This is a genomic window from Streptomyces sp. MMCC 100 (assembly GCF_041538145.2).
In the GTDB taxonomy this organism is placed as follows: Bacteria; Actinomycetota; Actinomycetes; order Streptomycetales; family Streptomycetaceae; genus Streptomyces.
The window spans coordinates 7,565,541-8,017,558 of sequence record NZ_JBGORK020000001.1 but is presented as its reverse complement, the minus strand read 5'-3'; the positions used below and the strand labels follow the sequence as shown (position 1 = coordinate 8,017,558).

Sequence of the window (452,018 nt, the reverse complement as noted above, 5' to 3'; positions counted from 1 at the left end):
GACCAGGGCGAGCTCCAGGAGGGCGCCCACGCCGGTCAGGAAGTAGAAGCGTGAGCCGGAGACCTTGGCGCCGCGCTCCACGTCGATGGCGCCGAGCAGCTGGCCCAGCTCCAGGTGGTCCTTGGGCTCGAAGCCCTCGGCGGCGAAGTCGCGGTGCGTGCCGTGCGTCTCGAGCGTGACGAAGTCCTCCTCGCCGCCGACGGGCACGTCGGGGTGGACGAGGTTGCCGAGCCGCTGGAGCAGTTCCTGGGTCTCGGCGTCGGCCGCGTCGCGTTCGGCGTCGGCGGCCCTGACGTCCGTCTTGAGCTGTTCGGCTCGCTTGAGCAGCTCGGCCTTCTCGTCTCCGGTGGCCTTGCCGATCAGCTTGCCGAGGCCCTTCTGCTCGGCGCGCAGCTCGTCGAAGCGGACGCCGGACGACCTGCGCCGTTCGTCGGCGGACAGGAGGGAGTCGACGAGCGCGACGTCCTCTCCACGGGCGCGCTGCGACGCGCGCACACGGTCGGGGTCCTCACGGAGCAGGCGAAGGTCAATCACGCGGTCAAGGCTACCGGTGCGCGGTGTCGGGTCTCGACCCACTATTGCCCGACGCGGGACCCGGGCCCCGTTCGACCGGTCAACGAAGCATTGTGGTGTCCCTGAAACGAGGCCCTGTACGGGCGGGAGGTTGACCGGATTCCCTTGTGGAGGAGGGGACTTGGGGCGGGACTGTCCACAGGAATACACAGTCGGGAAAAGTTATCCACAGGGTGTGCGAAAGATCTGTGGACTCACGGAAGTGATCACTCCAAATTCCGGACGGTGGGCTGCCCAAACCCTTCAAGCCCCCACTTTCGAGTGGAAACGGGGCACTCGGTGTCACTCCGGAGAATGAGGGGCAAGGAACAGGTGGACGAGGGGTGACCTGGACTTCTGTGAGCGAAGTGGGGGCCTGTAGGGGGATATGTCGACTGAATGCCACTTCGTTGTCGACTTGTCCCCAGGTCGAGAAGCAGACCTGTGGATAACTTCTGTGGACAACGAAAATCAGCAGATAGGCCCGGTGATCAGAACCGGCCGTCCTGGCAGCGCGCCACCCAGTCCGCCGCCGCCACGAATGCCTCGTCCGAGGTACCGGGCCGCAGCGCGTCCACGTCGGCCGGCTCGACCTCCGCGCGCGGGTACGACCCGAGGTAGCGCACCTGGAGGCAGGTCCGCTTCAGGCCCATCAACGCGTCGGCCACCCGCCGGTCGGAGATGTGCCCCTCGGCGTCGATGCAGAAGCAGTAGTTGCCGATGCCGGCGCCGGTGGGCCGGGACTGCAGCAGCATCAGGTTGATGCCCCGGGTGGCGAACTCGCCCAGCAGATCGCGCAGGCCGCCGGGGTGGTCGTCGCGCTGCCAGAGCACGACGGAGGTCTTGTCCGCGCCGGTCGGTGCCGCGGGCCGGGCCGGGCGGCCCACCAGCACGAAGCGCGTCTGGGCGTTCTCCGCGTCGTGGATGTCGGCCTCCAGCACCTCGAGGCCGTAGCGCTCCGCGGCGAACTCCCCGGCGAAGGCGGCGTCGTACCGCCCCTCCTGCACCAGACGGGCGCCGTCCGCGTTGGAGGCGGCCGATTCCCAGGCGACGTCCGGGAGGTGCGCCTTGAGCCAGTTGCGGACCTGGGGCTGGGCCGCCGGGTGGGCGGTGACGGTCTTGATGTCCGACAGCTTGGTGCCGGGGCGGACCAGCAGCGCGAAGGTGATGGACAGCAGCACCTCGCGGTAGATCATCAGCGGCTGGCCGGCGACCAGCTCGTCCAGGGTGGTGGTGATGCCGCCCTCGACGGAGTTCTCGATCGGCACGAACGCGGCCTCGGCCTCGCCGGTGCGCACCGCGTCGAGCGCGGACTGCACGGAGACGTACGGGACCAGTTCCCGGGTCGCCGTCTCCGGGAGGGTGCGCAGGGCGACTTCGGTGAAGGTGCCTTCAGGGCCGAGATACGCGTAACTGGCTGGCATGTCCTCACCCTAATGGGCCCCGGGGGCACCCGGCTCGCGCGTCTCGCACAAGCCCCTCGCCGGGGTGACGCGCCGCCGGATTCACCCCTCCAGCAGCCGCTGACCCACGTACTCTCCCTCCGTCGCCCCGCCGGGCACCGCGAACAGGCCGCTCGCCTCGTGCCGGATGAACTGCGAGAGCGCGTCACCCCGGTCCAGCTTGCGCTGCACGGGCACGAAGCCCCGCAGCGGATCGGCCTGCCAGCAGATGAAGAGCAGGCCGGCGTCCGGGACGCCGTCGGCGTCGAAGCCGTCGTGGTACGAGAAGGGGCGGCGGATCATGGCCGCGCCGCCGTTCTGGTCGGGGCGGGTGATCCGGGCGTGGGCGTTGATCGGAACGACGAGTTTTCCGGACCCGTCCGTCTTCTCCAGGTCCATCTCCGTCGTCTCGGTGGCGTCGCTCCCTGCGGACAGCGGCGCCCCGTCGGACTTGCGACGCCCGATGACGTCCTCCTGAGCCTTGAGTGACAGCTTCTCCCAGTCGTCGAGGAGCATGCGGATGCGGCGTACGACGACGTAGGAGCCGTTGGCCATCCAGGCCGGCCCGCCCTTCCCGGGCCCGGGCTGCTCCGGGACGAAGATCCGCTCGTCGAAGTCGGCGTCGGCGGGCTTGGGGTTGCGGGTGCCGTCGACCTGGCCCATGAGGTTGCGGGCGGTCATGGGGTGGGCGGTGGCACCCGGCGAACGGTTGAAGCCGTTCATCTGCCAGCGGACGCGGGCGGCGGATCCGGCGTCCTTCTGGATCGCGCGCAGGGCGTGGAAGGCCACCAGGGCGTCGTCGGCGCCGATCTGCACCCACAGGTCGCCGTTGCTGCGGTTCTTGTCGAGGTGGTCGGAGGAGAAGTCGGGGAGCGGGTCGAGTGCGACCGGGCGCTGCTTCTCCAGGCCGGTCCGGCCGAAGAAGTTGTGTCCGAAGCCGAAGGTGACGGTCAGCGAGGAGGGCCCGGCGTCCCGGGCCACGTCCGTGTCACGGGTTGCGGCCGGCTCGCCCGCCATCAGCCGCCGGGCTGTGTCGGACCAGCGACGCAGCAGCGCGGCGGCCTCCTTGCGGCCGGCGCCCGCCGCCAGATCGAAGGCGACGAGGTGGCCGCGGGCCTGCATGGGGGTGGTGATGCCGGGCTGATGTTTCCCGTGAAACATCGCCTGCTCGCTGCCGAGCGAGGTGAGGGCTGCGGCAGCGGAGGAGGGGGCGGCGGCGTAGCCCGCGGCGGCTCCGGCCCCGCCGAGGACGAGCCCGGTGGCGCCGGCGGTGCCGAGCAGTCGCCGTCGCGAGATGCCCTCTGGGGCTGTGGTCTTCTCGGCGTTGTCGGAGTCGAGCGGTCCGTGACCGCCGGGCGCCTTACGGGTCGCCTCGGGGGTGCGGGCCTGCGGGACGGACTGGTCAGCCATGGTGCGGTTCAGCCGATCTGCGCGTTCTTGGAGAGGGTGACCTGGTCGATGTCGGAGGTCCGTACGGTGACGGCGACTTCCCAGTCTCCGGCCATCGGGATCTGTACTCCGCTCGCCGACCAGTGGCCGGTGGTGATGTGGTCGGGGGCGACGGGCAGGGGCCCGATGTCCTTGGCCTTCTGGGTGAGGGCCACCTTCACTTCGGGGATGTCGAAGGCGGTCCCGTCCGGGCGCTCGACGTAGAGGTGCATGTCGTTGGCGCCGACCCGGGCGGGGTCCAGTTCGACCCGTACGACGCCCTTGCCGTTCTTGCCGCCGGTGTCGAAGGGCATGTCCAGTGTCACCGCGCCGGTGGAGGGGGCGGCGGTGGCGGCGGAGGTCGCTCCGGCCGCCTTGGTCTCCTCCTCGGTGCGGCCCGGCTCGGTCTGGGTCAGGACGGTGGTCACCACGAGCAGGACAACGGCGACGCCCGCCTCGGCGAGCACCGAGCGGCGCAGTCCGAAGCGGTGCGGGTCGGCGTCCCGTTGCCGTTTCTGCCGGGCGGCGTCCACGGCCGCGCGCTGCCGGGCGAGCTGGGCAGCGCGCTGGGAGCCGCCGGATCCCTTCCCCGCGCCGGACGACGCCTTCTCGGCGACCTTCGCGTTCCCGGGCGTCTCCGCGGACGCGCTAACGGGCGTCTCCGCGGACGCGCTACCGGACCCCTTCCCGGCCGTCTTCGAGGCCGCCTTCCCGGAAGCCTTCCCGGACGTCTTCTCCGCGCCCTGCGCGGCCCCGGCGACGGCGGGCACCGCCTCCGCCAGCTGTGCCGTCCACCGCCGGGAGAAGTAGGCGACGCCGACGAGTACCGCCACGAGCCCGATCTTGACGAGGAGCAGCTGTCCGTACCGGGTGTCGGTGAAGGCCGTCCAGGAGCCGAGCTGACGCCAGGACTGGTACGTGCCGGTCGCCACCAGCGCGATCACGCTGCCGAAGGCGACGCGCGAGAACCGGCGTACGGCGAGGGCGGGGACCGGTGTGTCGGCCGGGCCGCGGTACAGGGCGACGAGCAGCGCGGTGAGTCCGCCGAGCCAGGTGGCCACGGCGATCAGGTGGACGACGTCGACCGGCATGGCGAGGCCGGCCTGGAGGCCGACGGAGGCGTGCTCGGACATGGCCCAGGTCGCCGCGAGACCCGCCGCCACGACACTGCCGCCGACCGCGAGTCCGAAGGTGAGGTCCCGCCTCTCCTCGTCCTCCCTCTTGTCGTACGCGCCGAAGAGTACGGCTATGAACAGGGCGGCCGCCGCGAGCAGGAGCAGCCGGGAGACCAGAGCGGCGCCGGCCTTGGTCTGCAGCACCTCGCCGAGCAGGCTCAGGTCGAAGACGTCGGCGACCTTCCCGGAGCCGGTGTAGGAGCCGCGCAGCAGGAGAAGCAGGAGGGTGGCGGCGGTCAGTGCGAGCCAGCCGGAGACGACGAACCGCTGCACGACGCGCACCCCGGAGCCGCGCGGCCAGCAGGCGAGTAGGAAGGCGGCGCCGCCCACCAGGACGGCGAAGGCGGCGTACGAGACGTACCGCCCGACGCCGTACAGCCCGCCGACGAACCCGCCGCCCGCCGCCTGCCCGGAGACGGAGACCGAGGTCTCGGAGGGGGCGCCGACGGAGAAGGTGTAGGCGCCGGCGACCGGGTGGCTGTCGGCGGAGACGACCTGGTAGGTCACCGTGTAGGTGCCGTCGGGCAGCCCGGCGTGCAGTTTCACGGAGTACGTCGTGCCACCGGTGCCGGACGGCTTGCCGTCGTCGACGCGCTTGCCCTTGGGGTCGAGGACCCGCAGCGAGTCGTCGTCCATGGAGACCGACTCGGAGAAGGTGAGCGACACCTGGGCCGGAGCCTTGTCGACCACCGCCCCCTGCTGGGGATTGCTTCCGGTCAGCGCGGCGTGCGCGGCGGCCGGTCCGGCGCCGGCCAGCAGCGCGCAGGCCGCGGCCAGGAGCAGCAGCACCAGGGTCCGGACGCGCGGGGCGATGGTCTGCGTCAAGGTGGTCCCTCCCTCAGTGTCCGGAGTCTTCGGTGTGCCCGGAGTGTCCGGTGGTGGGCTGGTAGGTGGCCGCCTTCACGGGCAGCTTGACCGTGACGGGGTCGGAGTGGGCGAAGTGCAGTTCGACGGCGACCGACTGTCCCTGCTTCGGCTGTTGCTTCAGCTTCTCGAACATCAGATGGTTTCCGCCGCTCTTGAACACGAGTTGACCGTGGGCGGGGACCTCGAGGCGGTCGACCTCCTTCATGGTCCCGTCGACGGTCTCGTGCACCGTGACCTCGCCGGCCTCGCTGGTGACGGAGGTCAGTTCGTCCGCGGCGTCGCCCTCGTTGGTGATCGTGAGGAACCCGGCCGCCATCGAGTCGGAGACGGGCTGCGGTATGTAGGCGGCGGCGACGGAGAGTTCGGCGCCGGATGCCGAGGAGTCGGAGCCGGAGTCGGAGTCCGAGCCGCCGCAGCCGGCGAGGGTCAGGGCGCCGATCACCGCGACGGCGGCGAGGGCGGGGCGGCCCCTCACGGGTCCGCGGACGAGTCCTCCTGCCGGCCGCATCACGGGTTCTCCCCCTTGATGAGCTTGGGGAGGTCCTTGGTGTAGTCGTCGACCGTGGCGTCCTCGCCGTAGAGCACGTAGCCCGCGTCGGACTTCGGGGAGAAGGCGATGACCTGGGTGCCGTGGGTCGAGACGATCTTGCCGTCCTTGTCCTTGGCCGGTGGGTCGATCGAAATGCCGAGGGTGCGGGCGCCCGCCTGGATGGTGTCGAAGTCGCCGGTCAGGCCGACGATCTGCGGGTCGATGCCCTTCAGCCACTTGCCGAGCGCCGCCGGGGTGTCGCGCTCGGGGTCGGTGCTGACGAACACGACGCGGAGCTTGTCCTGCTCCGCCTGGGGGAGCTGCTTCTTGGCCACGGCGATGTTGTTCATGGTCAGCGGGCAGACGTCGGGGCAGTGGGTGTAGCCGAAGTAGATCAGGGTGGGCTTGCCGGCGGTGCGCTCGCGCAGGTCGTACTTCTCGCCCTGGGTGTCGGTGAGGACCAGGTCGGGCTTCTCGAAGGGCTTGTCGAGGACGGTGGCGGCCTGTTGGCTGTTGTCCTCGGAGACCATGGTCACGGGCTTGTCGCTGTCGGCGCCGCTCCCGCAGGCGGACAGGGTCAGACAGGCGGCGGCGAGCAGGGCGGCCATGGCGAACGTCTTCTTGCGCATAGAAAAATGTCCCAGATGTGAGGTGCTCCGGTGCGCGCCGGGGCCCGTCGGACGGACCGACGGGCGGGTGTCCGGCGCGCACCGGACGAGAGGATGCGCCGGCGAGGTCACGCCGACGCACCGGCACGGAGCGCTGTTACGCCGCCGCGCCGGAGTTGCGCCGACGGCCGGCCAGCACGCCGTACGCGACGCCCGCCGCACCGACGACGATGCCGACGATGCCGAGGACCCGGGCGGTGGTGTCACTGCCGTCGCCGGAACCGGAGTCCGACGAGGAGGCGGCGGTGTTCTGAGCGGCCGCCTCGGCGTCGTCGGCCTTCGCGTCCGAGGAGCCCGCGGCACCGTGGGCGTCGTCCTCGGCCGCGGACAGCTTGAGCACGGGCGCCGGGGTGTCGGGCTCGTCCTGGCCTTCCTGCGGCACCTCGATCCAGCGCACGACCTCCTTGTTGGAGTACGTCTGGATCGCCTTGAACACCAGCTGGTCGGCGTCCTCGGGCAGCGCGCCGATGGAGACCGGGAACTTCTGGAAGTAGCCGGGCTCGACACCCTTGCCGTCGGCGGTCCAGGTCACCTTGGTGACGACCTCGGTGATCTGCTCGCCGTGCGACTCCAGCGGCTCGGCCGGCTTGGACTTGGTGACCTCGGCCTTCCAGCCCGGCACCGGCTGCGGCATCACGGACGCCAGCGGGTGGTCGGTGGGGAAGTTGACCTCCAGCTTGGTGGTGGAGGCGTTGTCGCGCTCGTTGGGGACCTTGAAGTCGACGACCGCGTAGCCGCCCTTGGCGGCCGCGCCCTCCGGCTGCACGCTGACGTGCGCGAAGGCGGGGGCGGACAGGGCGAGGACGGCGATGCCGGACACGGCGCCGGCGGCGGCGATACGGGAAGCCTTCATGGACGGAGTACTCCGCTTCGTGTGGACACCGGTTCTGGGCCGGTGCCGAGTGACAGGAGGGATGCGCGCACGCGCGCGTGCCGCACGACGGCGGCCCCTCCCGAAGCGGGACGGCGGTCGCGTCGTGTCAGGCGGCGAGGACGAACGCGTCACTCGGCGGGCCGCGCCTGATGACCGTGTGCTGGAGTGCGGTGGTACGGGGCCGTGGCGGCACCCACAGGGCGGGGCGCGGCAGACGTGGGCCCGTACCGGGGGTACCGGCCAGCCCGGCGTGCAGGGCGCGCACCAGGGAGAGCGCGGCGCGCAGGGCGCGTACGAACGCCGCTTCGGCCACGGAGTGGGCCGAGTGCGCCGACAGTTCGACGAGCCGGGCCAGTGCCAGGTCCCCGCGCCGCAGCAGCCAGCCGGCGGCCAGGGCCGCGAGGACGTGCCCGAGCAGCATCGGCAGGGACGGCAGCAGTGCGGCGGAGGTACCGGCGGTGGACAGGGCGTCGGCCGGGTGGTGCGCCGCGCCGGTGTGGACGTCGGGGGCGAGCCGCGCGTCGGTGAGGATGCGCTGGGCCTGGGTCGGGCTGATCGCCGCCGCGGTGGTCCCGCAGACCAGCCGTGCGGCCTGCTGGACGAGTGAGGCGTCGGACAGTGCGCCCGCCCCGCCGCCGGACGCCGTGACCGGGGTGGTGGCGGCGGTGGTGCCGTGCTGGCCCAGCCCGAACAGGACGTGCAGCGCGGTCTGTCCGAGGGCGAGCAGCGTCACGATGCCGGCCAGCGAGCGCCGGCGTCCGGCGAGAGGCACGGCGACCAGGACCACCCCGAGGAATCCCGCGCCCAGCGACCACGGCGGAACGGTGGCGCAGGAGGCGAGAGTGTGCCCCGCCGCGGCCAGCACGACGCAGACCGCGGCGAACACCGCGGCCCGCAGGATCCGGAGGTCGTTCCCGGAGCGCGCCGTTGGCGGGTGGGGGGCAGTCATGGCGGCCTCATCATCGCACTCACGGCCCACGCTCCGTACGGCAGGTCCACAAGATGCCGTACGACCGGATGAGGAGGAAGGCGACGAAGACGGCGTAGGCGAGGAAGAGGAGGAAGGCGAGGAAGGCGAGGAACACGGTGGAAGGTCGTCACCCTCTGGTACGAGCCGCCCCGCATACACCGATCGGCGGCAGCGACACATCCGCCAGATGAGCGGTGTCACGGGCGCAGCGCGCTTACGCCCGGGTGTGAGGGGCAATACGTATCGGTATGTCGAGCCGCGGCCGGGAGGCTGGAGCATGAGCATCTGGTGGTCACTCCATTTGCGGCGCGAGGCTGCGAGCGTGCCCCTGGCCCGCCGTCTGCTGATCGGCACCATGGAGACCGCGGGCGTCGACCCCGACATCTCCTTCGACCTCTCCGTCGCGCTGAGCGAGGCCTGCGCCAACGCCGTCGAGCACGGCGGTGACGACGGGCCGGGCGGCCCCGGTGAGGCATACCGCGTCACGGCCTACCTGGACGGCGAACGGTGCCGTATCGAGGTCGCCGACACGGGCCCCGGTTTCCCCGCCACCGCTCCGGGCGGTCCGCAGGGCGTGGCCCGTCCGGCGCTCCCGGAGGCGGAGAGCGGTCGCGGCCTGTGTCTCATCCGGGAGCTCGCCGACCACGTCCACATCGGCGGTACGCCGGGGCGTGCCGGTGCCGTCGTGAGCTTCGACAAGATCCTCAAGTGGCGCGAGAACGCCCCGCTGGTGGCGGTGTGACGGCAGGGCCCGAGCACGCCGACGGCCGGGCACCCGCGTGGTGCCCGGCCGTCGAACGGCAGGTGCGGGTCAGCCCTTCAGCGCGGCCATCCACTCCTCGACCTCGTCCGACCGGCGCGGCAGACCGGCGGACAGGTTCCGGTTTCCGTCGGCGGTGACGAGGATGTCGTCCTCGATGCGCACGCCGACGCCCCGGTACTCCTCGGGCACGGTCAGGTCGTCGGTCTGGAAGTACAGGCCCGGCTCGACGGTGAGCACCATGCCGGGCTCCAGCGTGCCGTCGACGTACGACTCCACGCGCGCCGCGGCGCAGTCGTGGACGTCCATGCCGAGCATGTGACCGGTGCCGTGCAGCGTCCAGCGGCGCTGCAGACCGAGCTCCAGCACGCGCTCGACGGGGCCCTCGACCAGACCCCACTCGACGAGCCGTTCGGCCAGCACGCGCTGGGAGGCGTCGTGGAAGTCGCGGTACTTGGCGCCCGGCTTCACCGCCGCGATGCCTGCCTCCTGGGCGTCGTACACGGCGTCGTAGATCTTCTTCTGCAGCTCGCTGTACGTGCCGTTGATCGGCAGGGTGCGCGTGACGTCGGCGGTGTAGTACGTGTGCGTCTCGACGCCGGCGTCGAGCAGCAGCAGGTCGCCGGAGCGGACCGGGCCGTCGTTGCGGACCCAGTGCAGGGTGCAGGCGTGCGAGCCGGCGGCGCAGATGGAGCCGTAGCCGACGTCGTTGCCCTCGACGCGCGCGCGGAGGAAGAAGGTGCCCTCGATGTAGCGCTCGCTGGTCGCCTCGGCCTTGTCGAGGACCTTCACGACGTCCTCGAAGCCGCGCACGGTGGAGTCGACGGCCTTCTGCAGCTCGCCGATCTCGAACTCGTCCTTGACCAGGCGGGCCTCGGACAGGAAGACGCGCAGTTCCTCGTCGCGCTCGGCGGTGACCTTGTCGGTCAGGGCCGCCTCGATGCCGGCGTCGTAACCGCGCACGACGCGCACCGGGCCGGTGGCCTCGCGCAGGCTGTCGGCCAGTTCGCGGACGTCGGAGGCGGGGATGCCGTACAGCTTTCCGGCCTCGGTGAGGGAGTGGCGGCGGCCGACCCACAGCTCGCCCTGCCCGTTCAGCCAGAACTCGCCGTTCTCCCGGTCCGAGCGCGGCAGCAGGTAGATGGTCGCGGTGTGGCCGGCGCCCTCGGGCTCCAGGACCAGGACGCCGTCCTCGGTCTGGTTGCCGGTCAGGTACGCGTACTCGACCGAGGCGCGGAAGGAGTACTCGGTGTCGTTGGAGCGGGTCTTGAGGTTGCCCGCGGGGATCACCAGGCGTTCGCCGGGGAAGCGGGCGGACAGCGCGGCGCGGCGGGCGGCGGTCTCGGCGGCCTGGGGGATCGGCTCCAGGTCGTACAGCTCCGTGTCGGCCCAGCCGGACTTCATGTTCTCGGCCAGCTCGTCGGACACGCCCGGGTACAGGCCGTTCTTGCGCTGCTTGATGGGCTCCTCGGACTCGGTCTCCGGGTCCGGGTTCTCCGGGGTGAGCTCCTCCGCCACGGTTATCCTCCTCGATACGGCACTGGACCACCCCCATCGTACGGTCGTACGGAAGGGGGCCAAGGGCCGAAGGGCCTGTTACAGGGAGCCGTCACCGTCCGCTATGTGTGACGTGCGGGGCGTCAGTGCGGTTCGGGTGCCCGTTATTCGAACCTGACCGCCAGCAGAACGACGTCCTCCTCGGAGTCCGCCTCCGCCCTGCCGCCGGGCAGCACGGTGCGCAGGACGTGCTCGACGACCGCGTCCGGGTCGTGGCGTGCGGCCCGGGGTACGCCGGCCGCCGCCGCGTGCAGCCGGGCGAAGGCGCGGTCGGCCGGGTCACCGGTGCGGTGCAGCAGTCCGTCGGTGTAGAGCAGAACCGTCTCTCCCGGCTCGGCCTGGAGCTCCACGCTGGGCGCCTCCCAGCAGGCGAGCATGCCGAGCGGCGCGGAGACGGAGGTCTCGACGAACTCCGTGCGCCGCTCCCCGACCAGCAGGGGCGGGCTGTGCCCGGCACCGGCGAGGGTGATCCGGCGCAGCGCGGGCTCGCAGTAGCCGAAGAGCGCGGTGGCCGAGCGGGCCGGCTCGGTGAGCCGCAGCAGCAGCTCCAGGTCGGACAGGACGGCGACCGGATCCTCGCCCTCCATCACGGCGTACGCCCGCAGTGAGGCGCGCAGCCGCCCCGTCGCGGCGACCGCGCTGGGTCCCGACCCGGTGACGGAGCCGACGGCGAGGCCGAGGGCGGCGTCCGGCAGCGGCAGCGCGTCGTACCAGTCACCCCCGCCGCGCGGGCCGGTGCGGCGCCGGGCGGCGAGCTGCACGCCGGGCACCCGCGGGAGGCGGGAGGGCAGCAGTTCGTCGGCCATCGTCGCCATGGAGGCGCGGGTGCGCTCGACCTCCAGGAGGCGGGTCAGGTGCTGCGCGGCGTACCGGACGTACAGACCGGCGAGGTGGCGCTGCCGCTCACCCGGTTCGGCGGGCTCGTCGTAGAGCCATACGGCGGCGCCGAGGCGCTCGGTGCCCTCGGCGCAGAGGGGGAGGGCGTAGCTCGCGGCGTAGCCGAGGCGGGCGGCGACCTCGCGGTGGCGGGGGTCGAGGGTGTTCTCGGCGAGCAGGTCGGGTTCGGCGATGCCGCCCTCGTCGACCGGCAGTCCGTCCAGAATCCGCCCGTAGGACAGGGAGGTGCGGGGCACGGTCTCGATGTGGCCGAGGTCGGCGCGGGCCAGTCCGAGGCCGACGGTGGTGTCGGGGCCGAGCCCGTCGGCCGGTTCCAGTACGACGAGCCCGCGCCGGGCGCCGACCAGAGCGGCTCCGGCGCGCAACAGTTCCTGGAGGCCGTCGGCGAGGGTGCCCGTGCGGGCCAGGCGTTCGGTCAGTTCGTGCAGGGTCGTGAGGTCCGAGACCCAGCCGGCGAGCCGGTCCTGGAGCAGGGCGCCGGGGGCACAAGGGGCGGCCGAGGCGTCCGTGACGGCCGCGGCGTCCGTCGTGGGGGACCCGGTCGCCGAGGAAGTGCTCGTGGCGGTGGACGCGACAGTGTGTGCGGGGGACGGAACCGTTGAATCGATTCCGGCCACTTTCGCAGGGTGCGGGGCGTTCATGGCGTCCGGCCTTTCGACCGGCGCTTACTGCTCAAAAGCATCGCAAACCCCCATGTCATTCTGCGCCGCTAGCAGTGTCTCCACATGTACACGCACTCGTAAGGGGATGTCCAGCATTGTCCTGCCGGGATTCCTGGTGTCCGTGGGGTCTGGGCGGCCTCCTTCCCGACCCCTTGCGGAAAAGCAAAATTGGCTTGAAACTGCCCCAGAGGACGGCTTGTTGCGGTCGACTGGGGGTGCTTCACGGAGCGTCACAGCGGTCGTGATGGGTACGTACTCGGAGAAGGCCAGGGGTGGTTGGGGGCCACCTGGAACCTGGCGACGGACCCGGGCGTCCTATCCACCGACGACCGTGCCCCATCCTCCCGTGGCGGAGGCGGAGAGAAATACGCGCGACGGCAAAACGCCAGACTTCGCCACCCCCGCGCCACGCCCATGCTTTTGACAGACGCAGTGGTCGGACCGTCACGGACGCAGTCAGTGCTCGACCCACAGGGGTTTCCCTTGCCCTTGGCGGAGGCGTTCCCAGGGATTCCCATGGGGGCGTCCCTCGGCAGGGGTGTGATGCGCCACCAGCAACGCACAGCGAAGCGATCGACACATGGTGTGAAGAAACCACGGTGTTGCCAGGCGTGCAACGGAAAGGAACGAGCGCTCATGCGCGAGATCCTCGGAAGGCGACGCAGGCTCCTGTCCCAGCACGACGACGGGCAGCCTGAGCTGATCGGCGCGGCCCTGACCTACGCGACACAATGGCAGTGGCCCGTACTCCCGGGTGCGGCGGCGGACCCGCGGGCGCGGTCACGCTGCGCGTGCCCCGACCCCGAGTGCACGGTGCCGGGCGCGCACCCCTTCGACCCCGGTCTCCTCGCGGCGACCACCGACGCCCGCATGGTGCGCTGGTGGTGGACCAACCGGCCGACCGCGCCGATCGTCCTGGCCACCGGGGGCAGCGCCCCGTGCGCCGTCTCCCTGCCCGCCCTGCCGGCCGCCCACGCCCTCGCCGCGCTCGACCGCGCCGGGCTGCGGATCGGCCCGGTCGTCGCCTCGCCCACCCGCTGGTCGCTGCTGGTCAGGCCGTACTCCATGGAGCAGCTGGGCGAGCTGCTCTACGCCAAGGACTTCGTCCCCGGCTCCCTGCGCTTCCACGGCGAGGGCGGCTATCTCGCGCTGCCCCCGTCCGAGACCGGCGCCGGCGCCGTCCGCTGGGAGCGGGCACCGCTGCCCGGCTCCGCCGCGCCCTGGGCGCCGGACGTGGAGGCCGTGGTGGACGCGGTGGTCGACGCCCTCACCCGTACGGGTGTGAGCGCGCCCGAGTTGTAGGGGTGTCCGGCGCGCGCCGGAGTCCGCGCCCGCCCCGGTCGTTATCGTCCGCCCCATGCCGCTTCATGCTGGGGAGCACCGCGCCGTCGGGCCGCGCCGCGCCGGGCCACGCCGTGGCGGGCCGGACCGTCGGCGGCTCCGTCTGTACGGGCTCGCGGGCGTCGTGGTGTGCGCGGTCGTACTGCCGTTCGCCGTGGCGTCCGCGGGGCCCTCGGGCGACGGGGGCGAGGAGCCGCCCGTGACCGTGCCGCTCCTGGCGCGCGGCGGTGACGGCAAGGCGTCCGCGTCCGGGGCGGAGCCGGGTGCCCGGTCCGGGACTGAGACGAGGTCCGGGTCCGGAACCGGGGCCGGGGCCGAACCGGACTCCCGGGCCGGGGCTGAATCGGACTCCGGAGCCGGGGCCGAGTCGGACTCCGGAGCCAGGGGAGCCGACCGCGTTACGTCGGATGCCGCGCCCGCACGTTCACCGCTGCCGCCCGGCCCTGCGCTGGCCGCGCGCTGCGGTCCCGAACTCGCCTCACCCGCGGGCGTCGAGGCGCAGACCTGTGTCCTGGCCAGGGGCGGGGAGACCTGGGCGCGGACCTACTACCGCAATGTCACCGGCGGCCCGCTGGAGTCCGTCCTGAGCCTCATGGGGGCCGACGGGCGCAGCGTGCGGATGCGCTGTGCGGTGACTGCCGATGACGCGCCGGGCACCTGCGAGACGCCGCCTGACACCACCGGCGCGACCCGGGGAGGACTGGCGGGGTACACCGCGGTCGCGGAATTCGCGCGCCGGGCCGGGTACGGGCCGCTGCTGCTGCGCGCCGGGAGCGGCGGAGACGGCGACGGCAACTCACCTGTGGGAACGGGGAGTTGACGGGCAACTGCGGTGAGTGCGCGACTCGGCGCACGGAAAGACCCGGTTGCTGGCGACGGGGGATGCACCAGCAACCGGGCTACGGGAACGGTAACAAGAGATCGGCGGTTAGCAAATTCGATCTCTTGTTTTCCGGTCACCGACTGGCTTGTCTCCACGGGGAGTTGTGACCGGAGTCACGCTCCCGGAGGCCGCCGCTCCGGCTGACCGGTCGGTCGGCCGGGGGCGTGCTCGGCGGCCGGGCGTCAGCTGAGCGTGACCTGCCGGTTGGTCAGGCCGCCGCGTGCCCGGCGCTCGTCGTGCGTGAGCGGAGCGTCCGTGGCCAGCGCCTCGGCGAGCCGCTCGGCGAACGCCGCGGCCGGCTTCTCGATGTCCTGCGCGGTGATCTCGCTCGGCAGGTCCCACACCGGCACGGTGAGTCCGTGGGCGCGGAAGGAGCCGACGAGACGGGTGCCCTCGCCGAGGGACGACCGGCCCGCGGCGTGCAGCCGGGCAAGGGCGTCCAGAAGCCGCTCCTCCTCGTGCGGCATGACCCAGCGCAGGTGGTTCTTGTCCGGCGTCTCGCACCAGTAGGCGGCGTCGACGCCCTGCAGCCGGACGGTCGGGATGGCCGCGGCGTTGGCCCGCTCCAGGGAGGCGGTGACGTCCGGCGTGGCGTTGTCCGGGTCCGGCACCCAGAACTCGAAGCCCGAGTGCACCTCCGGCTCGAAGGAGCCCTCGGGCGCGAGCAGGTCCTGCAGCCGGGGGCCGTCGGCCGGTGCGCGGCGCCCCTGCACCGGGGTGCCCGGCTCGGCGGTCAGCGCCCGCGCGAGGGTGTCGGCGAGGTCGCGGCTGATGTCGCCCGACGCCGTGTCGTTCTGCAGGCCGAGCAGGACCGAGCCGTCGTCGCGGCGCAGCGCGGGCCAGGCCATCGGCAGCACCGTGGCCAGCGTGACGGAGGGGACGCTCTCGGGCAGGCCGTCCCGCAGGGTCAGCTCGACCGTGGCCGCCGGCACCAGCTCCCGCAGCGCCACCCAGTCGCACTCGCCGGCCAGCCCCTCGAACGGGCGCTGCACCAGCGCGGTCGTGGCCTGCGCGGCGGTCCGGCCGTGGCAGGCCTTGTACCGGCGGCCGCTGCCGCAGGGGCAGGGCTCGCGAGCGCCGACGACCGGGACCTCGGCATCGTCGAGCTGCGGCCGCTTGGCCTTCGTCTGGGGTCGCTTCTTGGCCATTGTGGGTGTCTCCCGGTTACGGCTCTACTCGTACGGGCGCGAGCCTAGCCGTTCCGGCCCCGGCCGACGGGACCCTGTGGACGACGGACCGTCTGTGGACAACTCGCCCCGGCCGGCCCCCTACACGCGCCCGACGGGCCGGCCCAGGGCGGCGGACGGATCGGGCCGGACCGTGAACCGGGCCGGCCCAAGCAGTCGAACGGGCCGGTCCGGACCGGGAACTGGGTCGGGCCGGACGACCGTGAACCGGAGTCGGGCCAGGCAGTCGAACGGGTCGGCCCAAGTCGTGACCGGGGCGGCCCAGCCCCTGGGAACAGGGAACAGGACTCGGTCCACGTCATGGAGCGCAGGTCAGCGCAAGTCAGCCCAGGTCGTCGAAGGCGTCCGCGAAGTCCAGGCCGGGGATCTCCGAGACCGCCGGTGCCGAGATCCGGGCGGCGAAGTCGTCACGCCGGTGCCCGGCGTCCGGGTCGTGCACGTCGTCGTGGACGACGACCCAGACCGTGACCTCTCCGCGGGCGTCGTCCCGTACGCCCCAGTCGTCGGCGAGCGCCGTGATGATGTTCAGCCCGCGGCCGCCGTGCGCGGTGACCGAGGGGGTCGCCGGAGCCGGGCGGGTCGGGCCGCCGCCGTCCGTGACCTCCACGAGCAGCCGGCCGCCCGCGTCCACCTGCCATGCGGCGCGGACGTCGCCGTCGCCGGCCAGGGCGTCGCCCAGCGGCCTGCCGTGCTTGCACGCATTGCTCAACAGTTCGGAAAGGACCAGTACAGCGTCGTCGATGACCGATTCCGCCACGCCGCCTCTGCGCAACTGATCACGCATGCGGTGTCTTGCTTCCCCCACGCCCGCAGGGCCATGGGGCACGGCCATGCTCGACGACGTGGGCACCTCCTGTGCCACCACCAACGCCACCCCCGAGACCTCCTTCGCCCCACGCCACGGTGTGGATGCCCCATCGCCCAGAGCCGGAAACCGGCCGATCCCCGCACGGTGACGCATTCGACACGGCCGAACACGCACTGAACGCGCCGGAGCACTCCCTGTAATCACATGGCTGGATTTGGTCGGTGTGGCCGAGACCGGAGAATGGGGCAGTCTGGCCGCCGGGTCAAGAGCCGTGGACGAATCAGCGGCCGGGCGGTCGACAGTCGGCTGGACCGGGCGGTCGGCGAGCCGGCGGCCCGGAAGGTCGACGATCAGCGGCCCAGGTGGGCGACGGGTCAGCGGCCCAGGTGGTCCAGGACCGCGCGCGGCCGGTTGGTGATGATGGCGTCGACGCCCAAGCCGGTGCAGAGATCCACGTCGGCGGTCTCGTTCACCGTCCACACGTGCACCTGGTGACCGGCTCCCTTCAGGCGCTCGATGTAAGCGGGGTGATTGCGCACGATCCGGATCGAGGGGCCCGCGATCCGGACACCGGCGGGCAGTCGCCCGTCGCGCAGCCGGGGCGATACGAACTGCATCAGATAGACCGTCGGCAGCGTCGGCGACGCGGCCCGCACCCGGTGCAGCGACCGGGCCGAGAAGCTCATCACCCGCACCGGGGACTCCTCGGCCGAGGCCGGCGCGTCGAGTCCGAATCGCTTCAGGAGCAGCAGCAGTCGCTCCTCCACCTGCCCCGCCCAGCGGGTGGGGTGCTTGGTCTCGATGGCCAGCTCCACGCGCCGTCCGGCGTCGGCGACCAGCTGGAGCAGCCGCTCCAGGGTCAGCACGGAGGTCTCCTCCCGGTCTTCGGGCCGGTGCTCCCAGTCGGGCTGCTCGTCGCGCGTGCGCCAGAACTCCCGGGTCCGGCGGGCGCCGAAGTCCAGCGCGGCGAGATCGGCGAGCTCCAGCGCGGACACCGCGCCGCGACCGTTCGACGTACGGTTGACGCGCCAGTCGTGGACGCAGACGAGATGGCCGTCGGCGGTCAGGCGGACATCGCACTCGAGGGCGTCCGCCCCGTCCTCGATCGCCTTCCGGTACGCGGCCAGGGTGTGCTCGGGGGCCTCCTCGGAGGCTCCACGGTGGGCGACGACCTGAATCCGGTGCTGTCGTGCGTGGGTCACCGCGTCATGGTGCCACCGCGGGCGGGTAGACGTGCCATCGGCGGAATCGGCAACGCGTCCGTTTAGTCTTGGATGACCTATATAAAGGACGATCGGGGACCCACAGCAACCGCTTATGGTGCTCTGACGGCCCGTGGGAAAAGCTGATGGCATACAAAATCACCGGCACATCCGCATCGCGCCGGACCGTGGAGCAGCGCGTGAGTGTGGCTGAGCGCGACCAGGGTGAGCGACAACCAGCCGTGGAACGAGGAGAGAAGCTGTGAGCACCGAGAACGAGGGCACCGCGGTACCCCCGGCCCCGTCCGCACCTCCCGTGCCGGTGGATACTCCCGCTGCCTCCGCCCAGCCTCCCGCGCCGCACGCCCCCCACCAGGCCCTCGCGTCCGCCCCCGAGGCCCCGGCGGCTCCCCCCGCCCAGGCCCCGGCCCCGGTGTCTCAGGACCACCCGGCACCCCAGGCATCCCAGGGGCACTCGGCCCCTCAGGGCGGCGAGGTTCCCCAGGGACCCACCGCTCCCGACGCCTCGTGGCCCCCGCCCCCGCCGCCGGGCACCCCGGCCCAGACCCCGACGTACGGCGCAGGCGGCGGCGAGGGCTTCGGCGACGGCTCCGGTGACGGCCCAGGTGAAGGGGCCGGTGGCGGAGCGGGCGGTTGGGGAGCCTCGTACCAGCAGCCCGCCCCGAAGCCGGGCCGCGGGCGAGGCGGTCTGGTCGCCGGCGTCCTGATCGCCGCGCTGGTCGCGGGCGGCCTGGGCGGCGGTCTCGGCTACACCCTGGCCAAGAACAACGACGAGAGCGGCTCCACCACGGTCTCCGCCTCCGACACCGGCGGCTCCGTCAAGCGCGACGCGGGCACCGTCGCCGGTGTGGCCGCCAAGGCGCTGCCCAGCACGGTCACCATCCAGGCCGAGGGGAGCAACGGCGAGGGCGGCACCGGCACCGGGTTCGTCTTCGACAAGGAAGGCCACATCGTCACCAACAACCACGTGGTGGCGGAGGCGGTCGACGGCGGCAAGCTCAGCGCGACCTTCCCCAACGGCAAGAAGTACGACGCCGAGGTGGTCGGTCACGCCCAGGGCTACGACGTCGCGGTCATCAAGCTCGAGAACGCCCCCTCGGACCTCAACCCCCTCCCCCTGGGCGACTCCGACAAGGTCGCCGTGGGCGACTCGACGATCGCCATCGGCGCCCCCTTCGGCCTGTCCAACACGGTGACCACGGGCATCATCAGCGCCAAGAACCGCCCCGTGGCCTCCAGCGACGGCAGCGCCGACAGCAAGGCGTCGTACATGAGCGCCCTGCAGACCGACGCGTCGATCAACCCGGGCAACTCCGGCGGCCCGCTGCTGGACGCGCAGGGCAACGTCATCGGCATCAACTCCGCGATCCAGTCGACCGGCAACGGCGGTTTCGGCACCGGCCAGGCCGGCTCCATCGGCCTGGGCTTCGCGATCCCGGTCAACCAGGCCAAGTTCGTCGCCCAGCAGCTGATCAAGAGCGGCAAGCCGGTGTACGCGAAGATCGGTGCCTCCGTCTCCCTGGAGGAGACGACGAACGGCGCCAAGCTCACCGAGCAGGGCGTGGGCGGCTCCGACCCGGTCGAGAAGGGCGGCCCCGCCGACGACGCGGGCCTGAAGCCCGGTGACGTCATCACCAAGCTCGACGACCGGGTGATCGACAGCGGCCCGACCCTGATCGGCGAGATCTGGACCCACAAGCCCGGCGACGAGGTCACCGTCACCTACGAGCGCGGCGGCAAGCAGCACACCACCGAGGTCACCCTGGGCTCGAAGCTCGGCGACGACTGACCCTCGTTCCGCCCCGCACGACCCACCCACTTCGCCACCGGGACCCGCCCCGGTGGCGAAGTGCGTTGTACGGGAGAGCCGTTCTGAAAGCGACGAAGACGAAGCACACGAAGCACACGGCGCACAGGGCGCACAGGGCGCACACGACTCAGCCGATTCAGATGACGACGACCCGGCGCCCGCGCGTGTGACCGGCCTGGCTGTCGACGTGCGCCGCCGCTGCATCCGCGAGTGAGTACGACTTCTCGACCGGGATGTGGAGCCTGCCGCGCGCGATCAGGTCGACGGTCTCGGCGAGCGCCGCCGGCATGCTTCCGGCCACGCCGGAGAACCGCACGCCGAACTCGGGCGCCCCGAGATCGGCGATGGTGACGACCTTCTCCGGTCCCCCGGCCAGCTCGACGAGCTCGCGGATGACACCCGAGCCGGCCAGATCGAGAGCCGCGTCGACACGGCCGAGCCGCCGCACCCGCTCGACCCAGCCCTCGCCGTACGTCGTGGCGACGGCGCCAAGGCCGCGCAGGTACTGCTGGTTGGCGGCACCGGCCGTACCGATCACGTTGATGCCGCGGGCGCGGGCGATCTGCAGCACCGCCGACCCGACTCCCCCCGACGCACCGCTGACCAGGAGCGTCTGCCCGGGCCGCACACCGACCTCGCGGATGACGCGCAGCGCGGTCTCCACGACGGAGGGGTACCCGGCCGCCTCTTCGAACGTCAGCCCCTCGGGCATCCGGGCCCAGACCCCGAGCACGGCGAACTCGGCGTAGGTGCTGGAGCCCTCCCCGAACACCCGGTCACCGACCTCGACCCCCGCGACACCCTCACCGACCTCGTCCACGATCCCGGCCGCGTCGAGCCCGACCCCCGAGGGCAACTCGACCGGATGGGCGCCGAGAACCTGCCCCTCCCTGACCCTCCAGTCGACGGGATTCACGCCCGCCGCTCGCACGGCGATGCGTATCCGGCCGGGGCCCGGACAGGGCTCCTCGGCGTCAATGAGTTGCAGAACGTCCGGACCGCCGAACTCGGCGAAGCTCACTTTCTTCATGCCGCCGAACGTAGCACTAACGGATAGCGTTTCATAACAGTTGTTGTTTCGTACCTGCTAGCCTGCGGGCCATGACCGTGCAGCAGTCGGGCCGCCGTGAGCGCAAGAAGGCCGCGACCCGCCAGAAGATCGCCGACACCGCGCTGCGGCTCTTCCTGGAACGCGGGTACGACGCGGTGGGTATCCGTGACGTGGCCGCCGAGGCCGACGTGGCCGTGACCACGCTCTTCTCCCACTTCGCCTCGAAAGAGGCCCTGGTGTTCGAGCAGGACGAGGACTTCGAGCAACGCCTCACACAGGCGGTCACCGACCGGGCACCGCACGAGCCGCTGATCCCCGCGCTGCGCCGCGAGATCCTGGCCCTGGTCCAGCACTGCACCGCGGACAGCGCCGCCCCGATCTGGCGCATGATCGACGCGTCCCCCGCCCTGCGGAAGTACGACGAATCGGTCCGCCTGCGCCACGCGGAGGCCCTGGCCGCGGCCATCGCCGCCGACCCCGCCCTGCCCAAGACCGAAACCGCCGCCCGCACCATCGCGAGATTCGTGATCGACGCCTACTCACTGTCCCGCGAGGCACCCGAACCGGAGGCCGCCCTGGACGAGATCTTCCCGATGATCGAGGCGGCCTGGGAGGCAGCCTGCCCTCCCCGTCAACCGTGAGCCCCGCTCGGCGGACGAGGCCGGTAGGCTGTACCCGCTCCGCCCAGGGCGGGCCGGAGCATGGGTGGGTTGCCCGAGCGGCCTAAGGGAACGGTCTTGAAAACCGTCGTGGCGCAAGTCACCGTGGGTTCAAATCCCACACCCACCGCAGTGGTACGGCCCCTGACCAGGCTTTACGGTCGGGGGCCGTCACCGTGCGCGCTACCCGCCGAACACTGCCGTTCCCCGCGACTTCCCGGCCGATCGGGCACGGAAGGGGCACGGCTGGGGCATGCCCTGAGGGGCCCTGCCGCCTGGTCACTTACGCGCGGCTGATCGGAATCTCGTACACGATCTCGCAGTGCGCGGCGGGCACCACAATGTCCGCCGTCTCGACTGGCCGTCCCTGGTCGCTGTAGTACGTCCGCCGGATGTGCGTGACGAGTGCGGCCTTCTGGATGCCGAGTAGCGACGCCTCCTCGGCGGTCGCCTGCCTGGGCTCCGGCTGCTCTACGGCATGGCTGACGGTGATGCCGATGGCGGCCATCCGATTCACGACGCCTGCCCCGGCGTGCGGCCCTCCCTCGGGGAGGACGACGAGACTGCCGGCGGTAAGGTCGTACGGCTCCCAACTGGTCGACAGCTGCACAGGCCTGCCGTCGGCCAGGAACTCGTACGCGGTTCGGACGCACAGCTCGCCCTCGGCGATCCCGAGCCGGGCGGCGATCTCCGCCGGGGCCGGCACCTTGGCGTCGGTCCTGCTCTCCCAGTCGCCCTGCCTGCCAACGGCCTTCATGTCCGCCCGGAACGGCGACCCTTCGGGCTGTTCGCGCGCCGACGACCGCACCACGCGCACGCGTTGCCGGGGCTCGGCGACGTAGGTGCCCGAACCGGCGCGGCCCTCCAGCACGCCTTGGGAGATCAGCAGCTCTTGAGCCCTGCGGACGACGTTCTCGCCGACGCCGCACTCCTGGCCGATCTGGGCGCGGGAGGGCAGGCGGTCTCCCGGTTCCCACACGTGCTCCGCGATCCGCTGCCGTAGCTCGTCGGCGATGCGGAGATAGGGCGGCTGCTCAGGCATATGGAAAATCTAGTCCACTAGCTCTAATCTAGTTAACTAGCTTCACTCCAAGTGATCGCCGAGTGACGGAGGCTTCCCTGTGCCCGCTTCGCGAGTGAGCGCGGAGGCCATCGCCGCTCGGTTATCGGCGGTCGGGCTCACCACGCGTGTGGAGGAGCACGACCGATGCACGTCGGTCGAGGCGGAGGTACCGGATTCGCTCTCCGCCTCGTCGTGGCGGGAGGTCCTGGAAGTGATGGCGGAGGCCGATCGATTCGGGCTTCACGCCACCAGCTTGAACGGCCGCACCCTTTGGGCGGTCGTACGCAAAGCGGTCCCCACGACGGGCGATGTCGGGGGACCGAGCCATCAGCGATAGGAGCTGAGCAGCGTGCTCAACCGTATCCGCCGTGCCGTCTCGCTCGCCAGAGCGCGGTACTTCCCCAAGGGCAGGCACCGCCGAGCCTTAACGCCGTCACGGGCGGCCGTGGCGACGCCTCCCGCGCTTGCCGTGGAACCGCCGGCCGTCCCGGAATCGATGCCGGACACCGCTGACCGCCTTCACCTGCTCCTGGGCGAGGACAATGCGCTCGTCCGCCCGTACGTGCTGGCCTGGGAGCGGCAGCGTGCACGTCAGCGCTCGGTGGTTGTGGCGCCCCGACTGTCGGCTGAGGCGTTCTCGACCCTGGCAGGTGTTCGCTGATGCCTCCTCGTCAACGCCTCCACGTTTCGGAAACCGCGGCTGCTGCCTACCGGTCGACCGCATGCCGGGTCGGCACTCACACAGCCTGTGCGGAAGCGTCGCCATCTCCTGCGCCGGTCGACCTGCCGGTGATCTACGAGACGTGCGTCTGCCCCTGCCACCCCGCGCCGGATCACTCCACGCGACCGACGGTGAAGCGGTGAGCAACTGGGCCCCCGGGGGTGCGCTGGCTGCCAACGTCGAGATCACGGCGGCCACTGTTCTGCGGGGCGACATCATCCAAGTCGGTGGTCGGGCATGCCGGGTGAGCGACCTCTTCCAGCTTCCCCAGGGTGCGAAGCAACTCCTGTTCGAGTCGGGAGAGCTGCTGACCATAAACGGGCGAACCCGGCTCGTCGCCGTGCGGATGACGAGAAGGCGGTGACACAGTCCATGACGTCTCGTCGCCTCGTCGTCGCGGACGACCTGAGACGCCGGATCACGACCGGCCGCATCGGGCCTGGTGACCGGCTCCCGTCTGAGTCCGCCCTGGCCGACCGGTACAAGGTCAGCACGGCGACACTGCGAAGCGCCCTCGCCGTGCTCCAGGGCGAGGGCCTGGTCGAGAAGATCCACGGCAAGGGCAACTTCGTCCGCCGTCCGCTGCGCAAGATCACGTACGTCGGTGGGTGGGGCACGCTAGACCCTCGGACTGCCGCAGACGTGGACCTGCGCGTGACCGTCCGCACTACGGCACTGCCCGCGCGGGGGCACCTCACGGCGCTTCTGAAGGTGGATGACGGAAGCCCACTGATCGAAATCCTCCGACTCAGCTACGAGGGAGAGTCCCCACACAGCCTGGCCCGCGTATACGTACCGCGAGACCTGACACCGACCAAGACGCTCGGCGACAGGTCCTCAAGGGCGTGGGCGGAGGCCAGTTTTGCTGTGCCGGACCCACCGCCGGCCGAGGTCCACGAGACGGTGTCCGCCCGACTCCCAACGTCGGATGAGGCGTCAACCCTGCGGATCAGCGCAGCCTTGGCCGTCCTGGCAATCACTCGCGTTGCGGCAGACAACACCGGGCGAGTCGTTGAAGCGGCTCTGCTCGTGTTCCCTGGGGACCGCGTCGACGCCGTCTTCAGCACCCACCACGTGATCGAAGAAGGGCAGGCGCACAGATGACACCGCAGAACGAACTGCGACTCCTCCCGTGGTCGGGCCCGGATGGCAAGCCCTGCTACCTGAGCACCGATGACAGTGGCGGCTACATGTCCCGCCTGGCGGACAACATCGAGGCGGTACAGCTCGGTATGGCGGCTGATCTCGTGGAGCAGGTTTCGGCAGTACTCGGCGACCGGGATGCTGGCCCGGACGATCTGCGCCGAATGGTGACCGAACTGGCCGGGGCCCTGCGAGACGTGCTCCGCGTAGCAAACAGTCGCGGTCACCTCCTGGCTGTGAGCGAACGTCAGTCCTAAATCGGGTCAGTCACGGATATTCCTGACACTCCCATCAGCACCCGGAAGCTCGTCTACCGATCACCCTTTCCGCTGAACGGCGGGCCTGACGAGGCCCACGGCTCTGAGCAGTTGGATGCCGTGGGCTTCTGCTGTTACTCGGTCGACGCTGAGCGGCCTCGAACTGTCAGGAGACGGCCGGAGCTCGACCCAGGCACGGTGGTGGCAGGGACCCTAGCCGACGACAGTCAGCCACGGCGGCGGGTGCGCCCACCGACCAGGCGCGCGTATGCCTCGGTGCGCCCCACCGGTCCCCACCACGCTGCCAGTGCCGTCGACCAGAGCAAGCCACAACGCCAGCACGTGCTAATTGTGCCTGAGCCCTCAGCTTGGCGAGCTGCGGACATTTGGGCGCCCAGGCGGTGACTTGGAGTAACGGCGTTAGTGCAGCTTCGTCGGCCTCCGCGAGTTTCACCGTGGAGACCCGCTGTTCCCCGCCCAATCTGGTGCGGCTGTGGTCTACGCCGCCCTTTTGGAAGACGTCTGACTCATGGCACGCCTCTGGCGTGGGTTGCGCCCCTTCCGGCTCCGAGAGCGGACGACTCGTCGCGAGTGAGATTTGGCCCAGCGCGGCACCGGCACTCGCCCACACGAGATCGGGCGTGCGCGTCACTGGCTACCTTCAGCAAGGCCGTGCGTGCACGGGGTCTCTTAGCTTGAAAAGTTGGTCGCCTGGCAGAAATTGCTGCGTTGACATGCGGCGGTTTTTGGAGCCCTCGCAGTGCCCGTGACCAGCCCTCGCCGCCCTCCGTAGTTCACTCACGATCTGGCACGCGCATGGCACGAACCTGTTCGTTCCCGTGATTCCTGAGCGGAAGCTCGGCATTGGAGGTTTTAGCTCAGCCAGTTACAGTCAGTCAGGGAAGTGCCGTTCTGCGACCAAGAGAGTTCGAACTACCGCAAGTCACGGGGGGTACTAGTCACAAAACCGAGCGACCTAAGGTCGCTCCAAATCCATCGGAAGGCGATATTCGTTGCAGGTCGACTTTCCCATATGTGCAGCGCTGTCTGCGTCCAGCCATGAAAAGAGAACGGCGCCCTCTCTGGGTTGTCAACGTGAAACCTCCGCAAATAGGGCTCATACTTCTCATACTCTTGCGGTATCCGCACTTCCCTAGACTGGGCAATGGAAATATCGATACGGCTCTGGCTCGATTCCGTATCGGCGAACGGGATCAAACAATAGTCAAGTACCGGACCATCCGTGAATGAATCACCCTCGCCTACATGCAAGTTTCCTTTCAGAGTTGCTGGCAGGAGGGAAAAGTGGCTTAGGGTGTAAGTGAAGTTTCGAAATAGCGTACGCATTATTTCAGTGTACGCGTCGAGGGCACGAGCATAAACGAAGCGAGTCAGCTCAAGTAGCCGATCAGGCGTGTAGAAATTCCATACCCACCCTGAGCTCGGCCTATTAACGTCAGCTGACGGCCATGGAGGCGTTAGCTGACCTCCGTGCTGTCGATCGAGCCATTCGCCGACAAGTATGAGATCCAAACGTGTGATACGCCTACTGGCTCCATGTTGATATGCGTAGTCGTCTAAAGGACCGTGCTCCCGAGCCTTCTCCTGAAGTTTCCGTACGAGAGTTTTGATTTCCTCTACTGCGACAGGTTCTGCACGGAGAAACGAACCCCTTCGAAGCAGAGCATAAATGACAGCCCATATGTACTCGGTCTCAATGACCCCACCCAGCGGCGCATGCAGGTGTAGGGCGTTGGGCAAATTTCGCTCTATGTGCTGCTGCAACTGGTGGTGGGTCCAACCCCATACCCAGGCGTCGCCGGCCGGTGCAGGAGAAGACCCAACACCTATACCCCTACCTGCCATTTCCTGTGGGTTGGAAAGGTGGTGAATAGCTTTCGAGTCCGAGTTTCCCTGCTCCCATGCGTAGATGAATCTTGTGCCGGTCTCTTCTACTGCCAAATGCAACTTTAGATGATTACTGGCATTCTTTCCGGAATCCAGCACTGTCACCACTGGGGCTAGCTCGCCTACACCTCTACACCAACTTGCCGTGGCGCGATGAAGTCGCGTGGCCACAGCTTTCCATCCAGGTAGTTCGCAAGATGAGATTCCGTTACCGAAAGGCCTTTCGATACCCTCGCGTACCACCCAGGCGGCAGCACCAGGATTCCATTTAGCGAGAGCATTCATGATGTCATCGATATGCTCAGAACTGCCCGTTTGCATGCAGAGGGCAAGTACATACCGCCACTTTGCGAAGGACGCTAGGTCGCTAAGGATATGATCTAGGTTTACTTCTCCCTGTAGCAATGCCTCCGCCGCGAACCACTGCTCAAAGAGGCTCAGAGTGAAGGAAACTTTGTTTTCCGAAAATGCCACTAGGCGAGTTTCTTGCAAACTATGACGTATCGCCTCTCCGCCGACCTCAGCTAGTGCTACATTGCCGTCGCTTGCAACAGAAGAAGCGGCGATCCGGCGTAGCAATGGAAAAAACTCTCGCCAAGAACCACTGCTGCTCCCAAGGGATCGAAGTGCACAGTGCTGAATGAGGCCAGCAGAGGTTTTGGGTACACTCTCGCGCGCGCTGTGGATGCTAACTACCAGCATGGCGAACAGTGGTCGCCGAACAGCTTCCACAATTTGAGGAGGATAACTGTACGGGTGAATGTTCGGGGATCCGGCGACCTTACGAATCATCTCGAAAGCCGCATCTTCTGACCAGCTTTCCAAGTGGGCGCATTCCACATGGTCAGCAAACATTCCTGGACGCCCAGTAATCAATACTTGCGACTTAGGCCATCGGGCGGCTAGGATCTGGCATTCTTCAACAAGCTGGGCTCCTTTTGAGGTCTCGTCTATTCCGTCAACGACCAGCGAAACCCCCACTCCTGCCAGAGTAGACGAATCAATCCTGCTTGTTATCCACGACTCCAAGTCATGGGAAATATTCCTCGCCGCGATCCAGAGAGGCAGTGGTTCCCCGTCGTCTTCGGCGAACTCTCGACACCGGTTTGCTAGCCATAGGTTGGCCACGTCGGATTTTCCAGCACCCATGGGGCCGACTAGCGCCACAACCCTACCTGAGCTGAGTGAAATCAGGCCATCCGGATCATTGAAATCGAACTCTGTACTTAGGTTTGCCTGTTCTTGGGTGACCCCAGGGGCCCTACGCAGAATTTCTCGCCTCTTGGAGCATTCGCGGATCAGTTGGTCTGCAATATGAGACCGAGGGTAAGTGCTTTGCAGGCCGTCGGGACCTGTTTTGATAGTTACGTTGACGTCACCGCTGGCGCACCCGATCTGAATGTTGTGGCCGCCGATGTGGGAATCTGAAACCCACAGTTGTGCACTGTCTAGATCTTTCGCCATTACGATTCTTCGATCTCCACATCTCCTGTGGATTCACCGAGTTGGAGATTGTTACCGGATATTTGTGAACCTCTTACTTCCTGCCCCGCGGTCGCGGCCCTACCAGATTCGGGCGTCAAGGGAGGCTGAATTTGACTTGCCGTGGAGTGCTGACTGGATCGCTTGATACGTACCGACCCGCCAGTTTGGCCAATCTGAATGTTACTACCAGAGATATTCGAACTGGTAACTTTCTGAGTAGTTGGTTGAGGCGTGCTTGACTTCCGAGCTTCCACTATTCCGTAAATCGAAAGTGCTAGACCTGCCAGCGCGATAAAAAGCCCCACAACACTTGCCGTCTTGTCGGCCTTGTCCAAGCCGACCTGGCTGAAGTAGTAGCCCAACGCAGAAGCAGCGACGACCGTGACTGTGGTTCCTGTAGCGACCAGGACTCGCCCATTCATGCCGTGATTATCTTCGCTGAGTCGCCGAGCCGCTAGCGTTCGGAGCGATTGATACGAGGTCGGTGGAGCGGGTTTGGCCGATGGCCTGCCCGGTCTGGGGTCGAGCATGATCAGGGGGCCGTACGCTGGTTGGCAACTCGGGCAGGCTTTGAGCCTGCCCGCAATGTGCACGAGTGGCCCCCTGGTCTTGCTCGACGCGGGACCCGGACCGGGGAGGTGGCTAAAGCCGTGGAGCCGACCGCCCCAGCCACGACGTACCCCTTCTCCGACATCAGGCGGCTGACTGCTGTGCACGCGGCACGGACGCCGGCCGGGCTGGAGCGGGGCGGAGACAGGAGCGCAGGCCCGGCCGGGGGCTGGGCCGCGCGCGGGGAGCGGAGCGAGCCGCCTTGATGAAGTAGGGAAAGTCTTATCCCGCTGGGATGAGGTGCTTGCCGTCGTGGCTTCGTACGTGGGGGCCAGCCCCGTCTAGGGCGTCCAGGAGCCTGATCGCGTAGACCTCGGCCATGCGTTCGCTGACCTCGTCGGGTGTGAGCCAGGTGACGGCTGTGGACTCGCTTGAGGTGCGTTCGGTGCCGCCGGAGGGCTTGCAGCGGAAGACCAGGGCGACGATGCCTCGGGTGGTGTTCTTGTAGACGCCGGTGAGTTCGTCGACCTCGACGTGGATGCCGGTCTCTTCCCAGACTTCGCGGGCTACGCCGGCCTCCGGGGTCTCGTTGAGTTCGAGCACGCCGCCGGGCAGTTCCCAGGTGCCGTTGTCGGCTCGGCGGATGGCCAGGAGGCGGCCGTCTTCGCGCACGACGACTCCGGCGACGGATACGGAGTGCAGGGGCGTCGACGTTGCTTCCTGTGGTTGACTCATGTACAGGAGCATAGGAGGCAGAGAAGGACTATGGGAACTGCGGTAGAGGGGGGCAGGTCCGGGCCTCGGTACGTGCAGATCGCGGACGAGATTGTGCAGCAGATCCGGGCTGGGGTTCTCAAGCCTGGTGACATGGTGCCGAGTGAATCGGAGTTGGTGGAGCGCTACGGCGTGTCCGGTGGCACGATCCGTAAGGCCATGGTCGAGGTGCGGGCGAGCGGGCTCGTGGAGACCCGGCACGGCAAGGGCTCGATCGTGAAGGACCGGCCGCCGGTGCGGCACCGTTCCTCCGACCGTTTCCGGCGCTCGCTCCGTCAGAGCGGCAAGGCCGCGTACCTCGCGGAGTCCGCTCAGTCCGGTGCTACGGCCAAGGTGAGCGTGCTCTACATCGGCCCCATGGAGGCTCCCGCGGATGCCGCTCAGCGGCTCGGCGTTCCCGCCGGCACTCAGGTGCTCGCCCGGCGGCGTCTCTACTTCCGCAACGGCACCCCGGTCGAGACCGCCTCCTCCTACCTCCCGTGGGACGTCGTCAAGGACATCCCCGAGCTGTTCGCCGAGAATCCCGGCGGCGGTGGCATCTACGCCCGACTCGAAGACCACGGACACGAGTTCGCCGAGTTTGTCGAGACGCTGCAAGCGCGGCCGGCCTCCAAGGCGGAAGCCTCCGAGCTGGCACTGAGTCCGGGTGCGCCGGTGGTTCACCTGATCCGTGAGGCCCGTACGACGGCCGGAGTCGTGGTGGAGGTCTGCGACACGCTCATGGCTGCTGACCAGTTCGTTTTCGAGTATCGGATCCCTGCCGCCGACTGACGCCCGCTCAACTTCGAGCAACCCGTCGTGACTTCGATGCCGCGGCGGGTTGACTCATGTACAGGAGTGGTGCACTCTTCTTCGTGGCACTCATGTACATGAGTGTCGGAGCCCAGCACCTGTAGAGGAGTGTTCTGCTGTGCGTCAGATCCCTGTCGACACCTCCGCCGCGACCGTGATGGTTGCTAAGACCCCGCAGCCCAAGGTGCGTGACCGCCGTACCGGCGAGATCGCCACCGACGCCGAAACCGGCGCGAAGCTGATGACCGTGGACGTGATGTTCGCGGCCAACGACGAAGTCGAGATCCTGTCCGTCACCGTCCCGGAGACCGGCATCTCCGGTGACCTGACCATGGGCACCCCGGCCGCGCTCACGGGGCTGGTCGCCCGGCCGTGGGAAAACGAGTTCAACGGCCAGAAGCGGCACGGCATCGCCTTCCGCGCGGTCGCCGTCACCTCGCTGGCCACCACGGGCACGGGCTCGAAGGCAGCCTGAGCCATGACGTGGCCGACGGTCTTACTGCTGGTGGTCGTCGCCGCTGCGGGTCTCCTGCGGTGGCGGCGTCCCGCCTGGTACTGGATGACCTTCGGGGTCACCTTCGCTGTCGTGCGCGTCTTGGTCCGCTACGCCTCCGTCATGGAGGCCTGCGGGCTGACGGTCCCGCCCTCGCGCTGGCGCCTCATGCTGGCCCGGATGGCCAACCGCCCGGCGCCGGAGTCCCGCGCGCCGCGCATACTGCGGCTGCGGCCCACCCACACTGGCCTGGTCCTCCGGATCAAACTCCGCCCTGGACAGGACGCCTTCGACGTGGCCGCCGCTTCGGACCGGCTGCGTCACTCCTTCGGGATGTACGGCGTCACCTCCCGTGAGCTGCGCTCCGGCGTGGTCGAGATCCGGATGACCGGCTACGACGTGCTCAAGCGGGTGCAGATGCCGGCCAAGACCGACACCCGGCCGATGCGTGTTCCGGTCGCGCTGCGGGAGGACGGCTCGGTGCACTACCGCGACTACCGTGCCGTCCCGCATGGTCTGACCCTCGGGGCCACGGAGTCCGGCAAGTCCGTCTATCAGCGCAACCTCGTGGCCGGGCTCGCCCCGCACCACGTTGCGCTGGTCGGCATCGACTGCAAGCAAGGGGTCGAGCTGTTCCCGCTGGCCCGCCGGTTCTCCGCGCTCGCCGACAACCCGGACACCGCGCTGGAGCTGCTGGAGGCGCTGGTGTCCCACATGCAGGACGTGTATCAGCTCATCCGCGCCGAACAGCGGATCAGCGTCACCGTGCCGGATGCGGAGATCGCCGCCGACATCTGGGACCTGCCCGAGGACCTGCGACCGGTGCCGGTCGTCGTCCTGGTCGACGAGGTCGCCGAACTCGCGCTCTTCGCAAGCAAGGAGGAAGAGAAGCGCCGGGACCGGATCATCACCGCCCTGGTCCGCCTCGCCCAGCTCGGCCGCGCGGCCGGCGTCTACCTGGAGATCTGCGGGCAGCGCTTCGGCTCCGAACTCGGCAAAGGCATCACCATGCTCCGCGCCCAGCTCACCGGCCGCACCGCCCACCGCGTCAACGACGAAACCTCGGCGAACATGGCCTTCGGCGACATCGCCCCGGACGCCGTCCTCGCCTCCATCCAGATCCCAGCCGAGACACGCGGAATCGCCATCGCCGGGGACTCCACCGGCGGCTGGCACCGCATCCGCGCCCCGCACACCACTCTGCGCCAGGCCGTCAACGTCTGCAACAAGCACGCCGACCGCACCCCCGAGCTGCCCGCCCTCGCGCCCTTCCGGCCCGCGGTTGCTCCGCTGCCCTCGGCCCGCGTGCCGCTGTCCAAAACAGCCACCGCCACCGCCTGACCCCTCCCCCTCCCACGGTCGGCGCGACCGTCCTTCGCGCCGGGTCCCTACCCCGCCATGCCTGATCACAGGAAGGAGCCGTGATGGCCCGCCCCGCTCTCCGTATCGACGCCGTACTCGTCCAGGCCGTCATCGCCGGGGCGCTGTCCTTCGCCCACCTCCACGACCTCGCCGCCGCTGCCGGACAGACCGGCTGGAAAGCCTGGGCCTACCCCGTCTCGGTCGACCTGCTCCTGGTCGCTGCCTGGCGACGGCTGCGGGCCGACGGGCCGTCCCGACTGGCCTGGTGCTGGTTCCTCATCGCCCTGGTCGCATCGCTCGGTGCCAACGTCGCTACCGCCGGGCTCCTCGACCTCGGCGACGTTCCGGCCTGGCTGCGCATCCTCGTCGCGGCATGGCCCGCCCTGGCCTTCATGGGCGGCACCCTCCTCGCCCACTCGCCCGCGGACCCCGTCCCGGCTCCGCCGGCACCCTCCGTCCCGGCTCAGGACCCCGTGCCCGAGACGGCCGCCGCTGAGCCGGGCCCGGCGCCTGAACCCCCCGTCGCCCCGCAGATCGAGGAAGCCCCTGCCCTGCCCACAGCCGTGCCGGTCCCGGCCGCGCTCGTCGACCACGCCCGCAAAGTCGCCGACGACCACCACGCCCGCACCGGCGCGCCGATCGACACCGACACCCTCCGCGCCCGCCTCGGCGTCCCGCCTCGCCTCGCCGACGCCATCGCCGCCCAACTCACCTGACCCGACCGAAACCCGAGAGGAGACCGGCTGACATGCCCGCCCGCGACTTCTTCCACTCCGTCATGCGGATCGGCCCCGTGCAGATCGGCACCCACCGCGACCGCCGGGGCCAGACCAAGCACGCCGCCGTGTGCACCAACGACCGCTGCGGCTGGTCCGCCGACTACTCCAGCCAGTCCGCCGCACAGCTCGCCGCCCGCACCCACCGCTGCCGCGTCAGCTAGGAGGCCACCCGATGGACGTTCCGCTCTGGCTCGCGCTCCTCGCCGTCGGTTACCTCGGCGTCAAGCTCATCCGCCCGCCCTGGTGGCTCATCGCCGTACTGCTCCTCGGCGGCTTCCTCATCGCAGACAGCGTGCTGGCCCCCGTCGTCAACGGCTTCGTCAAGTAGCACTACCCGAAGGGAGAACACCGATGCTCCGCCCCAAGATCCCGACCAACCCCACGCCCGCCGGCCACCTCACGCCGCCCGTGGACGTGGAGCCGACCACCGTCGTGCCGAGTGCGCCGGGCTCGCCTCCTGCTCCGGTCACTCCGGCGCCGTCCCGGCCCACGGTGCAGCTCACCCCCGGCACCGCCCTCACTCTCGTCGGCGGCGGAACGGCCGTCGTCCTGGTCGTCGGCGCCGTTCTCGTCTCGATGCTCCTGGCCGTCGCCATCACCGGCGCCTCGGTCGCTGTCTGCGCCCTGGTGATCCGCTCCCTCGTCCAGGCCGACGCCAAGCGCCGCTGACCGGCCCCCGGGCGGCCTCGATACCGCCAAGCATCCGCCGCCCGGGCGCCGTCCCCAACCGATCTGACAACCGGAAGGAAGAACCCAGCATGGCGCACCGCGCCCCTACCGCGCATGCCCCGCTGCTCGACCCGACCACCCTCGGCGACCTCCTCCGCGTCGCCTCGGCCCCCGACTACACCCGATGGGAAGACCAGATCCGCCGCACCGGCGGTTGCTCCGACCCCATCCACCTCACCGGCTGGACCCTCCACAAAGACAAGACCACCGGTGAGACCCTGCACCACTACACGACCGCCGTAGAGCCCGGCGGACGCCTCCGCCTCGCCTGCGGCAACCGCCGCGCCTCCCGCTGCCCGTCCTGCGCCTGGACCTACGCGGGCGACACCTACCACCTCATCCGCGCGGGCCTGGCCGGAGACGACCGCCGAGATGTCCCCGCCACGGTCCGGGATCACCCGCGCGTGTTCGCCACGCTGACCGCTCCCTCCTTCGGCCCGGTCCACAACCGGCCCGACCACGGCACCTGCCGCTGCGGCACCCAGCACGCCCCGGACGCCCCGGAACTGGGCACCGCCCTCGATCCCACCTCGTACGACTACGCGGGCGCCGTCCTGTTCAACAACCATGCCGGACAGCTCTGGCAGCGCTTCACCACCCGCCTGCGCCGCGAACTCGCCGCCCGCGCCGGCCTCACCCGCCGAGAACTCGCCGACCGCGTTCGTGTCTCGTACGGCAAGGTCGCCGAGTTTCAGAAGCGCGGTGCCCTGCACTTCCATGCGGTGATCCGGCTCGACGGACCGGACGGACCAGGAACGCCCCCGCCTGCCTGGGCGATGGTCGACCTCCTCGCCGACGCCATCCATGCCGCTGCGGCGCACTCCTACACGTCCGTCTCCGTCCCGGCCGCCGGTGACCAACCGGCTCGGTCCTTCCGCTGGGGTACACAGCTCGACGTACGCCCGGTGAAGGCCTTCGGCGACGGCTCCGACATCACCGAACAGGCCGTCGCCTCCTACGTCGCCAAGTACTCCACCAAAGCCGCCGAGAACACCGGCACGCTTGACCGCCGTATCGGCGAACTCGCGGAACTCGACCGCCACCAGGTCCCGGACCACACCCGCCGACTCATCACCGCCTGCCGCGACCTGGACCGCCTCTACCCGGATCGGCGCCTCTGGGCCTGGGCGCACATGCTCGGCTTCCGCGGCCACTTTTCCTCCAAGTCCCGCCGCTACTCCACCACCCTCGGCGCCCTCCGCCAGTCACGCGCCGACTACCGCGCCGCACAGGAACCCGCCGCCCTCGCCCTGGACGACCGCGAGCCGGACACCGTCCTCGTCCTCACCGACTGGCAGTACGCCGGACACGGCCACAGCCCGGGTGAATCCGTTCTCGCCGGCACCATCGCGCGCGGGCTCCAGACCAATCGTGAGACTGCCCACGACGCGTTGGCCGGACTGGCCGCAGACGAGGGGGAGTGGTGACTGTGGACCGGCTTCTCACCGTGGACCAGGTCGCCGAACGCCTTGGTACGGGGGTGCGCTTTCCTCGACGCCTCGTCGAGGAACGCCGCATCACCTTCGTGAAGGTCGGTCGGCACGTCCGTATCCCTGAAACCGCCGTAGAGGCGTATGTCAGCGCGAACACCGTGGAACCGATCCTCCTGCGGCCCACGGGACTCAGGAGGGCTGCCTGATGGCTGGCAAGCGCAAGTCCCGCCGGGGCTTCGGCCGTGTCCGCAAGCTGCCGTCCGGCCGGTTCCAGGCTCGCTATCCGGGGCCTGACGGTGTGCTGCGCCCTGCGGACCGGACGTTCGCCACGACCACGGACGCGGACCGCTGGCTCATGCGGAAGCGCATCGAGATCGAAGAGGGACGCTGGCTCGACCCGGCAGAGGGGCAGACGACCGTTCGCGACTGGGCGGCTCGCTGGCTCGCGGCCGTGTCGCCTCAGCTCAAGCACAAGACTCAGGCGTCGTACCGGTCTCTGATCAACTCGTTGATCAATCCGGCACTTGGTGATCGTGAACTCTCCAGCCTTCGGCCCATCACGGTCACCGAGTGGGTGGGGGCGATGCGGACCAAGGGGCTCAGCGCGTCGCGTATCCGGCAGGCGTATCGGGTGCTGTCGCAGATCATGCGTTCTGCCGTCGACAACGACATGATTCCGCAGACACCGTGCCGGGGCGTGAAACTGCCTCGGATGCCGCAGACGGAGCCGCACATTCTGACTCCGCTCGAAGCCTCGCGGCTCGTCCGGAGCGCGGACAAGCCGCATGACCTGCTGATCGCGCTTCTCGCGTACGCGGGGCTGCGGGTCGGGGAGGCGTTCGCCCTTCGCCGTGTGGACATCGATGTCTCCGGCGGCTTCGTCCTGGTAGACGAGAACCTGGCCGAAGCGAATGGAACCTTGGTCTTCGATACCCCGAAGTCGCATCAGAAGCGGCTCCTCCGCGTCGGTCCGTCCCTCGCCAAGCGGCTCGGCCGGCACTTGGAGACGCTCTCGGGCGGAGATGACGCGCTCCTGTTCACCACTCCCGCCGGCAAGCCGGTTCGCTACAACCAGTGGCGCAAGGCGTACTTCGACCCCGCCGTGACGGCGGCCGGTCTGACGGACGTCACCCCGCACGACCTCCGGGCCTCACACGGCACGTGGGTCGCCGATCGGTACGGCGTGATGACCGCCGCTCATCGGCTCGGCCACTCGAACGCGAGCGTTACGACCCGCCACTATGCCCGTCCCGTCGCTGGCCGCGATGACCAAGTGGCGGAAGCTGCTGATGCATGGCTCGAAGGGCCCGAAGGGAAAGGTTCTTCTGAGGTATGTGAGTAGCTCCGGGACGTAAACACACGGTGATGCCCTTGGCCGAGAAAGCGCCAAGGGCATCACTTCGTGACGCTGCTATGCGCTGTGCACTGCGTATCCCGGTTGCGTAAGGAGTGCGTGGAGACCGACAGGGACCGGCTGGGGCAGAAGCCCTCAATGTGGCACCGTCCCTGGGGGAGGCTCGGGGGGGTCGAGAATCCAAGGTTCATCCCCCAGTAGCGGACCGATGGCCGTACGGCCGTTGGACAGCAGGACCCGGAAGCGCACGTACTTGGCCTCGGGCTTGCTGCCCACAGGCATGTAAAATGGGTACGTCGTGCCGTCCAGAGCGGGGATCGTAGGCCGCTCATCCTTCTGGAACAGCTGGCCCTTCAGTATCCGAGATCCCGCCCACGGGTGCCACGACTCGAACCTGTGCAGTTCGATACGCTCGACCGACACGGGCGTGGCGCCGTTGTTCAGAAACCGCAGGATGAACTGATACTGAGCGCGCCTGGACTCGTCCTCATACGTCACGATGCCCGTGCGCCAGAGCGCAACCTTTACCTTGGGACGCACCCGTTTGAACGTGCGATACGAGACGATCGCGTTCGTGGCCGTGAAAACAGCACTGCCTGATGAAACCCAGATGGCAATCTCCGGTAGCTCCATGGATCGAAGATGCCCTGCAGCATGGCCGTGCGACCTAGACTTGAGGTACATCTGCGGTTCGCCCTGGTGAGCTGTCAGGGAACGTGCGAGGGCACTCGGTTGCCTGGGGCACGCAGCGAGCACGGCGGCGATGACAGCGGCTCCGCTGGGGTTCTCGTACCCGTCTGACCTGCGAGGGAGCAGCGCACCCGCCGAATCCCCGAAAGGTCTTGAAAACCGTCGTGGCGCAAGCCACCGTGGGTTCAAATCCCACACCCACCGCAGCGATTGACGGCCCCTGACCAGGCGTGACGGTCAGGGGCCGTTGTCGTCCCGGCTGTGACAGGGCTGTGACCGGAGGTGTGGCTTCCGCCATGGTGGGAGTGGGGTGGGGCTGGTGGGGTGGGGCGATGCGAATTTCCCCGTTCCGCACGTCGGTCGCGGTTTCCGGTGCTCTGGTGGCCAGTCTTCTGCTGGGGGCCTGTGGTACCCAGAGCGCCGACTCGGCGGCGGGTGGTGGCGGTGGGGTCGAGGACCGGTGTGCGGGCGGTGCGTCTGCCGACGGCTCTTCCGGCGTCGACGGCAGCTCCACCGCCGGTGCCGAGCGGGACGGGGTCCGGGTCGTCGGGGTGGTCGAGAAGGGTGGGAGCAGCGTCGGCGGGAGCTCGTGTGCGGTCGCGTACGACGTGACCAATCAGGACGCCGAGCCCTTCACGTACACCGTCACCTTCTCCCTGATGGACGATCAGGGCAGGGCGATGTCGAACGTCGAGGAGACGGTGGCGTCCGTGGGGGCGGGGAAGACCGTGCGGCGCACTCTTGAGCACGTCGGGTACTCGACCGGTGGCCGTCCCGAGGCCGGGCGGGTGCGGATCCTCGACGTGGAGCGGGTGCCCTCCGACGAGGCGCCGGCGCCCGCCGGTTCCTGTCCGCGGTCCGGGCTGCGGCTGACCGCCGACGAGGGGGACGCGGCGATGGGGCTGCGTGTCGTGGGGCTCCATCTGGAGAACTGCGGGAGTCGGGCGTATTCGCTGGAGGGTTATCCGGTACTGCAGTTGCTCGACGCGGAGCGGCAGCCGGTGGACGGGATCGAGATCCTGCGCGGTACCGACGGCATCCCGATGGCGGGCGGGGACGACGGGCCGCCGCGACCGGTGACGCTGCGGCCCGGTGAGTCCGCCGTGTCGGGCCTGGCGTGGCGCAACACCACCGAGTTCGGCGAGGCGGTGACCGTGCCCTACGTCAGGGTCCGGGCCGAGGCCGGTTCCGCCCCCGTGATGGTCGCCCCGCACCTCGACCTCGGCACCACCGGCGAGTTGGGGGTCCGGCCGTGGCGGAAGGACGACAGTGACGTGGGTGCTGAGGGGAGCGGCAGCGTACGGCCCGGGTCCTAGGGCCCGTACAGCGGGTACCCCAGCTCGTAGTCCCGGGCCAGGGGCGTCCAGTCGACGTCGCGCAGGGCCGGGTCCGTGTCGTACCTGTCCGGGAGCCGGGTCGTTGGCTGGAACCAGATGACGGTCAGGCCGGAGCGGTGGGTGACCGGGTCGCTGGACGGGATCAGGGGCGTGGAGGAGAAGCGGCCGACGCAGGCCACGCGCGGGAGGGTCTCGACGGGGCCGTGGGCGCCCGCGTACTGGTCCGGGTGATCGCGCGGTGGCGGGATCAGGTGCACCGGCGTGGAAGGGGACATCCGGGCGGCGGTGTGCAGGAGCGCCTGGATGCGCCGGTCGTTGACGGGGCGGCACGGATAGCCCTCCGGCATGTCGCCGTAGGTCGGGGCGAGGCGGAGTTCGGCCAGGTCGACGCTGCGGCCGCAGGACAGGACGATCCGGGTCAGCGACAGGGCCGGCACTCTGGGGCGGTCGTGCATCGGGGTCTTTCGTTTCGTGCCGAGTGGGGCAGGCCGTTCGTGCCGGGTGGGGCAGGCCGTTCGTGCCGGGTGGGGCAGGCCGTTCGTGCCGGGTGGGGCAGGCGCCCGGGTGCGGGGCCGGGCCGAGCGGAGGCGGGTGGGGGCGTCGGGTGGCTTCCGTCAGGGGCGACGGGCCGTCATGCGGGCCGCCGACGCGATCGTCGCACGGGCCTCGCGTTCGGTCAGACCGGTGGTGCGGGCGGCTTCCAGCAAGGGGGTCAGAAGGGCCGGGCCGATGCCGTTCTCGTAGGCGCGGCAGGCCGCCCAGAAGAGGCGGGTGTTGCGCTGGCCCTCGTGCGCGGCGAGGACGAAGTGGACGAGGCCCCGGCCGCCCGCCACCACGCCCCCCGCCACCGTCCCGCCCGCATCCGACCCGCCGCCCCCGGCACGCCGCACGGGGGGTGGGAGCAGCAGGCGGAGGAGCGCGGGCGGGCAGGGTGCGGGGGCCAGGTGGGACGTGCCGGGGGCGGTCCTGTAGGCGCCGTGGCGGGTGCGGGAGCCGGGGCCGACCAGGTAGCCGCCGGCGCCCCGGACGTCGATGCCGGGGGCGAGGCGGCCGGCAGAGTTGGGGACGACGTGGTCGGGCGGGCCGGTCAGCCAGAGGTGGCGGCCTCCGCTGGGGGTCAGGACGACGACCGTGGGCGGGATCGTGAACAGGTGGCGCAGGGCCAGTTCACGCAGGGCGGTCGAGGAGTCGGGCTCCGACTCGTCGGGCCTCGTGTCCAGGTCGATGCCGATCAGGTGATGCGGCGGCAGGCCGCAGGCGATGCCGTAGCCCGTGGCCCAGGGGGCGGCGGCGAACAGGGCGCGGATGCGGGCCGGGTCGGTCGAGGCGTCGTGGACACCGTGGCCGAAGCGGCCGCACTCGCCGTGGCAGGTGAAGGGCTCGGGGGTCGGGGCGTGGCGGTGGGGGGAGCGCAGTGCCGGGAGCTTCGTCCGGGCCAGCGGGATGACGGCCAGTCCGCGTTCCGCGGCTGACAGGGCGTGTGCGAGGGCCAGCGTCGTGGCCTGCCGGTCGGTGGTGGCCATGGGTCTATGTTCGTACGTATGTTCGAGAAAGGGAAGGGTGAGGGGTGCGACGCGCCGGGAAGGCTGGGTCGGGGAGAAAAAGTGGCGGAACGCTTCACCTCTTGCGGGGCTTGAGGTGGAGGTGTCCGTACTGCCCCGGGGTGGTGCGGAAGGGAAGCAAAGGGGTTTATCGACTTGTCCTCACGCTTGAGGGCGAATCGGTGCTTCCGGGGTGGTTCGCCGGGGTTCGGTGGGCAACTCTGATCACGCGACGTCGTGCACAGCGTCGAGGCGGTCGGCCAACTGCCTTGGCACAAGTCCTGGTTCACGTACTTCTCGCGTTGTCGGCTGGAAGCCGGTGCGCACTTGTTCTGGAGGAACAACATGGCAAGCATCCGTACCGCCCGTGTCGTCGCCGCCGTCGCCGCCCTCCCGCTCGCCGCCGCTCTCCTCGGCGGGGTGGCGACGGCGGACAACGGCGCCTTCGCGGACGACGGATCGAGCGCGACCGCCGCCAGTGCCAACGCCGGGATCCTCGGCAGCGGTGTCGGCGGGAACAACAACGGCAACTCGTCCACCACGCAGCAGCAGGCGGTCGGCTCGGGGGCCTCGAACCAGAGCAACACCGCGCAGGTCGACGGCTCCGCGTTCACGGCGATCAATCAGGGCAACGAGAACGTGGCCGTCAGCTTCTCCCCGCTGTGGTGGTGAGCTGAGGGGCCGGCGCGGGTGCGTTGCCGCGCCGGCTCCTCGGTTCCTTGTGCGGGTGTGCTTCATGGGGTCGCAGTGCGTCCGGGCGGCGGTACTTCGGTACCGTCGCCCGGGCGTTTTCGCGCCCCGGGGGGAGAGCACCCAGGGGTGAACCCGCAGTACCCCTCCTCCCCCGCTCCACCTACAGGAGGTGGGGCCACCACCACCCCTACAACCTGAGGGGGACTCTGCTTCGGGACCTGCGGCCGATCCGCCGGGTGCCCCCTCGCTCATAGCGTTGAGCCATGACCGCACCCGTCTGCACCAGCGCTTCGAGCGCCGCCACCGCCATGGCGCCGGCCACGGCGCCGACCAAGGCCACGACCAAGGCCACGGCCAAGGTCACGACCAAGGCCACGGCCAAGGTCACGGCCCCGGCCACAGCAAGGACGCAGACCTTCCCGTACCCGTCGTTCTCGTCGTACGTGAAGGCCCGCCAGCCGGTGCTGCTGCGTACCGCCCGGTCGCTCACCGCGAACCCGAGCGACGCGGAGGACCTGCTGCAGACCGCGCTCACCAAGACGTACGTGGCCTGGGAGCGCATCGAGGACCATCGCGCCCTGGACGGCTATGTGCGCCGGGCGCTGCTGAACACCCGGACCTCGCAGTGGCGCAAGCGCAAGGTCGACGAGTTCGCCTGCGACGAGCTGCCCGAGCCGGAGCCCGTGCCCGGCGGTGACGACCCGGCGGAGCGGCAGGCCCTGCACGACGCGATGTGGCGGGCGATCATGAAGCTGCCCGCACGGCAGCGTGCGATGGTCGTCCTCAGGTATTACGAGGACCTCAGCGAGGCCCGGACGGCCGAAGTGCTGGGAGTTTCCGTGGGTACCGTGAAGTCCGCGGTCTCCCGGGCCCTCGGCAAGCTCCGCGAGGACCCTGAGCTGGGGTTTGTCCGGTCATGAGCCGGTATGTGAACCCCCGGTGGGGTCGCGCCTTCGGATCCGCCCACTGATCGATCACCCGGGACTAGTGACATACCGCGCGGTATGTGCGCAGAATCAGCGCAACCCTTACCGCCGCGTAGGCAATGTCGCCCCGGGAGGACACCGTGCTGAGCACGATGCAGGACGTACCGCTGCTGATATCGAGGATCCTGGCCCACGGGTCGACCATCCACGGCAGCTCGCAGGTGACCACCTGGACCGGTGAGGACGAGCCGCACCGCCGCTCCTTCGCCGAGATCGGCGCCCGCGCCGCCCAGCTGGCGCACGCCCTGCGCGAGGACCTCGCCGTCGGCGACGACGAACGCGTGGCGACCCTCATGTGGAACAACGCCGAGCACGTCGAGGCCTACTTCGCGATCCCCTCCATGGGCGCGATCCTCCACACCCTCAACCTCCGCCTCCCGCCCGAACAGCTGGCCTGGATCGTCAACCACGCCGCCGACCGGGTCGTGATCGCCAACGGTTCGCTGCTGCCGCTGCTCGCCCCCCTGCTGCCGCACCTGAAGACGGTCGAGCACGTCGTCGTCACCGGGCCGGGCGACCGCTCGCTGCTGGACGGGGCGTCGGTCGAGGTGCACGAGTACGAGGACCTGCTCGCCGGGAAGCCGGAGACCTACGACTGGCCCGAGCTGGACGAACGGGCCGCGGCCGCCATGTGCTACACCTCCGGCACCACCGGCGACCCCAAGGGCGTGGTCTACAGCCACCGCTCCATCTACCTGCACTCCATGCAGGTCAACATGGCCCAGTCGATGGGCCTGACCGACCAGGACACCACGCTCGTCGTGGTCCCGCAGTTCCACGTCAACGCCTGGGGGCTGCCGCACGCCACCTTCATGACCGGCGTCAACATGCTGATGCCGGACCGCTTCCTGCAGCCCGCGCCCCTCGCCGCGATGATCGAGGGCGAGCGGCCGTCGCACGCCGCCGCCGTCCCCACCATCTGGCAGGGCCTGCTCGCCGAGCTGACGGCCAAGCCCCGCGACGTCTCCTCCCTCGCCCAGGTCACCATCGGCGGCTCCGCCTGTCCCCCGTCGCTGATGGAGGCGTTCGACGCGCTCGGCATGCGGGTCTGCCACGCCTGGGGCATGACGGAGACCTCGCCGCTCGGCACCATCGCCCGCCCGCCGGCCCACGTGGCCGGGACGCCGGAGGAGTTCGCGTACCGCCTCACCCAGGGCCGTTTCCCGGCCGGTGTCGAGGCCCGCCTCACCGGCCCCGGCGGCGAGCGCCTGCCTTGGGACGGCGAGTCCGCCGGTGAGCTGGAGGTGCGCGGCAACTGGATCGCCGGCGCCTACTACAACGGCCCCGGTGCCGAGCCGCTGCGGCCCGACGACAAGTTCAGCGAGGACGGCTGGCTGAAGACAGGTGACGTCGGCACCATCTCCCCGGACGGTTTCCTCACCCTCACCGACCGGGCCAAGGACGTGATCAAGTCCGGCGGCGAGTGGATCTCCTCCGTCGAGCTGGAGAACGCGTTGATGGCCCACCCGGACGTCGCCGAGGCCGCCGTGGTCGCCGTACCGGACGACAAGTGGGGCGAGCGCCCGCTGGCCACCGTCGTCCTCAGGGAGGGCGCCACCACCGACTTCGCCGCCCTGCGCACCTTCCTCGCCGAGGACGGCAAGATCGCCAAGTGGCAGCTCCCGGAACGCTGGACGGTCATCGAGACCGTGCCGAAGACGAGCGTCGGCAAGTTCGACAAGAAGGTGCTGCGCAGGCAGTACGCCGACGGCGGCCTCGACGTCACCCGGCTCTGACCGGAACGAGCAGGGGCACGGGCACGGTCACGCCGGGCGGGGACTTCACGGCCGCCGCCCGGCTCCTTCCGCCCTCACCGCGCAGGGCGTACGGCCGTAGCCGTCCACCCCAGCACCAGCCAGGCCCCCGCCACCGCGCACACGCCGCCCCAGCCCCAGTGGCCGAACGCGGGCCCCGCGAGGGCCGAGGCGAGCGCGCCGCCCGCGAAGCCGGCGACGACGTAGGCCGTGTTGGCGGTGGCCGGGGCCGAGGTGGTGGTCAGTGCGAGGGTCTGGTTGGCGACGTGGGAGGCGACCAGGGCGGCGTGCACCAGGACGGCGGCCGCGCACAGGGCCGCCATCGCCTGCCCGCCCAGCCAGAACAGCGGCACCGACAGGGCGGCCAGCGCATACGCGGACCGTACGACCTTGGCGGCGCCGAACCGGTCGACCAGGCCCCCGGCGAGCGGCGCGACGACACTCGCCGCCAGCCCGAACAGCCCGAACAGCCCGGCCGCGGCGGTGGTCATGCCGTACCCCTCGTCCTCCGCGAGCAGTAGGGCGAGCGAGGTCCACAGGGCGCTCCAGGCGCCGTACATCCCCGCCTGGCGCACGCACGCCCGCCACAGGTCGGGCGAGCGGCGCACCACGCCCGGTATCGCGACGAGCCCCGCGAACAGCGGGCCCCGCCGCTGCCGCCGCTCCACGGGCAGGATGTACGCGGTCGCCAGCCCCAGTACGGCGGTCAGGGCGGCGGCGCCCACGAACACCGCGCGCCAGCCGAAGGCCTGCCCGGCGAGACCGCCGAGCACCCGGGCCGCGACGACTCCGGTGAACAGGCCCGCGATGACGGCCGCGACATGCCGGGCCCGGCGGTCGGCCGGGGCGCGCTCGGCGACCAGCGGGACGAGCAGCTGCGGTACGACGGTCGCGGCCGAGGCGACCAGAACGGCGCCCGCGAGCGCGCCGGTCCCGGCCGACGCGGCGGCGGCGAGCAGGGCCGCCGTGGCGACCAGCGAGAGGACGGCGACCAGGCGGCGCCGGTTCACGCTGTCCCCGAGCGGGGCGAAGAAGAGCAGGCCGGCCGCGTACCCGAGCTGTGCGACCGAGGCGAGCCAGGCGACCGCCGACGGGGTGGAGCCCATGTCGTGGGCGATGAGGGGGAGCAGCGGCGCCGCGAGGTAGATGTTGGCGGCCGTCACGGCGGTGCACAGGGCGATCAGGGGAAGGAAGAGCCGGGCGGCGGTGCCGGACGGCCCGTTCCCGGACCGGACGAGCCCGGACGACGGTCGTACGTGGTCGGTTCTGGTTCCGGCCTGCGTGGACGAGGGGACGGACGACGATGACGGCATGGGCGGAGCGACTCCCTTGGGCGCACTAACAACTAACTGGTTGGTTGGGATCAACTCCGGGAGTCTGGCCCGCATTCCCGACTCCTGTCAACCAAACAGTTGGTTACTCGGCGCGTCCCGCTACCCTTGCCCCATGGCAGCAAGGGACCCCGAGGCCACCAAGGCCCGGATCTTCGAGGCGGCGGTGGCGGAGTTCGCCCGCCACGGCATCGCCGGCGCGCGCATCGACCGCATCGCGGCCGAGGCCAAGGCCAACAAACAGCTGATCTACGCCTACTACGGCAACAAGGGCGAGCTGTTCGCGTCCGTCCTCGAGAAGAAGATGCTCGACCTCGCGATCTCCGTCCCCGTCGACCCGGACGACATCGAGGGCTGGATCGACCGGCTGCTGGACTACCACGCCGCCCACCCCGAGCTCCTGCGCCTCCTCTTCTGGGAGGGCATGGAGTACGGCACCGCCGAGCTGCCCCACGAGGCCGAACGCCAGGCCCACTACGCCCGCAAGGTCGCCGCCGTGCGGGACGGTCAGGAGCGCGGCGTGATCAGCGACGCCATCCCGGCGCCCGACCTCCTGTTCCTGCTGGTCGCGATGGCCAACTGGGCGGTCGTCGTGCCGCAGATGAAACGCATCCTGGTCGGCGGCGGCGACGACGCCGACCGTCTGCGCGACTCGATCAAGGAGGCCGCCCGCCGGATCGTCGAGCGGTGACGCGGGGGGAGCCGTCGGCCGGTGTTGCCGAGGGCGCCCTCAGTTGGTCCCGATCCGCGAGAGCAGCTCGACGATCCGGGCCTGCACCTCGCCACTGGTGGAACGCTCCGCCAGGAACAGCACCGTCTCGCCCGAGGCCAGCCGCGGCAGGTCGTCCTGGTCGACGGCGGCGGTGTATACGACCAGCGGGGTCCGGTTCAGCTGTCCGTTGGCGCGCAGCCAGTCGACGATCCCGGCGGACCCCTCCTGACGCCGCTGCACCCGCATCAGGTCCATCACGACCAGGTTCGGCCGGAACTGCCCCGCCAGCGTCACCGCGTCGGCGTCGCTCGCCGCCCGCGCCACCTGCATCCCACGCCGCTCCAGCGTCGCGGTCAGCGCCAGCGCGATCTCCGCGTGCTCCTCGATCAGCAGCACGCGCGGTGGGTGCTGCTCGCTGTCCCGGGGCGCGAGCGCCTTCAGCAGGACGGCCGGATCGGCGCCGTAGGCGGCGTCCCGCGAGGCCTGTCCGAGCCCGGCCGTGACCAGCACCGGCACCTCGGCCGCCACCGCCGCCTGCCGCAGCGACTGGAGCGCCGTACGCGTGATCGGCCCCGTCAGCGGGTCCACGAACAGCGCGGCCGGGAACGCCGCGATCTGCGCGTCCACCTCCTCGCGCGAGTGCACGATCACCGGCCGGTAGCCGCGGTCGCTGAGCGCCTGCTGCGTGGAGACGTCCGGCGCGGGCCACACCAGCAGCCGGCGCGGGTTGTCCAGCGGCTCCGGCGGCAGCTCGTCGTCCATCGGCTGCGGACGCGGCGGGTCGGCCACCTCGACGGCCCCGCCGGGCCCGTCCAGCGGCTCGGGCCCCTCGGCGGCGTCCCGGTCCGGCGCCCCTATGGCGTACGACCGTCCGGCGCCCTCGGTGACCGGCGCGAGGCGTCCCTGACCGCCGGCCAGGGACGGCTGCTCCTGGGGCTGCGGCTGGGACTGCTTCTTCGGCTGCGCGGTGGGCGGCAGCGTGGCGGGGGACTGCGCGCCGGGCGGCTGTTCCGCGGCCGGGTGCGGGCGGGCCGGCTGTTCCGACCGGCCCGCGGCCGGATCGGGCGGCGTGCCCAGCTTGCGGCGTCGCCCACCGCCGCCCGGCTGGTGCGGGGCGGGCGTGGCCGACGGCTGCTGCACCTGGACCGCCTGCCGGTTGAACGGCACGCCCTGGCCCAGGGTGCGCACGCTGATCGCCCGGCCCTGCGTCGAGTTCATGTCGACGGGCGCGGACGCCTCGGCGGGCAGCGGCTGCGCCGCGCGCGGGGCGGGCGCGTTCTCGGGCGGCAGCGGGGTGCCCCGGCTCGGCGTGGTGGCGGGTACACCCCGGGGGGCCGCGGGGGCGGTAGGCGCGGCAGGGGGTGCCGGGGCCGCGGGTCCGGCGGCTGCGCCGGGCGGCACGGGGTTGCCGGGGCCCTCGGTGTCCCCGGCCGCGGGCCACGGCTGCGGCGCGGGGGCCGGCCGGCCCGGGGCAGCGGGCGCCGCGGCGCCGGGGTGCGCGGTGCCGGCTCCGGTTTCGGAGGGCCTGGACACCTGTGCCCCGGTGGGGGCGGCGGCCGGGGCGGGCACGGGGGCTCCGTGCACCGGCGCCGGTGCCCCTTGCACCGGGACGCTCTGCGCGGGGGCGTTCTGCGTCGGGACCGGTGCCGGTTCTCCGGCCGGCCGGGCGGTTCCGGCCCGGCGGCGGCGTCCCGTGGGCGCCTCGGCGGGGTGCGGCTGCGGCGGCGTGTGGTCCTCGGCCTGGTCGTGCGGTACGGCGTCGTGACGGCCGTCGTCGGGCAGGGCGTCACCGGGAGCGGCGGGCCCGGGCACCAGCACAGGAACCGGAGCCGGAACCGGAATCGGACCAGCCTGCCCCTGCCCCTGTACATGCGCCTGAGCCTGAGCCTGAGCCTGCGCCTGCGCCTCTGCCTCCGCCGTCCCCTCGGACGGCCGGTCCGCGTCGGCGGGCGGCAGGGCGAACACCTGGCGCGGAGCGGCCTCCTGCGCCGCGGCGCGCTCGTTCGCGGAGGCAAGGGCGCGCCGTCGGCGCCCCGTCGGCCGGTCCGCGTCGGCCGGGTCCGACTCACCGGCCTGTACGGGCAGGGCCGGGGGCAGCGCGTGCTGCTCGCCGCCGTCCTGCGCGGCCCGTCGCCCGGTGGGCGCGGGCACACCCTGCGGCGGTACGGTCCCGCCCAGCCCGGTGTTGGACGCCGCGGATCCGCCGCCGTGCTCGCCGGCCATGACGACGGCACCCTCGGACACCCCGGCGGGCGCCCCCGGCGGCGCTCCGGCGACCCCGGCACCCGGATCCTCCGCGGGTCGCCCGCGCCGGCGCCCGGTACCACCGGCTCCGGCTCCCTCGCCGGGCCCCGCCTGCGCGGGCACGGGAAGCGGAGCCGACGCGGCGGCCTGTCCGTGCCCCTGTACCTGCCCCTGTACCTGCCCCTGATTCTGGTCCTCGGCCTGGGCCGCGCGCCGCCTGCGCCGCCCGGTCGGTGCGGCGTTCTCCGCCTCGGCCCCGGTCCCGCCCGGCGCCCCCGCGACCTCGCTCTCCAGGAACGCGTCGACGGACGACCGGCGCGCCCGCCGCCGCCCGCCCCCGGAAGCCGGCTCTCGAACGGCCACGGCGTTCTCCGCGCCCGCGGCACCGGCACCCTCGGCCTGGGCGGCAGGCGCGACAGGAGCCACCTCGGCAGGCTCGGTGCCCGGGGCCGCGACGGCACCGGCCCCGCCCCCGATCGGCACCTCCAGCACGTAGGCGCTGCCGCTCATGCCCGGTACCTCGTGCGTCTGCAGTACGCCACCGTGCGCCCGCACGATCCCGCGCACGATGGGCTCGTGCACCGGGTCCCCGCCGGCGTACGGCCCGCGCACCTCGATGCGCACGACCTCACCGCGCTGCGCCGCCGCCACCACGACGGTGTTGTCCAGGTAGCCGCCCGTCGCCGACACGGGCGAGTTGCCGGTGGCGTCGACGCCCGCGACGTCCGCGACGAGATGGGCGAGCGCGGTGGCCAGCAGGCGCGGGTCGACCTCGGCCTCGATCGGCGGCGCGTGCACGGCGAACTGCACCCGGCCGGGACCGATCAGCTCCACGGCCCCGTCCACACCCGCGGCGACGACGGCGTCGAGCATCACCTTCGTACGGGCGACCTGCTCGTTGCCGACGTCGAGGCGCTGGTAGCCGAGGACGTTGTCGATGAGGGTGGTGATGCGCGAGTAGCCGGCCGACAGGTGGTGCAGCACCTGGTTGGCCTCGGGCCACAGTTGCCCGGCGTCGTCCGACGCCAGCGCGGCCAGCTCCCGGCGCAGCTCGTCGAGGGGGCCGCGCAGGGAGTCGCCCAGGAGGGTGAGCAGCTGCTCGTGCCGGCCGGCGATCGCCTCGTAGCGGTCCTTCTCCCGTTCACCGAGGGCGGCGTAACGGTCGGCGTCCGCGGCGATCTCCTCCGCGTGCTTCTCCCGCAGCTCCTCCAGCTCGGCGACGTGCCGCTGGCGCAGCGCGGTCAGCTCGGAGGCGTGCTCCTCGGCGAGCCGCTCCAGTTCCTCGGCGTGCCGCCGCTCCGCCTCCTCGTGCTCCTTGACCAGCGCGTCGTAGGGGCGCCGGTCGGTGAAGGTCATCACGGCGCCGACGAGCTGGTCGCCGTCGCGCACGGGCGCGGTCGTCAGGTCGACCGGCAGCTGGTCCCCGCTCTTGGCGAACACCACCTGCCCGCGCACCCGGTGCTTGCGTCCGGAGCGCAGGGTGTCGGCGAGCGGGGACTCGTCGTACGGGAAGGGCGAGCCGTCGGCGCGCGAGTGCAGGACGAGGGTGTGCAGCTCGCGGCCGCCGAGTTCCCCGGCCCGGTAGCCCAGGATCTGGGCGGCGGCCGGGTTGACGAGGACGATCCGCCCGTCGGTGTCGGTGCCCACGACGCCCTCGGAGGCGGCCCGCAGGATCATCTCGGTCTGCCGCTGCGAACGGGCCAGCTCGGCCTCGGTGTCGACGGTGCCGGAGAGGTCGCGGACGACGAGCATCAGCAGCTCGTCGCCGGTGTAGCCGTAGGTGTCGTAGGCCTGCTGGCCGGTCTCCAGGTTGGCGCTGGTGACCTCGACCGGGAACTCGGAGCCGTCGGTGCGCCGGGCGACCATCCGCGTCGGCTTGGTGCGCGCCCGCGGGTCGATGTGGTCGGGGCGCCGCATGGACCCGGGGATGAGCCGCGAGTCGAACTGCGGCAGCAGATCCAGCAGTCCCCGCCCGACCAGCGCGGTGCCCGGCGTCTCGAACGCCTCCAGCGCGATGGTGTTCGCGTTGACCACGGTGCCGTTGGCGTTGACCAGGACCAACGCGTCCGGCAGCGCGTCCAGTATGGCTGCGAGGCGAGCAGCGCCTCGGGATGGCCTGCTGCTCACGAGACGCTTCCCTCCTGTTACCGCACTTGCCGACCGCTCGGGCCATCTTGCCAATCGGCCCGCAGCGTGTCACGCGAGGGAGTCTAAGGGTTGGGGCCCGGCGGGCGGGGCGGGATGGGACGTAGGTCGCACGAGGAATTGAATCCTCCCCTCCGTGACGGGAGGGGATTCCTGGCTCAGGCTGCCTCCTGGAGCGGCGCCCCAGGAGGTCTTGTGCCGTCGGTGCCAGCCGGGTTGAGACCAGCCCGGACGAGCATGACGCGTGCGGAGTTCTTGTCCCGTGGGGTTGTGGTTCCGCAGGCGGTGCAGGTGTGGGTGCGTTCACCCAGCGGCAGGGCGTGCTTGGCTCTCGCTCCGCACTGCGCGCAGTCCATCGTGGTGTACGCGGGGTGGACCAGGCGGATGTCCCGCCCGTGCTTGCGTCCCATCTCGATCAGAGCCGTCTTGGTGGCGCCGATGGCGGCGTCCGCGGCCTTGCGGGCCATGTTTGTCCGGGCCAGGAACTTCGGCCGGAAGTCCTCCACCGCGACGGCATCGTGGTCGCGGACGACCTTCTTGGCCCACTTGCGGCCGGTGTCCGCACGCTGCCTGGCCACCTTCTTGTGCGCCTTCGCCCGCAGTCTCTTAGCCGTCCGGTAACCCCTCGATCCGGGGGTTCCCTTCTTCGGCCGCCGGCGGGCCATCATCCGGTCGTACCGGGTGAGTTTCTCCTTCGCCTTCCCGCCATACTCGGGGTGCGGCAGGTCGTGCGCGTCGGACGTGGTCGTCGCCGTCTCCCGCACACCCCAGCCGACACCGAGGACACGGCCCGTCGGGGGCAGGGGCTGGACCTGGGCGGAGACGACGAACAAGCAGTACCACTGCCCGAGGCTGTCCTGGTACACGCGTACCGAGGACGGCTCGGCGGGCAGCTCCCGCGACCACACCACGTTCAGGACGATGCCGCCCGCCAGATGCAGCCGGCCGTCCTTCAGCCGGAACCCGCGCCGGGTGTAGTTCAGAGTCGCCGGCGCCTCACGCTGGTCTTCCACGTCGGCATCCCGGCCCGGCGCGCCACGGGCAGGCGCTCGGCGATGTCCTTGTGCGCCTTGGCGCGGGAGCGGCCGAAATCACGAATGACCTGCTGCTGAGGAACCGACGAGCCCTCCCGCAACCACGGCGTACAGGAACGCGCCTCGGTCAGCATCCTGTCCAGCTGCGCCGGGCCACACGTGGCCTTCCCGCCGGTCGCCCTGTTGTGCAGATGCACCGCCCTCGACTTCGCGACGCACTCGTTCCACACCCAGCGACACCGGCCCCACTCCGCCGCCAGAGACGCGCGAGCCGCGGACGACACCCGCAACCGGTACGTGTACCGGACACGCCCGACCTTCCCACCCGCCCCCACCTGCGCCATCCTGCAGCCCCCTCACGGCCACGGCCGGGACACCGTGCCGTCCCGAGCCACACAAAGGACCATATGTACGACAGCCGCACACACACCCGACGATCCCCCCCAACCGCCACCCCCACCAGCGATCGCATGCACACGTGTTCGCTTCGCCCTGGGGCATGCCGGTAGCCATCATCGGATGCGATTAATCAGGGGACGTAGAACGTATGACCAATACCCGTCGGCCGTTCTCCGCCCTATGGCCGGGCCGGGCCCCCGAGGTCGGGCAGCAGCGGCACCATGCGGTCCCAGCGGGAGATCTCGCAGCCGTCGCGGCGGTCGTACGTCGCGTCGACGGGGCGGCCGGCCCAGACGCCGGTGACGTGCGCGGTGGCCGGGCCGCCGTACTGCATGGTGCAGACGCTGCCCTCGGGCACCGGCGCGAAGGTGTCCCGGCCCCACCGGGTGTCGCCCTCGACGACGGCGCAGGCGCCGTCCGGGTCGGGGTGGTCGCCGCCGGCGGGGTGGCAGGACAGTTCGTACGTGCCGTCGAAGCCCGGGCCGGCGTCGCGGACGGTGATCGTCAGACGGTCGCCGTCGAGGGCGCCGGGACCGGCGGCAGTGGCCGCGGCCGGGTGCGCGGCGCAGACGGAGGCGAGGGCGGCGGCGGACAGGGCGGCGGCGCCGAGGAGGCGGGCGGCGGGGGTGCGGGAGACCTGGAACATGACCTGACCAACGCGCCGGCCGCCGCGACGTTGCGCGTGCGGCCGCGGAGTACGCCGTGCGGACGCGCGACGTCCGGGCGACCACGCCGTAAGGGCTTTGCCCTGCGGGCAGCCCGCCTAGTACCGTAGGGGCCGATTGGTGACAGCGCGCTCAACTGTGTCATCATCGGCACGCGCCACTCGCGCTCGCACGCGAGATGGTGATGTTGTCTGGAGGCGTCGCCTAGTCCGGTCTATGGCGCCGCACTGCTAATGCGGTTTGGGGCTTACACCCCATCGAGGGTTCAAATCCCTCCGCCTCCGCACGATCACCGAAGCCCCGGCCCGCACGGCCGGGGCTTCGGTGTTGTCGGCAAGCCTCAGACGGGCGTTTGTGCAGGTCGCAAGGGGTGCGGCCAATGGATTTCACATGACGGCGGCAGTCATGTAATGTTCTTCCTGTCGCCGCGAGCGGGCCGGAAGGGCCGGGAGCGGCGGTAAAACTGAAAAAGACAAGCACTCGTAGCTTAACGGATAGAGCATCTGACTACGGATCAGAAGGTTGCAGGTTCGAATCCTGCCGAGTGCACACCGTTCAAAGGCCCCGCCGGTTCACCCGGCGGGGCCTTTGATTTTGGCGGGTGACATCGGTGCTGATCAACCTTCCCAACTGTGTCTAGGGTGTGCGCATGTTGAGAGGAACCGTCTTCATATCCGCCGACCGGCCGAGCCCCGACGGAGGCCGACGGTGAACAAGCCGCTGAGGGCCGTGGCGATCTTCTGCGGCCTGCTGGTGCTCGGCCTGCTGATCCGCGCGAACTGGCTGCAGTACGTCCGGGCCCCGGAGCTGGCCTCCGACACCAAGAACCGGCGGGTGCAGATCGAGCAGTTCGCCACCCCGCGCGGTGACATCGTCGTCGGCGGCCGGGCCGTCACCGGCTCCAAGGAGACCGAGAGCACCGACCTCAAGTACAAGCGCACCTACGTCGACGGACCGATGTACGCGCCGGTGACCGGATACGCCTCGCAGGCGCAGGGCATGACGCTGCTGGAGAAGACCTACGACTCCATCCTCACCGGGAAGGACGACCGGCTGGCCTTCCAGCGGTTCGCCGACGTGGTCAGCGGTGAGGGGCGGCGGCCCGGGTCGGTGGTCACCACCATCGACCCGAAGGCGCAGAAGGCCGCCTGGGACGGGCTGACCGACCTGAAGGGCGCGCGGGGGGCCGTGGTCGCCCTCGACCCGCGGACGGGGAAGGTGCTGGCGCTGGTCTCGGCGCCCTCCTACGACCCGTCGACGTTCGCGGGCAGCACCTTCAACGAGTCCGACCGCTTCGTGGCGCTCGACAAGAAGAAGAACAAGCCGCTGGCCAACCGGGCGCTGCGGGAGACCTACCCGCCGGGCTCCACCTTCAAGATCCTCACCGCTGCCGCCGCGCTGGAACACGGCATCGTCACCGACGTCGACGCCCGCACGGACGCCGTCTCCCCGTACCCGCTGCCGCAGTCCACCAACAAGATCGGCAGCGAGGCCGGCGACGCGGTCTGCAACAAGGCCTCGATGAAGACCGCCATGCAGTACTCCTGCAACAACGTCTTCCTCGACGCCGCCTCCAAGCTGGGCCAGGACAAGCTGCGCGAGACGGCCGAGAAGTTCGGCTTCAACGAGGACGTCTACTCCGACGACTTCGGCGACCTGCTCGCCACCAAGAGCCTCTACCCCGAGGACCTCGACGCGCCGGGCACCGCCCTCACCGGCATGGGCCAGGGCAGCCTGACCAGCACGCCGATGCAGATGGCCATGGTCACCGCCGGCATCGCCAACGACGGCAAGGTGATGCAGCCCTACATCGTCGACGAGGTCAAGGGCCCGGACCTGGACACCCTGGAGAAGACCGAGCCCGCGACGATGAGCGAGGCCGTCTCCGCCGAGACCGCGCAGAAGGTCCAGGAGATGATGGAGTTCACCGCCAAGGAGGGCAGCGCCCGCCGCGCCCAGATCGGCGGCATCACGGTCGGCGGCAAGACCGGTACCGCCCAGCGCGGTGTCAACGTGAACGACGAGGTGCCGTACGGCTGGTTCGTGTCCTACGGCAAGAAGGACGACGGGTCCTCCGTCGCCGTGGCCGTGTTCATCGACCCGACCGACATGGACATCTCCCGCCAGGACATCTCGGGTGGCGGGCTCGGCGCGCCCATCGCCAAGCGTGTGATGGAGGCCGTGCTCAAGCAGTGACGCCGGTGCGGGCGGCGGCGGGTCAGGACCTCGTCGCGTCGTAGGCCTCGCGGGCCCGCTCGACCGCCGCCAGCCGCCGCTCCGTCCAGCGCGCGAGGTCCCGGACCTGTTCGGCGGCCTCGCGGCCGAGGCCGGTGAGGGAGTAGTCCACGCGGGGCGGGATCACGGGCCTGGCGTCCCGGTGGACCAGACCGTCGCGCTCCAGCGTCCGCAGGGTCTGGGCCAGCATCTTCTCGCTGACCCGGCCGATCTCCCGGCGCAGTTCGCTGAAGCGGTGGGGGCGGTCCAGCAGGGCGATCAGGGCCAGGGTGCCCCAGCGGCTGGTGATGTGCTCCATGACCAGGCGCTCGGGGCACATCGCTTCACTTTCTGCCATGGCCATACGGTACTTCCGGGCGGGCGCTCACCATGAGTGAGTGCCCGCCCGGTCGTTGTCACCGGTCGTTGTCAGTGGCGGCCTCTACTGTCGGTGGAGATGGCACAGGCATGGAAGTGCGCGGGGCTGCGGTGGGCGGCGGACGGCCCCGTGCTGTCGTGGGTCGGGGGCCGGCGCAGTGCGCTGGCCCGGGGGAAGCGGGTGGCCTTCGGGGTCGCCGAGGGGGGTGTGCGGACCTGCGTGGGGGCACGGGGGCACGCGTGTCCCGTGCGGATCGGCGTGCCGGGGCGGAGCACGGGGGCGCGGTGCGAGGAATGCGCGCGCCTCGACCGGGCCCACTCCGTGGCAGCCGACACCATGGCGGACGATCCGCGGCCGTACCGCGTCTATCTGGCGTGGTTCGGACCGGGCCTCGTCAAGGTGGGGATCACCGCGTACGAACGGGGAGCCGCCCGGCTGCTGGAGCAGGGGGCCGTGTGCTTCAGCTGGCTGGGCTGCGGGCCGCTGATGGCCGCGCGCCGGACCGAGGAACTGCTGCGGGCCGCGCTGGGCGTGCCCGACCGCATTCCGTACGCCCACAAGCGCGCCGTGCGGGCCGCCCTGCCCGAGTCGGAGGCGGAGCGGGCGGCCGAGATCGCCGGGTTGCACGCGCGGGCGGTGGCGCTCGGCGGGTGGCCCCAGGCACTGACGCCGGAGCCGTTCCGGGGGGTCGACCACGCGGGCGTCTTCGGGATCGAGGGAGCGGGGCGCGGGCCGGCCGCCGTGGCGGAGGTGGCCGAGCTGGTGGCGGGCGGCGCGATCGGGGGTGAGCTGGTGGCGGCCGCCGGGCCGGATCTGCACCTGGCGACGGAGCGCGGAGTCGTCGTCCTCGACACACGGCTGATGACGGGGTGGGAGCTGGTGGCCGCCGGGGGCGAGCCGTGCGCCGTACCCCTGCGGGAGCTCAGACGAGCGGCCGGAGTACAGGACGGGCTGTTCTGACCCCGTTTCCCGAGCTGTGCCCTCCATCCCCCCTCGATCGCTCGACCCCCTTGTCCGGGGGAGCGAGGGGCGCGATCGTGGCCGCATGAGTGATCACGAAGCCGGGCAGGTCCGCCGGTTCTGGGAGGAGCTCGGGCTGCCCGGGCTGATCGACGTGCACACGCACTTCATGCCCGAGCGCGTGCTGCGCAAGGTCTGGGCCTACTTCGACGCCCTCGGGCCGCTGACCGGCGGAGTCGAGTGGCCGATCACCTACCGGCAGGAGGAGGACGAACGCGCCGGGCTGCTGCGGGAGTTCGGGGTCCGGGCCTTCACCGCCATGCTCTACCCGCACAAGCCGGGCATGGCCCAGTGGCTCAACGACTGGGCGGTGGACTTCGCCCGCCGCACCCCCGACTGCCTGCACACCTCCACCCTCTTCCCCGAACCGGGCGTCGAGGCGTACGTCCGCCGGGCCGTCGAGGCGGGGGCGCGGGTCTTCAAGGCGCACGTGCAGGTGGGGGCCTACGACCCGGCCGACGAACTGCTCGACCCGGCGTGGGGCGTGCTCGCCGAGGCGGGGATCCCGGTCGTCGTCCACTGCGGGTCGGGACCGGCGCCCGGCAAGCACACCGGGCCCGAGCCGGTCGCCCGCGTCCTGGCGCGCCACCCGCGGCTGCGGCTGGTCGTCGCGCACCTCGGGATGCCCGAGTACGAGGACTTCCTGGACCTCGCCGAGCGGTACGGCGAGGTGCGGCTGGACACGACCATGGCGTTCACCGACTTCAGCGAGCGGCTCGCGCCCTTCCCGCGCCGCGCGCTGCCCCGGCTGGCGGACCTCGGCGACCGCGTCCTGCTCGGCACCGACTTCCCCAACATCCCGTATCCCTACCTGCACCAGCTGCACGCCCTGGCGCGGCTGGAGCTGGGGGACGAGTGGCTGCGCGGGGTGTGCCACGACAACGCGGCCCGGCTGTTCGGGCTGCCGGGCGGCGTCTGAGAGGCCCCTGTGGGTTTCTCAGAGAAATCACAGCTTGGGGAAAGGACCCTCTCAGAGCGCCCCGACAGGGTGTCCGGTATGACCACGACCTCGCCCCAGGGGCGCACCGAACTGCTGAGGCCGGACGGGAGCCCCGTCCGGGTGCTCGTAGTGGACGACGAGCTGTCCATCACCGAACTGCTGTCCATGGCCCTGCGTTACGAGGGCTGGCAGATCCGCAGTGCGGGCGACGGACACGGCGCCGTCCAGGCCGCGCGCGAGTTCCGGCCCGACGCCGTCGTACTGGACATGATGCTGCCCGACATGGACGGCCTGAGCGTGCTGGGGCGGCTGCGCCGCGACCTGCCGGACGTGCCGGTGCTCTTCCTGACCGCCAAGGACGCCGTCGAGGACCGTATCGCCGGGCTGACCGCGGGCGGGGACGACTACGTCACCAAGCCGTTCAGCCTGGAGGAGGTCGTCGCCCGGCTGCGCGGACTGATCCGCCGCTCCGGCGCCGCCGACCGGCGCTCCGACTCCGTACTCGTCGTCGGCGACCTCACCCTCGACGAGGACAGCCACGAGGTCACCCGGGGCGGCGACGGCATCCACCTCACCGCCACCGAGTTCGAGCTGCTGCGCTTCCTGATGCGCAATCCGCGGCGGGTGCTGAGCAAGGCGCAGATCCTGGACCGCGTGTGGTCGTACGACTTCGGCGGGCAGGCCAACGTCGTGGAGCTGTACATCTCCTACCTGCGCCGGAAGATCGACGCGGGGCGCGAGCCGATGATCCACACCCGGCGCGGTGCCGGTTACCTGATCAAGCCCGCGGCATGACCCGGCGGCGACGACCGCGGCCGCGGACCCTGCGGACGCGGCTCGTCGTCGCGTCCGTGGCGCTGATCGCGGTGGTGTGCGCGGTGATCGGCACGGTGACGACGGTCGCGCTGCGCTCGCACCTGTACGAGCAGCTGGACGGGCAGGTGCACGAGGTCGCGCTGCGGGTGTCCGGGTTCGGGCCGCCGGGTGACCCGGGGCCCGGCGGCGGGAGCCCGCAGCGGACGGACCTCGACGAGTTCGTCACGCACGGCGGCCCGCAGCCGCGCGACACGATCGTCGCCGAGACCCAGGACGGTGCCGTCGTCGACGCCAAGTACGGCGAGAAGGACGACGAGAGCACGGACCCCAGCAGGACGACGTCGGTCTCCCTCGACAAGGCCCAGCGCACCGCGCTCGCCACCGTCCCCCGGGACGGCGACGCGCACACCGTGGAGATTCCCGGCCTCGGCGACTACCGCGTCGAGTACCACGACGGCTACTACGCCGGCTTCCCCACCTCCGACGTGGACGGCACCATCAGCACCCTGATCCTCGTGGAGGCCAGCGTCACCGCCGCAGGTCTCGTCGCCGCCTCCCTCGCCGGGGCCGTCATCGTCGGCGTCGCCACCCGCCCCCTGCGCCGGGTCGCCGCCACCGCGGGCCGGGTCTCCGAACTCCCGCTGCACGCGGGCGAGGTGAACCTCGACGAACGGGTCCCGGAGTCCGAGTGCGACCCGCACACCGAGGTCGGCCGGGTCGGCTCCGCGCTCAACCGGATGCTCAACCACGTCCACGGGGCCCTGCACGCGCGGCAGCAGAGCGAGACGCGGGTACGGCAGTTCGTCGCCGACGCCAGCCACGAACTGCGCACCCCCCTCGCCTCCATCCGCGGCTACGCCGAACTCACCCGCCGGGGACGCGAACAGGTCGGCCCCGACACCCGGCACGCGCTGGGCCGTATCGAGTCCGAGGCCGGCCGCATGACCTTGCTGGTCGAGGACCTGCTGCTGCTCGCCCGCCTGGACGCCGGACGCCCGCTGGAGTTCGGCCCGACCGACCTCGTACCGCTCGTCGTGGACACCGTCAGCGACGCCCGCGCGGCCGGCCTCGGCCACACCTGGCGGCTCGACCTGCCCGACGAACCGGCCCTGGTGTCGGCGGACCCCGCCCGGCTCCAGCAGGTGCTGGTCAACCTGCTGGGCAACGCCCGCAACCACACCCCGCCGGGTACGACCGTCACCGCGCGGGTGCGACGCGGCGGGGCGTGGCTGTGCGTGGACGTCGAGGACAACGGGCCCGGCATCCCGGCCGAGTTGCTGCCGTACGTCTTCGAACGGTTCGCCCGCGGCGACTTGGCGCGCTCCCGCGCGACCGGCTCGACGGGCCTCGGGCTCGCCATCGTGCAGGCCGTGACGACCGCGCACGGCGGCGGCGTGACGGTCGACAGCGCGCCGGGGCGGACGGTCTTCACCGTGTATCTGCCCGCGGTTCACGACCGGCCGGACGCCTCGGTGCACTCACAGGCACAGCACAGTCTCACCACACGGGTGCGACAGGGGGGTTGAGAACAGTCGGCTCCATGCGAACCGACTCTTCTCCCGGCTCCCTGCCGGCGCGGGAGCACCTCCCGGCCGCAGGAGCCGGTACGCCTGTCCTGGACGTAGTGGTCCCCGTCTACAACGAGGAGAAGGACCTCGGGCCGTGCGTCCGCAGACTGCACGAGCACCTCACCCGGACGTTCCCCTACGCCTTCCGCATCACCGTCGCCGACAACGCCTCCACGGACGGCACCCCGCAGGTCGCGGCCCGCCTCGCGGCCGACCTCGCGGCGGTCAGGTCCGTCCGGCTGGAGCAGAAGGGGCGCGGCCGGGCTCTCGGGACCGTCTGGTCGGCCTCGGACGCCCCGGTCCTCGCCTACATGGACGTCGACCTCTCCACGGACCTGAACGCGCTGCTGCCACTGGTGGCCCCGCTGATCTCCGGTCACTCGGACCTCGCGATCGGCTCCCGGCTCGCCCGCAGCTCGCGGGTGGTGCGCGGGGCCAAGCGGGAGTTCGTCTCCCGCACCTACAACCTCATCCTGCGCGGCTCCCTCCAGGCCCGCTTCTCCGACGCCCAGTGCGGCTTCAAGGCGATCCGCCGGGACGTGGCCCAGGTGCTGCTGCCGCTGGTGGAGGACACCGGCTGGTTCTTCGACACCGAGATGCTGGTGCTCGCCGAGCGCGCCGGGTGCCGGATCCACGAGGTGCCGGTCGACTGGGTCGACGACCCGGACTCCACCGTGCACATCGTGCGGACGGCGACCGAGGACCTCAAGGGCGTGTGGCGGGTCGGCAAGGCGCTGGCCACCGGTTCGCTGCCGCTGGACCGGCTGGCCCGTCCCTTCGGGGACGACCCGCGCGACCGCGACCTGACCGACGTACCGCAGGGGCTGGCCCGGCAACTCGTCGGCTTCTGCCTGGTCGGCGCCCTGTCCACCCTCTTCTACCTCCTCCTCTACAGCGGCTTCCGCCACTTCGCCGGCTCCCAGCTCGCCAACGCGCTCGCCCTGCTGGTCTCGGCGGTCGCCAACACCGCCGCCAACCGGCGGCTGACCTTCGGGGTGCGGGGCCGGGGCGGCGCCGTGCGGCACCAGGCGCAGGGACTGGTCGTCTTCGGCATCGGCCTCGCGCTGACCAGCGGTTCGCTCGCCGCCCTGAGCGCCGCGACGGCCGACCCCGACCACTCCACCGAGCTGGCGGTACTGATCGCCGCCAACCTCGCGGCCACCGTGCTGCGTTTCCTGCTCTTCCGCGCCTGGGTGTTCCCGGACGCGCAGCCCACGGTCCCCGCGCCGGAACCGCACCGCCCGGAACCGCACCGCCCGGAGCCGCGCCTTCCGGAGCATCGCCTTCCGGACCCGTACCGGACCTGGAGCGACGCCACCGTGCGGCTCCAGCCCGTGCGCCCCGCCGACACCGACCCGAGGGACGCCCGATGACGACGCACTACGACCCGCCCGTGCACACCCCCGCCGACGAGGACGGTGGGCCGCCGTCCGAGGCGCCGCCCGCCCACCGCGGGCCCCGGCGCAGGCCCCGGTCCGGGCGGCTGTGGCGCGGCCGCCCCGAGGACCCGCGCTGGGTACGCCCCGCCTTCCTCGCCCTCCTGCTGGCCACCGCCGTCCTCTACCTCTGCAACCTGAGCGCCTCCGGCTACGCCAACTCCTTCTACTCGGCGGCCGTGCAGGCGGGCAGCCAGTCCTGGAAGGCGTTCTTCTTCGGCTCGCTCGACGCCGGCAACGCCATCACCGTCGACAAGCCCCCGGCCGCACTGTGGCCGATGGCGCTGGCGGTGCGGATCTTCGGCCTCTCCTCCTGGTCGATCCTCGCCCCCGAGGTGCTGATGGGGGTGGGCACGGTCGCCGTCGTGTACGCGGGCGTGCGCCGCCGGTTCAGCCCTGCGGCCGGGCTGATCGCGGGCGCCGTACTCGCGCTCACACCCGTCGCCGCGCTGATGTTCCGCTTCAACAACCCGGACGCGCTCCTCGCCCTGCTGATGTCCGTCGCCTGCTACCTCGTCGTACGGGCGCTGGAGGACGGCCGGACCAAGTGGCTGGTGTGGGCGGGCGTGGCGATCGGCTTCGCGTTCCTGGCGAAGACCCTCCAGGCCTTTCTGATCCTGCCCGCGCTGGCCCTCGTGTACGGCGTCTGCGCACCGGTGCGGCTGAAGAAGCGTCTCGGGCAGCTCGCGCTGGCGACCGCAGCGATCGTCGTCTCCGGCGGCTGGTGGGTCGCGGCCGTGGAGCTGTGGCCGGCGTCGTCCCGGCCGTACATCGGCGGCTCGCAGAACAACAGCTTCCTGGAGCTGACCTTCGGCTACAACGGCCTCGGCCGCCTCAACGGCGAGGAGACCGGCAGCGTCGGCGGCGGCGGCCCCGGCGGCGGAAGCGGCGGACAGTGGGGCGAGACCGGCTGGGACCGGATGTTCAACTCCGAGATCGGCGGCCAGATCTCCTGGCTGCTCCCGGCCGCGCTGATCCTGCTCGTCGCGGGCCTGGTGGCCACACGCCGCGCCGGCCGTACGGACACCGCGCGCGCGTCCCTCCTGGTCTGGGGCGGCTCGCTGCTGATGACCACGGCCGTCTTCAGCTATATGGCCGGCATCTTCCACCAGTACTACACCGTGGCCCTCGCGCCGTACCTGGCGGCGGTCGTCGGCATGGGCGCGGCGACGCTGTGGGAGCGGCGCGAGCGGATCTGGGCGTCGCTCGCGCTCGCCGCCGCCGTCACGGCCAGCGCGGCCTGGGGGTACGTCCTGCTCAACCGCACACCCGACTACCTGCCCTGGCTGAGGGTGCCGGTCCTGGTCGGCGGGCTGGTCGCCGCGCTCGGGCTCGTCTTCGCCGGCCGACTGGGGCGGCGGACCGCCCTCGCGGCGGCGGGCCTCGGCCTCGTGGCGTCGCTGGCCGCGCCCACCGCGTACACGCTGAGCACCGTGCGGGAGGGGCACAGCGGCTCCATCGTCACAGCCGGTCCGTCCGGCGCGAGCATGAGGGGCGGCGGCCCCGGGGGCGGCGGCTTCCCGGGCGGCGGGAACGCGCCCGGTCAGGGTCAGGGGCAGAACCAGGGTCAGGGGCAGGGCGGTCCCGGGGGCGGCGGCGGCTTCCCCGGTGGCGGCACCGCTCCGGGCACCGGCGGAAACAACCAGAACGGCCAGACGCCGAACGGCCAGAACAACCAAAACGGTCCGACCGGCGGCCCGACCGGCGAAGGCGGCCGGACGGGCGCGGGCGGCGGCATGGGCGGCCTGCTCAACGGCGCAGAAGTCGGCTCCGAGGCGAAGAAGCTGCTGGAGACCGGCGCCGACGCCTACACCTGGGTCGCCGCGGCGGTCGGCTCGCAGAACGCCGCGAGCTACCAGCTCGGCACCGGCGACCCGGTCATGGCGATCGGCGGCTTCAACGGCACGGACCCGTCGCCGACCCTCGCACAGTTCAAGCAGTACGTGGCGGACGGCAGGATCCACTACTTCATCGGCGGCGGCGGGGGCGGCGGCATGGGCGGCGACTCCGGCACCGCGTCGCAGATCACCTCGTGGGTGGAGGCCACCTTCAAGGAAGTCACGGTCGGCTCGGCCACCTTCTACGACCTCACGTCGCCGACGGACTGACCGCCCCGGACGAGAAACCGTTGTACAGCGTATAGGGAGGCCCTATACGCTGTACAACATGACGACATCGCCCCAGGAATCCGCCAAGGAGCGGGAAACCGCACCCCCGGTCCAGGGCCACCCCCAGCGCTGGCTGATCCTCGGTGTCATCAGCCTCGCCCAGCTCACGGTGGTCCTGGACAACACCGTGCTGAACGTGGCCATCCCCTCGCTCACCGACGAGCTGGGCGCGGCCACGTCGGACATCCAGTGGATGATCAACGCCTACTCGCTCGTCCAGTCCGGCCTGCTGCTCACCGCGGGCAGCGCGGCCGACCGGTACGGCCGCAAGAAGCTGCTGGCCACCGGCCTCGCCCTGTTCGGAATCGGCTCGCTGGCGGCCGGACTCGCGGACACCACCGGCCAGTTGATCGCGGCGCGGGCCGGCATGGGCGTCGGCGGCGCCCTGCTGCTGACCACCACGCTCGCCGTGGTCATGCAGATCTTCGCGGCCGCCGAGCACGCCAAGGCGATCGGCATCTGGAGCGCGGTCAGCGCGCTCGGCTTCGCCTGCGGGCCGCTGATCGGCGGCTTCGTGCTGGACCACTTCTGGTGGGGCGCGATCTTCCTGATCAACCTGCCGGTGGTGGCCCTCGGCCTGGTCGCGGTCGTGACCCTGGTCCCGGAGTCGAAGAACCGGCAGGGCGACCGCCCCGACCTGCTCGGCGCCGTACTCTCCACGGTCGGTATGGCCGCACTGGTCTACGCGATCATCTCCGGTCCTGAACACGGCTGGACGTCGGGGCGGGTCCTGGCCACGGCCGCCGTCGCCGTGGGGGTGCTCGCGCTCTTCGCCTGCTGGGAGAGCCGCGTCCCGTACCCGATGCTCGACCTCACCTTCTTCCGCGACCAGCGGTTCACCGGCGCGGTGGCCGGTCTTGTGCTGATCACCTTCGGCATGGGCGGTGCGCTGTTCCTGCTCACCCAGCACCTGCAGTTCGTCCTCGGGTACGGCCCGCTGGAGGCCGGGCTGCGGACCGCGCCGCTGGCCCTGACGGTGGTGCTGCTGAACTTCTCCGGCGTGGCGGCGAAGTGGCTGGCCAGGCTGGGCACGCCGGTGGCGGTGCTGCTGAGCATGGTGCTGATGTCGGCGGGCCTGGTGGCCATCGCCGCGCTGACCGGGCAGGGCTACGCCGGCACCCTGCTGGGGCTGCTGCTGATCGGCGTGGGGTGCGCGCTCGGCAACCCGGCCATGGCCCACGCGCTGATGAGCGCGATCCCGCCGGCCAAGGCGGGGGTCGGCGCGGGGGTCAACGGCACGCTGGCGGAGTTCGGCAACGGACTGGGCGTGGCCGTGCTGGGCGCGGTGCTGTCTTCGCGGTTCGCGGCGCTGGCCCCCGTCGCGGCGACGTCTCTCCCCGCGGCGCTGGCTTCGGCGCAGGGGCAAGGGGAGCGGGGGCGGGTCCTCGACGCGTTCTCCTCCGGAGTGGGGAGCAGTCAGTCGGTGGGGGCGGTGGCCGTGCTGCTGGGCGGGGTGGTGGCGGCGGTGTTGTTGCGGCGGGCGGAGCGGGCAGACTCGGGGGTTGTGAGCGCCTGAGGGGTCGGGTGGCCTGCTTGCGTCGCGGCTGCCGGTTGTTCGTGGTTGCTCGCGCCCGCGCGGCGGAGCCGCACAATGATGTGGTCCCGCGCCCCTTACGGGGCGCTTCGCCGACCGGCGTGTGATGAATCGAGGAGAGGTGCGCATGGCGAAGGCAGGGCGGCAGGGGCCCCGGGCCAGTGTGTGGCTGTCGGGCGAGGGGCGGCGCAGTGGGCGCCGTGGGGGGCAGCCGTCCGGGCTCGACCGGGACAGGATCACCCGGGTCACCGTCCGGCTGCTGGACGCCGAGGGCCTGGCCGGGTTCTCCATGCGCCGCCTGGCCGCCGAGCTGAACGTCACCGCGATGTCCGTGTACTGGTACGTCGACACCAAGGACCAACTGCTCGAACTCGCCCTGGACGCCGTCTTCGGCGAGCTGCGCCACCCGGACCCGGACGCCGGCCCTGACTGGCGCGAGGAGCTGCGTGCCCTGGCCCGGGAGAACCGGGCGCTGCTGGTGCGCCACCCCTGGTCGTCCCGGCTGGTCGGCACCTACCTCAACATCGGGCCGCACTCGCTGGCGTTCTCCCGGTCGGTGCAGAACGTCGTGCGCCGCAGCGGGCTGCCCGCACACCGGCTGACCGGCGCCATCTCCGCCGTCTTCCAGTTCGTGTACGGCTACGGCACCATCGAGAGCCGCTTCCTGGCCCGGGTGGCGGACACCGGGCTGAGTCCGGACGAGTACTTCCAGGACTCGATGAGCGCGGTGACCGAGGTGCCGGACACCGCGGGCGTCATCGAGGACGCCCAGGACATCATGGCAGCCCGGGGCGGCGACACCGTTGTGGAGATGCTGGACCGGGACTTCGAGTTCGCCCTCGACCTGCTCGTCGCGGGCATCGACGCGATGGTCGAACGGGGCTGACCCGCCGTCGGCCGGCCGCCCCGGCCGTACGCCCCGGCCGGCCGCCTCAGTCGTCCGCCTCAGTCGTCCGCCGCCAGCCGCGCAGGGAAGCCGCCCGTCGCCACCGGCCCCCACTTCTCCGGAGTCACCCGGACGATGGACTTGCCCTGCTCCACCATGGCCTGCCGGTACTCGTCCCAGTCGGGGTGCTCGCCGGAGATGTTGCGGAAGTACTCCACGAGCGGCTCCACGGAGTCCGGGGAGTCGATGACCTCAGCGGTGCCGTCGATCTGGACCCAGGGGCCGTTCCACTCGTCGCTGAGCACGATGAGGCTGACCCGCGGGTCACGGCGCGCGTTGCGGGTCTTGGCCCGTTCGGGGTAGGTCGAGACGACGATCCGGCCGGCGTCGTCGACCCCGCAGGTCAGCGGCGACCCCTGCGGGCTGCCGTCGGCCCGCCGGGTCAGCAGGATCGCCCGGTGCCGGGGGCGTACGAAGTCCAGCAACTCGTCCAGGGAGACACGGGTGTTCGTCGCGATGTTCGGTGCCATGCCGCCAGCCTAGGCCGCCGTCCCGCCACCCGCCGTCCCGCCACCCGCCGTCCCGCCGCCCGCCGTCCCGCCGCCCGCCGTCCCGCCGCCCGCCGTGCCGCTCTCCGCGCGCAGCGCCTCCGCGAGGCTGTCGTGGACCGGCACGTCGCGGCGCAGCCCGGAGAGTTCCAGGACGCGGCTCGCCACGCTCTTCGGGACGGCCACCACGCGCAACAGGGTGCGGTCGGGCAGCCTGCGGCGTACGGCGGCGAGGAGGCGGACGCCCTGGGAGTCCATGAAACGGGTCGCGGACAGGTCCAGGACGAGCAGGCGCAGGCCGCCGGAGCGCTGCTCCACGGCAGTCATGATCAGGGGCAGCAGTCCCGAGGCGTTGCAGAAGTCGATCTCGCTGGGCATCGCGAGCACGGCGCAGCCGGGTGGTTCACACGGCTCGCACGGCTCGCAGGGCTGGGGGCGGAAGGTCACAGCACTCACCTGACAGACGTCCGTCGGGCTTCCGGCCGGGCCGCTTCCTGACCCGGTCCCATTCCACCACGCGGCGCGGCGGCGTGGAAGGCTACCGGCCGTCCGTCCGCCCGGTCCGTCGGCCGAGCGTCACCGGCACGCAACCAAGCAGCTAAAGTGCTGTTCGTCCTGTGCTCGCAGTCGGGAATGTGCTGCGGAGCTCTCCTGCGCACGGCCGTGAGGCCGCGCTTGCCGAAGAGGTTCGTGGTGGCTGCGTCCGAATTTACTGATTTGCCGCGTTTTCCGGTGGGTTTCGAGCTGGCCGAGGCCCTGACCGAAGCGGCTCGCGACCTGCACGGGACGGGCACCCCCGACGACACCATGAACACCGCCGTCACCCTGGCGGTACGCCTGCTGCCCGACGCCGAACACGCGGGCATCTCGGAGATCCAGCGCGGCGGCCGGCTGCGCTCCCTGGCCTGGACCGACGAGACCGTGCGGTTCGCGCCGGAGCCCCGGCAGGGCGGCCACACCCCGCACCCGGACTGGGAACGCCTGTGGACCACGCCCGTGGTGCGGACGGACGACAGCGAGGCCGACGGCGGCGGCAACGTCCTGTCCGGGCTCGGCCTGCGCTCCGCGCTGTCCCTGCGGCTGCGTGCCGACCGGCGCCGGCTGACCGTGCTGACGGCGTACGCCCGCAAGCCGCAGGCCTTCGACGAGGACGCCACCCGCATCGGGCGGCTGTTCACCGCGCACGTCTCCCTCGCCCTGGACTCGGCGACCGTGCGCGAGCAGCTCACCGAGGCGATGCGCACCCGGGACCTGATCGGCCAGGCCACCGGCATCCTGATGGAGCGTCTGGACATCGACGCGGCCGGTGCCTTCGAGTCCCTGGTGAAGGCCTCCCAGCGCGAGAACGTGAAGCTGCGCGACCTCGCCCGCCGCATCGTCGACGCCAACTCCGCCGCGGGCGGCAGAGGCGTGACCGAGCGGTGACGGGACATCCGTACGGTCATGACCTCGCGGACCAGGGACACGGACACGGACACGAGCACGGAGACGCTTGATCACGCCATCGCGCGCAGCCAGGGCCTGGACACCCTGCTGCGCGACCTGACCGACCGGGCGGTCCAGGAGGTGCCCGGCGCCGACGCCTGCTCGGTCACGGTGCGCCGCGCCGACCGGCTGATGACGCTGGCGGGCAGTGCCGGCCTGCCCGCCGGCCTGGACCTGCGCCAGTACGAGAACGGCTCGGGGCCCTGCGTGGACGCCGCCGAGTCGGGCGGCGCGCAGTACTCCCCGGACCTGGCCGCCGAGACCCGCTGGCCCGCGTACACCCAGTACGCGCTCGCCACCGGCGTGCGCTGCGTGCTGGCGCTGCCGCTGGCCGTCGAGGGCGAGACGGGCGCCGCGCTCAATCTCTACGGCGTCGAGCCGGACTCCCTGGCCCGGGGGCTGGATCCGGCCCGCGCCTTCGCGGAGCGGGCCGCGGACGCGGTGAACGAGGCCCTGCGCGTCGAGCGGCAGCAGGCCTCGGCGGCGGATGTGCGCACCGCCCTGCTCTCCCGCAGCGTCATAGACCAGGCGGTCGGCATGCTCATGGCCCGGGAGCGCATCGACGCCCACCGGGCCCTGGAGCGGCTGCGCCGGGCCTCACAGGACCGGAACGTCAAGCTCCGGGACCTGTGCGCCCAGGTGGTGGCCCGGGCGTCCGGCGGTGCCTCACACGGCCGGAAGTGACTCCCCCTGGACCGCCTGGACGTCCAGCTCGACCCTGAGCGTCGTGCCGATGGCGGCGATGCCGGCCTGGACGACCTGGTTGTAGTTCATGGCGAAGTCCTCGCGGTGCAGTTCCGTCGTCGCGCGGAAGGCCGCCCGGGTGCCGCCCCAGGGGTCGGCGCCGGTGCCGAGGTAGGCCAGGTCCAGGTCGACCTCGCGGACGACCCCGTGCAGGCCCAGCTCGCCGCGGACGGTCCAGCGGTCCGGGCCGGCCTCGCTCACCGAGGTGGAGCGGTAGGTGATCTCCGGGAACCGCTCGGCGTCCAGGAAGTCGGCCGAGCGCAGGTGGGTGTCGCGCATGCCGTTGCCGGTGTCGATCGAGGCCGCCTTGATCACCGCCTCCACCCGGGACTTGGTGACGTCGTCCGGCGCGATCTCGACGGTGGCGGCGAAGTCGGTGAAGCGGCCGCGCACGCTGGAGATGCCGAGGTGCTGGGCGACGGCGGCCACGCTGGAGTGCGCCGGGTCGACCGTCCACGGCCCCGGCGGCGGCAGCTCGGTGCCGCCCTGGCGGGCCAGCGTCACGGTGCCTACCTCGGCCCGGCCGCTCGCGGTGACGATCGCGCTGGAGGCGGCCGGCGCGTAGCCGACCGCGGTGACGATCACGGTGTACGCCCCCGGCGTCAGCGCGGTGGTGTCCCGCACGGTGCCCTCGGTGTCCGCCTCGGCGCGCAGCACCTGCGTGCCGGTCATGTCGGTCACCGTGACGACCGCGTGCGACACGGCCCATCCGTCCCGCGTTCGGATCCTCGCGGTCAGTCCCATCCCGTTTTCTCCCTGCAAAGGCTCAGAAAGTGGTCGTAAAGAAACCGGCCCGTGGTGGGCGGGCGCACCTCCGCTCAGAGCGCGCACGCCACCACGGGCCGGGGTTCTGCTACTCGCCGGGGTGGGCGAGCTCGATGTCGTGGCCGTCGGCACCGGGGCCGGCGACCGTCAGGGCGGTGGCCACCGGCGGGTAGCCGGTCGCGATGACGGTGTACTCACCGGCGTCCAGGTCGGTGAAGGCGTACGCCCCGTCCGTACCGGTGGTGGCCGTGCCGACCACGTTGCCCGCCGCGTCGACCAGGGTGACCCGGGCGTCGGCCAGCGGACCGTGCGGTGCCCGCACGACGCCCTGGACCTGGGCGCCGGCCTGGAGGTCGACCTCGACGCGGGTGACACCGGTGCCGCCCACCTCGAGGGGCAGGGCGCGGGGCCGGTAGCCGGCGGCGTTGACCGCGACGGTCACCGTGCCCGGCACCAGCTCGGTGAAGGCGAACTCGCCCTGCTCACCGGTGGCGGCGCTGGCCAGCAGATCGCCGCGCACGTCGGTGACGATCACCATGGCGTCCTTGACCGGCTGCCCGCTCTCCACGGCCCGCACCAGGCCGGTGAGCCCGCTGGTGCCGCTGAGCAGGATGTCGTAGGCGACCGGTTCGTCGTTGACGACGATGGTGGAGGCCTGCGGCTGGAATCCGTCGGCGGAGGCGATCAGCACGTACGACCCGGCGCTCGGCGCGTCGACGGCGTAGGAGCCGTCGGCCTGGGCGACGGACCGGCCGAGCTGGCGGCCGGCCAGGGAGATCAGCGTGACGGCGGCCTGCGGGACCGGGGCGGACTCGGCGCCGCGGACGAAGCCGCGGACCGCGATGCCGCCGGAGACGGGCGCCTGCGGTTCACCGGAGCCGGTCGTCGTGGCGACGGCGGCGAGCCGTTGCGTGGCTGCCGGGGCGGCCGAGGTGTCCGAGGCGACCGAGGTGGCCGGGTCACCGGAGGGTGCGGCCGACACGGCCGCCATCGCACCGGCCGGGACCGGCTCGTCGGCGCCGCGGACGGCCTCCGCGGGGGTTCCCGCGACCGGCGGGGCGGACTCGGCCGAGGACTCCGCCGCCTGGGCGAGGGCGCCCCTGGTGCGCAGCGGGACCTCCTTGATGAACAGGGTCACCAGGAAGCCGAGCAGGGCGATCGGCGCGACGTACAGGAAGATGTCGGCGATGCCGTGCCCGTAGGCGCTCTCCAGCCAGGTGCGGATGGGGGCGGGGAGCAGGTCCATGTCGGGGATCTGCCCGGAGCCCATGGCCTTGCCGGCCGCCATCTGGTCCGCCGGCTCGAGCTGCCCGATGGTGTCGGTGGCGTAGTGGCTGATCCGGGTCGACATGATGGAGCCGAGCACCGAGACGCCCACCGCGCCGCCGAGGGACCGGAAGAAGGTGACCGTGGAGGACGCGGAGCCCAGGTCGCCCGGGTCCACCTGGTTCTGCGTGCAGAGCACCAGGTTCTGCATCATCATGCCGACGCCGAGGCCCATCAGCGCCATGAAGATGCCGATGTGCCAGTACGGGGTGTCGTAGCGCATGGTGCTGAGCAGGCCCAGGCCCGCGGTCAGCAGCACACCGCCGGTCAGCAGCCAGCGCTTCCACTTGCCGGTCTTGGTGATGACGATGCCGGAGACCGTGGACGAGACGAACAGGCCGCCGATCATCGGGATCGTCATGACGCCCGACATGGTCGGGGACTTGTCCCGGGCCAGCTGGAAGTACTGGCTGAAGTAGACGGTGCCCGCGAACATCGCGATACCGACGAACAGCGAGGCCAGCGAGGCCAGGGTGATGGTGCGGTTCTTGAACAGACGCAGCGGGATGATCGGCTCGCTGGCCTTCGACTCGACGAGGAGGAAGAGCAGCGTCAGCACGATCGCGCCGCCGACCATGGCCCCGGTCTGCCAGGACATCCAGGAGTACTTGTCGTCGGCGAAGGTGACCCAGACGAGCAGCAGGCAGACGGCCGCGGTGACGAAGAAGGCGCCGGCCCAGTCGACCTTGACCTTCCGCTTGAGCACCGGCAGGTGCAGCGTCTTCTGCAGCACGATCAGCGCGAGGATCGCGAAGGGCACGCCGACGTAGAGGCACCAGCGCCAGCCGAGCCAGCTGGTGTCGGTGATCACGCCGCCGAGCAGCGGGCCGCCGACGGTGGCGACGGCGAAGGTGGCGCCGAGGTAGCCGGAGTAGCGCCCGCGCTCACGCGGGGCGATCATCGCGGCCATGATGATCTGCGCCAGGGCGGACAGACCGCCGGCGCCCAGGCCCTGGATGGCCCGCGCGGTGATCAGCATCGCGGGGTTCTGCGCCAGACCGGCCACGACGGAGCCGATGACGAAGACGATCAGGGCTATCTGGACCAGTGCCTTCTTGCTGAACAGGTCCGCGAGCTTGCCCCACAGGGGAGTGGACGCGGTCATCGTCAGCAGCGAGGCGGTGACGACCCAGGTGTAGGCGCTCTGGCCGCCACCGAGGTCCCCGATGATCTCGGGCAGGGCGTTGGTGACGATGGTCGAGGACAGAATCGCGCAGAACATGCCGAGCAGCAGCCCGGACAATGCCTCCATGATCTGCCGGTGCGTCATCGGAGCGTCTCCGGAGGAGCCTCCCCCGTGCTTGGCATGAGCCCGCACACCGGCTGGTGTGGTCGTTGCCATGGACTTCCTTTACTGAATGGTGATCGCGGGTGTACGGGTGGACTGTTCGTCCCCGGACAGTGCGGGAGGCCGGGCCGCGGGGGCCCGGCAGTCGTCGAAGCTGGCCCTGAGTCGGGCCATGAGCCGGGAGAGCTGGCCGACCTCGTCGTCGGACCAGTCGCTCAGGCGGTGGGAGAGCAGCTGGGTGGTCCGCTCGGCGATGTCGTCGAGCTGGTCCTGCCCCGCGGGCGTCAGGCGCAGGATGCGCGAGCGCTTGTCGGCGGGGTCGGGGAAACGTTCGATCCAGCCCCGCTCGGCGCCGTGGGCGACGTGGCGGCTGGTCACCGACATGTCCACCGCGAGCAGCTCCGCGAGCTTGCTCATGCGCATGTCCCCGTGGCGGCCGAGCAGTGTCAGTACGGCGACGGACCCACCGGGGCAGTCGGACGGCAGCAGCCGCCCCATCTCCCGCTTCACGGCGCCGAAGGCGCTGAACTGACGGATCAGCTCCTCGTACTGCGCCTTCCCGGCCATGCGCACCTCCCGATTCGTTGCTTAGGGCAACCATAAGTTCCGTTAGTTGCTACAGGCAAACAAAAGAGGCCGGTGCGGCATAAAAAGTTGGCAAAGACAAGTATTGCGAAAGTAAACGCGCAGGTGATAGGGGGTGAGCGGGGGCAAGGGCACTCGGCGGCCCCGCACTTGGGCCGCACCCGCGGATTCGCTAGTGTCTCGGCCCATGGCTAACACCCAGGGCCCCCAGGGCAATAACGACCCCGCAGGCAGCACCCAGATGTTCCGCGCGTTCGTCGACGACGCCCCGCAGAGCCGGCAGGCTGCCCCCGCCTCCTCGTCCGGGCCCCGCGTCGGCCTGATCGTCGGCATCGTGGCCGCCGTGATCGTCGTCGCGGCCGTGGCCTGGCTGGCGCTCGGCTAGGACCCCTCGAAGCGGTACCGGGGGCACCGGGACCGCCGGACAACCGAGACGTACGAAGGCGACCGCCGCGGCACCCCCGAGGTGCCGCGGCGGCCGCCGCGCTGTCGTACGGACGGTCGCGCGTCGCGGGCTCAGTCGGAGATGAGGCCCTCGCGCAGCTGCGACAGGGTCCGGGTGAGCAGCCGGGAGACGTGCATCTGCGAGATGCCGACCTCCTCGCCGATCTGCGACTGGGTCATGTTGGCGAAGAAGCGCAGCATGATGATCCGCCGCTCCCGGGGCGGCAGCTTGGCCAGCAGCGGCTTGAGGGACTCGCGGTACTCCACGCCCTCCAGCGCCGTGTCCTCGTAGCCCAGGCGGTCCGCCAGGGAGCCCTCGCCGCCGTCGTCCTCCGGGGCCGGGGAGTCCAGCGAGGAGGCGGTGTACGCGTTGCCCACGGCCAGACCGTCGACGACGTCCTCCTCGGACACGCCAAGGACGGCGGCCAGCTCGCCGACCGTCGGGGAGCGGTCCAGCTTCTGGGACAGTTCGTCGCTGGCCTTCGTCAGGGCCAGGCGCAACTCCTGGAGGCGGCGCGGGACGCGCACCGACCACGAGGTGTCGCGGAAGAACCGCTTGATCTCGCCGACGACGGTCGGCATGGCGAACGTCGGGAACTCGACTCCCCGTTCGCAGTCGAAGCGGTCGATCGCCTTGATCAGGCCGATGGTGCCGACCTGGACGATGTCCTCCATCGGCTCGTTGCGGGAGCGGAAGCGCGCGGCGGCGTAACGCACCAGCGGGAGATTGAGCTCGATCAGGGTGTCCCGGACGTAGGCACGCTCGGGGCTGTCCTCGTCGAGGGCGGCGAGCCGCAGGAACAGGGAGCGGGACAGGGTGCGGGTGTCGATGGCCTCCGTGGCCGGAAGCGCCTGGGCCGGCACGGCGTCGAGGTCCGGCACGGCTTCGCCGGCCTGAGTGCCGTCGACGGAGCCGACGGTGCCGACGGAGTCGATGGGGCCGACGGGCTCGACGGCGCCGAGCGCCTCGATCGAGTCGGGCGCGGTCTCGCTCTCCGCGAGCGCGAGCACCTTCGAGCTGCCCTGTTCTACGGACATGCCACCCCCTTTGGGTCGCGGGACGGTCGCGGCACACGCTCCCACGCCGGGAACGCAGCCCTCACCTGAATACCGGAGCCGAAGCCCCGGCAAACGCGTCTCCGGCAGAATGTCACATGTCGGCAACGCGCTGTAGTGACATGTCGACATCCGAGATGCGAATACCCCCTGGAAACAAGGGGTCTGATGGGGCTTTCAGCCCGATTCCGTCCGCAACGGCCCTGGTGAGCGATTCGCTCTCGCCGGTGACCCCTCGCTCGCGCTTTCGACTCCGACCGGAGTCCCTCTCGAGGTTACGCGTCGATCCGGTTCGCGGACCTCAATCGCTGGAAACTACGCGCCAGTAGCCGCGAGACGTGCATCTGGGAGACGCCGAGTTCCGCGCTGATCTGCGACTGCGTGAGGTTGCTGTAGTAGCGCAGCAGCAGGATCCGCTGCTCCCGCTCGGGAAGTTGGACGAGCAGATGCCGCACCAGATCGCGGTGCTCGACCCCGTCGAGGGCCGGGTCCTCGTAGCCGAGCCGGTCCAGCAGCCCGGGCAGCCCGTCGCCCTCCTGGGCGGCCTCCAGCGAGGTGGCGTGGTACGACCGCCCCGCCTCGATGCAGGACAGCACCTCCTCCTCGGTGATGCGCAGCCGCTCGGCGATCTCTGCGGTCGTCGGGGAGCGTCCGAAGGCGGTCGTCAGGTCCTCGGTGGCGCTGTTGACCTGCACCCACAGCTCGTGCAGCCGGCGCGGCACGTGCACCGTGCGCACGTTGTCGCGGAAGTACCGCTTGATCTCCCCGACCACCGTGGGCATCGCGAACGTCGGGAACTGCACGCCCCGCTCCGGGTCGAAGCGGTCGATGGCGTTGATGAGCCCGATGGTGCCGACCTGGACGACGTCCTCCATCGGCTCGTTGCGGGAGCGGAACCGTGCGGCGGCGTAGCGCACCAGCGGGAGGTTGGCCTCGATGAGCGCCGCGCGCACCCGGTCGTGCTCCGGCGTGCCCGGGGTGAGGTCCTTCAGCTCTCCGAAGAGCACCTGGGTCAGGGCCCGGGTGTCGGCGCCCCGGCTGCGCTGCGGCGCGGGTGCCTCCTGGGCCTGGGCGGGCGGTGCGGGCGGTGCTTGAGGCGCAGTACTGGCCGGCACGGTCAACTCCACCTCGTGATCTGTCAACTCTTCCGTCAACTCATCCGTCAAAAGCGGTCATAGCATCACAAGACATGTCCACTGTGTGCAAGCACCGCATAACGTCGTGTTGAGTGAACGCAGAACGGCCCCGCACCGGGCTGGTGCGGGGCCGGGGCACGGGGCAGGAGCGCCCTGCGGGCCCGTGGTCGTACTAGAACTCGTAGTCGGCGATCACCCAGGTGGCGAACTCCCGCCACAGCGCGACGCCCGCCTGGTGCGCCGGGTGTTCGAGGTAGCGCTTCAGCGCGTCGGCGTCGTCCACGGCCGAGTTGATGGCGAAGTCGTAGGCGATGGGCCGGTCGCTGATGTTCCAGGCGCACTCCCAGAAGCGGAGGTCCTCGATCTGGCCACCGAGCGCCCGGAAGGCCTCGACGCCCTCCACGACGCGCGGGTCGTCGCGCTCGACGCCGTCGTTCAGCTTGAACAGCACGAGGTGGCGGATCATCACTCTCCTCCGTTGGCGGCCCAGGTCATGAAGTCGCCCACGGCGCCCGCCGCGTCGGATATGCCCTGGAAACCTATCTGCACGTAGTCGGCTGCCTTGGCCGGATCGGTGATGATCACATACAGCACGAAGACCACGAGCACATAGACGGCGATCTTCTTCGAGTTCACCGCCACCGCGGCCTCCCCTGTCCCTTCGACCCACGCCTTTCGGTCGCTCATGATCGCACGAAGGGCCCCGTCTTTCGACAGGGCCCTTGCAAAGCGGTAGCGGAGGGATTTGAACCCTCGGTGACTTGCGCCACACTCGCTTTCGAGGCGAGCTCCTTCGGCCGCTCGGACACGCTACCGAGAGAGACCTTACAGCACGGAGCGGCATGCTCTGAAATCGGTATTGCGGCCGCCGGACAGCCGTCCGGCGGGGGCTCAGCGGTCGCGGAAGAAGTCCGTGAGCAGCCGGGCACAGTCGTCCGCGAGCACGCCCTCGATCACCTCGGGACGGTGGTTGAGCCGCCGGTCGCGCACCAGGTCCCACAGGGATCCGGCCGCGCCCGCCTTGTCGTCGCGGGCGCCGTAGACCACGCGGTCCACGCGGGACTGCACGAGCGCGCCCGCGCACATCGTGCACGGCTCCAGGGTGACGACGAGCGTGCAGCCGGCCAGCCGCCACTCGCCCACCCGTCTCCCGCCACCACCCTTGCCGGAGGCGCTTCGCGCCGCTGAATCCCTCAGAACCGCGGCGGCCCGCCGGACGGCGAGGACCTCGGCGTGGGCCGTCGGATCCCCGGTGGCCTCGCGTTCGTTGTGCCCCGTGGACAGCACGGTGCGGCCGTCCGGCGCCAGTACGACGGCGCCGACCGGCACGTCCCCGCCCTCTGCGGCCCGCCCGGCCTCGGCCAGCGCGAGCCGCATCGCGGCCCGCCACCGGTCGCGCACCGGATCGGGCGGTGTCCCCTCGGGGTCCTCCTCGGCCGGCGCGGTCAGCGGACGGTCTCCAGTACGTCGGAGGCGCCCAGGGCCTCGGCGATCTCGCCGACCGCGTCCCCGGACATCGAGCGCAGCTCCTTCTCGCTCACGCCGAGGTCGTCGAGGACCTCGGCGTCGCCGACCGGCCCGTGCGGCACGGCCTCGCCCGAGCCGGCGGCCGCGTCACCCCCGCCGCCGCCGTCCTCGTCGTCGGACTCGCCGTCCTCCGTGCCGTCGAGGTCGAGGGCGTCGAGGTCGTCGCCGTCGTCATCGGGTTCCCGGCCGAGCAACTCGTCGGTGAGCAGGATCTCGCCGTAGCTGCTGCGGGCGGCCGCGGCGGCGTCCGAGACGTAGATACGGGGGTCCTCCTCACCGTCCACCCGGACGACCCCGAACCACGCGTCCTCCTGCTCGATCAGCACGAGCACCGTGTCCTCGTCGGGAGACGCCTCCCGGGCCAGGTCGGCGAGATCCGACAGGGTTTCCACATCGTCGAGCTCTGTGTCGCTCGCTTCCCACCCGTCTTCGGTGCGCGCGAGCAGTGCGGCGAAGTACACCGTGACTCTCCCACTGGTCCTAGGGGTGCCGGTTGGGGATCCCCCCGGCGGAGGCTACGGGCGGGGGAGCGGTGCTCCGAGCCCCACCCACTCGGAATCGTGGCAGAAACAAGGCACTCAGGGGACGTCTTCGGCGCCCTGTGTCCGGCTGTTTTGACCGGCGTCCCGGAAGGTGCGTACCCGGGCAGCCACCCAGCAGCGCTCTCGTCGCCGCCACGTGCGGATCGTACGCGGATTCTCGCGGTCCCCGCGTGCGTCCGTCACCACCAACGTCGGCGCGGCGCGCGATCTTCCCCGGCCGGCTCAGGAAGTTCTCCGCGGAGCGGGAGCGGGTGCCGGGGAGGTCGGGGGGAGCAGGAGCCGGGAAGCCGGAGAGACGGAAGGGTGGGAAGCCGGGAAAGTCCGGAGGCCGAGCGGCCGAGCGGCCGAGCGGCCGAGCGGTCAAGCGGCCGGGGCCCGGGAAGGGCTACCAGCGGAAGGTGCGCATGCGCATCGCGTGCCGCAGCCGGGCGGTCTTGGCGCGGCGCGGCTGCACGCGGTCCCGCAGCTGGCGGGCCTCCGCCAGATCGCGCAGGAACTGGGCCCGGCGCCGCCGTCGTTCGGCCTCACGATCCGGCTCGGGATCCCGCGGCGCAGCGCCGTCCGGCTGCCGCTCCGGCACCGCACTCGGCTTCGCCCCGCGACCCGTCCCCCGGTCCGCGCCGGGAGACGGCGTGTTGTGGAAGTCCCGGTCAGGCACAGTCTCACCACCCAGCGTCCGTCCCTCCCACCTTCCCCCGGTCGGGCGGTTTGACGCCCGCGAACGAGTGGAGCCGCAGCCGGAGCCTTGCCCGCCGCGGGGACGCCGCCCCCACGGGGCCCGGTTACTGTGGTGGGCATGCGTCTCCACGTCGTCGACCACCCCCTGGTCGCCCACAAGCTCACCACGCTGCGCGACCAGCGCACCGATTCCGCGACCTTCCGCCGCCTCGCCGACGAGCTGGTCACCCTGCTCGCCTACGAGGCCACGCGCGACGTGCGCACCGAACAGGTCGACATCCACACGCCGGTCTCGAAGACCACCGGCGTCAAGCTCTCCCACCCGCGCCCGCTGGTGGTGCCGATCCTGCGGGCCGGACTCGGCATGCTCGACGGCATGGTCCGGCTGCTGCCGACCGCCGAGGTGGGCTTCCTCGGCATGGTGCGCAACGAGGAGACGCTCCAGGCGTCCACGTACGCCACGCGCATGCCGGACGACCTGTCCGGCCGCCAGGTGTACGTTCTGGACCCCATGCTGGCCACCGGTGGCACCCTGGTCGCGTCGATCCGGGAGCTGATCAAGCGCGGCGCCGACGACGTGACGGCGGTGGTGCTGCTCGCCGCGCCCGAGGGCGTCGAACTCATGGAGCGCGAGCTGGCCGGCACCCCGGTGACGGTCGTGACGGCCTCGGTCGACGAGCGTCTCAACGAGCAGGGCTACATCGTGCCGGGCCTCGGCGACGCGGGCGACCGCATGTACGGAGCGGCCGAGTAGTACCCCGGAGCGCTGCTCAGCAGCCCTTCTTCTCCGCGGCGGGCGTCGACCGCGGCGCGGTCAGCTTGGCCAGCGCCGTGTCGGCGTCCGCACGCTTCGCCAGCCCCTTGAAGCCGTTGCCGATGATCAGGTCGACGGCGGCGCCCTTGCGGGCCGCGTCGGCGCGGTGCTCGGCGCCGGGGAGCTGCGTGCCGAGCACGGTGAGCGAACTCTTGAGGGAGGCGGACGGTCCGAGCAGAAGACCCGTGCCGTCGACCTTCTTGTCGTACTCCTTGGGCGCGTTGCTCACGTCGCCCACGCGGAAGCCGCGCTTCTTCAGCTCTTCGGCGGTCTTCTGGGCCAGTCCGCCGCGGGTCGTCGCGTTGAGCACGTTGACGGTGACCTGACCGGGCTTCGGCAGCACCACGGCGGCGGGCGAGGCGCTCGCCTTCGCAGTGGGGGCACAGCCCGCGGCACCGGCCGCCGAGGCCTTGTCGCCGCCGGTGAAGACGTCGATGAGCTGCAGCGTGCCCCAGCCGAGCACCCCGAGAACGGTGACGCAGGCGACGGCGGCGAACGCGACACGGCCGCGTCGCCGGGCCGGGCGCATCCGCGGGTACTTGTCCCCCGTGATCTTGTACTGGCCACCCATGCCGGGAGGAGTCAGCATGCTCATGGGCGCAGCGTAATGCGCTGGAGCGGCGATGCCTATTAGATGATCAGTCGACGTTCCGAGGTTCGGTGGCAATGCAACCCGAAAGGGTCAAGCGCGAGCCTCACCGGCAGGCCGCCGGGACCCGGTCAGCCGAGTTCGAGAACGCGGGCGTGCAGCACCTGGCGTTGCTGCAGCGCGGCCCGCACCGCCCGGTGCAGTCCGTCCTCCAGGTAGAGATCGCCCTGCCACTTCACGACGTGCGCGAAGAGATCGCCGTAGAAGGTGGAGTCCTCGGCCAGAAGCGTTTCCAGGTCGAGCTGGCCCTTGGTCGTCACGAGCTGATCGAGGCGGACCGGGCGCGGAGCGACGTCCGCCCACTGCCGGGTGCTTTCCCGGCCGTGGTCGGGGTACGGCCGGCCGTTTCCGATGCGCTTGAAGATCACACGGAAAGCCTACCGGCCCGGGCGTTGCGGGCGCAGCCATGGCGCCGGAGTGCGACGCCGGAAAAGACGCCGTAAACGGGACCAATCACCGACGGCCCCGCGAGATCGGTCTCACCTCACTCGTGTCCCGCCCGGCGTACGCCGTCCATCGCACCGGGGGCGAGACCCGCTCGCCCGGCGCACGGACGCCCTTCACAGCCTGCGGGGGACCTGTCCCGCCCGCCCGCGCAGCCGCACGGACGTGACGATCTCGACGACGCCGACGACGACCAGCCACCAGCCGCCGACCAGCATGAGAACGGTGGCCGACTCGACCGGCGAGTCGATCAGGACGATGCCGGCCACGACGGTGACGACGCCGAGGAAGATGTGCCAGCCGCGCGCGGGCATCGCCGGGTCGTGCACGGCGGCCACGATCTGCGTGACGCCGCGGAACAACCAGCCGATGCCGATCCACAGGGCGAGCAGCAGCACCGACTGCAGCGGGCCGCGGAAGCAGAACAGACCCAGCAGGATCGACACGGCGCCGCTGATGAAGGCCAGCACCCGCAGCGAGGTCCTCCGGTGCGTGCCGAAGGCGGCGGCCAGTTGCAGAACGCCGCTGATGACGAGGTAGAGGCCGAAGAGCACGCCGGCCGCGAGCAGCGAGGCGCCGGGCCAGACCAGGACCAGCAGGCCCAGGACGAGCGAGGCGACACCGGTGAACAGCACGGTCTGCCAGGCGGCACGGGACAGCTGGTGCAGGGGCCCCTCGAAGGGCGGCTCGGGCTCGTGCTCCTGCCGTCCGGCGCCCGGGGCGTGGGTCCCGTGCCGGGTGTGCACCCCGCGGTCGTCGTACGGCGTCCCGCCGGGGGAGCCGCTCGGTGGTTCGGTCATGCCCCATGCTGGGAGTGCCTCGGGCGTCCCCGCCACTGGAGAGGTCCACGGGGCTGACGTACGCACTCGGCGCGGGGTGGGTCGCGCGGCCCGGCGTAACGGGGTGCCTCCCCCACTCTCGGCTTAGCTCGAGCGGGAGGTGCCCCCACCGCCCACCCGTGCCGCCCAGCGGCACGACTGCCCGCAGCGACGGCGGCCAGGCGGCTGCCCGCAGCTACGGCGGGGAGCCGCGTACGGCGGGACGGGGCAGCGACGGTGGGCGGCGGGGAGCCGCGTACGGCGAGAAGGGGCAGCGACGGTGGGCGGCGGGGAGCCGCGTACGGCGAGAAGGGGACGTGTCGGGGGGTGTCCGCCCGCAGCGGTTGGCGCGTCAACGCGGCCCGCTTCTGTGGCCGACCGATTCCGCGCCGTTCCGAGGACGGACACCCCCCGACGCGGCCCCGCCCCCAGACAACGCACCGCGCTACGCGCACCCCCACCGAACCCGCACAGGCGCCGCAGGCCCCCCGCACCCCCACCACCGCCAGAGGCACCCGCACAGGCCGCCGCAGGCACCGCACCCCCCACCGCCGGAGCAGAGGCGCCCCGCCCCACCGCCGGAGGCACCCGCACAGCCCGCCGCCTACTTGCCGGAGGCCTTCGCCGCCTTGGCCGCCGCCTTCATCTCCTGCTTGTGCGCCCGCACCTTGGTCAGGGACTCCGGCCCCCTGATGTCCGCGACGGACCGGAAGGAGTCCGGCTCCCCGTACGCGCCCGCGGCCTCGCGCCACCCCTCGGGACGGACGCCGAGCTGCTTGCCGAGCAGCGCGAGGAAGATCTGGGCCTTCTGCTTGCCGAAGCCAGGCAGTTCCTGGAGCCGCTTCAGCAGTTCCTTACCGGTGGACACGCCCCGCCAGACGCCCTCGGCGTCACCGTCGTACGTCTCGACGAGGTACCGGCACAGCTGCTGCACCCGCCCCGCCATCGAACCGGGGTAACGGTGCACGGCCGGCTTCTCGGAGAGCAGCGCGGCGAACGCCTCGGGGTCGTAGGCCGCGATGTCGTGCGCGTCCAGGTCCTCCGCCCCCATGCGCCGGGCAATGGTCGACGGGCCCTTGAACGCCCACTCCATCGGCACCTGCTGGTCGAGCAGCATGCCGACCAGCGCGGCGAGCGGACTGCGCCCGAGGAGTTCGTCGGCCTCGGGGTCCTGGGCGAGGTGAAGTGTGACGTCCATGGTCCTGATGATCGCGCGTACGGGCTCAGGTCGCGCGCCAGTACCCCAGCGCGTTCACCCGCTGCTTGGGCACCCCCAGCTCCTTGCGGACGTACGAGGCCAACGCCCGCGTCGTCGCCGTGTCGCAGGCGATCCAGACGAACGGCTCGGCGGCGGACCCCAGCAGCTCAGGCAGTTCCTCCTTCACCCGCGCCATCAGGTGCGCCCCCGCGTCCCGGCGCGGCACCGCGCGGACCTCGTGCCGCTCGGCGACGGTGCGGAAGGGCAGGCCGTCATCCGTGCCGCCCTCGAACCAGACGGTGGCCGGCACCGGCCCCAGCGCGTCGAGGAGGGAGTTGAGCGCGGGCAGGGACGCCGGGTCCGCGACCGCGAAGACACGGGAGGGAAGGGGCCGCGGCACCTCGAACCCGGTGCCCTGGACCGTCGCCTCGATCGTGTCCCCCGGCTTCGCCGCCCGCGCCCAGTCGCTCGCGCACCCCTCGTGCAGGGCGAACTCCATGGCGAAGGTGCCGGCCGCCGGATCCGGGTCGACCAGTGTGTACCCGCGCTGGTGCGGCCGGCCCGCGTTGTCGAACCACAGCCGCACCCACATCGTGGGGTGGACCCCGGTCGCCGTCAGCATGCCGCCGTCGCTCAGGCGCAGCCGCCGGTAGTGCGGGGTGACGTCCTCGACGTCCGTCACGGTGAACTCGAAGTCCTTCGCGCGCATCAGCTTGAGGACCGCGCCCTCCCAGCCCCGCCCCTGCCCCATGATTCCTTCACCCTTCACGTACTATTCGGCCACGACCAAAAACTTAGGTGAGCCTAACCTAAAGGAAAGTAGGGGCACAGGGGTGAGCGCCGAGACATACCGCGACGCCTGGGGGATCCCGCACCTGCGCGCGGACTCCGCGGCCGAACTCGCCCACGCCCAGGGCCGGGTGACCGCCCGTGACCGCGCCTGGCAGCTGGAGGTCGAGCGGCACCGCGCACAGGGCACCTCCGCGTCCTTCCTCGGACCCGAGGCCCTGTCCTGGGACCGCCTCGCCCGCCGCGCCCGGCTCGCGGACACCGCACGCCGCTGCTTCGCGGCCCTGGAGCAGAAGGACCCGGAGACGGCCGCCTGGGTGCGGGCGTACGTCGACGGCGTGAACGAGGGGCTGGCCGAAGCGCCGAGAAACGAGGGGCCGGCCGAAGCGCCGAGAAACGAGGGGCCGGCCGAAGCGGCGAAAAGCGAGGGGCTGGCCGAAGCGCCGAGAAGCGAGGGGCCGGCCGAAGCGGCGAAAAGCGAGGGGCTGGCCGAAGCGCCGAGAAGCGAGGGGCTGGCCGAAGCGCCGAGGGACGCCGAACCCGCCCCCGAGTTCGCCCGCACCGGCCTCGTCCCCGGCCGCTGGGAGCCGTGGACCCCGCTCGGCGTCTGGCTCGCCACGCACATCCTCTTCGCCGGCTTCCCCGCCAAGCTCTGGCGCGAGCACATCACCGCGCACCTCGGCCCGGAAGCCGTCGCCCTGTTCGCCGCCGACGGCCCCGGCACCGCGGGCAGCAACGGCTGGCTGGTGAGCGGCGAGCGGACCACCACCGGGCACGCGGTCATCGCGGGTGACCCGCACCGCTTCATCGAGGATCCCGGCGTCTACCAGCAGATCCACCTGTCCTGCCCGGAGTTCGACGTCGTCGGCCTCGCCGTGCCCGGAGTCCCCGGTGTCGCCCACTTCGGCCACGCCGGCACGGTCGCCTGGGCCATCACCAACGCCATGGCCGACTACCAGGACCTGTACCGCGAGCGTCTGCGCCGCACCGGCGCAGGCGTCGAGGCGCTGGGCCCGGACGGCACCTGGCACCGCGCCACCCGGCACACGGAGACGATCCGCGTCGCGGGGGAGCCGGGCGAGCAGGAGACCGTGGAGGTCGAGGTCATCGAGACCGACCGGGGCCCGGTGATCGCCGGCGGCCCCGAGGGCCTGGACGACGGCACCCCCGCCGCCCTCAGTCTGCGCTACCCGCCTCGCGTCACCGCCGACCTCGGCTTCGGCGCCCTGCTGCCGCTGCTGCGGGCCCGCACGGTCGCCGACGTGGACCGCGCCCTGGACGCGTGGGCCGAGCCGGTCAACGTGGTGCAGGCCGCCGACACGGAGGGCGGTCTGCTGCACCGGGTCGCGGGCCGCGTACCGGTACGGCCGGAGGCGAACCGCCTGCGCCCCGTACCGGCCTGGGAACCCGGCCACGAGTGGACCGGCTGGCACACCCCGCCCCGCGCCGGACTCACCGACGGCGTCGCCGTGATGGCCAACCAGCGCGGCCCGTCCACCCCCCTCGGCGTCGAGTTCGCCCCACCGCACCGCGCCGACCGCATCGCCGCCCTGCTCGCGGGCAGGGAGCGCTGGTCGGCGTCGGACATGCCCGCGATCCACACGGACACCCACCTGGCTTCGGCCGGCCCACTCCTGGACCACCTCGCCGCCCTGACCACCCCGGCGGCCCCAGCCGCCCGGGCCGTCCTCACCCCCGAGGCCACCACGCTCCGCGCCCGCCTCCTCGCCTGGGACCGCCGCATGGACGCCGACAGCACCGACGCGGCGGCGTACGCGGCCCTGCGCGGAGCGGTCGTACGAAGACTGGCGGCGCACCCGGCCCTCGCCCCGGCGTCCGTGCCGCCCGCGTACCCCGAGGTGCTCCTGCCGTGGCTCGCGCTCCTGCCGCGCGTCGGCCACGCCCTGGAACACCTGCTGCGCGCGGAGGACCTGTACGGCATCGACCGCGCCGAGACCGTCCGCGCCGCGCTGGAGGAGGTCGCCGCGTCCCCGCCGGCCGGCACCTGGGGCGACACCCACCGCCTGGCCCCCTGGCGGGCGCTGCCGGACACCACCGTCCTCACGGACGAGCCCGGCCTCTCCGGCCACCACGACTGCGTGCTGTGCACCTCCTCCGTGCCCGGCCTCACCGACCGCGCCGCACGCGGCCCGGCCGCCCGGTACGTCTGGGACCTGGCCGACCGCGCGAACAGCGGCTGGGTGGTACCGCACGGAGCGTCGGGCGTCCCGGGCTCACCCCACCACCGCGACCAGCAGCCCCTGTGGCTCGAGGGGGAACTCGCCCCGGTGGTCACCGACTTCGCCCGGCTCACGAAGGAAACCGATGACTGACCCGCACGTGACCCCGCACGTGACCCCGCACGCGACCGCGCACGCGACCGCGCACACGACTCCGTACGCCGACCGGGCCGCCGTCCACGAGCAGCACCTCGACGGCTTCGGCACCGTACGCATCCTCCCCCTGGACCCCGTCGCGGACGCCCCGGTGGTCCACGGCTGGGTGAGCGAGGAACGGGCCGCCTTCTGGGGCATGAACGGCCTGACGTGCCGACAGGTCACCGACATCTACGCGCACATGGACACCCTCGACACCCACCACGCCCACCTGGTCGCCATGGACGGCGAGCCGGTCGCCCTGTTCCAGACCTACGACCCCGCGGCCGACCGGGTGAGCGAGTGCTACGACGCCGAGCCGGGCGACATCGGCGTCCACCTGCTCCTCGCCCCCGCCGGAACCGGCGGCGCGCGCCCCGGCTGGACCGCCGCCCTGTCGGGCGCCCTCATGGCGTACGTGCTGCTGGGCCTGGACCGGACGCGGATCGTGGTCGACCCGGACGTGGCCAACGAGAAGGCGATCGCCCGCTTCCTCAGGCAGGGCTTCACCGTCGGCCCCGCGGTCATCCTGCCCGAGGTCGACCTGCCGGACGTGTACCTGCCCGAGAAGAAGGCGCAACTGGCTTTCCTGCGCCGGGAGGTAGCCTTCGCGGGGTGACTGACGCGCCGACCGCCGAGGACCTGATCGCGCACTACGCACTGGAGCCCATCCCCCGCGAGGGCGGCCTGTTCCGACGCACCTGGGCAGGTCCCGAGCGCCCGGACGGACGCCCCGCCGGGTCCGCCGTCGTCGCCCTGCTCACCGCCCGCCCGGGCGACTTCTCCGCCCTGCACCGCCTGCCCGCCGACGAGGTCTGGCACTTCTACCTGGGCGACCCGCTGGAACTGCTGCTCCTCGCCCCGGACGGCAGCGCGCGCACGGCCGTGCTGGGACCGGACGTCCTGGGCGCGCAGCACGTGCAGTTCACGGTCCCCGCCGGTACGTGGATGGGCGGCCGGGTGGCCGCGGGCGGCGCGTGGTCGTTCTTCGGCTGCACGATGGCGCCCGGTTTCACCTACGGGGACTACGAGCACGGCGACGCCACCGACCTCACGGCGCGCTACCCGGCCGAGGCCGCGCGGATCGTGGCACTGTGCCGCCCATGACCCCCTCCACACATCTCCTCGACGGCCAGGTCGCCCTGGTCACCGGCGCGGGCGGCGGCATCGGCCGGGGGATCGCGCTGCGCTTCGCCGAGGAGGGCGCGGCGGTGGCGGTGCACTGCCGTACGGCGGTGGAGGCGGCGCGGGACGTGGCGCAGCGCATCCGGGACCGCGGTCGACGTGCCACCGTCCTGCGCGCCGACCTCACCGACGAGGACGCCTGCCGGCGCCTGGCCGAGGAGGCCGCCGACTGGGGCGGCGGACGGCTCACCGCGCTGGTCAACAACGCGGGCGTGCAGCCACTGCGGGAACTGCCCGGCATGACGGCGGCGGAGTGGCGGGAGGTGGTGGACACCAACCTCACCGGCGTCTTCGCGTGCACGCAGGCCGCGGCCCGGATCATGCGGGCCCAGGACGGCGGCGGCACGGTCACGCACATCGCCTCCATCGAGGCGAGCGCCCCCGCTCCCGCCCACGCGCACTACAGCGCCTCCAAGGCGGCGGTCGTGATGCACGCCCGGTCGGCGGCCCTGGAGTACGGCCCTTGGGGGGTCAGGGTCAACTCCGTCTCGCCCGGCCTCGTCGACCGCGAGGGCCTGGCCGAGACCTGGCCGGAGGGCGTACGGCGGTGGCGGCGGGCGGCGCCGACGGGACGGCTCGGGCGCCCGGAGGACGTGGGCGACGCGTGCGTGTTCCTCGCCTCGCGGCTGGCGTCCTGGGTGACGGGCCACGACCTCGTGGTGGACGGCGGGGTGACGGCACGCCCGTCGTGGTGAGGAGCCCCCTGGTCCACGGGTGAGCGGGGCGGCCTCCGCGTCCGTACGTATCGGCGAGGCAGTGGGTCCCGACGACGGAGATGCGACGTGAGGTGTGGCGGCGGTGCGTGCGCTGGAGGCCGGGGGCGAGGGAGCGGGGGCGGACGGAACCGCGAGCGACGACGGAACCGGAACCGGAACCCGGACCGGCGGCGGGACCGGAACCGGAACCCGGACCGGCGGCGGGACCGGAACCGGCGGAGGGACCCCCGGGGAGTTCAGCGGCTGGTGCTGCTGGGCGCCGTGCTGGTCCTGCTCCTCCTCGGCGGCACGGGACCGGCGTCCGCCCACGCCGCCCTCGGCTCCACCGACCCCGGGGACGGAACCGTCCTCCGGCGGGCCCCCGCGCACGTCACCCTGACCTTCAGCGAGTCCGTCGGCCTGCGCGACGACTCCTTCCGCGTCCTGGACCCGGGCGGCCACCGGGTGCACACGGGGGAGGCCGGACGCGCGGACGGGCGTTCCGACACGGCCCGGGTCGCGCTGCCGGGCGAGCTGGGGGAGGGGACGTACACCGTGGCCTGGCGGGTGGTGTCCGCCGACAGCCACCCCGTCTCGGGCGCCTTCACCTTCTCGGTCGGCAAGCCGTCCCAGGCGGCCGCGCCCGTGGACACCGGCCCCACCGAGGATCCGCTGACCGCGACCCTCCACAAGATCGCCCGCTACCTCTCCTACCTCGCCGCGGCCCTGCTCATCGGCACCGCCGCCTTCGTCGCCCTGTGCCGCCCGCCGGATCCGGCCCCGCTGCGCCGGCCGCTGGTGGCCGCCTGGTGGACCCTGCTGGCGGCCACCGTCGCACTGCTGGTGCTGCGCGCCCCGTACGAGGCGGGTACGGGCCCGTCGGCGGCCCTCGACCCGGCCGCGCTGGGCGACACCCTCACGACCCGCCCCGGTGTCCTGCTCCTGGCCAGGCTGGGGCTGCTGATGCCGGTCGCGCTGTACCTCGCCCGCACGGCCCACGCGGTCCCCACAGTCGGCACGTCCCGCGCGGTCCCCACGGCCCGCGCGGACCGGCGCGAGGGGCGCGCGGGGCGCATCCCGCTCGCCGCCGCGGTGGGCGCCGTTCTGGCCGTCGGCCTCGCCCTGACCTGGGCCGCCGCCGAGCACGCCTCGGCCGGCATACAGGTGCCGGTCGCGATGACGTCCTCCGTGCTGCACCTGCTGGCCACCGCGGTCTGGCTCGGCGGTCTCGTGGCCCTGCTCACCACCCTGCGCGCCTCGCGTCCCGCCCCGGACGCGGACACGGTCGCCCGCTTCTCCCGGACCGCCTTCGCCGCCGTGACCGTCCTGGTCGTCACCGGCGTCTACCAGTCCTGGCGCGGCCTCGGCTCCTGGCAGGCGCTCACCGGTTCGACGTACGGCAGGCTGCTGCTCGCGAAGGTGGTCCTGGTGGCCGTCCTGCTGGCCGCGGCGGCGGTGTCCCGGAGGTGGACGGCGGCGCTGGTCACGGCGCCGGCCGCCGTACGCGAGCCCGACCGCGTGCACGAGCGGGTCCCGCAACCGGCGGGCGGCCCACCACCGGAGGCACCGCGGCCATCGCACCCACGGGGCGCCGACACGGGCCCGGGCGCCGGCACCGATCCGGGTACCGGCACCGATCCGGGTACCGGCACCGATCCGGGTACCGGCACCCGCACCGGGGACACCGGGGCCGAGTCCGCCCTCCGACGCGGCCTGCGCCGTTCCGTCCTCGTCGAGGCCGTCGTCGCCGCCGCCGTGCTGGGGGTCACCACCGTGCTCACCGCCACCCCGCCCGGCCGCTCCGCGGAGGAGGCGGCGCGGGCGGCCGTACCGGCGGGCGGGGTACTGCCCGCGTCCGTCACCACGATCCCGTTCGAGATCGGCGCCTCGGGCCGGGGCACGGTCCAGATCACCCTGGACCCGGGCCGTACCGGCGACAACGCGGTGCAGGCCGTCGTCTTCGGCCCCGACGGCAGCCTGGCCGCCGTACCCGAGCTCCGCCTCGCCTTCACCCTCCCCGACCGGCACGTCGGCCCCATCGAGGCGGACCTGGTCGACCGGGGAGGGTACTGGAGCGCCAACACCGTCACCCTCCCTCTCCCGGGCACCTGGACGATGAAGGCGACGGTCCGGGTGTCGGAGATCGACCAGGTGAGCGAGACCCGGCGGATACGGGTGGAGCGGTAGACGCCTGTGCCGGCGTCCGCGGTGCGCGGCGCTTCGGACGGGGCCGGGTTTGCCGGGATACGGAAGCCCCGGCCCCTGTCCGACTGCCGTCCCGCCTCGTTGCGTTCCGGGTTCCGCTTGACGGAAGCTGCCGCAGGAGGGGGGACGGCGATGAGGTCGAGGGCGACGACACCACAGGGGACGACGACACCACGGGCGACGACGGCAGCACGGGCGTGGGCCACGGCGCGGCGCGCGGACGGGCCGCAGGGCAAGGGACGTGCGGGCGGGCGGCCGCCGGGCCGGGCGCGGCTCACGGGCGTACTGCTGATCCTGCTGTCCCTGGCCTCGGCGGCGGCCTGCTGCCTCGTGTTCGCCTGGTGGCTCCCGTCCGACGGCGAGCGCTACCAGGACTACCGCGCGGCCGACTCGTGCTCCTCCGGCGCGTTGAGCCGGGGGGACACGGACTGCCTGAGCACCTGGCACCTCACCGTGGAGAAGACGGTGAACAAGACCGCCGGTAAGGAATCCGTTCACGACGCGACCCTGACGTACCAGGACTCCTGGCGGGGGACCGTGCACCTCAACGGCTCGGGGCCCCTCCTGGAGCGGCTCGAGCCCGGTGACCGGGTCACGGCCACCGCCTGGCGCGGCGAGATCATGGTGCTCGGCCAGGGCGGGGTACGGCAGGACACCTTGGAGGCGCCCCGTGACGAGCTCCAGATGAACGCCGCCGTCGGCGTGCTCGCCGGGCTCCTCGCGGCCCAGTGCCTCGTGTTCGGCGCGGTACGCCTGGTCAGGCCCTTGGACCACGAGCCCCTGACCTGGGAACCGTACGGCAGGTGGTTGCTCTTCACCGTGATCGGCGTGAGCTTCGGGGTGGGCCTGCCGGCGGTGTGGACCGGCGTCCCGTGGTGGACGGTGCCCCTTGTCGCCGTACCCCTGGCGATGTGCGCGGCGCTGTGGTTCCGCTTCCGCCTCCGCCTCCGCCGCTACGGGTGAAGGACCACCTTCGTGTAGCCCTCGATCCGCTTGTCGAACTTGTCGTAGCCGGACGGTGCCTGGTCCAGCGGCAGCTCGTGGGAGACGACGAAGCTGGGCGTGGCCCGGCCCTCGATGATCATGTCCCGCAGGTAGCGGTTGTAGCGCTTGACGTTGCACTGCCCCGTCCCCATCCGCAGCCCCTTCTCGAAGAGCTTGCCGATCGCGACGAGGAGCATGCCCTGCTTGGCCTGCTCGTCCGGACCACCCGGGTCGGCCGGGACGTAGAGCCCGGGAACGCCCAGCGCCCCGGTGGGCCTGACCGTGTTGACCAGCGAGTTCAGCACGGTCGCCGGTTCCTCCTCGCCGGTTTTGCCCGCCGTCGCCTGGTAGCCGACCGCGTCCACGCCCTTGTCGGTGCCGGCGCCCCCGGTCTGCTCCTTGATCTGCTCGACCGGGTCGCCCGCGGAGAAGTCGACGGGCACCGCGCCGATCTCCTCGGCCTTCCGCAGCCGCTCCGGGACGCGGTCGACGACGAACACCTTCTTGGCGCCGCGCAGCAGTGCCGAGTAGGCGGCCATGAGCCCGACGGGCCCGGCCCCGTACACCGCGACGCTCTCGCCGGGACGCACACCGGCGAGTTCGCAACCGTGGTAGCCGGTGGGGAAGATGTCGGCGAGCAGGATGAAGTCGGTCTCGTGCGCGTCGCCCTCGGGCAGCTTCAGGCAGTTGAAGTCGGCGTACGGGACGCGCAGGTACTCGGCCTGGCCACCCTGCCAGGGGCCCATCGACACATAGCCGTACGCGCCGCCCGCGAAGCCGGGGTTCACGGTGGTGCAGTAACCCGTGTACCCCTCGGCGCAGTTGGTGCAGAAGCCGCAGGCGACGTTGAAGGGCATGACCACGCGGTCGCCCTCCTTCAGCCCGGTGACGCCCTGCCCGACGCGGTCGACGATCCCCATGTTCTCGTGACCGAAGACGATGCCGGGCTCCGCGGCGGTACGGCCCTCGTACATGTGCAGGTCCGACCCGCAGATCGCGGTCGACGTGACACGCACGATCACGTCGTTCGGATGCTGGATGTCCGGCTTCTCCACGTCTTCGACCGCGACAGAGAACGGTCCCTTGTAGACGACGGCTTTCATGGTCGCGACCTCCTCCGCCCTTGGCTTCCCCCGTGACCCATCTCTCATGGTTCTCCGGACGATGGGACGGGGCAACTCCGCGAGGACGCCGCCGACCGCTGACGCTCCCTAGGGCTCCTCGGTGGCGGGCCCCTCCTCGCGCTCGGTCAGCCTGGCCTTGAGCACCGGGCTGACGAGCAGGTCGTACACGAGCACCCCGACGACCCCGCCGATGAGCGGGCCGACGATGGGGATCCACCAGTAGCCGCTGAACCACTGGAAGGTGCCGGGCAGGGCGATGTCGCCCCAGCCTTCGAAGAAGGTGAACAGACGGGGGCCGAAGTCGCGGGCCGGGTTGATCGCGTACCCCGCGTTGGTGCCGAAGGCGAGGCCGATCGCGACGACGACGAGCCCGATGATGAACGGGTGGAGATTCGACATCGGAGCCGTGTTGCGGGTGTCGATCAGCGCGCAGATCAGCAACAGCAGGATCCCGGTGCCCACGATCTGGTCGAGCAGAGGACCCCACCAGGAGTCTCCGAAGTACTCGGCGGGGAACGTGGCGAAGATCGAGTACGTGTTCAGCGACGTCTCGCGCGTCTCACCCGCCTTGGCGATGGCCGCGTCGATCGCCCACCGATAGCAGGCGTACACGAGCGCGGCGGCGACGAAGGCTCCCACGACCTGCGCGAGCCAGTAGGGCAGGACCTTCCGCCACGGGAAGTCCCGCCGCACCGCGAACCCGAGGGTCACCGCGGGGTTCAGGTGCGCCCCGCTGATGCCGCCGGCCACGTAGACGCCGAACACGACGGCGAGGCCCCATCCCCACGCGATGATGAGCCAGTTGGCGGGCCCGAAGTCCGCGGTCTGCCGGCCCGAGCCCGGCAGCCCGGCGACCGCCACGGCCACCGAACCGACGCCGAAGAGAATCAGGACGAACGTCCCCAGGAACTCGGCGCACATCTCACCGCCGAGGCCCTTTCGATAACCGCGTCGATGAACCACCCGTTCGGCCACCGGTTCTCCTTCGCTGGAACGGAACAGACCAATCCGCTCCATACCCGTAAAAGTGGCCGCTCGGATGATCAATCGGGTGATTACACCGGTTTGGCGCGTGGGACTACCCCTCCACGGAGCAACAGGAGAGACGGAGGCGGCAGCCGGGTGGACACGTCGAAGGGCCCCACCGCGAACGGTGGGGCCCTTCGACATCGTGCCCGGTGAGGCACTGGCGGAGGATACGAGATTCGAACTCGTGAGGGGTTGCCCCCAACACGCTTTCCAAATGTTCGTACGGGGGTTCGGGGATGTGTGGGGGTGTTCTGACCTGCAGCGGAGGGGTGAGCTGGACAGATGGTGGACGGCGCCGGACGGGAGTGAATGCAACCAAAACTGCAACCACGAAGCAGCCGTTCTCGGCTGGACAAAGAGGGTGCCGCTGACGCTTCCATGTCCAGCAGGGCGAGGACAGCCGTGTGCCGACGGAGGCTCGGCAATTGGCGAAGGGCTGTTCTCTTCCGGCGGGGATTACCGGTGACGCCAGTACCTGTAGAGCTGTTCCACGTCCGCTTCGAGGACGTCTCGCAGATCGTCATCATCGGAGGGTGCCGCCAGCCCCAGGGCGGCCAGGATCTCCCGATAGTGTGACGCCATGATCGGGTCTGCCAGCGCAACCAGCGAAGACAGCGGAGCTTGATCAGCGGGTGTCTTCCTGTCCACCAGTACCAGCACCTCCACCCTGTCCGCGATGTCCATGTGGGGCAGTGCGGAGCCGAGCTGCTGCCGGAGTTCCGCCCAAGAAGTGGTCTTTTGGTCGCGGGCCTTCTTTGTCAATGCTCCCCGGACCGCTTCAGCGGTACGTGTTAGGAGATCCGACGGAAGATGGGGTTGTGTAGCGCCTTGCCCTTCTCGTTCGGAAGAGACGCTGATGTCCGTGGCTCTCCGTTCCTGAGGAGATGACCGTTCGATCCATTTTTCTGCATCCCGGCGATCGCGCGTTGAAAGCAGCGCGCCAGCACTCTCCATGGCGGTGGACAGCTCGGCGATGAGCCGCTCCTCCTCCTCGGGAGGCAACGGGTGGGTGGGGGTAGCCCTCAGAGCGCCCAAAGCGCTCCTTGCGCGGGCTTTCGCGCGACGGCGTTCCTGGAGTTCCTCGCGAGCATGTTGTTGGTCTTCGGCTTTCGCCTGGGTAGGTACCGCCTGCTGCCGGGCAGGTACTACTTGCTGGACGGGGAACGGTAGCGGGCTCGAAACCATCGCGATTCTGTGCACCGCCCGGTGTTGAGGCGTGGGTTCGGGCAGCTTAGAGGCGATGAGCTGTTCGGCTGCCGTGAGGATTGCCGCCTCGGTGTCATTGGGGGCCAGATCTCGTGCGAAGATCTTCTTCGCCTTTTTCAGTAGGTCACGTGCCGCGAGGGCGTTGCCATTCTGCTGGGCTGCCTTGAGGCGGATGAAGAGGACGCGGCGATTCCGGTCATGCACGGAGAGCCACTCGTCTGTCTTGGTCAACGTGGATCGGAGCGCATAGAGGGCATATCCCTCGCATCCGCTCAGGTCGCGTTCGGCATCCCTGCGAAGCTCGCGTGCCATGGCGACGTGGCCAGCGGCCACAGCGGCATTCATGCCGCGGATGAGGTCGGCGATCTGGTCCGGTACATGCCGATCCGGCGGAGCCGGCGCTGCCTTGGTCTCGGTCTCCATAGCACCGGTGCTGGGCTCGGGGATGTCCGATCGAGTCTTCAAGATCTGCTTGACGGCAGGGGTGATGAGCAAGCCATCAGAGGTGACTTCGCACTCCGAGGGGTCAAACCACTCGGTACCCCCATGCGGGGTCTCTGTGCCGACCTGCATCACCCGGCGTCCGTCGACGGTCCTGAACGCAATACGGTTGACGTACCGCCGACTCATTTGCCAGAGAGCAGCGCTGGAAACACCAGGCCCCAGAACCAGCTCGTGAACGGCCTGTTCGTCCCATTGGAGTGGTACGTCACTGTTCATGTGAACGCGGAGTCTGCGACCGTCCACTTCGATGTCCACCACAGAGCCGACCGGGGCATCGTCGTGATCGATGAATCGATACCTCGGTGTATGGCCTCGGCGGCGAAACCAGGATTGCGTCGCGCTCTTGATGAATAGATGGTCAGCGCTGCCTACACCACTGCTGTGGGAACGCCGCCCGCACTCGGGTCGCAGCCCTTGGGGGTCGGGCAGATGGGCAAAGTGAGATACGCGGTCGGGGTACTTCCGGGTACTCAGTTGACCGCCGCATCCACCCAGCAGGCGACCACACCAAAACGTGATGCCGCATGTCTCCGCACGGAACGCCTCCAACTCGTCTGCGTCCGTAGGGCAGATCACCGGGTCGTCTGAGTCGGGGCCTCCCTGCACGGCCGTCTGGATCTGCCTCTTGTCAAACGTCACCGGCTACCCCAATACAGCAGTGCCATGCTGCCACCGCAGCTCAGTGCGTGGGTCTAACTGTTGAGCAGGGGGCGACAGCCTTTCGCTTCCGACGTTAGCGTCCCCCACTGACAGTGGAGGGAACTGCCGAGCGCCGGGCGCACGTGGAGCTGCTGACGTACACGCCAGCGGTGGGCCGGGCCCCCGCCGCTGCCCGGGGCTCCGAGCGGTTGGGGGTAGCGAACTCACTGCCGTCCTGCGGGAGCCTGCTCGGCTCGCGCCGTGATCAGTCGGCAGTCTCCTCACCGTTCAGGTGCCGTATCGCATGGGGGAACTCGTCCGGATGCCGCGCAATCCGTGCCATGACCCAGGCGGTGCGGGTATCCATACCTGGCCCGAACTCGGCCGCCAGTCGACGGGCCCGCCACGTAGTTCGAGGCGCGAGGACCCAGCGCCAGAACTGGAGCCGCATGCGGCCGGTGCGGTCGGCCGTTCTTCCTCCTGGCCTGGGGACATTCAGCGGAGGAGGGCCAGTTTCACCCGGCACGTCTGTCTTGTCGACCACGATGCGAGTGTTGCCGCCTATCCCACGTCGGCGAAGTCGATCAGTTCGGTGACCACCGGAAAGAGCTGCGGAGGCAACCGTCGTTGACGTCCGAGGTGGTTGTTTTCCGCACGGTGATCAAGCGCATGTCCCTCATGGCCATCCGATCCGGCCACGGCCGAATCGCGCCCTTCTCGCGCTGCCTCGGTCGGCTCACACTGCGGTACACGGACCTGTGGAGGAGGACTTCGACGGTGACGAAGCGTGGGCGGGGTGCGGCTGCTCGTAGACGACGAGCGACGCGGCTGAAGTCGGCGGCGGTCGGCGGTGGACTGGTATTGGTCCTGCTCATCGTCTTCTGGTCGGTCGTGTGGCCGTACGTCACGGGGGCTGTGGTCCTCGGCGGCGCCACAGCGGCGGGATGGTGGCTGTGGCGTACGGACCGGCTCGTGCGTGGGCGGGACCGTCTTTGGCGGCAGGAAGAGGCGGTGAAGGCCGGCCACCGGACGCTTGTCGAGGTGGACACGATGACCGGCACCGAGTTCGAGGATCCGGTCGCGAGCCTGTGCCGACGGGACGGATGCACCGACGTCCGGCGCGTGGGCGGCGCCAACGACAACGGCGCCGATGTCGTCGGCCGTCTCCCGGACGGCCGGAGCGTGGTGATCCAGTGCAAGCGCTATACGCCGACCAGCACGATCGCGAGCCGCGAACTGCGCGATCTGCTGGGCGCCAAGGTGCACTTCGGGGCCGACCTGGCCGTGTTTGTCACGACCACGCGGTTCAGCCGTCCCTCCGAGAAGTTCGCGCTGCAGCACGGAATCCTCGCCGTGCACCGGGACCATTTCGGGCTGTGGAACAACGGGGCCTCGCTGCTGTCCCTGAGTGAGGTGAACGGCCGCGGGCAGGGCGACTCCCGGCACCAAGCACGTTGGAAGCGGGCGTACGGGAAGTGATCTTCCCCCTAATTAGCCGTCTCCGTCGGCGGGTTGCCCGCGCGATAGGCGTGGACAAACAGGGCCCACGAAGTGGCGCGGAAGACGATCACCCGTTCCTGCGGATCCTTCGAGTCACGGACAACGGCCTTGCCCAGCGGGGGGGGGGTGAGGAATTCCATGCAGTTGTTGTCGTGCCCGCTGTAGCTGCTCTTGACCCATATGCGGGTCGGCGCGGTATCCATCAACGCTGCACGTCCTTGTCATGTCCAGTCTGGGGCACTTCGTCATCGTGAAGGCTTGATCCGAAGGCGTCAAGGTGAGCCTGTCGGCAGGCGACTGCGTCGGGATGTTCCTTGCCGAGGACACGGATGCACGCTTCGAGGTTCAGTACGGCCAGGGGTTGCGCCGCTGCCAGATCGCCGGCACCGGTGAGGATCCGGATCAGCCCCGTGCGCATGGCCAGAGTGTGCGGGTGCTCCGTGCCGAGCACCTCCTCACGGGCGGTGAGGACCGAGCGCGCTGCGGCTTCCGCCTCCGTCCAACGTTCCTGGGCACACAGGATGCCGGCGAGCAGATCTCGGACGACCAGAGTGCGCGGATGCTCGGAACCGAGGGTGTGCTCCCGCTCCGCGAGCGTGGCGGAGGTAAGGGCCTCGGCCTCATCGAGGCGGCCCAGTCGGTACAGGGCCCAGGCCAGTGTGTGGCGTGCCGCGAGCGTGTACGGGCTGGTCGGGCCGTGGGCTGCTTCGCTGGTGGCGAGGTTGGTGCGGGCCAGAGCTTCGGCCTCGCCCCAGCGCTGCTGCTCACCGATGGCTTCGGCCAGGCAGGCGGCACTCATGATCGTGTCGGCGTGCTCGGGCCCGAGGACCCGCCTGCGGCCGTCGACGGCGCGGCGCAGGTGCCGCTCGTCCTCCGCCCACTCGCCCAGCCCGTACAGGGCCAGGCCCAGCGCGTGGGCGCTGTCGAGCGTCTGGACGTGGTCGGGACCGAGCTGTGTCTCGCGGGTGTGCAGGACTTCGCGGTGCATCTCGGCGGCTTCTGCGTAACTTCCCAAGTCCGCCAAGGAACAGGCGAGTTCGTATCGGTCGTCGAACACTTCGGCCTCCGTGGCGGCGGACACGGACGGGGGGACGCGTACGGCGGACTCCGCGAGGAGGTGCGCCGAGGTGTAGTCGCCGCGTTCGCGGCTCTGGTCGCGAAGGTAGCGGACAAGGCCGAGGGCCTTCGGCGCGGCGGCCGAGTGGGCGGCGGCAGTGCGGCCCAGCAACGCCAGCGCGTGCGGCGTGAACAGCCGCAGGGTCTGGGCGTCGAGGCATGTGCCCTCGGTTTCACCGTCGTGCAGCAGGTGGTCCAACAGTTGGCCGGCGGAGGCCAGGACGCCCTCTCGCTGGTCGAGGGGGATGCGGGCGGCCACGGTGTCCAGGAGGAGCGCGTGGGCCTGGAGGGAGGGGACGGCGGGCACGCCGACATCTCCGGGAACATCGAGGTCCGCCACCATGGACTGCGACATCAGACCCCGCAGGGCGGCGTCCGCCTTCCGTGTGGGAAGCGGCGGCTCGGCCTGGGCGAGGGTGGTGAGCCGGAGCCGCTGGGCGTGGAGCAGGCCGATGGGCAGGGGGTCGGGTGCGTAGCAGGACAGTAGCCACATCAGCGTGGTTGCCTCGGGGACGCCCCGGTCGGCTAGAGCGTCCAGCGAGATCTGCCATGTGGAGCTGATCAGCCGGCGCAGGTCACGTTCGTCCGGGTCGGCGGCTTCGTCCAGGGTGCCGCTCGGATCGTCGCGCAGGCGCTGAAGGAACTCGTCCACGGTGACGGGATCGAGTAGCCGCTGCCCGAGATAGGCGCCGGCGAGGGTGAGCGCGAGTGGATGGCAGCCGAGGCCGTTCGCGAGCCTCTCCAGCGCCGCTTGGTCATAGTTGCTCACGTTGAGGTCGCGCAGGACGCATACGGCGTCGTCCAGGCCCAGTACGTCGAGGCGGCGGCGGTCGGCGTCCTGCCACAGGGGCGCGCTGCCGTGGCGCGTGGTGACGAGCACGGTGCCGCGCCGAGAGCCGCGCAACCAGCCGCCGTCGCCGAACACGCTCGGGTCGTCGGCGTTGTCCAGGACGAGCAGCCAGGGGTCGGCGGAGGCATCGAGGCACTGCCAGACGAGATCGGCGGCGGGGCGTTGTCCGACCCGAGCTGCCTCCACCTGGCCAGGGTCGGCGCCACGGTCGAGGGCGACGGCCAGCATGCCGGCGCGGAACGCGACCTCGGTGGCCGCGTTCACCCACAGTCCCACCACGCCCCGTGCCGCGACCTCGTGGAACAGTTCCTTGGCGAGGACGGTCTTTCCGCTGCCTGCGGTGCCGTGGAAGACGAACTTCGCGGGCGCATCGTTGGGATGACCGATGGCGTGCAGCACGTCGCGGCGTATGTCGTGACGGTCCCGGACGGGGGAGGGCGATCGCGCGGCGAGCGGCACGCGCACCGAGTCCGGCCCTGACCGGTCGGGCGCGGCGGGCCCGGGCCTCGCACCGTGGTGGACGACGTACTGCCCGATCTCCGCGATGTACTGGTCCCGCGAGGCGCTGTTCCAGCGGGCGTGATCCCTGATGACGATGTCGCTGTCCGACGGATCCGGTGTCGTCGGTCTCGATGGTTCGCCCATGGACTACCGCCGCGCCGTCTTGCCCGGAGCCGTGACCGGCCGCTGCGAACGGCCTGCGCTCATCGGGTGGCTACAGGTCATGGTCGGCGAACTCTCCTTGCTGGAGGGCTTGGACGAAGGACACCCACGAGCGATCCATGAAGTCGATCACTGGACCCTCGGGCACCTTTGAGTCGCGAACCGGAGCTCTCTGCGGCGGGGGGGGGGTCTGTATCTCTACGCAGCCGTTGTCAGCACCGCTGTAGCTGCTCTTGCGCCAAACCCGTATCGGCCCGGTCACGACTCCTCGTCCTCCTGCTCAACTACTCGGGAATCAACCGATTTTGTCTGGACTGCTGCACCTGCTGCCTCGCACTCCGCACGGCAGGCCAGCGTATCGGGGTGATCGTCTCCGAGCACGCTCACACAGGCGGCCAGAGTACGAGCGGACAGCTCCCCCGCCTCGTCGGCACGCCCGATGCCGCGCAGGATCCGGGACAGCACGATCTCGATCGAAAGGGTGTGCGGATGCTCCGGCCCGAGAATCTGCTGACGCACAGCGCGCACCGACTGCGCCGCTTCCAGCGCCCTGGGCCACTGACCGAGGTGGGACAGGACATCTGCCAGACGCTGTCGCGCGGCGAGCGTGCGTGGGTGGTCCGCCCCGAGCACTCGCTCGCTGCCTGCCAGCGTGGCTCGGGTATGGACTGCCGCCTCTTCCCACTCCCCGGTACCGGCAAGCACCCAGGCGAGGGCGATACGACTCAGCAGGGTGTGAGGGTGGTCGTCGCCGAGGGCCCGCTCGCTCACTTCGAGGTTCTCGGCCGCCAGCTGACGGGCTTCGGCCCAGCGCTTCTGCTGGCCTATGGCTTCGGCCAGCCGGCCTCGGCTGTCGATGGTGTCCGGATGCGTGGCCCCCAAGGCGAGGGCACGCCCGTCTGCTGCGCGGCGCATGGACCGTTCGTCCTCCGCCCAGCGGCCGAGGCCGTACAAAGCGATACCGAGGGCGTGCGCGCTGTCCAGGGTCTGCGGGTGCTCGCGGCCGAGCAGGGCCTCGCGTGCTTCGAGCGTGGCTCGGTGAACCGTCGCCGCCTCGTCGAAGTGGCCGAGGGCTGTCAGTACCCGGCCGCGCTCGTGGCGGTCGGTCAGGGCTTCTGGGGTTCCCTGGCCGTCGGAGACGTGGGCAGCGTCGTCTGCGAGAGTTCGGGCCGTGGCGTAGTCGCCGCGCACATACGACTGATCGCGAAGTCCGCGGACAATGGCCAGGGCCGACGCGATTGCCGCGTCCGCGCGATGCGCGACAGCGTGCTTCAGCAGGGCGGTGGCATGGGGCGTGAACAGCCGCAGGGTGTGTGGATCGACGTATCGGCCCGAGTCCGTGGACAGGAGCCGCCGCAACAGAGCGGCGGCCGATTCCAGCAGCAGCGAACGCTGGTCGACCGGAATGCGCGACGCGACCGTCTCCAGGAGGAGCGGGTGAGCCTGCACGCTGGGCACGGCGGCGCGCTCGGTCCCGGCGTCAGCCTTGATGAGCGAGACCAGAGTGTGTGTTGCCAGCCCTTCGAGTGCGAGGTTGGCGCGTTCGCCGGTGAGCGGCGGGAGGGCGTGAAGCAGCCCTGTGCCCTCCAGGCCGGTCGGTGAGAGCACCCCGACAGGCAGGGGTGCCGCACCGAAGTACGACAGCAGCCTGAGCAACGTCGTCGCCTCGGGAATGCCCTGCTCGGTCAGGGTGTCCAGGGAGATCTGCCACGTACTGGTGATCAGTCGGCGCAGTTCCTGTTCCCCGGGTTCCGCACCGCGATCGAGTAGCGACGGGTCGGCATCAAGGCGCTTCAGGTATTCGTCCACTGAGACCGGCTCCAGGAATTGTCGGCCGAGGTAGGTGCCGGCGAGCGACAGTGCCAGCGGGTGGCCGCCCAGCCGCCGCGCCAGCAGTTCCAGCTTGGCGGTGTCCTCCGCGCTGACCAGGAGATCCCGCAGCACGTCGACAGCGTAGGAGATGTCGAGAACGTCGAGCCGATGCTTGGCGGCCCGGCGCCATACGGCGGCGTCCCGGAGCCGAGTCGTGATCAGTACGATGCCGCGGCTGCTCGATCGCAGCCAGGCGCCATGGCCGAACACGGACGGATCGTCCGCGTTGTCCAGGACGAGCAGCCAGGGCTCGGGGGAGCTGTGAAGGTAGTGCCAGACGAAATCCGCGTCCGGACGGCGGCCCTCCCGCGCGGCGTCGACCTCTTGCTGCGAGGCACCCCGGTCGTGTGCCACGGCCAGCATCCCGGACCGGAACGACGAGCGGTCGGAGGCGTTGACCCACAGCCCCACGACTCCATGGTCGGCGATGGCTTCGTCGAACACCGTCTGGGACAACGCGGTTTTTCCGCTGCCCGCCATGCCATGGACGACGTGCAGACCGTCTACCGCGGTCGCAGGGGCGACGATCGCTTTGAGGAGTGCCTGTCGCACATCGAGCCGGTCCCGCAGCGGCGAACTCAGCGGAGCAGCCAGGGGAGTACGTACCGACTCGGGGCTCGCCCATCCCAACCCGCTCCCTGGAATGGGTGGTTCGGACTGCTGGACGGCGTACTCCACGATGATCTGGTTGCCGGCGGCTTGGTACACCCGGCTGTGCCCGTCCGTGACAGCCCGCAGGACGTGGCTCCCGTCACGGGCGTCCGGGTACCCCGTCATCGCTCGACGATGTGCTGGTCCCGGCCGGCCTGGTAGACCCGCGCGTTCCCGGACGCGTGAGCATGCATCTGCACTGCGGGAACGGAAGGACGTTCATCCTCGGGCAGGGAGGCACGCGCCTCGGCCAGGACCTCCTCAAGATCCTGAGCGATGGAGGGATCGGCGGCAAGAAGGCGCCTCAGCCTGCGGCGCCAGTCACGCTCCAGGTCCTCGGCGCATTCGGAGTCGCCCTCGTGCCGGGCTGCGAGGATCTCCTCGCGCGTCTCCTCCAGCGCTGTGCCGATCTCGTCGGCTTGCACCGGGCGTGCCCGACGCCACAGAGCCACCACACCGTCGCGTGTCCGCTGCCATGCATCGGTGGCCATCAGCCCGACGACGGTGATCCCCGCGGTCTGCGCCAGCAACTCTGGATCCATGACCGACTCCCCCGTACCTCTGGACACTTGACGACGATGATAAGCAGCGGTTTGCCGAGCCAGTGGATGATCCGGGCCGTCATCGGCTGGACACTGGCGTGTCTGGCCGAAACCCACCCCTGGCGTCACGACGCAATCTCACCGGACTCAAGCGGGAAGCCCCGCCTGCCGTCCGCTTCTGGGCCTGATCCGTTTTGACGGGCACCCGGGATCACGGGTCCAGTCCCGGGAGGATGTCCGTCGTGGAGAGCATGGGGAGATAGAAGCCTCGCCCTCGCCGTTCGTTCACGCTGTATGCACGGCTTTTTGTCGAATTATGCGGTGTTGGCCACCTGAGGGTGCGTTTCCCGGGTGCATCGCACCGCGTTGCACCCGGCGTGGGTGCCTCAAGCTGTCCGGCACAGCGCGAGTTGCCCAGGATCAGTCGGGGCGGCGTGTTGCCCCTGAACGAAGTGAACGGCAGCGGACGGGGCGACTCCCGGCACCGAGCGCGCTGGAGCGAGCGTCCGGCGAGTATCCGGCCTAGTTGGAGGCGCAAGGCCGGTTACTCGCCGGACGCTCGCCGCGCGAACTCAGGTTGTGCGGACCCGCTCGTTCACGGCGACGGGGTTACACGCGGGCGGGTACGCCGGCCAGACCGTCGTCGCCATCCTCGCCGTCTTCGCTGGGCTTTTTGCGGTCGCGTGCTCCGTCGAGACTGTCGAGGCCCACACGGAGGAAGTCCGCGAGAGTGTTGGCGGTCTCCGCTCCGGCTGAGGCGCCGGGCAGGCCCTCGATACGTAAGCCGGATGTGGTGTGGGCTACCGAGTACCCCAGTTCCTGGAGGACGCCGGTGAGCGCGTGATGCACGTAAGCGCGTGTACTGCGGTGCAGGAGGCCGGCTCGTCCGTCGGCGAGTCCTTCGGTCTGTTCACGGGCTGAGGCTGAGCGCGCGGTGGTGGAGACGAACCACTCCAGTGACGCGGCCCTCGTTCCGGCTGACGAGATCAGCACACCGACGGCCCGAGTACGGTCGTCCGTGTCCGCGACGGGAAGTCCCATGCCTTTGCACAGGATCTCGATTTCGGTTGCGATGTGGTTGCTGTCGTGACGGTGGGTAGCCATGTGGGAAGCGCTCGTCAGGAATTACTAGGCGGCGGCTCGGACGGCTGGCCTCTGTCCCATGTAGTACTCCAAGGTGACCTGCATACCCTGGAGTGTTTCCACGAGCTGCTCAAGCTGGGACTTGGTGTCCTCCAGCTCGTTTCGGTAGGACTCCGCGCGCCGTTCGGCCGCGACCCTCCCCTGCTTCTCCTTGGCAACGCGACGCAGGGCGGCAGGTGGGAGGGTGCGGTCTCCCCCTTTGGGAGATCCAGGAATCCCGAGCTGTCGCTTGCGCCTCTGCACCCAACCGTTCACGGTCTTGCGTGAGACCTCGTACTCGATGCTCACCTCCAGCACGGTCTTGGTCTCGGCGATCACGAGATCTGCCAGTTCAGCCCGCTTCTCCTGTGGCAACTTTGAATGAAACGTCACTACGTGCCTCCGCCTTTCGATCAAGGGCTATGTCACGCGAAGTAACTACGTCTTGTCGGGGGAGATGCGAACTCAGCTGGAATCCCATCCGATTGTGCGACAAGCGGCGCTGGGGGTGACGCGTTGTCAACAGGGGGAGCTACTGGGATTGCTGGGGCCTGGTGAGGGCGTCGGGGTCACTGCTGTCGGTGGCAACCAGAAGTGCACCAGCGAGAGCTCGGTTGCTGTTGATCAGCGCCGGCACCGAGTCGGTGCCAAGGACCCAACTGGCGGCGAGGTCTCGCGTGGTGATCAGCTGGCGTGACAACGCCGTGATCAAGCACGGAGCCAATCGGCCGTGGCCTGTATCCCTTTCTGTAGTGGGGTGGGCGTGATCGTAGAGAAGAGTGCTCGCAGCCGCGTGCCGTCGGCCTGCGAGTGGGGCACGTCACCGACGCGGTGGGCGGTGCGCTCCCAGAGAGCGCGAAACCCGGTGGCGGCCTCGATCTCTGGGATCAGGTCCAGGAGGGGCGTGCGGGTCCCGAATGCCAGGTTGATCGGCTGAGGTACGACGACTCGGCGCAGGAGGGAGTCAGCGAGGATCCGGCAGACCGTGCCCACGTAGGTGAAGTCCCGCGTCTGGGTGCCGTCCCCGTGCACGGTCAGGGGCCGTCCGTCGAGCGTGGCGCTGATCCACTTCGGGATGACCGCAGCGTAGGGGTGGTCGGCCCGCTGCCCCGGCCCGTAGACGTTGAAAAAGCGGAAGGGCAGGACCGGCAGGTCGAAGCTGTGGTGGTATGCCCCGAGATACGCCTCCGTGGCGAGCTTGGTGACCGCGTACGGACTCATCGGGGCGGTCGAGAGGTCTTCGTGCTTCGGGAGGTGAGCGTTCGACCCGTAAACGGAGGACGAAGAGGCGGCGATCACGTGCAGGTTACCGGCTCGGCGGGCGGCTTCGAGGACCTGGAGGGTGCCGGTCGCATTGGCATGGTGGCTGGCCAGAGGGTCCTTCACGGAACGCGGTACAGAGGGCAGGGCGGCCAGGTGGACGACGGCGTCCGCGCCGTGGAAAGCCCGGTCAAGGAGGGCCGGGTCCTGGACGTCGCCTTCGAAGAAGTCGAGGTCGAGGCCCGCGACGTTCTCCTTGTAGCCGGTGGAGAGGTTGTCGATCACCCGGATCTGGCTGATCTCGCGGTGCTCTTTCAAGGTCCGGGCCAGGTTGCTGCCGATGAACCCGGCACCGCCGGTAATCACGATCTTCACGTGGCTTCCCTTCAGAGAGATTCGACGTGTGCGCCGGCGAGCCGGTGGCGGCAGTCGAGGATGTACGGGGCCTGGGCGCTGATCAGGGGATAGTCGAAGGCGTCGTGCTCGGCGAGCAGGACGACGGCGTCGGCAGCCGCGAGGCCGTCGGGGGTTACTTCGACCCGCTGTAGGTTCTCCAGGCCGGCGGCACGTGGGTGAGCGTCGTCGGTGACGTGAGGGTCGGCCGCTTGGACCTCGGCGCCCATGTCGGTGAGCAGTTCGGCGATGCGCGCTGCCGGGGTCTCACGGGCGTCTCCGGTGTTGGCCTTGTAGGCGAGGCCGAGCAGCAGAATCCGGGAACCGTTGAGGGACTTCTTGCGCTCGTTGAGGCCCTCGACGAGGCGGCGGACCACGTAGTCGGGCATGTGGTTGTTGACGTCGTTCGCCAGCTCGACGAAGCGGAAGTTGCGCCCCAGGGTGTGCTGGACGCGCCAGGACAGATACGACGGATCTATGGGCAGGCAGTGGCCTCCCACACCCGGTCCCGGGGCGAAGCGCATGAACCCGAACGGCTTGGTGGAGGCCGCGTTGATCGCCGACCAGACGTCGATGTCCAGTTCGTGGGCGAAGATCGCCAGCTCGTTGGCGAGCGCGATGTTCACGTGCCGGAAGGTGTTCTCCAGCAGCTTGGTCAGTTCGGCTTCCTTGCAGCTGGCGACGGGAACGACCGTGTCGACGAGGGATCCGTAGAAACGGCGGACAGCTTCCTTGGAGGCAGGGTCGATACCGGAGATGACCTTGGGAGTGTTCTCCAGCTTCCACGTGGAGTTGCCGGGGTCTATGCGCTCAGGGCTGTAGCCGATGTGGAAGTCGTGGCCGGCGGTCAGGCCGGAGGCGCGTTCGAGCAGCGGGCCGAAGATCTCCTCGGTCGTGCCGGGGTACGTGGTGGACTCCAGGACGACGGTCGCCCCGCGCCTGAGGTGGCGGCCGAGCATTCGCGCTGCGTCCTCGACGTGGGACAGGTCTGGCACCCCGTCTCGGAGTGGCGTGGGGACCGTGACGATCGCGACGTCGAAGTCCGTGCAGTCGGACGAGTCGAGGGTCGGTCGGTATGCGCCAGTGGACAGGAGCGGTGCCAGTCGCGCGTGGGGGATGTCCTCGACATATGACTCTCCGAGCACGAGCCGCTTGACGCGCTGCGCGTCCACGTCGAAGCCGACGACCTGATGCCCGACCTCGGCCGCTCTGACGGCGAGCGGGAGTCCGACGTACCCCTGCCCGACTACGACGACGCGGAGCTGCTGGAACTGGCGATTCTCGATCATGCATCCCACCTCGTTGGCTTCGGCGAAGGGCAGGGGCGAGGGCGGTGTGCGCGCATCTGCGGCTGCGCGGCGGCTCTAAGATGGGAGGCGCCTCGGCCGTACGAGACTCGCTTGGCCGCCTGTCTCGGACGGCCGAGTGCCTTCTCGCCTCGGGGCGGGCGGGTCCCAAAACCCGCAGGAAGGGCAAACCGCTGGTTCGATACGATGGCGTTGGCCTGCAGACCCGTACCGTCACTGTGCGTGGCACCAAGAAGCGATCCGAGTGATCGAATCGGCTGCAGCTTCCCGACCTGGGCCCGCCGTGGCACTGTCACCGGCGCCGTACGTACGAAATGGAGCATCCAAGGATGGCTCGACACCTGGTCACCAGCGCGCTTCCCTACATCAACGGGATCAAGCACCTGGGCAACATGGTCGGGTCGATGCTTCCCGCGGATGTGTACTCCAGGTACCTCCGCCAGCGCGGTCACGACGTCCTCTACATCTGTGCCACCGACGAGCACGGCACGCCGGCCGAGCTGGCCGCCAAGGAAGCCGAGCTCTCTGTCGCCGAGTTCTGCGCTCAGGCCCACGACGCGCAGAAGGCCGTCTACGACGGGTTCGAGCTGGCCTTCGACTACTTCGGGCGCAGTTCGTCGCAGCAGAACGTCGAGATCACCCAGCACTTCGCACGCAAGCTGAACGAGAACGGCTTCATCGAAGAGCGCGCCATCCGTCAGGTGTACTCGCCCGTCGACGGCCGATTCCTGCCGGACCGATACGTCGAGGGCACCTGTCCCCACTGTGGCTACGACAAGGCTCGCGGCGACCAGTGTGAGAACTGCACGCGTGTCCTCGACCCCACCGACCTGATCAACCCGCGTTCGGCGATCAGCGGCTCCACGGACCTGGAGGTCCGCGAGACCAAGCACCTTTTCCTGTTGCAGTCCAAGCTCCAGCACGAGGTCGAAGCGTGGATCGACGCCGTCAGTGAGGAGTGGCCGCAGCTGTCCTCGTCCATCGCCCGCAAGTGGCTGACCGAGGGCCTGCACGACCGGGCGATCACCCGCGACCTCGACTGGGGTGTTCCGGTCCCGGCCGACACCTGGCCCGATCTCGCGGCCGAGGGCAAGGTCTTCTACGTCTGGTTCGACGCCCCGATCGAGTACATCGGCGCGACGAAGGAGTGGGCGGACGCCGCCGTGGACGGTGAGATCCGTGACTGGAAGTCGTGGTGGTACGAGGCCGACGACACCGTCCGCTACACCCAGTTCATGGCGAAGGACAACGTCCCCTTCCACACAGTGATGTTCCCGGCCACCGAGCTGGGACTGCGCGAGCCGTGGAAGAAGGTCGACTTCGTCAAGGGCTTCAACTGGCTGACGTACTACGGCGGCAAGTTCTCCACGTCTCAGAAGCGTGGCGTCTTCACGGACGCAGCCTTGGAGACCCTCCCCGGTGACTACTGGCGCTACTTCCTGATCGCCAACGCTCCGGAGTCGGACGACTCGTCGTTTACCTGGGAGCACTTCACCGCCACGGTCAACAAGGACTTGGCCGACACCCTGGGGAACTTCGTCAACCGCGTGCTGTCCTTCTCCCGCAAGCGGTTCGGCGACGAGGTTCCGGCGGGCCACTCGGGCGGCGAGGCGGAGGCGAAACTGGGCGAGGAGATCGCACGACTCCTCGCCGAATACGAAGAGCACATGGAGGCCCTCCAGTTCCGTAAGGCCGCTGCCGCTCTCCGTGCCCTGTGGTCCGCGGGTAACTCCTACCTGGAGGAGAAGGCTCCGTGGCTGGAGATCAAGACCGACCCGGACGGTGCCGCGCTGACCCTGCGCACCGCGATGAATCTGATCCACCTGTACGCGGTTGTCTCCGAGCCGTTCATTCCGGCCAGCGCCGCTGCCATGCGCGGGGCCTTCGCGCTGGAGGGTGACACCGCGACCTGGGTGACCGCCGAGCAGGCCACGACCCTGGGCGCCGTCCCGGCCGGGACGGCGTTCACCGTTCCGCCGGTGCTGTTCGCGAAGATCACTGACGAGGACCTGGAGTCCTACCGCGTGCGCTTCGGCGGTGCCGAGGACGCCTGAGCGTAGCTCTCGCACCCGTACCGCTCGCGCTCTCATCGGACGGTGCGGGGGCTGAGGCGGCCGGGCAGGTCCGCGACCGGTACGTTCATCAGCCGGACGTAAGGGGCTTGGTCGTCGATCTCGACCCATGTGACGCCTGCGGATCCGGGGACGTGATCGAGGTAGCGGTCGAAGCCGTTGCCCGTCAGCCGCAGCAGCAGGCAAGCGATTCCTCCACCGTGCCCGATGAGGACGGTCGTACGGTGCGGCCCCGCGCAGACTTCGTCCCAGAGCTGCGCGTAGCGGCTTTGGACGTCCTCGGACGACTCGCCGCCCGGCGTGCGGAGCTGGTGGATGGGGATGCCTTGGCGGGCGGCTTCGGCTGCTGCGAGTTCCCTGGGGCGGCCTCCGAGGTAGCCGCTGTTCTTGGCGGCCAGGCGCTCGTCCACTCGCACGTCGGCGGGGGTGAGCGTGGCGGTCAGCAGCGCGGCGGACTCGCGGCAGCGCGACATCGGGCTGACGAGCATCCGGTCTACGGTGACGCCGGCTGCGGCGAGGCTGTCGCCGACCTTACGAATGTCATCGCTCCCGCGCTTGCTGAGCCTGCCGCCGACAGCCTGACCCTGGTGGATGCCCCGCAGGTTCTCTTCTGTCTCACCGTGCTTGATCAGGTAGATGTGCTTCGAGCGCATGATGGTGTCCTCTTCTTCGGGTCAGTCCCAGTCGCGGACGTCGACACAGGCGGATACCGCGTTGGCGACCTGGTCGTGGTCGGCCCGGCTCATGGCGGGGAAGCGGTCGTAGTGCCACTCGATGTAGAGGACGGAGATGAGGTTGATCGTCCCGTCGGCGAGCAGTTTGGTGAGGACGGGATACTCGGCGCCCTCGATGTCCATCTTCACGACGACGTGATCGTCCGTGGTGACGGTCCGGCGCAGCCATGAGCTGAAGTCGGTCGCGGGCACGGCGATGGGCGAGCTGTAGTCGATCTGCTGGTCGTACATGGGCGGCACGACCTTGCCGGGCAACACGGTCGAGCTCTCGTGGTGGCCGAGGAAGAGGTCGATCGTCCCGTCGTGGATCCATACCGCGCTGGAGGAGATCGCCACACGCGGGTGGTGAGGAGCCTGCTCGACTTGCCGACGGATGGAAGGAAGCAGGTCCTTGTTGGGCTCGAATGCGTAGAAGTCGTGGTCGGGAAGCTCCCGGATGAAGCGGTTCAGGACGACTCCGAGGTTGGTGCCGCAGTCGATGAAAACCTTGCGCATCAGGTACTCCCGTGGTCGGTGCCGGGTGCGAGGAGGTCGATCTCCTGCACGGTGCGGTTGGTGAGCAGGAGGAAGTCGCCGGTAGCTGGGCGGTAGCAGCGCTCCTCGTAGCGGATCGTGATCCGGCGGACAGGTTCCTGACCGCGGTAGGGAGGAAGGTCGCCCCACCTGTAGAGCTGACCGCCCGGGGCCTTGAGGTGGCGCATCGACCGGGGCAAGGGGCTCTTCCGGGCGCCGGCGTTGAGACGAGTGAACATCCTGGTCAGAAACGCGATGTGCTCGCGCGCCTGTCGCTCGTCGGTCTGTGCATGGCCGTAGGTCTGTTTGAGCGCGTGCAACTGATCCCGGTCGCCTTCCGCCTGGACCAGAAGGTCGCGGAGTTTTCGGTCCCAGACGATGCCGAGGTGGCCGTGGAGGACTGGCTCGTCAGTGAGGAAGTAGCCCAGGACGCGGCCGTACTCGCGCTCGTGCGGGCACATGAAGTCGTTGTAGAGACCCAGCTTCGCCCCCGAGATGGTCTCCACCTGCCAATGGACGCGTGCTGTGAAGGGGGAGTCCCACCAGCCCAGGTGCCACGGCTGCCACAGCAGATCGGCGGCACTGAGCACGAGCACGACGAGCGCAATCAGTGCGGCGGGCCAGCCGAACGCCGAGGCGTACTCCGTACCGGGCAGCAGCGTGACCGTGATCGCGAGGGCGACGTTTGTGCCGATGTTCTCCCAGAAGAGGATCCCGGAGGCGAGGGCCACGACGACGTTGAAAAGGGCGGTTGCCAGCAGGGCGGCGACCAGCAGTCGGCGGTCGAGGAACGCGACGAGGCCGGCGGCCTCAACGGCCATCCCGAGGAAGTTGACGGGGCGATCGAGGCCGCGCGCACGGCGCAGCACGTGAGACACGGTCTCGGCACGAAGGAAGCGCGCCCAGCCCCAGGAATATGCGGAGGCCATGAGGTAGTGGGTGCGGTTGTGCCAGACCCACGACCACGGGTAGGGCCCCAGGCGAGCCTTGCTCCAGGCCGGTTTGACGTAGTGGGAGAGCGAGACACAGCCGAGGAGCAGCGGAAGTACCGCTGCGGAACACGAGGCGCCGAGGAGCATCGCCACGAAGAACCAGGCGAGGTACGCCTTGAGTAGACGCAGGGGCATCATCGCGTGGTGCTTCCAGCCGCGCAGCCTGCCGCAGTACACGGCCAGCCACGGTAGGAGGGCCGTCGGCCACAGGCATGAGACGGCTGCTAAGAGGAGCAGCAGCCGTTTGTCGAGGCGCTGGGGTTCGATGGGCTCCGTGACGTCGTAGTCGCTGGTCGCCCCCTGCCAGGTGAGCAACACGATCACGAAGACGACGAACCAGCGCATTGGGCCTGGATCGGGCAACGGCCGGAAGACGGCCAGGACCGTGGGGGTGACGCCCACGATCACGGCCGGCAGGAGCGAGCGCCGGCGAGCGAGGGCTCGTACGGTCGGAGAGACCGCGAAGCGATAGCAGACCACTACGGCGGCCACGGATACCCCGATGTTCACGTCTGCGGCAAGTGGAGGAGTCGCCATGACCGTCTACCGCGCGGATCGTGTGAGGGTCCGCTGACTGGCTGCGGGCAGGCTCTCCAGGTAGGAGGCGATCCGCTCACGGGGGTCGGACACGAGGTGCTGGTCCCGATGGCGCACGACGTTGTTGCGAAGTTCCCGGCTCCGGCCGAGGAAGTCGAGTACCGCTCCCCGGTTGATGTGCGGTAATGCGGTGCCGAGTTTCGCCTCATCGACGACCCTGGCGCACCAGTGCTGGTCGTAGGTGGGCAGCGGAACCAGACAGACCGGTTTACCGAGGACGAACGCTTCGCTGATGAGGTTGAAGCCGGCGTTGGAGAAGACTGCCTCGGACCGTGCCATGTCGGCGATGAACGCCTCGCGGTCGAAGGTACAGACCTCGATCTTGTCGTCGGTGTACTGGCGCAGGTTCCCGAGCTCGTCGGCCTGCGCGTAGATACGCAGGGCGCGGTCTGGTGCGTGGTTCCGGAAGACCTCGGCGAGGTTACGGACGGACTCCTCGGGGCCGTGGTCGAAGTAGCGCGAGAAGTAGGCCGTGGCGAGCGGCTCGGTGGTGACCGGTGCGCAGCGGACCAAGTCCGGGACGACAGGGGCGATGAACTCCACCTGTCCGTCCTCGCCTTCCAACGGGACGTAGGAGCAGATGAAGGACCGGTCGACGTGGGGTGCGAAGTAGCGCAGCCGCTGCTCGTCGGCGGTACGGGCGTACCTTCCAACAGGGGGAAGGTCGAGGTGCCGGTACTTGCTCTGCTGGTCGACGGATATCAGCGGCCTATTGAAGTGGTAGGCGAGTCGCGGAGTGTTGGGCTCGTAGTCGGTGATGAACACGTCCGGGATACCGGTGTCCCGGATGATCCGGCGGAGCCGCAGGTGCTTACCGACGCCGGCGGGTGCCTGCCAGAAGTTGGCGCGTACGGCGTCGCTCGCGTGTATGCGGTCACCCCGGGCCAGCAGGGTGGGCATCCACCCGTCCCACGCGGGGAAGCCGAGGTCCCGGAAGTACTCCACGCGGGCCGAACCGTTGGTGATGATCCGCACTTCGTGGCCGCGGTCGCGGAGGTACTGGGCGATCACGCTCTGCCTGACGGAGTGCCCCATGCCGATGCCGTTGACGCCGATGACCACGCTGAGCGGCCGTGTGTACCCAGACATGTTGATCCCTTCGTCAGGAGAGCCGAGTGATGACGTTGCGCGTGATGGCGGCGACCTGGGGGTCGGTGGCGAGCAGACGAGCCCAGTCGGTGGTCGCGGCGGTGAAGACGGTGCCGGCTGCGGAGTAGAGGCCGAGAGTGGCCGCGCGGGGGCTGGCCATCGTCTCCCGGGCCGCGAAGTTCCAGTCGGAGGGCAGCTGCGCGATGCCGAGGATCTGGAAGTTTTTCGGTGTTCCGTCCTGGCCTGTTGGACGGGGCCGGCCAGTCGCGTCGAGCTCGTACGCTGCCCCGTCGCATTCGTAGCCGATCAGGGCAGCCTCGCGTCCGAGGACGTCGCCGGTCCTCAACCCGGTGCCGGAGAAGATCCAGTGGTTCCCGTCGGTCACGGTGAACCCGAGTGGTGCCCGCGGGCCGTCCCAGTGGCCACCGCCGTTGCGGTAGCTCACCCCGAGCAGGGTGTTCTCGGGCTCCGACTCCCACCAGTGGTCCGGGCAACCGTACGAGCTGTCCGGGTCCGTGCCGAGGGCGGATCCGGGAGGCAACTTTGAGCAGCTCAGCCCGGTGCCGTCCGGGGCGACATCGACGCGCCACCAACACGTGTTGGCGCCGAAGTTGGCGATGTTGCCGCCGGCGTCCCGGAAGGCGGCGATGTGCCGGCGCGCATCGGCACTCCAGTACTCGTCGTGCCCGGCGGAGACCAGAAGGCGGTATCCGCCGTCCAGGTACCGGCCTTCGTGAAGGTCCAGGTCGGTGCAGAAGTCGCTTTCAATCCCGTTCTCACCCATCCACGCGATGAACGGGGCGTCCCAGTGTGCGAACGTCTGCCGGGGAGAAACGGAGTTGTAGGGGTCGGGCAGTCCCTTGACCGGGCCTCCCACCCCGCCTCCCGGGCGACGCAATGTCACCTTGGAGGCGCTGTACAGACTGCCGCCACCTGCGGTGTTGTACGCCTGGTAGGTGAAGGTCGGGATCTTGTAGAGGACCTTTCGGTCCGAGGGGGTGGCGGGTGTGACGACCAGCAGGATCCGTGCCGCGCGAGAATCCATCGTCGGTGTGCCGGAGTTCGATTCCGTGCTCAGCACCGCGATGTAGACGCCGGACATCCAGTCAGGCGGTACAGCGAAGTCGTAGGCAGGCCACTGCCAGTCTCTGTCGAACGTTCCGGGATCGGTGGCGCGGCCCGGCCACACGGCGTGCCCTGCGTGTTGAGGAGTCGTGCCCCAGCGATAGAAGTCGACGCGGAACCGAGGGGCCGATGTGGCGATATGCAGCTGGATCACCTCGCCGGCGCGGACGCTCGGTCGAGCCGCATAGCCGTTGATCCTGGTCATTCGCTGCCCCGGGGGCGGGCGATGCCGGCGAAATGATAAGCATCGATCGGCTCGACGTGGGCCTCCCAGCCCAGGTCATTCAGTTGCGAGGTGAGGCTGGGGGCGTCATACAGCACCTTCACCGCGAGATGCTGAGATCCGTCAGCGAGCATGCGGCGCACAGTCGGGACCCGCGTCTCGGCGACGAATTCTTCGATCTCCGCCTTCGCGGTTGAGTCGTCGAGAAAGACAATGCAGCCGCCCGGCCTCAGCGCCCAGCGCATCAGGTTCCAGAAGGCTTCCATCTCCACGGGCGGCACGTGGCTGAGCCAGAAGGCGAGGAAGACTGTGTCGTACAGGCGGTCCGGTTCCCAGGTGAAGATGTCCGCCTCGATGAAGCGAGTCGTCGTGCCCCGCATGCGGTCCCGGGCGATACGGAGCATCTCCGGGGCGGCGTCCAGCGCGGTCAGGCTGCGTGCGCGGTCGACAAGCAGCTGGGTCCACTGCCCCGTACCGCAGGCCACCTCCAGGACGTCACCGCTGACGGGCAACTCGTCGAGGGCTCTCACGAGCCGGGGCATGTGCGTGCGTTCGTTGTGGGCCTTGTCGTATTCGGCGGCCCTTGCTCGGTAGTAGCCGATCTGTCGCTGTGACCAGTCGGGTTCTTCGGGCACTTGCTCTCTCGTGCTGTGCACGGTGACCTCTCATTCCACATCGCGGTGCTGCCGCGTTGTCGGCCGCTGTGGGCGCGCAACGCGGCCGAGACTCCCGGAAACCGTTCATGAGGCCGCACCATCAATCCGCGTCGTTCGACTCGGACAGCCGGCCTGCTCTGCGGTGATCCAACTGTCGCCATGGAGGGGCGACGTCGGGAGCGTGCACTTGGGGGTGCACTCGTGCACTCCTACGGGCGAACCCCCTGCGCCCTGGCCCTGACCTGCGTAGGGTGACAGCGCGTCAAGCTGGCACTAAGGCCGTTCTCTGGGGGTCCCAATGGCAGACCGGAACGCCAGATTGGCCGCACTCATGCAGGAAGGGGACTTTTCGCACAAGTCGCTTGCACGCGCGGTCGTCGCCGCAGCGGCTCGCTCGGGCGAAGACATCACCTGCGATCACACCTACGTCACCCGATGGCTCAAGGGGTCGATACCGCGCGGGAACATGCCGCAGCTCATTGCCGACGCCACCGGGCGCAAGCTGGGGCGCCGTATCACCATTGACGACATCGGTATGGGTGACGCGGCGGTCTCTGCCATACAGCCCGATCTGGGGCTCGATTTCGCGGACCACCATGAGGCCACGACCAAGGCCGTGGCTGACCTGTGGCGGGCTGATCTGGCCGAGGCTGAGCTGTTGGTCCGGACACAGCCGGACTCGGCCGCGTGGAACACCGCTGCCCTGCGCTGGCTCGTCGCCTCGCCGGGCGGAGAGCTGACGCGGGAGGGCAACCGAGCGATCGGCGCCGTGGACGTGGAAATGGTGCGCTCGACGGCGGACGCGTTCAGCATGCTCGACGGAAGGTTCGGTGGTGGCCATGCCCGGCGCGCGCTGATTCAGTACCTGCACACGGATGTCCGGCCGATGCTCGACGGGAAGTACTCCGACGCCGTAGGCAAGCAACTGCACTCGGCTGTAGCCGAGGCACTCCTGCTCGCGGGATGGATGTCGTACGACAGCGGCCTGCATGGCGTCGCCCAGCGGTACTTCATACAGGCCCTGCGCATGACGCAGGCGGCTGGTGACAGGCTCCTGGGCGGAAGCGTCCTGTCCGCGATGAGCCATCAGGCCACGTTCGTGGGGAGGTACCAGGACGCCGTGGCTCTCGCCCGAGCCGCGTACATGGGTCCGGGCGCGAGCCTGGGGCCGACGATGGCGGCCCAGTTCCGTGCAATGGAGGCGCGGGCGCTGGCCCGTCTTGGGGACGAGCGAGGCTGTGACCTGGCCTTGGCGGAGGCGGAAAGCAAGATGTGCCAGAGGACAGCCGACAGTGACCCGCTGTACATCGCGTACTTCGACGAGGTGGAGTTAGCGGCCGAGTTCGGCCATTGCTTTCGCGACCTGGGACGCTCTGTCGCAGCCACGGAGCGGGGCGCAGGCTCCATTTTCGGCGACGGCATGAACAACCGAAGCGACTTCTTCGCGACCATGGTGCAGGCCGAGGCGTACATCAACCAAGGTGAGATCGGCCGCGGCTTCGAGATCGCCTTGAGCGCGCTGAACCTTGGTGAGGGTCTGAAGTCGGCACGCTGCCTGCAGTACGTGCGGGAGTTCCAGAGCCGTGTCACGGACGGCATGAGGCGGGCCGCGGAGTTCCGTGACTTCGCGGAACAAGCCGGCGGCTTCCGCCTCTGGCTGCAAGCCGGACTCGTCTAAAACGGTGCCCAAGCCCGTCGCGAGCCACCTGACCTCAGCGTCTCGACGCGCTTCTCCACTTCTTCGGCGGCGCGCGGGTTCGTGCCGGCGTTCTGCGCGAGCCAGGTGACCATCAGCAGTTCGCGAACGCTCCGGAGGACGGTGTACCCGGACCACTGCCTAACGTCGAAGCAGTAGCCGTCCGCGAAGTCGGCGTACTCGGCTTCCGTGTGCCAGCCGAAGCTGTCGTAGTACATGGCCGTCTGGATGAGGTCCCACTCACGGGGGCCGGTCGCGAAGCCGTCCAGGTCGATGACCTTTGGGTCCCCTTCGGCGTCGTGCAGGACATTGCCGACGTTGAAGTCACCGTGCAGATGTCCCGGCGGAAGGGCGAACTCCAGCTGCTCGTACTGGGCTGCCAGCTCCTCGGCCAGGCCGGCTAGATACGCGCGGGTCTCGGCGCGGATCACAGCACGCTCCAGACGTTGCTCGACCTTGTCGAAGGGACGGAGGTCGGGCAGGGAGAAGCGCGGCGCCTCCAGTCCGTGAAGCCGCCGCAGGAGTTCGCCCATCTCATGTGTGCTGGCGTACTGCTCGCCGTCGGCCAGCCCTTCCCAGAAGGTCACGGGATGTCCGTCGACGACGACAGGCTGTTCGGCCTCCGTGACGAGCCGTGCCGACGGGTAGCCTTCAGCATCGAGCCATCGCGCAACAGCGACCTCTCGGCGCACGGACGGTAGACGATCCGCGTGGCGGCCGACGCGAGAGACGACCTGTCCGTCGTCGATGCGGAACACCGCGTGGTCACCGAGCCGCAGCATTTCGACTTCGTCGGGATGCAGCCCCACCAGCCGGCAAGCCTGAAGCAGAATGCTCTGTGCCGCCGCGAAGTCGAACGCGGTGTGCTCGCTCGTCGTCATGCCGTCTGACCCTCCTGTGCAGCAGGCAGAGCGAGGATGATCCACCCCCGCGTACGAGGGTAGATGCGCCCGCGTTTCTCCAGTTCGCCCGGGGCAGACAGGAAAGCCCCGCAAAGGACTGGTGCCCGGTGGCAGGCCATGTCAACGTACAACGCCTGCCAGAGCACCCACGCCCGAACCCACGGAGGCGCCCCTGCACCCGCACCACTCCAGTGACTCCCACCGCCCCGACTCGCAAAATCCGTTGTACTGGGTCACTCCTCGCCACCTGGCCGGTGACGACGGACGCCTGTACGACACCGTCACCGACACACTCACCGAGCTGGGCTGGAACAGCTTGGCGATCGTCCGCGGGCGACGGGTACCGGACGAGGCGCCGGAGGAACGTCAGGTTCTGCGCAGCATCGTCCTGCACATCAGCCCCGACACTCTCCGCTGGGCCCAATGGGTCCTGCCGGATGAGCCGTTTCACCTGGGGAGTCTGCCGATCGCCTGGCAGGTCTCCGCTCGTACGGACACGAGCAGCCCGCTAGCCCAGTGGTCTGCCTACTTCACCCCCGACGTCCCTGGAGAGGTCCTCGCCGACTTCCTCTGCGCACTCGACGCCCGCGACAAGCCCGCCGTTTCACTCGGCGGCCCCGAACTGGTCCTCGACGCCGTTACGGCGCACGGCTGGCTGCGCGACATCGACGCGCCCCGTGCAGGCGCGGTGGACCCGACCTTCGCCTCCCACGTCCACCTCGGCGAGGTGCCGCCCCTTATTCAGGACACCGACCCGCTCTCCCTGGTGGCCGAGCCTGACGAGGCGGTCCGGGCTGGATGGCAGGCATGGGCTGAGCCGATGCCTGGCGCAGGCTATCTGTGGGCCGCTTCGTTCGGCGCCAGCGTGCCGCAGGACCTCGTCGCCGCGTTCGCCGGTTCCTTGAGCTCTACGGCACCTGTCCTGCGCCGGGTGCTGCCCGAAAGCACTCAGGAACGGCTGCTGCGGGCTCCAGCCAGCTGACGACGGGCTGTTCCCTTGCCGACGCGACAAGCCCGGCCCACCTCGAATGAGGCGGGCCGGGCTTGTCACATGCGTCCACGGCCGGTCGCGCCGCCACCCGGAAACCGGGTCAGCGTTTTGAGGTTGTAGCCGTCCCTGCCCGAGGTGTCGGTGGCGGCGAACAGCTCGGCGGACCAGCTCACGGCGGTCGGCGGTGGCGCGGGCTGGGACACGTGGTCTCACGGTCTGGCTTGAGCGCGGCCGTCTGGCCGGACGAAGGGGTGCGGCTGGTGGCCGGGAGCACTCCCGAGCATCGGCCCGCCGGTTCCTGACGGAACCGTGCCTGTGTGCTCAGTCCTTGTGCGGGCCGAGGAGGTGGGCTCCCTCCGTGATGAGGGTCTCCAACCGGCCGTATTCGAGCATGTCCTCGTGGGTCATGAAGGGGATGAGGGCTTCACGGTGCGGGACGGCGTACTTAAACAGGAGCTCGGCCATTTGGTACGCGGCGACCTGGGCTTCGGCTCCGGCCTCGGGGTTGTGAACGTGGACGCCGGCGGCCTGGAGTTCTTCGAGGGTGGCGTCATCGGCGAGGGCCTGTTCCTCGTCGGTGAAGGGGCGTCCGTCGAGGTGGCGGAAGGTGCGGGTACCCGAGGGTCGGTTGAAGTCCGAGTCGAAGAGAAGGGCCATGACGTGGGGACGAGGGGTGGATGCGGGCAAAGGGGTTCTCCTTGGTGGGGCGGTGGTGGGTCTCGATGTACCCATGGTCTGGAGAATCCCCGGTTGGGCTAACCGGGGATCGTCGGCTACTTTCGTCGGCGCGGTCTTGCGGTTCAGCGTCGCCGAGGGGAGCTGTTCGAGGGCCTGGTCCCGATTTGCGCTGTCCGTTCCGGTGACGAGGCAGAGCGGTTCCCGCTGGCTCGTCGGCCTTGGGTGTTCTGGGGATCAGCGGGGAGGCCGGCCATTCGCCGTAGCCGCCACACGAGCACGTCGCTCATGCCTTCCGCCGTGTCCAGTTCCCGTCGGGCGGCTGCCTGGGTGAGCAGGGTGGTGGGATTGTGGCCGGCGGTCTGGGCTTCGTTGAGGGTGGCTGCGAGGGCGGGCCAGCCGGGTTCAGCGAGGATGCGGTCGGCCAGTTCGGGCAGGGCTTTGCGTACGGCGGTGGTGTGGCGGCGCTGCCAGGCTGGGGCCAGGCGGATTCCCCGCTGGCGAAGCAACGCCATGGGGTGGTCGGCGGCGGCCTTGTAGGCGGCGCGGAGGTGGTCGGCGGCCTGGTGGGCGGCCTCGGCCTGCTGGGCATGCTGCTTCTTGGCGTGCCAGTTCGCGGTGGCGACGGCGAGGAAGATCAGCATGTCGATCGCCATGGCCGTCGTGGCGCCGTCCTCTCCGCGGCCGAGGGCCGAGCCACTGTGGACGAGGTCGCGAGCGGCTTGGCGAAGGGCGCGGTCGTGGCCGTGTGCGGCGCGGACGTGGGAGCGGGAGGCGCGTTCGAACGCGGTGGCGGCATCCTGTAGTTCGTGGCGGGTGTGGGCGGCGGAGGTCTGGGCGAGGGCGTCGAGGACTTCCCCGGTGGCGGCGATCTGCGCGGCGACCATGCCGTCGTCGCCCTGGTCGATGACGAGCAGTGCCTGCCACGCGGCGCTGGTGACGCGTCGGCGTGCGGACGCGGGCCCGGTCACTAGCGGCAGGGCCGGCTGCTGGGCGGCGTCCTCCGAGGGGGTGGTCCAGCGTTCGCGGATGCGGGGCAGGGAGAGGTCCGGGGCGAGCTTGGAACCGGAGTAGAAGACGGGCTCGCCCTTGGCATTGCGGTCGCCGGGGAGGGCAACGGTGTAGCCGATGGTGTCGCCCGACGGTGCGATGCGGCGCCGGATGAGCAGGCCGGCGGAGGCGAGGCGGTCGAAGAACTCCTCCTCGCTCGCCGCCCCGGTCACCGAGCGGCGGATCGCCTCGCGGAGCTCCTCCCGCGGGGTGCGCTGCTTGCCCCGGCGGTCGGCTTTGTGGCGTTCGGCGCTGGTGGGGCGCTTGGCGGCGGTGCCATCCCCCGGGGTGACCTGGCGCAGGCCGTAGTCGGCCTCGATGGCGCGGGCCTCGGTCTGGGCGCGGCGGGCCTCGTTGTGCAGCCGTGGCCGTCGGCCGTCGTCGCGGACCAGGGTGGCGATGATGTGGATGTGGTCGTCGGCGTGCCGGACGGCCGCCCACCGGCAGGCGGCGCCGTCTCCAGCAGGGGCGATGCCGGTGGCGGCGACCATGCGACGGGCGATGGCGGCCCAGTCGTCGTCGGACAGGATCGGGTCTTCGGGGCTGGCGCGTACGGACAGATGCCACACGTGCTTCTTGGGGCGCCGGCCGACGGGCAGGGCGTTCACTGGCTGGTCGAGCAGGCGCTGCAACTGCTTGTAGGTGGCGCTGGGGTCGCGGCCGGGGTCGGGGGTGAGCGGGTCGAAGGCGGCAACCAGGTGGGGGTCGATGTGCTCCTCGTGGGTGCCGGGGCCGTACAGGTAGCGGACCAGCCCGATCGTCCCGCTGCCGCGCTTGTGGATGCGGGGGATCACGCCGGGGCACCGCCGTCCCGGTGGGCGAGCAGGGCATCGGCGGCATCCTCCATGCGACGGGCCGCGCTCAGGACGGCCTGAGCGGTGACGTCGAGGTGAGGTGCGTCGGCGCCGGAGTTGAGGGCCTTGGCGACCTGGTTGAACAGACCGTGAATGCGGCCCAGATGCCGGCGGGCGGCGAAGATCTCGTCTATGACTTCGCGTTCGGTGGCGATTTCGGCGGCGGTACGGGTCAGATCGCGGGCTGCCTTGTCCACGGCGTAGGCGAGGAAGGCGGCGTTGCTCATGGCGCACTGGTCGGCCGCCTTGGTGAAGCGCGCGAACTCCGCGTCGTTCATACGGCAGCTGGGCTGGTGCAGGCGCTTGTGGGGCTTCGGTTGACGAGCGCGCTGACGCTTGCGCGAGAGGGACTCGGCCGGCCGTCCCACTCCAGGCTGCGGTCCGCCCTCGGCCGCTGCCTGCAGACCCGGCGCCCCCTGGCGCTGGGACGCTCCCGCCACCCCCGGGGCGGGAACTCCGGGAGCATTGCTCCCGGGACAACTTGCTGTGCCGTTTGGGGCTGGGGTGGTGGTTGTCGCCTGTTGGGCGGTGGGGGTTTCGTGGTGCGGGTCGTGCATGGATCAGTTCTCCGTTGGGGTGTTGGTGCCGGTGCCTCGCTGTGCGCGGCCTCGTGCCCCGTGCTGTTCTGCGCGGGGCAGGGGGGCCGGAGGGGTGAGGCGATCGGTGCGTTTTGAGGGGGTCAGCCGGTGCCGGCAGGGGCTGTGTCGAGCTCCCTCTGCCGCTGCGAGGTGGCTTCTTCGAGTCCGTCGAGAGGCTCGGCCTGGCCAGTGCGCTCGGCCTGCAACTGGTCGCGCAGGGCGCGGGCGCGCTTCTGGCCGATCCGTAGTGCGCTGCGCAGACGCTCGGCGCTCAGCCGGTCGTCGCTCCAGTCGGCGGTCAGGCGCCGGGCCTCGTCGAGGACTTCGGCGTCGGTGCGGGTGCGGTCGGCGGTCGATTTGGCAGTGGCGGGGACCCGACCGGTCGCCCGACGCGGGGCGGCTCCGGTCGACTCCGCCGCGGCGGCCGGCCGGGGCGGTCGGGGAGCTGGGATCGACTCGTCGGTAGCAGTCGGCCTCGTCACGGGCGCCTCGGCGCTCTTCACGGGGGTCGACTCGGTCAGCTGCTCGGGGGCCGATGCGGCCTGGTCAGACCTCGACCGTGCGGCCTGCCTGTCAGCTTGCTGACTCCCCGACTCGGCACAGGCTGCTTCGGCGGAGTCGGCCGACTCGGGGTTGTGGTGCAGCACCTTCGCCACGAGGTCCGACCCGAAGTAGATCGACCCGACCGGCAGCGATGTCGCCAGCAGCACGAGAGCCCAGTTCGCCGGGGCCCAGTCGGCAAGTCGGCCCCACTGGATCGACGTGGTGTGCAGGGCGGGGATGAGACCGTGCACGTAATTCAGCAGGAGGCTGGCGATCGTGTAGGTCGCCAGGACCCGAAGCGCGAACGTCCGGTCGGTACCGGTCAGCACGAGCGTGGCGATCAGCGCGAGGGCCATCAGCCCGTCGACCACGATCGGGTAGAAGAAGGCGGCGGTGGAGTCGGCGCCGATGGCGCGGGCCACGTCGGACAGCGCGTTCCACGAGACCCGGAAGGCCATGAGGACGACGGCCAGCAGTCCGACGACGAGGGTGATGCGTCCCAGGCGGTTCACGCGATGACCCCCAGCGGGTGTGAGCGCACGGTGGCCGTGGCGGGCGGGAGCAGAGCAATGCCGGAGCGGATGTTGCGGCTGCCGCGTATGGCTGTCGGCGCGCTCGGGGCAGGGGAGTGCAAGGGGCGGGCTCCAGGGTGGGGAAGTGAGGCTGTGGTGCCGGGGTGAGGGGCGTTCACGGTGGGGGCGTTCACGCGGGCCCCCTTCTAAAGGGGGCCCCGCGCGTGATCGCTTGGGCGCGTGTACGGCGTGGGCGCTCGCGTGATCGTTTGACCTGCGGTTTTGCGGTGAGCGTGAGCGCCGTGAGCGGTTTACGGCAGGGTGTTCGCGTGAGGGTCGCGTGTACGGTCGCGTGATCGCTTCGCGCTGACCGACAGGGGGTTCAGCCGACGGCGGTGAGGTGGCGGGAGGAGGCGTAGTAGCGGGTCTGCTGCCCGCCTCCGGCTCCTCCGGCGACGCCGTCGGCCCTGGTGGCCAGGCCGTTGTCGACGAGGCGGGCGAGGTGGCGTCGTGCCTTCTCGACGTCGGCGCGCTCGGGGTCGCCGCCTCCGATCAGGATGGCTGCCAGGTCGCGGGCGGTCATGCCGCCTGGTGCGTTGCGCAGCAGGACGGCGGGATCCTTGGTCGGGTCGACCGTGGTGGTGCCGCGCTTGTGGTCGTGGGTGACGTCCAGCGGGCCGACCTCACCGGTGGGGGTCTTGAGGTGGTGCAGGGTGACCGCGGGGTCGCCTGCCCGGCCGGTGACGAAGAGGACGCTGCCTGCGCCGGCGGTGATCCATGTGGAGCCGTAGACCTGGTCCAGACTGGGGCGCTGGCCGCGCGGGGCGTCGGCAGTGGCCTTGCGCTGGTGGTGCAGCTCCAGGATCTCCACGCCGCCTCGCAGGGCGCGCATGCGGGCGTTGTGGAAGGCGACCGCGAGACTGTCGTCGACCATCGTGCTGACGGCGTCCTTGAGGCTGTCGATCACGATCGTGTCGGCCTGGTGCGCGGCGGCGAGGTCGGCGAGGAGGTCGGGTTCCTTGTCGAGGGTGGCGGGCAGTGGCCCCTCCCAGACGACGAGTCGCTCGCGCAGGATCGCTTCGTCGGTGTCGAAGACGCGGCGGTTCATGGCCTTGGCGATCTGCTTGGGCCGGTCCATGGCCAGATAGAGCACCCGCCTGCTGGGCGCGACCGGCATCTCCAGAACCGTCTCCGACAGGCCGAGGCGGGCGAAGATCACCTGGTGGGCCAGGGTGGTCTTGCCGACCCCGGGTGCGCCGACGATCATCAGGCTCTCGCCAGGCGCCCAGACCGTCATCTCACGCGTGCCCCACAGGGGCTCGGCGTCCGCGCCGGTCTCCTTGACGAAGGACCACCCGTCCCTGGCGAAGCGGTTCAGGCGCCCCTGACCCGAGGCCAGCGCCCGCTCACGCTCGGCCCGCATCTCCGCCTCCACCTCGCTGCGTATCGCTTCGGGATCGGCGCCCGGCTCCTGGGCGCGTTGGGCAGTGCGTATGGCGGAGGCGAGCAGCCGGCGCAGGTTGGCCTTCTCGCGGATGATCTCCGCGTGATGCTCTGCGCCGCCGGTGCCGTAGTGCAGGTCGGCGAGCTGGAACACGTAGGTGTTGCCACCGACTCGCTGCAGATCACCCTGCCGTTGGAGGAGTTCGGTGAGGGCGATCGGGTCGGTCGGCTTGTCCTCGCGGTGCTGGGCAAGCAGTGCACGCCAGATGGTCTCGTGCGCGGGCCGGTAGAAGGCGGCGTCGCCGAGTATGGGCCGGACAGTGTCGATCACGTCGGCGCTGTGCATACAGGCGCCCAGGACCGCATGCTCGGCGTCGATGTTGAATGGTGCGTGGAGCATGTCCGTCGACGGCTCGGCGTCGGCCGAGACGGCGGGGGATGGCGGCTGCGGGGTCAGGGGCGTACCCTGGGGCATGAAGCTCCTCTCCTGCGGGGCCATATGGGACGGCAATCCCGGCCAGGCAGGTTGATCGCTAGGGATGGCGGTTGCAGAGGTTTGCGCTTTGAACCCCTCGGTGTCGCGCCGAGGGGTTTTTCGCGTCGGGTCTCCGGTCGGTGTCTGGGCAGGACTACCAGCATGCCACATGATCTGCGAAATGCAATATATCTATGCCTGATGCAGAGAGTGTCGATGATCACTAGCCATGCGTAACGCATTGACCCCCTGCGAAAGGCAGAGCGTGTGGTACAGTTTTGGTTCCCTGCATATTGCAGGGGTGTCCTGCGACAGGAAGGAGGGTGATGGCGGACGATGAGACCCCCCAGGGGATCCTGCTCAGCGGCGAGGAGAACGCCGCTGTACGGATCAAGCTCGAACGCGAGCGGCGCGGCTGGAGCACGACCGCCCTGTCCGACCGCATGAACGAGGCCGGCTTCGAAATGAACCCGTCCGCGGTCTGGCGGATCGAGAACCGCAAGCGACGCATCAATCTCGATGAGGCGATCGGCTTCGCCGAGATCTTCGGCGTCGACCTCCGAAACCTTGCCGGCCCTCCGCAGCTCGCTGCGAAGGGCCGCGCCATGGAACTCATCGACAAGGTCGTCGCCGCCCACCAGGAGACCCAGCGCGCCCAGCACGTGTTCACCCGCGCTCGTGACGACTTCGACGCCTACATCGCTGAACACCCCGACATCCGCGAAGAGGCGGACGTGATGGTCTCCAACGCCATCGCCGAAAGCGTCATGAAGATGAACGCGGAGATCTACGGGCCCGCGCCCGGCACGCAATCCGACTCTGAGCAGGCGGACTCCGCTCCCAACGCGTAGCGCCTCCGCCGCCTGACCTGGGCCCGCAAACCCCCAGGCACGGAACCCACCGCACACATCCCGAGATCAACCGGCCAGGTCGGGGTTGCCGCCCCATCACCTGCCAGGAAACGGACTTCTCCTTGCCCGAAAACGCCCTGCCCATCACTCAGATCGCCCAGCTCCTCGGCGTCGCCGAGACTGAGCTGCGCGCTCTGATGAACCAGCGCGACGCCTCCCACGGCGATGCCACTCTCGTCGGCCTCACCGTCGCCGAAGCCGCACGGCGGATCGGCATCGGCCGCACCAAGCTGTACGAGTACGTATCCTCCGGCGAGATCTCCTCCGTGAAGATCGGCCGGCTGCGCCGCATACCCGCCGAGGCGCTGAACGACTTCCTAGCCAGGCGCCCCGACTCGGCGGACTACACGACCGCGGCCTGAAGGGGGCGGAATGACCAAGTCCTCGAAGTCCCGCCAGCCCAATGGTGCCTCCACCATCTTCCTCGGCAAGGACGGCCGCTGGCACGGCTACGTCACCGTCGGCGTCAAGGATGACGGCAGCCCGGATCGTCGTCACGTCGGCCGCAAGACGCGCACCGCGGTCACCAAGGCCGTACGCGACCTGGAGAAGCAGCGCGACTCCACGGGCGTCCGCAAGGCCGGTCAGACCTGGACGGTCGAGACCTGGCTGACCCACTGGGTGGAGAACATCGCCGCACCCAACGTCGGTGAGAACACCATCGACGGCTACCGCGTGGCGGTCTACCACCACCTCATCCCCGGGCTGGGCGCCCACCGTCTGGAGAAGCTGGAGCCGGAGCACCTGGAGCGCCTTTACCGGAAGATGCAAGCGGACGGTAGCGCCGCCGGCACCGCCCACCAGGTGCATCGCACGGTCAAGACGGCGCTCAACGAGGCCGTACGCCGTCGCCACCTCACTATCAACCCGGCGTCCGTCGCCAAGCCACCCAAGGTCGAAGAAGAGGAGGTCGAGCCGTACACGCTCGAAGAGGTCCAGCGTCTTCTCGCCGAGGCCACCAAAGTGCGCAATACCGCCCGCTGGGTGATCGCGCTCGCGCTCGGCCTGCGCCAGGGCGAGGCCCTGGGCCTGCAGTGGGGGGACGTTGACTTCGAGGCGGGTGTGATCCTCGTACGCCGGGGCCGCCTGCGGCCACGCTACCAGCACGGATGCGGCGACAAATGTGAGCGGAAGCCCGGCTACTGCCCACAGAAGATCAACGTGCGACGCGAGACGAAGGACACCAAGACCCGCGCGGGCAAGCGCCCGATCGGTGTGCCGGACGAGCTGCTGGGGCTCCTGCGACAGCACAAGGAGAAGCAGGACCGCGAGCGGGCCCTGGCCCGCGACCTGTGGGTGGAGAAGGGGTACGTGTTCACCTCGCCGACGGGCGAGCCGCTCAACCCCAACACCGACTACCACCGGTGGAAAGACCTGCTGGAGGCCGCCGGTGTACGCGACGGCCGCCTCCACGACGCCCGCCACACCGCCGCCACCGTGCTGCTGATCCTTGGCGTCCCCGAAGGGGTTGTCGACCGCATCATGGGATGGGAACCCGGCAAGTCCGCCCGGATGCGCCGGCGCTATCAGCACCTCACCGGCCAGGTGCTCCAGCAGACGGCCGCGAAGATTGGCGGCCTGCTGTGGGGTCCGAAGCCACACGTGCTCGAACCGGCGCATGGAGGTCCAGTGCCTGGCCCGAGCCAGACCTCCGTTCCGGCGGAGCCTACGGTGCATGTGGCTCTCCTTGGCGAACGCCGCATCCCGTTCCTGCACCGCGAGCACGCTGACGCCGTGGCATCGCACTGGGGCGCCGACCATCCCGGCCATCCGGCAGAGCACGAGGAATGGGATCGGGATAAGTGGGAGGACAAGGGCCTGGGCGGCATACGGGCCATCCGCGACCGCATGCCCGACCGTCGGATCGTCCATCACGCCCAAGCCGTGTTCCTGCCAGGCGGCGAGCGGCTCAACATCGGCCGTGATGACCAATGGTCCGTCACGGCCTGGGAATTCGAGACCGACATCTACACCGACCTCCCGGTGCGCTGGCACACCACTCGCCGTCCAGGCCAGGAGGTCGAGGCTCAGGTCCGTGGCACGGACCAGAAGGCCGTTACCGCCGCGTTCGCCGAGGCTTGTGCACAAGCTGTGGACCGCGCGAAGAATCCCGGCAATTACGGCGATGTTAGCGATCGGTGACTTCAGGCGTGACCGGACCCGTCATACGGGCCGGCCACGCAACCGCCGACGTGTGAGAGCGGCGCGGGTGCGAGCTATGGCTCGTCTGCGCTGGGGACCACCTGGTACCAGGCAAGTTCATGGTGCGGCTCGTCAGCGAACCATGCCCAGGTTCCCGACGCGAGGTCCTTTAGTCGCTTTCTGGCTGCCCCATCATTACGCGACCAGAAGGCCGTCAGAAATGAACACCTATCTGCTTTGATGCCTTGTTGATCGGCCCACTTGAGTAGTGCTTTGCGGCGTGCTGTGGTGACTGCACCATCTGTCGCCACAGCCTCAATGATCCAGAAGCGTACGGGGTCTGATCCAGCATCGGCCATCAGTACATCGGGGAGTACGTTCTTTGCGTCGATCTTGATGCCGAGGGTCTGTAGGAGCTGAACGTCTCCGAAATGAACTTTGTCGCCTGGCTCGGAAATTGCGAGGACGATCGGGGTTATCAGGCGAGCCTGAGACCAGGTCTCAATGACGCCCTTGATGATCAGCGATGAGATTCCTGCAGTCAGGTCTCGTGTTGCGCCACCACTGTTCGGCAGTTCCACCCTGACGGCATGTTTTTGCGTCTCTGTCTTAATTGCCAGATTGGCTTTGAGGCGCGCACCCTTATCGAGGTGCTTGTCCCTCCACTGCTGTGCTGCTTCCTCTACGGCCTCGTCGGAGAGGCTCGGATCGAAGAGGTCCGCAAAGTGGTCCAGAAGCGACCAGCAGGGTCGGCTACTGGAGGTAGGGAGGTCTACGCGTCGCCTCATCGCACCGTGCTCGCGCCACTCGCGAAAGGTCTCATCCCGGAGTGTCTCGCGCGAATTGTCTCGGTACAAGGGCTGAAACTGCACACCCCATGACTCGTGCAGCGCGACCACATGCTTGTGGTTCTTGGCGGCCGCTTCTCGCCAGGCTATGCGCTCAGCATCAGAGCTGTGTTCTAGGGCCGCCTCGGACATCCACAGCACGGTAGTGGGGCGGGCCCATTGTGTGGATTCCACGTCGTCATCGATGTTGCACACTGCGTCGATGTGAATGAGGGCAGTTATGGCCATTGCTGCCAACGGAGACGAGAAGACAGTGTCAAAAGCGGCCCGCGGGAAGATGATATTAAGACGCCGCTCGGCTTCCTCAGGGCTGATGGGATTTCTCAAGTCAGACTCCCTCGGGCCGGTAAGCGGCGGCTACGGCAGCTTCCAGCGCAGCGCCCTCCAATTCGTTCCATGTGCGCACCACGTTTCGATCAGGCAACGGAATGGACTCCAGTTCGTAGGCGCTTAGCGCGACGGATCCAGAAATGCTGCGTATAACGCGGTCCAACGTCTTCGTAGCGAGCAGACGTGTCATTGCCTCTGTAGTGAGCACAGGATCCGCGGCGACGGGGCGCAACACGTTGACGTGGTTCTCGACGGTGACGCGGCCATGGCGGTCGTCAAGCGCCCCCTGGCTGAGGTGCGCAGCGATAAGTCGCCGAGACTGTTCTGGCGCGGTCGTGCGCTGCACTAGGACAGCTGGCTCATCCAGCACCATCACCCTGTGATCTGAGTCAGCCGTTAGCGCGAGGTAGCGCATCGAGTCTCTTGCCGGATCACGATGCAAGATCCCGCCATCGATGTCAGCGGCCCAGATGACGTGGGACCGAGTCGGGCCCCACGTGGGGTATAGATCTTTGCTGCGTCGGTTCCAGACAAGTGGTCCCGTGGAAGCCCGCCATCCGAGCGAGGCGAGGGTGGCTGTCATCGCGGAAGCTGCCGCCGCGATGGGGGCATCGTCGGAGCGACGCGCTAGCACCCAAGGCTCGCTTGTCCTCTGCATCTTCACGGAGGCGATGGTGGTTTCGGCGCTACCCAGGCTGGTGATTCGGGTCTTCTGACGTCTGCGTCGCTCGAAGACGGCGAGGCACGTCTCCTGCAGCACAGAGGTGAATACGCCGCTGCGATCCTCCACGAACGTGACCGCGCTCATCCCGGCCTCTTGTCCCAGGTGGGCCCGCAGGTTCGCGAAGTAGCGTCCGCTGGTGAAGCTCGTCGGCACCAGAGCGGCCAGGACCCCATACTCGTCGAGTGACTCGACGGCAGTTGCCATGAACAGACCGTAGAGATTCGCGTGTCCGTAGAGTACGTGTTTGTAGCGGTTGCGCTCGACGGAGGACAGGCGCACGCGCCCGTAGGGCGGATTCATCAGTACAACGCGGACAGCCTTCTCTGGAGAGATGAGGCCATCGCCCACGTGAGCCAGTGCCGGTAGAGGCTTGCGCTGCTCGTCCGGGATGCGAGCAACCGTGGGGAGCATCTCCGCAGCCAGCGCAACGTTGGCCACCCAAACGGCGGCCGGATCGGTGTCGACGCCTTGGACTAGGTCCGGGAGACCCGCGATCGTTTCTGCAGGATCAGCCCCATACGAGGCATGCAGATGCTCGCGCAGAGCGGGCAGTAGCAGAGCGCCGGCTCCGCATGCCGGATCTCGCACTACCCCGGGTAGCACTTGCTTTCGCGGGGGCATTCCCAGGCTCTTCCGCGCTAGCTCCCATAGATGAGATGCGAGCTCAGGGGGCGTGTAGTGGCGTCCATGACGCGACCGCGTAGCAGGTGAGAGCGCCTCCACATAGGTGGCTCCCACCTGCTCAGGTGAGAGTGAACTCCATGAGTCCCCCAGTGGCGGCGGATCAAGCGGCAGGTCCACGGGGGACTGGGCCTCAACGGCGTATGCGATGTCCAACCATTGATCGGCGAGGCCAGCCGCCGACGCCTTAGCTCTCCACCACGCTGGGATGGCGGTGAGTACAGCGGTGGCAGTGGCCGTCAGTTCGCCGGGACCGCTTTCCACCACCTCGCTGCGGGAACCACGCGAGCCGAGAGGACGTGCCAGAGAGACGCTCTCCACGGCTTCTGACATAGCCGCGGCGACGAGCAAGTCTGGCATGTAGCGGCACTCCTTTAAGCGATGGGGCTCGGCGCAACACTATCCATTCAAATCATCGATGTCCGTGATAGCTGCGAAGCACTGAGGGTCCCCAGAGTCGCAGGTGCCTCTGACAATGAGGCTCACAGATGTGCAAAGGGGTGTGATTAACCTCGAAACGGGCATGGTTCCACGCGCCGAACACTGATCACCGAGATCAATGCCAAGTAGGAGGCATGGATCCGTGACCGACTCCGCCGAACGCGGGGTCATCGGCTCAGGCTCTGCAGACACGCTGCCCTCGCACAGCCCGCGCTCAGCTCTGGCTAGTGCGGGCGGACTCTCTTCCCCCTCTGCTGCTACCAACGTTCTCGATGTCACCCCAGTCCTGGATCGAGCGCTGACGCCCACTTCGTGTGGCCGCACGCGGGCCATCGGTGAAGCGACCCGCAAGATTCTGCCGCCAACGTGACTTCGTCGCAGACGGGGACCGAGGCGGCCAGTTGAGAGTCCAATCTCGACTGGCGCGGTGGAGCCGCCCAGAAGCGGTTGGCTGGTGTCCAACAGGCACTGCCTCGGGGCTCAACTACCGGCTGGCAGTCCCGGAAGCACGACTCCCGTGTAAGCGGCAAGCACGCTGCCGAGCGCGCCGCTCACGACAGGCGAGTTCAGGATCGCCGCGACGGAGGAACCCCACCGCTGGAGGCGTCCCGGATCCGGGTTGTCGCTGCCGGCTTCCTCTTCCATGCGATTGGCCAACTGGGTGAACTCAGCGGCGTCATCCTCGGGCAGGTCGAGAATGGGGGCAGCCTGGCGTAGGGCACGAGCCAGCATCACGACGTCCGCCAGGTTGACGCCGTTGTTGGTGGTGGCGTTCAGAGTGAAGTCGCGGCTGTTCGCCGCGATGTTGCCTGTGTTCGATCCAATGTTGAACGTCGTGTTGCCGCCGCTGTTGCGGCGTTCGTAGGCGCCGATGTCTCCCCCGTAGTTCTCCACGCAGTTTTCTCCTTCAGCGGTGATCTCCGCCTGCGCGGGACCGTCCCCACTCGCAAGCACGTAGCCGTTGATCAGTCCCCGGGAGTGGAGGTAGCCGGCGGCGCGATCGATCTCTCGGGCAGTGAGGCGTTCACCCTCGAAGAGCGACTGGGGGGCCTGCCGCACGTCCGCGACGGCCGGCATGGCGGTGCCTTCATGTCTGCGCTGCCACAGCCAGACCAGCAGCCCTCTACGCGCGGCATCGACCCGCGCCGCGGGATCGGCCCGCCGACGCTTGCGCTCCTCCATCCATTGGATGCCACGTGGTGTGAGATTGGCTGCGGGATCGCCGTAGGTGGAGTAGCGGTCGTCCAGGAGCCCGCGGCTCTTGCAGTACTGCAAGAGCCGGAACGACTGCTGCTTGTCGAGGCCGTGTGTGGCGCCGAACTCGGTGATCGACACGTCCCCCATCGGATCGGCTGCCGTGTGGTCAGAGACCCACTCCACAAGTGGTTCGTGCAGCTCAGCAAAGTCAGTGACCACAACGGCTCCCTTGCACTAGGCGGCAGTACAGCTGAGCGTAGGAGGTGGCACTGACAGCACGCAGTTCCCAGCCTGGATCCAGGACCGTGGGCAACTGCCGACCCAAGATCAAACGGCCGTGCCGTTGGCGGTGGTGCCCAACCGCAGTTCGCCGAGATTCGCCCTCTGTCCGATCATGCAACTGCAACCAAAACTGCAACCACGCATGTCGAAGGGCCCCACCGCGAACGGTGGGGCCCTTCGACATCGTGCCCGGTGAGGCACTGGCGGAGGATACGAGATTCGAACTCGTGAGGGGTTGCCCCCAACACGCTTTCCAAGCGTGCGCCCTAGGCCTCTAGGCGAATCCTCCGCCGAGAACATTACATGACGCCGGGGAGTGCTTGCGAACTCGTTCCCAGGGCCCCACATCGGGTAACGTGTGGCCCAGCCCCTCACGCGGCGCTATCTGACTGAACTCCCCCAGGGCCGGAAGGCAGCAAGGGTAGGTCGGCTCTGGCGGGTGCGTGGGGGGCGTCTCATTTGCGGGCGGTCCGGTTGTCGGTGGGCGCCTATAACCTCGTATGCGTGTCGTCTCTCGCGCTCTACCGCCGTTACCGCCCGGAGTCCTTCGCCGAGGTCATCGGGCAGGGGCATGTCACCGACCCGCTGCAGCAGGCGCTGCGGAACAACCGGGTCAATCACGCGTACCTGTTCAGCGGTCCGCGCGGCTGCGGCAAGACGACCAGTGCCCGGATCCTGGCGCGCTGTCTGAACTGCGAGCAGGGTCCGACGCCGACGCCGTGCGGCGAGTGCCAGTCCTGCCGCGACCTCGCCAGGAACGGGCCGGGTTCGATCGACGTCATCGAGATCGACGCCGCCTCGCACGGTGGTGTGGACGACGCCCGTGACCTGCGGGAGAAGGCCTTCTTCGGGCCCGCGTCCAGCCGGTACAAGATCTACATCATCGACGAGGCCCACATGGTCTCCCCGCAGGGTTTCAACGCCCTGCTGAAGGTCGTCGAGGAGCCTCCGGAGCATCTGAAGTTCATCTTCGCGACCACCGAGCCCGAGAAGGTCATCGGGACCATCCGGTCGCGGACCCACCACTACCCCTTCCGGCTCGTGCCGCCCGGCACCCTGCGCGACTACCTCGCCGAGGTGTGCGGCAGGGAGGGCATCGCGGTCGAGGAGGGTGTGCTCCCGCTCGTGGTGCGGGCCGGCGCGGGGTCCGTGCGTGACTCCATGTCCGTCATGGACCAGCTGCTCGCGGGCGCCGGTGCCGACGGTGTGACGTACGACATGACCACCGCGCTGCTCGGCTACACGGACGGTTCGCTGCTCGACTCCGTCGTCGAGGCGTTCGTCTCGGGGGACGGCTCCGCCGCCTTCGGGGTCGTGGACGGGGTGATCGAGGGGGGCAACGACCCGCGGCGTTTCGTGACCGACCTCCTTGAGCGCCTGCGTGACCTGGTGATCCTCGCCGCCGTGCCCGACGCGGCGGAGAAGGGGCTCATCGACGCACCCGCCGACGTCGTCGAGCGGATGCAGGCCCAGGCGCGGTCCTTCGGCGCCGCCGAGCTGAGCCGGGCCGCCGACATCGTCAACGAGGGGCTCACCGAGATGCGCGGCGCCCACTCGCCGCGCCTCCAGCTGGAGCTGATCTGCGCGCGCGTGCTGCTGCCCGCCGCGTACGGCGACGAGCGGTCCGTCATGGCACGGCTGGACCGGATCGAGCGCGGGGTGCAGTTCTCGGCCGGTGCGGGCACGCCCGCCATGGGGTACGTGCCCGGGCCCGAGGCGCATGCCGGTGCGGGGGGCGCGGCGCCCGCCGCGGCCCGTGCGGCGGTACGGGGGGAGGGCGCCGGTGCGCCGGGAGGCGGCCCGGGCAGCGGTTCGTCCTCCGAGGCGGGCGCCGGTGCCGGTTCCCCGTCCGACGCGGGTGGCCCTCCTGCCGGGGGCGGGCATCCGCAGGCGGCGCCTTCTTCCGCCGTCGCCGGTCCTGCGGCTCCCGCTGCACCTTCACCTGCCGCTTCACCTGCCGCCGACCCCGCTTCGGCTCCCGCTCCCGCTTCCGCTTCGGCTTCGGCTTCAGCGCCCGCGCCCGGTGCCTGGCCGACCGCGGCTCCCGCGGGTGGGGGGCGCCGCCCCGGCGGGTGGCCCACGGCGGTCCCGGCGGGCGGCGGACAGTCCCGGACACCGGCCGCTCCCGGTCCCGGCCCCGCTGAGGCTCCGGCCTCGGCCCCGGCTCCCGCGGCGGCCGCCCCCGCACCCGTCTCTCCGCCGCCGGGCGCTCCCGGGATCGACCCCCGTTCGCTCTGGCCCAACATCCTGGAAGCGGTCAAGAACCGCCGCCGGTTCACCTGGATCCTGCTCAGCCAGAACGCCCAGGTCACCGGCTTCGACGGCACCTCCCTCCAGCTCGGCTTCGTCAACGCCGGCGCCCGGGACAACTTCGTGAGCAGCGGCAGCGAGGACGTGCTGCGGCAAGCCCTCGCCGAGCAGTTCAACGTGCAGTGGAAGATCGACGCGGTCGTCGACCCCTCCGGCGGCTCGGCGCCCCCGCCCGGTGCCGGTCCGTCCGGTCCCTCGGGCGGCTACGGCGGCGGGGGCGGCGGCTTCGGTGGTGGCGGCGGCGGAGGCGGTTTCGGCGGGGGCGCACCCGCACAGCGGCCGTCGGCGCCCGCATCCGCGCCCGCCGCGCCACCTGCGGCCCCCGCGTCGGCCCCGGCGTCCGCTCCTGCCCCGGCCCCCGCCCCCGCGCCTCGGCCCTCGGCACCCGAGCCGCCCCCGGTCTCCCCCGAGGACGACATTCCCGAGGACGACGACCCCGACCTCGACGAGTCCGCGCTTTCCGGCAAGGAGCTGCTGGTACGCGAACTGGGCGCCACGGTGGTCGAGGAGATCGCCAACGAGTAGAGCGAGCAGGACGTGCAGGATGAGCAGGACGTGCAGGATGAGGAGGGCCGGGGGGCTCCTGGAGGAAGCCACAAGCGTCCGCGCCCCGGCCCTTCGGAAGCCCGCACAAACCGCACCGGCCCGTTCCCATTAGGCTTCACCCCGTGAAGGTCCTTGTCATCGGCGGCGGCGCCCGCGAACACGCCCTGTGCCGTTCCCTGTCCCTCGACCCCGACGTCACCGCGCTGCACTGCGCACCCGGCAACGCCGGTATCGCCGAGGTCGCCGAACTGCACCAGGTCGACGCCCTCGACGGCGCGGCCGTCACCGCGCTCGCCACCCGGCTCGGCGCCGAGCTGGTCGTCGTAGGACCCGAGGCGCCACTGGTCGCCGGGGTCGCCGACGCCGTGCGCGAGGCGGGCATCCCGGTCTTCGGCCCCTCGGGCCGGGCCGCCCGGCTGGAGGGCTCCAAAGCCTTCGCCAAGGACGTGATGGCGGGCGCCGGCGTGCCCACGGCCCGCTCCTACGTCTGCGTGAACCCCGACGAGGTCGACGCGGCCCTCGCGGCCTTCGGCGCGCCCTACGTCGTCAAGGACGACGGACTGGCCGCGGGTAAGGGCGTCGTCGTCACCGACGACGTCGAGGCGGCCCGCGCACACGCGAACGCCTGCGACCGCGTCGTCATCGAGGAGTACCTGGACGGCCCCGAGGTCTCCCTCTTCGCCGTCACCGACGGCGAGAACGTACGCCCGCTCCAGCCCGCCCAGGACTTCAAGCGCGCCCTCGACGGCGACGAGGGCCCGAACACCGGCGGCATGGGCGCCTACTCGCCGCTGCCCTGGGCCGACCCGAAGCTGGTCGACGAGGTCGTGCAGAGCGTGCTCCAGCCGACCGTCGACGAGATGCGCCGGCGCGGCACCCCGTTCTCCGGGCTCCTCTACGCCGGTCTCGCGATCACCTCGCGCGGTGTGCGCGTGATCGAGTTCAACGCCCGTTTCGGCGACCCCGAGACCCAGGTCGTGCTGGCCCGCCTGAAGACCCCGCTCGCCGGTCTGCTGATGGCCGCCGCCACCGGCAACCTCGCCGACCTCGAGCCCCTGCGCTGGAGCGACGAGGCGGCCGTCACCGTGGTCGTCGCCTCCCACAACTACCCCGGCACCCCCCGCACCGGCGACCCGATCACCGGCCTCGACGAGGTGGCCGCCCAGGACGCCCCGCACGCCTACGTCCTGCACGCCGGCACCCGCGCCGAGGGCGACGCCGTCGTCAGCGCCGGCGGCCGCGTCCTGTCCGTCACGGCCACCGGCGCCGACCTCACCGAGGCCCGCGACCGTGCCTACCGGGCCGTCGCCCGCATCGGCCTCGACGGCTCGCAGCACCGCACCGACATCGCGGCGAAGGCGGCGGGGGCGTAACCCCAGGCGGCTTGGAACACCCGTTCCGCACCGAACCCGACAGGCCCCGGCTCCCTCTCAGGAACCGGGGCCTGACCTTTGCTGTCCGTCTCCACCTTTCCCCAAAGCCATTCCATCGGGTGACCGATGGGCCATACGGCTGACGGGCGCGAGGCCCCCAACTATGGTGCCGCGCAAGCGTTCCGGCACTTGGCCCACCGGCATTGCGATGTCAGTGCCGGGTGCCACAGTGGGTGGAGTGAGCAAGAGCGGAAGAGCAGCAGTGCAGCAGGACGGTCCAGGACAGACAGGACAGCGATGAGGGGGTGAGGTCCGGCCGTGACCGGTATCGGTGGTGTGGAGATGGGCGCACTGGCCGCGCGTACCCGGGCGCTGGCGGTGCTGCGGGTCCGCAGCCGCGCGCTGGCCGTGGCCCTGCTGCCCGCTGCCGCGGCCGTGATCCTCCTCGTCGGCGGATCCACCGGGCGTCTCACGGGCGGAGGCTGGGACGTCCTTCGCTGGGTCGTGTCCGTCCTCGCGCTGGTCGTCCTGCTGGCCGCCGCCGGAGTCGCCCTGGTCGTGGCCCGCTCCAGGCCCGCCATGACCCCCACGGTCACGGTCGCCGAGGAGTCGGCGCCCGACCTCTACCGCCTGGTGCGTGACCTGGCCGACCGGCTCGACGTCCCCGCCCCCTCGGCGATAGCGCTCACCCCGGACTGCGACAGCTGGCTGGAGGACCGCACCCATCCCCTTCACGGCCCGCCGCCCGTGGACAAGCATGACGACGACCTGTCCGGCCCGGGCGAGCCCGCCCGCCGCCGGAGTGCCGCCGCGGCGCCCGTCCTGGTCATCGGCTCACCCTTCCTGTGGTGGATGCGGGTGGGCGAGCTGCGTGCCGTCCTCGCCCCGGTCGTCGCCGGTACGGGGCCCTCGGCGCACCCAGACATAGCCGCGGCCCGGCGCTTCATACGGGGCCTGGACGCCGCCGTGGCGGTGGCCTCGGCGGACCGGCGCGACCCGCTGTCCCGCGTGGCGTGCGCGGGCCTCGGCTGGGTGTCCCGGTTCCTGCTGCGCAGTTGCCGGGGTCACGCGACCGAGATGGAGCGCGGGGTCGCGGCCGCGGCCGCCGAGCGTGCACAGGCTGTGGACTACGGCCTGCGGATCGTCGCGCAGGAGCAGGTGGGGCTCGCCTACGCGGGCTGGGACCGGCTGCTGACCCGGGTGGCGCTGCCCGCCTGGCGGATGGGTCGCTGGCCCTCCCGGCTGGACGTGGGCGTCGTCGCCGCCCTTACGGAGCTGTCCCGCCGCGACCGCCTGGCCGAGGGCTTCGCCTCCCGCCTGGGTGAGCGGCCTGCCTGTGACCTGCTGGAGGAGCCCGGGACGATGGACGAGGCGGTCTCGCTCCTCGCCGCGCGCCTCTTTCACGGAGGGCCGGCCGAGACCGGTCAGGACTGGTCGCCGGTCGGGTGGGACGAGTATCCCGAGGAGGTCGTCGACCGGACCTGGCGCACGGACGCGGCCCGCCTGCACCGGGTGCTCGACACCCTGGGCGTCCGCCGCGCCGCCGGGGGCACCGCGCCGGGCACGGACGGCCCGACCCTGGCCCGCGTCCTGGACCACCTCACGATCCCGGACACGGCGATCACCGTCACCCCTTCCGCCGACGCCGGCGCGGGCACGGAGGCCGGAAACGGCACCGCCGCCTGGCCGGGCGCCCCGGACACCGCCGACACGCCTGCCCAGTACGGCGACCACGGCGCCCCGCATCCGACGTACGGCGACCACGACAGGCACCCGACATACGGCGACCCCGACACCCCCGCCGACGACGAGGACGACCTCGCCGGCACCACGGCCCGGGGTGCCGCCCTGGCCGCCGGGCTCAGTGCGCAGCTGGCCCGCGAGGAGGCGCAGGCTCGGCCCGCCGGAGCCGGGGCCCACTCCTCGCCCCCGGGGCCAAGCGCCGGGCCGGGAGCCGGAGCCGGTCCCGACGCCGCGCTCTGGGACGACCGCGCGCTTCCGCTCCTTCCGCTGCAGCCCCCGCGCACCGGGCGCGAGATCCTCACCGCGCACATCACGTCGATGGTGTGCTGCGCGGCGATGGACACCGCCGGCGCGGCCCCCGGCCTCGACTGGCTCGACGGACCGTCGCTGCTGTTCGACGGCGCCCGCACCGCGGACCTGGCGCCCAGCGTGCTCAGCCTCGTCGAGACGGGCGACCCGGGCCCGCTGCGCGCCTGGATGACCGACCTCGGGATACGCCCGGAGAAGCCGGTGCGTCTGGTCTGACCCCTGGACGGCCCCCCGGCCCCCGGCTCCACGGTCTCCGGCTCCACGGCGCCCCGGCTCCACGGTCTCCGGCTCCACGGCGCCCCGGCCTCACGGTCTCCGGCTCCACGGCGTCCCGGCCTGACGGTCTCCGGCCTCACGGTCTCCGGCTCCACGGCGTCCCGGCCTGACGGTCTCCGGCCTCACGGTCTCCGGCTCCACGGCGTCCCGGCCTGACGGTCTCCGGCCTCACGGTCTCCGGCTCCACGGCGCCCCGGCCTCACGGCCTCCGGCTCCACGGCCTCACGGCCTCCGGCTCCACGGCCTCCGGCCTCACGGCGCCCCGGCCTCACGGCGCCCCGGCCTCACGGCCTCACGGCCGCCTCCGGCCCCGCGGCCTCCGACCTCACGGCCCCCGGCCCCGCGGCCTCCGACCTCACGGCCCCCGGCCTCACAGCCCCCGGCCTCACGGCCCCCGGGCCTTACGACTCCACGGCCACCGCCCGCGCCCCGCACGCCCCGGGCTCGGTGGAATCGGACTCTCCTATTCCACTTTCGGCCACTTCGCGACGAACAGTGACAGCCCGCGTGCGAAATGTGATGTGCTGGGACCGATCGCGCACATGGCAAAGGCGTTCGTCATACGCACGACCGCGGGGGCACTAGGGAGGGGACTGTCCCATGGGGCCCGAGCAGATCCGCCGCTGGGAGTCCGGAGCACTCGCGCACGCCGTGACGGACCCCTTCGGACAGGGGCCCGTCCCCTGGCTGCGCGGCGGCGAGACGTACTTCGGCGACACCGGCCAGGTGGTCGCCTGGTACGCGGACCAGGAGTATTCCGGCACCGGCACCGGCACCCGCACCGGTGCCGGCACTGGTGGCGGCCCCCGCGCCGCCGACGACGTGCGCCGCCAGATCAAGGGCTTCACCTCGACGGGAGCCGTCGCCCCCGGCGAGGCCATCGACTTCCACATCACCGTCGACCCGCCGCAGGAGTTCGGCGTCGACGTCTACCGGATCGGCCACTACGGCGGTGACGGCGCCGCCAAGATCACCACCAGCCCCCGCCTGTCCGGCATCGTCCAGCCCCCGCCGCTCACCGCCGACCGCACGGTCTCCTGCCACCACTGGTGGCTGTCCTGGCGGCTGCAGATCCCCACGTACTGGAACGTCGGCGCGTACGTGGCCGTCCTCACCACCGCCGACGGCTACCGCTCCCACGTGCCCTTCACGGTCCGCGACAGCCACCCGGCCGACCTGCTTCTCCTCCTGCCGGACGTCACCTGGCAGGCGTACAACCTCTACCCGGAGGACGGCCGCACCGGCGCCAGCCTCTACCACGCCTGGGACGAGGAGGGCCGGCTCCTCGGCGAGGCGGACGCCGCGACGACCGTCTCCTTCGACCGCCCGTACGCCGGTGCCGGTCTTCCCCTCCACGTGGGCCACGCCTACGACTTCATCCGCTTCGCCGAGCGCTACGGCTACGACCTCGCCTACGCCGACGCCCGCGACCTGCACTCCGGCCGCGTCGACCCGACCCGCTACCGGGGCCTGGTCTTCCCGGGCCACGACGAGTACTGGTCCAGCGCCATGCGCCGCACCACGGAACTGGCCCGCGAGCAGGGGACGTCCCTGGTCTTCCTCTCCGCCAACACCATGTACTGGCAGGTGGAGCTGGCCCCCTCCCCGTCCGGTGCCGCCGACCGCCTGCTGACCTGCCGCAAACGCAAGGGGCCCGGCCGGCCCGCGCTGTGGCGGGAGATCGACCGCCCCGAGCAGCAGCTGCTCGGCATCCAGTACGCCGGCCGCGTCCCCGAACCGCACCCGGTGATCGTCCGCAACGCCGGTCACTGGCTCTGGGAGGCCACCGGGGCGCACGAGGGCGACGAGATCGAGGACCTGGTGGCGGGCGAGGCCGACCGCTACTTCCCGCGCACCGCCCTCCCCGAGCACGACGAGCGGGTCCTGCTCGCCCACTCCCCGTACGCCGACGTGGACGGCGTCCGGCGCCACCAGGAGACGTCGCTGTACCGGGCCCCGTCGGGCGCCTGGGTCTTCGCGTCCGGCACGTTCGCCTGGTCCCCGGCCCTGGACCGCCCCGGCCACGTCGACCCGCGCGTCCAGCGCGCCACGGCCAACCTCCTGGACCGCATCTGCAAACGGGACTGAGACCCGGGCCCGAGACCGACCCGCCGTCCACCGCGCCTCCGACATACGGGAGAATCGGGGTATTGGACAGAACCACGGGGAGGAACCGTGTCCGGATTCGTTGAAAAGCCCGAGCCGATCCAGGTTCCGGGTCTGGTGCATCTGCACACCGGCAAGGTGCGCGAGCTGTACCGGAATGAGGCGGGCGACCTCGTGATGGTCGCCAGCGACCGCATCTCCGCCTACGACTGGGTGCTGCCGACCGAGATCCCCGACAAGGGCCGGGTCCTCACCCAGCTCTCCCTGTGGTGGTTCGAGCAGCTCGCCGACCTGGCCCCGAACCACGTCCTGAGCACGGAGCTGCCCCCCGGCGCCCCCGCCGACTGGGAGGGCCGCGCCCTGGTCTGCAGGTCGCTGCGGATGGTCCCCGTGGAGTGCGTGGCCCGCGGCTACCTCACCGGCTCGGGCCTGGCGGAGTACGACGAGACCCGCACCGTCTGCGGCCTCGCCCTCCCCGAGGGCCTCGTCGACGGCTCGGAGCTGCCCGCCCCGATCTTCACCCCGGCCACCAAGGCCGAGGTCGGCGAGCACGACGAGAACGTCTCCTACGAGGAGGTCGCCCGCCAGGTCGGCCCGGACACCGCGGCCCGCCTGCGCCAGGCCACCCTCGCCGTCTACTCCCGTGCCCGGGACATCGCCCGTGAGCGCGGCATCGTCCTCGCGGACACCAAGTTCGAGTTCGGCTTCAGCGACGACGACCTGATCCTCGCCGACGAGGTCCTCACCCCGGACTCCTCCCGCTTCTGGCCGGCCGACCAGTGGCAGCCGGGCCGCGCGCAGCCGTCGTACGACAAGCAGTTCGTGCGGGACTGGCTGACCTCGGCCGAGTCCGGCTGGGACCGCGGGAGCGAGCAGCCCCCGCCCCCGCTGCCGCAGCAGGTCGTGGACGCCACCCGCGCCAAGTACGTGGAGGCCTATGAGCTCCTGACCGGCCAGAGCTGGTCGTAGCGGCCGCCCCGCCCGCCGCAGCCGTGCGGCGGGCGCGGACACGAAGAAGCCCCCGGCCGGAGCCGGGGGCTTCTCACACGGAGCGAACGACGAGGTTCGAACTCGCGACCTCAACCTTGGCAAGGTTGCGCTCTACCAACTGAGCTACGTTCGCACTGCGCGGTGGGCGGGAGTCCGGGGACTTCGCCGTGGCGCGAGAGCCACTATACCCAACCCCGCTCCCGTGCGAGACGCACCGCCGCGTGCCGGTTCTCCGCTCCGAGCTTGCTCGCGGCCGACGACAGATAGTTCCGTACGGTCCCCTCGGCGAGCGCGGCGCGCTCGGCGATCTCCGAGACGGGCGCCCCGTCGGCGGCGTGCTCCAGTACCTCGGCCTCGCGCGCGGTCAGCGGCGAGTCCCCGGCGGAGATCGCGTCGGCGGCCAACTCGGGGTCGACGTAACGGTTTCCGGCGTGCACCGTGCGGATCAGCTCGGCGAGCCGCTGGGCGCTGACCGTCTTGGGGACGAACCCGCGCACGCCCGCCGCGAGCGCCCGCTTCAGGTGTCCGGGCCGCCCGTGACTGGTCACGATCAGCACCTTGCAGCCGGGCAGCTCGGCCCGCAGCGATGTGGCGACCTTCACACCGTCGGCGCCCGGCATCTGGAGGTCCAGCACGGCGACGTCCGGGGCGTGCGCGCGCGCCATCGCCAGCGCCTCCGGGCCGGTGGCCGCCTCGGCGACCACGATCAGGTCGTCCTCCAGGGACAGCAGGGCCGCCAGCGCCCCGCGGATGAGGTGCTCGTCGTCGGCGAGCAGGACGCGCACGGTCGTCGTCACGAGGCGACCCCCAGCGCGGCCGCACCGGTCGCGGCGGCCGGCAACGGCACCTCGGCCGTCAGCCGGAACACGCCCTTGCCGGCGGGCCCCGCCTCCAGCGTGCCGTCGACCGCGGAGAGCCGCTCCCGCAGCCCCGCGAGCCCCGAGCCGCCCGAGTCCGCCGAGGGGCCGTCCCCCGTCGCCTCCGTCACCCCGTCGTTCTCCACCGTCAGCACAACCCGCCCCTCCGACATCCGCACCACCACGGCGACCTTCTCCGCATCCCCGTGCCGCAGCACGTTCGTGGTCGCCTCCCGCACCACCCAGCCGAGCGCCGACTGCACCTCGGAGGGCAGACCGGCCGTCTCGCCGGTGATCTCCGAGACGATCCCCGCCGCCGAGAGCACACCCCGGGCGCCGGCCAGTTCGACCTCCAGGGCGGCCTCCCGGTAGCCGCGCACGACGTCCCGGACCTCGCGCTGCGACTCCTGGGCGATGCGCTGCACCTCGATCATCTGCTCCACCGCCTCGGGCCTCCCGCGCCGGGACAGCTGGACGGCCAGCTCGCTCTTGAGCGCGATCACCGCCAGGTTCCGGCCCATCACGTCGTGCATGTCCCGGCCGAACCGCAGCCGCTCCTCGGCGACGGCGAGCCTGGCCCGGGTCTCCTTGGCGTCGTCGAGCGCGTAGACCGCGTTGAGCAGCCAGAGGGAGAAGATCGAGGTGACGGCGAGGAACCCGCCGGTCACCATCACCAGGCCGGCCAGCACGACCGACGCGAGGGCGGGCATCTCCAGCGGGAACGTCATGAGCCCCGCACCCAGCGCGAAGGCCCCGACGACGGCGACCATACGCCGCCGGCCACGCACCCCGAGCGTGATGACACCGGCGCCGAAGCACATGACGCCTCCGTAGACCGAGCCCGCCGCGGTCTCCACCTCGCCGGCCGGTCCGCGGTCCGCGATCACGACCGCGGTGATCGCGACCACGGCGGTGACGGCGACGAGCGTCCACATCAGCCGCACGGGCTGCGGGCGCCGGCCGAGCGTCCAGTCCAGCGCCCGGGACGAGACCAGCATGCAGACGGCGGCGTGCACGGTGACCAGCAGGCACAGCGCGGAGGCGAGTCCGACGCCGGTCCGGCCGTAGGCGCTCACCCCGAGCGCGAACACCTCGATGCCCCCGAAGAAGTGGAACGACCACCGCGTGTACGTCTCCACCTTCTCCGGCGTGCTCTTGAGCCGCCACCATCCGCCCGGCCTGCGCATCCGTCCGCCGCTCCCACTCGCCTCGTACGTCCTCGTACGTCCCCGTACGTCCCCGTACGTCCTCGTACGGCCTTGTACGTCAGTGCCGTGGCTCCCAGCGGAACCACCGCCGTACAGCAAACACCGCGAGCACGGTCCAGGCCACCGCCGTCAGCACGGCGCCCAGTGCGTCGTACGCCGAGAGGTCGCCGGTCCAGCCGCCGCGCACCAGGGTGATGACGGGGGTCAGCGGCAGCAGCTCGCAGATGGAGGCCAGCCGGTCGGGCAGCAGCTCCAGCGGGACGAACATGCCGGAGCCGAGCATGGACACGAACATGAACGGCAGCGGCGTGACCTGCGCGCTCTCACCGGTCCTGGTGAAGCTCGCGGTGCCCGCCGCGAGCGCGGCGCACATCACCAGGCCGAGCAGCAGGCCGACGACGGCCAGGTGGGGTGCCGACGGCGCGGACAGGTCGAGGAGCACCGCGCAGCCCACCGCGAGCAGCAGGGACTGCACGAGCCCGCTGAGCACGGCCGGCAGGGCGGACCCGCCGAGGATCTCCACGTCCCGCAGTTCACCGGTGCGCAGCCGCTTGAGGACGAGTTCCTCGCGGCGGACGACGAAGACGCCGACGAGGGCCGAGTAGACGGCGAACAGCAGGGAGAAGCCGATCGCGGCGGGCAGGACGAGGGTTCCGGTGGTCAGTCCGGCCTCGGCGAGGTCCATCTCCTTCGCCCCCGCCCGCACGCTGAACGGCAGCACCAACGGCACGAACAGGGCTGCGAAGACGGTGCCCTTGTTCCGCCCGAGCAGGGTCAGTTCGGCGCGGGCGAGGGCGGCCATGCGGCTCGTCGGCGTGGTGGCCGACGTCCCGGCGGAGCCCTTCGCGCGGGCCGGTGCGTTGGTGGCGCTCATGCCGCGTACTCCTTCTCCGTCGTCGTCCTGGTGTCGGCCGCCCCGGCGGACACCTCCTTGGCGATGCTGAGGAAGGCCTCCTCCAGGGACGCCGAGCGCACGTCCAGGCGGCGCAGCTCCACACCGGCCCGTCCGGCCCACACCAGCAGGCCGGTGGCCGCGCGCTGGAGCTCCCGGGTGCGCAGCTTCACCGTGCGGCCGTCGACCTCGTGGTCGCTCACGCCCAGTTCGCCGAGCGGCGGCAGGTCGCCCACGAAGTAGCCGTCGGGCAGTTCGAAGGAGATCCGGGACGGCTGCGCGGCGGTCACCTCGGCCGGGGTGCCGGTGGCGGCGATCCGGCCCTCGTGCATGATCGCGAGCCGGTCGGCGAGGTGCTCGGCCTCCTCCAGGTAGTGCGTGGTCAGCAGCACCGTCGTACCGCCGTCGCGCAGGGCGCTCACCAACTCCCAGGTGTCCCGGCGGCCTTCGGCGTCCAGGCCGGTGCTGGGCTCGTCGAGGAAGAGCACCTCGGGATCGCCGAGCAGCGCGAGCGCCAGGTCCAGGCGGCGCCGCTGGCCCCCGGACAGCTGCTTCACGCGGGTGCCGGCCTTGGCCTCGAGACCGACCAGCGCCAGCACCTCGGCCGGCGGCCGGGCGCCGCTCACGCACCCCGCCCACATCCGTGCCGTCTCGGCGACCGTCAGCTCGGAGGGGAAGCCGCCCTCCTGGAGCATGACCCCGGTGCGGGGGCGTACGGCGGCCCGCTCGGTGTACGGGTCGTGCCCGAGGACGCGCACCCGTCCGCCGGCCGGCGCGGCCAGCCCTTCCAGCAGCTCGACCGTCGACGTCTTGCCGGCGCCGTTGGTGCCGAGCAGTGCGAAGACCTCGCCGCGGCGCACGGAGAAGTCGATCCCGCGCACGGCCTCGAACCCGCCCCCGTACACACGCCGAAGGTCGGTGACCTCAATCACGTGTTCGTGTTCGTTGGTTTGCATGCTTCAAGGATTCCGGCGCCCGGGGCGGGACGACAGTGCGGCCCGTCATCACCCGGCATGACAAATGTCAGGGGTGGGCCGGCGGAGGGCTCGAAGGCCGGGCGCACGAAAAGACCCCGATCCTGGAGGACCGGGGTCTGATTCCCGAGCGGACGACGAGGCTCGAACTCGCGACCTCAACCTTGGCAAGGTTGCGCTCTACCAACTGAGCTACGTCCGCATATGCTCCCGACCGGCCTTCACCGATCGGTGCGAGCACCAGCCTACCTGATCCCATCGGGTCATCGGTACGGCGGTGCAGAGCGGGTGACAGGAATTGCACACTGCGCCTTCCCCCTGGAAGGGGGATGTTCTACTACTGAACTACACCCGCATGTTCCGTGAGCTGGACCTTTCGGCCTCGCCCCTCGGCGTGCTCCAGACTTTAGCTGATCACCCGGGGTGCCGCGCAAGTCGGTTGCCGCGAGGGGCGGCTGAGCGGCCGTCGGCCGCCCGCGCCGGACGCCCGGCTCACCGGACGCCGGCTCACTGCGCCTCGGCGAACGCCTCGTACACCTTCTTCGGGATCCGGCCCCGCGCGGGCACGTCCATCTTGTTCGCCTGGGCCCAGGCGCGGACCGCCGCCGGGTCGGGGGCGACCTCCGTCTGCCGGTACGCCTTGCCGGACCGGGAGCGCTTGCGGCCGGCCGAGACGTAGGGCTCGAGCGCCTTGCGCAGTTTCCGGGCATTGGCTTCGTTCAGGTCGATCTCGTACATCCTGCCGTCGACTCCGAAGGCGATCGTCTCCGCCGCTTCCGAGCCGTCGATGTCGTCAAAGAGAGTGACTACGACACGCTGCGCCACGAATATCGGTCCCTTCGTGCGGCATCTCCGCGATGACGTGCCTCAACGTGCCAAGACGCCGCGATGATGCCGACTGTTCGCCTGTAATTGGGCAAAGTATCGGCTAATGACATTTCATTTGTACAGTGCCCGGCATTGCAATGGGAAGACCGACTAAATCTTCCCGCGTGTCTGTCGCGCAATAGGCGCCCGCGTTGGATCCGGGATCTTTCCCGAAGCTTTTCGCGACCGCCTCCTCCCGATGCCGAATCGTGACTGGGCTCACGTAGATTCCTCCAAGGCTACGCGCGTAGAAATTTTGTACGGGTAGTCTGAAGGAACCTGCTCAGCACCACACACCGGGAGTGCCAGTGGCACGCGTCGTAGTCGACGTCATGCTCAAGCCGGAGATCCTCGACCCCCAGGGCCAGGCGGTGCAGCGCGCACTGCCGCGACTGGGTTTCGAAGGGATCTCGGACGTCCGTCAGGGAAAGCGATTCGAACTGGAAGTGGACGGGCCGGTCGACGACGCCGCCCTCGCCCGCATCCATGATCTTGCGGAATCCTTCCTCGCCAACACCGTGATCGAGGACTTCACCGTCAAGGTCGAGTCCGAAGACGTAGTCGCGGGGGCGGCGAAGTGACCGCTCGTATTGGCGTCGTCACTTTCCCCGGCAGCCTCGACGACCGGGACACGCAGCGCGCGATCCGCGTCGCCGGCGCGGAACCCGTCGCCCTCTGGCACAAGGACAAGGACCTCAAGCAGGTCGACGCCGTGGTGCTGTGCGGCGGTTTCTCGTACGGCGATTATCTGCGCGCCGGCGCCATCGCCCGCTTCTCGCCGGTGATGGACACCGTCATCGACCAGGCCAGGGCCGGCCTGCCGGTGCTGGGCATCTGCAACGGCTTCCAGATCCTCACCGAGGCCCACCTGCTGCCCGGCGGCATGCTGGGCAACGACCACCTGCACTTCGTCTGCCGCGACCAGAAGCTGCGGGTGGAGAACGCGGGCACCGCCTGGACCAGCGACTACACCGCCGGCCAGGAGATCCACATCCCGCTGAAGAACATGGACGGCCGCTACGTCGCCGACCGGCGCACGCTGGACGAGCTGGAGGCCGAGGGGCGGGTGGCCTTCCGGTACATGGACTTCAACCCGAACGGCTCGCTCAACGACATCGCCGGCATCACCAACGCCGCCGGGAACGTCGTCGGCCTCATGCCGCACCCCGAGCACGCCGTCGAGTCGCTGATCGGTACGGGCCGTACCGACGGCCTGCCGTTCTTCACCTCGATCCTCAAGAAGCTGGTCAACGCATGAGCCGGACGCCTCTGGACACGGTCGAGCACGCGACCGCGACCCCCGACGTCGAGCTGCCCTGGGCCGAGCTGGGCCTGAAGAAGGACGAGTACGAGAGGGTCGTGGAGATCCTCGGCCGCCGCCCCACCGGCGCGGAGCTGGCGATGTACTCCGTCATGTGGTCCGAGCACTGCTCGTACAAGAGCAGCAAGGTGCACCTGCGCCAGTTCGGCGAGAAGGCCCCCGAGTCCGAGGCGATGCTCGTCGGCATCGGCGAGAACGCCGGTGTCGTCGACGTCGGCCAGGGCTACGCGGTCACCTTCAAGGTCGAGTCGCACAACCACCCGTCCTACGTCGAGCCCTACCAGGGCGCGGCCACCGGCGTCGGCGGCATCGTCCGCGACATCATCGCGATGGGCGCGCGTCCCGTCGCCGTCGTGGACCCGCTGCGCTTCGGCGCCGCCGACCACCCCGACACCAAGCGCGTGCTGCCCGGCGTCGTCGCGGGCATCGGCGGCTACGGCAACTGCCTGGGCCTGCCCAACATCGGCGGCGAGGTCGTCTTCGACGCCTGCTACCAGGGCAACCCGCTGGTCAACGCCGGTGCCATCGGCGTCATGCGGCACGAGGACATCCACCTTGCGAAGGCGTCGGGCGCGGGCAACAAGGTCATCCTGTACGGCGCCCGCACCGGCGGCGACGGCATCGGCGGCGCGTCGATCCTGGCGAGCGAGACCTTCGACGACGCCAAGCCTTCCAAGCGCCCCGCCGTCCAGGTCGGCGACCCCTTCCAGGAGAAGCTCCTCATCGAGTGCACCCTGGAGGCGTTCGCCGAGAAGCTGGTCGTCGGCATCCAGGACCTGGGAGCCGCGGGCCTGTCCTGCGCGACGAGCGAGCTGGCGTCGAACGGCTCCGGCGGCATGCGCGTGACCTTGGACGACGTACCTCTTCGCGACTCCACCCTCTCGCCCGAGGAAATCCTCATGAGCGAGTCGCAGGAGCGGATGTGCGCGGTCGTCGAGCCGGAGAAGGTCGACCGCTTCCTCGAGATCTGCGACAAGTGGGACGTCATCGCCACCGTCATCGGTGAGGTCACCGACGGCGACCGCCTGGAGATCTTCTGGCACGGCGGCAAGATCGTCGACGTCGACCCGCGCACGGTCGCCCACGAGGGCCCCACGTACGAGCGCCCCTACGCGCGCCCGGACTGGCAGGACGCCCTCCAGGCCGACGACGCGGGCAAGCTGCCCCGGCCGGGGACGTCCGACGAGCTGAAGGACCAGGTCCTCAAGCTCGTCGGCTCGCCCAACCAGGCGTCCAAGCAGTGGATCACCCAGCAGTACGACCACTTCGTGCAGGGCAACACCGTCCTCGCCCAGCCCGAGGACTCGGGCATGATCCGCGTGGACGAGGAGTCCGGCCTCGGCGTCGCCATCGCGACCGACGGCAACGGCCGCTACGCCAAGCTCGACCCGTACACGGGCGCGCAGCTGGCCCTGGCGGAGGCCTACCGCAACGTGGCCACCACCGGCGCGAAGCCCCTCGCGGTCTCCGACTGCCTGAACTTCGGTTCGCCGGAGGACCCGGCGGTCATGTGGCAGTTCGCGGAGGCCGTGCGCGGCCTGGCCGACGGCTGTCAGCAGCTGGGCACCCCGGTGACCGGCGGCAACGTCTCGCTCTACAACCAGACCGGCGAGGCCGCCATCCACCCGACCCCGGTGGTCGCGGTCCTCGGCGTCATCGACGACGTGGCCCGCCGCACGCCGGTCGCCTTCCAGGAGGACGGCCAGCTGCTGTACCTGCTGGGCGACACGCGTGAGGAGTTCGGCGGCTCGGCCTGGTCCCAGGTGATCCACGACCACCTCGGCGGCCTGCCCCCGAAGGTCGACCTGGAGCGTGAGCGCCTGCTCGGTGAGATCCTGATCTCCGCCTCCCGCGACGGCATGATCGACTCCGCGCACGACCTGTCCGACGGCGGTCTGATCCAGGCGGTCGTCGAGTCGGCGCTGCTGGGCGACAAGGGCGCGCGTCTGGTCGTACCGGACGGTCTTGACGCCTTCACCTTCCTGTTCTCGGAGTCGGCGGGCCGCGCGGTCGTCGCCGTCCCGCGCTCGGAGGAACTCCGCTTCAACGACATGTGCGGCGCCCGCGGCCTGCCCGTCACCCGCATCGGCGTCGTGGACGGGGACGCGGTCGAGGTCCAGGGCGAGTTCACCCTCCCCCTGACCGAGCTGCGCGAGGCCCACGAGGGGACGATCCCGGGGCTGCTGGCGTAGTCCCTCGATCCCCTGCGACGCAGAGGTCCCGCCCGGTCGGTTCCGGGCGGGACCTCTGCGTTTCAGCGGACGTAGTTCTTGAGGATCTCCGTGTCGAGCTCGATGCCGACCGGGTCGGGGAGCACCAACGTCTCGCCGAACTTCGTGACGCGGGCGTCGCGGTAGCCGCCGACCTGCCGGTCCGGGGAGCTGTGCACCGTGACTGTGCAGGAATCCCGGTCGATCAAGAGGTACACAGGAATTCCCGCCTCGCCGTAGGCGGCCGGCTTCTCGTGACGGTCTCGTCGGTCCGTGTCCGAGTCGTACGAGGTCACCTCGACGACCATGAGCGCGCCATCCGGGTCGGCCCACTCCCCGTTTCCGGCGAAGTGGGCCTCCGGCGCGAGGATGGCATCCGGTTTCGCCCTGCTCCGCCGGTACGCGTCGACGCGCAGGCCTTGGCCCTGCGCCAGGTCCAGTTCGGGCCGGCTCTGCATACAGCGCCGGGTCAGCCAAGACAAGATGGTGGTGTGGTCTCCGTCGGTCACTGCTTTGGTCCCGATCCGTCCGTCAATGAACTCCAACGTGACGGTCTCGGGAGCGGCGGAAGCGATCGTTTCGAACTCGTCCACCGACATCTGAGACGTGTGCTCGGCCATAACCGTCATGTTGCACCTCCTTCCAGGCGCGGACCAGTGTTTCCGGCACTGCGGCCCTCCCGGGCCGCCTTCCGCCGCCAGACACACGTACGAGTGACCGTTGCACGTGATTACGTATCTACGTAATATCGTACGAGTGAAGCAACTGGAACAACGCGTGGCCGATCTCGAACGGCGGCTCGCCGCACTGGAAGCTGCCGACCGGCCCGCCCCCGGCCCCGAAGGGGGCGACCTCTGGGCCCTGGAAGGGCTCAAGCAGCAGCTCACCGAGCTGGGGGCGACAACCGGAGGTGTCCTGTTCACCGGCTCCGTGCGCCTGCCGACCGGCGAGCAGTACGCCTGGCAGCACGGCACGCTCACCGACGGACTGATGGACGTCGACTGGGCCGAGTCCGCCGAGGGGTTCGCCGCGCTCGGGCACCCCGTGCGACTGCGGCTGCTGCGGGAGGTGCTGGGCGGGCGGCGCACCGCCGCCGAGCTGGCCGAGCTGGAAGGGATGGGCACGACCGGCCAGATCTACCACCACCTGCGCCAGCTCACCGGCGCCGGCTGGCTGCACACCACCGGCCGGGGCCGCCACGAGGTGCCGCCGGGGCGGGTCGTGCCGCTGCTGGTGGCGCTGTCGACCGCGCGGAACTGACCGGGACCGTCAGGACCGTCAGGACCGTCACGAACAAGGGGGAACGATGTCCGTACGCAAACTCGCCATGATCACCTTCAGGGTGCTGCAACTCGCCTTCCTGGCCCTGGTGGCCGTCGGCGTGATCTTCGACCCGGGGTATCCGTGGTGGGGTGTCTTCCTGCCGCTGGTCCTCGCCTACGTCCTGATCGCCGTGGTCAACCGGTGGGGCGGCGGCGCCCCGGACGCTTCCGGCAAGGCCCGCGAGCCCGTCGAGGTCGCCCCGCCGGTCACCGGCCGCTGGTCCGCGCTGAACAGCCCGGCCGACCGCACCCCCAGCCACGGCGTCCACGCCTACGGACAGACCTTCGCCATCGACCTCGTCGCCGAACCGGAGCCCGCCGCCCGCCCCGGCTTCCGCGCCCTGTGGCCGCTCGCCCGGCGCGGCCGCGACTTCCCGGCGTTCGGCGCCCCGCTCCTCGCGGTGGCCGACGGCACGGTCGTACGGGCCGACGACGGCCAGCGCGACCACCTGAGCCGCACCTCGCTGCCCGCGCTGCTGTACCTGATGGTCGTCGAGGGCTCGGTGCGTGAGCTGGCCGGTGCCCGGCGCATCGTCGGCAATCACCTCGTCCTCGACCTCGGCGACGGCGTCCACGCCCTGTACGCCCACGTCAGGCGGGGTTCCTTCACCGTCCGCGAGGGCGACCGCGTCCGCGCCGGGCAGGTGATCGCCCGGTGCGGCAACTCCGGCAACTCCACCGAGCCCCACGTCCACTTCCAGTTGATGGACGGACCCGACCCGGACACCGCCCGGGGCGTCCCGTTCACCTGGCGCGGCATCGGCGTACCGCGCAACGGCGAGGTCTTCGACGTAGCGGAACCGGCCCCTGCCTCTCCCGCCTCGCCTCCCTCTCCCGCATCCCCCGCTTCCCGCGACTAGGCACCTGTTAGCTTCGTCGGTGATCACGGCGCGACGGGGCCGCCGGGGGACGGGGGACGGGGGAGCGGTGCGGATACCGGACGGCGTGCGCAAGACGGTCAACGTCGTGCTGTGCCTGGCCGCAGTGGTGGCCATCGGCTGGAGCGGCCGGGAGATCTGGGCGGTGTGGAACGGCCACCGGCAGATCGACGCGGCCTGCGGGGGGCTCGTCCCGGCGGGCCGGGTGCTGGCCCTCTCCGAAGCGGGCGGCACCATCACGCACCGCGCTCTCGACGAGGACAGCTTCGACCCGGTCACCGGGATCCCGCACGACTGCGAGATCTTCAGCACGGAGGCGGGTGCACGGCACGGGTCCGGCACCGGCGCCCGTTGGTTCTTCACCGGCGAGATGGGCGTCCTGCCGGCCGACCGGCCCCGGATCGCCGACACTCCGTACGAGAACCTGGTCGACGCGCTCGGCCGGCCGACCTACCCACCGCAGCCCCTGGGCGGCGACGTCGCCGGCAGCGTCACCTCCTCCTCGGTCACCGTGCAGTTGCCGTGCGAGGAAGGGAAGGCCAAGGACACGCCCGTCCGGGCCCTGTGGGCGCGGGCCGCGCTCAAGACGCCCGGCGGCAGCCAGGTCGGCGGCCACGACCGCGACATCCTCGCCGAGACGGCCGTGCTCACCGCCAACAACCTCGCGGACCGGCTCGGCTGCGCCGACCGCCTGCCGGACGCCCCGGACGCCGTGCCCGCCCTGCCCGAGGGGCCCGTCCCGGCCGATCGGGCCGGGGGCACGTGCGCCTGGTACGGGAAGACCGGCCTCGCCGACCGGTCGCCGTACCCGGACCAGGTCGTCGAGAGCCGTACGGACGACCGGGTGTGGGACGAGCGCTGCGGCCTCGTGCTCGGCGCCGGCCGCGCACGCGGCGTGTACCTCACCGAGGGTGACGAGCATCGCCGGCTCAGCAGCCCGGACGTCCCGGGCCAGTGGTTCGTCTCCCTCCACACCTACTCCGGCCCACTCGCCGAGAACATCCGCCTCACCGGTACCGACGACGACGAGTCCCCGGAACCGGCGACCCCCGGGAAGGCGGGCCGCAGCACCGAGGAGCCGATCTGGTGGGCCTCCTCCGTCTGCGACGGCCGCCCCCAGGTCCACACCATGACCCTCGGCGGCTTCGGCTACGCCAGGCTGGTGGCCTCCCGGACGGAGGACGTCTTCCGCGCCTACGTGGAGGACGTGACCACCCGCCGCCACTGCACGGACGTCGTCCTTCCCGGCCACTCCACGTTCCGCGCCGACTGGGGCACCTCCTAGGGAACGGACTGGCTAGGCTCACCGCCATGCCGCCCGCCACCAGGAAACGCCCCCGCGCCTACGACCCCACCCGCACCCGCGCCGCCGTCCTCGGCCAGTTCGGCACCGTACGGGCGGCCGTCCGCACCCTCACCCCCGAGCAGCTCGGCCTGCCCACCCGGCTCGGGGACTGGACCGTGCGGGAGCTGGTCGCGCACGTCGGGATGGCGCTGACGGCCGTGGACCGGTTGCTGGACGAGCCCGAGCCGGCGCGGCAGGACGGGCGGCTGCTGGACTGGCCGTTCGCGATCGGCGCCGACGCGGACGCCATCGCCGGCACCGCCCGCCGACTCGCCGCCGAGCACCCCGACCTGGACACCCACCTCACCGAGGTCGAGCGGCGCTTCACCGAGCGACTCGACACCCACCCCGGCAGCAGGCTGCTCCCCACCAGCGCGGGCGCCCTGCCGCTGGCCGACTACGTCGTCACCCGCGCCGTCGAGCTGGTCGTGCACACCGACGACCTGAACGCCGCCGTCCCCGGCCTCGACGTCCCGTACGACCGGCAGGCGCTGGCCGCCGCGACCCGGCTGCTGGCCGACGCCCTCGCCGTGAAGGCGCCCGGCGGCTCGACGGAGGTGCGGATCCCGCCGTACGCGGTCGTGCAGTGTGTGGAGGGGCCCCGGCACACCCGGGGCACCCCGCCGAACGTCGTCGAGACCGACCCGCTGACCTGGATCCGGCTGGCCACCGGACGGCTGGCCTGGAAGGACGCCCTGGCCGGGGCGAAGGTGAGCGCGAGCGGGGAGCGGGCCGACCTCGCGGCGCTGCTGCCGCTGCTGAGCTGAGGGGAAGCCGGAGGAACGGAACGGGAACCGGATCTTCCCCGCCTCCGTCGAATCGGCATGTACAGGCAGAGCAGCCAGAAGACGCAGAGCAGGCAGAACACGCAGAGCAGGCAGAACACGCAGAGCAGGCAGAAGCCGCAGAGCAGGCAGAAGCCGCACCGCGGCGCGACCCTGACCGTGGCGGCCGTCGCCGCGCTCGTCCCGTTCGCCGCGGCCTGCGGCAGCGAGAAGGCGGCCGACGACTCCGGCAGCGGTTCCGTGGGCGCGGGCGGACAGCGCATCACCGGCGTGCGGTGGAGCATCGACAGCGTCACCGTCGACGGCACCACCCACCGGGCGCCGGACGCGGCACACGTACGGATCGACGACGGCGGAGAGGCCGCGGGCAGCACCGGCTGCAACAGCTTCAGCGCCCGCGCCGACGTCGAGGGCGACGGCGAACGCGTCCGGCTCAGCGACGCCATGTTCACCGAGAAGGCCTGCGCCGAGACCCCCGCCGACTTCGAGAAGTCCCTCGGCCGCGCTCTCACCACCGGCTCGCTCACCTCGAAGAACGAGGGCGAGCGGCTCACCCTCACCACCGCCGACGGCGACACCGTCCGGCTCAGCAGGTCCGAGGACGCGTCCCTCTACGGCACGCAGTGGACCGTGGACGCCCCGGGGCAGAAGGGCGACAAGGGCCGCGCCCACCTCACCTTCGACCGGGACGCGAAGACCGTCTCCGGACGCCTGCCGTGCAACCGCGTCAACGCCGGGGCCACCGTCAGCGACGGGCGTATCACCCTCGGCGTCCCGTCCACCACCCGAATGATGTGCGAAGGCTCACTCATGGATGCCGAGAAGCGGCTGCTGGGCTTCTTCGACGGCAAGGTCACCTACCGGATCGATCACAAGACCCTCACGCTGACCAGCGAAGACGGCACCACGGTCCGGGCCGTCGCCGAGCAGTGATCCACTGCTGACCCCCTGTCCCCAATTCGGACCAGTGGTCGACCTCGCCTACACTCGGTGGCGTGCCACGTGGTGACGGTCGACTCAATCACGATCTGCTTCCCGGCGAGAAGGGCCCCCAGGACGCTTGCGGCGTCTTCGGTGTCTGGGCTCCGGGCGAAGAGGTCGCAAAGCTCACGTACTTCGGGCTGTACGCCCTCCAGCATCGGGGCCAGGAATCCGCGGGAATCGCGGTCAGCAACGGCTCCCAGATCCTCGTCTTCAAGGACATGGGCCTGGTGTCCCAGGTCTTCGACGAGACCTCGCTCGGTTCGCTCCAGGGTCACATCGCGGTCGGTCACGCCCGCTACTCGACCACCGGTGCCTCCGTGTGGGAGAACGCCCAGCCGACGTTCCGTGCCACCGCGCAGGGCTCCATCGCGCTCGGGCACAACGGCAACCTCGTCAACACCGCCCAGCTCGCCGAGCTGGTCGCCGACCTGCCCAAGCAGGAGGGCCGCTCCACGCGGGTCGCGGCGACCAACGACACGGACCTGATCACCGCGCTGCTCGCGGGCCAGGTCGACGACGACGGCAAGCCGCTGACCGTCGAGGAGGCGGCCGGCAAGGTGCTGCCCCAGGTGCGCGGCGCCTTCTCCCTCGTCTTCATGGACGAGCACACCCTCTACGCCGCCCGTGACCCGCAGGGCATCCGCCCGCTGGTGCTGGGCCGGCTGGAGCGCGGCTGGGTGGTCGCGTCCGAGTCCGCCGCCCTCGACATCTGCGGCGCCAGCTTCGTCCGGGAGATCGAGCCGGGCGAGTTCGTCGCCATCGACGAGAACGGCCTGCGAACGTCGCGATTCGCGGAAGCGAAGCCCAAGGGCTGTGTCTTCGAGTACGTGTACCTGGCCCGCCCGGACACCGACATCGCCGGCCGCAACGTCTACCTCTCGCGTGTCGAGATGGGTCGCAGGCTGGCGAAGGAGGCCCCCGCGGAGGCCGACCTCGTCATAGCGACCCCGGAATCCGGCACCCCCGCCGCGATCGGATACGCCGAGGCTTCGGGCATCCCCTTCGGCAACGGCCTGGTGAAGAACGCCTACGTCGGCCGGACCTTCATCCAGCCTTCACAGACCATCCGCCAGCTCGGCATCCGCCTGAAGCTGAACCCCCTGAAGGAAGTCATCAAGGGCAAGCGGCTGGTCGTCGTCGACGACTCCATCGTCCGCGGCAACACCCAGCGGGCCCTGGTCCGCATGCTCCGTGAGGCCGGCGCCGCCGAGATCCACATCCGGATCTCGTCCCCGCCCGTGAAGTGGCCCTGCTTCTTCGGCATCGACTTCGCCACCCGCGCCGAGCTCATCGCCAACGGCATGAGCGTCGAGGAGATCGGCACCTCGATGGGCGCCGACTCCCTGGCGTACATCTCCATCGACGGCATGATCGAGGCGACCACCATCGCCAAGCCGAACCTGTGCCGCGCCTGCTTCGACGGCGAGTACCCGATGGAGCTCCCCGACCCCGAGCTGCTCGGCAAGCAGCTCCTGGAGACCGAGCTGGCCGCCGGGCCCGCCGGTACGGCCGCCGCCGACGCCATCCGTCGCCCGTAGCCGTCCGTTCCCCCGGCTTCCTGGCCTCCCTGCCGTACGACACGAAGGTTCTCATCGTCATGCCTGACACAACTGGTGCCAGCTACGCAGCCGCCGGCGTCGACATCGAGGCGGGCGACCGCGCCGTCGAGCTCATGAAGGAATGGGTCAAGAAGACGCGGCGCCCCGAGGTCCTCGGCGGCCTCGGCGGCTTCGCCGGTCTCTTCGACGCCTCCGCCCTCAAGAACTACGAGCGCCCCCTGCTCGCCTCCGCCACCGACGGCGTCGGCACCAAGGTCGACATCGCCCGGCAGCTCGGCGTCTACGACACCATCGGCCACGACCTGGTCGCGATGGTCATGGACGACATCGTGGTGTGCGGCGCCGAGCCGCTGTTCATGACCGACTACATCTGCGTCGGCAAGGTCCATCCCGAGCGTGTCGCCGCGATCGTCAAGGGCATCGCCGAAGGCTGTGTGCTGGCGGGATGCTCCCTGGTGGGCGGCGAGACGGCCGAACACCCCGGCCTGCTGGGTCCGGACGACTTCGACGTCGCCGGCGCCGGTACGGGCGTCGTGGAGGCCGACCGGCTGCTCGGCCCGGATCGCATCCGTACGGGTGACGCGGTGATCGCCATGGCGTCCTCCGGGCTTCACTCGAACGGGTACTCGCTGGTCCGCCACGTCCTGCTGAACGAGGGCGGCCTGGCGCTCGACGCCCACCTGGACGGGCTCGGCCGCACCCTCGGCGAGGAGCTGCTGGAGCCGACCAAGATCTACTCCCTGGACTGCCTGGCCCTCATGCGCACCGCCGAGGTCCACGCCTTCAGCCACGTCACCGGCGGCGGGCTCGCCGCCAACCTGGCCCGCGTGATCCCCGACGGACTGCACGCCGTGGTCGACCGGTCCACCTGGACCCCGGGCGCGATCTTCGACCTCGTCGGCCGGACCGGCCGGGTCGAGCGCCTGGAGCTGGAGAAGACCCTGAACATGGGCGTGGGCATGATCGCGATCGTGCCCGAGGAATCGACGGACGTGGCCCTGACCGCCCTCGCCGACCGCGGCGTGGACGCCTGGGTGGCCGGCGAGATCACCGACCGTGGCGAGCACGCGACGGGCGCCGAGCTCGTGGGCGACTACGCCGCCTGAGGCGCCGCAGGTGCCACGGGTAGCACAGAACCCGGTCGGTGACAGAAGTCACCGACCGGGAAGGTGTTCAGTGCAAGGTCAAGCGCCGCGTCGCTGTTGGCTCGGGGACTGGCCGTCCTCGTCCTCGTCGTCGTCCTCATAGAGGTCGGCGTAACGTGCGTACACGTCGTCGTCCTGCTCATCGTCCTCGAATTGCTCGCCATTCGGCGGTTGTGCATTCGATGGCGATGCGCCCAGCTCCTCGGCCAGGCGGGAGAGATCAGTCCCACCGCTGTTGTACTTCAGCTGGCGGGCGACCTTCGTCTGCTTGGCCTTGGCCCGGCCGCGCCCCATGGCTCGACCCCCTCAACGACGGGGCTCGACGGCCCCAGAGTCTTGACACGCGTTCATGGTCCGGAACGGGCTCTCCGTGGAGAGACCGGTCCGTAGGGCTTCCACGGTACCTGAGCCCACGCCCATACGGTACGTCGCCCGCAGCACGTGGTCCTGCCCAGGACCGTCGAGGCGCCCCGTCCTCGCTGGTCAACCGCGATTTTAACCACCTTTCGGCGGCCGACCCGCCGGGATGAGTGAGAGTTCTCTCCAACTGCCCCCCGACGGGTACCCGTCAAACCTGCGAGGACCCTGCCGGGCCACCGCGCCAGGACGGTCGGATCACCGCCGGGTGCGGGCCTCCGCCATCCGCTGCTCGGCGATCCGGTCGGCCGCGGCGGCCGGCGGAATACCGTCCTCCTTCGCACGTGCGAATATGGCCAGCGTGGTGTCGTAGATCTTCGAGGCCTTCGCCTTGCACCGGTCGAAGTCGAACCCGTGCAGCTCGTCGGCGACCTGGATGACACCTCCGGCGTTCACCACGTAGTCCGGGGCGTAGAGGATCCCGCGGTCGGCGAGGTCCTTCTCGACGCCCGGGTGGGCGAGCTGGTTGTTGGCCGCGCCGCACACCACCTTGGCGGTCAGCACCGGCACGGTGTCGTCGTTCAGCGCGCCGCCGAGCGCGCAGGGCGCGTAGATGTCCAGGTTCTCCACCCGGATCAGCGCGTCGGTGTCGGCGACGGCGACCACCGACGGGTGCCGCTCGGTGAGGGCCCGCACGACGTCCTTGCGCACGTCGGTCACGACCACGTGCGCGCCCTCCGCGAGCAGGTGCTCGACCAGGTGGTGGCCGACCTTGCCGACGCCCGCGATGCCGACGGTGCGGTCGCGCAGCGTCGGGTCGCCCCACAGGTGCTGGGCGGCGGCCCGCATGCCCTGGTAGACGCCGAAGGAGGTGAGGACGGAGGAGTCGCCCGCGCCGCCGTTCTCGGGGGAGCGCCCGGTGGTCCAGCGGCACTCGCGGGCCACGACGTCCATGTCGGCGACGTACGTGCCGACGTCGCAGGCGGTGACGTAGCGGCCGCCGAGCGAGGCGACGAACCGGCCGTAGGCGAGGAGCAGTTCCTCGCTCTTGATCTGCTCCGGATCACCGATGATCACGGCCTTGCCGCCGCCGTGGTCGAGACCGGCCATGGCGTTCTTGTACGACATCCCGCGCGCGAGGTTCAGCGCGTCGGCGACGGCCTCCGCCTCGCTCGCGTACGGGTAGAAGCGGGTACCGCCGAGCGCGGGGCCCAGGTCGGTGGAGTGGATGGCGATGACGGCCTTGAGACCGCTGGCACGGTCCTGGCAGAGCACGACTTGCTCATGACCCCCCTGATCCGAGTGGAACAGGGTGTGCAGTACATCAGCAGGTGCGCCGGTTACGTCGGTCACGGTGGTGACTCCTGTGTAGTTGCGGCGATGGGCGGCAGGCCCCGTGCGGGTGGCGGGGACTGTGGCACGAGATTAGAGCCTGGCGGTGCCCACCCGCCGCACAGTGCTCAGGATCACCTCCGCACGGAGTACGGGCGTGCGACGATTTGCAGAGATTCCCGCGCGTTTGTGATCCGTTTCCACGGGTTTCCGCAGGTTTTCGCGTCGGTGCGCGGGGGAGGGAGCAGGCGTGCCCAAGGTGTCCTCGGTGATCGTCCCCTACGCGGCGTACCTGCGCGTGTACGAGCCGCTGGCGGCCTTCCCCGACGAGGAACGCGCCCACTGGACCCGCTACGCCCGCCGCCCCGACCGGCCCTCCTACCAGGACGAGCTCCGCCGTTCCCTGGCCGACCTGCTGCCCACCCCGCCCGTGGCGGTGCCGGTGCACGAGAGCGCGGACGCCTTCGTGACGGAGGTGGACGGTGTGGTCTGCGTCTGCCCCTGGCGGACCCGGCTGCGCGGCTGGCAGGCCCTGGGCGAGCTGGCCGAGGACTTCCCGGAACCGGTCCTGGACGCCCTGATCCCGCCGGTCGTGCGCCGCCAGAGCGCGCAGGACTACGAGCGCTGGCTGGAGCGCAACCCGGACGCCCGGCCCTGGATCCGCACGGCGACCTGGCAGGTGCCGATCAACTGGTTCGTGCTGGTCTCCGACGCGGAGCGGGAGTACGACGAGGGCGGCGACGGCGAGGGGGCGGCCGCGCCGGTGCTGCGCTACCGGACGCCGATGGTGCAGGCCCGTCGGCGGGTGGCCCGGGGGCTTCGGGCCCTGCGGGAGGCCGTGGACGAGGGACCGCTCATCGACGGACTGGTGGACGTGGGGCGCTGGCTGGAGGAGTTCCACCCGCGTTCCCTGGTCGAGTTGGACTACGGCGGGCTGGTGCACGCCCTGCCGGCGGGCGAGTTGGAGGCGGACCACTCCGCGGCGGACGTGGCCGAGGGGATCGAGGCGCTGCGCCACGGCGACGGGGCCACCGCGGGGGCGGCATACGGGCGGCTGGTGGAGCGCTGGCGGTCGGTCCGGGACCGGCGGTCCGCGAACTGACGTTTGACGTACCGCCCGATGTGGGGTTTCGTCTTCCGCTCCGACACGCGTTCGGTGTGGGCTGACCTCTTGCCGACAAAGGACGTAGGTCCCGATCCGGGCGTATGCGTCAAGCGTGACGGACCGCACGTACATCACTCTTGCGCCGCTTCCCCCTCCTCATGCCAAAATAGGACAAGGAGCCCGGGGAGGGATCCTTCCGTCCTGCTGTGGTGCACTGTGGGTGGAATCTCCGCATTGCACGCTTTGGGGGGTCTGATGACAGGTCTGGTGACCCCTGATCGTCCTGTGACTGATCGTCACAGAGGCGTGACTGTCCGCTATGGCATGGTCCATCGGCTTCCGTCGCTGATGAACACCTGGGAGGGCAATTCCATCGGTTTGGCCGACGCGGCTGGACAGATGGTGTAGTTGTAGTGCCGAGGACAAGCCGTTCGTCCTATAACCGACTCGACTCGCGTCCGCCATTTCGGGCAACGCGGGTCAAGGTGCAGAATTTAGAGGAATGAACCGAGAAGGTTCGGTTCTCCCGAGGAGGCCGCTCATGACCGCTCGCACCCCTGATGCCGAGCCGCTGCTGACCCCGGCTGAGGTCGCCACCATGTTCCGCGTCGACCCGAAGACGGTCACGCGCTGGGCGAAGGCCGGCAAGCTCACGTCGATCCGCACGCTCGGCGGGCATCGCCGCTACCGCGAAGCCGAGGTCCGCGCACTGCTCGCGGGCATTCCGCAGCAGCGCAGCGAGGCCTGAACAACTGAATAACCGGGCAGAACGGCAGGTCCCCCAACTTGTCGAGGCGCCTGGAACCACAGCTCTGAGCGACGCCGTCCCTGCCCCAACAGAGGTGCGTCGTTGATCGCGCTGGACTCCGCCGGGTCCAGCGCGATTTTTTTGTGCCCACGCCCGCGTCCGGTGCCGAGTCCCCGGTCTCGTGTCCGCTCTCGTGTCCGGTCCTGTGTCCGGTCCTGTGTCAGGTGGCGGGCCGGCGGACCGTTCTGTGAGCGGGCTTGTCGGAGTCTGGGGAGGGCTGTCGGATCGGCTGTGCGGGCACTGCGGAAGGCGGTGCAATTGCACATATTAAATTGACCAGTTGTAGGACAGCCGTAAGTGCCACGGTTTCCAAAACTCATGCGGTGACACCCGTCACACGGCGCGGTGGTTGTTGCGTCCGCCGCCGGTGCGCTAATGGAGGCGTGGCCTCCAGAACGTCTGCGTGGCAAGGCTGTTGGGGTCCACGGGGTTCACGCCGTGGACGCGCTCCCACCCTCGACGCCCTCTTGACGGCCTGTCGGAGACTGTGGCGCCGACGAGTCCAGCGCCAGCCGCAACAACCGGTGGCAGATCGGACAGTGGCGCGTCACGTGACCGAACGACGACGCGGCCGACAGATGCGCGCGGAGCAGGGCCCGCGTCTCGTGCCTGACCGATGCCGCCATACGCCACCTCCAGAGGGCCACACAGGGGTTGGGCCCTGTCTTTGGAGTACCGAGCGAATGTGACGCCGTCAAGGCCGTGAGGGGGGCACTGAGGGCTTCTGGGGGCCGTGGGGCGAGACAGGCCGGCAGGCACGAGAAGAGGCCCGCACCGAACGGTGCGGGCCTCTCGACTGCGGTCCTGACGGGATTTGAACCCGCGGCCTCCACCTTGACAGGGTGGCGAGCACTCCAAACTGCTCCACAGGACCAGGTTTCGCTGCGCTTCTTCTGCGTTGCGCTGCGAGAAGAGACTGTACAGGAGGGTGGGCCGCCGGTCGAACTCACCCTCCGTACGGGCTCCGTCACGGCCCTGTCAGGGCGCGAGCGCGTCGATCGCCTTCACGATCCGCTTGTCGGAGACGGGGTACGCCGTGCCCAGCGCGTGCGCGAAATAGCTGACGCGGAGCTCCTCGATCATCCAGCGGACGTCCAGGACCTGCTGCGGCACCGGCCGGCCCTGCGGCATCTGCTCGAGCAGCCACGCGTACTCGTCCCGCATCTCGTGGACCTTCTCCATGCGGGAGGTGTCCCGCTGGACTCCGGTCGGCATCTGTTGCAGCCGGCGGTCCGCCGCGACCAGGTAGCGCATCAGGTCCGGCAGCCGCTTGATCCCCGCCTCGGTGACGAAGCCGGGCTTCACCAGCGCGTCCAGCTGCGTCCGGACGTCCTGGAGGTTCGCCAGCAGCGCGGGGCTGCGCACGGTCTTGAGGCGGCGCTCACACGCCTGCCAGGCCGCCAGCACCTGCTGCACCTGGCCCACCGTACGGACGGTCGTGTCGACGATCTCCGCGCGGACCTTGTCGTAGAGCTTCCGGTACGACTCCTCGTCCCACGCCGGGCCGCCGAAGTCCGCGATCAGCTTGTCCGCCGCCGCCATGGCGCAGTCGTCGAACAGCGCCTGGATCGAACCGTGCGGATTCGCGGACAGGCCCAGCTTCTGCTGGTTGGTCAGCTTTTCGGAAGCGAACTTCGCGGGATTGACCGGGATGTTGCGCAGGATCAGCCGGCGCGTGCCCTTCCACATCGCCTGCGCCTGCTCGGCCTCGGTGTCGAAGAGGCGGACGGAGACGGTGTTCGCCTTCGGCCCGTCGTCCACCAGCGCCGGGTACGCCTTCACCGGCTGGCCGGCCCGGCGGGTCTCGAAGACCCGGGTCAGCGTGCCGATCGTCCAGTCCGTCAGCCCGGAGCGTTCCAGCGACTCGCCGCCGCTGCGCTCCGCGGTGGCCGCCGCGGCCTGTGAGAGGGCCTTGCGCGCCTTCGGGCGCAGCCGGAGCTTCAGAGCCTCCAGGTCCTTGTCCTCGGCCAGCTTGCGGCGGCGCTCGTCGACGATCCTGAAAGTGATCTTCAGGTGGTCGGGGACCTTCGCCCAGTCGAAGTCCTCGGCGTCGAACGGCACCCCCACCATGCGCTTCAGCTCCCGCGCCATGGTCACCGTCAGCGGCTCCTGAAGGGGAACGGCACAGTCCAGGAAGGCCTGGGCGTAGTTCGGCGCGGGTACGTAGTTGCGGCGGACCGGCTTGGGCAGGGAGCGGATCAACTCGGTGACGACCTGCTCGCGCAGGCCCGGGATCTGCCAGTCGAAGCCCTCGTCCGTGACCTGGTTGAGCACCTGGAGCGGCACGTGGACGGTGACGCCGTCGGCGTCCGCGCCCGGCTCGAACTGGTACGTCACCCGGAACTTCAGCGGGCCCTGACGCCACGAGTCCGGGTAGTCGTCCTTGGTGACCGCCCCGGCCTTCTCGTTGATGAGCATCTCGCGCTCGAAGTCGAGGAAGTCGGGCTGCTCGTGCCGCTTGTGCTTCCACCACGAGTCGAAGTGCGCGCCGGAGACGACGTGTTCGGGCACCCGCTGGTCGTAGAAGTCGTACAGCGTCTCGTCGTCGACCAGGATGTCCCGGCGCCGGGCCCGGTGCTCCAGCTCCTCGACCTCTGTCAGGAGCTTGCGGTTGTCGGCGAAGAACTTGTGGTGCGTGCGCCAGTCGCCCTCCACCAGGGCGTTGCGGATGAACAGCTCGCGGCTGACCTCGGGATCGATCCGCCCGTAGTTCACCTTGCGCTGCGCCACGATCGGTACGCCGTACAGCGTGACCTTCTCGTACGCCATCACGGCCGCCTGGTCCTTCTCCCAGTGCGGTTCGCTGTAGGTGCGCTTGAGGAGGTGCCCGGCGAGCGGCTCCACCCACTCGGGCTCGATCTTCGCGTTGACGCGGGCCCAGAGACGGGAGGTCTCCACCAGCTCCGCCGACATCACGAAACGCGGCGGCTTCTTGAAGAGCGCCGAGCCCGGGAAGATCGCGAACTTGGCGTTGCGCGCGCCCAGGTACTCGTTCTTCGCCCCCTCCTTGACGTCCTTCATGCCGACGTGGGAGAGCAGGCCGGCCAGCAGCGACACGTGCACCCGGTCGTCGGGTGCGGCGTGCTCCTCGTCGTTGAGCTGGATGCCCATCTGCTTGGCGACCGTGCGCAGCTGCGTGTAGATGTCCTGCCACTCGCGGATGCGCAGGAAGTTGAGGTACTCCTGCTTGCACATCCGGCGGAAGGACGACGAGCCGCGCTCCTTCTGCTGCTCGCGCACATAGCGCCAGAGGTTCAGGAACGCGAGGAAGTCGCTGGTCTCGTCCTTGAACCGGGCGTGCTGCTGGTCGGCCTGGGCCTGCTTCTCCGCCGGGCGCTCCCGAGGGTCCTGGATGGACAGCGCCGCCGCTATGACCATGACCTCGCGGACACAGCCGTTCTTGTCCGCCTCCAGCACCATCCGGGCCAGCCGCGGGTCGACGGGCAGCTGGGCGAGCTTGCGGCCGGTGTCGGTCAGCCGCTTGCGTACGTCCTTCTGCGCCGGGTCGAGTGCGCCCAGCTCCTGGAGCAGCTGCACACCGTCGCGGATGTTGCGGTGGTCCGGGGGATCGATGAAGGGGAACTTCTCGATGTCACCGAGGCCGGCCGCGGTCATCTGCAGGATGACGGAGGCGAGGTTCGTACGGAGGATCTCCGCGTCCGTGAACTCCGGGCGGGCGTCGAAGTCGTCCTCGGAGTACAGCCGGATGCAGATGCCGTCACTGGTCCGTCCGCAGCGGCCCTTGCGCTGGTTGGCGCTGGCCTGCGAGATCGGCTCGATCGGCAGCCGCTGGACCTTGGTGCGGTGACTGTAGCGGGAGATGCGGGCGAAGCCGGGGTCGATGACGTACTTGATCCCGGGGACGGTCAGGGAGGTCTCGGCGACGTTGGTGGCGAGCACGATCCGGCGCCCGGTGTGCTGCTGGAACACCCGGTGCTGCTCGGCGTGCGACAGCCGCGCGTACAGCGGCAGTACTTCGGTGAATCTGTACTTCTTCTTCTCCAGCGCGTCCGCCGTGTCCCGGATCTCCCGTTCACCGGAGAGGAAGACGAGGATGTCGCCCTTCCCCTCGCCCATCAGCTCCTCGACGGCATCGGTGATCGCGGTGATCTGGTCCCGGTCGGCGTCGTCGCCGTCCTCCTCCAGCAGCGGCCGGTACCGCACCTCCACGGGATACGTCCGCCCGCTGACCTCGATGATCGGCGCGTCGCCGAAGTGCCGGGAGAAGCGCTCGGGGTCGATGGTCGCGGAGGTGATGACGACCTTGAGGTCGGGGCGCTTCGGCAGCAGCTGGGCGAGGTAGCCCAGCAGGAAGTCGATGTTGAGGGACCGCTCGTGGGCCTCGTCGATAATGATCGTGTCGTAGGCGCGCAGCTCGCGGTCGGTCTGGATCTCGGCGAGCAGGATGCCGTCCGTCATCAGCTTGATGAAGGTGGACTCCGGATTCACCTGATCGGTGAACCGCACCTTCCAGCCGACGGTCTCCCCGAGCGGGGTGTCCAGCTCGTCCGCGACCCGCTCGGCGACGGTGCGCGCGGCGATCCGGCGGGGCTGGGTGTGCCCGATCATGCCGCGGACGCCGCGGCCCAGCTCGACGCAGATCTTCGGGATCTGGGTGGTCTTCCCGGACCCGGTCTCACCGGCGACGATCACGACCTGGTGATCACGGATGGCCGCCGCGATCTCGTCCTTCTTCTGGCTGACCGGGAGCTGCTCGGGGTAGCTGACGGCCGGCATCCGCGCCCGGCGTGCACCGATGCGCTGCTCGGCCTTGGCCACCTCCGTCTCGATCTCGGCGAGAACGGCGGCGCGGGCCTCCGGCTTACGGATCTTCCGCGCGCCCTCGAGCCTGCGGCCGAGGCGGTGCGCGTCGCGCAGCGACAGCTCGGTCAGCCGGGGGGCGAGGGTGCCGAGGGCGGGGGCAGGGTGCGTAGACATACGGGTTCCAGGATCTCATCCCCGGGAAAATCCTGGCGAACGCTTTTGCCGCCGCCGCCACCACCACCGCCGCCTCCGCGGATGCGCGTGCGGGCCAGCATGCTCGTCCGCATACAACAAGACCCCGATCCGGAGATCGGGGCCTTTGCTGTGGCTGGGGCCGGGGTCGAACCGGCGACCTATCGCTTTTCAGGCGATCGCTCGTACCAACTGAGCTACCCAGCCGAGAGGTTTCACGTGAAACCTCAGCGGTCCTGACGGGATTTGAACCCGCGGCCTCCACCTTGACAGGGTGGCGAGCACTCCAAACTGCTCCACAGGACCAAGCTTCGTACGACAGTGTCGCACATGTACTGCGTCCCCCCCCAACGGGATTCGAACCCGAAATCTTTGCCTTCCTGGCCTGCGGAAACGCCGGGAAAACCGGACAAAGGAAGCCGCGCCCCTGACGGGTAGAACCTTCAGGGGCGCGGTCGGCATTCCGGGTGGGGTCCGCAGGTCTTCACCGGTCAGCGCCGAAGGGCCTCCACCGGCTGGATGCGCGAGGCCCGCCAGGCCGGATAGAGGCCGGCCAGCACGCCGGTGACCAGCCCGATCAGCGGGGCGGCGGCGACGGTCGCGGGGTGCACGACCGGCGTCCAGTCCCGGGCCAGGGCGACGGCGACCACCGTCACGGTGCCCAGGCTGGTGCCCACCAGGCCGCCAAGGGCGCCGAGGGCTCCGGACTCGGCCAGGAACTGGGCGGTGATGTGCCGGGCGCGGGCGCCCAAGGCGCGGCGCAGCCCGATCTCGCCGGTCCGCTCCAGCACCGCGACCAGGGTGGTGTTGGCGATGCCGACCGCGCCGATGACCAGGCAGATCCCGGCCAGCAGCAAAAAGAGCTGACTCAGGTCGGAGCCCACGGTCGAGCGCAGGGTCTTGGGGTCCGGGGGCGGGACAGCCTTGAAGTACTCGGGGTGGTCGGGGCGCAGCGCGGTGGCCGCTTCGGTGGCGACCTGCTGGGCGGCACCCAGGTCGGTGGCGATCAGCATGCCCGACTCGGTGGGGCCGGGGGCGCCCCAGATCTGCTCGGCGGTGGTGCGCGGGACGACGACGGAAAGCAGCAGGTCGGCCTTGCGCTCCACATCGTCGACGATACCGACGACGGTGAACGACTCTTCGCCGATGAACAGCGCGGGATGGGTCTCCAGGGTGGTGATGCCCAGCCGGCTCGCGGTTCCTGCGCCGATCACGGCGACCCGGCCGGCCTGGGCCATCCGCTCGTCGTACAGCCGCCCCTCGGCCAGGGTCGGCACGGCGGCCTTCAGGACGCCGGGTGAGGCTGCGACAACATCGATCCGCTCGCCTCCGGCATTGTCGCCGATGGGCGCGGAGCGGACGCTGCCCGCCCGGTCGTCTCGTACGGTCCAGTAGACTCCCGCGGCCTTGACCCCGTTCACCTTGCGCATCCGGGCGTCGGCGTCCGCGGGGAAGGCGGGCCCGGTGAGCTGGTCGGGGTCGTCCACCGTCTCCTCGATCGTCACCTCGGTGGCGGTCAGCGCATTGAACCGGGCGTCGATCTGGGACGAGGTGGTCGCGGTCAGCCCGAGGATCGCCACGAACGTGCCGACGCCGAGCACCGTGCCGAGCGCGGTCAGCGCGGAGCGGGCGGGCCGCTGCAGCATCCCGGCCGTGGCCTCGGCGAGCAGGTCGCGGGGGGTGAAGGCGGAGGGTATGACGCCGACGGCGGCGCGTCGCCGGATGCGCAGCTTCACACGGCCACCCGCTGCTCACGCAGGACACCGTCGCGGATGGCTACGGTGCGGGCACCACGGGCGGCCACCTCCGGATCGTGCGTGATCAGCAAGATGGTCATCCCATCGGCGTGCAGTTCGTCCAGCAGCCCCAGGACCGCCCCGGCGTTGGCGGTGTCGAGGTTGCCGGTGGGCTCGTCGCACAGCAGCAGGGAGGGGCCGGCGGCCAGCGCCCGGGCGATGGCGACGCGTTGGCGCTCACCGCCCGAGAGCCGGGTGGGCAGCGAGTCGATGCGGTGGCCGAGGCCCACGCGGACCAGGGCGTCGCGGGCGCGCGGGGCCCGCTCGGCGCGGGGTACGCCGTTGTAGACCATGGCCAGGATGACGTTCTCCAACGCCGAGCGGTGCGGCAGCAGGTGAAAGGCCTGGAAGACGAAGCCGATGCGACGACCGCGCAGCGCGGTTCGATCGGCGTCACACAGCGCGCCGGTGTCGTAGCCGTCGAGGAGGTACGTGCCATGGGTGGGGGCGTCCAGCAGCCCGGCTATGTTGAGGAAGGTGGACTTGCCCGACCCCGAAGGCCCGACGACGGTGACGAAATCCCCCGGCTCGACGAGCAGTTCACATGGCCTGAGGGCAGGCACGGGCGGCGGCCCCGGGTAGGTGAGGCCGACCTGGCGGAACTCGATGACCGGCGTCACTGCCCCGCCGCCCCCTTCTTCACACCCACGATGACCTGCTCGCCCTTGGCCAGCCGGGCAGCCCGCACCGGCTCCACGGCGACGAAGCCGTCGCCCGCGGTGCCCGTGCGCACCTCCACCCGACGCCGCTCGTTGTCCGGCTGGAGCACCGTGACCGTGGTCCGGCCGTCGGCGCCCGCGGTGAGCGCGGTGATCGGCACGACCAGCGCCTTGCCGTCGGTACGGGCCGCTTCGATGGTCAGCCGCACATCCTGCCCGGCCAACCGGGCATCCAACGCCTTGTCCGGATCGACCCGCAGCAGATAACCGCTCTGTCCCGGCGCTGCCGCCGCCCCGCCGCCCGGCTCGCCCTCGGCGCCGCCACCCCCGCTGCCGCTGTCCGGCGCAGTCAGCGAATCGGCCAGCGAACCCACCTTGGCCTGTGCCTCGATGCCGGTCAGCTCCGAGTAGATCTGCACCCGCTGCCCCTTGCGCACCAGGCCCTTCTGGTGCTCCTGCAGATAGGCCTGTACCGCGAGCTTCCCGCCGGACACCGTCAGCATCGTCCCGTCCACGGGTGCACCCACGTGTCCCGGCACCGCGTCCACCCGGGCGGGAAAGCCCTGCAGGAAGACCACTTCGCCGGCCGGCAGCCGAGGACCCGACGCGGCCTGCGCGGCAGCCAGCTCGTCCCGCGCCTCATCCAGGTCGTCCTGCGCGTACTGCACCGCATGCGCCGACCCCTTGCCCTCGGGCTCCTTGGCCTCCTCGGCCTCCTCGGCCTCCTCGGCCTCCTTGGCCTCCTCGGCCTCCTCGGCCTCCTCGGCCTCCTCGGCCTCCTCGGCCTCCTCGGCCTCCTCGGCCTCCTCGGCCTCCTCGGCCTCCTCCAGCGCCCGCTCCGCCGCCGTCACCGCATGCTCGGCCGACTTCAGCCCTTTCCCGTCGTCGTCCACAGCCGGCAGCGGGTCGTAACCTATGGCGGCGTAGAAGGCGTTGAGGGCGGCCTTGGTCCCTGCTCCGAAGGTCCCGGCGGTATCACCGCCCGTGCCGTGTCCCAGGGCCCGCAGCGCCTCCTGCAGCTGCTTCACATCGTCGCCTTCCGCGCCGGGCTTGAGATCGCGGTAGACGGGTATCCGCCCGGGCAGGGCGAACACCGGCCGCCCCGAGACCTCGAGCAGGACCTGCCCGGCCTTCAGCCGATCGCCCTGCTTGACCGGCAACTTGGTCACGACGGGTGCGGCACCGTCCTCCCCGCCGGCCACCTGCGGCGCCACATCCACACTCTGCCCGGCGACGACCTGCCCGCGCACGATCACCGACGACGTCAACACCCGGTATTCCACCGTGGACGTCAGCACCGACCGCTCCGGCGGCCGCGCCTCCGCCGCCGCCTGCGAAGGCGACTTGATCAGCGTGGCGGCCACCACCCCGGCCCCCGCGAGCAGCACCGCCCCACCCGCGACGGCGGCGATCCAGCGGCGCCTGCGCGCAAGCCCGCCGGCCGGACCTCCGCCTGCGGCGGTGGTCTCCCCGACCTCCTGCGTCGTCTTTACAACGGGTTCGTCCCCAGCATCCGGTCGTGCGGTCACTTCGTCACATTTCCTCGTCGCACCCTGCAGACCTGCCTCACCGTGTCCTGCCGGGGTCGGTCAGCCGCCAACGACGGCGTCGTCGTCCGGGCCAGGGCTGCACTTCTTCAGGGCCGCTTTGAGGGCGTCGTTGTCGCTGTTCTCGGCCCTGTCGTACGTGGTGAAGCCCTCGGCCTTCATGCACGCGACGAAGGCCGGGTCCGCCTTCGCCGGTCCGCCGTCGTCCTCGGAGGTGTCCGGCGCCGGCAGGAGAGCCGCACACTTGCTCTCGGCCTTGGTCAGCACCGCCCCGTCCCCGCCGGCCTTGACCACGCGGAGTTCACCGTCGGGGGTGGTCTCGATCTTGGCCCCGTTCTTCTCCAGGCACCCGTAGTAGTCACGCTCCGCGTCGCTCGCCGCCGAGGGCTCCGCACTCGCCGCGGGCCCCGTGCTGGAATCGCTCCCACCGCCCGCGTTGTCCTCCTCGGCACCGCCGCATCCGGCCAGGACGGCGGCAGCGAGCAGTGCTGCGCACAGGGATTGCGTGACGCGGGTGGCGGCGGGCATGAGTAACTCCGTTTTGCTGAAGGGAGGGGGGTGGCGGCGTAGCCGCTCCGCGGCACGTCACGCCCAGCCGTTCCCCGGGATCGTCCGCCGCAGGACGCGTCCAACCGCGACTGACCCCACCACGTGGCCAGAGCCGCCGTCTACTGGCCCCAGGGACAGTAGACGTCGCTTGGCTGTCGATCTGTAATGACTCGGCATGTATCGAACAACTGCACGCACAACACCTCTGTAGTAAGGGAGTTCCCGTTGACCCACCTCACCCGCCGCGTAGCCACAGTCGCGCTGGCCGTCTCCGCCCTCGGCGGCTTCGGTCTGGCCACCGCCGGCACAGCGTCAGCAGCTCAGGTCGCCTACGACGGCTATCTGGACGCTCAGGAGATCGGCTTCTTCTACAACTCGAACAACGCCGGCTGCGTCTTCGACCTCTACAACAAGGACCTCAACTTCAACAACGACTATTTCAAGGCCTACCCGACCTCCGCCTCGTGCAACGGCAAGGGTCAGGTCGTCGGCAACAACACGGCCTCCTACTGGAACCGCAGTTCGGACGAATGGTGGGTCCACACCGGCCCCAACGCCGGAGGCACGTACGAGGGCTCGATCCCGGCCTATTACATCGGCAACGCGAGCGCCAACTTCAAGAACAACATCGAGTCGGCCTGCTGGGTGGTCCCGAACTGCGAAAACTACTGATCGCGCCGGGCGGCACCCGCCCGAGCTCTCTCAGCCCGCTGTCCCACCTGCCGTTATCAGGTGGGACAGCGGTTCCCCACGCTACCCGCACGACGACCGCGAGGATCCCCGCATGGCTCTCCCAGGCCGATTCCTGGCCGCCACCTGTCTGGTGAGCGTTGCCGCCCTGACCCTCAGCGGCTGCGCAGGCAAGGAGACCGCAGCCGACGCAGCGGGAAAGGAGCCGGCCATCGGCAGCGTCGAGAAAATGAGCAGCACCGAAGGCCTGGAATTCCCCATCGAGGCATACGAGGCCACTCCCGATCAGCAGTTGCAGCTGAAAAAGGCCCAGAACCGCCTGATCGAGCAGTGCATGAAGCGCTTCGGCTTCGATTACGCCGTCCCCGCCCCGACACCTCCCAGCGGGGACGACTCGAACTCACGGATCTTCGGGCTGGCCAACGCGCAGGACGCCGCCCAGTTCGGCTACGCGAGCCCTGGCCGGTCAGCCGACCCGGCACCCGTCAAGAGACAGTCGCAGACCGCTCTCAGCAGAACCGGCCAGACGGTGCTCAACGGGGTGGACCCCGTTGCCGAGGCTGAGGCGAAGGCAAAGGGCAAGGCAGCTGCCCCCACCGACCAACCCATGTCGCAGGCCGAGGCGGAGAAGGCGCCGGGCACCGGCGTCATGGTCAACGGCAAGGAAGTGCCCGTCGGCGGCTGCGGTCGCGAGTCGGCTCTGAAGCTGTACTCCCCGACTCCGGGTTCCCTCGACATCCTCTACGTCTTCAATCTGGGCGGCGAGGCCGAGTCCAGGGCGCTGGAGGACTCCCGGGTGAGGAAGGTCACGACCAAGTGGTCGCAGTGCATGGCTGATTCGGGCTTCACCACCTCCAGTCCCGACAACGTCCAGTCGGACCTGGGCCTGGAAGGGGGCAAGCTCTCCAGCCCCGAGGCCATCACGATCGCCAAAGCGGACGTCGCCTGCAAGACGAAGGTCAACTACATCGGCATCCGCTACGCCGTGCAGACCGCGTACGAGAAGTCTCTGGTGGAAGAGCACGCCGAGACCCTCGCCCTGTTCAAGCAACAGACCCAAGACCGTCTCCGCCTCGCAGCTCAACTCAACGGCTGACCAGACGAGTTACTATCAGTCAAGTCAGGATTGCGCGGGCGCCGACCAGCCGTGCGGGTATTGAACCCCGGGGGGGGGGATTCATGCGTTCTGTTGACCAGGTGGTTGGGGACTGTTTGCTGGACGGGGTGGGTGGTACCGCGGCAGCCGCGGACTTACTCCTGTGCGCGCTCGCCCTCGATCCCCCTCTCACCGAGTCCGAGGAGAAGGTCCTCGACCTGCTGCGGGGTGGGCCGACCAATGCGGAGATCGCCACCCACCTGGGTATCACGCCCCGTACCGTTAAGTTCCATGTGTCAAACCTCCGGGTGAAGCACGGCGGGCTCTCCCGGCTCCAGCTCTGTCTGCTGGCCACGTTGCGCCGACTGGCCCCTGTGGCGGCCGGGACCGCCGTGGGACCAACCGGTCAGAATTGAGCAACGGGGTCCGCAGCACTGGTTCTGTGCGGGAGCTGATGGGGGCGCGCGGTCAGGAATCACGGCAGCTCGGTGCGGACACGTCAGCACCGTTCCGGCACGCCCAGCCCCCTTGAGGAGCCGCACTTCTACAGGCGGGAAGGGACATTTACGGCACAACGAAAACGCCCCGGACGGCATGTCCGGGGCGCATTCGACGCAGTGGCTGGGGCCGGGATCGAACCGGCGACCTATCGCTTTTCAGGCGATCGCTCGTACCAACTGAGCTACCCAGCCACGCAGTTCACCGAAGTGATCTGCAAGCGGTCCTGACGGGATTTGAACCCGCGGCCTCCACCTTGACAGGGTGGCGAGCACTCCAAACTGCTCCACAGGACCAAGATCTGTGCACAAGCGAAGACTGCACAGGGTGGTGCGTGCCCCCAACGGGATTCGAACCCGTGCTACCGCCTTGAAAGGGCGGCGTCCTAGGCCGCTAGACGATGAGGGCTATCGGCCCGCCTGGGCGCTTCGCAGCGCGTCGGGGACGAGAGAAGCATATGGGATGGCGGGAGGTATCGCCAAAACGGTTTACGGAGTGCCGGGGGCGGGGCTGCTCGGGGTGGACGGAGAGGGGCCGGTGGCGGAAGGGGAAGAGCCGGTAACAGAGGGCGACGGGCTGGTGGGGGAGGGCGACGGGGTCGCGCCCGGCTGGTTCTCCTTCGGCAGGTGGCGGCTGACCTCGGCCGTCGTCAGGCCCAGGCCGCCCAGCTCGATCTCGTCCCACGCCTGGAGGCGCCGGGAGTCCCGGTCGAAGTAGAGGATCGACGCCTGGATCGGGTCGGGGTACTTGCCCTCGACCGCGCGCAGGCCGCTGCCGCCCGTGGAGCCCTCGACGCGCAGCCGGGTGCCGTACTTCATGACCTCCATGTCCTCGTGGTGGACGTGCCCGGCGAGCACCAGCGGAACGTCGCCGTCGACCTCTCGGGCGGCCGACGGCTCGTGGGCGATGGCCACGTCCACCGGGGTGCCGGCCGCGCTCTGGTCGCGCAGGGCGGAGGCGAGGCGGGCCCCGGCCAGCTCCTGGGAGGCATCGGCGCCGTCCGCCTTGGAGCGGTCGGGGGTGTACTGCGGGTCGCCCATCCCGGCGAAGCGCAGGCCCGCGACGGTCCGGGCGTGGCCGTCGTCCAGGACGTGCACGTTCTTCAGGTGCTTCAGGTACTCCTGGGTGCCACGGGAGTCGTGGTTGCCCCGGACCCAGACGTAGGGGGCGCCGAGGTCCTCGACGGGGTCCAGGAAGCCGTTCTCCGCGGCCGTGCCGTGATCCATCGTGTCGCCGGAGTCGACGATCACGTTCACCTTGTACTGCTCCACCAGCGAGGCGATGATCTTCCAGCTCGCCGGGTTCAGGTGGATGTCCGACACGTGCAGGACGCGGATCGTGGTCGGGTCGGGCTGGTACGCGGGGAGCGTCGAGGTGACGTCGTAGAGCTTGGTCACGTTGGTCACCAGGCGGGCCAGTTCCTTCTGGTAGACGTCGAACTCGGTCACGATGCTGCGCGCGTTGCCGACGAGGGAGGGCGCGGAGGAGAGCAGACCGGAGAACTTGGGCTCCAGGACGGAGTCGGGGTTCCAGGTGGCGTACGCGGTGCCCCCGGAGGCGACCAGGAGGGTGAGGGCGAGTCCCCCCGCGGCGAGGGCGCGCCGGGGGCGGCGGTAGACGGCGAGGCCGAGGGCGGTGGCCCCGGTGACGACGGCGACGCAGGAGCGGACGGCGAGGTCGAGGGTGCCGTGTTCGACGTCCTGGGCGACCTCGTCCTGGAGGCCGGAGAGGCGTTCGGGGTGGTCGACGAGGGCCTGGGCGCGGGCGGGGTCGAGCTGGTCGACGTTGACGTCGAGGCGGACCGGGGCGACGTGGCTGTCGAGCTGGAGGGCGCCCAGCGGCGAGACGTTGATCTTCGTGCCGCCGGCGAGCGACGGACGCAGGGTCATCGTCGTGTCCATGGGCCCGACCGGGGCCCGGACGTTGCCGACGACCAGCAGCCCCAGCCAGGCGCCGAGCAGGACGACGGCGACGAGGCCGGCGGCGCGGGCCCAGGGGCGGGGGCGGGCGGCGAGTTCCGGGGTCGCGGACGTGCGGCGATCGCGGTGGTGGCGGCGATCGCGGTGGTGGCGACGATCGCGCCGGTCGCGGTAGCGGCGGGTGAGGGCGCGCGGGGCATTGCGGATGGGGTTCATCACCTCGGCCAGGGCGTGCAGGGCTGCGGCGGGGACGCGGACCATTGGTCCCGTATGCCCAGGGCCCGTCGCGGATATGCGGGTCGTACTCCACGGTCGTACCCGACAATGGGCCTGTGCTGGAGATGACGCGCGAGGAGTTCGAGGAACTGGTCGCCGAGGCCCTGGACCGGATCCCGCCGGAGCTGACGCGGCTGATGGACAACGTCGCGGTGTTCGTCGAGGACGAACCGCCGACGGACGATCCCGAGCTGCTCGGGCTGTACGAGGGGACGCCGCTGACGGAACGCGGGGAGTGGTACGCGGGCGTGCTGCCGGACCGGATCATCATTTACCGGGGGCCGACCCTGCGGTACTGCGAGACGCGTGAAGACGTGGTGGCCGAGACCGAGGTGACGGTCGTTCACGAGATCGCCCACCACTTCGGGATCGACGACGCGCGGCTGCACTCCCTCGGGTACGGGTGAGGCGCGCTCGGATGCGGGCGGGGCCCGTCCTCGGGTACGGGTGACGCGCCCGGGTCAAGTCCGCCTCGCCGGGCGCGTGTCCTCTTGTGGGTGACGGGAGTTGGGCACGGCGACTCCTTGACCCCCGGAGGTGGCCGCCCGTGCGCCCCTTGTACGTACCCGTCCGTCTGGCCGCCACGGCCATGGCCGTCGCCGCTGCCGCCGGCTGCATGAGCGTCGGCGACGACGAGCCCGGCGGGGGCGTCAGGCCGTCGCACTCCGCCGGGGAGCGGGGCGGCGAGGTGCCGGAGGGCGGCCCCGCGGTCTCCGGTGGGAACGCCGGGTACGACGCGGCGGCCGCCGACGGGAAGGACGGCCGGGGGAAGAAGGCCAAGGGCAAGGGCGAGGACAAGGCGGAGGGCGACGGCGAGGGGAAGGGCGGCGAGAGCGGCGAGGGGAAGGGCGCGTCCGCCTCGGCGCCCCCGGCCGCACGCCCGACCGGGGCCCGGCCGCCGAACGGCGGGAACCACGACCCCGAGCCCACCCGGACGCCCCCGGCGGAGCCCACCCGGCCGGCCGAGCCGGAACCGACGCCCCCCGAGGAGCCGCCCGCCTCCCCGACGCCGGAGCCGACGGTGGCCGAGCCGTCCTCGTCGGCGCACGAGCCGCCGGGGACCCAGCTCGAGCAACGGGAGCCGGCACCGGCGGCCGGGGCACCGGCGTAGGCCGGGCGGGCGGGACTCCTGGCGCAGGGACGGTCGTGGCGGGGCGGTGGGACTCCGGCGCAGGACGGCCCGGCGGGCCCGTGTCGGTGTCGGCCGGGGGTGGGCCGGGCGACGACGGGCCGCTGAGCTGGGCATGTGCTGCCGGTTTGCCTTCGGGGGTGGGGGGTGCGTATGGTGGTAGATCGTTTGATCCCATTTGCCCGGCGCCACCGCAGAGCGCGCCGTGTGGCGCGTACTCTCCCCTTGCCGTGGTGGACCGCATCGAGGCGGTCGTATTGCGAATCGCGATTCACGGAGTTGACGGGCGCGTGCCGAGAGAGACTCCGGAAGGTTTCGCATTCGCATGTCCATGACCAGTACTGATCACGTCGTCGTGCCCGAGAACGCCGAAGGCGTAGAGGGTGCGCCGGAGGCCGTCGAGGCCGTAGACGCCTCCACGACCACCGAGGCCCCGGAGTCCCCCGAGGCTCCCGAGCCGACGTTCGCCGACCTCGGTCTGCCCGAGGGCGTCGTCCGCAAGCTCGCGCAGAACGGCGTGACCACCCCCTTCCCGATCCAGGCCGCGACCATCCCGGACGCCCTGGCCGGCAAGGACATCCTCGGCCGGGGCCGCACCGGCTCCGGCAAGACCCTCTCCTTCGGTCTGCCGACCCTGGCCACGCTGGCCGGCGGCCGCACCGAGAAGCACAAGCCCCGCGCCGTCATCCTCACCCCGACCCGCGAGCTTGCCATGCAGGTCGCCGACGCGCTCCAGCCGTACGGCGACGTCCTCGGCCTGAAGATGAAGGTCGTCTGCGGCGGCACCTCGATGGGCAACCAGATCTACGCCCTCGAGCGCGGCGTCGACGTCCTGGTCGCCACCCCGGGCCGTCTGCGCGACATCATCAACCGCGGCGCCTGTTCCCTGGAGAACGTGGAGATCGCGGTCCTCGACGAGGCCGACCAGATGTCCGACCTGGGCTTCCTGCCCGAGGTCACCGAGCTGCTCGACCAGGTCCCGGCGGGCGGCCAGCGGATGCTCTTCTCCGCCACCATGGAGAACGAGATCAAGACCCTCGTCGACCGGTACCTGAAGGACCCGGCCCTCCACGAGGTCGACGCGGCCCAGGGCGCGGTGACGACCATGTCGCACCACATCCTGGTCGTGAAGCCCAAGGACAAGGCGCCGGTCACCGCGGCCATCGCCTCCCGCAAGGGCCGCACCATCATCTTCGTCCGCACCCAGCTGGGCGCCGACCGCGTCGCCGAGCAGCTGCGCGACGCCGGCGCCAAGGCGGACGCGCTGCACGGCGGCATGACCCAGGGCGCGCGCACCCGCACGCTGGCCGACTTCAAGGACGGCTACGTCAACGTCCTGGTCGCCACCGACGTCGCCGCCCGCGGCATCCACGTCGACGGCATCGACCTGGTCCTGAACGTGGACCCGGCCGGCGACCACAAGGACTACCTGCACCGCGCCGGCCGTACGGCGCGCGCGGGCCGTACCGGCACGGTCGTCTCGCTCTCCCTCCCGCACCAGCGCCGCCAGATCTTCCGGCTGATGGAGGACGCGGGCGTCGACGCCACGCGCCACATCATCCAGGGCGGCGCGGCCTTCGACCCGGAGGTCGCCGAGATCACCGGCGCCCGGTCGATGACCGAGGTCCAGGCCGAGTCGGCGGGCAACGCGGCGCAGCAGGCCGAGCGTGAGGTCACCCAGCTCAGCAAGGAGCTGGAGCGGGCCCAGCGCCGCGCCACCGAGCTGCGCGAGGAGGCGGACCGCCTGGTCGCCAGGGTCGCGCGGGAGCGCGGCGAGGACCCGGAGACGGTCCTGGCCGAGGTGGCCGCCGCCGCGTCCGAGGCCGAGGTCTCGCTGCCCGAGCAGCCCGGCGCCCGGGACGTGGAGAAGACGGAGCGTGGCGGCAACGACCGTGAGCGCTCGTACGACCGCCGCGACTACCGTCGTGACGACCGCGGTGACCGCGGTGACCGCGGTGGGCGTTCCTTCGAGCGTCGTGACGACCGGGGTGACCGTGGCGGCCGTTCGTTCGAGCGTCGTGACGACCGTCGTGACGACCGTGGCGGGCGTTCCTTCGACCGTCGTGACGACCGTGGCGGGCGTTCCTTCGAGCGTCGTGACGACCGCGGTGGCTTCCGTCGGGACGACCGGAACGACCGCGGTGACCGTGGCGGCCGTTCCTTCGACCGTCGTGACGACCGTCGTGACGACCGCGGTGGCCGTTCGTTCGAGCGTCGCGACGACCGTGGCGGGCGTTCCTTCGAGCGCCGTGACGACCGGAGCGACCGCGGCGGGCACCGTGGCAGCGACCGCCCGTTCAACCGCGACCGCCAGGGCGACCGCCCCGGCTTCCGCGCCGGCGGTCACGACCGTCCGTACGGCCGCCGCGACGACCACCGTGGTTCGTCCTCCTTCGGCCGCCGCGACGACAAGCCGCGCTGGAAGCGCAACGGCTGACGTCTGAAGGTCAGAAGGCCTGAAGGTCTGAAGCCTGAAGATCTGACGAGCGCCGTGGCCTCCGCCCTACCGGGTGGAGACCACGGCGCTCTGCTGTACCTGCCTCCCGGGCCGATTTCCGGCCACGGAGTGACGCATGTCACGCCCGCCACGAGGGAATTGCTGGGGGCATGACAGATGACGCCAAGGCGAGTGGGCTGTCGGACGAGGAACGGCTGGCCCAGCTCGGCTACACCCAGGTTCTGGCCCGCCGCATGTCGGCGTTCTCCAACTACGCGGTCTCCTTCACGATCATCTCGGTCCTGTCGGGCTGCCTGACCCTCTACCTCTTCGGCATGAACACGGGCGGCCCCGCCGTCATCACGTGGGGCTGGGTCGCCGTCGGCCTGATGACGCTCTTCGTCGGCCTGGCGATGGCCGAGATCTGCTCGGCGTACCCGACCTCGGCGGGCCTCTACTTCTGGGCGCACCGCCTGGCACCACCGCGCACGGCGGCGGCCTGGGCCTGGTTCACGGGCTGGTTCAACGTACTGGGCCAGGTCGCGGTCACCGCCGGCATCGACTTCGGCGCCGCCTCCTTCCTGGGCGCCTACCTGAACCTGCAGTTCGACTTCGAGGTGACACCGGGCCGCACGATCCTCCTCTTCGCCGCGATCCTGATCCTCCACGGCCTGCTGAACACCTTCGGCGTCCGCATCGTCGGCCTGCTGAACAGCGTGAGCGTGTGGTGGCACGTCCTCGGCGTCGCGGTGATCGTGGGCGCGCTGACCTTCGCGCCGGACCACCACCAGTCGGCGTCCTTCGTCTTCGGCGAGTTCGTGAACAACACGGGCTGGGGGAGCGGCGTCTACGTCGTCCTCATCGGTCTCCTGATGGCCCAGTACACCTTCACCGGCTACGACGCCTCCGCCCACATGACCGAGGAGACCCACGACGCGTCCACGGCCGGCCCAAAAGGCATCGTCCGCTCCATCTGGACCTCCTGGATCGCCGGTTTCGTCCTCCTCCTCGGCTTCACCTTCGCCATCCAGTCCTACGACGGCGCCCTGACGTCCCCGACCGGCGCGCCGCCCGCCCAGATCCTCCTCGACGCCCTCGGCGCGACGGCGGGCAAGCTCCTGCTCCTCGTCGTCATCGGGGCGCAGCTGTTCTGCGGGATGGCGTCGGTGACGGCCAACAGCCGCATGATCTACGCCTTCTCCCGGGACGGCGCGCTGCCCTGGTCCCACATCTGGCACTCGGTGAACCCGCGCACCCGCACACCGGTCGCGGCGGTCTGGCTGGCGGCACTGGCCGCGCTGGTCCTGGGCCTCCCGTACCTGATCAACGTCACGGCATACGCCGCGGTGACGTCGATCGCGGTCATCGGCCTCTACATCGCCTACGTCATCCCGACCCTGCTGCGGGTCCGCAAGGGCGCCGCCTTCGAACGCGGGCCGTGGCACCTGGGCCGCTGGTCGCAGGTGGTGGGCGTGGTGGCGGTGACGTGGGTCGGCGTCATCACGGTCCTGTTCATGCTGCCCCAGGTGTCCCCGGTCACCTGGGAGACCTTCAACTACGCGCCGATCGCCGTCCTGGTCGTCCTGGGCTTCGCCGCCACGTGGTGGCTGGCCTCGGCCCGCCACTGGTTCCTCAACCCCGACCACGAACGCACCCGAGCCCGCGCGGCCGCCCACGCGAACGTCCCCGAGCCGGTGGACCCGTAGCCCCCGGCTCCCCGGCCCGCCGACGCGGCCGTGACCCCGATACCCGATCGGCGTCCCGGCCGCGGCGGGCTATGCTCGGTGTGGCAACATCACGCGACACCGCGCGACACACCGCCTGGGCCCTTAGCTCAATTGGCAGAGCAGTGGACTTTTAATCCATTGGTTGTGGGTTCGAGTCCCACAGGGCCTACCGAGGACAGGGCCATTCTGTGGCTCTGACCAGCGGTTTCGTGGCCCCGACCAGTCCTCCTGGCCGGGGCCACGCCACGTGTGGAGTCCGTCTGCGTGAGCGGGTGTGCCAACAGGCAGCGTGGCTTGTTCAGCTGACGCGTCCTTTCTCAGGGTTCGCCGCCCCAGGCGCGGTCCCCTTTGCGGCATCGAAGGCGTTGGTGAGACCGTCGAGGCGGTCGGCAAGCTCCCGGAGCCGATCCGCGTGTGCCGTGATGGACTCCGAGAGGCGGCGCAAATCGTCGGAACTGTGCGGATGCCAGTCGCCATCCATCTCGACGTTCATGAAGGGGACGTGACCGGGTGGGCGCTCGGCGAAGGGGCGCTGTTCGAGCACGCACGCAGAACCACCGGCGTGCCACGGCTCGTTGAGACTGTGAATTCGTAGTCAGGGCTCGCGTGCGTGACGTCGACGCGGTAGCCGCCGGGCTGATGCTCTGTTTCGCTTCCGGTACACCAGTCGGGCTCCCAGACGGTGACGGGCCCATGGTCGCACGTGGGGACAGTCACTGGCCGGGACGAGTTGTCATGATCCGGCATGAGCGAGTTCCTTGTTCGGCGGTCATCGGCCCAAGCCCGCATTTGGGTGAGGACTCCGGATCAGTCTTCGTTCAGGAGTTCAGCCGCGGCCTTTGGATCCATGAGGGTCGACCAGGCTTGCTCGGAGGGAAGAAGGGGCCGGCTGGGGAGGGCGTACTCGGGGTACCAGGCGGTGGGGTCGCAGCCGGGGACATGGCGCAGGATGACCGCGATGAGGTCGTCGGGTACGGAGCCGGTGATGCGCACCGCAGCATAGGTCTCATGGCCGTCGTCGCCGCGTACGAGGATGCCGAGGCGGAAAGCGGGAAAGTCGGCGGCGTGTTCATGCCCGTCGTGCAGTGATCCACGAGCCAGCTCCCGGACAGCCGCAGCGAGATCGCGGACGAGCCGGGCACCGGCCTCGAGTTGGTAGCGATCACGGTCGTTCTGGTCAGGGAGGAGACGCCCGACGTACGTCGTGGTGCTCAGGGGCTGGCGGTTGTTGGCGTTGTAGTGGGCTCGTGCGGCCCTCGCGGTCGTCTCCAGGGCTGAGTAGAAGTCGTCCGGTGAACCGTCCTCGCGTTGCCCGGCAGCGATGAGCCAGGGCAGATCCTCGTCGGTCCAGACCGCTCCGCGCCAGCGTTGGACCTTGACTTTGAAGAGGACCTCATCATCGATCGAGCGGATGCGCTCATGCCCGGCCCAGTCGTCGGCGAAGTTTTCCCGGGCCTTGGCCAAGATCGGGTGATCCAGTTCGTCGAGCGGTTCCCGGGCTGACGGTAGCGGTAGTTTCAAGTCCTCGCGGAGCGCGCGGAGGGTAGGTCGAGCGGGCCGCACGGATCAGTCGTCCTCGCCGACTCCGCCGAGTTCCTTGATCCGCTCCGGTGACAGTCCGGTCAGCAGCGAGACACTGGATTCCACGGATCCGTCCAGCTTGCGCATCTTCTCCAACATGCTGGCCCGAACCTCCTCACGGCGGACCTCCAAGTAGGTTCGGACGGCCTCGGCGACCAGGTCCTTCTTAGTCATCCCCAGAAAATGGGCGCCGTCCGCGATCAGCTCGTCTATGGCTGCATCGACTTTCAACGGTGCTGTCGTCCGGGTTGTCCGACTGCGGGCTTCCTCTGTGATCCTCATGCTCACACCCTCTCTGGTACCAAAAGGTACTCCTATTCTTCGGTGCTCGCGAGCGGGCGGTGAGTGGATAGCGAAGGGCCCGCTCGACCTGCTTGTCGGTCTCGGCCAACACGGTGCTTGTCCTGCCAGGGTGTCGGTGGACGCTGCCACGTCTGGCTCGGCGTCGGACCCTGTGCGGTGCTGGCTGGCATACCGGCTCCTGTCAGTTCTTGCAGATCCAGGCTGCGGTGACGGGGAGGGCGACCGCGTGGCAACTTGTGGCGGAACGCATGGGCTCTTGATGACTCGCTCGGGCCGAGTCGGCGTCGTGAACTCTTCAACGGCCAAGACAGAGGCGATAGCGCGAGGCCATGCGTCGACGGTTGATTCGCTGGAGGCGACCGCCGGGCGGGCAGCCGTGTCCTCGGACCGGGCCCCGCCCTGGTGACCGCCGCGGTCGCTGTCGTCGACTTCAGCAATCTGTCCCCCGTGCCACGCTCGGACGCAGACGTGGACGACAGACTGCACGGTAGATCGAGTGGTCCGCCAAGTCGGGAAGCAGCACTGATCATGCGTCTTCGACCTGCAGCTGCGTCTGTGCGGGGGAAGGCCGTTCCGCGACGGACGGGCTACCCGGCAGTGGGAGTGGGCGCTGCCGTACCTGGCTGACTTCCACACCCGGCGTGATGGTCTGCGGGTCGAGCCGGAAGGTGAGCTGGTGTAGCCGTCGCAGGACGATGACATTGGTGCTTCCGTGCGCCCCCGCATGCACCCTCCAGGCACCTCGCGTTCCCCTCCTACGGTCATGCAACAGAGAGGGCCGGAAAAGTCCGGCCCCGGCGGGGAGCACGGTGCGGCAGGTGACCGCACTGACTTGACGTCGGCCGGAACTGCCCGCCTTGGGGATGGGGGCGGTATGGGGTCCCGTCGCAGGATCGATGACAGCTTCGAGCAGGCAGTACAGGCCGCCGTGTCGACGTTTGGGGCGGAGGTCACGCCAAAGCTGAGAGGCAGTGGGTGGCAGGAAGACCAGCTTCGGGGACCGCTGGAAAACATGATTCGGTCCATATGTCGTGGCCTAGGTCTGGAAGTCACTCTCATTGGCGAAGTCGCACTTGTCGACACGGGAGCTCGCCCGGACTATGCCGTTGAGGTCGGAGGCGCCCTCGTCGGTTACATCGAGCTCAAGAAGCCGGGCACCCAGGCCGACCCGTCCGTCTACACAGGCCGCAACGCCGAACAGTGGGCAAAACTACGGCTGCTCAACAACGTTCTGCTCTGTGACGGGAACGAATTCTCCGTCCACCAAGAGGGCCAACAGGTCGGTGATGTGGCCCACATGAAGGGCTCGGTTCTCACCTCTGGATCCCGGCTTACCCCCGCCGACGGGACACTCGCGCGGGTGCTACGCGCATTCCTGACCTGGGAGCCGCAGACACCTCGCACCACGAGTCAGCTCATCCGGGCAGTCGCCGGGCTTTGCCAACTTCTGTCGGAAGAGGTCGGAGAAGCGATCGCACAGGAGAAGAGCCGTCGACGTCCACCGGCATTCACGACACTCGCCAAGGACTGGCGACACCTGCTGTTTCCGGAAGCAACCGACGCCCAGTTCGTCGAGCAATACGGTCAGGCAGTGGTGTTCGCGCTGCTGCTCGCCAGGGTGGAGGAGATCACTTTCGAAGGCGAGACTGTGCATGAGATCGCCACGAAGCTCGGCAAGAAGCACTCGTTGATGGGGCAGGCCCTGGATGTCTTGGCCGGCGACTCTGTCGCTGGCCTGTCCACCACGCTGAACACATTGCTTCGTGTCATCGGCGCGGTCAGATGGGACGTGCTGGACGATGGCACCGGTGACGCCTACTTCCTGCTGTACGAACACTTCCTCCAGATCTACGACCCGGACCTGCGGATACGCACAGGCTCGTACTACACACCGCGTGGCGTCGTCTCGGCCATGGCCCGGCTTGTTGAGGACGTCCTGAAACGGGAGGGTTTCCGTATCCCGTCCGGTTTCGCCTCTCCTGATGTGGTCCTTGTCGACCCAGCCATGGGTACCGGCACCTTCCTCCTTTCGGCGCTGGAGCTGGCCGCCGCGACCATCACAGAGGCAGAGGGCCCAGGCGCGGTGGGCCCACGTTTGCGAGAGATGGTGGGGCGTCGGCTGGTCGGTTTCGAGATGCAGGTCGGTCCATTCGCTGTTGCGGAACTACGCATGCACGCCATGCTCAAGCAGTACGGGTCCGCGGCCCCCGCCCAGGGACTCAGGCTGTTGGTGGCTGATGCCCTGGACAGCCCGACAGCCGAGTTCAACTGGATCCCCCACACCTACCGGGCGCTCGCGGAATCCCGTCGCCAGGCCAACCAGGTCAAGCGGGACGAGCGTGTCATGGTCGTCATGGGCAACCCGCCTCACGACGCCGTGAAACGGGGCGCCGGCAAGTGGGTGGAACGAGGGGAGCCCGAGGCGGACATCCCGGCCCCGCTGGGGGCCTTCCGGCAACCTGGCAACGGCAGGTACGAGTCGAAGATCGCCAACCTCTACGTCTACTTTTGGCGCTGGGCCACCTGGAAGGTCTTCGACGCACACGACGACGTGCCATTCGGTGTGGTCGCGCTGATCACGCCGAAGGCATGGCTCAAGGGCCGGGCGTTCGCCGGAATGCGGCGCTATCTACGCGAAACCGCCGACGAAGGCTGGATCGTCGACCTGTCCCCGGAGGGCCACCGCGCGGATGTCGCAACCAGGATCTTCCCCGAGGTCGCCCAGGAATTGTGCATCGCGATCTTTGTACGATGGCGAGACAGCCCCAGGCCACGGACGGACCGGCAGACCGCAAGGGTAAGACACCTCAAGGTCGGCGGGCGCAGAGCCGAGAAGATCGAACGCCTGACGACACTCAGGCTCGACGACCCCGAATGGCGCGAGTGCGCCACGGGTGAGACGGATGCCTTCCTGCCACCCGGCAGCGACCTGTGGGAGTCCTGTCCGCAGCTGAGAGAACTGATGCCGTGGTCGTCTCGTGGCGTCACGCCTGGGCGCATGTGGGTCTACGCACCGGACGAGGACACACTTCACAAACGGTGGCAGCGCTTACTCGCAGCGGATGCCGAGAGACGCGCCGAGATGCTCGGACGCTCTGGTGAGCGAGCGCCTTCAGACAATGTCCCTCCCCTGCCAGGAGTTGAGTCTCACGGGCGGATACCGCTCGCCGCCGAGCACAGGACAAATCCCCAAACGGTGCGCATTGGGTTCCGCTCGTTCGACCGGCAATACGTCTTGCCGGACAGCCGATTGATGGAGCGAGGCAGAGCGGACCTTTGGCGTGTTCGCAGCGACCGCCAGATCTACACCGTTGAGCAGAACGCCCACCCGGTGGTCAACGGTCCGGCACTGGTCTTCAGCGCCCTCATCACCGACATGGACTATTTCAACAACCGCAGCGGTTGCGCCCGTCCCCTCTACCGCAACGCCGCGGGCACGTTGCCTAACGTCGTGCCCGGTCTGCTCCCCTTGCTCGCCGGGCGGCTCGGCATACCGGTCGTCGCTGAAGACCTGCTGGCCTACATCGCCGCGATCGCGTCCCACCCGGAGTACACGGCTCGATTCCAAGAGGACCTCGAAGTCCCTGGCGCGCGGATACCCCTCACTGTTGACCTTTGCTTGTGGGAGCAGGCAGTTGCCATTGGCCAGCGAGTCCTGTGGCTACACACCTACGGCGAGCGGTACGTCGACGAGACGGCCGGGAGGCCGTACGGCAGGGTGCTGCTACCACGCGACCGCCCTCGATGCGTCGAGGAGATCCCGGACGATGCGGAAGCCATGCCGGAGAAGCTGGCGTACGACCCCGTGACACAGGATCTGTGGGTCGGCAGTGGACGGATCAGTCCGGTGCCACGCGCGGTCCGGGAGTACCAAGTGTCCGGGATGAACGTTCTCGACAAGTGGTTCGGCTACCGTCGGAGGAACCCCGCCGGCAAGCGACGCCTCGAACTGGACCACGAGGTAGCTCCGCGCTGGCTTCCCTCATGGACAACGGAACTGCTGGAGTTGCTGAATGTCCTCGGCCTGCTCGTTCGAGAGGAGCCAACACAGGCCGATCTCTTCGATGATGTGTGCGCAGGTCCACTGATCACGGTGTTGGACCTGACCGCAGCGGGAATCCTCCCCGTTCCCACAGAGGCAACCAGGGCGCTGAAGGCAACATCGGACGCGGGCGACGCACTATTCGACCTGTAAGCGAAGGAGCGGCCCCCGAACTACGTGCAACTGGTCCAAGTCATCGACCTGATCGGGCACGAGTCCGCTCCCACCCCGGAGCGTGCTTGGACTGCAACCGCGAGAAGCAGTAGCGCCGCACCGACATCGCTGCTGAACGTGCTGCTCAGCCGACCTCTTCTGCGTGAGCGATGCGTGAGCGGACGGAACCGTACAGGTCATCACGGGGAAGGCCGGGTCACGAGTCACATCAGTCCTGACCAGGTGGCTCCGGACACCCAAGAACGGCCCGGAACCACCCAGCAAGCCTTGGCCAGGACTTTTAATCCATTGGTTGTGGGTTCGAGTCCCACAGGGCCTACCGGTCGGACCCCGGCCCACCGCAGGAACGGGCTGGGGTCCCGTACGTCTGCCGAAAGTGCGATGACGGGCGGTGACGGGCTGTGGCACATTCACCGGATGTCCAACGACGTCGCCTATCCCGTCTTCCGCACCGCCGACCGCGCGCTCGCCCTGAGCACCGCGCGCCGCATCGTCGAGTTCGGCCGCCGCGCGGACTCCCGGGTCTCCGCGCGCACCGAGCTGCACTCCGTCGCGGAGGTGCGGCGGGTGGCGAAGGAGCTGCCCGGGGGGTGGTTCCGGTCGTGGGAGAAGTACGGCGAGTTCGACGGGGTGCCGCCGCAGGACCTGCCCGTGCTGATCGTCGGCGTCGAGGGGGCCGGCCTGCCCGCCGACCCGGCCGCGTACGAAGGACGACTTCCCGTGGAGTGCGAGCTGTACGACGTGCCGGTCGGCAGCGCCGAGGACGCCTTCGCGGCGGCGACGGGCTCGAACGCCGGTGAGGTGAACTGGAACGGACTGTGCTGGCCGGACGCGCCCGAGCTGGACTTCTTCGGCGAGTCCAAACACGCCGAAGTGACGCTGCTCCTCAACACCCGCACCCGCGAGCTCGACGAGCCCGCCGACGACCACACCGTCCTCGTCCATGTCCGCAGTGTCGGTGTCGACGGCCGCCAGGCGCGGGAGCCGTATGCGCACTGGCTCGCCGAGCAGGTGGGGCTCACGGTCATCGGGCCCGGGCAGCTGTGGTGAAGCCGGCCCGTCGGACAGGCCGACGGCCACGGATAGAGTCCCGGCATGAGCACAACTCCCTCTGACAGAAGCGGGGTTGACCTCCGTCCCGCTCGCCGGATCAGCCCGCGCCGCCTCGGTGCCGCCGCCGTGGTCTACGGCGTGTTCGTCGCGGGCTGGTACCTGGGCCAGCCCGTGACCCCCGAGTGCCGCCCCGACCAGACCGCCCTCGACCGGCTCGCCGAACAGTACGGGCACGTACCGGTCTCCACACCCACACCCACTCCCTCTCCGGTATCCGGCCCCACCCGGAAACCGTCGGTTGTCCCGCAGGACGGCCTGCTCGAGGACACCCGCACCGTCCACACCCTGACGGTCACCTCCTACGCCGCCACCTGCACCAGCGACACGGGTGAACGCCCTCGCCTCCGAGCCTGGTCCGACGGCGACTGGAGGTAGAGCGGGATGCCCGACTGGACAACCCCGCGCCGCCTCGGAGTCGTCACCACGCTGTACGCCGTGTTCCTGGCCGGATGGTGGCTGGGCCAGCCGGTGCGGTCCGACGGCTGCCTGGAGGACCGGCCGATCGCCGGGTCCGATGCTCGCCCCGCGCCGGTGGAACCTGCCGACCCTGGCCGGTACCTCGAGAACCTCGGCCTCGGGTCCGGTCTCCTCGACTGGGCCGATGACATGGACGGCTCCCGCGACGGCGAGTACGGTCCCGGCGACCGTGGGTACGAACTGCGGTACGGGTCAGGGACGCACACCACGTCCGGCGCGGAACACACCTTCTGTTACTACACGAAGCGCGCCCGCCTGGTCGCGTGGCTCAACGGCGACTGGGGCTGACCCGGCCGGACCGGCGCAGGGCCTGGACCATCCAGGGCTGGAAGGGCAGGTGGCCGGGAACCACCTGCCAGTCGTTGACGGCCCAGACCAGACGCCAGTACCGCTCGACGAGCGGATCGTGCCCCGCCTCGAACCGCCGGGCCAGCCACTCCCGCAGCTCCGGGCCGTCGGGACGGCCGAGCACGGCCGCGCAGCGCGATGCGACGGCGTCGACCACCGGGTCGGCGTCGGCACCGTTCGGGTCGATGCCCGCCTCCCGCGCGTCGGCGACGGCCCCCCTGACGAACGGGAGCAGCTCCGCCACCGCCTCCTGGGCCGCCCCCGGCAGCAGGTCCTCGTCGGCGGGCGGGAGCGCCCCGTCCGCCATGCGCGCGCGGAAGTCGTCGTCGGCCATGAGTTCGGCCAGCTCCACCCACGCGGCGAGCTGGGCGTCGGACGGTTCGTCCGGGAGGTCGGGCAGCGCGGTGCGCAGAGCGGCGGCGGCACCGCGGGCCCGCGGGGTGTCGGCGCCGAGGCCGGCGATGAAGTCGGCCACCAGGCGCCGGCGTTCGTCGGAGGTGAGGCGGGCGAGCCGGTGCATGAGAACTGTCTCCTCGGGACTGGGACCGCGCCGGGCGACGAGCCGCAGCATGCTGTGCCGCAGTCGCAGCGCGCGGATCTGCAGGGCAGTGGCGTCGGCGTGCGCGGCGGCGACGTCGGCGACGGAGAGGTCTCCGTCCAGGACGCGACGGACCGTGGTGAGACCGACGTCCAGCTCCCGCAGGACGCCGATGAGGTGGAGCCGGCCGAGGGCCGCGTCGCTGTAACGGCGGTAGCCGGCCGGAGTGCGGTCCGTGGGCGGCAGCAGTCCGGTGTCCGAGTAGAACCGGATCGTCCGTACGGGCACTCCGGTACGGGCCGACAGTTCACCGATCGAGTGCAGGGGCGTCGCGCCGTTCATGAGGCCCACTCTCCGCTCTCCAGTCACTGGAGAGTCAAGGCGTTCGAGGCTCCCGCGGGTTCCTGCACGTCCCGGTCGCCGAGCCAGGCCGGCGCGGCCACCGTCAGCGCGCTGACGCCGGTGTCCAGGGTCGGCTGGACGACGGGGCGGAGGTGGTGGTTCCGGCGCGTTGAGGCCGAAGCGGAGGCCGAGCATGCGGATCAGGAAGCAGACCGCCGCCGCTCCGAGCGCGGCCGGGAGCCCGTACAGCCCCGTCTCGGTGGTCGCGACGGTCACCGCAGCGCCCGCGAGGGCGGAAATTGTGCGGCCCGGCGGGCGGTGAGTCCTGCTACTCCGTCCCCGTCCGCGAGATGGTTCTCCGACGGGATGGGCCGGTCCGGCGTCATAGTACGTTGTTGCAAGTAGAGACCCCGGCGAGGTGGCTGGACCCCCGGGGGCACGGCCAACGCTTACAGCCCGCGGACCACGGTGAGCCGTAGCGGCAGCACCGGCGCCTAGTGTTGCCCCGCCGGAACCCGACGCTCGCTCGCCTTCCCGGAGTACACCGCATGTCCCTCCCCCACGTCCTCCTCTCCGCCGCCGTCTCCCTCGACGGCTACCTGGACGACACCGGCCCCGACCGGCTGCTGCTGTCCAGCCCCGCCGACTTCGACCGGGTCGACGAGATACGGGCGTCGGTCGACGCGATCCTGGTCGGGGCCGGGACGATCCGGGCCGACAATCCGCGGTTGCTGGTGAACTCCGCCGAGCGTCGGGCGGCCCGGGTCGCGGCGGGGGAGGCGGAGTACCCGCTCAAGGTCACCGTCAGCGGCAGCGGCGAGCTGGATCCGGCGGCGCGTTTCTGGCACACGGGTGGGGAGAAGGTGCTGCTGAGCACGGACGACGGTGCGCGGCGGGCCCGCGCGCTCGGGATCGGTGCCGATGTCGTGTCCCTGGGGCCGGTGCTCGACTGGCGTGCGGTGCTGGAGCATCTGCATGACCGGCGCGGGGTGCGGCGGCTCATGGTCGAAGGGGGCGGGACCGTCCACACCCAGTTGCTCCAGCAGGAGCTCGCCGACGAGCTGCAGCTCGTCCTCGCGCCGCTGCTCGTGGGGGACCCGGCCGCGCCCCGGCTGTTCGGGCCCGGTGCCTACCAGGGCGGGCGGCTGCGGCTGGTGGAGTCGCGGCGGATCGAGGACGTGGTGCTCCACCGGTACCGGCCCACCGCCCCCGGGACCGGCGACCGGGTCGCCGCCGCCGACCGGCACTGGCTGGCGCTCGCCTGTGAGCTGGCCGAACTGTGTCCGCCGTCGGACACCGCGTTCAGCGTGGGGGCCGTCGTGGTCGCCGCCGACGGGAGCGAGCTGGCGCGGGGGTATTCGCGGGAGGGGGGCGACGCCGTCGTGCATGCCGAGGAGGCGGCGCTCGCGAAGACCGACCCCTCCGACGCGCGGCTCGCGGGCGCCACCGTCTACAGCAGCCTGGAGCCCTGTGCCCGCCGTGCCTCCCGGCCCGCACCCTGCGCCCGGCTGATCCTCGACGCCGGGGTGCGTCGCGTCGTCACGGCCTGGCGGGAGCCGGACACCTTCGTGCCGGGGGCGGACGGGAGCGGGGTGCTCGCCGCCGGGGGCGCCGCCGTCGTCGTACTGGCCGGGTACGAGGAGCGGGCGAAGGCGCCGAACCGCCATCTGGAGGGGTAGGGAACCACCGGGGGAGATACCGATGTGCATTCCGCCCCCGGGATGACGTACAGTGGTGAACACAACGACGCGGGGTGGAGCAGCTCGGTAGCTCGCTGGGCTCATAACCCAGAGGTCGCAGGTTCAAATCCTGTCCCCGCTACTGAAGGCCGAGGGCCGGAATCCGAAAGGGTTCCGGCCCTCGGTGCGTCTCGTCACGAACCCCGTTTCATCCGGTCGGCCCCTCACCGCTCGCCGCCCGCCCCCGCACCCGGAAACCTGGAGTCCTGGACGGCAGGCGGCGCGCGGACGTACGGGGTGGCGGGAGACGAGTGGTGCGGCCAGGTGACGTGGACGACGAGGGAGCGGCCGCCAGGGCCGGTGGCCGGCTCCCCGGTGATCCCGTGCCCGACCCGGGCCTCGGAGACGAAGAGCCCCCCGCCGGGCCGCCGCCGCGTCGCCGGACCGCGTACCGGCGCGCCTTCGTGCACGCGCTCCCCGTGCTGCTGATCGTCGTCGCCATCCTGTACGACATCTTCACCCCGAGGTACTTCACCGCCGGCCCCCTCTACACGGCCGCGCCCCTGGTCGCCGCCCCGCTCTACTCACGGCGCGGCACGGCGCTCACCGGCGTCGCCGTGGTGGCCGCCGTCATCGGGCTGCAGATCGGCAAGGGCGTCCTCCACTACGTCGACTCCCTCACCGAGCTGATCACCATCGCCACGGTCGCCGTGCTCGCCGTCCTCGTGAACGGCCTCGTCCGCCGCAGCGACGAGCGCCTCGTCACCGTCCGCGAGATCGCCGAGGCCGCCCAGCGTGCCGTACTGCCCGAACCGGCCGAGCGCATCGCGGGCTTCGAGATCGCCGTCTGCTACGAGGCCGCGCAGGCCGACGCCTTCATCGGCGGCGACCTGTACGCGGTGCAGGACAGCGCCCGAGGCGTCCGGCTCATCGTCGGCGACGTGCGCGGCAAGGGCATGGGCGCGGTCGCCGCCGTCGCCGTCGTGATCGGCGCCTTCCGGGAGGCGGCCGAGCAGGAGGCGACGCTGGAGGCGGTGGCGCAGCGGCTGGAGCGGGCGCTGGCGCGCGAGGGCACCCGACGGGAGGGGCTGGACGCCTTCGAGGGCTTCACCACCGCCGTCCTCGCCGAACTCCCGCACGGCGACGGAACCGTACGCATCGTCAACCGAGGCCACCCACCGCCCCTGCTGCTCTACGCCGACGGCACCCTGGGCGCGCTGCCCGCCCGTGAGTCGGCGCTGCCGCTCGGCATGGGCGAGCTGGGCGTCTGGCCCGACCGGGCGGAGGAGGCCGCGTTCCCCGGTGGGGCCACACTGCTGCTCTACACCGACGGGCTGACCGAAGCCCGGGACACCAAGGGCGAGTTCTACGATCCGCAGGCGCGGCTGGCGGGCCGCGTCTTCCGGCATCCCGCGACGCTGCTCGACACCCTCGCCGAGGACGTGCGCCGGCATTCCGGGGGTGGCATGGCGGACGACATGGCGCTGCTCGCCGTACGGCGACCCCGGCGCGGAGACCATGATCATTGTCACGAGCCGTGACAGCGCGACCCCCCTCCGCATAACGACTGACACACCGTCAGGAGAAAGTGGCGCGAAGAGGAATACTGAGGGCGGGTCAAGTCGCCCGGTTTTCACCGGTCGTGAGGCGTACGTCCCGGCTGTTTTCGTTAATGATCAAGCGGAACGGCTTGGAATCCGAGCCCCGCGTCTATTAACGTTCGATAACGCAGCGCGGTCGTCCCAGCCGTCACAGAAGGCGGCTCCGTGCGCACGCGCCGAATCCCGCAAGGGAACCGGGGAACCACCACATTGGGGTGAATCGGGCGTATGGCGCCGTGGAAACACGGTCGGCACACACCCGTAGGAGACCTTCCTGCTCCGAACCCGTCAGCTAACCCGGTAGGCGGAAGGAAGGAAAGGAGCACGCCCACGTGGCGTCCAACCGGCCTGCCCCCGAGGCCCCGTTCGTGCCCACCGGGCACGGCACCGACACCTTCGGCTACGACGCCCACCGCGCCGAAGAGGGTCCCTGGGAGGAGTGGAACCCCACCGCGGAGTCCATCCGCCCCGTGCGCGGCCGGCACCGCGTCGCCAAGCAGCGCGGCGGACTCGCGCGCAGCTCCACCGTCCTCGGCGTCGGTGTCATAGCCGCCGTCGGCGCGGGCGGCATGGCCAGCGCGCAGACCGGCAAGCCGCCGGTGTCCATCTCCATGCCGGACCTGCCGAACGTGGGTTCGCTCATGCCCGGCGGCGACGCGGAGTCGGAGCCCGAGGGTTCCGCCGCCCCGCTCAGCGGCATCACCCAGGCCGTCGCCGCCGACACCGCGGAGGGCACCGGCACCACCGACGCCGGTGAGTCGCTGCGGGCCCGGATCATGGCGCAGGCCGAGCAGCAGCAGGCGCAGGTCGAGACCAAGGCCGCCGCCGAGGCCCAGGCCGCCGCGGAGAAGAAGGCCGCGGAAGCCGCCGCCAAGGCGGAGAAGGAGGCCCAGGAGAAGGCCGCCGCCGCCAAGAAGAAGGCGGAGGAGGAGGCCGCGAAGAAGGCCGAGGCCGAGCGGCTCGCGAAGCTGGCCAAGCAGTACACGCTGCCGACCTCCTCGTACACGATCTCCTCGACCTTCAACCAGGCCGGTTCGCTGTGGGCCTCCGGCCACCACACCGGCCTCGACTTCGCCGCCCCCACGGGCACCCTGCTCAAGGCGGTGCACAGCGGCACGATCACGTCGGCCGGCTGGGACGGGTCGTACGGCTACAAGACCGTGCTCACCCTCGACGACGGCACCGAGCTCTGGTACGCGCACCAGTCGTCCATCAACGTCAGCGTCGGTCAGAAGGTCACCACCGGTGACGTCATCGGCCGCGTCGGCGCCACCGGCAACGTCACCGGCGCCCATCTCCACCTCGAGGTCCACACGGCGGACGGCTCGGGCATCGACCCGATGGCCTGGCTGCAGAGCAAGGGGCTCACTCCCTGATCCGCCCGGCCCACTGATTCGCCCCGCTGAACCCCGGCGGTCCTGACGGCAACCCCCCGACGTCAGGGCTGCCGGTTTGCGGGGTTTTTGCGTGTTGGCCGGAATGGCCCGCTCCGGTGCGGTCGTTGACGCTCTACATGACTTCTCTGCGCAAGCTCGGCTCCTCCGACCTCGAGGTCTTCCCTCTCGCCCTCGGCGGCAACGTCTTCGGTTGGACCGCCGACCAGGACCAGTCCTTCGCCGTCCTGGACGCCTACACGGCGGCCGGCGGCAACTTCGTCGACACCGCCGACTCCTACTCCGCCTGGGTCGACGGCAACAGCGGCGGCGAGTCCGAGACCGTCCTCGGCCAGTGGCTCGCGGCCCGCGGCAACCGTGACGACGTCGTCCTCGCCACCAAGGTCAGCCAGCACCCCGAGTACCCGGGCCTGTCCGCCGCGAACATCAAGGCCGCGGCCGACGCCTCGCTGCGCCGCCTGGGCACCGACCGCATCGACCTCTACTACACCCACTTCGACAAGCCCGAGGTGCCGGTCGAGGAGATCATCGGGGCGCTCGACGAACTCGTGAAGGCGGGCAAGGTGCGGCACATCGCCGCCTCCAACATCTCCGCCGAGCGGCTCGCGGCGTCCCTGGAGTTCTCCGACCGCGAGGGCCTGGCCCGGTACGTCGCCCTCCAGCCGCACTACAACCTGGTCTCCCGCGACACCTACGAGGGCGAGCTGCGCGACCTCGCCGAGCAGGCCGGTCTCGCCGCCGTCCCGTACTACGCCCTCGCGGCCGGGTTCCTCACCGGCAAGTACCGGCCCGGAACGGCCGTTGACAGTCCGCGGGCGGGCGGTGCGGCGAAGCACCTGGAGACCGAGCGCGGGCGTCGGGTGCTCGCCGCCCTGGACGAGATCGCCGAGGCCCACGACGCTCCCGTCGCCACGGTCGCCCTCGCCTGGCTGGCCGGCCGGCCGACGGTGGCGGCGCCGATCGCCTCCGCGCGCACGGTGGAGCAGCTGCCGGCGCTGCTGGGCGTCGCCGAGCTGAACCTGACGGAGGACGAGGCCGAGAGGCTCACGCGGGCGTCCGCCTGACCGGGCGACGCGGACCTTACGGCCGGTAGGGGCCGGGCGGCGCGTACGGCGCGTACTGCGGGTATGGCGCGTAGGGGGCCTGCGGGGTGGGCGGCGCGTACGAACCGGGCGCCGGGTTCGGTCCGTACGGCCCGTACGGGGGGCGCGCCGTCGCTTGGACGTACGCGCCCTGCGCCCCGTACCCGTACGCCCACGGCGGTACCGGCCGTGGCACGGGCGCCGGCGGCGCCGTGGCCCGGGCCGCGTACTCCAGCGCCGGACGGGCCACGCCCCGCAGATGCCACAGGGCGTCCAGCAGCTGCCGTTCCCGCACGGTGAAGTCGGCGCCCGCCCTGCCCCGGCGCCCGCGCTGCCGCAGGAACGCCACCGAGGTCGCGCAGGCCTCGTACCGCGCCACCGCCCGCGCCCCTTCCTTCCCGGCGTGCCGGCGGGCGTACTGCCGGGCGACGCGGCGGGCCCGCATCGAGGCGAGCGCGTACGGCTCCGCGGGCGTCAGCCACCCGGCGACGACATACGCGGGCAGCTCGGCCCGTACGGTGCCCAGTTCGCGCTGCCGGGTCCAGATCACCAGCCAGGTCAGCAGGCCGAACGACGGCACCATGAACGCCGCGTACACGGCGAAGAAGCCGTACTCGCCGAACGCGGCCGAGCCGTTCCACAGGGCGTGCATGCCCATCGCGAGCAGCAGTCCGGCCAGGGGGAGCAGGGCCCGGCGCAGGCGGTGCCGGCCCGTGGAGAGCGCGGCGATGCCGAAGCCGATGCCGGTGAGCACGGTGAACAGCGGGTGCGCGAACGGCGACATCACGACGCGGACGAAGAAGGTCGCCGCGGTGACGGATGCGATGCCGCTGTCGCCGGTCAGCTGATCGGTGCCGAAGGCGGTGCCCAGGTAGAGGATGTTCTCGGTGAAGGCGAAGCCGGTGGCGGTGACCCCGGCGACGACCACGCCGTCGACGATGCCGGTGAAGTCCCGTCTGCGGAAGAGGAAGACCAGGAGGACGGCGGCGGCCTTGGCGGACTCCTCGACGACCGGGGCTATGACCGTCGCCCCCAGGGTGTCCGCGCTTGCCGGGTCGGCGGTCGCGGTCGCTATCCAGCGCGTCGCGAAGCTGTTGGCGACGATCGCTATCAGCGCCGCCGCGCAGGCACCCCAGGCGAAGCAGAAGAGCAGGTTCCGCCAGGGGCCGGGATCGACCCGGTCCAGCCAGCGGAACGCCGCTATGAGCAGCGGCACGGGCAGTACGGCGAGGCCGAGTCCCACGAGGAAGCCCTGTGTGCCGGTCTGTTCGCGGACCAGGGCCAGGATCACCAGGCCGGAGAGCGCGAGCAGGGTGATCAGCGCGCCGTAACGCACCCAGGTGCGCTGCCACCAGTGCGGAGGGGGCTGATACGGGGGACAGGTGGCCACGGCATGGACCCTAACCGGTGGGGGGCAGCTCCTTGTGCTGTACGCGACGGAAGAGCAGGTCGTTCACCACATGTCCCTTGTCCAGTCCCTGGCCCTCGAAACGGGTCAGCGGCCGGTGGCCGGGACGCGGCGCGAATCCGCCGCCGGGCACGGTGTTCTCGAAGTCGGGGTGCGCGGTGAGCACGTCGAGCATCTGCTCGGCGTACGGCTCCCAGTCGGTGGCGCAGTGCACGACGGCCCCCGGGGCGAGCCGGGTCGCGGCCAGGGTCAGGAACTCCGGCTGGATCAGCCGGCGCTTGTGGTGCCGCTTCTTCGGCCAGGGGTCGGGGAAGTAGACGCGCAGCCCGGCGAGGGAGTCGGGGGCGAGCATCTCGCGCAGTAGGATGATCGCGTCGCCGTTGCCCACCCGGATGTTGGACAGCTCGTTCCGCTCCGCGAGACCGAGCAGGTTGCCCTGGCCCGGGGTGTGGACGTCTACGGCGAGGATGTTCGTGTCCGGGTCGGCGGCGGCCATCTGCGCGGTGGCCTCGCCCATGCCGAAGCCGATCTCCAGGACGACGGGACGGGTGTTGCCGAACAGCTCGGCGAGGTCGACGACCCGCTGTCCGTCGATGTCCAGCCCCCACAGGGACCACAGCCGCTGCAGCGCGTCCGCCTGCCCGGCGGTCACCCGGCTCCGCCGGGGCTGGAAGCTGCGGATCCGCCGCTCGAAGTGCGACCCGGCGGGATCGGCCTTCGGCCCGTCCGGGAAACGGGGCTCGCCCTTGGCGCGGATGTGGCGCAGGGAGGGCGCGGAGGCCGCGGTGGCCCCGGCCGAGGGCGGGGGAGCGGCGTCGGGGGTGCGGTGCGAGTCAGACACAATGCGTCGATTTTAGTCCGCGCACGCGGTGGTGGGCCTGGGCCCTGTGGTCTTCGGTCCGCGCACGCGGTGGCGGGCCTAACCCGCCTCCAGCATCGCCAGCGCCCTGCGCCCCACCTCCCGGCCGATGGGCAGGGACGCGGTCGCCGCGGGCGACGGCGCGTTCAGGACGTGCACCGCGTGGGCACCCTCCTTGATCAGGAAGTCGTCCACCAGCGTGCCGTCCGCCAGCACCGCCTGTGCCCGCACCCCGGCCGGCGCGGCGACCAGGTCGCCTTCCGTCACCGCCGGCAGCAGTCTGCGGACCGCCGCCGTGAAGGCACTCCTGGACAGGGACCGGCGCAGCTCGCCCGCCCCGTATCGCCAGTGCCGCCGGGCTATGTGCCACGAACCCGGCCAGGCCAGGGTGGCGCCCAGCTCGCGGGGGCGCACCACGCCCCAGCCGTACCCCTCGCGGGCCAGCGCCGGTACCGCGTTCGGTCCGACGTGCACGCCCCCGTCGATCCCACGGGTCAGATGCACGCCGAGGAACGGGAACGCCGGGTCCGGCACCGGATACACCAGTCCCCGCACCAGCTCGGGCCGGGCCAGCTCGTAGTACTCGCCCCGGAAGGGCACGATCCGCATGCCGGGGTCGTCCCCGGTCAGCCGGGCGATCTCGTCGCAGTGCAGTCCGCCGCAGTTGACCATGACCCGGGCGCGGAGCACGTCCCCGGCGCGGGTGCGGACGGCGACCCCGAGACCGGGGCGCCGGTCGACGTGGTGCACCTCGGCGCCGTAGCGGATCTCCGCTCCCGACGCGCGGGCGAGCTGCCGGGCCACGGCGCCGTAGTCGCAGACGCCGGTGGAGCCGACGTGTATGGCGGCCAGGCCGCGCACCTCGGGCTCGTACTCCTGGATCTGGCCGCCGCCCAGCTCGCGCACCGGTATGCCGTTCTCCCGGCCGCGCTGCACCAGGGCGTGCAGGCGGGGCAGCTCGGCGCGGTCGGTGGCGACGATCAGCTTGCCGGTGACGGCGTGGGCGATGCCGTACTCGGCGCAGAACTTCACCATCTCGGCGGCACCCCGGACCGCGTAGCGCGCCTTCAGCGAACCCGGGCGGTAGTAGACACCGCTGTGGATGACGCCGCTGTTGCGGCCCGTCTGGTGGCGGGCGGGGCCCGGCTCCTTCTCCAGGACCGTGACGCGGGTGCCCGGTGCGGCGCGCGTGATCGCGTACGCGGTCGACAGGCCGACGATCCCGCCGCCGATCACCAGCACGTCACAGTCGTACGCGATGCTCCGAACGGTCCCGGCCCGCACCCGCGCCGCCTCCCGGTCCATGTCCCGGCCCACCTCCCGCTCCGTCTCCCGGCTTCGATACTGCACTGCGCCACTGACAACGCCCTCAAACCCGTCAGGGGGCGCCAGGGAGTGTGCGGTGGTCCGGTCAGGCGGGAGTCACCAGCAGGGGGCGGGCGCGCTCGCGCAGCTCCACCACGCGCGGCTCGTCGCCGTACGGCTCCAGGCGGTGCAGGAGGTCCTTCACGTACTCGGTGGTGCGGGCCGAGGAGATGCGGCCGGCCACCTCGACCGCCCGCACGCCCTGCTCGCAGGCCGCGTCCAGATTGCCCGACTCCAGCTCGGCCACCGCCGAGACGACGAGTCTGAGGCCGTGCGAGCGTACGAACTCCTCCGTCGGTTTCGACAGCGCCTGCTCGGTGAAGCGGCGGACCTGGCGTGGTGCCTTCAGGTCGCGGTAGCACTCGGCCGCGTCGGCGGCGAACCGGTCGTAGGAGTAGAAACCCAGCCACGACGGGTCGCTGTCGCCGGGGCGGGCGCGCTCCAGCCAGCTCTCGGCGGCCTTCAGGGCGGCGCCGGCCGCCACCGCGTCGTTCGCGCGCGCGTGGGCGCGGGCCTCCACCAGGCGGAAGAAGCTCATGGTGCGAGCCGTGGCCAGGCCCCGGTTGCGCTCCAGGGCGGCCTGGGCGAGGTCGACGCCCTCGTCGCCGAAGCCGCGGTAGGTCGCCTGGAGGGACATGGAGGCGAGGACGTAGCCGCCGAGCGGCACGTCGGCCGCGGCGCGGGCCAGGCGCAGGGCCTGGATGTAGTACCGCTGGGCGGCCTCCTGCTGGCCGGTGTCGAAGGCCATCCAGCCGGCCAGGCGGGTCAGTTCGGCCGAGGCGCCGAACAGCGCGCGGCCGACCTCGTCGGAGTAGGAGCCGAGGAGCAGCGGTGCCGCCTCGACGCGTAAGCACTCGGGGACCATCGACGAACGCCAGTCGCCGCCGCCGTACTTGGAGTCCCAGCGGCGGGCGTCCTCGGCGGCCTCGCGCAGCTTCTGCACATCACTGTGGCCGACTTTGAGCGGTGCGCCGGAGCCCTCGGCCGGGCTCACCTCGCGCGCCACCGAGCTGTCGGCCGGGGTTATCAGCCATCGCGAGGCGGGCGTTGCATATGCGCTCACCGCGAACGATCCGGCGAGCGACTGCCAGATGCCGCCGCCGGCCCGGCGGCCGGCGAGGTCGAGACGGTACAGCTCGGTGGCCGATCTGACCGCCTGGCCGACGTCCCTCGGGAAGGCGAGGCCCACTTCGGGGGCGGGGTCCGCGTCCGCCAGGCCGATCTCGTGGAGCGGCACCGGACGGCCGAGCTTCTGGCCGATGGCGGCGGCGATGAGGTGCGGCGCCGCACCCTGCGGCACCATGCCCTTCGACACCCAGCGCGCCACCGACGTCTTGTCGTAGCGAAGCGTCAACCCGCGTTGGGCGCCGAGGTCGTTGACGCGCCGGGCGAGACCTGCGTTGCTGATTCCCGCGAGGGCGAGAACGGCGCCGAGCTTTTCGTTCGGCCCGCGTTGCTCCCTGGACATGCGCCACCCCTCGACACAGACGGCTGCCGCGCTGGCATAACCACGCGGCATTCGTAAACCCAGCGTAGTTCGCCGCATCCCATGCGTTAAGAGGCATTCTTCCGGATGGCGGGATTGTGGTCCGTACTCAAGTGCGGTGTATGTACGGTCTGTTGCCACGTGCTCCCGATGTGTGGCCGTGCGCCCGTCCGTGCGCTCTTCTCCGGCCACGGCGGGAGCGATTCCATGGGCGGTGCGTGGGTCGGCCCGCTGTACTGGATCCAGTGGGCTGGGGGACTCCGCCGCCTACATCCCCGCGGGCGGCGGACCGGTCCGGGGGGCGAGTCCCGTCCCCCGGGCTGCGCGCCGCCGGCGTGTCGCCGGGCGGTGCGCAGAGTTTGTACGGAGCGTGTTCGAGTGTGGCCGCGTAACGCCGATTTGGCTGAAAATCACCGCTGGTGATTTTGGAGTACTACCGCCCTCACCACGGGAGTTGAGGGCGCGTTGGGGAGCCAAAGGGCGCGTTTCGGGGGCGCATTCGCGTCGTCTTCACGTCGTGGTTGTGGCGTGGTCGTGTCGTTCTCGCGTCTTCGGTGCGGTGTCCGGGAGGCGGCCGGGAGCGAGTCGGCGTTCTCGCGTGAGTCTCCGCGAGGGCGCACTCAGGGAGCACACGCGGCTCCGCCGACGCTCTGTGGCGCGCCCTTCATGGCAGCATGGGGAACCAGTTCGTACGGTGCACTGGTTGTCCCCAGCCTGTGGAGGCGTCGATGCGGTGGTTGGTGGGGTGGAGCAGCGCCGCCGTGGGGGCAGCGGGGATCGCCGGAGCGGGGGGCTCCGCGGGGGCCACCGGCTACGACGGCGAGACCGTGCAGCCCGTGGGCGCCCAGCCGTTGTGGGGCGACCCCGATCCCCTGTGGGCGGTCGGCGACTGGCGCCCCGACGAGGTGCGCGTCGTCACCGCCGATGCGCAGACCCGGATCGCCGTCCTCGGCATCTGCGGCGCGAGCGACGAGCAGCTGCGGGTCGCGCTGTTCGCCGCGCGCGGGGGCGCACTTCGGCATCTGACGGCGTGGCCCGGCAGCTACACGGCCGTCGTCCAGGTGGGGCGGCGGATCACCGTCTGCGGCGACCTCGCGGGCGCGCGGCCGGTGTTCCACACCCCCTGGGCGGGCGGCACCGCCTACGCGACCGCCGCGCTGCCGCTGGCCGACCTCGTCGAGGCCAACCTCGACTTCGGTCACCTCGCCGCGCTGCTCGCCACGCCCGACGTGCCGGCCGCGCTGGACGACTCCACCCCGTACGACGGCGTGAAGCGCGTTCCGCCGGGGCACGCGCTGATCCTGCGCGCCGGGGCGCGCGAGATCGCCGGGTACGAGCCGGTGGCCTCGCTCGCCGTCGCGGCGCCCGCCGCCGACCCCGACCGTGCGGTGGACGGCGTGCGGGACGCCCTGGTGGAGGCGGTGCGCACCCGGCTCGCCGCGCCCCGGCACGTTCCCGGCGACGGCATCGACCCCGGGCCCGTCCCGGGCATGGGGCCCGCGGAACGGCGTGCGGCGCGTGGCATGCCGGTGCCGGGGATCGGGGCCGACCTGTCGGGCGGGCCGGCCTCGGGCACGCTGGCGCTGCTGGCGGCGGGGCTGCCGGGGATGCCGGGGACTGTGCTGGGACACGGCACCGGGGCGGGGGAGCGGCTGCTGGCCGTCACCTTCAACGACCTCGCCGTCGGCGGGCAGGAACCCGAGCTGGCACGGGCGGGCGCGCTGGCGGCCAACCCGCGGCTGCACCACGTGGTGGTCACCGGCGGCGAGGACATGCTGCCGTACGCCGCGCTGGACGGGCCGCTGACCGACGAACCGGGCTCCTTCCTGGTCGCCGCGGCACGGCACCGGGCGCGGCTGGGCGCGGGCAGCGCGGACCACTTCACCGGGTACGGGGCGCGGCAGGTGCTCGACGCCCATCCGGCGCGGCTGGCCGACCTGCTCATGGACCGCCAGCGGCGCCACCTGGTCCGGCCGGTCGCCGCGCTCGCCAAGGCCGACGGGTCGGTACTGGTCCCCGCGCGCGTGTACGCGGCGGCGCGGCGGCTGGCGCGCACCCCGTACCGGAGCGGCCTCGAGGTGCTCGCCGAGCGGTTGCTGCGCAGACGGTTCGACACGCCGGGGGACGGGGCGATGGACGCGTCTTTGGCCGCGCTGACCTGGGCCGGGCCGGGGCCGGCGGCGCGGTGGCTGACCGGAGAGGCGCTGGCTGAAGTATCGGTTCGCCTGCAGACGTCCTCGCAGCGGTCGGGGGTGGGCCCCGGGCAGCGTCCGGGGGACTTCCGGGCGCGTGCGGCGCTGGCGCGGCAGGCGGCGGATGTGCGGGTGCTGGAGCAGGCCGCGGAGATCCGCTTCCAGCGGTTGCACACGCCGTTCCTCGACAACCAGGTCGTCCGCGCCTGCCGTGCCCTGCCGGAGGCGCTGCGGGTGCGGCCGGGGGCGCGGGCGGCGATCCTGCGGACCGTGCTGGAGGGGGCGGGGGTGAGCGATCTGCCGCCCGGGTGGGGGGCGCCCACCCAGGCGTTGGCGGCCTCCGCCTCGCGGACGGGGCTGCGGGTCGCCGCGGACTCCCTGCTGGGACTCTTCGACAGGCCGCTGCTCGCGGAGGCGGGGCTCGTGGAGGCGCGGGTCGTGCGCAAGGCGGTGCGCGCGGCGGCCGCGGGCGAGCCGTTGCCGTTGGACGGGCTGGCCGACCTCGTCTCGCTGGAGCTGTGGCTCGGCCGCCTCCTCGCCCGCCGCGGCACCTGCTGGACCGGCACCCCGGCCCGCCAACGCGCGGTACCCGCGGGCATCGCGCCGCAGCGGGGGGCGCTGGGCGGGACGGGGGCGGTTGTGCGGCGGGTCTGAGGGCGGTGGGGCGGAGCGGTGCCTCTGCCTCCGGCGGTGGTGGGGGTGCGGGGTGCCTGCGGCGGCCTGTGCGGGTTCGGTGGGGTGCGCGTAGCGCGGTGCGTTGTGGGTGGGTCGGGGCCGCGTCGGGGGGTGTCCGTCCTCGGAACGGCGCGGAATCGGTCAGTTACAGAGGCGCGGGGCGTTGACGCGCCAACCGCTGCGGGCGGACACCCCCCGACACGTCCCCTTCTCGCCGTACGCGGCTCCCCGCCGCCCACCGTCGCTGCCCCGTCCCGCCGTACGCGGCTCCCCGCCGTAGCTGCGGGCAGCCGCCTGGCCGCCGTCGCTGCGGGCAGTCGTGCCGCTGGGGCGATGGGGGTCCCCCCGCTCGAGCGAAGCCGAGAGTGGGGGAGGGTGGGCGCAGCGGCACCCGGCAAGCGCCGGCCCGCGCGACCCGCCCCGCGCCCGCACCCCCGCCGGGCACCCGGCATGCACCGGCCCGCGCGACCGACCCCGCGCCCGTACCCCCGCCGGGCGCCAGGGCAACGCCGGACCACTGACCGCCCCACGCCGGGCCACCGGACAACGTCAGGTGCCCGCGTCACCCCACTGCGGCGACAATGACCCCGTGCGGTACAGAATTCTGGGCGTCACCCAGACGGAGGACCACGGCACCGTCGCAAGCCCCGGCGGCCCCCGCCTGCGCGCGCTGCTCACCGCCCTCGCCCTGCGTCCCGGTGACGTCGTCCCGCCCGCCACCCTGATCGACGAGGTGTGGGCGGGGGACGATCCCCCGCAGGACGCCCCCGCCGCCCTCCAAGCCCTCGTCGGCCGCCTCCGCCGTACCGTCGGCAAGGAAGCCGTCGTCTCGGCTCCCGGCGGTTACCGGCTCGCGGCGACCCGCGACGACGTGGACCTGTTCGTCTTCGAGCGCCTCGTACGGCAAGGGACCGCCGCCCTCGGACACGGCGACGCCGCGACCGCCGCCCGGCACCTCGACGAGGCACTCGACCTCTGGCGCGGCCCCGCCCTGGCCGACCTGCCCGGCCACGCCGCCGGCCCCGCGGCCCTGCACCTGGAGGCGACCCGCGCCCGCATCGAGGCCGGGCTGCGCCTCGGCGACGCCCACGACGCCGTACCGCGGCTGCGCGAACTGACCACCTCGCACCCGTACGACGAACCGCTGCACGCCCTCCTCATCAGCGCCCTGCGCGCCACCGGCCGCGACGCCGACGCGCTGGCCGCCTACGCGGGCGTCCGCCGCACCCTCGCCGAAGGCCTCGGCACCGAACCCGGCCCCCGCCTGCGCGCCCTGCACGCCGAACTGCTCGGCGGCCGGGGAGCGGGGCGGCCCGCTCCCGAACCCGAGCGGGCTCCCGACGGCCGTAGGGGCAACATCAGGCCTCGGCTCACCGCCTTCGTGGGGCGGGAGCTCGAGCTCGACGCCATCCGTTCCGAACTCCACGGGGCCCGCCTCGTCACCCTCACCGGACCGGGCGGATCCGGAAAGACCCGCCTCGCCGAGGAGGCCGCCGCCGGGCTCGATCAGGCGTGGCTGGTCGAACTCGCCCCGCTCGACCGGCCGGAGGCGGTGCCGGGCGCGGTCGTCAACGCCCTCGGGCTGCGCGAGACCGTGCTGTTGACCGGCGACCGGCCGGCCGTCCAGGACGACCCCGTCGCCCTGCTCGTCGAGTACTGCGCTCCGCGCAGCCAACTCCTGGTCCTCGACAACTGCGAACACGTCATCGGTGCGGCGGCCCGGCTCGCCGAGACCCTGCTGACCCGCTGCCCGGGCCTGACCATCCTCGCCACCAGCCGTGAACCGCTGGGCGTGCCCGGTGAATCGGTGCGCCCGGTCGAGCCGCTCGCTCCCGACCAGGCGCATCGCCTCTTCACCGCGCGCGCGAGCGCCGTGCGTCCCGACGCCGATGCCGTGTTGCGCGACGCGGAGGCGGTCGCCGAGATCTGCCGGCGCCTCGACGGACTGCCCCTCGCCATCGAGCTGGCGGCCGCCCGGCTGCGGCTGCTCACCCCGCGGGAGATCGCCGACCGGCTCGACGACCGCTTCCGCCTGCTGACCTCCGGCAGCCGCACCGTCCTGCCCCGCCAGCAGACGCTGCGCGCGGTCGTCGACTGGTCCTGGGACCTCCTCGACGAGGCGGAACGCACGATGCTGCGCGAGCTGTCCGTCTTCGCGGGCGGCTGGGACCTGGCGGCCGCGGAGGCCGTGGGCACCGGGCCCGCGGCGGAGCTCGTCGGGGCCCTCGTCGACAAGTCCCTGGTCGTCGCCGACCCCGGCACCGAGGGCTCCGGCATGCGCTACCGCATGCTGGAGACCATCCACGAGTACGCCGACGAACGCGCCGCCGAGGTCCCCGGATTGCGCGCCGCCGCCGAGCGGGCCCACCGCACATGGGCGCGCGCCCTGGCCGAGGAGGCCGACCCGCAGCTGCGCTCGGCCGGGCAACTGCCCTACATCACCCGCCTGGAGACCGAGCACGACAACGTACGCGCGGCCCTCGACCGCGCCCTCACCGCGGGCGACGAGCCGGAGGCCGCCGCCCTCGCACTCGCCATGGGCTGGTTCTGGTGGCTGCGCAACTACCGCCACGAAGGCGTCAGATGGCTGGACCGGGTGCTGCGCCTCGGCGCCGCTCTCGACGCGCCCGGCGCTCAGGCGCCGGTGGCTGACGTCCTCGCCCGCCGTACGTCCGCCGCCGATCCCGTCGACGCGCTCCTCGCCGTCCGGGAGGACGACCCTCCCCACCCGCTGCACTCCCTGCGCATGCAGGTGCGGATGATGCACATCCTCCTCACCTTCGAGACCGCGCCGAGGGAGGGGCTGCTGGACGAGCGCATGCGGCGGTACGTCCGGCGGGTGCGGGACCACTTCGCCGCGGGCGGCCCCGAAGCGGCTCGGGTCCCCGGCCTCATCTGGCCGCTGACCGAGTTCTTCGTCAGCGACTCGGGCGACGTCCGGGGTTCCATGGACGCCTCCGTCGCCAATTGCCGTGCGTACGGGGGCGAGTGGGAGATCGCCGCGAGCCTCATGTTCCGCACCCACGCGGTGGTCGACCTCTCGGGCACCCCGGCCGGAATCGACGACGACCTGGCGGAAATGCGCGTGCTCAGCCGCCGCGTCGGCGACCGCCTGGTGGAGGCCCAGGTGTGCAGCGCCTTCGGCGAGGCCGCCATGGTGCGCGGCCGCTACGAGGAGGCCAGGGCCGAGTATGAGGAGGCCCTGCGGCTCGCCGAGGAGGTGGGCGCCTTCGCGGAGGCGCCGTTCCTCATCGCCCGGCTCGCCGAGATCGCCTACCGCGAGGGGGATCACGGCACGGCACTCGGCGTACTCGACGAGGCCGGCGCCGCGGCGGACCGGTACGGCGTGGTGGACTCCAAGGCCTTCGTCCTGATGCTGCGGGCCGGGCTCGCGGTGGTGGAGGAGGACTTCGCACGGGCGCGCGTCCTGTGGGAGGCGGCCCACGAGGAGTGCCTGCGCGGCACGCCTCCGCCGCAGTTCCTGGCGATGCTGGGGCTCGTGGACGCGCTCGTCACGGCGGGCGAGTCGGGCCCGCGGAAGGCCTTGCCGCTGCTGGCGGGCACCATCCGGGCGGCCGTCGAGGAGCGGTGCGCCGACCTGGTCCTCGCGACCCTCGTGGACAGCGCGGCCGGTCTGCTGAGCGACCTCGGCGACCACGCCCGCGCGGTGCGGCTGCTCGGCGCGGCCGGCCACTGGCGGGGCGACCGTCCTCGCCCCATGCCCGACCGCGCGCACGCCGAACGGGCCGAGGCCGCCGCCCGTGGTGCCCTCGGCGGTGAGCGGTACGCCGTCGAACTGGCCGAGGGCGCCGTCCTTACGTCGCAGGACGTCATCGGGGAGCTGGAGGTGGCGGTGGGGGAGCCGGTCCCGCGGGCCCCTACGCGCAGGTGAAGCGGGACTGGGCCCAGTCCGCGAGCGCCACCGAGTCGAAGGGGCTGTGCGGCTCGGTCACCAGTCGCAGGCTCTCGCGCCCCGAGATGTCCACATGGACGGGTACCGCCGGGTCGCCGCCCTTGACCATCCCCGAGTTCCACAGCCGGACGCCGTCGGCGTACACCGAGAAGTGGACCTTGCCCAGCTTCATCGTCAGGTCGTCGACGCCGGCCAGTGCGTCGTAGGACGAGCAGTCACGGTTGAGGTCGATGGTGACCGAGGAACGTCCGTTGACGGTGACGCCGTGCGCGTACCGCACGCCGCCGATGGACAGGGCCGAGCGCTGCCACACCCAGCTGCTCCCGGCCAGCCGCATCTCGGGCCCGGTGCCGTCACCGCTCACGTCGTACGCCAGCTCGCTCCACCGGTAGACGGCGGGCGGGGGCGGCGGGGGAGGTGTGGGGGTAGGGGTCGGAGTGGGGGGCGGGGTCGGCTTCGGGGTGGGCGTGGGCGTGGGAGTGCGCTTCGGAGTCGTGGTCGGCTTCGGGGTGGGGGTGGGGATGGGGGTGGGCGTCGGGGTCGGCTCGGGCGCTGCCACCGGTGCGGGTGGACGGGGCGGCCGCGTCGAGGGCGTGGGAGTGTCCGGGGCGGGCTGCGCCACCGGTGAGGAGGCGGGCGGGGCTGCCTTCGGCGGCTCCTTGGCCGGGGCGTCGTCGCCGATCAGGGCGAGGGCCAGCGCCGCCGCGGCGGCCACCGCGACCACACCGGCCGCGATACCGGCCTTCACCGGCGCGCCCAGCCCCTCGGAGGCCGCCGCACCGCCCCCGGCGCCCGCTCCGCCGGACGTACCGCCGCCCGCCGCGGCCGCCGCACCCGCGGCTCCCGCCGCACCGGCGCCCGCGCCCCCGGCGATGAGCCCCGCCGCCTTCGCGTACCCGGCGACGCCGAACCAGCCGATGACCGCGACGGGCACCACGGCGGGGATGCCGCTCGCGACCTCCTCGATCTGGGTCGCGGCCAGCCGGCACCTGGCGCACTCCTCCAGGTGCTTGCGCAGGCCGCGCTCGGCCCGGATGCGCAGCCTGCCGCGCGCGTACGTGCCGAGCTGGTCGGCATAGCGGGCGCACTCCTGGTCGGTGGCGAGGGCATCGCTGACATGCGCCTGGAGGTAGGCCTGCTTCAGCCCCTCACGGGCGCGGCTGGCGAGGACGCGGGTGCCGTTGGCGTCCAGCCCGAAGAGCATGGCCACCTCGCTCGGCGACTCGTCCTCGACCTCGGTGTGCCACAGCACGGCCTGCCACCGCTCCGGCAGCGACCGGAAGGCCCGCATGGCCATCGACTGCTCGGCCTCGTGCATGGCGCGGACGTCGGCGCCCAGCTCCAGGGTGTCGTCGTCCGGCACCTTCGCGGTGTGCGCGGCCTGTGCGGCGAACACCGCGAAGTCCTCGACGAGTTGTTCCCGCCCGGCCGACCTGGTCCAGCCGGCGGCGACGCGCCGGACCGCGGTGAGCAGGTAGGCGCGTACGGCGTGCTCGGGGCCCGAACCGCCGCGCACCGCCTGGAGCATGCGCGCGAACACCTCGGCGGTGAGGTCGTCCGCGGTGTGGGCGTCGCGGCAGCAGGTGCGCGCGTATCTGCGTACCGCGTCCGCGTGGCGCCGGTACAGCTCCTCGTAGGCCGTGTCGTCGCCCGAGCGCATGCGCTCGATCAACTCCGCGTCGGACGCCGGAAGCTCGCGCGGCGGCGGCAGGATGCCACCGTCGTCCAGCTCCCGGGGCGGCGGCAGAACGCTGTCCTCGTGCCGCTCGCGCTGCGCCGGGACCCCGGCCCCCACCCCCACCTGGCCCCCGTCCCCGGCAGGTGCCTCGCGCTCACCGTCCCCGGCGGGACCGTCCCGCCGGACGGGGGCCGGCCCACCCTGGCCCGGCACCTGGGGCGCGTCGTCGTCCCGGGTCTCGTCGACCAGGGCGTCCATGGCCGGGGTGTCAGCGGCCCGGATGTCGCCGGAGCCGGCGTCACCGGGACCGTTCTCGCCGTCACCGAGTGACCCGTCCCGCCCGTCAACGCTCATCGCGGAAAGCCCCCGCCAACCTGCCCAGCCAGTCCGAACACCGGGTCAGCGTGCCATATTGGCTTTTGTTCAGGACCCCCTTGTGCCGACCATCACTCGTCTGTGGGGACTTGCCGTGCCGCGGTAATGACGCTCAGCCGTTCGGGGAAGGAGAAAGCGGGCCACCCGACGGTGCCGAAGTCCCATACCGGCCCGTCTCTCGGCGGCCCCTCTCACACCGGCCGCGACCGCAGCCCCTCCAGCAGGATGTCCAGCAGCCGGGCCGAGGCCGCCGCCTGCTGGGCCGGGTCCGGCAGCGAGGGCGCCGCCGTGGCTATCACCAGCAGTACGTCCGACACCGACACGTCCGGCCGCAGCTCACCCGCCGTCCGCGCCCGCTCCACGAGCCGGCCCACGACCTCCAGCAGCGCCGCGGCGCCTTCGTCGCCCGCCACGGAGTCAGTGACGGAGTCAGCGACGGAACCCACCCCGCCGGCCGGCGCTCCGGCCGTGGCGGTCTCCTCGGGCACCAGCCGCAGTTCGCCGGTGCCCGGCTGTATCCGCTGCTGCGGCACCCGCGGATCACCGGCCGCCGCACCACCGGCAGCGCCATCACCGCCGTCACCGTCCTCCGACACCCCGACCCGCAACACCTGCGGCGGCAGCAGCCGGCCGGCGCCCGAGGCCACCGACGTCCGCAGGAAACGGGACAGTGCCGACCACGGCTCGTCCTCCTGCCCGAGCGCCGCGCGTGCCTGGTCGGTCAGCCGTGCCGTCTCCTCCTCGGCTATCCGGCGTACCAGCACGTCCTTGCTCGGAAAGCGCCGGTACACCGTGCCGACACCGACCCGCGCGCGCCGTGCCACGTCCTCCATCGGCGCGCCGTACCCCAGCTCGCCGAACACCTCGCGCGCCGCGCGCAGCACGTGCTCCAGATTGCGCTGGGCGTCCACGCGCAAGGGCGCGCTCCGTGCCGCGTCGCCGCGAGCACCGCCCGCCGCCGTACTCATCGCGCCGCCGGGCGCGACAGCCGACGCGGACGGCCAATGAGAATCCTGAACATGCATAGACAATCCCCCGGTAATGACGTCTCCCCCCGGAGACTCTCCCCGCCATCGAAAGCCGGAGTGCTGGGAACGGGCCCGGTTCAGTGGCCCGCCCGTCGCGGACCCCATGAGCACATCCCTCACACTCCGTCGGAAAGAACATAGTTGAGCGAGGGTCAATTCAGAAGGGGCACGTTCCGCACGGAGCGCCCCCCGATCGGAGCACCGATCGCATACGCCCCGAATGTGCCGCTCCCGACCCCCACTCCCACCCCCGCTGACCTGCGCGATCACATCTCGCCGCGGTGGTTCGCCCGCCTGCGCGCCCCCGCGATCTCCGGTCACACAATTTGACGAGCCTGTGGACAAACGCAAGCGCCGGGTGCGTCATGGGGTGGTGAAGGAACGTGCGCGCATTCTCGTTGTCGGTGGTGGCTACGTCGGGATGTACACGGCCCTGCGGCTGCAACGGAATCTGAAGGGCGAACTGCGGCGGGGCGAGGCCGAGATCATGGTCGTCACCCCCGACCCCTACATGACGTACCAGCCGTTTCTCCCCGAAGCGGCGGCCGGTTCCATCTCCCCGCGGCACGTCGTCGTACCCCTGCGCCGCGTCCTCGGCCAGTGCGAGGTCGTCATCGGCGAGGTCCGGTCCATCGACCACACGACACGCACCGCCACCCTCACCACCCTCGCCACCGACGAGGAGAGGACCGGCGCCCGGCGGGTGACGTACGACGAACTCGTCCTCGCGCCCGGCTCCGTCTCGCGCACCCTGCCCGTCCCCGGCCTCGCCGACCACGGAGTCGGCTTCAAGACCGTCGAAGAGGCCATCGGCCTGCGCAACCACGTCCTCGAACAGCTGGACATCGCCTCCTCCACCCGCGACCCCGCCATCCGCGACGCCGCCCTCACCTTCGTCTTCGTCGGCGGCGGCTACGCGGGCGTGGAGGCCCTCGGCGAGCTGGAGGACATGGCCCGCTACGCCGCGCGGTACTACCACAACGTCACCCCCGAGGACATGAAGTGGATCCTCGTCGAGGCCTCGGGCCGCGTCCTGCCCGAGGTCGGCGAGGAGCTGGGCCGCTACACGGTCACCGAACTGCGCCGCCGCAACATCGACGTACGCCTGGACACCCGCCTCGAGTCCTGCGCCGACCGCGTCGCCGTCCTCAGCGACGGCTCCCGCTTCCCCACCCGGACGGTCGTCTGGACCGCCGGCGTCAAACCGCACCCGGTCCTCGCCGCCACCGACCTCCCCCTCGACGACCGAGGCCGGCTCACCTGCACCGCCCACCTGTCGGTCGACGGCGCCCCGCACGCGTGGGCGGCCGGGGACGCCGCCGCCGTCCCCGACGTCACCGCCGCCGAACCCGGCCGCAACTGCGCCCCCAACGCCCAGCACGCCGTCCGCCAGGCCGGGGTCCTCGGCGACAACGTCACCCACGCCCTGCGCGGCGAGCCCCTCGACACCTACGCGCACAAATACGCCGGCTCCGTCGCCTCCCTCGGCTTCCACAAGGGCGTCGCGCACGTCTACGGGCGCAAGCTCAAGGGCTATCCGGCGTGGTTCATGCACCGCGCCTACCACCTGAGCCGGGTCCCCACCGTCAACCGCAAGGCGCGCGTGCTGGCCGAATGGGTGATCGCCGGACTCTTCAAACGGGAGATCGTCTCTCTCGGATCACTCGAACATCCGCGGGCGGAGTTCGAACTCGCGGCCGGTGGAAAGCCTTCTCAGGAGCCACCGCACAACTCGAAGGGGTAGTCCTGACCGGACTCAGGAACTCCCCCGGCCACTGGGGCGTCTGACGGATGTCGGCCGGGCGGGCACCCTGCCAGACTGGTCCACCACCGCGGGCGCGCCACCGCTCGCCCCAGCGCCGCCCCCGGGGCCCGGGCCGCCCCGGCCCGTCCCGGTCCCCGGCCGCCGACAACTACACGAGGCAAGGATTCGTGAACTTCACGCGCTGGAGCGCCCGACTCCCCGGAACACAGCGCCGCGCCGCGACGCGGACCGACACGTCGGTCGCCTCCGACCGACGGGGAGACGGCTCCGTACCCGCCGCCCGCGCCGAACAGCTGACCGACGAGGCCCCACCCACCCCCGACGTCGACGACCTGCCCGTACGCGACGTCCTCGACCGCGTCCCGGCCCTCGTCGCCCTCGTCCACGGCCCCGAGCACCGCCTCGCCTACGTCAACGACGCCTACGTCGCCGCCTTCGGCACGCGTGACCTCGGCGCCCGCGCCCGCGAGGCCCTCCCCGAGCTGGACGAGCCCGGCCTCTTCCCGCTCCTGGACCAGGTCCAGCGCAGCGGCCGGCCCCGCACCCTCAAGTCACGCAAGGCCCCCGACGGCCGTTCCTACACCTTCACCTGCACCCCGGTCACCGGGACCGGGAGCGAGGACGGACGAGGCGGTCGTGACGGCCGGGGCGTCCTCGTCTTCGCCACCGACGTCACCGACCACGCCGAAGCCGCGGGCCGCCTGCGCGCGAGCGAACGCAGCCAGCGCGAGACCGCCGTCACCCTCCAGCGCTCACTCCTCCCGCAGGAACTGGAGGAGCCCGACGACCTGCGCGTCGCCGCCACCTACCACCCCGGCGGCACCGAGGCAGCGGTCGGCGGCGACTGGTACGACGTGATCACCCTCGGCGGCGGCCGCACCGCCCTCGTCATCGGCGACGTCATGGGCAGAGGCGTCCGCGCGGCAGCCGTCATGGGCCAGCTCCGTACGGCGGTCAGGGCCTACGCCCGCCTCGACCTGCCCCCGCACGAGGTGCTCCAGCTCCTCGACGGCCTCGCCGCCGAGATCGACGCCAACCAGATCGCCACCTGCGTCTACGCCATCCACGACCCGAACGAGGGCCGGCTGGTCTACGCGTCCGCCGGCCACCTGCCCATCCTGGTCCGCGACGAGGACGGCACCGTACAGCGCGCCGACGAACCCACCGGCCCGCCGCTCGGCACCGGCGGCTGGATCCACGCCTCCGGCTCGATCGCCCTGCCCCCCGGCTCCACGGCCGTCCTCTACACAGACGGCCTGGTGGAACGCCGCGATGAGGACCTCGACGAGGGCATCGCCGCCCTGGAGCGCGCCCTGTCCGGCGCCACCGGCACGCCCCAGGTCGTCTGCGACCGCCTGATCCGTTCGGCGGGCGTCACCCCGGAGCACGACGACGACGTCGCCGTCCTCGTCCTCCAGCACCCCGCCCGCAAGGGCACCGAGGCCGAGCTGTTCCGCAACGCCGCCCTGGAACTGCTCGGCGGCGTGGAAGCGGCACCACGCGCGCGTGCCTTCGCCTCCGGCGTCCTCACCAGCTGGCGCTTCCCCACCGACCTGCACGACCTCGGCGTCCTGGCCGCCAGCGAACTGGTCGCCAACTCCCTCCAGCACGGCACCCCGCCTATGCGGCTGCGCCTGCGCCGCACCGACCGCCGCCTGATCATCGAGGTGACCGACGGCGACGACCACCTGCCCAGGCGCCGCCGCGCGGAGCCCGGCGACGAGTCCGGCCGGGGCATCGCCATCGTCGCGACGATCGCCTCCAACTGGGGGTCCCGGCGCACTCCGGGCGGCGGCAAGGCGGTCTGGTGCGAGTTCGTCCTGCAGAAGCCGTGAGCCGACGGCGGAGGCGGTGAGAACGCAAGGCTCCCGGACCCGCTCACGCCTCCGCGGCCACCACCGCGTCGGCCGGCGCCCCGCCCTGCGTGACCACCCGGCTCCGCGCGAGCGACGGCTGGTTCTGTACGTCCGTGAGCTGCCGCCCCAGCCGCACCGCCAGCACCGTGATGCCCAGCGAGAACAACAGGAACGCCACGATGTACGGCCCGTGCAGCGAGGCCCCGAGCGGCCCGCCCACCGCGGGACCGATCGCCAGGGCGAGCTGCTTCACCAGGGCGAAGGCGGAGTTGTACTGCCCGGCGAGCCCGGTCGGCGCCAGGTCCGCCACCAGCGGCGCCAGCGTCGGCGACAGCATCGCCTCACCCAGCCCGAACAGCGCGTACGTCGAGATGAACGCGGCCGTCGCCATCGCCTGGCTGCCGTGCCCGAGCCCGGCGTATCCGGCCACGGCCCATGCGACGGCCCAGATCAGCCCCACGGATGCGATCACGCGCGAGCGCTTGCGCCGCTCCACGAACTTCAGCACCGCGAACTGCGCGATCACGATCATCAGCGTGTTCGCCGCCAGCGCGGTCCCCAGCGCGGACGTGGAGATCCCGGCCGCCTCGACGCCGTACGCGCTCAGCCCCGACTCGAACTGCCCGTAGCAGGCGAAGAACAGCACGAAGCCCAGTACGCACAGCTGCACCATGGCCCGGTTGCCGAGCAGCTGCTTCCAGCTCCCGCCGCCGGTCTGTCCCGGCGCCTCCTCGATCCGCGGCGCGCGCGGCGCCCGCACCGTCGCCATGACGGCGACCAGCACCAGGAACATCGCCGCCTCGATGGCGAACAGCAGCGTGAAGGACGACGCGCTCGTGGTGTCGACCAGGTGGCCACCGATGAGCCCGCCGACGCCGAGCCCCAGGTTCTGCAGGAAGAACTGCATCGCGAACGCCCGTGACCGGGTCTCCGTCGTGGAGCAGTCCACGATCATCGTGGCGAGCGCCGGCTGCATCACGGCCTGCCCCGCGCCCAGCGCGGCGGCGGACAGCAGCACCGTGCCCGCCGAGGCCGACAGCCCCAGGCTCAGCGCGCCGATCGCGGCGGTGACCAGGGCGACCAGAAGTACCGGCAGCGGGCCGCGCCGGACGATGGCCCGTCCGGCGAACGGCAGCACGATCAGCGCGGCCACGGCGAAGACGGCGAGCACGAGACCCGCCGTGACAGAACCCAGTCCCCGTACCTGCGCCACATAGACGTACAGGTAGGGGACTGTGAAGCCGAGTCCGAACGCGCTGAGTGCGTTGCCCACGTGGATCCGGCGCATCGCCGCGCCCATTGCCCTGGTCACGTTCACCCTCTCTTGACCTCTCGGGATCGATCGCTTCAGCCGTTAGAGCTGAAGACTTAGAAGCTAAAGTTCGAAGGTAAAGAGTACATAGCGAAGGACTTCAAGGCAAAGGAGCCGCGTGCCATACTGCGGCCATGGGCGACACCTCCGGCGCCGGCGAGCCGACACTCGAAGAGCAGATCGCCGCCTACCAGCGCGAGTTCCAGGACCTCGACCCCCAGGTCGAGAAGATCGTCTCGGCGCTCTCCCGCCTCAACCGCCGTATGAACGTCGCGTACGGCCGGCAGACCGCCGAGCTGGGCATCAGCAACACGGACTGGGAGGTGCTGAAGGCCCTCGTGCTCTCCGGCGCCCCCTACCGTCTCGGCCCCGGAGACCTCGCCAAGCGCCTCGGCCTGACGCCGGCCGCGATGACCCACCGCATCGACCGCATGGTCACGGAGGGTCTGGTCACCCGGGAGCGCGACGAGACCAACCGGGTCCGCGTGATCGTGGCGATCACCGCGGAGGGACGCGAGAAGTGGCTGGCGGCCATGCGCCTCGCCACGGTCTTCGAGGAGGACCTGCTCCAGGACCTCTCCGCCGACGACCGCAGCGCGCTCGGCGAGGTGCTCACCCGACTCCTGCGCCGGGTGGAGCACGCGCAGCCGGACGCCGGTGGCCGGCTCAGCGACCTCGATTAAAGATCTTGACAGCCATGCTTGACAGCCTCTTGTGAGATCCGTAAGGTTCTTCGGGTTGCCACGGGACCGTAACGGTTCTGCGGTAGCACCTCCCGCCGCAGCAGCGGCAATCAAACCACCAGCACGATCCCCAGCGGGAATGACTTCGGTGCGCCCGAATTCAATTCCGATGGGCACTCGTCGCCCCGATCGACCCCGATTGGGAATCGCCGAGAGGGTCCGCTAAGGTTTGAGACGTCGGAACGGCCCAACAGCCGGGAAGGCAACCCCCTCTGACGGGGAATCAGAGCCCGAAAGGATCTGATAGAGTCGGAACCGCCGGAAAGGGAAACGCGAAAGCGGGAACCTGGAAAGCACCGAGGAAATCGGATCGGAAAGATCTGATAGAGTCGGAAACGCAAGACCGAAGGGAAGCGCCCGGAGGAAAGCCCGAGAGGGTGAGTACAAAGGAAGCGTCCGTTCCTTGAGAACTCAACAGCGTGCCAAAAGTCAACGCCAGATATGTTGATACCCCGACCTGATCGGTTCGATCGGGTTGAGGTTCCTTTGAAACACACAGCGAGGATAGCGTAGGGGAAACGCCCGGTTACATTTCGAACCCGGAAGCTAAGCCTTACAGCGCCGATGGTACTGCAGGGGGGACCCTGTGGGAGAGTAGGACGCCGCCGAACAATTATTGCGAGAAAACCCCTCACCGGGAACGGTGCGGGGTTTTCTGCGTTTACGGCATCATTTCTGTCCCACCAGTTTCGTTTCGTAGGCCAGGATGACCGCCTGGACGCGGTCTCTCGAGCCTGTCTTGGCCAGGATGCGGCCCACGTGGGTTTTGACCGTCGACTCCGCCAGGTGGAAGCGTTCCGCTATCTCCGTGTTGGTCCAGCCCTGGCCCATGACCCGCAGGATCTCGGTCTCGCGTTCGGTGAGCGAGGACAGGCGGGGATCGGGGGAGTCAGGGGAACCGTCCGGCTCTGCGGCCGCCGGCAGATGGTGGACGTACGCGTCGAGCAGGCGGCGGGTCAGGCTCGGGGCCACCACCGCATCGCCCGTGGCCACCGCACGGATGCCGGAGAGGAGCTCCTCCGGCTGGGCGTCCTTGACGAGGAAGCCGGACGCGCCGGCGCGCAGGCCGGAGTAGGCGTACTCGTCGAGGTCGAAGGTCGTGAGGATGAGGACGCGGGAGGGGCCGCCGCCGGTGACGATACGACGGGTCGCCTCGATGCCGTCCAGGCCGGGCATGCGGACGTCCATGAGGACGACGTCGGGGTGGAGTTCGGCCGTCATCCGGGTCGCTTCGGCGCCATCGGACGCCTCCCCCACGACCGTCATGTCGTCCTGGCTCTCCAGAAGCATCCGGAAGCCGAAGCGCTGAAGGGGCTGGTCGTCGGCTATGAGGACGGTGGTCACTGCGGGGATTCCTCCGGTAGGTGCAGATGGACGCGCCAGCCCCGCTCGGGGGCCGGGCGTGGGCCGGCCTCAAGTGTGCCCCCGTACAGGGACGTTCGTTCGCGCATCCCGGGCAGGCCGCGGCCGCCGGTGAGGGCGGGGGACGGGAGCGGGGTCGCCCGGCCCGTGTCGGTCACGGTGAGGGTGACGGCGCCGCCCGCCCCGTAGAAGAGCTCGATGTCAGCGGTGGCGTCGGGGCCGGCGTGCTTGAGGGTGTTGGTGAGGGCTTCCTGGATGACGCGGTAGAGGGTGAGCTGGCGGCCCTCGGGGAGGGTGGGCTCGCCCCTGACCGTCTTACGGACAGGCAGGCCGGCCCGGCGGACGCCGTCGAGGAGGCGGTCGAGGTCGGTGAGGGCCGGCTGCGGGGCCAGTTCGGGAGCCGTACGGTCGTCGTCCTGGGCGTCGTCGCGCAGGACGTCCAGGAGGCGGCGGAGTTCGCCCAGGGCCTGCCGGCTGGTGGTGCCGATGGCGTCGAGGGCCTGGGCGGCGCGGTCGGGGGACTTGGCGGCGGCGTACCGGCCGCCGTCGGCGAGGCCGGTGATGACGGAGAGGTTGTGGCCGATGATGTCGTGCATCTCCCTGGCTATGCGCGCGCGTTCGGCGGCGGCGGCGAGCCGTACCTGTTGGTCGCGTTCGGTTTCGAGGCGGCGGGCACGGTCCTCGAGGACCTCGGTGTGGTCGCGCCGGGCGCGGACGGTGACGCCGATGAGGGCGGCCACGCCGATGGAGAGGAGTTGCGAGCCGACCTGCTGGTTCCAGGAGCCCGCGTCGTCCCCGTAGCGGACGACCGTGACACAGGCCGGGGCCGTCACCAGGGCCACCGCCCACCAGAGGTTGCGCAGCGGCAGCCGCAGGGCGATGTGGTGGACGAGGAGGAGTTGGAGCAGGGCGGCTTGGAGGGCGGCGCCCGACCAGGCGCTCACCAGGGCCGCGGGCAACGTGGCGAGGAGGGCCGCCCCGGGGTGGCTGCGGCGCCACAGGAGCGGGACGGAGAGGACGAGGCTGAGCGCGAGGACGAGGCCGACGGGGACGTCGGGGTCGTGGGCGACGTTGCGCCAGCCGCCGCCGGAGGCGTCGATCAGTGCGGCCAGTACCCAGAAGCCGGTGAGGAGCAGGTCCCAGAGGAGGGGACGGCGACGGTCGAAGTCGCGGACCCGGCGGTTGACGCGCTGGACGTACTCGGTGAGGGGCTCGGCCGCCCGGTCTTCCGGGAGGGGCTGCGCGGGGTCCACGTGGTCCATCCGGCCATGGTCGGGGGTTCCGGGGCCGTCGGGCGTCCTTCCGGAGGCCGTATATGAGGTGAGGGGCGTAGTACCCGGGTATTACGGTGGCCGGCATGAGTGCCTCGATCCCCGGTGACTACGTGATCCGCTCCATACGCGCCGACGAGTGGCCCGCGGTGAAGGAGCTGCGGCTGCGTGCGCTGCGGGATCCGGTCGCGGATCTCGCGTTTCTGGATACGTACGAGGACGCCGCGGCGCGTCCGGACTCCTTCTGGCAGGAGCGGGCGGCCGGGGGCGCCGAGGGCGCTTCGGGGGCGCAGCAGATCGTGGCCGAGGGGCCCGGCGGGCTGTGGCTGGGCACGCTGACGGTGCTGATGGAGGAGGCCGGGTCGACGGACTGGGCCGGGTTCCCGGTGGAGCGGCGTCAGGGGCATGTCGTCGGGGTGTTCGTGCGGCCCGAGTGGCGGGGGAGCGGGCTGACCAAGGCGCTGTTCGCCGCCGGTCTCGACTGGGCCTGGGCCAACGGCGCGGAGCGGATGCGGCTCATCGTGCATCCCGACAACGAGCGGGCGCAGGGGGCCTACCGCAAGGCCGGGTTCGCGCCGAGCGGGCGGACGGTGCCGCTGGTGGGCGGGACCGGTGACTACGAGCTGGAGTACGTGCTGGAGCGCTAGCGCGGACGCCGCGCGCCGGTCCGTGTCGCGTCAGACGGGGAGTTCGTCGTGGGGCCAGCGGGCCCGGCCCTGTTCGCGGGAGCGGAGCAGGGCCAGGGTCGGCATGCCCACGTCCGTGCCGGTGGCCAGCAGCTCCGGGAGCTGGGGAAGCGGGGCCACGGCGGCGACGTCGTCGAGGACGAGCGTCATTGGTGGGTCGAGGCGACCGGAGGATGACCGTTCGGCCATGCGCCGGCCGCGCTCGACCACGCTGGAGACGAGCGCCGTCAGCAGCGGCATCGCGCCCGGGCTCGTGCGGGGATCCTCGATTGATTCACCCACCACGTAAAGGGTTCCCTGTTCGTGGACGAAGGAATCCAAGGCGAGGGCATCATTTCGGTTGGGAGTGCAGGCCTCGCGGATATTGACCGTGGAGAGGGCGGCCAGGGCCCGGGCGGTCAGCTGCTGGGCCATGTCCCGGCGTTCGGGATGTGCGGTGAGGGACCCTTCGAGTTCGCCCGCGGAACCGGGGGCGGCCTTGGGGTGGGTGCGCAGGATGCGGACGGCGTCCTGGACCTGGAGGCCCTGGGACCAGCGGTGGACGTGGCGGACGGTGCGGCCGTCGATGGCGGCGGCGTGCAGGTAGCTGCGCAGCAGTAGTTCGGCCGTGTCGCCGATCGCCTGGTCGAGGCGGGCGGTGGGGCGGACCGGTGCGAGGAGCGCGGCGGCTCTGGCGGTGGCCGTCTGCCTGTCCTCGCAGCCCGCGGTGGGGGACCAGTGGAAGCGGGCGGGGGTGTCGCAGAGGTGGTTCGGGTCGTAGAGGTGGGTGGGGCCGAGTTTGGCGCGGGCGTCCTTGGTCTCCGACCAGAGGGCGGGGCTGGAGGTGATGACCAGGGCGGCGCCCTCCGCGTCCCGCAGGGTTTGGACGGCTGTTGAGTGGCGGCTGTCCCTGGGGCCGTAGTGCACCGCGCCTTCGGCGCGGTTGGTTTCCCACCCGCCCACGCGTTTGCCGTTGGGCACAGCGGCCAGGGGCTCTGTTGCCGGAGCCGGGTCCTGTTGCGGCGCCCTGGGAGTGGGGACCTCGTGCTGCGGCGGGGCCTCGGCCTCGTGCTGCGGTACCTCCAGGACCGGCGTCTCCTGGACCGGTGCCGGTGCCGGTGCCGGTGCCGGTGCCGGTGTCGGTGTCGGCACCGGTGTCGGTGTCGGCTCCGTGCGGCGCCGTTGCCGTACCGCTCGCCACCGGGCCACCGTGCCCATCACGAACACCGTCAGCACCACGAGCACCATCAGCTGGCCGATGAACAGCCCCCAGAACAGCCCGTACCCGGAGAGCGCCGCCTGAGGGGCGTCCGGCCAGGCGCCGGGGATGTCGTGGGGTTCGGCGATCAGGTGGCGCATGGCCTGCGGGGTGCCGGTGAAGCTGACGCCGTCGGGCCAGGAGCCGTGGGCGAACAGGGCGGACAGGCCGGTCGCCGTCCACACCAGCAGGGTCATGCCGAGGAGGAAGGCCAGTATGCCGATCAGCAGGCCGTCGGGGATGCCGCCCTGGGCCGGCCGCTGATCGCGTCGGTCGTCCGGTCTCATGCGTCCGGTGCCTCTCCTCGTCCTACTCCACCGTGTCCTACGCCACCGTCGATTCCGACGAGTCGCCGATGTGCTGCTCCATGAACGCCGCCGCCCGTTCCTCCGCCTCCAGCTCCGCGGCGCGCAGGGCGTCGTCGGTCAGGTCGGAGGAGGACTCGGTCATCGCGCGGTCGGTGAAGACCAGGGGGCGTTCGGTCTCGGTGATCAGGTGTTTGACCACCTGGACGTTGCCGTTGACGTCCCACACCGCGATGCCGGGGGTGAGGGAGGGGATGATCTCCACCGCCCAGCGTGGCAGGCCGAGGACGCGCCCGGTGGCCCGTGCCTCGTCGGCCTTCTGGGCGTAGATGGTGCGGGTGGAGGCCATCTTGAGGATGGCCGCGGCCTCTCTGGCGGCCGCCCCGTCGACGACGTCGGACAGGTGGTGGACCACCGCCACGAAGGACAGGCCGAGCCGGCGCCCGAACTTCAGCAGCCGCTGGAACAGCTGCGCCACGAACGGGCTGTTGATGATGTGCCAGGCCTCCTCGACCAGGAAGATGCGCTTTTTCCGGTCGGGGCGGATCCAGGTGTGCTCCAGCCAGACGCCCACGATGGCCATGAGGATCGGCATCGCGATGGAGTTGCGGTCGATGTGGGACAGGTCGAAGACGATGAGGGGTGCGTCGAGGTCGATGCCGACCGTCGTCGGACCGTCGAACATGCCGCGCAGGTCGCCGTCGACGAGCCGGTCCAGGACGAGCGCGACGTCCAGGCCCCAGGCCCGTACGTCGTCTATGGCGACGTTCATCGCCTCGGCGGACTCCGGCTCGGGGTGGCGGAGCCGCTCGACGATGTCGGTGAGGACCGGCTGGCGTTCGACGATGGTCTCGTTGACGTAGGCGTGCGCGACCTTGAGCGCGAAGCCGGAGCGCTCGTCGAGGCCGTGGCCCATGGCGACCTCGATGATCGTCCGGAGCAGCGCCAGCTGGCCCGTCGTCGTGATCGCCGGGTCGAGGGGGTTGAGGCGGATGCCGTGGTCCAGGGCGGCCATCGGGTCGAGGCGGATGGGCGTTATGCCCAGCTCCTCGGCGATGAGGTTCCACTCGCCGACGCCGTCCTCGCCCTGGGCGTCCAGGACGACGACCTGGCGGTCGCGGAAGCGCAGCTGGCGCAGGACGTAGGTCTTCTCCAGGGCCGACTTGCCGTTGCCGGACTCGCCGAGCACCAGCCAGTGCGGGGCCGGGAGCTGCTGGCCGTAGAGCTGGAAGGGGTCGTAGATGTAGCCCTTGCCGGAGTAGACCTCGCGGCCGATGATCACGCCGGAGTCGCCGAGGCCGGGGGCGGCCGTCGGCAGGTAGACGGCCTGGGCCTGGCCGGTGGACGTGCGGACGGGGAGGCGGGTCGTCTCCACCTTCCCGAAGAGGAAGGACGTGAAGGCGTCGGTGAGGACGGACAGCGGGTCCCGCATCAGGCTCAGCCCCTACCTTCGGATGCCGGTGGCGAACGGAAGAGTGTTCACGAAGGCGCGATGGTGCTCACGGTCGCACCACTCCAGTTTCAGGTACGACTTTCCGGCCGAGGCCCTTATCGTCCGCTTGTCGCGGGCCAGCGCCTCGGGGGTGCGGGAGGAGACGGTGATGTAGCCGACCAGGTTGACGCCGGCCGCGCCGCTGGCGAGGTCCTCGCCGCGCTGGTCGAGGCGGCCGTGGGCGGCGATGTCGCGGGGGTCCACGGTGCGGTTCATCTTGGCGGCGCGGGAGGCCTCGGCGTCGTCGTTCGTCTTCTCGGTCAGCATGCGCTCGATGGCGACCTCGGTGGGTTCGAGGTCCATGGTGACGGCGACGGTGCGGATCACGTCCGGGGTGTGGACGAGGAGCGGGGCCAGGAAGTTCACGCCGACCGGGGTCATCGGCCATTCCTTGATCCAGGCGGTGGCGTGGCACCAGGGGGCGCGGGTGGCGGACTCGCGGGTCTTGGCCTGGAGGTAGGTGGGCTCCATGGCGTCCAGCTCGGCCGGCCAGGCGTTGCGCTTGGTCATCGCCTGGATGTGGTCGATCGGGTGGTCCGGGTCGTACATGGCGTGGATCAGGGAGGCGAGCCTGCCCTGGCCCAGTGGCTGGCGGACGCGGATGTCGGCTTCCTGGAGGCGGGAGCAGATGTCGGTCAGCTCGCGCGCCATCACGACCGCGAGACCGGCGTCCCGGTCCAGCTTGCGTCCGCTGTGCGGCCGGGCGGCGCGGGCCATGGTGTGTGCCTCGGCGGCCAGTTCGCGGTTGTAGTGCATGCAGGCGATCAGATAGGCGCGGTGCTGCTCGCTGCTGGTGGACACCATCGACTGGAGCTGGTCGTACGACTGCCGCAGCCACGGCGGTGCCTTGTCGTCGCCGCGCTGGGAGACGTCCTTGGCGTGCGCGTCGGGGTCGGCCGGGAGGGTGCGGGCGAGCATCTGGATGCGGGTGACGAAGCCGTCGCCGTTGGCCACGTGCTTGAGCAGGGTGCCGAAGCGGTCGACGAGGGCTTCCTGGTCCTCGGAGTCGCGCAGGCCGACGCCGGGTCCCTCGATCTCGATCGCGGCCGTCACCGTCTTGCGGTCGGCGTGCAGCAGGACGGCGATCTCGTCCGGTCCGAAGGGCGCCGCCAGCCAGGAGATGCGGCCGATGCCGGGCGGCGGGCCGACCTCGACCTCCCGGCCGTCGATCCGGGTACCGGCCTCGATGACGCCGGAACGGTAGGTGGTGCCCCTGCGGAGCGTCCGCTTGTAGCTGCGGTTGATCTCGAACCACCGGTAGAACGTGCGGTGGTTGTACGGCACGTACACCGCCGCCAGCGCGAGCAACGGGAAGCCGCACAGCAGCACGATGCGCAGGGTCAGGACGGGGACGAGGAGCCCGCACATCATGCCGAGGAACGCGCCCGCGACGATCAGCGCGATCTCACCGGTCTCGCGATTGCGGCCGACGATCGCGTTCGGCCGGGCGCGGCCGATCAGATACGTACGGCGGGGCGTGACCGTATGGGACATGTGGGACTCGGTCGTCAACGCCCGTCACCTCCTGTGCTCTGGCTGTTACGAGTGTTGCGGGTGTTGCTGGCGTGCGGTGTGTTCACCGGGCTGCCTGAGCGCGGTGCGGGTGCGGCGGAGGGGACATTTCCGCCGCCGCCGTTCGAGGGGCGCGAGCTGTGCGCGGCGACTCCGCCGGAGGCGGGGTTCGAGGGGCGGGCGGCGGCGGAGGACGAGGACTGTCCGCCGCCGCTGTCGCCGTTGTGGCGGCTGCTGTGGGTTCTGATGCCCTGGGCGACGAGGTTCGCCGGGGAGCTGATCACGGCGGCGGCCTTGCCCTCGGCGCCCTGCATGATGCGGTTGTTGCGGCCGTTGGCGATCTCGTCGCCGAAGCCGGGGACGAAGCGGTAGATCATCGCGGAGGCGAAGATCGCGAGCAGGATGATGGCGAGGCCGGACACGATGGCGGCGACCGAGTCGGGCCCCTCCTCCGTGGTCAGCGCGCCCGCGAGACCCAGCACGATGACGATGACGGGCTTCACCATGATCACGGCGATCATGATGCCCGCCCAGCGGCGGACGTGGCCCCACAGGTTCTTGTCGACCAGGCCGGCGTAGACGACGACGCCGAGCAGGGCGCCGACGTAGAGCAGGACGGCGCGCAGGTACAGCTCGAGGTAGAGGACACCGGCGGCGATGATCGACACGAACGACACCAGGATCAGCATGATCGGGCCGCCGCCGATGTCGTTGCCCTGCTTCAGCGCCTGACTGAACGTGCCGAAGAACGTGTCCGTCTGGTCGCCGGTGCCCTTGGCCAGGACGTCCGTCACGGCGTCGGTGGCCGACACGACCGTGTACAGGATCAACGGCGTGAAGGCCGACGCCAGGACGGTGAGCCAGAGGAACCCGACGGCCTCGGAGAGCGCGGTGGTGAAGGGGACGCCGCGCACGGCACGCTTGGCGACCGCCAGCAGCCAGAGCACCAGGGTGAGGATCGTCGACGCTGCGAAGACGATGCCGTACTGCTTGAGGAACGTGCCGTTCGTGAAGTCGACGTCGGCGGTGTTCTTCACGGCGTTGCTGAGCGTCTCGACGGTCCAGGCGGCGGCGTCGGCACAGCCCTTGGCGAGGGAGGAGAGGGGGTCGAGGGTGGAGGGGAGGGTGTCGGGGGTTCCCCCACCGCCACCGGAACCGCCGCCTTCGCCTCGTTCGCAGTAGTCCTTGGCGGGGCCGTGGATCAGGTCGCACGGGTCGTTGCTCGGTGTGGGCGTCGGAGTCGGAGCGGCCAGAGCACGGGTGGCAAAAAGGAACGCCGCCGTCTGCACGGCCGCGACGACGCCGGTCAGTTCGAGCACGCGGCGGTTAGCGGGCATACGTGAACCCTCCGTACTCCTTGACGGCCTTGGCCATCTCGTCCGCGCTGGACGCCTTGTCGTCGCCAGGAATCGGCGCCGGGCCGTCCTTCTGCGAGTGCGTCACGATCTTCCAGTCATCATTGACCCACGCAAGCTGCATGGTGATGGTGAACCAGCTGCTCGTGACCGGGGCCGTGGAGTTCTGACCCGCGAGTCCGAGAAGGCCGCTGCACCAGACCTCGACGGTCGTGCTGTCGGCCGATCTCTCGGTGACCTTGGTGCCGATCGGACTCGTGCGAGACACGAAGGTGTAGCCCTTCGGCGTCGAACCGTCCTCGTTCAGGCCGACAGCCTTGTTGAACTCCGGGCTGTATGCCTTGTCCAGGGTGGTCTCGAAGTCCGCCACTCTGTCGGGAACGATGATGGACTGCAGGATGGTGTCCCTCATCGACTTGGTGAACATCCCGTCAGAACCCAACGCCACCGCATAGTTCGCCGCCGCGCTCTGCGCCCCCTGCTCGTCATGGGCGAAGCCCGCCTGTACCGGACGCGTCCCCGAGGGTGCCGTCGCCGACGTCTTCGGCTTGTCGCCCTCGCCGCCCTCCGCGGATGCGGAACCGTCTCCTCCACGGTTCGCGAAGGCGATCGCCGCGATGAGCAGGACGACGACGCCGACCACGGTGACCAGGCTCCGCGAGGAGGAGCGGCCGCCGCGTCGGGGGTCGCTCTCTTCCTCCGGGAGCCGGAGCCGTGTCCGGCCGGTGCCGCCGTAATCGCCGGACGACTGGTGATCGTCTCCGAGACTCATGCCGCGTACGCCCCCTCGACGTCGGGTCGGCCGTGTACGTACGACGGTAGCCGTGCTGGGTCCCGCTCGGGCGCGGTGTTATGACTCGACATCAGGGAAACGCAACCTCAGCCGGTTGGCACGACGGGCGGGTGGGATGGAGGGGGTGGAACGGACAGGTGCCGGGCTACACGGCCATCCCGTACACGATGGTGAAGAGCGTGCCGAGCGAGCCGATGATGAACACGCCCGTCAGCCCGGCGATGATCAGGCCCTTGCCCTGCTCCGCGCTGAAGGTGTCCCGGAGTGCCGTGGCACCGATGCGCTGCTTGGCGGCGCCCCAGATGGCGATGCCGAGGCAGAGCAGAATGGCGACGGCCATCACCACCTCGATCATGACCTTGGCCTCGTTGCCCAGGCTGCCGAAGGGGCCCCAGTCCGGGGCGATCCCCCCGATGATGGTGTTGATGTCTCCCTCGTCGGCCGCAAAGAGCATGTAAGTCACCGCCCCTGTTGGGTAGTTCCGCGCCCTCTGCGGACATGCAGAGGTCAAGCCTCATTGTCGCCGACGATGACGCCGTCGCATGTCGCCTTGGCGTCATTGTTTGGCGGGTTTCGTGCGAACAGCCTGTCACCGTCCGGCGCCGGCTGGTCAGTCGGCACCGAGACGGCTTTTGGTGGTCGTATCGTCACTCTGTGTATCACGACGGGGCATGGCTGGCAACGATGTGTAAGCGAAACCTGTGGTGAGGTTCGGTCGTTAGGCCCTGATTCGGTGTCAGCATCTTTGAGCTCCGCCGAACGTCGTCGTCGTGGCCCTCCGGTGCTACGCGGCCGGTGCCGCCAGGCGGAAGCCCATGCCGATCGCGGCGAGATCCGCCTCGTAGGCGCCGTGCCGACGGGCGCACCGGGCGAGGTCCCGGTCGTGGCGGAACGCGCCGCCTCGGCTGATGTGCCGGTCGAAGGCCCAGTCCTCGGTGCTCGGCACCTCCGCGGGTGCGCCGGGGTAGGGAGCGTAGAGAGTGGAGGTCCATTCGTCGGCGTTGCCCGCCATGTCCAGCACCCCGAAGGGGCTGGCTCCGTCGGGGAACGAGCCGACCGGTGTCGTCGTGCCGACACCGAGGTCCACCAGATTGGCCAGACCGGTGCGGTACTCCTCGCCCCAGGGGAACTCCCGGCCGTCGTCGCCCCGTGCGGCGCGCTCCCACTCGTCCTCCGTGGGCAGCCGCACCTTCAGGCCGCCGAGCCGTTCCCCGATCCACCGGCAGTAGTCCGTCGCCGCCCGCCAGGAGACGCCGATGACCGGGTGGTCCGCCGGCGACCGGGGAGCCGGCCGGTCGGTGGCCGCCGCGAAGCGTGCCCACTGGCCGACCGTGACCGGGGTGCGGGCGATCCGGAACGCGGGGACATGGATCTCCGCGCGCGGGGCCTCCTTCATGTACCACTCCAGCGGCACCCCGGTGTCCGCATAGCGGCGGGCCACTGCCCGCACCTCGTCGACCGGCGTGCCCCGACGCAGCAACCCGGCCGGAATGTCGGCCCAGTCCACCTGCTCATGCTCCGCCTGCTCCGCCTGCTCCACGTGCATGGCCCCTCCTCGGCTCGAGCGAACGACCCACATGATCGCCTCGGCGGCCGGGTCCTCGCCTCGGTCCGTGGACCCATCTCGGAAGCGACCTTGGGACCAGGACGTCCGGCCACGGGCCGACTGTGCACCGGTCTGATCGTCTGCCGGGGATCTCTGTGGCATCGTCGGTTCCGTGGACGCACTCAAGGAACGGGACCCCGCGCACATAGGTGCGCACACGCTTCTCGCCCGGCTCGGGGCGGGCGGCATGGGGCAGGTGTACCTGGCTCGTTCGCCCGGGGGACGGCTGGTGGCCATCAAGGTGATCCGCGACGAGATCACGGAGCATCCGGAGGCACTGGCACGGTTCCGCAGGGAGGTGGAGACGGCCCGCGCCGTGCGAAGCGCGTACACGGCGAACCTGATTGACGCCTCGTTGGACACGGCGCCGTACTGGCTTGCCACCGAGTACGTCTCGGGACCGACCCTGAGCAGGGCCGTCGAAGAGCACGGTCCCCTGCCCGTCGAGACGTGCCGGGGGCTGACCGCCGCGCTGGCGGAGGGGCTCGCGGCGGTCCACGGCTGTGGCGTGACGCATCGGGACCTCAAGCCGCAGAACGTCCTTCTCGCCGCACAGGGACCGCAGCTCATCGACTTCGGCATCGCCCGGGGAGCGGGTCAGACCGCGCTGACCGAGGCCGGGTTCGCGCCGGGCACCCCGGGATACACCGCTCCCGAGGTCCTGATGCGCAACGAGGTCGGGCCGGCCGCGGACGTGTTCGCGCTGGGCGCGACGCTCGCCTACGCGGCCACCGGGCGCCCTCCGTTCGGATCGGGCGATCCTTCCGGAGTGAGCTATCGCGCGGTGCACGAGCAGGTCGACGCCGCCGGTGTGGACCCGGGCCTCGCGGCGCTCATCGAGGCGTGTGTGGCCAAGGACCCGGCGGCGCGGCCGCGGCTCGACGAGGTCATCGCGCGGTGCGGGGTGCGGACGGCGCTGGTCGAGGACGCCTTCTACGCGCGCCTCGCGCCGTTGGCCGAGTCGGTGCCCCGGATACCGGCGGCGGCCCCGCCGCGTCCTTCCGTCAGCCCGCACGACCTGCCGACGGCCGGTGCTCCGTACGGCTACGGCTACACCCCCACGCAGGTCGTGCAACCGGCGCCGCCCGCGCGTCGTCGCCGTGTCGCGACGTGGGCGGTGGGCTTGTCCGTGGCCGTGGTGGTGGGTGCGGCGGGCGCGTTCGTGCTCGCCGCGCGAGGCGGCGACGGGGGTGGGGACGGAGGCTCCGCCGCGGGGGCGGACGCGAGTGCGTCGCCGGCCGCCTCGGGGTCCGAGGGGGCCCAGGACGGGGCGCCTGCCTACGCGGGGGACAAACTGGATCGCACGCTGTGGAACTCCGAGACCCGTGCGTGCCAACTGCCCGCGGGTGAGCACCCGATGGCCCGGTTCACGCGGTCGCTCGCCGATCCGGACCATCCGGAGGTCAACGACCCGGACCTGCTCTCACCACGGCGGAAGGTCGAGATCGGCTTCCGGGACGGTTCCCCCGAGCCCTCCGACGAGCCGTACTACGTCACCGTCAGCGTGAAGCCGCCCCACGACATCGACCCGGGCACCGGGAAGCCGGTGCAGGGCATCCTGGTCGACAACGTCAGAATCGGCTACCTCAGCAAGCCGATCGATCTGCACGCGGGCGGTGAACCGGGGGAGTGGAAGTCCGTCACCTACCCGGACGACTTCCAGGAGTGGGTCAAGGGCCGGAGGACGCCCGCGATTCCGTTGGTCAACGATCCGGGGGACTGGACCGTGCAGTGGCACCACATCCGTACCCCCGACGACTACACGAGTGTCGACTGCGCCGGGTTCACGGTGAAATAGCGCCACTCTGGTCGAGAATCGTCTTGAACAGCGACGTCGTGGGGGAGGGTTGAGCCGTGCGCAAAGTGTGGGTGGTCGGTGGTGCGGCGGTCGGGGCGGGCCTGAGCTTCGTCATGCTGCTCGTTCTCGGCGTGTACCTCGTCGCCGGGAACCTCGCGGGCACAGCGGGCGGTGGGGCCAAGACGTTGGCCAAGGGCTCGGTTCCCGCCGCGTACCAGGCCCTCGTGGCCCGGTGGGGCAACCTGTGCCCCGCCATCAACCCCGCCCTGCTCGCCGCCCAGCTCTACCAGGAGAGCGGCTGGGACCCGGACGTGGTCAGCCATGCCGACGCGCGCGGCATCGCCCAGTTCATCCCGGGAACCTGGGCGGCCCACGGCATCGACGGCGACGGGGACGGTGACCGCGACATCTGGGATCCGAACGACGCGATCCCGTCGGCGGCGTCGTACGACTGCGAACTCGCCGGCTACGTGAAGGACGTGCCCGGCGACGTCACCGACAACATGCTCGCCGCCTACAACGCGGGTGCCTACCGGGTGATACAGGCCGGCGGGGTGCCCGCGATCAGTGAGACCCAGAACTACGTCAGGATCATCCGCAGCCTGGAGACGAGTTTCGCCGCGCCCACCAGCCGAGTCGACCCGTCCGAGCAGGCCGCCGGGGCCATCGCCTACGCGCAGAAGAAGCTCGGGACGCCGTATCTGTGGGGTGGGAACGGGACGGCCGACCAAGGGGGACGGTTCGACTGCTCCGGGCTGACCAAGGCGGCGTACGAGAGCGTCGGGATCAAGCTGCCCCGGGTCGCCAACGACCAGTACAACGCGGGAGCGCATCCCCGGCGGGAGGAACTGCTCCCCGGGGACCTGGTGTTCTTCTCGGACGACCTCACCAACTCGCGGGCCATCCGGCACGTCGGGATCTATGTGGGCGGCGGGTACATGATCGACGCGCCTCGGCCGGGTGCTGTGATCCGGTTCGACCCGATCGACACCCCCGACTACTTCGGGGCCACCCGGGTGACCGAGGATGGCGCGAAAGCGCTGCCCACCACGGCGTGAATGGGAGGGTTTGAACCCAGCGTGAAACCCTGCCCTGAGCTGCGGCGACGTGTCTCTCTTCGATAACGTCTGCGTGATCATTCAGTGGAGTGTGGAACGTATCAACAGGGGCCGTGCGTTCCTGTTGACGTGTAGCTGACCACGGGGGTGGCAGAAGAGGCGCGCGCTCGGTGCGCCTCAGGACATGACGAAGGGGCCGCAGCACCATGGCTGGACTCGCCGAATCCGGGTCGAACCCCGACGTCGAGCTGCTCTACGACATCAACGGCCTGGCCAAGGACGCACCGCACTGGTTCGACCGGGTCATGGAGTTCGTCGGTGAGTACGGACTGCTGTTCGCGATCGTGCTGCTGGTGCTGTGGTGCTGGTGGGGTGTGCGGCGGCGGGGCGGCGAGGACGCGGCCCCGAGCGTGGCGGCTCTGGTGTGGGCGCCGCTCGCGGCCGGGGTCGCGGTACTGGTCAACGTGCCGATACGGGGCTTCGTGGAGCGGCCCCGGCCCTTCAAGTCCCATGACGGGCTCGACGTGCTCGTGGAGGGCAAGAACGACTTCTCCTTCGTGAGCGACCACGCCACGCTCTGCATGGCCCTGGCCGTCGGACTGTTCGTCGCCAACCGGAAGTTCGGGATCGCCGCCATCGTGCTCGCGCTGTTCGGCGGCTTCGCCCGCGTCTACATGGGCGTGCACTACCCGACGGACGTCGTGGGCGGGTTCGCCCTCGGCACGGCGGTCGCGCTGCTGCTGTCGCCGGTCGCCATGGCACTGCTGACGCCGCTGACCCGGGCCGTCGAGCGTTCGCCCCGGGTGGGGTGGCTGGTCAGCGCGCGAGGACGGGCGGGTGCCGCGGGGCGCGGTGCCGTGATTCCCGGGGCGCGCAAGGAGAGTGGCGCCGAGACGTCGGGGGAGCGGGATCTCGCCGCCTGACGCTCACAGTGCCTGCGGGTAAGTGAAGACGCGGTCCGGGTCGTACTGGTGCTTCAGACGCGCCAGGCGCGGGGCCGCGTCTGCGTAGTAGGCCTTCCGCCAGTCCGTCAGGGCCGGGTCCGTGTAGTTCTGGTAGGCGGCACCCGAGGCGTACGGGCGCATCGCGCCGTGGGCCGAATCCAGCCAGGACCGCGCCGCCGTTCCGCTCGTGCCCGGCCGCCACGAGACGAGGTACTGGGCCAGCATCCGGGAGCGCCGGTGCACGAAAGCGGTGGCCGTCGGGGAGACGCGGTTCACCGCCCCGCCGAGCGCCGTGAACGCGATGCTGCCGGCGCCGCCGTGCACCCGGGTGAGACGTGAGAGCAGGGCCTCGATGCCGGCCGACGGGATCGAGCGGTCGAAGAAGTCCGAGCGGGCCGCGTACGTCTCGCGGCCGAGCGAGCCCTGCGGCGAGTGGCCGGGGGCGGAGCCCGGGAGGTGGCAGCGGGCGTCGGTCGAGAAGGACGAGCAGCCCGCGTACATCTCCATCGACTCCTCGTACGTACGGCGCTTGAGGGAGACGTGGCTCGCGGACGAGCCGATGCGGTCGGCGAGGCGGTCGACGGCGTTCTGGAGTTCGCCGTAGGTGCCGAGGGAGAAGGCTGAGACCGACAGGGTGGGGGTGTGGCCGGGGGCGGCGGCCAGGTGGAGGGAGGACCAGATCTCGTCGGGCTGGTCGGGACCCCACTCCTGCCAGGCGCGGACGGCCGCGGCCGCCTTTCGCCAGGGCCAGGTCAGGTACGCCGATACGGCTCTGGGGGCGGGATGGGTGCGGAAGTGGAACTCCGTGACGACGCCGAAGTTGCCGTTGCCCGCGCCGCGCAGGGCCCAGAAGAGGTCCTTGTGGTCGCCCGCCGCGTCGGCGGTGATCTCCTTGCCGTCCGCCGTGATCAGGGTGGCCCGGGTGAGGCTGTCGCAGGTCAGGCCGTAGGCGCGGGAGACGACGCCGTGGCCGCCGCCGAGGGTGAGGCCCGAGACGCCGACGGTGGGGCAGGAGCCGGCCGGGACGGTCACGCCCTTCGCGGCCAGGGCGCGGTAGACGTCGATCAGCTTGGCGCCGGCGCCGACGACCGCCTCGCCGGCGGAGGCGCGGACACGGTTCAGCTTCGAGACGTCGATGATCAGGCGGCCGTCGCCGGAGGACCAGCCGGCGTAGGAGTGGCCGCCGTTGCGGATCGCCACGGGGATGTGGTGGGCGCGGGCGTAGGAGAGGGCGGTGCGGATGTCGTCGGGGTGGGCGGCGTAGGCGACGGCGCTGGGTTCGAGGGTGTCGAAGCGGGTGTTGTAGAGCTGGTGGGCCGTTTTCCAGGTGGGATCGCCGGGGCGGATCAGTTGGCCGTCCAGGGATGTGGCCAGGGCGGTCCAGGTGGCGGGGGTGGGGGCGGGGCTCTTACCGGCGTGCGCTGTGGTGGTTGTCGTTGTGGTTGTGGCCGTGGTTTTGGCCGTGGTGCCTTTGGGGTCGGTGCCGGTGGCCCGGTCCTTGCCCGTGCAGGCGGTTGTGGTTGCCGCGAGGGCTGCGGCCGTGGTGGTGCTGAGGAATGTGCGCCGGTGCATGTCGCCTCCGCGTCCCGTGGGGGGTCTTGGAGGGAGACGGGGGTATGGGGGGTCGGGGTTCCCCGGGGCGCGGCGCCGGGTGTACGGCGGGTACAGGTGTACGGCGTGGGTGTGCCGGCCGGGGGTGGGGTGGGCAGCCCGGCGTTGCGGGGCGCCTCCCCGTGCCTGAACGGCCTGGGAGGCGCGCCACTGCCGCAGCTAGGCGGGGGTGTGGGACTCGGCGTCTGTGCGGGCCTGGCTTCTGGCTCTTCGGGCCGGGCCGCGCCAGCCGCAGGTACAGCGGGCCAGGCAGAAGGGGCCTTGTTCGACCGTTGTCGTGAGGTGTTCCGGGGCGTCCCCGGGGGCTTCGAGACCGTCCTGCTGCGCCACGCCCACAACGTTACCGGGGTCGCCTGCCCCTCGTTAAGCGGGACGGCAGGGGGTCCGGAACGGGCATGACGGCTTGGATAGCAGGTGGCGATGGTCGGGCGGGAGCGGGAGCTGCGGAGTTGGAGGACGGGCGGCGGTCTCGCCCTCGCCGGCGGTGCGGTCTGCGTCTGTCTGGCCGGTGCCGGGTGCTCCGGTGCCGGGCAGGGGGCCTCCGTCCAGGGTGCCGGCGGGGGCGACCCCGTCGCCGTGCTGCACCGGGCCGCCGACCGGCTGGTGGCCGCCGGGAGCGCCAAGACGCGTACCGCGATGCAGATGGCCAGCGGCGGGACGCGGGTGACCATCCGGGGCGAGGGCGTGTACGACTTCGAGGAGCGGCTCGGGCAGCTGAAGGTGCGGCTGCCCCAGGACCCGGCGGGATCGAGCGAGCATCGGCCGATCACCGAGCTGCTCGCCCCGGGGGCCTTGTTCATGAAGAACCGGGGGGCCGGCGTCCCCGACGACAAGTGGGTGCGGGTGGAGACCGACTCGCTGTCCGACGGGAACCTGGTGACCGGCGGGGCGACGGATCCGTTCGCCGCCGCCGAGGTGCTGCGCGGGACGCGGACGGCCACCTTCGTGGGGCGCACCGAGCTGGCCGGGACCGAGGTGCGGCACTATCGGGGGACCGCCGATCTCGCGCGGGCGGCGCGCGGTGCCTCGGAGGGCAACAAGAAGGCGCTGTCGGCGGCGGCCGAGGGGTTCGCCACCGCCGAGGTGCCGTTCGACGCCTACCTCGACGACGAGGGCCGTATCCGCAAGGTCCGGCACCGCTTCAGCTTCTCCAACGGGCGGGAGGACGGCACCGGCACCGTGGACGTCGCCTCGACGACGCTGCTGTACGACTTCGGCGCCGCCGTCCGCGTACGGCTGCCCGAGGACCAGGACATCTACGCCGGCAAGATCGCCGCGGAGCCGGGCGACACGGCCGTCGACGGCAAGAACTAGCCCTTCCGTGCCATGCGCGGTGTGTAGGCCGCTCCCTACTCTAGGAAGTCGGTGACGGCAGAGACGAGGTGACGGGCGTGGCTCCGGTCGGCGGTACGGCGGTTCAGGACCACGTGGCCCTCGCCGAGATCGAGCTGTGCGGCGAGCTGATCATCGCTGCGTCGGCCGCCCGGGAGCGGCTCAGCCTGGAGAGCATCGACGAGGTGCTGCGCGTGGCCGAGGAACGCTCACGTACGCAGTAGACGGCCGATGGCCTTCGTCGCCTCTTCCACCTTGGCGTCGATCTCGGTGCCGCCCTTGAGGGCCGCATCGGCGACGCAGTGACGCAGGTGCTCCTCGAGGAGCTGCAGCGCGAAGGACTGCAGGGCCTTCGTGGAGGCGGATACCTGGGTCAGTATGTCGATGCAGTAGACGTCCTCGTCGACCATCCGCTGCAGGCCGCGGATCTGGCCCTCGATACGGCGCAGGCGCTTGAGGTGCTCGTCCTTCTGCTTGTGGTACCCGTGCACCCCGCGGTCGTGGTCGGTCACGATGTCCGTGCCGTCCGTCTCGACCTGGTTGACCGCCTGGTCCGCGGTGGGGGAGGGCGCACCCGCGCCGGCCTCGGTGGTCGTCATCGCGTCCTCCTGGGGGATCCGTGGATTCGGTGGATGGCGGGGATAACAGACATATACCCCTGGTGGGTATATGGTAACGAACTTTCCGGGGTATGGGGCCCTTGCCGGAGCGCCCGACGTCGCCCCCCTGCTCATCACTGTGCCCGATGGGCGACACTGGGGGACGGCCCGTTAGCAGTGGCCGGATGATGCGCCTAGCATCAGCCTGACCGAAACCGATGCACCCCGAGGACCCCACGTGCGCTTTCGTCTGACCCCCAGGGAGACGAGCTTCTACGACATGTTCGCCGCCTCCGCGGACAACATCGTCACGGGCTCCAAGCTCCTGATGGAACTGCTCGGGGCGGACGCATCCGCCCGGGCCGAGATCGCAGAGCGTATGCGGGCCGCCGAACACGCGGGTGACGACGCCACGCACGCGATCTTCCACCAGCTGAACTCCTCGTTCATCACGCCCTTCGACCGCGAGGACATCTACAACCTCGCCTCGTCCCTCGACGACATCATGGACTTCATGGAGGAGGCCGTCGACCTGGTCGTCCTCTACAACGTCGAGGAACTGCCCAAGGGCGTCGAGCAGCAGATCGAGGTGCTGGCGCGGGCCGCCGAGCTGACCGCCGAGGCCATGCCGAACCTGCGGACCATGGACAACCTCACCGAGTACTGGATCGAGGTCAACCGCCTGGAGAACCAGGCCGACCAGATCCACCGCAAGCTGCTCGCCCACCTCTTCAACGGCAAGTACGAGGCCATCGAGGTGCTGAAGCTCAAGCAGATCGTGGACGTGCTGGAGGAAGCGGCCGACGCGTTCGAGCACGTGGCGAACACGGTGGAGACCATCGCCGTCAAGGAGTCCTGAGCCGTTCATGGACACCTTCGCTCTGGTCGTGACCATCGGGGTCGCGCTCTTCTTCACGTACACCAACGGCTTCCACGATTCGGCCAACGCGATCGCCACCTCCGTGTCGACGCGCGCGCTGACGCCCCGCGCGGCGCTCGCCATGGCCGCGGTGATGAACCTGGCCGGCGCGTTCATGGGATCCGGGGTCGCCAAGACCGTCAGTGAGGGGGTGATCCAGACCCCCGAGGGTTCGAAGGGGATGGGGATCCTCTTCGCGGCGCTCGTGGGCGCCATCGTCTGGAACCTCATCACCTGGTACTTCGGGCTGCCGTCCTCGTCCTCGCACGCCTTGTTCGGCGGCATGGTGGGCGCGGCGCTGGCCGGGAGCACGACCGTGTACTGGCACGGGGTCGTCGACAAGATCGTCATCCCCATGTTCGTGTCGCCGGTGATCGGTCTGCTCGCCGGTTACCTGGTGATGACCGCGATCATGTGGATCTTCCGGCGGTCCAACCCGCACAAGGCGAAGCGCGGCTTCCGCATCGCGCAGACGGTGTCGGCGGCGGGCATGGCGCTGGGGCACGGTCTGCAGGACGCGCAGAAGACGATGGGCATCGTGGTGATGGCGCTGGTCATCGCCGACGTCGAGGACTACGGCGACCCGATCCCGGTGTGGGTGAAGCTCGCCTGCGCGCTGATGCTGTCGCTCGGGACGTACGCGGGTGGCTGGCGGATCATGCGGACGCTGGGACGGAAGATCATCGAGCTGGACCCGCCGCAGGGGTTCGCCGCGGAGACCACGGGGGCGTCGATCATGTTCGGGTCGGCGTTCCTGTTCCACGCGCCGATCTCCACGACGCACGTGATCACCTCGGCGATCATGGGTGTGGGGGCGACGAAGCGGGTCAACGCCGTGCGGTGGGGGGTCGCGAAGAACATCATCATGGGGTGGTTCATCACGATGCCGGCCGCCGCGGTGGTGGCCGCGGTGTCGTTCTGGATCGTGAACCTGGCGTTCCTGTAGCAGCGCCCCTCGTACGGCGATGGGCCCGCCCCCGGATTCCGGGGGCGGGCCCTTGTGCTCCTCGCGGTGGCACCGCCATGCAGCACCGCGAGGGGTTCGGTGGGGGCCGGTCTAGCCGAAGCGGCCGGAGATGTAGTCCTCCGTGGCCTGGACCGACGGGTTGGAGAAGATGCGCTCCGTCTCGTCGATCTCGATCAGCTTGCCGGGCTGGCCGACCGCCGCCAGGTTGAAGAACGCCGTACGGTCCGAGACGCGCGCCGCCTGCTGCATGTTGTGCGTCACGATGACGATCGTGAAGCGCTCCTTCAGCTCGCCGATCAGGTCCTCGATCGCCAGGGTGGAGATCGGGTCCAGGGCGGAGCAGGGCTCGTCCATGAGCAGGACGTTCGGCTCGACCGCGATCGCCCGCGCGATGCACAGGCGCTGCTGCTGGCCGCCGGAGAGGCCGGAGCCGGGCTTGTTCAGGCGGTCCTTGACCTCGTTCCAGAGGTTGGCGCCCTTGAGGGACTTCTCGACGATGTCGTCCAGCTGCGACTTCTTGTACTTGCCGTTCAGGCGCAGGCCCGCCGCCACGTTGTCGTAGACCGACATCGTCGGGAACGGGTTCGGGCGCTGGAAGACCATGCCGACCTCGCGGCGCACGGCCACCGGGTCGATGCCCGCGCCGTAGAGGTTCTCGTCGTCCAGCATCACCTTGCCGTCGACGCGGCCGCCCGGCGTGACCTCGTGCATGCGGTTGAGCGTGCGCAGGAAGGTGGACTTGCCGCAGCCGGAGGGGCCGATGAAGGCCGTCACGGAGCGGGGCTCGACGGTCATCGAGATGTCCTCGATGGCCAGGAAGGAGCCGTAGTAGGCGTTGAGGCCGCTGACATCTATGCGCTTGGCCATGGAAATCACTGCTTCTTTCGGGTCGCTGACTGTTGTCGCCTTGGCCGCGTCAGCGACCGGTCTTCGGGGCCTTCCAGCGGGCGATGCCGCGGGCCGCGAGGTTGAGGATCATGATGAACGCGATGAGCGTCAGGGCCGCCGCCCAGGCACGGTCGTGCGAGGCGTCGAAGCCGGCGCCGTACTGCAGATAGATGTACATCGGCAGGGACGCCTGCGGGTCCGAGAACGGGTTCGAGTTGATGAAGTTCGTACCCCAGACCAGCAGCAGCACGGGGGCCGTCTCGCCGGTGATACGGGCGACCGCGAGCATCACACCGGTGGTGATGCCGCCGATGGAGGTCGGCACGACCACCTTGAGGATGGTGCGCCACTTGGGCACACCCAGCGCCAGGGACGCCTCGCGCAGCTCGTTCGGTACGAGCTTGAGCATCTCCTCGGTGGAGCGGACGACGATCGGGATCATCAGGATGCACAGCGCGAGGGCGCCGGCCAGGCCGGAGTAGCCCATGTCCAGGATCACGATCCACAGGCTGAGGATGAACAGGCCCGCGACGATCGACGGGATGCCCGTCATGACGTCGACGAAGAAGGTGACGGCCTTGGCAAGCTTGCCGCGTCCGTACTCGACGAGGTAGATCGCGGTCAGTACGCCGAGCGGCACGGAGATGGCGGTCGCGATCCCGACCTGCTCCAGGGTGCCGAGGAGGGCGTGGTAGATGCCGCCGCCCGGCTCGGAGTCGGAGACGACGCCCATGGAGTGGGTCAGGAAGAAGCCGTCGAGGGCCTTCACACCCTGCTTGACGGTCTCCCAGACGAGGGAGGCCAGCGGGATGACGGCCAGGAGGAAGGCGACCCAGACCATGCTGGTCGCCACCCGGTCCTTGGCCTGCCGCCCGCCCTCGACCTTGGCCGAGATGGCGTAGGAACCGAGGACGAAAAGGACCGCGGCCATCAGAGCCCACTGGATGGAGCTGTGCAGGCCCGCCGCGGCGCTGATGCCGAGGCCCAGGGCGACGGAACCCGCGGCGACCGCCCAGGGGAACCACTTGGGCAGGGTCGCGCCGCGCAGCGAGCCGGGCTGGGGCTTGGCCGCGTTGTCGGCGAGGCGTGTGTGGCTCATGCGTTGGCCCCCGAGTACTCCTTGCGGCGGGCGATGATCATCCGGGCCGCGCCGTTGACCAGCAGGGTGATGACGAAGAGCACCAGACCGGACGCGATGAGGGCGTCCCGGCCCATGGGCGTGGCCTCGTTGAACTTGCTGGCGATGTTCTGTGCGAAGGTGCCGCCGCCCGGGTCGAGCAGGCTGGCGCTGATGTCGAAGGTCGGGGAGAGCACCATGGCGACGGCCATCGTCTCGCCGAGGGCGCGGCCGAGGCCGAGCATCGAGGCGGAGATGACGCCGGAGCGGCCGAAGGGCAGTACCGACATGCGGATGACCTCCCAGCGCGTGGCGCCGAGGGCCAGGGCCGCTTCCTCGTGCATCTGCGGAACCTGCCGGAAGACCTCGCGGCTGACGTTGGTGATGATCGGCAGGATCATGATCGCGAGCAGGATGCCGACGGTGAGCAGGGAACGCGGCGCGCCGCCGTTCCACTCGAGGATGCCGGTCCAGCCGAGGTACTCGTCCAGCCAGCCGTACAGCCCGTTCATGTGTGGCACGAGCACGAGGGCGCCCCACAGGCCGTAGACGATCGAGGGCACGGCGGCGAGCAGGTCGATCACGTACCCGATGACGCCGCCGAGGCGGCGTGGGGCGTAGTGGGTGATGAACAGGGCGATGCCGACGGCGATCGGGAGGGCGATGGCCATGGCGATGATCGACGACACGATGGTGCCGAAGGCCAGGACGGCGATGCCGAACTCCGGCTTCACGCCCGTGGGGTTCCACTCGAAGGCGGTGAAGAAGTTGGCCTCGTCCTTGCCGATGGCTATCGAGGCGCGGTAGGTGAGAAAGGCCGCGATGGCGGCCATGATGACCAGCACGAGAATGCCGGACCCACGGGAGAACCCGAGGAAGATCCGGTCGCCGGGGCGGGTGACGCCGCGCGCGGCGCGCTTGTCCTGGGCCCTGGGGAGCTCGGGGGCTGGTGCTGGCTTGTGGGGATCAGTGGTTATGTCCATCGGGTTCTCCGGTCTGCGGAGTCGTCGTGCGCGACGGCTCGGGCGGAGCCACTTTGGGGGTCGGGGGCTCCTGGCGGCGGTGCACCGGACGGTGCGGTCCGGCCCCCGGGCGGGGTCCGGACCGCACTCGGGTCAGCTCAGGCTCGAGATGGTCTCGCGGACCTTGGTGATGATCTCGGTGGGCATCGGGGCGTAGCCGGCGTCCGCCAGCTGGCCCTGGCCGTCCTCGGAGGCCATGTAGTTCAGGAAGGACTTGGTGGCGGGCAGGGTGTCCGCCTTGTTGCCCTTGTCGCAGGCGATCTCGTACGTCACCAGGACGAGCGGGTAGGCGCCGGCGGCGTCCGGGGTGTAGTCCAGCTCCAGCGCGAGGTCCTTGCCGGTGCCGACGACCTTGGCCGCGCCGATGGCGGCGGTGGCGTTGTCGACGGTGGCCTTGACCGGCTCGGCCGCCTCGGTCTTGACGTCGACCGTCTTGATGCCGTCCTTGGCGTAGGACAGCTCGAAGTAGGAGATGGCGCCGCTGGTCTGCTTCACCTGCTGGGCCACACCGGAGGACTGCGGAGCGGACTGGCCGCCCTTGGCCGCCCACGCCTTGGCCGGCTCGTACTTCCAGTCGTCCGGAGCCGCGGCCTTCAGGTACTTGGTGAAGTTGTCCGTGGTGCCGGACTCGTCCGAGCGGTGGAAGGCCTGGATCTTCAGGTCGGGCAGCTTGGCGTCGGGGTTGAGCTTCGCGATCGCCTCGTCGTTCCAGTTGGTGATCTGGCTGTCGAAGATCTTGGCGAGCGTCGGGGCGTCCAGGACGAGCGTGTCGACGCCCGGGACGTTGTAGCCGACGGCGATGGGGCCGCCGACCATGGGCAGGTCGATGCCCTGGCCGCCGGAGCAGACCTTCTTGGAGGCCTCGATCTCCTCGGGCTTCAGCGCCGAGTCCGAACCGGCGAAGGCGGTCTGGCCCTGGGTGAACGCGGTGATGCCCGCGCCCGAACCGTCGGGGCGGTAGTTGATCTGTACGTCCTTGCACGCCGCGGTGTACTGCTTGACCCAGGCGTCGATCGCGTTCTTCTGGGCGGAGGAGCCCGAGGCCTGGAGCTGGCCCTTGGCGTCCTCGCACTTGATGTTGCTGTTGGCGGAGGCGGAGCTGGAGTCGCTGCCGCTGTCGCCGCCGGTGTCGTCGGAGCCGCACGCCGTGAGGGCCAGGGCGCCGGAGACGGCGAGAGCACCGAGAGCGAGGGCCCGCCGGTTCATGCGCTGAAGCTTCACTTGAGGGAGTTCCTTCCAGGAGCCGCCGTCCTGAATTCGGCGGCGTGCGTGGACTGCGATGAAGATCGGTGGATACAGACGCGCCTTCTGGATGCGTCCCGTATCGGGTAAGGCCGAAATTAGGCAGAACAGGTGAAGCCGCCGATGGGCGTAAATGAACGCGGGGTGAACCCCTGTGGTCGGTGCGGTGAGGTCACGGAACGCTTACGTCGAGGACACGGCGGGGTCCCGGTGCCTTGAGGTCGCGCGGTGCCTGGTGTGCCGGTGTCCGTGACCCCGGCCGGAGGCTTTGTCGGAGGCTTTGAGGGGCACTCATGATTCCGCTGTCCGCCGGTCCGCCCGGGTTCATGTTCGGCGACTTCGATCTTTCTGTTCGGACAGATCCGAGGCGAAAGGCCAACGAGATGGCTAAGAACAGGGTGTTTGTCATGGGTGCGACCAGTGCGGCCCTCGCGCTGGGTGCCACGATCGCGCTGGCGGGCAGGCCGACGCGGCCACGCCGCAAAGCGTCTGCGGCAGCGGCTACACGGTGCGCGCGTCCCACGCGATCGGTGAGGGGCCCAACACGCGGGTCTACCTGCTGCGCGACGGCAACAAGGCATGTGTCGTCAACTTCAAGACCGGCGGTTCCGTCGGCAACTCGGTCGGCATCGGTGCCTGGGTGCAGGGGCTGGGAGGCAGCCGGAGCGCGGACGAGGGTGCCTACAAGTACTACGCGGGCCCGGTAAAGGTCACGTCCAGTTGCGTCGACTGGGGCGGCAATTATGGACCGGAGTACCGGTGGAGCAACTCGCCCTGCTGACGAACGCCGCCGACTGACGGGCCCCTCCGGACGCCGGAGGGGCCCGTCCCCGTTCCCTGCCCGGTCAGGCAGACCTGAGCTTGTCCAGCAGCGCGTCCACGAGATCCCGGTCCCGCGGCCGGGTGAGGCGGGCGCGGGCCGGCTCCGGGGCCAGCCACAGGATGCGGTCGACCTCGTCGGACGGGGCGAAGGCGCCGGTGGTGGCCGCCGCGGTCCAGTAGCGGACCTCCTTGGGGCGGCCGTTCGCGAGGTAGTGCACGGTGGGCAGCTCGGTGCCCGGCTCGGCGGCGTACCCCGTCTCCTCCGCCACCTCGCGCAGGGCGCCCGCGAGCGGGTCCTCGCCCGGCTCGAGCTTGCCCTTCGGATGCGACCAGTCGTCGTACTTCGGGCGGTGCACGAGACACAGCTCCAGGCCGGAGGCGGTGCCCGGCGGCGCGGGGCGCCACAGGACGCAGCCGGCCGCACGGACGGGGGTGTCGTCGTCTGCGGGGCTCACGGCACGCTCACGCCTCCCGTCGTCCTGCGGCGGTTCCTACGGCAGCCTGATCGGCTCCTTGCGCCAGCTGTGCTGGAACGCGTACCTCGCCGCCTCCACCTCATGCCGCTGGTCGGCGTGGAGCACGCCGAGCGCGTACGCCGTCGCCGGGGCGATGCGCGGGGTACGGGCGGCCTGGGCGGCGGCCGCGGCGGCCTCCGACGCGTCTCGGTGGCGGTCCAGGGCCTCACCGGCCGCGATGAGGCGTACGTCGACCGCGTCCCCGGCGCTCGCGGCGTCCGCGCCGGCCAGCGCCTCGAGGGCGTAGCGGTGCAGGCGCAGCAGCAGGCGGACCTGGTGCCAGGGGGCGTCCTGGGGGTGCGGTGCCGGGTCCGGGGAGAGCCCGTGGACCAGTGCCTCGGCGTTGTACGGACTGCCCGCGGTGACCAGGGGCAGGGCGGCCACGGCGTCGGTGAGGCGCTCCTGCGCGGCGGCGGCCAGCGGGCGCAGGTCGAAGGGCGTGGCCTCGGGGCCGGCGGAGGGGGCGGCGGCGCGGCTCGGGCGGCCGGTGACGCGCAGCGGGACCTCGCTGGCCAGTAAGGCGACCTTGTCCGCCACGGCGTGGAAGCGGCTGCTGCCCAGCGCCTGGAGGGCGGTGGAGTGCGCCCGGGTACGGGCCAGGGTCAGCTGCCGGTCGAGCAGCGCGCCCGCCTTGGCCGCGCCCACGGTGAGGTTGCCGCGGTCCGGTGACGCCGGGTGGACGGGGGCGGGCACCCCGGCCGGCACGGTGGCGGCGGCCCGGCCCACCGGGCGCGGGGCCGGGAACGCCGACGAGCCGGACAGCCGGTGCAGGGCCTGGAGCAGCCGTTCCAGGCGGGACGCGTACGCGTGCTCCATGGCCAGCGTGCCGGACAGCCAGGCCAGCTCGGGGCGCATCTCCTCCGCCCAGCCGGCGTCCAGCAGCGGCTGGAAGGTGTGCAGGGTGCCGCTGATGCGGCGGGCCGCGCGGCGCAGGGCGCGGACCGCGTCCACGTCGTCCGCCGGAGGGGCCGTCCGGCCGGGGCCCGAGGCGCCGCTCGCGCCGGTCCCCGTGCCCGTACCCGTCCCCGTACTCGTCGTCCCCGTGCCCGCCCCGGATTCGCGGTGCCGGCGCAGCGCGCGCAGGAACTCCGTGGCCTGGGCGCGCAGGTAGTCCGCGAGGGCGTTGGTGTCCGCGCCCGCGCCCGCTTCGGCGTCGGCGTTCGGGCCCGTGTGGTTGTCCGGACCCGTGTCCCTGTTCGCGTCCGCCGGTCGTGCCCGTCGCGGCGGTCCGGCGGTCGCCGTGGGGTCCGTCGGGTCAAGGTGTCGCTGTGCCACGCCGGCGCCTCCGGGCGTCTATGAGCATCTCCTGGACGTTGCGCAGGGGCTGGCCGTCCGCGTCGGTCGCGTGCCGGGTCCACTCGCCGTCCGGGCCGAGGTGCCAGGAGGCGGTGCCGTCGGACATGCCGTTCTCGAGGAGCCGGTTCAGGGCCGCCCGGTGGGCCGGGTCGGTGACCCGGACCAGGGCCTCGATCCGGCGGTCGAGGTTGCGGTGCATCATGTCGGCGCTGCCGAGCCACACCTCGGGCTCACCGCCGTTGCCGAAGGCGAAGACCCGGGAGTGCTCGAGGAAGCGGCCGAGGACGGAGCGGACCCGGATGTTCTCCGACAGGCCCGGCACCCCCGGGCGCAGCGCGCAGATGCCGCGCACCCACACGTCGACCGGCACACCGGCCTGGGACGCCCGGTAGCAGGCGTCGACCACGGCCTCGTCGACCATCGAGTTGACCTTGATGCGGACGTGGGCGGGGCGCCCGGCGCGGTGGTGCTGGATCTCCTTGTGGATGCGGGAGACCAGGCCGTCGCGCAGCGACTTGGGCGCGACGAGCAGGCGGCGGTAGGTCTCGCGCCGGGAGTAGCCGGAGAGGCGGTTGAACAGGTCGGAGAGGTCCGCGCCGACCTGCGGGTCCGAGGTGAGCAGGCCCAGGTCCTCGTAGAGGCGGGCCGTCTTCGGGTGGTAGTTGCCGGTGCCGACGTGGCTGTAGCGGCGCAGCGTCTCGCCCTCCTGCCGTACGACCAGGGAGAGCTTGCAGTGGGTCTTCAGGCCCACCAGGCCGTAGACGACGTGGCAGCCGGACTCCTCCAGCTTGCGGGCCCACTTGATGTTGGCGGACTCGTCGAAGCGGGCCTTGATCTCCACCAGGACGAGGACCTGCTTGCCGGACTCGGCCGCCTCGATGAGCGCGTCGACTATCGGGGAGTCCCCGGACGTCCGGTACAGCGTCTGCTTGATCGCGAGGACGTCCGGGTCGGCGGCGGCCTGCTCCAGGAACGCCTGCACGGAGGTGGAGAAGGAGTCGTACGGGTGGTGGAGCAGGACGTCCTTGGTGCGCAGGGCGGCGAAGATGTCCGGCGCGGACGCGGACTCCACCTCCGCGAGGTCGCGGTGGGTGCCGGCGACGAACTTCGGGTACTTCAGCTCGGGCCGGTCGATGCTGTGGATGCGGAAGAGACCGGTGAGGTCCAGCGGGCCGGGGAGCGGATAGACCTCCGCCTCGCCGATCTTGAGTTCGCGCACGAGGAGGTCCAGGACCTCGCGGTCGACCGACTCCTCGACCTCCAGGCGGACGGGCGGGCCCAGGCGCCGCCGCATCAGCTCCTTCTCCAGGGCCTGGAGCAGGTTCTCCGCGTCGTCCTCCTCCACCTCGAGGTCCTCGTTGCGGGTGAGGCGGAAGGTGTGGTGCTCCAGGACCTCCATGCCCGGGAACAGCTCCTCCAGGTGGGCGGCGATGACGTCCTCGATGGGGACGTAACGGCCCGGGGAGGCCTCCAGGAAGCGGGAGAGCAGCGGCGGGACCTTGACGCGGGCGAAGTGGCGGTGGCCCGTGACGGGGTTGCGGACGACGACCGCGAGGTTGAGGGAGAGGCCCGAGATGTACGGGAAGGGGTGGGCCGGGTCGACCGCGAGGGGGGTGAGGACCGGGAAGATCCGGTGCCGGAAGAGGGTGAACAGGCGGGCCTGCTCCTTCTCGGCCAGCTCGCTCCAGCGGACCAGGTGGATGCCCTCCTCGGCGAGCGCCGGGGCGACGTCCTCGTGGAAGCAGGCGGCGTGCCGGGCCATCAGCTCGCGCGAGCGGGCCCAGATCATGTCCAGCACCTCGCGGGGCTGGAGGCCGGAGGCGGAGCGGGTGGCGACGCCGGTCGCGATGCGGCGCTTGAGGCCGGCGACGCGGACCATGAAGAACTCGTCCAGGTTGCTGGCGAAGATCGCGAGGAAGTTGGCCCGCTCCAGCAGGGGCGTGCTCGGGTCCTCGGCGAGTTCGAGCACGCGTTCGTTGAACGCGAGCCAGCTGCGCTCGCGGTCCAGGAAGCGGCCCTGCGGGAGCCGGGCACCGCCGTCCTGGGACTCCTCCGACTCCTCGTACGCGTCGAGGTCGGCGTCGATGTCCGGCTCCAGGCCGGAGACCGTGGCGGCCACGGTGTCCGGGCGGTGCGCCGCGATGGAGCCCACGGAGGGCTGCGTGTGCTGCGTGTGCTGGACCTCTGCCTGGGTGTTCGGCTGCCTCATGAACCCATTCTTCCGCGCCGCGCGCCGGTCAGGCGCGTCGGAAGGCACGGAAGGCCCGGAAGGCTCTGGCTCGGTCGGCTTCATTCGGTGAGCCTCGCAAGGCTGTCTGAATCGATGGTTACGGGGACATGACGTGTGGGATAGCTGCGGGCCTCCGAAAGGTCCGCCGCCGCGCCCCCGGGCGAGGCCCCGCACGGTCTCCCGCACGGTCCCCTGAGATCGTGTGAACCGATCGGCCGGGCTCGTGCGATGAGGAGACGTGAGCGAAACGAGAAGCGACGGGGAGCTGCTGCGCGCCGTCGCGGCCGATGCCGACCGGCGCGCCTTCGAGGAGCTGTACCGCCGGTACGCGCCCTGGCTGACCGCCCGCATGCGCGGCCGCTGCGCCGACCCCGCCGTGGTCGACGACGTCGTGCAGGAGACCTTCCTCGCCGTGTGGCGCGGCAGCGCCCGCTACCGGGAGGAGGGGGACGTGGCCGGGTGGCTGTGGCGGATCGGGTCGCGGCGGCTGATCGACGTGCTGCGCGGCGACGGTGCGCGCGGGCGGCTCCGGCAGGCGCTGGCGCGGCTGCGGCACCGGGACGAGGTCTCCGCGGAGGAGCGCGTCCTGGCCGGGGTCGAGCACGGCGACCTCGCGGGCGCGCTCGTACGGCTCTCGCCGGAGCTGCGCGCGGTGCTCCAGGCCACCGTCGTCGACGGGCTGACCACCCGTGAGGCGGCCGTCCTGCTCGGCATCCCGCCGGGCACGGTCAAGACGCGGGCGATGCGGGCCCGCCGGCAGCTGCGGGAGGCGCTGGCATGACGATCGACGAAAGCCGTCCCCGGGACGCCTGGCACGTGGAAGAGGACGACCTGCGGGCCTACGCCCGGGGCGAGCTGGCGGCGCCCGCGCTCTGGTCCGCCGACGCCCACCTGACCGCCTGCGCCGCGTGCCGGGGCGTCCTCGCCGAGGTGAGCGACACCGCCGCGCTGGACGCGGGCTGGGAACGGCTCGACGCCGAGCTGGACGCGCCCCGGCCGGGCCGGTTCGAGAGGCTTCTCATGCGGTGCGGCGCGGGCGACGCCACGGCGCGGCTGCTCGCGGCCACCCCCGTCCTGCGCCGGTCCTGGTTCGGCGCGCTCGCCGCCGTACTGCTCACGACCTTCCTGGCGGCCCTGGCGGCCGGTGCGGCCGGCCGGCCCACCCTGTTCCTGGCCTTCGCCCCCCTGCTGCCGCTGGCCTCGGTGGCGCTCGCCTACGGGCCCGCGCTCGACCCCACGTACGAGATGGCCGTCGTCTCGCCGATGCACGGCTTCCGGCTGCTGATGATCCGTACGGTCGCCGTGCTCGTCGTGGCGCTCGGGGTGGGCGGCCTGGCCAGCCTCGCGCTGCCCGGGTACGGACCGGCCGCCCTGGCCTGGCTGCTGCCCGGGCTCGCCCTCACCTCGACCGGGCTCGTGCTGGCGCCCCGGCTGGGGCCGGTGGCCGCGCCGTCCGTGCTCGCGGGTGCCTGGGTGGCCGTGCTGCTGGCCGCCGACGCGGCGCGTGCGTCCGCGGACGGCCCGCTGGCGCCGTTCACCGCGGCCGGACAGGGCGTGTCCGGGTGCGTGGCCGCGCTGGGCGCCGGGCTGCTGTTCCTGTTCCGCGACCGGTTCGACGTCTCGGCGCGCGGCGTCGCGTGAGCCCCGCGCCGTCCTGTCCCTCCCTTCTTCCTTCCTTCCTGGTCCCCTTCACGTACGGGAGTGCCGTATGACCCCCACCGTTTCCGCCTCCGGGCTGAGCCTGCACTACGGGCGCACCCGCGCCCTCGACGACGTGTCGCTGCGGCTGACCCCGGGTGTCACGGGGCTGCTCGGGCCCAACGGCGCCGGGAAGACCACGCTGCTGCGCGTGCTCGCCACCGCCGTGCCCGCCGACCGGGGGGCGTTCACCGTGCTCGGGCACGACCCCGGGACCGCGCGCGGCCGGCAGGAGGTGCGGCGGCGGCTGGGCTATCTGCCGCAGACGCCCGGCTTCCACGCGGACTTCACCGCCTTCGAGTTCGTCGACTACGTGGCGATCCTCAAGGAGCTGGCGGACCGCCGGGAACGGCACCGCGAGGTGCGGCGCGTACTGGAGGAGGTCGCCCTCGGTGACGTGCGCGGGCGCCGGATCAAGAAGCTGTCCGGCGGCATGCGGCAACGGGTCGCGCTGGCCGCAGCACTGGTGGGTGACCCGGGGTTCCTGGTGCTCGACGAGCCGACCGTCGGTCTCGACCCCGAGCAGCGGATGCGCTTCCGGGAGCTGATCGCCGGGGCGGGGGAGGGGCGGACCGTGCTGCTGTCCACCCACCAGACCGAGGACGTGGCGATGCTCTGCCACCGGGTGATCGTCATGGCGGCCGGGACGGTGCGCTTCGACGGCACCCCGGCCGAGCTGACCGCGCGGGCCGCCGGGCGGGTGTGGAGCAGCACGGAGAAGGACCCCGGCGCGAAGGCCGGGTGGCGCACCGGAACCGGCTCCTTCCGGAACGTGGGCGACCCGCCCCCGGGCGCCGAGCCCGCCGAACCCACCCTGGAGGACGGCTACCTGCTCGTCCTCGACGACGCAGGTGCGACAGGTACGACAGGTACGACAGGTACTACCGGCGAGACCGGCGAGACCGGCTCGACCGGCGAGGAGGCGGCCGCGTGAGCGCCGTGCTGACGGAGGAGTCCGTGCCCGTGCGAGCGCCGCTCTCCGACCGGGGCGCGCGGGCCGTGCTCGCCCTCGCCCGGTTCGAGGCACGCAGGCTGCTGCTGAGCGTCCCCGTCCTCATCGCCTTCGTGGCGTACGTCGCGTGGATCGTCTGGCGCACGCGGGAGTCCTTCGACGGCAACCCCGCCCTCCAGGACGCCGACCGCGCCACCCAGTCCATGCCGATGCTCGTCGGCCTCGCCGTCCTGCTGGGCGCCGCCCGCGCGGTCGTGCGCTCGGAGCGCCACGGCACCGAGCACCACTTCTCGGTCCTGGTGCTGCAGCCCTGGCGCCGTACGGCCGGCCACGCGCTGTCCGTCGTACCGGCCGTCCTGCTCACCGCCCTGTGCGTGGCCGGTCAGTTCGGCTGGGAGGCGCTCAAGCCGGGCGCGATCGGGCACGGTTCGCCGGCCGAACTGGCGGTGGGGCCGCTGACGGTGCTGGCGTTCGGGGCGCTCGGGGTGCTGCTCGGCCGCCTGACGATGTCGGCCTTCGCCGCGCCGCTGCTGGTGGTCGTGCTGCTGTTCGTGTTCGTCCTCGGTACCGGGCCGAGCGAGGTGAGCGGGCTGTCCTGGCTGGCACCGGCCGTCCCCGAGATCGGCCCCGACACCCTGCCCTCCGACCTCCTGGGGCGCCCCGCCGCCTGGCACACCCTGTACCTGGCGGGCGCGGCCCTGCTCATCGCCTTCCTGGCGGTGGCCGTCGCCGGAGGGCGCACCGTGGCCGTCCGTGCGGGACTCGTCCTGAGCCTCGCGGCGACGGTGACCGGCGGCATCCTCCAGGCCGGAGGCGCGTCGCCGTCGCCGGAGCTGACCGGGGCCCGCGAACGAGCCTCGACGCACCCCGAGCTGACCTGCGCCGAGCACGGCCGGTCGACGTACTGCGCCTTCCCCGAGTGGGCGCCGCGCACCGGCACCTGGGCCGGGGTCGTGGACCGCGTCCAGGCCGTGGCCGGCGGCTCCGCGCACGAGAGGCCACTGGTCGTACGGCAGCGGATCGACGCCCGCTACGGGCCGGGGGCCGACGCCGGGATCCCCGCGCTGACCGAGGCGGACCAGGTGACCGTGGGGAGCGCCTGGGGCGGCAACCGGGTCCCCGAGTTCTCCAGCGCCGTCGCCGCGGTCCTCGTCGCGGGCACGGAGGCGGCCGGCAGCGAGCTGTGCGACGGGCGGATGGTCACCGTCATGTGGCTCTCCCTGAGCTGGCAGGACGACCCGATGGACGCGCTGCGCCGGGTCCGCCTCGACGACAGCGTGACGGGCTCCGCGATCGTCCTGTCGCCCACCGACCCGCTGTCCATGACGGAGGGCCAGACGGACGTCGTACGCCGCCTGCTGGAGAACCCGCCCGCCGGGACCGGCGCACGCGTGAAGGAGCACTGGGCCGAACTGACCGCGCCGGGTGTCACGACGGCCCGCGTCGCCGAACTGCTCGGCGTTCCCGGGCCGGGGAAGGCGGACTCGTGCGAGGAATGACGGCGGCCCGGCGGGCGCTGACGGTGGACCTGGCCGGCCCGCTGTGGCGCACGCTGCCCTGGCGTGCCCTGGCCGCCGCCGGGACCCTCGGCCTGCTGGTCGCCGCCGTCCCTCTCGCCACCGGCGCCGAACCGGCTCCCTGGCAGACGCTGTTGCTGCTGCGGGGCGCGGCCCTGATCGGCGCGCTGGGCCTGGCCTTCCTGCTGGACGACCCGGCCCGCCACCTCACCGCACCCGTGCCGACCCCGAGGCTCCTCCGGCAGGCGCTGCGCGTGGCCCTGGTCGCGCCGCTCGCCGCGCTGTGGTGGACGACCGTACTGCTCCTGACCCCCTCGGCGTCCCGGCCCCCGGCCGGCGGGGTCACCCTGGAGGCGCTGACCGTGGGCGCCCTCGCCCTCGCCGTCGCCGCCCTGGCCGTACGGCTGACGGACGAGGCGCGTCCGGGGCCGTACGTCGCCGCGTCCCTGCTGCTCACGGCCGTCCTCGCGCCGCTGCTCGCACCGGAGGGCTGGGCGCTGTTCGTCCAGGCGGGCGACCCGCGCTGGTCCGCCGGGCACGACCGGTGGGCGGTGCTGGCGGTGGCGGTGGCCCTGGCGGGGGCGGCGTGCGGGCCGGAGCCGTTGGGCCGCAGGGCCGCCCGGTGACGGACGGATCACCGGGCGGCCCTGCGGAACGGTCCCGGCGGCTCACGTCTCCGTGCGGTACATCAGATCCGTCTCGTGGGTGGTGAAACCGAGCCGCTCGTAGACGGACACCGCCGCCTTGTTGTCGGCGTCGACGTACAGCATCGCCGTGGGCAGACCCCGCCCCTCCAGGTGCCGCAGGCCGATCGTGGTGAGGGCCTTGCCCAGGCCGCCGCCCTGGGTGTCGGGGCGGATACCGAGGACGTACACCTCGCCGAGCCCCTCCTCGGCGTGCACCTTGGTCCAGTGGAAACCGATCAGCTCGCCGTCCCGCTCGGCGAGGAAGAACCCCGCCGGGTCGAACCACGCCTCGGCCTTGCGGTCGTCGAGGTCCCGCTGGGTGAGCGAGCCCTGTTCGGGGTGGTGGGCGAAGGCGGCCGCGTTCACGGCGAGCCAGGCCGCGTCGTCCCGCCCCGGCACGAAGGTGCGTACGCTCACGCCCTCCGGCAGCACCGGCTCCGGCAGGTCCAGGCCGGCCAACGGGCGTCGCATCTGCCGCAGTTCGCGGAAGAGGGAGAGCCCGAGCACCTGCGCGAGATGCCGGGCGGCGGAGTGCCCGCCGTGCGCCCAGACCCGCAGCCGCTTGCCGGAGGCGGCGAGCAGGGCGGAGCCCAGGGCGCGTCCGTGCCCCTGGCCCCGGTGCGAGGGGTGGACGACCAGTTCGGCGGCCGGCGGCTCGACCAGGTCGGTGCCCTCCAGCTGGGCGTAGCCCACGAGTTCACCACCGTCGACGGTGAGCAGGAGATGCGCGACGCCCTCCCGGGCGGGGCCGCGCAGCTGCAGCCGGCCCTGCTCGGACACGGCATGCTGCCCGTCGTTCCGGGCCGCCTCGGTGAGCAGGGCGAGGACGGCGTCGGTCTGCTCCGGCGCGAGTTCGGCGAGGGTCTCGATCGAGCGGGGGCGGCCGGGCCGCACGGTGTCGTCGCTGGTCATGCGTACGAGGGTAAGGGGCGGGCGCGGCAAAGCGGCGGCGGCGGACGAGGACGAAGAAGAGAGCGAAGGAGAGGGTGAAGTTAAACCAGGCTGTAACCCGGAAGCCCCTGTCGCGCTACGCGCGTTGACTCTAGGCTGCTGCGCCGACGAGCCGTCTCCTCAGCGGCTCGCGCCACGCACACCCACAGGGGGGCGCATGCCAGCCACAACACAGTCGCACCAGCCGCGTCGCAGACGCCGTACGAGCCGTCTCCTCGTCGCAGCCGCCACCGTCGCCACCGCCGGGGCGCTCGCCGCGGCGGCGCTGCCGGCATCGGCGAGCGCGTCCGGGACCGGCCGCGGCCACGGCGGCCACGGTCATGGCCACGGCCAGGGCCGCTACCAGGACGTCCAGCTCCTCTCCTTCAACGACCTGCACGGCAACCTGGAGCCGCCCGCCGGCTCGTCCGGCCGCGTCACCGAGGTCCAGCCGGACGGTACGACGAAGACGATTGACGCGGGCGGCGTGGAGTACCTGGCCACGCACCTGCGCGAGGCCCGCAAGGGCAACCGCTACTCCATCACCGCCGCGGGCGGCGACATGGTCGGCGCCTCCCCCCTCCTCTCCGGTCTCTTCCACGACGAGCCGACCGTCGAGGCGCTGAACAAGCTCGACCTGGACGTGACGAGCGTCGGCAACCACGAGTTCGACGAGGGAGCCAGGGAACTGGCCCGCCTCCAGAACGGCGGCTGTCACCCCACCGAGGGCTGCTACACGGACAAGGAGTTCAAGGGCGCCGACTTCCCGTACCTCGCGGCCAACGTCCTCGACGAGAAGACGAAGAAGCCCATCCTGAAGCCCTACTGGGTGTGGAAGCAGAACGGCGTCAAGGTCGGCTTCATCGGCGTGACCCTGGAGGGCACCCCGGACATCGTCTCGGCGGAGGGCGTGAAGGGCCTGAAGTTCAAGGACGAGGTCGAGACGATCAACAGGTACGCCAAGGAGCTGCAGCGCCAGGGCGTGAAGTCGATCGTCGCGCTCATCCACGAGGGCGGCTTCCCGGCCTCGTCCGACTACAACTACGACTGCGACTCCCCGGGCGCGGGCGACGGCATCTCCGGGCCGATCGTCGACATCGCCAAGAACATCACCCCGCAGGTCGACGCGCTGGTCACCGGCCACACCCACAACGCGTACGTCTGCACGGTCCCCGACCCGGCGGGCAACCCGCGCATGGTCACCTCGGCCTCGTCCTTCGGACGCCTGTACACGGACACCACGCTGACGTACGACCGCCGCACGGGTGACATCGCCCGGACGTCGGTGAAGTCCGCGAACCACGTGGTCACGCGGGACGTCCCGAAGGCACCCGACATGACCCGGCTGATCGACAAGTGGGGCACGCTGGCCGCCCCGATCGGCAACCGCCCCATCGGCTACGTCTCCGGCGACATCAACCGCGACGGCACGGAGTCCCCGCTGGGCGACCTGATCGCCGACGCGCAGTTCGCGTACGGCAAGGCGCAGGACCCGGAGACCGACCTGGCCCTGATGAACCCGGGCGGCATCCGGGCCCCGCTGACCTACACGGCCTCCGGCGCCGAGGGCGACGGCGTCGTCACGTACGCCGAGGGCTTCACGGTCCAGCCCTTCGCCAACACGGTGAACCTCAAGGACTACACGGGCGCGCAGCTGATCCAGGTCCTCAAGGAGCAGGTGAGCGGCCCGAACGAGGCGGCCCCGAAGATTCTCCAGGTCTCGTCCGGCCTCACCTACACCCTGGACCTGACCAGGTCGGGCGCCGACCGCGTCGTCACGGACTCCGTCCGCCTGAACGGTTCGCCCATCGACGAGAACGCCACCTACCGCGTCGCGTCCAACAGCTTCCTCGCGGGCGGCGGCGACGGCTTCACGACCCTGGGCGAGGGCACGAACGAACTCGTCGGCGCGGACGACCTGGCGGCCTTCGAGCAGTACCTGACGGCCAACTCCTCGGCGACCGACCCGATCACGCCCCCGGCGGCGGACCGGATCACGGTCGTGCAGTAGGCGATAGGCGATAGGCGACAGGCGGTGGGGGCGGTAGGCGGTAGGCGGTAGGCGGCCGCCTGCGCCAAGGGCGGCGCCTACACGACCTCGGGCGGTGGCGTCGGCGCACCCGGCAGCCGCACGGTCGCGGTCGTGCCGCCGCCCTCGGCCGGAGTCAGGCTCACCGTGCCGCCCGCCTGCTGCACCGTCCGCGCCACGATGGACAGGCCCAGGCCCGAGCCGGGCAGGGCGCGGGCGCTCGGGGAACGCCAGAAGCGGTCGAAGACGTGGGGGAGTTCGTCGGCGGGGATGCCGGGTCCGTGGTCACGGACGCTGAGGACGCCGTCGGCGAGGCGCACGTCGATGGAGCCGCCCTCCGGGCTGAACTTCACCGCGTTGTCGAGGACGTTGACGACCGCACGTTCCAGAGCCGCCGGTTCCGCCCGTACGTACCAGGGGCGGACGTCCGCGTCGATCGTCAGCTCCGGGCCGCGCAGGCGGGCGCGGCGCAGGGCCGACTCGACGACGTCGTGCCAGGCGAGGATGCGGGTGCGGCCCTCGTGCTGGCCGGTGTCGGGGCGGGAGAGTTCCTGGAGGTCGCCGATGAGCGCCGCCAGTTCCGTCATCTGCGCCTTCACCGAGGTGAGGAGTGCCTTGCGGTCGGCTTCCGGGATCGGGCGGCCGGTCTCCTCGCTGCGGGTGAGCAGCTCGATGTTGGTGCGCAGCGAGGTGAGCGGGGTGCGCAGTTCGTGGCCCGCGTCGGCGATGAGCTGCTGCTGGAGGTCGCGGGAGCTGGCCAGGGACGAGGTCATGCTGTTGAAGGACCGGGACAGGCGGGCGATCTCGTCGTCGCCGTCGTCCGCGACGGGGATGCGGACGGTGAGGTCCTCGGTGCGGGCGACGTGTTCGACGGCCCGCGTCAGCTCGTCGACGGGGCGCAGGGCGGTCCTGGCCACCCAGAGGCCGGCGGCGCCCGCGCCCACGACACCGGCGCCCGCGACGAAGACGAGCACCAGCGCGAGGTTGCTGAGTGAACTGTTCACCTCGCTCAGCGGTCGCGCGGCGGACACGGCGACACCCGGGAGGTCGGGCACGGAGTAGGTGAAGACCCGGTACTGGGTGCCGTCGGAACCGGTGGCGTCGTGCAGCGCATTGGTGGAAGCCCCCTCGGCCACGGCGCGGTCGGCGTCCGTGAGCGGTACCTCCTCCGTGCCGATGATGAGGCAGCTCGAGTTCTTCCGGGCCACCAGTTGCACGGACGAGCCGTAGGGGTTCTGCTCGTGCGTGAGCGGGTCGTGGGCGCAGAGGCCGGTGCGCAGGTTCACGTACTGGCTCACCTGCGCCCTGTCCATGCGGTTCGCCTTGAGGGCCTCGTCCAGCGAGCTGACCAGCACGCTCTTGACCACGAACCAGCAGGCGAGGGCCGCCGCCGCCACCGCGAACGCCACCGCCGCCGCCACCAGCAGCGACAGCCGCGCCCGGATGGGCAGGGCCCGGACCCGGCGGGCGAGGCCTCTCACTCCGCGCCGCCCTGCCGCAGGACGTAGCCGACGCCGCGGACGGTGTGGACCAGGCGCGGCTCGCCGCCCGCCTCGGTCTTGCGGCGCAGGTACATGACGTACACGTCGAGGGAGTTCGACGACGGCTCGAAGTCGAAGCCCCAGACGGCCTTCAGGATCTGCTCCCGGGTGAGGACCTGGCGCGGGTGCGCCATGAACATCTCCAGCAGGGTGAACTCCGTACGGGTCAGCTCCACCGGGCGCCCGGCCCGCGTGACCTCGCGCGTCGCCAGGTCCATGGTCAGGTCGGCGAAGGAGAGGGTGTCGTCGTCCTCGGCGGTGGCCTGCACGGCGGCCGCGTAGGAGCTGCGGCGCAGCAGCGCGCGGATGCGGGCGAAGAGTTCGTCCAGCTCGAAGGGCTTGACCAGGTAGTCGTCGGCACCGGCGTCCAGGCCGGTCACCCGGTCGCCGACGGTGTCGCGGGCCGTCAGCATCAGGATGGGGGTCAGGTCGCCCGCGCCGCGGATGCGGCGGGCGGCGGTCAGGCCGTCCATGCGGGGCATCTGGATGTCCAGGACGACGAGGTCGGGGCGGTACGCCGCCGCCTTCTCCAGCGCGTCGGCGCCGTCGACCGCGACCTCCGTGTCGTACCCCTCGAAGGCGAGGCTGCGCTGGAGGGCTTCGCGGACCGCCGGCTCGTCGTCGACGATCAGGATGCGCTGGGTCTCACGGTCGCGGTCGCCGTCTGCGGGGCTCATGGGCTCGGGTCCTCGGGTGCGGTAGGGATACGGGTCTGCCAACGAACGCTTTCAGCGTCGCACGTCTTCGTACCCCGTCAGTTGTTCGCACCCGCCCGCAGCTCGGGCAGGTCGGCCTTCACCGTGTTGACCGGGATGGAGAAGCCGAGGCCCACGCTGCCCGCGCTCGCGGAGGACTCGGTCGACGAGTACATCGCGGAGTTGATGCCGATGATGTTGCCGTTCATGTCGATCAGCGCGCCGCCGGAGTTGCCCGGGTTGAGGGAGGCATCGGTCTGGATCGCCTTGTACGTCGTCGTGGACGAGCCGGTGTCGCCGTTGAACTGCCGGCCGCCGAACTCGAACGGCCACTGACCGCCCTGCTGCTGCTGTTGCTGCTGGCCCTCGTCCGTCGAGACGGTCACGTCGCGGTCGAGCGCGGAGACGATGCCGCTGGTCACGGTGCCGGTCAGGCCCTCGGGGGAGCCGATGGCGACGACCTGGTCACCGACGCCGACGCCGTCGGAGTCGCCGAGGGTCGCGGCCTTGAGGCCGGAGGCGTTCTGCAGCTTGATCAGCGCGAGATCCTTCTTGCTGTCGGTGCCGACGACCTCGGCGGTGTACTGCTTGCCGTCGCTCGTCGCCACCTTGACGGACGAGGCGCCGGACACGACGTGGTTGTTGGTGATGATCTCGCCGTCACCGGTGATGATCACGCCGGATCCGGTGGAGGAGCCGGCGTTCGAGGTGGCGCTGATCTCGACGATGCTCGGGCTGACCGCCTTCGCGACCCCGGAGACCGTGCCCTTCTGGCTGGAGGGCACCACGTTGGTGCCGGCGGAGCCGGCGGCGACGGTGTCGCTGCCGGTCAGCTCCTGAATGCCGTACGCCGTGCCGCCGCCGACGGCCGCCGCGACGATCGCCACGGCCACGAGCAGGGCGGCGGGGCCGCGCCGCCGGGCCGGGCGCTTTCCGTGCGGCTGCTCGGGCTGCTCGGGCTGCTCCGGCTGCATGGCGGGCAGGGGCTGCGGGGGGTTCCCGGGCGGCTGCGCCGGCGGGGGCGGCCACTCCGGGTTGACGGGAGAGGAGGCGTGCTGGTGGGTTCCCTGGTACGGGTTCGCGTGCTCGTACTCGCCGTTGTGGCGGAGGCTCTCGGTCATGTTCATGAGCTTCCCGCGCTCGGATGAGAGCGATCTGAGTGCTGTCTGAGAAGCCCGGCAGAACCTCGTATGCCCGATATAAAGGCCGCAGAGTGGTGTCTTACGCGCAGCCGCAGGACTGCCGTACCACCAGCTGCGACGGGAACACCTTCAGCCGCTCGCGCCGGGAACCCGCCACCCGCAGGCCGTCGTCGAGGACCAGGTCCACCGCGGCCCGCGCCATCGCCGACCGGTCCGAGGCGACCGTCGTCAGGGGCGGGTCGGCGAGGTCCGCCTCCTTGATGTCGTCGAAACCGGCCACCGCCAGCTCGCCGGGGACGTCGATGCGCAGCTCGCGGGCCGCGCGCAGCAGGCCGATCGCCTGGTCGTCGGTGGAGCAGAAGATCGCGGGCGGGCGCTGCGGCCCGGAGAGCAGTTCCAGCCCCACGCGGTACGCGTCGTAGCGGTTGTACGGCGCCTCGAAGAGCCGGCCCCCGGTGGGGAGCCCGGCCTCCTTCATCGCGCGCCTCCAGCCCTCGACGTGGTCGGAGACCGGGTCGCCCACGGACGGGGTCTCGGCGGTGCCGCCCATACAGGCGACGTACTCGTACCCGTGCTCCAGCAGGTGGCGCACGGCGAGCTGGGCGCCGCCCAGGTCGTCGGTGACGACGGCGACGTCGTCGATGGCCTCGGGGCGCTCGTGCAGCAGGACCACCCGGGCGTCCCAGGCGTCGATCTCGGCGGCGGCGTTGTCGTTCAGGGCGTGGCTGACCAGGATCAGGCCGGAGACGCGCATGCCGAGGAAGGCGCGCAGGTAGTGCACCTCGCGCTCGCCGACGTAGTCGCTGTTGCCGACGAGCACCATCTTGCCGCGCTCGGAGGCGGCCCACTCGACCGCGTGCGCCATCTCCGCGAAGAACGGCTGGCGCGCGTCCGGCACGATCAGGCCTATGAGGTCCGTGCGCCGCGACGCCATCGCCTGGGCGACCCGGTCCGGCCGGTACCCCAGCTCCTTGATCGCGGCGAGGACACGCTCGCGCGTGGCCGGGGCGACCGGCCGGGGTCCGTTGTTGATGACGTAGCTGACGACGGCGGTGGAAGTCCCCGCCAGCCGCGCCACATCATCCCGAGTCACCTTGGCCACGCGCGGAGTCTACGCGGATGGACCCGCTCCGGGCAGGGCGTATCACACCTTGGATGACCTTGCGCCCGCCGCCTTCGCCGGGTCCGCCGGCGCGTCGGCCGGGGCCTCGGCGCTCTCCGGCTTCGCGTGCTCCGACTTCTCGCCCTTCTCGGATTTCTCGCCCCTCTCGGGCTTCTCCGGCGTCACGAAGCGGTAGCCGACGTTGCGGACGGTGCCGATCAGCGACTCGTGCTCGGGGCCGAGCTTGGCGCGCAGCCGCCGTACGTGCACGTCGACGGTGCGGGTGCCGCCGAAGTAGTCGTAGCCCCACACCTCCTGGAGCAGCTGGGCGCGGGTGAACACGCGGCCCGGGTGCTGGGCGAGGTACTTCAGCAGCTCGAACTCCTTGAAGGTCAGGTCCAGGACCCGGCCCTTGAGCTTCGCGGAGTACGTCGCCTCGTCCACCGACAGGTCGCCGTTGCGGATCTCCATGGGGGAGTCGTCGCCGCCGATCTGCCGGCGGCCCGTGGCCAGCCGCAGCCGCGCCTCGACCTCCGCCGGGCCGGCGGTGTCGAGGAGTACGTCGTCGATGCCCCAGTCGGCGGTGACGGCGGCCAGACCGCCCTCGGTGACGATGAGGACCAGCGGACAGCTGAGGCCCGTGGAGCGCAGCAACTGGCACAGGCTGCGGATCTGGGGAAGGTCGCGGCGGCCGTCGACGAGGATGACGTCGGCGCCGGGGGTGTCGACGAGGGCGGGCCCTTCGGCGGGGGCGACACGTACGTTGTGCAGCAGCAGGCCGAGAGCGGGGAGCACCTCCGTCGACGGCTGGAGGGCGTTGGTCAGGAGCAGCAGAGAGCTCATCGCGCCCCACCTGCCCGGGACGGTTTGTGGTCGTGTCCGGTTCGCTCGCCCATAACGTCTGGTTCCTCCTGGGTCCCTGCGAGGACGTTTACGGCACTGCTTCGTACAGGTTCCTGCAGATGCGGACCCCGTGCCCGTGGGGCCCGCCGCGCGTCCGGGAGGTGAACGCCGGGCGCCCGCCCGGCATCGCTCCCGAAAGCACAAAAGGACCCGGGGGCTACGTTGCCCGAGTCCTCTGCCCAGCAGAATAGCCGACATGAGCAACCGACCGGCGGGTCATGTGGCGCGTTCCACCCGTCGTCCAGACAATCGTCCGCATCCCGAGACGCCCCGGGGAGTGCCGCGCCGCACGCCCGCGCGCACCTTCCTCCGTACGGCCGACGGCGTCCGCGTCGACGCCGTGTACGAGCCGGGACCGGCCGGGCGCGCCCCCTCTGACCTGGTGTTCGTCGTCGCGCACGGCTTCACCGGCGACGCCGATCGGCCGCACGTACGGCGGATCGCGGCGGCGTTCGCGCGGCACGGTGGCGTGGTCACGTTCTCCTTCCGGGGCCACGGGGCCTCCGGCGGGCGGTCCACCGTCGGGGACCGCGAGGTGCTCGACCTGGCGGCGGCGGTCGCGTGGGCGCGCGGCTTCGGGCACACGCGCGTGGTGACCGTCGGCTTCTCCATGGGCGGCTCGGTGGTCCTGCGGCACGCCGCGCTGTACGCCGACGACGAGGCGGGCACGGATGCCGTCGTGTCGGTCAGCTCCCCCGCCCGTTGGTACTACCGGGGCACGGCACCCATGCGCCGGCTGCACTGGCTGGTGATGCGCCCCGCCGGGCGCCTGGTCGGCCGCTACGGCCTGCGCACCCGCATCCACCACCGGGACTGGGACCCGGTGCCGCTGTCGCCGGTGGAGGCGGCCGGGCGGATCGCGCCGACGCCGCTGCTGGTCGTGCACGGCGACCGGGACGGCTACTTTCCCCTCGATCATCCCCGGATGCTGGCCGAGGCGGCCGGTGACCACGGCGAACTCTGGCTGGAGCCCGGCATGGGCCACGCCGAGAACGCCTCGGACGAGGCGCTGCTGCACCGCATCGGCGACTGGGCGGTGGCGGCGGCGGGCTAGCCTGACGTTGTTCATCGCCGACGACGAAGGAACGAGATGGCAAAGGTCACGGTGCGCTACTGGGCCGCCGCGAAGGCCGCGGCGGGGGTGGCCGAGGAGCCCTACGACGCGGCGACGCTCGCGGAGGCGCTCGGCGCGGTGCGGGAGCGGCACCCCGGCGAACTCACCCGCGTGCTGCTGCGCTGCTCGTTCCTCGTCGACGGCGACCCCGTGGGCACCCGCGGGCATGAGACGGTACGGCTGGCCGAGGGCGGCACGGTCGAGGTGCTCCCGCCGTTCGCAGGAGGGTGAGCGATGACCGACCAGCCGCATCAGCCGTACGGGCAGCAGCCGTACGAGGGACACGACGCGCAGGCGTGGCCCGGGCAGCAGCCGTACCAGTCGTACCAGGGGTACGGGGAGCAGCAGGGGTACGGGGAGCAGCAGCCGGACCCGAACGCCGGTCAGTACACGCAGCAGTGGCAGGGGCAGACCTGGGAGACGCAGGTGCAGCCGCCGGTCTCCGCCGAGGAGACGGCGTACCTGCCGTCGCACACCCCGCAGCCGCAGCCGCAGCCGTATCCGGCACAGGGGCAGGCGTACCAGCCGCAGACGTACGCACCTCAGCCTCAGCCCCAGCCGCAGCCCTACGAGCCCCCCGCGCCGTCGGAGCCTGCCGCCGCCGCTGCCGCCCCGGCCACCTCCGCCTCCGGCGAGCCCGGCTACGGTCCGGCGACCGTCGCCGGGAACACGCGGATCACCGACGCGCAGCGGGCCCGGGCCGAGGGGCGTTCGCCGATCATCGACCCGGGCATGCAGCCGGCCGGTCTCACCGCGCTCCTCGGGCTGCTGCTGTCCGGCGCGGCGGCGCTCGGCACGTACGCCCTCCTCGTCCCGCTCGTCGTCCTCCAGGCGGTCACCGCGGCGGGCTGGTTCCGGCTGAACGGCATGTGGCCCGCCCGGCAGGGCATCGCGCTGGGCTTTCTGGGCGCGCTCGCCGCCGACGCGGCGCTGCTGGTGTCGGACCGCTCCCCGGCGGCGATCCTCGGCACGCTCGGGGTGTGGGTGCTGCTCTCCCTCGTCCTCCAGCTCCGCTCGCACGCCGACCCCGACGAGCGGATGTACGGCCTGATGGCGACCATCGCCGCGGCGGCCCTGGCCGTCGTCGCGGGCGGGTACCTCGCCGCCGACGCGGACGCGGTGGCGGTCGGCGGAATCGCGGTGGCGGTGGCCGCCGTGGCCCGTGCGCTGCCGCTGCCGACACCGGCGTCCGTGGTCGTCGCGCTGCTCGCGGCGGCCGGGGCGGGGGTCGCGGCCGGCTCGGTGACGGACTTCGGGACGTCGGGGGCACTGCTCGGTGCGGGCGCGGCGGTCTGCGCGCTGATCGGCCTGCGGGTCGCGGCCTACGACTACCCCTCCAGGTTCGTCCACTTCACGGCGGGTGTGGCCCTGCCCCTCGCGGCGGCGGCCCCGGCCGTGTACGTCCTGGGCCGGGCCCTGGCCTGAGCCGCGCCGGGCACGGCACCCCCTTCAGCCGGGCACGGCACCCCCTGTCACAGGTCCTCGACAAAACCCGGGGGGTGCCCGAGGCCCGCGTTACGCTCGCGCTGGACGGCCGCCGGTCGTCGGGTCCGCCGCCGTCGAGCGTCCAGGTTGGGGAAACACCGCATGCGCGCACTGCGAATACTGTTGATCGTCGTCGTGATCCTGGGCGGCCTCTTCGTGATCGCCGACCGTGTCGCCGTCAACTTCGCCGAGGACGAGGCTGCCGACAAGCTGCGCAGCACCGAGAACCTGCCCTCGACGCCGGACGTCTCCATCAACGGCTTCCCCTTCCTCACGCAGGTCGCCGGCGGTTCCCTGGACGACGTGGAGGTCGGCATCGACGACTACGAGGCGTCCACCGGCAACGGCGACGAGAAGATCCGTATCGCCGAGCTGCGGGCGCACATGAAGGGCGTCGAGTTCTCCGGCGACTACAGCTCCGCCACCGCCGCCACCGCCACCGGCACCGCGACGGTCGGCTACGACGAGCTGATGAAGGCCGCCAAGTCCGAGCCCACGGACATCGCGCCCGGCATCTCGGCCAAGGTCGTCGGCCTCTCCGACGGCGGCAACGGAAAGATCAAGGTGTCGCTGCAGGCCACGGTCCTCGGCGTCGAGGTGCCCGAGCCGATCGAGGTGCTCAGCTCGGTCAAGGTCAAGGACGACGACGTCGAGGTCGTCGCCGACGGCCTGCCGGAGATCGGCGGCAGGCAGCTCGCCGAGTCCCGGATCCGGGCCATCACCGACTTCCAGCAGACCATCGACGAGCTGCCGGGCGGCATCGAGCTGGACAAGGTCGAGGCGGCGAAGGACGGCGTCGAGATCACGGTGAAGGGTTCGAACGTCAAGCTGGCCGGGTAGGACGAGGGTCGGCGGCCCCCGCACGCGGGTCGTGGCGTCCGACAGGCGAGACAGTCCCGTCCGTACCGCAGATGCGGAGACGCCCGCCCCGGCCCGGCCGCCCTTCCGTGACCGCCCGGCGAGTGTGTCATTCCCACATGTCGGACGATCCTGTCTCATCATGCGACACGTCGGTGACACGGACCGCCCTCAATCCCTACGATCGGGTCCTATGAAGCGACAGGCGGACCTCACGAAGCGGCGGGCAGTGGACCTGTGCCGCGTTGCCGCCATGCTCTGTCGCACCTTCTGAGGCGGACGGCGACGTCGCCGTCCACGTCCCCCTCATCCCTCGCCCGCCCGGCCTGTCCTGGGCACCCGCGCGCCACGCCGCCGCCCGGCCCGAGCGCGCACCCCCTCTCACCGCACGCCCCGCCGCAACTGCCCCGGAGGAGAAAACATGAGCCGCAGCGACGTCCTGGTCGACGCCGACTGGCTGCAGGACCACCTGGACGACCCGACCATCGCGATCGTCGAGGTGGACGAGGACACGTCCGCGTACGACAAGAACCACATCAAGAACGCGATCCGGATCGACTGGACCGAGGACCTCCAGGACCCGGTCCGCCGCGACTTCGTCGACCAGGAGGGCTTCGAGAAGCTCCTGTCGGAGAAGGGCATCTCCAACGACCACACCGTGGTCCTCTACGGCGGCAACAACAACTGGTTCGCGTCCTACGCCTACTGGTACTTCAAGCTGTACGGCCACGACAACGTCAAGCTCCTCGACGGCGGCCGCAAGAAGTGGGAGCTGGACGCCCGCGAGCTGGTCGCCGGCGACGAGGTGCCCCTGCGCGCCGCCACCGACTACAAGGCCAAGCCGCAGAACACCGCGATCCGCGCGTTCCGCGACGACGTGGTCCAGGCGATCGGCGCGCAGAACCTGGTCGACGTCCGTTCGCCCGACGAGTTCTCCGGCAAGCTGCTCGCCCCGGCCCACCTCCCGCAGGAGCAGTCGCAGCGTCCGGGCCACGTCCCGTCCGCCCGCAACATCCCGTGGTCGAAGAACGCCAACGACGACGGCACCTTCAAGTCGGACGACGAGCTCAAGCAGCTCTACACCGACGAGCAGGTCGACCTGGCGAAGGACACCATCGCCTACTGCCGCATCGGTGAGCGCTCGGCCCTGACCTGGTTCGTGCTGCACGAGCTGCTGGGCGTGGAGAACGTCAAGAACTACGACGGCTCCTGGACCGAGTACGGCTCCCTCGTCGGCGTGCCGATCGAGCTCGGCGCCGCGAAGTAAGCCACCCGGGTACAGCACCTCACCGCGACCTTTCCCAACACCTCAGGAGTAACGACATGTGCGGAGCGAAGGCCGGCGGCCCCGACGCCTCGACGATCAAGCCCGGTGAGACCACCATCCAGGGCCAGGTGACCCGCGACGGCGAGCCGGTGACGGGCTACGTCCGTCTGCTGGACGCCACCGGCGAGTTCACGGCGGAGGTCCCGACCTCCGCGACGGGCCAGTTCCGGTTCTACGCGGCCGAGGGCACCTGGACCCTGCGCGCGCTCGTCCCGGGCGGCACCGCCGACCGCACGGTCATCGCCCAGCAGGGCGGCCTGGCGGAGGTCGCGATCGCCGTCTGACGCCGAGCGACAGCGCGCACGGTGCGCGGGCAACGGCCGAGGGGCCGCACCCACCGGGTTGGACGCCTGGGGTGCGGCCCCTCCGGCATGTCCGGGATGTCGGGCCTACGCTGGAGGTATGTACGCGCGGCGGCGGCACGTCTACTTCGCCATGATGGGGACCTGCATCGTCCTCTTCGTCCTGGCCTGGGGAGTCGTGCGCATCTGGTCCGTCCCGGCGGCCGTCGGCCTGTGCGTGGTGGCCATGGTCATCCCGCCGGTGGCCGCGATGATCGCCAACCGGCGGGGCCCGGACGACCGCTGGTGGGACGACCCGTCGGGTGACACCCAGTCCGACGAGTGGTGGGACGAGCTGGACGGGAAGAAGCGCCCGCACTGAGCGCCTCTCCCGCATGGCTCAGTAGACGAGCGCCTGCGTGTCGTCGGCCAGCGCCTCCTGCACGAAGACCTGCGCGCCCGCGATCCGTACGCCCTCGATGACGTCCTTCTCGGTGAGGTCGCGCCGGGCCGCGCACTGGGTGCACAGCGTCACCCGGCCGCCCGCCAGGAGCGAGTCCAGCAGGTCGGGCAGCGGCGCGGCGTGCGGCAGCTCGAACTCGGCCGCGCGTCCCGGCACCGCGAACCAGGCGGACTCGCCGGTCAGCCACAGCGACACGTCGACCCCACTGGCCACGGCCACCGCCGCCACCGTGAACGCCTGAGAACACCGCTCGGGCGCGTCCGCCCCCGCCGTCACCTTGATCACGAGCTTCTTCGCCATGCCGGAAGCGTAGCCCGCCCGGAGCGGCGTCAGACGGCGACGGTGATCGTCACCAGCAGCGTCGCGACGCACAGGACGGTCAGCAGGCCGCTGACGGTGGCACCGTCCAGCCTCTTTGCCGACGGTGCCGGGCTCTGCGCTTCTGCACCGGCCTCGGCGGGTGGTCCGGAGGTGCCGGGCACGGGTGAGGTCATCGGCATCGACCGGGGCGTGAGCATCACCGCCGCCCTCTCGGACGGGCGGAAGCTGAACTGCCCCCAGCTCACCGTCAGAGAACGAGCCCGGATCCGCAAGCACGAACGACGCGCCACTAGGGCGGGCAAAGGCACTCTGGAAAGGGCTACCGAGTACGCGAAAGCCGCCCAGCTCAAGGCCAGGGAGGCCAACCGGCGCAAGGACTGGTGCGAGAAGACCAGCACCATGCTCGCCCGCACCTGCAGCCTGGTGCGCTTCGAGAAACTGAACATCAAGAACATGACCCGTTCCGCGAAAGGAACTCTGGAGCAGCCGGGCAGGCAGGTCCGGCAGAAGGCCGGGCCGAACCGGGGCATCCTGGCCCAGGGCTGGGGCCTGCTGCGGCAGCGCACCGGGCACAAGGCTCCCGGCCGGGTCGAGGACGTTCCCGCCCCCTACACCTCCCTGCGGTGCAGCGCCTGCGGATGGATCGAGAAGAAGTCACGCAAGAGCCAAGCCGACTTCGAGTGCGTATCCTGCGGCTCCACCTGCAACGCTGACACCAACGCAGCAGTCAATGTCGCGGTAGGACAGGGCGGGGCCCCCGCCCCCGGCGCGCAGCCGGTACCGGAGGGGCGACAACGGCCAACAGCCGTCCGAGCGCCCGTGAACCTCAACCCACCTGGGTTGGAATCCCTCTCTTCTGAGCACGGTCACCTGGCGCAAGAGCAGCTACGGCAACCAGGACGGCGGCGACTGCGTCGAGGTCGCCCCCGGCCTCCCCCTCGTGCCCGTCCGGGACAGCAAGGACCCCGCTCGCGGCGCGCTCCTGTTCGCCGCGCCCGCGTGGGCCGCCTTCCTGGACGGAGTCCGGCGAGAAGAGCCGGGACGGGCCGCGTAAGCTGGGGCCGGCCCTGTTTATGCCCCCCGCTCAAGGAGCACCCCGTGGAGATCTTCTTCGAAGCCCTGCTGGTCCTGGTCTGCGTCGGCGTCCTCGCCTTCGCCGGTCTGACCGTGAAGAAGCTGTACCAGGGCCAGCGCTGATCACCGACGCCAGGAAGTACCGCTCATGATCGAGATCCCGTCCGACCTGCACAAGGACCTCGTCCCCCTCGTCTTCCTGCTGGGTGACTGGGCCGGCGCGGGCGTGCACGACTTCCCCGGTGCCGAGAAGTGCAACTTCGGCCAGGAGGTCTCCTTCACCCACGACGGCCGGGACTTCCTGGAGTACCAGTCCCACACCTGGGTGCTGGACAACGACGGCAACAAGGTCCGTCCGCTGGAGTCCGAGCACGGCTTCTGGCGCATCGACGCGAACCGCAAGGTCGAGGTCACGATGACCCGCGACGACGGCGTCATCGAGATCTGGTACGGCGAGCTGGCCGACCAGAAGCCCCAGATCGACCTGGTGACGGACGCGGTGGCCCGCACAGCCGCCTCGCAGCCGTACACCGGCGGCAAGCGGCTGTACGGCTACGTCAAGAGCGACCTGATGTGGGTCGGCGAGAAGCAGACCCCCGAGGTCGAGCTGCGCCCCTACATGTCGGCGCACCTGAAGAAGGTCGTCACCCCGGAGGACGTCGAGCGCTGGGCCAAGGCCCTGCCGGACGACATGCCGGACGACGGGATCGCTTTCTTCAAGTAGTCGCCGGTTCGTCTTTCACCCGTACCAGACGATGGCGCAGATGTAGACACGCTCGTGCCGGGGGCCGCCAGGAACTGGATGAAGCCGCGTCCGCCGAAGATGGGGAAGTTCCGTAACCCGCCGGGCTTCCCCTCCGGCCGACTGCCCGCGACCTCGGCATCACCCCCGAGAGCGGCGATCTCTGTGGCGATGCGTCCCACTTCGGCCACGACGCCTACGGGCAGCCCTGCTGTGAGGTACTCCTCGCTCGGGTTGTATTCCCACTTCCAGTCGCTCACAGGCCCGCCTCCGCCTCCGCCTCGGCGTGGATCTTCCGGATCTCGGCGATGGCGTCCGTCGGGTCCTCAGAGCCGGTGCTCACCACCTCTTCCAGGTGCCGCAGGCGCGTGGCGCGGGACGGTCGGCGCTGGATCGCCACGAACACCCCCCAGGTGTGGACGAAAGTACGCAGAGGTGCGAGGGACTGGGTCTGCTGCGCGCTGGTCGTCGCCTCGACGAGATCCTGAACAAACGCGGGCACACGGCTCGGTGTCAGCCTCTCGACCGCAGTACGGAGTGCCTCGGGAGTGAGGGCGGGCATGGGGATGAGGGACTCGGTGAGTGGCTCCGGGCGGTGAGCGGTCACGGGAGAGTCCTCCGGATCAAGGGCCTGTGCTGGTGTCGACGGTACCGACCGCGGCGGGAGGCTGGGGCGCTTCTTGGGCGTCACATCATGAGGATGCCCGCCGGGCCTAGACTCGTGGTGTGGTGAGCACCGACTGGAAGAGCGACCTCAGGCAGCGTGGCTACCGGCTGACCCCGCAGCGGCAGCTGGTGCTCGAAGCCGTGGACACCCTCGAGCACGCGACCCCCGACGACATCCTCGGCCAGGTGCGCAAGACCGCGTCGGGGGTCAACATCTCCACCGTGTACCGCACGCTGGAGCTGCTGGAGGAGCTGGGGCTGGTCAGCCACGCCCATCTCGGGCACGGTGCGCCCACCTACCACCTGGCCGACCGGCACCACCACATCCACCTGGTCTGCCGGGACTGCACCAACGTGATCGAGGCCGACCTGTCGGTGGCCGCCGACTTCACCGCCAAGCTGCGCGAGCAGTTCGGCTTCGACACGGACATGAAGCACTTCGCGATCTTCGGCCGGTGCGAGAGCTGTTCCCTGAAGGGTTCAACTACCGAGTCGTAAGCAAGTCGTAGGCTGGGGCGTATGAAGAGCCCCCTGCTGTCCCTGCCCGGCGCCGTTCCCGCCGAGGGCGTGGACGAAGGCGTCGCCGCCCACTACGGCGACCTGTTCCGCGAGCAGCGTGCCCTCGCCGACGGCACCGGCTTCGTCGACCTCTCGCACCGCGGTGTCGTCACCGTCACGGGCGACGACCGGTTGAGCTGGCTGCACCTGCTGCTCACCCAGCACGTCAGCGACCTGCCGGCCGGCCAGGCCACCGAGGCGCTGATCCTCTCGGCGAACGGCCACATCGAGCACGCCCTGTACCTCGTCGACGACGGCACGACCGTCTGGGCCCATGTGGAGCCCGGCAGCCAGGAGGCGCTGATCGCCTACCTGGAGTCGATGAAGTTCTTCTACCGGGTCGAGGTCGCCGACCGCACCGCCGACACGGCGGTCGTGCACCTGCCGGCCGGGTCGATCGCCCAGGCCCCCGCCTCCGCCGCCGTCCGCGAGACGCCGTACGGCCGTGATCTCTTCCTGCCGAGGGAGGAGTTGGAGGCGTTCGCCGCCGAGGCCGGGCCCGCGGCCGGGATCCTCGCCCACGAGGCGCTGCGGGTCGAGCAGCACCGCCCGCGCCTCGGCTTCGAGACCGACCACCGCACCATCCCGCACGAGCTGGGCTGGATCGGTACGGCCGTGCACCTGCAGAAGGGCTGCTACCGCGGCCAGGAGACCGTCGCCCGGGTGCAGAACCTCGGCAAGCCGCCGCGCCGGCTGGTCTTCCTGCACCTGGACGGCAGCGAGGTCCACCTGCCGCCGAACGGGGCCGAGATCCGCCTCGCCGACGACGGGCCCGACGGCCGGAAGATCGGCTTCGTCACCACGTCCGTACGCCACCACGAGCTGGGCCCGGTCGCCCTCGCCCTGGTGAAGCGGAACGTGCCGGTGGACGCCCGGCTGATGGCCGAGGACACGGCGGCAGCGCAGGAGACGGTCGTCGAGCCGTAGGGCACGACCCGCCTCAGACCTCCACGAGGACCGTGAACGGGCCGTCGTTCGTCAGCGACACCCGCATCTGCGCGCCGAAACGTCCCGTCGCCACCGTCGCGCCCAGCGCGCGCAGTCGGGCGACGACCTCGTCGACCAGCGGTTCGGCGACGTCACCGGGCGCGGCGGCGTTCCAGGTGGGGCGGCGGCCCTTGCGGGCGTCGCCGTAAAGAGTGAACTGGCTGATGACCATCAGCGGGGCGTCGATGTCGCTGCACGACTTCTCGTCGTGCAGGATCCGCACCGACCAGAGCTTGCGGGCCAGCTGCGCCGCCTTCTCCTCGGTGTCGTCGTGGGTGACGCCGACCAGGACGCACAGGCCCTCGCCGTCGATCGCGCCCACGGTCTCGCCGTCCACGACGACGCTCGCGCCGTCCACCCTCTGCACCACTGCACGCATCCCGTCATGATGCCGTGCGCCCCCAGGGTGCGGACGGTCGGGGCCGTACGGGGTTTCTTTTCGCTGCGAACCCCCCATCTGGGGCCGATCGGGGCCGATCGGGGGCACTCGGTCACATAGCGGCCACTTGGGGTGGCACGATGCTCTCCAGACGCCGGGCGAGGGGACGGTTGAGGCACATGAGCACACCGAGTACGGGGCGGTCGTTCGGGACTGCCGCGTTGACATGTCCGAGTGGTCGGGGCGGTCCGAGTGGTCCGGGTGGTCTGGAGGCGCTCCGGCCGCCCGTGCAGCGCACGGACAGCCCGGAGCTGCCGGCCGACCCTCCGGAGCGGGACCTGACCGCGCTGAGCCTGCCGGAGCTGCGCACGCTGCGCCGGGACGCCCAGCGCGAGGAGGCCGACCTCAGCTACGTGCGGCGGCTGCTGCAGGGCCGTATCGACATCCTGCGCGCGGAGCTGGCGGGGCGCGGGCCGGCGTCGTCGTCGTCCGTGGTCACCACCGCGGCGACCGGATCGGTGGTGGAGCGGCTGTCGGAGATCCTCGCCGACGCACCGGCCCGGCAGCGCTCCTCCGCCCGCCATGTGACGCTGGCCACTCCGCGCAGCGAGGAGTGCCGGCGGCTGGCCGCGGAGATGCTCGGCGAGGTGGAGCTGTCCGACCTGACGGCCCGCACCGACGTCGAGCTGACCGCGGGGATGGGGCGGCTCGTGCGCTACGAGCAGCAGGTCTCCCGGAACCGGCAGCGGCTCCAGCGCACCGCGGACGGCTGCAGCGCGGAGATCGCACGCCGGTACCGTGAAGGGGAAGCACAAGTCGACGACCTGCTCGTGTGACACGGGGGCGGCCATCCGCGCCGCCTCCGGGGTCCGGTGATCCCGGGCCGTCTCAGCGGGGGGTCGCCCGTTCCGGAAGGCCACCGCCGATGCCCGCGCCCCAGCCGTCGCAACCGTCGCACGTGAACCAGTCGTCGCACGCGGACCAGTCGTCGCACGCGGACCAGTCGTCGCAGACGCACCGGTCCGCGCCCACCTCCGCCCTCTCGCCCGTCGTGCCGCCCGTCCTCGCCGAGGTCGTCAGGTCCGGCTTCGTCGAGGGGCGGCACCGGGGCAGCCTGGTGATCCTGGGCGCCGACGGGGCCGTGGAGCTGGCCCTGGGGGACGTGACGGCGCCGGTCTTCCCGCGGTCCTCCAACAAGCCGATGCAGGCGGCCGGCGTCCTGCGGGCCGGTCTCGACCTCGCGGGGGAGCGGCTGGCGCTGGCCGCCGCGAGCCACTCCGGAGAACCGTTTCACCGCGACCTGGTCCGCAAGATGCTGGACGAGTACGGCCTGGACCCGGCGCTGCTCCGGTGCCCGCCCGACCTGCCGCTGGACGCCGAGGAGCGGGAGACGTACCTGGCGTCGGGCGCCGTGCCCGACCGCATCACCATGAACTGCTCCGGCAAGCACACCGCGATGCTGGCGGTCTGCGCACAGCGGGGCTGGCCGCTGGATACCTACCTCGACCCGGAGCACCCGCTCCAGCGGATCATCCACAGGGTTGTGGAGGACGCCGCGGGCGAGCCGGTGGCCGCCGTCGGTACGGACGGGTGCGGGGCGCCGCTGATGGCGATCAGCCTGGTCGGCCTGGCCCGCGCCTTCCGGTCCTTCGTCGCCGCCGAGCCCGGCTCGGCCGAGCGCCGGGTCGCCGACGCGATGCGCGCCCACCCCGAGTACGTCGCCGGCAGCCGGCGCGCCGACACCTGGCTGATGCGGGAGGTGCCCGGCACGCTCTCCAAGATGGGTGCCGAGGCCGTCCAGGCGGTGGCCCTGCCCGACGGCCGCGCCCTCGCCTTCAAGATCGAGGACGGCGCGACCCGGGCCCTGGGCCCGGTGCTGTCCCGCGCTCTGACGCTGCTGGGCGTGGCAGGCCCGGTCGTCGACCGCATCGGCCGCGCACCCCTGCTGGGCGGTGGCCGTGAGGTGGGGGAGATACGGGCGTCCTTCTGACGTCCGCGGCCCCGGAACCGGGCCCCGCCCCGGATAATCCCCGCGACGCGGGTCGGCACGTCGTCCTACGGTGAGCGTATGAGTCGCCGCACCGAGATCGACGTACGTCCCATCACCGAGGCCGAGTTCCCCGACTGGAACCGGGCCCTGAACACAGGGTTCCTGCAGCCGCCCGCCGTGGCCGCCGAGCAGCTGGAGGCCCGGCGCCGGCAGTTCGTGCCCGGCCGGTCGCTCGGTGCCTTCGACGGCGACCGGTGCGTGGCGACCTTCCGCTCCTTCGACCAGGAGCTGACCGCCGTCGGGGGCGTCCCGGTCCGGGCCGACGCGATCTCCAACGTCACCGTCACCGCGACCCACCGCCGCCGCGGCCTGCTCACCCGGATGATGGCGCAGGACCTGGCCGCGGCCAAGGAGCGCGGGGACGTCGTCGCGACGCTGATCGCGGCGGAGTACCCGATCTACGGCCGGTACGGCTTCGGCCCCGCCACCACCATGACCGAGTGGGCGGTCGACGTGCCCCGCGCCGGTCTCGACCCGCGCTGGGCGGCCCCGGAGGACGGCGGCCGGATCGACCTCGTGGACGGCGACGACGTGCGCAAGCTCGGCCCCGAGCTGCACGAGCGGCTGCGCCGGGCCCAGCCGGGCGCGGTCAGCCGGGCGGAGCTGTGGTGGCAGTCCCGGACCGGCGTCGTGAACATGAACGGCACGCCCTGGACCGAGCCCTACTACGCCCTGTACCGCTCGGCGGACGGCGAGGTCGAGGGCATGGCCTCGTACCGGACCGACGACCACTGGGGCGGTGCCAAGCAGCCGCTGAACACGGCGACCGTCGACTGGCTGATCGCCGTGACCCCGGTCGCGGAGCGCGCGTTGTGGCACTACCTGTGCTCGGTCGACTGGGTCCAGACGGTGAAGAGCGGCTGGCGCTCCCCCGACGACCTGCTCCCGCACCTCCTGCCGGACCCGCGCGCGGCCCGCATCACCACGCAGGCCGACTGGCTGTGGGTGCGGATCCTGGACGTCGCGGGGGCGCTCGAGGCGCGGACGTACGAGGGGCAGGGCTCGGTGGTCCTCGAGGTGGTGGACCGGGGAGGGCTGACCGGCGGACGGTGGCGGCTGGAGGCGGGGCCGGACGGGGCGTCCTGCGCGCCGGCCACCGAGAGCGCCCATCTCACGCTCGACGTGGGCGACTTGGCAGCGCTCTGGCTCGGTGACGCCTCGGCCGTACGGCTGGCCGCGCTCGGCCGGGTGCGGGAAGAACGAGCGGGCGCCGCCCGTGTGGTCGACGCCCTGCTGCGTACGTCCAGGCGGCCTTGGTGCCCGGACATGTTCTGAGGTGACTCCCTTCCGCCGGTGACGGTGGACGTGCGCATCCGTAGCGCGTGTTCTTCGACGTGCTCTTCAGTTGTGGTTGTGGTTGTTGTGCCGGTGGTGCGTGGTGCTTACCGCCGGCCGGGCTCCCGGCTCCCCTCCGGAAGGGGGCCCGGCCGGCGGTACGTCGGTTCAGCCGGACTGGGCGAGCAGCATCACGAGGATCACCGCGCCCACACCGCCGATCATGGTGTTCTTCGCCTTGATGCCGATGGACAGCGCGACGAACGCGATGATGCCCATCGGCCCGTACTTCCATTGCACGAGCTGCTCGAACCCGATGGCCAGAGCGGCGACGACGATGGCGATGAGCGGCATGGTGGACCCCCTGTCACCGTGGTGGCCAACCCCTGCGAAGATTGACCACGTTGCTCAAGTTGGCTACCAACTTATCTCTGGTTATCTCCACTTGGAAGAAGCTTGTAACCACCCGCTCGCGAACTGCGGCAAGATGGCGTGAAGTTGTGGCGTACGGCCGCACGGCCTGCACCGGCTTCGCCCCGATGCGACGGGAACCGGCCAAGGTCACAGCGCGGGATCCGCGACCATGAGAGCAAGCAGCACCGCGCCGGCGCAGCTGACGGAGGGCCGCCTGGCTTTGAGTCCTATGGCGAGCAGGAGCAGGCCGACGATGCCGGTGCCGCCGTAGCGCCACTGGACGATCTGCTCGAAGGTGATGACGCAGACCGCGGAGACGAGGGCGAGGACGGCCATGGTCTCCCCCCTTCAAGACGTTCGGGCGGCCGGAAGTTCGCGGATGAGCGGGTTCAGGAAGATAGGCTTCCGCCAACTGGTTGATGTTGGCTGCCAACTTCAGTTACGTTGTTCCCACTTGGCTGCTACCTATAAACAAGTTTCAAACAACTCCCAGTAGGTAGGTCAAAGTTGTAGCGTTTGGTCGTGACTCAGGAGAGCGTGTCCGTGAACGGCAGCAGAAGGCTCTCGTCGCAGGAGATCGCCGAAGTCCTGCGCGAGCGGATCCGTGAGGGAGACCTCAAGGCGGGCGACCGCCTGCCGACGCAGGCCGAGCTGGCCGAGGAGTTCGGCGTGGAGCGGGGCACCGTGCGCCAGGCGCTGCGCGCGCTCCAGGACGACAAGCTGCTCACCAACGTCAGCAAGGGCAGCCCGCCCCGCATCGCCGAGCCCGCCCCCGTCCGGGACGACGAGCCGCAGAAGACGATGTGGGCCTTGGGGCCCCGGCTGACGGTGGCGTTCTCGGAGCCGCGGGTGCGGGTCGACGTCGTGTGTCACACCTCGGAGACGTTGGTGTCCGCGCTCAGCGAGCCGCTCCGCCTGATCCATGAAGGCGCCGTCGAGCCGGAGTCGATCGAGTTCCGGGTGCTGCTCCCGGCGCCGGACATCAAGCTGGCCTTTCCCGTTCTGGTCGCTGACGAGGAGAACGATCCGGTCCACCGACGCTGGCTCGGGATGCGTAACGCCCAGGCCCGGGTGCTTGAGCTCAACCTGCTCGCCGTGCGGAAGATCAGCCGGCACGTCGACGTACGGGTGGCCTTCCGCACGCTGCCGTTCACCCCGCCGATGAAGCTCTACCTGCTCAACGGCGAGGAGGCGCTCTTCGGCTACTACCTGGTGGACCAGCGCGAGGAGGAGTACGAGGGCCGGACGCTGCAGATGTACGACGCGCTCGGCTCCCATTCGCTGCTGTTCCCCTTCCAGAAGAAGATCAGCCGCGGTGACAGGGTCTTCGTCGAGGAGTCGCAGAAGTGGTTCAACGGCCTGTGGGGGACCGTCTCCAGGCCCATGGAGCTCAGCCCGTGACGTCCCACACGGAACGGGCGGAACCGGTGAGCGAGCCGGGCGGGCGTGCCGAGGTGCCCGAGCGCGTGCGGGAGCTGGTCCTGGGCGCCCGCCTCGTCCTGTGGGACTTCGACGGCCCCGTCTGCAGACTTTTCGCGGGCCACCCGGCCGACCGGGTGGCGGGTGAACTGGTGGCCTGGCTGGAGGGGATGGGGTTCAAGGACCTGCTGCCCCAGGAGGAGCAGAGCCACCCGGACCCGATGGTCCTGCTGGGCGCGGTCAACCGCAGGCACCGCCGAAGCGACCTCGTCGCCGAGTTCGAGGAACGGCTGACCCGCGAGGAACTGCGCGCCGTACCCACCGCATGGCCGACCCCGTACGCCGACCCCCTGATCCGTACCTGGACCGCCCTCGGCACCGGTCTCGCGATCACGACCAACAACTCGCCCCGCGTGGTGAGCCGGTACCTGGCGACCCGGGGCCTGCTGGACTGCTTCGCCCCGCACATCTACGGCCGCACCCGGGACCCGCACCTGCTCAAGCCCGACCCGCACCACCTCAACCGCGCCCTCGACGCCATGAGCGCCGCCCCAGGGCAGGCCCTGATGCTCGGCGACTCCCCCGCCGACGCGGCCGCGGCCAGGCGGGCGGGTGTCCCCTTCCTCGGGTACGCGAGGAACGGCCGAAAGGAGGAGCAACTGCGGTCCGCGGGCGAGGAAGTACTCGTTCACTCCCTCGAAGCGGTACTGCGGGTGGTACGGGAGGAACGCGCGACGCGGCAGTAGGCACCACCCGCTACCCGCTACCCGCTACCCGCAGACCGACGACTCGTCGGCGGCCCGGAGGACCGGGAGGTACGAGGAGACCACCGCGTCCGCGCCGCCCTGCGCCATCCGCAGCGCGCGTTCCGCGTGCCCGGTGAGTCCGAGGAAACCGGTCCCGGCCGACCGGGCGGCACCCAGGTCGGTGAGCTGGTCACCGACGAGCAGGCAGTCCGAGGCGGGCAAGCCCAGGTGGCGCAGGGCCCGGTGCACGCAGTCCGGATGCGGCTTCATGAGCCGTGCGTCGTGGGGCGACCGGCCGAAGACTCCGTGGAACTTCGAGCCGAGTCCACGACCTTCGAGGTACTCCAGGATCGGTCCCTCCGCGTTGTTGCTGACGACGGCCAGACGCTTGCCCTGGCCGAGCAGCAGATCCACGAGGGCGTACAGGTGCGCAGTGGGGACCGCGGTGCGCACGGCCCGCCGCTCCAGGCCGGTGACGGCGGCCTCGGCGAGTTCCAGCGGGAGGCTGCTGGGCCTGGGAACGGACCGTTCGTACATTTCCCTGAGCGGGCCGAGGACGCCGTGGGAGTCGTCGCACTTCTCGACCGAGGGGTCGAGCGGCCCCCAGTACCGCCGGGCCGTCCGTTTGACCTGCTCCGCCACGTCCGTAGTGGTCGCGCCCGCGAACAGGTCGCAGACGGGACCGTCGAAGTCGAACAGCACCGCGCGGGCGGACCCGAACGCGCGCAGCAGAACGGCCGGGTCCGCGAAGGTTCCCCGGGCGAGGTCTGTGTCGGTCATCGCGGCAGTCTCCCGCACGGGGCGCGAACGGGTCATCACGACACGTAACTTCGGAGTAGGGTGACGCACCCTGTCACCGCACCGACTCCTCCAGGTTGAGCGGAGCACAGAGAATGACACTGTCCCAGGGGTCCCCCGTCCGCCTGCGGGCCGTCGGGATCAGCGGCGACCGGAGTGGGGTCGAGGGCCCATTGACGGGGTACTACCACGAGACCTACGTGGTACCGCTGCCCGGCGCGGCGGGAGCGGCGCGCTGGAAGTGCCGGGAGCCGCGGTCCAACCTGCTGTGGTTCGACCGCCGGTGCTTCGTGTCGGAGGAGCGGCTGCTGCTCGCCCTGCAGGGCCGGATATCCCGGGTACCGGAGGTGTTCGAGCTCGACGGGCTGCACCTGCAGCGCTTCGTCGAGGGCCAGACCCTGGGCAGGCTGCACGGCGCCGGTCACGCGGTGCCCCGCGACCTGGTGCGACAGCTCGTGCGGCTCTTCGGGGAGACGGCGGCCGTGACGTCGCGGACGCTCCCCGTGGAGCGGCGGTGCGGTCCCGAGGACCGGCCGGCGGACGGCGACAGCGACGGCTTCATGGAACGGCTCGTCTGCTTCACCGAGCAGCGCGTCTACGCGGACAACCTGCCGCGGTTCGGCTCCCTCTTCGCCGGTCTGGGCCTGGACGACGACGCGTTCAAGAGGCTGCGCAAGCATGTCGCGGGACTCCGGGAGCGCCCGTTCTGCCTGCTCCACGCCGACCTGCACCGCGAGAACCTGATCGTCGACGCGGACCGGCGGCTGTGGACCATCGACTGGGAACTGGCGATGGTCGGCGACCCGCTGTACGAGCTGGCCACTCACCTGCACCTGATGCGTTACCCGGCCTGGCAGCGCCGCCAGGTGGCGGAGGGCTGGCGGCACGCGGTCGAGGCCGCCCGCCCCGGCGGGACGTACGGCTGGCGGCAGGACCTGGACCTGCTCCTCGGGTACAAGCGGGCCCAGTCGGTCTTCACCGACGTCGTCCGGGAGGCCGTCTCACTGGGCCGGGCCGGCCGGTCGCCCGGCCCCCGCGTCTCGATCGCGGCGGCCAGACTGCACGACGTCCTGACCGCCGCGGCCCTCCCCCTCGGCCTCGACTCCGTCCCCGCCCCCACCGAAATCGCCACCGCCCTCGCGCGCTGGTCCCGCACGGACCCACAGGACGAGGGAGCCCTGCCGGGCAGGCCATAGGCTCGGCCCATGAACGCCCCCGGTCTGCGCGAGCGCAAGAAGCAGCGGATGTTCCAAACGCTGTCGGACACCGCCGTCGAACTCTTCCTGGAGAAGGGCTTCGACGCGGTGTCCGTCGCGGAGGTGGCCGCCGCGGCCGAGGTCTCCAAGCCGACGCTCTTCCGGTACTTCCCGGCGAAGGAGGACCTCGTCCTGCACCGCATCGCCGACCACGAGGACGAGGCGGCCCGGGTGGCGGCCCGGGGCCCGGCGCCGCTCGACGCGCTGCGCCGGCACTTCCTGGCAGGTCTTGAGCGGTGCGATCCGGTGACCGGGCTCAACGACCACCCCGCCGTACTCGCCTTCCACCGGCTGCTCTACGGCACCCCCGCCCTGGTCGCGCGGATGCACATCCAGCTGGAGCGGTCCGAGGCCGCGCTCGCCGAGGTGCTCGGCGGCGACCTGGAGGCCAGGCTGGCCGCCGGTCAGATCATCGCCGTGCAGCGCGTCCTCGCGCTGGACAACTGGCGGCGGATCGCCGGCGGGGAACGGGTGGAGGACGTGCGGGGGGACGCGGTGGCGGCGGCGGAGCGGGCATTCGCGGGGCTGGCGGCCGGACTGCCAAGACGCATGACGGAGTAAAAAAAGTAACCAGACTGCCGCCGACCTGGTCCTGCTCGACGAGGTCGCCGGACTCCTCGAACACCCCGAGGGCTACGGCCACATCGTCGTCGACGAGGCCCAGGACCTGTCCCCGATGGAGTGCCGGGCCATCGCCCGCCGGTCCGCCTTCGGTTCGCTCACCGTCCTCGGCGACCTCGCCCAGGGGACCACGCCGTGGGCCGCGCGGTCCTGGCGTACCCTCCTCGCCCACCTGGGCCGCCCGGACGCGGACGTGGTGCCGCTGACCACGGGATTCCGGGTGCCGGAGGAGGTCGTGGGCCTCACCAACCGGCTCCTGGCACGGCTCGGCGTGGACGTGCCGCCGCCCCGTTCGCTGCGCGGCGGCGGTGAGCTGACGCTGCGCGAGACCGAGCCCGGCGCCGTGCCGGAGACGGTCGTGGACGCCGTACGGCACGCGCTCGCCCGGCAGGGCTCGGTGGGCGTCGTCGCCGCCGACCCGGACGTGCCCCGGCTGCGGGCGGCCCTCGACGCGGCCGGCATCGCGGCGGCGGGACCCGAGGCGCTGGGCGCCCGGGTGGCCGTCGTACCGGCGAGCGTGGTCAAGGGACTGGAGTACGACCACGTCGTCGCCGTCGAACCGGCGGCGATCGCGGCGGCGGAGGGGCGGGGAGGACGGGGCCTGCACCGCCTGTACGTGGTACTCACCCGCGCGGTGTCCCGGCTGGACGTGGTCCACGCGCGGCCCCTGCCGTTCTGAGGCGACACCGCTCGGCGGCACTCCCTAGGCGACGCTCCTCCAGAAGTCCCGCATCAGCGGCGTGGGTGCGGGACTCGTCATCCCCACCTGCGTCAGCAGGATCGCGACCGTTCCCGTGGCGGGGACGATGTGCGCCGTCGTACCCGTGCCGCCGACCCAGCCGTAGCGGCCGGGCACGGTCCAGGGGTCGGTCGGGGCGACGTCGACCTGGCCGCCGTAGCCCCAGCCCTGGCCCTCCAGGAAGAGGGGGACGGCTGCGCGCTGCTCGGCCGTGAGGTGGTTGGTGGTCATGCGGTCGACCGAGGCGCGGGTGATGAGGCGGTGGCCGTCGCTCCCGCCGCCGTTCAGCAGCATGCGGGCGAAGGCCAGCCAGTCGTCGGCCGTGGAGACGAGGCCCCCGCCGCCCGAGTGGAAGCGCGGGAGCCGGCTCCATTCCCCCTGCGGGGTGTCGGCCGGTTCGAGGGCGCCGTCCGGGGCCGGGGTGTAGAAGGACGTGAAGCGGGGCCGCTTGGCCTCGGGGACCTCGAAGGCCGTGTCCCTCATGCCCAGCGGTTCGAAGATCCGCTCCGCGAGGAAGTCGGGGAACGTGCGGCCCGACGCCCGGGCGACCAGGATGCCCTGGAGGTCGGAGGAGGTGCCGTACAGCCAGGCGTCTCCGGGCTGGTGCAGCATCGGCACCCGGGCGAGCAGGCTCAGCCACGTGTCCGGGTCCGGCCAGTCCTGCAGGGCGCGGCCGTCCCGCTGCACGGCGAACAGGGACTGCACCGCCGGGAGGGAGAAGTCGGCGGGGAAGCCCCAGCCGGTGCGGGAACTGAGCAGGTCCTCGACCGTGATGGGGCGGGCCGCCGGGACCACGTCGTCGACGGGGGCGCCGGGGGTACGCACCACGTTCGGCTTCGCCAGCTCGGGCAGCCACTCCTCGACGGGAGCGTCCAGGGCGAGCCGTCCCTCCTCCACCAGCATCAGGACCGCGGCCGCCGCGACGGGTTTGGTGATGGACGCGATACGGAAGATCGTGTCCCTCGCCATCGGCGCGGTGTCCTCGGTGTCCACCGAGCCGACGGTCACCACCTCCACGTCGTCTCCGCGGGCGACGAGTCCGACGGCCCCCGGCACGCTCCCGTCGTCGACGTACCGGTGCAGGGTGTCGCGCAGCGCGTTCATCGGGAGACCTTTCGACCGGGCTCATCGTCCCGGGTACGACTCCCGGGGCGGTGGAAACTCATCGGCCGCCCCGGCGGCACACTGTTGCAAGCAAGCTGCTTGCAATAGTTAGCAGACTGCTGCATGGTGGAGGCATGGCATCGCTCAACGTCGGCAACCTCGGTGAGTACCTGCGCGAGCAGCGGCGCAACGCGCAGCTGTCCCTGCGGCAGCTCGCCGATGCCGCGGGCGTTTCCAACCCGTACCTGAGCCAGATCGAGCGCGGACTGCGCAAGCCGAGTGCGGAGGTGCTCCAGCAGGTCGCCAAGGCGCTGCGGATCTCCGCCGAGACGCTGTACGTCCGTGCGGGGATCCTCGACGCCGAGCGGGACCGGGACGACGTGGAGACGCGTGCGGTCATCCTCGCCGACCCCTCGCTGAACGAGCGGCAGAAGCAGGTACTGCTCCAGGTCTACGAGTCCTTCCGCAAGGAGAACGGGTTCGGGACCGATGCGGACGCCGGCACCGACGCAGATGCCGCTGTCGACGGGGCTGAACCAGTACAAAACCCTCATCCGTAAGCAATTCCGGAGGACCATCACCATGGCCATCACCGACGACCTGCGCAAGACCTTCAGCGACCCCACCCCGCTCTACTTCGCCGCGGGCACCGCCGACCTGGCCTTCCAGCAGGCCAAGAAGGTGCCGGTGCTGGTGGAGCAGCTGCGCGCGGAGGCCCCGGCGCGGATCGACGCCGTACGCAACACCGACCCGAAGGCCGTCCAGGAGAAGGCGACGGCCCGCGTCAAGGAGACCCAGGGCAGCCTCCAGGCCAAGGCCAACGAGCTCTTCGGCTCCCTCGACGCCGACTTCAAGAAGCTCGGCGAGACCGCCCAGGACCTCGCCCTGCGCTCCGTCGGCGTCGCCGCCGAGTACGCCATCAAGGCCCGGGAGACCTACGAGAAGGTCGCCGAGCGCGGCGAGCACGCGGTGCGCACCTGGCGCGGCCAGGCCGCCGACGGCATCGAGGACCTCGCCGAGGACGTGGAGGACCTCGCGGTGGCCGTCGAGCCGGCCAAGCCCGCGACGGCCAAGCCCGCTACGGCCAAGCCCGCGACGGCCGACTCCGAGCCGGTCCGGGTCGGCGACGACAAGCCCGCCGCGGCGAAGAAGACGCCCGCCCCGCGCAAGGCACCGGCCAAGAAGAGCACCACCGCCAAGAAGACGACGCCGCCCGCCAAGTAGGGGCGAGGGGCGCTACGAGTGGGGAGCGGGCCGGGCACCCTTGGGGTGTCCGGCCCGTTGTGCGGGTACGGTGACCGCGTAATGACGATCCGATTCTGGTGGTGGACGTTGTGCTGATGCAGGGGTTCGCAGGCTTCATGTGGCTGCTGAGCATCGCCCTGATCCTTTTCAGCGGCTTCGCTTTGATCGACGCCGCCACGCGCCGTGAGGACGCCTACCGCGCGGCCGACAAGAAGACCAAGCCCTTCTGGCTGATCATCCTCGGGCTCGCCTTCGTGGTGAACCTGATCTTCAATATCCTGTCGTTCCTGCCGATCATCGGTCTCATCGCGACGATCGTGTACATGGTCGACGTACGGCCCGCCCTGCGCGGCCTGTCCGGCGGCGGCCGCAGCAGCCGCCGCGGCTCCAGCAGCGACGGCCCGTACGGCCCGTACAACGGCGGACGCTGACGGACCCCCGCGCGGGGGCACTCGTGACCGGGCGGCTCAGGCCGTCCGGTCCAGCAGGACCACCGCCACGTCGTCGGCCAGCTCGCCGCCGTTGAGTTCGCGCACCTCGTTGACGGCCGCCCGCAGCAGCTCCTCGCCCCGCAGGCCCCCGGCGCGCTGGCGGCGGACCATCTCCACCATGCCGTCCTGGCCGAGCCGCTCCCGGCCCTGGCCGACGTGGCCCTCGATCAGGCCGTCGGTGTAGAGCATCAGGCTCCACTCGGCGCCCAGCTCCACCTGCGTCCGCGGCCAGCGGGCGCCCGGCAGCAGTCCCAGCGCCGGGCCGTTGTTGTCGTACGGCAGCAGGCGTGCGGGCACGCCCGGTGCGGCGATCAGCGGGGACGGGTGCCCGGCCAGGCACAGGCCCGCGCGGCGGCCGTCCGGGGATATGTCCACGGCGCACAGGGTCGCGAAGATCTCGTCGTCCGAGCGCTCGTGCTCCAGCACCTGCTGGAGCGTGCCGAGCAGCTCGTCGCCGCAGAGCCCGGCCAGGGTCAGCGCCCGCCAGGCGATCCGCAGCTCCACGCCGAGCGCCGCCTCGTCCGGACCGTGCCCGCAGACGTCGCCGATCATGGCGTGCACGGTGCCGTCCGGGGTGCGGACGACGTCGTAGAAGTCGCCGCCGAGCAGCGCGCGCGAGCGGCCCGGACGGTACCGGGCGGCGAAGCGCAGCGGGGAGCCGGCGAGCAGCGGGGTCGGCAGCAGGCCGCGCTCCAGACGGCGGTTCTCCTGCGCCCGCAGCCGGCCCTCGGCCAGGCGCCGTTCCGCCGAGTCGGACCGCTTGCGCTCGACGGCGTAGCGGATCGCCCGGCTCAGCAGGCGCCCGTCCAGCTCGTCGCGGAACAGGTAGTCCTGCGCGCCGACCGCCACGGCCTCCGCGCCGCGCTCGGCGTCGCTGGAGGAGGTCAGCGCGAGCACGGCGTGCCGGGGCGCGAGCTCCAGGACGTGCCGGAGCACGGCCAGCTCGTCGTCGCCCTCCGCGTCACCTTTGCCGTTGCCACCGCCGTCGGTGCTCGTACGGGCCGGGGCGGGGGCCGACAGGGCGAGGTCCAGCAGGATGCAGTGGACGTCGTCGGTCAGCAGCCGCCCGGCCTCGGTGAGGTTGCGTGCGGTGCGGACGCGGATCGGCTTGCCGGCCTGGTCGAGCAGGTCGGGCACGATCGGCGAACCGGCCGGGTCGTCCTCGATCAGCAGCACCGTCAGGTTCGTGGGGGCCGCGCTCTCGGTCCGGCGGCTCTGCGTCCGGTCGGTGCCGGGGGCCGTGCCGGTGGTGCTGGTGCTGGTGCTGGTGCCGGTGCTGGTTCCGGGGCTGGTGTCCGTGGGCTTCTCGCGCTTCTCCGTGGGGTTCTCTCGCTGGGCGGTGGGGTTCTCGGCCGGGTGCGTCCCGGGCGGGGCCTGTTCCGTGGAAGGGCCGCTGTCCGGGGACGCGGCGGGCGCCTGACCACACTCCACGGCCGGGATCGCCCTCTGCCGCGGTACGGGTACGGGCATTGTCTTGGTTTCCTTCCCTCCCCCCGAGGGCATGGCGGGGCGAGGGACCTCGACCCACCGACGGGGACCATAGCGGGTGACGGCGCCGCTGCGGAATGGTCCAGAACACGTCGGGCGGCCATCGGCCACTGTCATATGCCGCGTTACCCCCCGCAGTTGGACACGTCGGCCGGTGGCCTGGGATGACGAACGTCACGCGGGGCGGGGCGCCGGGCGTGGACTGGGTCACGTGGCCCGCCTCACGCGCCCGGCGCGGGGCGCGTGGCCCGCGTCACCCCTTGGGCGCGGACGCCCTGTTCCGGGGCCGTGTCCGGCCGGACCACGCCGAGGATCGGCATCGAGCCCGCGCCGGCGACGGTGATCGAGCGCCCCGGGCGCGGGGCGTGCACGACGGAGCCGTCGCCGACGTACATGCCGACGTGGCTGGCGTCGTCGAAGTAGATGATCAGGTCACCGGGGCGCATGTCCTCGACGGCGACGTGCTTCAGCTGCTTCCACTGCTGCTGCGAGGTGCGCGGTATCGCCTGCCCGGCCGACACCCAGGCCTGTGAGGTCAGACCGGAGCAGTCGTAGGTCTTCGGGCCCTCGGCGCCCCACTGGTACGGCTTCCCGATCTGGGCGGTGGCGTATTCGACCGCCTTGCGGCCCCGCTCGGTCGCCTCGGTGTCGAGGTCCTTGAGGATGCCGGAGCCGAGCCAGGCGGTCTGGGCCTTGGCCTGCGCCTCCCGCTCCAGCCGGGCGAGGCGCTCCTTCTCCTCCTTCTCCAGCTCGGACTCCAGCTTCTCGGCCGCCGCGATCTGCTTCTCGATCTTCTTCTGGGCCTTGGCCTTGGTCCTGCGGTTCGCCTCCAGCTCCTTGAAGCGGGCGGAGGCGTCCGCCGCGTAGGTCTTCAGGTCCTCCTGGGCGCGGGTCAGCTCGCCGAGCAGGCCCTTGGTGGCGCGCTGGCCCTGGAGCACCCGGCCGGTGCCGTCGAGGAAGTCCTCGGGGTCGTCGCTCAGGACCAGCTTGGCCCCGTCGGGCAGGCCGCCGGTGCGGTACTGGGCGCGGGCCGCGGCTCCCGCGCGGTCCTTCAGCCCGTCCAGCTTCTCCTGGCCCTTGACGATCTTCTTGGCCAGCTCGACGATCTCGGCGTTCTGCTTCTCGGCCTTCTCCTCGGCGGCGTTGTACTCCTCCGTGGCCGAGGCCGCCGCGCGGTAGAGCTTGTCGAGCTTCTTGCGTACGGCTTCCAGGTCCTTGCCCTTGCCGGGCGTGGCGGCCGGGGCGGCAGAGGCGCTGGGGGCGCTCGATGACGGTGACGGCGACGGAGACGACGAAGGGCCCGGGTCCGCGAACGCCGTGCCCGGTGCCGCCAGCACGGTGACCGCGCAGACCACGGCCACGGCAGCGGTCGTCAAGCCACGCTTCCCCGTACGCATACCTCGCCCCCAACCTGATTAACCGTCAGTAACATAGCCCGCTCGGGGGATCGTGCCATGCCGGCGTGAAAAGCGACAGAGGCCGTGCTTTCCTCCCGCTTCCCCTCGGTTGCTTCCCTGCGGTTGCTTCCCTCGGTGTGTGACGAACGCCGCACGGAGATCGTTCCCGGCCCACGGCCGCCCCCGTCCGTGCCGCACGGCCGGTCACGCGCGGGGCGCCAACGCCTCCCACCGCACCGTCACTTCGCCCTGCCGCCACCGCACCGGTGCGTCCGTCACCGGCCAGTCGGCCGTCAGGTCCCGCACGGCCCGCATCCAGCGCTGCCGGGCACCGTAGGAGGCGTAGGGCGCGGCGGCGGCCCAGGCCCGGTCGAAGTCACGCAGGAAGGCGTGCACGGGCTCGCCGGGGACGTTGCGGTGGATGAGCGCCTTCGGTAGCCGTTCGGCCAGGTCGGAGGGCTGGTCCAGGGAGCCGAGCCGGGTGGCGAAGGTGACCGTGCGCGGCCCCTCGGGTCCCAGTGCCACCCACACGTGCCGGCGCCCGATCTCGTCACAGGTGCCCTCGACCAGAAGCCCGCCGCCCGAGCGCCCCGACGCCGACGCCGGCGCGAGCCGCGCGCACAGCCGCTGCCAGACGGCGGCGACCTCTCCCTCGTCGTACTGGCGCAGCACGTTCGCCGCGCGGATCAGCAGCGGCGGCTCGGGGACGGGGACCTCGAAGCCGCCGTGCCGGAAAGCGAGCCCCGCGCGCGCGTACGGCTGGGCCGCCGCCACCCGGGCCGGGTCGATCTCGACGCCCACCACGCGCGCGTGCGGCGCGACCGTGCGCAGGCGGAGCAGCAGTTCGACGGCCGTCCAGGGGGCCGCGCCGTAGCCGAGGTCGACGGCGACGGGATCGGCGGCGCGGCGCAGTTCGGCGCCGTGCACGGCCGCGATCCAGCGGTCCATGCGGCGCAGCCGGTTGGGGTTCGTCGTCCCGCGCGTGACCGTGCCCACGGGGCGGGTGGCGGTGGCGCGGGGTGGCATGCCTACGAGGGTAGGCGGCCGGTCGTCAGGCATCCGCGCGCGGGTTGGTGGTACCCGGGACTCCAGGGCAGGGACCCCGCCGCCACCGGCTCGGGGGGTGACCCCGCCGACCCTCGAACGGTTGAGCGATAGGCGGTAATGATTCGGCAAAGGTCGGAAAACCGGAATGGAGCACCGCCCGTCCGGTGTTCCCACCCCTTGGAGGACACCGCAGGTCCTCCGACCGGCATGCCCGCAGCGAGGAGGAACGGCTCGTGAGCCAGTACGTCAGCAGGCTCGGGCGTCGCTCACCGGCGGCCTCCCCGCGGCTCCGGCTGCTGCGCAGGCCCCGCCGCGTCGCCATGCTCTCCGTGCACACCTCACCGCTCCACCAGCCCGGCACCGGCGACGCCGGCGGCATGAACGTCTACATCGTGGAGCTCGCGCAGCGCCTCGCCGCGATCAACATCGAGGTCGAGATCTTCACGCGGGCGACCACCGCCGCCCTCCCGCCCGCCGTCGAGCTGGCCCCGGGCGTCCTCGTCCGGCACGTCGACGCGGGCCCGTACGAGGGGCTGGCCAAGGAGGAGCTGCCCGCCCAGCTCTGCGCCTTCACCCACGGCGTGATGCAGGCCTGGGCCGGCCACCGACCCGGCCACTACGACCTCGTGCACTCCCACTACTGGCTCTCCGGCCACGTCGGCTGGCTCGCCGCACAGCGCTGGGGCGCCCCCCTCGTGCACGCCATGCACACCATGGCCAAGGTCAAGAACGCCAACCTGGCCGACGGCGACACCCCCGAACCCGCCGCCCGCGTCATCGGCGAGACCCAGATCGTCGCCGCCTCCGACCGCCTGATCGCCAACACGGCGGAGGAGGCCGACGAACTCGTCCGCCACTACAGCGCCGACCCCGGCAAGGTGGCCGTCGTCCACCCCGGCGTGAACCTCGAACGCTTCCGCCCCTTCCCCAAGGGCTCCGTACCCGGCCCGGGACAGCACGGGAACGCCCGCGCCGCCGCCCGCGCCCGCCTCGGCCTGCCCCAGGACGCGCTGATCCCGCTCTTCGCCGGCCGCATACAGCCCCTCAAGGCGCCGGACATCCTGCTGCGCGCCGTCGCCGTACTCCTCGACGAACGCCCCGAGCTGCGCTCCCGCATCGTCGTCCCCGTCGTCGGCGGCCCCAGCGGCAGCGGCCTCGCCAAGCCGGAGGGCCTGCAGAAACTCGCCGCGCGGCTCGGCATCGCCGACGTCGTACGCTTCCGCCCGCCCGTCGGACAGGAACAGCTCGCCGACTGGTTCCGGGCCGCGTCCGTCCTGGTCATGCCGTCCTACAGCGAGTCCTTCGGCCTGGTCGCGATAGAGGCCCAGGCGGCCGGCACCCCGGTCCTCGCCGCCGCGGTCGGCGGCCTCCCCGTCGCCGTGCGCGACGGCCACACCGGCCGCCTCGTCGACGGCCACGATCCCGCCGCGTACGCGCGCGTGCTGCGCGACTTCGCCGACAACCCCGAGCTGACGCCCCGCATGGGCGACGCCGCCGCCCGGCACGCCCAGTCCTTCGGCTGGGACAGCGCCGCCGCCGCGACGGCCGACGTCTACACGGCCGCGATCCAGTCGCACCGCCGTCGCGTACGCTCGCACCATGGCTGAGGCACCGGACAAGGCAGCACAGGTCGTCGAGGGGGCACTGAAGGACGCCGAGCTGGAGTGGGAGAGCCCCGAACCCGGCAACTTCGTCGTCAAGCTCCCCGGCACCCGCAAGCTGTCCACGACGGTCTCCCTCCTCGTCGGCCGGCACTCCCTCTCCCTCAACGCCTTCGTCATCCGCCACCCCGACGAGAACGAACCGGCCGTCCACCGCTGGCTGCTGGAACGCAACCTCAAGCTCTACGGCGTCGGTTACGCCGTCGACCGCCTCGGCGACGTCTACGTCACCGCGAAACTCCCCCTGGCCGCCGTCACCCCCGACGAGATCGACCGCCTCCTCGGCCAGGTCCTGGAGGCAGCCGACGGCGCCTTCAACACCCTGCTGGAGCTGGGCTTCGCCTCCGCCATCCGCAAGGAGTACGAGTGGCGGACCTCGCGCGGCGAGTCGACCCGAAACCTGGAGGCGTTCCGGCACCTGATCGAGCGCTCCGGCGACTGATCGGCCTCAGGTTCTGGCGCCGCTCGCCCGGTACCGCCCCGGCGTGACCCCCACCAACCGCTTGAAGTGCCGGGTCAGATGGGCCTGGTCGTAGAAACCGGTGGCGCCCGCCACGTCCGCCGGTGACTGTCCGGCGAGCAGCAGCCGCCGGGCCCGGTCGACGCGGCGGGACATCAGGTACTGGTGCGGCGCGATGCCGTAGGCCCCGCTGAACGCCCGTACGAGATGCGCCGGATGCGCGGGGACGAGGGCTGCCGCCTCCTCGAGACCGATCCCCGCGACGACCCGCTCGTCGAGCAGCTCCCGCAGCCGCCGGGCGAGCACGGGATCCCGGCGGGCGGGGTCCGTGTCGCCCCTGGGGCGCAGATGGGTGCGGAGCCGCTCGCCGATCAGCGTCAGCCGGCTCTCCGCCTCCAGCTCGTCACCGGGCAGTGCGAGCGCGGCGTGCAGCTGCCCGACCCGCTGACGCAGCACCGGATCCCGCAGGTCGGGGGCGTCCACGGCCGGCCCGATCAGCTCGTCGCCCAGCCGGGAGGCGTCCAGGTACAGGACGCGCTTGCGGAAGCCGTCCGGGGTGGCGGGGGAGCCGTTGTGCGGCACGTGCGGCGGCAGCAGCGACACCGTGTCGTGCGGGGTGCCGTGCTCGTGCCGGTCCAGGTCGTACCGTACGGCGCCGTCGTCGACGATGAGCAGCGTCCAGGCGTCGTGGACGTGCATCGGGTAGGCGTACTCGGTGTAGTGGGCGTGGAAGACCTCGACGACGCCCGGGACACGGGGCCGCCACGCGGAGACGTTCCGCTGGTCCTTCCGTCGGCCGGCCATGCAAAAAACGTACAAGACCGGGCGGGGTGCGGGTCGGCAGTCTCACCGTATGAGCACGCACGACGCAGCCCCGGAGACTCCCGGCCCCGAGACCCCCGTCCGCTTCGACACCAAGATCGTCGTACTGCTGCGCGAGGACCTGGAGACCTGGCAGCGCCTCAACGTCACGGCCTTCCTGGTCAGCGGCCTGGGCAACCAGTTCCCCGAGGTGATCGGGGAGCCGTACGAGGACGCGGACGCCGTCGGCTACCTGCCGATGTTCCGCCAGCCGGTCCTGGTCTTCGAGGGCACGAAGGAGACGCTGACGACAGCCCACGCGCGCGTGCTGTCCCGCGCCCTGCCCCGCGCCCTGTTCACGTCCGACCTCTTCACCACGGGCAACGACCGCGACAACCGGGCGGCGGTACGGTCCGTCGCGACGGCGGACCTGGACCTGGTGGGCCTCGCGGTGTACGGCCCGAAGAACGCGGTGGACAAGGTGCTCAAGGGGGCGCGGATGCACCCGTGAGCGAGCGGCGGGATCAGACGGCGCCGGTGTCGACCCGGGGTGCGGGGGCGACGGACGTTTCCCGGGTCACCGGTGTCTCGTCGTCCGGCAGCCCCCGCATGAGCCCCCAGTACCCGGCCGCCGCCACCGTACCGACGACGGTGCAGAGGCCCCACAGCCACTCGGCGCCCCAGTGGTCGATGACGAACCCGGACATCAGCGGGGCGACGAGGGCGGCGACCGCCCAGGACATGGTGTACATCCCCTGGTAGCGCCCGCGCCCGTGCACGGGGGAGAGGCGGACGACGAGCCCGGTCTGGGTCGGCGCGTTGACGATCTCGGCCAGCGTCCACACGCACACGGTGAGCGCGAAGACCCCGACCGACCCGGCGAAGGCGGTGAGCCCGAAGCCGTACCCGGCCAGCAGGGAGGAGGCGACGAGCAGCAGCCGCGGATCGCGGTGCTCGATGAACCGCGTGACGGGAATCTGCAGGACGACGATCAGAACGCCGTTGACGGCGATCGCGACTCCGAAGTCCGCGGGCGTGAACCCGGCCTCGCCCATGGCGACGGGCAACCCGACGTAGGCCTGCTGGAAGATCAGGGCGACAAGGAAGGACAGCCCGACGACGCCCATGTAGCGCCCGTCGCGCAGCACGGTCAAGAGGGAGACGGCCGCGTCCTTGTCGTCGACGTCGGTGGTCCCCGTCCGCTGCGGCCGGGACTCGGGCAGCTTCACGAAGACGAGGACGGCGCAGACGAGCGTCATCCCGGCCTCGATCATGAACCCGGCGAGATAGCTGACCTCGGCGATGAAGCCGGCCGCCATGGAGGAGATCGCGAAGCCGAGGTTGATGGCCCAGTAGTTGAGCGAGAACGCCCGGACCCGGTCCTCGGGCCGCACGATGTCCGCCATCATCGCCTGCACGGCCGGCCGGGAGGCGTTGCTCGCCATGCCGACCAGGAAGGCGACGGCGGCGATGGCCACCGGGTCCCGCATGAAGCCGAGCAGCGCGACGGACAGAGCGGTGGAGGTCTGCGCGACGAGCAGCGTCGGCCGCCGCCCGATCCGGTCGGTCATCACCCCGGCGCCCAGCGAGGACACCACCCCGCCGAGCCCGTGCAGGGCGGCGACCAGACCGGCGTACGAGGCGGAGTAGCCGCGGTCGATGGTCAGGTACAGCGCCATGAAGGTGGCGACGAAGGCACCGAGCCGGTTGACCAGGGTGCTGGTCCACAGCCACCAGAACTCGCGGGGGAGCCCGGAGACGGTCTCGCGTGCGGCACGCCTGAGTCCGGCGACTGACATGGGTCCCCCGAGATGGCTGTAAGCGGCTGATCCGGTGAGCACAACTTACAAATGCGACCCTCTGGGAGCCATTCAATTAACACTTCCCGTCAACCGTCCGCCCACCGGGCGCACGCGCGAGGGATAGGGGCGTTGGATTACGCTCGGGAGCATGGCCGACGCACCGTACAAGCTGATCCTCCTCCGCCACGGCGAGAGCGAGTGGAACGAGAAGAACCTGTTCACCGGCTGGGTGGATGTCAACCTCACCCCGAAGGGCGAGAAGGAGGCGACGCGCGGCGGCGAGCTGCTCAAGGACGCCGGCCTGCTGCCCGACGTGGTCCACACGTCCGTCCAGAAGCGCGCGATCCGCACGGCCCAGCTCGCGCTGGAGGCCGCCGACCGCCACTGGATCCCGGTCAACCGCCACTGGCGCCTCAACGAGCGCCACTACGGCGCCCTCCAGGGCAAGGACAAGGCCCAGACCCTCGCCGAGTTCGGCGAGGAGCAGTTCATGCTGTGGCGCCGTTCCTACGACACCCCGCCGCCGCCGCTGGACCGCGACGCCGAGTACTCCCAGTTCAACGACGCCCGCTACGCGATGCTCCCGCCGGAGCTGCGCCCGCAGACGGAGTGCCTGAAGGACGTCGTCGCCCGCATGCTGCCGTACTGGTTCGACAGCATCGTCCCCGACCTCCTGACCGGCCGCACGGTCCTGGTCGCCGCCCACGGCAACTCGCTCCGCGCCCTCGTCAAGCACCTCGACGGCATCTCCGACGCCGACATCGCCGGCCTGAACATCCCGACGGGTATCCCGCTGACGTACGAGCTGGACGCCGAGTTCAAGCCGCTGAACCCGGGCGGGACTTACCTGGACCCGGACGCGGCCGCGGCGGCGATCGAGGCCGTCAAGACCCAGGGCAAGAAGAAGTAGGCGCGCCTGCGAACAAGCCCCCTGGCCGGCGGTTCTCCCGCCGGGAGGGGGCTTCTCGCTGCTTCGGGGCCGTTCCGAACGCTCCGCACCAGGGCGTCGAAGGCAGGGTGACTGTTAGGCCCGCTAGCTCGTGCGGGCGCAGCTTCCCCGGTCGGCGTGTTGGGGGCCGTCGGCGGACGGGCGGATGTCGAAGTCGAAGACGGCGGTGGGCAGGTAGAGCGTGGCGCAGGAGTTGGGGATGTCGACCACGCCGCTGAAGCGGCCTTCGATCGGGGCGGCTCCCAGCAGCAGGTAGGCCTGCTCGGGTGAGTAGCCGAACTTGGTCAGGTACTCGATCGCGTTCAGGCAGGCCCGCCGGTAGGCGACGTGTGAGTCGAGGTAGCGCTGACGGCCGTCCTCGTCGACGGAAATGCCGACGAAGGTGAGGAACTCGCTGTAGCGCGGCTCGACGTTGCCGGGGAAGAACACGGGGTTCGTCGTCACCCCGTACGTCTGCATGCCGCCCTTGATGAGGTCGACGCCGAGATCGAGGTAGCCGCCCATCTCGATCGCGCCGCAGAAGGTGATCTCGCCGTCGCCCTGGCTGAAGTGCAGGTCACCGGCGGAGAGTTTGCCACCCTCGACATACACCGGCAGGAAGATCCGGGCGCCCCGGGTGAGGTTCTTGATGTCCTGGTTGCCGCCGTTCTCGCGCGGCGGCGCGGTGCGTGCCGCCTCCTGTGCGGCGCGTTCGAACGCGTCGCCTTCCAGGGTGCCGAGAAGTGCCCTCTGCGGCTCCGGCGGCAACGCGAGCGGGGGCACTCGGTCGGGATCGGTCGCGATGAGCTCGGCCTCGCGGGCGTTCCACCGACCGAGCAGGTCGTGCGACGGGGCGGTGCCGATGATGCCCGGGTGCGTGATGCCGGTGAAGCGCACGCCGGGCAGGTGGCGGGAGGTCGCGATCTGCCCGTGGAAGTCCCAGACCGCCTTGTACGCCTCCGGGAAGTGCTCGGTGAGGAAGCCGCCGCCGTTGGACTTGTCGAAGATGCCCGTGTAGCCCCAGCCCTGGCCGGCGACCGGCCCGGTCTCCTGCGGGACGGGACCGATGTCGAGGATGTCGACCACCAGCAGGTCACCGGGCTGCGCACCCTCGACGGCGATCGGTCCGCTCAGCGGGTGGACCATCGAGAGATCGAGGTCGCGGATGTCGTTGGCGGAGTCGTCGTTGTGAACCGCCCCGTCGAACCACTCCCGGCATTCGAGGCGGAACTCGGCGCCGGGCCGGACGGTCGCCACCGGCGGGATGTCGGGGTGCCAGCGGTTGTGCGGCGGGACTGCCTGGTCGTAGAACGACCGGGACTGGTCGACGCTGAAGAGCACTTCGGGCATCTGTCGTTCCTTGCCTGTCGGTCACGGTTTCGGGAGGCGTGCGTGCAGGTGATTCGGCGGGCGAGCGGGACGACGGGGTGGTGCGGGCGTGCGGCGCAGCACCGTCGGCTCGTGCGCGCTGGCCTCGGCGGCGTCGCGCGCCCGTCGCAGGGCGGAGTGGGGCGAGGTGAGGGCGGGCGGGGCGTACACACGCGTCGCCGCTCCGCCGCAGGTGACGCACGTCGGCTCAGGGACCGGGGCGTCGATCGGACGGACGACCTCGAACACGCCGCACTGCCCGCACGCGTAGTCGTACCTCGCCATGTGAGAGCCTCCGCGTCACGTTGGGGGCGGACCGGGGATGTGATGGCGCTGGCCGGGCCTCCCCGCTGCCGCTGAAGCCGTTTGTGGCGGTTTGAGAATAATGACCGTTCAGTGGTGTGGCTGAACGACTCGGTGTGGAGTAATCCTGTCGGGTATGGCGGCGCGCGCAGATGGGGGTCGCGCTGTGCTCGACAGGCCCCACCGGGGCCGACGACCTTGGGTCCCGGACGATTCTCCGGGCCGTCCCTGGACAGGCCGGGGAAGACAGGCCGGGGAAGCAGCCATTCTGGGCTGGCCCCGGCTTCGTCCCGTGCACTACGTTGTGCAGCCATGACTACCGGGACGGCTTCGCGCCACACACGGATTGGTGACCCGGTGCTCTTCTGAGCGCCGTACGGGCCGGTGTGGGCCCGCTGCCGCATCGAGGGTCCCGCGCTGACGCGCGCGCTCCGCCTCCGTCGTGTTGATCACAGGCTCGACACATCAACCACGACAGGAGAACCCATGCTCACCAAGACGCTGCGGATCCCCACCGCGGACGGACCGGCCGACGCCTTCGCCGCCTTCCCGGGTGGTGAAGGGCGGCACCCCGGGGTGCTGATGTACGCGGACGGGTTCGGGATCCGGCGCGTGCTGCGGGAGATGGCCCGCGAGCTGGCCGGACACGGGTACTACGTACTCGTCCCCAACTTCTTCTACCGGCACGGTCCGGCACCGGTGATCCGGCTTCCCGAGTACATCGGAGAGCAAGCCCGGGGCGCGGTCGTCGCCGAACTGATGCCCTTGATCGAGGCGCACACCACGGAACGCGTCCTGCGCGACGCCGACGCCTACCTCACGTTCCTCACCGCTCAGCCCGAGGTCAGCGCCGGGCCGGTCGCGGTGACCGGCTACTGCATCGGCGGGCTCCTGGCGACGCGCACCGCCGTGGCGCACCCCGGCAAGGTGGCGGCCCTCGCTGCGTTCCACGCCCCCGTGGGAGCCGACGGATCCGACAGCCTCTCCCAGGTCACCGCCGAGGTGCACTTCGGTCACGCCGCGGGCGACTTGACGCCCGCGGCGCTGGGCGGGATCAACCAGGCCCTGGACGCGGCAGGTGTCGGCTACACCTCCGAGATCTATCCCGGCACCGTGCACGGCTTCACCATGTCCGACACCGACGCCTTCGACGCCGCCGCACTGCAGCTTCACTGGGACCGCCTGCTGCCCCTTCTCCGCCGCACCCTGAGTCGGTCGAAGAACTCGGGTGACCTCTGCGAGGCGCCTGAGTAGGGTCGACCCGTGCCCGAGTTGGAGCAGTTGGATACCGGTCATGTCCAGGCGGTTCTGGACTTCGAGGTGGTGAACCGTGCGTACTTCGCCGCCTCCGTTCCCGATCGTGGCGACGAGTACTTCGAGCGGTTCGGAGAGCGGTACCGCGCCCTGCTGGCCGAGCAGGAGGCGGGTGTCTGTGTGTTCTACGTGCTGGTCGCCGAAGGCGGTCGCGTGCTGGGGCGGTTCAACCTGTACGACCTCGCCGGGGGCTCCGCCAACCTCGGGTACCGGGTCGCGCAGTGCGTCTCCGGGCGCGGTGTGGCGACCGGGACCGTACGGGAGGTGTGCCGGCTGGCGGTGGTGCGGCACGGGCTGCGGACGTTGCGGGCAGCCGCCGCCGATGCCAATCCGGCGTCGCAGAAGGTGCTGACCAAGGCCGGGTTCGTCGCGGTCGGGGCGGCCGGTCCCGCCGACCTCGGCGGGAAGACGGGGTTCTGGTACCGGCGCGACCTGGTGGTCCCGATGTAGGCGTGACGGCCGGCTCGGTCACCTCAGGGTGCCGGCTCCGGCGGTTCCACGATCGCGCGCAGCGCCGCGAGGTGGCCCTGGTACGCGGCGCGGCCCTGCTTGGTCAGGCGGAGCCACACGCGTTGGCGGGTGTCGCGGACGGCCTTGCGTTGTTCGACGTAGCCGGCGTCCATGAGTACGGTGACGTGCTTGCTCAATGCGGACGCGGAGAGGTCGAGTTGTTTTTGGACCAGGCCGAACTCCGCTTCCCCCGCGCCCTCCAGCAGCGCGCAGACGCGTAGGCGGTGCGGGGCGTGGATGGTGGTGTCGAAACCCGCCATCGGGTCGCCGTCTTCGGTGCTCACGCGTTCCTCCGGTGCAGGCGCGCGAAGGTGAGGTGGAAGCCGACGGACACGGCCGCGCCGATCAGGGAGGCCGCGATCAGCCACGCCGGTTGTCCTGTGGCGCGGAAGGCGAGCGGCCCCCCGACCAGCAGCAGAGGCAGGCCGACCATGAGCGGTACGGTCGCCCGCTTCGGCAGTACGTCCATCCGCAGCGCCACACCGGTCTTGTCGCGCCACGACTTTGTCGCGACGGCGAGGAGCGCCGCGTAGAGCGCGGTGATCGCCAGCATGGTGCCCATCCAGGCGGGGCGCGGCAACAGCCATCTTCCGTCGGCCAGGATGCCTGCGACGGTGATCGGGAGCGCGGCGACGTAGAGCGTCAGCGCGATGAAGAACCAGGTCGGCCACGGTGTGGCCGTCAGTGCCGTGGCCGATGCCCGGACGCGGTCGGTGTCGGCCAGGGCGGCGCGGGCCTGCTCCGGCGTGAGGGGTACCCCGTTTGTTTCCATGCCGGAAAGAGTAGCAGTTTGTTTCCGGCATGGAAAGTCTCGGCTTTCCGGTACGGAAAGGGGGGTGGCTGTGCGGTGGATCCTGTAATAGGCGCTGTATTACATTGGTTGCCATGGCCACCCAGCGTGCGGGAAGCACTGAAAACGTCTCCGTCTCCCTGCCGGCCGACCTGCTGGCGGTACTGCGGGAGCGGACCGGGAAGCGGGGGCTGTCCTCCTACATCACCGAGGCCGTCCGGCATCAGTTGGAGATGGACGGTCTGGCGGAGATCGTCGCGGCTCAGGAGGCGGAGCACGGCTCGCTGACCGAGGCGGAGATCGAGGCCGCGTCCCGGGAACTCTTCGGCGACGCCGGGCGCGACGGGAAGCACGCCGCGTGAAGGACGGCACCGCACGCTCGGTCGTCCTCGACTCGGAGGCGCTGTCGCTGCTCCTGCGCAACGACCGCGCCATGACCGCCCGTATCGAGGCGGCCCGCAGAGCGGGGCTCCCGGTCCGCGTCTCGGCGCTGACCGTCGTCGAGGCAGTGCACGGCAAGACCGACCTGCCGCGTCTGAGGTGGTACCTCTCCCGGCTCGGGCTGGAGGCCGTGACGCCGGAGGACTCGCTCGAAGCCGTGAACCTGCTGGGGGAAGCCGGGGGACTGCACGGGCACAAGTACGCGATCGACGCCCTCGTTGCCGCGATGGCCCTGCGCTCACCGTCCCCCGCCCTGGTCCTCACCTCCGACCGCGACGACTGGACCAGGCTCTGCGGTGACCGCGTGATCATCCGGGACGTCTGACAGCGTCAACGGCTCGGGGTCGTGCTCCCGGCGTCGGCGAGACCTCAGCTCCCCGCCGACGGTGCCCCGGGGCCGGTCCGGGCGTCGACCGCGTACCCCGGCAGCGACGGCCACCGCACCGTCAGCACCACGGACTCCTCCTCCGCGTACCAGGAGTGGTCGACGCCCCTGCCCCACACGACGTAGTCGCCCTGCTCGGCCAGTACGACACTGCGGCCGGGGAGTTCGACGCGGAAGCGGCCGCTGATGAGCACCTGCAGGGCGGTGCGTTCCTCGCCGGTGACCCAGTGGGCGCGCTCGTCCCCCTTCGGGTGGACGCCCCACTTGATCTCCACGTCCTCGCTGTGCCGGGGGTCGGAGGCGTCCTTGAAGTGCCCCAGCAGCCAGCCCCGGTCCAGTGCCGCGTCCTCGCCCGCATTGCCCACGTACACGCTGTCGGTCATGGTTCAGGAAGCTAGCAGCCGGCTGCCCCGGGAATCGCCGCCCTCAGGCCGGTTCCACCGGCAGCCACAGTTCCGTCGTCGCCGTCGTGAAGTCCTCCGCGCGGTCCAGGACGGCGACGATCGAGGGGCCCGGGCGCAGGCGCCAGGGGTTGGAGGGGAACCACTCGGCCGCGGTGGCCGCCCAGGTGGTCTGGAGGGCTTCCGGGAAGGGGCCCGAGCTGCGGAAGACCGCCCACGTGCCGGCCGGCACCTCGATGGCGTCGAGGTCGTCGGGTGCCGGTGTGCCGGCGGAGACGGCTACGCCGTGCAGATAGGTCAGTTCGCTGCCCTCCGGGCTGTCGGGGGCGAGATCGTCGGTGACCTGGAGCAGGCCTGCCGGGTCGGTGTCACCGAGGGCCTTCAGCCGGACGTGCGCCTCCTGGGGCAGAGCGGCGATGTGCTCCTGGATGTGCGGGTTGACGCCCTCGTAGATGAGGGGGACGCGGGTCGCGTGCCCGATCAGGCGGGACGCGGGGCGGTCGGTGAAACGGGTGTCCATGGGAGTGCTCCCTTCGACTCTCAGGCGGAACCTGAGCTGCGGCTGGGTCCGAAGGGGGCCTCCGTCACGGCGGACGTCGCGCGGGGCGGCGCCGTGGACCGACCGGAACGCGCGTCCGAACGCCTCCGTGGAGCCGTATCCGTACCGGACGGCGATGCCCAGCAGGTCGTCCCCGCCCCGCACGAGGTCGGCGGCGGCCACCGTCATGCGGCGCCGGCGGACGTACTCCGACAGCGGCATGCCGGCCAGCGACGAGAACATCCGGCGCAGGTGGTACTCGGTCGTGCCGAGCGTCGCGGCCAGCGCGGGTACGTCCGGTTCCTCGCCGAGGCGGTCCTCGACCAGGTCGACCAGGTCGTTCAGCGCCGAGATCACGGGGCCTCCCTTCGGCATCCACCGTGGCAGGGGGTGTCCCTGCCGCGCCCGATCGCTCCGGTCCGGTTCGGTCAGGCGGGTGCTGACACCGGCGGCTGGTCCGGCCAGGTGAACGCGTACCCGGGGTCGCCCCCGCGGGCCAGGCGTACGTAGCGGAGCAGCTCGCGGACGATGCCCGCGGTGCCCATCGCCCAGCCGATCCGCGGTTCGAGGTCGCCCGGCGTGGACCGGAAGTCGAAGTTCGACCAGCGGGCGCCCTCGCCGTCCCGGATCGCGCGGGTGGCCAGGTCCGCGACCAGGACGTCGGCGAAGTCGTACGGGTCCCGCTGCTCGGCGATCCGGTCGCAGGCCAGGGCCAGGACGCCCGCGGTGCCGCAGCAGCGGCCGTTGTTGTCCCAGAAGCCGGGTCGCAGCCGCCGGGGCACGCCGGAGCGGGTGACCGTGTGCCAGCAGCGGTCGGCCAGGGTGGTCCAGGCGGGGTCGGACGTGACGTCGCGCAGGGTGCGGAAGAGCTGGGCGTCGCCGGCCGGGCCGTGGCACCAGCCGTAGCTGACGGGGTCGATCACGTCGGGGCGGAACTGCGGGGTGGAGTGCGGGGCCAGGAAGCCCTCGGGGCCCGCCGTGTCGCGGGCCACGACGTCGGCCGCGGCGGACAGCGCCAGGTCGAGCAGGTCGCCGCGGCCGGTGGCGGCGCCGACGCGGGCGAGGGCCAGGGCGATGCCGAGGGTGCCGTGCGAGACGTGGTGCAGGCGGGAGTCGGTGCCTGGGCGGTGCGGCCAGTGGACGCCGTTCGCCGTCTGCTCCGCCGTGCGCAGGTACGGCTCCACGGCCAGGACGGCCAAGTCCGGGTCGCCGGCCAGGAGGGCGCCGAGACCGATGCCCGCGTTGCCGCCCATCAGCTCGAAGAGTTCGCCCCAGCGGGTGCCGTCGAAGCGGGACCGGACGAGTCGCAGGGCGCGGTCCGCGGCCTCGCCCGAGGCGCTGTCGCCCAGCTCGGTGTGGGCGGCGCGCAGGGCCAGTGCCAGGCCGGTGCGGCCGAAGTAGAGCGAGTCGTCGTCCATGTCGTCGACCGAGCCGGCGAGGGAGCGGGCCGCGCGCAGGGCGGTGTCGGCGTACGCGTCGTCACCGAAGTGGCGCCACGCCTCCAGGAGTACGGGGACGTTGCCGGCCGTGCCGTTGTAGAGCATCGGTTCGACGGCGTCGTCCGACGGCGCGGCCGGCCAGGCGAGGCCGCCGTCGGGGGTTTCCCGCGCCGTCCCCGTCAGCCACCGCAGCCCGTCCACCGCGATGTCCTCGACCGCGTCGGCCGTCACGACCGTGGCTCCTGTCGGCGTCATGGGGTCAGTCATGGGGTCACCCTCGCATCCGGGCACGCCCCGGCCCAGGCCCAGGGGGCCTCGGAGGCAGTCAGTGGACGCAGTGGGGTCAGTTCGCCGCCGTCAGGTGCCTACGGCTCCCCCGGCGTCCGCGCAGGGTCTGCCACACCGCGCTCAGGGCGAGCGACTGGATCAGCGCCGAGAGCACGATGCCGCCGATGAAGAACCACGCCGGTGCGTCGCCGCCCCAGCCCGCCTCGCCGAGCCAGGCCACGAAACCGAAGGCCGGGAAGGTGAACAGGGCCGGCCAGACCCAGATGAGGGACGCGTCGGGGCCGGTCCCGAACAGGGGCTGCACCGCGGCGACCGCCATCGCGCCGCCGACCAGGGTCAGATAGGCCGCCGAGGCGCGGTTGGCGACGGTCAGGCGGATCAGGGTGCGTATCCGGGGGGTGATCGTGGTCTTCGTCATCGGATATCGGGCTCCCCGTGGTCGTCGTCTTCGTCCGGCTTCCAGTTTCCAGGGTCGGACGGGAGCGGGCCCGGGGCCTGAGTACCCGTACTCAAGTCGTACGACGCGACACCCATGGACGGCCGTCAGGGGCAGTCGCACGGCAGTCGCACGGCAGTCGTATGGCAGTCGTACGGCGGCCGGGGTGCCGGCCGCCGCCGTACCGCTACCGCGTCAGCCGCACTGGCAGGGGCTGCCCGACTGGCAGCCGCAGCCGCAGCCCGAGCCGCAGCCGCAGGCGGCGATCAGCGGGAGGCTGCGGATCTCGACGGACTGCTCGGTGGGGCGTTCCTGTGCGGGGTCGGGCTTCGTGCTGGGGGAATCGGCCATGGTTCCTCCTGGAAGCGGGTGCCTGGGGCCCGGGGTCGCTGGATCTCTGGGTACCTGGGTCTTTGGGTCTCCGCATCCATTGCACGCCCCGGACGGCCGTCGCATCAACGGCGCACTGGGGCGCGCGCTCGCCCCAGTGCGCCGTTGACGCGCCCGGAACCCAGTCCCTCAGGCGCCCTTGACCTGCGTCGCCGGCTGGATGTCCGCCTGGAGGTCGTCCGCGTGCTCGCCGGTGACCAGGTAGACCACCCGCTTGGCGACCGCGACCGCGTGGTCGGCGTAGCGCTCGTAGTAGCGGCCCAGCAGCGTGACGTCGACCGCCGTCTCGATGCCGTGCTTCCAGCGGTCGTCCATCAGGTGCTGGAACAGGGTGCGGTGCAGGAGGTCCATCGCGTCGTCGTCCTGCTCCAGCTGGAGCGCCAGGTCGACGTCCTTGGTGATGATCACCTCGGCCGCCTTCGCCATCAGGCGCTGCGCGAGCTGGCCCATCTCCAGGATGGTCGCGTGCAGGTCGTGCGGCACCGCACGCTCCGGGTAGCGCAGCCGGGCCAGCTTGGCCACGTGCTGGGCCAGGTCGCCCGAACGCTCCAGGTCGGCCGACATCCGCAGCGAGGTGACGACGATGCGCAGGTCCGTCGCCACCGGCTGCTGCCGGGCCAGCAGGGTTATCGCCCGGGCCTCCAGCTCGTGCTGGAGGTCGTCGACCTTCTGGTCGGCCTCGATGACGGCCTCCGCCAGCTTCAGGTCGGAGTCGAGGATCGCGGTCGTGGCGCGTCCGATGGCCGACCCGACCAGCCGGGCCATCTCCACCAGACCGTCACCGATCGAATCAAGTTCCTCGTGGTACGCGTCCCGCATCAGGATTCCCTCTCGTACGTCCGTTTAAGGGGCTCGAAGACGGCCTCGCGCCCCTCGCCGTGCCCCCACGCTTACACGTTCCGGCCTGTACGCGTCCGTTTCCGGCACCCCAAATGAACCGACCCTGGCTCCAAGGTGAACTCTGGGCGACGAGTGTTCGAGGTCGCACCCCGATGGCTGGGGCGGGACGGTTCGCCGTGCCTAACCTTGAGACATGGACGTGAACGCGGCGGTCGCCGCAGTGGCAGCGATCGCCGGAGTACTCACCGGCGTCATCGCCGTGCTGGCGTTCCGCTGGAGCGAGCGTGAGCAGAAGCGCCCCACACGCACCTCGCTCCACACGGACCCCGTGCTGCCGCCCGGCGTCGACACCGTCCTTTCCGTACTGCGCTCCTCCGCGGTCGTCCTGGACGAGGCCGACGCGGTGGTCAAGGCCAGCTCGGCGGCGTACGCCCTCGGCCTGGTCCGGGGCGGCAAGCTCGCCGTCGAGCCCATGCTGCAGATGGCCAGGGACACCCGGCGGGACGGAGAGATACGGCAGGTCGAGCTGGACCTGCCGCGACGCGGCAACGGGCGGGGGGAGGCCCTCGCCGTCTCCGCACGCGTCGCGCCCCTCGGTTCCCGGCTGGTGCTGCTGCTGGTCGAGGACCTCACCGAGGCCCGCCGCATCGAGGCCGTACGGCGCGACTTCGTCGCCAACGTGAGCCACGAGCTGAAGACACCGGTGGGGGCGCTCTCGCTGCTCTCCGAGGCCGTGATGGACGCCGCGGACGACCCGGAGGCCGTGGAGCGGTTCGCCGGGCGGATGCAGATCGAGGCGACCCGGCTCACCAACCTCGTGCAGGAGCTCATCGACCTGTCCCGGGTCCAGAACGACGACCCCCTCGACGACGCCGAGCCCGTCCGGGTGGACGAGCTGGTCGCCGAGGCCATCGACCGCTGCCGGCACGCGGCCGGCACCAAGCAGATCACCATGGCCGCCGGAGGAACGGCGGATCTGCACGTACGCGGCAACCGCGGCCAGCTCGCCGCCGCCCTCGGCAACCTCGTCGAGAACGCCGTCAACTACTCGCCGGCCCGCACCCGCGTCGGCATAGCCGCCCGCCGCGTCGCCGCCACCGGCGGCGACCTGATCGAGATCGCCGTGACCGACCAGGGCATCGGCATCTCGGAGAAGGACAAGGAGCGCGTCTTCGAGCGCTTCTACCGCGTCGACCCGGCCCGCTCCCGGGCCACCGGAGGCACCGGTCTGGGTCTCGCGATCGTCAAGCACGTGGTCGCCTCGCACGGCGGGGAGGTCACGGTGTGGAGCGCCGAAGGCCAGGGCTCCACCTTCACCCTGCGACTGCCGGAGGCGGGCCTCGCCCGCGACCGCGCGCAGCAGCGGTCCGACCGCAACGGGCTCAGCGACGAGACCGAGCGGGCGTCTTCATCCCCCCATACATCCACGTACGAATCGTTTCCCGCCCCGGAGGTCCTTCCGTGACCCGTGTGCTCGTCGTCGAGGACGAGGAGTCCTTCTCCGACGCCCTGTCGTACATGCTCCGCAAGGAGGGCTTCGAGGTCGCCATCGCGGCCACCGGCCCCGACGGACTCGACGAGTTCGAGCGCAACGGCGCCGACCTCGTGCTCCTCGACCTGATGCTGCCCGGCCTGCCGGGCACCGAGGTCTGCCGCCAGCTGCGCGGCCGCTCGAACGTTCCCGTGATCATGGTGACCGCCAAGGACAGCGAGATCGACAAGGTCGTCGGGCTGGAGATAGGGGCCGACGACTACGTCACCAAGCCCTTCTCCTCCCGCGAGCTGGTCGCCCGCATCCGTGCCGTACTGCGGCGGCGCGGCGAGCCGGAGGAGGTCGCCCCGGCCGCCCTGGAGGCCGGTCCCGTCCGGATGGACGTGGACCGGCACGTGGTGACCGTCGGCGGCACCAAGGTCGACCTGCCGCTGAAGGAGTTCGACCTGCTGGAGATGCTGCTGCGCAACGCCGGCCGCGTGCTGACCCGCATGCAGCTGATCGACCGGGTGTGGGGCGCCGACTACGTCGGTGACACCAAGACCCTCGACGTCCACGTCAAGCGGCTGCGCGCCAAGATCGAGCCCGACCCGGGCGCGCCGCGGTACCTGGTGACGGTGCGCGGGCTGGGCTACAAGTTTGAACCCTAAGTCGTCAATCCGCTACACTGCGTGTTCCTCGCCGTCGGGCAGGCGGAGAGGCTAAACGCTTGTGGAGCGCCGGTAAGACTCGGAGAAATCCGGGCGCGGCGCGATGAAGCAGGAAGCTCTCTCGGGGGCGAGCCAAAAGTTCGAGCCGTAGGCTCGGAATCGCCAAGGGCGGGAACCGATAACCAAGGTTCCCGCCCTAGCTGTGTTCGGCCCGGTCAGTGACTGGAGGCCGTCGCGCCGTCCGACGGGGTGCCGGAGGACTCGCCGTCGGACGGCTCGCCCGAGGTCTGTGCGGAGGCTTCCCCGGAGGGCTGCGCCGACGCGCCCGGGGCCGACGGGACGTCGCTCGGGCCCCACTTGGAGAAGTAGCTCTCGGCGGGGACGACGAGCGCGCGCAGGCTCACCTCGCCGGTCTTGCTGAAGGCGAAGGTGATCTTCTGCGCGTTGCCGTCCTGGATCGCCTCGCGGCTGCTGGGCAGGACGGCGGCGGCGTTGTCCTTGCCGCCGAGGATCAGGGAACCGCCGGCCGGTACGGTCAGGTCGCCCTTCTCGCCCTTGGCGGGCTTCAGCTCGGCGGACTTGCCGGTGCCGGACACGCTGACGGACTCGAGGGTCTGGTCCGTCGTGCCGTTGTTGAACAGGGTGACGGCGACCACGGCCGGGCCGGTCGACTCCAGATCGGGCTGCGTGATGACGACCGCGTTCTGGACCTCGATGTCGCCGACGGTCGTCGCAGCGTGGTCCGGCTTGATCTCCAGCGTCTGGGCGTTGTGACCGGCACCGCACGCGGCGAGCGAGGCGATCGAGAACGCGATGGCGGCGGCGGCGAGGGCACCGCGTCGAAGGCTGCTGCTCACGGCGGCGGCAACTCCTTGGACTCGAGCGGGTGGCGGCAACGGATAAAGCCGCCCTAAGTGGCTGTCAGCGGCCTCAGGCTACCGAGCCGTTCTCGGGCCGCCGCACCCGACCCTCCCCGAAGACCCCCGGCTTCGCTCGGCAGGCGGTAGGGCGCGGGCGCGGTCCGGGCGCGGTTCGGGGCCGTTCCACGCGTCGTTTTGTGACCCGTACTCGTCCGACATTCAGCTATGAAGCCCTCCGCCATACCGGTCGCGGATCGGTACGCGAAATTTCCGTGAAGGAATGCGCGGGCGGCCGGGAAATTGATCACCCGTGGGCCGGGTGGGGCACCTCGTGATCAATTCCGGATTCGTCCGGAACCCCGCCACGGCCACCGAACGGAGTAGCGGAAGTCGCACGCGTGGAACCGGACATATCGGTATCTTCGGGCGTGTGGCGAGGGCTTCCGGAGTGTGTGACGTGCGTGTTTCGCCCGGCCTGAAGAGCCGCTCCGACCTGCGAATACTTTCTTCCGCTCGCCCGGTGCAGCACGTTCCTGTTGCTGTTGTCAAGCCCCGAGATATGCCCTGACCTGCGAAAACGCCATTCAGAAGACGCCGTTTCCGTGTTACCCTGGATAGCCACGGAAGGGGTACCTGTCACATGACGTTCAAGGTTGGCGACACCGTGGTCTATCCCCATCACGGGGCCGCGCTGATCGAGGCTATCGAAACTCGCCAGATCAAAGGCGTGGACAAGACCTACTTGGTGCTGAAGGTCGCCCAGGGCGACCTGACGGTACGTGTGCCAGCGGACAATGCGGAGTTCGTCGGCGTGCGTGATGTGGTCGGTCAGGACGGGCTGGACCGGGTCTTCGAGGTGCTGCGCGCGCCGTACGCCGAGGAGCCCACGAACTGGTCACGTCGTTACAAGGCAAATCTGGAGAAGCTCGCCTCCGGCGACGTCATCAAGGTCGCGGAAGTCGTGCGCGACCTGTGGCGCCGCGAGCGCGAGCGCGGACTCTCCGCAGGTGAGAAGCGCATGCTCGCCAAGGCCCGCCAGATCCTGGTGAGCGAGCTGGCTCTCGCGGAGAACACCAACGAGGACAAGGCGGAGGCCCTGCTCGACGAGGTGCTCGCCTCCTGATCCGACTGGATTGATCCGACTGGATCCGAGCTGATCCGACTGGATCCGAGGCGAGGCGCAGACCGTCAGCCACTCGGTTCAGCGCACTGAAATGCCGCGGTGCCCGATGACATCCTTGCTGTCGCCGGGCGCTGCGGCATGTTCGTACCCGGACACGGTTTCCGGCATCCGGACGTCCGGATGCCGATGATCCTCGTACGCTCGTCCCGGGAGGCTTCCCCGGATCCTGGCGTGCCGGGCCCGGGCTGCTGGCTCGACCAGGGTCACGGAAGGGTCCGGTCAAGGCATCGCGCCCGGCACGGTGAGGCCATACCCAAGTAGGTCGAGCACACAAACCTGACAGGAACCGATGTCTGACGAATCGCGTCCCTCGCCCACCGAAACCCCCACCGAAACCCCCGCCGAGGCGCCCGCAGCGCACCGTACGGGTGCCAGGACCGCCGCCGTGATCCCGGCCGCGGGCCGGGGCGTACGGCTCGGCCCGGGCGCCCCCAAGGCCCTGCGCGCGCTGGGCGGCACGCCCATGCTCATCCACGCGGTCCGGGCGATGGCCGCCTCCCGCGGGGTCTCCCTCGTCGTGGTCGTCGCACCGCCCGACGGCGCGGCCGAGGTCAAGAACCTCCTCGACGCGCACGCGCTGCCCGAGAGGACGGACTTCCTCGTGGTGCCGGGGGGCGAGACGCGGCAGGAGTCCGTACGGCTCGGCCTGGACGCGTTGCCGCCCGAGTACGACATCGTCCTGGTGCACGACGCGGCCCGGCCGCTGGTACCGGTGGACACGGTGGACGCCGTGATCGACGCCGTACGGGAGGGCGCGCCCGCCGTGGTGCCGGCGGTGCCGCTCGCCGACACCGTCAAGCAGGTCGAGCCCGCCGCGGCGCCGGGCGAGCCGGAGCCGGTGGTGGCGACGCCGGAGCGGGCGCGGCTGCGCGCGGTGCAGACCCCGCAGGGTTTCGACCGCGCCACGCTGGTGCGCGCCCACGGAACGGTGACCGACGACGTCACCGACGACGCGAGCATGGTCGAGCAGCTCGGGCTCGCGGTGGTGGTGGTGCCGGGGCACGAGGAGGCGTTCAAGGTGACGCGCCCGCTCGACCTGGTGCTCGCGGAGGCCGTGCTGGCGCGCAGGAGGCTGAACGATGGGTTCTGAGGGTTTCGGGGCGGCGGGGCTGCCCGTGTTGCCGCAGGTCGGGATCGGTACGGACATCCACGCCTTCGAGGAAGGGCGTGAGCTGTGGTGCGCCGGGCTGAAGTGGGAGGGCGAGGGGACCGGGCTCGCCGGGCACTCCGACGCGGACGTCGTCGCCCACGCGGCGTGCAACGCGCTGTTCTCCGCGGCGGGGCTCGGCGACCTGGGCCGGCACTTCGGCACCGGGCGGCCGGAGTGGTCCGGGGCGGCCGGGGTGACGCTCCTGACGGAGGCGGCGCGGATCGTGCGGGCGGCGGGGTTCCGGATCGGGAACGTCGCGGTGCAGGTGGTCGGGGCGCGGCCGAAGATCGGCAAGCGGCGGGACGAGGCGGAGGCCGTTCTGTCCGCGGCGGTGGGGGCGCCGGTGTCCGTGTCGGGGGCGACGACGGACGGGCTGGGGTTCCCCGGGCGGGGGGAAGGGCTGATGGCGGTGGCCACGGCGTTGGTCGCGCGGGTGTCTTAGGGCGGGGGTGGGGGCGCCCCGCGTGGCCCCGCCCCGCGCCCGAGGTCCAGGGGCCCCGCCCCTGGACCTCGGCGGGTGCCCCCCAACACCCGTCTCGCGGGGACAGGAGGTCACCCCCTCGGCGTTCCGGCTCGGGTGGGTGAGAGGGCGGTCGGCGTCGACGGGCCGGCTCGGGCGGACATGTGGCCGGTGCCTCGGCGCCTCCCGGGTTGCGACTCGGTCCCGCAACAACGCGGGACGTGTGCCCTGGGCACTGCCCGGCGCCTACTACCCTGGACACGTGACTATTCGCCTGTACGACACCAGCGCCCGGCAGATCCGTGACTTCGCCCCCCTCACGCCGGGCTGCGTCTCGATCTACCTGTGCGGTGCCACCGTGCAGGCCGCCCCGCACATCGGGCACGTCCGGTCGGGGCTGAACTTCGACATCATGCGCCGCTGGTTCGCGTACCGCGGCTACGACGTCACGTTCATCCGCAACGTCACCGACATCGACGACAAGATCATCAAGAAGGCGGCCGAGCAGAACCGCCCCTGGTGGTCCATCGGGTACGAGAACGAGCGGGCGTTCAACGACGCCTACTCCGCCCTCGGCTGCCTGCCGCCCACGTACGAGCCGCGCGCCACGGGCCACATCACCGAGATGGTCGAGATGATGCGCGGCCTCATCGAGCGCGGGCACGCCTACGAGGCCGAGGGCAACGTCTACTTCGACGTACGGTCCCTGCCGGGCTACCTGTCGCTGTCCAACCAGGACCTCGACGAGCTGCGCCAGCCCGCCGGGGAGGGCGAGACCGGCAAGCGGGACCCGCGCGACTTCGCCATGTGGAAGGCGGCCAAGCCCGGGGAGCCGAGCTGGGAGACGCCGTGGGGGCGGGGGCGGCCCGGCTGGCACCTGGAGTGCTCCGCCATGGCGCACAAGTACCTGGGCGAGGAATTCGACATCCACGGGGGCGGGATCGACCTGATCTTCCCGCACCACGAGAACGAGATCGCCCAGGCCAAGGGCTTCGGCGACGCCTTCGCCCGCTACTGGGTGCACAACGCCTGGGTCACCATGAGCGGCGAGAAGATGTCCAAGTCGCTCGGCAACAGCGTCCTCGTGAGCGAGATGGTCAAGCACTGGCGGCCGGTCGTGCTGCGGTACTACCTCGGTACCCCGCACTACCGCTCCACCATCGAGTACAGCGAGGAGTCCCTGCGCGAGGCCGAGTCGGCGTACGCGCGCATCGAGGGCTTCGTGCAGCGCGTCAGCGAGCTGGCCGGCCACGCCGTCGAGCCCGCCGCCGAGGTGCCGCCCGCTTTCGCCGAGGCGATGGACGACGACCTCGGCGTCCCGCAGGCGCTCGCGATCGTGCACACCACCGTCCGGCAGGGCAACAGCGCGCTGGCCGCCGACGACAAGGAGGCCGCCGTGGCGCGCCTCGCCGAGGTGCGGGCCATGCTCGGCGTGCTCGGCCTGGACCCGCTGGACGCGCAGTGGGCCGGGGAGCAGGAGCAGGGCGAGGACCTGCGGCACGTCGTCGACAGCCTCGTACGGCTCGTGCTCGATCAGCGCGAGGCCGCCCGGGCGCGGAAGGACTGGGCCACCGCCGACGCCATCCGCGACCGGCTCGGGCAGTCCGGACTGGTCATCGAGGACAGCCCGCAGGGGCCCCGCTGGAGCCTCGGCTCCCGCTGACCCGAGTCCGCACTCGTAGATCGATTGTGCCGCCCGGCCCTCCGGGCGGCACACTGCATAAGACGCAAGCAGCACGCACACTCCCGTAGAGAGCGGAGACAGGTAACTCATGGCCGCGAACAACCGCCGCATGTCCGGCAAGAAGGGCGCGCAGGTCGGCAGCGGCGGCAAGCGACGCCGGGGCCTGGAAGGCAAGGGGCCGACGCCCCCCGCCGAGATGCGCAAGGGGCACGCCAAGCAGCGCGCCGCCAACGCCAAGGCGCGCCGCACCACCACGGGACGCCCGCAGCAGCGACGCGGCGGCGGCCGCTCGACGTCCGAGCTGGTCGTCGGCCGCAACCCGGTCTACGAGGCGCTGCGCGAGGGCGTGCCCGCCTCCACGCTCTACGTCCAGCAGTTCATCGACAACGACGAGCGGGTGCGCGAGGCCCTCCAGCTCGCCGCCGAGCGCGGCGGGATCAACCTGATGGAGGCGCCGCGTCCCGAGCTGGACCGGATGACCAACGGGCTGAACCACCAGGGGCTCGTGCTCCAGGTGCCGCCGTACGAGTACGCGCACCCCGAGGACCTGGTCGCCGCCGCCCACGACGAGGGCGCGGACCCGCTGATCGTCGCCCTCGACGGCGTGACCGACCCGCGCAACCTCGGCGCCGTCGTCCGCTCCGTCTCCGCCTTCGGCGGCCACGGCGTCGTCGTGCCCGAGCGGCGCGCGGCCGGTATGACGGCGGGCGCCTGGAAGACGTCCGCCGGTACGGCCGCCCGTACGCCGGTGGCCCGCGCCACCAACCTCACCCGGGCGCTGGAGTCGTACCAGAAGGCCGGCATCACGGTCGTCGGCCTCGCCGCCGACGGCGAGGCCGAACTCGGCGACCTGGAGGCCCTGGACGGGCCCGTGGTCATCGTCGTCGGCAGCGAGGGCAAGGGCCTGTCCCGACTCGTCGGCGAGACGTGCGACTTCCGGGTCCGGATCCCGATGCCGGGTGGCGCCGAGTCCCTCAACGCCGGTGTGGCGGCCGGGATCGTGCTGTACGAGGCGGCGCGGCGACGGCGCTGACAACGGGCTGCACGGATGTTCGCGCAACGGGCTGAACGGATGTTCGCGGCGTAACCCAAACGGGGTGTTCGAGGCTGTCCGGACATGCTTGACGCGGTCCGGACAGATCGGGGCGGTCAAGGCAGTGTCCTAACGACACATCACTCGGTTAGATGAGTGTGGACACCAGAACACCCCGCACACCCACGGGGGACCGCTCGTCGGGATACGACGACGCTCCCGCGCTGAGCATGGTGAAGGTGCCGAGCGATCCGGCCCAGGTCATCGTCAACCACGCGAGCTTCCGCGTGCAGTTCGGTGCCTCCGCGCGGCGGACCCAGTCCCCGCGGATCGCGCGGCACCTGAGCGCCACCCAGAACACCGCCCGCATGCCCGCCGCCCCGGCCGCGGGCCGCCGCCGTGCCGTCGTGTGGAGCGGGCGGTCCGATCCGGACGACACCGGCGCGCACCGGCTGCTCCAGGCGGTGCGGGCGGGAGCCGGTCACCACACCGACGAACCGGCCGCCGACGCCGGAGCCACTCAGGTCATCCCGCGGGTCGACCTCGACGGCGGCCCCCTGGACTACGACGACGGCCCCGCCACCCAGACGCTCGAGACCCCCCTCGTCGGCGCCCAGCGCGGCCCCGTCCCCGACGGCACCCGGCTGCTGCCCGCCATGCGCACCGTCGGCAGCGCCTACGACGAGCCCGCCTACGACGAATCCGCTTACGGCACGCAGGACTTCGGGACCGGAACCGACGGCTACCGCGACGACGGCTACCGCGACGACGGATACGGCCCCGACGGCTACGACGGCACGGAGCGGGGCGAGCCCCGCAGCAGACGCCGCGGCGACGACCCGGCACGGCACGCCTACTTCCCCGGCCGCCGCATGAACCTCGGCGTCGTCCTGCTGCCCCTGCGCGTCTTCCTCGGCTTCATCTCCATCTACGCCGGCATGGGCAAGCTCTGCGACCCCGTCTACTTCGACGGCGGCGAACGCGGGTCCATGGTCAAGTGGCTCAACACCCTGCACCCCTGGGACGTCGCCGAGCCGCTGCGCCAGTTCGCCCTCGCCCACCCCGTGGGCGCCGGGCTGGTGATCGCCTTCCTCCAGGTGCTGGTGGGCGTCCTGACCGTCCTCGGCTGCTGGCAGCGCGTGGCCGCCGTCATCGGCGCCGGCCTGTCCGCCGCGCTCCTCGTCACCGTCAGCTGGAAGAGCGTCCCGGTCTACGACGCGCCCGACATCATCTACCTCGCCGCCTGGTCCCCGCTGATCATCGCCGGGGCGCCCGTCTACTCCGTGGACGGCAGGCTCGCGAGCAGCGCCTGGCGTCGGCTCGGCCCCCGTTCCGACATCTGGGACCTGCGCCGCTACGTCCTGCGCCGCGGCGCCGTCATCACCTTCCTCGTCGCCGGTGTCACCCTCCTCGTCGGCTCCGTCCTCGGCGGTGCCGTCCGGGACGCCGACCGCGTGGTCGTCCCCGGGCCCGGCGAGGCCCCGCGCAACGAACTGCCCGGCTCGCCGCTCCCGCAGGAGCCCGGCACCCGCAAGCCGAAGACCTCGTCCCCGGCGGCCTCCGCCTCCCCCACCCAGGGCGCCACCGGCGGCGCGTCCACCCCCTCGAAGGACTCCGCGACCACCCCGGGAGCGACCCGCGACAGCGGCACCGCCACCGGCGGCGGCGCACCGAGCCAGACCCAGGGCACCACGGGCCAGGCCCCGCCGCGGCAGTCCTCCCCGGCCGGCCAGGCACCGAGCACCACGGCCGGACCGACCGCGGGCGGCACCTCGACCGGCGGCACCGGCGGCTCCACCGGTGGCACCGGGAGCGGTGACGGCGGCGGCTCGTCGTCCACCGGAGAGCCCGGCGGACGTCTGGTCGGCGGTCTCCTGGGCTGACTCCCGCACCAGGGCCGGGAAGTTGTGGGCGCTCACCGATCGGTGCGTCCGAGGCGGCGGCGAGCTTCGCCGAGCTGGAGGTGTCCCACCCGGGCCGTTTCGTGCTCGGCCTCGGCGTGAGCCANGGCCGTGCAGGGCCTCGGCGCTCACCGATCGGTGAGCGCCCACAACTTCCCGGCCCTGCCGCTTAGGCTTCCGTAGGGCGTTACGAGCCGCGTACGGGCGGGACAGGAGTGAAGAGGCATCGTGACAAGGGGTGGGGCGGCTGTGCGGCCGGGAACCGAGGACACTGACGAAACGGCGGCCGACGGCAGCCCCGACCTCACTCGCCCGGCCGACGGCGCCGCGCCCGTCGCTCCCGGACAGCTGGTGACCGTACGCAACCGCCCGTGGGTGGTGACGGAGGTGACCGGCCCTCCAGGACAGGAAGCTGTCCCGCGTCACGGCGCGCGTGGTGCCGGACGGTGCCCTACGCGGTCCCGCCGTCGTGGCACACGGCCGGGTCGTCATCAGCGGCAGCGGCGGCGCCCGCCTCCACGAGGAGGTGATCGCGGCTGGCGGCCTCATCGAGGGCGGCAAGCTCGCCGTGGCCAAGAGAGATCCCAGACTGAAATTCTGGACCGCCTCTTGGAGCTGAATCACGCTCGTTACGAGGCAGAACTGGCCCAAGGGCTGCACATTCCCGAAGCAAAGAAGCGCAGGGCCGCCGCTCGTAAAGCCAAGGCGAAGGCGCGGGCCGCTGGGCGCAACCCCCGCCCCGCTCCGGAGGATGACGGCGCACTCTTCTCCGAGCTGGACATGCCGGCTCGTTCGCGCCGGAGGGCTGCGCGGAACACGCCCGCACCATGGCGCTCGGCGCCACCAACAGCTGGTTCGCCTCCCAGCTGCGGGTCTTCAGCATCCCCCGCGCCGAGGAGCCTCTCGCACAGGCGGTCCGGGAGCACTGGAACCTGCTGTCGCCCCTGGCCGCCGTCCCCGCCGACGCGGCCAAGATGCTGCTGCCCACCCAGGCCTGCTGGCCCGAGCTGGAGCAGTACGGCGCCGACTTGGTGTGGTCCGCGATCAGAGCGCGTCTACGCCCGTTCCGGCTCCGACCCGATGTCCGGAATCCTGCTGTACACCGCGGCACCGGACAGCGAGGGCACGCTGGGCGGTCTCGTCTCCCTGCGCCGCAGCGAGCGCCTGGGACCGGCGATCGACCAGGCGCTGGAGGAGGCCAGGCTCTGCAGCTCCGATCCGATGTGCGCCGAACACGACCCGCGCGTGCACTCCCGGCTGCACGGTGCCGCCTGCCACGCCTGCCTGTTCGCCGCGGAGACCTCGCCTCAGCGGCCGCCCAGCGCCGCCAGTTCCCTGGCCGCCTCCGTCAGGTCCTTCGCGGTGTCGATCGCGCGCCAGTAGGAGCCCTGCGGGATCGGGAAACCGGCGAGCCGGTGCTCACGGGCCAGCCGGGGGAAGGTGGTGCGCTCGTGGTCGCCGCGCTCCGGGAGCATGGCGGCGAACTCCGGGGAGAAGACGTAGACACCCGCGTTGATCTCGAACGTCGACGGCGGCGCCTCGATGAAGTCGGTGATGTGGCCGAAGCCGTCCGTCTGCACGGCGCCCCACGGCAGCCGCGGGCGGGCCAGGGCGAGGGTCGCGACGGCGTCCCGCTCGGCGTGGAAGTCCGCCATGTCGCGCAGCGAGAAACGGGTCCAGATGTCGCCGTTGGTGGCGTACCAGGACCGGTCGGGGTGGGGGAGGTGGGCGGCGGCGTACTTGAGGCCGCCGCCGCGGCCGAGGGGCTCGGTCTCCACGACGGTCGTGACGGAGAGCGGCAGGTCGGCGCTCGCCAGCCACTTCTGCAGCACCTCGGCCAGATGACCGCAGGAGACCACGACGTCGGTGACGCCCTCCTCGGCGAGCCAGGCGAGCTGATGGCCGATGATCGGAGTCCCGGTGCCCGGGATCTCGACCATCGGCTTGGGCCGGTCGTCGGTGTAGGGGCGCAGCCGGGAACCCTGTCCGCCGGCCAGGACGACGGCTTGAACGGGGCGGCGGGACGCGGCGTTCGGATCGGTCATGCCCGAACTGTACGCGGCGCCCCACGGGCCTCCGCAGGCGCTCGGCCGTGCGCGGCGCCCCGCCCGCCCCCGCAGGGCGCTCAGCCGTACGCGGCGCCCCGCCCGCCCCCGCAGGGCGCTCAGCCGTGCGCGGCCAGGACGCCCGACGCGAAGGCGGTGTCGCAGACGGGGCGGGCGTACGACTGGGCGCGCGTCGGGCCGTACGCCTTCACCGCGGCGCGGCCGAGGGCGCGGGCGATGGTGGCGCAGTGGTCGGCCAGCGACGGGCGCTCGTTCACCGCCTGCTGGAGGTGGGTGAGCGCGACGCCCGGGTCCTCCTCCTGCAGCTCGGTCAGCAGCCGGTCGCGCAGCACCTCGTGCGGGGCGCGGGCGGCGCGGGCGGAGGAGGCCTTGGACGAGGAGGCCTCCGACGCTGCGAGTACCGAGTCCGAGGGATCCCCGGACCAGTTGACGCGGGTGACCGCGAGAGTCCCGGAGAGCACCAGGACGACGGGCAGGACGAAGGCGAGAGAGCGGCCGATCCGGCGGGCGGGGCCCCGGCCGCGTCGCGTCTGTCGGGTGGTGGAGTGCTTCACGGAGTGCTTCACGCGAGTGAGGGTAGCGCCCAGTAATGATTTGGCGACATTTAGTCGCCCTATCGGGGGATGAAGAGCGGGCGTGAACGGGATAGAGGATTGACGAACACCGGTCGAAACGTCCGTTGTGCCGGGGTATTTGTCGACAACGAAAAGAGCCCCGCAGCAGGCCGCGGGGCTCTTTTCGTCAACGCGGGCGGAATCACCCGGTCGCGTGGTTTCTCAGCGGGAGGTTTCGCGGGGGAATTCCCCGCGCGAAGGCTCTCAGTCGGTGAGGCGCTCGCCCGTGGAGGACGAGAACACGTGCGTCTCGCCCGGACGCGGCACGACGTGGACGGTCGTGCCCTTCTCCGGCACCGCGCGGCTGCTGACGCGGACCACCAGGTCCTTGGCCTCGCCGCCGACCTCGACCGTGCCGTAGATGTAGCCGTCGGCGCCGGTCTCCTCCACGACGTTCACCGAGACCGCGAGACCGGCCGGGGCGTCCGCCGAGTCCTTCGACAGGGTCTTGGCCGCGCCGCCGTTCAGCTCCACCACGTCGAAGTGCTCCGGGCGGACACCCACGGTGACCGTGCGGTCGCCCTTGTCGGAGGCGGCCTTCAGGGCGTCGCGGTTGACCGGGACGACGCTGTTGCCGAACTTCACACCGCCGTCGGTGATCGGGACCTCGACCAGGTTCATGGCCGGGGAGCCGATGAAGCCGGCGACGAACAGGTTCGCGGGCTTGTCGTACATGTTGCGCGGGGTGTCGACCTGCTGGAGCAGACCGTCCTTGAGGACCGCCACGCGGTCGCCCATCGTCATGGCCTCGACCTGGTCGTGGGTGACGTAGACGGTGGTGATGCCCAGACGGCGCTGGAGCGAGGCGATCTGCGTACGCGTGGAGACACGGAGCTTGGCGTCCAGGTTGGACAGCGGCTCGTCCATGAGGAACACCTGCGGCTCACGCACGATCGCGCGGCCCATCGCCACACGCTGGCGCTGACCACCGGAGAGCGCCTTCGGCTTGCGGTCCAGGTACTCGGTGAGGTCGAGGATCTTCGCGGCCTCCTCGACCTTCTGCCGGATCTCCGCCTTGTTGACGCCGGCGATCTTGAGCGCGAAGCCCATGTTGTCGGCGACCGACATGTGCGGGTACAGCGCGTAGTTCTGGAACACCATGGCGATGTCCCGGTCCTTCGGCGGCAGGTGCGTCACGTCGCGGTCACCGATGCGGATGGCACCGCCGTTCACGTCCTCGAGCCCCGCGAGCATCCGGAGCGAGGTGGACTTGCCACAACCGGACGGGCCGACCAGGACGAGGAACTCGCCGTCCGCGATGTCGATGTCGAGACCGTCGACGGCGGGCTTGGTGGAACCCGGGTACACACGGGTCGCCTTGTCGAACGTAACTGTGGCCATGGTGAATGGGCCCCCTTCTACCGGCAGGAACGTGCCGGACGATCCGTTGTAGGAAGGTGGTGGTGTAGTCCACACGGGTGAAGCTGAGCAGGACGGTACCGGGCGTTCACCTGATCTGTCAGTAGCTCGGAGTCTGTGAATTTCGCCGAAATTTTCGAATCACATCGTTCACCGGCTCTGTGTACAGTGGACCAGCCTGCGCGCGCCCGCCGCGCGCGTGCCTCCTTAGCTCAGCTGGTCAGAGCGCCGCTCTTGTAAAGCGAAGGTCGTCGGTTCGAATCCGACAGGGGGCTCCACACCCGGCACGCCGACGCCCCCGCGATCTCGGATCGCGGGGGCGTTCGACGTGGTGCCCGGTTACTTGCCCTCCGGAAGCGGTTCCGCCTTGCAGACCGTGCCGGGGTTCGGGAGGTTGCCGTTGAGCAGATATGCGTTGACCGCGTTCTGCACGCAGGTGTTGCCGCTGTCGTAGGCGCCGTGGCCCTCGCCCTCGTAGGTCAGCTCGACGCCCACCTTCTTGCCGAGGCGTTCCGCCATGCGGGCGGCACCCTCGTACGGGGTGGCGGGGTCGCCGGTGTTGCCGACGAGGAGGACGGGGGGTGCGCCGGGGGCGCTGACCTCGGGGTGCGGGGCGGCTCCGGGGACCGGCCAGCCGTCGCAGGTGAGGGCGCTCCAGGCGAGGCCGGGGCCGAAGAGGGGGGAGGCTTCGAGGAAGTCGGGGAGGCGGGACGTGACGTCGGCGACGGTGTAGCGGTTGCTGGAGTCGTCGCAGGTGATGGCTCTGAAGGCGTCGTCCTCGTTGCTTTCCTCGCCGGGCGGGTCGTCGGTGGCGTCGTCGTCCGGGTCGCCGCCCCTGCCGTGCTGGCCGAGGGCTTCGGCGAGGTCGTGCAGGACGTCGCCGTCGTCGTCGACGGCCGCTTCCAGGCCGACGCGGAGGGCGGGCCAGTAGTCCTGGCGGTAGAGGGCGCCGCTGATGGCGTCGATGAGGCCGTCGCCGTCGAGTTCGGCGCCGTCGGGGGTGGGGAGCGGGGTGTCGTCGAGGGCTTCCTCGAGGTCGACGGTGAGGTCCACGATGTCCTCGGCGTCGTCGCCGAGTGTGCAGCCCTGCTGGGCGCACCAGGTGGCGAAGTGTTCGAAGGCGAGCTGGAAGCCGCCGGCCTGGGCGAGGGCTTCCTCCATCGTGTCGTGGGTGGGGTCGACGACGCCGTCGAGTACGGCGCGGCCGACGTGGTCCGGGAACAAGTGGGCGTAGACGCCGCCGAGTTCGGTGCCGTAGGAGATGCCGAAGTAGTGGAGTTTGTCGTCGCCGAGGACCTGACGCATCAGGTCCATGTCCTGGGCGGCCTGGGTGGTGCCGACGTAGGGGAGGACGTCGCCGGAGTTCTTCTTGCAGGCGGCTGCCGTTTCGCGGTTGAACTCGACGAGGGCGTTGGTTTCGTCGCCGCCGTCGTCGGGGGTGTTGTCGATCTCTTCCTCGTCGGGGAGGCCGGCGTCGAGGCAGCGGACGGCGCTGCTGTTGCCGACGCCGCGCGGGTCGAAGCTGACGAGGTCGTAGTGGGTGCGGAGCTTTTCGTAGTCGGGGGCGAGGCCGGGGAGGGTGGCGACGCCGGACCCGCCGGGGCCGCCGAAGTTGAAGAGGAGGGAGCCGATCCGGTCGTCCGGGGCGCCGCTGGTGCGGGCCCGGATCAGTGCGAGGTCGATGGACTCGCCGGAGGGGTTCTTCCAGTCCAACGGCGTGCGCAGGGTGGCGCATTGCCACCGGGTGCCGTCGGGGAGTGCTGCGGGGGCCTCGCCGCCGCCCTGGGCGGGGGAGGGGGCGGGGCAGGCCTTCCAGTTCAGGGACTGGTTGCGGAGGCTGGTCAGGGCCTGTGCGTCGGTGGTGGTGCCGTCGGTGCCGCGTTGCCGGTCGCGCTCCTGGTCCGTGGGCGCGCAGGCCGTCAGGGACGAGGCGAGCAGGGTGGCCGTGGACAGCAGGACGGCGGTGGATATCGCTCGTGCTGTGGGCATGGCCTCAGCCTCCGGCGGCCCGGCGGGAGGCGCATGGTGTGGCGTCCGTTCGGGTGGAGGGCGTACCTGTTCCCGGTGCTCGCGGAGCCCCGCCGGTTCCGGGTGGTGTTCGGCGGCGGGGCCCCGGGCGGGGTCAGGAGGAACGGTTTGCGCTGGAGGGGCCGAAGAACTCGATCTCGGCGATGGCGACCTGCTTGTCGGCGGACGCCGCGTGGGCGGATTCGATGGTGAAGCGGACCTTGGTGACCTCGCCGACGCGGAACGGGCGTCGCTGGCCGCCGGCGCCCTGGTCGAGGGTGAGGTCGCGGGTCTTGATCGAGCCGTCCTTCATGGTGATCGTCGCCTTGATGCGGTGCGGCAGGGCCGACTCCTGGAGCTTGTTGGCGCGGGAGGAGACACCGGGGGTGATGATCACGTCGAGCAGGCGGGTCGGCTCGGTGAAGCTGGCCTCGACCCATTCGCCCTGGCCGGACTGCGAGATGCCGGGGCCCCACCAGGTGTTGCTGAGCTTGTCGATGAGGAGTTCCGGTTTGTGGCCGGGGAAGGAGTGCGATGCCTTGATGCCGTCGGGGGAGACGGGGGCGCGTTTGGCGAAGTGGTCGCGGGTGTTGTCGATGCCGTCGGGGACGTACACGAAGCCGAGGACGGCGAGGGAGCCCACGACGGCGATGGTGATCCAGGTGCCGATGCGGTCGAAGACGCGGCGCAGGCGGGGGCGGTCGCCGGCCCACGGGGCTTCCCGGCGCCGTCCGCCGAAGAGCCGGCGCCACCAGGGGGCGCGCACGGTGGCCTGGTCGCCGCTCGCGGCCAGGGGCATGGCGCAGCGGGCGCAGTAGTGGCGGTCGGGGCGGTTGGGGGTGGAGCACCAGGGGCAGGGCGGGCCGTTGGCGATGTCCGGCTGGTGGCCGGGCGCGCGGACCTGCGGGCGGTCCGCGTCGGGGCGGCCGGGCAGGACGGGGGCGACGGCCGGGGGCTGCGTGGGGGTCGGGGCCTCGGGGTCGGCGACGGGGACGAGGAGGGAGCGGGCCCGGTCGGACATGGTGTCGCTGAGCGTGTTCGGGGCGGTGGCGGCGGTGGCTGCGGTGGCTGCGGAGGGCACCGGGGCGGTGGGGGCCGAATCGTCGGCGGCGGGCGCGTCGTTACCTGCGGTGGTGCCCGGTTGGCCGGTCCGACCGGCTTGGTCGGCCTGACCTGCTTGACCCGCTGAGCCTGCCGTGTTCCCCGGGCCGGCCGTGTCGTCGGTGTCCGGGGTGCCCGTGGAGCCTGCCGTGCGGCGTGGCTGGGGCAGGGTGGGGTTGTCCCCGATGGCGCCGGCCGGTTCTCCGGTGCCGTCGGGGGCGGGCCCGGTGGCCGGGCGGCCGGTGCGGGCGGGGGGTACGCCCGCGCCGCCGAAGGCGTCGAAGGCGGGGCTCTGGTCGGACGTGGCGGCCGCGGGCTGGGCGGTGCGGGCGGCGCCGGCCTGTTCCCAGCTGAGTACGGCGCCGCACGCGTCGCAGAAGGACTGGCCCGGTTCCGCGCGGGTTCCGCACTCGGCGCAGTTCTGCGTGGTCATCTCTCCGGGGTCCTTTCGGAGGCGGTCACTTCGACCGTGTAGGGCATGTGGGCGGGGCGGGCGGCGGCGACGAGGGCGTCCAGGCGATGGGTGTCGGCCGGTTTCGGGTCGGGCAGCCGGAGGGCGACGTGCAGGTACGGGCGGGGCCGGCCGGGGAACGGGCCGAGGGGGCGGGCGTTCCATACGGCGCCGCCGCTCTCGGTGATCTCCGGTTCGGCGCCGAAGGCCAGCCGTACGGCCTCGGACAGCCCCTGCCGGGTGCCGCGTACGCGGTGCAGCCGGGCGGCGGCGGCGACGGCGGCGCGCAGCCGGGCCTCGGGTTCGGTGCCGTCGGTCTCGGCGCCGACCCAGGTGCCGAGCCACTGGGCGAAGTCGGCCGGGGTGAGGGCGGGGTCGAAGTAGGTGTCGAGGCAGTCCAGGACGCTGAGGATGGGTGCGAGGACGTCGTCGAGTCCGCCGACGAAGCGCAGGGCGAGGTCGTCGTCGGCGAAGACGGCGGGCAGCATCGAGCCGATGGGCAGCGAGGAGCCGAGTCCGTCGACGGATCCCCGGCGGGAGGTCGGGGCGGCCGTCACGCGCCGTCGCCGATCACGCGGACCCGGTGGTCGTAGGAGAAGACCAGGGCGGGTGCTTCGAGGTCGATGCGGTCGGTGGGGTCGCCGCGCTTGCCGGTGAGGGGGTCGGCGGGGTGCAGGACGACCTCGTCGACGAGTTCGACGCCGGGTACGCGCTGGAGCACGGCGAACACCTCGCCGGACTGCACGGGGCGTCCGAAGGGCCAGCCCTTGCCGTCGGCGCCGCCGGTGAGCGGGTCGAGGTGGCGGTAGAGGGCGTCGTGGGTCTGGCGGCGTACGCGGTCGGCGTCGACGTCGCGGAAGGCGTGGACGGTGGCGACGACGGTGACGCCCTGGTAGTAGGGCGGCCCGACGGACAGGCGGGTGCCGATGAGGCGGCGTTCGTCGAGGTGGCGGGTGATGCGGCTGAGCAGGGCGTCGCCGGGGACGAGTTGTTCGAAGCGCAGGCGTCCGCCGGGGTCGGGGACGGCCTGCGGGACGACGAGGACGCGGACGGCGTGGGCCCCGTACTCGTTCTCCTCGCCCTCCAGGCAGGTGATGCGGGCGGTCTCGGGGGCGGCGCGGCGGGCGAGTTCCTCGTAGTCGCGCAGGGTGACGGCGCGTTCCTGGGCGCGCAGGGTGATCGGCGCCCTCAGTTTCGCCTCCCCGACGGTCTCGCCGTCGACGCCGCCGCGGGCGGCCTCGCGGTTGACGACCTCGGAGACGTACGGGATGGAGGTGCGCAGCACCTGTACGGCGCCGCGGGCCACGTTGCCTGCCTTGCCGCCGCCGGTGCGGTAGCGGCGGGCGCGGATGACGGCACCCTTGGGGGCGACGGCGCCGTACTGGCGCAGGGTGCCGTCGGCCTCGCGGACGGCGGGGCCGAAGGCGATCTCGCCGGTGGCGGCGTCGAGGGTGATGTGGTGGTCGTCGGGGCGGGAGCCGGCGAAGTGGGGGACGACCTGCCAGTCCTGCCAGCCGTCGTCGTCGGCGGTCTGGAGGAGGACGGGCGGGTCGTCGGCGACGACGGGCGCGTGTTCGAGCCGCAGGCGCTGGCCGGGGAGGCCGGTGGATTCGCCGAGGGCCTCGTCGTGCACGGTTTCGGCGTGGACGGTGCCGGTGGTGCCGCCGACGGTGTAGGCCTCGGCGGAGCGGATGGTCGGTGAGGCGGTGTAGAAGGGCTGGCCGGGCAGGGGTTCGGTGACGCGGCAGCGGATCCAGCCGGCCTCGTGGCCGCCGTTGCGGGACAGCACGTGGCCGCAGGGCACGTGGAGGACGATGTCGCCGGGGCGGTTGAGGCCGCCGGTGCCGTCGCGGTCGACGTCGCAGGGCTGCCAGCCGTCCTCGGTCCAGGCCTCCCAGACCAGGGGCGGCTGGCGGGGGTCGACGCCGACGCCGTCGACGCGGCTGTCGAGTTCGAGGGCGAGCGCGCAGTGGGGGACGGCGTTGGTGAGGCCGATGAGCATGCAGTCGCCGGGAGCGGGGGCCTCGGCGAAGCACATCAGGTCCTTGCCTTCGGCGAGGTCGGTGGTGCGGTCGTTGACGGCCTTGCCGCTGTGCTGCACCACCAGGCGGCTCAGTTCGCACGGCACCACGGACAGGTCGCGCTCGGTGGCGAACACGACGGCCTCGTCCCGCTCGGTGCGCAGGGTGGCCACCTCGGTGCCGACCGGCACCCAGATCGTGTCCTCCTGCGGAGCGGACAGCCAGAAGGTGACGTCCGTGCGGGCTGCGGACGGCGGGAAGAGCGTGATGCCGACCAGGTCGAGGAAGGCGAGGTGGTTCTTCTCCGGCACCCGGTTGAGGCGGTAGACGATCTGGTCGGCCATGTGGGCGAGCGTTTCGACGAGCGTGATGCCGGGGTCGGAGACGTTGTGGTCCGTCCACTCCGGAGCGCGCTGCTGGATGTAGCGCTTGGCGTCGTCGACGAACTGCTGGAAGCGGCGGTCGTCGAGGTTGGGGGAGGGCAGGGGCATCAGCGGTCGCTTTCGGGAGAGCCCGGGAGGCCGGCCGGGCCGTCGGGGAGGTCGGGCTCGTCGTGTGAGGGGATGACGTAGAACGGGAAGACGAGACTGCGCGGGTTGTTGGTGCCGCGGATGGAGTAACGCACGTCGATGTAGAGGACGTTCTGGCCGCCGCCGGTGGTGACCTCGACGTCGTGGACCTCGATGCGCGGCTCCCAGCGGTCCAGGCTGACGTACACCTCGTGCTGGATGCGGCCGGCGGTCTGCTCGTTGACCGGGGCGAAGACCAGGTCGTGGATGGCGCAGCCGAACTCGGGGCGCATCGGCCGCTCGCCGGGGGCGGTGGCGAGGACGAGCCGCATGGCTTCCTCCACCTCCTGCTCGCCGCTGACGAGGGCGATCCCGCCGGTGGGTCCGATGCGCAACGGGAACGACCAGCCGGAGCCGACGAACTGTTCGGCCATCAGGTAGCCACCTGCCTTCTTCTGTCTCTGCGCCCCGTGCCTCGGTGCGGTTGTCCGGTCATGCCGGGAGGGGGTACTTGATGGTGTTGACGAAGACGGCGCCCATGAGGTCGACCTTGATGGCCTTGATGTTCACGTTGGCCACGGAGGTGACCGACACGAGTCCCGTGGCGGTGAGCGTCATGGCACCGGTCGCGTTCATGAGCAGGGCCCCCATCGCGCCGACGTTGACCGTGCCGGCCGTCGACTTGAGGTTGACCAGGCCCCGTCCCTGCAGGAGCAGCGGCCCGCCGCTCTTCACCGTCACCGACCGGCGGCCCTCGAGGGTGAGGTCCGTGCCCGCCTCCACCGACACCGAGCGGCTGCCCGTGATGCTGACCGAGCCCTTGCTGTCGACGGTGATCTCGGTCTTGGTGCGGTCGAGGTTGATGGTCAGCCTGTCGTTGCCGCTGGCGATGCGGACGCCCTGCTTGCGCCCGCCGGTCTGCTGGCTGAGCAGGTCGACGCGGTTGCCCTGGCGGTCGGACAGGGTGTGCCGGGCGGCCTTCTTCTTGAGGCCGTCGTGCAGCGGCACGTCCTTCACCTTGGTCGGCAGGTCCCGGCCGTTGTACAGCCCGCCGATGACGAACGGATGGTCGAGGGCGCCGCGGTCGAAGGCGACGAGCACCTCGTCGCCCACGTCCATGGGGAAGACACCGCCGCCGCCCTTGCCGCCCATCTGGACACTGCGTGCCCAGTCGCTGACGTAGGTGTCGTCCAGCCAGGGGAACTGCAGCTTGACCCTGCCCTGTTTGAGGGGGTCCTGCACGTCGGTGACGATGGCGTTGGCGACGCTGGGCAGCCGGGTGGCGCTCGCCGGGTCGGTGCCGCCGCTGCCGCCGGAGGCGAGTCCGTACAGGGAGCGCCGCTGGCGGCCGCTGACCGTGATCCACGACTCGTAGGGCACGCCGTCGCCGAAGTGGTGGCGTACCGAGGTGACGGTGTACTTGCCCTCGAAGGGCTTGCCGACGTCGGAGAGGGCGACGGGGACGCCGGGCCGCAGGTCGGGGTGGCCGTACACGGCGACCTCCAACTCGGCGAAGGATGACGTGACGTCGGCGGCGAGAGCGGCTGCGGCGTGCTGGACCTCGTCCTGCTTGTCGTAGGGGTTGGCGGTCTCGACGAGTTTGCCGGGCTTGAACTTCCCCGCCGCCGTTCCGGGTGTCGAGCCGATGCTGATGCCGGGGTCGGTGGTGGCCGGCGCGATCTCGGTGATCTTCTTCTTGGTGGTGACGTTCCAGCCGCGCGACTCGACCTTGCCGATCTGGTCGGCGGCGGTGACGGCGGCCCGCAGCCGCAGGATGTCGTGGCCGGCCTGGAGGACGAAGGTGCTCTTGTCGCCGTCCGTCTTCGGGGACGGCGCGCCGGCCGACGGTTTCGGCGTGACGAACCGGAACTTCCCCTTGGCGTCCAGGTACATGACCATCTTGTTCTCGTCGGCCAGCCGGGAGAGGAAGTCCCAGTCGGTCACGTTGGACTGGCTGATGAACCCGTAGGTGCCCTTGGTCGGCTGGATGCGGCCGATGGACACGCCGTCCATGGCGACGAGCTTGCGGGCGATGTCGGAGGCCTTCTGGTTGCGGTACGCGGCCACCCGGCGCTGGCGCATCAGACGGTGCCCGTAGTCGTATCCGCGGACGACGGTGAAGCTGCCGGTGCCGTCGTAGTCGGCCTCCATGCCGGTGACCTCACCGGTCAGCAGGGGCTTGCCGATGCCCTGTCCGTCGGCGATCGGGGTGATGACGACCTTGGTGCCGAACTGCACGTTCAGCTTGCCGAGGACCAGGTGGTAGGGGTCGCGGAAGGTGAGCCGGAACGCCGCCGGCACGTTCACGCCCTGGTCGACCCAGCCGTCGGTGAGCATCGGGGCGATGTCGTCGGGCAGCTTCGCACCACCGATCTTGACCTCGACGATGCTGGAGAACGCGGGCCGCACCATCAGTGAGGCACCTCCTCGGCGGCGGGGAGCATGAGCTCGGTGCCGGTCGGCAGGTGGGACGGGTCGTCGATGCCGTTGGCCTCGGCGATCACGCGCCACGCGTTCGCGTTGCCGTACTCGCTCCAGGCCAGGGACTGGAGCGAGTCTCCCGCGACGACGCGGTGCACGCGCTGGGCGGTGAGGGCGCCGGAGGTCGGGTTCTGGCCCAGGGTCGGGCCCGGGATCTCCACCAGCGCCACCTGGCAGGTGGCGCGGATGGGAACGCCCGTGGTGCCGAAGAGGGTGTACTGCGTCTCGATGGACGACACGTACGCGGTGAAGCGTGCCGTGGAGAACGAACCCCACTCGAAGACCACCCAGGGCGGCGACGGCTGTTTGGCGGCCAGGCTCTTGGCGGTCACCTCGCAGCAGAGCAGCAGCGAATCGACCTTCTTCATCACGGTGTTGCCGTCGGGCTTCATCGAGGAGTCCAGGAAGATCTCCAGGGTCATCTCCCGCGGCTCGGCTCCCATGAACTGCGGCTTCGCGGCCTCCCGCACAGCCGCCGTCGGGGTCGCCTTCCACTGGGTGCGCTGGCTGATGGCCAGCTGGGCCGGGTTGAACTCGAAGGCGAACGTCCGGATCAGCGCGCCGGGGGTGACGGTCGTGCCGGTGGGCGGCTCGTGGATGGCGAGGTTGGCGCGTACGAGGCTCTTGCCGGCGCCCTTGCTGGTGGCCATGGGTCTTCCTCTCTGCTCTGCGGCGCCGTCAGTCCGTGAACCCGTGGTGGGCGATCTCCAGCACCTCGGTGGCCACGGACAGGTTGCCGGGGTCGAGGCTGGGGCCCTGCCAGCTGACGGGCAGGACGTCGATCAGTCCCCAGCGGGCGACCAGCGACCCGTCCGCCCGCAGCGCGGAGATCTGCGCGGTGGGCCGCTTGATGCCCGTCTGCACGGACGAGATCCACTTGGCGACCTTCGTCGTGTCCGGGGTCAGCGGGCGGGTCAGCCGGATGTTGGAGAAGGTGACGCGGGAGGGCAGTTGCCACACGAAGCCGTTGTTGCCGCCCTCCTGGCGCTGTTCCACCTCCACCTGGGTCGACAGGCCCTCGCACCCGTTGAAGTAGCCGAGGCTCTCGCCGTCGATGGCGAGGCTGAACCAGATGGAGGAGCCCGGGTCCTGGCGGGTCATCGGGGTCGGCCTTTCTGTCGGTGGAGGGTGAACGGTGGCGGGCGGGTGCGGCTGGTCCGGTCGGCCCCGCCGGTCCGGTGTGTCCGGTCAGCGGGGGTCGCGCAGTCTGCCGGTCCGTTCGCGGTCCATGCGCAGTTCGGTGCGGACGAGACGGGTGACGCGGCCGATGATCCGGTGCACCAGTTCGTCGAGCTGGAAGTCGGTGAGATCACGTGGGTCGAACCCGCCGGCCGGGACCGCCGTGTACTCGGGCGGCGCTTTGCCCGTCCCCGGGGACGACTGCCCGGAACTCGCCGAGTACGGGGGCGGGTTGCCGGGCGGGGAGGACTGGTACGGCGGTGGCGGCTCGCCCGGACCCTGCTGCGCGGACCGGGAGGACGGCGCGGACCGGGACGAGGGGGCCCGGACGCGCGTGAGGGTGTCGGCCACGGCGGCCGCGGCGCTCGCGGCCAGGGCACTGGTGGTACGACCGGCCCGGCCGCTGCGGCCGGACGCGCGCTGGACCGGGAGCGCGGAGGCGTCGTCGGTCACGGCGGGGGCGGCGGGCGCGGAGTCCCCGGCCGTCGGTGCGGGCGCTGCGGCGCCCACCGGGAGGGCCGGGCGGGGCGCCGACGCAGCGGGCGGCGTGAGGGGGGCCACCGGGAGCGTAGCCCGGGCGGCGGTGGTGCCGGGGGGCGCGGGCCGACGCAGGGGCACCGCCTTCGCGGGGGCGCGCTGGACGGTGGGGGGCGTGGGGCCGCCGCCCGGGACGGGAGGAGGCGGTGGCGGTGGCGGTGGCGGTGGCGTGAGGGTCGTCATGGGGGCGGCCGTCGGCGCGATCGGGGTCTGCCGGGGCATCGGGGGGGACACGGGGAGAGGGGAGGGCCCGGCCGTGAAGGGAGGCGTGGCCGTGAAGGGGGGCGTGGCCGCGGAGGGCGGTGGCGCCGGGCTCGTCGTGGACGCGGCCGGGGAGCCCGGTGCGGTGGCGCGCTGGACGGGCGGAGTCGTACGGGGCTCGGCGGGGGCGGGGCCGGGGGCCGCCGCAGGGAGGCGCGGAGCCGACGACGAGGTGTCGGCCGGGGGCAGGGGGGCACCGAGCGCGGACGAGCGGCGCGCGGGTTGCGCGGGCGGTGTCTTCGGGGCCGGGGCCGGGGCAGAGGGGCGTACGGCGGCGGCCGGTCCGGAGGAGGTGGGGGCACCGAGACCCGGGCGGCGCGCCGTGGCACTGCGCTGCACGGGGTGGGCCGGGGCGACCGGAGGCGTACTGGCCCCCGGCCGGGCGCTGCCCGCCCTGCCGGTTTCCGCCCGGCCGGTTCCCGTTCGGCCGCCTTCCGGCGGGGAGAGCGGTACGGCGGGGTTCGGGCCGGAGGGTGTCGCGGCCCGGGTGACGGGGACCTCGGCCGATCGCTGGACGGCGGGCGCCGCAGGCGTGTCGCGGTGCGGTGCGCGTGCCGGGGCTGTGGAGGGCGGGCCGGGTGCGTCGGCCGCCCGGTTCGTGGCGGGCCGGGCCGGGGTGGCCGCCTCGGAGGTGCGGTGGGACGACGCAGGGTGTGCGGGACCGGAAGACGGTGACGCCTGTGCCTGTGCCTGTGCCTGTGCCTGTGTCGGCTGGGCGGGGGGAGTCGCCCGGCGCTGGACCGGGGGCTGCGCACCGGTCTGGGAGCCGGGACCGCCGGAGGTGGCGGGAGTGCTGGGGGGCGTCGAGGGGCGGTTCGCCGACCGGGAGGGGGGCGCCATGCCGCCGGGAGCCGCCGGCGGGGTGACGCGGGCGACCGCCCGCTGAACCGGCGCGGGCGGATTGCCCGGGGCCGGGGTGCCGGCCGACGCGGCTGCGCCGGGTGCCGCCGTTGAGGGGGCGGTCGAGGGGGCGTTGCCCGGGGACTCGGCGCGCTGGACCGGGGAGGCGGCCGGGGAGGCTCCTGCCGCGGGCATCGACGCGGGCGTCGACGCGGGCGTCGACGACGACGAAGGCGCCGAGGGCGACATCGCGCCGTCGGGGGCCGACGCGGGCACCGGGGCGGTGCGGGAGCGGGTGGTGGATGCCGGGGCCGCTCCGGATTCGGGACCGTGCCCGGACTTCGCCCGCTGCACGGGGAGTTCGCCCGTCGCGTCGGCCGGAGCGGGGCCGGGCCGCGGCACGGTTCGCTGGGCGGGGGTGGGGGCGGGGGCCGGGGTACGGGACGCCGTGTCGTTGTCGTTGCCGGAGCGCGAAATGGCGGGCCCGAGGCCCGCCCGGGGCCCACGCGCCGCCGCCCGCTGGACCGGCGGACCCGATGACGTGGTGCCCGGCGAGGCCGGCCGACGTTCACCGGAAGCGGCGGGTGCCGCGTCGGGTCCGGCGGCGGTCCGGGCCGTCGGCGCGGTACCGGACGGCGGGGCGACGGCCCGTTGGGCGGCCGGGCCGGACGCGGCTGTCGTGCCGCTGCCGGACTCGCGTGCGGCTCGCTGGACCGGCGCACCGGACGACGACGTACCGCCCTCGCGTGCCGGGGTGGTGTCGGGCGCGGACGGTGATGTGGTGGAGCGGCGGGCCGGGGGCGTGGTCGCCGGGCTGTGGCCGCTGCCGGACTCGCGTGCGGCCCGCTGGACCGGCGTACCGGACGACGACGTACCGCCTTCGTGTGCCGGGGTGTTGGTGGCGCGCGGTGCCGCGGTGGTGCGGCGGGCCGGGGGCGTGGTCGCCGGGCTGTGGCCGCTGCCGGACTCGCGCGCGGCCCGCTGGACCGGCGTACCGGACGACGACGTACCGCCTTCGTGTGCCGGGGTGTTGGTGGCGCGCGGTGCCGCGGTGGTGCGGCGGGCCGGGGGCGTGGTCGCCGGGTTGTCGCCGCTGGTGGACTCGCGTGCGGCTCGCTGCACCGGCGTGCCGGATGACGATGTGCCGTGGTCATGCGTGGGTGCGGGTGTCGCGGCGGGGCTGGGCTCGCGCGTCGCTCGCTGGACCGGCGCACCGGACCTCGACGTGCCGCCTTCGCGTGCGGGGGCGGTGTCGGGTGCGGGCGGTGCCGGGGTGGTGCGGCGGGCCGGGGGCGTGGGCGTCGGGTTGTCGCCGCTGGTGGACGCGCGTGCGGCTCGCTGCACCGGCGTACGGGACGCCGTACCGCCGTCGCGTGCGGGCGCCGTGTCGCCGCCGGGCCGGGGCGTGGCTCCTCGCACCGGGGTGTCGGAGGCCGACCGGCTGCCGGAATCGGCTCCCGGTGCCCGGGTGTTCGCGTCCGGCGCCGTTCCGGTGCCGGTGGATTCCGCACGCTGTGCGGCGGGGGCGGCCGGGGCCGGCGATCCGGTGGCAGCCGGGGGCTGCGGAGATACGGCACGCTGCACCGGGGCGCCGGGATCCGCTCGGTCGCCGTCCGTCGACGTGGGCGCCGTTCCGCGGGACTCCGGCGGGGAGCCGGTGGTCCGGCGGCTCGCGGGCAGGGCGCGGCGCTGCACGGCCGACGCCCCGGACGGAGCCTTGGTCAGAGCCTGCCGCGGGTGGGACGCGGCGGGCGGTACCGGCGTCACCCGGACCCCGCGCGCGGACCGGGCCGGTGGTGTGCTCGCCGGCGCCCCGGACGACGATGCCGGCGCCGCCCCGGCGGAACGCGTCGCCCGCTGGACCGGCGGCGTGGTCCTGGACGCCGGTTGCGGCGCCGGTGCGGGCGCCGACGCACCCCTGCGCGCCCCGGGCGTACGCGGCGGCGCACCCGAGGCGGAGGTCCGTGTCGGCGCCATGGAACCCGCGGGAGCGCCGGGGGAGCCGGGAGCACCGGGCTCGGAGGCCTCCGCCGGTATCGCGCGCAGTGGCGCGACCGGCATCCGCTGCACCGGCGGTGCGCCGGGCGGGGGTGCCAAGGGCGTGGACGACGGCCGGCGGGCCGGCGTGCCGAAGGCACCCGACAGCAGGCTGTCGCCGGCCGCCGGGTTCAGTACCGCGGGGGACGGCGCACTCGTGAACGACGGGTTCTGCCACGTCGGAAGGCGGCCGCCGAAACCGGCGTCCGCCACTCCCGTACGTGCCGCCCCCGTGGCCCGCTGGATCGGCGGCAGACCCGTCCAGGCGGCGACGGCCACGGGCGCCGGTCCGGTCGCGGGGCTGCTCCCAGGTCCGGTCGTGGGCGCCGTACTCCCGCCGGCGCCCGAAGCCGGGCCTGAGCCCGAAGCCGGGCCTGAGCCCGAAGCCGGGCCCGAGCCCGAAGCCGGGCCCGAGCCCGAAGCCGGGCCCGAGCCCGAAGCCGGGTCTGAGCCCGGGTCGGGAAGCGGGCCCGTGGACAGCGCGGTCCCGCCCCCGCCCCCGTCGACGACGCCGTCCCGACGGCCCCGCAGCCGGTCCAGGAATCCCACCGATCAGCCCTCCGCCGTGCCACGCGTCACGAGGGACGCGATCTGGTCCGTGTACCGGCGGCGGTCCTGGTGTTCCAGGTCCAGGATCGCCTCCAGGCTCCAGTGGAAGTGGTAGGCGACGTACGCGATCTCCTCGTGCAGCCGGTCGGTCGCGTACGTCACGATTCCCCCAGGCGGCTCCCGCCGAGTTCCACCTCGAAGGCCTCCGAGCAGTGCGGGCAGGCGACGGCCGCGCGGGTGTGCCCCTCCGCGTTGATCTGGCGGTAGAAGTCCTGGAGGAACGCCAGGTCGGAGGCGAACATGTTCTCCACGATGCCGTCGTGCACCATCGGCAGCGTGCCCAGCCGGGTGATGACCCGGCCGAGCAGCACCACCGACAGGTACGCCGGGTTCTCCTGCACCCGCACGTCGCGCAGCGGGATCAGCTCGTCCCGGGCCGTCGACAGGCGCATCACACCGTCCTTGTGGACCGTGCCCGAGTCGTCGACGTACCCGCGCGGCAGCTCGAAGGGGAACTCGGTCCGCAACTCCTGCCGCGGTGCCGCGTCGACGGGAGGCCCGGCGGGAGGGCCGGCCGGCGGACCGGCCGGTGCCTCCGCCGGCGCGGCGGCGGGAGCCGAACGGGGGAAGTCCGCTCCCGCCGCCGCGGTCTGGGGTGCCGCGGCAGGTGCCTTGGCAGGCGTACGCCGCATTACTCGATGACCAGTTCTTCGAACACGATGGTGACGGTCTCGGTCAGCGCGGCGGCCTCACCGGCCTTCACCGGGCTCATGTCGATCTTGCTGCACCAGGCGTTGCGCAGGTTGTACCGCTTGACCGGGTTGTCCTCGTAGTCCATCACGATGATCGAGGCGTTCTTGCGGGCGGAGGACATACGGCCCTCGAGCGAGTCGTTGATCCACTGCGTGAACGAGTTCGACTGGGTCATACCGCGCACGACGGTGCACTGCCCGTCCTTCGCGGAACCCGGCATCACGGCGATCTCGGTCTTGCCGGTCGCGCCGTTGTTCTGCGGGTACTTGATGACGTCCTGCTCGAGGGTGATGCCGTTGACCTCGGAGAGGTACTCGATCATCACACCGTCGATCTGGAGACCGAAATTGTGTGAAGTAAGGGAGTCACCCGGGTTCAGACTCATGTGTTCTCAGTCCTTCTGAGGCTTTTGACGATGGCGTACGGGGCGGCGCGCGCCGCCCGCTACTCCTCCAGCTCCCCGCTGCCGCTGGAGAACTGGGCCAGCCGGAAGATGACGAACTCGGCGGGCTTGACCGGCGCGATGCCGATCTCGCACACGACCCGGCCGAGGTCCACCGACTCCGGCGGGTTGGTCTCCTCGTCGCACTTGACGTAGTACGCCTCGGACGGGCTCTGGCCGAACAGGGCGCCGCTGCGCCACTCGTTGACCAGGAACGCGGAGATGTTGCGGCGGATGCGGGCCCAGAGGTTGTGGTCGTTCGGCTCGAACACCACCCACTGGGTGCCGATCAGGATCGACTCCTCCAGGTAGTTGAAGTACCGGCGGATGTTCAGGTAGCGCCACGCCGGGTCGGAGGAGAGGGTGCGGGCGCCCCAGACGCGGATGCCGCGGCCGGGGAAGGAGCGGATGCAGTTGACGCCGATCGGGTTGAGCAGGTCCTGCTCGCCGCGGGTGATCTGCAGCTCGAGGTCCACGGCGCCGCGGACGACCTCGTTGGCGGGAGCCTTGTGCACGCCGCGCTCGGCGTCGTTGCGGGCCCAGATGCCGGCGACGTGGCCGCTCGGCGGGACCAGGCGGGACTGGCCGGTGGCCGGGTCGAAGGACTTGATCCAGGGGTAGTACAGGGCCGCGTACTTGGAGTCGTACCCGGCCGTCTCCTGGCGCCAGACACGGATCTGACGGGCGTTCTGGCTGGGCGGCGGGTCGATGATGGCGACGCGGTCGCCCATCAGCTCGCAGTGGGCTATGAGACCGAGCTGGACGGCCTTGACGGCCTCCAGGTCGATCGCGCCGCGCTGGTAGGCGGCCATCAGGTCGGGCACCGCGACCATGGAGATCTCGTCGATCGCCTCCAGGCCGCCGAAGCCGGTGCGGTCCGCGGAGTCGCCGATGTACTCGGTCGGGCCGGCCTGCACGGTCTCGACCTGCCCGGCCGGAACGGCGGGGGCGGCGGCCGGCGGCGCGGGCAGCGTCAGGGTCTGGTTCTCCGGGCGGACCAGCTGCGCGGCCGGCGCGGCCTCGGTCACGGTGATGAGCTTGGAGCGCTCCTTGACCTGGGTGACGACGTAGGAGCGGTTGCCCTTCTTGGCGCTCACGTCGAAGGTCTCGACCGGCTTGTCGCCGTCCTTGACGATCAGCTTGAACCGCTCGGCGGGGCCCTCGCCCTCGGGGTCGGCGACCTCGACGGTCAGCGGGCCGCTCTGGCCGGCGGCGGTGGCCGTCACGGAGAACGCGCCGAGCTGCTTGGGCTCGGCGGCGGGCAGCGCGGCCTTGGCGGTGCTGCCGGTGACGGCGGCGGGGGCGGGGGCGGTGGTGCCGTTCGCGGTGTCGCCCGCGACGGCGTCGTCGGCGGAGCCGCCGACCCGGACGACGTAGGCGGCGGAGCCGCCGTTGTTGAAGAACCCGTAGACGGAGTGTGCGAGGTAGTACCCGCCGGTGAAGTCACCGAAGGCCGCGACATACTGCGTCCAGTTGGTCACCAGGGTGGGCTCGTTCAGCGGGCCGGTCGGGGCGAGACCGACGAAGGCCGCCACCGACGTGCCCACTCCCTCGATCGGGCGCGAGCCGCTGGCCACCTCCTCGACGTAGACGCCGGGCGACAGGTAGGACGGCATGCTCTGCTCTCCTCGGGGTACGAGACAGGACGCCCCTCAGCCTCACGCGCGCGTTGCCGCCGCCGAAACGTCCCCCGGTGCCGGTACGGGGGCACGTTCCCTGCCCCCGGTCGTGCCCGTTGGGGCAGACTCCCCGCCCTTCCGGCGCCTTTCCCCGGCGGACCCCTGGTGGACGGCCGGCGTTTCTGCTTCAACATCGTGTGTTGAGTGTCAGTTCGCCAGGATGTCATCTTGCGATCACACCCCGTTCCGGGGTGCGCCGTCCCGCCGCACCGGGGCGCTGCCCTGCCCCTGCCGGGCGGGGACGGTGACGGGACGTCAGGAGGGGTTGTCCGTGTCGGACCGCTTGCACGCATCACAGACCCGTCGCACGGATGCCGCCGATCCGGCTCGGCGCCGCTCCCGGTCGCCGCAGCCGCCGCTGGCCGACTGGCAGGCCAGGGCGGGAAACAGGGCGGTCGCGGAAGCGATTCAGCGCGCGGCGAGTGGTGCGCGCCGCAGTTCCTGGCCGGGAGAGCGGGAGGAGGACGTCCCCACGGGGACGGCGGGACGGACGGGGGGCCGCGGCAGATCGAGCTCCGCCCCTCCCCAGCTGGGCACGGAGGCTCCGCCGCGACAGCCCGACCGGGAACAGGGCCGCCGGGTCGCGGGGGACGCGGCTGCCGAGGGGCGCCGTCGGGGTGAGGTGGCGGAAGAGCGTCGGCGGGTGATCGACGAGGGCCGGGAGCACGCGGCTCCGGTGGCGGGGGATGCGGCTGCGGAGGGTCGTCGTCGGGGTGAGGTGGCGGCGGAGCGTCGGCGAGTGGTGGAGGAGGGTGTGGAGCACGCGGCTCCGGTGGCGGGGGATGCGGCTGCGGAGGGTCGTCGTCGGGGTGAGGTGGCGGAAGAGCGTCGGCGGGTGATCGACGAGGGCCGGGAGCACGCGGCTCCGGTGGCGGGGGATGCGGCTGCGGAGGGTCGTCGTCGGGGTGAGGTGGCGGAAGAGCGTCGGCGGGTGGTGGAGGAGGGCCGGGAGCACGCGGCTCCGGTGGCGGGGGACGCTGCTGCCGGGGGGCGTCGTCGGGGTGAGGTGGCGGAAGAGCGTCGGCGGGTGATCGACGAGGGCCGGGAGCACGCGGCCCCGGTCGCGGAGAATGCGGCCGCCGAGGGGCGCCGACGGCAGGAGGCGAGGCAGGCCGCGGAGCAGGAGGGTCCGGAGAGCCGGCCGGAGGAGGAGCGGCGCGGGAAGGGGCTGCGGCAGCGCCTGGCCGCCGCCCGGGCGAAGATCAGGCGGGCCAACGACGCGATCGACCGCGCCCTCGGTACCTCCGCCAAGGCCGACAAGGCCAAGAAGGTCCTCGATACGCCCGACACGATGGCCACCCGCGTCAACATGCCGATGGAGTCGGGCCTCCGGACACACGCGAACACCACGTCCGACGACGGCCTGCTGGCGAACACCGCGATCATGGGTCAGGTCGGCAGCGGCATCAACGCCGTGACCGATGCCCTGGGCGTGCTCAACGACCTGCGCACCCTGAACACCGCGCGCAAGAGCGGCGACGACACGGGACCGGCCTCCCACAAGCCCCGGAAGGACAAGAGGGGCAAGCCCCTCGGCGCGGCATCGGGCTCCGCCATGGTCACGGGCGATGTCAGCAGCGCGGTCAACGCCGGGGTGAAGAACGCCGGGAACCTGGCCGGGGTGCCGGCGCTGGGGGAGCTGTCCGGCGGCGCCACCATCGTCTTCTCCATGATCGCGGTGCTCCGGGAGATCCCCGTCGTCTGGAAGACCTTCACCAAGAAGAGCGACATCAAGGCCGTGGACCTGGAAGCCCCCGACGGGGTGGAGCGGGCCGAGGCGATGCTCCAGGACGTACTCGACCAGATGGGGCGGGCACGGGCCGGGCTGGCCCAGGCGCAGGCCCAGCAGGCGCAGGCGGCAGGACCGTCGAACGCGGCCGGGGCCGCCGCGGACGTCAGCCCGGACGTGCTCGCCTTCACACAGGAAGTCGATCGCCTCCACGGCCAACTGCTGGCCGAACTCGTCCGCCTGCGGGAGTACGCCCGGCACAAGCAGCACACCAAACTGGCCAAGCGCATCACCAACCTGGGCGGCAACTCCGTGCGTACCGCCGCCGGCAGCCTGGCGATCGCGGCGGCCGCCGGGGCGGTCAGCGGTCCGGCCGCACCCGCCGTGGCCGGCGTGGCCGCGGCCTTCCTGCTCGGCAACGCGCTCTACAAGGGAGCGCGGGCGGGCTCCAACCGCTATGTCGAGGCGCGGCACCCGGACCGGTGGGCCCGGCCCACGCTGGCCCAGGACGAGAACGAGGCGACGCGGTCCGGGACACCGGCCGCCGAGGGCGTCGGGCGGGGCGACGCGGTCGCGGAGTTCTTCAAGGTGACGAAGTCCGTCAAGCAGGGCGAACGCCACTACATGGCGCAGGAGCTCTACGCGCTCGCGGCCGGACCGGACGTGCGCGTGGGCAGGGACGTTCCCGACGACATCCGCGACTCGGCGCGTGCGCTCCTCAAGGTGCTCAAGGCGAGCCCGGACAAGCACGGGCTGACGGAGCAGCAGTGGGCGGACTCGCTCAACGACCCGGCGCAGCAGAGCGCTTGGGAGAAGGAGATCACCAACCAGCTCTCCTCGGGCTGAGCGCGGCGCTGCCCCCGGCGTTGCCCTCGCGGACCTGTCGAGAGCGAGGGCCGTCCGGTAGGGCTGGTGGCCACACGTCCGGTGTCGAAGGGAGCCATGGTGCGCGCGCACGAGGAAGCCACCGAGCAGAAGGCCGTGCGGGGTGGTGGGGCTCCGCACCGGGCCGTGACCGCGCCCACCACCGGAGTGAGCGGTGCGCCGATGACCCCCGCGACGGTCCTGGCGCTGCAGGGTTCCGCCGGCAACAACGCCGTCCAGCGTCTCATCAACCAGGACACGCACCAGCACGGCGCCGGGTGCGGGCACGACGGGATCGACGACAGGAGCCCGGAGGGGCAGAGCCAGCTCCTGGCCGCCGCGCAGAGCACCCCCAGCTCGCCGCTCCCCGGGGCCTTCCTCACCAAGGCGACGGCGTTCTACCAGAACCCGAACCTCGCCCACGCCCGCATGCACGCCGACCCGATCGCTCAGCGTGCGACGGCGGCCATGGGCGCCGAGGCCATGACGATCGGCATGGACGTGTACCTCGGCCCGTCCGCCATCGGCAACGAGGAGATCCTCGCCCACGAGGCCAGCCACCTCGACAAGAACAGCAGGGGAATCCCGGAGAAGGGCGCCCGGAGCGGTGCCGGCGGCCCCGCCGTCACGGATCCGGGCCAGGGTTCCGAGGTCGCTGCGGTGACCGACGGAGCGGCCTTCAAGGCCGGGGCCGACATCGCCCCGTCCGTCGCCGCCCAGGGAGCGGCCACGGACCACACGGACGACACGGAGTAGAACGGTACGGATTCGATGAGCCTTTGGACTTCCCTGGAGCCCGCGTCCGCGACTGTGGACCCCGGCAGCAGTACACGCGTACGGCTGCGGGTGCGTAATACCGGTGACGTGGTGGATGAGTACCGGTTCGAACCCGTCGGGGACGTGGCTCCCTGGACGACGGTGGAGCCGCAGACGCTTCGCCTGTATCCGGGCACGACCGGCACCGTGGAGCTGACGTTCGCTCCGCCGCGTACCTCCGATGCGGTGGCGGGTCCGAATCCGTACGCGGTGCGGATCACGCCGACGGAGCATCCTGACGCGGTGACCGTTCCGGAGGGCAACCTCACGATCACGGCGTTCACTGAGGTGCGGGCCGAGTTGGTGCCGCCGACGGTGAAGGGGCGGTTCCGGGGCCGGCCCCGGCTGGCGGTGGACAACCTCGGCAATACGAAGGTGACGGCGTCGGTCGCGGGCAGTGATACGGGCGATCATCTGTCGTACGAGTTGCGTCCGGGCAATGTGCAGATCGAGCCGGGGCGTGCGGCGTTCGTGGAGACGACGCTGAAGCCGAAGCAGGTCATCTGGTTCGGTTCGAAGGAGGAGCGGCCGTACAAGCTGGCGGTGCGGCGCTCCGGGGTCGATCCGACCGAGGTCGAGGGCACCTACGTGCAGCGCGGGTTCCTGCCCCGCTGGCTGGCGACGTTCCTGGGGATCTTCGTCGCGCTGGCCCTCGCGTTCGTGATGATCTGGATCGCGTACAAGCCGCAGGTCCGCACCAGTGCCACCGAACAGACCCAGCAGGCGGGCGTGGCACTGGCCCCCAGTCCCAGCGCCACGCCGGAGACGCTTCCCAGCGCCGCCGAGTCCGCGCCCCCGGCACAGCCCGAGCAGCCGGCCGCCGAGGAAACCGGGAACGACGGCGGTGGCGGCGGTGGCGGCGGGGACAAGGGAGGCGGTGGCGGGGACACCGAGAAGCCCGACAAGCCGGCCGTGAAGCCGGTGGTCCCCGCCCGGAACGTCATGCTCCGCAACGCCACCACCCACATGTGCGCCGACATCCCCGGACGGGAGAAGGGCCAGATCAACGGAGTCGTCCAGCAGGCCAACTGCCACGAAGAGGGCGACAACGAGTACTGGCACCTCGAGGTGAAGTACCCGAAGGGCGGCCCCGGCGGGGCTCCGCTCTTCCAGATCCGGAACGCCACGGACCAGTTCTGCATGGACCTGGGGGAGTACGGCGCCCGTCCGGTGGGCACAGGGGTCGCCGAGTTCCACTGCAACGGCACGACGGCCGACAACCAGCTCTGGTGGGCCGAAAAGCAGGAGAGCGGGGACTACTGGATCCGCAACTTCGCCAGCAACAACAAGTGCCTGAACGTGAAGGGCCAGAACGGCGGCACCGAGACCCCGCTGAACATCGCCGACTGCAGCAACGTCGACGACCACGAGTGGCAGATCATCCACCCGAAGAAGGACTGACCCCGAGGTCCGGGCAGCCGCTCGACCAGGCACCTCGGGGCAGCGAGTACTGCCCCGACTGCCGCTGACCCGCGGAGAGTCGGCGCGTAGCGTCGGCGTGTGAGCCTGTGGACTTCCCTGGAGCCCGCGTCCGCGACCGTGGACCCCGGCAGCAGTACACGTGTGCGCCTGCGGGTGCGTAATACCGGTGACGTGGTGGATGAGTACCGGTTCGAGCCGGTGGGGCAGGTGGCTCCCTGGACGACGGTGGAGCCGCAGACGCTTCGCCTGTATCCGGGCACGACCGGCACCGTGGAGCTGACGTTCGCTCCGCCGCGTACCTCCGATGCGGTGGCGGGGCCGAATCCGTACGCGGTGCGGATCACGCCGACGGAGCATCCTGACGCGGTGACCGTTCCGGAGGGGAACCTCACGATCACGGCGTTCACCGAGGTGCGGGCCGAGTTGGTGCCGCCGACGGTGAAGGGGCGGTTCCGGGGGCGGCCGCGGCTGGCGGTGGACAACCTCGGCAATACGAAGGTGACGGCGTCGGTCGCGGGCAGTGATACGGGCGATCATCTGTCGTACGAGTTGCGTCCGGGCAATGTGCAGATCGAGCCGGGGCGTGCGGCGTTCGTGGAGACGACGCTGAAGCCGAAGCAGGTCATCTGGTTCGGTTCGAAGGAGGAGCGGCCGTACAAGCTGGCGGTGCGGCGCTCCGGGGTCGATCCGACCGAGGTCGAGGGCACCTACGTGCAGCGCGGTTTCCTGCCCCGCTGGCTGGCGACGTTCCTGGGGATCTTCGTCGCGCTGGCCGTCGCGTTCGTGATGATCTGGATCGCGTACAAGCCGCAGGTCCGCACCAGCGCCACCGAACAGACCCAGCAGGCGGGTGCCGCGCTCGCCCCGAGCCCCAGCGCCGCCCCGGAGACCTTGCCCAGTACCGCCGAGTCCGCGCCCGCCGATCAGCCGCAGGTGCAGCAGCCCGCCACGCAGGAGTCGAAGGACGACGGCGCCGGTGCTGACAAGGGCGACGAGGACAAGGGCGGCGGGGAGACCGAGAAGCCCGACAAGCCGGCCGTGAAGCCGGTGGTCCCCGCCCGGAACATCCTGCTGCGGAACACCACCAGCCACATGTGCGCCGAACTCCCCGGGCGGGAGAAGGGCGAGCTCGACGGACCCGTCCAGCAGGCCGTCTGCGACGACACCGACGGGGACAACCAGATCTGGGACCTCGAGGTGAAGTACGAGAAGGGCGGCCCCGGCGGAGCGCCGCTCTTCCAGATCCGGAACATCAAGGACAAGTTCTGCATGGACCTGCCCTATCACGGTGCCGCTGCCGTGGGGACGCCCGTCTCCGAGTTCACCTGCGACAGCACCACCGCGGCCGACAACCAGCTCTGGTGGGCCGAAAAGCAGGAGAGCGGGGCCTACTGGATCCGCAACTTCTCCAGCAACCAGAAGTGCCTCGGCGTGGAGGGCGCGAACGGCGGCGCCCTCTTCTCCAAGATGGTGCTCGACAACTGCAGCAACGTCGACGACCAGGAGTGGGAGATCATCCACCCGAAGAAGGACTGACGGCTCAGGCGGTCCCGGCGGTCACCAGCCGCCTTCCCCCGGGACCAGCCGACCGGCCTTGCGGTACTCACGGCGGGCGCCCTCCAGGAGGTCGTCCGCCGTCACCGTGTCGTCGCGTCCGGCGGCGAGGTAGGCGGCGGTGACCACGGCGCTGCGGATCGAGCCGCCGGCCAGCTCGAACTCCCGGGCCAGCGGCTCGGGGTCGATGCCGTCGGCGGACGGAACCCGCGACAGGCCGTGCCGCCACAGCGCCAGGCGCTGCTCGACGTCCGGGAAGGGGAAGTCGACCACCAGGTCCAGGCGCCGGGTGAACGCCTCGTCGATGTTGGCCCGCAGGTTGGTGGTGAGCAGGGCGATGCCGTCGAAGGACTCCAGCCGCTGGAGCAGGTAGGCGCTCTCCATGTTGGCGTACCGGTCGTGTGCGTCCTTGACCTCGGAGCGCTTGCCGAAGACGGCGTCCGCCTCGTCGAAGAGCAGCACGGCGTCGGTGCGGTCGGCCTCCGTGAAGATCCGTTCCAGGTTCTTCTCGGTCTCGCCGACGTACTTGTCCACGACCGACGACAGCTGGATCACGTACAGGTCGAGGCCCAGGTCGGCGGCGACCACCTCGGCCGACAGGGTCTTTCCGGTGCCGGACTCGCCCGCGAACAGGCCGAGGACGCCCCGGCCCCGTCCGCCGCCCGCGCTGAGCCGCCAGTCGCCGAGGACGCGGTCGCGGTGGCGGGCGCGCAGGGCGAGTTCGCGCAGCTGGACGAGGGGCTTGTCGGGCAGGACCAGGTCCCGCCAGTCCACGGCGGGCCGGATGCGCCGGGCGTGGCTCTCCAGGCCGGAGGCCGACTGCCGGCGGGCGGCGAGCCGGACGTGGTCGGCGGAGACCGGGGTGCCGTCGAAGGCGGCGAGGGCGCGGGCGGTGTGTGCGGTCCGCCGGATGCGGTCCCCGCCGAGCCGGTACGGGGCGACGGCCGTGGCCAGGTCGAACCCGTCGGCGTCGGCTCCCAGCGCGGCCCGCCAGGCGGCGGCGCCACCGGCCCGGCGGCCCGGTGCGTCCAGGACCAGCGGGTCGGACGGCGACCAGTGCGGGTCGTACGGGCGGGGGTCCGTCAGCAGTACGGTCACGTCCCTCACCGCGGTCAGCGCCCGCACCAGCGGGCCGGGCTTCTCGGGCAGGCCCGCCACCACGACCGCCCGGCCGCTCAGGCGGGCCTCGCGCAGCAGCTCGGGCACGTGGTCCGCGGGCTCGGTGCAGCGCAGCGCGTCGATGCCCGCGGCGTCCAGGGCGGAGGCGAGGGCGGCCAGGCCGTCGCCCTCGCGCGGTTCGCGCAGGTAGGCGGTGAGCGGGCCCTCGTGCAGCAGGGCGGCCAGCCGGCCCACGAACGCCTCGGCGTCGGCGCCCGCGGCGGGCAGCGGGTCCGGCATCGGGAGCAGCAGGCCCAGGAGCGCGGCGTCCGGGGTGTCGTCGCCGAGCAGATGGCCGATCAGCCGGTCCGGGGCCCGCAGCGAACGGGTGAGGAAGGGACGCTCGGGCTCCTCCACCTCCAGCAGGCCGAGGGCGCGCAGCGGCGCGGAGACGTGGAACCGGGCGCGGGCCGCCGCCGCGTGCGCGGGCACCCCGCACAGGTCGAGGGCGAGGCCCACGGTGGCGCGTCGGCGGCTCACGTCGTTGTTGAGGTAGCCGTAGAGCGGCTCGAAGGTGCGGTCGACGTCGGGGGCGAGGGCGACGAGCAGGACGGCGGTGTCCAGTTCGGTCAGCCGCGCCCGGCCCACCAGCCGCGCCAGCCGGTCCCCGGGGCCGTCCGGGCCGCCGGCGCGGACCGGCGGCTCCCCGGCCGCCCCGGCCGCACCGGCGCCGGAGGGCCAGGTGCGCAGCAGGTGGTGGACGGCCTCGTCGGGCAGGTACAGGCCGCGCAGCGGATCGTCGGCCGTGGGGTCGTCGGCGGTGCGGTGCTCGACCAGCGCGGTCACCCGTTCCCGCAGGACGCCGAGCCGGGCGAGCAGCACCTGCGCGGGGTCGTCGGCCTTGGCGGCCGGGTCGGACGGTTCGGGCGGTTCGGGCGGTTCGGGCGGGGCGGACGGGGTGGACGGGCCCGACCGGGTGCCCAGGGTGGGCAGGGTGGACGGATCCGACGGGGTGTTCGGGGTGGCGGCCGGTGGGTCGGTGTCGGGGGTGTTCACAGTCGTCACTGGCGTCACTGTCGTTTCGTACGGCCGTCCGGGGTGCCCTTGCGGGCGGCGCGCGCGGCCGCCACCTGGTGCGGCCGGTGCGAGCGTCCCCCGGACACCGGCGGGTCGCCCTCCATGCCGCCGACCCGGACCGTCGCGCCCTCGGTGACCGGGGGCCCGGCGTCGTACTCGGGGAAGGCCGGGAAGGGTGCGGTCACCACCAGGTCGAGGGACGGCTTCAGCTCGCCGCCCAGGGCGGACCAGATCTCGGCGAGGGAACGGGACTCCGTCTGGATGCCGGCCACCGTCAGCGGCACGGAGAGGCCCAGCGCGCCGAGCGAGCCCGGGAGTTCGGAGGGCGGCAGGAGCTCGCGGGGCAGCAGCGTGGCCAGGACGGCGGACAGCAGCCGGTGCTCGTCCTGCGGGGTCTTCGTCCAGGCCGTCACCAGGTACGACAGCCGGAACCAGCGCGGCGGCTGGCGGCGCTTGACGACGATGTCGTCCTCGTCGCGCACCGCCACCTGGCCGCGCTGCCGACGGCTCACGTCCTCGCGGATGTCGTACAAGTAGGTGTTGACCACGGGGGCGTTGCGCCGGGCCGCCCAGTCACGGGTGGGTGCCTCGAAGGCCACGTCGATGCCGGAGTCCGTCAACGCCCCGCTCTTGAGGAGGGCCTTGAGGACCTCGTCCACCTCGTGGATCACGCTCGCGCTCCCGCCTTGCCCTGCCCCGACCGCACGTGGACCGCACGGTTCGCCTGCTGCCGCCTGTCACCGATGCCCGTCGTCGATGCCGCCGTGGATGTCCGTCATCGGTATCCGTCATCGGCATCCGTCGTCGATCGTGCCCCCGGGCCTTCCCGCCCGCACGCGCCACGGGGACGACGGTCGGGCAGGACGTCCTGCCCGTGCGGACCGAAGGGTCCGCATGCGATTGCCCGTTCGGTCAGATGTAGCCTTCCCGCAGGGCATAGGCCACGGCGTGGGCGCGATTGCGCAGATGGAGCCGTGTGGTGAGTCCGTGCATGACGTTCTTGACGGTGCGTTCGGAGTAGGACAACTTGCCGGCGATCTCCCCGGTGTCGAGACCCTCGGCGACCAGCCGCAGGACGTCCACCTCTCGGGGTGCGAGGCCCAGCGAGGGGGCGCCGGGGCGGCCCGCCGCGCCCCGGTGCAGGGTGCCCACCTGGCTGATGAGCCGGCCCAGCAGGTCCGCGGGCAGGTCGCCGTCGCCGCGGGAGGCGGCCAGCACGGCCTGCACCAGCCGGTGGGCGGTGGCCTCGTGCCGCCAGACGATCGCGCCGACACCGCACTCGACGACGTCGAGCAGTTCGCTCTCGCGGATCGCGCCGATCACGAGCACGGCGCGCGCGCCCTCGCTGCGCACGATCCGGCGCAGCCGGGTGAGCGCCGCGTCGTCGAGCGCGTCCTCGATGAGCAGGGCCACCGTGCCGGGCCCCGACTCCTCGCGCAGGTCGATCTCCGGGTGCCGGCGCAACTGGCTGACCGCGCCCTCGCGGCTGATCGGGTCCGGAGCGGACACCGCCACCGGGACCCGCCGGTCGACGACGCCGACGGCTCCGCCGGAGCCGCGGGCCGAGGTGGCGGTCGTGATGGATGTGGTGGTGTTCCGGGGTGAGTTGAGCAACCGTTTCCCCCCTGTTCACGAGCCCGCAATACGGCACAGGCCGGTAGCGGATGTGCGTGTTCCACACTTATGGGACTGCTGGGACTTCGCAATCGTGGACCACCACGAGGAACACCACGAGACCAGCGCGCCGGCCGCCACAAGTGGCCGGCGAGCAGGTGTCCGGGCAGGTCACAGGGCTCGCGCAAGGACGCGGGGGCCCGTGGGGACGGCCGCGCGGGACCGTGACCCACGCCACTTCGGACCACCCTTCACCGCGGTCGTTCGTCTCACACACCGGGGGAGCACCATCCACCACAGGAGGCACCGATGACCGGACCGCTCCGTGAACGCGACGACGCCCACGCGCTGTTGGCCGCCGAGATCGAGCGCGCACGGGCCGGCGCCGGCCGCCTCGTCCTGCTGCGCGGCGCCAGCGGCACCGGACGCACCGCCGTACTGGAGACCGCCGCCCGGCACGCCGAGGACCGCGGCCTGCGGGTGCTGAGCGTGCGCTGCTCGCCCGAGGACACCTCGGTGCCCTTCGCCATGGTCCTCCATCTCCTCGGCCCGGTGCCGGAGTTCACCGACATGGCGCCCGGCGGCGACGACCGGGGCAGCGCGGCCCGGCTGTGGCGGCTGCTGCGCTCGTACGCGGCCGACGGCCCAGTACTGGTGGCCGTCGACGACGTCCACCTCGCCGACGACGCCTCGCGCCGCTGGCTGACGGAGGCGGCCCGGCACGTCGACCGATTACCGGTACTGCTGGTCGCCACCGAGCGCAGCCAGTACGACATCGATCCGCGGCCCCCCGGACTCACCCAGGCGCTGTCGCCGTCCCTGGTGCGCACCCACACCCTCGCCCCGCTCAGCGACGCGGCGGCGGCCGGGCTGGTCCGCGACGCCTTCCCGAACGCGTCCGCGCCGTGGACGCGGGAGGTCGTACTGGCCGGCGCGGGCAGCCCGCTGCTCCTGCACGCCCTGCTGGACGACCTCGGCGGCACCCCGCACCCCGACGGCGTCCCGCCCGTGCCGGAGAGCTGCGCCGCGCTGTACCCCGGGTCCTACCCGGCCGCCGTCTCCTGGTGGCTGAACAGCGCGGGCCCGGCGACGGCCGACGTGGCCCGCTGCCTCGCGGCCCTGGAACAGGCCTGGCCCGCCGGCCCGCCGCCGCGCCGGGGCGCGCTTCGGCATGCCCTCACGCACCCGCAGGGGCCGCTGTTCGAGCCCGTGCACCGGCACCCGCACGACACACCGGCGGTGCGGACGCGCCGGTCCGGTGACACCGCCCCGGGCTGCCGGGACGTGTGGAGCGCGGACGCGGGGGACGGCGACCGGGACCCGCAGGCGCCGCCGTCGCCGTTCGCGGGCGGGACGGCCCTCCCGGCGTTCGGGGGACCGGACCTCCTCCCGGAACCGCAGGAGCACGGCCCTTACCCGCACCCCACCGAGCCCACCGCCGAGGCGCCGTACCCGCTGTCCCCGTACCCGCCCCCGGTCCACGCCCCCTACGACGGCCGCCCGGAACCCGCACCCGGCGCCGCCGGCTACGGCCGCACCGATCCGCCCGCGCACGCCCCGCACCGGGCGACGCTCTCGCGTACCCCCTCCCCGCCCGCGGCGCGGGGGCCGGCCGGGGACCCGGTCGACGTGCTCGCCGAGGCGGCCGGGGCCGATCCCGTGCGGATCGAGGGGTGGCTCGCCGCCATGACCCGGCTCGGTCTGCTGCGCCCCGACGCGGGCGGCCGCCCCCGCTACGCGCACCCGCTGCTGCGCGACGCCGTGCTCAGCGGCTGGCCCCGGCCGCGCCGCGAGGCCGTGCACCGGGCGGCGGCGGAGGCGATGCTGCGCCGCGGCGACCGGGTCGAGGCGGTCGCCCGGCACCTGCTGCGCACCCCGGCCGTCGGCCGGTCCTGGGCGCTGCGCGTCCTGCGCGACGCCGTGACCGTCGCCGTGCACGACGCGCGGCCCGCCGACGCCGTGGGCTATCTGCGCCGGGCGCTGGACGAACCGCTGACCGACGACCTCCGGCAGCGGCTGCTGACCGAACTGGGCTCCCTGGAGTACGCGTCGGCCGACGCCCCGGCCGCCATCGCGCGGCTCGCCGAGGCCCAGCACCTGCCGGCCGAGCCCCGCAACCAGGTGCGCACGGCCGTCGCCCTCGGCACCGCCCTGGCCGGCCGCGGGGAGATCCGTACGGCGATGGAGGTGCTGCGCCGCACCGAGGGCCGCCTGTCCGGGCACCCGGGGCTCGCCCGCACCGTGCAGACCGCCACCGCGCTGCTGTCCGACGAGGATCTGGCGACCCGGCAGGAGGTGTACCGGTGGCTGTCCGAGACCGGCCGGCACTCCCCGGAACTGGTCGGCACCGCCGGTCAGGCCCTGCTGGTGCGGTACGCGGCGACGGCCGCGCTGATCTCCGCCGACGAGGCGATGACCCGGGTACGGAAGCTGCTGGCGCAGCCCACCGACCCGCTCGCCGAGCCCTTCCTGCTCGGCACGGCCGCCGCGGTCGCCCAGTGGGCCGACGAACTCGACGAGGCCGAACGGCTCGTGGAACGCGGTCTGGCCGGACAGCACCCCGCCCTGCTGCACCCGATGCAGCACGCGCTGCTCAACACCCGCGCCGACATCGTTGCCTCCCGCGGCGACCACGCCCGGCTGCTCGCCCTCGCCGCCGACCCCGGACCCGGCCCCGGTCCCACCAACCGGGACGCCCACGCCCTGATGGCGCTGGTCCACACCGGCCGCACCGACGAGGCCCTGCGCCACGCCGACCGCTTCGACCTGCGCGAAGTGCCGGAGAACTGGGAGCTGAACCGCTATTTGTACGCGCGGGGCGTACTGCGCGCCGCCACCGGCGACCCGGCGGGCGCCCTGCACGACTTCCTGGAGTGCGGGCGGCGCCAGGCGGCCCGCGAGGTGATCAGCCCGGTCGTGACCCCGTGGCGGACCGCGATCGCCGAGTGCCGGCTGGCGCTGGGCGGCGGCCCGGAGGCGCTGGCCCTGGCGACGGAGGAACTGCGGCTGGCCAGGGTGTGGAACACCCCGCGCACCGTGGGCCGCGCCCTGCGCGTGCTGGGCACCGCGACCGGCGGGCGGCGCGGTCTCGAGCTGGCCGAGGAAGCCGTACGGACGCTGCGCGACGCGCCCGCCGACACCGACATGGAGCTGATCCCCGCGCTGCTCGCCCAGGGCCGCCAGCTCCTGGGCGCGGGCGAGCGAGGACGCGCCCGGGCCCGGCTGCGCGAGGCGGCGGAACTCGCCGAACGCAAGGGTGCCCTGCGCTGGCTCACCCTGGCCGGGCAGGCCCTGCGCGAGGGCGGCGCCCGGGGCTCCGTGGCGTCCCGCACCGGCGCCGGGGCACTGACCGGCAGCGAGCGGCGGATCGCCGAACTGGCCGCCGACGGCCGCACCAACACCGAGATAGCCGAACTCCTCCACCTCGCCCGGCGCACCGTGGAGACCCACCTGACCAGCACCTACCGCAAGCTGCGGATACGGCGTCGGACGGAACTGCCGGGCGCGCTGGCGCGCGGCGGACGCCGGGAACGGGAACCGCACCCCGACACCCGGTGCTGAGGACCACCGGGAGCCGGGTCGGCCGCGCCGCTCCTCACAGACCGCGCAGCAGCCGCCCGATCTCCAGCTGCCCGGTCTCCGGCGGGTCGCCGTCCTCGACGTTCCACAGGCAGTTCTGCAGTACGCGGCCGAGGGACCAGGCGCGGGCCCGCTCCCGGTCGAGGCCGAGGACGTCGGTCATGGCGTCGAAACGCCACCGGGTCTCGCCCGGGTCGTAGCGGTTGTGGAGGGCGGGCAGCAGGTCGAAGCCGGGGTCGCCGGCCAGCGGCTTGGGGTCGATGGCGAGCCAGGGGGCCCGGTCCGCGGCGAGGACGTTCTCGTAGTGCAGGTCCCAGTGCAGGAGCCGGTCGCCCGGCTCGTCGGCGACCTCGCGCACGGCGGCGGCGCAGTCGGCGACCAGCCGCCGGTCCGCCGGGTCCTCGATGCGCTCCAGCGTCCCGGGCGTCCGCTCGAGCACGCCCCGCGCGATGTCCCCGAGCCGGCGCACGCCCGGCGGCGCGGGAGCCGCGGTGAGGTGGGCCAGCAGCCGGGCGATGACCAGCACGGCCTCGCGGGAGTCCTCGACACGGCTGAGCATGCGGCCGGCGTCCAGGCGCTCCAGGAGCATGGTCCCGGTGGCCGCGTCGTGGTCGAGCAGCCGCACCGCGCCGTCCCCGCCCCACACCCGCAGCGCGACGGGCTCGCCCTCGGTCTCCGCGTCGAGGATCTGGAGCTTCAGCACGGCCTCGGTGCCGTCGCGGCGCACGACCGGCAGCACCAGCGCCGCCCACCCGTGCATCGACGGCCCGTCGAGCCGCAGCTCCCACCGCTCCAGAAACCCGCCCGCCAACGCGGGCAGCCCCTCGACGAAGGCACGCCCCGCCTCCCCGTTGTACTTCGCCTGAGCGGCCGCGAGCCCTTCGGGTACGACAATCACCCACCCGACGCTACAGGCGCCTCCCTCGCCGCCGCCGCGTGCGGTCGTGCCTCCCCCACCAGTGCCTGAACGGCCTGGGAGGCACCCCGCCACGCCGGGCCACGCACCCCCGGCCTCAGCCCACCGGCTCCCGCGCCGGTCGTTCCGCCGGATGGCCGTGCTTCGGCGCCTTCGCCGTCACCATCACCCCCGCGACCACCCCCGCCAGCAACATGACCCCGGCCGCCACCCAGATGGCGACCGTGTACCCGTGCACGATCCCCTCCCGCACGACCAGCTCCCGCTGAGCGGGGTCCGTCAGGTGCGCGGTGATCCAGGACGCGCTGGTGCTGGTCGCGATGGTGTTGAGCAGTGCCGTACCGATCGAGCCGCCCACCTGCTGCGAGGTGTTGACCGTCGCGGAGGTCACGCCGGAGTCCTTCGGGGCGACCCCGGCGGTGGCCGTGGAGAACACCGGCATGAAGGTCAGACCCATGCCGAGGCCCATCAGGAGCAGCGCCGGGAGGATCTCGGAGACGTACTCCGAGTGCACGGTGATCCGGGTGAGGATCACCATGCCGCCCGAGGCGAGGAGCATGCCGGGCACCATCAGCATGCGCGGGCCCACGTGCGGCAGCAGCCGGGCGGAGATCTGGGTGGAGCCCACGACGATCGCGGCGGTCAGCGGCAGGAACGCCAGACCGGTCCGCACGGGGGAGTAGCCGAGGATGACCTGGAGGTAGTAGGTCATGAACAGGAACAGCCCGAACATGCCGATGACCGCCAGCATCATCGTCAGGAAGCAGCCGGCGCGGTTGCGTTCCCGGATGACGTGCAGCGGCAGCAGCGGCGTCGGCGCGCGGGTCTGCCACCACACGAACGCGGCCAGCAGGACCACGGCCAGGGCGAACAGGGCCAGCACCAGCGGATCGCTCCAGCCCCGGGGCTGGGCCTCGCTGAAGCCGTAGACGAGGGCGACGAGACCGCCGCAGCCGAGGACCACGCCGGGCACGTCGAGACGGGCGTCGGCGTGGCCGGGCCGGTCGTGCAGCAGCGCGAACGCGCCGATGACGGCGATGACGGCGATGGGGATGTTGACGTACAGGCACCAGCGCCAGTTCAGATACTCGGTGAGCACGCCGCCGACGATGAAGCCGATCGCGGAACCGCTGCCGGCCAGCGCGCCGTAGATGCCGAAGGCCTTACCACGTTCCCTCGGGTCGGTGAAGGTCGTCGTCAGCAGGGACAGCGCGGACGGCGCGAGGACGGCGGCGAAGACGCCCTGGAGGGCGCGGGCGCCGAAGAGCATCGCCGAGGTCGTGGCGGCGCCGCCGATCGCGGAGGCGGCGGCGAAGCCGATCAGCCCGATGACGAAGGTGCGTTTGCGCCCCACCAGGTCCGCGACCCGCCCGCCGAGCAGCAGCAGACCACCGAACGCGAGGGTGTACGCGGTGATCACCCACTGGCGGTTGGCGTCGGACATGTCCAGGTCGCGCTGGGCCGAGGGCAGCGCGATGTTCACGATCGTCGCGTCGAGGACGACCATCAGCTGGGCCAGGGCGATCACCACCAGCCCCCACCAGCGGTGGGGGTCGGCCTGTGCGGGTGCGGCGGGACCACCTGTCCGGGAGCCACTCATCTGGCCAGAAGACCATGATTCGGGGCGTATCGCACCCGTTGCGCGAGCCGCCGGCGCAGCCGCTGCGGGACGGTACGGGCCCACCCGACGACCTCAGGCACGCTTGAGGTCGAGCTCGCGGCGGCCGAGGGCGAGGGAGACCGCCGTCAGGGCGCTGTTGAAGGAGACCTCGGAGAGCAGACCGGGCGAGGCGACCTGGTCACCGGCGAGGTAGACGCCGTCGCCCCGGTCGACGGCCGGCCGGTCGCGCCAGGTGCTGCCCGGCAGGTCGACGGCGCCGGTACGGCCGTTCGCGACCGCCTCGCGCCGCCAGGTCAGCCGCTCGCGCCAGCCGGGCAGGCCGAGGTCGAGCAGCTGCTCGGCCCGTGCGGTGCCGTCGGCCTTCGACTCGTGGGGCGCGATGGGGATCTGCCCCTGGATCAGCTGCTCGCCCGCCGGAGCGAGCGTGCGGTCCTGGGCGGTGAACCGTTCGATCCACCCCGGCGCGTCCAGGTCGGAGACGGCGAAGGCGTCGCCGCGCCGGGTCCGTACGGCCAGGTCGACCAGGGTGGTGCGGCCGCTCGGCCAGGTCAGCGAGGGGTCGTCCAGCAGGCGGCGGGCCGCGTCGAGGGAGGTGGCGAGGATGACGGGGGTGTCGGTGGGCAGCGTGTCCACGCGGGAGACCGTCTCCATCCGGACGCCGAGGTTCCAGGCCAGGGCGGCCATCCGGTCCACGACCCCGCCCCAGCCGCCGCGAGGGTAGTGCGCCTCGGGCGGCAGCTTGGCGGCCCGGCGCAGCCGCTCCTGCACGAAGGCGGCGGACAGCGACCCCGGATCGTGGTGGAACAGGGCGACGGCGCAGTAGTGGGCGGCGGCCCGGGCGCCCTCCTCGCCCGCGATCCCGGTCGCCCAGGTCAGGAAGTCGGAGTCGACCGGCGCGGGCCCGACGCCCCGGCGCAGCAGTTTCAGCATGGCGAACGGCGGGGTGCGGCGCAGCGCTCCCTTGTGGCGCAGCCGCAGCCGGGCCGCCTCCAGCGGCGGGATCGGCGCGAGCGGGCCGATCAGGTCGCGCCGGCGCAGCCAGGCCCAGTGCGGGCCGCCGTTGTAGAGGGCGTGCGGGCCGTCGTTGGTCCGGTAGGGGCCGTCGGCGGTGCGGGCCCGCCCGCCGAGCGTGTGATGGGCCTCGTGGACGGTGACCTCGGCACCCGCCTCGGCGGCGGTGATGGCCGCGGTCAGTCCGGCGAAGCCGCCGCCGATGACGGTGATGCGATGCATGGCTCGGGTTCTCCCTCGGGTCGGGGTCGCGGTCGGGTCGCCTGGCGCGGCGCGTGTATGCCTGTACGACGGTCGAGGGGGTGCCGGATGTGACATGCGGCCGGGAGAGGGGATGTTCTTGCAGGTCGGAGGGGGTTGTCAGTGGTGGGGTGCAGCATGGGTCCATGGCGAGGAGAGCGGCGGGAACGGCGGGCGGGCGCGGTACGACGACGGGGCGTGGTACGACGACGGTGCGCGGGGCGAGGCGCCCGGAGCTGCGGCTGCCGCCGCTGGAGCCGTACGAGGACGACGGGGGACTGGAGCCGGACGGGGACTACGACGCGCTGGACTTCCGGGAGACGGACCTCACCGGCCAGGACGGCGCGGGCGCCCGCTTCATGGACTGCGCGCTGACCGGCTGCGCACTGGACGAGGCGTCGCTGCCCCGGGCCCGGCTGCTCGACACGGTCCTGACCGGCGTCCGGGGCGTGGGCACGAACCTCGCGGAGGCGGCCCTGCGCGACGTCGAGCTGCTCGACGCCCGCCTCGGCGGCACCCAGCTGCACGGCGCCGTACTGGAACGGGTCCTGGTCCGCGGCGGCAAGATCGACTACCTCAACCTGCGCCGGGCCCGCCTCAAGGACGTCGTCTTCGAGAGCTGCGTCCTGGTCGAGCCGGACTTCGGGGGCGCCCGCCTGGAGCGGGTCGAGTTCGTGGACTGCGCGCTCAAGCAGGCGGACCTCAGCGCGGCCACCCTCACCGACGTCGACCTGCGCGGCGCCGCCCCACTGGAACTGTCCCGCGGCGTGGACCGCCTCTCGGGGGCGGTGATCAGCCCCGCCCAGCTCCTCGACCTGGCACCGGTGCTGGCGGCGGAGCTCGGGGTGCGGGTGGTGGCGGAGGGGTAGGAGGTGGCCGATCAGTCCCAGCGCATGTCGATGCGCCCGGCGAAGTCGTCGTACCCGGCACGCTCGAAGGCCCGGGCCATCGGCCGGTTCCCCAGATCGGTGTCCGCGGTGACGCGTTCGGCGCCCTGAGCGGTCAGCAGGCGGGTCCCTTCGGCGAGCAGGTTCGGCGTCCGGGCGGACCCCGACACGACGTCGGGCCTGCTGCCGCTGCGGGACCACCGGCCGACCCGTGCCACCGGTCGGCCGTCTCGCGGGGCCAGCCACATCCAGTCCGCCCCGCAGTGTCCGTTCCGGAGGTCTTCGGCGAGACGGTCGTTGTACGGGCCGGGCAGAGCATTGAAGAGCTGGATCTCCTCCGGACCGGTAAGGGGACGGAAGGCCAGGTCACTTGTCACGTAAGGCTCCACAGGCAGCGAGCACTTGGCCGGCGGGCTCAACGCGACGGCGTGGGACCCTGCCATTGAGGTATAGAGGGTCGACACTCCGTCCGCATGCGATTCAAGGGCTCTGCTGCCGGTCGCGCTGCGCCGAACCGCCAGGACGCTCAGGGCACGCGCGGGAAGCGGGACTGGAGGGACCAGATCGCCGGGTTGTCCGCCAGGTCCTCGTGCAGGTCGGAGAGGTCGGCGAGCAGGTCGTGCAGGAAGTCCCGGGCCTCCCGGCGCAGTTCGGTGTGGGAGAAGGACAGCGGGGGCTCCGTCGCCGGGAGCCACTCCGCCTCGATGTCGACCCAGCCGAAGCGGCGCTCGAAGAGCAGGCGGTCGGTGGACTCGGTGAAGTCCAGCTCCGCCCGCTGCGGCCGGGCGGCCCGGGAACCCGCCGGGTCCCGGTCGATCTGCTCCACGATGTCGCACAGCGCCCACGCGAAGTCGAGCACCGGCACCCATCCCCAGGCTGTGGACAGCTCCCGGTCCGCCTTGGTGTCGGCGAGATACACGTCCCCGCAGAACAGGTCGTGCCGCAGGGCGTGGACGTCCGCGCGGCGGTAGTCCGTCTGCGGCGGGTCCGGGAAGCGGGTGGAGAGGGCGTAGCCGATGTCGAGCACGCAGGTGATGGTGTCACGGACCCGGAACGGGCCACGCGCCGCAGCCCCGCCGCGAGCCCGGTCAGTGCGGCGACGTGGCGCGGCGGACCGCGTCGCGGAGCACGGCGCGCCGGCGTTCGTGCACGTCCTCGGGCTCGTCGGCGGTCGCAGCGTAGACGTTGCTGACCGGTGACCAGGCCATGGACATGGCGATGACCAGGGCCAGCACGTCGAACGGGTCCCCCGGCCGCACCCGGCCCGCCGCCTGCGCCTCGGCGATGGCGCGCAGCTTGGCGTCGTCGCGGCGGTCGGCGTCGTCGACCAGGTGCCCCGCCGGCCGCCGCTCCAGCCGCGCCCACGTGGCCAGCCGGATGAGGTCGGGTCGGCGCAGATACTCGTCGTAGAGGCGCACGGCCCAGTCCGCGAGGTCGTCGGCGTCGATCGGCACGACGTTCACGATGCGGTCCAGCGAGCCGAAGAAGATCGCGTCGAAGAGCCCGTCCTTGCTCCCGAAGTACGCGTAGAGCTGCGCCTTGTTGGTGCGTGCGGCGGCCACGATCCGCTCGACGCGCGCCCCGGCGATCCCGTGTTCGGCGAACTCCCGGGTGGCGACGTCCAGGATGCGCCGGTGGGTGGCGGCCCCGCGCGAGGTCAGGGGCTGGTCGGGCAGGCGGTCGGGCATGTCCGCAGGGTACCGCACGGCCAAACAGAACAGTTGGTTTGCCTTGGGCGGCAGGCGCGCTACGCTCAAACAGACCGAACAGTCTGTCTGAGGAGCTGGGAAGAGCCATGAGGACCACTGTGGGCTGGCAGGCGCAGGCCCCGGACGGCGCCGCCACCACGCGGGTGCTGCGGCGCGCCCCGCTGCACCGGCGCGACCTGCGCCCCGACGACCTGGCCGTCCGGGTCGACTACTGCGGCGTCTGCCACACCGACCTGCACGCTGTCCGGGCCCGCGCCGCCGACGGGGATCCGGAGCCCCTGGTCCCGGGACACGAGTTCACGGGCGTGGTGACCGCGACGGGGGCCGGGGTCACCCGCTTCCGGGCCGGCGACCCGGTCGCCGTCGGCAACATTGTCGACTCGTGCGGCGCGTGCGCCATGTGCGGGATCGGCCAGGAGAACTTCTGCCACGCCTTCCCCACCCTCACCTACGGTGGCACCGACCGCGTCGACGGTTCGACCACCCTCGGCGGCTACTCCCGCGAGTACGTGCTCGGCGAACGGTTCGCGTACGCCCTCCCCGCCGGCCTGGACCCGGCGGCCGCGGCGCCGCTCCTGTGCGCCGGGATCACCGTCTGGGAGCCCCTGCGCGCCCTCGGTGCCGGACCCGGCACCCGCGTCGCCGTGGCCGGTCTCGGCGGTCTCGGCCACCTCGCCGTGAAGTTCGCCGTCGCGCTCGGCGCCGACACCACGGTCGTCAGCCGGTCGCCCGCCAAGGCCGACGACGCCCGCCGCCTGGGCGCCCGCGGACTCCTTGTCTCGACGGACCCCGAGCAGACGGCCGCCGCCCGCGACCGGTTCGACATCGTCATCGACACCGTCTCCGCACCGCACGACCTGAGCGCCTACCTGCGCCTCGTCGCCCTGGACGGCACGCTCAGCCACCTCGGGCACATCGGACCGGTCACGCTGGACACCCTCGACCTGCTCATCGGCCGCAAGAAGCTCAGCTCCGCGGGCAGCGGCGGCCGGAAGGGCACCGCCGAGATGCTGGCCTTCTGCGCCGAGCACGGCATCACCGCCGACATCGAACTCCTCCCCTCCGCCCGCGTGAACGAGGCCCTCGACCGTCTGGACAGGGGCGACGTCCGCCACCGCTTCGTCCTCGACCTGTCCGACCTGGACCGACCCGGGCGCCGGGGCGGGCCGCGCCGCCGAGCGGCGGGTACCTTGCCCCCGTGATCCTCACCCCGCTCGCCCTCACCCCCGACCACGACATCCCGGGCCCCGTTCTCACCGAGCTCACCGCCCTCTACGCCTCCCACCGCGCCTTCCACGCGCTCAGCGGCGACTTCCCCGACCCGGAGGACATCCGCCCGGAGCAGGTGGCGGCCGCGCTCGCCGGCGAACTGGCGCGGCCGGGCGCCGAGGTGCTGCTCGCCCGGGACGCGGGCCGGCTGGCCGGGGTCGCGGTGACGCTCGCCCGGCACCCCGACCCGTCCGACCCCGACCCGTGGATCGGCCTGCTGATGGTGGACGCGGGCCTGACGCGGCAGGGCCACGGCAGACGGCTCGCCTCCCTCGTCGAGGACCGCTTCCGGGCCGCGGGCCGCACCGCCGTACGGATCGCCGTCCTCGACGGCAACACCGACGCGCTCGCCTTCTGGACCGCCCTCGGCTACACGGTCCTGGACCACCGTCGTGACCTGGGCGCCGGCCGCCCCTGCACGGTGCTGCGCAGGGAACTGGAGAGCGCGAAGCCGCGCGTCCCGCGCCACGCCGCCCGCGTCGCCGTGCTCGACCCCGAGGGCGCGGTCTTCCTCCTGCGCTACGACAACGTCGAGGTCGGCGTGCACTGGGCGATGCCCGGCGGCGGCCTCGAGGCGGACGAGAGTCCCCGCGAGGGCGCCTTGCGCGAGGTGCGCGAGGAGACCGGCTGGACCGACCTGGAGCCGGGCCCCCTGCTCTGCACCTGGGAACACGACTTCACGCACCTGAGCGTCGGCCCCGTCCGCCAGTACGAGCACATCTACGTCGCCCAGGGCCCTCGCCGCGAGCCCACCGGCCCCCACCTCGCCGCCGCCCACGCCGCGGACGGCATCCTCACCTGGCGCTGGTGGACCCCGGCCGAACTCGCCGAGGCGCCCGAGCCGCTCTGGCCGCCGGACCTGGCCCTGCTGCTCGACGCCTTCGAGGGGTGAGCCTCACGGGCTCTCCGGCCTGCCGTCCCCGCGCAGCCAGTCCGCCCAGATCTCCGAGAAGTCCTCGCCCGGCGCAGACTTCTCCACGTACGCCGTGAAGTCCTCGGTGTCCGCGTTGCCGTGGCGGTGGGCGGCGGCCCAGCCGCTCAGCAGCTCCCGGAAGGCGTCGTCGCCGACCGTCTCGCGGATCTTGTGCAGGACCATCGCACCCCGCTGGTAGACGGGGCTCTCGGAGATGTGCGCCGCGTCGGGCGGGTCCGCGGGCGGGAACGCCCAGATCGAGTCGTTCGCGGCCTCGTCGTCGTAGTACGTCCCGTCGTACAGCGCCTCGAAGGACTCCTGGGCCGAGTCGCCGCCGTGGTCCTCCTCCCACAGCCACTCCGCGTAGGTGGCGAAGCCCTCGTTGAGCCACATGTCCCGCCAGGTCTTCGGGCTGACGGAGTTCCCGTACCACTGGTGGGCGAGCTCGTGGACGAGCAGGACGGTGTCGGGGGCGCCGGGGAAGTAGGGCCGGTTCTGGGTCTCCAGGGCGTACCCGGCGTCCTCGTCGCGGTCGACGATCGCGCCGGTGGAGGTGAAGGGGTAGGGGCCGAAGTTCTCCTGCGCCCAGTCCATGATCTCGGGGATCCGCTTCAGGACCTTCCGGCTCGCGTCGGCCTGCGTCGGGTCGACCGCCGTGTAGACGGAGAGACCGTCGTCCGTGGCCGAGCGGTCGGTCTCCCATTCGCCCACGGCGACCGTGACGACATGGCTCGCCATCGGCTCGGCGGTGTGCCAGGTGAACGTCGTACGGCCGTCCCGGGTCCGCTCGTCCCGCAACTCGCCGTTGGAGACCACGCCGAGGCCCTCCGGCACGGTCACCGCGAGGTCGTACGTCGCCTTGTCGGAGGGGTGGTGGCTGCCGGGGAACCAGGCCATCGAGCCCGTCGGCTCACCCAGCCCGACCGCGCCGTCGGCGGTGGGCAGCCAGCCCTCCTCGGAGTCGTCGGGGTCGGTGATGGTCTCCGGCTCGCCGGAGTACCGGACGGTCACGCGGAACGTCTCCCCGTCGTTCAGCTCGTCGGCCGGGCGCACGGTCAGTTCCTGCCCGGCCCGGTTGAAGCGGGCGTCCCGGCCCTCGACCTTGACCTCCTCGACGTCCAGGCCCTTGAGGTCCAGGTCGAAGGCGGACAGCTCCTCGGTCGCGCGGGCGGTGATCGTCGCGGTACCGGTGAGGCGCCCGGGGCCGGGACCGGGGACGTACTCCAGGGTCAGGTCGTAGTGTCCGACGTCGTAGCCGCCGTTGCCCGCCTTGGGGAAGTACGGGTCGCGCACCCCCGAGCCGCCGGGGGTGCCGTCGACCGCGCCGCCGCCACTGCACGCCGCGAGGGCGAGGGCGGTGGCGGCGGTCACGAGCAGACGGGGGGTGGAGGTGCGCACGACGTGATCCTATGGGGGGTTTCACGTGAAACGCCCGTTCGGACCGGCTGTCGGGACCGACCCCCGGGCTTTCTGCTCCGATGCCCTGCCGACGGGACGCCGAAGGCCCCCCGGCCGGACATCCGGGGGGCCTTCGTACGGAACGAACGGGTGGGTGAACGTCAGACGTTCACACCGAAGTCCTGGGCGATGCCCACCAGGCCCGAGGCGTAGCCCTGGCCGACGGCGCGGAACTTCCACTCGGCGCCGTTGCGGTACAGCTCGCCGAAGACCATCGCGGTCTCGGTGGCCGCGTCCTCGGACAGGTCGTAGCGGGCGATCTCGGCGCCGCCGGCCTGGTTGAGGATGCGGATGTAGGCGTTGCGGACCTGGCCGAAGTTCTGCGAGCGGTTCTCGGCGTCGTAGATCGAGACCGGGAAGACGATCTTGTCGACGTCGGCCGGCAGGCCGGCCAGGTTGACGTTGATCGCCTCGTCGTCGCCGGCGCCCTCGCCGGTGCGGTTGTCGCCGGTGTGGACGATCGTGTTGTCCGGCGTCTGCTTGTTGTTGAAGAACACGAAGTGGGCGTCGGAGTAGACCTTGCCCTGCGTGTTGACCGCGATCGCGGAGGCGTCGAGGTCGAAGTCGGTACCGGTGGTGGTGCGGACGTCCCAGCCGAGCCCCACGGTGACTTCGGTCAGGCCCGGAGCCTCCTTGGTGAGCGAGACGTTGCCACCCTTGGACAGGCTTACAGCCATTGTTGGGAGTCCCTTCCCTCGTTTACGTACGGCAAGAAAGCTACAGCTACCACCATGAACGTCGAGAGGGGTCCACAAGGTTCCACGTCTCTTTACTTTCTTTGCCAAGAGCGGGATCGGGATATTCGGGTGACGTGGGCCGCCCGGCGGCGGGAACATGGAAGGCATGTCCGGTCCCCATGTCATCCGCGGCTCCGTCTCCCTGCCCGAGGCCGAGCTCGTCTGGCGTTTCTCGCGTTCCTCGGGGCCCGGCGGACAGCACGTCAACACCACGGACACGGCGGTGGAGCTCCGCTTCGACCTGGCGCGGACCGAGGCCCTGCCCGAGGTGTGGAAGCAGCGGGCGCTCGAGCGGCTGGCCGGGCGCCTGTCCGACGGTGTCGTCACCGTCCGCGCCTCAGAGCACCGCTCCCAGTGGCGCAACCGCGAGACCGCCGCCGTACGCCTCGCCGCCCTCCTCGCCGAGGCCACCGCGCCGCCGCCCAGGCCCCGCAGGCCGACCCGCATCCCGCGCGGCATCAACGAACGCCGGCTGCGGGAGAAGAAGCAGCGCTCGGAGACCAAGCGGGGGCGCTCCCCGAAGAACTGGGACTGAAACCCGGTCGGCCGAGGTCCAGCACGCCCACCGTCTGGCCCCCGCTGGTCGTCCCGTCGGGCCGGAAGCCCAGGCCCAGGTAGAAGCCCTCGGGGCCGTCCGGACCGGGGTGCCAGGTCACGTAGCACTCCTCGCCGCCACGGCGCCGTATCTCCGCCGCCACCGCCTCCACGGCGAACCGGCCGTAGCCCCTGCCCTGTTCACCGGCCGCGATGTTCAGCCGCCACAGCCCGGAGCGCAGGACGCTGCCGTCCTCGTACCAGTCGATGTCGAAGAAGCCCATCAGGAAGCCGACGGGACGGTCGCCGTCGACGATCAGCCGGGGCCAGGCGACGCCGTGGTGGACGTAGGCCTCGGCGAGCGACCTCACCACCGGCTCGACCGCGAACTCCTGGTCGGGACGCACCCGGACGCCGACGGCGGTGTCGAGGTTCGCGGAAGTGATCGGCTCCAGTCGGAGCCCGGCGCTGGTCGTCATGCGCGCACCCTAGGCAGGCCGTGGGGGAACGAGCGAGCCGATTCCGCGCTCAGCCCAGCTGCCGGTACCGCCCCCGGAAGTACGTCAGCGGCCCCCCGTCCGCGCTCGGGAGCGCGGCGGTCAGGACCCGGCCGATCACCAGGGTGTGGTCGCCCGCCGGCACCCGCTGCTCGGTGCGGCACTCCAGGGTCGCCAGGGCGCCGCCCGCCAGGGGTGCCCCGGTCGCCTCGCCCCGCACGTACGGGATGTCCGCGAACAGGAGGCGGTCGCTGACGCGGCCCTTCATCGCGAAGCGGCCCGCGATGTGGCGCTGGCTCTCGGAGAGGACGGAGACCGCCCACAGGGGCTGCTCGTCGAGCAGGTCGTCCATGCGGGAGCCCTCGCGCAGACTGACCAGGACCAGTGGTGGGTCCAGGGACACCGACACGAAGGCGGTGGCCGTCATGCCGACGTCCTCGCCGCGGGGCGCCAGTGGGTCGTCGGGGTCCAGCGGCGGCTCCTGCGCGGTCACCAGGACCACGCCCGAGGCCAGCCGGGACATGGCGGCACGGAACTCCTCGTTGCTCACCCCCTCAGAATGCCCGGAGGCGGGCGACGGGAACGGGGTCGCGGGGGACGCGGGAGACCCGGGGGACGTGAGAGACGGAGTGTTCGGCACCCCCTCACGCTAATCTCCGGGGCGGGTGCCGGGCATCGGACCCCGGTCCGAACCGGGGCCTAGGACCATGGAAGGAGACCGCCGGGGAAGACCGCCGGAGAAGACCCCGAAGAGGGACGAACGAGACGTGCGCATCCCTACAAACTTTGCGTTCGGTAAACGCACAGGGAAAACGCAGAAACCCCACTCAATTGTTCAGGTTTCGCTGTGACTTGAGTCACAAGGAGCGGTAATTGTTGACCCTGTGTACCGAGTGGGGAGCGCGCTGTGATTCAGTGGCGGGGAACCTGCAAGGGCACCATCAGTAAAGGCGCCGAAGAGAACCCTTGATTCACTGCGAGGTCTCGGGGGGAGGGCGAGCATGGAGACCGACTCGGAGCCCTATGTCCGCCTTGCGTCCCTGCGGCAGCTGCACCAGGCCATGGCCGACATGAACAAGGCCCGCAGCCTGGCCGACACCCTGCAGGCCGTCGCCGACGGCGTCGTCCAGGCCCTCGGGTACGAGCTGGCGTGCGTCAACCTGGTCGGCCCCGACGGCGACCTCGTCGTCGCCGCCTTCGCCGGCAACCAGGCCGCCGAGGCGCTCATCACCGGCCGCTCGGGCTCCCGCGAGTCCTGGGACCGGCGCCTGAGCATGGGCGAGCAGTGGGGCGACCTGATCTTCATACCCCACACCGAGGGCTGGGTCCTCGACGACGACGACGTCCCGCAGTGGTACACCGACGGGCCCGCGCCCCGCTTCGAGGACGAGTGGCACCCCTCGGACCGGCTCTTCGCCCCGATGTACGCGCCGGGCCCCCAGGGCGGCGGCAGCAGCGGCGAGCTGATCGGCGTCCTGTCCGTGGACCGGCCGCGCAACGGCCGCCGCCCCGGCGCCTGGGGCCGCGAGGCTTTGCAGATGTACGCCTTCCAGGCCGCCATCGCGATCAGCAACGCCCGGCTCCGCTCCAACATGCAGCGCGCCCTGGTCCGCCTGGAACGCGACCAGCAGGCCCTCAGGGCCAGCGAGGAGAGCTTCCGGCAGGCCTTCGAGTACGCCCCCTCCGGCATGGCCATCGCCGAGATGGGCGGCGACCAGCACGGCCGCATCCTGCGCACCAACGACGCGCTGTGCCGCCTGCTGGGCCGCCGCGCCTCCTCGATGCGCCGCTACGCCTTCTCCGACCTCGTGCACCCCGAGGACATCGGCACCCTGCTGCGCACCTCCGCCGAGGGCGGCCGGGCCGAGCTGCGCCTGGGCCGCCGCGACGGCACCTACGTCTGGGTCTCGCTGCGCAACAGCGTCGTCGCCGACGCCGCCGACGGGCCGCGCTTCCTGCTCACCCACGTCGAGGACATAGAGGAGCGCAAGCGCCGCGAGCTCCAGCTCGCCCACCGCGCCTCCCACGACTCCCTCACCGGCCTGCCGAACAGCGCCGAGCTGCGCTCCCGGCTCGCCGCCCGGCTGTGCCAGCGCCCGCAGTCGTCGCACGCGGCCGTGGCGGACGCCATGGACGCCGCCTACGGACACTCCGCCGTGTTCGACTCCGGCGGCCACACCTTCGACTTCTCCGCCGCCGCCGAGCCGTACGGCGCCTTCGACCACCACGTGCACGCCGTGGCCCCCGCGGACGGCCGCGACGACGGCACCAAGGGGCTCGCGGTCCTCTTCTGCGACCTGGACGGCTTCAAGTCGATCAACGACCGGTTCGGGCACAACGCGGGCGACGCGGTGCTCATCGAGGTCGCCCGGCGGCTCAGCGGCGGGGTCCGCGACGGCGACACCGTGGCCCGGCTCGGCGGCGACGAGTTCGTGATCCTCGCCAACGGGCTCGGCCGGGCCGACGCCCAGGACCTCGCCGTACGGCTGCGCAACGAGATCATCCAGCCGATCCGGGCCGAGGGCCGGGCCGTCCGCGTGGGCGCCAGCTTCGGCATCGGCTGGGCGCACTGCGGCATGACGGCGGACGAGGTGTTGAAGTCGGCTGACGAACGGATGTACGTCGAGAAACGATCTCGTCCCAAACAGCATCGCCGGGCCGGATGATCACCAGGTCAGCGCGTTGATGCGGTCCGAGTCACCCTTTTGGGTCAGCGGAAGCGGGTAGGCTCGCTCTCTCACACACCCGTACCGCACCACGCACCGCATCTGGTTAGGAGACCTAGGGATGACGCCCGGCAACAACGGCGCGAGCACGCCCGAGGACGACGACCCCTTCGGCTACCTCTACGCCGACGGGCAGGCCAACGGGGCCCAGCCGCCGTCCGGTGGCTACGGCTACCCGAACTCCGTCAACCGGGTGCGTCCCGTCGGCACACGGCAGTACGGGGCACCGCAGGGCCAGGGAGCACCGACCGCCGCCTACGGACAGGCCGCCCCGCCCCAGCAGGGCGCCTACGGCCAGCCGCAGGGGGCGTACGGACAGCCGAACGCGCACTACGCGGCGCCGGAGACTTTCCCCGGCGGTGGCGGCGGTCCCGCCGGGCCGCAGCAGCCGTCCGGGCACGGTGGGGGCGGCGGACGCCGCGGCCCCAACACCAAGGGTCTGCTGATCGGCGCGGTGGCGGTCGTCGCCGCGGTGGTCATCGGCATCGCCGTGGCCATGACGAGCAGCGGCGCCGACGACGACAAGGGCGGCAACGAGGCGGGCGGCGACCCGACCCCCACCCAGTCCGAGAGCACCGAGCCCAGCCCGTCGGCGAGCGAGGGCGCGGAGGAAGAGGTCGAGCTGCCCTCCATCGAGGCGAAGTCGATGCGGCTGGGCGGCGCGGCCTCCCTCGCGTCGGACGTGGAGGGCGCCCAGTCGGACGGCGGCGTCTACGTGGCCAACCTCAACCAGCCGGGCGCCTCGGTCACCTGGACCGTGAACGGCATCCCCGAGGACGGCCTCTACACCCTCTTCACCACCTACAGCACGGCCGACGAGGACCAGTCGATGACCCTGACGGTCAACGGCAAGGAGTTCGGCAGCAAACTGAACCTGGGCAACTTCGCCCAGGCCAAGGACGGCGACTTCGCCAAGGGCTGGACCAAGACGTACGCCTGGCCCACCCTCAGCAAGGGCACCAACACGATCGCGCTCTCCTGCGCCGACGGCGACAAGTGCAACGTCCTGCTGGACCAGTTCTCCCTGAAGAAGGGCCAGGTCAAGGACTAGGCCGCGCCCGCCTCCGCCGTCACCGCGACCCCGCGTCCGAGCAGCTCCTCGTACGCCGCCCGGTCGAACTCGCCCGCCACCGGCGCCAGCACCGTCGCCGCCGACAGGGCGACCGCGCGGGCCAGTCTCTCCGGCCAGGGCAGGTGCTCCACCAGCCCGGAGAGCAGCCCCGCCACCGCGGAGTCGCCCGCGCCGGTCGGGTTGCCGTGGACGTGGGCCGGCGGGGCGGCGCGCCAGCGGCCCTCCGGGGTCACCGCGAGCAGCCCCTCGGCGCCCAGCGAGGCGACCACCGAGCGGGCACCGCGGCGCCGGGCGGCCTGCGCGGCCCGCTGCGGCTCGTGCGAGCCGGTCAGCTCGGCCAGCTCGTCGGCGTTCGGCTTGATCAGGTCCGGACGGGCGGCCAGCCCCCGCCGCAGCGGTTCCCCGCTCGTGTCGAGCAGCACCGGCACGCCCGCGGCGCGCGCGGCACGCACCAGCCCGGCGTAGGCGCCCACCGGGACGCCCGGCGGCAGGCTGCCGCACAGGGCCACCGCTGCCACGCCGGTCAGCAGGTCCGCGTACACCTCCTGGAAGGCGTTCCACTCGGCGGGCGCCACGGCCGCGCCCGGCTCGTTGAGCTGGGTGGTGTCGCCGGTGCGCTCGTCGACGACGGCGACGGTGCGCCGCGTCGTCCCCGCGACCGGCAGGAGCGCGTCGGTCACCCCGCGCACGCCGGTCAGCTGCTCGCGCACGACGCCCCCGGTGGTGCCGCCCGCGAAGCCGGTGACCGTCACCTCGTGCCCGAGGGCCGCCAGCACGCGGGCCACGTTCAGCCCCTTGCCGCCGGGGCGCTCGGTCACCTCGGTCACCCGGTGCGAGGCGTGGGGCCTGAGGCCCTGGACGCGGTAGGTGATGTCGAGCGCGGTGTTGAGAGTGACGGTGAGGATCACCGTGCCGACCTCCCCCGATCGTCTGCGGCTGGGTGTGCCCGCGGAGCCGTGCTCCACGACACGATCATGCCAAACGGGCGGCGTTCGGCCCAGCCCCCGGGTCGGCCGTCACCGGTCGGCCCCGGAGCGGACTCGGGGACGGATCAGCCCAGTTGGGGATCGACCACCCATTCGCCCCGGCGCATCACGCCCACCAGGTCGAAGGCGTCGTCCAGGATCACCAGGTCGGCGTCCTTGCCGGGCTCCAGGGAGCCGATCCGGTCGTCCAGGCCCAGCAGCCGCGCCGGGTTGGCGGAGATGGCCGAGACGACGTCCCCGACGGGCAGCCTGTCCACCGTCACCGCCCGCTTGAAGGCGCGGTCCAGGGTGAGCGTGGAGCCCGCGATCGAGCCGCCCTCCACCAGCCGGGCCACGCCGTCCGCGACCTCGACCTCCAGCGGGCCGAGCAGATAGCGGCCGTCGCCGAAACCGGCCGCGTCCATCGCGTCGGTGATGAAGGCGACCCGGTCGGCACCCGCGTGGTGGAAGGCCAGCTGCAGCGCGGCCGGGTGCAGGTGGGTGCCGTCGTTGATCAGCTCGACGGTGATCCGCTCGTCCTCCAGCAGCGCCGTGATCGGACCGGGGGCACGGTGGCCGACCGGGGGCATCGCGTTGAAGAGGTGCGTGGCGACGGTGGCGCCCGCGTCGATGGCCTGCACCGTCTGCTCGTACGTCGCGTCGGTGTGCCCGACGGCCGCGATCACGCCGTGCTCGACCAGCAGCCGTACGGAGTCCAGGCCGCCCGGCAGCTCCGTCGCCAGCGTCATCATCTTCGCGTGGCCGTGCGCCGCGTCGACCAGCTTGCGCACCTCGGCCGGGTCCGGGTCGCGCAGCAGCTGCTCGTCGTGCGCGCCCTTGCGGCACGGCGAGATGAACGGCCCCTCGAAGTGAATGCCAACGATGTCGCCCTGCTGGGCGAGTTCGGCGAGCAGGCCGGCCCGCCGGGCGAGGAAGTCCAGGTCACCGGTGACGGCGGAGGCGACCACCGTGGTCGTGCCGTGCCGGCGGTGGGTCTCGACGCCCTTGAGGATCTCCTCGGGCGTACCGCCGGTGAACGAGGCCCCGCCGCCGCCGTGGTTGTGGATGTCGACGAAGCCCGGGACGACCCAGTGGCCCGACACGTCGACGGTCTCGGCCTGCGGGGGAGCCGTGTCCGCGATCCGCGTGCCGTCGACGATCACGCGGCCGTCGTCCACGGTCCCGGTGGGCAGTACCACCCGGGCACCGGCGAGAACCTTGCTTGGGGCCATCAGGTGGTTACCTCCGGGGGAGTCGCGGTCGTAGAAGTCGTGGAACCGGTGTGGAGAGCCGAGGGAGCGGTGTCGAGCAGGTCCCAGGCCATCAGCCCGGCACCCAGGCAGCCGGCGGTGTCCCCGAGTGCGGCGGGGACGATCTCCGGCAGTTTCTGGAAGGTGACGCGCCGCCGGACGGCGTCCCGCAGCGGTGTGAACAAGGTTTCCCCCGCTTCGGCGAGGCCGCCACCGATGATCAGGACGCGCGGGTCCAGCAGGGTGAGCGCGGTGACCAGCCCGTCGGCGAGCGCGTCCACGGCGTCCCGCCACACGGCGAGCGCGCGGGCGTCCCCCGACTCGACGGCCTTGGCGCAGTCGGCGGCGTCCGCCTCCGGGTCGCCGCAGGCCTCGGCCCACGCCTGGCTGACCGCCGACGCGGACGCGAACCGCTCCAGACAGCCGCGCTGCCCGCACGGACAGGGGATGCCGCCGGGGCGTACGACGACGTGGCCGATCTCGCCCGCGAAGCCGTGGGCGCCCGCCTCGACCCGGCCGTCGATGCCGATGGCCCCCGCGATCCCGGTGCCCAGCGGCACGAACAGGAACCGGTCGGCGCCCTTGCCGGCGCCGATCCGGCCCTCGGCGAGCCCGCCGGTGCGCACGTCGTGGCCGAGGGCGACCGGAACGGAGCCGAGCCGGTCGCCGAGGAGCGCACGCAGCGGCACGTCTCGCCAGCCGAGGTTGGCCGCGTACACGGCGACGCCCTGCTCGGCGTCGACGATGCCGGGGACGGCGACGCCGGCGGCGCGGGCCGGCTCGCCGAAGCGGTCCGCGCCGTAGGCCCGCAGTTCGGCGGCGAAGTCGAGGATGCCCGCGACGACCGCCTCGGGTCCCCGCTCGCGGCCGGTGGCCCGGCGCGCCTGGTGCAGCAGCTCGCCCCCAGGCCCCGCCAGGGCGGCCTTCATCCCGGTGCCGCCCACATCGAGGGCGATGACATGTCTCACGGGGACAGTGTGGCCCGTCTACCCGGGAGAGGTCTAGTCCACTTACGTGGTGTAGACCTTAATCCGGTAAGCGAACGCGCGAACGAGCAGTGAACAACGAGCAGTGAACGACGAGTCGTCGGCAGGGTTGGGGAACAGGGTGCAGCGGCGTAGGACAGGAACGATCGCGGTGGTGTCCGCACTGGGCATGACGGCGGTCCTCGGGGGCTGCGGGCTGACCGGCGACTCCGACGGGGTGACCCTGAAGCTCGTCGCCGCCGACTACGGCGACAGCAAGGACAACAGCTCCCAGAAGTACTGGGACGACCTGGTCGAGTCCTACGAGGCCAAGAACCCCGACGTGCACGTGGACGTCACCGTCTACTCGTGGAACGACGTCGACCGCAAGGTCCGCGAGATGGTCGAGGCGGGCAAGGCGCCCGACATGGCGCAGATCGGCGCCTACTCCGACTACGCGGACAAGGACCTGCTCTACCGGGCCGACGACGTGCTCTCCATCCCGGTCCAGGCCGACTTCGTCTCCCAGCTGGCCGGCGCCGGCCAGGTCAACGGCGTGCAGTACGGGCTGCCCTTCGCGGCCTCCACCCGCGTGCTCTTCTACAACAAGACCCTCTTCAACGAGGCCGGCGTCACCCCGCCCAAGTCCTGGGACGACCTGGCCGAGGCCGCCGAGGCGCTCAAGGAGAAGGGCGTGAAGTACCCGTACGCCCTGCCGCTGGGCGCCGAGGAGGCGCAGGCCGAGACGATGCAGTGGATGCTCAGCGGCTCGGGCGGCTACACCGACGACGTCGGCACCTACTCCGTCGACTCCCCGCAGAACGTCACCACCTTCACCTGGCTGCGGGACGAACTGGTCGGCAAGGGCCTCACCGGACCCGTCGCCCCCGGCAAGCTCGACCGCGCCGACGCCTTCGCCGCCTTCGCGGGCGGAGAGGTGGCCATGCTCAACGGCCACCCCTCGCTGATGAAGATGGCGTCCGACAAGGGCGTGAAGTACGGCATGGTGACCACCCCCGGCATCGACGGCGAGAGCAAGAACACCCTCGGTGTCTCCGACTGGATGACGGCCTTCAAGAAGAACGGCCACCAGAACGAGGTCGGCGACTTCCTCGACTTCGTCTACAGCGAGGAGAACGTCCTCGACTTCTCCCGCGAGTACGACCTGCTGCCGGTGACCACCTCCGCCTCCCAGGCCATGAGCACCGCTGCGGAGGACAAGAACCTCAAGCCGTTCCTGGACGAGCTGCTGCTCTCCGAGCTGTACCCGGTCGGCAAGACCTCCTGGGCCTCGGTCAGCGCGGACGTCAAGAAGCACATCGGCGAGGCGGTCGCCTCCGGCGGCAGCCCCAAGGAGGTCCTCGGCCAGATCCAGGCGACGGCGATGCGGGCCGGCAGCGCGGAGTAGCGGCCGTTGTCGGCGGCGGGCGTTACGGTGCCGTACATGGACCCGGGAGAGCTGGCCGAGCGGGAGCGGAGCATCCTCGCACTGGAACGCCGGGGCTTCTCCGGCCCCGGCGCCAAGGAACGCGCCATCCGCGAGGAGCTGGGCCTGGCCCCCGTCCGCTACTACCAGCTCCTCAACGCCCTCCTCGACGACCCCCGCGCCCTGGCGACCGACCCGGTGACGGTCAACCGCCTGCGCCGGATACGGGAGTCACGCCGCGCGGAACGCTGAGACCGCCCGCACCGGCCGGGTCACCACGCCGGACGAGCCACTGCACCGGTTCCCGCGGAGCGCTGGGCGGTTCGTGCGCCGGGCCGGGGCACCGCGCCGGGGCAGGCACAGGCCCGGTCCGCGCGGAACACCGGGTGGTGTGCCGGTCGGGCGGAGCGCCGTGCGGGCCGGGTCGGGGCTCGGGAACGGTCCGGGGCCGCGGCGGGACGACGGTCCCGGTGACGCGGGCACACCGGGAGCCGGCCGTCGTGGCGCACGGCCCGCAGGCGACGCGTGGGCCCGGCCCCGGCGGGATAGGTTCCCGGTATGGGCAGCCACCAGGACTCCACCCGAGACGACTCCCCACACCCCCTGCCGACGCCCGCCACGGCCGCCGGACGCGAAGGGCTCGACGCCCTCCTCGCCGACCCCGGCCGCGCGGTGATCGCGCTCGACTTCGACGGCACGCTCGCCCCGATCGTGCCCGACCCCGACCGGGCCCGCGCCCACCCGGAGGCCGTACCGGCGCTCGCGGCCCTGGCCCCGAAGGTCGCCTCGGTCGCCGTGATCACCGGCCGCCCCGCCGAGGTCGCCGTCCACCACGGCGGCTTCGCGGACGTCCCCGGCCTCGACCGCCTCGTCGTCCTCGGCCACTACGGCGCCGAACGCTGGGACGCCGCCACCAACACCCTCGCCACGCCCGCACCGCACCCCGGCGTCGCCGCCGTCCGCGCCGAGCTGCCGGGGCTGCTGGAACGGTCCGGGGCCGCGGCACAGGGCACCTGGACGGAGGACAAGGGCCACGCGGTCGCCGTCCACACCCGCCGCGCCTCCGACCCGCAGGCCGCCTTCGAAGCCCTGCGCGCCCCGCTCGCCGACCTGGCCTCCCGCCACGGCCTGATCGTCGAACCCGGCCGCATGGTCCTGGAACTGCGCCCGCCCGGCATGGACAAGGGCGCGGCCCTGCGGTCGTACGTCCACTCCCTGGACGCCGCCTCCGTCCTCTTCGCCGGCGACGACCTCGGCGACCTCCCGGCCTACGCGGCGGTCGACACCCTCCGCACCGAGGGCACCCCCGGCCTCCTGGTCTGCAGCGCCAGCGACGAGGTGACGGAACTGAGGAAGCGCGCGGACGTCGAGGTGCCCGGCCCGGCCGGAGTGGTGGCCCTCCTGGCGGCCCTCGCGCGCCGGCTGGCCTGAGACAACGTCACGGACGGTTCCCCCGCCTGTCACAGGCGTGTCCTGACGCCCCGGGCGGGGAACCCGGTCCGCCGCCCCACGGTCTTGCACGCCGTAAAGCCTGCTCAGTGAGGCCCAGAACCGTGGAGGAACCCGTCATGTCCGCTCGGAAGACCCCGATGCTCGCCCTCGCCGCCGTGGCCCTCGGCCTGGCCCTGACCGCCTGTGGCAACAGCGGCACCGGCGGCACCGGCGACGACGCCGCCGCCCCCGCCACCCCCGCCGCCACCGCGACGAGCACGGCACAGTCCCCCACCGCCGACGACGCGAGCACCGACGACGGGAACGCCACCGCCGGCACCTCCTCGGACACCCCGGAGGGGGCGAAGCCGGACCAGGGGAAGGGGGAGAAGTGCACGGACCGGCTGGACTACGCCGGTGACCCGCGGCCGAACGCCGAGATCAACTCGATCGGCGCGGAGACCGGCACCTGCCCCGAGCCCCAGTCGGACGGCACGCCGTCCGGTACCCCGAAGCAGGACGGGGTGAAGTGCACGGACCAGGTGAACTACGCCGGTGACCCGAGGCCGAACGCGGAGATCAACTCGATCGGCGAGGAGACCGGCACCTGCCCGCCGGTCCAGGCCAAGTAGCTCCCGACCGCTCCCGCCCGTCAGCCCCGCAGCGCCTCCAGCTGCTCCAGGAACCACCGCGCCGGGGGCAACGCGGTGCCGGCGGCCGCCAGCCGCTCCGACCGCTCGGCCCGTTCCCCCGCCGGCAGGCCGAGCGCCTCGTGCAGCGCGTCCGCCGTCCCCACCACGTCGTACGGGTTCACCACGACCGCGTCCTCGCCCAGCTCCTCGTACGCCCCCGCCTCTCGCGACAGCACCAGCGCACACCCCGCGTCGGAGACGACCGGCACCTCCTTCGCGACCAGGTTCATCCCGTCCCGGACGGGGTTGACGAGCGCCACGTCCGCCAGCCGGTACGCCGCCAGCGACCGCGCGAAGTCGTCCTTCAGATTCAGCACGACCGGCGTCCACCCCGGCGTACCGAACTCCTCGTTGACCGCGTTCGCGACCCGCTCCACCTCGGCCGTGTACTCCCGGTACACGGCGAGGTCCTGCCGCGAGGGGTACGCGAACGCGACGTGCACGACCCGCTCGCGCCACTCGGGCCGCCCCGCCAGCAGCTCGCGGTACGCCAGCAGCCCGCGCACGATGTTCTTGGACAGCTCGGTCCGGTCCACCCGCACGACGGTGCGGCGCGCGCCGCCCTCCGGCGCCGTGCCGATCTCCTCCCGCAGCGCCGCCATCCGCTCCTCGACGTCGGTCTCGTGCGACCGCTTCCGCAGGAAGTCCCCGTCGGCGCCGAGCCCGTGCACGCCGATCTCCGTGCCGCCGAGCCCGCCCACCACGGCGTCGCAGCAGGCGGTGAACGCGTCGGCCCAGCGCCGGGTGAGGAACCCGAGCCGGTCGGCGCCCAGCATCCCGCGCAGCACCTGCTCGGCGATGTCGTCCGGCAGCAGCCGGAAGTAGTCGACCGGGGCCCACGGCGTGTGCGAGAAGTGGCCGATCCTGAGGTCCGGACGCAGCTCGCGCAGCATCCCCGGCACCAGCGTCAGGTGGTAGTCCTGCACGATCGCGACCGCGCCCTCGGCCGCCTCCTCGGCCAGCGCCTCGGCGAAGGCCCGGTTGTACGCCTCGTAGGAGGCCCACTGCCGCCGGAACTCCGCGTCGAAGACCGGTTCCAGGGGCGTCTGGTAGAGCATGTGGTGCACGAACCACAGCACCGAGTTGGCGATCCCGTTGTACGCGTCCGCGTGCACGTCGGCCGGTACGTCCAGCATCCGTACGCCGTCCTCGCCGGCCCCGCGCCGCACCGCCTCGCGGTCGCCGTCGCCGAGCGCCGAGCACACCCACAGCGCGTCCGCGTCGGGCCCGATGGCCGACAGTCCCGAGACCAGCCCGCCACCGCCCCGTTTGGCGTGCAGCGACCCGTCCTCCCGCACCTCGTACGAGACCGGCCCCCGATTGGAGGCGACCAGCACCTGAGCAGCACCGAAGCTTGAAGCCATACGCCTCAACCTAGCCCGGCCCCTCGAACCTCAAACGTCCCCCGGTGTCACCTCGGCGGCGATTCGGTCACGCGTCTTGTGCAGGAACTGTGAACGGGTCGAGGATGTGCGGTGCACATTTCAACTTTCTGGGGGGTGGGCGCTTCATGCCCATACGCACACGCAACCGGCGCACGAGCAGACTCGCGGGCACGGCGGCACTGATCGCGGCCTCCGCGCTGGCCCTGGCCGGCTGCGGCGACGGTGACGCGAGCACGAAGGCGGACGAGGCACCCGCGACGGCCACCGCCTCCGCCACCGACACGGCCACGCCGAGCAGCAGCCCCACCCCCGAGGCGTCCCCCAGCACCGAGACCCCGACGCCCACGCCCACGCCCACCCCGACTCCGACCCCCGTCACCCTGCCGGACCTCACCGGCGGCAGCATCGGGGCGGCCGTCAGCGCCGCCAAGAAGGCGCACGTCGGCTACACCGTCCGCCTCCAGGGCACCGGGCGGCAGGCCTCCTCATGGGGCAGCGGCGAGAAGGTCTGCGAGCAGAGCGGCGGGTCCGGCGCCGTGACGTTCACCGTCCCGCGCGACGGCCGCGACTGCGCCGGGCGCCTGCTGCACACGCCGAAGCCGACCCCCGCGCCGTCGAAGACGCGGGACGGCGGCACGGGCGGAACCAGCGGTGGCGGCACCGGCGGCACCGGCGGCGGTGGCACCGGGGGTGGCGGCACGGGCGGCTGCGAGCTGATGAGCCCGGCCGGCAACTGCTACGCCGACGGCCAGTTCTGCGCCGACAAGCACCACGGCCTGAGCACCCACGGCCGCGGCGGCGAGTACCTGACCTGCGAGCAGGACTCCGGCGGCAGGTGGCGCTGGTCGGACGGCGTCCCCGGCTGACACCCCTGGGCTGCCCTGGGCCGCCCCTAGGCCACCCTCCGGGCCGCGTACTCCGCGATCTCCGTCATCGGGGGCCGTTCCTCGGTGTCCACGGCGTAGGTGCGCGGCTCGAACCCGTCGACGCCCCGCTCGAACTGGGTGAGGGCCGGCCGGACCAGGTGGCCGCGGGCCAGCCGCAGCTGGGCGGTGCGGTAGATCGCGGCGGCCATCCGGCCCAGCGCCCGCCCGTCCTGGTGGCGGTGGACGCGGACCCCGACGTCCACCTGCGCCAGCGCGTCCAGGCCCACCAGGTGCAGGGCGTCGACCAGCATGCCCAGTTCGACGCCGTAGCCGACCGGGAAGGGGAGCCGTTCCAGCAGGGAGCGGCGGGCCGCGTACTCGCCGCCCAGCGGCTGGACGAAACCGGCCAGCTGCGGCCAGTGCATGTTGAGCAGCGGGCGGGCCATCAGCTCCGTGACCCGGCCGCCCTGACCGGGAGCGGAGCCCAGCGGGCGGTCGTACATGGCCTTGACGAGGTGCACGTCCGGGTCGGTGAGCAGCGGGCCCACGATCCCGGAGACGAAGTCGGCGGAGAACTCGCGCAGGTCGGCGTCGACGAAGCAGACGATGTCCCCGCCGGTGACCAGCAGCGAACGCCACAGCACCTCGCCCTTGCCCGGCACGGCGGGGATGCGGGGGAGGATCGCGTCGCGGTGCACGACGCGCGCGCCGGCCGCCGCGGCCACCTCCGCCGTACGGTCGCTCGACCCGGAGTCCACGACCACGACCTCGTCGACCAGCGGAACCCGGAGCACCAGCTCCCGCCGGATCACCGTGACGATGTCGCCGACCGTCGCCTCCTCGTCCAGGGCGGGGAGTACCACGCTGACCGACTGCCCGGTGGCGTGCTTGGCGGACAGCAGGTGCTGGACCGGCCGGTCCCCGGCCGACCAGGAGCGTGCGTTCAGCCAGCGCTCGACTTCTTCCAGCACGTCCGGTGGCTCCTTTGTGATCCATCTCGCGGTACGGACGACTATCTCAACCGTCCTGGCCGTCGGTTACAGTCTTGAACAACGCGTGGGACCACCGCATGCCGGGGTCGCCGCGCGCACAACCGAAAAACAACCACATACCGCTCATCCAGAGGGGCAGAGGGATACGGCCCGATGAAGCCCCGGCAACCCTCCAGCCGGCTCTTGTCACACGTGACGTGGCGAGGCTCCCGGCTAGGGAAGGTGCCAAATCCGTCTCACGGCGAGATGCGTCGTGAGGAAGATGAGGAGAAAGGGCCTCGCCTCCATGGCTGTGCAGACTGCCGAAAGCACATCGAACCCCTCGAACGCCGCGACCTCCGCGAACCCCTCGGGTTCCGCCGTCGACCTCGGCCCCGCCGCCGCCCTGAGCTGCCGCGAGTGCGGTCACAAGGTTCCGCTCGGACCGGTCTTCGCCTGCGAGGAGTGTTTCGGCCCCCTCGAGATCGCCTACGACTTCTCGGGCTACGACACCGAGGAACTGCGGAAGCGGATCGAAGCGGGCCCCGCGAACATCTGGCGCTACGCCCCCCTGCTGCCCGTCCCGGCCGACGTCGCGACCAAGCCGAACATCAACCCCGGCTGGACCAAGCTCGTCAAGGCCGACAACCTCGCCCGTGAACTCGGCGTCACCGGCGGGCTCTACGTCAAGGACGACTCCGGCAACCCCACGCACTCCTTCAAGGACCGCGTCGTCGCCCAGGCCATCGAGGCAGCCCGCGCCTTCGGCTTCACCACCCTCTCCTGCTCCTCCACCGGCAACCTCGCCGGTGCCGTCGGCGCCGCCGCCGCCCGGGCCGGCTTCCGCTCCTGCGTGTTCATCCCGCACGACCTGGAGCAGGGCAAGGTCGTCATGGCCGCCGTCTACGGCGGTGAGCTGGTCGGCATCGAGGGCAACTACGACGACGTGAACCGCTTCTGCTCCGAGCTGATCGGCGACCCGGCCGGCGAGGGCTGGGGCTTCGTCAACGTCAACCTGCGCCCCTACTACGCCGAGGGTTCCAAGACCCTCGCCTACGAGATCTGCGAGCAGCTCGGCTGGCGGCTGCCCGACCAGATCGTCGTCCCGATCGCGTCCGGCTCCCAGCTGACGAAGATCGACAAGGGGCTGAAGGAGCTGATCGAGCTCGGCCTGGTCGAGGACAAGCCGTACAAGATCTTCGGCGCGCAGGCCGAGGGCTGCTCGCCGGTCTCCACGGCGTACAAGGCCGGTCACGACGTGGTCCGCCCGCAGAAGCCGAACACCATCGCCAAGTCGCTGGCCATCGGCAACCCCGCCGACGGCCCCTACGTCCTCGACATCGCCCGCCGCACCGGCGGCGCCGTGGAGGACGTGACCGACGAGCAGGTCGTGGACGCGATCAAGCTGCTCGCCCGCACGGAGGGCATCTTCGCCGAGACGGCAGGCGGCGTGACGGTCGGCGTGACGAAGAAGCTGATCGAGAACGGCGTGCTTGACCCGTCGCTCACCACCGTCGTCCTCAACACCGGCGACGGCCTCAAGACCCTCGACGCGGTGGCCGGTACCGGCCTCACCGCCACGATCCGCCCGAACCTGGATTCCTTCCGAGAGGCTGGCCTCGCATGAGCGTGACCGTTCGTATCCCGACCATCCTGCGCACCTACACCGGTGGCAAGGCCGAGGTGAGCGCCGACGGCGCCAACCTCGGGGAGGTCATCTCCGACCTGGAGAAGAACCACACCGGCATCGCCGCCCGCGTCCTGGACGACCAGGGCAAGCTGCGCCGCTTCGTCAACGTCTACGTCAACGACGACGACGTCCGCTTCGAGCAGGGCCTGGAGACGGCGACGCCGGACGGCGCGGGCGTCTCGATCATCCCCGCGGTCGCCGGCGGCTGATACGCGTCGTAGTGCCGATTGCCCTCTCCGTAAGAGAAACGGAGGGGGCAATTCCATGTGATTGAGCGCGGTAGAGTTGGGGAACGCGCTCCCGATCGGCACAACGGGAACCGTTAATTCCTGCCGCCCGCCCGACAAGAAGCAGCCAAAGTGCGAGCGTATTCTGCGGCTTTTGTTCCCTTTGTATGACCCGACTTGACCCGAATTCAGGCGAATTCTCGCCACATTCCGGACCGGGTACGTCCAGATTTCTCGTCCGATTGACCTGTTGCAGACGGCAGTTGGACAGATACATTCAGCCGCGGTCGACGCGTTCCGGCGCACGCCCCCAGTCGTGAGGGGGTGAGGTCTGACCCGGGTCCGCGAAGTGTGGATCTGTGCAAGGGCCAGTAATAGGGGAGTTAGGCATGGCTCAGGGCACCGTCAAGTGGTTCAACGCGGAGAAGGGGTACGGCTTCATCGCGGTCGACGGTGGTGCGGATGTTTTCGTCCACTACAGCGCGATTCAGATGGACGGCTACCGCACCCTCGAAGAAGGCCAGCGGGTCGAGTTCGAGATCTCGCAGGGTCAGAAGGGCCCGCAGGCCGACATGGTTCGCCTCAGCGCCTGAGACGCGCGGCCACCGCAGCACCCGGTCTTCATCCGAAGGGCCCGTACCTCCCGGGGTACGGGCCCTTCGGCCTGCCCGGACACGCGCCGTCCCCTTGTTCGCGGGTGGCTGACGGCGGGGCCCGATCCCCGAGAGGCGCTTGCACTCGATGGGGGCGAGTGCTAATCATTGCGTTAGCACTCTGAAGGTGAGAGTGACAACGAAGGACCGGGTCGGTGAGGCCCGCAGGCCGGGTGGGGAAGGAACCACAAGGCCGGCGAGCCGTCCGTCGCGGGCGCGGGCGCGGTCCGAAGGAATCACCCCCAGTCCTGGAGGGACCACTTCACATGGCCAAGATCATCGCGTTCGACGAGGAGGCGCGGCGCGGCCTCGAGCGCGGCATGAACCAGCTCGCGGACGCCGTCAAGGTGACGCTCGGCCCCAAGGGCCGCAACGTCGTCCTCGAGAAGAAGTGGGGCGCCCCCACGATCACCAACGATGGTGTCTCCATCGCCAAGGAGATCGAACTCGAGGACCCGTACGAGAAGATCGGCGCCGAGCTGGTCAAGGAAGTCGCCAAGAAGACGGACGACGTCGCCGGTGACGGTACGACCACCGCGACCGTTCTCGCCCAGGCCCTGGTCAAGGAAGGCCTGCGCAACGTCGCGGCCGGCGCCAACCCGATGGCCCTGAAGCGCGGTATCGAGAAGGCCGTCGAGGCCGTCTCCGCCGCCCTGCTCGAGCAGGCGAAGGACGTCGAGACCAAGGAGCAGATCGCCTCCACGGCCTCCATCTCCGCCGCCGACACCCAGATCGGCGAGCTCATCGCCGAGGCCATGGACAAGGTCGGCAAGGAAGGCGTCATCACCGTCGAGGAGTCCCAGACCTTCGGTCTGGAGCTGGAGCTCACCGAGGGTATGCGCTTCGACAAGGGCTACATCTCGGCGTACTTCGCCACCGACATGGAGCGTATGGAGGCGTCGCTCGACGACCCGTACATCCTGATCGCCAACTCCAAGATCGGCAACGTCAAGGACCTGCTGCCGCTCCTGGAGAAGGTCATGCAGTCGGGCAAGCCGCTGCTGATCATCGCCGAGGACGTCGAGGGCGAGGCCCTGTCGACCCTGGTCGTCAACAAGATCCGCGGCACCTTCAAGTCCGTCGCCGTCAAGGCCCCGGGCTTCGGCGACCGCCGCAAGGCCATGCTCGGCGACATCGCCATCCTCACGGGTGGCGAGGTCATCTCCGAGGAGGTCGGCCTCAAGCTCGAGAACGCCACGCTGGACCTGCTGGGCAGCGCGCGCAAGGTCGTCATCACCAAGGACGAGACCACGATCGTGGACGGCGCCGGCTCGGCCGACCAGGTCCAGGGCCGGGTCAACCAGATCCGCGCCGAGATCGAGAACAGCGACTCGGACTACGACCGCGAGAAGCTCCAGGAGCGCCTGGCGAAGCTGGCCGGCGGCGTGGCCGTCATCAAGGCCGGTGCCGCCACCGAGGTCGAGCTCAAGGAGCGCAAGCACCGCATCGAGGACGCCGTTCGCAACGCGAAGGCGGCCGTCGAGGAGGGCATCGTCGCCGGTGGTGGCGTGGCCCTGCTCCAGGCCTCCCAGGTCTTCGAGAAGCTGGAGCTGTCGGGTGACGAGGCGACCGGCGCCAACGCCGTGAAGCTCGCCCTGGAGGCCCCGCTGAAGCAGATCGCCGTCAACGGTGGTCTCGAGGGCGGCGTCGTCGTGGAGAAGGTCCGCAACCTGACCGTCGGCCACGGCCTGAACGCCGCCTCCGGTGAGTACGTCGACATGATCGCCGAGGGCATCATCGACCCGGCGAAGGTGACCCGCTCTGCCCTGCAGAACGCCGCCTCCATCGCCGCGCTGTTCCTCACCACCGAGGCCGTCATCGCCGACAAGCCGGAGAAGGCCGCTGCGGCGGGCGCCCCGGGCGGCATGCCGGGCGGTGACATGGACTTCTGATCGACCGGTTCCGGTTGATCGACCGTCCAGTACGGACCGAGGGCGGCACTCCCCGAGAAGGGGGTGCCGCCCTCGGGCGTTCCCGCCTGCCCTCCGGCCGGATGTGGTCCGGGTCACGGCTGGCCGGCGGCCGCGGACGGAATGACCCGGCCGGGCGGGACGGTTCACCGTGGAGTGCGATAAATGCGCGCGCACATACCGCCCGGTACCTACTTAGGAGATCCCACGTGACCGTCACCCCCGCCGAGGCCGCCACCCGCGCCGCCCAGCTCCTCGCCCGCCCCGCCACGATCAACGGCCTCACCGTGCCCAACCGCATCGCGATGGCGCCGATGACCCGGATGTTCTCCCCGGGCGGCGTCCCCGGCGAGAACGTGGTCTCGTACTACTCCCGCCGCGCCGCCGCCGGCGTCGGACTGATCGTCACCGAGGGCACGTACGTCGGCCACGACTCGGCCGGGCAGAGCGACCGCGTGCCGCGCTTCCACGGCGAGGAGCAGCTCGCCGGATGGGCGAAGGTCGCCGGGGCGGTGCACGCGGCGGGCGGCACGATCGTGCCGCAGCTGTGGCACATCGGCATGGTGCGCAAGGCCGGTCAGCCGCCCTACGCGGACGCCCCCGCCGTCGGCCCGTCCGGCCTGCGCATCGGCGAGGACGAGCCCACCGGTACCGCGATGACCCAGCGTGACGTGGACGACGTCGTCGGCGCCTTCGCCGAGGCCGCCGCGGCCGCCGAGCGCATCGGCTTCGACGGCGTGGAGATCCACGGCGCCCACGGCTACCTCGTCGACCAGTTCCTGTGGTCCGGCACCAACCGCCGCACCGACGCCTACGGCGGCGACCCCGTGGCCCGGGCGAGGTTCGCCGCCGAGATCGTGGCCGCCGTACGGGAGACGGTCTCCGCCGACTTCCCCGTCATCTTCCGGTACTCCCAGTGGAAGCAGGAGGCCTACGACGCCCGCCTCGCCGAGACCCCCGAGGAGCTGGAGGCCGTCCTCGCCCCGCTCGCGTCGGCCGGTGTCGACGCCTTCCACGCCTCCACCCGCCGCTACTGGCTCCCCGAGTTCGAGGACTCGGACCTGAACCTCGCCGGCTGGACCAAGAAGCTCACCGGCAGGCCCGCCATCACCGTCGGCTCGGTCGGCCTCGACGGCGACTTCAACAAGGCCTTCCAGGGCGAGGGCGCCCCCGTCCGCAGCATCGACAACCTCCTCGACCGCATGGAACGCGACGAGTTCGACCTCGTCGCCGTCGGCCGCGCGCTGCTCCAGGACCCGCGGTGGGCCGAGAAGGTGCTTGCCGGCCGCTTCGACGAACTCGCCCCGTACGACGCGGCGTCGCTGAAGACCCTGATCTGAGCGCGGTGCGCACCACGGCGTAGGGTCCGGAGGATGACGATCCCTGGACCCGTCGAGTCAGTGGAACCCGTGGTGCGCACCGCCTGCGGCGCGGTGCGCGGCCGGACGGAGGACGGCCTGACCGTCTTCCGCGGCATTCCGTTCGCCCAACCCCCGGTGGGAGAGGCCCGGTTCGCCGCGCCGCGCCGCCCCCGCCCCTGGGACGGCGTTCGCGACGCGTACGCCTTCGGCCCGCCGCCCCCGCAGGACCTCGGCGTCGCGGGCACCGTCGGCCCCCCGGACGTCCCCGAGGGCGACGACTGGCTGACGGTCAACGTCTGGACCCCCGCCCCCGACCCGGCCGCCCACCGACCGGTCATGGTCTGGATCTACGGCGGCGCCTACAAACTCGGCCACTCCGGCAGCCCCGCCTACGACGCCCGCCGCATCGCCGCCGACGGCGACCTCGTCGTCGTCACCCTCAACTACCGCGTCGGCATGGAGGGTTTCGCCCACATCGAGGGCGCCCCCGCCAACCGGGGCCTGCTCGACCAGGTGGCGGCGCTGGCCTGGGTGCAGGACAACATCGCCGCGTTCGGCGGGGACCCCGACCAGGTCACCGTCTTCGGCGAGTCGGCGGGCGCCGGTTCCGTGGCCTCCCTGCTGGCCATACCCCGCGCGGCCGGACTCTTCCGGCGGGCCATCGCCCAGAGCGTGCCGGGCACGTTCTTCTCCGACGAACTCGCCCGGGACATCGGCGCCGCCTTCGCCGCCGAGATCGGCCTGCGCCCGACCGTCGCGGACCTCTCGGGCGTCGCTCCGGACCAACTCGTCAAGGCCGGCCAGGCCCTCACCGCGAAGATGCCCGGCCACGCCGCCCGTTGGGGCCAGGCGGTGTCCACGATGACCCCGTACGCCCCGGTCGTGGACGGCGAAGTGCTGCCGGTCACCCCCTGGCGGGCGCTCGCGTCCGGCGCGGCCCGCGACGTCGCACTGATCGTCGGTCACAACCGCGACGAGAACCGCCTGTTCACGGCGATGGCAGGCAAGCTGGGCCAAATCGACGAGGCCCGCGCGAGTGCCTCCTTGCGCCGCAACGCGCCGGGCGGCGAGGCGGCCTACCGCACCGCGTTCCCCGACGCCTCCGCGAACGACCTCTACGAACGCGTCCAGACCGACTGGGTGTTCGCCATGCCCACCCTGCACCTGGCCGAGGCCCACCTCGCGGGCGGAGGCCGGGCCCACGTCTACGAACTCACCTGGCCGGCCCCGGCGCAGGGCGGCGCCCTGGGCGCCTGTCACGCCCTGGACATCCCCCTCCTCTTCGGCACCTTCCAGGAGAGCCTGGCGCTCCTCCAGTTCGCCGGCGCGGAGCCGTCCGAGGAGGCACTTGCCCTGTCCGCCCGCTTCCGCTCCTCCTGGACCGCGTTCGCCCGCACCGGCGACCCGGGCTGGCCCGCGTACGACACGGAACGGCGCCTGGTCCAGGTCCTGGACGCCGAGCCGACGGTCGCGCCGTACCCGGAGGAGACCTCCCGACGCCTGTGGGAGGGGTACGAGTTCGCGCCCCTGCCGCTGCTGGGTCCGCAGGCGTGACTTTCCGGGGTCTCCTGCTGGGCCTGTTCGTCGTACCGGTCGTCGTCGGCGTGTACTTCCTCACCGAGGCGGCGACCGCCGACGGCACGCCGCAGTGCGACGGCATCATCGAGGAGTACGGCGACGCGGAGCGCTCCGGCCCCATGAAGCCGGGGGAGACGTGCGACCTGTACGACTTCACCGACGGCCGCTCGGCGGGCACGCGGACGTACGAGCAGCAGAAGAAGGCGCAGGACGAGGAGGCGACGGACGACTACCGGGCCGGAGGCTGGTGGCTGGCGTACGGCTTGACCGGCCTGGCCGTGGCCACCGCCCACCTGGGCCTGAAACGCCGCCGCGTCTGAGTCGTGGGCCGTGGGCCGTGGGCCGGAGGCGGCGCGTGTTGGAGGAGTGGCTGTGGGGCCGCCCGCTTCTTGGTCAGTGTCGTGCTTCCGCGAGCCGCGTCAAGGGCGCTCCGCTGTCGCTGCGCGTCGCCTTCGGCGATGACCCTTCGGGTCACCCTTGACCCGGCTCGCTCCAGCACGGGTGAGAAGCGTGCGGGCGGCCGGGGGAGGGTGGGTGTCCCTGACCCGGCTCGCTCCAGCACGGGTGAGAAGCGTGCGGGCGGCCGGGGGAGGGTGGGTGTCCCGGGTGGGCCGGTCCCTTGGGCGGGTTGCCCGGTCACCCGGCGTGAGGGGCGCGTCGGCGCCTCGTCGGCACGCCGGGTGGGCTCGGCGTCTGCCGCCCGGTGGGTGGGGGACCCCTTCCAAAAGCCGAGGACAAAATCGCGTTTTTGTCCTCGGTTTTTGAGAGGGGTCCCCGCCCGAGGGCTTTCGTGCCGAGACGGAATCACCCACCGGGCGTCGGACGCTGAGGCGGCCCGGCGTGCGTGCGAGGTGCTGACGCGTTCCCTCGTGCCGGGGACTGGGTGGCCGGCCTGAGGGACCGGCGGGCCTCGGCCACCCGCCTTTCCGGGCCGCTCGCTCGCTTCTCCCTCGTGCTGGAGCGAGCCGAGTCAAGGGTGGCCCGCAGGGCCATCGGCGGAGCCGACGCGCAGCGCCCTTTACTCGGGTCGTGGAGGCACGACACTGGCAAGGAAGCGAGTGGCCCCCACGGTCACGTGGGAGCCGGGGCTGCCTTGATGCCGTCGGCGAAGACCGACCAGGCGTGGGCCTGGATGTGGTCTTCGCCGACGCGGCGACCGCCTCGCTCGTGCCGCTGGAGGAGATCACCGAGGAGGGGGCGTGGCGTCCGGGTCAACGCGATCTTCCCGGGGCCGGTCGACACCCCCGGGATCGCCAACCTCTTCGGCGGGGAGAACACGTCCTCCGTCCAGGAGAAGCTCTACGTCGACGGCGGCGAGAACCAGATCTGACCAGGCGGGGGATCAGCCGCGGCCCGGCCCGTCCGGCACCACGATGCGTTCGACCGCCGCCGTCACCAGCTGGTCCCGCTCCTCCTCGGTGAACACGTCCGGCAGGGTGAGCTGTTCGACGATCAGCCAGTTCAGGGCGAGGATGAGCAGCTTGACGGCCGTGGCGTCACCGGGGAGGCCCGACGCCTCGTGGTAGGCGACGTTGGCGGCGACGTCCTCGCGGACGCGTGCGGTCAGCACCGCGCGCAGTTCGGGGCGCCGGGTGGCCTCCAGGCGCAGTTCCAGCAGAGCGAGGTAGCCGGTGCGGAACGAGGCGATGCGGTCGACCAGTTCACGCATCAGCTGGACGTAGGTGTCCCGGTCGCGGCCGGCCGTGCGCTGGCGGGCGATGGTGGCCTCGTCGGGGTGCAGGCGCTCGTAGACGCGGGCGCCCGCCTGCGTGAGCAGGTCGTCGCGGTTCGCGAAGTAGTTGGACGCGGTGCCGGCCGGCACGGCGGCCTCCGTGTCCACCGCCCGGAAGGTCAGACCCCGGGCGCCCTGCGCGGCCAGCACCTCGATCGCGGCGTCGACGAGGGCGGCGCGGCGCTGGTCGTTCCGTCTCACCATGTTCCGGCTCCAGGCTCCAGGTGCGCGCTCGGCTTCGTAGCACTCCGGGCAGAGTACTACGTGTGAAGTGATGAAAGCCGGGTCAGAGGCCGCCCATCGGCTCGATGTCCACCCGTACCGGCGTGCCCCACACCCGCAGCACCTCGTAGTCCGTGAACTCGTGGACGAGCCGGTACGCCATCGCGGCGCGCGGGCCGCGCAGCTGGGCCGCGATGTACAGCTCGGCCTCGCGGCGGTCGCGGCGCGGGGTGCCGCACAGCTGCCAGGCCTGGCCGTTCCACAGCTCGGGCAGCCAGCGCTGCTGGGGCTGCGGCCGGTCGCCCCGGACACCGTAGCGGGACTGGACCGGTTCGGTGTGCCGGGGTGGCACCGGGCCGCCGTTGTACTCGGCGCGGCGGGCCGTGCGCCGGCGGGTTTCGCACAGGAGGCACAGGTCGGGGGCGGCCTTGTCGACCGGGCCGTTCGGGTGCTCGGGGCAGCGGGTGCTGGGGGCCGTCGTCGTGACGCTCTCCTCCAGCTGGTCCAGAGCGCGCTTCAGGTCCGCGCGGACCTCGTGGAGCTTGGCCTCCGGGGTGTCCGCCGTCAGGGCCTCGCCGTGCTCACCGAGGAGACGCAGGGCGCGGCCCAGGGCGGTCAGCTGGGCGTGGTTCATGTTCCTCAGAATCGCACACGGCGCCGACGGCCCCGGGCGTGCGGCCGGACGGGAGGTGGTGAGGCGGTCAGTCGTGCGCCGCCGTCAGCGCCGCCCGCAGGTGGCCGCCGGACTGCTCCAGGAGGCGGGCGGCCGTCGGGCCGTCCACGTCGGCCAGCAGGACCAGGATCGCGTGCTTGACCTCGCCGTCGGTCGCCGTCAGCGCGCGCTCGATGTCGTCGTCGGCGGCGCCGGTGGCGAGTGCGACGATGCGGCGCGAGCGGGCGCGCAGCTTCTCGTTGGAGGCGCGGACGTCGACCATCAGGTTCCCGTAGGTCTTGCCGAGCCGGACCATCGTGATCGTCGACAGCATGTTCAGGACCAGCTTCTGCGCCGTGCCCGCTTTGAGCCGCGTCGAGCCGGTGAGCAGCTCCGGACCGGAGACCACCTCGATGCCGTGCTCGGCGGCGGCGGCCAGGGCGCTGTCCCGGTTGCAGGCGAGGCCGACGGTCAGGGCGCCGAGCGAGCGGGCGTGCTCGACGGCGCCGACGGCGTACGGGGTGCGGCCGGAGGCGGAGACGCCGACCACCGTGTCGTCGGCGGTCAGGGCGAGGGCGTCCAGGTCGGCTCGGGCCAGCTCGGGAGAGTCCTCGGCGCCCTCGATGGAGGTGACCATGGCGTCCGGGCCGCCCGCGATCAGGCCGACGACCTGCCCGGGGGCGGTGTTGAAGGTGGGCGGGCACTCCGAGGCGTCCAGCACGCCGAGCCGGCCGGCCGTACCGGCGCCCGCGTAGATCAGCCGCCCGCCGCGCGCCATGCGGGCGGCCACGGCGTCGATGGCGGCGGCGATCTCGGGCAGCCGCTCGGCGACGGCGGCGGGCACGGTGGCGTCCTCGCCGTTCATCAGCCGCGCGATGTCGAGGGTGGGCAGCCGATCGATCTCGGCCAGCTCCGGCCGGAACGCCTCGGTGGTCAGCGTCTCCAACTGGGAACGGAGGTCGGGGTGATGGGGGGTGGAGGTCATGAAGATGCGGCCCTTTTCAACTTGCGGTGTCTGTACTTGCCTGGGGGCGCGGGGCTGTATCGATGTGCGGCTCCGCCGCGTGGGCGCGACCAGCCGCACCCGGCCCGCAGCCACCCACGATGATCAAGCCCTACGGTCCCCCGCGCCCGCGCGGAGCGCCCCGTGCCGATGCGCCAACGCCTCGTACGACGCCGCCAACGCCGGCGCCGCCGACTCGTACGTCCGCTGCGCCACCCCCACGAACAGGCAGTCCACGACCAGCAGCTGACTGGTCCGCGACGACATCGCCGCCGGCCGCAGCTCGCTCTCCCGGGCCGTGGACGTGGTCAGCACGTGGTCGGCGTACTGGGTGACGGGGCTGTCGGGGCGGCCGGTGATGGCGATGGTCGTCGCGCCGCGCTCGAAGGCGACCCGCAGCGGTTCGATGACGTCCCCCGTCGAGCCGGAGTGCGTGATCGCCAGGGCCACGTCCCCGGCGTGCAGCTGCACCGCGTTGGTGACGGCGAGGTGCGGGTCGCCCGGGGCGTGGGCTATGAGCCCTATGCGCAGCATCTTCTGGGTGAGATCCTGGGCGACCAGGTTGGAGGCGCCGATGCCGTACACGTCGGTGCGCCGGGCGGCGGCCAGGGCGGCGACGGCCGCGCCGAGCTGGACGGTGTCGAGACCGGCGGCAGTGTCCGCGAGGGTCTGCTGCTCGTCGTAGGCCAGCTTGGCGACCACGTCGGCGATCGGGTCGTCGACCGCGATGTCGGTGGTGATGGCGGGCGCGCGGCCGGACTGCTGCTGTGCGGCGAGTCCGGCGAGCGCGAGGCGCAGATCGCGGTAGCCCGGGTAGCCGAGCAGCCGGGCGGTGCGTACGACGGTCGCCTCGCTGGTGCCGGTCAGCTCGGCCAGGCCGGTGACCGTGAGGGCCGCGCAGCCGGCCGGGTCGCCCGCGACGGCCTCGGCGACCCGCTGCATGGACCGCGTCATCGACGGCGCCAGGGTGCGAACCTTGGCCGCGAGGGCGGCGGGCGCGGGTGGAGCGCTCCCGCCACCGGCGGCACGGCGGCCCCCGGAAGCGCTTGCGAAAGTTTCCTTCACTTCATCGGTCACTCATGAAAGATATTTTCGTTTCGGTCTGCGGGTCAAGAGTGCGCACAATGGGTGCATGAACCCCATCAGCCCCCTGGAGCAGGCGCTGCACGCCGCGCGCGCCCTCGTGCTCGCCGACCTGGTGGCGGGCGAGGTCGCCGAACCGGACGTCGTCTCGCTGGTCGAGGAGTCCGTGGTGCAGCGGCGCTGGTGGGTCGAGCAGTGGCCCGAGGGCGCGGAGTTCGTGGCGGGGCTGGTCGCGCAGGACGTGCAGGACGCCCTGCTGGAGCGGTACGGCCGCTGGCCCCTGTGCCCGGTGTGCGGTTCCGGCGACCCGCACGCGCTGGACGTCGAGCCCGAGCTGGGTCCCGACCCGCACTGGGTGTGCGGCAAGGCCGGCGTGAAGGTCGCGGCGGTCGGCTCACTGGGCGCGGCCACCGGCGGCGCCTCTTCATGAGGATCCTCCGATGACCCTCTACATCGACCCGCCGACCTGGCCGGGCCACGGCCGCCTCTGGTCGCACCTGGTCAGCGACGCCTCCTACGCCGAACTGCACGCCTTCGCCGCGACCCTGGGCGTGCCGCGCCGCGCCTTCGAGCGCGACCACTACGACCTGCCCGCCCACCGGTACGCCGACGCGGTGTCCGCCGGCGCGCTGGAGGTCAGCAGCCGCGAGGTCGTGCGGCTGCTGCACGGGGCGGGACTGCGCCGCCGCAAGGGTTCTTCCGGCGCCGAGGGCGGTCCCGGCTCCGGTGCTCAGCCGCGCAGCTCGTAGGCGAACTGCTCGGCGCCCTCGCCGCCCTCGGAGGACTCCCCGGCGACCCGGGTGAACCCGGCACGCACGATGACGGCCTGCGACGCGGTGTTCTCCGGCTCGGTCGTCGCGAACACGGACGTCACCTCGTCCCGGGCCAGCGCCCACGCGGACAGCGCGCGCAGCCCCTCGGTCGCGTAACCGTTGCCCCGGGCCGCCTCGGCGAGGTCGTAGCCGATCTCCACCCGGCCGTCCTCGTCCGGCGCCCCGTGGAAACCCATGCCGCCGACCGCGCGCCCGTCCTCGCGCCGTACGAGCACGAAGACACCCCACTCCGGCCGGTGCGTACCCGCCTCGTAGGCCTTCAGCAGCATTCCGGCGGCGTCCCGCGTGCCCTGGAAGGGCCCGCCGTCGACCCACGCGAAGCCGCCGTCACCGCCCGCGGCGAGGTCGGTGGCGGCGGCGGGCGAGACGCCCTGGAGGGTGAGCCGTTCGGCCGGGACCACCAGGTTGTTGCGCCAGCGCCACTCGGTGACCGGGGCGCGTCCGGGCAGGTCACCGCGTCCGGTGGCCCACAGCAGGGTGCGCCAGGGGCCGGCGCCGGGCTGGACGTGCGGGAAGATCCGGGCGAGGAGGTCCGCGCACAGCTCGGCGGACGGTTCGTAGACCAGCCCGAGGCCCTCGGCGATGTCGTGGGTGTGCAGCAGCACCTCGGTGATCCCCATCGCGGCGAAGCCCTCGCGGTTCACGCTGCGGAAGGGGTACGGGTGGAAGGCCCGGACCTCGCGCGGGGTGGTGCGGACGGTGGCGGCGAGCAGCGCGCCGGTCGTCTCGATCACCTGCAGCACGTCCTCGTTGCCGGTGCCCTCGTCCAGGGTGAGCTCGAAGGGGACGTACGCCTCGGTGGCGCGTCCGGCCAGCTGACCGGCGTAGGCGATGAGGTCGCTCGCGATGTGCTCCGCCGTGTACCGGCAGTCCCATTCGAGCCGTCCGGCCCGCGTCTCGGCCCAGTTCCGGTCCGTCGCCGTCCGCAGCAGCGCGACGGCGCCCGCGACGGCCTCTTCCACCTGTTCCCCGCCCATGCTTCGCATGCCGGGCAGGCTAGACGTCCGGGGTGTCCGGGAGCGACAGCATTTCCAGCTCGCCGGTGAGGTTGTGGCGGGCGGTCGCCTCCCACTCCCGCCGTCCGTGCGGGGTGTGGAACAGGGTGGGCAGGTCGAGGAGCTGGCGCAGGATCGCGGCCCGGCCCTCGCGGAAGGCCTCGTTCGGGACGAAGTGGTACTCCTCGCGGACGGCCGCCGTGTACGCCGCGTACGCCGACGGCGGCGAGGCGAGGACGGCCAGGTCCGCGTCGCACAGCACCTGCCCGTCGCGGTCGTCGCCGGCCGGGTCGTGGGTGACGGTGAGCCGGACCAGCCGGGCCACCTCGGCGGTCTTCTCCGCCGGAACCCCGGCCTCGGGCAGCGCGCGCTCGGCGAGCCGGGCCGAGCGCTCCTCGTTCTCGGACCGGTCGGGCTGGTAGACGGCGTCGTGGAACCAGGCGGCGAGGCGTACGACGTCCACGTCGTCGGCGTGCTCCGCCAGGACGTCGACGTGGTCCAGGACCGCGGTGAGGTGCGCGAGGGTGTGGTAGCGCCGCTGGGGCTCCCGCCAGCGGGCGAGCAGGTTGTCGGCGTACGGCGCGGGGTCGAGGGCGGCGCCGGGAGCGGTGGCTCCCGCCACGGCGTGGGTGAAGCGCGAACGCAGGGCGTCGAGGGCGGCGGGGTCGGCCATGGGCGCATTCTTCCAGATAATGATCGTGATAGCTTCTAACCGATTTTCCAGCGATTCAGCGATTCAGCGATTCAGCGACTCAGCGATCCAGCGATCCAGGAGTTCAGCGATCCCTGGATTCCCGGCCGGGCGAGCCGGGCGAGAGCCGAGAGGTGGCGGAGGACCATGCCGGAGCCGCGCACGAGCACCCCGCGCGAGCGGTACCGCACCCAGGTGCGCGCGGAGATCAAGGAACACGCGTGGGAGCAGATCGCCACGGCAGGGGCATCCGCGCTCTCCCTCAACGCGATCGCCAAGCGGATGGGCATGAGCGGGCCCGCGCTCTACCGGTACTTCGACGGCCGCGACGAGCTGATCACGGAACTCGTCCGGGACGCCTACCGCAGCCAGGCCGACGCCTTCCGGGCGGCCGCCGAGTCCGGCGCCGACCTGGCCGGCCTCGCGCACGCCCTGCGTGCCTGGGCCCTGGACGACCCGCAGCGCTACTTCCTCATCCACGGCACTCCCGTCCCCGGTTACCACGCGCCGGGCGACATCACCGGGATCGCCGCCGAGACCATGGCGGTCATCGTCGACGCCTGTGCCGCACTGCCCTCGTCGGACGGCACCGCCGGAGCGTTCGACGTGCACCTCGAAGACCACCGGCAGTGGGCGGGCGACAGCCCGGCACCCTCCCCGGCGCTCCACCGCGCCCTGTCCTTCTGGTCCCGGCTGCACGGCGTCCTGTCCCTGGAACTCGCCGGTCAGTTCACCGGCATGGGCTTCGACCCCGCCCTTCTCTTCGCCGCCGAACTCGAGGACCTGCTGGAACGCTGACCACGCAAGGGGCCCGGCCCTAACGTGGAGTCCATGACGACTCCCGCAGACCTGCACGACGTACGCGACCCCGAGCTGCCCGGCCGGCTGCTGACCCTCGAACGCGACGAACTGGTGCCCCTGCTGCGCTCCCGCGCGGACGCCGACTTCGCGCTGCCGGTGGTCGCGTGTCCGGGCTGGACCGTGCGCGACGTGCTGGCGCACTGCTCCAGCGCACTGATCCGGGTGGTGGAGAAACGCTTCGAGGAGGGCGTCTTCTCGCCCGAGTCCAACGACCGCGACATCGCCGAACGCGCCGACTGGGGCAACGCCCGCATCGTCGACGAACTGGAACGCGGCATGACCGAGGCCGGACCGGTGATCGCCCGGGCGGGCGGTGCGCTGGACGCCGTCGCACTGGGCGAGTGGGTGCACGCCGGTGATGTGCGGGTGGCCTTCGGCGAGCCGGGGGCGTACGCGGGGCGCGGGCTGCCGGAGGCGCTCGCGCTGCTCGGCACGGTCACCCGGGCGCGCGGTCACGTGCCGCTCCACGCCGACCTCGACGACCTCGACGAGCCGCTGAAGCTGGGCGAGGCGAGCGGCGAGCGGCCGCCGGGCCGTTACATCGGCGATGCCGCCACCCTCGTACGGCTCTACGCGGGCCGCCCCCTGGACGGAACGGACGGCGCGAACGGTGCGACGGGGTACGAGCTGGCCGGGGTGGAGGCGGCGGAGCTGAACATCTTCGGCGGCTAGGCGGCGACGCGGGCACCCTGGTCTGCCATCGGGGCGTAGTCTGGTATTGGACTAGACCTGTAGCAGGCCGACGAATGGGGTCCCATGAGCAAGCGTGCAGTCCTGGAGGTGATCGCCCTCGACGTCGAGGACGCGGTCGCCGCCCAGGCCGGAGGCGCGGATCGCCTCGAACTGGTCACCGACATTGCGGCCGACGGACTCACCCCGTCGGCCGCGACCGTCGCCGCGATCCGTGCCGCCGTCGACATCGACGTACGGGTGATGCTGCGGCTCGCGGACGGGTTCGCCGCCGGTGACGTCGAGCGTCTGGCACGCGTCGCCGGTGAGATGCGGGAGGCCGGGGCCACGCAGTTCGTGCTGGGGTTCCTGGACGCCGAGGGCGACGTGGACCTCAAGGCGGTGGAGCGCATCGCCGAGGTGCTGGACGGGTGCCGGTGGACGTTCCACCGTGCGATCGACCGCGCCGCGAACCGGGACGCGCTGCGCAAGCAGCTCGCGGACTTCCCGGGCCTCGACACGTATCTGACGGCCGGGGCGGCCGGTGGCGTGGACGAGGGCCTGAACGTGCTGCTCGCGGAGGCGCGGCGGCGAGGGGAGCCGGGGTACGAGCAGCAGCTGCTGGTGGGCGGTGGCCTGCGGCTGGAGCACGTGCCCGGGCTGCTGGACGCGGGGATCGACGGCTTCCACATCGGCGGCGCGGCCCGGCCCGCCGGGTGGGGCGGGCCGGTGTCGGCGGACGCGGTGTCGGAGTGGCGGCGGGTGCTCGGTCACTGAGCGTTCGGCCAGGGCTGTGCGCCCGCACTGGTGCTCGCGAGGGGTGGGCGTCACTCGCCCCCCGCGTTGGCGGGGTGCCGCTGCGCCCACCCGTGCCGCCCCAGCGGCACGACTGCCCGCAGCGGCGCGGCGGTGAGCGGCTGCCCGCAGCTCACGCCAGCTGCGGTGGCAACCCCGTGCCGTGGGTCACGATGAGCCCCGAGACCGCGCGGGTCAGGGCCACGTACAGGCGGCGCAGGCCCGTCCGTTCGTCGGGCTCGCCGTCGACCACGGCCTGTGGCTCGTCCAGGACCACGTAGTCGTACTCCAGGCCCTTGGCCAGCGAGGCCGGGACCAGGGTCAGGCGGGTGGCGTGGGTGGTCTCCTCGCCGGGGCCGACGTGGCCGATCCCGGCCGCCGCCAGGGCCGCCGCCAGCTCCGGCACCCGCGCGTCGGCGGCGATGAGCCCGACCGAGCCCTCCCGCTCCAGCAGCTCACGGCACGCCGCCACCACGTCGGCCGACCCGTCGGCGGCCGTACGGATGTCGAAGAAGCCCGGGTTCTCGCGGATCGACGCCACCGGCGTCAGGCCCGGCGCGATGTGCGGCAGCAGCCGGGACGCGTACGCGATGACGTCCGTCGGCACGCGGAAACCGGCCGTCAGCTCCTCGACCACCGCCTCGCCCTTGCCCAGGTGCCCCAGCGCCTCCGCCCAGCTCCGGGTCGCCCACGGCGTGGTGCCCTGCGCCAGGTCGCCGAGGACGGTCGCCGAGCCGGTGGTGCAGCGCCGGCCCACCGCGCGGTACTGCATCGGGGACAGGTCCTGCGCCTCGTCGAGGACCACGTGCCCGAGGGAGTGGGTGCGCTCGATCAGGTCGGTCGCCTCGTCGATCAGCACGGCGTCGGCGGGCGACCACTTGGCGGACTTCACCGAGCGGGCGGGTTTCACCCACAGCACCGCCTTCTGCTCGTCCTCCGTGAGGACACCCTCGGCGTGCTCGGCGAGGAAGTCCGCGTCGGTGAGCAGACGCAGGACCAGCTTGGCCGGGTCGACCTGCGGCCAGACCGACTTCACCAGCGCCTTCACGGCCGCGTTGCGGGCCACCGCGTTCTGCACCCGGTCGTCCGGCGCCTCGCCCGCCCGCTCCATCTGCACCAGCACGGCGTGCGCGACCCGCTGCGGCAGCGCCTCGCGGGCCGCGCCGTAGCGGATGTCACGGGCGAGCAGCTCACGGACGATCTCCTCCAGCTCGTACACCGGCACCCGCCAGCGGCGCGAGCCGCGCACCACGACGACGCCCTCGGTGGGCGGGGCGACGTGGGAGTAGAGGGCCCTGCGCAGCACCTCGGCCATCCGGGCGTCGCCCTTGATCACCGCCGTCCTCGCCTCGTCCGTGCCGCGCACCTCGACGTGGGCCACCAGGTCGTCCACGGTGGCCTGGCGGACCGTCAGCTCGCCGAGGGCCGGGAGAACCTGCTCGATGTAGTGCAGGAAGGACCGGTTCGGGCCGATGACCAGCGTGCCGGTGCGGGCGAGGCGCTCGCGGTGCGCGTACAGGAGGTAGGCGACCCGGTGCAGGCCGACGGCGGTCTTCCCGGTGCCCGGGCCGCCCTGCACACAGACCGAGCCGGCCAGCCCGGCGCGCACGATCTCGTCCTGCTCGGGCTGGATCGTCGCCACGATGTCCCGCATCGGTCCGACGCGGGGCCGCTCGATCTCCTGCTGGAGCAGCCTGCTGGTGGTCGCGGCCTCGGCCGGGTCGAGCAGGTGCTCGTCCTCGTACGCCGTCAGGTCGCCGCCGGTGTAGCCGAAGCGGCGGCGCAGCGAGACGTCCTGCGGGTCCTTCTTCGACGCCCGGTAGAACGGCTGGGAGACCGGCGCCCGCCAGTCGATGACCATCGGGTCGCCGTCCGCGTCGTGCACGTGCCGGCGTCCGACGTAGAAGCGCTCGCCCTCCCCGCCCTCGGCCTGCTCGGCGCCCGGAGCGTGCAGGTAGTCGAGCCGGCCGAAGAACAGCGGGGTCTCGCTGAGGTCGGCCAGCGCCTTGATGCGCTGCTCGATCTGGCTTTCCAGGACCGCGGCGTTGACCCAGTTCGCGGTGACGTCGGTGATGTCCAGGGACTCGACGTCCTCACGCATGGCGCGCAGGGCGGAACGGGACGCGGCGAGGTGGGAGCGTTCCCTGGAGAGGGGGTCGTCGTGGACGGGCGTGGACAAGGGGGTGCCTCCGGATGACCTGCGGTGCGGTGGGCGCGGAACGCGCGCGGTGGACCGACCGGTTTCCGTCCGGACGGCAGCACTCCGTGGGGAGGCGGGCAAGAGCGGAGATTCTAGGGGAGGGGGCGCGGCGCGGGCCAACTGTTTTCCCGCCCTCCCAGGGCGACCCGGGCCCCGACCCTTAGGGGATCACGTCATCCGCGCTGGGGGACGCGCTCCCTCCATGGTCGTAGCGGAGGAGGGCGGAGGTTGGGTCCGCAGACCGATGCCGGTCGGGGGCGGGCGGTCGCACCATGGAGACATGAGCGCAGCAACCATCTCCCCCGCCCCGGCACCGGGCCGCGCGTCCGGTGCCACGCCCGTGGCCGGCAGCCACCGGCACCGGCTCGGTGACACCCTGCGCGCCGTCAGGGTGTTCGCGGGCGCCGCCTTCGACGTGGTCATCCTCGGTGAGTACGGCGAGGAGGCCGGCGTCCGCCGCCACTGAGACCGGCGGTCTCGGCACCCCTCTCAGCTTCCCTCCGCCAGGACCTCGTCGGCGTCCATGATCCGGTAGGCGTAGCCCTGTTCCGCCAGGAAGCGCTGGCGGTGGGCGGCGAAGTCCTGGTCGAGGGTGTCGCGGGCGACGACCGAGTAGAAGTGCGCCTGGTGACCGTCGGCCTTCGGCCGCAGCACCCGGCCGAGCCGCTGGGCCTCCTCCTGCCGGGACCCGAACGTGCCCGACACCTGGATGGCGACCGTCGCCTCCGGCAGGTCGATCGAGAAGTTCGCGACCTTCGACACGACCAGCACGCTGATCTCGCCCTGCCGGAAGGAGTCGAAGAGCTTCTCCCGCTGGGCGTTGGACGTCTCGCCCTTGATGACCGGCGCGCCCAGATGCTCGCCCAGCTCGTCGAGCTGGTCGATGTACTGGCCGATGACGAGGATCTGCTGCCCGGCGAACCGCCGCACGATCGCCTCCGTCACCTTCCGCTTGGTGTCGGTCGTCGCGCAGAAGCGGTACTTCTCCTCGGTCTCGGCGGTGGCGTACGCGAGCCGCTCGGAGTCGGTCAGGTTGACCCGGACCTCCACGCAGTCGGCGGGCGCGATGTAGCCCTGCGCCTCGATCTCCTTCCACGGCGCGTCGAACCGCTTCGGCCCGATCAGCGAGAACACGTCCGACTCGCGGCCGTCCTCGCGCACCAGGGTCGCGGTCAGGCCGAGCCGCCGCCTGGCCTGGAGGTCGGCGGTGAACTTGAAGACCGGCGCGGGCAGCAGATGCACCTCGTCGTAGACGATCAGCCCCCAGTCCCGGGAGTCGAACAGCTCCAGGTGCGGGTAGACGCCCTTCCGCCGGGTCGTCAGCACCTGGTACGTGGCGATGGTGACCGGCCGGATCTCCTTGCGCGTACCGCTGTACTCGCCGATCTCGTCCTCGGTCAGCGACGTGCGCTTGACCAGCTCGTGCTTCCACTGCCGGGCGGAGACGGTGTTGGTGACCAGGATCAGCGTCGTCGACCTGGCCTGCGCCATCGCACCGGCCCCGACCAGTGTCTTGCCCGCGCCGCAGGGGAGGACGACGACACCGCTGCCGCCGTGCCAGAAGTTCTCCACCGCCTGCTTCTGGTACGGGCGCAGCGCCCAGCCGTCCTCGGCCAGCTCGATCGGGTGCGCCTCGCCGTCGACGTACCCGGCGAGGTCCTCGGCCGGCCAACCCAGCTTCAGCAGCGTCTGCTTGATCTGCCCGCGCTCGGAGGGGTGCACCGCCACCGTGTCGGGGTCGATGCGGGCCCCGACCAGCGGCGCGATCCGCTTCGACTTCAGCACCTCCTCGAGCACCGGCCGGTCGGTGGTCGTCAGGACCAGCCCGTGCGTCGGGTGCTTGGAGAGGGTGAGGCGGCCGTAGCGGTCCATCGTCTCGGCGATGTCGACGAGCAGCGCGTGCGGCACCGGGTAGCGGCTGTACTCGACGAGCGCGTCCACGACCTGCTCGGCGTCGTGGCCCGCCGCCCGCGCGTTCCACAGGCCCAGCGGGGTCACCCGGTAGGTGTGGATGTGCTCCGGGGCCCGCTCCAGTTCGGCGAAGGGCGCGATGGCCCGACGGCATGCGCCGGCCTGCTCGTGGTCGACTTCGAGGAGCAGGGTCTTGTCGGACTGGACGATCAGCGGACCATTCACGGGCGGCACCCTTTCGCGTGCGTACGGCCGGACGACGGCTCGGCCAAACGTCAAGTGTGCCTGATCGCGGGGCGGTGCCTACCGGAGAGCGACGTTGATGTTGTTCACGAGCGGCCCCTCCAGCGCGGCGGCCTTGGGGGCGAGGGCGCCGAACAGCGCCACGGCGGTGATCAGAGCGGCGACGGAGACGGCGACGGCGGACCGGGCGGCGGAACGGGAGGGGTCTTCGGAGCTGTCGCGCACGGGAGGCCTTCCGGGGAGGTCAGGGATCTCAGGGAGAGGACGGCGGGCCGGGCCGGGGGACCTGGACCCGGCCCGCCATGAGGTTGTGGACGGGGGACGGGAGGCGGGTCAGAGGGTGACGCCTCCACCGAGGTCGATGCCGACCGCGGCGGCCTCGGCGGCGAACGCCGCGAGCAGCGCCGCGGTGGAGGTCAGGACGGTGGCGACTCGGCGAACGGCAGTACGCATCGTGTTCTTCCTTTCGGTCGGTCTGCGGGGCACCCGGTGGCTGCCCGACCGCCCCCGACCCGATGCGGAATATGAAAAAAGCTCCCTCGCAGGTGCGAATCACCCGGCGTGGCGTGCATGAACCGCCGCGTACACCCGAAAGTGCGTCGTGCGTGGGGTTCCGTGTTCGGGCCGGTTCAGCCCGCGTCGTCGGCGAGCTCGGCCACGCCCGTGATCCGGTGCAGCGGGTAGGTGCGCACCTCGTCCGCCGTGTGGTCGTACGCCGTGACGAAACCGCCCTCGACCCGGATCGGCGCGATCACGCGCTGGCTGGCTGCGCCCTCGGCGTTCACGTAACCGATCCACAGCGCCTCGCCGGTCAGGACCGCCGCCTGCATCGTGGCCAGCGTCTCGGCGGCGCCCGTGCGGGGCAGCGTGCCGCCCGGCGCGCCGTCCTCACCGCCGCCCTCGCCGCCCCCGGAGCCCGGCTTGCGCGGAGCCGTGGAGGCCAGGTCACCGGCGCGCACGGCACGGATCGCCGCCGCCAGGAGCGTGTCGTCGGGGGCCGGCGGGCCGTCCGGGACCGGCTCCGGCGCCGCCCGCGGCGGGGTGCGGTGGGAGTCCGCGCGGGCGATCAGCACGTCGCCCGCGGCGGACTCGGCGGCCGGCGCGAACCCCAGCGCACGCAGCCCTTCAAGCAGCGCCGCCGGGTCGGCCTGCGCGGCCAGCACGGTGGGCGCCAGACGGCGCAGGCCGAGGCCGGAGGCCCGCTTGTCGGCGAGGATCTCGTCCAACGTCGCGTCGTCGTCGCAGCGCACGTACGCCGATGCCGCGCCCACCCGCAGCCGCCCGTGCCGCCGGGCCACGTCGTCGATCAGGTACGTCAGGGGCTGCGGCACCGGCGTGCGTGAGTGCCGGGCGAGGAACGCGTGCAGGTCGGCGGCGCTCCGCCCGGCGTCCAGCGCACGGCGTACCGAACCCGGCGTGAACCGGTAGACGGTCGCCCCGCCCTTGGACTCCACGTCCGCGAGCACCCCCAGCACGTCGGCCAGCTCGCGCTCCAGCGGCCCCGGCGCCACCGCCGTCAGGTCGGCCTGGAGCAGGACGTGGTCCAGCGGCTCCGGGAAGAGCGGTGCCAGCAGCCGGGCGGCGGTCGCGGTGGCCGCGGCCCGTTCGGCGGGGGTCGGGGGAGCGGTCACCGGGGGCGTGCGGTGGTGGTGGACGGGGAGTTTGTCGCCCGGACCCTCGGGCTCCTCGGCCGTCACCGGGCGGGGCGCCTCGGGGGCACCGATCAGGGCCCGCCCCGGTGCCGCCAGCGCGCCGCGCCCGGTGACGCCCAGCAGCTCGGCCTCGGACAGCGTCCACCGTGCGATCCGGCTGCGCAGGTCGTCGTCCCGCGCTTCCCCCGTGTCCCGTTGCTCTCTCTGCGGGCCGCGCAGGGGGCGCTCCCAGCGCAGCCGGGCCAGCAGCGACTCCTCGGTGGCCGAGGCGCCCTCGGGCAGCCCCGCCAGCAGGGCCAGCACCCGGTGCCGCACCTCGGGCGCCGCCGAACGGTCCAGGTTCGGGCCCAGCGCCGAGAGCGTGCGGTCCTTCGCGTCCCGCCCGCCGACCACGCCAGGCGTCCGGGTGGCCGTCAGCCACGTCCCCGCGAGCCGTGCCCAGCGCTCGGCGGGCGGCAGCTCGCGCCACTCGTCGTAGGCCGGGGTCGCCGCGTACCGCTCGTCGGCCTCACCGTCGGAGGCGATCAGTCCGGCCCCGTAGGCCAGCTCGACCCAGAACGCGGCGACCGGCTCGGGCACGTCCAGGGCGACCGCGGTCCGCTTCAGGTCGCGCACGCTCAGGCCACCGGCCCGCAGCACCGTCGGGCCGCCCTCGTCCCACTCCTTCAGCAGCTCGTCGACCGTCGCCAGCGCCGCCAGGGCCTGCCCGGCAGCGGTGGCGTCCACAACCTGTGGACGGTGCGTGGCGGCCGCCTCCACCGGCGGCGGCACCGGCTCGGGCGCCCGGTGCGCCCGGCCCGCGCGCAGGTGCAGGGCGACCTCGCGGGGCAGCACGACCGTGCCGGGCGCGGTCGGCAGCAGCAGGCCCCGGTCGAGGAGCGCCCGCAGGTGCGGCGCGGGATCGTGGGTGACCTGGCCGTACGGCGGCCCCCACACCAGGCGGGCCAGCACCTCCCGGGACTCCTCGGGCAGCCCGGCGAGGAGCGCGGCCATCCGCCGCCGGTCGGCGAACAGGGTGCCGAGCGCGGACACGGCCGAGACGGAGTCGTGGGTCGAGGGCAGGCCGACGGCGGCGAGGATCTCCTGGATCCGGCCCGGCGACATGCCCGCTGTCGCCTCCCGCACGGTGGGACCGAGCCCCGTCGGGGACGGATGCTGCGGGGAGGGCGCGAGCAGCTCACGGGCGGTGCGCACCAGCCGCAGCCGGTCGTCGGCGCCCCACACCAGCGCCTGTTCGCGCAGCAGCGCGGCGGTCCGGGGCAGCGCGGCCGCGACGGCCGGATCCTGCTCGTCGCCGCCCATCAGGGCGAGCAGTTCGCCGTACGACGCCGGGTCCGGCGCCACGGCCAGCGCCTCGGCCGTCTGCAGCGCGAACCGGTCCAGCCGCTCCAGCGCCCGCACGACCGAGGCGCGGGTGCCGGCGCGGGTGGCGAGCTGGGTGAGGTCGGTCGGCACGGGGGTGATGAGGTCGGGACGGCTGCGCAGGAGGGCGGCCAGCGAGACGTCGTCCCTGACGCGGAGCGCCTCCGCGAGGGACCGGGGGGCCGCGGACTTCTCCTCGGTGCTCATCCGGTCCACGTTAGCGGGTGGGCCGGACGGCGGGGGTGCGCGTGCGGCGGTGCGGTGCCGTCGGCCGGACGGGGAGGATTCGGTACCTTCGTCCGACGGGGTACGCCGGAGTACCACAACGCACCGCCCCGGAGGGGAACGTGGGGATCGAGAGCGACCAGGTCGTCTTCGAGTATCTGAGCCGCGTCGGCGACGTGGCCCAGCAGCGGCAGCTGCCGTCGGCCACCCGTATGCGGCTGGTGTCGGAGCTGCGCAACGAGATCGACCGGCACCGTGCGAAGACCACCGTGGACAGCCCCGCCGCCGTCCGCCGCATCCTGGACCGGCTCGGCGACCCCGACGACATCGTCACCGCGGCGGGCGGTACGAGCGGCGTACGGCAGCAGGCGGCGCCGGCGCCCACCGCCGTGCCCGAGCAGCGGGACCCCGAGCCCCGGGACACCGAGCGGCGCAAAGGCCGGCGGCGCCCCGCACCCGAAGCGCCCGCCAAGCCTCCGGCCGCCTCCCCTCCGCACCTGGCGAGCGCGCGGGAACTGGGGGACGTCGGCGACGGGCAGCCGGACTGGTGGCGGGTCGACGACGGCCCCTTCGCCGGTACGGGCCTCGGCGACAGCGTCCCCGGGTTCGTCGGCGGCGTCGAGATCCCGGAGCTGCTCAGGAAGCCGCCGAGCGTGGAGGACGCGGCGGGGAAGCGGGACGCCACCGGGGTGAGGACCCCCGTGGAGGAGGCCGAGGAGCCGGCAGCCCGGACCGCCGGGAAGCGGGAGGGCCGCCGCCTGCCCCGCCTGTGGCCCGAGGGCGGCTGGAACAACCCCCTCCTGCTGCTCGCCGCGGCCCTGCTGGTCGCCGGCGCCGTGCTCGGCAGTCTCGTCCCCCTGGGCCTCGGCTGGCTGATCGCCTACCTCTCCCGCCGGCTGACCCCGGCCCAGTCGAAGTGGGCCGTCCTGGGTCTGCCCGGCACGGTCGCCGCCGCGGGCGTCGTCTGGCTGTGGGGACGTACCGAGGGCCGCTGGGGCGCCCCGGTCGCCGAGGGCCACATGAACGACGCGATCGCCGAAACCTGGCCCTGGGTCCTGCGCACCGCCGCCGTGGCCACGGCCCTCTACCTCCTGTGGCGAGCCCGCCGCCCCCGCGGCTGACCGGGGCCGCCGGGGGCCCGGCACAATGGGGGCCATGTCCTCCACGACCCGCCCCGCGCCCACCGTCGGTTTCGATCTCGACATGACGCTGATCGACTCACGGCCCGGCATCCGCGCCTGCTACCTGGAGCTGAGCGCGCGCACGGGGACGTACGTCGACGCCGACCTGACCGTCACCCGGCTCGGGCCGCCGCTGGCCGAGGAGCTGGCCCACTGGTTCCCCGCCGAGGAGATCCCGGCCGTCGCCGACCTGTACCGGGAGATCTACCCGGCGTACGCGATCGAGCCCACGCTCGCGCTGCCCGGCGCCCGCGAGGCCGTCGCCGCCGTGCGCGAGGCCGGCGGGCGGGCGCTCGTCGTCACCGCCAAGTACGAGCCGAACGCGAAGCTGCACCTGGCGCACCTCGGCATCGAGCCGGACGCCGTGATCGGCGGCCTGTGGGCCGAGCAGAAGGCCGTCGCGCTGCGCGAGCACGACGCGGACGTCTACGTCGGCGACCACGTCGGCGACGTACGCGGAGCCCGCGCCGCAGATGCCCGCTCGGTGGCCGTCGCCGGCGGGCCGTGCGACGCCGCGGAGCTGCGCGCGGCCGGTGCGGACGTGGTCCTCGCCGACCTCACCGAGTTCCCGGAGTGGCTCGCGGCCTACCGGGACGGCGAGGGCGACACCGAGGGGCTCGACGCGGCGCGCGCCTGACGCCGCCCGGCCGCGATCGACCGCAGCACCCCGGCACCGGCGACCAGGAAGCCCACTCCCATCAGCATGCTCAGCCCGAACATGTAGGTGGGAAAGGGCGTCGTGCCCAGCAGCAACGGGGCCACCGTGACCAGAGTGGCCACGGCGCCGACGAAGAAGACGATCGCACCGGCGCGGATCAGCCCGTCACCGGGCGCGGCGGAATTCGCTTGGGTTTGTTCACGCACCCGACCAGGGTAGTTCCCAGGCCTGGGGAACGACCGGGGGACGTCTTGTCACCGGCCTGAAGACCATTAGCCTTGGTACCGGCGGGTCCGGACGACCCGCCCAAGTGCTATCAAGAGCCGTTTTCGAGCATATTTCCGAGCAGTTTTCCCGACGAGTACGAGGACGAGGACAGACGTGCCTACCGGCAAGGTCAAGTGGTTCAACAGCGAGAAGGGCTTCGGCTTTCTCTCCCGCGACGACGGCGGTGACGTCTTCGTCCATTCCTCGGTCCTCCCCGCCGGAGTCGAGAGCCTGAAGCCGGGACAGCGCGTCGAGTTCGGTGTCGTCGCCGGACAGCGCGGGGACCAGGCCCTGTCGCTCGCCCTCCTCGACCCGGCCCCCTCGGTCGCGGCCGCGCAGCGCAAGAAGCCGGACGAGCTGGCCTCCATCGTGCAGGACCTGACGACCCTCCTGGAGAACATCACGCCGATGCTGGAGCGCGGCCGCTACCCCGAGAAGACGGCGGGCAAGAAGATCGCCGGGCTGCTCCGCGCGGTCGCCGACCAGCTCGACGTCTGACCCGCCGTCCCGTTACGGGAACGCCAGCGCGTCCGGGCCGAGGGCCGGTACGAGTCCCTCGGCCGCCGCGCGGGTCAAGAGGCCCCGGATCGCCGCGTAGCCGTCCTCGCCGAGGTCGGCGGTGAACTCGTTGACGTACAGCCCGATGTGCTGGTCGGCGACGGCCGGGTCCATCTCCTGCGCGTGCTCCATGACGTACGGCCGGGAGGCCTCCGGGTCGTCCCAGGCCGCGCGGACCGAGCCGCGCACCGCGTCGGCGAGCCGGTTCAGCGTCCGTGCGCCCAGCGACCGCCTGGCGATGATCGCGCCGAGCGGGATCGGCAGCCCGGTGGTCCGCTCCCAGTGCTCGCCCATGTCGGCGAGCTTGTGCAGCCCGTAGTTCTGGTACGTGAAGCGCGCCTCGTGGATCACCAGCCCCGCGTCGACCTTCCCGTCCCGCACGGCCGGCATGATCTCGTGGAAGGGCATGACCACGATCTCCCCGACCCCTCCGGGCACCGTGTCCGCCGCCCACAGACGGAAGAGCAGGTAGGCCGTCGACGTCTCGCTCGGCACCGCCACCGTGCGTCCGCGCAGGTCCGCGTCCGCCTCCCGGGTCAGCACCAGCGGCCCGCAGCCCCGGCCCAGCGCGCCCCCGCAGGGCAGCAGGGCGTAGTCGCCGAGGACGTACGGCAGCACGGCGTAGGACACCTTCAGCACGTCGAACTCGCCGCGCTCGGCCATGCCGTTGGTGATGTCGATGTCCGCGAACGTCACGTCGAGGACGGGGGCGCCCGGGACACGGCCGTGGGCCAGGGCGTCGAAGACGAAGGTGTCGTTCGGGCAGGGGGAGTACGCGGTGCGCAGGGGCTCGGCGGTCGTGCCGGCCGGATCAGTCGTGTCACTCATGTCGGTTCCAACTCGTGAGGGCGGGGGTGAGCTTCCCGAAGGCGTCCGTCAGTGCCGCGAGCGCCTCGCCGATGCGCCAGGCGGCGCGGTCGCGCGGGCCGACCGGGTTGGAGACCGCGCGCAGTTCCAGCACCGGCACGCCGTGCGCGGCGGCGGCCTCGGCGACGCCGAAGCCCTCCATCGCCTCGGCCAGCGCGCCCGGGTGGCGCTCGCGCAGGAGTGCGGCGCGTTCCGCGGTGCCGGTGACGGTGGACCCGGTCAGGACGGTGCCGGGGCGGGCGCCGGTCGCGCCGGCGACGGCGGCGACGAGATCGGCGGGCGGGAAGTGGGTGACGGTGCCGAAGCCGAGGTCGGTGACCGGCAGGAAGCCGTCGCCGGTCTCGGCGCCCAGGTCGGCGGCGGTGATCGCGTCGGCGACGACGAGCGAGCCGACGGGCGCGTCCGGGACGAAGCCGCCGCCGATGCCGGCCGAGACGACCAGGTCGTAGGGCGCGCCCTCAAGGGCGGCCGCGGTCAGGGCGGCGGCCGTGGAGGCGGCGGCGAGGGCCGGACCGACCCCGGCGGCCAGCAGGTCCCAGCCGTCCGGCAGCCGGTGCAGGACGGCCCCGGGACGGGACACCTCCGTGCCCGGCGCCGGGAACGCCCGAGCCACCGCGTCCCGTTCGGCGGGGACCGCGGTGGCCACGAGGAGGTGCACGGAGGACGTGGGCGGTCAGTCCTTCTTCAGCTCGAAGACCCACACAGCGGTGATGTTCTGGCTGTCGTCCTTGCCGTCCCTGGCCGCGACGGCGACGTTCGTCGAGTTGCCCTGGGCGCCGTACTGCGCGTTGAAGAACACGCTGCCCGGCACGGTGCGGTAGGTCTTGTCGCTGTCCTCGACGAGCTGCTGACCGTTCATCAGGATCGTCCAGTGCTTGTCGGCGATGTCCGGGTCGACGCCGAACCGCACGGTCTCGTCCTGGTCGACGGTGATGGACTTCGCGTCCTTGTCCTTCAGGCACTTGTTGATCTCGTCGGTGGAAAGGTTCTTGCCCTCTCCGCCGCAGGTGGCCTCGGAGCTGACCGAGTCACTGCCGACCGTGATCGTCGAGATCGGGGTCGGCTCGTCACAGGCCGACAGCAGGAGCAGTCCGGCGGACACGGCGCCGACAGCGGCGACGGCGCGGCGGCGTCGCACAACGCGGTGTCCGAGAGCGGCGGTGCCGCGGGGCAACGTGGTCATGGCGGAAGGCTATACGGCGCCTCGGTCCCGCTCCCCACCTGGGTACGGCGTGGCGTGGTCACGCCACCCTCGGCCGAGTCCTTCCCCCGTGCCGGGCCGAGTCGAGCAGCCCCCGTACGGTCGTCAGCCACCCGGCGGCGATGATCGCGGCGGCCACCGTCAGGCCCAGCGTGCCGTTGAGCGGCAGCACGATGCCGACCGCGCCGCCGAGCACCCAGGAGACCTGGAGCAGTGTCTCCGAGCGTGCGAACGCCGAGGTGCGCACCTGTTCCGGCACGTCCCGCTGGATCAGCGCGTCCAGCGACAGCTTGGCCAGCGCCTGCGCGAACCCGGCGACCGCCGCCAGGCACGCCACCAGGAAGGCGCTGAAGAACACCGCGGCCACCACCGCCGCGCCCAGCACGATCACGACCACCGTCACGATGATGATCTCCGGCGCCCGCGACCGCAGCCACGCCCCGACCGCCGTGCCCAGCGCGTTGCCCGCACCGGCCGCGACGCCCACTGTCCCCAGCGACACCGCCGCGCTCTGGCCGGTCATCGGGTGCACCCGCAGCAGGAACGCCAGGAAGAAGATCAGGAAGCCGGTCAGACAGCGGATGGCCGCGTTGGCGGCCAGCGCGTGCGTCACCGCGGGCCCCACCGTGCGCAGCCCCGGACGCTTGCCCCGCTTCCGCAGCGGCCCCGGCAGGTGCCCCTCGTCCGCGGCGAGCAGCGCCCGGTCCTCGCCGCGCGCCGAGTCCACCTTCCGCGGCAGCGTGAACGACAGCACGGTGCCCGCCACGAAGATCAGGAAGGCGCCGTACAGCGGCCACCGCGGCCCCACCTGCTGGAGCCCCGCACCGATCGGCGCGGCCACGCCGGTGGCCAGCAGCCCGCACAGCGTGACCCGCGAGTTCGCCTTCACCAGGGAGACCCGGGGCGGCAGCAGCCGCGGCACCACCGCGCTCCTGACCACCCCGTACGCCTTCGAGGCGACCAGCACGCCCAGCGCGGCCGGGTACAACTCGATGCCGCCGGTCACGACCGCGCCCGACAGCACCAGCGCGAGCAGCGCCCGGGCGCCCATCGCACACGCCATCGCCGCGCGGCGGCCGTGCGGCAGCCGGTCCAGGAGCGGGCCGATCACCGGCGCGAGGAGCGTGAACGGCGCCATGGTGATGGCCAGGTACAGCGCGACGCGCCCGCGTGCCTCGTCGGTGGGGACGGAGAAGAAGACGGTGGAGGCGAGCGCGACGGTGATCATCACGTCACCGGCACCGTTCACCCCGTGCAGCTCGATCAGCTTGCCGAGGCCCGATTCGCCCGCGCCGTGCGCGTGCGTCGCCCGGCGGATGCCGCGCGCGGTACCGGTCACCGGCAGGCGCAGCGCCCGGCCGACCGCACGGAACCGGGAGCCGGGGCCGCGCCCACGGCTCCCGCGCTTGAACTCCGTCCGTGCGGCTGCCACCCCGTCATAGTGCCCCGTCGGCGGCGGCTGTAGCGTCGATACGGCACGTATGGCGGTGATCGAGTCGAGTGACACCGACGCCGGCACCACCCGGGAACGCCGGGTCGTACCCCGCCGAAACTCCCGTCGGTGTAGGCCCAGCGCGCATGAACAGGTAGCGTGCGTAGCGCGCCGTGGCGAACGTTCTCGGCCGCGCGCCTTACGGCGATCCCGCAGAATGGATGACGTAGGTGCGCCCGAGCGCGATCGGGCGCGGACGTCGACGCGGTCCACAGGTCCGCTCCGTCCGCCCCTCGCAGGCAGCGGCGCACTCGTGAGACGGCGTATGGAGAGAAGCGATACCTGTGAGCGCAGCGACAACGCGAAGCCGCACCCCTGACCGTCTGTGCGCCGAGGCCGTCGACCTCGCCCGCGCCGCAGCCGAGGAGGCCGCCGCACCCGGCGTCGTCGGCGAGCACGAGGGCATGGTGTCGGAGGGCGACCGGGTCGTCACGCACTTCTTCGCCTGCAAGGAGATGGGGTACCGGGGCTGGCGCTGGGCCGTGACGGTGGCCCGCGCCTCCCGCGCGAAGATCGTCACGGTGGACGAGGCGGTGCTGCTGCCCGGGCCCGACGCGCTGCTGGCCCCCGAGTGGGTGCCGTGGAGCGAGCGGCTGCGCCCCGGCGACATGGGCCCCGGCGACCTGCTGCCGACCGACGCGGAGGACCTGCGCCTGGAGCCGGGCTGGACCGGCGAGGACGAGCCGCCGCCGAACTCCGCCGTCTCCCACGAGATGGCCGACCTGGTCGAGGCCGAGGACGCCGAGGTGACCGCCGGGCCGCCCGCCGAGCTGTCGACCGTCCCGGCCCGCGGCACGATCTCGGCCGTCGCCGAGGAGCTGGGCCTGCGCCGCACCCGGGTGCTCTCCCGGTACGGCCTGCACGTCGCCGCCGACCGCTGGGAGGAGGGCTACGGTCCGAAGACCGCGATGGCCCAGGCGGCGCCCGCCTCCTGCGTCAGCTGCGGCTTCCTCGCCCGCATCGGCGGCTCGCTCGGGCAGGCCTTCGGGGTGTGCGCCAACGAGTTCTCCCCGGCCGACGGCCACGTGGTGTCGCTGGCCTACGGCTGCGGCGGGCACTCCGAGGCGGCCGTCATGCCGAAGCCGCCGCGGGTGGCTCCGCCGGTGATCGACGAGACGCGGGTGGATCCGTTCCCGCTGCGGCCCGCCGCCGACTCGGGGTCGGTGCCGGTGACCGAGGACCAGGCGTCGGCGGAGCTGGGGCACTCGTAGGCTCTGACGGGCCTGGTCCGCCCGCGGCGGTGCGGGTCCGTCCTCGCGGTACCTTCGTGGTCCGTCGATGAGGAGAGTCACCGTGAGCATGTTCGTACGGCCTGCCGCCGAGGGTGCCGATCCGTTCGGTACGGCACGTCTGCGGCGCGGGGTGCTGGACGCCTGGGCGACGAGCCCGGCCCGGTTCCGTGAGGACGCCAACGCGGAGGAGGACCTCGTTCTCGGCGGCTACCGCGACCGGCTGGTCGTCGAGCTCGCGCAGAACGCCGCCGACGCCGCCGCGCGGGCCGGCGTGCCCGGCCGGCTCCGGCTGACCCTGCGCGACGGCGTCCTCGTCGCCGCCAACACCGGCGCCCCGCTGGACGCGACCGGCGTCGAGTCGCTGTCCACGCTGCGCGCCTCCGCCAAGCGGGACGCGGGGGACGGCTCGGTCGGCCGGTTCGGGGTCGGTTTCGCCGCCGTCCTGGCCGTCACCGACGAGCCCGCCGTCGTCGGCCGGCACGGCGGGGTGCGCTGGTCCCTGGCCGAGGCCCGCGACCTGGCCGCCGACACCGCCCGGCACAGCCCCGGCCTCGGGGACGAGATCCGCCGGCGCGACGGGCACGTCCCGCTGCTGCGGCTGCCGTTCCCCGCCGAGGGCAGCGCCCCCGCCCCCTACGACACGGCCGTCATCCTGCCGCTGCGCGACACGGCCGCCGCCGACCTCGCCGAACGGCTCCTGCAGGCCGTGGACGACGCCCTGCTCCTCGCCCTGCCCGGCCTGGAGGAGGTCGTGATCGAGGCCGGGGACGACGTACGCACCCTCTCCCGCCGTGTCGAGGACGCCCTGACCGTCGTGGAGGACTCCCGGGAAGGCGTCACCCGCTGGCGCACCTCCGCCGCGCACGGCCCCCTCACCCCCGACCTCCTGGCCGACCGGCCGGTGGAGGAGCGGCTGCGCCCCCACTGGTCCGTGACCTGGGCGGTGCCCGTGGACGCCGACGGCGCCCCCGTCCGCCCCCGCACCAGCCCCGTCGTGCACGCACCGACCCCCAGCGACGAGCCCCTCGGCGTACCCGCCCTGCTCATCGCGTCCTTCCCGCTGGACGCCACCCGCCGGCACACCGCGCCGGGACCGCTGACCGACTTCCTGACGGAACGGGCCGCCGACGCCTACGCCGGGCTGCTCGCCGACTGGCGGCCGGTCGGCGCCGGCCTCATCGACCTGGTGCCGGGCGCGCTGGGCCGGGGCGAACTGGACGGCGCGCTGCGGCAGGCCGTCCTCGGCCGGCTGCCCCGCACCTCCTTCCTGCCGCCCGCCGTCCCCTCCGGGGGCCGGGACACGGAGGACGACCTTCCGGAGTCCCTGCGGCCCCGCGACGCCGAGGTGGTGGAGGGCGCGGGAGCCGACACCGTGCGGGTCCTGGCCGAGGTGCTGCCGACCCTGCTGCCCGCCGGTCTCGAACGCCGCGCCGAGCTGCGCACGCTGGGCGTGGCCCGGGTGCCGCTGACCGACGCGATCGACCGGCTGGCGGGCCTGGAGAAGGCCCCCGCCTGGTGGCGCAGCCTCTACGACAGCCTCGCCGGCGTCGACCCCGACCGGCTCTCCGGGCTGCCGGTGCCGCTCGCCGACGGCCGCACGACCATCGGGCCCCGGCAGGTGCTGCTGCCCTCCCCGGAGGCCGCCTCCCTCGACCCGGAGGTCCTCACCCGCCTCGGCCTCAAGGTCGCCCACCCCGACGCCGCGCACCCGCTCCTGGAGAAGCTCGGCGCCCTCCCGGCCACCCCGCGCGCCGTGCTCACCACCCCGCAGGTCCGGGCCGCCGTCGCCGCCTCCCTGGACGACGAGGGCGGCACCAACTGGGAGGAGGACACCCTCGACGCCGAGGAACTGGCCGACACCGTCCTCGGCCTGGTCCGCGACGCCGGACTCGACCCCGGCGACGAGCCCTGGCTGGGCGCCCTGGCCCTGCCCGACGAGGACGGCGAACTCTCCCCGGCGGGCGAACTCGTCTTCCCCGGCGGCCCGTTCGCGCAGGTCATGCGCGAGGACGAACTCGCCGCCGTGGACGCCGAACTCGCCGAGAAGTGGGGCCCCGAGCCGCTGGCCGCCTGCGGTGTCCTCGTCACCTTCGCCCTCGTCCGCGCCACCGACGTCGTCCTGGACCCCGACGAACTGGAGCCCCGCGAGGGGGACTTCGCCGAGCCCGACGACGCGGGCCTCCTCGACGCCGTGGACGTGTGGAGCGAGGACGTCATGGACCGCTTCCCCGACAGCCCCGTCCCGCCGGTCGCCACCGAGATCGTCGCCGTACGCGACCTCGACCTCGTGGACGACGACCAGTGGCCGCGGGCCCTCGCCCTCCTGTCCCGGCCACCGCTGCGGGACGCACTGGTCCAGCCGGTGCGCGTCCTGCTGCACGACGGCACGCACGAGGTCGTACGGCCGTACACCGCGTGGTGGCTGCGCGGGCACCCCGTGCTCGGCGGACGCCGCCCGGCCGGCCTGCGCGCGGCGGGCAGTGACCCGCTGCTGCGGGGCCTGTACGACGAGGCCGACGCGACCGGCTTCGAGGACGAGCAGGTACTGCGGGCTCTCGGCGTGCGCACCTCGGTCGCCGCGCTCCTCGACGAGCCCGGCGGCGCGGCCGAACTCCTGGACCGCCTCGCCGACCCCGACCGACCGGTCACGGCCGCCCAACTGCACGCCCTGTACGGCGCGCTGGCCGAGCTGGACCCGGAGCAGGTGACCCTGCCGGACGAGGTGCGGGCCGTGATCGACGGGCGGGTGGCGGTGGTGGACGCCGCCGACGCCGTCGTGGTCGACTCGCCCGACCTGCTGCCCTTCACGTCCGGCGTGCCGCTGCTGCCGGTCCGCCCGGCCCGCGCCGCCGAACTGGCGGAACTGTTCCAGGTGCGGCGCCTGAGCGAGTCCGTCACCGGCCGCGTGGACTCCGAGGGCGCCGAGCACGACGTACCGGAGCCGGTGCGGGTGCTGCTCGGGGCGCGGACCCCGGCGTCGTACGTGGAGCACGAGGAACTGGTCGTCGACGGGGTCGAGATCGACTGGCGCCTGGCGGACGACGGGGCGCTGCACGCGGCGACGCTGGAGGGCGTGGCGGCCGGCCTCGCCTGGGCGGCGGGGCAGTGGCCGCGGCGCTTCGAGGTGGCGGCGCTGCTGGAGGACGAGTCGCGCACGGAGGAGCTGGCGAGGGACCGCTGGTTCGACTAGGGGCTTCGCCGATTACGTGAACACTTGCCGTACGAATGTCCTCGGCGCGCTCAGAAGAGCGCGCCGAGGACATTTGTGGCCGATGTGCTCACGCTTTTTGGACGTACCTCACGCCGGGAGGCGGCGGTCCACCCACCTCCACACGAACTCCAGAACGGCCGCCCCGGCCACCGCGATGCCGACGGCAGCCCACGGCATGGTCACGCCCACCAGCTTCAGCGCGAAGAAGTCCTGCAGCCACGGCACCACCAGCACCACCAGGAAGCCCAGTCCCATCGCCGTCACCAGCAGGACCCGCCACCAGGTGTACGGCCGGGCGATGATCGCGAGCACCCACATCGAGATCAGGAACAGGGTCAGCGTCGCCGCGCTCGTCTCCGCGTCCAGCGCGCCCGGGCCGGAGTAGTGCTGCCGCGCGACGAGGTACGTCACGAAGGTCGCCGCGCCCGCCACCACCCCGCCCGGGATCGCGTACCGCATCACGCGCCGTACGAAGTGGGGCCTGGCCCGTTCCTTGTTCGGGGCGAGGGCCAGGAAGAAGGCGGGGACGCCGATGGTGAGCGTCGAGAGCAGGGTGAGGTGGCGGGGCAGGAACGGATACTCGACCTGCGAGCAGACCACCAGGATCGCAAGCAGCACCGAGTACACGGTCTTGACCAGGAACAGGGTCGCCACGCGCGTGATGTTGCCGATGACCCGGCGGCCCTCCGCCACCACCGACGGCAGCGTGGCGAAGCTGTTGTCGAGCAGCACGATCTGCGCTACCGCCCGGGTCGCCTCCGAGCCGGACCCCATCGCCACGCCGATGTCGGCGTCCTTGAGCGCGAGGACGTCGTTGACGCCGTCACCGGTCATCGCGACCGTGTGGCCGCGTGACTGGAGGGCGCCCACCATGTCCCGCTTCTGCTGCGGGGTGACCCGCCCGAACACCGTGCCCTCGTCCAGCACGCCCGCCATCTGCTCCCGCTCGTCGGGCAGCCGGCGCGCGTCGACGGTCGACCCGGACAGCCCCAGCTTCGCGGCCACCGCGCCGACCGACACCGCGTTGTCGCCGGAGATGACCTTGGCGCGGACGTCCTGGTCGGCGAAGTAGCGCAGGGTGTCGGCGGCGTCCGGGCGCAGCCGCTGCTCCAGGACGACCAGGGCGGTGGGCTCGATCCCCTCGGCGACCTCGGGGTCGTCCAGTTCGCGGGTGGCACCAGCCAGCAGCAGCACCCGCAGGCCCTGCTCGTTGAGCCGCCCGGTCTCGGCGAGCGCCGGGTCGTCCTCGGCCAGCAGCACGTCCGGCGCGCCCAGCAGCCACGTACGGGAGGCGCCGTCGCCCTCGTCGAACGTGGCGCCGCTGTACTTGCGGGCGGAGGAGAAGGGCAGCGACGCCGTGCACTGCCACGCCCCGGCGGACGCGTCGACGGGGTAGGTGTCGATGATCGCCTGCAGGGAGGCGTTGGGCCGCGGGTCGGACGCGCCGAGGGCGCCGAGCACGGTGCGGACGTGACGCTCGTCGGCGCCGCCGAGCAACCGCAGGCCGGTGACGTCCATGCCGCCCTCGGTGAGGGTGCCGGTCTTGTCCAGGCAGACGGTGTCGACGCGGGCCAGCCCCTCGATGGCGGGCAGCTCCTGCACGAGGCACTGCTTGCGGCCGAGCCGGACGACGCCGATCGCGAAGGCGACGGAGGTGAGCAGGACCAGGCCCTCGGGGACCATGGGCACGATGCCGCCGACCGTGCGCGCGACCGAGTCGTCCAGCTCGTTGTCCTTGGCGAGCAGCTGGCTGAGGATCAGGCCGATGGCGGTCGGGACCATCATCCACGTGACGTACTTGAGGATCGTGGAGATGCCGGAGCGCAGCTCGGACTGGACCAGCGTGAAGCGGGAGGCCTCCTCGGCGAGCTGCGCGGCGTACGCCTCGCGGCCGACCTTGGTGGCCCGGAAGGCACCGCCGCCCGCGACCACGAAGCTGCCCGACATGACCTGGTCGCCGGGCTGCTTGACCACGGGGTCGGCCTCACCGGTCAGCAGCGACTCGTCGATCTCCAGCCCGTCCGCCTCGACGCACACCCCGTCGACGACGGCCTTGTCACCCGGGCCGATCTCGATGACGTCGTCCAGCACGATCTCGGACGTGGAGACCTCGGCGGGCTTGCCGTCCCGGCGCACCGTCGGCCGGACCTCGCCGATCAGGGCCAGCGAGTCGAGGGTCTTCTTCGCCCGCCACTCCTGGACGATGCCGATTCCGGTGTTGGCGAGGATCACGAAGCCGAACAGGCTGTCCTGGATCGGCGCCACGATCAGCATGATCACCCAGAGCACGCCGATGATCGCGTTGAACCGGGTGAAGACGTTGGCGCGGACGATGTCGGCCAGCGAGCGGCTGCTGCGCACCGGCACGTCGTTGACGTGGCCGCGCGCGATCCGCTCGGCGACGGCGGCCGCCGTGAGTCCGGTCGCGGGCGAAGGGGTGTCAACGGCGTGCGCGGGGTGCGCGGGATCGCGTCTGTCCGCGTCGAGATGCGTCATGCATTCGACGGTACGTGCGGTTTTACGGCTTCACCCACCGAGTGCGGAGAAGATCCGACCTGGGTACGAGCCGTACCGGCGCGGTGTGCTGCCCTGGTACTACCCCTGGTACTAGGCGGTGGGCCGGTCCACCCGCGCGCCCTGTGCGCCCTGCGCGGCGGCGTCCCGCTTGATCGCGGCGTCGCGCCCGCGGACGTACCAGATGCCGATCAGGCCGAGGCCGGCACCGGCCAGGCAGGTCCACACCCACCAGGCGTGCCCGTGGTCGTCGAACCAGCCGTAGAAGGGCAGCTGCACCAGGAAGAGGACGAACCAGAGGATGGTGCCGCCGACGACGGTCGGAACCACGGGGCCCTCCAGAGGATCCGGCGCCTCGTGCGTGGGTGTCCACTTCGTCATGCGTACAGCTTACGAGGAGCGTGCGAACGGGTTGACGGCGCGGCGCCACCTGGTGTCTACGCGCGGAGATAGCGATCTGCGGCTCATACGTTCATACTGAACCCGTTTGTCTCTGACTGTTTTCATTCGTACGAAACACCAATAGGAACACCGACAAGGCCGTGGGGGAACCTGTTGGTGCATGAGGTCACGCATGTCCACCTCGGCCACCGCCAAGGTCCCCCCGTCCCCCGAGTCGCCGGAAGACCGGCGGCCCCCGCAGAACGGCCTCGACCGTTACTTCAAGATCTCCGAGCGCGGCAGCACCCTGCCCCGTGAGATCCGCGGCGGTTTCGCCACCTTCTTCGCGATGGCCTACATCATCGTGCTGAACCCGATCATCCTGGGCAGCGCGAAGGACATGTACGGCCACCAGCTCGACAACGGTCAGCTGGTCACCGCGACCGCCCTGACGGCGGCCTTCACCACCCTCCTGATGGGTGTCATCGGCAACGTCCCGATCGCGCTGGCCGCGGGCCTCGGCGTGAACTCCGTCGTCGCCCTCCAGCTCGCCCCGCGGATGTCCTGGCCGGATGCCATGGGCATGGTGGTGCTGGCCGGTTTCATCGTGATGCTGCTGGTCGCCACCGGCCTGCGGGAGCGCGTGATGAACGCCGTGCCCTACAGCCTGCGCAAGGCCATCGCGATCGGTATCGGCCTCTTCATCATGATCATCGGGCTCGTCGACTCCGGCTTCATCACCCGGATGCCGGACGCCGCCCAGACCACGGTCCCGATCCAGCTCGGCACCGGCGGGCACCTGCACGGCTGGCCGGTGCTGGTCTTCGTCCTCGGCGTGCTGCTGACCCTCGCGCTGATCGTCCGCAAGACCCCGGGCGCCATCCTCATCTCGATCGTCGTGATGACGGTCGTCGCGATGATCATCAACGCCGTCACCGACATCCCCTCCTGGGGCCTGACCACTCCCGAGTGGCCCGGCAACCCCGTCGCCACGCCCGATTTCGGGCTGGTCGGCGAGGTCAGCCTGTTGGGAGGGTTCGACAAGGTCGGCGTCCTGACCGGCGTGCTGTTCGTCTTCACCGTGCTGCTGTCGTGCTTCTTCGACGCGATGGGCACGATCATGGGCGTCAGCGACGAGGCGAAGCTGACCGACGGCGAGGGCCAGATGCCGGGCATCAACAAGGTCCTGTTCGTCGACGGCGTCGCGGTCGCCGCGGGCGGTGCCAGCTCCGCCTCCGCCACCACCTGCTTCGTGGAGTCCACGGCCGGCGTCGGCGAGGGCGCCCGCACCGGCTTCGCCAACGTCGTCACCGGCGCGCTGTTCGCCCTTGCGCTGTTCCTCACGCCGGTCGCCACCATGGTCCCGTCCCAGGCGGCCACCCCCGCGCTGATCGCGGTCGGCTTCCTGATCCTGGCCGGTTCGGTCAAGGAGATCGACTGGTCCGACTTCACGGTCGCCGTCCCGGCCTTCGTGACGATGCTGATGATGCCGTTCACCTACTCGATCACCAACGGCATCGGCATGGGCTTCATCACCTTCTCGGTGCTGCGCCTGGCGGTCGGACGGGGCCGCGAGGTGCCGGTGGCGATGCATGTGGTGTCGGCGGTCTTCGCCTTCTACTACCTGATGCCGGCCCTGGGTCTGACGTGACGGACCTCCGCGCGGCACGGGCTCACGTGACCCCGTAGAACCGTTCCGTCTCCTCCACGGCGGACTGGAACCGCTCGTCGAAGTCATCCCGAATGAGCGTCCGGACGACATAGTCCTGGACGCTCATTCCTCTTTTCGCCGCATGGTCCCGGAGCCGGTCGAGTAGCTCCCCGTCCATCCGCAGGCTGAGCACGCTGGTCCCCATGAGCACGAGGGTCGCCCCGGCCCGCCGGGTGATGCGCCGATTTCCGGAAACGACTCACTCGTACGGGTGAACTGCGGGTTTCAGTGGCGGGCGTCACGGGCAGACGGGCGGTTGAGCGGTGGTATTTCGCGAGACTAATGAGTTACGCTAAGGAACATGCCGGACCTCAAGCATGGCGACGACGCCGCCGCCGTGAACTCCCTGCGCTCCGCCGTGATGCGGTTGTCCCGTCGGCTCAAGCACCAGCGGGTCGACGAGTCGCTCAGCCCGACCGAGATGTCGGTGCTGGGCACCCTGTCGAACTGCGGCAGCGCGACCCCGGGCGAGCTGGCCCGCAAGGAACACGTCCAGCCGCCCTCGATGACCCGCATCGTGGCGCTGCTTGAGGCCAAGGGCCTGGTCCGGCTGGAGCCGCACCCCGAGGACCGGCGCCAGAAGGTCGTGACGCAGACCGAGCAGGCCGTGGTGATGCTCGAGGAGAGCCGCCGCAAGCGGAACGCGTTCCTGGCCACGCTGGTCGAGGGCCTCGACGAGGACGAGTGGGCCAAACTGCGCGCCGCCGCCCCCGTGCTGGAGAAGCTCGCACACCGGTAAGCAGTTTTCGCGAGGAGGCGAACCCTTTTGAGTACGGGATCCGGAGCAGCTTCCGCCCCCGCACCTGACGGCCGCGACGACCCGACCACCCGCACCCCCGAGACCCCTCGCAAGACGTCGATGTTCGCCTCCCTGAGGGTCAGGAACTACCGCCTGTTCTTCATGGGCCAGGTCGTCTCCAACATCGGCACCTGGATGCAGCGCATCGCCCAGGACTGGCTGGTGCTCAGCCTCACCGGCTCCTCGGCCGCCGTCGGCATCACCACCGCCCTGCAGTTCCTGCCGATGCTGTTCTTCGGCCTCTACGGCGGCGTCCTCGTCGACCGCCTGCGCAAGCGGCCCACGCTGCTGGTCACCCAGTCCGCGATGGCCGTGACGGCGCTCGTGCTCGCCGTCCTCACCCTGAGCGGCCAGGTCCAGGTCTGGCACGTCTACGTCGCCGCCTTCGCGATGGGCCTGGCCACCGTCATGGACAACCCGGCCCGGCAGTCCTTCGTCTCCGAGCTGGTGGGACGGGACCAGCTGCAGAACGCGGTCAGCCTGAACTCGGCCAACTTCCAGTCCGCCCGCCTCGTCGGCCCCGCCGTCGCCGGTCTGATGATCACCGGCGTGGGCACCGGCTGGGCGTTCCTCGCCAACGGCCTGTCCTTCGTCGCGCCGCTCAGCTGCCTGCTGCTGATGCGCGCCCGCGAACTGCACACCGTCCAGCGCGCCCCGCGCGGCAAGGGCCAGCTGCGGGAGGGCCTGCACTACGTCGCCGGGCGCCCCGAACTGATCTGGACCATCGTGCTGGTCGGCTTCATCGGCACCTTCGGCTTCAACTTCCCGGTCTTCCTGTCCGCCTTCGCCGACGACGTCTTCGACGCGGGCGCCGGGGCCTACAGCCTCTTCAACACCCTCATGGCCGTCGGCTCCCTCGCCGGCGCCCTGCTCGCCGCCCGCCGCGGCACCGCCCGGCTGCGCGTCCTGATCGCGGCCGCCCTCGGCTTCGGCGCCCTGGAGATCGTGGCGTCGACGGCGCCCGAGCTGTGGCTCTTCGCGCTGCTGATGGTTCCGATCGGCGTCTTCAGCATGACGGTCAACGTCACCGCCAACACCAGCATCCAGATGTCCACCGACCCGGCCATGCGGGGCCGCGTGATGGCCCTGTACATGATGGTCTTCCTCGGCGGCTCCCCGGTCGGCGCCCCGATCGTCGGCTGGGTCACGGACACCTACGGCGCCCGGGTGGGCTTCGCCGCGGGCGGCGCGGTGGCCGCCACCGCCGCCCTCGTCATCGGCCTGGTCCTGGCCCGCGTCGGCAACCTGCGCCTGTCGGTCGGCTGGCACCGCGGCCACCCGCAGGTCCGGTTCGTGCCGCGGGAGCGCCAGGAGGCGCTGGCACCGGTGGCGTAGGCGGGGCCGCGGCCCGGTCAGTCGCGGGGAAAGTCGTCGGTCTTGAGGGTGAGCCCGACGACGGTCCCGGTCAGGTCGATGTCCTCGCCGAAGCCGAAGCTGACGCACGCGTGGTACTTGCCGTCCTTGGGGAGCGTGTGGAGGTGCCACTCGCCGGTGTACGGGTCGACGATCAGGTACACCGGGACTTCGGCGGTGGCGTAGGCGTCCTTCTTGGGGCCGTAGTCGTTGCCGGCGGTCTCCCTGCAGATGACTTCGGCGACGAACTCTGCGTCGCGCCCGGTGCCTGGGCCCCTGGAGAGGGCCACCACGTCCGAGTGTCCCGCTGCGGCCACAGAAAGACATGACCGCCGACAATCTCCGACTTGTAACCCTCAGGGACGGGCAGTTCCTCCAGCCAGTCGAACATTTTGTCGAGGGTGAGTTCGTCGCCGCTGTCGGTCATGTCCGCCCGTGCCCCTCCGCATGACTGCAACCGTGAGGTACAACGACTGTTACGGCGCCGGGTCATGCCGGGCAGACTGTGGCCCCATGAGACTGTTCGCCGCCGTACTGCCCCCGGAGGACGTCACCGCCGCGCTCGCCGCCGAGGTGGCCGCGCTGCGCCGGCTGCCCGGTGCGGACGGGCTGCGCTGGACCGGCCGTCCGGGCTGGCACCTCACCCTCGCCTTCTACGGCGAGGTCGACGACGGCCTCGTCCCCGACCTGTCGGCCCGCCTGGAGCGGGCCGCCCGTCGCACCGCGCCCTTCGAGCTGGCGCTGCGCGGCGGCGGCCAGTTCGGGCGCGGGCGGGCGCTGTGGGCGGGCGCGGAGGGCGGCCTCGCGACGCTGCGGCTGCTGGCCGACCGCGCGGAGTCGGCGGGGCGCAGGGCGGGCGTCCCGATGGGCGAGCACCGGCGCTACAAGCCCCACCTGACCCTGGCCCGCAGCAGACAGGCGTGCGACGTACGCCCCTACGTCGAGGCACTCGCCGGCTTCACCGGCCCCACCTGGACCGTGACGGATCTGGCGCTGGTCCGCAGCACCCTGCCGGACTCCGGCGTACCGGGCGAACAGCCCCGTTACGAGGCGGTCGCCCGCAGCCCGCTCGGCGCCTCCGGTTAGGCTCGGTGCGTGGACCCGAAGACCCGTAACCGGATCATGGCCGGTGTGCTCGTGCTGATGCTCGTGGTGGTGGCGGTGGCGGCGGCCCTCGGCTGACCTGCCCGGGGGCGCCCGCCGCCCCGCTCACCCCACCGCTGCCACGGCTACCAGGCGAAGGCCTCCGGAGAGGGCCCAGGGCCCGGGAAGACCTCGTCGAGCCCGGTCAGCAGCTCCTCCGACAGCTCCAGCTCCACGGCCCGCAGCGCCGACGCGAGCTGTTCGGCCGTGCGCGGACCCACGATCGGGCCCGTCACGCCGGGCCGGGTCAGCAGCCAGGCCAGCGCGGCCTCGCCCGGCTCCACGCCGTGCTTGTCGAGCAGGTCCTCGTACGCCTGGATCTGCGCCCGCTTCGCCGGATCGGCCAGGGTGTCGGCCGCGCGCCCCGAGGCCCGGCGCCCGCCCTGGACCTCCTTCCTGATGACCCCGCCGAGCAGCCCGCCGTGCAGCGGCGACCACGGGATGACACCGAGGCCGTACTCCTGCGCGGCCGGGATCACCTCCATCTCGGCCCGGCGCTCGGCCAGGTTGTACAGGCACTGCTCGCTGACCAGCCCGATGGTCCCGCCGCGCCGGGCGGCGGTCTCGTTGGCCTGCGCGATCTTGTACCCGGGGAAGTTCGAGGACCCGGCGTACAGGACCTTGCCCTGCTGCACCAGCGTGTCGACGGCCTGCCAGATCTCGTCGAAGCCGGTGGCGCGGTCGATGTGGTGGAACTGGTACAGGTCGATGTGGTCCGTCCGCAGCCGCTTGAGGCTGGCGTCGACGGCACGCCGGATGTTCACGGCGGACAGCTTGTCGTGGTTGGGCCACGCCTCGCCGTCGGCGCCCATGTTGCCGTACACCTTGGTGGCGATGACGGTCTTGTCGCGCCGGTCGCCGCCCTGGGCGAACCAGTTGCCGATGATCTCCTCGGTACGGCCCTTGTTCTCGCCCCAGCCGTACACGTTGGCGGTGTCGAAGAAGTTGATGCCGGCGTCCAGCGCCGCGTCCATGATGGTGTGGCTGTCGGCCTCGTCGGTCTGCGGACCGAAGTTCATGGTGCCGAGGACGAGCCGGCTGACCTTGAGTCCCGTGCGTCCGAGCTGCGTGTACTTCATGGTCCCCAAGCCAACGACTTGGAGTGCGCTCCAGGCAAGCGGGGCGGGCGGTCAGTCGCGGGGGAAGACGTCGGTCCTGAGGGTGAGGCCGAGGACGGTGTCGGTGAGGTCCAGGTCCTCCCCGAAGGCGACCCGGGTCTCGGTCGTGTAGTCGCCGTCCTTGGGGTGCGTGAAGATGTGGCAGCGGCCCTGGTACGGGTCGGCGATCAGATGGAGGGGGACCTCGGCGGCGGCGTAGGCCAGCTTCTTGGGGCCGTAGTCGTTGGCGGCGGTGCCCTGGGAGATGACCTCGGCGACGAACTCGACGTCCTGGTAGCGCCAGCGGCCCGTGTCGTCCTCCTTCGCACCGTCGCGCATCTTGACGACGTCCGGGCAGAAACCGTTCTGGTGGCCCGGAAAGTCGATGCGGACATCCGAGAGCACCTTGGCACGCCTTCCGAAATGGGACCGGATGTCCCACGCGAGCGCCGTCTGCCTCGGGCAGGAGGAGGAGCGGTGGGGCGGCGTGGGCGCGAGGTCCGCGCGGCCCTGTGCCGACCACCTGGTCCGGGAGATCCGGACGGCCTACGGGGACGGGTAAGGCGCGTAGGGCCCGCCGAGCCCCCACTCCTCGTCCATCGCCGTCGCGAAGGCCTCCGCGATCCGGTGCTCGCCGCTCTCGTCGGGGTGTGTGCCGTCGTAGGTGTCCGTGTGGAAGTCGTACGCGGGCGGCCGCGGGACGAGCAGCAGCGGGGAGCCTTCGTCGTCGAGGTCGGAGACGGTCTTCGCGAGGAGGTCGTTGAAGTGGGCGACCTGCTTGGCGAAGGTCTCGTCGGCCTCCACCCGGATGTTGTGGAGGACCGGCATCACGGCGATGCGGACGCGCGGGTTCGCCGAGCGCGCGTTCGCCACGAAGACGCGGACGTTGGCGGCGGTCTGCTCGGCGTTGGTGTAGAAGCCGAGGTCGATCAGGCCCAGGGAGACCAGGAGCACGTCCGCGCGGCAGGCCCGTACCGTCTCCCCGATCAGCGGGGCCATGTGGTGCCAGCCCTCGCCCCAGCCCGCCAGATGGGCGCGGGGGAAGTCGGGATCGGCGTAGGCGTACGAGGTGGGGGCGTCCGTCACCTGGTCGTGGAGGGTCTCGCGCGGGCCGACGAAGGTGAAGGGGCGGCCGTAGGAGTCGCGCAGGTGCTGCCACAGCCGGTAGCGCCACGTGTGTTCGCCGGCGCTCCCGATCGTCATGGAGTCACCGACGAACATGAACCTGAGCATCCGCTCATCATGGACGATCGGCCTGGTCGACGCGATGTGAGCCCGACCACGCAGGGTGACCGCCGACGTGAACGCCCGCGCGGGATGGCAGGCTTGGCGCATGCGCCGACCCTTCGCCCTCCTCGCCTCGGCCCTTCTCGTGGGCGCCTTCGCCGTGCCCGCCTCCGCGGCGGACGGGGACGACGGGCCCGCCGGGAGCGACGGATTCACGATCAAGGACCCGCGCATCACCGAGTCCAGCGGCCTCGCCGCCTCCCACCTGCACCCCGGCATCTACTGGACGCACAACGACCAGGACACCGGCCCCTACCTCTACGCCGTGGACGGCGCCACCGGCGAGACCGTCGCCCGCGTGGCGCTGTCCGGCGTCGGCACGCCCCGTGACGTCGAGGCGATCGCCGTCGGGCCGGGCAACAAGATCTTCGTCGGCGACATCGGCGACAACGACGGCGTGTCCTGGCCGTACGTGTGGATCTACGAGCTGCCCGAGCCGAAGGAGCTGAAGGACCAGACCGTCAAGGCGACGCAGTACGTCGTGAAGTACACGGACGGTTCCCGCGACGCGGAGTCGATGGTGGTCCACCCGAAGACCGGGCGGGTCTACATCATCGACAAGAACGAGGACGGCGGGCACCTGTACGAGGGCCCGGCGAAGCTGTCGTCCTCCGGCACCAACGTCTTCGAGCCCACCGTGCCGGTGGACCTGTGGGCCACCGACGCCGCGTTCTCCCCGGACGGTGGGCAACTCGCCGTGCGCGGCTACCTCGGGGGCATCTGGTACGACTGGAACGGCGGGAAGATCCAGCGCAAGGGGCGGATCAGCGTGCCCCTGGGGCAGGGGGAGTCCGCCACCTACACCACCGACGGCAAGAAGCTGCTGCTCGGCATGGAGGGCGCGAGCAGCCCGGTGAAGGCCGAGGACGTGCCCGGCAAGGGCGGTGGTTCCGGCGGCGGTTCCGACTCTTCGGGCGGGGACTCCGACGGGTCCGACGGCCCGGGCGGGGTCACGCTCAAGGTCGGCGCGGTCGGGCTGCTCGTCGCGCTCGCGGCCCTGCTCGGCCTACGCCGGGTCTCCCGGCGCCGCTGATCCCGCTCGGTCCCCGGAGCCGTCCGCCGCCCGGCGCGCGGTCACCAGCACCTCCAGGCCGTCCAGGATGCGCTGGAGCCCGAACTCGAAGTGGTCGAAGCCCGTGCCGAAGGCGTCCTCGGAGAGGGAGGACAGCACGGGGTAGCGTCCGCTGGTCATGGCCTTCTCCAGCACCGGCTGCTGGGCCCGCCAGAACTCGGCGTCCGTCAGTCCGGAGCTGCGTTCGGCCTCCTGCCCGTACACCTGGGTGCGGGCGGCCCCGACGACGTACCCGTCGATCATGACGATCACCGACACCAGTTCCGGGTCGGTCAGACCCATCGGCCTGATCCGGGCGAGCACCTTCTCCATGCCGTCAAGGGCCGAGGGGCCGAGGATCGGACGGGACTGGTTGACCTCCAGCAGCCAGGTGTGGCGGCGGTAGAGGGCGAGTGTGGCGTGGCCGAGGGCCTCGAGCGCCGGGCGCCAGCCGCCGTCGCCGAGGTCGGCCGGATCCTCGGACGGGCGCTGTACGCGGTCCAGCATCAGGTCGATCAGCTCGCCCTTGCCGGGGACGTAGCGGTACAGGGACATCGTGCCGGTGCCCAGCTCGGTGGCGATCCGGCGCATCGAGACCGCGCCGAGGCCGTCCCGGTCCGCGACCCCGACGGCGACCTCCACGATCCGCTCCAGCGTCAGGCCCGGCCTCGGACCCCGGCTGGGGCGCCGGCCGGTGTCCCACAACAGTTCGAGGGTCCGGCCGATGTCGCCGCTGCCGCTGGTCTCCGTACCGCTTGCCATGGGGTCAGTTTAAATCCGCGCCGAAAAACTGGGTACGGTGTACGCGCAATCGGGTACGGTGTACCCAGTTGGGAAGTGAAAGGGGGCTGGGACCCATGAGCAACACGTACGCGGTACGGGCCGAGAGCCTGGAGAAGCGGTACGGCGAGAAACGCGCCCTGGACGGCTTCGACCTGACCGTCCGCGAGGGCACCGTGCACGGCCTGCTCGGGCCGAACGGCGCGGGCAAGACCACGGCCGTGCGCATCCTGTCCACGCTGATCCGGCTGGACGGGGGACGGGCCGAGGTGGCGGGCCTCGACATCGCCCGGCAGGCCCGTGAGGTGCGGGCGCGGATCGGCCTCACCGGCCAGTACGCGGCCGTGGACGAGGTGCTCACCGGCCGGCAGAACCTGGAGATGTTCGGGCGCCTGTTCCACCTGGGCGGCAGGCGGGCGCGGGCCCGCGCGGTCGAGCTGCTGGAGCAGTTCGACCTGACCGACGCCGCCGACCGGGGCGTGGGCAAGTACAGCGGCGGTATGCGGCGGCGCCTCGACCTCGCCGCGTCGATGATCCTCGCCCCGTCCGTCCTGTTCCTGGACGAGCCGACGACGGGCCTGGACCCGCGCAGCCGCGGCGAGGTCTGGGAATCGGTCCGCGCGCTGGTGGCGAGCGGTACGACGGTCCTGCTGACCACGCAGTACCTGGAGGAGGCCGACAAGCTGGCATCCCGCATCACCGTCGTCGACCGGGGCCGGGCCATCGCCGACGACACCCCGGACGGACTGAAGAACCTGGTCGGCGGCGACCGGATCGAGGTCGTGGTCGCCGACCGCGCCGAGATCCCCAGGGCGGTGAAGACGGTCGCCCGGGTCTGCGAGGGCGAACCCGAGGCCGACGAGGAGGCGCTGCGCGTGCACGCCCCCGTCACCGACCGGGTGTCGGCCTTGACCGAGGTGGCGCGCACCCTCCAGGACGAGGGCGTCGCCGTGGAGGACATCGGACTGCGCAGGCCGAGCCTCGACGACGTGTTCCTGCGCCTGACCGGCCACCGCACGGGCACGGAGAGTGCGGAGAGCGCGCGGGAGGAGGCGGTGGCGGCATGAGCGCCCTCGACCTCGACCCCGCCACCGGCCCGGCGACGGCCCCGCCCGAGCGCGGCCGCCTCTACTGGCTGCTCGCCGACTGCGGCAACATCGTCCGCCGCGGCCTGACCCACTACCAGCGCCAGCCCGTCAACATCGCCTGGCAGCTGGGCTTCCCGATCCTGTCGGTCCTCCTCTACGGCTATGTCTTCGGCAGCGCGATGACGGTGCCGGGCGGCGGGGACTACAAGGACTTCCTGATGCCGGGCATGTTCGTGATGACCATGGCGTTCGGCTTCATCAACACTGCGACCGTCGTCGTGTACGACTCCACCAAGGGGGTCATCGACCGGTTCCGCTCCATGCCGATGGCGTCGTCCGCGGTGGTGGCCGGGCGCGGGGTGACCGATCTGGTCGTGGCCTGCGCGGAGTTGGCCATCATGATGCTGACGGCGATGGCCATGGGCTGGCGCCCGGACGGCGGCTGGGGTTTCCTGGCGGCCTTCGGGCTGCTGCTGTGGCTGCGGTTCGCACTGATCTGGATCGGCGTGTGGCTGGGCCTGCTGGTCCCCAACCCGGAGGCGGCGGGCGGCCTGTTCGCGGTGGCCTTCCCGCTGACGATGATCTCCAGCATCTTCGTCGCACCACAGCTCATGCCCGACTGGCTGGGCTGGGTGGCCGCGTGGAACCCCATTTCCTCCACGGCGGCGGCCGCCCGCGACCTGTTCGGCACACCGGTCGGCGGCGGCGACTCGTGGGTGGAGCAGCACGCGCTGCTGATGGCGGGCGTGTGGCCGGTGGTGCTGACGGCCGTCTTCCTGCCCCTGGCGGTACGGAGGTTCCAGCGGCTGAGCCGGTAGGAGCGCTCAGGGCGTCCGGGCCGCGGGTGGGGCCGGGGGAGGCGATCGGGGGCGGAGACCGGGGGACCGGTGGAAATCCCCCGGTTCCACCCTTGGGTCCAGGTGTCCCGTGCTTGTTCCGAGCAGTCTTGAGGGCATGACAACGACCGAGTGGATCACCGGCAGCTCATGATCAAAGCCGGCGCCGTGTCGGCGATCCTGTGGGTGGCGGTCAGGTCGAGCGATGCGCGACCGCCTTGAAGAAGGTGTAGCAGAACACTCCGTCGGGTTCGGCCGTGCGCCGTAGGGCGGCGATGCCCGCATCGAAGGTACGCGGGTCGATCAGCCCCGCCGCGACAGCGGGCTCTCGAACACCCGAGATCATCGCGGTGAAGGTGCGTCTGGTGAAGCTGTCGGCCAGGTCCGGTCGGCTGCCGTCGACATAGACGGTGCGAGGGGTGACGGCGATGTCCGACCAGTCCGCCTCGCGCAGCAGGGGGAAGAGCCGTCGGCCGATGAGGGCGTCGCCGCCGGCGTGTCGCTGCAGCGTCACCTGGCACGCGATGGCCGCACGCGCGGCTTCGTCGTCCGGATGGAAATAGGTCGAGCCGTGGTCCCCCTCGATGACGGTGATCGTGCCGCCCGGCCGCACGAGGCGACGCAGCCGTTGCAGCGCGTCGACCGGAGCGGGCAGGTGTTCGAGCAGGAAGCACACGAAGACGTGGTCGAAGGACGCCTCGGCGAAGTCGCCTTCCCGCTCGGGAAGAGCGAACACGTCCTTCTCGACGAACTCGACATTCGCCAGACCCGCCGCGGCGACGCGACGCGAGGCCGTCTCCAGCGACTCGGGGGCGATGTCGGCCGACACGAAGTCCGTGTTGGGGCTCTGCGAAGCCAGGGTGGTGGTCTGGGCACCCACGCCGCACCCCACCTCCAGGACCCGTTCGCCGGGCTTGAAGCGAGAGTCGCCGTGCAGCAACTCAGCCAGGGCGTCCGCCTGGTTCGCGAGACGCGTGCTCTCCTCGGAACGGTAGCCGTGCACGTACTGCTCGAACATGGTCATGGTCTCGATCACCTTCATCAACTGGTCCGGCTTCGAACTCTCCAGCGCGGCCACAAGCCGCTCGCGGAGTTGGCTTCGCCGCCTGAGGTCCTCCTCGACGTCGTCGAGGTGGGCGCGCAGGGTCGCCGCCGGGTCCGGATCCTCGTGGTCCAGCAACGCGGCGACCTGCCGAAGCCCCAGGCCGGTCCGGCGCAGGGCCATCGCCCGGTAGAGACGGGTGACGTGCGCGGGACCGTAACGGCGGTGTCCGCTCGGCGTTCGCGCGGGAGACACCACCCCCACCGCGTCCCAGTGCCGCAAGACCCGCACCGACACCCCGGACGCCAGCGCCAGCTCACCCACCGTCCACCACGCCCCGTCGTCGTTCACGGTGCCAACGCTAGGTCCTCACACGGTGTCAGCTTCAAGCCCGCGTCGCATGGTCGGTTCACCGCATGAAGCCTTGCACCGGATCTTCCGGGTGGATCCGGGACTGACTGCGATACTGGACGCGCTGGCGTCAGGAGTGGCGAACGACGCTGAAAAGTCCGGGTCCAAGGGGAACAGAGAGACGGGCGGGGACGTGGACCGTGTGGACTGGGCGGAGATCGTCGAAATCGGTCTGGGTGAGGGCCCGGGTCGTGACTACTGGAGGCATCTGATGGCCACTTACACCCCGAACTTTCCGGGCAGCAACACGATCGTCGAGGAGTCCTGGCTCGAAGGACGCGCCAAAGGCCAGACCGAGGGCAAGGCTGAGGGCAAGGCTGAGGGCAAGGCCGAAGACATTCTGCACATTCTCGAGGTGCGGGGTGTCGAGATCTCCGACTCCGTCCGGGAGCGGGTCACCGACTGCACCGATCTCGACGTGCTGGGGACCTGGCTCGACCGCTCCCTGAGCGTGGCGCACGCCGAGGAGTTGTTCGTCGAGGAGTAGAGCGTACGGATGCGCGGAGGGCGCCCGGCGGCATTCGCCGGGCGCCCTGCGTCGTCGTGCCGGTGATCCGGTGACGGCTACAGCTTCTCGATCACGTAGTCGACGCACTTCGTGAGCGCCTCGACGTCCGCCGGGTCGATCGCCGGGAACATCGCGACGCGCAGCTGGTTGCGGCCGAGCTTGCGGTACGGCTCGGTGTCGACGACGCCGTTGGCGCGCAGCACCTTGGCTACGGCGGCGGCGTCGATGTCGTCGGCGAAGTCGATCGTGCCGATGACCTGCGAGCGCTTGGCCGGGTCCGAGACGAAGGGGGTCGCGTACTTGGCCTCCTCCGCCCAGGTGTAGAGGCGGGTCGAGGAGTCCTTGGTGCGGGCGGTGGTGAAGTCCAGGCCGCCCTGGCCGTTCATCCAGTCCAGCTGCTCACCCAGCAGGAAGAGCGTCGCGAGCGCCGGGGTGTTGTACGTCTGGTTCTTGCGGGAGTTGTCGATCGCCGTCGGCAGCGAGAAGAACTCCGGGACGTGGCGGCCCGAGGCGTGCACGCGCTCGGCGCGCTCGAGCGCGGCCGGGGAGAAGAGGCCGATCCACAGGCCGCCGTCGGAGGCGAAGGACTTCTGCGGGGCGAAGTAGTAGACGTCGGTCTCGGCGATGTCCACCGGGAGGCCGCCGGCGCCGGACGTCGCGTCGACCAGCACGAGGGCGCCCTCGTCGGCACCGGCCACGCGCTTGATGGGCATGGCGACACCGGTGGAGGTCTCGTTGTGCGTGAGGCCGTACACGTCCACGCCGGCCTCGGCGCGCGCCTCGGGGTGGGTGCCCGGGTCGGAGGAGACGACGGTCGGCTCGGCCAGCCAGGGGGCGAGCTTCGCGGCCTTGGCGAACTTGGAGGAGAACTCGCCGAAGCTCAGGTGCTGCGACTTGTTCTCGATCAGGCCGTGCGTCGCGACGTCCCAGAACGCGGTGGAGCCGCCGTTGCCGAGGATCACCTCGTAGCCGTCGGGGAGCCGGAACAGCTCGCGGATGCCCTCACGGACCTTGCCGACCAGGTTCTTCACGGGCGCCTGGCGGTGGGAGGTGCCGAGCAGGGACGTACCGGTGGCGGCCAGGGCGTCCAGCGCCTCCACCCGCACCTTGGAGGGACCCGCGCCGAATCGACCGTCCGCGGGCTTGATGTCAGCAGGAATCTGGATCTCAGCCACGAGCCGGAGGGTATCCCCTCGGCCGAACCGGGCGAAGACATGTCCGTCCGATGAGACGAGGTCTCCGCCGTGCGGACCTGTGCCAAGCCACAAGCGCTCATGCTGGAGGGCATGACCGATCTGGAGGCAGCACTGCGCAGGGCCGTCCGCGGCGAGGTCGGGTTCGACGTCGCGTCCCGGGCCCTGACCACCATGGACGCGTCCAACTACCGGAGGGTCCCGCTCGGGGTCGTGGCGCCGAGGGACGCCGACGACGTGGCGGCGGTACTGGAGGTGTGCCGGGAGCACGGCGTACCGGTCGTGGCACGGGGCGGCGGTACGTCGATCGCCGGGCAGGCGACGGGTACGGGCGTGGTGCTGGACTTCACCCGGCACATGAACCGGCTGGTCGGTCTTGATCCGGAGGCGCGTACGGCCGTGGTCCAGCCGGGGCTGGTCCTCGACCGCCTCCAGGACGCCGCCGCGCCGCACGGGCTGCGCTTCGGGCCCGACCCCTCCACCCACAGCCGGTGCACGCTCGGCGGCATGATCGGCAACAACTCCTGCGGCTCCCACTCGGTGGCCTGGGGCACGACGGCGGACAGCGTGCGCGAGCTGTCCGTGCTCACCGCGCGGGGACGGCGGCTGCGGCTCGGGCAGGAGTGGGCCGGTGCGCCGGACGGACTGCGCGAGCTGGTGGACGGCGACCTGGCGCGGCTGCGCACCGGCTTCCCCGACCTGCCCCGCCGCATCTCCGGCTACGCGCTGGACGCCCTGCTCCCGGAGAGGGGCGCGGACGTGGCCCGCTCCTTCTGCGGCTCGGAGGGCACGCTGGGCGTGCTGACCGAGGCGGTCGTCCGGCTGGTCGAGTCACCGCGCGCGCGTGCGCTGGCCGTGCTGGGCTACGCCGACGAGGCGGGCGCGGCGGAGGCGGCGGCCGGACTGCTGCCGCTCGGCCCGCTGACGGTGGAGGGCATGGCGGTGGACCTGGTGCCCTCCACGGAGGGGCTGCCCCGGGGCGGCGCCTGGCTGTTCGTGGAGACCGGCGGCGACACGGAGGCGGAGGCACGCGCGCGTGCGGAGGCGGTCGTACGGGCGGCGGACGTCGTGGACGCGCTGGTGGTCACCGACCCGGCCGGGCAGCGGACGCTGTGGCGGATCCGGGAGGACGCGAGCGGTACGGCGACCAGGATGCCGGACGGCTCGGAGGCCTGGCCGGGGTGGGAGGACTGCGCGGTGCCACCGGCCCGGCTGGGTGGCTACCTGCGGGACTTCAGGGCGCTGCTGACCGCCCACGGCCTGCGCGGCACGCCGTACGGGCACTTCGGCGACGGCTGCATCCACGTACGCATCGACTTCGACCTGCTGTCGGACGCCGGGGTGGCCCGGTTCCGCCGCTTCTCGGAGGAGCTGGCGGACGTGGTCGTGGCGCACGGGGGTTCGCTGTCCGGGGAGCACGGGGACGGGCAGGCGCGGGCCGAGCTGCTGCCGAGGATGTACGGCGCGGAGACGGTCGCCCTCTTCGAGCGCGTGAAGGCGGTGTGGGACCCGGACGACCTCCTCAACCCGGGGATGCTGGTCCGCCCGGCCCCGCTCGACGCGAACCTGCGCTTCTCCGTGCTGCCGCGCGAGCCGGTGGACGTGGAGTTCGGCTACCCGTCCGACGGCGGCGACTTCTCGGCGGCGGTGCGCCGCTGCGTGGGTGTCGCCAAGTGCCGTACGACGTCGGTGTCCGGATCGGGCGTGATGTGTCCGTCCTTCCGCGCGACGGGGGAGGAGGAGCACTCCACGCGCGGGCGCGCCCGGCTGCTGCACGAGATGCTCGCCGGGGAGCTGGTGACGGACGGCTGGCGGTCGACGGAGGTCCGGGACGCCCTGGACCTGTGCCTGTCCTGCAAGGGCTGCCGCTCCGACTGCCCGGTCGAGGTCGACATGGCCACGTACAAGGCGGAGTTCCTGCACCACCACTACGAGGGGCGCCGCCGCCCCGCCGCCCACTACGCGATGGGCTGGCTGCCGGTGTGGCTGCGCTGGGCGGCACGGGCGCGGGTGGCGCCGGTCGTCAACGCACTGGCGTCCGTACGGCCGTTGGCCGCGGTGGCGAAGCGGCTGGGCGGGATCGCGGGGGAGCGGGAGGTGCCGCGGCTGGCGGGGGAGACGTTCAGCAGGTGGTGGCGGGGGCGGCGTCGGGGGCCGGCCGGTGGCGGCGACCTGGTGGTTCTCTGGCCCGACACCTTCACGGAGCACCTCTCACCCTCCGTGGGCCGGGCGGCCGTACGGGTGCTGGAGGCGGCGGGGCTGCGAGTGGTACTGCCGCCGACGCTGCGGAGCCGTGCGGTCGTCGGGGACGGTACGTCGAGGTCGGCTCTGGCACTGCTGACGGCCCGCCGGGGCGGCCGGGTCTGCTGCGGCCTGACGTACGTCTCGACGGGCCAACTCGACCGGGCCCGGACGGTGATGCGCCGCACCCTGGACCTGATGGCCCCGGTGCTGGAGACGTCCGCGCCGGTCGTCGTCCTGGAGCCGAGCTGCGCCGCCACCCTGCGCACGGACCTGCCCGAGCTGCTGCACGACGACCCGCGCGCGGCCAGGCTCGCGGCGCGTGTGCTGACCTTCGCCGAGGTTCTGGAGCGCCACGCCCCCGACTGGACCCCGCCGGAGGTGAACCTCCCGGCGGTCGGCCAGACCCACTGCCACCAGCACGCGGTCCTGGGCGACGCGGCCGACCGGCGCCTGCGCGAGTCGGCGGGCCTGACCGGTGAGCTGAGCGGCGGCTGCTGCGGCCTCGCGGGCAACTTCGGCTTCGAGGACGGCCACTACGAGGTGTCGGCCGCGTGCGCGGAGGACCAGTTGCTCCCCGCGGTGCGCGAGGCGCCGGACGGCGCGGTGGTCCTGGCGGACGGCTTCTCCTGCCGGACGCAGCTGGAGCAGCTGGCGGGGGTGCGGGGGCGGCATCTGGCGGAGGTGCTGGCGGAGGGGTTGGGCGGTTCTGAGAAGCGCTGACAGAACTGCCTACGTGTCCTCGACCCGCTCAGTTGAGCCCGTTCAGCCTCCGTCCCCGGCTCTCGGCCACGCGTAACGCGTCCGCGAGGGCTTCGGTGAGGCGCTCGGCGAGGTAGCGGAGTTCGCCGTGCGGGGTGCGGGGTGCGGGGTGCGGGGTGCGGGGGAGGAGAGCGTGGGCGTGGGCGAGGAGCTCCGCTGCCATGCCGAGCTGGGTGGACTCGGTGGTGTCGGCCAGCCGTGAGACGGGGCCGCCGCCGTCGTCGGTGATCAGGTAGCAGGGCTTGCCGCGGTCTACCGCAGAGTTTTAGCGTCCACCGCATGACTTCCGAGCTCGATCGCACCCGGCCCGTCTGGCGGCAGGTCGCCGCTGCCATTGAGGCGCGTATCGCGGACGGTACTTATCCGGTTGATGCCCGGGTTCCGTCGGTGGTCGAGTTGTCGGCCGAATTCGCTATTGCGGCGTCGACCGCTCAGAAGGCGCTGGCGCACCTGAAAAGGGAAGGGCTGATCCGGGCCGAAGTCGGCCTCGGCTCTTTCGTTGCCCCTCGCCCGCAAGCGACGGAAAACGGCGACCCCGCCTCTGGCGCCTGATCGGAACCGCGTGGCGCCGCCGTCGCGTGATCGTTCTTATGGACGGTTCGGGTGATCAAGCATCGGGAGTGGCGCGGCGACGGGTCTACAAGCGGACGTGGGTGATCGGGGGCGGTGCGGTCCTCGTCGCGTCGGCGGTCGCCGCGGGGATGGTGGTCGCCGACGACGGGCCGGGCGACATCGCCGCGCCGTACGGCTGCGGGACCGGCGGCGACCACGGCACCGCGTCGCCGGCATCCGACCGGCCCGGTCCACAAGGCGCCGCCGACTTCGACGGGGACGGGCATCCCGACCTGGCCCTCGGCTCGATGGGAGACGTGCCGGGCGGGTACGGCGGGGGCAGCATCGAGGTCGCGTACGGCGCGGGGGACGGGACGGGGATCGCTCGGTGTCAGTACCTGACGCAGGACGATCCCGGGATACCGGGCGGCAACCGGGACGAGGCGTTCTTCGGCACTGATGTCGTGGCCCGCGACTTCGACGGGGACGGGTACACCGATCTCGCCGCCTCCGTCTTCGACTGGAAGCCGAGCGTGATCATCATGTGGGGGTCCGAGGGCGGGCTCTCGCGCGGCGTCCGGGTGCCGGGGACGGACGGCAGCCACGTCGCCTGGGCCGACGACCCGATCCTGGACGAGCAACTCGCCGCCGGTGACTTCGACGGGGACGGGCACCCCGACCTGGTCTTCGGGCTCGGCTCCGGCAAGGGGCTGCTCAAGGGGCCCTTCGGGCGGGACGGCGCCCCCGCCGGGACGGGCCGCGTCCCCGCTCCGCACCGTCCCGCCCCGGACGTCGAGAGCGCGAACTACGACGACCTCGTCGCCGGGGACCTCGACGGCGACGGCATCGACGACCTGGTGAGCATCCACGACGCCGACACCGGACCCGAGGTGCCCTGGCGCGACCGGACCCAGCCGGTGAGCTACCTGCGCGGCGGCCGGGACGGTTTCACGCAGCCCGAGGGCACCCGGCTCCCCGACGCGGGCGAGGGGGCGATCGGTGACGTGGACGGCGACGGCGTCGACGACCTGGTCCTCAGCCCCCGCGGCGGCGACGCGAGCCGCAGTTCGGTGACCGTGGTGTACGGGACGGAGGACGGGCCGACGGCGCGCAGGACGACGACCGTCGACCGGGACACTCCCGGCGTGCCGGGCGCGGAACCCCAGGACGAGGACGCCGTCCTCACCAGCCTGGACACCGGGGACGTCAACGGCGACGGGTACGCGGACGTGGTGGCCGGGGCTCCCCGGTGGGACGTGTACGGGGAGCCGGGGCCCGAGCAGGTGCTGTTCCTGGCGGGCGGTCCGGACGGGCTCAGCGGCGAGGGTGCCCGGTTGTTCGACGGGGGCGACCTCGGCGCCGCGCCGGGCGGGGACGCCGACTTCGGTGGCGCCGTGGGCCTCACCGACCTGGACGGCGACGGACGGGCCGACCTCGTGGTGACCGCGCCGGGCAGCGACACGGTCGAGAGCGTCGCGTACCTGCTGCGGGGCACCGCCGAGGGACCGTCGACGACCGGCGTCACCCGGCTGACCGAGGGCACCTTCGACGACACCGAGGGGCTGGACCTGCTGATGGGCGGCGGGGAGATCGCCCACTAGTCCCGTAGGTCTCGTAAGTTCCGTAAGTTCCGTAAGTTCCGTATTCGGCGGGTCGCCGGCCTCACTTCCGCCAGAACAGGTGGTGCGTCACGCCGCTCGGGCTGGGCACGACGTCCTGGTGGAACTGGTCGAGCAGCTCGTCGGGGGACTCCCACAACCGGGCCCCGGAGCCGAGCTTCGTCGGCGCGACCGCCACATGCAGGGTGTCGACGAGGCCGGCCGCGAGGAACTGCCGGATGACCGTGGCCCCACCGCCGAGCCGGACGTCCCGGCCCTGCGCCGCCTCCTTCGCCTGGGCGAGCACGGCGGCCGGGTCGCCGTCGACGAAGTGGAACGTGGTGTCGGAGAGCGTGAACGACGGGCGCTTGTGGTGCGTCATGACGAACACCGGCGTGTGGAACGGGGGCTCGTCACCCCACCACCCCTGCCACTCGTGGTCCTGCCAGGGCCCGCGCTGCGGCCCGAACTTGTTGCGGCCCATGATCTCGGCGCCGATGTTGCGGGCGTAGTCCCGCGTGAAGTAGTCGTCCAGCCCGCGGCTGCCTGCTCCGGAGCGGCCGACGGGCGGGTGGTCGGTGGTGAAGGCCCAGGCGAGCAGTTTCCCCGGATCGGCGTGGCCGAACGGCTTCTCGAGGCTCTGGCCCTCGCCGGCGCCGAACCCGTCACTCGACACAGTGAAGTTCTGGACTCGCAGCAACTGGGTCATGTCGCTCGTTCTCCTTCGCGCTTTCTGATCACTTGACGAACGGAAGACCGGCCCGGCGGGGGAAACTCATCGCCGCGTCGTGCGGCCTCCGGAAGCCCCCGCGACCGCTGGCCTCGATCTAGGACATAGACAGACCTACATGGTGCATAACGTGGTCCTCGACCGACGGAGCAGGAACACCGGAAGGCGGAAACCCCATGACCACCACCGAGCCCCTCACCGGCGAGCGTGCCGACCTGCTGGAGATGCTGGCCAAGCACCGGCACTTCCTGCGCTTCACCACCCGTGACCTCACCGACGAGCAGGCCGGTCTCCGGACCACCGCCAGCGAGCTCTGTCTGGGCGGCCTGATCAAGCACGTGACCGCGGCCGAGCGGAACTGGACCGGCTTCATCGTGAACGGCCCTTCCGTCATGGGCGACTTCACGGCCATGACCGAGGCCGACTGGGCCCGGCGGGCCGACGAGTTCAAGATGCTGCCCGGCGAGACGCTGGCCGGTGTGCTCGACGACTACGCGGAGGTGGCCCGCCGGACCGAGGAGCTGGTCGCCACCCTCCCCGACCTGGGGGTCACGCAGCCGCTGCCGAAGGCGCCGTGGTTCGAGGCCGACACCGAGTGGTCGGCGCGCCGGGTGCTGATGCACATCATCGCCGAGACCGCTCAGCACGCCGGCCACGCCGACATCATCCGGGAGTCCCTGGACGGAGCGAAGAGCATGGGGTGACCGGTCACTTCACGAAGCGGTACTTCAGGTGGGTGGCCAGGGGGGTCTCGACGACCCTGACCTGTTCCAGGTCGCGCCGCCGCGTCCCCAGCCCCTGGAAGAGGCGCAGTCCGTCGCCGAGGAGCGTGGGCACCACGTGGAGCTGGAGTTCGTCGACGAGCCCCGCCGCGAGGTACTGCCGCATCGTGTCCGCGCCGCCCCCGATGTCCACGTTCCGGCGCCCTGGCCTGCTCCAGGGCGCTGTGGATGCCGTCGGTGACGAAGGTGAAGCTGGTGCCGCCCTCCTTCACCAGGGTGGGGCGGGGGCGGTGGGTGAGGACGAAGACCGGGGTGCGGAAGGGCGGGTTGTCGCCCCAGAACTCCTCGCCCGTGTCGTACATCATCCGGCCCATGACCACGGCCCCGGTGGCGTCGAACCACTCCCGGACCAGCTCCGAGTCGCGGTTCTCGTCCCCGCCGGTCATGCCCTGGCGCTCCCGCCAGCTCGCCAGGGTGTGGATCCAGTCGAAGATCGGCTCGCCGCCGTCGCCGCCCGGGTTGTCGAGTGTGACGTTCGGGCCGGCGACGTAGCCGTCGAGGGTGACGGCCAGGTCCGCGGTGACGGTCATGACGGTGCTCCTGGGGTCGTGGGGTGGGGTGACTGTCCTGCTGCTCTCACCCCTGCGTCGATCGGGAGTCCCTGTTTTCGACACCCTTCCCGCAACCGGTGTTCAGTGTTCAGGGCACCGTTTCGCCCCGCACCAGCGGACGGCACACCGGCTGGACGTCCTCGGGGAGGTCGTCCGGGTGGCACCAGCGGGCCTCCAGGATCTCGAACGGGTCCAGGCGCAGCTCACCGCCCAGCAGACGGGCCTCGTAGGCCACCTCCAGGCGGGTGCGCAGGCCGCTGTTCAGCATGACCAGCCGGCCCGCCGCCACGTCGAGACCGGTCTCCTCCCTGACCTCCCGGACGACGGTCTGCCGGAAGTCCTCGCCCTTGTGCGCGAAGCCGCTCGGCAGACCCCACTGGCGGCCCGGCGCCCACATCCGGTGCTTCAGCATCAGGACCCGACCCTCGTCGTCGCGCACGACGCCGGTCACACCGACCACGAACTTGGCGTTCACCAGCCACATCACGCGGCTCTGGACGGGGCGCAGCAGACGCCAGAGGCGGGTCAGGAGTCGTCTCACCCGGTGGACGGTACCCGCTCGGTGTGCGGCCGGGGCCGGGCGGTCCCGGCTCGCCTGACGGACGTGCGTTGACAGCCGCAGGTCCCGGCCCCGACAGTTGCGTAAAAGTGCTACATGCCTGACAGAGTCCACTACTCTGGACCGTGCCGTACAGCGCGATGAACGACGTCCACCCGCACACCGTCCCGGAGCCTCCGTGAGTACCCCCAGCGCCAACCCCGGCACCCCGTCCCCGGCCGTCGCCGCACCCGCGGACGTACCCGCGGCCGCACCTGTGACCGCACCTGTGGCCGGCCCCGACGCCGCGCAGGACGGCGGCCGGTGGGGTTCCCTCGGGCCGGTCGGTCTGGTCCTCGCCGGTGGCCTCTCCGTGCAGTTCGGTGCCGCGCTGGCGGTGAGCCTGATGCCGCGGGCCGGAGCGCTCGGCGTGGTGACCCTGCGGCTGGCCGTGGCCGCCGTCGTCATGCTCCTGGTCTGCCGGCCCCGGCTGCGCGGCCACTCCCGGGCCGACTGGGGCACGGTCGTCGTCTTCGGCATCGCCATGGCGAGCATGAACGGCCTCTTCTACCAGGCCGTCGACCGCATCCCGCTCGGCCCGGCCGTCACCCTGGAGGTGCTCGGCCCGCTCGCCCTGTCCGTGTTCGCCTCCCGCCGCGCGGTCAACCTGCTCTGGGCGGCGCTCGCCCTGGCCGGGGTCTTCCTGCTGGGCGGCGGCGGCTTCGACGGCCTCGACCCGGCCGGTGCCGCCTTCGCCCTGGCGGCGGGCGCGATGTGGGCGGCGTACATCGTCTTCAGCGCCCGCACCGGGCGCCGCTTCCCGCAGGCCGACGGGCTGGCCCTGGCGATGGCGGTCGGGGCGCTGCTGTTCCTGCCGCTGGGCATCGCCGAATCCGGGGCGAAGCTCATCGACCCGGTGACGCTCGCGCTGGGCGCCGGGGTCGCCCTGCTCTCCTCCGTCCTGCCCTACACCCTCGAACTCCTCGCGCTGCGCCGCCTGCCCGCGCCGACCTTCGCCATCCTCATGAGCCTGGAGCCCGCCATCGCCGCGGCGGCCGGTTTCCTCATCCTCGACCAGGCCCTGTCCGCCACCCAGTCCGCCGCCATCGCCCTGGTCATCGCGGCGAGCATGGGCGCGGTGCGGACCCAGGTGGGGCGACGGCGGGCGAAGTCGCTCCCCGAGGCGCCGTGAACGCCGGGTGACGGCCCCGGCGCTTGGGGCTGTCACCCGCACCACATAGGCTGCGGACCTGGTCAGCTCATCGGGATCATGGGGAGGGAACCGATGAATCACCCGGCCGAGGTCTTCCAGCCCTTGCAGGACGACGATCCGCGCACGGTGGCCGGATACCGCCTCGCGGTCCGGCTCGGAGCGGGCGGCATGGGCCGGGTCTATCTGTCGCACACCCGGGGCGGCCGGCCCGTGGCGATCAAGGTCGTACGGTCGGAGCTGGCCGACGACCCGACCTTCCGGCGGCGATTCGGCCGGGAGATCGGGGCGGCCCGGAAGGTGAAGGGCGCCTACACCGCCGAACTGATCGACGCCGACCCGGACGGCACCCCGCCCTGGCTGGCCACCCTGTACGTGCCCGGGCCCTCCCTCTCGGGCGCCGTCGCCCGGAGCGGGCCGTTGCCGGTGCCGGCGGTGCTGTGGCTGATGGCGGGGGTCGCCGAGGCGCTGCAGGCCATCCACGGCGCGGGGATCGTGCACCGGGACCTCAAGCCGGCGAACGTACTGCTGGCCGCCGACGGCCCGCGCGTCATCGACTTCGGCATCTCGCTCGCCGCCGACGCCACCGCCCACACCGCCACGGGCACCACCATCGGCACGCCCCAGTACATGGCCCCGGAGCAGGCCTCCGGGGGCGACGTCACGGCGGCCACCGACATCTTCTCGCTCGGGCAGACGGCCGCTTTCGCCGCGCTGGGCAAGCCGCTGTACGGCGACGGACCGGCCGCCACCGTGCTGTACCGGATCGTCCACTCCGAGCCCGACCTGTCCGGGCTGCCCGAGCGCCTGCGCGGCCTGCTCGGCCGGTGCCTGGCCGCCGATCCCGAGGAGCGGGCCACCCCGGCGGAGATCGTCGAGTGGTGCCGCCGGGAACTGGGCCGGGACGGCGGGGAGGAGACCGGTCCCTCCGTGTGGCGGGAGATCGCTGGGCCGCCGGTGACGGTTCCGCCGCCGGTCGCGGCCACCGGACCGGCGACCGCCGCGGCTCCGGCCGCGGCCCCGGGCCCGACCGCGGTGCACACGGCGCCGTGGACCGCCCCGCAGGGGGCCGTCCCACAAGGGGCCGTCCCGGCGCCCTGGCCGGGCGGCCCCGCGCCCTGGCCGGGCGCCGTCGGACCGGGCGGGCCGATCGTGCCGCAGCGGCCGACCGGGCCGGAGGAGCGGAAGCGCCGCAGGAGACGCGCCGTCCTGATATCGGCCGCCGCCGTCGTCGCGTGCGGTCTGGTGATCGCGGCGGGGTCGGCGCTCCTGGACGCGGCGGGACGCGGCCTCGACCGTGCCCGGGACGCGGTCGCGTCCGCTTCCGCGTCCGAGCCCGGGTCCGGGGCCGGGTCCGGGGCCGCGTCCGGTACGCCCCGTCCGGTGGCGGAGGGGCCCGCGGCGGCAGGGGACGCCGCGTCGTCGACCGGGCCGGGTGCCGCCTCGTCCGCCGACGCGTCGGACACGGGGGCTGACGGTCGCACGGCCGGGACCACTACTCCGCAGCCCCACGTCTACATCACCCCGTTGCTGACCCACGACAACTCGCTGATCCTGCACAACGGCGAGGAGAGCAAGGACCGCAAGGGAGACATCCGCTTCGGCTGCGAGAACGCGGGCTGCGAGCTGACGAGTGACACCAGTGTCATGGTCCACAACGTCCTCGGTCCCGGCGCCACATACGAGACGTGCCGTCGGCTGACCTCCGACACGGAGGCCTCCCACAAGCTCCTGCTGGCCGACAAGGCGGCAGGAAGCGAGATCTGCGTCAAGCACCGCAACGGCGACATCGCGCTGATGGTCATCCAGACGAAGTCGACCGCCCTGCCGGACATCGGCTTCCTCGCCGTGGACCTGACGGTCTGGCCGGCGGAGTGAGAGAGCGGATGCGGTGACGGTCCCGGGGCGGTGAGAGTCCCCGGGGCGGCAAGGACCCGGCATGGCGGGCGGCCGCCCGCGTAAAATCATGCAAGCATGCTTGATTGTTACCGGCCTCCCTGCCATGCTCCTCACCACACCGCGCCGCACGCCGCCGTGCCCGAGGGGAGCGACCGTGTCCGACCCGACGCCCGTGATCGACGACCTGCGCGAGGAGGGCGAGGAACTCGACGCCCTGGTCGCCGAGTTGAGCCCGGAGGACTGGCGCCTGGCCACCCCGGCGCCCGGCTGGACGATCGCCCACCAGATCGCGCACCTGAACTGGACCGACCGGGCCGCCCTGGTCGCCGTCACCGACGAGGACGGGTTCAAGGAACTGGTCGAGCAGGCCCTCGCCGCGCCCGACCGGTACGTCGACGACGGCGCCGAGGAGGGCGCCGAGCAGGCACCGGCCGAGCTGCTGGCCGCCTGGCGGCAGGACCGCGCCGCCCTCGACGAGGCGCTGCGCGCCGCCACCCCCGGTGCGCGCTTCCCCTGGTACGGCCCGCCCATGGCCACCGCCTCCATGGCCACCGCCCGCCTGATGGAGACCTGGGCCCACGGCCTCGACATCGCGGCGACCCTCGGCGTGTCCCGCCCGCCCACCGACCGCCTGCGGCACGTCGCCCGCATCGGCGTCCGCGCCCGGGACTTCGCCTACGCCGTCCACGGACTCACCCCGCCCGCCGAGCCGTTCCGCGTCGAACTCACCGGCCCCGGCGGCGACCTGTGGACGTACGGCCCCGAGGACGCCCCGCAGCGCGTCACCGGCCCCGCGCTCGACTTCTGCCTCCTCGCCACCCAGCGCGCCCACCGCGCCGACCTCGCGCTCACCGCCCAGGGCCCGGACGCCGACCGCTGGCTGGACATCGCCCAGGCCTTCGCCGGACCGCCCGGAGCCGGACGCTCGCCGGGAGCCGGACGCCCGCCGGGAGCCGGACGCCCGCCGGGAGCCGGACGCCCGCCGGAAGCCGGACGCCCGCCGGAAGCCGGACGCCCGCCGGAAGCCGGGCGGCCGGCGAAGGGGGAGCCCCGGTGAGCGTGCTCCGCGTCGGCAACGCCTCCGGGTTCTACGGTGACCGCTTCGACGCCATGCGGGAGATGCTCACCGACGGCCCGTTGGACATCCTCACCGGCGACTACCTCGCCGAGCTGACCATGCTCATCCTGGGCCGGGACCGGCTGAAGGACCCCGGCGCCGGATACGCCCGTACCTTCCTGCGGCAGCTGGAGGAGTGCCTCGGGCTGGCTCACGAGCGGGGGGTGCGGATCGTCGCCAACGCGGGCGGCCTCAACCCGGCCGGACTCGCCGACGCCGTACGGGCACTGGCCGAGCGACTCGGCATCCCGGTGCGGGTCGCGCACGTCGAGGGCGACGACCTCACCGCCGCCCACCCGGGAGCGCTGGCCGCGCACGCCTACCTCGGCGGCTTCGGCATCGCCGCGTGCCTGCGGGCCGGGGCGGACGTCGTGGTCACGGGCCGCGTCACCGACGCCGCGCTGGTCACCGGGCCCGCCGCCGCACACTTCGGCTGGGGGCCTACGGAGTACGACCGGCTCGCGGGCGCGGTAGTCGCCGGGCACCTGCTGGAGTGCGGGGCGCAGGCGACCGGCGGCAACTACGCCTTCTTCCAGGACGGCGACGTACGGCGGCCCGGCTTCCCGCTCGCCGAACTGCACGCCGACGGCACCTCGGTCATCACCAAGCACGACGGCACCGGCGGCTTCGTCGACGTCGGCACGGTCACGGCCCAGCTGCTGTACGAGACGGGCGGCGCCCGGTACGCCGGGCCCGACGTCACCGCCCGGCTGGACACCGTACGGCTCAGCCAGGAGGGCCACGACCGCGTCCGCGTCGAGGGCGTGCGCGGCGAGGCACCGCCGCCCACCCTCAAGGTCGGCCTCAACCGGCTCGGCGGCTTCCGCAACGAGGTCGCCTTCGTCCTCACCGGCCTCGACATCGAGGCCAAGGCCGATCTCGTCCGGGCGCAGATGGAACCCGCCCTCGGCAAGATCGCCGATGTCCGCTGGGACCTCGCCCGCACCGACCGGCCCGACGCCCCCACCGAGGAGACGGCCAGCGCCCTGCTGCGGCTCGTCGTCCGGGACACCGACCAGCAGGTCGTCGGGCGGGCGTTGAGCGGCGCCGCGATCGAGCTGGCCCTCGTCGGCTACCCCGGGTTCCATGTGCTCGCGCCACCCGGGAAGGGCGCGCCCTATGGGGTTTTCGAGGATGTGTACGTCCCCCATGGTGCCGTCGACCATGTGGCCGTCCACCATGACGGGCGGCGCGTGACTGTGGCACCACCACCGGCCCAGGACACCGCCGTACTGGCACATGTGCCGGAACCACCCCTGCCGCAGCCCCTCCCGCCCGGCCCCCTCCGCCGTGCCCCCCTCGGCCTCGTCGCCGGTGCCCGCAGCGGCGACAAGGGCGGCAACGCCAACGTCGGCGTGTGGGCGCGGACCGACGACGCCTGGCGCTGGCTCGCCCACGAGCTGACCGCCGACCGGTTCCGCGAACTGATCCCGGAGGCCCGCGACCTGCCCGTCACCCGGCACCAGCTCCCCAACCTGCGCGCCCTGAACTTCGTCGTCGAGGGCATCCTCGGCGAGGGCGTCGCCGCGCAGGCCCGTTTCGACCCGCAGGCCAAGGCGCTCGGCGAATGGCTGCGCGCCCGGCACCTGGACATCCCGGAGGCCCTGCTGTGACCGTCCTGTCGTCGGCCCTGGACCCCACCGACCCCGACCACCGCGCGCACCGCGAGGCGATGCTCGCCAAACTCGCCGACCTGGACGCCGAACACGCCAAGGCCCTAGCGGGCGGCGGCGAGAAGTACGTCGCCCGGCACCGAAAGCGCGGCAAGCTCCTCGCCCGCGAGCGCATCGAGCTGCTCCTCGACCCCGACACGCCCTTCCTGGAGCTGTCGCCCCTGGCGGCCTGGGGGAGCGAGTACACGGTCGGCGCCTCGCTCGTCACCGGCATCGGTGTCGTCGAGGGCGTCGAGTGCCTGATCACCGCCAACGACCCGACCGTGCGCGGCGGTGCCAGCAACCCCTGGTCGCTGAAGAAGGCCCTGCGCGCCAACGACATCGCCCTCGCCAACCGGCTGCCCTGCATCAGCCTCGTCGAGTCCGGCGGCGCCGACCTGCCCTCCCAGAAGGAGATCTTCATCCCCGGCGGCGCGGTCTTCCGGGACCTCACCCGGCTGTCGGCGGCCGGAATCCCCACCATCGCCGTGGTCTTCGGCAATTCCACGGCCGGAGGCGCGTACATCCCCGGCATGTCCGACCACGTGATCATGGTCAAGGAGCGCGCCAAGGTGTTCCTCGGCGGGCCGCCCCTGGTGAAGATGGCCACCGGCGAGGAGAGCGACGACGAGTCGCTGGGCGGCGCCGAGATGCACGCCCGCACCTCCGGCCTCGCCGACCACTTCGCCGTCGACGAACCGGACGCCCTGCGCCAGGCCCGCCGCGTCGTCGCCCGCCTCAACCACCGCAAGGCGTACGCCGATCCGCCCCTGGCCGAGCCGCCCAAGTACGACCCCGAGGAACTCCTCGGCATCGTCCCCGGCGACCTGCGCACCCCCTTCGACCCGCGCGAGGTGATCGCCCGGATCGTCGACGGCTCCGACTTCGACGAGTTCAAACCGCTGTACGGGACCAGCCTGACCACCGGCTGGGCGGCCCTGCACGGCTACCCGGTGGGCATCCTCGCCAACGCCCGGGGCGTGCTGTTCAGCGAGGAGTCGCAGAAGGCCGCCCAGTTCATCCAGCTCGCCAACCAGCGCGACATCCCGCTCCTCTTCCTGCACAACACCACCGGCTACATGGTCGGCAAGGAGTACGAGCAGGGCGGCATCATCAAGCACGGCGCCATGATGATCAACGCGGTCTCCAACTCCCGCGTCCCGCACCTGTCCGTCCTCCTGGGCGCCTCCTACGGCGCCGGGCACTACGGCATGTGCGGCCGTGCCTACGACCCCCGCTTCTTGTTCGCCTGGCCCAGCGCCAAGTCCGCCGTCATGGGCCCGCAGCAGCTCGCCGGCGTCCTGTCCATCGTCGCCCGGCAGTCCGCCGCCGCGAAGGGACAGCCCTACGACGACGAGGGCGACGCCGCCCTGCGCGCCATGGTGGAGCAGCAGATCGAGTCCGAGTCGCTGCCCATGTTCCTGTCCGGGCGGCTCTACGACGACGGCGTCATCGACCCCCGCGACACCCGCACCGTCCTCGGCCTGTGCCTGTCCGCCGTCCACACCGCACCCTACGAGGGCGCGCGCGGCGGCTTCGGCGTCTTCCGGATGTGAGGCAATCACCGTGACCAGCGAGGGAAACAGCGTGGGCAGCGAGGGAAGCACTGTGGGCAGTGAGGAAAGCACCGTGATCGGCACCGTCCTCGTCGCCAACCGGGGCGAGATCGCCTGCCGCGTCTTCCGCACCTGCCGCGAGTGGGGAATCCGCACCGTCGCCGTGCACTCGGACGCCGACGAGAACGCCCTCCACGCGCGCGTGGCCGACGCCGCCGTACGCCTGCCGGGCGCGGCCCCCACCGACACCTACCTGCGCGGCGACCTGATCGTGAAGGCCGCCGTCGCCGCCGGAGCCGATGCCGTCCACCCCGGGTACGGCTTCCTCTCCGAGAACGCCGACTTCGCGCGCGCCGTACGGGACGCGGGTCTGGTGTGGATCGGACCGCCGCCCGAAGCCATCGAGGCGATGGCGTCCAAGACCCGCGCCAAGGAACTGATGGGTATCGCGCCCCTCACCGACGTCACCGAGGCCGACCTGCCGGTGCTGGTCAAGGCGGCGGCGGGCGGCGGCGGACGCGGCATGCGCGTCGTACGGGATCTCGCCGACCTCGACGCCGAACTGACCGCCGCCCGCGCGGAGGCCACGAGCGCCTTCGGCGACGGCGAGGTCTTCGTCGAGCCCTACCTGGAGAACGGCCGCCACGTCGAGGTGCAGATCCTCGCCGACACCCACGGCACCGTGTGGGCGCTCGGCACCCGCGACTGCTCCCTCCAGCGCCGCCACCAGAAGGTGATCGAGGAGGCCCCGGCGCCCGACCTGACGCCCGAACTCACCGCCGAACTCCACGACCTCGCCGTACGCGCCGCCCGCGCCGTCGACTACGTCGGCGCCGGAACCGTCGAGTTCCTCGTCGCCGACGGCAAGGCGCACTTCCTGGAGATGAACACCCGGCTCCAGGTCGAACACCCCGTCACAGAAGCGGTCTTCGGCATCGACCTCGTCGCCCTCCAACTGCGGGTCGCCGAGGGGCACGCCCTCGAAAACGATCCCCCGCGCGCGCGTGGACACGCCGTCGAGGCCCGCCTGTACGCCGAGGACCCGGCCCACGGCTGGGCCCCGCAGACCGGCCGCCTGCACCGCCTCACCGTGCCCGGCGGCATCCGGCTGGACACCGGCTACACCGACGGCGACGAGATCGGCGTCCACTACGACCCGATGCTCGCCAAGGCGGTCGCCCACGCACCCACGCGCGCGGAGGCCGTCCGCCGCCTCGCCGGCGCCCTGGAACGGGCCGCGATCCACGGCCCGGCCACCAACCGCGACCTGCTCGTCCGCTCCCTGCGCCACGAGGAGTTCACCTCCGGCCGCATGGACACGGGCTTCTACGACCGCCATCTGGCCGCCCTCACCGAGTCGGCCCCCGACCCCCTCGCCCCGCTCGCAGCCGCCCTCGCCGACGCGAGCACCCGCGCGGGACGCTTCGGCGGCTGGCGCAACCTGCCCTCACAACCGCAGGTCAAGCGCTACGCGGTGGCGGGCGAGGAACACGAGGTCCGCTACCACCACACCCGCACGGGCCTCACCGCCGACGGCGTCCGCGTCGTCCACGCCGACGCCGAACGGGTCGTCCTCGAAGCGGACGGTGTTCAGCGCCGCTTCGACATCGCCCGCTACGGCGACCATCTCCACGTCAACACCACGCGACTCACCGCCCTCCCCCGCTTCCCCGACCCCACCACCCAGCACGCCCCCGGTTCCCTCCTGGCCCCCATGCCGGGCACCGTCGTCCGCGTCGCGGAGGGCCTGACGGAGGGGGCGGCAGTGCAGGCGGGCCAGCCCCTGCTGTGGCTGGAGGCCATGAAGATGGAACACCGCATCACGGCCCCGGTGACGGGGAAACTGACGGCGCTCCCGGTGGCTCCCGGACGGCAAGTGGAGGTCGGCGCCCTCTTGGCCGTGGTCGACGGAGACGCCGGTTAGGGGCGCGGGGAACTGCGCGAGGAACCACACACAACCCGCACCCGAAGGAGCACAGTGACCACCCTCATCGAATCCGAAGAGCACAAGTCCCTCCGCGAAGCGGTCTCGGCCTTCGCCAAAACGCACCCCCACACCCTCAACGCCGAAGACAACAAACGCCTCTGGCAGGACGCGGCCAAGCTCGGCTACATCGGCGTCAACCTGCCGGAGGCATACGGCGGAGGAGGCGCCGGCATCACCGAACTCTCCCTCGTCCTCGAGGAGCTCGGCGCCGCAGGCAACCCCCTCCTCATGATGATCGTCTCCCCGGCGATCTGCGGCACCGTCATCGCCCGCTTCGGCACCGAGGAGCAGAAGCGCGAGTGGCTCCCGTCCCTCGCCGACGGCACCCGCCTCATGGCCTTCGGCATCACCGAACCCGACGCCGGTTCCAACAGCCACCGCATCACCACCACGGCCCGTCGCGACGCGGCCACCGGGGACTGGATCCTCACCGGCCGCAAGGTCTTCGTCTCCGGCGTGGACATCGCCGACGCCACCCTCATCGTCGGCCGCACCGAGGACGCGCGCACCGGCAAGCTCAAGCCCTGCCTGTTCATCGTCCCGCGCGACGCCCCCGGCTTCGAGCGCCGCCCCATCGACATGGAACTCAACGCCGTGGAGCGGCAGTTCGAGCTGACCCTCGACGACGTACGGCTGCCCGCCGACGCCCTGGTCGGCGACGAGGACGCGGGGCTCCTCCAGCTCTTCGCGGGCCTCAACCCCGAGCGCGTGATGACGGCGGCGTTCGGGATCGGCATGGGCCGCTACGCCCTCTCCCGCGCCCTCGCATACGCCCGCGAGCGCACCGTCTGGAAGACCCCCATCGGCGCCCACCAGGCCATCGCCCACCCCCTCGCACAGGCGCACATCGACCTCGAGCTCGCCCGCCTGATGATGCAGAAGGCGGCCCATCTGTACGACGCGGGCGACGACGTGGGCGCGGGCGAGGCCGCCAACATGGCCAAGTACGCGGCCGGGGAGGCCTGTGTGAAGGCCGTCGACCAGGCCGTGCACACCCTCGGCGGCAACGGCCTCACCCGCGAGTACGGGCTCGCCCGGCTGATAACGGCGTCGCGCGTGGCCCGTATCGCTCCCGTGAGCCGGGAGATGATCCTCAACTACGTCTCCCACCAGACCCTGGGCCTGCCCAAGTCGTACTAGACCAGTACCCAGCCAGTACCAGGCCGTTTCCGAGCGGCGTTGGAGGAACCGTGTTCCGCAGCGAGTACGCAGACGTCCCGCCCGTCGACCTGCCCATCCACGACGCCGTGCTCGGCGGGGCCGCCGCCTTCGGAAGCAGCCCGGCGCTGATCGACGGCACCGACGGCACCACCCTCACCTACGAGCAGGTGGACCGGTTCCACCGGCGTGTGGCCGCCGCCCTCGCCGAGACCGGCGTGCGCAAGGGCGACGTCCTCGCCCTGCACAGTCCCAACACCGTCGCCTTCCCCCTGGCCTTCTACGCCGCCACCCGCGCGGGTGCCTCCGTCACCACGGTGCACCCGCTCGCGACGGCGGAGGAGTTCGCCAAGCAGCTGAAGGACTGCGCGGCCCGCTGGATCGTCACCGTCTCACCGCTCCTGGACACCGCACGCCGGGCCGCCGAACTCGCGGGCGGCGTCCAGGAGATCCTGGTCTGCGACAGCGCGCCCGGCCACCGCTCACTCGTCGACATGCTGGCCTCGACCGCGCCCGAACCGTCCGTCGCGATCGACCCGGCCGGGGACGTGGCCGCCCTGCCGTACTCCTCGGGCACCACCGGCACCCCCAAGGGCGTCATGCTCACCCACCGGCAGATCGCCACCAACCTCGCCCAGCTCGAACCGGCGATGCCGGCCGCGCCCGGCGACCGCGTCCTGGCCGTGCTGCCGTTCTTCCACATCTACGGCCTGACCGCCCTGATGAACGCCCCGCTGCGGCTCGGCGCCACGGTCGTCGTCCTGCCCCGCTTCGACCTGGAGCAGTTCCTCGCCGCCATCCAGAACCACCGCATCACCAGCCTCTACGTCGCCCCGCCGATCGTCCTGGCCCTCGCCAAGCACCCCCTGGTCGCCGACTACGACCTCTCCTCGCTGAAGTACATCGTCAGCGCCGCCGCACCCCTGGACGCCCGCCTGGCCGCCGCCTGCTCCCGGCGGCTCGGCCTGCCGCCCGTCGGCCAGGCCTACGGCATGACGGAACTGTCCCCGGGCACCCACGTCGTCCCCCTGGACGCCATGGCCGACGCGCCGCCCGGCACCGTCGGCAAGCTCATCGCCGGCACCGAGATGCGCATCGTCTCCCTCACCGAGCCCGGCAAGGACCTCCCCGCCGACGAGTCCGGCGAGATCCTCATCCGCGGACCCCAGATCATGAAGGGCTACCTCGGCCGCCCCGGCGCCACCGCCGCCATGATCGACGAGGACGGCTGGCTGCACACCGGCGACGTCGGACACGTCGACGCCGAGGGCTGGCTGTTCGTCGTCGACCGGGTCAAGGAACTGATCAAGTACAAGGGCTTCCAGGTGGCCCCCGCCGAACTGGAAGCCCTCCTGCTCGCCCACCCCGGCATCGCCGACGCGGCCGTCATCGGCGAGTACAACGAGGACGGCAACGAAGTACCGCACGCCTTCGTCGTACGCCAGCCGGCCGCAGCCGACCTCGCGGAGGGCGAGATCATGATGTACGTCGCCGAACGCGTCGCCCCCTACAAACGCGTCCGCCGGGTCACCTTCGTCGACGCCGTCCCCCGCGCCGCGTCCGGCAAGATCCTCCGCCGCGAGCTGAGGGGGCAGCAGTGACCCCGCTCGCCCGCGTCGGCCGCACGCGCGCGCGGGGAGTCGAAACCCTCACCCTCGACTCCTCGCACAACCGCAACGCCCTGTCCGCCACCCTCGTCGGCGACCTGGCCGACGCCCTCACCGACGCGGGCGAGGACCCGGGCGTCCGCGCCGTCGTCCTCGCCCACACCGGCAACACCTTCAGCGCGGGCGCCGACCTGCGCGACCCGCCCGACCCGGACGCCCTGGTCGGCCTGCTCCGGCAGATCGCCGAGGTGCCGAAGCCGGTGATCGCCCGCGTCGCCGGACACGTCCGCGCCGGCGGTCTCGGCCTGGTCGCCGCCTGCGACATCGCGGCCGCGTCCACGGAGTCGACCTTCGCCTTCACCGAGGTCCGCATCGGCGTGGCGCCCGCCGTCATCTCCCTGACCCTGCTGCCCCGCACCGACCCCCGCGCACTCGCCCGCTACTACCTCACCGGCGAGCGCTTCGACGCCGCCGAGGCCGCCCGCATCGGCCTGGTCACGGCGGCCGGCGACGACGTGGACGCCGTACTCGAACCCGTCCTCGACGGTGTGCGCCGTGCCTCACCGCAGGGCCTGGCCGAGACGAAACGGCTGCTCACGGCTAGGGTGCTGGAGGCCTTCGACCGGGACGCGGCCGACCTGACCGCGCTCTCGGCCCGGCTGTTCGCCTCCCCGCAGGCCCGCGAGGGGATGACGGCCTTCCTCGAACGACGGGATCCGGAATGGGTGGTGTGAGCGGCGCCGCGCACACGGCGGACCGCGCCGAGCGCGTCCCCAAGCAGGACCGCAGCCGGGCCACCCGGCAACGGCTCCTGGAAGCCGCCGTGGCCTGCCTCGCCGAACGCGGCTGGGCCGGGTCCACGGTCTCCGTCGTCGCCGAACACGCCGGCGTCTCCCGCGGCGCCGCCCAGCACCACTTCCCGACCCGCGAGGACCTCGTCACGGCGGCCGTGGAGTACGTCGCCGAGGAACGCTCCGGCGCGCTGCGCGCCCTGTTCCCCGAGGGTGCCGCCGCCGACGACCGGCGCGCGGTGGTCGCCGCCCTCGTCGACCTCTACACCGGCCCGCTCTTCCGCGCCGCCCTGCACCTGTGGGTGGCCGCCTCCAACGAGGAACAGCTGCGCGGCCGGGTCACCGAGCTGGAGGCCCGCGTCGGCCGCGAGAGCCACCGCATCGCCGTCGACCTCCTCGGCGCCGACGAAAGCCGCCCCGGCGCCCGCGAAACCGTCCAGGGCCTCCTGGACATGGCCCGCGGCCTGGGCCTGGCCAACCTCCTCACCGACGACGGGGCACGGCGCGAACGGGTCGTGGAGCAGTGGGCACGGCTGCTGGACGCGGCGCTGGAGGGGGAGGTGGACTGACGCCGTGGGGGACCGGTTCCAGGTGATCGTCGACCTCGACGCGGACGACGGCGACGCCGCGCCGCTCGCCCGGCGCGTGCGGGAATGGCTCGTGGCCGAGGGCGTCGTTCTCGGCGAGCGCACCCCTTGCGTCCCCGGACAGCCCCTGGGGCACCGCCCGGCTCGCACTGGGAGCGGGCGGTGACCGACGACTGGGACTTCCCACCCTCGGACGGCCTCGCCGTCCACACCCGGCGCACCGGCTTCACCAGCGGCGCGGACCTGCCGGGAGCGGCCCTGTGCCCCCGGTGTGCGGCGTCCGTCGCCCTCGACGACGCGGCCGCCTGGCAGACTTTCAGCACCGCGATGCAGACCTGGCACGACACGGGCGCGGCGGCGGTGGGCTGCCCGGCCTGTGCCGCGCCGGTCCCCGTCCAGGACTGGATGTGGGACGAGGCGCCGCTCGCTCTCGGTCACCTCGGCTTCGAGTTCTGGAACTGGCCCGACCTCACCGACGCCTTCCGGGCCCGCGTCGCCGCCCACCTCGACGGCCACCGCACCACGTACGTCCGGGGCAGGTTCTAGACGCGGCGCCGGAACCCGTCACGGACTCAGCCGCTCCACCCGCCAGCTCCCGCCGCCCTCGGCCACGTACCGCAGCCGGTCGTGCAGCCGGTTCTCCCGGCCCTGCCAGAACTCCACCGCCTCCGGCACCACCCGGAACCCGCCCCAGTGCGGCGGCACCGGCACCTGCTCGCCCTCCGGATAGCGCGCCGCCAGCTCGGCGTACGCCGCGTCCAGCGCACCGCGGCCCGCCACCACCGAGGACTGGACGCTCGCCCAGGCGCCCAGCTGGGAGCCGTGCGGCCGGGTCCGGAAGTACGCGGCGGTCTCGTCCCGCCCGGTGCGGCGTGCGACGCCCGTGACCACGACCTGCCGGGCCATCGGATGCCAGGGGAACAGCAGCGAGACGTACGGGTTCGCGTCCAGGTCGCGCGCCTTGCGGGAGTCGTAGTTGGTGTAGAAGACGAACCCCTGCTCGTCGAAGTGCTTCAGCAGCACCGTGCGGGAGCTGGGCCGCCCCTGCTCGTCCGCCGTGGAGACCACCATGGCGTTCGGCTCGAACAGCCCGCCGTCCGTCGCCGCCTGCTTGAACCAGCGCGCGAACTGCTCGACGGGCGTCGCCGCCAGCTCGGTCTCGGACAGCCCCTCGGCCCGGTACTGCTTGCGCATCGAGGCGAGATCGAAGGGCACCGGGTCGGCGGCGGGGACGGCGGAATCGGCTTCGCGATCGGTCACGCCGCCCATCCTGCCGCATCCACCCCACCGCCCGACCGGGGTGGCACCCAGTGCCGCACCCACTCCCCAAACGTGGCACCCGGGGATATGGTTCTTGGTCCCGCTCCGGCCGGATGACCGACGGCCGTACGGGGCATCACAGGGGTGACCGCCGGGACCGCGAGTCGGGGACACGACCGTGGATCCATGGAGGCGCCGCACCGTCTCCGCCCAGGTCGCCACACATCACTGATCACGAGGAGCCGCCTGATGTCCGACTTCGTACCCGGGCTAGAGGGAGTCGTCGCGTTCGAGACGGAGATCGCCGAACCCGACAAGGAGGGCGGCGCCCTGCGCTACCGCGGCGTCGACATCGAGGACCTGGTCGGGCACGTCTCCTTCGGCAACGTCTGGGGCCTGCTCGTCGACGGGGCCTTCAACCCCGGCCTGCCGCCCGCCGAGCCCTTCCCCATCCCCGTGCACTCCGGCGACATCAGGGTCGACGTCCAGTCCGCCCTCGCCATGCTCGCCCCCGCCTGGGGCCTCAAACCCCTCCTGGACATCGACGCCGCACAGGCCCGCGACGACCTCGCCCGCGCCGCCGTCATGGCCCTGTCCTACGTCGCCCAGTCGGCGCGCGGCCAGAGCCTGCCCATGGTCCCGCAGCGCGAGATCGACAAGGCCCAGTCGGTGGTCGAACGCTTCATGATCCGCTGGCGCGGCGAGCCCGACCCCAAGCACGTCGCCGCCGTCGACGCCTACTGGACCTCCGCCGCCGAGCACGGCATGAACGCCTCCACGTTCACCGCCCGCGTCATCGCCTCCACCGGCGCCGACGTCGCCGCCGCCCTCTCCGGAGCCGTGGGCGCCATGTCCGGCCCGCTGCACGGCGGCGCCCCCTCACGCGTCCTGCACATGATCGAGGAGATCGAGCGCACCGGCGACGCCGAGGCCTACGTCAAGAAGACCCTCGACGCGGGCGAACGCCTCATGGGCTTCGGCCACCGCGTCTACCGCGCCGAGGACCCCCGCGCCCGCGTCCTGCGCCGCACCGCCCGCGAACTGGGCGCCCCGCGCTACGAGGTCGCCGAGGCCCTGGAGAAGGCCGCCCTCGCCGAACTCCACGCCCGCCGCCCCGACCGGGTGCTGGCCACCAACGTCGAGTTCTGGGCCGCCATCATGCTGGACTTCGCCGAGGTCCCGGCCCCCATGTTCACCTCGATGTTCACCTGCGCCCGCACCGCCGGCTGGTCCGCCCACATCCTGGAACAGAAGCGCACCGGCCGCCTGGTCCGCCCCTCCGCCCGCTACGTGGGCCCGGGCACCCGCGACCCGCGCGAGATCGAGGGCTACGCCGACATCGCGGACTGACGCCCCGGTCCCCGAACGCAGGCGACCCGCGAGTCTGGTTCCTCCGTGGAGGAGCTGGCCGGACGTACCGGCGACTCGCGGGTCGGGTGACTGCTTGGGATTGGGCCGGCTGCACGCGTCTGTCACGCGCTGGTCCGGCGCCGCACTCCGTGTGGTGCCGGGCCGCTAGCCCGCAGCCACCTCACGCGTCCGGATGTCATACATTCGCCGGATCACCTCCCTTCTCGTGTACGGCCCACCCTAAGAACCGGTCGGCCGCCGATCAATCGAATTTCCGGATCGATTCGTCGTCGATCTCCCATGGACGCGTCTTCGCTGGTCACCTACGGTTTCGCCCATGACGGAACGACAGGGGGCCCCGCCGGTGAGGCGGGCGATAGTCAGCGGGTCGACGTTCGAGGAGCGGATCGGGTACGCCCGGGCCGTCGTCGACGGGGACTGGGTGCACGTGTCGGGGACGACCGGGTTCGACTACGCGTCGATGACGATCTCCGAGGACGTGGTGGAGCAGGCCGAGCAGTGCCTGCACAACATCGGGGCCGCGCTGGCCGAGGCGGGATGCACCTTCGCGGACGTGGTGCGGGTGCGCTACCTGCTGCCCGCGCGGGAGGACTTCGAGCCGTGCTGGCCCGTGCTGCGGCGGGCGTTCGGACAGGTGCGGCCGGCCGCGACGATGATGGTGTGTGGGCTCGCGGACGAGCGGATGCGCATCGAGGTCGAGGTGTACGCGCGGCGCGGCACGGTCGCGGCCGGCGCGGGCTCGGCGCTGCGGATCGAGCCGGTGGACGGGGACGCCATGGTGGAGGAGTGGCGGCACGTGCACAACGTGATCGTGCCGCCGGCCGCCATGACCCTCGACGAGGCGCGCGAGCGCGCCGGGCGCAACCGGCTGGCCAACGCCTACCTCGGGGACACGCTCGTCGGCTGCTCCACCGTCCGGCCACCCGGCGGCGAGGAGCGGGTGGCGACCGTGATCGCACGGGTGCTGCCGGCCTACCGGGGGCGCGGGATCGGCACGGCGCTCTACGAGGCGGGGCTGGCGCACGCGCGCGAGCTGGACGCCGCGGCGGTGGAGACCGTGGTGCTGGCGGCCAACGCCGACGGGTTGCGGTTCGCCGGGGCGCGTGGGTTCGTGGAGAAGGAGCGGTACGTGCTCGACGGCGAGCGCGACGAGTGGGTCGATCTCAGGCTCGCCGCCGCCCGCCCGGCATGACCCCGCCGTGCCCCGTCATGACGGGGGCTTATGCCGAGTTTCCGCAGTACAACGATTTCCGCGAACTTGCGGGAACCCGGTGTGTGCTGCATCACGTTCGAGTTGAATGAAGGCCAGTGAGCGAACCGACGTACCGTACGGCGGACGCAGCCTGCAGGGGGTCCAGGTGAGTGCTTCCCGGCGTAGTGGGACCACCGACGAGCTGGGGCCGGACGAGCCGGAGCAGCCCGAGCGGGACGGCGCGGACCTGTTGGCCGCGCTCCTCGACGGCATGGACGCGGCCCTGTGCGCCTTCGACGCGGACGGGGTCGTGACCCACTGGAACCGCGAGGCGGAGCGGATCCTGGGCTGGAGCGCGGCCGAGGCCGTGGGAAGGCAGGGCTTCGCCGGGTGGGCCGTGCGCAGCGCGGACGCCGGGGAGGTGGAGGACCGGTTGCTGTCCGCCATGCGGGCGCCGGGGCGCCAGGTGCACGAGTTCGCGCTGCTGACCAAGGACGGCGGCCGGGTGCTGGTGCGCACCCAGTCCGCGGCGGTCCGCGGCCCCGACGGGAAGCCCGCGGGGGTGTACTGCGCGTTCAGCGAGGTGCACGCGCAGATCGACCTGGAGCGGTCCATCGCGCTGAGCGAGGCCCTGCTGGAGGACGCGAGCTGGGGTGTCGTCCTGGTGGACGCGGATCTGCGGCCCGCCGTGGTCAACGCGCACGCGGCCCGGGCGCTCGGGGCCGGGCGCACGTCCGTGCTGGGGCGGCCGCTCGGTGATCTGCTCGCCCAGGGCGTCGAGGAGCTGGAGAACGCGCTGACGCACGTCCTGGCCGAGGGCGCGCCGCCCGCGCCCGCCGAGGTGTGGGTGAGCCTGCGCACGCCGGAGGGCGAGCGGCGCCGGTGCTGGCGCAGTGGGTTCGTGCGGCTGGCCTCGCCGCTCGCGGAGGAGCCGGTGCCGTTGGGTGTCGGCTGGCTGTTCCAGGACGTCACGGAGTCGAAGCAGGGCGAGCAGGAGGCGGCGCTGCTGCGCTTCCGGGCCAACCAGCTGCACCGGGCGGCGCGTGCCGCGGCCGAGTGCGAGGACCCGGCGGAGGCCGCGATCGTCCACCTGGACTTCGCGCTGGCCGGGTTCGCCGACCACGCCCTGATCGACCGGGTCGTGGGCGGGGCGGCGGTGGACACCGACGCGGCCGAGCCGGTGCGGCTGGTGCGGGTCGCGGCCACCCCGTCCGGCGCGCCGGGGCCCAGCGTGCCGTCCGGGACGTCCGGGATGCCGGTGCGCTACGGCGAGGGGCACCCCGCCGTGCAGTGCGTGGAGCGGGCGGGCTCGGTGCGGGCCAGCGCCGGTGTGCGGGCGGTCCCGGCCGAGCAGGTGCGCCGGTGGGCCACGGCCCGCCAGTGGCCGGAGGACACGGTGCACGGCCTGTGCGCGGTGCTGCGCAGCCGCGGCCGGACGCTGGGCGTCGTCACGTTCCTGCGCGGCGCGGGACGCAGCGCCTTCGAGCGGCCGGACGCGATGTACGCCGAGGACGTGGCGGTCCGGATCGCGAACGCCCTGGACCTGGCCGGCGTGCTGGAGCGGCCGTAGCCGGGGCGGGGCGCCGGCTTCGCTCAGCGGCGGTAGAAGATGCGGTCCCGGTACTGCTCCAGCACCCGGCCGTTCCATTCGTGGCCGCCGTCCACGTTGCCCGAGCGCAGCAGTGGGGGTTCGATGCCGCGGTCGGCGAGGGTGGCGGCCGCCGTGGCCGTCATGGCCTGCATGAGGGCGCTGGTGACGACCGTGGAGGCGGGTGCGAAGGGCGCCGGGACGGTGTCGAGGGTGAGCTCCGCGTCGCCGACGGCGATCTTGGAGTCCAGTACGACGTCGCAGTGGTCCTTGAGGAACGTGCCGGAGGCGTGCCGCGACGTCGTCTCGGAGGCGTAGGCCACCGAGGTCACGCCGATGACCCGGACGCCGAGGGCGCGGGCGTTCATGGCCATCTCCACGGGCAGGGCGTTGCGCCCGGAGAGGGAGATGATCACCAGGGCGTCGCCTTCGCGCAGCGGGGAGGAGTCGAGGACGGCGCTCGCGAGGCCGTCGACGCGTTCCAGGGCGGAGCCGAGCGTGGCCGGCATCACGTCGACGCCGACGACGCCGGGCACGGCGAGCAGGTTCATCAGGGCGAGCCCGCCGGCGCGGTACACGGCGTCCTGGGCGGCGAGGGAGGAGTGACCGGCGCCGAAGGCGAAGAGCCGTCCGCCGTTCTGCACGGTGTCGGCGAGCAGCGTGCCGGCCGCCTCGATGCCGGCCGCCTCCTCGTCGCGGACGCGTCGCAGGAGGTCGATCGCCGCGTCGAGGAACTGGCCGGCCGGCTTGTGGTCGCTCATGCGGGACCCCTTCGGAGTGGCTGCGTCGCGGATCACGGTGCGGTCTGGACCAGCGCGGTGTCAATACGGCGTCGACGGGGCGGGGGAGGCTGTGAGCGGGCCCCGTCGGGTCCGGCTTTTCGCGGCGAGGCACGGTTGTCGGTGGTATGCGTCAGAATTGGTTGCAGGGCCAGCGCACGCGCCGGTGGGCCGTAGCCTCCGGCAATCTCATCAAGGGGCACGTATGTCCGGACTGATCGACACCACGGAGATGTATCTCCGCACCATCCTCGAGCTGGAGGAGGAAGGTGTGATCCCGATGCGCGCCCGGATCGCCGAGCGGCTCGACCAGAGCGGTCCGACGGTCAGCCAGACGGTGGCGCGGATGGAGCGCGACGGCCTGGTGTCCGTGGCGGCGGACCGGCATCTGGAGCTGACCGACGAGGGCAGGCGGCTGGCGACGCGCGTGATGCGCAAGCACCGGCTCGCGGAGTGCCTGCTCGTCGACGTGATCGGCCTGGAGTGGGAGCAGGTGCACGCCGAGGCCTGCCGCTGGGAGCACGTGATGAGCGAGGCCGTCGAGCGTCGCGTCCTCGAGCTGCTGCGGCACCCGACCGAGTCGCCGTACGGCAACCCGATCCCGGGCCTGGAGGAGCTGGGCGAGACGGACGGTGCCGATCCCTTCCTGGACGAGGGCATGGTGTCCCTCGCCGACCTCGACCCGGGTCTCGAGGGCAAGACGGTCGTCGTGCGCCGTATCGGCGAGCCGATCCAGACGGACGCGCAGCTGATGTACACGCTGCGCCGGGCCGGGGTGCAGCCCGGCTCGGTGGTGAGCGTGACCGAGTCGGCGGGTGGCGTGCTGGTGGGCAGCGGCGGTGAGGCCGCCGAGCTGGAGGCGGACACCGCCTCCCACGTGTTCGTCGCCAAGCGCTGACCGGACCCGAGAGGGCCCGTTGACCGGGCCCCGTTGATTCGGGGCTCCAGTGCGCCGAATCGCAGCGGCCGGACGCTTCGCGTGCGAGGCTGTGGCGTGAGGCACAGGACGTGTGGGGCTCTTGGCCGTGGCCGACAGCGATGTCGCCCGGGCCGGAGAGGGGGAGGGGCGTGCCGGAGAGACGGAGAGGGCCCCGGCGCCGTGCGGCGCCGGGGCCTGTCCTCCCCTGTGCTGACCTGGAGCCCCGAGCTCTCAAGGTCAATCCCCTCGGACCGTTTTCCCCGAGCGGTCCGCCTCCCGTTGAAGATCTCCCCTGGGCGGCGGCGATCAATCCCTGAGTGGTGTCACTCGAATGAGGGGTGTTGCTCATCGGGACAGCCTTTTCGAATGGGTATTCGATAAGCTTCGATACTCTGCACGGCAGGCAGGACACGGTTCAGGACCGGCCGGCCCCGCGAGGGCGGGCGGGTCCGAGCGAAGCTTGGGGGTGCCAGGACCTATGGCGCGGCGCATCGACGTGACCGGCGCGGGCGGCGTACGCCTCGCCGCCTGGGAGTTCGGCGACCCTCCCAAGACCGACCGGACGCACGACACGTCCGGCCCCGCATCCGCCCCCGCGTCCGGTGACCTGCCCGGCGTGCTGTTATTGCACGGCCTGATGGGCCGCGCCTCGCACTGGGCCCCCACGGCCCGCTGGCTCTCCGCCCGCCACCGTGCCGTCGCCCTCGACCAGCGCGGCCACGGCCGCAGCGACAAGCCCCCGCGGGCCGCCTACACCCGCGAGGCCTACGTCGGGGACGTCGAGGCCGCCCTGGAGCAGCTCGGCCTCGGCCCGGCCGTCCTCATCGGCCACGCCATGGGCGCTCTGACCGCCTGGCAGCTCGCCGCCAAACGCCCCGACCTGGTCCGCGGTCTGATCATCTGCGACATGCGGGCCTCCGCCCTCGGCGCCGCCTCCCAGCACACCTGGACCGAGTGGTTCCGTGCCTGGCCGGTCCCCTTCGCCACGCTCGCCGACGTCCGCAAGTGGTTCGGCGAGGACGACCCCTGGGTGGAGCGCCCGAACCCGGCCCGCGGCGAGTTCTACGCCGAGGTGATGGCCGAGTCCCCGGACGGCTGGCGCCCCGTCTTCGAACCCGAGCAGATGCTGCGCTCGCGCGAGACCTGGGTCTACGACGCCCACTGGGAGGAGCTGGCTCAGGTCCGCTGCCCCACCCTGGTCGTGCGCGGCCTCGACGGCGAGCTGGGCCGCGCCGAGGCCCAGGAGATGGTCCGCGTCCTGCCGAACGGCCAGTACGCGGAGGTCGCCGACGCCGGCCACCTCGTCCACTACGACCAGCCGGAGGCGTGGCGGGCGGCCATCGAGCCCTTCCTGGACACCCTCAGGGACGCCTGACCGCCGCGAAAGGCCGACGCCCGCGGAGACGGCACGTCACCCGTCCCCGCCCGCCCCGGAAGGGCCCGTCACCCCTTGCTGACCGCCGTGAGGATCTCCGGCAGCCGGTCCGCCGTGCGCGGCGCGGCCAGCCGCAGGCCGAGCAGCGCCAGCGCCGCGCCGTACACCGCGCCGACCGGCAGCAGCAGCCAGCCCCGGTCGCCGGCGCCCGCGCTCACGTTCACCCAGATCGTGAGCGCGATCACGGGCGCGCACAGCAGGGCCGCACCGATCATGCCGCCGAAGATCGAGACCCAGGCCAGCCCGACCTGGCCGGGGGCGACGTTCTTGTACCCCTCCTGCGGGATGGAGTACGGGAAGCGCGCCGAGGTCCACGCGC

General features: G+C 71.7%; 411 protein-coding genes, 17 tRNA genes, 1 rRNA gene, 1 other RNA gene, 7 pseudogenes and 2 riboswitches (2 of these 439 cut by a window edge). Of the genes and pseudogenes, 217 read left to right on the top strand and 220 right to left on the bottom strand.

What is annotated here, in order from left to right:
* From serS to ABS735_RS37205, 8 genes are all read right to left on the bottom strand, one after another.
* Positions 1–534, bottom strand: the start of a protein-coding gene (serS, locus tag ABS735_RS37240; RefSeq protein ID WP_373904675.1) for a serine--tRNA ligase. It extends 744 nt beyond the left edge of the window; the window shows 534 of its 1,278 coding nt (coding positions 1–534); the start codon lies at positions 532–534; its stop codon lies off the left edge, out of view.
* A gap of 509 nt (positions 535–1,043) precedes the next feature.
* Positions 1,044–1,976, bottom strand: coding sequence for a prephenate dehydratase (gene pheA, locus ABS735_RS37235; RefSeq protein WP_373904674.1), 933 nt, complete (start codon positions 1,974–1,976; stop codon positions 1,044–1,046).
* Positions 1,977–2,057: 81 nt separating this feature from the next.
* Entirely contained in the window at positions 2,058–3,404 is a 1,347-nt protein-coding gene (efeB, locus tag ABS735_RS37230; protein ID WP_373904673.1) for an iron uptake transporter deferrochelatase/peroxidase subunit, read from the bottom strand.
* Positions 3,405–3,412: 8 nt separating this feature from the next.
* On the bottom strand, positions 3,413–5,422 hold the full coding sequence (locus ABS735_RS37225) for a copper resistance CopC/CopD family protein (protein ID WP_373904672.1): 2,010 nt from the start codon (positions 5,420–5,422) through the stop codon (positions 3,413–3,415).
* Positions 5,423–5,435: 13 nt separating this feature from the next.
* Positions 5,436–5,972, bottom strand: coding sequence for a copper chaperone PCu(A)C (locus ABS735_RS37220; RefSeq protein ID WP_373904671.1), 537 nt, complete (start codon positions 5,970–5,972; stop codon positions 5,436–5,438).
* Positions 5,972–6,622, bottom strand: a complete 651-nt coding sequence (locus ABS735_RS37215; RefSeq protein WP_373904670.1) for an SCO family protein — start codon at positions 6,620–6,622, stop codon at positions 5,972–5,974. The genes ABS735_RS37220 and ABS735_RS37215 overlap by 1 nt, the downstream gene beginning before the upstream one ends.
* Before the next feature lie 136 nt (positions 6,623–6,758).
* Positions 6,759–7,514: a YcnI family copper-binding membrane protein gene (locus ABS735_RS37210; RefSeq protein ID WP_373904669.1), complete on the bottom strand. Its 756-nt coding sequence runs from the start codon at positions 7,512–7,514 to the stop codon at positions 6,759–6,761.
* A gap of 127 nt (positions 7,515–7,641) precedes the next feature.
* The gene (locus ABS735_RS37205; RefSeq protein WP_373904668.1) at positions 7,642–8,484 is read right to left on the bottom strand and encodes a hypothetical protein; all 843 of its coding nucleotides are present in this window, start codon (positions 8,482–8,484) and stop codon (positions 7,642–7,644) included.
* A gap of 298 nt (positions 8,485–8,782) precedes the next feature.
* Between ABS735_RS37205 and ABS735_RS37200 the strand changes: the two genes are divergently transcribed.
* Positions 8,783–9,247, top strand: a complete 465-nt coding sequence (locus ABS735_RS37200) for an ATP-binding protein (RefSeq protein WP_373904667.1) — start codon at positions 8,783–8,785, stop codon at positions 9,245–9,247.
* Positions 9,248–9,316: 69 nt separating this feature from the next.
* Here ABS735_RS37200 and ABS735_RS37195 read toward each other — a convergent pair whose 3' ends face one another.
* Together ABS735_RS37195 and ABS735_RS37190 are read right to left on the bottom strand one after the other, a co-directional pair.
* Positions 9,317–10,783, bottom strand: a complete 1,467-nt coding sequence (locus ABS735_RS37195; RefSeq protein WP_373904666.1) for an aminopeptidase P family protein — start codon at positions 10,781–10,783, stop codon at positions 9,317–9,319.
* Positions 10,784–10,926: 143 nt separating this feature from the next.
* Positions 10,927–12,360, bottom strand: a complete 1,434-nt coding sequence (locus ABS735_RS37190; RefSeq protein WP_373904665.1) for a PP2C family protein-serine/threonine phosphatase — start codon at positions 12,358–12,360, stop codon at positions 10,927–10,929.
* Positions 12,361–13,017: 657 nt separating this feature from the next.
* Between ABS735_RS37190 and ABS735_RS37185 the strand changes: the two genes are divergently transcribed.
* Positions 13,018–13,683, top strand: a complete 666-nt coding sequence (locus tag ABS735_RS37185; protein WP_373904664.1) for a bifunctional DNA primase/polymerase — start codon at positions 13,018–13,020, stop codon at positions 13,681–13,683.
* A gap of 55 nt (positions 13,684–13,738) precedes the next feature.
* Complete coding sequence (locus tag ABS735_RS37180) at positions 13,739–14,542, top strand: hypothetical protein (protein WP_373904663.1); 804 nt, start codon at positions 13,739–13,741, stop codon at positions 14,540–14,542.
* Positions 14,543–14,787: 245 nt separating this feature from the next.
* Here ABS735_RS37180 and ABS735_RS37175 read toward each other — a convergent pair whose 3' ends face one another.
* The 3 genes from ABS735_RS37175 to ABS735_RS37165 all read right to left on the bottom strand — a co-directional run bounded on the left by ABS735_RS37175 (position 14,788) and on the right by ABS735_RS37165 (position 17,802).
* Positions 14,788–15,753, bottom strand: a complete 966-nt coding sequence (locus ABS735_RS37175) for a DUF5926 family protein (protein WP_373904662.1) — start codon at positions 15,751–15,753, stop codon at positions 14,788–14,790.
* Between the two features lie 361 nt (positions 15,754–16,114).
* The gene (locus ABS735_RS37170) at positions 16,115–16,753 is read right to left on the bottom strand and encodes an ATP-binding protein (RefSeq protein WP_373904661.1); all 639 of its coding nucleotides are present in this window, start codon (positions 16,751–16,753) and stop codon (positions 16,115–16,117) included.
* A 221-nt stretch (positions 16,754–16,974) separates the two neighbouring features.
* A complete protein-coding gene (locus ABS735_RS37165; protein WP_373904660.1) occupies positions 16,975–17,802 on the bottom strand; it encodes a glycerophosphodiester phosphodiesterase in 828 nt (275 codons plus the stop codon).
* 262 nt (positions 17,803–18,064) lie between these two features.
* Between ABS735_RS37165 and ABS735_RS37160 the strand changes: the two genes are divergently transcribed.
* Positions 18,065–19,612: a S1C family serine protease gene (locus tag ABS735_RS37160; protein WP_373904659.1), complete on the top strand. Its 1,548-nt coding sequence runs from the start codon at positions 18,065–18,067 to the stop codon at positions 19,610–19,612.
* Between the two features lie 157 nt (positions 19,613–19,769).
* Here ABS735_RS37160 and ABS735_RS37155 read toward each other — a convergent pair whose 3' ends face one another.
* Positions 19,770–20,663 (bottom strand): NADP-dependent oxidoreductase, encoded by an 894-nt coding sequence (locus ABS735_RS37155; protein WP_373904658.1) that lies wholly within the window; start codon positions 20,661–20,663, stop codon positions 19,770–19,772.
* Positions 20,664–20,734: 71 nt separating this feature from the next.
* Here ABS735_RS37155 and ABS735_RS37150 point away from each other — a divergent pair, with 71 nt between their 5' ends.
* Positions 20,735–21,325: a TetR/AcrR family transcriptional regulator gene (locus ABS735_RS37150; RefSeq protein ID WP_373904657.1), complete on the top strand. Its 591-nt coding sequence runs from the start codon at positions 20,735–20,737 to the stop codon at positions 21,323–21,325.
* A gap of 63 nt (positions 21,326–21,388) precedes the next feature.
* Positions 21,389–21,473 (top strand) — tRNA-Ser (locus ABS735_RS37145).
* Positions 21,474–21,626: 153 nt separating this feature from the next.
* Here ABS735_RS37145 and ABS735_RS37140 read toward each other — a convergent pair.
* On the bottom strand, positions 21,627–22,385 hold the full coding sequence (locus tag ABS735_RS37140; RefSeq protein ID WP_350890711.1) for a GntR family transcriptional regulator: 759 nt from the start codon (positions 22,383–22,385) through the stop codon (positions 21,627–21,629).
* Between the two features lie 79 nt (positions 22,386–22,464).
* Here ABS735_RS37140 and ABS735_RS37135 point away from each other — a divergent pair, with 79 nt between their 5' ends.
* From ABS735_RS37135 to ABS735_RS37115, 5 genes are all read left to right on the top strand, one after another.
* Complete coding sequence (locus ABS735_RS37135; protein ID WP_373904656.1) at positions 22,465–22,743, top strand: hypothetical protein; 279 nt, start codon at positions 22,465–22,467, stop codon at positions 22,741–22,743.
* A 12-nt stretch (positions 22,744–22,755) separates the two neighbouring features.
* Positions 22,756–23,067, top strand: a complete 312-nt coding sequence (locus ABS735_RS37130; RefSeq protein ID WP_373904655.1) for a hypothetical protein — start codon at positions 22,756–22,758, stop codon at positions 23,065–23,067.
* Positions 23,068–23,266: 199 nt separating this feature from the next.
* A complete protein-coding gene (locus ABS735_RS37125; protein ID WP_373904654.1) occupies positions 23,267–23,491 on the top strand; it encodes a hypothetical protein in 225 nt (74 codons plus the stop codon).
* 8 nt (positions 23,492–23,499) lie between these two features.
* A complete protein-coding gene (locus tag ABS735_RS37120; RefSeq protein ID WP_373905144.1) occupies positions 23,500–24,231 on the top strand; it encodes a GntR family transcriptional regulator in 732 nt (243 codons plus the stop codon).
* Positions 24,228–24,527 (top strand): hypothetical protein, encoded by a 300-nt coding sequence (locus ABS735_RS37115; protein WP_373904653.1) that lies wholly within the window; start codon positions 24,228–24,230, stop codon positions 24,525–24,527. Before ABS735_RS37120 ends, ABS735_RS37115 begins: the two co-directional genes overlap by 4 nt.
* A gap of 4,224 nt (positions 24,528–28,751) precedes the next feature.
* On the opposite strand, the gene ABS735_RS37110 is transcribed toward ABS735_RS37115, so the two are convergent.
* The gene (locus ABS735_RS37110; RefSeq protein ID WP_373904652.1) at positions 28,752–29,216 is read right to left on the bottom strand and encodes an NUDIX hydrolase; all 465 of its coding nucleotides are present in this window, start codon (positions 29,214–29,216) and stop codon (positions 28,752–28,754) included.
* Positions 29,217–29,234: 18 nt separating this feature from the next.
* Here ABS735_RS37110 and ABS735_RS37105 point away from each other — a divergent pair, with 18 nt between their 5' ends.
* The 10 genes from ABS735_RS37105 (at position 29,235) to ABS735_RS37060 (ending at position 36,173) form a co-directional block, all read left to right on the top strand.
* Entirely contained in the window at positions 29,235–30,014 is a 780-nt protein-coding gene (locus ABS735_RS37105; protein ID WP_373904651.1) for a GntR family transcriptional regulator, read from the top strand.
* Positions 30,015–30,153: 139 nt separating this feature from the next.
* Positions 30,154–30,510, top strand: coding sequence for an SCO3933 family regulatory protein (locus ABS735_RS37100; RefSeq protein ID WP_003950171.1), 357 nt, complete (start codon positions 30,154–30,156; stop codon positions 30,508–30,510).
* Between the two features lie 3 nt (positions 30,511–30,513).
* Complete coding sequence (locus tag ABS735_RS37095; protein WP_373904650.1) at positions 30,514–31,869, top strand: FtsK/SpoIIIE domain-containing protein; 1,356 nt, start codon at positions 30,514–30,516, stop codon at positions 31,867–31,869.
* Positions 31,870–31,952: 83 nt separating this feature from the next.
* On the top strand, positions 31,953–32,606 hold the full coding sequence (locus ABS735_RS37090; protein ID WP_373904649.1) for a DUF2637 domain-containing protein: 654 nt from the start codon (positions 31,953–31,955) through the stop codon (positions 32,604–32,606).
* A gap of 32 nt (positions 32,607–32,638) precedes the next feature.
* Complete coding sequence (locus ABS735_RS37085) at positions 32,639–32,830, top strand: mobile element transfer protein (protein WP_007388789.1); 192 nt, start codon at positions 32,639–32,641, stop codon at positions 32,828–32,830.
* An 11-nt stretch (positions 32,831–32,841) separates the two neighbouring features.
* The gene (locus ABS735_RS37080; protein ID WP_003950175.1) at positions 32,842–32,997 is read left to right on the top strand and encodes a hypothetical protein; all 156 of its coding nucleotides are present in this window, start codon (positions 32,842–32,844) and stop codon (positions 32,995–32,997) included.
* A 23-nt stretch (positions 32,998–33,020) separates the two neighbouring features.
* Complete coding sequence (locus ABS735_RS37075) at positions 33,021–33,338, top strand: SpdD-like protein (RefSeq protein ID WP_373904648.1); 318 nt, start codon at positions 33,021–33,023, stop codon at positions 33,336–33,338.
* Positions 33,339–33,427: 89 nt separating this feature from the next.
* On the top strand, positions 33,428–34,825 hold the full coding sequence (gene repSA / locus ABS735_RS37070; protein ID WP_373904647.1) for a replication initiator protein RepSA: 1,398 nt from the start codon (positions 33,428–33,430) through the stop codon (positions 34,823–34,825).
* Positions 34,819–35,037 (top strand): helix-turn-helix domain-containing protein, encoded by a 219-nt coding sequence (locus ABS735_RS37065; protein WP_197925127.1) that lies wholly within the window; start codon positions 34,819–34,821, stop codon positions 35,035–35,037. The genes repSA and ABS735_RS37065 overlap by 7 nt, the downstream gene beginning before the upstream one ends.
* Complete coding sequence (locus ABS735_RS37060) at positions 35,037–36,173, top strand: tyrosine-type recombinase/integrase (protein ID WP_373904646.1); 1,137 nt, start codon at positions 35,037–35,039, stop codon at positions 36,171–36,173. The genes ABS735_RS37065 and ABS735_RS37060 overlap by 1 nt, the downstream gene beginning before the upstream one ends.
* Before the next feature lie 147 nt (positions 36,174–36,320).
* Here the strand turns inward: ABS735_RS37060 and ABS735_RS37055 are convergent, their stop codons facing one another.
* Positions 36,321–36,818, bottom strand: coding sequence for a hypothetical protein (locus ABS735_RS37055; protein ID WP_373904645.1), 498 nt, complete (start codon positions 36,816–36,818; stop codon positions 36,321–36,323).
* A gap of 389 nt (positions 36,819–37,207) precedes the next feature.
* Here ABS735_RS37055 and ABS735_RS37050 point away from each other — a divergent pair, with 389 nt between their 5' ends.
* Positions 37,208–38,191, top strand: a complete 984-nt coding sequence (locus ABS735_RS37050; protein WP_373904644.1) for a DUF4232 domain-containing protein — start codon at positions 37,208–37,210, stop codon at positions 38,189–38,191.
* On the opposite strand, the gene ABS735_RS37045 is transcribed toward ABS735_RS37050, so the two are convergent.
* Both ABS735_RS37045 and ABS735_RS37040 read right to left on the bottom strand, forming a co-directional pair.
* Positions 38,188–38,667 carry a hypothetical protein gene (locus ABS735_RS37045; RefSeq protein ID WP_373904643.1) on the bottom strand — a complete coding sequence of 160 codons (480 nt, stop codon included), beginning with the start codon at positions 38,665–38,667 and terminating at the stop codon, positions 38,188–38,190. The genes ABS735_RS37050 and ABS735_RS37045 overlap by 4 nt on opposite strands.
* A gap of 159 nt (positions 38,668–38,826) precedes the next feature.
* Positions 38,827–39,735 (bottom strand): bifunctional DNA primase/polymerase, encoded by a 909-nt coding sequence (locus ABS735_RS37040; RefSeq protein ID WP_373904642.1) that lies wholly within the window; start codon positions 39,733–39,735, stop codon positions 38,827–38,829.
* 363 nt (positions 39,736–40,098) lie between these two features.
* Between ABS735_RS37040 and ABS735_RS37035 the strand changes: the two genes are divergently transcribed.
* The 3 genes from ABS735_RS37035 (at position 40,099) to ABS735_RS37025 (ending at position 43,168) form a co-directional block, all read left to right on the top strand.
* Positions 40,099–40,425: a hypothetical protein gene (locus ABS735_RS37035; RefSeq protein WP_373904641.1), complete on the top strand. Its 327-nt coding sequence runs from the start codon at positions 40,099–40,101 to the stop codon at positions 40,423–40,425.
* A gap of 284 nt (positions 40,426–40,709) precedes the next feature.
* Complete coding sequence (locus ABS735_RS37030; RefSeq protein ID WP_373904640.1) at positions 40,710–41,366, top strand: SigE family RNA polymerase sigma factor; 657 nt, start codon at positions 40,710–40,712, stop codon at positions 41,364–41,366.
* 125 nt (positions 41,367–41,491) lie between these two features.
* Positions 41,492–43,168, top strand: a complete 1,677-nt coding sequence (locus tag ABS735_RS37025) for a long-chain fatty acid--CoA ligase (protein ID WP_373904639.1) — start codon at positions 41,492–41,494, stop codon at positions 43,166–43,168.
* 74 nt (positions 43,169–43,242) lie between these two features.
* Here the strand turns inward: ABS735_RS37025 and ABS735_RS37020 are convergent, their stop codons facing one another.
* Complete coding sequence (locus ABS735_RS37020) at positions 43,243–44,499, bottom strand: MFS transporter (protein WP_373904638.1); 1,257 nt, start codon at positions 44,497–44,499, stop codon at positions 43,243–43,245.
* A 133-nt stretch (positions 44,500–44,632) separates the two neighbouring features.
* On the opposite strand from ABS735_RS37020, the gene ABS735_RS37015 reads away from it, so the two are divergent.
* Positions 44,633–45,208 carry a TetR/AcrR family transcriptional regulator gene (locus ABS735_RS37015; protein ID WP_373904637.1) on the top strand — a complete coding sequence of 192 codons (576 nt, stop codon included), beginning with the start codon at positions 44,633–44,635 and terminating at the stop codon, positions 45,206–45,208.
* Between the two features lie 39 nt (positions 45,209–45,247).
* On the opposite strand, the gene ABS735_RS37010 is transcribed toward ABS735_RS37015, so the two are convergent.
* The 3 genes and pseudogenes from ABS735_RS37010 to ABS735_RS37000 form a co-directional block, all read right to left on the bottom strand.
* Positions 45,248–49,600, bottom strand: a complete 4,353-nt coding sequence (locus ABS735_RS37010; protein ID WP_373904636.1) for a PAS domain-containing protein — start codon at positions 49,598–49,600, stop codon at positions 45,248–45,250.
* A gap of 176 nt (positions 49,601–49,776) precedes the next feature.
* A pseudogene (locus ABS735_RS37005) lies at positions 49,777–50,996 on the bottom strand (RNA-guided endonuclease InsQ/TnpB family protein).
* A 233-nt stretch (positions 50,997–51,229) separates the two neighbouring features.
* Complete coding sequence (locus ABS735_RS37000) at positions 51,230–51,697, bottom strand: SSI family serine proteinase inhibitor (RefSeq protein ID WP_373904635.1); 468 nt, start codon at positions 51,695–51,697, stop codon at positions 51,230–51,232.
* Positions 51,698–51,909: 212 nt separating this feature from the next.
* On the opposite strand from ABS735_RS37000, the gene ABS735_RS36995 reads away from it, so the two are divergent.
* The 3 genes from ABS735_RS36995 (at position 51,910) to ABS735_RS36985 (ending at position 53,912) form a co-directional block, all read left to right on the top strand.
* A tRNA-Ser gene (locus ABS735_RS36995) sits at positions 51,910–52,000 on the top strand.
* Between the two features lie 192 nt (positions 52,001–52,192).
* A tRNA-Arg gene (locus ABS735_RS36990) sits at positions 52,193–52,265 on the top strand.
* Between the two features lie 159 nt (positions 52,266–52,424).
* A complete protein-coding gene (locus ABS735_RS36985; RefSeq protein ID WP_373904634.1) occupies positions 52,425–53,912 on the top strand; it encodes a peptidoglycan D,D-transpeptidase FtsI family protein in 1,488 nt (495 codons plus the stop codon).
* A gap of 22 nt (positions 53,913–53,934) precedes the next feature.
* Here ABS735_RS36985 and ABS735_RS36980 read toward each other — a convergent pair whose 3' ends face one another.
* The gene (locus ABS735_RS36980; RefSeq protein ID WP_373904633.1) at positions 53,935–54,294 is read right to left on the bottom strand and encodes a winged helix-turn-helix transcriptional regulator; all 360 of its coding nucleotides are present in this window, start codon (positions 54,292–54,294) and stop codon (positions 53,935–53,937) included.
* A 93-nt stretch (positions 54,295–54,387) separates the two neighbouring features.
* Here ABS735_RS36980 and ABS735_RS36975 point away from each other — a divergent pair, with 93 nt between their 5' ends.
* The 8 genes from ABS735_RS36975 (at position 54,388) to ABS735_RS36940 (ending at position 64,677) form a co-directional block, all read left to right on the top strand.
* Positions 54,388–55,269 (top strand): DUF2797 domain-containing protein, encoded by an 882-nt coding sequence (locus ABS735_RS36975; protein WP_373904632.1) that lies wholly within the window; start codon positions 54,388–54,390, stop codon positions 55,267–55,269.
* An 85-nt stretch (positions 55,270–55,354) separates the two neighbouring features.
* Positions 55,355–56,248 (top strand): amidohydrolase family protein, encoded by an 894-nt coding sequence (locus tag ABS735_RS36970; RefSeq protein WP_373904631.1) that lies wholly within the window; start codon positions 55,355–55,357, stop codon positions 56,246–56,248.
* A 78-nt stretch (positions 56,249–56,326) separates the two neighbouring features.
* Positions 56,327–57,064, top strand: a complete 738-nt coding sequence (locus ABS735_RS36965; protein WP_030403173.1) for a response regulator transcription factor — start codon at positions 56,327–56,329, stop codon at positions 57,062–57,064.
* Positions 57,061–58,611 carry a sensor histidine kinase gene (locus tag ABS735_RS36960; protein WP_373904630.1) on the top strand — a complete coding sequence of 517 codons (1,551 nt, stop codon included), beginning with the start codon at positions 57,061–57,063 and terminating at the stop codon, positions 58,609–58,611. Before ABS735_RS36965 ends, ABS735_RS36960 begins: the two co-directional genes overlap by 4 nt.
* Positions 58,612–58,625: 14 nt before the next feature.
* Positions 58,626–60,026, top strand: a complete 1,401-nt coding sequence (locus ABS735_RS36955) for a bifunctional glycosyltransferase family 2/GtrA family protein (protein ID WP_373904629.1) — start codon at positions 58,626–58,628, stop codon at positions 60,024–60,026.
* Positions 60,023–62,197, top strand: coding sequence for a glycosyltransferase family 39 protein (locus tag ABS735_RS36950; RefSeq protein ID WP_373904628.1), 2,175 nt, complete (start codon positions 60,023–60,025; stop codon positions 62,195–62,197). Before ABS735_RS36955 ends, ABS735_RS36950 begins: the two co-directional genes overlap by 4 nt.
* A 58-nt stretch (positions 62,198–62,255) precedes the next feature.
* The gene (locus tag ABS735_RS36945) at positions 62,256–63,773 is read left to right on the top strand and encodes an MFS transporter (protein WP_373904627.1); all 1,518 of its coding nucleotides are present in this window, start codon (positions 62,256–62,258) and stop codon (positions 63,771–63,773) included.
* A 145-nt stretch (positions 63,774–63,918) separates the two neighbouring features.
* Complete coding sequence (locus ABS735_RS36940; RefSeq protein ID WP_373904626.1) at positions 63,919–64,677, top strand: TetR/AcrR family transcriptional regulator; 759 nt, start codon at positions 63,919–63,921, stop codon at positions 64,675–64,677.
* A gap of 59 nt (positions 64,678–64,736) precedes the next feature.
* Here the strand turns inward: ABS735_RS36940 and ABS735_RS36935 are convergent, their stop codons facing one another.
* Positions 64,737–65,207, bottom strand: a complete 471-nt coding sequence (locus ABS735_RS36935) for a PPOX class F420-dependent oxidoreductase (RefSeq protein WP_373904625.1) — start codon at positions 65,205–65,207, stop codon at positions 64,737–64,739.
* Between the two features lie 9 nt (positions 65,208–65,216).
* Positions 65,217–65,672, bottom strand: coding sequence for an STAS domain-containing protein (locus ABS735_RS36930; protein ID WP_373905143.1), 456 nt, complete (start codon positions 65,670–65,672; stop codon positions 65,217–65,219).
* Positions 65,673–65,900: 228 nt separating this feature from the next.
* On the opposite strand from ABS735_RS36930, the gene ABS735_RS36925 reads away from it, so the two are divergent.
* Entirely contained in the window at positions 65,901–66,650 is a 750-nt protein-coding gene (locus ABS735_RS36925; RefSeq protein WP_373904624.1) for an ANTAR domain-containing protein, read from the top strand.
* A gap of 18 nt (positions 66,651–66,668) precedes the next feature.
* Positions 66,669–67,394 (top strand): GAF and ANTAR domain-containing protein, encoded by a 726-nt coding sequence (locus ABS735_RS36920; RefSeq protein ID WP_373904623.1) that lies wholly within the window; start codon positions 66,669–66,671, stop codon positions 67,392–67,394.
* Here the strand turns inward: ABS735_RS36920 and ABS735_RS36915 are convergent.
* From ABS735_RS36915 to ABS735_RS36905, 3 genes are all read right to left on the bottom strand, one after another.
* A complete protein-coding gene (locus ABS735_RS36915) occupies positions 67,377–68,198 on the bottom strand; it encodes a YceI family protein (protein WP_373904622.1) in 822 nt (273 codons plus the stop codon). The genes ABS735_RS36920 and ABS735_RS36915 overlap by 18 nt on opposite strands.
* A 109-nt stretch (positions 68,199–68,307) precedes the next feature.
* Positions 68,308–70,815, bottom strand: coding sequence for an MFS transporter (locus tag ABS735_RS36910; RefSeq protein ID WP_476755873.1), 2,508 nt, complete (start codon positions 70,813–70,815; stop codon positions 68,308–68,310).
* Positions 70,816–70,896: 81 nt separating this feature from the next.
* On the bottom strand, positions 70,897–71,400 hold the full coding sequence (locus ABS735_RS36905) for a MarR family winged helix-turn-helix transcriptional regulator (RefSeq protein WP_373904620.1): 504 nt from the start codon (positions 71,398–71,400) through the stop codon (positions 70,897–70,899).
* Between the two features lie 205 nt (positions 71,401–71,605).
* Between ABS735_RS36905 and ABS735_RS36900 the strand changes: the two genes are divergently transcribed.
* Positions 71,606–71,803: a hypothetical protein gene (locus ABS735_RS36900; protein WP_373904619.1), complete on the top strand. Its 198-nt coding sequence runs from the start codon at positions 71,606–71,608 to the stop codon at positions 71,801–71,803.
* 131 nt (positions 71,804–71,934) lie between these two features.
* Here the strand turns inward: ABS735_RS36900 and ABS735_RS36895 are convergent, their stop codons facing one another.
* The 8 genes from ABS735_RS36895 to ABS735_RS36860 all read right to left on the bottom strand — a co-directional run bounded on the left by ABS735_RS36895 (position 71,935) and on the right by ABS735_RS36860 (position 76,781).
* Positions 71,935–72,900, bottom strand: a complete 966-nt coding sequence (locus ABS735_RS36895) for an RNA polymerase sigma factor SigF (protein WP_373904618.1) — start codon at positions 72,898–72,900, stop codon at positions 71,935–71,937.
* Positions 72,901–73,193: 293 nt separating this feature from the next.
* Positions 73,194–74,033, bottom strand: coding sequence for an RNA polymerase sigma factor SigF (locus ABS735_RS36890; RefSeq protein WP_114528682.1), 840 nt, complete (start codon positions 74,031–74,033; stop codon positions 73,194–73,196).
* Between the two features lie 193 nt (positions 74,034–74,226).
* On the bottom strand, positions 74,227–74,520 hold the full coding sequence (locus ABS735_RS36885; protein ID WP_133889901.1) for a Dabb family protein: 294 nt from the start codon (positions 74,518–74,520) through the stop codon (positions 74,227–74,229).
* Positions 74,520–74,741, bottom strand: a complete 222-nt coding sequence (locus tag ABS735_RS36880) for a hypothetical protein (RefSeq protein ID WP_373905167.1) — start codon at positions 74,739–74,741, stop codon at positions 74,520–74,522. Before ABS735_RS36880 ends, ABS735_RS36885 begins: the two co-directional genes overlap by 1 nt.
* 43 nt (positions 74,742–74,784) lie before the next feature.
* Positions 74,785–74,869: transfer RNA gene (locus ABS735_RS36875), tRNA-Ser, on the bottom strand.
* Positions 74,870–74,945: 76 nt separating this feature from the next.
* Positions 74,946–75,431 carry a nucleoside deaminase gene (locus tag ABS735_RS36870; protein ID WP_373905142.1) on the bottom strand — a complete coding sequence of 162 codons (486 nt, stop codon included), beginning with the start codon at positions 75,429–75,431 and terminating at the stop codon, positions 74,946–74,948.
* 68 nt (positions 75,432–75,499) lie between these two features.
* Positions 75,500–76,042, bottom strand: coding sequence for a tRNA adenosine deaminase-associated protein (locus ABS735_RS36865; RefSeq protein WP_373904617.1), 543 nt, complete (start codon positions 76,040–76,042; stop codon positions 75,500–75,502).
* Between the two features lie 466 nt (positions 76,043–76,508).
* Positions 76,509–76,781, bottom strand: coding sequence for a hypothetical protein (locus tag ABS735_RS36860; RefSeq protein WP_373904616.1), 273 nt, complete (start codon positions 76,779–76,781; stop codon positions 76,509–76,511).
* 138 nt (positions 76,782–76,919) lie between these two features.
* Between ABS735_RS36860 and upp the strand changes: the two genes are divergently transcribed.
* Positions 76,920–77,555: a uracil phosphoribosyltransferase gene (upp, locus tag ABS735_RS36855; protein WP_030405186.1), complete on the top strand. Its 636-nt coding sequence runs from the start codon at positions 76,920–76,922 to the stop codon at positions 77,553–77,555.
* A gap of 16 nt (positions 77,556–77,571) precedes the next feature.
* Here upp and ABS735_RS36850 read toward each other — a convergent pair whose 3' ends face one another.
* From ABS735_RS36850 to ABS735_RS36830, 5 genes are all read right to left on the bottom strand, one after another.
* Positions 77,572–78,186, bottom strand: a complete 615-nt coding sequence (locus ABS735_RS36850; RefSeq protein ID WP_373905141.1) for a LytR C-terminal domain-containing protein — start codon at positions 78,184–78,186, stop codon at positions 77,572–77,574.
* Between the two features lie 149 nt (positions 78,187–78,335).
* Positions 78,336–78,632 carry a type II toxin-antitoxin system VapB family antitoxin gene (locus ABS735_RS36845; RefSeq protein ID WP_003955420.1) on the bottom strand — a complete coding sequence of 99 codons (297 nt, stop codon included), beginning with the start codon at positions 78,630–78,632 and terminating at the stop codon, positions 78,336–78,338.
* Positions 78,633–78,824: 192 nt separating this feature from the next.
* The gene (locus tag ABS735_RS36840) at positions 78,825–79,508 is read right to left on the bottom strand and encodes an HdeD family acid-resistance protein (RefSeq protein WP_373904615.1); all 684 of its coding nucleotides are present in this window, start codon (positions 79,506–79,508) and stop codon (positions 78,825–78,827) included.
* 622 nt (positions 79,509–80,130) lie between these two features.
* Positions 80,131–80,724: an HhH-GPD-type base excision DNA repair protein gene (locus ABS735_RS36835; protein ID WP_373904614.1), complete on the bottom strand. Its 594-nt coding sequence runs from the start codon at positions 80,722–80,724 to the stop codon at positions 80,131–80,133.
* Positions 80,725–80,749: 25 nt separating this feature from the next.
* Positions 80,750–81,475 (bottom strand): siderophore-interacting protein, encoded by a 726-nt coding sequence (locus tag ABS735_RS36830; protein WP_373904613.1) that lies wholly within the window; start codon positions 81,473–81,475, stop codon positions 80,750–80,752.
* An 82-nt stretch (positions 81,476–81,557) separates the two neighbouring features.
* Between ABS735_RS36830 and ABS735_RS36825 the strand changes: the two genes are divergently transcribed.
* From ABS735_RS36825 to ABS735_RS36800, 6 genes are all read left to right on the top strand, one after another.
* Positions 81,558–83,846: a penicillin acylase family protein gene (locus ABS735_RS36825; protein WP_373904612.1), complete on the top strand. Its 2,289-nt coding sequence runs from the start codon at positions 81,558–81,560 to the stop codon at positions 83,844–83,846.
* On the top strand, positions 83,839–84,507 hold the full coding sequence (locus ABS735_RS36820) for a GNAT family N-acetyltransferase (RefSeq protein WP_373904611.1): 669 nt from the start codon (positions 83,839–83,841) through the stop codon (positions 84,505–84,507). The genes ABS735_RS36825 and ABS735_RS36820 overlap by 8 nt, the downstream gene beginning before the upstream one ends.
* Complete coding sequence (locus ABS735_RS36815; RefSeq protein WP_373904610.1) at positions 84,504–84,995, top strand: cupin domain-containing protein; 492 nt, start codon at positions 84,504–84,506, stop codon at positions 84,993–84,995. The genes ABS735_RS36820 and ABS735_RS36815 overlap by 4 nt, the downstream gene beginning before the upstream one ends.
* On the top strand, positions 84,992–85,768 hold the full coding sequence (locus ABS735_RS36810) for an SDR family NAD(P)-dependent oxidoreductase (protein WP_373904609.1): 777 nt from the start codon (positions 84,992–84,994) through the stop codon (positions 85,766–85,768). Before ABS735_RS36815 ends, ABS735_RS36810 begins: the two co-directional genes overlap by 4 nt.
* Positions 85,769–86,035: 267 nt before the next feature.
* Positions 86,036–87,955: a copper resistance CopC/CopD family protein gene (locus ABS735_RS36805; RefSeq protein WP_373904608.1), complete on the top strand. Its 1,920-nt coding sequence runs from the start codon at positions 86,036–86,038 to the stop codon at positions 87,953–87,955.
* Between the two features lie 150 nt (positions 87,956–88,105).
* Positions 88,106–88,936: a hypothetical protein gene (locus tag ABS735_RS36800; protein ID WP_373904607.1), complete on the top strand. Its 831-nt coding sequence runs from the start codon at positions 88,106–88,108 to the stop codon at positions 88,934–88,936.
* Here the strand turns inward: ABS735_RS36800 and ABS735_RS36795 are convergent.
* From ABS735_RS36795 to ABS735_RS36785, 3 genes are all read right to left on the bottom strand, one after another.
* Entirely contained in the window at positions 88,927–90,060 is a 1,134-nt protein-coding gene (locus ABS735_RS36795) for a glutathione-independent formaldehyde dehydrogenase (protein ID WP_373904606.1), read from the bottom strand. The genes ABS735_RS36800 and ABS735_RS36795 overlap by 10 nt on opposite strands.
* Positions 90,061–90,168: 108 nt before the next feature.
* On the bottom strand, positions 90,169–91,002 hold the full coding sequence (locus ABS735_RS36790) for an MIP/aquaporin family protein (RefSeq protein WP_373905139.1): 834 nt from the start codon (positions 91,000–91,002) through the stop codon (positions 90,169–90,171).
* Between the two features lie 564 nt (positions 91,003–91,566).
* Entirely contained in the window at positions 91,567–93,036 is a 1,470-nt protein-coding gene (locus ABS735_RS36785) for a hypothetical protein (RefSeq protein ID WP_373904605.1), read from the bottom strand.
* Between the two features lie 1,200 nt (positions 93,037–94,236).
* Between ABS735_RS36785 and ABS735_RS36780 the strand changes: the two genes are divergently transcribed.
* Positions 94,237–94,938 carry a restriction endonuclease gene (locus ABS735_RS36780; RefSeq protein ID WP_373904604.1) on the top strand — a complete coding sequence of 234 codons (702 nt, stop codon included), beginning with the start codon at positions 94,237–94,239 and terminating at the stop codon, positions 94,936–94,938.
* An 8-nt stretch (positions 94,939–94,946) separates the two neighbouring features.
* Here ABS735_RS36780 and ABS735_RS36775 read toward each other — a convergent pair whose 3' ends face one another.
* The 9 genes from ABS735_RS36775 to ABS735_RS36735 form a co-directional block, all read right to left on the bottom strand.
* Positions 94,947–95,162, bottom strand: coding sequence for a DUF397 domain-containing protein (locus ABS735_RS36775; protein ID WP_373904603.1), 216 nt, complete (start codon positions 95,160–95,162; stop codon positions 94,947–94,949).
* Complete coding sequence (locus tag ABS735_RS36770; protein ID WP_373904602.1) at positions 95,162–97,570, bottom strand: tetratricopeptide repeat protein; 2,409 nt, start codon at positions 97,568–97,570, stop codon at positions 95,162–95,164. The genes ABS735_RS36775 and ABS735_RS36770 overlap by 1 nt, the downstream gene beginning before the upstream one ends.
* 70 nt (positions 97,571–97,640) lie before the next feature.
* Complete coding sequence (locus ABS735_RS36765) at positions 97,641–97,850, bottom strand: DUF397 domain-containing protein (protein WP_373904601.1); 210 nt, start codon at positions 97,848–97,850, stop codon at positions 97,641–97,643.
* Positions 97,847–100,237: a tetratricopeptide repeat protein gene (locus ABS735_RS36760; RefSeq protein ID WP_373904600.1), complete on the bottom strand. Its 2,391-nt coding sequence runs from the start codon at positions 100,235–100,237 to the stop codon at positions 97,847–97,849. The genes ABS735_RS36765 and ABS735_RS36760 overlap by 4 nt, the downstream gene beginning before the upstream one ends.
* A complete protein-coding gene (locus ABS735_RS36755; RefSeq protein WP_373904599.1) occupies positions 100,234–100,653 on the bottom strand; it encodes a hypothetical protein in 420 nt (139 codons plus the stop codon). Before ABS735_RS36755 ends, ABS735_RS36760 begins: the two co-directional genes overlap by 4 nt.
* 609 nt (positions 100,654–101,262) lie before the next feature.
* A complete protein-coding gene (locus ABS735_RS36750) occupies positions 101,263–101,757 on the bottom strand; it encodes a hypothetical protein (protein ID WP_373904598.1) in 495 nt (164 codons plus the stop codon).
* Between the two features lie 24 nt (positions 101,758–101,781).
* On the bottom strand, positions 101,782–102,150 hold the full coding sequence (locus ABS735_RS36745) for a hypothetical protein (RefSeq protein WP_373904597.1): 369 nt from the start codon (positions 102,148–102,150) through the stop codon (positions 101,782–101,784).
* A 333-nt stretch (positions 102,151–102,483) separates the two neighbouring features.
* Positions 102,484–103,410 carry an NAD-dependent epimerase/dehydratase family protein gene (locus ABS735_RS36740; RefSeq protein ID WP_373904596.1) on the bottom strand — a complete coding sequence of 309 codons (927 nt, stop codon included), beginning with the start codon at positions 103,408–103,410 and terminating at the stop codon, positions 102,484–102,486.
* A gap of 11 nt (positions 103,411–103,421) precedes the next feature.
* Positions 103,422–104,717, bottom strand: a complete 1,296-nt coding sequence (locus tag ABS735_RS36735; RefSeq protein WP_373904595.1) for a nucleotide sugar dehydrogenase — start codon at positions 104,715–104,717, stop codon at positions 103,422–103,424.
* Positions 104,718–105,064: 347 nt separating this feature from the next.
* Between ABS735_RS36735 and metG the strand changes: the two genes are divergently transcribed.
* Entirely contained in the window at positions 105,065–106,789 is a 1,725-nt protein-coding gene (gene metG / locus ABS735_RS36730; RefSeq protein ID WP_373904594.1) for a methionine--tRNA ligase, read from the top strand.
* A 32-nt stretch (positions 106,790–106,821) separates the two neighbouring features.
* Here the strand turns inward: metG and ABS735_RS36725 are convergent, their stop codons facing one another.
* From ABS735_RS36725 to ABS735_RS36700, 6 genes are read right to left on the bottom strand one after another with little or no spacing between them, the layout of a single operon-like run.
* Positions 106,822–107,460, bottom strand: a complete 639-nt coding sequence (locus ABS735_RS36725; protein WP_373904593.1) for a histidine phosphatase family protein — start codon at positions 107,458–107,460, stop codon at positions 106,822–106,824.
* Between the two features lie 21 nt (positions 107,461–107,481).
* Complete coding sequence (locus ABS735_RS36720) at positions 107,482–108,036, bottom strand: FkbM family methyltransferase (RefSeq protein WP_373904592.1); 555 nt, start codon at positions 108,034–108,036, stop codon at positions 107,482–107,484.
* Positions 108,036–109,556 (bottom strand): hypothetical protein, encoded by a 1,521-nt coding sequence (locus ABS735_RS36715; RefSeq protein WP_373904591.1) that lies wholly within the window; start codon positions 109,554–109,556, stop codon positions 108,036–108,038. Before ABS735_RS36715 ends, ABS735_RS36720 begins: the two co-directional genes overlap by 1 nt.
* A gap of 33 nt (positions 109,557–109,589) precedes the next feature.
* The gene (locus ABS735_RS36710) at positions 109,590–110,732 is read right to left on the bottom strand and encodes a glycosyltransferase family protein (RefSeq protein WP_373904590.1); all 1,143 of its coding nucleotides are present in this window, start codon (positions 110,730–110,732) and stop codon (positions 109,590–109,592) included.
* Between the two features lie 13 nt (positions 110,733–110,745).
* The gene (locus tag ABS735_RS36705) at positions 110,746–112,062 is read right to left on the bottom strand and encodes a N,N-dimethylformamidase beta subunit family domain-containing protein (protein WP_373904589.1); all 1,317 of its coding nucleotides are present in this window, start codon (positions 112,060–112,062) and stop codon (positions 110,746–110,748) included.
* A complete protein-coding gene (locus tag ABS735_RS36700; RefSeq protein ID WP_373904588.1) occupies positions 112,059–112,736 on the bottom strand; it encodes a class I SAM-dependent methyltransferase in 678 nt (225 codons plus the stop codon). The genes ABS735_RS36705 and ABS735_RS36700 overlap by 4 nt, the downstream gene beginning before the upstream one ends.
* 331 nt (positions 112,737–113,067) lie before the next feature.
* Between ABS735_RS36700 and ABS735_RS36695 the strand changes: the two genes are divergently transcribed.
* The gene (locus ABS735_RS36695) at positions 113,068–114,414 is read left to right on the top strand and encodes a hypothetical protein (RefSeq protein ID WP_476755872.1); all 1,347 of its coding nucleotides are present in this window, start codon (positions 113,068–113,070) and stop codon (positions 114,412–114,414) included.
* On the opposite strand, the gene ABS735_RS36690 is transcribed toward ABS735_RS36695, so the two are convergent.
* Entirely contained in the window at positions 114,411–115,313 is a 903-nt protein-coding gene (locus ABS735_RS36690; RefSeq protein ID WP_373904586.1) for a phosphotransferase enzyme family protein, read from the bottom strand. The genes ABS735_RS36695 and ABS735_RS36690 overlap by 4 nt on opposite strands.
* Positions 115,314–115,557: 244 nt before the next feature.
* On the opposite strand from ABS735_RS36690, the gene ABS735_RS36685 reads away from it, so the two are divergent.
* Entirely contained in the window at positions 115,558–116,316 is a 759-nt protein-coding gene (locus ABS735_RS36685; protein ID WP_373904585.1) for an SPDY domain-containing protein, read from the top strand.
* 65 nt (positions 116,317–116,381) lie between these two features.
* Here ABS735_RS36685 and ABS735_RS36680 read toward each other — a convergent pair whose 3' ends face one another.
* From ABS735_RS36680 to ABS735_RS36655, 6 genes are all read right to left on the bottom strand, one after another.
* Positions 116,382–116,528: a hypothetical protein gene (locus ABS735_RS36680; RefSeq protein ID WP_373904584.1), complete on the bottom strand. Its 147-nt coding sequence runs from the start codon at positions 116,526–116,528 to the stop codon at positions 116,382–116,384.
* Between the two features lie 118 nt (positions 116,529–116,646).
* Positions 116,647–117,012, bottom strand: coding sequence for a hypothetical protein (locus ABS735_RS36675; RefSeq protein ID WP_224310368.1), 366 nt, complete (start codon positions 117,010–117,012; stop codon positions 116,647–116,649).
* 113 nt (positions 117,013–117,125) lie between these two features.
* Positions 117,126–118,844, bottom strand: a complete 1,719-nt coding sequence (locus ABS735_RS36670; RefSeq protein ID WP_373904583.1) for a relaxase/mobilization nuclease domain-containing protein — start codon at positions 118,842–118,844, stop codon at positions 117,126–117,128.
* Positions 118,841–119,182 carry a plasmid mobilization relaxosome protein MobC gene (locus ABS735_RS36665; RefSeq protein ID WP_373904582.1) on the bottom strand — a complete coding sequence of 114 codons (342 nt, stop codon included), beginning with the start codon at positions 119,180–119,182 and terminating at the stop codon, positions 118,841–118,843. The genes ABS735_RS36670 and ABS735_RS36665 overlap by 4 nt, the downstream gene beginning before the upstream one ends.
* Before the next feature lie 401 nt (positions 119,183–119,583).
* Positions 119,584–120,537 (bottom strand): DUF2637 domain-containing protein, encoded by a 954-nt coding sequence (locus ABS735_RS36660; RefSeq protein WP_373904581.1) that lies wholly within the window; start codon positions 120,535–120,537, stop codon positions 119,584–119,586.
* A gap of 382 nt (positions 120,538–120,919) precedes the next feature.
* A complete protein-coding gene (locus ABS735_RS36655) occupies positions 120,920–122,455 on the bottom strand; it encodes a DnaB-like helicase N-terminal domain-containing protein (protein WP_373904580.1) in 1,536 nt (511 codons plus the stop codon).
* Between the two features lie 326 nt (positions 122,456–122,781).
* Here ABS735_RS36655 and ABS735_RS36650 point away from each other — a divergent pair, with 326 nt between their 5' ends.
* The 3 genes and pseudogenes from ABS735_RS36650 to ABS735_RS36640 all read left to right on the top strand — a co-directional run.
* Positions 122,782–123,306: a helix-turn-helix domain-containing protein gene (locus ABS735_RS36650; protein WP_373904579.1), complete on the top strand. Its 525-nt coding sequence runs from the start codon at positions 122,782–122,784 to the stop codon at positions 123,304–123,306.
* A gap of 122 nt (positions 123,307–123,428) precedes the next feature.
* A complete protein-coding gene (locus ABS735_RS36645) occupies positions 123,429–123,728 on the top strand; it encodes a helix-turn-helix domain-containing protein (RefSeq protein ID WP_161379574.1) in 300 nt (99 codons plus the stop codon).
* Positions 123,729–123,738: 10 nt separating this feature from the next.
* Positions 123,739–124,953 (top strand): annotated as a pseudogene (locus tag ABS735_RS36640) (tyrosine-type recombinase/integrase); the annotation flags it as partial.
* 629 nt (positions 124,954–125,582) lie between these two features.
* Here ABS735_RS36640 and ABS735_RS36635 read toward each other — a convergent pair.
* The 4 genes from ABS735_RS36635 to ABS735_RS36620 all read right to left on the bottom strand — a co-directional run bounded on the left by ABS735_RS36635 (position 125,583) and on the right by ABS735_RS36620 (position 130,300).
* The gene (locus ABS735_RS36635; RefSeq protein WP_373904577.1) at positions 125,583–126,683 is read right to left on the bottom strand and encodes a BsuBI/PstI family type II restriction endonuclease; all 1,101 of its coding nucleotides are present in this window, start codon (positions 126,681–126,683) and stop codon (positions 125,583–125,585) included.
* A gap of 1 nt (position 126,684) precedes the next feature.
* A complete protein-coding gene (locus ABS735_RS36630; RefSeq protein ID WP_373904576.1) occupies positions 126,685–128,451 on the bottom strand; it encodes an Eco57I restriction-modification methylase domain-containing protein in 1,767 nt (588 codons plus the stop codon).
* A gap of 561 nt (positions 128,452–129,012) precedes the next feature.
* Positions 129,013–129,867: a hypothetical protein gene (locus tag ABS735_RS36625; RefSeq protein WP_476755871.1), complete on the bottom strand. Its 855-nt coding sequence runs from the start codon at positions 129,865–129,867 to the stop codon at positions 129,013–129,015.
* A 345-nt stretch (positions 129,868–130,212) separates the two neighbouring features.
* A tRNA-Ser gene (locus ABS735_RS36620) sits at positions 130,213–130,300 on the bottom strand.
* Between the two features lie 74 nt (positions 130,301–130,374).
* Between ABS735_RS36620 and ffs the strand changes: the two genes are divergently transcribed.
* The 6 genes from ffs (at position 130,375) to ABS735_RS36590 (ending at position 139,643) form a co-directional block, all read left to right on the top strand.
* Positions 130,375–130,469: signal recognition particle sRNA small type (gene ffs / locus ABS735_RS36615), an RNA gene on the top strand.
* Positions 130,470–130,515: 46 nt separating this feature from the next.
* Positions 130,516–132,846 carry a DNA polymerase III subunit gamma and tau gene (locus ABS735_RS36610; protein ID WP_373904574.1) on the top strand — a complete coding sequence of 777 codons (2,331 nt, stop codon included), beginning with the start codon at positions 130,516–130,518 and terminating at the stop codon, positions 132,844–132,846.
* Between the two features lie 143 nt (positions 132,847–132,989).
* The gene (gene purD, locus ABS735_RS36605) at positions 132,990–134,240 is read left to right on the top strand and encodes a phosphoribosylamine--glycine ligase (protein WP_373904573.1); all 1,251 of its coding nucleotides are present in this window, start codon (positions 132,990–132,992) and stop codon (positions 134,238–134,240) included.
* Between the two features lie 318 nt (positions 134,241–134,558).
* Positions 134,559–136,508: a hypothetical protein gene (locus ABS735_RS36600; protein ID WP_373904572.1), complete on the top strand. Its 1,950-nt coding sequence runs from the start codon at positions 134,559–134,561 to the stop codon at positions 136,506–136,508.
* 660 nt (positions 136,509–137,168) lie between these two features.
* Complete coding sequence (locus ABS735_RS36595; protein ID WP_373904571.1) at positions 137,169–138,656, top strand: N,N-dimethylformamidase beta subunit family domain-containing protein; 1,488 nt, start codon at positions 137,169–137,171, stop codon at positions 138,654–138,656.
* An 87-nt stretch (positions 138,657–138,743) separates the two neighbouring features.
* Positions 138,744–139,643 (top strand): phosphoribosylaminoimidazolesuccinocarboxamide synthase, encoded by a 900-nt coding sequence (locus ABS735_RS36590; protein ID WP_373904570.1) that lies wholly within the window; start codon positions 138,744–138,746, stop codon positions 139,641–139,643.
* A gap of 81 nt (positions 139,644–139,724) precedes the next feature.
* Here the strand turns inward: ABS735_RS36590 and ABS735_RS36585 are convergent.
* The 8 genes from ABS735_RS36585 to ABS735_RS36550 all read right to left on the bottom strand — a co-directional run bounded on the left by ABS735_RS36585 (position 139,725) and on the right by ABS735_RS36550 (position 144,420).
* Positions 139,725–139,797, bottom strand: a tRNA-Gly gene (locus tag ABS735_RS36585).
* Positions 139,798–139,846: 49 nt separating this feature from the next.
* Positions 139,847–140,461, bottom strand: coding sequence for a response regulator (locus ABS735_RS36580; protein WP_373904569.1), 615 nt, complete (start codon positions 140,459–140,461; stop codon positions 139,847–139,849).
* Complete coding sequence (locus ABS735_RS36575; RefSeq protein WP_373904568.1) at positions 140,458–141,708, bottom strand: sensor histidine kinase; 1,251 nt, start codon at positions 141,706–141,708, stop codon at positions 140,458–140,460. The genes ABS735_RS36580 and ABS735_RS36575 overlap by 4 nt, the downstream gene beginning before the upstream one ends.
* 79 nt (positions 141,709–141,787) lie before the next feature.
* Positions 141,788–142,603, bottom strand: a complete 816-nt coding sequence (locus tag ABS735_RS36570) for an ABC transporter permease (protein WP_373904567.1) — start codon at positions 142,601–142,603, stop codon at positions 141,788–141,790.
* The gene (locus tag ABS735_RS36565) at positions 142,600–143,577 is read right to left on the bottom strand and encodes an ABC transporter ATP-binding protein (protein WP_373904566.1); all 978 of its coding nucleotides are present in this window, start codon (positions 143,575–143,577) and stop codon (positions 142,600–142,602) included. Before ABS735_RS36565 ends, ABS735_RS36570 begins: the two co-directional genes overlap by 4 nt.
* Positions 143,578–143,724: 147 nt before the next feature.
* Positions 143,725–143,797, bottom strand: a tRNA-Gly gene (locus tag ABS735_RS36560).
* A gap of 81 nt (positions 143,798–143,878) precedes the next feature.
* Positions 143,879–143,950, bottom strand: a tRNA-Gly gene (locus ABS735_RS36555).
* Positions 143,951–144,102: 152 nt separating this feature from the next.
* The gene (locus ABS735_RS36550; RefSeq protein ID WP_055421997.1) at positions 144,103–144,420 is read right to left on the bottom strand and encodes a histone-like nucleoid-structuring protein Lsr2; all 318 of its coding nucleotides are present in this window, start codon (positions 144,418–144,420) and stop codon (positions 144,103–144,105) included.
* Between the two features lie 350 nt (positions 144,421–144,770).
* Here ABS735_RS36550 and purS point away from each other — a divergent pair, with 350 nt between their 5' ends.
* From purS to purL, 3 genes are read left to right on the top strand one after another with little or no spacing between them, the layout of a single operon-like run.
* A complete protein-coding gene (purS, locus tag ABS735_RS36545; protein WP_003974895.1) occupies positions 144,771–145,043 on the top strand; it encodes a phosphoribosylformylglycinamidine synthase subunit PurS in 273 nt (90 codons plus the stop codon).
* The gene (gene purQ, locus ABS735_RS36540) at positions 145,040–145,720 is read left to right on the top strand and encodes a phosphoribosylformylglycinamidine synthase subunit PurQ (protein ID WP_373904565.1); all 681 of its coding nucleotides are present in this window, start codon (positions 145,040–145,042) and stop codon (positions 145,718–145,720) included. The genes purS and purQ overlap by 4 nt, the downstream gene beginning before the upstream one ends.
* Positions 145,717–147,975, top strand: a complete 2,259-nt coding sequence (gene purL, locus ABS735_RS36535) for a phosphoribosylformylglycinamidine synthase subunit PurL (RefSeq protein WP_373904564.1) — start codon at positions 145,717–145,719, stop codon at positions 147,973–147,975. The genes purQ and purL overlap by 4 nt, the downstream gene beginning before the upstream one ends.
* 62 nt (positions 147,976–148,037) lie before the next feature.
* Here purL and ABS735_RS36530 read toward each other — a convergent pair whose 3' ends face one another.
* A complete protein-coding gene (locus ABS735_RS36530; protein ID WP_373904563.1) occupies positions 148,038–148,622 on the bottom strand; it encodes a Uma2 family endonuclease in 585 nt (194 codons plus the stop codon).
* Positions 148,623–148,770: 148 nt separating this feature from the next.
* Between ABS735_RS36530 and ABS735_RS36525 the strand changes: the two genes are divergently transcribed.
* The 7 genes from ABS735_RS36525 (at position 148,771) to purM (ending at position 155,972) form a co-directional block, all read left to right on the top strand.
* Positions 148,771–149,253, top strand: a complete 483-nt coding sequence (locus ABS735_RS36525) for an ArsR/SmtB family transcription factor (protein ID WP_373905138.1) — start codon at positions 148,771–148,773, stop codon at positions 149,251–149,253.
* Positions 149,254–149,299: 46 nt separating this feature from the next.
* Positions 149,300–150,175: a M23 family metallopeptidase gene (locus tag ABS735_RS36520; protein WP_373904562.1), complete on the top strand. Its 876-nt coding sequence runs from the start codon at positions 149,300–149,302 to the stop codon at positions 150,173–150,175.
* 67 nt (positions 150,176–150,242) lie between these two features.
* The gene (locus ABS735_RS36515) at positions 150,243–151,478 is read left to right on the top strand and encodes a hypothetical protein (RefSeq protein ID WP_373904561.1); all 1,236 of its coding nucleotides are present in this window, start codon (positions 150,243–150,245) and stop codon (positions 151,476–151,478) included.
* A gap of 26 nt (positions 151,479–151,504) precedes the next feature.
* Positions 151,505–152,305 (top strand): maleylpyruvate isomerase family mycothiol-dependent enzyme, encoded by an 801-nt coding sequence (locus ABS735_RS36510; RefSeq protein ID WP_373904560.1) that lies wholly within the window; start codon positions 151,505–151,507, stop codon positions 152,303–152,305.
* A gap of 57 nt (positions 152,306–152,362) precedes the next feature.
* On the top strand, positions 152,363–153,256 hold the full coding sequence (locus ABS735_RS36505; protein ID WP_373904559.1) for an META domain-containing protein: 894 nt from the start codon (positions 152,363–152,365) through the stop codon (positions 153,254–153,256).
* A gap of 62 nt (positions 153,257–153,318) precedes the next feature.
* The gene (gene purF, locus ABS735_RS36500) at positions 153,319–154,845 is read left to right on the top strand and encodes an amidophosphoribosyltransferase (protein ID WP_373904558.1); all 1,527 of its coding nucleotides are present in this window, start codon (positions 153,319–153,321) and stop codon (positions 154,843–154,845) included.
* A gap of 59 nt (positions 154,846–154,904) precedes the next feature.
* Complete coding sequence (purM, locus tag ABS735_RS36495) at positions 154,905–155,972, top strand: phosphoribosylformylglycinamidine cyclo-ligase (RefSeq protein WP_373904557.1); 1,068 nt, start codon at positions 154,905–154,907, stop codon at positions 155,970–155,972.
* A 78-nt stretch (positions 155,973–156,050) separates the two neighbouring features.
* Here the strand turns inward: purM and ABS735_RS36490 are convergent, their stop codons facing one another.
* Together ABS735_RS36490 and ABS735_RS36485 are read right to left on the bottom strand one after the other, a co-directional pair.
* Entirely contained in the window at positions 156,051–156,305 is a 255-nt protein-coding gene (locus tag ABS735_RS36490; protein ID WP_333750058.1) for a DUF3073 domain-containing protein, read from the bottom strand.
* 321 nt (positions 156,306–156,626) lie between these two features.
* A complete protein-coding gene (locus ABS735_RS36485) occupies positions 156,627–157,721 on the bottom strand; it encodes a Leu/Phe/Val dehydrogenase (protein ID WP_373904556.1) in 1,095 nt (364 codons plus the stop codon).
* Between the two features lie 229 nt (positions 157,722–157,950).
* Between ABS735_RS36485 and ABS735_RS36480 the strand changes: the two genes are divergently transcribed.
* Together ABS735_RS36480 and bldC are read left to right on the top strand one after the other, a co-directional pair.
* Positions 157,951–158,802, top strand: a complete 852-nt coding sequence (locus tag ABS735_RS36480; protein ID WP_373904555.1) for a DUF8083 family protein — start codon at positions 157,951–157,953, stop codon at positions 158,800–158,802.
* A 544-nt stretch (positions 158,803–159,346) separates the two neighbouring features.
* Positions 159,347–159,553 carry a developmental transcriptional regulator BldC gene (gene bldC, locus ABS735_RS36475; RefSeq protein WP_003949541.1) on the top strand — a complete coding sequence of 69 codons (207 nt, stop codon included), beginning with the start codon at positions 159,347–159,349 and terminating at the stop codon, positions 159,551–159,553.
* Positions 159,554–160,044: 491 nt separating this feature from the next.
* Here bldC and ABS735_RS36470 read toward each other — a convergent pair whose 3' ends face one another.
* From ABS735_RS36470 to ABS735_RS36430, 9 genes are all read right to left on the bottom strand, one after another.
* Entirely contained in the window at positions 160,045–160,239 is a 195-nt protein-coding gene (locus tag ABS735_RS36470; protein ID WP_373904554.1) for a DUF6274 family protein, read from the bottom strand.
* A gap of 173 nt (positions 160,240–160,412) precedes the next feature.
* Positions 160,413–160,487 (bottom strand) — tRNA-Asp (locus ABS735_RS36465).
* Between the two features lie 104 nt (positions 160,488–160,591).
* Positions 160,592–164,551, bottom strand: coding sequence for an ATP-dependent RNA helicase HrpA (gene hrpA, locus ABS735_RS36460; protein WP_373904553.1), 3,960 nt, complete (start codon positions 164,549–164,551; stop codon positions 160,592–160,594).
* Between the two features lie 151 nt (positions 164,552–164,702).
* A tRNA-Phe gene (locus ABS735_RS36455) sits at positions 164,703–164,776 on the bottom strand.
* A 24-nt stretch (positions 164,777–164,800) separates the two neighbouring features.
* Positions 164,801–164,875 (bottom strand) — tRNA-Asp (locus ABS735_RS36450).
* A 185-nt stretch (positions 164,876–165,060) separates the two neighbouring features.
* Complete coding sequence (locus tag ABS735_RS36445) at positions 165,061–166,305, bottom strand: ABC transporter permease (RefSeq protein WP_373904552.1); 1,245 nt, start codon at positions 166,303–166,305, stop codon at positions 165,061–165,063.
* Positions 166,302–166,985 carry an ABC transporter ATP-binding protein gene (locus ABS735_RS36440; RefSeq protein WP_373904551.1) on the bottom strand — a complete coding sequence of 228 codons (684 nt, stop codon included), beginning with the start codon at positions 166,983–166,985 and terminating at the stop codon, positions 166,302–166,304. The genes ABS735_RS36445 and ABS735_RS36440 overlap by 4 nt, the downstream gene beginning before the upstream one ends.
* Positions 166,982–168,553, bottom strand: coding sequence for a peptidoglycan-binding protein (locus ABS735_RS36435; RefSeq protein WP_373904550.1), 1,572 nt, complete (start codon positions 168,551–168,553; stop codon positions 166,982–166,984). Before ABS735_RS36435 ends, ABS735_RS36440 begins: the two co-directional genes overlap by 4 nt.
* Positions 168,554–168,613: 60 nt before the next feature.
* On the bottom strand, positions 168,614–169,099 hold the full coding sequence (locus tag ABS735_RS36430) for a hypothetical protein (RefSeq protein ID WP_373904549.1): 486 nt from the start codon (positions 169,097–169,099) through the stop codon (positions 168,614–168,616).
* 246 nt (positions 169,100–169,345) lie between these two features.
* On the opposite strand from ABS735_RS36430, the gene ABS735_RS36425 reads away from it, so the two are divergent.
* From ABS735_RS36425 to ABS735_RS36415, 3 genes are all read left to right on the top strand, one after another.
* On the top strand, positions 169,346–169,792 hold the full coding sequence (locus ABS735_RS36425; RefSeq protein WP_373904548.1) for a hypothetical protein: 447 nt from the start codon (positions 169,346–169,348) through the stop codon (positions 169,790–169,792).
* 112 nt (positions 169,793–169,904) lie between these two features.
* Positions 169,905–170,906 (top strand): hypothetical protein, encoded by a 1,002-nt coding sequence (locus tag ABS735_RS36420; protein WP_373904547.1) that lies wholly within the window; start codon positions 169,905–169,907, stop codon positions 170,904–170,906.
* 83 nt (positions 170,907–170,989) lie between these two features.
* Positions 170,990–171,322 carry a helix-turn-helix domain-containing protein gene (locus ABS735_RS36415; protein WP_373904546.1) on the top strand — a complete coding sequence of 111 codons (333 nt, stop codon included), beginning with the start codon at positions 170,990–170,992 and terminating at the stop codon, positions 171,320–171,322.
* 202 nt (positions 171,323–171,524) lie between these two features.
* Here ABS735_RS36415 and ABS735_RS36410 read toward each other — a convergent pair.
* From ABS735_RS36410 to ABS735_RS36395, 4 genes are all read right to left on the bottom strand, one after another.
* A tRNA-Phe gene (locus ABS735_RS36410) sits at positions 171,525–171,598 on the bottom strand.
* Positions 171,599–171,625: 27 nt separating this feature from the next.
* Positions 171,626–171,700 (bottom strand) — tRNA-Asp (locus ABS735_RS36405).
* 39 nt (positions 171,701–171,739) lie between these two features.
* Positions 171,740–171,812 (bottom strand) — tRNA-Glu (locus ABS735_RS36400).
* A gap of 80 nt (positions 171,813–171,892) precedes the next feature.
* Complete coding sequence (locus ABS735_RS36395; protein WP_373904545.1) at positions 171,893–173,584, bottom strand: metallophosphoesterase family protein; 1,692 nt, start codon at positions 173,582–173,584, stop codon at positions 171,893–171,895.
* A 71-nt stretch (positions 173,585–173,655) separates the two neighbouring features.
* On the opposite strand from ABS735_RS36395, the gene ABS735_RS36390 reads away from it, so the two are divergent.
* From ABS735_RS36390 to ABS735_RS36370, 5 genes are all read left to right on the top strand, one after another.
* Positions 173,656–174,006 (top strand): metallopeptidase family protein, encoded by a 351-nt coding sequence (locus ABS735_RS36390; protein WP_373904544.1) that lies wholly within the window; start codon positions 173,656–173,658, stop codon positions 174,004–174,006.
* Positions 174,007–174,146: 140 nt separating this feature from the next.
* Positions 174,147–174,710 (top strand): hypothetical protein, encoded by a 564-nt coding sequence (locus ABS735_RS36385; RefSeq protein WP_373904543.1) that lies wholly within the window; start codon positions 174,147–174,149, stop codon positions 174,708–174,710.
* Positions 174,711–175,053: 343 nt separating this feature from the next.
* A complete protein-coding gene (locus tag ABS735_RS36380; protein ID WP_373904542.1) occupies positions 175,054–177,165 on the top strand; it encodes a DEAD/DEAH box helicase in 2,112 nt (703 codons plus the stop codon).
* 170 nt (positions 177,166–177,335) lie between these two features.
* Complete coding sequence (locus tag ABS735_RS36375; RefSeq protein ID WP_373904541.1) at positions 177,336–178,871, top strand: amino acid permease; 1,536 nt, start codon at positions 177,336–177,338, stop codon at positions 178,869–178,871.
* Between the two features lie 117 nt (positions 178,872–178,988).
* Positions 178,989–179,061 (top strand) — tRNA-Lys (locus tag ABS735_RS36370).
* Positions 179,062–179,190: 129 nt separating this feature from the next.
* On the opposite strand, the gene ABS735_RS36365 is transcribed toward ABS735_RS36370, so the two are convergent.
* The 4 genes from ABS735_RS36365 to ABS735_RS36350 form a co-directional block, all read right to left on the bottom strand.
* Complete coding sequence (locus ABS735_RS36365; RefSeq protein ID WP_373904540.1) at positions 179,191–179,436, bottom strand: DUF6907 domain-containing protein; 246 nt, start codon at positions 179,434–179,436, stop codon at positions 179,191–179,193.
* Positions 179,382–179,639 (bottom strand): DUF6907 domain-containing protein, encoded by a 258-nt coding sequence (locus ABS735_RS36360; protein WP_373904539.1) that lies wholly within the window; start codon positions 179,637–179,639, stop codon positions 179,382–179,384. Before ABS735_RS36360 ends, ABS735_RS36365 begins: the two co-directional genes overlap by 55 nt.
* A 60-nt stretch (positions 179,640–179,699) precedes the next feature.
* Positions 179,700–180,356, bottom strand: coding sequence for a hypothetical protein (locus ABS735_RS36355; protein WP_373904538.1), 657 nt, complete (start codon positions 180,354–180,356; stop codon positions 179,700–179,702).
* A 102-nt stretch (positions 180,357–180,458) separates the two neighbouring features.
* Complete coding sequence (locus ABS735_RS36350) at positions 180,459–180,755, bottom strand: hypothetical protein (protein ID WP_373904537.1); 297 nt, start codon at positions 180,753–180,755, stop codon at positions 180,459–180,461.
* Between the two features lie 895 nt (positions 180,756–181,650).
* On the opposite strand from ABS735_RS36350, the gene ABS735_RS36345 reads away from it, so the two are divergent.
* The 4 genes from ABS735_RS36345 to ABS735_RS36330 all read left to right on the top strand — a co-directional run bounded on the left by ABS735_RS36345 (position 181,651) and on the right by ABS735_RS36330 (position 186,870).
* Positions 181,651–184,971, top strand: coding sequence for a type ISP restriction/modification enzyme (locus ABS735_RS36345; RefSeq protein ID WP_373904536.1), 3,321 nt, complete (start codon positions 181,651–181,653; stop codon positions 184,969–184,971).
* A gap of 438 nt (positions 184,972–185,409) precedes the next feature.
* On the top strand, positions 185,410–186,042 hold the full coding sequence (locus ABS735_RS36340) for a hypothetical protein (protein WP_373904535.1): 633 nt from the start codon (positions 185,410–185,412) through the stop codon (positions 186,040–186,042).
* A 45-nt stretch (positions 186,043–186,087) separates the two neighbouring features.
* On the top strand, positions 186,088–186,480 hold the full coding sequence (locus ABS735_RS36335; protein WP_373904534.1) for a hypothetical protein: 393 nt from the start codon (positions 186,088–186,090) through the stop codon (positions 186,478–186,480).
* 6 nt (positions 186,481–186,486) lie between these two features.
* Positions 186,487–186,870 carry a hypothetical protein gene (locus tag ABS735_RS36330; RefSeq protein WP_373904533.1) on the top strand — a complete coding sequence of 128 codons (384 nt, stop codon included), beginning with the start codon at positions 186,487–186,489 and terminating at the stop codon, positions 186,868–186,870.
* Here the strand turns inward: ABS735_RS36330 and ABS735_RS36325 are convergent.
* On the bottom strand, positions 186,851–187,810 hold the full coding sequence (locus tag ABS735_RS36325; protein WP_373904532.1) for a MerR family transcriptional regulator: 960 nt from the start codon (positions 187,808–187,810) through the stop codon (positions 186,851–186,853). The two genes, ABS735_RS36330 and ABS735_RS36325, sit on opposite strands and share 20 nt — an antisense overlap.
* A gap of 548 nt (positions 187,811–188,358) precedes the next feature.
* On the opposite strand from ABS735_RS36325, the gene ABS735_RS36320 reads away from it, so the two are divergent.
* The 5 genes from ABS735_RS36320 (at position 188,359) to ABS735_RS36300 (ending at position 193,548) form a co-directional block, all read left to right on the top strand.
* Complete coding sequence (locus ABS735_RS36320) at positions 188,359–189,489, top strand: dihydrofolate reductase family protein (RefSeq protein ID WP_373904531.1); 1,131 nt, start codon at positions 188,359–188,361, stop codon at positions 189,487–189,489.
* Between the two features lie 68 nt (positions 189,490–189,557).
* Positions 189,558–189,631: transfer RNA gene (locus tag ABS735_RS36315), tRNA-Met, on the top strand.
* A 172-nt stretch (positions 189,632–189,803) separates the two neighbouring features.
* Positions 189,804–191,030, top strand: a complete 1,227-nt coding sequence (locus tag ABS735_RS36310; protein ID WP_373904530.1) for a PP2C family protein-serine/threonine phosphatase — start codon at positions 189,804–189,806, stop codon at positions 191,028–191,030.
* A 224-nt stretch (positions 191,031–191,254) separates the two neighbouring features.
* Positions 191,255–191,412: riboswitch (cyclic di-AMP (ydaO/yuaA leader) on the top strand.
* Between the two features lie 10 nt (positions 191,413–191,422).
* Complete coding sequence (locus ABS735_RS36305) at positions 191,423–192,466, top strand: M23 family metallopeptidase (protein WP_373904529.1); 1,044 nt, start codon at positions 191,423–191,425, stop codon at positions 192,464–192,466.
* A 137-nt stretch (positions 192,467–192,603) separates the two neighbouring features.
* The gene (locus ABS735_RS36300) at positions 192,604–193,548 is read left to right on the top strand and encodes an aldo/keto reductase (protein WP_373904528.1); all 945 of its coding nucleotides are present in this window, start codon (positions 192,604–192,606) and stop codon (positions 193,546–193,548) included.
* Positions 193,549–193,564: 16 nt separating this feature from the next.
* Here the strand turns inward: ABS735_RS36300 and ABS735_RS36295 are convergent, their stop codons facing one another.
* The 4 genes from ABS735_RS36295 to ABS735_RS36280 form a co-directional block, all read right to left on the bottom strand.
* Positions 193,565–194,956, bottom strand: a complete 1,392-nt coding sequence (locus tag ABS735_RS36295) for a PrsW family intramembrane metalloprotease (RefSeq protein ID WP_373904527.1) — start codon at positions 194,954–194,956, stop codon at positions 193,565–193,567.
* Positions 194,957–194,966: 10 nt separating this feature from the next.
* Complete coding sequence (gene trmB, locus ABS735_RS36290) at positions 194,967–195,815, bottom strand: tRNA (guanosine(46)-N7)-methyltransferase TrmB (RefSeq protein ID WP_373904526.1); 849 nt, start codon at positions 195,813–195,815, stop codon at positions 194,967–194,969.
* A gap of 78 nt (positions 195,816–195,893) precedes the next feature.
* Positions 195,894–197,138 (bottom strand): L-2-hydroxyglutarate oxidase, encoded by a 1,245-nt coding sequence (gene lhgO, locus ABS735_RS36285; protein WP_373905137.1) that lies wholly within the window; start codon positions 197,136–197,138, stop codon positions 195,894–195,896.
* Positions 197,139–197,244: 106 nt separating this feature from the next.
* Positions 197,245–198,666 carry an NsdA family TPR-like regulatory protein gene (locus ABS735_RS36280; RefSeq protein ID WP_373904525.1) on the bottom strand — a complete coding sequence of 474 codons (1,422 nt, stop codon included), beginning with the start codon at positions 198,664–198,666 and terminating at the stop codon, positions 197,245–197,247.
* A 746-nt stretch (positions 198,667–199,412) separates the two neighbouring features.
* On the opposite strand from ABS735_RS36280, the gene ABS735_RS36275 reads away from it, so the two are divergent.
* Both ABS735_RS36275 and ABS735_RS36270 read left to right on the top strand, forming a co-directional pair.
* Positions 199,413–201,530, top strand: a complete 2,118-nt coding sequence (locus ABS735_RS36275; RefSeq protein ID WP_373904524.1) for an asparagine synthase-related protein — start codon at positions 199,413–199,415, stop codon at positions 201,528–201,530.
* Positions 201,531–202,140: 610 nt separating this feature from the next.
* Complete coding sequence (locus tag ABS735_RS36270; RefSeq protein ID WP_373904523.1) at positions 202,141–205,443, top strand: ATP-binding protein; 3,303 nt, start codon at positions 202,141–202,143, stop codon at positions 205,441–205,443.
* Here the strand turns inward: ABS735_RS36270 and ABS735_RS36265 are convergent.
* Both ABS735_RS36265 and ABS735_RS36260 read right to left on the bottom strand, forming a co-directional pair.
* Positions 205,430–207,496, bottom strand: a complete 2,067-nt coding sequence (locus ABS735_RS36265) for a sigma-70 family RNA polymerase sigma factor (RefSeq protein WP_373904522.1) — start codon at positions 207,494–207,496, stop codon at positions 205,430–205,432. The genes ABS735_RS36270 and ABS735_RS36265 overlap by 14 nt on opposite strands.
* A 212-nt stretch (positions 207,497–207,708) precedes the next feature.
* Positions 207,709–208,542 (bottom strand): TetR/AcrR family transcriptional regulator, encoded by an 834-nt coding sequence (locus ABS735_RS36260; protein WP_373904521.1) that lies wholly within the window; start codon positions 208,540–208,542, stop codon positions 207,709–207,711.
* Between the two features lie 373 nt (positions 208,543–208,915).
* On the opposite strand from ABS735_RS36260, the gene ABS735_RS36255 reads away from it, so the two are divergent.
* Positions 208,916–210,289 (top strand): NAD(P)/FAD-dependent oxidoreductase, encoded by a 1,374-nt coding sequence (locus ABS735_RS36255; protein WP_373905136.1) that lies wholly within the window; start codon positions 208,916–208,918, stop codon positions 210,287–210,289.
* Positions 210,290–210,477: 188 nt separating this feature from the next.
* On the top strand, positions 210,478–212,145 hold the full coding sequence (locus ABS735_RS36250) for an ATP-binding SpoIIE family protein phosphatase (RefSeq protein ID WP_373904520.1): 1,668 nt from the start codon (positions 210,478–210,480) through the stop codon (positions 212,143–212,145).
* A 43-nt stretch (positions 212,146–212,188) separates the two neighbouring features.
* Here the strand turns inward: ABS735_RS36250 and ABS735_RS36245 are convergent, their stop codons facing one another.
* Positions 212,189–213,466 (bottom strand): MDR family MFS transporter, encoded by a 1,278-nt coding sequence (locus tag ABS735_RS36245; RefSeq protein WP_373905135.1) that lies wholly within the window; start codon positions 213,464–213,466, stop codon positions 212,189–212,191.
* A gap of 146 nt (positions 213,467–213,612) precedes the next feature.
* Between ABS735_RS36245 and ABS735_RS36240 the strand changes: the two genes are divergently transcribed.
* Both ABS735_RS36240 and rrf read left to right on the top strand, forming a co-directional pair.
* Positions 213,613–214,161, top strand: a complete 549-nt coding sequence (locus ABS735_RS36240; protein ID WP_373904519.1) for a MarR family winged helix-turn-helix transcriptional regulator — start codon at positions 213,613–213,615, stop codon at positions 214,159–214,161.
* Between the two features lie 554 nt (positions 214,162–214,715).
* Positions 214,716–214,832, top strand: a 5S ribosomal RNA gene (gene rrf, locus ABS735_RS36235).
* 58 nt (positions 214,833–214,890) lie between these two features.
* Here rrf and ABS735_RS36230 read toward each other — a convergent pair.
* Both ABS735_RS36230 and ABS735_RS36225 read right to left on the bottom strand, forming a co-directional pair.
* Positions 214,891–215,565, bottom strand: coding sequence for a response regulator (locus ABS735_RS36230; RefSeq protein ID WP_373904297.1), 675 nt, complete (start codon positions 215,563–215,565; stop codon positions 214,891–214,893).
* Positions 215,562–216,845, bottom strand: coding sequence for a sensor histidine kinase (locus tag ABS735_RS36225; RefSeq protein ID WP_373904296.1), 1,284 nt, complete (start codon positions 216,843–216,845; stop codon positions 215,562–215,564). The genes ABS735_RS36230 and ABS735_RS36225 overlap by 4 nt, the downstream gene beginning before the upstream one ends.
* Before the next feature lie 95 nt (positions 216,846–216,940).
* Here ABS735_RS36225 and ABS735_RS36220 point away from each other — a divergent pair, with 95 nt between their 5' ends.
* The gene (locus tag ABS735_RS36220; RefSeq protein WP_373904295.1) at positions 216,941–217,501 is read left to right on the top strand and encodes a GNAT family N-acetyltransferase; all 561 of its coding nucleotides are present in this window, start codon (positions 216,941–216,943) and stop codon (positions 217,499–217,501) included.
* Between the two features lie 30 nt (positions 217,502–217,531).
* Here ABS735_RS36220 and ABS735_RS36215 read toward each other — a convergent pair whose 3' ends face one another.
* The 7 genes from ABS735_RS36215 to ABS735_RS36185 all read right to left on the bottom strand — a co-directional run bounded on the left by ABS735_RS36215 (position 217,532) and on the right by ABS735_RS36185 (position 225,780).
* On the bottom strand, positions 217,532–219,064 hold the full coding sequence (locus ABS735_RS36215; protein WP_373904294.1) for a type IV secretory system conjugative DNA transfer family protein: 1,533 nt from the start codon (positions 219,062–219,064) through the stop codon (positions 217,532–217,534).
* Between the two features lie 37 nt (positions 219,065–219,101).
* Entirely contained in the window at positions 219,102–220,514 is a 1,413-nt protein-coding gene (locus ABS735_RS36210; RefSeq protein WP_373904293.1) for an ATP-binding protein, read from the bottom strand.
* A 12-nt stretch (positions 220,515–220,526) separates the two neighbouring features.
* On the bottom strand, positions 220,527–222,068 hold the full coding sequence (locus tag ABS735_RS36205; protein WP_373904323.1) for an SCO6880 family protein: 1,542 nt from the start codon (positions 222,066–222,068) through the stop codon (positions 220,527–220,529).
* 14 nt (positions 222,069–222,082) lie between these two features.
* Complete coding sequence (locus ABS735_RS36200) at positions 222,083–223,423, bottom strand: energy-coupling factor transporter transmembrane component T family protein (protein WP_373904292.1); 1,341 nt, start codon at positions 223,421–223,423, stop codon at positions 222,083–222,085.
* Positions 223,413–224,213, bottom strand: a complete 801-nt coding sequence (locus ABS735_RS36195) for a hypothetical protein (protein WP_373904291.1) — start codon at positions 224,211–224,213, stop codon at positions 223,413–223,415. Before ABS735_RS36195 ends, ABS735_RS36200 begins: the two co-directional genes overlap by 11 nt.
* A gap of 166 nt (positions 224,214–224,379) precedes the next feature.
* A complete protein-coding gene (locus ABS735_RS36190; RefSeq protein ID WP_019526682.1) occupies positions 224,380–224,688 on the bottom strand; it encodes a hypothetical protein in 309 nt (102 codons plus the stop codon).
* Between the two features lie 330 nt (positions 224,689–225,018).
* A complete protein-coding gene (locus tag ABS735_RS36185) occupies positions 225,019–225,780 on the bottom strand; it encodes a formylglycine-generating enzyme family protein (RefSeq protein ID WP_373904290.1) in 762 nt (253 codons plus the stop codon).
* Between the two features lie 172 nt (positions 225,781–225,952).
* On the opposite strand from ABS735_RS36185, the gene ABS735_RS36180 reads away from it, so the two are divergent.
* From ABS735_RS36180 to ABS735_RS36170, 3 genes are all read left to right on the top strand, one after another.
* Positions 225,953–227,638 (top strand): serine/threonine-protein kinase, encoded by a 1,686-nt coding sequence (locus ABS735_RS36180; RefSeq protein WP_373904289.1) that lies wholly within the window; start codon positions 225,953–225,955, stop codon positions 227,636–227,638.
* Positions 227,639–227,751: 113 nt separating this feature from the next.
* A complete protein-coding gene (locus ABS735_RS36175; protein WP_373904322.1) occupies positions 227,752–228,696 on the top strand; it encodes a C40 family peptidase in 945 nt (314 codons plus the stop codon).
* 206 nt (positions 228,697–228,902) lie between these two features.
* A complete protein-coding gene (locus ABS735_RS36170; protein ID WP_373904288.1) occupies positions 228,903–229,619 on the top strand; it encodes a phosphatase PAP2 family protein in 717 nt (238 codons plus the stop codon).
* 3 nt (positions 229,620–229,622) lie between these two features.
* On the opposite strand, the gene ABS735_RS36165 is transcribed toward ABS735_RS36170, so the two are convergent.
* Positions 229,623–231,212: an FAD-binding oxidoreductase gene (locus tag ABS735_RS36165; RefSeq protein WP_373904287.1), complete on the bottom strand. Its 1,590-nt coding sequence runs from the start codon at positions 231,210–231,212 to the stop codon at positions 229,623–229,625.
* 459 nt (positions 231,213–231,671) lie between these two features.
* Between ABS735_RS36165 and ABS735_RS36160 the strand changes: the two genes are divergently transcribed.
* A complete protein-coding gene (locus tag ABS735_RS36160; RefSeq protein WP_373904321.1) occupies positions 231,672–232,565 on the top strand; it encodes an SCO4651 family lipoprotein in 894 nt (297 codons plus the stop codon).
* Positions 232,566–232,642: 77 nt separating this feature from the next.
* Positions 232,643–232,807 carry a hypothetical protein gene (locus ABS735_RS36155; protein WP_171987290.1) on the top strand — a complete coding sequence of 55 codons (165 nt, stop codon included), beginning with the start codon at positions 232,643–232,645 and terminating at the stop codon, positions 232,805–232,807.
* Here the strand turns inward: ABS735_RS36155 and ABS735_RS36150 are convergent.
* Complete coding sequence (locus tag ABS735_RS36150; protein WP_373904286.1) at positions 232,793–233,182, bottom strand: metal-sensitive transcriptional regulator; 390 nt, start codon at positions 233,180–233,182, stop codon at positions 232,793–232,795. The genes ABS735_RS36155 and ABS735_RS36150 overlap by 15 nt on opposite strands.
* 238 nt (positions 233,183–233,420) lie before the next feature.
* On the opposite strand from ABS735_RS36150, the gene ABS735_RS36145 reads away from it, so the two are divergent.
* Both ABS735_RS36145 and pitH read left to right on the top strand, forming a co-directional pair.
* Positions 233,421–234,041 (top strand): DUF47 domain-containing protein, encoded by a 621-nt coding sequence (locus ABS735_RS36145; RefSeq protein WP_003974832.1) that lies wholly within the window; start codon positions 233,421–233,423, stop codon positions 234,039–234,041.
* A gap of 7 nt (positions 234,042–234,048) precedes the next feature.
* Entirely contained in the window at positions 234,049–235,047 is a 999-nt protein-coding gene (pitH, locus tag ABS735_RS36140; protein WP_373904285.1) for a low-affinity phosphate transporter PitH, read from the top strand.
* Between the two features lie 111 nt (positions 235,048–235,158).
* Here the strand turns inward: pitH and pstB are convergent, their stop codons facing one another.
* The 4 genes from pstB to pstS all read right to left on the bottom strand — a co-directional run bounded on the left by pstB (position 235,159) and on the right by pstS (position 239,316).
* A complete protein-coding gene (pstB, locus tag ABS735_RS36135; RefSeq protein ID WP_373904284.1) occupies positions 235,159–235,935 on the bottom strand; it encodes a phosphate ABC transporter ATP-binding protein PstB in 777 nt (258 codons plus the stop codon).
* Between the two features lie 49 nt (positions 235,936–235,984).
* On the bottom strand, positions 235,985–237,055 hold the full coding sequence (pstA, locus tag ABS735_RS36130; RefSeq protein WP_373904283.1) for a phosphate ABC transporter permease PstA: 1,071 nt from the start codon (positions 237,053–237,055) through the stop codon (positions 235,985–235,987).
* Complete coding sequence (pstC, locus tag ABS735_RS36125; RefSeq protein WP_373904282.1) at positions 237,052–238,056, bottom strand: phosphate ABC transporter permease subunit PstC; 1,005 nt, start codon at positions 238,054–238,056, stop codon at positions 237,052–237,054. The genes pstA and pstC overlap by 4 nt, the downstream gene beginning before the upstream one ends.
* A gap of 132 nt (positions 238,057–238,188) precedes the next feature.
* Entirely contained in the window at positions 238,189–239,316 is a 1,128-nt protein-coding gene (gene pstS / locus ABS735_RS36120) for a phosphate ABC transporter substrate-binding protein PstS (RefSeq protein ID WP_373904281.1), read from the bottom strand.
* Between the two features lie 529 nt (positions 239,317–239,845).
* Between pstS and ABS735_RS36115 the strand changes: the two genes are divergently transcribed.
* A complete protein-coding gene (locus ABS735_RS36115) occupies positions 239,846–240,118 on the top strand; it encodes a hypothetical protein (protein ID WP_373904280.1) in 273 nt (90 codons plus the stop codon).
* A gap of 64 nt (positions 240,119–240,182) precedes the next feature.
* On the opposite strand, the gene ABS735_RS36110 is transcribed toward ABS735_RS36115, so the two are convergent.
* The 3 genes from ABS735_RS36110 to ABS735_RS36100 are packed head-to-tail and all read right to left on the bottom strand — an operon-like array spanning position 240,183 to position 244,179.
* Positions 240,183–240,614 (bottom strand): NUDIX hydrolase, encoded by a 432-nt coding sequence (locus tag ABS735_RS36110; protein ID WP_373904279.1) that lies wholly within the window; start codon positions 240,612–240,614, stop codon positions 240,183–240,185.
* A gap of 36 nt (positions 240,615–240,650) precedes the next feature.
* The gene (locus tag ABS735_RS36105; RefSeq protein WP_373904278.1) at positions 240,651–241,949 is read right to left on the bottom strand and encodes a CHAD domain-containing protein; all 1,299 of its coding nucleotides are present in this window, start codon (positions 241,947–241,949) and stop codon (positions 240,651–240,653) included.
* Positions 241,930–244,179 carry an RNA degradosome polyphosphate kinase gene (locus ABS735_RS36100; protein WP_373904277.1) on the bottom strand — a complete coding sequence of 750 codons (2,250 nt, stop codon included), beginning with the start codon at positions 244,177–244,179 and terminating at the stop codon, positions 241,930–241,932. The genes ABS735_RS36105 and ABS735_RS36100 overlap by 20 nt, the downstream gene beginning before the upstream one ends.
* Before the next feature lie 259 nt (positions 244,180–244,438).
* On the opposite strand from ABS735_RS36100, the gene ABS735_RS36095 reads away from it, so the two are divergent.
* The 5 genes from ABS735_RS36095 to ABS735_RS36075 all read left to right on the top strand — a co-directional run bounded on the left by ABS735_RS36095 (position 244,439) and on the right by ABS735_RS36075 (position 248,993).
* Positions 244,439–244,981, top strand: coding sequence for an RNA polymerase sigma factor (locus tag ABS735_RS36095; protein WP_104636653.1), 543 nt, complete (start codon positions 244,439–244,441; stop codon positions 244,979–244,981).
* Positions 244,978–245,841: a zf-HC2 domain-containing protein gene (locus ABS735_RS36090; RefSeq protein ID WP_373904276.1), complete on the top strand. Its 864-nt coding sequence runs from the start codon at positions 244,978–244,980 to the stop codon at positions 245,839–245,841. Before ABS735_RS36095 ends, ABS735_RS36090 begins: the two co-directional genes overlap by 4 nt.
* A 67-nt stretch (positions 245,842–245,908) precedes the next feature.
* Positions 245,909–246,832, top strand: a complete 924-nt coding sequence (locus ABS735_RS36085) for an ABC transporter ATP-binding protein (protein WP_373904275.1) — start codon at positions 245,909–245,911, stop codon at positions 246,830–246,832.
* Positions 246,829–248,349: an ABC transporter permease gene (locus tag ABS735_RS36080; protein WP_373904274.1), complete on the top strand. Its 1,521-nt coding sequence runs from the start codon at positions 246,829–246,831 to the stop codon at positions 248,347–248,349. Before ABS735_RS36085 ends, ABS735_RS36080 begins: the two co-directional genes overlap by 4 nt.
* The gene (locus tag ABS735_RS36075; protein WP_373904320.1) at positions 248,346–248,993 is read left to right on the top strand and encodes an ABC transporter; all 648 of its coding nucleotides are present in this window, start codon (positions 248,346–248,348) and stop codon (positions 248,991–248,993) included. The genes ABS735_RS36080 and ABS735_RS36075 overlap by 4 nt, the downstream gene beginning before the upstream one ends.
* Before the next feature lie 42 nt (positions 248,994–249,035).
* On the opposite strand, the gene mshD is transcribed toward ABS735_RS36075, so the two are convergent.
* Positions 249,036–249,965: a mycothiol synthase gene (mshD, locus tag ABS735_RS36070; RefSeq protein WP_373904273.1), complete on the bottom strand. Its 930-nt coding sequence runs from the start codon at positions 249,963–249,965 to the stop codon at positions 249,036–249,038.
* 196 nt (positions 249,966–250,161) lie between these two features.
* On the opposite strand from mshD, the gene ABS735_RS36065 reads away from it, so the two are divergent.
* Positions 250,162–251,994 carry a bifunctional metallophosphatase/5'-nucleotidase gene (locus ABS735_RS36065; RefSeq protein ID WP_373904272.1) on the top strand — a complete coding sequence of 611 codons (1,833 nt, stop codon included), beginning with the start codon at positions 250,162–250,164 and terminating at the stop codon, positions 251,992–251,994.
* Between the two features lie 77 nt (positions 251,995–252,071).
* Here the strand turns inward: ABS735_RS36065 and ABS735_RS36060 are convergent, their stop codons facing one another.
* The 5 genes from ABS735_RS36060 to ABS735_RS36040 all read right to left on the bottom strand — a co-directional run bounded on the left by ABS735_RS36060 (position 252,072) and on the right by ABS735_RS36040 (position 257,335).
* Positions 252,072–253,493: a sensor histidine kinase gene (locus ABS735_RS36060; protein WP_373904271.1), complete on the bottom strand. Its 1,422-nt coding sequence runs from the start codon at positions 253,491–253,493 to the stop codon at positions 252,072–252,074.
* Positions 253,490–254,230, bottom strand: a complete 741-nt coding sequence (locus tag ABS735_RS36055; protein ID WP_373904270.1) for a response regulator transcription factor — start codon at positions 254,228–254,230, stop codon at positions 253,490–253,492. Before ABS735_RS36055 ends, ABS735_RS36060 begins: the two co-directional genes overlap by 4 nt.
* A 77-nt stretch (positions 254,231–254,307) precedes the next feature.
* The gene (locus ABS735_RS36050; protein WP_373904269.1) at positions 254,308–255,375 is read right to left on the bottom strand and encodes a S1C family serine protease; all 1,068 of its coding nucleotides are present in this window, start codon (positions 255,373–255,375) and stop codon (positions 254,308–254,310) included.
* Positions 255,376–255,469: 94 nt separating this feature from the next.
* Positions 255,470–256,492, bottom strand: a complete 1,023-nt coding sequence (locus tag ABS735_RS36045) for a LacI family DNA-binding transcriptional regulator (protein ID WP_373904268.1) — start codon at positions 256,490–256,492, stop codon at positions 255,470–255,472.
* 42 nt (positions 256,493–256,534) lie between these two features.
* Positions 256,535–257,335 carry a response regulator transcription factor gene (locus ABS735_RS36040; protein ID WP_373904267.1) on the bottom strand — a complete coding sequence of 267 codons (801 nt, stop codon included), beginning with the start codon at positions 257,333–257,335 and terminating at the stop codon, positions 256,535–256,537.
* A gap of 256 nt (positions 257,336–257,591) precedes the next feature.
* On the opposite strand from ABS735_RS36040, the gene ABS735_RS36035 reads away from it, so the two are divergent.
* From ABS735_RS36035 to ABS735_RS36005, 7 genes are all read left to right on the top strand, one after another.
* The gene (locus ABS735_RS36035; RefSeq protein WP_373904266.1) at positions 257,592–258,449 is read left to right on the top strand and encodes an alpha/beta hydrolase; all 858 of its coding nucleotides are present in this window, start codon (positions 257,592–257,594) and stop codon (positions 258,447–258,449) included.
* A 36-nt stretch (positions 258,450–258,485) separates the two neighbouring features.
* Positions 258,486–258,740, top strand: coding sequence for a MoaD/ThiS family protein (locus ABS735_RS36030; RefSeq protein WP_076975423.1), 255 nt, complete (start codon positions 258,486–258,488; stop codon positions 258,738–258,740).
* A gap of 3 nt (positions 258,741–258,743) precedes the next feature.
* On the top strand, positions 258,744–259,934 hold the full coding sequence (locus tag ABS735_RS36025; RefSeq protein ID WP_373904265.1) for a hypothetical protein: 1,191 nt from the start codon (positions 258,744–258,746) through the stop codon (positions 259,932–259,934).
* 162 nt (positions 259,935–260,096) lie between these two features.
* Positions 260,097–260,834: an LmeA family phospholipid-binding protein gene (locus ABS735_RS36020; RefSeq protein WP_373904264.1), complete on the top strand. Its 738-nt coding sequence runs from the start codon at positions 260,097–260,099 to the stop codon at positions 260,832–260,834.
* Between the two features lie 439 nt (positions 260,835–261,273).
* A complete protein-coding gene (locus ABS735_RS36015) occupies positions 261,274–262,119 on the top strand; it encodes a sulfurtransferase (RefSeq protein WP_373904263.1) in 846 nt (281 codons plus the stop codon).
* Between the two features lie 56 nt (positions 262,120–262,175).
* Positions 262,176–262,463 carry a DUF1416 domain-containing protein gene (locus tag ABS735_RS36010; protein WP_373904262.1) on the top strand — a complete coding sequence of 96 codons (288 nt, stop codon included), beginning with the start codon at positions 262,176–262,178 and terminating at the stop codon, positions 262,461–262,463.
* A gap of 118 nt (positions 262,464–262,581) precedes the next feature.
* A complete protein-coding gene (locus ABS735_RS36005; protein WP_373904261.1) occupies positions 262,582–262,842 on the top strand; it encodes a DUF3099 domain-containing protein in 261 nt (86 codons plus the stop codon).
* A gap of 18 nt (positions 262,843–262,860) precedes the next feature.
* Here ABS735_RS36005 and ABS735_RS36000 read toward each other — a convergent pair whose 3' ends face one another.
* Positions 262,861–263,223: a DsrE family protein gene (locus ABS735_RS36000; protein ID WP_003974797.1), complete on the bottom strand. Its 363-nt coding sequence runs from the start codon at positions 263,221–263,223 to the stop codon at positions 262,861–262,863.
* A 42-nt stretch (positions 263,224–263,265) separates the two neighbouring features.
* Between ABS735_RS36000 and ABS735_RS35995 the strand changes: the two are divergent.
* From ABS735_RS35995 to ABS735_RS35985, 3 genes and pseudogenes are all read left to right on the top strand, one after another.
* Positions 263,266–263,919 (top strand): annotated as a pseudogene (locus tag ABS735_RS35995) (RNA-guided endonuclease InsQ/TnpB family protein); the annotation flags it as partial.
* A 178-nt stretch (positions 263,920–264,097) separates the two neighbouring features.
* A pseudogene (locus ABS735_RS35990) lies at positions 264,098–264,298 on the top strand (DUF397 domain-containing protein); the annotation flags it as partial.
* Positions 264,299–264,466: 168 nt separating this feature from the next.
* Entirely contained in the window at positions 264,467–265,042 is a 576-nt protein-coding gene (locus tag ABS735_RS35985; RefSeq protein WP_003974791.1) for a heme-binding beta-barrel domain-containing protein, read from the top strand.
* Between the two features lie 274 nt (positions 265,043–265,316).
* On the opposite strand, the gene ABS735_RS35980 is transcribed toward ABS735_RS35985, so the two are convergent.
* On the bottom strand, positions 265,317–265,667 hold the full coding sequence (locus ABS735_RS35980; protein ID WP_373904260.1) for a DUF6247 family protein: 351 nt from the start codon (positions 265,665–265,667) through the stop codon (positions 265,317–265,319).
* Between the two features lie 119 nt (positions 265,668–265,786).
* Between ABS735_RS35980 and ABS735_RS35975 the strand changes: the two genes are divergently transcribed.
* Together ABS735_RS35975 and ygfZ are read left to right on the top strand one after the other, a co-directional pair.
* Positions 265,787–266,224: a Fur family transcriptional regulator gene (locus tag ABS735_RS35975; RefSeq protein WP_102929144.1), complete on the top strand. Its 438-nt coding sequence runs from the start codon at positions 265,787–265,789 to the stop codon at positions 266,222–266,224.
* Between the two features lie 21 nt (positions 266,225–266,245).
* Positions 266,246–267,211, top strand: a complete 966-nt coding sequence (gene ygfZ, locus ABS735_RS35970; protein WP_373904259.1) for a CAF17-like 4Fe-4S cluster assembly/insertion protein YgfZ — start codon at positions 266,246–266,248, stop codon at positions 267,209–267,211.
* 13 nt (positions 267,212–267,224) lie between these two features.
* Here ygfZ and dtd read toward each other — a convergent pair whose 3' ends face one another.
* On the bottom strand, positions 267,225–267,650 hold the full coding sequence (dtd, locus tag ABS735_RS35965) for a D-aminoacyl-tRNA deacylase (protein ID WP_373904258.1): 426 nt from the start codon (positions 267,648–267,650) through the stop codon (positions 267,225–267,227).
* A 179-nt stretch (positions 267,651–267,829) separates the two neighbouring features.
* On the opposite strand from dtd, the gene ABS735_RS35960 reads away from it, so the two are divergent.
* The 3 genes from ABS735_RS35960 to ABS735_RS35950 all read left to right on the top strand — a co-directional run bounded on the left by ABS735_RS35960 (position 267,830) and on the right by ABS735_RS35950 (position 270,975).
* The gene (locus ABS735_RS35960; protein ID WP_373904257.1) at positions 267,830–268,486 is read left to right on the top strand and encodes an RsiG family protein; all 657 of its coding nucleotides are present in this window, start codon (positions 267,830–267,832) and stop codon (positions 268,484–268,486) included.
* An 89-nt stretch (positions 268,487–268,575) separates the two neighbouring features.
* Complete coding sequence (locus ABS735_RS35955) at positions 268,576–269,640, top strand: asparaginase (protein ID WP_373904256.1); 1,065 nt, start codon at positions 268,576–268,578, stop codon at positions 269,638–269,640.
* A 78-nt stretch (positions 269,641–269,718) separates the two neighbouring features.
* Positions 269,719–270,975 carry a GNAT family N-acetyltransferase gene (locus ABS735_RS35950; RefSeq protein WP_373904255.1) on the top strand — a complete coding sequence of 419 codons (1,257 nt, stop codon included), beginning with the start codon at positions 269,719–269,721 and terminating at the stop codon, positions 270,973–270,975.
* A 168-nt stretch (positions 270,976–271,143) separates the two neighbouring features.
* Here ABS735_RS35950 and ABS735_RS35945 read toward each other — a convergent pair whose 3' ends face one another.
* Positions 271,144–271,329, bottom strand: coding sequence for a hypothetical protein (locus ABS735_RS35945; protein WP_003974784.1), 186 nt, complete (start codon positions 271,327–271,329; stop codon positions 271,144–271,146).
* Between the two features lie 207 nt (positions 271,330–271,536).
* Positions 271,537–271,725 (bottom strand): hypothetical protein, encoded by a 189-nt coding sequence (locus ABS735_RS35940; RefSeq protein WP_373904254.1) that lies wholly within the window; start codon positions 271,723–271,725, stop codon positions 271,537–271,539.
* 180 nt (positions 271,726–271,905) lie between these two features.
* Between ABS735_RS35940 and ABS735_RS35935 the strand changes: the two genes are divergently transcribed.
* Together ABS735_RS35935 and ABS735_RS35930 are read left to right on the top strand one after the other, a co-directional pair.
* Positions 271,906–272,790 (top strand): FadR/GntR family transcriptional regulator, encoded by an 885-nt coding sequence (locus ABS735_RS35935; RefSeq protein WP_373904253.1) that lies wholly within the window; start codon positions 271,906–271,908, stop codon positions 272,788–272,790.
* Positions 272,787–273,554 (top strand): HAD family hydrolase, encoded by a 768-nt coding sequence (locus ABS735_RS35930; protein ID WP_373904252.1) that lies wholly within the window; start codon positions 272,787–272,789, stop codon positions 273,552–273,554. The genes ABS735_RS35935 and ABS735_RS35930 overlap by 4 nt, the downstream gene beginning before the upstream one ends.
* A 24-nt stretch (positions 273,555–273,578) precedes the next feature.
* Here the strand turns inward: ABS735_RS35930 and ABS735_RS35925 are convergent, their stop codons facing one another.
* On the bottom strand, positions 273,579–274,334 hold the full coding sequence (locus ABS735_RS35925; RefSeq protein ID WP_373904251.1) for an HAD family hydrolase: 756 nt from the start codon (positions 274,332–274,334) through the stop codon (positions 273,579–273,581).
* A 113-nt stretch (positions 274,335–274,447) separates the two neighbouring features.
* Here ABS735_RS35925 and ABS735_RS35920 point away from each other — a divergent pair, with 113 nt between their 5' ends.
* From ABS735_RS35920 to ABS735_RS35910, 3 genes and pseudogenes are all read left to right on the top strand, one after another.
* Positions 274,448–275,548 carry a phosphotransferase gene (locus ABS735_RS35920; RefSeq protein ID WP_373904250.1) on the top strand — a complete coding sequence of 367 codons (1,101 nt, stop codon included), beginning with the start codon at positions 274,448–274,450 and terminating at the stop codon, positions 275,546–275,548.
* A 9-nt stretch (positions 275,549–275,557) separates the two neighbouring features.
* Positions 275,558–276,169 carry a TetR family transcriptional regulator gene (locus ABS735_RS35915; protein WP_373904249.1) on the top strand — a complete coding sequence of 204 codons (612 nt, stop codon included), beginning with the start codon at positions 275,558–275,560 and terminating at the stop codon, positions 276,167–276,169.
* Between the two features lie 13 nt (positions 276,170–276,182).
* A pseudogene (locus tag ABS735_RS35910) lies at positions 276,183–276,908 on the top strand (AAA family ATPase); the annotation flags it as partial.
* A gap of 24 nt (positions 276,909–276,932) precedes the next feature.
* On the opposite strand, the gene ABS735_RS35905 reads toward ABS735_RS35910, so the two are convergent.
* A complete protein-coding gene (locus ABS735_RS35905; protein ID WP_373904248.1) occupies positions 276,933–278,072 on the bottom strand; it encodes a serine hydrolase domain-containing protein in 1,140 nt (379 codons plus the stop codon).
* A 134-nt stretch (positions 278,073–278,206) separates the two neighbouring features.
* On the opposite strand from ABS735_RS35905, the gene ABS735_RS35900 reads away from it, so the two are divergent.
* From ABS735_RS35900 to ABS735_RS35890, 3 genes are all read left to right on the top strand, one after another.
* Positions 278,207–278,632: a helix-turn-helix domain-containing protein gene (locus tag ABS735_RS35900; RefSeq protein ID WP_373904247.1), complete on the top strand. Its 426-nt coding sequence runs from the start codon at positions 278,207–278,209 to the stop codon at positions 278,630–278,632.
* Positions 278,633–278,654: 22 nt separating this feature from the next.
* Positions 278,655–279,296 (top strand): hypothetical protein, encoded by a 642-nt coding sequence (locus tag ABS735_RS35895; protein ID WP_373904246.1) that lies wholly within the window; start codon positions 278,655–278,657, stop codon positions 279,294–279,296.
* Positions 279,297–279,412: 116 nt separating this feature from the next.
* Positions 279,413–279,748: a DUF2516 family protein gene (locus tag ABS735_RS35890; protein ID WP_030868443.1), complete on the top strand. Its 336-nt coding sequence runs from the start codon at positions 279,413–279,415 to the stop codon at positions 279,746–279,748.
* A 36-nt stretch (positions 279,749–279,784) separates the two neighbouring features.
* On the opposite strand, the gene ABS735_RS35885 is transcribed toward ABS735_RS35890, so the two are convergent.
* The 3 genes from ABS735_RS35885 to ABS735_RS35875 all read right to left on the bottom strand — a co-directional run bounded on the left by ABS735_RS35885 (position 279,785) and on the right by ABS735_RS35875 (position 283,719).
* Entirely contained in the window at positions 279,785–281,278 is a 1,494-nt protein-coding gene (locus ABS735_RS35885) for a PP2C family protein-serine/threonine phosphatase (protein WP_373904245.1), read from the bottom strand.
* 239 nt (positions 281,279–281,517) lie between these two features.
* Positions 281,518–282,693 carry a C40 family peptidase gene (locus ABS735_RS35880; RefSeq protein ID WP_373904244.1) on the bottom strand — a complete coding sequence of 392 codons (1,176 nt, stop codon included), beginning with the start codon at positions 282,691–282,693 and terminating at the stop codon, positions 281,518–281,520.
* Positions 282,694–282,897: 204 nt separating this feature from the next.
* Positions 282,898–283,719, bottom strand: coding sequence for a class I SAM-dependent methyltransferase (locus ABS735_RS35875; protein ID WP_373904243.1), 822 nt, complete (start codon positions 283,717–283,719; stop codon positions 282,898–282,900).
* 254 nt (positions 283,720–283,973) lie between these two features.
* Between ABS735_RS35875 and mshA the strand changes: the two genes are divergently transcribed.
* Together mshA and ABS735_RS35865 are read left to right on the top strand one after the other, a co-directional pair.
* On the top strand, positions 283,974–285,347 hold the full coding sequence (mshA, locus tag ABS735_RS35870) for a D-inositol-3-phosphate glycosyltransferase (protein ID WP_373904242.1): 1,374 nt from the start codon (positions 283,974–283,976) through the stop codon (positions 285,345–285,347).
* A complete protein-coding gene (locus ABS735_RS35865; RefSeq protein WP_373904241.1) occupies positions 285,340–285,843 on the top strand; it encodes a type III secretion system chaperone family protein in 504 nt (167 codons plus the stop codon). Before mshA ends, ABS735_RS35865 begins: the two co-directional genes overlap by 8 nt.
* Positions 285,844–285,849: 6 nt before the next feature.
* On the opposite strand, the gene ABS735_RS35860 is transcribed toward ABS735_RS35865, so the two are convergent.
* A complete protein-coding gene (locus tag ABS735_RS35860; RefSeq protein WP_373904240.1) occupies positions 285,850–286,665 on the bottom strand; it encodes an AraC family transcriptional regulator in 816 nt (271 codons plus the stop codon).
* Between the two features lie 49 nt (positions 286,666–286,714).
* Between ABS735_RS35860 and ABS735_RS35855 the strand changes: the two genes are divergently transcribed.
* A complete protein-coding gene (locus ABS735_RS35855) occupies positions 286,715–287,173 on the top strand; it encodes a DUF2000 family protein (RefSeq protein ID WP_373904239.1) in 459 nt (152 codons plus the stop codon).
* 13 nt (positions 287,174–287,186) lie between these two features.
* Here the strand turns inward: ABS735_RS35855 and ABS735_RS35850 are convergent, their stop codons facing one another.
* Positions 287,187–288,461 (bottom strand): MDR family MFS transporter, encoded by a 1,275-nt coding sequence (locus tag ABS735_RS35850; RefSeq protein WP_373904238.1) that lies wholly within the window; start codon positions 288,459–288,461, stop codon positions 287,187–287,189.
* A 151-nt stretch (positions 288,462–288,612) separates the two neighbouring features.
* Here ABS735_RS35850 and ABS735_RS35845 point away from each other — a divergent pair, with 151 nt between their 5' ends.
* The gene (locus tag ABS735_RS35845) at positions 288,613–289,374 is read left to right on the top strand and encodes a phosphoglyceromutase (protein ID WP_373904237.1); all 762 of its coding nucleotides are present in this window, start codon (positions 288,613–288,615) and stop codon (positions 289,372–289,374) included.
* A gap of 123 nt (positions 289,375–289,497) precedes the next feature.
* Here the strand turns inward: ABS735_RS35845 and fmdA are convergent, their stop codons facing one another.
* Together fmdA and ABS735_RS35835 are read right to left on the bottom strand one after the other, a co-directional pair.
* Complete coding sequence (gene fmdA, locus ABS735_RS35840; RefSeq protein ID WP_373904236.1) at positions 289,498–290,742, bottom strand: formamidase; 1,245 nt, start codon at positions 290,740–290,742, stop codon at positions 289,498–289,500.
* Between the two features lie 21 nt (positions 290,743–290,763).
* Positions 290,764–291,045 carry an FmdB family zinc ribbon protein gene (locus ABS735_RS35835; protein ID WP_373904235.1) on the bottom strand — a complete coding sequence of 94 codons (282 nt, stop codon included), beginning with the start codon at positions 291,043–291,045 and terminating at the stop codon, positions 290,764–290,766.
* A 504-nt stretch (positions 291,046–291,549) separates the two neighbouring features.
* Between ABS735_RS35835 and ABS735_RS35830 the strand changes: the two genes are divergently transcribed.
* Both ABS735_RS35830 and ABS735_RS35825 read left to right on the top strand, forming a co-directional pair.
* Positions 291,550–292,317, top strand: a complete 768-nt coding sequence (locus ABS735_RS35830; RefSeq protein ID WP_373904234.1) for a dienelactone hydrolase family protein — start codon at positions 291,550–291,552, stop codon at positions 292,315–292,317.
* 9 nt (positions 292,318–292,326) lie between these two features.
* Positions 292,327–292,827: a GNAT family N-acetyltransferase gene (locus tag ABS735_RS35825; protein WP_373904233.1), complete on the top strand. Its 501-nt coding sequence runs from the start codon at positions 292,327–292,329 to the stop codon at positions 292,825–292,827.
* A gap of 23 nt (positions 292,828–292,850) precedes the next feature.
* On the opposite strand, the gene ABS735_RS35820 is transcribed toward ABS735_RS35825, so the two are convergent.
* On the bottom strand, positions 292,851–293,171 hold the full coding sequence (locus tag ABS735_RS35820; RefSeq protein WP_373904232.1) for a transcriptional regulator: 321 nt from the start codon (positions 293,169–293,171) through the stop codon (positions 292,851–292,853).
* Positions 293,168–293,659 carry a hypothetical protein gene (locus tag ABS735_RS35815; protein WP_373904231.1) on the bottom strand — a complete coding sequence of 164 codons (492 nt, stop codon included), beginning with the start codon at positions 293,657–293,659 and terminating at the stop codon, positions 293,168–293,170. Before ABS735_RS35815 ends, ABS735_RS35820 begins: the two co-directional genes overlap by 4 nt.
* A 113-nt stretch (positions 293,660–293,772) precedes the next feature.
* Here ABS735_RS35815 and ABS735_RS35810 point away from each other — a divergent pair, with 113 nt between their 5' ends.
* Positions 293,773–294,039: a hypothetical protein gene (locus ABS735_RS35810; RefSeq protein WP_373904230.1), complete on the top strand. Its 267-nt coding sequence runs from the start codon at positions 293,773–293,775 to the stop codon at positions 294,037–294,039.
* A complete protein-coding gene (locus ABS735_RS35805) occupies positions 294,036–294,443 on the top strand; it encodes a type II toxin-antitoxin system VapC family toxin (RefSeq protein ID WP_373904229.1) in 408 nt (135 codons plus the stop codon). The genes ABS735_RS35810 and ABS735_RS35805 overlap by 4 nt, the downstream gene beginning before the upstream one ends.
* A 44-nt stretch (positions 294,444–294,487) precedes the next feature.
* Here ABS735_RS35805 and ABS735_RS35800 read toward each other — a convergent pair whose 3' ends face one another.
* From ABS735_RS35800 to phoU, 6 genes are all read right to left on the bottom strand, one after another.
* Positions 294,488–294,886: a cupin domain-containing protein gene (locus ABS735_RS35800; protein WP_373904228.1), complete on the bottom strand. Its 399-nt coding sequence runs from the start codon at positions 294,884–294,886 to the stop codon at positions 294,488–294,490.
* A gap of 43 nt (positions 294,887–294,929) precedes the next feature.
* Positions 294,930–295,799 (bottom strand): AraC family transcriptional regulator, encoded by an 870-nt coding sequence (locus ABS735_RS35795; protein ID WP_373904227.1) that lies wholly within the window; start codon positions 295,797–295,799, stop codon positions 294,930–294,932.
* 71 nt (positions 295,800–295,870) lie between these two features.
* Positions 295,871–297,136 (bottom strand): lanthionine synthetase LanC family protein, encoded by a 1,266-nt coding sequence (locus tag ABS735_RS35790; RefSeq protein WP_373904319.1) that lies wholly within the window; start codon positions 297,134–297,136, stop codon positions 295,871–295,873.
* Positions 297,137–297,224: 88 nt separating this feature from the next.
* Positions 297,225–297,587, bottom strand: a complete 363-nt coding sequence (locus tag ABS735_RS35785; RefSeq protein ID WP_373904226.1) for an SCO4225 family membrane protein — start codon at positions 297,585–297,587, stop codon at positions 297,225–297,227.
* Positions 297,588–297,800: 213 nt separating this feature from the next.
* Positions 297,801–297,956 carry a hypothetical protein gene (locus ABS735_RS35780; RefSeq protein WP_373904225.1) on the bottom strand — a complete coding sequence of 52 codons (156 nt, stop codon included), beginning with the start codon at positions 297,954–297,956 and terminating at the stop codon, positions 297,801–297,803.
* Positions 297,957–298,124: 168 nt separating this feature from the next.
* A complete protein-coding gene (gene phoU / locus ABS735_RS35775; RefSeq protein ID WP_373904224.1) occupies positions 298,125–298,814 on the bottom strand; it encodes a phosphate signaling complex protein PhoU in 690 nt (229 codons plus the stop codon).
* Positions 298,815–299,028: 214 nt separating this feature from the next.
* Here phoU and phoR point away from each other — a divergent pair, with 214 nt between their 5' ends.
* Together phoR and phoP are read left to right on the top strand one after the other, a co-directional pair.
* A complete protein-coding gene (gene phoR / locus ABS735_RS35770) occupies positions 299,029–300,300 on the top strand; it encodes a two-component system sensor histidine kinase PhoR (RefSeq protein ID WP_373904223.1) in 1,272 nt (423 codons plus the stop codon).
* 5 nt (positions 300,301–300,305) lie between these two features.
* Positions 300,306–300,977 carry a two-component system response regulator PhoP gene (phoP, locus tag ABS735_RS35765; RefSeq protein ID WP_467354317.1) on the top strand — a complete coding sequence of 224 codons (672 nt, stop codon included), beginning with the start codon at positions 300,306–300,308 and terminating at the stop codon, positions 300,975–300,977.
* A 215-nt stretch (positions 300,978–301,192) separates the two neighbouring features.
* Here phoP and ABS735_RS35760 read toward each other — a convergent pair whose 3' ends face one another.
* Positions 301,193–301,834, bottom strand: a complete 642-nt coding sequence (locus ABS735_RS35760; RefSeq protein ID WP_373904222.1) for a copper chaperone PCu(A)C domain-containing protein — start codon at positions 301,832–301,834, stop codon at positions 301,193–301,195.
* A 643-nt stretch (positions 301,835–302,477) separates the two neighbouring features.
* On the opposite strand from ABS735_RS35760, the gene ABS735_RS35755 reads away from it, so the two are divergent.
* The 8 genes from ABS735_RS35755 to ABS735_RS35720 all read left to right on the top strand — a co-directional run bounded on the left by ABS735_RS35755 (position 302,478) and on the right by ABS735_RS35720 (position 310,631).
* Positions 302,478–302,960 carry a CarD family transcriptional regulator gene (locus ABS735_RS35755; RefSeq protein WP_003953493.1) on the top strand — a complete coding sequence of 161 codons (483 nt, stop codon included), beginning with the start codon at positions 302,478–302,480 and terminating at the stop codon, positions 302,958–302,960.
* Between the two features lie 349 nt (positions 302,961–303,309).
* Positions 303,310–304,110: a 2-C-methyl-D-erythritol 4-phosphate cytidylyltransferase gene (gene ispD, locus ABS735_RS35750; RefSeq protein WP_373904221.1), complete on the top strand. Its 801-nt coding sequence runs from the start codon at positions 303,310–303,312 to the stop codon at positions 304,108–304,110.
* Positions 304,100–304,612, top strand: a complete 513-nt coding sequence (ispF, locus tag ABS735_RS35745) for a 2-C-methyl-D-erythritol 2,4-cyclodiphosphate synthase (RefSeq protein ID WP_373904220.1) — start codon at positions 304,100–304,102, stop codon at positions 304,610–304,612. Before ispD ends, ispF begins: the two co-directional genes overlap by 11 nt.
* A 280-nt stretch (positions 304,613–304,892) precedes the next feature.
* A complete protein-coding gene (gene cysS, locus ABS735_RS35740; protein WP_373904219.1) occupies positions 304,893–306,293 on the top strand; it encodes a cysteine--tRNA ligase in 1,401 nt (466 codons plus the stop codon).
* Positions 306,294–306,402: 109 nt separating this feature from the next.
* Positions 306,403–307,347 carry a 23S rRNA (guanosine(2251)-2'-O)-methyltransferase RlmB gene (gene rlmB / locus ABS735_RS35735; protein WP_373904218.1) on the top strand — a complete coding sequence of 315 codons (945 nt, stop codon included), beginning with the start codon at positions 306,403–306,405 and terminating at the stop codon, positions 307,345–307,347.
* Positions 307,348–307,499: 152 nt separating this feature from the next.
* Positions 307,500–309,230: a DoxX family protein gene (locus ABS735_RS35730; RefSeq protein WP_373904217.1), complete on the top strand. Its 1,731-nt coding sequence runs from the start codon at positions 307,500–307,502 to the stop codon at positions 309,228–309,230.
* Positions 309,231–309,684: 454 nt separating this feature from the next.
* Positions 309,685–309,867, top strand: a complete 183-nt coding sequence (locus ABS735_RS35725) for a hypothetical protein (protein WP_373904216.1) — start codon at positions 309,685–309,687, stop codon at positions 309,865–309,867.
* A 461-nt stretch (positions 309,868–310,328) separates the two neighbouring features.
* Positions 310,329–310,631: a hypothetical protein gene (locus tag ABS735_RS35720; RefSeq protein WP_373904215.1), complete on the top strand. Its 303-nt coding sequence runs from the start codon at positions 310,329–310,331 to the stop codon at positions 310,629–310,631.
* Here ABS735_RS35720 and ABS735_RS35715 read toward each other — a convergent pair.
* The 3 genes from ABS735_RS35715 to msiK all read right to left on the bottom strand — a co-directional run bounded on the left by ABS735_RS35715 (position 310,556) and on the right by msiK (position 313,269).
* On the bottom strand, positions 310,556–311,293 hold the full coding sequence (locus ABS735_RS35715; protein WP_373904214.1) for a nucleotidyltransferase family protein: 738 nt from the start codon (positions 311,291–311,293) through the stop codon (positions 310,556–310,558). The two genes, ABS735_RS35720 and ABS735_RS35715, sit on opposite strands and share 76 nt — an antisense overlap.
* Positions 311,294–311,412: 119 nt before the next feature.
* Positions 311,413–311,868: a hypothetical protein gene (locus tag ABS735_RS35710; RefSeq protein ID WP_373904318.1), complete on the bottom strand. Its 456-nt coding sequence runs from the start codon at positions 311,866–311,868 to the stop codon at positions 311,413–311,415.
* A 264-nt stretch (positions 311,869–312,132) separates the two neighbouring features.
* Positions 312,133–313,269: a diacetylchitobiose ABC transporter ATP-binding protein MsiK gene (gene msiK, locus ABS735_RS35705; RefSeq protein WP_373904213.1), complete on the bottom strand. Its 1,137-nt coding sequence runs from the start codon at positions 313,267–313,269 to the stop codon at positions 312,133–312,135.
* Positions 313,270–313,488: 219 nt separating this feature from the next.
* Between msiK and ABS735_RS35700 the strand changes: the two genes are divergently transcribed.
* Positions 313,489–313,565: transfer RNA gene (locus ABS735_RS35700), tRNA-Thr, on the top strand.
* A gap of 61 nt (positions 313,566–313,626) precedes the next feature.
* On the opposite strand, the gene ABS735_RS35695 is transcribed toward ABS735_RS35700, so the two are convergent.
* The 9 genes from ABS735_RS35695 to ABS735_RS35655 form a co-directional block, all read right to left on the bottom strand.
* On the bottom strand, positions 313,627–315,276 hold the full coding sequence (locus ABS735_RS35695) for an alpha/beta hydrolase (protein ID WP_373904212.1): 1,650 nt from the start codon (positions 315,274–315,276) through the stop codon (positions 313,627–313,629).
* 133 nt (positions 315,277–315,409) lie between these two features.
* Positions 315,410–316,828, bottom strand: coding sequence for an NADase-type glycan-binding domain-containing protein (locus tag ABS735_RS35690; RefSeq protein ID WP_373904211.1), 1,419 nt, complete (start codon positions 316,826–316,828; stop codon positions 315,410–315,412).
* On the bottom strand, positions 316,825–317,334 hold the full coding sequence (locus ABS735_RS35685) for a phage tail protein (protein WP_373904317.1): 510 nt from the start codon (positions 317,332–317,334) through the stop codon (positions 316,825–316,827). The genes ABS735_RS35690 and ABS735_RS35685 overlap by 4 nt, the downstream gene beginning before the upstream one ends.
* Before the next feature lie 65 nt (positions 317,335–317,399).
* The gene (locus tag ABS735_RS35680) at positions 317,400–319,358 is read right to left on the bottom strand and encodes a putative baseplate assembly protein (protein WP_373904210.1); all 1,959 of its coding nucleotides are present in this window, start codon (positions 319,356–319,358) and stop codon (positions 317,400–317,402) included.
* Positions 319,358–319,810, bottom strand: a complete 453-nt coding sequence (locus ABS735_RS35675; protein ID WP_373904209.1) for a GPW/gp25 family protein — start codon at positions 319,808–319,810, stop codon at positions 319,358–319,360. Before ABS735_RS35675 ends, ABS735_RS35680 begins: the two co-directional genes overlap by 1 nt.
* Positions 319,811–319,868: 58 nt before the next feature.
* Complete coding sequence (locus ABS735_RS35670; protein ID WP_373904208.1) at positions 319,869–321,788, bottom strand: VgrG-related protein; 1,920 nt, start codon at positions 321,786–321,788, stop codon at positions 319,869–319,871.
* Positions 321,788–322,507 carry a CIS tube protein gene (locus tag ABS735_RS35665; protein ID WP_373904207.1) on the bottom strand — a complete coding sequence of 240 codons (720 nt, stop codon included), beginning with the start codon at positions 322,505–322,507 and terminating at the stop codon, positions 321,788–321,790. The genes ABS735_RS35670 and ABS735_RS35665 overlap by 1 nt, the downstream gene beginning before the upstream one ends.
* A 28-nt stretch (positions 322,508–322,535) precedes the next feature.
* Positions 322,536–322,958 (bottom strand): phage tail protein, encoded by a 423-nt coding sequence (locus ABS735_RS35660; RefSeq protein WP_373904206.1) that lies wholly within the window; start codon positions 322,956–322,958, stop codon positions 322,536–322,538.
* A gap of 87 nt (positions 322,959–323,045) precedes the next feature.
* Positions 323,046–323,597: a hypothetical protein gene (locus tag ABS735_RS35655; protein ID WP_373904205.1), complete on the bottom strand. Its 552-nt coding sequence runs from the start codon at positions 323,595–323,597 to the stop codon at positions 323,046–323,048.
* 244 nt (positions 323,598–323,841) lie between these two features.
* Here ABS735_RS35655 and ABS735_RS35650 point away from each other — a divergent pair, with 244 nt between their 5' ends.
* Positions 323,842–324,720: a hypothetical protein gene (locus ABS735_RS35650; protein ID WP_373904204.1), complete on the top strand. Its 879-nt coding sequence runs from the start codon at positions 323,842–323,844 to the stop codon at positions 324,718–324,720.
* Between the two features lie 2,543 nt (positions 324,721–327,263).
* On the opposite strand, the gene ABS735_RS35645 is transcribed toward ABS735_RS35650, so the two are convergent.
* From ABS735_RS35645 to ABS735_RS35630, 4 genes are read right to left on the bottom strand one after another with little or no spacing between them, the layout of a single operon-like run.
* Positions 327,264–327,422: a DUF6760 family protein gene (locus tag ABS735_RS35645; protein ID WP_007450918.1), complete on the bottom strand. Its 159-nt coding sequence runs from the start codon at positions 327,420–327,422 to the stop codon at positions 327,264–327,266.
* Positions 327,419–327,952, bottom strand: coding sequence for a hypothetical protein (locus ABS735_RS35640; RefSeq protein WP_361012713.1), 534 nt, complete (start codon positions 327,950–327,952; stop codon positions 327,419–327,421). Before ABS735_RS35640 ends, ABS735_RS35645 begins: the two co-directional genes overlap by 4 nt.
* The gene (locus ABS735_RS35635; RefSeq protein ID WP_373904203.1) at positions 327,952–328,398 is read right to left on the bottom strand and encodes a phage tail protein; all 447 of its coding nucleotides are present in this window, start codon (positions 328,396–328,398) and stop codon (positions 327,952–327,954) included. The genes ABS735_RS35640 and ABS735_RS35635 overlap by 1 nt, the downstream gene beginning before the upstream one ends.
* A 59-nt stretch (positions 328,399–328,457) precedes the next feature.
* Positions 328,458–330,071 carry a phage tail sheath subtilisin-like domain-containing protein gene (locus tag ABS735_RS35630; protein WP_373904202.1) on the bottom strand — a complete coding sequence of 538 codons (1,614 nt, stop codon included), beginning with the start codon at positions 330,069–330,071 and terminating at the stop codon, positions 328,458–328,460.
* 1,069 nt (positions 330,072–331,140) lie between these two features.
* On the opposite strand from ABS735_RS35630, the gene ABS735_RS35625 reads away from it, so the two are divergent.
* The 4 genes from ABS735_RS35625 to ABS735_RS35610 all read left to right on the top strand — a co-directional run bounded on the left by ABS735_RS35625 (position 331,141) and on the right by ABS735_RS35610 (position 336,501).
* Positions 331,141–332,709 carry a hypothetical protein gene (locus tag ABS735_RS35625; protein ID WP_373904201.1) on the top strand — a complete coding sequence of 523 codons (1,569 nt, stop codon included), beginning with the start codon at positions 331,141–331,143 and terminating at the stop codon, positions 332,707–332,709.
* Between the two features lie 96 nt (positions 332,710–332,805).
* Positions 332,806–333,483 carry an eCIS core domain-containing protein gene (locus ABS735_RS35620; RefSeq protein WP_373904200.1) on the top strand — a complete coding sequence of 226 codons (678 nt, stop codon included), beginning with the start codon at positions 332,806–332,808 and terminating at the stop codon, positions 333,481–333,483.
* Positions 333,484–333,498: 15 nt separating this feature from the next.
* A complete protein-coding gene (locus ABS735_RS35615; protein WP_476755870.1) occupies positions 333,499–334,944 on the top strand; it encodes a ricin-type beta-trefoil lectin domain protein in 1,446 nt (481 codons plus the stop codon).
* A 99-nt stretch (positions 334,945–335,043) separates the two neighbouring features.
* Positions 335,044–336,501, top strand: coding sequence for an RICIN domain-containing protein (locus ABS735_RS35610; RefSeq protein WP_476755869.1), 1,458 nt, complete (start codon positions 335,044–335,046; stop codon positions 336,499–336,501).
* Between the two features lie 21 nt (positions 336,502–336,522).
* Here ABS735_RS35610 and ABS735_RS35605 read toward each other — a convergent pair whose 3' ends face one another.
* The 3 genes from ABS735_RS35605 to ABS735_RS35595 all read right to left on the bottom strand — a co-directional run bounded on the left by ABS735_RS35605 (position 336,523) and on the right by ABS735_RS35595 (position 340,308).
* Positions 336,523–338,499 carry an ATP-binding protein gene (locus tag ABS735_RS35605; RefSeq protein WP_373904316.1) on the bottom strand — a complete coding sequence of 659 codons (1,977 nt, stop codon included), beginning with the start codon at positions 338,497–338,499 and terminating at the stop codon, positions 336,523–336,525.
* 188 nt (positions 338,500–338,687) lie between these two features.
* Positions 338,688–339,365, bottom strand: coding sequence for a Pvc16 family protein (locus tag ABS735_RS35600; protein ID WP_373904197.1), 678 nt, complete (start codon positions 339,363–339,365; stop codon positions 338,688–338,690).
* A gap of 241 nt (positions 339,366–339,606) precedes the next feature.
* On the bottom strand, positions 339,607–340,308 hold the full coding sequence (locus tag ABS735_RS35595; protein ID WP_373904196.1) for a helix-turn-helix transcriptional regulator: 702 nt from the start codon (positions 340,306–340,308) through the stop codon (positions 339,607–339,609).
* A 309-nt stretch (positions 340,309–340,617) separates the two neighbouring features.
* On the opposite strand from ABS735_RS35595, the gene ABS735_RS35590 reads away from it, so the two are divergent.
* Positions 340,618–343,869 (top strand): helix-turn-helix transcriptional regulator, encoded by a 3,252-nt coding sequence (locus tag ABS735_RS35590; RefSeq protein ID WP_373904195.1) that lies wholly within the window; start codon positions 340,618–340,620, stop codon positions 343,867–343,869.
* A gap of 34 nt (positions 343,870–343,903) precedes the next feature.
* Here ABS735_RS35590 and ABS735_RS35585 read toward each other — a convergent pair whose 3' ends face one another.
* The 3 genes from ABS735_RS35585 to ABS735_RS35575 all read right to left on the bottom strand — a co-directional run bounded on the left by ABS735_RS35585 (position 343,904) and on the right by ABS735_RS35575 (position 347,657).
* The gene (locus ABS735_RS35585) at positions 343,904–344,785 is read right to left on the bottom strand and encodes an aminoglycoside phosphotransferase family protein (RefSeq protein ID WP_373904194.1); all 882 of its coding nucleotides are present in this window, start codon (positions 344,783–344,785) and stop codon (positions 343,904–343,906) included.
* A 115-nt stretch (positions 344,786–344,900) separates the two neighbouring features.
* The gene (locus ABS735_RS35580; protein ID WP_373904193.1) at positions 344,901–346,403 is read right to left on the bottom strand and encodes an MFS transporter; all 1,503 of its coding nucleotides are present in this window, start codon (positions 346,401–346,403) and stop codon (positions 344,901–344,903) included.
* A 93-nt stretch (positions 346,404–346,496) separates the two neighbouring features.
* The gene (locus ABS735_RS35575) at positions 346,497–347,657 is read right to left on the bottom strand and encodes an NAD(P)-binding protein (protein ID WP_373904192.1); all 1,161 of its coding nucleotides are present in this window, start codon (positions 347,655–347,657) and stop codon (positions 346,497–346,499) included.
* A gap of 164 nt (positions 347,658–347,821) precedes the next feature.
* Between ABS735_RS35575 and ABS735_RS35570 the strand changes: the two genes are divergently transcribed.
* A complete protein-coding gene (locus ABS735_RS35570) occupies positions 347,822–348,544 on the top strand; it encodes a pentapeptide repeat-containing protein (protein ID WP_373904191.1) in 723 nt (240 codons plus the stop codon).
* An 11-nt stretch (positions 348,545–348,555) separates the two neighbouring features.
* Here ABS735_RS35570 and ABS735_RS35565 read toward each other — a convergent pair whose 3' ends face one another.
* The 3 genes from ABS735_RS35565 to ABS735_RS35555 form a co-directional block, all read right to left on the bottom strand.
* Positions 348,556–348,939: a hypothetical protein gene (locus tag ABS735_RS35565; protein ID WP_373904190.1), complete on the bottom strand. Its 384-nt coding sequence runs from the start codon at positions 348,937–348,939 to the stop codon at positions 348,556–348,558.
* A 149-nt stretch (positions 348,940–349,088) separates the two neighbouring features.
* Positions 349,089–349,589, bottom strand: a complete 501-nt coding sequence (locus ABS735_RS35560) for a hypothetical protein (protein WP_373904189.1) — start codon at positions 349,587–349,589, stop codon at positions 349,089–349,091.
* Between the two features lie 61 nt (positions 349,590–349,650).
* Positions 349,651–350,250 (bottom strand): TetR/AcrR family transcriptional regulator, encoded by a 600-nt coding sequence (locus ABS735_RS35555; RefSeq protein ID WP_373904188.1) that lies wholly within the window; start codon positions 350,248–350,250, stop codon positions 349,651–349,653.
* Between the two features lie 107 nt (positions 350,251–350,357).
* Here ABS735_RS35555 and ABS735_RS35550 point away from each other — a divergent pair, with 107 nt between their 5' ends.
* Together ABS735_RS35550 and ABS735_RS35545 are read left to right on the top strand one after the other, a co-directional pair.
* Positions 350,358–351,473, top strand: coding sequence for an NAD(P)-dependent alcohol dehydrogenase (locus ABS735_RS35550; RefSeq protein ID WP_373904187.1), 1,116 nt, complete (start codon positions 350,358–350,360; stop codon positions 351,471–351,473).
* On the top strand, positions 351,470–352,432 hold the full coding sequence (locus tag ABS735_RS35545) for a bifunctional GNAT family N-acetyltransferase/NUDIX hydrolase (RefSeq protein ID WP_373904186.1): 963 nt from the start codon (positions 351,470–351,472) through the stop codon (positions 352,430–352,432). Before ABS735_RS35550 ends, ABS735_RS35545 begins: the two co-directional genes overlap by 4 nt.
* Positions 352,433–352,435: 3 nt before the next feature.
* Here the strand turns inward: ABS735_RS35545 and ABS735_RS35540 are convergent, their stop codons facing one another.
* Positions 352,436–353,851 carry a M1 family metallopeptidase gene (locus tag ABS735_RS35540; protein WP_373904185.1) on the bottom strand — a complete coding sequence of 472 codons (1,416 nt, stop codon included), beginning with the start codon at positions 353,849–353,851 and terminating at the stop codon, positions 352,436–352,438.
* Between the two features lie 161 nt (positions 353,852–354,012).
* Positions 354,013–354,588 (bottom strand): TerD family protein, encoded by a 576-nt coding sequence (locus tag ABS735_RS35535; RefSeq protein ID WP_373904184.1) that lies wholly within the window; start codon positions 354,586–354,588, stop codon positions 354,013–354,015.
* Positions 354,589–354,745: 157 nt separating this feature from the next.
* On the opposite strand from ABS735_RS35535, the gene arfB reads away from it, so the two are divergent.
* Positions 354,746–355,183 (top strand): alternative ribosome rescue aminoacyl-tRNA hydrolase ArfB, encoded by a 438-nt coding sequence (gene arfB, locus ABS735_RS35530; RefSeq protein ID WP_373904183.1) that lies wholly within the window; start codon positions 354,746–354,748, stop codon positions 355,181–355,183.
* On the opposite strand, the gene ABS735_RS35525 is transcribed toward arfB, so the two are convergent.
* On the bottom strand, positions 355,107–355,661 hold the full coding sequence (locus ABS735_RS35525) for a GNAT family N-acetyltransferase (RefSeq protein WP_373904182.1): 555 nt from the start codon (positions 355,659–355,661) through the stop codon (positions 355,107–355,109). The genes arfB and ABS735_RS35525 overlap by 77 nt on opposite strands.
* A gap of 49 nt (positions 355,662–355,710) precedes the next feature.
* Positions 355,711–356,319 carry a flavin reductase family protein gene (locus ABS735_RS35520; protein ID WP_373904181.1) on the bottom strand — a complete coding sequence of 203 codons (609 nt, stop codon included), beginning with the start codon at positions 356,317–356,319 and terminating at the stop codon, positions 355,711–355,713.
* A gap of 361 nt (positions 356,320–356,680) precedes the next feature.
* On the opposite strand from ABS735_RS35520, the gene cdgB reads away from it, so the two are divergent.
* Together cdgB and ABS735_RS35510 are read left to right on the top strand one after the other, a co-directional pair.
* Positions 356,681–358,345 (top strand): diguanylate cyclase CdgB, encoded by a 1,665-nt coding sequence (gene cdgB, locus ABS735_RS35515; protein WP_373904180.1) that lies wholly within the window; start codon positions 356,681–356,683, stop codon positions 358,343–358,345.
* A gap of 121 nt (positions 358,346–358,466) precedes the next feature.
* Entirely contained in the window at positions 358,467–359,456 is a 990-nt protein-coding gene (locus tag ABS735_RS35510) for a carbohydrate-binding protein (RefSeq protein WP_373904179.1), read from the top strand.
* Here the strand turns inward: ABS735_RS35510 and ABS735_RS35505 are convergent.
* The 3 genes from ABS735_RS35505 to ABS735_RS35495 form a co-directional block, all read right to left on the bottom strand.
* Positions 359,453–360,385 carry a 1-phosphofructokinase family hexose kinase gene (locus ABS735_RS35505; protein WP_373904315.1) on the bottom strand — a complete coding sequence of 311 codons (933 nt, stop codon included), beginning with the start codon at positions 360,383–360,385 and terminating at the stop codon, positions 359,453–359,455. The two genes, ABS735_RS35510 and ABS735_RS35505, sit on opposite strands and share 4 nt — an antisense overlap.
* A 143-nt stretch (positions 360,386–360,528) precedes the next feature.
* A complete protein-coding gene (gene nagA / locus ABS735_RS35500; protein WP_373904178.1) occupies positions 360,529–361,674 on the bottom strand; it encodes an N-acetylglucosamine-6-phosphate deacetylase in 1,146 nt (381 codons plus the stop codon).
* Positions 361,674–362,660 (bottom strand): ROK family protein, encoded by a 987-nt coding sequence (locus tag ABS735_RS35495; protein WP_373904177.1) that lies wholly within the window; start codon positions 362,658–362,660, stop codon positions 361,674–361,676. The genes nagA and ABS735_RS35495 overlap by 1 nt, the downstream gene beginning before the upstream one ends.
* A 139-nt stretch (positions 362,661–362,799) precedes the next feature.
* Here ABS735_RS35495 and ABS735_RS35490 point away from each other — a divergent pair, with 139 nt between their 5' ends.
* The 4 genes from ABS735_RS35490 to ABS735_RS35475 all read left to right on the top strand — a co-directional run bounded on the left by ABS735_RS35490 (position 362,800) and on the right by ABS735_RS35475 (position 366,146).
* Positions 362,800–364,065, top strand: a complete 1,266-nt coding sequence (locus ABS735_RS35490) for an ABC transporter substrate-binding protein (protein WP_476755868.1) — start codon at positions 362,800–362,802, stop codon at positions 364,063–364,065.
* Positions 364,066–364,101: 36 nt separating this feature from the next.
* On the top strand, positions 364,102–364,335 hold the full coding sequence (locus tag ABS735_RS35485) for a DUF3263 domain-containing protein (RefSeq protein ID WP_373904176.1): 234 nt from the start codon (positions 364,102–364,104) through the stop codon (positions 364,333–364,335).
* Positions 364,336–364,641: 306 nt separating this feature from the next.
* Positions 364,642–365,514: a trehalose-phosphatase gene (gene otsB, locus ABS735_RS35480; protein WP_373904175.1), complete on the top strand. Its 873-nt coding sequence runs from the start codon at positions 364,642–364,644 to the stop codon at positions 365,512–365,514.
* Positions 365,515–365,651: 137 nt separating this feature from the next.
* Positions 365,652–366,146: a hypothetical protein gene (locus ABS735_RS35475; RefSeq protein WP_373904174.1), complete on the top strand. Its 495-nt coding sequence runs from the start codon at positions 365,652–365,654 to the stop codon at positions 366,144–366,146.
* 20 nt (positions 366,147–366,166) lie between these two features.
* On the opposite strand, the gene ABS735_RS35470 is transcribed toward ABS735_RS35475, so the two are convergent.
* Positions 366,167–367,570, bottom strand: a complete 1,404-nt coding sequence (locus ABS735_RS35470; RefSeq protein ID WP_373904173.1) for an alpha,alpha-trehalose-phosphate synthase (UDP-forming) — start codon at positions 367,568–367,570, stop codon at positions 366,167–366,169.
* Positions 367,571–367,716: 146 nt separating this feature from the next.
* On the opposite strand from ABS735_RS35470, the gene ABS735_RS35465 reads away from it, so the two are divergent.
* Positions 367,717–368,457, top strand: coding sequence for a hypothetical protein (locus tag ABS735_RS35465; protein ID WP_373904172.1), 741 nt, complete (start codon positions 367,717–367,719; stop codon positions 368,455–368,457).
* 26 nt (positions 368,458–368,483) lie between these two features.
* Here ABS735_RS35465 and ABS735_RS35460 read toward each other — a convergent pair whose 3' ends face one another.
* A complete protein-coding gene (locus ABS735_RS35460) occupies positions 368,484–369,428 on the bottom strand; it encodes a glucosyl-3-phosphoglycerate synthase (protein ID WP_373904171.1) in 945 nt (314 codons plus the stop codon).
* 141 nt (positions 369,429–369,569) lie between these two features.
* A riboswitch (SAM riboswitch) is annotated at positions 369,570–369,718 on the top strand.
* A 17-nt stretch (positions 369,719–369,735) separates the two neighbouring features.
* On the opposite strand from ABS735_RS35460, the gene thrC reads away from it, so the two are divergent.
* From thrC to ABS735_RS35420, 8 genes are all read left to right on the top strand, one after another.
* Positions 369,736–371,055, top strand: a complete 1,320-nt coding sequence (gene thrC / locus ABS735_RS35455) for a threonine synthase (protein ID WP_373904170.1) — start codon at positions 369,736–369,738, stop codon at positions 371,053–371,055.
* A complete protein-coding gene (locus ABS735_RS35450) occupies positions 371,052–371,327 on the top strand; it encodes a MoaD/ThiS family protein (RefSeq protein WP_030186288.1) in 276 nt (91 codons plus the stop codon). Before thrC ends, ABS735_RS35450 begins: the two co-directional genes overlap by 4 nt.
* A gap of 407 nt (positions 371,328–371,734) precedes the next feature.
* Entirely contained in the window at positions 371,735–371,938 is a 204-nt protein-coding gene (locus tag ABS735_RS35445) for a cold-shock protein (RefSeq protein WP_004929928.1), read from the top strand.
* Between the two features lie 326 nt (positions 371,939–372,264).
* On the top strand, positions 372,265–373,890 hold the full coding sequence (gene groL / locus ABS735_RS35440; protein ID WP_007388714.1) for a chaperonin GroEL: 1,626 nt from the start codon (positions 372,265–372,267) through the stop codon (positions 373,888–373,890).
* 227 nt (positions 373,891–374,117) lie between these two features.
* Positions 374,118–375,248, top strand: a complete 1,131-nt coding sequence (locus ABS735_RS35435; RefSeq protein WP_373904169.1) for an NADH:flavin oxidoreductase — start codon at positions 374,118–374,120, stop codon at positions 375,246–375,248.
* Positions 375,249–375,281: 33 nt separating this feature from the next.
* A complete protein-coding gene (locus ABS735_RS35430; RefSeq protein WP_373904168.1) occupies positions 375,282–376,823 on the top strand; it encodes a carboxylesterase/lipase family protein in 1,542 nt (513 codons plus the stop codon).
* Positions 376,820–377,167, top strand: a complete 348-nt coding sequence (locus tag ABS735_RS35425) for a hypothetical protein (RefSeq protein ID WP_373904167.1) — start codon at positions 376,820–376,822, stop codon at positions 377,165–377,167. Before ABS735_RS35430 ends, ABS735_RS35425 begins: the two co-directional genes overlap by 4 nt.
* Before the next feature lie 776 nt (positions 377,168–377,943).
* On the top strand, positions 377,944–378,177 hold the full coding sequence (locus ABS735_RS35420; RefSeq protein ID WP_373904166.1) for a hypothetical protein: 234 nt from the start codon (positions 377,944–377,946) through the stop codon (positions 378,175–378,177).
* 12 nt (positions 378,178–378,189) lie between these two features.
* On the opposite strand, the gene ABS735_RS35415 is transcribed toward ABS735_RS35420, so the two are convergent.
* The 4 genes from ABS735_RS35415 to ABS735_RS35400 all read right to left on the bottom strand — a co-directional run bounded on the left by ABS735_RS35415 (position 378,190) and on the right by ABS735_RS35400 (position 381,533).
* Positions 378,190–378,783: a TetR/AcrR family transcriptional regulator gene (locus ABS735_RS35415; protein ID WP_373904165.1), complete on the bottom strand. Its 594-nt coding sequence runs from the start codon at positions 378,781–378,783 to the stop codon at positions 378,190–378,192.
* Positions 378,784–378,865: 82 nt separating this feature from the next.
* Positions 378,866–379,435, bottom strand: coding sequence for a hypothetical protein (locus ABS735_RS35410; RefSeq protein ID WP_373904164.1), 570 nt, complete (start codon positions 379,433–379,435; stop codon positions 378,866–378,868).
* Positions 379,436–379,502: 67 nt separating this feature from the next.
* A complete protein-coding gene (murQ, locus tag ABS735_RS35405; RefSeq protein ID WP_373904163.1) occupies positions 379,503–380,438 on the bottom strand; it encodes an N-acetylmuramic acid 6-phosphate etherase in 936 nt (311 codons plus the stop codon).
* A 123-nt stretch (positions 380,439–380,561) separates the two neighbouring features.
* The gene (locus tag ABS735_RS35400) at positions 380,562–381,533 is read right to left on the bottom strand and encodes a MurR/RpiR family transcriptional regulator (protein WP_373904162.1); all 972 of its coding nucleotides are present in this window, start codon (positions 381,531–381,533) and stop codon (positions 380,562–380,564) included.
* A 55-nt stretch (positions 381,534–381,588) separates the two neighbouring features.
* Between ABS735_RS35400 and ABS735_RS35395 the strand changes: the two genes are divergently transcribed.
* Together ABS735_RS35395 and ABS735_RS35390 are read left to right on the top strand one after the other, a co-directional pair.
* Positions 381,589–381,969 carry a hypothetical protein gene (locus tag ABS735_RS35395; RefSeq protein WP_356359536.1) on the top strand — a complete coding sequence of 127 codons (381 nt, stop codon included), beginning with the start codon at positions 381,589–381,591 and terminating at the stop codon, positions 381,967–381,969.
* 10 nt (positions 381,970–381,979) lie between these two features.
* The gene (locus tag ABS735_RS35390; RefSeq protein WP_373904161.1) at positions 381,980–382,288 is read left to right on the top strand and encodes a DUF4031 domain-containing protein; all 309 of its coding nucleotides are present in this window, start codon (positions 381,980–381,982) and stop codon (positions 382,286–382,288) included.
* Here ABS735_RS35390 and ABS735_RS35385 read toward each other — a convergent pair.
* Together ABS735_RS35385 and ABS735_RS35380 are read right to left on the bottom strand one after the other, a co-directional pair.
* Positions 382,270–383,358, bottom strand: coding sequence for a GNAT family N-acetyltransferase (locus ABS735_RS35385; RefSeq protein WP_373904160.1), 1,089 nt, complete (start codon positions 383,356–383,358; stop codon positions 382,270–382,272). The two genes, ABS735_RS35390 and ABS735_RS35385, sit on opposite strands and share 19 nt — an antisense overlap.
* Positions 383,359–383,368: 10 nt before the next feature.
* Entirely contained in the window at positions 383,369–384,040 is a 672-nt protein-coding gene (locus ABS735_RS35380) for an HD domain-containing protein (RefSeq protein WP_373904159.1), read from the bottom strand.
* A 165-nt stretch (positions 384,041–384,205) separates the two neighbouring features.
* On the opposite strand from ABS735_RS35380, the gene ABS735_RS35375 reads away from it, so the two are divergent.
* From ABS735_RS35375 to ABS735_RS35365, 3 genes are all read left to right on the top strand, one after another.
* On the top strand, positions 384,206–384,856 hold the full coding sequence (locus ABS735_RS35375) for a TetR/AcrR family transcriptional regulator (RefSeq protein WP_373904158.1): 651 nt from the start codon (positions 384,206–384,208) through the stop codon (positions 384,854–384,856).
* A gap of 33 nt (positions 384,857–384,889) precedes the next feature.
* Entirely contained in the window at positions 384,890–385,591 is a 702-nt protein-coding gene (locus ABS735_RS35370) for a maleylpyruvate isomerase family mycothiol-dependent enzyme (RefSeq protein WP_373904157.1), read from the top strand.
* Between the two features lie 84 nt (positions 385,592–385,675).
* The gene (locus ABS735_RS35365) at positions 385,676–386,365 is read left to right on the top strand and encodes a copper homeostasis protein CutC (RefSeq protein ID WP_373904156.1); all 690 of its coding nucleotides are present in this window, start codon (positions 385,676–385,678) and stop codon (positions 386,363–386,365) included.
* Between the two features lie 151 nt (positions 386,366–386,516).
* Here the strand turns inward: ABS735_RS35365 and ABS735_RS35360 are convergent, their stop codons facing one another.
* Entirely contained in the window at positions 386,517–388,562 is a 2,046-nt protein-coding gene (locus tag ABS735_RS35360; RefSeq protein WP_373904155.1) for a HelD family protein, read from the bottom strand.
* A 301-nt stretch (positions 388,563–388,863) separates the two neighbouring features.
* Here ABS735_RS35360 and ABS735_RS35355 point away from each other — a divergent pair, with 301 nt between their 5' ends.
* A complete protein-coding gene (locus tag ABS735_RS35355) occupies positions 388,864–389,049 on the top strand; it encodes a hypothetical protein (protein ID WP_030399360.1) in 186 nt (61 codons plus the stop codon).
* 23 nt (positions 389,050–389,072) lie between these two features.
* Here ABS735_RS35355 and ABS735_RS35350 read toward each other — a convergent pair whose 3' ends face one another.
* The 3 genes from ABS735_RS35350 to ABS735_RS35340 form a co-directional block, all read right to left on the bottom strand.
* Positions 389,073–390,719 (bottom strand): DNA repair helicase XPB, encoded by a 1,647-nt coding sequence (locus ABS735_RS35350; protein ID WP_373904154.1) that lies wholly within the window; start codon positions 390,717–390,719, stop codon positions 389,073–389,075.
* Between the two features lie 78 nt (positions 390,720–390,797).
* On the bottom strand, positions 390,798–390,962 hold the full coding sequence (locus ABS735_RS35345; RefSeq protein ID WP_373904153.1) for a hypothetical protein: 165 nt from the start codon (positions 390,960–390,962) through the stop codon (positions 390,798–390,800).
* 404 nt (positions 390,963–391,366) lie between these two features.
* Positions 391,367–393,958, bottom strand: coding sequence for a helicase-associated domain-containing protein (locus tag ABS735_RS35340; RefSeq protein WP_373904152.1), 2,592 nt, complete (start codon positions 393,956–393,958; stop codon positions 391,367–391,369).
* Between the two features lie 140 nt (positions 393,959–394,098).
* On the opposite strand from ABS735_RS35340, the gene ABS735_RS35335 reads away from it, so the two are divergent.
* Complete coding sequence (locus tag ABS735_RS35335; RefSeq protein ID WP_373904151.1) at positions 394,099–395,097, top strand: hypothetical protein; 999 nt, start codon at positions 394,099–394,101, stop codon at positions 395,095–395,097.
* Positions 395,098–395,131: 34 nt separating this feature from the next.
* Positions 395,132–395,794: an HAD family hydrolase gene (locus tag ABS735_RS35330; RefSeq protein WP_373904150.1), complete on the top strand. Its 663-nt coding sequence runs from the start codon at positions 395,132–395,134 to the stop codon at positions 395,792–395,794.
* Here the strand turns inward: ABS735_RS35330 and ABS735_RS35325 are convergent.
* Positions 395,743–396,021, bottom strand: a complete 279-nt coding sequence (locus tag ABS735_RS35325) for a hypothetical protein (RefSeq protein ID WP_373904149.1) — start codon at positions 396,019–396,021, stop codon at positions 395,743–395,745. The two genes, ABS735_RS35330 and ABS735_RS35325, sit on opposite strands and share 52 nt — an antisense overlap.
* A gap of 175 nt (positions 396,022–396,196) precedes the next feature.
* Between ABS735_RS35325 and ABS735_RS35320 the strand changes: the two genes are divergently transcribed.
* Positions 396,197–396,580, top strand: a complete 384-nt coding sequence (locus ABS735_RS35320; RefSeq protein ID WP_003974650.1) for a cold-shock protein — start codon at positions 396,197–396,199, stop codon at positions 396,578–396,580.
* 12 nt (positions 396,581–396,592) lie between these two features.
* On the opposite strand, the gene ABS735_RS35315 is transcribed toward ABS735_RS35320, so the two are convergent.
* From ABS735_RS35315 to ABS735_RS35300, 4 genes are read right to left on the bottom strand one after another with little or no spacing between them, the layout of a single operon-like run.
* Positions 396,593–397,468: a 1,4-dihydroxy-6-naphtoate synthase gene (locus tag ABS735_RS35315; RefSeq protein WP_373904148.1), complete on the bottom strand. Its 876-nt coding sequence runs from the start codon at positions 397,466–397,468 to the stop codon at positions 396,593–396,595.
* Positions 397,461–398,153 carry a futalosine hydrolase gene (locus ABS735_RS35310; RefSeq protein ID WP_476755867.1) on the bottom strand — a complete coding sequence of 231 codons (693 nt, stop codon included), beginning with the start codon at positions 398,151–398,153 and terminating at the stop codon, positions 397,461–397,463. The genes ABS735_RS35315 and ABS735_RS35310 overlap by 8 nt, the downstream gene beginning before the upstream one ends.
* A gap of 27 nt (positions 398,154–398,180) precedes the next feature.
* Complete coding sequence (locus tag ABS735_RS35305; RefSeq protein ID WP_373904146.1) at positions 398,181–398,690, bottom strand: DUF2771 domain-containing protein; 510 nt, start codon at positions 398,688–398,690, stop codon at positions 398,181–398,183.
* Positions 398,691–398,748: 58 nt separating this feature from the next.
* On the bottom strand, positions 398,749–400,140 hold the full coding sequence (locus ABS735_RS35300) for an MFS transporter (protein WP_373904145.1): 1,392 nt from the start codon (positions 400,138–400,140) through the stop codon (positions 398,749–398,751).
* Positions 400,141–400,484: 344 nt separating this feature from the next.
* Between ABS735_RS35300 and ABS735_RS35295 the strand changes: the two genes are divergently transcribed.
* Positions 400,485–401,411 carry a DUF3027 domain-containing protein gene (locus ABS735_RS35295; RefSeq protein WP_373904144.1) on the top strand — a complete coding sequence of 309 codons (927 nt, stop codon included), beginning with the start codon at positions 400,485–400,487 and terminating at the stop codon, positions 401,409–401,411.
* 67 nt (positions 401,412–401,478) lie between these two features.
* Positions 401,479–404,622 (top strand): sacsin N-terminal ATP-binding-like domain-containing protein, encoded by a 3,144-nt coding sequence (locus ABS735_RS35290; protein WP_373904143.1) that lies wholly within the window; start codon positions 401,479–401,481, stop codon positions 404,620–404,622.
* 108 nt (positions 404,623–404,730) lie between these two features.
* Here the strand turns inward: ABS735_RS35290 and ABS735_RS35285 are convergent, their stop codons facing one another.
* Positions 404,731–407,139, bottom strand: a complete 2,409-nt coding sequence (locus tag ABS735_RS35285) for an HAD-IC family P-type ATPase (RefSeq protein WP_373904142.1) — start codon at positions 407,137–407,139, stop codon at positions 404,731–404,733.
* Between the two features lie 111 nt (positions 407,140–407,250).
* Positions 407,251–407,538, bottom strand: coding sequence for a DUF2530 domain-containing protein (locus ABS735_RS35280; RefSeq protein ID WP_373904141.1), 288 nt, complete (start codon positions 407,536–407,538; stop codon positions 407,251–407,253).
* A 193-nt stretch (positions 407,539–407,731) separates the two neighbouring features.
* Between ABS735_RS35280 and ABS735_RS35275 the strand changes: the two genes are divergently transcribed.
* Entirely contained in the window at positions 407,732–409,189 is a 1,458-nt protein-coding gene (locus ABS735_RS35275) for an NCS2 family permease (RefSeq protein ID WP_373904313.1), read from the top strand.
* Between the two features lie 22 nt (positions 409,190–409,211).
* Here ABS735_RS35275 and ABS735_RS35270 read toward each other — a convergent pair whose 3' ends face one another.
* On the bottom strand, positions 409,212–409,400 hold the full coding sequence (locus ABS735_RS35270; RefSeq protein WP_125630636.1) for a ribbon-helix-helix protein, CopG family: 189 nt from the start codon (positions 409,398–409,400) through the stop codon (positions 409,212–409,214).
* Positions 409,401–409,550: 150 nt separating this feature from the next.
* Between ABS735_RS35270 and ABS735_RS35265 the strand changes: the two genes are divergently transcribed.
* Both ABS735_RS35265 and ABS735_RS35260 read left to right on the top strand, forming a co-directional pair.
* Positions 409,551–409,988, top strand: coding sequence for a MarR family winged helix-turn-helix transcriptional regulator (locus tag ABS735_RS35265; RefSeq protein WP_007450858.1), 438 nt, complete (start codon positions 409,551–409,553; stop codon positions 409,986–409,988).
* A gap of 27 nt (positions 409,989–410,015) precedes the next feature.
* The gene (locus ABS735_RS35260; protein ID WP_373904140.1) at positions 410,016–411,383 is read left to right on the top strand and encodes an MFS transporter; all 1,368 of its coding nucleotides are present in this window, start codon (positions 410,016–410,018) and stop codon (positions 411,381–411,383) included.
* A 17-nt stretch (positions 411,384–411,400) separates the two neighbouring features.
* On the opposite strand, the gene ABS735_RS35255 is transcribed toward ABS735_RS35260, so the two are convergent.
* A complete protein-coding gene (locus tag ABS735_RS35255; protein WP_373904139.1) occupies positions 411,401–411,691 on the bottom strand; it encodes a Uma2 family endonuclease in 291 nt (96 codons plus the stop codon).
* Positions 411,692–411,914: 223 nt separating this feature from the next.
* Between ABS735_RS35255 and thpR the strand changes: the two genes are divergently transcribed.
* The gene (gene thpR, locus ABS735_RS35250) at positions 411,915–412,487 is read left to right on the top strand and encodes an RNA 2',3'-cyclic phosphodiesterase (protein ID WP_373904138.1); all 573 of its coding nucleotides are present in this window, start codon (positions 411,915–411,917) and stop codon (positions 412,485–412,487) included.
* A 143-nt stretch (positions 412,488–412,630) separates the two neighbouring features.
* Here thpR and ABS735_RS35245 read toward each other — a convergent pair whose 3' ends face one another.
* From ABS735_RS35245 to ABS735_RS35235, 3 genes and pseudogenes are all read right to left on the bottom strand, one after another.
* Positions 412,631–413,623, bottom strand: a complete 993-nt coding sequence (locus tag ABS735_RS35245; RefSeq protein WP_373904137.1) for an aldo/keto reductase — start codon at positions 413,621–413,623, stop codon at positions 412,631–412,633.
* A 51-nt stretch (positions 413,624–413,674) separates the two neighbouring features.
* Positions 413,675–414,076 (bottom strand): annotated as a pseudogene (locus ABS735_RS35240) (Uma2 family endonuclease); the annotation flags it as partial.
* Positions 414,077–414,187: 111 nt separating this feature from the next.
* On the bottom strand, positions 414,188–414,874 hold the full coding sequence (locus ABS735_RS35235) for a GDSL-type esterase/lipase family protein (protein ID WP_373904136.1): 687 nt from the start codon (positions 414,872–414,874) through the stop codon (positions 414,188–414,190).
* 100 nt (positions 414,875–414,974) lie between these two features.
* Here ABS735_RS35235 and ABS735_RS35230 point away from each other — a divergent pair, with 100 nt between their 5' ends.
* Positions 414,975–415,961, top strand: a complete 987-nt coding sequence (locus ABS735_RS35230; RefSeq protein ID WP_373904135.1) for a WD40 repeat domain-containing protein — start codon at positions 414,975–414,977, stop codon at positions 415,959–415,961.
* On the opposite strand, the gene ABS735_RS35225 is transcribed toward ABS735_RS35230, so the two are convergent.
* Complete coding sequence (locus ABS735_RS35225; protein ID WP_373904134.1) at positions 415,935–416,741, bottom strand: TetR/AcrR family transcriptional regulator; 807 nt, start codon at positions 416,739–416,741, stop codon at positions 415,935–415,937. The genes ABS735_RS35230 and ABS735_RS35225 overlap by 27 nt on opposite strands.
* Positions 416,742–416,836: 95 nt before the next feature.
* Between ABS735_RS35225 and ABS735_RS35220 the strand changes: the two genes are divergently transcribed.
* Together ABS735_RS35220 and ABS735_RS35215 are read left to right on the top strand one after the other, a co-directional pair.
* Complete coding sequence (locus ABS735_RS35220) at positions 416,837–417,826, top strand: ATP-binding cassette domain-containing protein (RefSeq protein ID WP_373904133.1); 990 nt, start codon at positions 416,837–416,839, stop codon at positions 417,824–417,826.
* Positions 417,823–418,665 (top strand): ABC transporter permease, encoded by an 843-nt coding sequence (locus ABS735_RS35215; RefSeq protein WP_373904132.1) that lies wholly within the window; start codon positions 417,823–417,825, stop codon positions 418,663–418,665. The genes ABS735_RS35220 and ABS735_RS35215 overlap by 4 nt, the downstream gene beginning before the upstream one ends.
* Before the next feature lie 211 nt (positions 418,666–418,876).
* On the opposite strand, the gene ABS735_RS35210 is transcribed toward ABS735_RS35215, so the two are convergent.
* Complete coding sequence (locus ABS735_RS35210; RefSeq protein WP_373904131.1) at positions 418,877–420,076, bottom strand: methyltransferase domain-containing protein; 1,200 nt, start codon at positions 420,074–420,076, stop codon at positions 418,877–418,879.
* A gap of 271 nt (positions 420,077–420,347) precedes the next feature.
* Here ABS735_RS35210 and ABS735_RS35205 point away from each other — a divergent pair, with 271 nt between their 5' ends.
* Positions 420,348–420,623, top strand: a complete 276-nt coding sequence (locus ABS735_RS35205) for a hypothetical protein (protein WP_373904130.1) — start codon at positions 420,348–420,350, stop codon at positions 420,621–420,623.
* A gap of 77 nt (positions 420,624–420,700) precedes the next feature.
* Here ABS735_RS35205 and serC read toward each other — a convergent pair whose 3' ends face one another.
* Positions 420,701–421,819, bottom strand: coding sequence for a phosphoserine transaminase (gene serC, locus ABS735_RS35200; RefSeq protein WP_373904129.1), 1,119 nt, complete (start codon positions 421,817–421,819; stop codon positions 420,701–420,703).
* Positions 421,820–421,930: 111 nt separating this feature from the next.
* On the opposite strand from serC, the gene ABS735_RS35195 reads away from it, so the two are divergent.
* Positions 421,931–424,801 (top strand): FAD-binding and (Fe-S)-binding domain-containing protein, encoded by a 2,871-nt coding sequence (locus ABS735_RS35195; RefSeq protein WP_373904128.1) that lies wholly within the window; start codon positions 421,931–421,933, stop codon positions 424,799–424,801.
* Between the two features lie 28 nt (positions 424,802–424,829).
* Here ABS735_RS35195 and ABS735_RS35190 read toward each other — a convergent pair whose 3' ends face one another.
* A complete protein-coding gene (locus ABS735_RS35190) occupies positions 424,830–425,072 on the bottom strand; it encodes a hypothetical protein (RefSeq protein WP_373904312.1) in 243 nt (80 codons plus the stop codon).
* 47 nt (positions 425,073–425,119) lie between these two features.
* On the opposite strand from ABS735_RS35190, the gene ABS735_RS35185 reads away from it, so the two are divergent.
* On the top strand, positions 425,120–425,392 hold the full coding sequence (locus tag ABS735_RS35185) for a GntR family transcriptional regulator (protein WP_373904127.1): 273 nt from the start codon (positions 425,120–425,122) through the stop codon (positions 425,390–425,392).
* A 68-nt stretch (positions 425,393–425,460) separates the two neighbouring features.
* Entirely contained in the window at positions 425,461–426,993 is a 1,533-nt protein-coding gene (locus ABS735_RS35180; protein WP_373904126.1) for an FG-GAP-like repeat-containing protein, read from the top strand.
* A gap of 61 nt (positions 426,994–427,054) precedes the next feature.
* Here the strand turns inward: ABS735_RS35180 and ABS735_RS35175 are convergent, their stop codons facing one another.
* Positions 427,055–427,699 (bottom strand): dihydrofolate reductase family protein, encoded by a 645-nt coding sequence (locus tag ABS735_RS35175; protein WP_373904125.1) that lies wholly within the window; start codon positions 427,697–427,699, stop codon positions 427,055–427,057.
* A 197-nt stretch (positions 427,700–427,896) separates the two neighbouring features.
* Between ABS735_RS35175 and ABS735_RS35170 the strand changes: the two genes are divergently transcribed.
* A complete protein-coding gene (locus ABS735_RS35170) occupies positions 427,897–428,424 on the top strand; it encodes a DinB family protein (RefSeq protein WP_373904124.1) in 528 nt (175 codons plus the stop codon).
* A 4-nt stretch (positions 428,425–428,428) separates the two neighbouring features.
* Here the strand turns inward: ABS735_RS35170 and ABS735_RS35165 are convergent.
* Positions 428,429–429,032: pseudogene (locus ABS735_RS35165) on the bottom strand (dihydrofolate reductase family protein).
* Between the two features lie 109 nt (positions 429,033–429,141).
* Positions 429,142–429,594 (bottom strand): NUDIX hydrolase, encoded by a 453-nt coding sequence (locus ABS735_RS35160; RefSeq protein WP_373904123.1) that lies wholly within the window; start codon positions 429,592–429,594, stop codon positions 429,142–429,144.
* Between the two features lie 196 nt (positions 429,595–429,790).
* On the opposite strand from ABS735_RS35160, the gene ABS735_RS35155 reads away from it, so the two are divergent.
* From ABS735_RS35155 to ABS735_RS35100, 12 genes are all read left to right on the top strand, one after another.
* The gene (locus tag ABS735_RS35155) at positions 429,791–430,783 is read left to right on the top strand and encodes an EamA family transporter (protein ID WP_373904122.1); all 993 of its coding nucleotides are present in this window, start codon (positions 429,791–429,793) and stop codon (positions 430,781–430,783) included.
* A gap of 93 nt (positions 430,784–430,876) precedes the next feature.
* Complete coding sequence (locus tag ABS735_RS35150; protein ID WP_373904121.1) at positions 430,877–432,679, top strand: serine/threonine-protein kinase; 1,803 nt, start codon at positions 430,877–430,879, stop codon at positions 432,677–432,679.
* A gap of 175 nt (positions 432,680–432,854) precedes the next feature.
* Positions 432,855–433,757, top strand: a complete 903-nt coding sequence (locus ABS735_RS35145; RefSeq protein WP_373904120.1) for a TIGR03084 family metal-binding protein — start codon at positions 432,855–432,857, stop codon at positions 433,755–433,757.
* Positions 433,754–435,430 (top strand): acyclic terpene utilization AtuA family protein, encoded by a 1,677-nt coding sequence (locus ABS735_RS35140; RefSeq protein ID WP_373904119.1) that lies wholly within the window; start codon positions 433,754–433,756, stop codon positions 435,428–435,430. The genes ABS735_RS35145 and ABS735_RS35140 overlap by 4 nt, the downstream gene beginning before the upstream one ends.
* Positions 435,427–437,025: an acyl-CoA carboxylase subunit beta gene (locus ABS735_RS35135; protein WP_373904118.1), complete on the top strand. Its 1,599-nt coding sequence runs from the start codon at positions 435,427–435,429 to the stop codon at positions 437,023–437,025. The genes ABS735_RS35140 and ABS735_RS35135 overlap by 4 nt, the downstream gene beginning before the upstream one ends.
* Positions 437,026–437,098: 73 nt before the next feature.
* Complete coding sequence (locus tag ABS735_RS35130; RefSeq protein ID WP_373904117.1) at positions 437,099–438,949, top strand: acetyl/propionyl/methylcrotonyl-CoA carboxylase subunit alpha; 1,851 nt, start codon at positions 437,099–437,101, stop codon at positions 438,947–438,949.
* 54 nt (positions 438,950–439,003) lie between these two features.
* Complete coding sequence (locus ABS735_RS35125; protein ID WP_373904116.1) at positions 439,004–440,152, top strand: acyl-CoA dehydrogenase family protein; 1,149 nt, start codon at positions 439,004–439,006, stop codon at positions 440,150–440,152.
* A 50-nt stretch (positions 440,153–440,202) separates the two neighbouring features.
* Complete coding sequence (locus ABS735_RS35120; protein WP_373904115.1) at positions 440,203–441,771, top strand: 4-coumarate--CoA ligase family protein; 1,569 nt, start codon at positions 440,203–440,205, stop codon at positions 441,769–441,771.
* Complete coding sequence (locus ABS735_RS35115; protein ID WP_373904114.1) at positions 441,768–442,511, top strand: enoyl-CoA hydratase family protein; 744 nt, start codon at positions 441,768–441,770, stop codon at positions 442,509–442,511. Before ABS735_RS35120 ends, ABS735_RS35115 begins: the two co-directional genes overlap by 4 nt.
* Entirely contained in the window at positions 442,499–443,137 is a 639-nt protein-coding gene (locus ABS735_RS35110; RefSeq protein WP_373904113.1) for a TetR/AcrR family transcriptional regulator, read from the top strand. The genes ABS735_RS35115 and ABS735_RS35110 overlap by 13 nt, the downstream gene beginning before the upstream one ends.
* A 4-nt stretch (positions 443,138–443,141) precedes the next feature.
* Positions 443,142–443,321, top strand: a complete 180-nt coding sequence (locus ABS735_RS35105; RefSeq protein WP_373904112.1) for a hypothetical protein — start codon at positions 443,142–443,144, stop codon at positions 443,319–443,321.
* Entirely contained in the window at positions 443,318–443,701 is a 384-nt protein-coding gene (locus ABS735_RS35100; RefSeq protein ID WP_373904111.1) for a hypothetical protein, read from the top strand. The genes ABS735_RS35105 and ABS735_RS35100 overlap by 4 nt, the downstream gene beginning before the upstream one ends.
* 18 nt (positions 443,702–443,719) lie before the next feature.
* Here ABS735_RS35100 and pdxH read toward each other — a convergent pair whose 3' ends face one another.
* Complete coding sequence (gene pdxH, locus ABS735_RS35095) at positions 443,720–444,424, bottom strand: pyridoxamine 5'-phosphate oxidase (protein ID WP_373904110.1); 705 nt, start codon at positions 444,422–444,424, stop codon at positions 443,720–443,722.
* A 240-nt stretch (positions 444,425–444,664) separates the two neighbouring features.
* On the opposite strand from pdxH, the gene ABS735_RS35090 reads away from it, so the two are divergent.
* From ABS735_RS35090 to ABS735_RS35080, 3 genes are all read left to right on the top strand, one after another.
* Entirely contained in the window at positions 444,665–445,765 is a 1,101-nt protein-coding gene (locus ABS735_RS35090; RefSeq protein WP_127893847.1) for a citrate synthase 2, read from the top strand.
* A gap of 337 nt (positions 445,766–446,102) precedes the next feature.
* The gene (locus ABS735_RS35085; protein ID WP_373904109.1) at positions 446,103–446,978 is read left to right on the top strand and encodes a GNAT family N-acetyltransferase; all 876 of its coding nucleotides are present in this window, start codon (positions 446,103–446,105) and stop codon (positions 446,976–446,978) included.
* A 166-nt stretch (positions 446,979–447,144) separates the two neighbouring features.
* Positions 447,145–448,548 carry a PAS domain-containing protein gene (locus ABS735_RS35080; RefSeq protein WP_373904108.1) on the top strand — a complete coding sequence of 468 codons (1,404 nt, stop codon included), beginning with the start codon at positions 447,145–447,147 and terminating at the stop codon, positions 448,546–448,548.
* 23 nt (positions 448,549–448,571) lie between these two features.
* On the opposite strand, the gene ABS735_RS35075 is transcribed toward ABS735_RS35080, so the two are convergent.
* Positions 448,572–449,327 carry an SIS domain-containing protein gene (locus tag ABS735_RS35075; protein ID WP_373904107.1) on the bottom strand — a complete coding sequence of 252 codons (756 nt, stop codon included), beginning with the start codon at positions 449,325–449,327 and terminating at the stop codon, positions 448,572–448,574.
* A 223-nt stretch (positions 449,328–449,550) separates the two neighbouring features.
* On the opposite strand from ABS735_RS35075, the gene ABS735_RS35070 reads away from it, so the two are divergent.
* Positions 449,551–450,243: an iron-dependent transcriptional repressor DtxR gene (locus tag ABS735_RS35070; RefSeq protein WP_373904106.1), complete on the top strand. Its 693-nt coding sequence runs from the start codon at positions 449,551–449,553 to the stop codon at positions 450,241–450,243.
* Positions 450,244–450,742: 499 nt separating this feature from the next.
* Entirely contained in the window at positions 450,743–451,639 is an 897-nt protein-coding gene (locus ABS735_RS35065) for an alpha/beta fold hydrolase (protein ID WP_373904105.1), read from the top strand.
* 68 nt (positions 451,640–451,707) lie between these two features.
* Here the strand turns inward: ABS735_RS35065 and ABS735_RS35060 are convergent, their stop codons facing one another.
* A protein-coding gene (locus tag ABS735_RS35060; protein ID WP_373904104.1) for a transporter crosses the window boundary here: on the bottom strand, positions 451,708–452,018 show its 3' portion. 1,342 nt of this gene lie beyond the right edge of the window; the window shows 311 of its 1,653 coding nt (coding positions 1,343–1,653); its start codon lies beyond the right edge, outside the window; it ends in the stop codon at positions 451,708–451,710.

Excerpts from the sequence above, each read along its gene's own strand:
- pheA (WP_373904674.1), bottom strand. The coding sequence starts at position 1,976 with ATGCCAGCCAGTTACGCGTATCTCGGCCCTGAAGGCACCTTCACCGAA.
- efeB (WP_373904673.1), bottom strand. The coding sequence starts at position 3,404 with ATGGCTGACCAGTCCGTCCCGCAGGCCCGCACCCCCGAGGCGACCCGT.
- ABS735_RS37220 (WP_373904671.1), bottom strand. The coding sequence starts at position 5,972 with ATGCGGCCGGCAGGAGGACTCGTCCGCGGACCCGTGAGGGGCCGCCCC.
- ABS735_RS37215 (WP_373904670.1), bottom strand. The coding sequence starts at position 6,622 with ATGCGCAAGAAGACGTTCGCCATGGCCGCCCTGCTCGCCGCCGCCTGT.
- ABS735_RS37210 (WP_373904669.1), bottom strand. The coding sequence starts at position 7,514 with ATGAAGGCTTCCCGTATCGCCGCCGCCGGCGCCGTGTCCGGCATCGCC.
- ABS735_RS37205 (WP_373904668.1), bottom strand. The coding sequence starts at position 8,484 with ATGACTGCCCCCCACCCGCCAACGGCGCGCTCCGGGAACGACCTCCGG.
- ABS735_RS37200 (WP_373904667.1), top strand. The coding sequence starts at position 8,783 with ATGAGCATCTGGTGGTCACTCCATTTGCGGCGCGAGGCTGCGAGCGTG.
- ABS735_RS37190 (WP_373904665.1), bottom strand. The coding sequence starts at position 12,360 with ATGAACGCCCCGCACCCTGCGAAAGTGGCCGGAATCGATTCAACGGTT.
- ABS735_RS37185 (WP_373904664.1), top strand. The coding sequence starts at position 13,018 with ATGCGCGAGATCCTCGGAAGGCGACGCAGGCTCCTGTCCCAGCACGAC.
- ABS735_RS37180 (WP_373904663.1), top strand. The coding sequence starts at position 13,739 with ATGCCGCTTCATGCTGGGGAGCACCGCGCCGTCGGGCCGCGCCGCGCC.
- ABS735_RS37175 (WP_373904662.1), bottom strand. The coding sequence starts at position 15,753 with ATGGCCAAGAAGCGACCCCAGACGAAGGCCAAGCGGCCGCAGCTCGAC.
- ABS735_RS37170 (WP_373904661.1), bottom strand. The coding sequence starts at position 16,753 with ATGCGTCACCGTGCGGGGATCGGCCGGTTTCCGGCTCTGGGCGATGGG.
- ABS735_RS37155 (WP_373904658.1), bottom strand. The coding sequence starts at position 20,663 with ATGAAGAAAGTGAGCTTCGCCGAGTTCGGCGGTCCGGACGTTCTGCAA.
- ABS735_RS37150 (WP_373904657.1), top strand. The coding sequence starts at position 20,735 with ATGACCGTGCAGCAGTCGGGCCGCCGTGAGCGCAAGAAGGCCGCGACC.
- ABS735_RS37140 (WP_350890711.1), bottom strand. The coding sequence starts at position 22,385 with ATGCCTGAGCAGCCGCCCTATCTCCGCATCGCCGACGAGCTACGGCAG.
- ABS735_RS37120 (WP_373905144.1), top strand. The coding sequence starts at position 23,500 with ATGACGTCTCGTCGCCTCGTCGTCGCGGACGACCTGAGACGCCGGATC.
- ABS735_RS37115 (WP_373904653.1), top strand. The coding sequence starts at position 24,228 with ATGACACCGCAGAACGAACTGCGACTCCTCCCGTGGTCGGGCCCGGAT.
- ABS735_RS37110 (WP_373904652.1), bottom strand. The coding sequence starts at position 29,216 with ATGCTCCTGTACATGAGTCAACCACAGGAAGCAACGTCGACGCCCCTG.
- ABS735_RS37105 (WP_373904651.1), top strand. The coding sequence starts at position 29,235 with ATGGGAACTGCGGTAGAGGGGGGCAGGTCCGGGCCTCGGTACGTGCAG.
- ABS735_RS37095 (WP_373904650.1), top strand. The coding sequence starts at position 30,514 with ATGACGTGGCCGACGGTCTTACTGCTGGTGGTCGTCGCCGCTGCGGGT.
- ABS735_RS37090 (WP_373904649.1), top strand. The coding sequence starts at position 31,953 with ATGGCCCGCCCCGCTCTCCGTATCGACGCCGTACTCGTCCAGGCCGTC.
- ABS735_RS37085 (WP_007388789.1), top strand. The coding sequence starts at position 32,639 with ATGCCCGCCCGCGACTTCTTCCACTCCGTCATGCGGATCGGCCCCGTG.
- ABS735_RS37080 (WP_003950175.1), top strand. The coding sequence starts at position 32,842 with ATGGACGTTCCGCTCTGGCTCGCGCTCCTCGCCGTCGGTTACCTCGGC.
- ABS735_RS37075 (WP_373904648.1), top strand. The coding sequence starts at position 33,021 with ATGCTCCGCCCCAAGATCCCGACCAACCCCACGCCCGCCGGCCACCTC.
- repSA (WP_373904647.1), top strand. The coding sequence starts at position 33,428 with ATGGCGCACCGCGCCCCTACCGCGCATGCCCCGCTGCTCGACCCGACC.
- ABS735_RS37060 (WP_373904646.1), top strand. The coding sequence starts at position 35,037 with ATGGCTGGCAAGCGCAAGTCCCGCCGGGGCTTCGGCCGTGTCCGCAAG.
- ABS735_RS37055 (WP_373904645.1), bottom strand. The coding sequence starts at position 36,818 with ATGGAGCTACCGGAGATTGCCATCTGGGTTTCATCAGGCAGTGCTGTT.
- ABS735_RS37050 (WP_373904644.1), top strand. The coding sequence starts at position 37,208 with ATGCGAATTTCCCCGTTCCGCACGTCGGTCGCGGTTTCCGGTGCTCTG.
- ABS735_RS37045 (WP_373904643.1), bottom strand. The coding sequence starts at position 38,667 with ATGCACGACCGCCCCAGAGTGCCGGCCCTGTCGCTGACCCGGATCGTC.
- ABS735_RS37040 (WP_373904642.1), bottom strand. The coding sequence starts at position 39,735 with ATGGCCACCACCGACCGGCAGGCCACGACGCTGGCCCTCGCACACGCC.
- ABS735_RS37035 (WP_373904641.1), top strand. The coding sequence starts at position 40,099 with ATGGCAAGCATCCGTACCGCCCGTGTCGTCGCCGCCGTCGCCGCCCTC.
- ABS735_RS37030 (WP_373904640.1), top strand. The coding sequence starts at position 40,710 with ATGACCGCACCCGTCTGCACCAGCGCTTCGAGCGCCGCCACCGCCATG.
- ABS735_RS37025 (WP_373904639.1), top strand. The coding sequence starts at position 41,492 with ATGTCGCCCCGGGAGGACACCGTGCTGAGCACGATGCAGGACGTACCG.
- ABS735_RS37020 (WP_373904638.1), bottom strand. The coding sequence starts at position 44,499 with ATGCCGTCATCGTCGTCCGTCCCCTCGTCCACGCAGGCCGGAACCAGA.
- ABS735_RS37015 (WP_373904637.1), top strand. The coding sequence starts at position 44,633 with ATGGCAGCAAGGGACCCCGAGGCCACCAAGGCCCGGATCTTCGAGGCG.
- ABS735_RS37000 (WP_373904635.1), bottom strand. The coding sequence starts at position 51,697 with ATGTTCCAGGTCTCCCGCACCCCCGCCGCCCGCCTCCTCGGCGCCGCC.
- ABS735_RS36980 (WP_373904633.1), bottom strand. The coding sequence starts at position 54,294 with ATGGCCATGGCAGAAAGTGAAGCGATGTGCCCCGAGCGCCTGGTCATG.
- ABS735_RS36975 (WP_373904632.1), top strand. The coding sequence starts at position 54,388 with ATGGCACAGGCATGGAAGTGCGCGGGGCTGCGGTGGGCGGCGGACGGC.
- ABS735_RS36970 (WP_373904631.1), top strand. The coding sequence starts at position 55,355 with ATGAGTGATCACGAAGCCGGGCAGGTCCGCCGGTTCTGGGAGGAGCTC.
- ABS735_RS36965 (WP_030403173.1), top strand. The coding sequence starts at position 56,327 with ATGACCACGACCTCGCCCCAGGGGCGCACCGAACTGCTGAGGCCGGAC.
- ABS735_RS36960 (WP_373904630.1), top strand. The coding sequence starts at position 57,061 with ATGACCCGGCGGCGACGACCGCGGCCGCGGACCCTGCGGACGCGGCTC.
- ABS735_RS36955 (WP_373904629.1), top strand. The coding sequence starts at position 58,626 with ATGCGAACCGACTCTTCTCCCGGCTCCCTGCCGGCGCGGGAGCACCTC.
- ABS735_RS36950 (WP_373904628.1), top strand. The coding sequence starts at position 60,023 with ATGACGACGCACTACGACCCGCCCGTGCACACCCCCGCCGACGAGGAC.
- ABS735_RS36945 (WP_373904627.1), top strand. The coding sequence starts at position 62,256 with ATGACGACATCGCCCCAGGAATCCGCCAAGGAGCGGGAAACCGCACCC.
- ABS735_RS36940 (WP_373904626.1), top strand. The coding sequence starts at position 63,919 with ATGGCGAAGGCAGGGCGGCAGGGGCCCCGGGCCAGTGTGTGGCTGTCG.
- ABS735_RS36935 (WP_373904625.1), bottom strand. The coding sequence starts at position 65,207 with ATGGCACCGAACATCGCGACGAACACCCGTGTCTCCCTGGACGAGTTG.
- ABS735_RS36920 (WP_373904623.1), top strand. The coding sequence starts at position 66,669 with ATGACCTCGCGGACCAGGGACACGGACACGGACACGAGCACGGAGACG.
- ABS735_RS36915 (WP_373904622.1), bottom strand. The coding sequence starts at position 68,198 with ATGGGACTGACCGCGAGGATCCGAACGCGGGACGGATGGGCCGTGTCG.
- ABS735_RS36910 (WP_476755873.1), bottom strand. The coding sequence starts at position 70,815 with ATGACGCACCGGCAGATCATGGAGGCATTGTCCGGGCTGCTGCTCGGC.
- ABS735_RS36905 (WP_373904620.1), bottom strand. The coding sequence starts at position 71,400 with ATGGCCGGGAAGGCGCAGTACGAGGAGCTGATCCGTCAGTTCAGCGCC.
- ABS735_RS36900 (WP_373904619.1), top strand. The coding sequence starts at position 71,606 with ATGGCTAACACCCAGGGCCCCCAGGGCAATAACGACCCCGCAGGCAGC.
- ABS735_RS36895 (WP_373904618.1), bottom strand. The coding sequence starts at position 72,900 with ATGTCCGTAGAACAGGGCAGCTCGAAGGTGCTCGCGCTCGCGGAGAGC.
- ABS735_RS36885 (WP_133889901.1), bottom strand. The coding sequence starts at position 74,520 with ATGATCCGCCACCTCGTGCTGTTCAAGCTGAACGACGGCGTCGAGCGC.
- ABS735_RS36880 (WP_373905167.1), bottom strand. The coding sequence starts at position 74,741 with ATGAGCGACCGAAAGGCGTGGGTCGAAGGGACAGGGGAGGCCGCGGTG.
- ABS735_RS36870 (WP_373905142.1), bottom strand. The coding sequence starts at position 75,431 with ATGCGGCTCGCGCTGGCCGAGGCCGGGCGGGCCGCAGAGGGCGGGGAC.
- upp (WP_030405186.1), top strand. The coding sequence starts at position 76,920 with ATGCGTCTCCACGTCGTCGACCACCCCCTGGTCGCCCACAAGCTCACC.
- ABS735_RS36850 (WP_373905141.1), bottom strand. The coding sequence starts at position 78,186 with ATGGGTGGCCAGTACAAGATCACGGGGGACAAGTACCCGCGGATGCGC.
- ABS735_RS36840 (WP_373904615.1), bottom strand. The coding sequence starts at position 79,508 with ATGACCGAACCACCGAGCGGCTCCCCCGGCGGGACGCCGTACGACGAC.
- ABS735_RS36835 (WP_373904614.1), bottom strand. The coding sequence starts at position 80,724 with ATGGACGTCACACTTCACCTCGCCCAGGACCCCGAGGCCGACGAACTC.
- ABS735_RS36830 (WP_373904613.1), bottom strand. The coding sequence starts at position 81,475 with ATGGGGCAGGGGCGGGGCTGGGAGGGCGCGGTCCTCAAGCTGATGCGC.
- ABS735_RS36820 (WP_373904611.1), top strand. The coding sequence starts at position 83,839 with ATGACTGACCCGCACGTGACCCCGCACGTGACCCCGCACGCGACCGCG.
- ABS735_RS36810 (WP_373904609.1), top strand. The coding sequence starts at position 84,992 with ATGACCCCCTCCACACATCTCCTCGACGGCCAGGTCGCCCTGGTCACC.
- ABS735_RS36800 (WP_373904607.1), top strand. The coding sequence starts at position 88,106 with ATGAGGTCGAGGGCGACGACACCACAGGGGACGACGACACCACGGGCG.
- ABS735_RS36795 (WP_373904606.1), bottom strand. The coding sequence starts at position 90,060 with ATGAAAGCCGTCGTCTACAAGGGACCGTTCTCTGTCGCGGTCGAAGAC.
- ABS735_RS36790 (WP_373905139.1), bottom strand. The coding sequence starts at position 91,002 with ATGTGCGCCGAGTTCCTGGGGACGTTCGTCCTGATTCTCTTCGGCGTC.
- ABS735_RS36785 (WP_373904605.1), bottom strand. The coding sequence starts at position 93,036 with ATGAACAGTGACGTACCACTCCAATGGGACGAACAGGCCGTTCACGAG.
- ABS735_RS36775 (WP_373904603.1), bottom strand. The coding sequence starts at position 95,162 with ATGGATACCGCGCCGACCCGCATATGGGTCAAGAGCAGCTACAGCGGG.
- ABS735_RS36770 (WP_373904602.1), bottom strand. The coding sequence starts at position 97,570 with ATGGGCGAACCATCGAGACCGACGACACCGGATCCGTCGGACAGCGAC.
- ABS735_RS36760 (WP_373904600.1), bottom strand. The coding sequence starts at position 100,237 with ATGACGGGGTACCCGGACGCCCGTGACGGGAGCCACGTCCTGCGGGCT.
- ABS735_RS36755 (WP_373904599.1), bottom strand. The coding sequence starts at position 100,653 with ATGGATCCAGAGTTGCTGGCGCAGACCGCGGGGATCACCGTCGTCGGG.
- ABS735_RS36750 (WP_373904598.1), bottom strand. The coding sequence starts at position 101,757 with ATGGCTACCCACCGTCACGACAGCAACCACATCGCAACCGAAATCGAG.
- ABS735_RS36735 (WP_373904595.1), bottom strand. The coding sequence starts at position 104,717 with ATGATCGAGAATCGCCAGTTCCAGCAGCTCCGCGTCGTCGTAGTCGGG.
- metG (WP_373904594.1), top strand. The coding sequence starts at position 105,065 with ATGGCTCGACACCTGGTCACCAGCGCGCTTCCCTACATCAACGGGATC.
- ABS735_RS36725 (WP_373904593.1), bottom strand. The coding sequence starts at position 107,460 with ATGCGCTCGAAGCACATCTACCTGATCAAGCACGGTGAGACAGAAGAG.
- ABS735_RS36720 (WP_373904592.1), bottom strand. The coding sequence starts at position 108,036 with ATGCGCAAGGTTTTCATCGACTGCGGCACCAACCTCGGAGTCGTCCTG.
- ABS735_RS36710 (WP_373904590.1), bottom strand. The coding sequence starts at position 110,732 with ATGTCTGGGTACACACGGCCGCTCAGCGTGGTCATCGGCGTCAACGGC.
- ABS735_RS36705 (WP_373904589.1), bottom strand. The coding sequence starts at position 112,062 with ATGACCAGGATCAACGGCTATGCGGCTCGACCGAGCGTCCGCGCCGGC.
- ABS735_RS36695 (WP_476755872.1), top strand. The coding sequence starts at position 113,068 with ATGCAGGAAGGGGACTTTTCGCACAAGTCGCTTGCACGCGCGGTCGTC.
- ABS735_RS36690 (WP_373904586.1), bottom strand. The coding sequence starts at position 115,313 with ATGACGACGAGCGAGCACACCGCGTTCGACTTCGCGGCGGCACAGAGC.
- ABS735_RS36665 (WP_373904582.1), bottom strand. The coding sequence starts at position 119,182 with ATGAACGACGCGGAGTTCGCGCGCTTCACCAAGGCGGCCGACCAGTGC.
- ABS735_RS36655 (WP_373904580.1), bottom strand. The coding sequence starts at position 122,455 with ATGCCCCAGGGTACGCCCCTGACCCCGCAGCCGCCATCCCCCGCCGTC.
- ABS735_RS36650 (WP_373904579.1), top strand. The coding sequence starts at position 122,782 with ATGGCGGACGATGAGACCCCCCAGGGGATCCTGCTCAGCGGCGAGGAG.
- ABS735_RS36630 (WP_373904576.1), bottom strand. The coding sequence starts at position 128,451 with ATGCCAGACTTGCTCGTCGCCGCGGCTATGTCAGAAGCCGTGGAGAGC.
- ABS735_RS36595 (WP_373904571.1), top strand. The coding sequence starts at position 137,169 with ATGGGGCCCGAGCAGATCCGCCGCTGGGAGTCCGGAGCACTCGCGCAC.
- ABS735_RS36575 (WP_373904568.1), bottom strand. The coding sequence starts at position 141,708 with ATGCGCAGGCCGGGCGGATGGTGGCGGCTCAAGAGCACGCCGGAGAAG.
- ABS735_RS36570 (WP_373904567.1), bottom strand. The coding sequence starts at position 142,603 with ATGAGCGCCACCAACGCACCGGCCCGCGCGAAGGGCTCCGCCGGGACG.
- ABS735_RS36565 (WP_373904566.1), bottom strand. The coding sequence starts at position 143,577 with ATGCAAACCAACGAACACGAACACGTGATTGAGGTCACCGACCTTCGG.
- purL (WP_373904564.1), top strand. The coding sequence starts at position 145,717 with ATGAGCCGGACGCCTCTGGACACGGTCGAGCACGCGACCGCGACCCCC.
- ABS735_RS36530 (WP_373904563.1), bottom strand. The coding sequence starts at position 148,622 with ATGACGGTTATGGCCGAGCACACGTCTCAGATGTCGGTGGACGAGTTC.
- ABS735_RS36520 (WP_373904562.1), top strand. The coding sequence starts at position 149,300 with ATGTCCGTACGCAAACTCGCCATGATCACCTTCAGGGTGCTGCAACTC.
- ABS735_RS36510 (WP_373904560.1), top strand. The coding sequence starts at position 151,505 with ATGCCGCCCGCCACCAGGAAACGCCCCCGCGCCTACGACCCCACCCGC.
- ABS735_RS36505 (WP_373904559.1), top strand. The coding sequence starts at position 152,363 with ATGTACAGGCAGAGCAGCCAGAAGACGCAGAGCAGGCAGAACACGCAG.
- purM (WP_373904557.1), top strand. The coding sequence starts at position 154,905 with ATGCCTGACACAACTGGTGCCAGCTACGCAGCCGCCGGCGTCGACATC.
- ABS735_RS36490 (WP_333750058.1), bottom strand. The coding sequence starts at position 156,305 with ATGGGGCGCGGCCGGGCCAAGGCCAAGCAGACGAAGGTCGCCCGCCAG.
- bldC (WP_003949541.1), top strand. The coding sequence starts at position 159,347 with ATGACCGCTCGCACCCCTGATGCCGAGCCGCTGCTGACCCCGGCTGAG.
- ABS735_RS36470 (WP_373904554.1), bottom strand. The coding sequence starts at position 160,239 with ATGGCGGCATCGGTCAGGCACGAGACGCGGGCCCTGCTCCGCGCGCAT.
- hrpA (WP_373904553.1), bottom strand. The coding sequence starts at position 164,551 with ATGTCTACGCACCCTGCCCCCGCCCTCGGCACCCTCGCCCCCCGGCTG.
- ABS735_RS36430 (WP_373904549.1), bottom strand. The coding sequence starts at position 169,099 with ATGCCCGCCGCCACCCGCGTCACGCAATCCCTGTGCGCAGCACTGCTC.
- ABS735_RS36420 (WP_373904547.1), top strand. The coding sequence starts at position 169,905 with ATGGCTCTCCCAGGCCGATTCCTGGCCGCCACCTGTCTGGTGAGCGTT.
- ABS735_RS36415 (WP_373904546.1), top strand. The coding sequence starts at position 170,990 with ATGCGTTCTGTTGACCAGGTGGTTGGGGACTGTTTGCTGGACGGGGTG.
- ABS735_RS36395 (WP_373904545.1), bottom strand. The coding sequence starts at position 173,584 with ATGGTCCGCGTCCCCGCCGCAGCCCTGCACGCCCTGGCCGAGGTGATG.
- ABS735_RS36380 (WP_373904542.1), top strand. The coding sequence starts at position 175,054 with ATGTCCATGACCAGTACTGATCACGTCGTCGTGCCCGAGAACGCCGAA.
- ABS735_RS36375 (WP_373904541.1), top strand. The coding sequence starts at position 177,336 with ATGACAGATGACGCCAAGGCGAGTGGGCTGTCGGACGAGGAACGGCTG.
- ABS735_RS36360 (WP_373904539.1), bottom strand. The coding sequence starts at position 179,639 with ATGCCGGATCATGACAACTCGTCCCGGCCAGTGACTGTCCCCACGTGC.
- ABS735_RS36350 (WP_373904537.1), bottom strand. The coding sequence starts at position 180,755 with ATGAGGATCACAGAGGAAGCCCGCAGTCGGACAACCCGGACGACAGCA.
- ABS735_RS36345 (WP_373904536.1), top strand. The coding sequence starts at position 181,651 with ATGGGGTCCCGTCGCAGGATCGATGACAGCTTCGAGCAGGCAGTACAG.
- ABS735_RS36340 (WP_373904535.1), top strand. The coding sequence starts at position 185,410 with ATGTCCAACGACGTCGCCTATCCCGTCTTCCGCACCGCCGACCGCGCG.
- ABS735_RS36335 (WP_373904534.1), top strand. The coding sequence starts at position 186,088 with ATGAGCACAACTCCCTCTGACAGAAGCGGGGTTGACCTCCGTCCCGCT.
- ABS735_RS36330 (WP_373904533.1), top strand. The coding sequence starts at position 186,487 with ATGCCCGACTGGACAACCCCGCGCCGCCTCGGAGTCGTCACCACGCTG.
- ABS735_RS36325 (WP_373904532.1), bottom strand. The coding sequence starts at position 187,810 with ATGAACGGCGCGACGCCCCTGCACTCGATCGGTGAACTGTCGGCCCGT.
- ABS735_RS36320 (WP_373904531.1), top strand. The coding sequence starts at position 188,359 with ATGTCCCTCCCCCACGTCCTCCTCTCCGCCGCCGTCTCCCTCGACGGC.
- ABS735_RS36300 (WP_373904528.1), top strand. The coding sequence starts at position 192,604 with ATGACTTCTCTGCGCAAGCTCGGCTCCTCCGACCTCGAGGTCTTCCCT.
- lhgO (WP_373905137.1), bottom strand. The coding sequence starts at position 197,138 with ATGGACCGGGAGGCGGCGCGGGTGCGGGCCGGGACCGTTCGGAGCATC.
- ABS735_RS36280 (WP_373904525.1), bottom strand. The coding sequence starts at position 198,666 with ATGTCCAGGGAGCAACGCGGGCCGAACGAAAAGCTCGGCGCCGTTCTC.
- ABS735_RS36275 (WP_373904524.1), top strand. The coding sequence starts at position 199,413 with ATGCGGTGGTTGGTGGGGTGGAGCAGCGCCGCCGTGGGGGCAGCGGGG.
- ABS735_RS36265 (WP_373904522.1), bottom strand. The coding sequence starts at position 207,496 with ATGAGCGTTGACGGGCGGGACGGGTCACTCGGTGACGGCGAGAACGGT.
- ABS735_RS36260 (WP_373904521.1), bottom strand. The coding sequence starts at position 208,542 with ATGCATGTTCAGGATTCTCATTGGCCGTCCGCGTCGGCTGTCGCGCCC.
- ABS735_RS36245 (WP_373905135.1), bottom strand. The coding sequence starts at position 213,466 with ATGGGCGCGGCGATGCGCCGGATCCACGTGGGCAACGCACTCAGCGCG.
- ABS735_RS36240 (WP_373904519.1), top strand. The coding sequence starts at position 213,613 with ATGGGCGACACCTCCGGCGCCGGCGAGCCGACACTCGAAGAGCAGATC.
- ABS735_RS36225 (WP_373904296.1), bottom strand. The coding sequence starts at position 216,845 with ATGGACCACGTGGACCCCGCGCAGCCCCTCCCGGAAGACCGGGCGGCC.
- ABS735_RS36220 (WP_373904295.1), top strand. The coding sequence starts at position 216,941 with ATGAGTGCCTCGATCCCCGGTGACTACGTGATCCGCTCCATACGCGCC.
- ABS735_RS36215 (WP_373904294.1), bottom strand. The coding sequence starts at position 219,064 with ATGAGACCGGACGACCGACGCGATCAGCGGCCGGCCCAGGGCGGCATC.
- ABS735_RS36210 (WP_373904293.1), bottom strand. The coding sequence starts at position 220,514 with ATGCGGGACCCGCTGTCCGTCCTCACCGACGCCTTCACGTCCTTCCTC.
- ABS735_RS36205 (WP_373904323.1), bottom strand. The coding sequence starts at position 222,068 with ATGTCCCATACGGTCACGCCCCGCCGTACGTATCTGATCGGCCGCGCC.
- ABS735_RS36200 (WP_373904292.1), bottom strand. The coding sequence starts at position 223,423 with ATGCCCGCTAACCGCCGCGTGCTCGAACTGACCGGCGTCGTCGCGGCC.
- ABS735_RS36195 (WP_373904291.1), bottom strand. The coding sequence starts at position 224,213 with ATGAGTCTCGGAGACGATCACCAGTCGTCCGGCGATTACGGCGGCACC.
- ABS735_RS36190 (WP_019526682.1), bottom strand. The coding sequence starts at position 224,688 with ATGCTCTTTGCGGCCGACGAGGGAGACATCAACACCATCATCGGGGGG.
- ABS735_RS36185 (WP_373904290.1), bottom strand. The coding sequence starts at position 225,780 with ATGCACGTGGAGCAGGCGGAGCAGGCGGAGCATGAGCAGGTGGACTGG.
- ABS735_RS36175 (WP_373904322.1), top strand. The coding sequence starts at position 227,752 with ATGCTGCTCGTTCTCGGCGTGTACCTCGTCGCCGGGAACCTCGCGGGC.
- ABS735_RS36170 (WP_373904288.1), top strand. The coding sequence starts at position 228,903 with ATGGCTGGACTCGCCGAATCCGGGTCGAACCCCGACGTCGAGCTGCTC.
- ABS735_RS36165 (WP_373904287.1), bottom strand. The coding sequence starts at position 231,212 with ATGCACCGGCGCACATTCCTCAGCACCACCACGGCCGCAGCCCTCGCG.
- ABS735_RS36160 (WP_373904321.1), top strand. The coding sequence starts at position 231,672 with ATGGTCGGGCGGGAGCGGGAGCTGCGGAGTTGGAGGACGGGCGGCGGT.
- ABS735_RS36150 (WP_373904286.1), bottom strand. The coding sequence starts at position 233,182 with ATGACGACCACCGAGGCCGGCGCGGGTGCGCCCTCCCCCACCGCGGAC.
- pitH (WP_373904285.1), top strand. The coding sequence starts at position 234,049 with ATGGACACCTTCGCTCTGGTCGTGACCATCGGGGTCGCGCTCTTCTTC.
- pstB (WP_373904284.1), bottom strand. The coding sequence starts at position 235,935 with ATGGCCAAGCGCATAGATGTCAGCGGCCTCAACGCCTACTACGGCTCC.
- pstA (WP_373904283.1), bottom strand. The coding sequence starts at position 237,055 with ATGAGCCACACACGCCTCGCCGACAACGCGGCCAAGCCCCAGCCCGGC.
- pstC (WP_373904282.1), bottom strand. The coding sequence starts at position 238,056 with ATGGACATAACCACTGATCCCCACAAGCCAGCACCAGCCCCCGAGCTC.
- ABS735_RS36100 (WP_373904277.1), bottom strand. The coding sequence starts at position 244,179 with ATGAGGCAGCCGAACACCCAGGCAGAGGTCCAGCACACGCAGCACACG.
- ABS735_RS36090 (WP_373904276.1), top strand. The coding sequence starts at position 244,978 with ATGACGATCGACGAAAGCCGTCCCCGGGACGCCTGGCACGTGGAAGAG.
- ABS735_RS36085 (WP_373904275.1), top strand. The coding sequence starts at position 245,909 with ATGACCCCCACCGTTTCCGCCTCCGGGCTGAGCCTGCACTACGGGCGC.
- ABS735_RS36075 (WP_373904320.1), top strand. The coding sequence starts at position 248,346 with ATGACGGCGGCCCGGCGGGCGCTGACGGTGGACCTGGCCGGCCCGCTG.
- mshD (WP_373904273.1), bottom strand. The coding sequence starts at position 249,965 with ATGACCAGCGACGACACCGTGCGGCCCGGCCGCCCCCGCTCGATCGAG.
- ABS735_RS36065 (WP_373904272.1), top strand. The coding sequence starts at position 250,162 with ATGCCAGCCACAACACAGTCGCACCAGCCGCGTCGCAGACGCCGTACG.
- ABS735_RS36055 (WP_373904270.1), bottom strand. The coding sequence starts at position 254,230 with ATGAGCCCCGCAGACGGCGACCGCGACCGTGAGACCCAGCGCATCCTG.
- ABS735_RS36050 (WP_373904269.1), bottom strand. The coding sequence starts at position 255,375 with ATGAACATGACCGAGAGCCTCCGCCACAACGGCGAGTACGAGCACGCG.
- ABS735_RS36040 (WP_373904267.1), bottom strand. The coding sequence starts at position 257,335 with ATGAGCTCTCTGCTGCTCCTGACCAACGCCCTCCAGCCGTCGACGGAG.
- ABS735_RS36035 (WP_373904266.1), top strand. The coding sequence starts at position 257,592 with ATGAGCAACCGACCGGCGGGTCATGTGGCGCGTTCCACCCGTCGTCCA.
- ABS735_RS36030 (WP_076975423.1), top strand. The coding sequence starts at position 258,486 with ATGGCAAAGGTCACGGTGCGCTACTGGGCCGCCGCGAAGGCCGCGGCG.
- ABS735_RS36025 (WP_373904265.1), top strand. The coding sequence starts at position 258,744 with ATGACCGACCAGCCGCATCAGCCGTACGGGCAGCAGCCGTACGAGGGA.
- ABS735_RS36020 (WP_373904264.1), top strand. The coding sequence starts at position 260,097 with ATGCGCGCACTGCGAATACTGTTGATCGTCGTCGTGATCCTGGGCGGC.
- ABS735_RS36015 (WP_373904263.1), top strand. The coding sequence starts at position 261,274 with ATGAGCCGCAGCGACGTCCTGGTCGACGCCGACTGGCTGCAGGACCAC.
- ABS735_RS36010 (WP_373904262.1), top strand. The coding sequence starts at position 262,176 with ATGTGCGGAGCGAAGGCCGGCGGCCCCGACGCCTCGACGATCAAGCCC.
- ABS735_RS36005 (WP_373904261.1), top strand. The coding sequence starts at position 262,582 with ATGTACGCGCGGCGGCGGCACGTCTACTTCGCCATGATGGGGACCTGC.
- ABS735_RS36000 (WP_003974797.1), bottom strand. The coding sequence starts at position 263,223 with ATGGCGAAGAAGCTCGTGATCAAGGTGACGGCGGGGGCGGACGCGCCC.
- ABS735_RS35985 (WP_003974791.1), top strand. The coding sequence starts at position 264,467 with ATGATCGAGATCCCGTCCGACCTGCACAAGGACCTCGTCCCCCTCGTC.
- ygfZ (WP_373904259.1), top strand. The coding sequence starts at position 266,246 with ATGAAGAGCCCCCTGCTGTCCCTGCCCGGCGCCGTTCCCGCCGAGGGC.
- dtd (WP_373904258.1), bottom strand. The coding sequence starts at position 267,650 with ATGCGTGCAGTGGTGCAGAGGGTGGACGGCGCGAGCGTCGTCGTGGAC.
- ABS735_RS35960 (WP_373904257.1), top strand. The coding sequence starts at position 267,830 with ATGAGCACACCGAGTACGGGGCGGTCGTTCGGGACTGCCGCGTTGACA.
- ABS735_RS35955 (WP_373904256.1), top strand. The coding sequence starts at position 268,576 with ATGCCCGCGCCCCAGCCGTCGCAACCGTCGCACGTGAACCAGTCGTCG.
- ABS735_RS35950 (WP_373904255.1), top strand. The coding sequence starts at position 269,719 with ATGAGTCGCCGCACCGAGATCGACGTACGTCCCATCACCGAGGCCGAG.
- ABS735_RS35945 (WP_003974784.1), bottom strand. The coding sequence starts at position 271,329 with ATGCCGCTCATCGCCATCGTCGTCGCCGCTCTGGCCATCGGGTTCGAG.
- ABS735_RS35940 (WP_373904254.1), bottom strand. The coding sequence starts at position 271,725 with ATGGCCGTCCTCGCCCTCGTCTCCGCGGTCTGCGTCATCACCTTCGAG.
- ABS735_RS35925 (WP_373904251.1), bottom strand. The coding sequence starts at position 274,334 with ATGACCGACACAGACCTCGCCCGGGGAACCTTCGCGGACCCGGCCGTT.
- ABS735_RS35920 (WP_373904250.1), top strand. The coding sequence starts at position 274,448 with ATGACACTGTCCCAGGGGTCCCCCGTCCGCCTGCGGGCCGTCGGGATC.
- ABS735_RS35915 (WP_373904249.1), top strand. The coding sequence starts at position 275,558 with ATGAACGCCCCCGGTCTGCGCGAGCGCAAGAAGCAGCGGATGTTCCAA.
- ABS735_RS35905 (WP_373904248.1), bottom strand. The coding sequence starts at position 278,072 with ATGAACGCGCTGCGCGACACCCTGCACCGGTACGTCGACGACGGGAGC.
- ABS735_RS35900 (WP_373904247.1), top strand. The coding sequence starts at position 278,207 with ATGGCATCGCTCAACGTCGGCAACCTCGGTGAGTACCTGCGCGAGCAG.
- ABS735_RS35895 (WP_373904246.1), top strand. The coding sequence starts at position 278,655 with ATGGCCATCACCGACGACCTGCGCAAGACCTTCAGCGACCCCACCCCG.
- ABS735_RS35890 (WP_030868443.1), top strand. The coding sequence starts at position 279,413 with ATGCAGGGGTTCGCAGGCTTCATGTGGCTGCTGAGCATCGCCCTGATC.
- ABS735_RS35885 (WP_373904245.1), bottom strand. The coding sequence starts at position 281,278 with ATGCCCGTACCCGTACCGCGGCAGAGGGCGATCCCGGCCGTGGAGTGT.
- ABS735_RS35880 (WP_373904244.1), bottom strand. The coding sequence starts at position 282,693 with ATGCGTACGGGGAAGCGTGGCTTGACGACCGCTGCCGTGGCCGTGGTC.
- ABS735_RS35875 (WP_373904243.1), bottom strand. The coding sequence starts at position 283,719 with ATGCCACCCCGCGCCACCGCCACCCGCCCCGTGGGCACGGTCACGCGC.
- ABS735_RS35865 (WP_373904241.1), top strand. The coding sequence starts at position 285,340 with ATGGCTGAGGCACCGGACAAGGCAGCACAGGTCGTCGAGGGGGCACTG.
- ABS735_RS35860 (WP_373904240.1), bottom strand. The coding sequence starts at position 286,665 with ATGGCCGGCCGACGGAAGGACCAGCGGAACGTCTCCGCGTGGCGGCCC.
- ABS735_RS35855 (WP_373904239.1), top strand. The coding sequence starts at position 286,715 with ATGAGCACGCACGACGCAGCCCCGGAGACTCCCGGCCCCGAGACCCCC.
- ABS735_RS35850 (WP_373904238.1), bottom strand. The coding sequence starts at position 288,461 with ATGTCAGTCGCCGGACTCAGGCGTGCCGCACGCGAGACCGTCTCCGGG.
- ABS735_RS35845 (WP_373904237.1), top strand. The coding sequence starts at position 288,613 with ATGGCCGACGCACCGTACAAGCTGATCCTCCTCCGCCACGGCGAGAGC.
- fmdA (WP_373904236.1), bottom strand. The coding sequence starts at position 290,742 with ATGCCCGAAGTGCTCTTCAGCGTCGACCAGTCCCGGTCGTTCTACGAC.
- ABS735_RS35835 (WP_373904235.1), bottom strand. The coding sequence starts at position 291,045 with ATGGCGAGGTACGACTACGCGTGCGGGCAGTGCGGCGTGTTCGAGGTC.
- ABS735_RS35830 (WP_373904234.1), top strand. The coding sequence starts at position 291,550 with ATGCTCACCAAGACGCTGCGGATCCCCACCGCGGACGGACCGGCCGAC.
- ABS735_RS35815 (WP_373904231.1), bottom strand. The coding sequence starts at position 293,659 with ATGGAAACAAACGGGGTACCCCTCACGCCGGAGCAGGCCCGCGCCGCC.
- ABS735_RS35810 (WP_373904230.1), top strand. The coding sequence starts at position 293,773 with ATGGCCACCCAGCGTGCGGGAAGCACTGAAAACGTCTCCGTCTCCCTG.
- ABS735_RS35800 (WP_373904228.1), bottom strand. The coding sequence starts at position 294,886 with ATGACCGACAGCGTGTACGTGGGCAATGCGGGCGAGGACGCGGCACTG.
- ABS735_RS35790 (WP_373904319.1), bottom strand. The coding sequence starts at position 297,136 with ATGACGCCGACAGGAGCCACGGTCGTGACGGCCGACGCGGTCGAGGAC.
- ABS735_RS35785 (WP_373904226.1), bottom strand. The coding sequence starts at position 297,587 with ATGACGAAGACCACGATCACCCCCCGGATACGCACCCTGATCCGCCTG.
- ABS735_RS35780 (WP_373904225.1), bottom strand. The coding sequence starts at position 297,956 with ATGGCCGATTCCCCCAGCACGAAGCCCGACCCCGCACAGGAACGCCCC.
- phoU (WP_373904224.1), bottom strand. The coding sequence starts at position 298,814 with ATGCGGGACGCGTACCACGAGGAACTTGATTCGATCGGTGACGGTCTG.
- phoR (WP_373904223.1), top strand. The coding sequence starts at position 299,029 with ATGGACGTGAACGCGGCGGTCGCCGCAGTGGCAGCGATCGCCGGAGTA.
- ABS735_RS35755 (WP_003953493.1), top strand. The coding sequence starts at position 302,478 with ATGACGTTCAAGGTTGGCGACACCGTGGTCTATCCCCATCACGGGGCC.
- ispD (WP_373904221.1), top strand. The coding sequence starts at position 303,310 with ATGTCTGACGAATCGCGTCCCTCGCCCACCGAAACCCCCACCGAAACC.
- ispF (WP_373904220.1), top strand. The coding sequence starts at position 304,100 with ATGGGTTCTGAGGGTTTCGGGGCGGCGGGGCTGCCCGTGTTGCCGCAG.
- rlmB (WP_373904218.1), top strand. The coding sequence starts at position 306,403 with ATGGCCGCGAACAACCGCCGCATGTCCGGCAAGAAGGGCGCGCAGGTC.
- ABS735_RS35730 (WP_373904217.1), top strand. The coding sequence starts at position 307,500 with ATGAGTGTGGACACCAGAACACCCCGCACACCCACGGGGGACCGCTCG.
- ABS735_RS35720 (WP_373904215.1), top strand. The coding sequence starts at position 310,329 with ATGTCCGGAATCCTGCTGTACACCGCGGCACCGGACAGCGAGGGCACG.
- ABS735_RS35715 (WP_373904214.1), bottom strand. The coding sequence starts at position 311,293 with ATGACCGATCCGAACGCCGCGTCCCGCCGCCCCGTTCAAGCCGTCGTC.
- msiK (WP_373904213.1), bottom strand. The coding sequence starts at position 313,269 with ATGGCCACAGTTACGTTCGACAAGGCGACCCGTGTGTACCCGGGTTCC.
- ABS735_RS35695 (WP_373904212.1), bottom strand. The coding sequence starts at position 315,276 with ATGCCCACAGCACGAGCGATATCCACCGCCGTCCTGCTGTCCACGGCC.
- ABS735_RS35690 (WP_373904211.1), bottom strand. The coding sequence starts at position 316,828 with ATGACCACGCAGAACTGCGCCGAGTGCGGAACCCGCGCGGAACCGGGC.
- ABS735_RS35685 (WP_373904317.1), bottom strand. The coding sequence starts at position 317,334 with ATGCTGCCCGCCGTCTTCGCCGACGACGACCTCGCCCTGCGCTTCGTC.
- ABS735_RS35680 (WP_373904210.1), bottom strand. The coding sequence starts at position 319,358 with ATGCCCCTGCCCTCCCCCAACCTCGACGACCGCCGCTTCCAGCAGTTC.
- ABS735_RS35675 (WP_373904209.1), bottom strand. The coding sequence starts at position 319,810 with ATGGCCGAACAGTTCGTCGGCTCCGGCTGGTCGTTCCCGTTGCGCATC.
- ABS735_RS35670 (WP_373904208.1), bottom strand. The coding sequence starts at position 321,788 with ATGGTGCGGCCCGCGTTCTCCAGCATCGTCGAGGTCAAGATCGGTGGT.
- ABS735_RS35665 (WP_373904207.1), bottom strand. The coding sequence starts at position 322,507 with ATGGCCACCAGCAAGGGCGCCGGCAAGAGCCTCGTACGCGCCAACCTC.
- ABS735_RS35660 (WP_373904206.1), bottom strand. The coding sequence starts at position 322,958 with ATGACCCGCCAGGACCCGGGCTCCTCCATCTGGTTCAGCCTCGCCATC.
- ABS735_RS35640 (WP_361012713.1), bottom strand. The coding sequence starts at position 327,952 with ATGCGGCGTACGCCTGCCAAGGCACCTGCCGCGGCACCCCAGACCGCG.
- ABS735_RS35635 (WP_373904203.1), bottom strand. The coding sequence starts at position 328,398 with ATGAGTCTGAACCCGGGTGACTCCCTTACTTCACACAATTTCGGTCTC.
- ABS735_RS35630 (WP_373904202.1), bottom strand. The coding sequence starts at position 330,071 with ATGCCGTCCTACCTGTCGCCCGGCGTCTACGTCGAGGAGGTGGCCAGC.
- ABS735_RS35620 (WP_373904200.1), top strand. The coding sequence starts at position 332,806 with ATGGTGCGCGCGCACGAGGAAGCCACCGAGCAGAAGGCCGTGCGGGGT.
- ABS735_RS35615 (WP_476755870.1), top strand. The coding sequence starts at position 333,499 with ATGAGCCTTTGGACTTCCCTGGAGCCCGCGTCCGCGACTGTGGACCCC.
- ABS735_RS35590 (WP_373904195.1), top strand. The coding sequence starts at position 340,618 with ATGACCGGACCGCTCCGTGAACGCGACGACGCCCACGCGCTGTTGGCC.
- ABS735_RS35580 (WP_373904193.1), bottom strand. The coding sequence starts at position 346,403 with ATGAGTGGCTCCCGGACAGGTGGTCCCGCCGCACCCGCACAGGCCGAC.
- ABS735_RS35575 (WP_373904192.1), bottom strand. The coding sequence starts at position 347,657 with ATGCATCGCATCACCGTCATCGGCGGCGGCTTCGCCGGACTGACCGCG.
- ABS735_RS35570 (WP_373904191.1), top strand. The coding sequence starts at position 347,822 with ATGGCGAGGAGAGCGGCGGGAACGGCGGGCGGGCGCGGTACGACGACG.
- ABS735_RS35555 (WP_373904188.1), bottom strand. The coding sequence starts at position 350,250 with ATGCCCGACCGCCTGCCCGACCAGCCCCTGACCTCGCGCGGGGCCGCC.
- ABS735_RS35550 (WP_373904187.1), top strand. The coding sequence starts at position 350,358 with ATGAGGACCACTGTGGGCTGGCAGGCGCAGGCCCCGGACGGCGCCGCC.
- ABS735_RS35535 (WP_373904184.1), bottom strand. The coding sequence starts at position 354,588 with ATGGCTGTAAGCCTGTCCAAGGGTGGCAACGTCTCGCTCACCAAGGAG.
- arfB (WP_373904183.1), top strand. The coding sequence starts at position 354,746 with ATGGAAGGCATGTCCGGTCCCCATGTCATCCGCGGCTCCGTCTCCCTG.
- ABS735_RS35525 (WP_373904182.1), bottom strand. The coding sequence starts at position 355,661 with ATGACGACCAGCGCCGGGCTCCGACTGGAGCCGATCACTTCCGCGAAC.
- cdgB (WP_373904180.1), top strand. The coding sequence starts at position 356,681 with ATGGAGACCGACTCGGAGCCCTATGTCCGCCTTGCGTCCCTGCGGCAG.
- ABS735_RS35510 (WP_373904179.1), top strand. The coding sequence starts at position 358,467 with ATGACGCCCGGCAACAACGGCGCGAGCACGCCCGAGGACGACGACCCC.
- nagA (WP_373904178.1), bottom strand. The coding sequence starts at position 361,674 with ATGGCCCCAAGCAAGGTTCTCGCCGGTGCCCGGGTGGTACTGCCCACC.
- ABS735_RS35485 (WP_373904176.1), top strand. The coding sequence starts at position 364,102 with ATGGACCCGGGAGAGCTGGCCGAGCGGGAGCGGAGCATCCTCGCACTG.
- otsB (WP_373904175.1), top strand. The coding sequence starts at position 364,642 with ATGGGCAGCCACCAGGACTCCACCCGAGACGACTCCCCACACCCCCTG.
- ABS735_RS35475 (WP_373904174.1), top strand. The coding sequence starts at position 365,652 with ATGTCCGCTCGGAAGACCCCGATGCTCGCCCTCGCCGCCGTGGCCCTC.
- ABS735_RS35470 (WP_373904173.1), bottom strand. The coding sequence starts at position 367,570 with ATGGCTTCAAGCTTCGGTGCTGCTCAGGTGCTGGTCGCCTCCAATCGG.
- ABS735_RS35465 (WP_373904172.1), top strand. The coding sequence starts at position 367,717 with ATGCCCATACGCACACGCAACCGGCGCACGAGCAGACTCGCGGGCACG.
- thrC (WP_373904170.1), top strand. The coding sequence starts at position 369,736 with ATGGCTGTGCAGACTGCCGAAAGCACATCGAACCCCTCGAACGCCGCG.
- ABS735_RS35450 (WP_030186288.1), top strand. The coding sequence starts at position 371,052 with ATGAGCGTGACCGTTCGTATCCCGACCATCCTGCGCACCTACACCGGT.
- ABS735_RS35445 (WP_004929928.1), top strand. The coding sequence starts at position 371,735 with ATGGCTCAGGGCACCGTCAAGTGGTTCAACGCGGAGAAGGGGTACGGC.
- groL (WP_007388714.1), top strand. The coding sequence starts at position 372,265 with ATGGCCAAGATCATCGCGTTCGACGAGGAGGCGCGGCGCGGCCTCGAG.
- ABS735_RS35430 (WP_373904168.1), top strand. The coding sequence starts at position 375,282 with ATGACGATCCCTGGACCCGTCGAGTCAGTGGAACCCGTGGTGCGCACC.
- ABS735_RS35420 (WP_373904166.1), top strand. The coding sequence starts at position 377,944 with ATGCCGTCGGCGAAGACCGACCAGGCGTGGGCCTGGATGTGGTCTTCG.
- ABS735_RS35415 (WP_373904165.1), bottom strand. The coding sequence starts at position 378,783 with ATGGTGAGACGGAACGACCAGCGCCGCGCCGCCCTCGTCGACGCCGCG.
- ABS735_RS35410 (WP_373904164.1), bottom strand. The coding sequence starts at position 379,435 with ATGAACCACGCCCAGCTGACCGCCCTGGGCCGCGCCCTGCGTCTCCTC.
- murQ (WP_373904163.1), bottom strand. The coding sequence starts at position 380,438 with ATGACCTCCACCCCCCATCACCCCGACCTCCGTTCCCAGTTGGAGACG.
- ABS735_RS35395 (WP_356359536.1), top strand. The coding sequence starts at position 381,589 with ATGAACCCCATCAGCCCCCTGGAGCAGGCGCTGCACGCCGCGCGCGCC.
- ABS735_RS35390 (WP_373904161.1), top strand. The coding sequence starts at position 381,980 with ATGACCCTCTACATCGACCCGCCGACCTGGCCGGGCCACGGCCGCCTC.
- ABS735_RS35385 (WP_373904160.1), bottom strand. The coding sequence starts at position 383,358 with ATGCGAAGCATGGGCGGGGAACAGGTGGAAGAGGCCGTCGCGGGCGCC.
- ABS735_RS35380 (WP_373904159.1), bottom strand. The coding sequence starts at position 384,040 with ATGGCCGACCCCGCCGCCCTCGACGCCCTGCGTTCGCGCTTCACCCAC.
- ABS735_RS35375 (WP_373904158.1), top strand. The coding sequence starts at position 384,206 with ATGCCGGAGCCGCGCACGAGCACCCCGCGCGAGCGGTACCGCACCCAG.
- ABS735_RS35370 (WP_373904157.1), top strand. The coding sequence starts at position 384,890 with ATGACGACTCCCGCAGACCTGCACGACGTACGCGACCCCGAGCTGCCC.
- ABS735_RS35365 (WP_373904156.1), top strand. The coding sequence starts at position 385,676 with ATGAGCAAGCGTGCAGTCCTGGAGGTGATCGCCCTCGACGTCGAGGAC.
- ABS735_RS35355 (WP_030399360.1), top strand. The coding sequence starts at position 388,864 with ATGAGCGCAGCAACCATCTCCCCCGCCCCGGCACCGGGCCGCGCGTCC.
- ABS735_RS35340 (WP_373904152.1), bottom strand. The coding sequence starts at position 393,958 with ATGAGCACCGAGGAGAAGTCCGCGGCCCCCCGGTCCCTCGCGGAGGCG.
- ABS735_RS35330 (WP_373904150.1), top strand. The coding sequence starts at position 395,132 with ATGTCCTCCACGACCCGCCCCGCGCCCACCGTCGGTTTCGATCTCGAC.
- ABS735_RS35315 (WP_373904148.1), bottom strand. The coding sequence starts at position 397,468 with ATGAGTGACACGACTGATCCGGCCGGCACGACCGCCGAGCCCCTGCGC.
- ABS735_RS35305 (WP_373904146.1), bottom strand. The coding sequence starts at position 398,690 with ATGACCACGTTGCCCCGCGGCACCGCCGCTCTCGGACACCGCGTTGTG.
- ABS735_RS35290 (WP_373904143.1), top strand. The coding sequence starts at position 401,479 with ATGAGGAGAGTCACCGTGAGCATGTTCGTACGGCCTGCCGCCGAGGGT.
- ABS735_RS35285 (WP_373904142.1), bottom strand. The coding sequence starts at position 407,139 with ATGACGCATCTCGACGCGGACAGACGCGATCCCGCGCACCCCGCGCAC.
- ABS735_RS35280 (WP_373904141.1), bottom strand. The coding sequence starts at position 407,538 with ATGACGAAGTGGACACCCACGCACGAGGCGCCGGATCCTCTGGAGGGC.
- ABS735_RS35275 (WP_373904313.1), top strand. The coding sequence starts at position 407,732 with ATGTCCACCTCGGCCACCGCCAAGGTCCCCCCGTCCCCCGAGTCGCCG.
- ABS735_RS35265 (WP_007450858.1), top strand. The coding sequence starts at position 409,551 with ATGCCGGACCTCAAGCATGGCGACGACGCCGCCGCCGTGAACTCCCTG.
- thpR (WP_373904138.1), top strand. The coding sequence starts at position 411,915 with ATGAGACTGTTCGCCGCCGTACTGCCCCCGGAGGACGTCACCGCCGCG.
- ABS735_RS35245 (WP_373904137.1), bottom strand. The coding sequence starts at position 413,623 with ATGAAGTACACGCAGCTCGGACGCACGGGACTCAAGGTCAGCCGGCTC.
- ABS735_RS35235 (WP_373904136.1), bottom strand. The coding sequence starts at position 414,874 with ATGCTCAGGTTCATGTTCGTCGGTGACTCCATGACGATCGGGAGCGCC.
- ABS735_RS35230 (WP_373904135.1), top strand. The coding sequence starts at position 414,975 with ATGCGCCGACCCTTCGCCCTCCTCGCCTCGGCCCTTCTCGTGGGCGCC.
- ABS735_RS35225 (WP_373904134.1), bottom strand. The coding sequence starts at position 416,741 with ATGGCAAGCGGTACGGAGACCAGCGGCAGCGGCGACATCGGCCGGACC.
- ABS735_RS35220 (WP_373904133.1), top strand. The coding sequence starts at position 416,837 with ATGAGCAACACGTACGCGGTACGGGCCGAGAGCCTGGAGAAGCGGTAC.
- ABS735_RS35215 (WP_373904132.1), top strand. The coding sequence starts at position 417,823 with ATGAGCGCCCTCGACCTCGACCCCGCCACCGGCCCGGCGACGGCCCCG.
- ABS735_RS35205 (WP_373904130.1), top strand. The coding sequence starts at position 420,348 with ATGGCCACTTACACCCCGAACTTTCCGGGCAGCAACACGATCGTCGAG.
- ABS735_RS35195 (WP_373904128.1), top strand. The coding sequence starts at position 421,931 with ATGACCGATCTGGAGGCAGCACTGCGCAGGGCCGTCCGCGGCGAGGTC.
- ABS735_RS35185 (WP_373904127.1), top strand. The coding sequence starts at position 425,120 with ATGACTTCCGAGCTCGATCGCACCCGGCCCGTCTGGCGGCAGGTCGCC.
- ABS735_RS35175 (WP_373904125.1), bottom strand. The coding sequence starts at position 427,699 with ATGACCCAGTTGCTGCGAGTCCAGAACTTCACTGTGTCGAGTGACGGG.
- ABS735_RS35170 (WP_373904124.1), top strand. The coding sequence starts at position 427,897 with ATGACCACCACCGAGCCCCTCACCGGCGAGCGTGCCGACCTGCTGGAG.
- ABS735_RS35150 (WP_373904121.1), top strand. The coding sequence starts at position 430,877 with ATGAATCACCCGGCCGAGGTCTTCCAGCCCTTGCAGGACGACGATCCG.
- ABS735_RS35110 (WP_373904113.1), top strand. The coding sequence starts at position 442,499 with ATGGGTGGTGTGAGCGGCGCCGCGCACACGGCGGACCGCGCCGAGCGC.
- pdxH (WP_373904110.1), bottom strand. The coding sequence starts at position 444,424 with ATGGGCGGCGTGACCGATCGCGAAGCCGATTCCGCCGTCCCCGCCGCC.
- ABS735_RS35090 (WP_127893847.1), top strand. The coding sequence starts at position 444,665 with ATGTCCGACTTCGTACCCGGGCTAGAGGGAGTCGTCGCGTTCGAGACG.
- ABS735_RS35085 (WP_373904109.1), top strand. The coding sequence starts at position 446,103 with ATGACGGAACGACAGGGGGCCCCGCCGGTGAGGCGGGCGATAGTCAGC.
- ABS735_RS35075 (WP_373904107.1), bottom strand. The coding sequence starts at position 449,327 with ATGAGCGACCACAAGCCGGCCGGCCAGTTCCTCGACGCGGCGATCGAC.
- ABS735_RS35070 (WP_373904106.1), top strand. The coding sequence starts at position 449,551 with ATGTCCGGACTGATCGACACCACGGAGATGTATCTCCGCACCATCCTC.
- ABS735_RS35065 (WP_373904105.1), top strand. The coding sequence starts at position 450,743 with ATGGCGCGGCGCATCGACGTGACCGGCGCGGGCGGCGTACGCCTCGCC.